Source organism: Xylanimonas ulmi (genome assembly GCF_004216535.1).
Lineage (GTDB): Bacteria > Actinomycetota > Actinomycetes > Actinomycetales > Cellulomonadaceae > Xylanimonas > Xylanimonas ulmi.
Map to the genome: position 1 here is coordinate 2,171,157 of NZ_SGWX01000001.1, position 461,373 is coordinate 2,632,529.

The following is a 461,373-nucleotide window of genomic DNA, read 5'->3' on the forward strand; positions in this document are numbered from 1 at the left end:
TCGCCGGCGGTCTCCTCGGGTGCCTGTCCACACGCGCTGAGCACGAGTGCCGCGACGCCCGCCAGCGCGGCGAGCCGGGTCGCTCTCTTCACCTTGATCTCCGTTTCGATCGGCGTCGACCGCGCAATGGGGGTGGGCGCGATCGGTGGGCGCGAGCCTAGTGGTGGTTCGGGGCGAACGCCCGGTTCGTCGCGCCTCGCACGCTCGGTTCGTGACCCAATCGCAACCCGCCGAGTGTCATTCGGCCTGCGCCAGCACTCCCGCCGCCAAACCCGCCAGCAGTCGGACCCCGACGCCGATGGCGCGCTCGTCGACCACCAGGTCCCCCTGGTGCAGGTCGTAGCGCCGCCCGCCCGGGGTCGCGGTGCCCAACCTCGCCATGGCGCCGGGCGCCTTGGTCAGGTACCAGGCGAAGTCCTCGCCGCCCAGCGACTGCTCGGTCAGGACCACACCCGCCGGCCCGACGACGGCGCGCGCCGCCGCCTCGAGCTCAGCGTTGACCGCCTCGTCGTTGTCCACCGGCGGCACCCCGCGCATGTGGTGCACGCTCACGTCGACCTCGTAGGGCGCCACGACCTGCTCGACGGCGTCGTGCAGCACCTGCCCGGCCCGCTCCCACGCGCGCACGTCGAGGCAGCGCAGCGTCCCGGAGACGGTCCCGGTCGACGGGATGGCGTTGTGCACGTCGCCCGCGTGGACCGCGCCCCACGTGAGGTTGACTCCCGAGCGCGGGTCGAGCCGGCGGCCCAGCACGCCCGGCACCTGGGTGATGACCTGCCCGAGCGCGTAGACGACGTCGCCCGTCAGGTGCGGGCGCGAGGTGTGCCCGCCCGAGGACGAGACCGTGACCGTGACCGTGTCGGAGGCCGAGGTGATGGGGCCGATGCGCGTGCCGACCTGCCCGACGTCGAGCTTGGGCTCGGCGTGCACCGCGACGACGCGGTCGACCCCGTCGAGCGCGCCTTGCGACAGCACGTCGTGGGCGCCGCCCGGCTGGACCTCCTCGGCGGGTTGGAAGACCAGGCGCACCGGGCGGGCGAGCCGCCCGGCCGCGTGCAGCTTCGCGAGCACCAGTCCCGCGCCGAGCAGCACCGTGGTGTGCAGGTCATGACCGCATGCGTGGGCCACGTGCGCGACGGTCGACTCCCAGGGGCAGCCGCAGCGGTCCTCGACCGGCAGCGCGTCCAGGTCGGCGCGCAGGGCCAGACGGGGCAGGGCCGCGCCCGCGTCGTCGTGCGTGGGACCGATGTCGCACACCAGGCCCGTCACCAGCAGCGGACGCGGCGCCAGGCCCGCCTCGCGCAGCCGGTCGAGCACCATCGCCGTCGTGCGCACCTCGGCACGCGAGACCTCGGGGTGTGCGTGCAGGTCGCGGCGGAATGCGACCAGCTCGTCGTCGAGCGCCGCGGCCAGGTCGGCGATCGACTCGCGCAGCGCGATCGTCACAGCAGGTCGTCCAGCCCGCGCTCGCGCACGGCGTCGACGACGGACTTGACCTGCTGCGCGCGCGAGCGCGTGGTCACCAGCAGCGCGTCGGGCGTGTCGACCACGACGAGGTCGTCGACGCCCAGCAGCGTCACCACGCGACCCGACGCGGGCACGACGACGTTGCCCCCCGTCTCGATGCGCACGACGTCGCCCGCCACGCCCACGACCTTGTCGCCCGCGTCGTCGACGCTCGGCAGCAGCGCGGCGAGCGAGTTGAAGTCGCCGACGTCGTCCCAGCCGAACGTGCCCGGCACGACGGCGACGCCGCCCGCCGCGGCGACCGGCTCGGCGACCGCGTGGTCGATGGCGATCTTCTCCAGACCGGGCCAGACCCGGTCCATGACCTCGTCCCGAGCCGGGGTGTCCCAGGCCGCCGCGATCTCCCGCAGGCCCGCGTGCAGCTGCGGCCGCTGCTGGGCCAGGTGCCCGAGCAGCACCGACGTGCGCGCCACGAAGATGCCGGCGTTCCAGCGGTACTCGCCCGAGGCGAGGTACTCGCGCGCGGTCGCCGCGTCGGGCTTCTCTGTGAAGCCGCGCGCGTGCAGCGCGCTGGGGGCGGCGTCGAGCGCGAGCGGCTCGCCGCTGCGCACGTAGCCGAACGCGACCGACGGGCGCGAGGCGGCGATGCCGATGGTCACGACGTACCCGGCGCGCGCGGCCACGACGGCCTCGCGCACGGCCTGCTCGAACGCGCTCTGGCCCGAGACCACCTGGTCGGCGGCGAACGACCCGACGACGACGTCGCCGTGACGCTGTTCGAGCACCGCCGCCGCCAGGCCGATGGCCGCCATGGAGTCGCGCGGCAGCGGCTCGGCGAGCACCGCGTCCTGCGCCATCGCGGGCAGCTGCTCACGGCACGCCGCGACGTGGCGCTGACCGGTCACGAGCACCACGCCGTCGGCGCCGGCGACGGGCGTCAGGCGGTCGACGGTCGCCTGCAGCAGGCTGCGCCCCGAGCCCGTCAGGTCGTGCAGGAACTTGGGCGACGCCTGACGCGACAGGGGCCACAGGCGGGTGCCGGCGCCGCCTGCGGGAACGATCGCGTAGAAGTCGTCGATGACGGCGCTCGTGGTCATGCAGGCAGCATAGTGACGCGCGCACGAGTCGACCCGGACCACGGCAGGCCACGGCGCTTCCGCTCCGCGCGGCACGCGCGGTCCGGGTGAGGTGACGAGTTCCCCGAGGCGCGACATCAAGGGTGTGGGAAGAGTCACAAATGGGGCGTCCTGCGCCGGTGCGGGGGCGACGCCCGCTGAGAGCGCCGACCCGAAGTCACTACAGTGACTGTGACGGTCAGCACCGAGGCCACGTCGCGGCCTGAGGGAGCCGGCCGTGGCTGTTCAGCCCGGAAAACCGAACGACATTGACCGGAGGCTCCTCCCGTGCCTGACGCACCCGGCGGCACGCTCTACCGCGGCCGCGAAGGCATGTGGTCGTGGGTCGCGCACCGCGTGACCGGCGTCCTCATCTTCTTCTTCCTGCTCGTGCACGTGCTCGACACCGCGCTCGTGCGCGTGTCCCCCGAGGCCTACAACATGATCATCGGCACCTACCGCCACTGGATCATGGGCCTGGGCGAGGCCGGCCTGGTGGCCGCCGTGGTGCTCCACGCTTTCAACGGCGTGCGGATCATCCTCGTGGACTTCTGGGCCAAGGGCCCCCGGTACCAGCGCGTGATGCTCTACGTCGCGCTCGGGCTCTTCGTGGTGGTCATGGCGGGCTTCCTGCCGCGGCACCTCATGAACGTCTTCGGAGGTGGGAACTGATGAGCTCGCCCGTGATCGACTCCCCGCGCAGCCCGTACGCGCGCCAGAGGACGACGCGCTCGAACTTCGAGCTGTACGGGTGGATCTTCATGCGCGCCTCGGGCGTGCTGCTCCTCGTGCTGATCTTCGGCCACCTGTTCGTCAACCTCATGACGGGCCACGGCGTCCACTCGATCGACTTCGCGTTCGTCGGCGGCAAGTGGTCCAACCCGTTCTGGCAGATCTGGGACCTGTTGATGCTGTGGCTCGCCATGCTGCACGGCACCAACGGGGTGCGCACCGTCATCAACGACTACGCGTCCAAGGACGGCACGCGGCTTGTGCTCAAGGCGCTGCTGTACTTCGCCTGCGTCGTGGTCGTCGTGCTCGGCACGCTCGTGATCTTCACGTTCAACCCGTGCCCGCCCGACGCCCCGGCGGACCTGCTGCCGTCGCTGTGCTTCCCGAGCTGAGACCGAGGACCGAATGATGCAGACACACCAGTACGACGTCGTCATCGTCGGCGCGGGCGGCGCGGGCATGCGCGCGGCGCTCGAAGCCTCGAAGGACGCGCGCACCGCCGTCATCTCCAAGCTGTACCCGACCCGCTCCCACACGGGCGCGGCCCAGGGCGGCATGGCCGCCGCGCTGGCCAACGTCGAGGACGACAACTGGGAGTGGCACACCTTCGACACCGTCAAGGGCGGTGACTACCTGGTCGACCAGGACGCCGCCGAGATCCTGGCGAAGGAGGCCATCGACGCCGTCCTCGACCTGGAGAAGATGGGCCTGCCGTTCAACCGCACGCCCGAGGGCCGCATCGACCAGCGCCGCTTCGGCGGGCACACGCGCTCGCACGGCGAGGCCGCCGTGCGCCGCGCCTGCTACGCGGCCGACCGCACGGGCCACATGATCCTGCAGACGCTCTACCAGAACTGCGTCAAGCAGAACGTCGAGTTCTACAACGAGTTCTACGTGCTCGACCTGCTGACCGACCACGACCTGACCACCGAGGAGCTGCCCGACGGCGCCGAGGTCAACGCGACGGGCGTGGTGGCCTACGACCTGGCCACAGGCGAGATCCACGTCTTCCAGGCCAAGGCGATCATCTTCGCCACGGGCGGCGCCGGGAAGATCTTCAAGACGACGTCCAACGCCCACACCCTGACCGGTGACGGCATGGCGCTGGCCTACCGCCGCGGGCTGCCGCTGGAGGACATGGAGTTCTTCCAGTTCCACCCCACAGGCCTGGCGGGCCTGGGCATCCTGCTGTCCGAGGCGGCCCGCGGCGAGGGCGGCATCCTGCGCAACGCCGACGGCGAGCGCTTCATGGAGCGCTACGCGCCGACCATCAAGGACCTGGCGCCGCGCGACATCGTCGCCCGGTCGATGGCCAACGAGGTGCGCGAGGGACGCGGCGCGGGACCGAACAAGGACTACGTGCTGCTCGACCTGACCCACCTGGAGCCGGCGCACATCGACGCCAAGCTCCCTGACATCACCGAGTTCGCGCGCACGTACCTGGGCGTCGAGCCCTACACCGAGCCGGTGCCCGTGTACCCGACGGCGCACTACGCGATGGGCGGTGTGCCCACCAACCTGCTGGGTGAGGTGCTGCGCGACGGCCACAACGTCGTCAAGGGCCTGTACGCCGCGGGCGAGGTCGCGTGCGTGTCGGTGCACGGCTCCAACCGCCTGGGCACCAACTCGCTGCTCGACATCAACGTGTTCGGCAAGCGCTCCGGGCGCGCGGCGGCCGCGTACGCCAAGACCGTCGAGGCGCACCTGCCGCTGCCCGAGGATCCGACGGCCGAGGTCGTCGCGCAGTTGGAGGAGATGCGCTCGCGGCCCGACGGCGAGCGCGTCGCGGACCTGCGCCGCACGCTGCAGGAGACCATGGACGCCAACGCCCAGGTGTTCCGCACGGGCGAGTCGCTCACCGAGGCCATCACCGTCATCAAGGACCTGCAGAAGCGTTACCGCAACGTCTCGGTCCAGGACAAGGGCAGGCTCTTCAACACCGACCTGCTTGAGGCGATCGAGCTGGGCTTCCTGCTCGACATCGCCGAGGTCACGGTGCTCGCGGCGCTCAACCGCAAGGAGTCGCGCGGCGGGCACTACCGCGAGGACTTCCCCACCCGCGATGACGTCAACTACATGAAGCACACGATGGCCTACCGCCGTCCGCCGGCGGCCTCCGACGTCGCCGACGGGCACATCGAGGGCTTCTTCGACCACGTCGAGAACCTCGACGGCTACAAGGTCGTGCTGGGCTCCAAGCCCGTGACCCAGACCCGCTACGAGCCGATGGAGCGGAAGTACTGATGACTGCTGTCGCCGAAGCCCCCGCGAAGGTGGGCGAGGTCCCCTCGTTCACCGTCACGCTCAAGATCCGCCGGTTCAACCCGGAGGTCAGCGCAGAGCCCATCTGGCAAGAGTTCCAGGTCGAGGCCCACGGCACCGACCGCATTCTCGACGCGCTGCACAAGGTCAAGTGGGAGCAGGACGGGTCGCTGACCTTCCGCCGCTCATGCGCGCACGGCATCTGCGGCTCGGATGCGATGCGGATCAACGGCCGCAACCGGCTCGCGTGCAAGACGCTGCTCAAGGACGTCAACCCCGACAAGCCCATCACGGTCGAGCCCATCAAGGGCCTGCCCGTGGTCAAGGACCTCGTGGTGGACATGGAGCCGTTCTTCGCCTCCTACCGCGAGGTCATGCCGTTCCTCATCACCTCGGGCAACGAGCCGACGCGTGAGCGGCTGCAGTCGGCCGCCGACCACGCCAAGTTCGACGACACCACCAAGTGCATTCTGTGCGCCGCGTGCACGTCGTCGTGCCCCGTGTTCTGGACCGACGGCCAGTACTTCGGGCCCGCCGCGATCGTCAACGCGCACCGGTTCATCTTCGACAGCCGCGACGAGGGCGGCCAGCAGCGCCTGGACATCCTCAACGACAAGGAGGGCGTGTGGCGCTGCCGCACGACCTTCAACTGCACCGACGCGTGCCCGCGCGGCATCCAGGTCACCAAGGCGATCCAGGAGGTCAAGCAGGCGATGATCCGCCGCGCCTTCTGACGCGCGGACCCACCCGCTGGTTGAGCCTGTCGAACCAGGCCCCCGCCCCACCCGCTGGTTGAGCCTGTCGAAACCAAGCCCCGACGCGGGGTGGTTTCGACAGGCTCAACCAGCGATTGCGCGTTTCGACGGGCTCAACCAGCGTCGGCGTCGAGCCGCGGCGGGTCGTGCATCCACGCGCACACCAGCAGCAGCATGCGCGCGAGGAAGTTGACCAGCACCAGGATGGTCACGATCGCCGCGAAGGGCGCGAGCAGGGCGTTGCGCCCGGCCGAGCCGACGACGAGCGAGGTGCCCGCCCAGCGCAGCGCCCCCGCCACCGCCCCGACGGCCAGGCACCCGAGCACCAGGTCCCGTCGGCCCGGCCGCGCCCCGCCGAGCAGCACCACGATCCCGGCCACGACGAGCGCGTCGAGCACGATCCCGACAGCGGCGCCGCCCACGCGCACCACCCAGGCGGCGGCCTCGCTTCCGCCGAGCAGCGACTCGACGACCTCGCCCACCGAGTGCGCGGCGATCGACGCCGCGGCCGAGACGAGCACCCCGACGCCGAGCAGCACGAACCCGACCAGTTGCCACAGCCGAGCGACGACGGCGTTGCCCTGGGTCGGGGGAATGTCGAACACGGCCCGCACCGACGTGCGCAGCGCGCCCATGACCCCCAGCGCCGACAGCAGCAGGACGACGGCGGCGACCACCGTCGTCCAGGCCGAGCCCCCGTGGAGGATCAGGTCGTCTGGGGAGACCAGGTCGCCCGGCCCCGTGCCGACCAGCCCGGGCACCCAGGTGTCCATCTGGTCGAGCACCGCCCCGCGCCACTGCGCGTTCGAGCCGAGCGACGCGGAGAACACCGACCACCCGATCGTCAGCGCCGCGAACAGGGAGAACAGGGCCGAGTATGCGACACCGCCGCACAACTGGGCCCCGTTGCGCGCCCCGTACCAGGCGAGCGAGCGGCCCGGGCGTGAGCTCTTCCACCAGTCGACCGCCCTGGTCACCGCAGCGGGGAGCATCACCCCACCGACCCTAGGCAGCGCCTAGGCGTCGCGCAGGTCGAACCGGCGCTGGGGGCGCCACACGCCGTCGTCGCCGTGCTCGTACAGGTGCAGCGCGGTCACGTCGAACGCGGCGTCGAAACCGGTCATCCGCTCGAACGCCCGGTCGAGCGCGTCATCGGGCACCTCGTGCGCGACGGTCACGTGCGGGTGGTAGTTGAACCGCGAATCCTGGGCCAGCACGCCGGAGCGCGCGGCCTGCTCCAGCTGCTCGCATTCGGCGATGCCCTCGACCACGTTGATGAACACCACCGGCGAGACGGGCCGGAAGGTGCCCGATCCGCGCAGGTGCAGGCGGAAGGTCGGCGTCTCGCCCGCGACCTTCTCCAAGTGCTCGCACACGGCGGGCATGACGGCCTGGTCGACGACCGTCGGGCCCACCACGGTGATGTGCGGCGGGATGGTGTCCGCGTGGCAGTCGCCGAAGCTGCGGCGCGCCTGCGCGAGCTGGGCGGCCCACGGCTCGGGCACCGCGATGGAGATGCCGATCCGCGCCTGCGCGGAGGTTCGCTCAGGAAGGTGCACGCCGGCTCCTCAGCCGCGCGCCACGGGCAGGAGGCCGAATCGGTCGTACACCCGGTCGAGCACGGGGCGGGCGATCGCCCGCGCGCGCTCGGCGCCGTCGGCCAGGACCTTGTCGAGCTGGGCCGGGTCGGCGAGATACGTCGCGGCGCGCTCCTGGAACGGGGCGAGGAACGCGACGACCGCCTCGGCGAGGTCGACCTTGAGATAGCCGTAACCGCGCCCGTCGTACTCGGTGGCGATGGCGTCCACGTCGCGGCCTGTCACAGCCGAGAAGATCGTCAGGAGGTTCGAGATGCCGGGCTTGGCGTCCGGGTCGTAGCGCACCCCGTAGGACTCGTCGGCGTCCGTCACCGCGCCCTTGATCGCCTTCGCGGCCTTCTTGGGGTCCTCGAGCAGCCACACGACGCCCTTGCCGCCCGATGACGACTTGCTCATCTTGGCGGACGGGTTCTGCAGGTCCTGGATCTTGGCCCCGCCCTTGACGATGTGCGCGTCGGGCACGACGGCGGTGCCGGCGCCGAAGCGCGAGTTGAGCCGCTCGGCCAGGTCGCGGGTGAGCTCCAGGTGCTGGCGCTGGTCCTCGCCGACGGGCACGAGCGCCGAGTCGTACAGGAGGATGTCGGCGGCCATGAGCATCGGGTAGGCGAACAAGCCCACCGTGGTGCCCTCGGAGCCTTGCTTGGCCGACTTGTCCTTGAACTGCGTCATGCGGCTGGCTTCGCCGTAGCCCGTCTGGCACTGCAGCAGCCAGCCCAGCTCGGCGTGCTCGGCCACGTGCGACTGCACGAAGAGGATCGAGCGCTCGGGGTCCACGCCCGCCGCGAGGTACTGGGCCGCGGTGCGCCGGGTGCGCTCACGCAGCAGCGCCGGGTCGGGGTTGACCGTCAGTGAGTGCAGGTCGGCAACGAAGTAGAGGGCGTCGAAGTCGTCCTGCAACGCCACCCACTGCCGCAACGCCCCGATGTAGTTGCCCAGGTGCAACGAGCCGTCGGTGGGCTGCATCCCGGACAGGATGCGGGGGCGGGGGCCGCCGGTGGTGTGAGGGGCGTCGGACATGGTCTTCATTCTGACAGGTCACGCGTGCTGACCGAAACGCGGACCGGGTCGGGCGTCGCGCTCAGGTGGCGTCGCTCAGGTGGCGTCGGGGTCGAACGGCGCGCCGCTCGTGCCCGGCGCGGCTCCCGCCGCCGCTCCCCGCACGGTGGACCCGGCGGGGCTGGCGGGCGCCGCCTCGGCGGCCGATCGCGCCGCCGTCGCGGGGTGGGTGGCGGACTGCGTCGCGGGCGTCGAAGCGTGCGTCGCGGCCCGCGCGCTCGCCGCGCCCCCGAGCCCGGGCAGCAGTGGCCCGTCGTCGAGCAGCGCGTCGCGCACGATGCGCCGCGGGTCGTACTGGCGCGGGTCGAGCTTCGACCAGTCGACGTCGGAGACCTCGGGGCCGAGCTCGTCGGCCACGCGCTCCTTGGCGTCCGCCATGAAGGCTTTGGCCCGCCGCACGAGCCGCGCGAGCTGCGCCGCGTACTGCGGCAGGCGCTCGGGACCGATGAGCACCACCGCGAGCAGCGCGATGATGAGCAGCTCGCCGCCGTTGATGTCGACCACGCCCGCCAGCCTAGCCGCGCGCGCCGCAGCCCCGGTCGCCCGGCGCCCCAAGCGCGCAGTCCGCGCTGGCAATCCCCGCGGGGCTTGTCGCCGGGTCTACTCCCCTGCCGTCCGAGCCAGGGCGCCGCGCACCGAGCACCACCCTCTCCCGATGCGCGAGAGCACGCCGGGGTCGTAGCCGTCGGCGGGGAAGGCGGCCACCACCGCGCCGAGCACCTCGCGCGGCACGTCGGCCGCGAGGTCGACGACGACGTCGCCCGCCTGCCAGGCCACGTGCCACGGCTCGCTCGACAGCACCGTCACGTCGCGGCCGCCGATCCGCTCGGTGTGCCCACCGGCCGCGCCGGCGTCGAGGCGCCCGCGCTGCTCACGCGCCACGACGTGGCCCGCCGCACCCGCGAGGTCGATCTCGAGCACGTCGGCGCGCTCGCCCAGCAGTCGCAGCGTCGAGACGTCGAGGCCGTCGGGCAGCGTCGCGGGCCGCACCCAGCCCTGCGCCGCGACCCAGTCGAACGCCGCGGCGTCGCGGCCAGATGTCACGCGCGAGGCGGCGAGCGCCGCGCCCAGAACGTCGTCGCCCGGGGCGTCGGCGTCGGCGCCGGTGCGCGCGAGCAGCGTGAGGGCCTGCGCAGGGGCCGGGTCGGGCACGATGACCGGGACGTCACCCACCGAGAAAAGCGCGGCCGCGGCGACGCCGATCCCGCTCACGCCCACGGACAGGGCGCGGCGCACGCGGCGACGTCGTGCCACGGCCATGAGGTCGCCCGACAGCGGGGGCGTGAAGGCCGCCGTCCCGGCCGGGGCCACGGGCCACGACCCGGTGGGCGGCTCGCGCAGCGGGTCGCCGGCGACGGAGGGCACGCTCGCCGACAACGCCATGAGGCGGTCGGTGAGGTCGGGCGCCGCGGCGACGTCGGCGGCTGCGGCCAGCGCCTGGCGCGCCTCGCGCTCGGCCGCCAACCCCGCGGCGCACGCGGGGCACACCGCGATGTGGGCGAGGGCGCGCTCGGCCTGCGCGGGCGCGAGCTGCCCGTCCGCCAGCGGGCTGAGCCAGTCGCCCAGGTGCCCGGGAACACGCGCGCTCATCGTCCACGCTCCCGCCGAGCGGCCCGTCGTGACACCGGGCGCATCAGGCCCTCCGGTGGGCCAGGTCGCGGCGCAACTGCGCGCGGGCGCGGTGGATGCGCGAGCGCACGGTGCCGAGTTTGACGCCGAGGGTCACCGCGATCTCCTCGTACGACAGGCCCTCGATGTCACACAGCACGACGGCCGCGCGGAACTCGGGGCTCAGCCGGTCGAGCGCGGCCTGCACGTCGTTGTCGAGGTGCGCGTGCTCGAACCCGCGCTCGGGCAGCCCGCGCGCGTCGTCGTCGGGGAACTGCCCGGCGTCGTCGCCCATGGCGTCCATCCGCACACGCTTGGCGCGGCGCACCGAGTCGAGGAAGAGGTTGGTGGTGATCCGGTGCAGCCAGCCCTCGAAGGTGCCGGGCGTGTAGCCCGACAGCGAGCGGAAGACGCGCAGGAACGTCTCCTGGGTGAGGTCCTCGGCGTCCTGGCGGTTTCCGGTCAGGCGGTAGGCGAGCCGGTAGACGCGCGCCGAGTGCTCGCGCACGATCGCGTCCCAGGTGGGCGGCGTCCAGACGCCGGCCTCGGGCGCGACGTCGGGCGCGTCGATCGCGTGCAGCGGTGTCATCGGGTCCATCGTGCCACGGGGCGCTAGCATCCCAGCGGGCCGTCCACTTCCGTGGTCACTCCTTCACCAGACGTCCGCCCGTCCCGCCAAAGGATCGCATCATCACGCACGCCGACAGCCCCTTGCCCGCCCCGGCCGACCTCACCGCCCACGACCGCACCGCGTCGTGGCTGTACGCCGAAGGGTTCGTTCCCGAGGACGAGGCGCTGCTCGCCGCGCGCGAGCGGGCCGCCGAACTCGGGTGTCGGGCGGTGTCCGCGGGCGTGGGCGCGCTGCTGTCGGTGCTGGCCGCCGCGCTGCACGCGCGCGCAGCGGTCGAGGTCGGCGCCGGTGCGGGCGTCGCCTCGCTGTGGCTGCTGCGGGGGATGCCCGACGACGGCGTGCTGACGACGATCGACTCCGAGCGCGAGCACCTGCGCGCCGCGCGGATCGCGTTCGACGACGCGGGGCTGGCGCCGCGGCGCACGCGCACGATCCCGGGTCGCCCCGCGGATGTGCTGCCGCGGTTGGCGGACGCGGCCTACGACCTCGTGCTGCTGGGCGGCGATCCCGCGATGAGCGGCGACCATCTCGACGACGCCGTCCGCCTGCTGCGCCCCGGGGGCATGCTCGCCGTGGACGGCGCGCTGCACGGCGGGCAGGTGGCGGACCCGGCGCGGCGCGACGAGGTCACGACGGCGGTCCGAGCGCTCGGGCGGGCCGTGCGAGCCGACGAACGGCTGATCTGCGGCCTGGCGCCGGTCGGTGACGGTCTGCTCCTGGCGACCCGCCGCCCCGCCTGAGCGGCCGGGCGCCGCGCAGACAGCGAGCGCGGGGCAGGAGTCCTGCCCCGCGCTCGCGGGCGTTGTCAGTGAGAGTCTCAGGCGACGACGGCCTGAAGGGCGTCGCCCAACTCGCTCGCCTCCGTGGCGTTGAGCTCGACGACCAGACGGCCACCGCCCTCCAGCGGGACCCGCATGACGATGCCACGTCCCTCCTTGGTGACCTCCAAGGGGCCGTCACCCGTACGCGGCTTCATCGCAGCCATCTGTGGCACTCCATTTCCGTTGTGCGGTCGTCTTGCCTGCACCAGTCTAGTTCAACCAATGCACCTGTCCGGAACCCGATACGCTCATGGACCTTCAGGCGAGACCGCGCAGGACCTGCGCGGGGACCGCCTCGTCACGCACCACGGCGACGAGGTCGAGCACGCGCCGGGTCGCCGCGACGTCGTGGGCGCGGAACACGCGAGCGCCCATCCAGGCCGCGAGCGCCGTCGCTGCGAGCGTGCCCTCCAGCCGCTCGTCGGGCGGCAGCCCGAGGCTCTCGCCGACGAAGTCCTTGCGGCTGAGTGCCATGAGCAGCGGATATCCGAGCGCGGCGATCGCCTGCGTGCGGCGCAGCAGGTGGAGCGAGTGCCACGTGTTCTTGCCGAAGTCGTGCGTGGGGTCCACGAGCACGCTCGCGGGCGGCACCCCGCACTCGACGGCGCGCGCGGCCTCGCGGCGCAGTGTCGCGACGACGTCGAGCAGCACGCCGTCGCGCGGGTCGGCGTCCGCGGGCGCGTCGGGGGGCAGCGGATAGGTGACGCGGTGGGGGTCGGTGCGCGGCGCCGCTCCCCCGGTGTGTGAGCAGACGACGCCGACACCGGCCTCGCCCGCGACCTCGACGAGGTGGGGGTCGGCGCCGGCCCAGGTGTCGTTGATCAGGTCCGCTCCGGCCGCGATGGCCTCGCGCGCGACCCCTGCCCGCCACGTGTCGACGGAGACCATGAGGTCGGGCACCTCCGCGCGCACGCGCGCGACGAACGGGACGACGCGCCGGATCTCCTCGGCCTCGTCGACCTCGGGTCCCACGCCCGCTCGCACCCCGCCGACGTCGAGGATCTCGGCGCCGGCCTCCCACGCGCGGTGCGCGGCGTCGAGCGCGGCGGCGTCGTCGGGCAGCCGGGCCGGGGCGTAGAACGAGTCGGTGGTGCGGTTGACGATCGCCATGATCACCGCGCGGTGCGCGGGTAGGCCGGTGCTCGGGGTGCGGGTGAGGCCCAGTTCGCGTCCGCGCAGCACCAGCGCCGCTCCCGCGGGCGGCGCGGCGCCGGGCCCGGGGGCGGGCGCGGCGCCGGGGTCGCTCACGCCTCGGGGCTCAGGTCGACGGCGGCGGCCGCCGCGGCGCGCTCCTCGGCCGCGATCTCCTCGGCCCGCACGCGCACGTACTCCACGGCCTCGTCGGGGTCGTCGGTCAGGTGCAGCAGCCGCAGGTCCGGCTCCGAGATCGTGCCGCGCTCCAGCACGGGTCCTCGCAGCCAGTCGAGCAGCCCGCCCCAGTAGTCGCACCCGACCAGCGCGATGGGGAACCCGGTGACCTTGTGGGTCTGGACGAGGGTGAGGGCCTCGAACAGCTCGTCGAAGGTGCCGAACCCGCCGGGCATGACGACGAAGCCCTGGGCGTACTTGACGAACATCGTCTTGCGCGCGAAGAAATAGCGGAAGTTCACGCCGAGGTTGACGTAGTCGTTCATGCCCTGCTCGAAGGGCAGCTCGATGCCGAGGCCGATGGACAGGCCGCCGGCCTGTGACGCTCCCTTGTTGGCCGCCTCCATGATGCCCGGCCCGCCGCCGGTGATGACGGCGTACCCCGCCTCGACGAGGTCGTGGCCCACGCGCTCGGCGGCCGCGTAGTCGGCGTGGTCGCGCGGCGTGCGCGCCGAGCCGAACACCGACACGGCCGGCCCGACCTCGGCGAGCGCGCCGAATCCCTCGACGAACTCCGACTGGATGCGCATGACGCGCCAGGGGTCGTTGTGCAGCCAGTCGGCGCCGTCGCCTCCGGACAGCAGGCGTTGGTCGGTGGTCTGCGACGGGATCTGCCCTCCGCGCAGCAGCACAGGACCCTTGCGGTAGCCGGCGCCCTTCTGGGCCACACCGTCGTCGGTCGCACTCATGCGCGTCAGCCTACGGCGGCGCCCCAGGATTCGACGGGAGAACGCGACTCACCCGCGCTCACGCGTCAGGGGCCGCCAACAGCCACGCCCGCAGCGCGTCACGGCACGGCGCGAGCTGCGCGACGGGCACGCGCTCGTCGTCCTTGTGGGCCAGCAGCGGGTCGCCGGGGGCGAAGTTGACCGCCGGGATGCCCAGCCCTGCGAACCGGGCGACGTCGGTCCACCCGTACTTGGGGCGTGGGGCGCCGCCCGTCGTGGCCAGCACGGCCTGCGCGAACGCGGCGGCGAGCGGCGCGTCCAGCCCGGGCCGGGCGCCGCCCGCGGCGTCGGTCACCTCGACCTCGAAGCCCGCGAACAGCTCACGCAGGTGGGCGACGGCCTCCTCGACCGAGCGCGACGGCGCGAAGCGGTAGTTGACCGTGACCACGCACGTGTCGGGCACGACATTGCCCGCGACGCCGCCGCGGATGCCGACGGCGCTCATCGACTCGCGGTACACGAGCCCGTCGACGTCGACCTCGGCCGGGACGTAGGCCGCGAGGCGGTCGAGGATCGGCGCGGCGAGGTGGATCGCGTTGACGCCGACCCAGGCGCGCGCCGAGTGCGCGGCGACGCCCCGCGTGCGCACCTCGACGCGCACCGTGCCGTTGCACCCGCCCTCGATGCCGCCGTCGGACGGCTCACCGACGATCGCGAAGTCGCCCTCGAGCAGGTCGGGGCGCCGCTGGGCCAGGCGGCCCAGGCCGTTGCGCACCGCCTCGACCTCCTCCTGGTCGTAGAACACCCAGGTCAGGTCGCAGGTGGGCAGCGCTCCGGGGCGGCCGAGGTCGACCGCGAGCGCGAGCATGAGCGCCAGGCCCGCCTTCATGTCGACCGTGCCGCGGCCCCACAGCTCGCCGTCGACCAGCCGCGTGGGCAGGTTGGGCGGGTCGGCCAGCGGCACGGTGTCCAGGTGCCCGGCGACGACGACGCGGCGTTCGCGTCCCAGGTGGGTGCGCGCGACGAGCGCATTCCCGTCACGCAGCACCTCCAGGTGCGGCTGGGCGCGCAGCATCGTCTCGACGGCGTCGGCGAGCGGGCCCTCGTCGCCCGAGACCGACTCGATGTCGCACACCGCGGCCAGGAGTGCGACGAGGTCCTGTCCCGGCCCGCCGGGACGCGCCGCCTCGGCGAGGGTGAGCAGGTCGGCGGCGGGTGTCAGATCGATGGACGGCACGGGGCGAGGCTACCCGCCACGGATAGGCTGGGGGCCATGAGCGACTCCCCCGCCCGCACCGCCTGGGGCTATGGCCTCGCGACCGTGACCCTGCCCGAGATCCTGGGCTCCGAGGAGCCCGTCACGCTCGACACCTGGTACCCGGCGCCCGCGCTCGGCGAGCCCGCCGAGTCGGCCGTGGCCCCCACGCACCTGACGGCGCTGGCGCGGCGTGACGAGGCGCGCGGCGTCGAGACCGTCGTCGTGCGCACCGTGGTCGACCTGGACGCGCCGATCGGTGACGCGGCGGACGCCTACCTGCGCCTGCACCTGCTCTCCCACCGGCTGGTGGTCCCCAACTCGATCAACCTCGACGGCGTCTTCGGCGCGCTCGCGAACGTGGTGTGGACCGACGCCGGGCCGTGCGCGGTCGACGGCTTCGAGGCCACGCGCGCCCGGCTGCGCGCGGCCAACGCCCGCCCCGTGACGGTGTTCGGCGTCGACAAGTTCCCGCGCATGGTCGACTACGTGCTGCCGTCGGGGGTGCGCATCGCCGACGCCGACCGAGTGCGCCTGGGCGCGCACCTCGCGCCCGGCACCACCGTGATGCACGAGGGCTTCGTCAACTTCAACGCGGGCACGCTCGGCGTCTCGATGGTCGAGGGCCGCATCTCGCAGGGCGTCGTGGTGCACGACGGCGCCGACATCGGCGGCGGCGCCTCGATCATGGGCACGCTGTCGGGCGGCGGCAAGGAGCGCGTCGTCATCGGCGAGCGCGCGCTGCTGGGCGCCAACGCCGGCGCGGGCATCGCGCTCGGCGCCGACTCGGTCATCGAGGCGGGCCTGTACGTGACCGCGGGCACCAAGGTCGCCGTGGTCGGGCAGAAGGCCGACGACGGCGGGCCGCGCGTGGTCAAGGCGCGTGAGCTGTCGGGCGTGCCGGGGCTCCTGTTCCGCCGCAACTCGACCACGGGGAGCATCGAGGTGCTCGCGCGCGCCGGGGTCGGGGTCGAGCTGAACGCCGCGCTGCACGCGCAGTGACCCCCCGCCCGGTGGGCGCCCGCGCCGCACGCGCTCGCCGGCGTCGAGCCCGCGCGGCGTTCGCCTTCGGGCTCGTCGCGGTGCTGGCGGCCGCGGGCTGGCTGTGGCTGCGCCCGGGCGACTCCCCGGTGCGCGAGCGCTGCTCGGCGAGCCTCGACGGCTCCGACTGGTACCTGTCCCCGGCTCAGGCCGAGAACGCGGCGCTGGTCGCAGGCGCCTCGGTGCGCCGCGGCCTTCCGGCGCGTGCGGCGACCATCGCGCTGGCGACCGCGCTGCAGGAGTCGAAGCTCATCAACGTCGACTACGGCGACCGTGACTCGCTGGGCCTGTTCCAGCAGCGCCCGTCGCAGGGCTGGGGCGCGCCCGAGCAGGTCATGGACCCGCTGTACGCGACCGACCGCTTCTACGACGCGCTCGTCAAGGTCCCCGGGTACCAGGACCTGGAGGTCACGGTCGCCGCGCAGGCCGTGCAGCGCTCGGGCTTCCCCGAGGCGTACGCGCAGCATGAGACGCGCGCACGCGCGTGGGCGTCGGGACTGACGGGCCACTCGCCCGCGGTCGTGTCGTGCGAGCTCGGCCCGGTCCGCGCGCCCCGCTCGGTGGACGCCGTCGCCGCGAGCCTGCGCGAGCGCGCGCTGCGCGACCTGGGCCTGAGCGCCGAGGCGGTCACCGTCCAGGCGGCCGGCGACGGCGCCGCGACCCTCACGGTGCAGGCGTCGGGGCTGGCGACCGGAGACGCTGCCCGCGCGGGCTGGGCGGCCGGGCAGTGGGCTGTGGCGACCGCGAGCGTGACCGACGTCGTCGAGGTCCGTGTCGCCGGCCTGCGCTGGACGCGCGCCGACGGCGTGCGCGCGGGCCAGGGCGACGGGGCCGCGTGGACGCCGGTCGACGGCGCGGCGCTGCCGGACGGCGTCGTGGAGGCGCGCGTCGCCGTCGCGCGTTGAGCCGACCCAGGCCTTGCGCGGCATCCACCCGCGCGCACGACGCCAGACTCTGCGCCGTCGGCGACGCGCCGATAGCGTTCGATCATGCTCCTGCACGATGTCCAAGCACGCGTCCGCATCGCGCTGACCACCACGCTCACGAACGAGTGGGGGCTGTTCACGCCCAAGACGGGCACCTCGGCGCCGAGCGAGCGGTCGATCGCGTTCCACCTCGGTTGGTACGTGCGCCCGATGATCGACGAGTCGTGGGACGTCGACTGCGACTACGAGCGCAGCGGCGCGGCCCGCGAGCCCTCGATGGCGTTCGGCGAGGGCGCGCAGCGCGCCCCTGACCTCATCGTGCACCGGCGCGGTCGCGTGGGCCCCGAGGACAACCTGCTGCTGGTCGCGCTCTCGACCGACTTCGCCTCGGACGAGACGGGCGCGCCCGACCTCGCGGCCGTGCGCTCGGTGCAGTTGCGCTACGGATACCGCTACGCGGTGTGGGTCGACCTGCAGTTGCGTGAGGACGGGCCCGAGGGGCGCGTGCGCCCGCTGTGGCACTGGAGCACGCTGGAGGAGGGCGCGGTCACGGCCGAGCCCGAGGCGGTCTACACGACGCAGGAGCTCAAGTCGATCACGAGCGCCATCCGGCTGCTGTACCTGGGCTGAGTCCGGACCGAGGACGCGCGCCCCTCAGCGCACGGCGAGCGGCACGTCGTCGAGCGCCACGCGCACGCTCTCGCCGAAGGCGAGGCGCTCACCGGCGCGGTGCTGGACCCGCACGAGGTGTCCGTCGGCGGTGCGCACGAGCGTACGGCGCACACTGCCGAGGAACATCGACTCCTCGACCGTGCCCGCCACGCCCGCCGTGTCGGTGGCGTCGAGCAGGCGCACGTTCTCCGGCCGCACGAAGGCCTCGGCGGGTCCGTCGGCCCGCTCCCCCAGCACCGGCGCCACCGCGCCGAGCACATGCGCGCGCCCGCCCACGACGTCGGCCGGGAGCACGCTCGAATGCCCGACGAATGCCGCGACCGCCGGTGAGGCCGGCCGCAGGTAGAGCTCCTCGGGGGCGCCGACCTGCTCGATCCGCCCCGCGTCCATGACGGCGATGCGGTCCGAGACGGCCAGGGCCTCCTCCTGGTCGTGCGTGACGAACACCGTGGTGATGCCCAGACGCAGTTGGAGTCGGCGGATCTCGTCGCGCAGGCCCGTGCGCACCTTGGCGTCGAGCGCCGACAGCGGCTCGTCGAGCAGCAGCACGCGCGGCGCGGTCACGAGCGCCCGGGCGAGGGCGACGCGCTGCTGCTGCCCACCCGAGAGCTGGTGCGGATACCGCTCGGCCAGGTGGTCGAGTCCGACGAGGCCGAGCGCGTCGTCGGCCCGGCGAGCCGCCTCGCGACGCTCGACGCCCCGTCGGCGCAGGCCGAACATGGTGTTGGCCCGCACGCTCAGGTGCGGGAACAGCGAGTACGCCTGGAACACCATGCCCACGTCGCGGCGGTGCGTCGGCACCCGTGAGACGTCCTGGCCGCCGATCCGCACCGCGCCCGCCGTGGCCTGCTCAAGCCCGGCCAGCACGCGCAGCGCCGTCGTCTTGCCGCAGCCCGAGGGTCCCAGCAGGCAGACGAGCTCGCCCGGGCGGACGGCCAGATCGACGCCGTGCAGCACGCGCGTGGCCCCGAACTCCTTCACGACGCCCTCGAAGGTGACGTCCGCGGCCGCGCGCGACGTGGGGGCGGTCTGGGTCATGGGCATCTCAGGATCCTTCCGGGCGGGCGCCCGACCCGCGCGCGCCCGCCCGGCCGATGGCCAGGAGCAGCACGAACACGAGGGCCAGGGCCAGGAGCGACAGGATCACCGCGACGTACGGGTCCTGGCGGTTGACGACGAACAGCGCGGTCTGCAGGTTCTGCCGCGCCAGCAGCGACGCGATCGTGAACTCCCCCAGCACGACCGCGACCGAGATGAGCGAGGCGGTCAGCAGCCCGCCGCGCAGGTTGGGGGCGAGCACGCGCAGCAGCACGGTGGGCCACCCAGACCCGAGCGTGCGGGCCGCCTCGGCGAGCGTGCGCACGCCGATCGCGTCGATCGCGGCCTGGATCGAGCGGTGCGCGTACGGCAGCGCCGTGACACCGTAGGCGAGCGCGAGCGACCAGACGCCCGTGCCGATGGTCTGCCCGATGACGCGGTAGATCGGAGCGAGCCCCACCACCAGCACGATCGCGGGCAGCGACACGGGCAGCAGCGCGAGCAGCTCGAACGGGCGGCGCAGGTGCGGAAGCCGGAGGGTGACCAGCACCATGGTCGGGGCGAGCAGCAGCAGCACGATCGCCACCGTGACCGCGGCCAGCACGAGCGAGTTCACCAGCCCCTCGCGGATGGGCGCGTACTTGCCGGCGCCCGCGGGGTCGAACAGCGTCGCCCAGTGGACCAGCGAGTGCCCATCCCCGTCGCGCAGCGTGAACTCGACCATGGAGGCGATCGGCACGAGGAACACCGCGCCGACCACGAGGGCGATGGCCGTGCGGGTCGCGGGGCCGGGCCCCAGCCCCCGCCTCATCGCCGCCACCGCGCGGCGCGGCGGGCCGCGCGCGAGTACAGCCACATGACGGCGGCCATGACCACGACCATGCCAAGCGCGAGCGCCCCGGCGAGGTTCTGGCGCCCCAGCACGGTCTCGCTGACGAGGGCGGCGCGGATCTGCAGCGGGACGATCTGCGCGCCCTGGCTCGCCAGGGCGGCGGCCGTGGCGAAGGAGGAGAACGCGTTGGCGAACAGCAGCAGCAGGCTGGCCAGGAACGACGGCGCCAGGACGGGCAGTCCGACATGCCGCCAGAACCCGGCGCGGGTGTCGCCGAGCGTGAGGGCGGCCTCGTACCACTGCGTCTGGAGCCCGGTGAGAGCGGGCAGGAAGGTGATGACCATGAGGGGCGTCTGGAAGTAGATGTAGGGGGCGATCAAACCGGGCAGCGCGTAGATCCAGGCGCCGCCCGCGAAGATGTCGATCCCGAGTCCGTCCTTGAGCCACAGGGTCACCAGGCCCTGAAGTCCGATCGTGGCGATGAACGCGAACGCGAGCATGACGCCGCCGAACTGCGCGAGCACGCTGGATGCCGCCTCGACGACCGAGCGCGCCGGGTGGCCCGGGCGCAGCCCGAGCAGCGCGTAGCAGATCGCGGCGCCGAGCAGCGCGCCGACGACGGCGCTGAGCGCGGACAGCCACAGCGACGCGCCGAAGGTGCGCAGCACGACGGGGTCGGCCAGTGCGCTGAGGTTGTGCGCGGTCAGGCCGCCGTCGGCGTCCACGAACCCGCTGCCGACGGCCAGCGCCGTCGGCAGCGCGAGGAAGGCCAGCACGTAGGCGGCGAACGGGACCAGGCCGAGGGCGGCGAGCGCGCCGCGGACGCGGTGCGCCGGGGCGGGGGCCGCGGTCGCAGAGGGCGGCGAGTGCGGCGGCGGCGCGGGCGGGGCGGCGGGTGTGCCCGCGGCGTGAGCCGCGGGCACACCCTGGCTGACAGCCGTCACTGGACGGCCGCGGCCCAGATGTCGCCGAGCAGCGTGCCGGCCTGGGCGCCCTGCTCCTTGGTCGGCACGACCGTCGTCGCCGGGGCGCTCGGCAGGTCCGCGTAGAGCGCGGCGTCGATCGTTCCGGCGGCGTCCATGGCCTCGGCGCGCACCGGGCGGGCGCCGCCCTTGAGCCAGAGGTTCTGGACCTCGTCGCTGTAGAGGAACTCCTGCCACAGCCGCGCGGCCGCGGGGTGCGGGGCGTCCTTGTTGATCGCCTGGTTGTAGTAGCCCGCGTAGCCCGTGCCCGGCAGGATGACGGTCCTCCACGCCGGGTTGGCCGCCGCGTGCGCCGCGTTGAGGTAGTCCCAGTCGAAGACGACGGGCGTCTCGCCCGAGGCGACCGTGGCCGTGGTCACGTCGACCTTGAGCAGGTTGCCCGCCTCCTGCAGGTCGGCGAAGAACTCGACGCCGGTCTGGTAGTCGTCGAGCGTCCCGCCGTCCTGGACCGTGGCCAGGCCGACGGCGGCGAAGGCCGCGCCCGCCTGGGTCGGGTCGCCGTTGAGCGCGACGGCGCCCTTGTACTCGGGCTTGGCCAGGTCGCGCAGCGAGGCCGGCGCCGGGAATCGCGCCGAGTCGTAGCCGATCGACATGTAGCCGCCGTAGTCGCCCACGAACAGCCCGCTCGGCTCCTTGAGCTCGGCCGGGATCTCGTCCCAGGTGCGGACCTTGTAGGGCGCGAACGCGTCGGTGTTGGCCAGCGCCACGCCGAGGCCGAGGTCGAACACGTCGGGCGCGGTGTCGAGGCCCTTGTTGGTGGTCGCGGCCTGGATCTCCTCGGCCGAGGAGACGTCGGGAGACTGCTCGGTCACGGTGATCTCGGGGTAGGCCGCCGCGAACGCGTCGATGATCTCGCCCCAGTTCGCCCAGTCGCGCGGCAGGGCGATGACGTTGAGCGCGCCCTCGGCCTTGGCCGCGGCCTCCAGGTCGGCGAACGAACCGAAGTCGGAGACCGAGGTGGCGGTGGCCGCCTTCGAGTCACGCGATCCGGCCTGGGTGCTGGAGGCGCAAGCGGACAGGGCGATCGCGGCGGTGGCGAGCAGTGCGGCGCCGACGGTACGGCGCGCGGTGGTGCGGAGCACGAAGGTTCTCCCTTGACGATGAAGCGGCCGCCACGCCCGCGACAGCGGGGCGCGGGGGCCAGGGTCGTCAACGGACGCTAGGGACGGTGGGTGAACGCGATCCGACCAGCGAATGAAGTTCTCACTGCGTTCTTGTGGTGATTTCTCAGCAAACGCACACCTTCGCACAAGGTGGAACACGCCCGCTCATGACGTCGGCCCCGCCCCCCGGCGAGGGGGGGGGCGGGGCCGTCAGGCGCCGGGGCTCAGCGCTGGGCGATCGGCAGGTAGTCGCGCTCGGTCTCGCCCGTGTAGATCTGGCGCGGACGGCCGATCTTGGTGGTCGGGTCCTTCATCATCTCGCGCCACTGGGCGATCCAGCCGGGCATGCGGCCCAGCGCGAACAGCGGCGTGAACATGACCGGCGAGAACCCGATCGCTTTGTAGATCAGCCCCGTGTAGAAGTCGACGTTGGGGTAGAGCTTGCGCTCGACGAAGTAGTCGTCGCTCAGCGCGATCTCCTCCAGGCCGCGGGCGATGTCGAGCAGCTCGTCCTTGGCGCCGAGCGAGTCGAGCACCGCGTCGGCGTGCTTCTTGACGATCGCGGCGCGCGGGTCGTACGACTTGTAGACCCGGTGGCCGAAGCCCATGAGTCGAACGCCGTCCTCCTTGTTCTTGACCTTCTTCATGAAGGTCTCGACCGAGTCACCGCCCGAGCGGATGCGCTCGAGCATCAGCAGCACGGCCTCGTTGGCGCCGCCGTGCGACGGGCCCGACAGGGCGTTGATGCCGGCCGCGACCGAGGCGTAGAGGTTGGCGTTCGACGAGCCCACGATCCGCACGGTCGACGTCGAGCAGTTCTGCTCGTGGTCGGCGTGCAGGATGAGCAGCTTGTCCATCGCGGAGGCCACGACCGGGTCCGCGTCCCACTGCTGGTACGGCACGGCGAAGGACATGCGCAGGAAGTCCTCGACGTACCCGCGCGCGTAGTCCGGGTACAGCAGCGGCTCATCGCGCATCGAGCGGTGCACATAGGAGGTGATCGTGCGGATCTTGGCGAGGATCAGCACCGTGGCGAGGTCGACCGCGTCATCGTCGTGCGGGTCGAGCGACTCGGGGTAGAACGTCGCGAGCGCGTTCATCGCTGACGCCATGATCGACATGGGGTGCCCGCCGCGCGGGAAGGCGGCCAGGAACCCGCGGAACTGCTCGGGCACCAGCGTGTGCCGGTTGACGCGCTCGGTGAAGGCGTCGAGCGCACGGGCGTCGGGGAGCTCGCCGTAGATGAGCAGGTAGGCGACCTCCAGGAAGGTCGACCGCTCGGCGAGCTGGTCGATCGGGTAGCCGCGGTAGCGCAGGATGCCCTGGTCGCCGTCGATGTAGGTGATGGCCGACGACGTCGAGGCCGTGTTCATGAAGCCCGGGTCGTAGGTGACCAGGCCCGTCTCCCGCAGCAGCGACGAGACGACGAGGCCGCTATTGCCCTCGGTCGCGTCGACGACGGGAAGCGCGACGCTGCGCTCACCGATCGAGAGATCGGCCGAGACGCCCTGCACGGGCTGGGAGGTGATCGTCATGGTGTCCTTCCTGCGAGCCGCAACTCGACTGGAGACCGCCGCACGCGTCCTGACGCACGCCGCGGCTCTTGTGCCCGGCCGCGGTGCGTCAACCTGCCTGGCACCCAGGCGACGTCGGCCGGTGTGGGGGAACTTACCCCCGCGTCACGTCAAGATTCCAATCCGCGACCACGCCGCGGACACTGCCATCCTCGCGCCGCGAACGGTTCACGGCAAGAACCGAGCAAGACTCCCGTCATGAACGGGCAAGGCGTTGGCAAGCGATGTGTCGTGGGTCACATTCCTGCGCGCAGGCGGACTCCCGCCTGGTCGATCGCCGCGTCGGTCGCCGTCAGCGCGATCCGCACGTGCCCATCGCCCGCACTGCCGTAGAACACCCCCGGGCCGGCCAGGATGCCCAGCCGGGCCAGACGGGCGACCAGTTCGCGGCTGCTGGCCCGGTCGTCCGGGTCGGCCGGGCGCGCCCACAGATACAGCCCCGCCTCGGAGTGGTCGACCGCCCACCCGGACGCCGCCAGCGCCGCGAGCAGCGTCTGGCGGCGACGCCCGTACACGGCGCGCTGCGCCGCCACGTGCGCGTCGTCGCCGAGCGCGACCCGCATGGCCTCCTGCACCGGGCGCGGCACGATCATGCCCAGATGCTTGCGTGTGGCCAGCAGGTCGGCGACAAGCGCCGGGTCGCCCGCGACGAACGCCGCACGGTACCCGGCCAGGTTCGACTGCTTGGACAGCGAGTACGCGACCAGCAGCCCCGTGTGGTCACCGTCCGTGACGGCGGGGTCGAGCAGGCTCGGCACGCGCGGTGTGCCGTCGGCCGCGCTCAGGTGGGCGGCCCACGGAAGCTGCGCGTAGCACTCGTCCGAGACCACGACGGCGCCCGCCGCGCGCGCGGCGGCGACCACACGCCGCAGGTGCGCCACATCCGCGGTGGCGCCCGTCGGGTTCGAGGGGCTGTTGACCCACACCAGCCGCACGTCGCCCCGGTGGGCCCACTCCTCGACGTCGTCGGTCGCCAGCGCCGTCGCACCCGCCAGCCGAGCCCCGACGTCGTAGGTCGGGTAGGCGATCGCGGGGTGCACGACGACGTCACCGGCGCCCAGGCGCAGCAGCGACGGCGCCAGGCCCACCAGCTCCTTGGAGCCGAGCGTGGGCAGCACACCCGCCGGATCGATGTCGGGCACACCGCGCCGTCGGGCGAACCACGCGGCGACCGCCTCGCGCAGTGCGGGCGTGCCGTAGGTCAGCGGGTAGGCGGGAGCGTCGGAGGCCGCCTCAAGCGCGGCCCGCACGAGGGGCGGCGTGGGGTCGACGGGCGTGCCGACCGACAGGTCGATGAGCCCGCCGGGGTGGCTGCGGGCCAGCGCGGCCACGTCCGCCAGCGTGTCCCAGGGGTAGGGCAAGGCGCGGAGGTCACTGAGTCCCATGCGTGTCGTCGCCCTCGTCGCGGCGGCTCAGGCCTGGGGCGGCAGGGACTCGATGAGCGCGTGGTCCTTGTCGATCTGGCCCAGCTTGGCGGCGCCACCGGGCGAGCCGAGGTCGTCGAAGAACTCGACGTTGGCCGCGTAGTAGTCCTTCCACTGCTCGGGCACGTCGTCCTCGTAGTAGATCGCCTCGACCGGGCACACCGGCTCACAGGCGCCACAGTCGACGCACTCGTCCGGGTGGATGTACAGCGAACGGTTGCCCTCGTAGATGCAGTCGACGGGACACTCCTCGATGCACGCCTTGTCCTTGACGTCGACGCACGGCTGAGCGATCACGTAGGTCACGAGGCTCACTCTAATATCGGGACGGGAGGGCGACGGCCACGGCGTCCGGCGATCTCGTCACGCGATCGCCGCCGATGATCGAACCCGGTGATCGAACCCACTGACCACCACCCCACCCAGCACCCGAGGAGGTCCACAGCCGTGCACACCCCCTGGCGCGACCTGCCCGCAGGCGCACGCGTCGTCGTGCGGCGGCGCCTGGACGCGACCGAGGCCGCCCGCGCGCGGGCCGAGGGCCGCGGCGCGGTGTGGACCGACATCATCGGCGTCGTTCTGGCGGTCGACGACGAGGGGCTGAGCCTGCGCACGGACGCGCCGCGCGACCCCTCACCGCGCGAGGTCAGCGTCGCGGCAGGTGAGATCGAGGCGGTCAAGCGGATCGGACCGCGTCCCGCGCGCCGCGCCCCGCGGCGCCCACGCTAGCGTCGCGACCGCGCGAGTCGTCCACGCGCCCACGCGCCCACGCCTCAGCGCGCCAGGAGCGCCTCGGCGTCCGTCAACCCCGTCACGACGGCGCCCGTGGCGCACCGGGCGGCGAGCGCCGCGGGCCAGTCCCCGGTCAGGGCGACGGGCTCGGCCTCCACGAGCGTGCGCTCCCCCGCCCGCCCTTGCGCGCGCACCTGGTCGGCCGCGTGGAAGAACCCATGCACGGGCGCGTTGGTCTCCAGCGCCGCCACAAGCGCCTCCAGGTCGCGCACCGCCTTGCGCAGCGCGGGCGCCACCCACGCCGCGTTCTCGGTGACCATCGCCTCGGTGCGCGCCGGATCGGTGAACGCCACGCGGGTGCCGTCGCGGAACGAGCCCGCGGCCAACCCCAGCGCGGCCTCGCGCACCGGCGCGCCCGCGACGGCGTTGAGGATCTGGGTCGCCAGCACGTGCGGCACATGGCTGACAAGGGCGGCGGCCTCGTCGTGCACCTCGTCGGTGAGCACCGCCGCGGTGCCCCGCAGCGGCCCCGTGACCAGGCGCAGCAGCCGTTCGAGCCGGTCGGGCGAGACGACGCCGACAGGTCCGTCCGCGCGGCCCCGGCCGCCCGTACCGCCGGTCCCCGGCACGGTGACCGCCCACGGCGCGCGGTCGAGCAGCCCCGGCGAGGAGGCCGCGAACCCGCTGTGCTCGGTGCCCGCCATCGGGTGAGCGCCCACGAACCGCTCGCCCAGCCCGGCGGCCTCGACGGCCTGGCGCACCGGGCCCTTGACGCTGCCGACGTCGGTGAGCGTGAAGTCACCCCTCGCGCAGCGTGCGACCTCGGCCGCCGTCGCACGCATCGCCCGCAGCGGCACCGCGAGCGCCACCAGATCGGCGCCCGCGACGGCGTCGGCGAGCGAGCCCGTCGCGTCCAGGCCCGCGGCGCGGGCCGCCGCGACGGTGGCGGGGTCCACGTCATGGCCGACGACGTCGAGCCCGCGCGCGGCCAACACGCGCGCGAGTGAGCCGCCCACCAGGCCCAGGCCGAGCACCGCGATCCGCGTGAACGGGCCGGTCACCACAACAGGCCCCGGTCGAGCGCCCCCGCCTGCGCGCCAGCGTCAACCGACCCGAGCGGCACATGGTCGGGCAGCACGCCGTCGAGCCCGCCCTCGCTCGGGTCGCTCGGGTAAACCCCCAGCACCTTGAGCGAGTCGCCCGCAGCGAGCAGGTCGCCCAACAGCCCCCGCGCCGACGGGTCCCAGGGCGCGGCGTCGAACGTCATCACGAAGACATATTGCAGCGCACGCGCCTTGAGCGGTCGCGTGACCAGCGACGACATATTGACGCGGCGTTCGCCGAACGCCGCGGTGATGCGCGCGAGCACGCCCGGGCCGGTGACCACGGGGGTCACCGCGAGCATGGTGCGCCACGCCGTCGCGGCCGGGTCGGCGCCCGCGCGCGCCGCGGCCAGCACGCCAGGCGCCTCGCCGCGCCTGGCCAGCACCAGGAACCGTGTGCGCGCCCCGCCGAAGTCCTCGACGCCCTGCGCGAGCGTCTCCAGCCCGTACAGCTCGCCGCACACGCGCGGCCCGAACGCCACCTGGTGCGCGCCCACATCGCGGCACGCCGCGGCGTTGGACGACGCCGGCACGGGCCGCAGCCCGCGCGCCGTCACGAACCGTGAGACCTGGGCCAGCCCGTGCGGGTGCGCGGTCGCCTCGGTCAGCGTGCCGTGCCCGGGCCGCACAAACGCGTCGAACGAGATCGGCAGCACCACCTCGTCGACGGCGACAACCCCGGCCGAGCCGAGCAGCGCGTCGACCGAGGGGACGACGTAGCCCTCGACCGAGCTCTCGATCGCGACGACGCCGCGCGCCGCGGCGCCCGAGGCGACGGCGTCGTGCACCTGGACGACGGACTCGAGCGCCTGCGCGCGGCCCGGCGTGTCCCCGGCGCGCGCCGCCCACTCCAGGACGGCCTGGTGCGTGAAGGTGCCCTCGGGCCCCAGGTAGGCGACCAGGTCGCCGGCGCTCACGCGCCCGCCCACCGCGGGGTGAGCGCGGCGGGGCCGGGCACGAAACCCTGCCCCGGCAGGACGCCGAGCGTGCGGTGCGCGACGCCGCGCGTGTCGAGGTCCGCGGCGAGCGCGTCGAGCACCTCCACGCGTGGGCACAGGAACGAGGTGAAGAACACGTGGGGCCCCATCTGCGAGGGGTGCGAGCGCAGGTGCTGCAGATCGACGCCCGCGTCCGCGATCACCGCGAGCGTCGGCTGAAGCGAACCGCGGTGGTCGTCGTACGGCCCGAACGCCAACCACACCTGGGCGGGCCCGGCGAACCGCGGCCACACGTCGCGCGACTCCAGCAGGCCGTACCAGACGGGCGGCAGCGCGCCGAGGCGCTCGGAGCCGGCGAGCTCCACGAGCCCGGCCGGCACGCGTGGACGCTCGACGACGAGCGAGCCGTCGGGCCCCGCGATCGCCACGCGCTCGTCGATCGGCGTGCGCGCCGGAACCAGGCGCGGGCTGACGCCCAGTGTGCGCAGCACGTCACGGCAGTCGCGCAGCCCTGACTCGTCGATGACGACGGCGCCACCGGTCGCCTCGGGGTGGCCCACCCACACCCACTGGGTGCGCACCGCGGCGGCCGCCGTGACCATGAGCGACGTGTCGCCCGCCAGCAGCGCCTCCTCGAGCGCCGGGGCCGGCTGCTCGGGGTGGCCCAGGTGCACGACGGCGGCCAGGTCAGCGATGCTCGCGACCGTCGCGAGCGTGTCGTCGGCGGTGCCCAGGTCGAGCAGCTCGACGAGCTCCTGGGGGCCGGCCGCCGCGGGGGCGCCGCCGTCGGGCACCACGAGGCCCGACCAGCCGCCCGCCTGGGCCGCGAGGGCTGCGTGCGCGGGCGACTCCCGCTCAATGCGTCCGAGCATCAGTTCTCCGCGGAGTCGGCGTCGCCCGCGGCCGCCGAGGGCGCGTCGCACACGACGGGGTTGTCGGGCTTGTACGTCCAGGTGAACTTCTCGTCGATGACCTTCTCGTCACCGTGGAACACCTGACGGTAGTTGGTGATCGTGAAGCCCGGCTGTCCGCCCGGGTAGGAGACGCAGCCGGCGCCCGAGCGGTGCACCGTCGTGGTGGGCACGACGTTGCTCTTGGGGCTCGCCGACGTCTCGACGCGGAAGTACGGCGTGCTCCACACCCGCACGTACAGGCGTCCGCCGTCGATGTACGACTGCATGACGGCGCCGTACGGCGTGTTGTTCTTGAACTTCAGGTCGAGCGAGCCGACGAAGATCGTCGCCTCGCGCCCGGGCGGGTAGCGCGTGAACGACACCGAGTGGGGGCGGTGCTCGACGTCCTCGAAGCCCGCGAAGTACCCCGCGTTGTACGTGGTCGTCGCCATCTGCGACAGCCCGCCGCCCACGCCCTCGGTGTGCACGCCGTTGCTGATCACGCCTGCGGCCTTGTAGCCGTTCTGGACGGTGACCGGGCCGAGCGCGTCGAGCAGCGAGAAGGTCTCACCCGGTTTGATCAGGTGGCCCGTCAGCAGCTCGGCGCCGCGACGCAGGTTCTGCGTGCGGATCGGCTCGGCCGTCAGCGGCGTGTCGAAACTGCTGACCACCTCGGTGACGCCCAGCGCCTCCAGCGCCTCACGGCTCTGCTCGGGCGCGCGCTCGACGAGGTCGACGGCGGCGGTGCGATCGTCGCCCAGCGCCGCGGCGCCCACTGCGGAGGCGAGGGCGTCGGGGTCGAGCGTCGTGCCCGACTCGCCGCCGACGACGACCGGGCGCCCGCCCTGGAACTCGAAGTGGGCGTCGTCGGGGTCCGTGAGCAGGTTGTTGGTGCGCGCGACCACCGCGCTGACGAGCGAGGCGCCGTCGAAGGCGGGGGCCAGAGCGCCGTCGGTGGGCGCGAACGACACGGCAGCGGCCAGGGCGTCGGCGGGCAGCTCGGGATGCTGGTCCCCGACGGCGACCACGACGGGGGCCGAGACGATCTTCTGCGCCTGGGCGAGCGCCGCGTCGGTCTCCTGCTGCGTGATCTCGGGGGCGACCGCCTCGGTCGGCAGGTCGAACGGGCCAGAGTCCCGCAGCCACCGGGTGCGCAGCACCTGCTCGGCCGGCTCCGGGGTGATGCGCGTGCCGTCCGTGGCCGGGGTCGCGACGGCCTGGCCGTCGAGGAACGCGACGGTGCCGTCGACCGGGGTCGTGGCCAGCCCGTCGACGAGGTCGTCGACGGCGGCGGAGAGCTTGGCCTCATCCACCGCAAGGACCGGGTCGACGTCCTTGCCGCCGACCAGGTGCGCCCATAGGCGGTCCGGTCGCAGCGAGAACCCCGTCACCTGACTCACCGTGGCCTCGGCGTCGAGCGTGAGCCCGGCGTCCGCCGGGTCGAGCGTGGTGTGCGCGTCACCCGCCGTGACCTGCATCGGCTCCTTGGCGCGGGCCGCGAGCCCGACTTCGAGCTGTGCGATCGCGTCGGCGTGCGACAGGCCGCCCAGGTCGACGCCCGCGACATGCGTGTCGGTGGGCACCTTGTCGGCGTACAGCCACTGCGCGCCCGTGTACAGACCTGCGACGACGACGGCGACGACGCCCGTCCACAGCAGCGCGCGCGGCGCGCGGCTCGGCTGCCCGTCGCCCACGAGCGGGCCGAGCACGCTCGCGCCGCCCAGGGCGGACCCCTCGGAGTCGGTCGGCGGCAGGAGGGATGGGGCGCCGAGCGGGCTCGGCCCCGCCTGAGGCGTGACCGGGGAGAACGGCGACGTCGGCCGCTCGACGGCGGGGCGCAGGATCGAGGTGCGGTCCACGGCGGGCTCGGTCGAGGACGCGGTCTGCCCGGGCACGGCGGTGGCGGGCGACGCGGCGGGCGACGCGGCGGGCGGCGCAGGGTCGCCCGAAAAGGGCGCCGCGACGGTGGACGTGGGCCCCGCGAGGGTCGGCGCGGACTCGGGTCCCGCCGGCGCGGGTCGCGGCGCCGACGACGCCGGCTCGGGCGACGGCGACGCGCTCGCCGCAGACGCGCTCGGCCGAGCGGGCACAGACTGATCGGGCACAGACTGATCGGGCACAGACTGATCGGGCACAGGCTGATCGGCCGGCTGATCGGGCCCGGACGGGCCCGACGCGTGGCCGGTCGCGGCCAGGCCGGAGGCGGCCGACGTCGGCCGGGGGCGTGCGGGCCTCAACGTGGGCAGCGCCTGCGTCGGCGGGGAGGTCTCGACACTCGCCGCCGGGGGGCGGTAGCCGACCGCGGGGCGCTCGTACGCCTTGACCGGAGGAACGTAGGGGATGTCCTCGTCCAGGGCGTCGGGGCCGGGCGCTGGCGCGGGCGCGGGCGCGCCGACCGTCCCGGTCTCGTTCGGCTCGGGCGCGCTGCTGCGCTCGGTCGGCTGGCCCATCGAGTTCGCTCCGTGGGGTCGTCGTGCGGCCGCCGTGACCGGCGGTCGCAGAGGGTGGTGCTGGGGCACATGTCGGCCGTTGGACGGCCTCAGGTGACCTCGCGATCCTACGCGCGAGACCGCGACCGCCGCCGGAGCGACGTCGCCCACGGACGTGGAGGTTCAGCGAAGGTTCCTCTCAGCGCCGGGCGAACCACCGGCGCGGGAGGAATGCGACGACGCCGAGCGCCACGACGCCGCCGTAGGTCCACGCGATCCCCGCCCAGGCGACCGGGAGCGCGGCGTTCGGGTTCGTGACCAGCACGTCTCCGCCCTGACCGGGCAGCGCGAGCACCTGTGCGACGACGAGCCAACCGACCGCGGCGCCGGCGAGCGTCGCGAGCCCCGCCCAGGCGCGGGCGAGCACACCCGACGACGCCGTGAGGGCGAGCGCGAGCACCAGGCCGATCGGCAGGCCGTGCCACAGCGTGCGGTGGGTCGCGGTGCCGAGCGCGGCGATCGTGCCTCCCAGCGCCACCGCCAGGATCAGCCGTGCCGCGATCCTGCCCGCGCCCGCGGGCCGCGCAGGCTCGGGCGAGACGGTCTCCGGCTCGTCGGCTCCGGGGAACTCGATGTCGCTCACCTGGCGGAGCCTACCGACGTCACCTGGGCGTCTCGTGCGACCAGGTATGTCTCGCGCGCGCCCACAGCGGCCAGCACACCGTTCGACAGGGCGTAGAACCCGAGCGGGTCCGCCACGCCACCCTCGCGGAGCGTGGCGCGGTGAGCCTGCGCGGCGTCGTGAGCCTGTGCGTGCTGAATCTGTGTCGCGTGCGCCGCCATGGCCGCGAGCACGCGGTCGAGGACGGGCCGCACCTCGACGGTGGCCAGGTCGCCCGACGCCGCGGCGCCCGCAAGCGCCTCGTCCACGCGCGCGACGGCAGGCAGCGGGTCGTCGGCGGCCGGAAGGCTCAGCCCGGCGCGGTCCGCGAGCGCCCGCACCGCCGGGTCGGCGGCGAGCGCCGCCCGGTGGCCGAGCACGACGCTGACGGGCTCGACACGCCGCCACAGCGCGGGCCGCCGCACCTCATCCGCGGCGAGCGCGAGCGCCCGCACGGTCACGTCGTGTGCGCGCACGTGGTCCGGGTGCCCGTACCCGCCGCCCGGCTCGTAGGTCGCGACGACGGACGGGCGCAGGCGCCGCACGAGCGCGGCGAGGCGCGCGGCGGCGTCGTCGAGCGGCACACGGACGAACCCGCCGACGGCCTTGGGGTCGCCGCCCGCGACCCCGGGCGCGAGCCACACCATGCCCGAGTCCTCGAACCGCGCGCCCGCGCCGCCGTCGTCGGACGAAGCCGAAGGCGGCAACTCGTCCAGGAACACGTGCCGCACGGCGCCCGGGCGCCCGCCGCCCAGAGCCAGCAGCGCGGCGGCGAGCTCACCCGAGCGGTGCGCGGCCAGCGCGGGACCGTCGCCCTCCAGCGCGGCGAGCCCCGCCGACGTCGTGCCGGGCAGCGCGATGACCTCCCCGCGCTCACCGCGCGTGCAGGTCACCACCGTCACGGGCAGCCCGGCGGCCGCGAACGACGCGATCAGCGCTCCCGTCGAGAGGGTCTCGTCGTCGGGATGGGCGTGCACCGCGACAAGCCCGCCGGGCAGCGCGGGCCAGCCCGCGCCGCCCGCGGGCGCCTCCAGGGCCGTCACGCCGTCCGCCCGAGCACCACGAGCCCCCGTGCGGGGAGGGTCAGGCCTTGGCCGCGGCGCGGGCGCGGGCCGCGGAACGGGCGCGCTCGGTCGCGTCGAGCACGACCTTGCGGATGCGCACCACCTCAGGCGTGACCTCGACGCACTCGTCCTCCTGCGCGAACTCGAGCGACTCCTCGAGCGTGAGCTTGCGCGGGGGCACCAGGTTCTCGAAGGTGTCGGCGGTCGAGGACCGCATGTTCGTCAGCTTCTTCTCCTTGGTGATGTTGACGTCCATGTCCTCGTTGCGGGAGTTCTCGCCGACGATCATGCCCTCGTAGACCTCCTGCGTGGGGTCGACGAAGAACGAGCCGCGCTCCTGCAGGTTGATCATGGCGTACGGCGTCACGACGCCCGCGCGGTCGGCGACCAGCGAGCCGGTCATGCGCGACTCGATGGCCCCGGCCCACGGCTCGTAGCCCTCCGAGATGGAGGAGGCGATGCCGGTGCCGCGCGTCTCGGTGAGGAACCGGGTGCGGAAGCCGATCAGGCCGCGCGCCGGGACCATGAACTCCATGCGGACCCAGCCGGTGCCGTGGTTCGACATGGTCTCCATGCGGCCCTTGCGCTGCGCGAGGAGCTGGGTGACCGCGCCGAGGTACTCCTCGGGCACGTCGATGGTCATGCGCTCCATGGGCTCGAGCACCTTGCCGTCGACGGTCTTGGTGACGACCTGCGGCTTGCCGACCGTGAGCTCGAAGCCCTCACGGCGCATCTGCTCGACGAGGATCGCCAGCGCGAGCTCGCCGCGGCCCTGGACCTCCCAGGCGTCGGGGCGCTCGGTGGGCAGCACGCGCAGCGAGACGTTGCCGACGAGCTCGGCGTCGAGGCGGTCCTTGACCTGGCGGGCGGTGACCTTGTGGCCCTTGCCGCCCTTGCCGGCCAGCGGCGAGGTGTTGATGCCGACGGTCATCGAGATGGCGGGGTCGTCGACCGTGATGAGCGGCAGCGGGCGCGGGTCGCTCAGGTCGGTCAGCGTCTCGCCGATCATGATGTCGGCGATGCCCGCCACGGCGACGATGTCGCCGGGGCCCGCGGACTCGGCCGGGACGCGGTCCAGGGCCTTGGTCTCCAGCAGCTCGGTGACCTTGACGGTCGACAGCGTGCCGTCGTGGCGCGCCCAGGCGACCTGCTGTCCCTTGCGGATGGTGCCGTTGAACACGCGCAGCAGCGCGAGGCGGCCCAGGAACGGCGAGGCGTCGAGGTTGGTGACGTGCGCCTGCAGCGGCATGCCCTCGTCGTAGGTGGGCGCGGGGATCTTCTCGAGGATGGTCGCGAAGAGCGGCTCGAGGTTGTCGTTGTCCGGCAGGGAGCCGTCGGCGGGCTGGGCCAGCGAGGCCGCGCCGACCTTGGCCGCCGCGTAGACGACGGGCACGTCGAGGATGGCGTCGAGGTCCAGGTCGGGAACCTCGTCGGCCAGGTCGGAGGCCAGGCCCAGCAGCAGGTCGGTGGTCTCTCCCACGACGTCGGTGATGCGCGAGTCGGGGCGGTCGACCTTGTTGACCACGACGATGACCGGCAGCTTGGCGGCCAGCGCCTTGCGCAGCACGAAGCGCGTCTGCGGCAGCGGCCCCTCGGAGGCGTCGACCAGCAGCACGACGCCGTCGACCATCGACAGGCCGCGCTCGACCTCGCCGCCGAAGTCGGCGTGGCCGGGGGTGTCGATGACGTTGATGGTGATGCCCTCGGGCTCACCGTGCGCGGCCGCCGACGGGCCGGTGTACCGGACCGCGGTGTTCTTCGCGAGGATCGTGATGCCCTTCTCGCGCTCAAGGTCGCCCGAGTCCATGACGCGGTCCTCGACGTGCTGGTGGGCGCCGAACGCGCCTGCCTGCTTGAGCATCGCGTCCACGAGGGTGGTCTTGCCGTGGTCGACGTGAGCGACGATCGCGACGTTGCGCAGGTCAGAGCGCACAGCCATCTAAGGTCTCGATTCCTTGGTTGGGGTCTCCCGCACGCGCTGCGGGCACTCCATCCTACCCACCCCCACCCCCTCCCCCTCCCCGCCGCAGAAATGGGACCCTGGCGGTCCGGTTATCCAGGGGCATAACCGGACCGCCAGGGTCCCATTTCTGCGTGCGTGGGGCGTGTGTGGGGGTGGGGTCAGCGGGTGGTGAGGAGGCGGGCGCGGTCTTCGCGGCGGCGCTTTTGCTCGGCCGGGTTGGGGACCGGGACGGCTGCGAGCAGGCGGCGCGTGTAGTCCTGCTGCGGGTGGTGCAGGATCTGCTCGCGCGGGCCTGCCTCGACCAGGTCGCCCTTGTGCATGACGGCGATGCGGCTCGACAGCAGCTCGACGACCGCCAGGTCGTGGCTGATGAACAGGCACGCGAACCCGTACTCGCGCTGCAGCTCCTGGAACAGCTCCAGCACGCGCGCCTGCACCGACACGTCCAGGGCCGACGTCGGCTCGTCCGCGATGAGCAGCTTGGGCGACAGCGACAGGGCGCGCGCGATGCCCACGCGCTGACGCTGCCCGCCCGACAGCTCGTGCGGGTAGCGGTTGCGCATGGCGCGCGGCAGGTGCACCTGGTCCAGCAGCGCCTCGACCCGGCGGTCGAGCTCGGCGCCCTTGGCGATCTTGTGCAGCTTGAGCGGCTCGCCGATCGACTCGCCGATGGGCAGCCGCGGGTTGAGCGAGGAGCCCGGGTCCTGGAAGACGATCGACACGTCCTGGCGCACCGCGCGCAGCACCTTGGGCTTGACGCCCGCGAGCTCGACGCCGTTGACCTTGAGCGAGCCCTGCGCGACGGGCAGCAGCCCGACGGCGGCGCGCCCGACCGTCGTCTTGCCCGAGCCGGACTCCCCGACCAGGCCGACGACCTCGCCCTTGGCGATGGTCAGGTCGATGCCGTTGATGGCCCGGAACGCGGGCACGCGCCCACGCGCCGGGTACTCCAGCACGAGGCCCTTGGCCTCCAGGGCCGCGTCCTGGCCCGGGGCCGGGGCCGCGGGGGCGGCGGGGATCGCCACGTGCGCGGCGCCGGCCCGCGCGGCCGCCTCGCCCGTGACCGACCCCAGGTGCGGGACGGCGTCGAGCAGCTGCTGGGTGTAGGGGTGCTGCGGGCGGTTGAAGATCTCGTCGGCCGAGCCGGACTCGACCACGCGGCCGTTGCGCATGACCATGACGCGGTCGGCCAGGTCGGCCACCACACCCATGTCGTGCGTGATGAGGATGATGCCGGCGTCGACGCGGTGGCGCAGGTCGCGCATGAGGCCCAGGATCTCGGCCTGCACGGTGACGTCGAGCGCCGTCGTCGGCTCGTCGGCGATGAGCAGCTTGGGCTCGCACGCGAGCGCCTGCGCGATCATGGCGCGCTGGCGCTGGCCGCCCGAGAGCTGGTGCGGGTACTTGTCGACCGACTTGGCGGGGTCGGGCAGCTCGACCATGCGCAGCAGCTCGATGGCGCGCTCACGCGCCTCGGCCGGGCCCATGTCGAAGTGGACGCGCAGCGTCTCGATGATCTGGAAGCCGACCGTGTAGACGGGGTTGAGCGCCGTCATCGGCTCCTGGAAGATGACCGAGACGTCCTTGCCGCGCACCCGCGAGAGCTGCTTGTGGCTCAGCCCGAGCAGCTCGCGCCCGGCCAGCACGGCCGAGCCCGAGGAGCGGCCGTTGGAGGGCAGCAGGCCGATGAGCGACATCGACGTCTGCGTCTTGCCCGAGCCGGACTCGCCGACGATCGCGAGGACCTCGCCGGGGCGCACGTCGTAGGAGACGTCGACGGCGGCGGGGAACCACTCGCCGTCGACGAAGAACTCGACGCTCAGATCGCGGACCTGCAGGATCGGCTCCTTGGCGTCCGCCGAGGCGCCGGGGACGCCGGTCGTCGTCTCGTCAGTCACGTTCGTGGTCCTTCCGTGGGGCGCACGCCGTCCCGTGGGACGATCGAGCCATGGTGTCGGGCGAGGTGGTGGAGTACCGGCCGGGCTTCGGCCGGGTGCTGGCGGTGGCGACCGGTGTGGTCGGGGCGGCGGCGGTGATCGCCGGACTGGTGTCCGACGCCGCCGCGACGGCGCCCTTCGTCGCTCCGGTCGCGCTGGTGGTGCTGTGGGTGTGGGCCGCCTACTGGCGCCCCGCGGTGGTGGTGAGCCCGGCGGGTGTCGAGCTGCGCAACGTCACCCGCACCGTCGAGCTGCCGTGGCCCACGATCGAGCGGGTCGAGACGAAGTTCGCGCTCACGCTGCACACCGCCTACGGCGACTATGCGGCCTGGGCGGCGCCGGCGCCCGGGCGGGCCCGGGTGACCACCGCCGGCAAGGACGCCGTCGCCAACCTCCCGTCCTCCACCTATGACGGCGGCACGATCCGCGCCGGGGACCTGGCCACGACCGCCTCGGGCCAGGCCGCGATGATCGTGCGGGCCCGCTGGGAGGAGCTGCGCGACGCCGGTGTGCTCGACGACCCGCGCGTCGAGCGCACGACGCCGCGGGTGCGCTGGCACGTCGCCACGCTGGCCGCGATGGCGCTGCTGCTCGCGGCCAGCGTGGTGACGCTCCTCGTGCGCTGACATCCTCAGGCGTCCGCGAGCGACTTCGCGGCCTTCTTGATCGCCTTCGCGTCGGCCTTGGCCAGCGCGCGCTTGGTGGGGATGCGACGCTGACGCGGGTCGAACGCGTCGCGCAGGCCGTCGCCGATGAAGTTGACGCACAGCGCGATGGTCACGATGAAGGCGCCGGGCCACCAGAACAGCCACGGGCGCGTCGCGAACGCGGCCTGGTACTCGTTGATGAGCTGGCCGAGCGACACCTCGGGCGGGCGGATGCCGAAGCCGAGGAACGACAGCGCCGTCTCGAGCAGGATGGCCGAGGCCATGAGCAGCGTCGCGTTGACGATGATCACGCCCACCGCGTTGGGCAGGATGTGCTTGAACATGATGCGGGCGTTCGAGGCGCCGGCGACGCGCGCGGCGTCGACGAACTCCTGCTCACGCAGCGCGAAGAACTGCGCGCGCACCAGACGGGCCATGGTGGTCCACGTCACCAGGGACAGCGCGAGCGCGAGCGTCCACGGGTTGGCGCCGCCGACCAGCACGCCGAGGATGGCGCCGACCATGATGACCGGGATGGTGATGACCATGTCGGTGAACCGCATGACCACGTTGTCGATCCAGCCGCGGAAGAAGCCCGACAGGGCTCCGAGCAGCACGCCGATGACCGTGCCCGACAGGCCGATGACCACCATGACGGTCAGCGACTGCTGCGTGCCGCGCATGACCATGGCGAACACGTCACGGCCGATGTTGTCCTGGCCGAACGGGTGCGTGCCGATCGAGAACCCGCCGTCGAAGCCCATGGTGGGCGCGCCACCCGGGTTGACGATGGGGTTCAGGTCGCGGAACCCGTGCTGCCACCAGCCGGGGATGGGGCCCCAGCCGATCGACGTCGTGACGAGCACGACGATGCCGAGCAGCACGACGACCGAGGCCATCGCTCCGCGGTGCCGCACGAAGCGGCGCATGACGATGCGGCCCTGGGAGAGGCCCTCGACCTCCTTGAGCTCGATGGCGTTCTCGACGGCGTCCGGGGTGACGCCTTCGCTGGGGGTGCTGGTGCTCATGCGTTCACCCGGATTCGAGGGTCGAGGGCTGCGTAGATGAAGTCGACCAGGATGCTGGCCAGGACCAGGAGCGAGCCGATCACCAGGAAGTGGCCCATGATCGGGTTCACGTCGGCGCGCTGCAGCGCGGACATGAACATGGCTCCCATGCCGCTCCAGGCGAAGATGCGCTCGGTGATGATCGCGCCGCCGAACATGGCCGCGACGTCGAGCGGCACGATGGTCGCGAGCGGGATGAGCGCGTTGCGGAACGCGTGCCGCACGGTGACCACGCGCTCCGACAGGCCCTTGGCCCGCGCGGTGCGGATGTAGTCCTGGTTCATGACCTCGAGCATCGAGGCGCGCGTGTAGCGCGTGTACCCGGCGAACGAGATCAGGATGAGCGTCACGGTCGGCAGGATCAGGTGCGTCCACTGGTCGAGCGTGGTGATCCAGAAGTCGCCGCGCAGGCCCGGGGTCTGGGCGCCGATGGTCGAGATCGGGCGGTGGTTGATCTGCGGCGCCCGGTTGTACAGGTACCAGACCTGCATGACGCGGTCGACGAACAGGAAGGCGCCTGTCATGACCGCCGTGATGGAGGCCGCGCGCATCGACACGCCACGGTCGTGGCCGCCGTACAGCCAACCGATGAGGCAGCCGGAGGCGATGGCGGCGACGCCCAGACCCAGGATGAGGGGCCAGGAGGCGTTGACGAACACGAACTGGAGCGGGAACTTCAGGGCCACGCCCACGCCGGCGGCGGTCAGCGCCGCGTACAGGGCGCGCTTGTTGGCCAGGCCCGCGGTCAGGGCGACGACGCCGAAGGCGACGCCGGCGCCGAGCACCGCCACGCCGAAGTATCCGAGGCTCGGGTCGAGGATCCAGTCGGTCTCGGAGATGAACGCCAGGGCGATCGCCGTCGCGACCGTGCCCGAGGCGAACGTGACCCAGCGGGCGCGGCGCACCCCGCCGATGATCGCGGACCACAGCCCGCCGGACAGCAGCGACACCAGCGCGATCGTGTACCAGGCGATGGTGGGGTCCCGCAGGAAGTCGTTGAAGCCGATGGCGCCCCAGAGCTTGAGCAGCACCGCGACCCAGAACGAGGGCAGCGAGAACAGCACGAAGGACAGGAAGGTCACGGCGTAGTCGAAGCGCGTGTATTGGCGCAGGGCCGCGATGATGCCCACGAGGATGCCCAGGCCGATGGCCAGGATGAGCGAGGCGGCCACGAGGCTCACGGTGCTGGGGATCGCCGAGCCGAGCATCGAGGAGACGGTCTGCCCGGTCTGCCAGCTCGCGCCGAGGTCGCCGCGCAGCACGCCGCCGAGCCACATGAAGTAGCGGATCACGGGCGGCACATCGAGGTTGAGCAGCGCGATGCGCTCGTCCATGAGCTGCTGGACGTTCGGGGCGTTCGAGAACCGCAGGTCCTCGAGCGGGTCCACCGAGTACGAGAACAGCATGAAGACGATGAACGTGGCGCCGAGCAGCACGAGCAGCGACGACAGCACGCGCCGAGCGATGAAGGTCAGCATCGGGGCCGACCGCGCGAACGGTCGCTTGGTGACCGCGGGGCGAGGAGCCGTGTCGGCGTCCTCGACGTCGGTCGTCTCAGGTGTGGCCATGGAGTCCTTGCCTCAGGGGATGTGGCGTCAAGACAGGTCTGAATCGTGCGCCGGGTCCCGACGGCGCCTACAGCGAACTCTGGGCCGTCTGGGTGGTGCGCGCGAGGCGAGCAGGGGCTCGCTGACGGCGGTGCGGGGGTGCCTGGCACTTCTGCCGTGGCACCCCCGCACCTCCGGGGAGCTCAGACGGGGGCGACGCGCCCGCCCGAACGGATTCGGCTCAGCGGGCTCAGCCCGTGATCTCCCACTCCCAGAAGTTCCAGAAGATCGTCGGCGCCAGCGGGATCACCGAGACGTTCTCGACGCGCTCGCTGTGGGCGATGACGCCGGGGAACTGGAAGATCGGCAGGCCGAAGCCCTCCTCGAACAGGATCTGCTCGATGCGCGCCGCGATCTGGCGCACCTCGTCGGTCGTGTCGTCCTGCGACGCGGCGATCTGGCCGAACAGGTCGTCGAGCTCCGCGTTGGAGAACCCGCCGAAGTTGTTCTGGCCGCCGGTGATGTAGTTCGACTCACCGTTCAGCAGGAACGTGTTGGTCGACTGCCAGCCGAACAGCGTCGCGTCGTAGGTGCCGTCGCCGAGGCGCAGGCCCCAGGTGTCGTCGCCATCGTCGATGACGTTGAAGCCGGCCTGGCCGGCCGAGGCCTGGATGAGCTGGAACTGGTTGGCCCGGCGCGGGTTCGAGGCGCCGAACAGGAAGCGCACGTCGATCGTCTCGGGCATGTCCGGGTACAGCGCGCGGGCCTGGTCGAGCAGGTCCTTGGCCTTGTCGATGTCGGTCGCGGCGAAGAAGTCGGAGCCGTTGTTGGCGACGGTCTCCTCGTAGCCGGGGGCGCCGGGCACGAACAGGAACGAGTTGCGCATCTCGGCGTCGTCCTGCAGCGGGCGGATCAGCGTGTCGATGATCTGCTGGCGCGGCACGGCCAGGAGGAACGCCTGGCGCACCAGGCGGGCGGCGTCCGCGTTGCCGCCGTAGGAGGCGGGGTCGAACGGGCCGGCGTTGTCGAACGTCAGGTCGATGTGCTCCCAGGTGCCCTCGACGCCGGTCTCGTAGACGACGCCGTCGACGCCGGCGAGGGTCGCCAGCACGTCGGGGGTCGAGTCGGGCGAGATGATGTCGACCTCGCCGTTCTGCAGCGCGGTGATCTGGGCCAGCGGGTCGGAGATGAACCGGACGGTGATCTCGTCGACCTTCGGGGTGGGGCCCCAGTTGAACTTCTCGTTGCGCACGAGCGTGATGTGCTGGTTCTCGACGAACTCGTCGATGACGAACGGGCCGTTCGACAGGAACAGGCGCGGGTCGTCCGGCATCGAGCTGAAGTTGAACGCGTTGTTCCAGGTGTCCGCGATCTCGGCGAGCTTCGCGGTGTCGTTGTCCCGGAAGGCGGCGACCAGGGTGTCCTTGGCCTCCTGCGCGTCGGAGATGTCGAGCGCGAGGTCGGCGACGGCGTGGGCCGCGACCGGCGGGACGCTGACGTCCATCATCCAGTCGGGGCGCGTGTCGTCGAAGACCATGGTGATCGAGCGGCCGTCCTCGGAGATCTCCGGGAACTGCGAGACGAGCTCCATGACCGGGCCGGTGCCGGAGAACCAGACGTCGCCCTCGGCGATGATCTCGTTGCCGTCCTCGTCGGTCTCGACCTCGGTGTCGGCCACGGTGTTGAACCTGGGGTTCTGGGCGCCCCAGGACAGGATCAGGTCGGCCGCGTCGACGGGCGTGCCGTCCGACCAGACGACGCCCTCGTTGATGGTGACCTCGACGGTCAGCGGGCTCTCCGAGATGGTCTCGATGGTCCCGAAGTCCTCGTTGAACTGCAGTTCGAGGTCGTCGTTGTAGAAGTAGAGGCTCGACTGCGTCAGGTACAGGATGTTCGCGTTGTGGGCGGAGTTGCCCCCCGCGGTGAGGTTGTTCTGGGAGAAGAAGGGCTGACCCCAGGCGACGGTGACGGACTGGGTGTCCTGTCCGTCGACGCCGGCGACGTCGGGGGTCGAGCAGGCCGAGAGCACGATCGCGCCGGCTGTGGCGGCGGCGACGGCTGCGGCAATACGCCTGGTCTTCATGGAGGTCCTTTATCGAGCGGTGTGCGGGGCGCGAGCGATATGGCTCGCGCCTGTGCCGCGGGACGAGCCCGAATCTAGGTGGCACACCGTCCCGGTTTGCCCGATTTGTCGACTTTACCGAGTGTTGACGTTACCAATTCGCGATCTAGCCTGAAGGGGGGCGTCAGAATGACTGCACGATTCGCGCCACCCACACGACGACGGCGGCCGCTCCCCGAGGGAGCGACCGCCGTCGTCGGAGCGGAGGCGTCAGAGCACGGGCACCTCGGGGCCGATCTCCAGGCTCGCACCCGGGATGGCCGCCAACAGCTCGCGCGTGTAGTCCTGCGTCGGGTGGTCGAAGATCTCGTCGGTCACGCCCTGCTCGACGATCCGGCCCTTCTCCATGACGCACACCTTGTCGGCGATCTGGCGGACCACCGCGAGGTCGTGCGTGATGAACAGGTACGACAGCCCGAGCTGGGCCTGCAGGTCGTTGAGCAGCGTCAACACCTGCGCCTGGACCAGCACGTCAAGCGCCGAGACGGCCTCGTCGAGCACGATCACCTCGGGGTTGAGCGCGAGCGCCCGCGCGACCGCGATGCGCTGACGCTGACCTCCCGACAGCTCGTTGGGGAACCGGCGCATCATCGAGGCGGGCAGCGCGACCATGTCGAGCAGCTCGCGCACGCGGCTCTCGCGCGCCTTGGCGTCACCAACCTGGTGGACGCGCAGCGGCTCCTCGATGGTCCGGTAGATCGAGAACATCGGGTCGAGCGACCCGTACGGGTTCTGGAACACCGGCTGGATGCGCCGGCGGAACCGGAACGCCTCTTTGCCCGTCAGTGACGTGACGTCGACGCCGTCGAAGTCCACGCGGCCCGACGTCGGCTCCAGCAGGCCCAGAACCATGTTGGCCGCCGTGGACTTGCCCGAGCCCGACTCCCCCACCAGGGCGAGCGTCGACCCGCGCGGCAGCGAGAAGCTGATCGAGTCGACCGCCGTGAAGTCCACGCCCGCGCCCGGCCGCGAGCCGCGGATGCGGAACACCTTCGTTAGATCCTTGACCTCGATGATGTCGTCGCCGCGCTGCCCCGCCCCCGACGCGGCGTGCGAGGCGAGCAGCTCCGCCGTCTGGACGCCGGCCGCGTGCGCGCTCTGGATGCGGCGGCTCGCGAGCGACGGCGCAGCCGCCACCAGGCGCTGGGTGTACGGGTGCCGCGGCGCCCGCAGGATCTGGCGCGACGGCCCCGACTCGACGACCTTGCCCTTGTACATCACGACCAGGTGCTCGGCGCGCTCGGCGGCCAGGCCCAGGTCGTGCGTGATGAACAGCACGGCCGTGCCGAGCTCGGTGGTGAGCGTCCCCAGGTGGTCGAGGATCTTCTTCTGCACCGTCACGTCGAGGGCCGACGTCGGCTCGTCGGCGATGAGCAGCTTCGGCCGCGCGGCCAGGCCCATCGCGATGAGCGCGCGCTGGCGCATACCGCCCGAGTACTCGTGCGGGTACTGCCGCGCCCGCCGTTCGGCGTCGGCGAGGCCCGCCTCGGCGAGCAGGCCGGCCACGCGGTCGGTCGCGTTCGCCCCCGTGACGTGCCGGGCGGCCAGGGCCGCGGCGTCGCGGACGCCTGCCGACTCCAGGATGCCCACGGCCTGCGCGCGCGTGGTCGAGCCGACCGCGAGCGCGGCGTCGACGCTCGTGACGGCGGCCTCATCCAGCCCCGCGGCGCGCAGCGCCGCGAGCAGCGCACGCTTCCCCGCGCTGCCGAGGTACAGCTCGTCGCCCGACGACGTCTCGATCTCGACGATCCCGTCCGTGAGCCGCTGGCGGCGCTGGCGGGTGTCGACGCCGTTGGCCGTCAGCGCCTCCTTGATCTGGAAGCCGATGCGCCACACGGGGTTGAGGTTCGACATCGGGTCCTGCGGGACCAGGCCGATCTCGCGCCCACGCAGGGCGACGATCTCCCTCTTGCCCGCCCCGACGAGCTCGCGCCCGTCGAAGCGGATCGACCCGCCGGTGATCCGGCCGGTGCCCGGCAGCAGGTTGATGACCGCGTGCGCCATGGTCGACTTGCCCGAGCCGGACTCACCGACGATCGCGACCGACTGGCCTGGGTAGACCGTCAGGTCCACGCCGCGCACGGCCCGCACCTCGCCCTGGCTCGTCTTGAACGAGACCTCGAGGCCCGTGACCTCGAGCAGCGGCGTCTGGTCCGAGGGCTCGGGGGTGGGGGTGGTGGTCATCGGGTACGCGCCTTCGGGTCGAGGGCGTCGCGCACGACGTCGCCCATCATGATGAAGCTGAGCACGGTCAGGCCGAGCGCCGCGCCGGGGTAGAACAGCAGCTGCGGGGCGTTGCGGATGACCTGCTGGGCGCGCGCGATGTCGCCGCCCCAGGAGACGACCGACGGCGGCAGGCCGACGCCCAGGAACGACAGGGTCGCCTCGACGACGATGAACGTGCCCAGCGCGACCGTCGCCGTCGCGATCACGGGCGCGATCGCGTTGGGGATGACGTGGCGCAGCAGGATGCCGGGCTTGCTGATGCCCAGCGCCTGCGCTGCGGTGACGAACTCGTTGTTCTTGACGCTCAGCACCGCGCCGCGCGTGATGCGCGCGATCTGCGGCCAGCCGAACACCGCCAGCACCGCGGCTACGAGCAGCGTGGTGCGGTTCTGCGAGAACACCGAGGCGACCAGGATCGCCGCGAGCAGCAGCGGGATGGCGAAGAAGATGTCCGTGACGCGCGAGAGGATCACGTCGAACCACTTGCCGTAGTACCCGGCGATGGAGCCGACGACGACGCCCAGCACACTGACGCCCAGGGTCGTCAGCACACCGACCGTGACCGAGGCGCGCGCGCCGAACACGACGCGCGCGTAGATGTCGCAACCCTGGCGGTCGAAGCCGAACCAGTGTCCGGCGCCCGGCTCGCCGAGCGAGCGGCCCAACTCGCAGAACCGCGGGTTGGTCTGGGAGAACAACTGGGGGAACGCGGCCACGAGCACCACGAGCACGATGAGGAAGGCCGAGACCCAGAACAGCGGACGACGGCGCATCTGCAGCCAGGCGTCCTTCCACAGGCTGGTCGGCGCGGTGGTCTCGTCCGGGGCGTCGACGGCGCCCAGCGCCTCCGCGTCGTCGAACTGGGCGAAGAAGTGGCTCTGCCCGGGCCGCACGGTCACTGCGGAGCCCGCAGGTCCGCCGTCGTCGGGACGGGCGTTGAGGGGGGCGTCAGGCATAACGGATCCTCGGGTCGAGCACGGCGTAGAGCAGGTCGACGATCAGGTTCGAGATCAGGTAGACGATGACCAGGAACGTCGTCACCGACACGATGGTGGGCGCCTCGTGCCGGTTGATCGCGCTGAAGAGCAGGTTGCCCACGCCGGGGATGTTGAAGATGCCCTCGGTGACCACGGCGCCGCCGAGCAGCGCGCCGACGTCGGTGCCGAGGTAGGTGACCACGGGGATCAGCGAGTTGCGCAGCACGTGCACGCCGGTCACCCGCCGCCCCGACAGGCCCTTGGCCGTCGCGGTGCGCACATGGTCGGCCGTCCGGTTCTCGGCCACGGTCGTGCGGGTCAGCCGCAGGATGTAGGCGAACGAGACGCTCGCGAGCACGATGGCCGGCAAGATCAATGTCCGGAACGAGACGTTGCCGCCCACCGTCGGCGGCACCCAGCCGAGGCGGACGCCGAACAGCACCTGCGCCGCGAAGCCGAGCACGAAGATCGGCACGGCGATCAGGACGAGCGAGATGACCAGGAAGGTCGAGTCGAAGATGCCGCCCTTGCGGATTCCCGCCCACAGGCCCACGCCGATGCCCGCCACGGCCTCGATCACGAGCGTGAGTCCCGCGAGCTTGAGGGTCGTCGGGAATGCGGCGGCGAGCAGGTCGGCGACCGGCCGACGCGAGAACGACATACCGAAGTCACCGGTGAGCAGGCCCTTGAGGTAGAGCCCGTACTGCACCAAGAACGGCTGGTCGAGGTGGTACTGCGCGCGCAGTTGCTCCGCGACGGCCGGGGGCAGACCCCGGTCACCGCCGAGCGCGGCGATCGGGTCCCCTGGCAGGAGGAACACCATCGCATAGATCAGCAGCGTCGCCCCGAGAAACACCGGGATGAGCTGCAACAGCCTTCGGGCTGCGTACCACGCCATGAATGACGCCTTTCGTTCTTGCGTGCTGCGGTGACGACGTGCCACGCCGCCGTGGGACCGTCGAACGGCCCCACGGCGGCGTGGTATCGATCAGGTCAGCCCTTGGTGACCTCGTAGAGCAGCGGAACGCTGTTCCACCCGAACTCGACGTTGTCGACCGTCTCGGCCGAGCCACCCGACACGTTCTGGTACCAGAGCGGGATCGCCGGCAGGTCCTTGAACAGCTGCTCCTGGACCTCCTGGAACTTGGCGTTGGCGGCCTCGACCGAGTCGGCCGACAGGCCCTCGGACAGCAGCCGGTCGACGTCGGGGTTCGAGTAGTCGCCGTCGTTCGAGCCGGCCCCGGTGCCATAGAGCGGGCCGAGGAAGTTGAACAGCGACGGGTAGTCGGCCTGCCACCCCGACCGGTTCGCGCCGGTCAGCGTGCGGTTGGTGACGTCCGCGCGCAGGGTCGCGAAGTCGGGGTAGCTGAGCCCCTCGGCGTCGATGCCCAGCGTGTTCTTGATCGAGTTGGCGACCGCCTCGACCCAGGCCTGGTGCGGGCCGTCGGCGTTGTAGGCGATCGTGAAGGTGCCGCTGTACGGCGAGATCGCGTCGGCCTGCGTCCACAGGTCCTTGGCCTTGGCCGCGTCGAACTTCAGCACCTCGTTGCCCGGAACGCTGTCCGACCAGCCGTTGATGACCGGCGACGTGAAGTCGGTGGCGGGGGTGCGCGTGCCCTGGAAGATCACGTCGGTGATCTGGTCGCGGTCGATCGCCATCGACAGCGCGGCGCGGCGGAGCAGACCCTCCTCGTCCATGCCGAAGTGCGGCAGGTTCACGTTGATCGTGAAGGACTGGAAGATGGCGGCCGGCTGGTTGACCGCGCGGTCGCCGAGGTCCGACTCGAAGTTGGCGATCTCGGAGTCCGGGATCTGGTCCAGGACGTCGAGGTTGCCCGCCAGCAGGTCGTTGTAGGCCGCGTTGAGGTCGGTGTAGAACGCGAACGTCACGCCGCCGTTCTTGGCCTGACGGTCGCCGGTGTACGACTCGTTGGGGCTCATCTTCGCCTCGACGTTGTGGTTCCACTCGTCGAGCTTGTACGGGCCGTTGCCGATCGGGGCCTCGCCGAAGGCCTCCATGTCGTCGAAGGCCGACAGGGGCAGCGGGTAGTAGGCCGAGTAGCCCAGGCGCAGCGGGAAGTCCGACTCGGGGCCGGTGAGCACGACCGTGAAGGTCAGGTCATCGTCGACCGTCAGGCCGCCGCCGTCGACGAGCGAGGCGTCCTCGTCGGCCGAGTACCCCTTGATCGACTCGAAGAAGTACGAGGAGAGCTGCTTGTTGGACAGCAGCGCGCCGTAGTCCCAGGCCTTGACGAAGTTCTCGGCGTGCACGGGCGTGCCGTCGGAGAACGTCTGGCCGTCCTTGAGCTTGATCGTCCACGTGGTGTTGTCGTCGGACGTGATCGACTCCGCGACGTCGTTGTGCGGAGCGCCGTCGGCGTCGTAGTAGACGAGTCCGGCGAACAGCAGGTCGATGATCCGGCCACCGCCCACCTCGTTGGTGTTGGTCGGGATCAGCGGGTTCTGCGGCTCGGTGCCGTTCGCGATCACGATTCCCGTCGACGCCCCGTCGGCGGCCCCGGTCGCGTCGTCAGAGCCCGTGTCGCCGGACCCGCAGGCCGACAGGGCGAGGGCGCCAGCGGCGACCATGGCGGTCAACCCGGCGAAACGCCTGATCTTCATGTCTCTCCTCAGTGCAGGGCACGCATCGCGTGTCGTCGACCGAATCGCGCCACACTCTCACGCATGAGGCGCGCCAGTCCACATTGCGGACTGGCCCGATGGTAGAGCGCCACGGGGCTAGATTGTCTGTTTTGCGCCAACACGGGCCGAACCGTTATCTGTTCGGTACTCGTACTTAACGGCGGATTCACACAAATTGCATCCGTGTGTCGCTGGGCGACGCATGGCCCCTCCGATGGCCGCGGCCCGACAGGGACGCACCATTCAGCGCCACGCGACCACCACCAGCTCACCCAAGCCCTCGCCCACCGGCTCCCGGCGCCAGCCCCCTGCCACCGTGACCTCGGCGAAGCCCGCACCGGCCAGGTCGGCACGCAGCCGCCCCTCGTCGCGGAACGCGAGCCGCCACTCGTCGACGGTCTCAGACCCGTCCGCGAGCACCCGGTGGTCGTCGAACGTCACGACGCCGTCCGACCCCACGTGCGTCACGTCGTACCAACCGACCGCTTGCGTGCCGTCGGCCAGCGTCACGGCCTCGCGCGAGCCCGCCGGGGTCCACCGCTCCCACGCCCGCGCGGCGGGGTCGCGCGTGTCGAACGCGAGCACGCCGCCGGGCGCCAGCACGCGGCGCAGGTCGGTCAGCGTCTCGGCCCAGTCGCGCGGGTCGGTGATCGCCTGGACGACATGACCGGTCATGAGAGCGACGTCGAACTCGGCGTCGTCGAGCGCCGACGAGGTGCCCTCGACCCAGATGACGTCGTCGGCGCCGGGCTTGGTCCGGGCCAAGGCCAGCGCGGCCCGGTCCGGATCGACGCCGGTGACCAGATGCCCGGCGCGCGCGAGCGCGAGGGTCAGGCGGCCCGTGCCACACCCGAGGTCGAGCACCCGTCGCTCGGGGCGCTCGTTCGCGAGCGCGAGGAAGAAGTCATCATCGGGGCCCCAGACGTTCTCAACGTCGTACCAGGCGGCCCGCTCGTCGTCGCCGAGTGCCGTCATGGCTCGAAACTAGACGCCCGTGGCACGCGATGTCCCAAAAGCCGCGGCTCTTCTCAGACTGCGGGCAACGCGACGGTCGCGGCGCCGGTGGCCGACCTCGCCCGAGGGCGCTACACGTTGAAGCGGAACTCCACGACGTCGCCGTCCGCCATGACGTAGTCCTTGCCCTCGATGCGGGCCTTGCCCGCCGCGCGCGCCGCCGCGACCGAGCCCGCATCGACCAGGTCGTCGAACCCAATGACCTCGGCCTTGATGAAGCCGCGCTCGAAGTCGGTGTGGATGACGCCGGCCGCCTGCGGGGCTTTCCACCCCTTGCGGATCGTCCAGGCGCGCGACTCCTTGGGGCCCGCCGTGAGGTAGGTCTGCAGACCGAGGGTGTGGAACCCGACCTTGGCGAGCTGGTCGAGGCCCGACTCATCCTGGCCGCTGGCCTCCAGCATCTCCTGGGCCTCGTCGGGCTCGAGCTCGACGAGCTCGGACTCGAACTTGGCGTCGAGGAAGATCGCGTCGGCCGGGGCGACCAGCGCGCGCAACTGCTCCTGCATCGCGGAGTCGGCCAGCCCGGCGTCGTCGGTGTTGAAGACGTAGATGAACGGCTTGGCCGTCATGAGCTGGAACGACGCGATCTCGGCGAGGTCGAGGCCCGCGGCCTCGGCGCCCTGGAAGAGCGTCGTGCCACTCTCCAGGACGGCCTGCGCTGTGCGGCCCGCCTCGAGCAGAGCCGGGTCGCCCCGCTTGATCTTGACCTCCTTCTCGATGCGCGGCAGCGCCTTCTCAAGCGTCTGGAGGTCGGCCAGGATGAGCTCGGTCGCGATGGTCTCGATGTCGCCCGCCGCGTCGGTCGAGCCCTCGACCCGCACGACGTCGGGGTCGGAGAAGACGCGCGTCACCTGGCAGATCGCGTCAGCCTCGCGGATGTTCGCGAGGAACTTGTTGCCCAGGCCCTCCCCCTCGGACGCGCCCTTGACGATCCCCGCGATGTCGACGAAGGACACCGTCGCGGGCAGGATGCGCTCGCTGCCGAAGATCCCGGCGAGCGTGGCCAGGCGCGGGTCGGGCAGCGGCACGACCCCCACGTTCGGCTCGATGGTCGCGAACGGGTAGTTCGCGGCGAGCACCTGGTTGCGCGTCAGGGCGTTGAAGAGGGTGGACTTGCCGACGTTGGGCAGGCCGACGATGCCGATGGTGAGAGCCACGGAGGGCAAGTCTACGGGGCGAGCCCGCGCTCGACCGCGTCCAGGTCGCGCATCGTGAAGCGCAGATGCTCCCACTCCTCGTTCCCGATGACGCCGAGGCAACGCGCGACGCTCCAGGCGCTCAGGTCCGCCGTGCCGTCGTCGTGCCACGGGGGCAGACCCGCGGGAGGCGCCGCGAAATGCTCGCGGGAGACGTCCGCGAGAAACGCCCGCACCTGCGCCGTGCGCTCGGCGCGCACGGCCAGCACCTCGTCCCAGGTCGGGGTGGCGGCGACGTCGACTCCGAGCCCGGCGGCCTGATCCCACCACTCGGTGAACGGCAGACCGATCGGCGCGAACGCGTCGGGCAGGCCCAGCACCGCGTGCCGCAGCCAGCCGTCGGTCGCGAACACCAGGTGCCGCAGCGTCTGGGCGATCGACCACTCGCCGTCGGCGCGCGCGTCGCGCAGCGCCGGCCGCGACGCCGCCCGGTCGATCGTCGCGTCCCATGCGCGCTGCGCCGCCTCGAACGCCGCGAGCTGTGCGGCGGGATCTGGTGAGCGCCGCGACGCGCGCCCGGGGTGGCGGCGGTCGAGCTCGGCCTCGACGAGCGGCGCGACCGCGACGCCGTTGAGCACCAGCCCGCGCAGGTCGCCGTCGACGTCGGCGTTGGACAGGTCGACACCGCGCATGACGACGTCGGCGAGGGAGGTCTGCTCGAAGCGCGCCCCGGTCAGGTCGCTGAGCCAGAAGCGGGCGCCCGGCGCCTCAAGGGCGTCAAACCGGGCGCCGCGCGCGTCGTCGTCGCAGGAGACAGGGGCCATGGCGCGACGCTACGCCAGGCCGCGCGGAGCGGCCTGGCGTCAACGTCACGCGTAGGACAGCACGCGTTGGAGCAGTTCGGGCGCACGCTGGTCGAAGCGCCGCGCACCCCACCGCACGCCGAGCACCAGCACGACGACGCCCAGCACCGGGGCCACGAGGAGCGTGACCCAGCCGAGCGCCGGGCTCGGCAGCAGGATGGCGAGCAGCGTCAGCGCGATCGCGGGAGCGCTGACCGCCATCGTCAGGCCCGAGGCCACCGCCTGCGCCAGCATGGTGGCCCCCGCCGAGCCCTGCGGCTGCTTGAGCGGGCTCTCCCCCGGCTTGGCGACCGGGTAGAGCCAGTGCGCCGACACCGCGCTCGACACGCCCGCCGACGCCGCGATCGTGCCCAGGCTCAGCCCGAGGATGGGCACGAGCCACGGCCAGTGCCCCGTGATCGCGGCCGAGAGCACGCCGTAGGCCACCGTGAGCGGCGCCCCGACCACCAGGACGGGGATCACGCGTCCCCAGCGGTCCGCGCGGCCCTCGACGCCTGTCGCCACGTGCAGCGCGAACGCCGTGTGGTCGTAGGCGATGTCGGCGGAGATCGAGAACCCGAGCACCCACGCCGTCAACGGCGCGAGCGCCAGCACGACGCCGCTGGCGCCGCCGTCGGCGCCGCGCGCGGCGAACGCAAGCACGACCGGGAGCAGCGGGACGATGACGATCGACGTCGAGTAGCGCGGGTCGCGCAGCCAGTAGGTGGCCGCGCGCGCCGCGACGGCGCCGGTCGGCGTCGCCGGGAACCGGTTGAACATGCCCAGGCCCTTGGCCTTGGCGCCCTTGCCGCCGCCCGTGGCGGGCGCGGTCAGCGTGCGGGTGAGCGAGCGGTCCCACACCCACACCAGGAGCGCGAGCGTCCCCGCGGCGACGGCGAGGCGGCCCAGCGCGCCGAGCCATGCGCCGTCGTGCGCCGCAGCGGCCAGGCCCCAGGGCGCGCCGAGCGGCGTCCACCCCAGCACCCGGGCGGCGGCGGCGATCGCGCCCGACATCCCGCCCTCGTCGGTCACGTCGGCGGCCTGCTGCGAGAACCACGACATGCCCGGGCCGATCAGCATGAGCGGGACGATCGCGACGATCGCCAGCACCTCGCGCGAGCGCCGCGACTCGAGCAGTGGGGACAGCGCCGTCGTGACGGCGCGCGAGCCCACCACGCACAGTCCGAGCGCGAGCGCCGCCCCGACCAGCGCGGCGAGCACGACCAGCGGCGTGCGCCACCAGGCGAACGCGGTTCCCACGACGGTCAGCAACGTCGCCAGGCCGGGAATCGACACCAGGCCCGCGACGGCGAGGCCCGCCAGGAGCTGCGGGCGCGGGATCGGGTAGGTGACGAAGCGGTGCGGGTCGAGTGTCGCGTCGACGCCGTACAGGAACACGGGCACGACCAGCCAGGCCAGCACGAGCACCGACCCGGCCACGACCATCACCTGCCCCGTCGCGACGGGGTCCACGAAGCCGCCGCCGATCGCCCCGGCCAGCGCGATGACGACGATGCTCAGCGCGTACAGGGCGCCGACGATGACGCCGATGGTCTGCCACACGCTCCGACGGAACGTGTTGGCCAGCAACGTCAGCTTGAGGCGGACGAACTGCGCAACCACGCGAGCCCCTCCCCTTCCTTTCGGCCGCCCACGAGGTCGACGAACCGGTCCTCAAGGGTCTGCTCGCCGCGCACCTGCTCGACGGTGCCCGCGGCGAGCACGTGACCACCCGCGATCACGGCGACGTGGCTGCACATGCGCTGCACCAGGTCCATGACGTGGCTCGAGACGACCACCGAGCCGCCGTCGGCGACGTAGGCGTGCAGGATGTCGCGGATGTTCGCGGCGCTGACCGGGTCGACGGCCTCGAACGGCTCGTCGAGCACCAGCACGCGCGGCGCGTGGATCATCGCGGACGCCAGCGCGACCTTCTTGGTCATGCCCGCCGAGTAGTCGACGACGAACGTGTCGCGGTCGGCCAGCAGGTCCATCGCGCGCAGCAGGTCCTCGGTGCGCTCGGCGACCGTGTCGCGGTCGAGCCCACGCAGCAGGCCCGCATACGAGATGAGCTGGGCGCCCGTGAGCCGGTCGAACAACCGCACCCCGTCCGGCAGGACGCCGAGCAGCCGCTTGGCCTCCAGGGTGCGCGTCCACAGGTCGACGCCGAGCACGCTCGCGGCGCCGAAGTCGGGGCGCAACAGGCCCGTCGCCATCGACAGCGTCGTCGTCTTGCCCGCCCCGTTGGGCCCGACCAGGCCGTAGAACGAGCCGGCCGGCACGTCGAGGCTGATGCCCGCGACCGCGATCTTCTGGCCGAACCGCTTCCACAGTCCGCGCAGGCTCAGCGCCGCGGTCGGGTCGGGCGGGGGCAGCGGCGGCTGCTGCTGGTCATTCTGCGGGACGGGCGCGGACAGCGAAATCACCTGGTTCTATGTCAAGGCGCGGACGTCGTGCGTCGACGGCCCCGGGGCCGCCTCCCGGAAGCGTAGGGGCCCGGTCCGACATCGACCAGCCCACGATCAACGCGGGTCAGCGCCGGGGGGACGGCGCCGCCACCGCCGCACCACGAGCGCGAGCCGCGCGCTGAAGACGACGGCGAATCCCCACCCGAACACCGCGACCACGCTCGCGGGGTGCTCCATGAACCGGTGCGCGCGTCGCCACGACGCCGCCCTCGTCCCATGCGTCGGCGCCGATCCGCAGGCGCCGTCTGCGAACCCGTGTCGCCGCAACGATCAGGCGAGGGTCGCGGTCACTGTCAGTGGCTCGTGCGACGCTGCGGGCATGACGACGACGACCTGGATCGGGCTCCTGCTCGGGGCGCTCGCGGTGGGCATCCTCATCGGCTGGCTCGTGGCCGCCAACCGCGCCACCGCGGCCCGTCGCTCCGCCGACATCGAGCTCGCGCGCGGGCACGCGGAGCTGGAGGGAGCGCGCCGCGATGCGGCGGGCCTGCGCGAGCAGCTCGACGCCGCGCGCGAGGACTCCGACCGGCGCGTCGCGCAAGCCCGCGCCGAGGGTGAGGCGCGCCTGCGCGAGGTCAAGGCTGACCAGGACGCCGAGCGGCAGCGGTTCCAGTCGGTCGCGGGCGAGGCGCTGGCGGCCAACTCGAAGCAGTTCCTCGACCTGGCCCAGCAGACCCTGCGGGCGTCCACGACCAAGAACGAGGAGGTCCTGGCGCAGCGCGAGCAGGCGTTCCGCGCGTTGGTCGAGCCGCTCAACAAGTCGCTGGAGAAGGTCCAGACGCAGGTCACCGACGCCGAGGCCAAGCGCCGCGAGGGTCAGTCGCAGCTCAGCGAGCACCTGCGCCAGCTCGAACTGGCCAACGCCGACCTGCGCAAGGGCACGAGCGACCTGGTCACCGCGCTGCGCTCGTCGCAGACGCGCGGGGCGTGGGGCGAGCTACAACTGCGTCGCGTCGTCGAGGCCGCGGGCATGCTCCGCAACGTCGACTTCGTCGAGCAGGCCTCGGTCGCGACCGACGACGGCACGCTGCGCCCCGACATGGTGGTGCGCCTGGCCGGCGGCAAGAGCGTCGTCGTCGACGCCAAGGTCGCGTTCGTCGGCTACCTCGAGGCCCAGCAGGCGCAGGACCCCGCGGTGCGCGAGGCCCGCCTCGACGCGCACGTGCGCCACATGCGCAAGCACGTCGAGGACCTGGCGGAGAAGAGGTACTGGAACCAGTTCGACCCGGCGCCCGAGTTCGTCGTGATGTTCGTCCCGGCCGAGGTGTTCCTCTCCGCGGCCGCCGAGCGCGACCCGGCGCTGCTCGAGGACGCCGTGCGCAAGAACGTCATCATCGCGACGCCCATGACGATGGTCGCCCTGCTGCGCACCGTCGCCTACGCGTGGCGCCAGGACGCGCTCGCGCGCAACGCCCAGGAGGTGCTGCGGGTCGGCAAGGAGCTGCACGGCCGGCTCGTGACCATGACCAAGCACATCACGGCCACGGGCGCGGGCCTGGAGCGCGCGACCAAGTCCTACAACTCGATGATCGCCTCGCTCGAGCGCAACGTGCTCACCTCAGCTCGGCGCATGGTCGCGCTCGACGTGGTCGACGAGAAGGACGCGATCGAGGAGGTCAAGGGCATCGAGGAGGTGCCGCGTCCGATCACCAAGTCGGAGCTGCTCGCCGCCGAGGAGGAGCGGGTCGTGTCGATCGAGTCGATCGCGGCGTTGGACCAGAAGGCGCTGCAGGCCGTCGAGGCCCCCGACGACGAGGCCGCCGCCGGCTGACCCTCACCTCCCCCGGTGGTTGAGCCTGTCGAAACCACCCACCCCGGTGGTTGAGCCTGTCGAAACCACCCACCCCGGTGGTTGAGCCTGTCGAAACCACCCACCAGGTCTCGACAAGCTCGACCAGCGGCTCGCGCTCGACCGGCGGCTCGCGCTCGACCGGCGGCTCGCGCTCGACCGGCGGCTCGCGCTCGACCGGCTCAGGCGCCGGCCGGGGCCCTGCGCGGGCGCTTGTCGTCGCGGCCGGCCGCCTTGAGCCCGGCGCGCAGCTCGCGCGGCAACGAGAACATGAGCTCTTCGGTCGCGGTGCGAACCTCCTCGACCTGCCCGAACCCGTGGCCCTGCAGATGCGCGATGACGTCCTGCACAAGGATCTCGGGCACCGACGCCCCGGACGTCACGCCCACCGTCGTCGCGCCGAGCAGCCACTCGTCCTGGATCTCGGCAGCGCGGTCCACGCGGTACGCGGAGCCCGCGCCCGCCTGCAGCGCGACCTCGACGAGCCGCACCGAGTTCGACGAGTTCGCCGAGCCCACGACGATGACGACGTCAGCCTCGGGCGCCAGCTTCTTGACGGCGACCTGCCTGTTCTGCGTCGCGTAGCAGATGTCGTCACTGGGCGGGTCCTGCAGCGAGGGGAACCGCTCGCGCAGCCGACGCACGGTCTCCATGGTCTCGTCGACCGAGAGCGTCGTCTGCGAGATCCACACGACCTTCGCGGGGTCGCGCACCACGACCTGGTCGACCTCGTCGGGCGAGTTGACCACCTGGACGTGGTCGGGCGCCTCGCCCGCCGTGCCCTCGACCTCCTCGTGGCCGGTGTGACCGATCAGCAGGATGTCGTAGTCGTCGTTCGCGAACCGCACAGCCTCCTTGTGCACCTTGGTCACCAAGGGGCAGGTCGCGTCGATCGTGGCGAGGCTGCGCGCGGCGGCGGCGTCGCGCACCGCGGGTGAGACGCCGTGGGCCGAGAACACGAGCCGGGCGCCCGGCGGCACCTCGTCGGTGTCGTTGACGAAGATCGCTCCGCGCTCGCGCAGCGTCTCGACGACGTGCTTGTTGTGCACGATCTCCTTGCGCACGTACACCGGAGCGCCGTACGTCTCAAGCGCCTTCTCGACGGCGACGACGGCGCGGTCCACGCCGGCGCAGTAGCCGCGGGGCGCGGCGAGAAGCACGCGCTTGACGGGGGCCGCGGTGGCGGCCTCGGCGGCGGCGTCGGCTCGGGTCTGGTGGGGGGCAGGGGTCACAGCCACCAGTCTAGGAGCGCGTGTGTGAAGACCCGGTGCCCGCGATGTCGGGGGCATGGGGCACCCTGGGGCAGGTGAGCACCGCACCCACCGCCGCCGCACCCCTGACGAGTCCCGAGTCGCCGTGGTCGGTCGCGGTCGTGTCCGAGAAGGTGCGCGGCTGGATCGCGCGCTTGGGCGACGTGTGGGTCGAGGGCCAGGTCGTGCAGTTCCGCGAGCGCCCCGGCGCATGGATGCAGTACCTGACGCTGCGCGACGTCGACGAGAAGGTCTCGCTGACGGTCTCGGTGCTCTCCTCGGTGCTGCGGGACAGCACGGCGACGATCCAGGAGGGTGCGCGCGTCGTCGTGCACGCCAAGCCCGACTTCTACAAGGTCAACGGCTCGTTCACGCTGCGTGCCGCGCAGATCCGCGCGGTGGGCGTGGGCGAGCTGCTCGCGCGCATCGAGCACCTGCGCCGCGTGCTGGGCGCCGAGGGGCTGTTCGACGACGCCCGCAAGGCGCCGCTGCCGTTCCTGCCGCGCGTGGTGGGCCTGGTCACGGGCCGCAACTCGGACGCGAAGCACGATGTGATGAAGAACGCGCAGGCCCGCTGGCCGCAGGTGCGCTTCGAGGTCCGGGAGGTGGCCGTCCAGGGCGCGAGCGCCGTGCGCGAGGTCAAGGGCGCGATCGCCGAGCTCGACGCGCTGGGCGAGGTCGAGGTGATCGTGGTGGCGCGCGGCGGCGGCGCGCTGGAGGACCTGCTGCCGTTCAGCGACGAGTCCCTGGTGCGTGCGGTCGCGGCGTGCCGGACGCCGCTGGTCTCGGCGATCGGCCATGAGCAGGACTCCCCGCTGCTCGACCTGGTCGCCGACGTGCGCGCCTCGACGCCCACGGACGCGGCCAAGCGCGTCGTGCCCGATGTCGCCGAGGAGCGCCGTCGCGTCGAGCAGGCGCGTCGCACCATGCGCCACGCGGTGCGCGCGCGCCTGGACCGCGAGCAGCACGGGCTCGACGGCGTCCGCTCGCGCCCGGTGCTCGCGCGCCCGCTGTCGATGGTCGAGCACCGCGAGCGCGACGTCGCGCAGACCGTGCGGCACGCCCGCCACCTGCTCAACGCGGCGCTGCTGGCGGCGTCGGGCGAGGTCGGGCGGCTTGAGGCGCAGGTGCGCGCGCTGTCCCCCGCCTCGACGCTGGAGCGCGGCTACGCCGTCGTGCAGCGCGCCGACGGGCATGTGGTCCGTGAGCCTGACGACGTCGCCGCGGGGGCGCGTGTGCGGCTGCGGCTCGCGCGGGGCGAGGTCGGCGCGACGGTCGACGCCCGGCCCTGAGCGTCCGGGCCGCCGCGTCTCAGGGTCGGAGACGCGCCGACGCCGCCACCGATTGTTGCCGCTAGCATCCGTCGACGTGACGACGACGCGCACCTTCCCCGCCCGCACCCGTGACGACCGGAACGCGGTGTTCGCCGTGACGGTCTTCCCGCTCCTGGTCATCGCCGCCGGCGCGGCGGGCTTCTGGCTCCCGCACACGTTCGCGCCGGTCACCTCGGCGGTGCCGTACCTGCTGGGTGTGGTCATGTTCTGCATGGGCGTGACCCTGACGCCACCAGACTTCGCCCGGATCGCCCGCAGGCCCTGGGTGGTGCTGCTGGGGCTGGTCGCCCACTACGTGATCATGCCGCTCGTCGGCTGGGCGATCGCCCACGCGCTCGGGCTGCCGCCCGCGCTCGCCGTCGGCGTCATCCTGGTGGGCTGCGCTCCCAGCGGCACCGCCTCGAACGTCATGGCGTACCTGGCCAAGGGTGATGTCGCGCTGTCGGTGTCGGTCGCGACGATCTCGACGCTGCTCGCGCCCGTGCTCACCCCGCTCCTGACGCTGTGGCTGGCCGGCCACTACCTGCACGTGCCCGCGGGGGCGATGTTCGTCGACATCGTCAAGACCGTGCTGCTGCCCGTGGTCGCGGGCGTGCTGGTGCGCCTGGTCGCGGCGCGCTGGGTCGACCGCGCGGCCGCCGCGTTCCCGTGGCTGTCGGTCGCGGCGATCGCCGTCATCGTGGCCGCGGTCATGGGCAACAGCGCCGACGCGTTCCGCACGTCGGGGCTGCTGGTCATCCTCGCCGTGGTGCTGCACAACGGGTTCGGCCTGTTCCTCGGGTACCTCGCGGGCCGGGCGGCGCGGCTCGACCAACGCGCCCGGCGCGCCCTCGCGTTCGAGGTCGGCATGCAGAACTCGGGGCTGGCCGCCTCGCTCGCCGCGGCGCACTTCGCCGCGATGCCCGCCGCCGCGCTGCCGCCCGCCGTGTTCTCGGTGTGGCACAACATCTCGGGCGCGCTGACCGCCGCGTGGATGGCGCGCCGGCCGGCGCCTGAGACGGCGCCGGCCCCCGAGCGCGCGACAGCGTCGGTCTGACGTCGACGCGACGCGGCCTCAGCGCGCCCGCTCGACCCGTCGCTCGTCCCACACCGGCTCGCCCGCCTCGCGCACCACGCCGTCGGACCCGAACACCAGGAACCGGTCGAAGGACCGCGCGAACCAACGGTCGTGCGTCACCGCGAGCACGGTCCCCTCGAACGCCTCAAGCCCGTCCTGCAGCGCCTCGGCCGACTCGAGGTCGAGGTTGTCGGTGGGCTCGTCGAGCAGCAGCGCGGTGCAGCCCGACAGTTCGAGCAGCAGGATCTGGAACCGCGCCTGCTGCCCGCCCGAGAGCCGCTCGAACGGCCGGTCGGCCGCGACGGTGAGCTCGTAGCGCCGCAGCGCCGGCATGGCCCGGCCCTTGTCGTGCGCGTGGTCCTCCCACAGGATCTCCAGCAGCGTCCGCCCGATCAGCTCGGGGTGCGCGTGCGTCTGGGCGAAGAACCCGGGCGCCACGCGCGCGCCGAGGCGCCAGGCGCCGTCGTGCGCGACCGGCTCGCCCGCCAACAGCCGCAGGAAGTGCGACTTGCCCGACCCGTTCGACCCCAGCACGGCGACGCGCTCGCCGTAGAACACCTCCAGGTCGAACGGCCGCATGAGTCCGGTGAGCTCCAGCCCCTGGCACGTCACGGATCGCAGGCCCGTGCGCCCGCCGCGCAGCCGCATCGTGATGTCCTGCTCGCGCGGCGGCTCGGGCGGCGGGCCCGCCTCCTCGAACTTGCGCAACCGGGTCTGCGCGGCACGGTAGCGCGAGGCCATCGCGTCACTGTTCGCGGCGGCCTGCCGCAACTCACGCACCAGCCGCACGAGCTGCGCGTGCTTCTCGTCCCAGCGCCGCCGCAGCTCCTCGAACCGCGCGAACCGCTCGCGCCGCGCCTCGTGGAACGTCGCGAACGACCCGCCGTGCACCCAGGCGTCGGCGCCCGACGGCGCGGGCTCGAGCGCCACGATCCGGTCGGCCGCGCGCGCCAGCAACTCGCGGTCGTGGCTGACGAACAGCACCGTCTTGCGCGTCTCGCGCAGCCGCTCCTCCAACCATCGCTTGCCGGGAACGTCGAGGTAGTTGTCGGGCTCGTCGAGCAGCAGCACCTCGTCGGGGCCGCGCAACAGCGCCTCGAGCACGAGCCGCTTCTGCTCACCGCCGCTCAGGGTGCGCACCTCGCGCCATTGCGCGCGCTCGTACGGCACGCCGAGCGCCGCCGTCGCGCACTCGTCCCACAGCGTCTCGGCCTCGTACCCGCGCGCGTCGGCCCAGTCCGCGAGCGCCTGGGCATACGCCATCTGCGCGGCCTCGTCGTCGACCTCCATGACCGCCAGCTCGGCGCGGTCGACGGCGCGCGCCGCGTCGCGCACGCGCGCCGGGGCGACCGTGACGAGCAGGTCGCGCACCGTCGTGGCGTCACGCACCGAGCCGACGAACTGCGGCATCACGCCCAGCCCGCCGCTGACGGCGATCGTGCCCGACGACGGCGCGAGCTCGCCCGTGACCAGCCGCAGCAGCGTGGTCTTGCCCGCCCCGTTGGGCCCGACCAGCGCGGTGACGCTGCCCTCGCCGACCCGGAACGAGACGTCGTCGAGCAGTGTGCGGCCGTCGGGCAGCACGTACTCGACGTGTGCGACCTCCAGATGTCCCATGCCGGGAAGCATCCCCGCTGCCCCCGGGGCGGGGCAACGTCAATGCGTCCGACGCGTCCCGCTCCGTCCACGTGTGCGGCGCGGCGCCGAGGCGATTGACGGCGATGATGAGCGCATGAGTGAGCGGACGCGTGTGGTCGTGGTCGGCGGCTTCGGGGTCGACGTCAATGTCGCCCTGCACGACGGCGCCTGGCCGCTGCCCGACGTCGACACGGTGTTCGCGCACGTGGGCGACCTGAGTTTGGGCCATGCGGGCAGCGGCGTCGCGCTGCAGGCCGCTGCCCTGGGGTGCGACGTCGTCGGGGCCGACGTGGTGGGCGACGACGAGCACGGGCGGTTCGTGCGGCGCGAGCTCGACCGCCGCGGGGTGTGTCCGGTGCTGGTGACCGACCCGTCGGGCACCAGGCGCAGCGTCAACCTGGTGCGCCCGGACGGGCGGCGCCTCTCGCTGCACGACCCGCGCCATCCCGGCGGCCTCACGCCGGACCCGGACCTGTGGCGCCCGCTGCTCGACGCGACTGCCCCAGCGCCCGGCCCCGAGTGGGTCCACGTCGTGATCGTCGACTGGGCGCGGGCGGCGCTGCGTGACGCGCGCGAGCGCGGCCTGCTCACCTCGACCGACCTGCAGGACTGGGACGGGCGCCGCGAGCACCACCGCGACTTCGCGTACGGCGCCGACATCGTGTTCTGCTCGGGCACGAACCTCTCCGACCCCGCGGCGCTCGCCGAGGACGTGTTCGCGCGCGGGGTCGCGCGCGCCGTCGTCGTCACGCGCGGCGCGGCGGGCGCCGTGGTGTTCGCCCGCGGCCGCGAGCCCCTGCATGTTCCGGCCGTGACGCCGCAGGGCCGGGCGATCGTCGACACCAATGGCGCGGGCGACGCGTTCTGCGCGGCGTTCATGACCGCGTCGGTGCGCGGCGCGGACGACGCGCAGGCGGCGCGCCGGGCGGCGGTCGCGGCGGCGTGGTCGGCGAGCTTCCGCGGCACCAACGAGCATCTGATCACCGGCGCCGACCTCGACCGCCTCACACCGCAGGGCCCCGCCTGACGTCGCTGCCCTGACACGGGTGTCGGAGGGATGAGGTTCACTGTGCTGGTGACCTCCAGTCCCGCACCCGACCTGTCCGCTCTGCCCGACCCCGCCGCGATGGGCTACGAGCAGGCCCGCGACGAGCTCGTCGCCGTCGTGCAGCGCCTCGAGGCCGGCGGCGAGCCGCTCGAGGTCTCGCTCGCGCTCTGGGAGCGCGGCGAGGCGCTGGCCACGCGGTGCCAGCAGTGGCTCGACGGCGCGCGTGAACGCCTCGCGAAGGCGACCGGGGCGGGCGCGGCCGGCGCGCCAGAGCCCGACGAGGACGAGGCGTGAGCGTCACCGAGCCTCCTGCGCCGACGGGCGCGATCCCGACCATCCCGGCCCCGGCCGATCCCTCCCCCAAGGTCCCAGCCACGCGCACGCCCGCGGACTCGTGGGCGGCGCTGCGGGCCGGCAACGACCGGTTCGTCCAGGGCGAGCCGCTGCATCCGTCCCAGAGCGTCGACCGGCGCCGTGAGCTGACGGTGTCGCAGCACCCACACACCGTCATCTTCGGCTGCTCGGACTCGCGCGTGGCGGCCGAGCTCATCTTCGACCAGGGCCTCGGCGACGTGTTCGTGGTGCGCACCGCGGGCCACGTGCTCGACACCACCGTGATCGGCTCGATCGAGTACGGCACCGAACTACTGGGCGCCTCGCTCGTGGTGGTCCTCGGGCACGACTCGTGCGGCGCCATCGCCGCGACCGCTCACACGCTGTCCACGGGTGAGCAGCCGCCCGGGTTCGTGCGCGCTGTGGTCGACCGCGTCATCCCGTCGGTCGCGGGCATCACCGCGCGCGCCCGGAACGACGGCGGCGCCGCGCTCTATGACCCCGACACGCTGCGCACCGAGCATGTGCGCCACACGGTCGAGATGCTCAGGGGCTACTCGGCGGCGCTGCGCGAGCGCGTCGAGAGGGGCCAGTTGGCAATCGTGGGCGTCGAGTACGACCTGGCCGAGGGCAGCGCGCGGCTGGTCGAGGTCGCAGGCGACGTCGGTGAGGAGCCGCAGGCGGCGTCCTGAGCCATCCCCACCGCCGATCCCCGCCGTGGTTTCGACAGGCTCAACCACCGCACACCGTCGGTCGAGCCTGTCGAGACCTGCCGTGGTTTCGACAGGCTCAACCGCCGGCGGCCCGTGGTTTCGACAGGCTCAACCACCGCAGGGCGGGCTCCACGGGCGGTTTCGGGCGACTCGGGCGCGTGCGGCACTATGAGCCCTATGACTTCTGACACCGCCGTCGACGCCTTCCGCATCGAGCACGACACCATGGGCGAGGTCCGCGTCCCCGCCCACGCCCTGTACCGGGCGCAGACGCAGCGCGCCGTGGAGAACTTCCCGATCTCGGGCACGCCGCTGGAGCGCGCGCACATCGAGGCGCTCGCCCGCGTCAAGAAGGCCGCCGCGCGCGCGAACGCCGAACTGGGCGTGCTCGACCAGGACGTCGCCGACGCCATCGTCGCCGCGGCCGACGCCGTCGCCGGCGGCGCGTACGACGGCGACTTCCCGATCGACGTCTACCAGACCGGCTCGGGCACGTCGTCGAACATGAACACCAACGAGGTGCTGGCGACGCTCGCCACGCGCAGCCTTGGGCGCGACGTGCACCCCAACGACCACGTCAACGCCTCGCAGTCCTCGAACGACGTGTTCCCGACCTCGGTGCACGTGGCGGCGACGTCGGGCGTCGTCAACGACCTGGTGCCCGCGCTGACGCACCTGGCCCAGACGCTCGGCGCCAAGTCCGAGGAGTTCGCCACCGTCGTCAAGAGCGGCCGCACGCATCTCATGGACGCCACGCCCGTGACCCTGGGCCAGGAGTTCGGCGGCTACGCGGCCGCGGTGCGCTACGGCGTCGAACGCCTTCAGGCGGCGCTGCCGCGCGCGGCCGAGGTGCCGCTGGGCGGCACCGCCGTCGGCACGGGCATCAACACCCCCGCCGGATTCCCGCAGCGCGTCATCGAGCTGCTGCGCGAGGACACAGGCCTGCCGCTGACCGAGGCGCGCGACCACTTCGAGGCGCAGTCGGCGCGCGACGGGCTCGTGGAGCTCTCGGGCGCTCTGCGCACCATCGCGGTGTCCCTGACCAAGGTCTGCAACGACCTGCGCTGGATGGGCTCGGGCCCCAACACGGGCCTGGGCGAGATCTTCCTGCCCGACCTGCAGCCGGGCAGCTCGATCATGCCGGGCAAGGTCAACCCCGTGGTGCCCGAGGCGGTGCTCATGGTGTGCGCGCGGGTGATCGGCAACGACGCGACGGTCGCGTGGGCCGGGGCGTCGGGCACGTTCGAGCTCAACGTGCAGATCCCCGTGATCGCACAGGGTGTGCTCGAGTCGATCCGGCTGCTGGCCAACGCCTCGCGCGTGCTCGCGGACAAGACCGTCGCGGGCATCACGGCGAACGTCGCCAAGGCGCGCGCCTACGCCGAGTCGTCGCCGTCGATCGTCACGCCGCTCAACCGCGTGATCGGGTACGAGGCCGCCGCGAAGGTCGCCAAGCACGCCGTCAAGGAGGGCATGACGGTGCGCGAGGCCGTGGTGGCGCTCGGGTTCGTCGAGCGCGGTGAGGTCACGCAGGCGCAGCTCGACGCCGCGCTCGACGTGCTGTCGATGACGCGCCCGCCGCAGGCCTGACCGCCGCCGCCGCGCTGGTGGTTGAGCCCACCCCCGGTGGTTGAGCCTGTCGAAACCACCACCACGTCCCGGTCGCGTGGTTTCGACAGGCTCAACCACCGGGGCGGGGCGGGTTTCGACAGGCTCAACCACCGGGGCGGGGCGGGCTCAGTCGGCGGGGCGTCGCAGCGGCGTCTCGCGCGGGGTGAGCACCTGCGCGACGATCGCCTCGATGGCGAACTCGCTCGCCTCGGCGAGGTCGACCGCCGTCGGGTCCAGCAGCCATTGAATCTGGAGCCCGTCCATGACGGCGAGGATCGACGCCGCGGCCTTGTCGACCGTCGTCGGCTCGTCGACGCCGGCCTCCTGGCACATGACGCGGAACGCGTGCGCAACCTCGCCGCGCAGGGTCGTGTAGCGCTGCTGGAAGAACGGGCGCGCGGGGTGGTCGTCGGTGACCGACTCCGCGGACAGCACCGCGTACGCCTGGACGATGCCGGCGCGCTGGGCGTTGAGGAACGCCGTGCGCACCAGGTGGCGGAACAGGTCGGCGCCGTCGGGGATGTGGTGCTCGGGCAGGGCCTCGACGTCGGTGGCGTCACGGTACTGCAGCACCTCGAGAAGCAGGGCGTTCTTGGACCCGAAGTGGTGCAGGATGCCCGCGTGGGTCATGCCGACCTGATCGGCGATCTCCGTCAGCGGCCCCTTGTTGTAGCCCTTGGCGCCGAATGTCGCCATCGCCGCCTTGAGGATCTCCTCACGGCGCGCCACCGTCTGCGGGCGTGTCCGACGCTCTGACCTGCTCACACTCATCGATCCACCTTGTCTGTCGGGCGCCGCCACCCGCCATCCGGCCACGGTGACCGAACTGTGACGTCCATTCTCGCGCATCGGGCTGTTGAGGTTACTGACTGGACGGTAACCTTTCACACACAGCGCGCTCGACGGTGAGAGGCTCCCGGGCCCTCCGGGCGCCGCGCCCACATCTCGATGAGGAGTTGACATGAGGTCGAAGATCCCTGCCGCGGTGGCGTCCGCCACCGTTGCGGCCCTTCTCCTGGCCGCCTGCGGAGGCGGAGACGACGGAGCCGCCGACGGCGGCGGAGGCGGTGGTGGCGCCACGGCCGGCGCCCCGCTCACCATCGCCAAGCCGGACGGAGCGATCACCACCGAGTCCAACAACCCGTGGGTCGCCGACGCCTCGGCGATGCGGCTCGGCTACATCAACGCGATCCTCGAACCCCTCGGGATCGTCAACCTGATCAACCCGTCGGACCCCATCCAGCCCTGGCTCGCGTCAGAGCTGACGTGGAACGACGACTACACCCAGCTCACGGCGACGGCCCGCGACGGCGTCACCTGGTCCGACGGCGAGGACTTCACCGCCGACGACATCGCCTACACCTACCAGCTCATCCTCGACAAGCCCGAGCTGAACACCGCCGCGCTCCCGCTCGAGAGCGTCACCGAGGACGGCGACCAGGTCACGCTCACGTTCACCGACTCGGTGTTCGTCAAGCAGGACAAGGTGCTGCACCGCGCCATCGTCCCCAAGCACTACGTCGAGACGCTGTCCGACCCGTCGACCGACCCGATGCTCGACCTGGTCGGCACCGGCCCGTACGCGCTGTCGCAGTTCACCACCCAGTCGGTCGAGCTCCAGGCCCGCGACGACTACTGGGGCGGCGACCTGGCCGTGCCGACGCTCTACTACGTCTCGTACAACGACAACACGGCCCTGGCCACGGCGCTGGCCAACGGCGACGCCGACTGGGCGCAGGCGTGGCTGCCCAACCGCCAAGAGGCGTTCCTCGACCACGACCCCGACCACAACATCTTCTGGGCGCCGTCCGGCCTCGCGTTCGACGGCCTGTACGTCAACACCACCGAGAAGCCGTTCAACGACCCCGCGTTCCGTAGGGCCGTCAACATGGTCATCGACCGCCACAAGTACCAGCAGATCGCCCGTGAGGGCGGCGTCCCCGAGATCACGTCGGTGACCGGCCTGCCCACCCCGGCCGGCGACCCGTTCATCTCCGAAGAGTTCAAGGGCGTCGAGTTCTCCGTCGACGTCGCGGGCGCCACGAAGGTCCTTGAGGACGCCGGCTACACCGGCGTCGGCACGGCCCTGGTCGACCCCGACGGTGAGCCCGTCACGTTCGACCTGTCCGTCCCCCAGGGCTGGTCCGACTACGTCACCGGCATCTCGCTCATCGCCGACGACGTCAAGGCGCTCGGCGTCACCGCGACGCTCACCACGCCCGACGCCGACACCTGGTGGGCCAACAAGTCCAACGGCGAGTTCGACGCGATCCTGCACTGGACCGACACGGGCATGACGCCGTACGACATCTACTCCAACACGATGGACGCCCGCTGGCTCAAGCCCATCGGCGAGGCCGCCGACTACAACTTCGGCCGCTTCGACTCGCCTGAGGCCACCGCGGCCCTCGACGAGTTCGCCAACGCCACCTCCGACGACGAGCGCGCGAGCGCCCTCGCCACGGCGCAGAGCATCTTCGTCAACGAGGTCCCGGTCATGCCGATCGCCTCACGTCCGTTCATCACGCAGTTCAACACCCGCAACTACGTGGGCTGGCCGTCCGACGACGACCCGTACATCAACGCGGACCCGACGCAGCCGACGTCGGTGCTCATCCTCACGAAGCTCAAGCCCGCGAGCTGAGCCCGACCCGACCCGTCCACCGAGGTGGTGGGGCCGCTCGCGGCCCTTCCCGAGGCGCCGCGCGCGGCCCCACCACCCGTCCCGAAACGGAAAACCCCTTGTGACCAGTGAGAACGTGCTCACGGTCCGCGACTTCAGCGTGGTGTACGACGTCGACCCGCCCGTGGAGGCGGTGATCGACGTGTCCCTCGACCTGGTGCGCGGAGAGATCCTCGGCCTGGCCGGCGAGTCCGGCTGCGGCAAGACCACCCTGGCGTACGGCGTCCAGCGCCTGCTCAAACCGCCCGCCGTCATCACCTCCGGCTCGGCCGTCTTCCACGACGAGGGCGGCGCCGACATCGACCTGCTGGCCCTCGACGAGCGCTCGCTCCAGCGCTTCCGGTGGGACAAGGTCTCCATGGTGTTCCAGGGCGCGATGAACGCCCTGAACCCGGTGCTGTCGATCGGCTCCCAGCTCGCCGACGTCTTCGAGGCGCACCGCCCGCAGATGCCGCGCGAGGAGCGCGCCGAGGAGTGCGCGCAACTGCTCGACATCGTGGGCGTGGGCCGCGCCCGCCTGCGCTCCTACCCGCACGAGCTGTCGGGCGGCATGCGCCAGCGCGTCATGATCGCGATGGCCCTGGCCCTGCGCCCGCAGCTCATGGTCATGGACGAGCCGACGACGGCGCTCGACGTGCTGGTGCAGCGCGAGATCCTGCTGCAGATCTCCGACCTGCGCGAGGAGTTCGGGTTCTCGGTCGTGTTCATCACCCACGACCTGCCGCTGCTGCTCGAGATCTCCGACCGCATCGCCGTGATGCGCGAGGGCCGGATCGTCGAGCTCGACACGGCGTCGAACATCTACCACCACGCGCAGCACGAGTACACGCGCCGCCTGCTCAGCTCGTTCCCGAGCCTGACGGGCGACCGCGGCGCGTTCCTGCGCGCGGGCGAGGCGGCGGCGTCATGAGCACCCTGGAGCTCAAGGGCGTCACCAAGCGCTACCACGTGCGCGGCGCCGGCACGATGCTCGCGCTCGACTCGGTCGACGTCACGATCACCTCGGGGCGGACCGTCGCCCTCGTGGGGCAGTCCGGCTCGGGCAAGTCGACCATCGCCAAGATCATCACCCAGCTCGAGCGGGCGACGTCGGGGCAGGTCCTGCTCGACGGCGCCCCGATCCCGCGGCGCGGCCGCGCGCTGCGCTCCTACCGGCAGCAGGTGCGCATGGTCTTCCAGGACCCGTTCGCGTCGCTGAACCCGTACCACACCATCCGCCACCACCTCGAGCGGCCGCTGCTGCTCGACCGCGTGGTGCCCAAGCGCGAGGTCGAGGACGAGGTGGCGCGCCTGCTCGACGTCGTCCGCCTCGACCCGGGCGCCACCATCGACCGGCGCCCGCACGAGCTGTCGGGCGGGCAGCGCCAGCGCGTGGCGATCGCGCGCGCGATCGCGTCACGCCCGTCGCTGCTGGTCGCCGACGAGCCGGTGTCGATGCTCGACGTGTCGATCCGCCTGGGCGTGCTCAACCTGCTGGCGGACCTGCAGCGCTCCCAGAACCTCGGGGTCCTGTACATCACGCACGACCTGGCCACGGCCCGGCACTTCTCCGACGAGATCCTGGTGCTCAACCACGGCGTCGTCGTCGAGCGCGGACCGTCCGACGACGTCATCCTGCGCCCGCGGCACGAGTACACCCAGGCGCTGCTGGCCGCCTCACCCGACCCCGACAAGCACTTCAGCATGGGGGCGTCCCGATGAACACCCTGCGCTTCTTCGCGCGCCGCACCGCCTTCTACCTGTTCACCGCGTGGGCGGCCATCACCATCAACTTCTTCCTGCCGCGGTTCATGAAGGGCGACCCGATCTCGGCGTACCTGGCCCGCAACCAGGGCCGCGTCTCGCCCGAGGCGGCCGAGTCGCTGCGCATCCTCTTCGGCCTCAACACCGACAAGTCGCTGCTGCGGCAGTACGCCGACTACTGGGGCCTGATGTTCTCCGGCGACCTGGGCCGCTCGCTGTCACGCGGCCTGACCCCGGTGACCGACGTCATCTCGGTCGCCCTGCCGTGGACGATCGGCCTGGTCGGCATCGCGACGATCCTCAGCTTCGTCATCGGCACGAGCCTGGGCGCGCTGGTCGGGTGGCGTCGCGGCTCACGCGCCGACATCTTGGTGCCGATCTCGACGTTCTTCTCGACGGTCCCCTACTTCTGGATGGGCCTGATCGCGATCGCCGTGTTCGCGACCGGGCTGGGCTGGTTCCCGGCCTCGCACGCCTACGGCCGCGGCACGCAGCCGGGATGGAGCCTGCAGTTCGTGGGCGAGGTGATCCAGCACGGCACGCTGCCGGCGCTGACGATCGTCATCGCCTCGCTCGGCGGCTGGATCCTGGGCATGCGCAACATGATGGTCACGATCCTCGACGAGGACTACGTCACGGTCGCGCAGGCCAAGGGCCTGCCGGCCCGGCGCGTGCTGACGCGCTACGCCGCGCGCAACGCGGTCCTGCCGCAGATCCAGTCGTTCGCGCTCGCGCTCGGCTTCATCGTGGGCGGCACGCTCGTCATGGAGCTCGTGTTCTCCTACCCCGGCGTCGGCAAGCTGCTGCTGGACGCCACGAACGCCAAGGACTACCCCCTCATGCAGGGCCTGTTCCTGGTCATCACCCTCACGGTGCTCGTCGCCAACATCCTGGCCGACGTCGCCTACGCCGTCCTCGACCCGCGCACGCGCCAGACGGAGGCCTGAGCCATGACCGCGACCCTCACCTCCGACCAGCCCGTCACCGAGACGGCCCCCCGCCGCCACGGCGCGGCCAGCGCGTTCGCGATGTTCCGCAACGGCAAGTCGATCACCGGACTGGTCATCCTCGCCGTGTTCGTGCTCATGGCGGTGTTCGCGCCGCTCATCACCCGGTTCGACCCGCTCGCGAAGGACTTCCAGGCGCTGCGGCAGCCGCCGTCGGGCACGCACTGGCTCGGCACCACCCACATGGGCGAGGACGTGTTCGCCCAGATCGTCTACGGCACGCGCGGCGTGCTGGTCGTCGGCTTCGCGGCCGGCGTCATCGCGACCATCATCGCCATCGCCATCGGCGTGACGGCCGGGTACGTCACCGGGTGGAAGTCGGAGTCGCTGTCCGCGCTGACCAACGTGTTCCTGGTCATCCCCGGCCTGCCGCTGATGATCATCATCACCTCGCAGCAGAACAACCCGTCGCTCGTGCTCGTGGCCGCCGTCCTGGCGATCACCGGTTGGGCGTGGGGCGGGCGCGTGCTGCGCGCCCAGACGATGTCGCTGCGCAACCGCGACTTCGTCCAGGCCGCGCGCGCCAACGGCGAGCCGCTGTGGCGCATCATCACCGTGGAGATGCTGCCGAACCTCATGGCGATCATCGCCTCGTCGTTCGTGGGGACCGTCACCGCCGCCGTGCTGGGCCTGACGACGCTGGCGTTCATCGGCGTCATCCCGATCACCAACCTCAACTGGGGCACCATCCTGTTCTGGGCGCAGCAGAACGGCGCCTTCCCGAGCTTCTGGTGGTGGTACGTCCCCGCCGGACTGGCGATCGCGCTGCTCGGCGTGGCCCTGTCGCTCATCAACTTCGGCATCGACGAGTACGTCAACCCCCGGTTGCGCTCAGCGGGCGAGCGCGCCCGCGCGCTGCGCAAGCGCGGCCTGAGCACGACGTCGTCGGTCACCCAGGTGCGCGCGGCCCGCGCGGGGACGCCGCCGTCGTCACCGCCGCCGACGACGACGCCGCCCGCCCCGCCCACCGCCGCTTCCGCCACCGAGGAGACGCTCGCATGAGCACCCTGCCGTACCTGGACGCGACCGCGCCCGTCGCTGAGCGTGTGGCCGACCTGCTGGCGCGCATGACGCGCGAGGAGAAGGTCGGCCAGATGCTCCAGCTCGACGCGCGCGAGGGCGTCGAGGACCACATCCTGCGCAAGCACGTGGGCTCGATCCTGCACACCTCGCCCGCGCTGGTGCGCGAGGCGCACGATGTGACCGACCGGACCCGGCTGCGCATCCCGCTGCTGGTGGGTGAGGACTGCATCCACGGCCACTCGTTCTTCGAGGGGGCCACGATCTTCCCGACCCAGCTCGGCATGGCGGCCACCTGGTCGCCCGAGCTCGTCGAGCGCATGGCCCGGGCCACGGCCGTCGAGGTCGCCGCGACCGGCATCCACTGGACGTTCTCGCCCGTGCTGTGCATCGCGCGCGACCTGCGCTGGGGGCGCGTCAACGAGACCTTCGGCGAGGACCCGCACCTCATCGGCGAGCTCGCCTCGGCCGCCGTGCGCGGCTATCAGGGCCAGGGCCTGAGCGACACCACCGCCATCCTGGCCACGGCCAAGCACTTCGCGGGCTACTCCGAGACGCAGGGCGGGCGCGACGCGTCCGAGGCCGACATCTCGCGCCGCAAGCTGCGCTCGTGGTTCCTGCCCCCGTTCGAGCGCGTGGCGCGCGAGGGCTGCCGCACGTTCATGCTCGGCTACCAGACCACCGACGGCGTGCCCATCACCGTCAACGACTGGCTGCTGACCGACGTGCTGCGCGGCGAGTGGGGCTACACCGGCACCCTCATCACCGACTGGGACAACGTCGGGCGCATGGTGTGGGAGCAGAAGGTCCAGCCCGACCACACGCACGCCGCGGCGGCCGCCGTGCGGGCCGGCAACGACATGGTGATGAACACGCCCCAGTTCTTCGAGGGCGCCCTGGCCGCGATCGACCAAGGGCTGCTCAAGGAGTCCGAGCTCGACACGGCGGTCGAGCGCATCCTCACGCTCAAGTTCGAGCTGGGGCTGTTCGAGGACCGCCGCCGCCCCGACCCGGTGCGCATCGCGCAGGTGGTCGGCTCCCACCAGGACCTCAACCTCGAGATCGCGCGCCGCGCCCTGGTGCTGCTGCGCAACGACGGCGCCCTGCCCCTCCTGCCGCCAACGGCGGCTTCGACAGGCTCAACCACCCCACCGCGCCGCATCGCCGTCGTCGGCCCCCTGGCCGACGACGCCCAGACGCAGCTCGGCGACTGGGCCGGCAGCAGCGGCCAGGTCGACTGGCTGCCCGACGGCCACCCGCGCGCCATGATCACCACCGTGCTCGACGGCCTGCGGGCCGCGGTCCCGCAGGGCTGGGCGGTCACCCACGCGCGCGGCGCCGACATCCTCACGCTCGAGCCCGACCCCGCGGGGGCGTTCTTCCCCGACGGGCAGCCGCGCCCGCCCGTCGTCGTGCCCGCGGCTCCGGACGAGGCGCTCATCGCCGAGGCCGTCGCCGCGGCGTCGCAGGCCGACTACGTGGTGGCCGTCGTCGGCGACCGCATCGAGCTGGTCGGCGAGGGCCGCTCGACGGCGACGCTCGACCTGGTCGGCGGGCAGGTCGCCCTGCTCGACGCGCTCGCCGCGACGGGCACGCCGCTGATCGTCGTGCTCCTCGCGTCCAAGCCGCTCGTGCTGCCGCCGGCGGCGCTCAGCGCCGCCGCGCTGGTGTGGGCGGCCAACCCTGGCATGACCGGTGGGCGGGCGATCGCCGAGCTGCTGCTCGGCGACATCGAGCCGACCGGCCGCCTGCCGATCTCGTTCGCGCGGCACGTCGGCCAGCAGCCCACCTACTACAACCAGGTGCGCGGCCAGCACGGGGACCGGTACGCCGACCTCACCCAGGCGCCCGCGTTCGTGTTCGGGCAGGGGTTGTCGTACACCACCGTCGAGTACACGGACCTAGTGGTCGAGACGCCCGAGGTGACGGCGTCGGACGTGGTGCGCGCGCGGATCACGCTGACCAACACCGGCGCCCGGCCCGCGCTGGAGACCGTCCAGGTGTACGTGAGCGACCTGGTCACCTCGGCCTCGTGGGCCGAGCGTGAGCTCAAGGCGTTCACGCAGGTGACCGTGGCCCCGGGCGCGTCGGTCACGGCGTCGATCGAGGTGCCCGCCTCGTCGTGCTCGATCCTCGACGGCGCAGGCGTCCGCGTCGTCGAGCCCGGCGCCTTCGAGCTCCAGGTCGGCCCCTCCTCACGCGCGGCCGACCTGCTCACCGCCCCCTTCACGGTCCGCTGACGTCGACGCCCCACCACCCCGCGTGACGGGTGGTGGGGCGTCGACGTGGCGGGCGGCGTCAGGGCGCCGGGATCACAGCTCCAGGTGTTCGAGCATGTCGGTCACCAGGGCCGCGATCGGGCTGCGCTCCGAGCGCGTCAGGGTCACGTGCGCGAACAGCGGGTGGCCCTTGAGCTTCTCGATGACCGCCGCGACGCCGTCGTGCCGTCCCACGCGCAGGTTGTCGCGCTGGGCGACGTCGTGCGTGAGCACGACCCGCGAGTTCTGCCCGATGCGCGAGAGCACCGTGAGCAGCACGTTGCGCTCCAGGCTCTGCGCCTCGTCGACGATCACGAAGGCGTCGTGCAGCGAGCGCCCGCGGATGTGCGTGAGCGGCAGCACCTCGAGCATCTCGCGGGCGATCACCTCGTCGACCACCTCGGGTGAGACCAGCGCCCCGAGCGTGTCGTAGACCGCCTGCGCCCACGGGTTCATCTTCTCGGACTCGCTGCCGGGCAGGTACCCCAGCTCCTGCCCGCCGACGGCGTACAGCGGCCGGAAAACGAGGATCTTGCGGTGCTGTCGCCGCTCCAGCACAGCCTCAAGGCCCGCGCACAGCGCGAGGGCCGACTTGCCGGTGCCCGCGCGCCCGCCGAGCGAGACGATACCGATCGACTCGTCGAGCAGCAGGTCGATCGCCACGCGCTGCTCGGCCGACCGGCCGTGCACGCCGAACACCTCCTGGTCGCCGCGCACCAGCCGCACCGTCTTGTCGGCGCTCACCCGTCCGAGCGCGGACCCGCGCGGCGAGTGGATCACCAGCCCGGTGTGCACCAGCAGCGGCGAGGCGGCCTCGACGACGGCGGGGTCGAGCTCGGCGATGTCGAGCTCTTGGCGCTCCCACAGGGCCGACATCTGCTCGTCCGAGAGGTCGACGGCGGTCATGCCGGTCCAGCCCGAGTCGACGGCGAGCTCGGCGCGGTACTCCTCCGCGTCGAGGCCGACTGCCGAGGCCTTGATGCGCATCGGCAGGTCCTTGGACACCACGGTGACCCGGCGGCCCTCGGCCGCGAGGTTGGCGGCGACGGCCAGGATCCGCGTGTCGTTGTCGCCCAGCCGGAACCCGGCGGGCAACACCTCGGAGTCGATGTGGTTGAGCTCGACGCGCAGCGTGCCGCCGGCGCCCCCGATGGGCAGCGGGGCGTCGAGGCGCCCGTGCTCCAGGCGCAGGTCGTCCAGGATGCGCAACGCCGAGCGGGCGAAGTAGCCCAGCTCGGCGTGGTGCCTCTTGGCCTCCAGTTCGGTGACGACGACGACCGGTAGGACGACGTCGTGCTCCGCGAACCGGTACAGCGCCCGCGGGTCGGACAGGAGGACCGAGGTGTCGATGACGAAGGTGCGCCGCTCGATCCGGTCAGGATCGTCGGTGGTGGCCTGGGATGTGGCGTTGGTGCTGGTCTCCACGGAGTTGCTCCCTCCGGCGCGGCAGCGCACTCGGTAGGTGTGGCAGGCGGCCGGCCTCCGGCGCGGTGTCGTGCCGCGCGGCCGGTACCGGCCCCCCTGCGCGGAGCGACGACTCCATGGGCTGGCCTCCCGGAGGGCGGCTGGGCGCCGCCCATGGACCCAAACTACGGACCTGTGATTCTCACGACCAGGGCTGCGATGGTGTGTCGCTCATTTGTCACGCATTGTTCATCCGAATCGCGCCGCTGGTGTTCGTCCCGGGCCGTGACCCACGCGCGCCCGGCCCGCGCGGGGCAGCATGGACCCATGACCATCTCGCGCGACGCCGCCGAGCGGTTGAGGGCGGCGGGGCTCCTGTGGCGCCCCCGTGCGGGCGACCGGTTCGCGGTGCTCTCCGACGCGCTGGCCGAGGACGTCTTCACCGTCAGCGACATGGTGGTCGAGCGTCACGACTACGCGAGCGGGACGATCCTCGGCTTCAACGGCACGACCGAGTGGGCGCTCGACTCGGTGCCCGTGGAGGACACGCTGTGGCTGCCGCGCGAGGACCAGTTGCGCGAGCTGCTGGGCCCCGCGTTCCGCAGCCTGGCCCGCTCGACGATGGGGTGGTACCAGGTGCTCGTGGAGATTCCCGGCCACCCGGAGCAGGTCTTCGACTCCGAGAACCCCGCCGACGCCTACGCCGAGGCGCTGCTGACGCTGGTGCGCGCGGCGATCGACTGAGTAGGCTGGCCTGCGGCGAGCCGGGAAGTCTGGTCGGCGGAGCCGGTGGAGGCGCCGGCGGTCCCACCCGTCCCTCCCGCTCGGAGCCGCGATGCCCTCCCTGACCACCGTCTCCCCCTCGCTCGCCCGCGTCAGCCGTTGGGTCTCGCGTGAGGTTCCCGGCGGCATGCTCCTGCTGGGCGCCGCCCTGGTGGGCCTGGTCCTGGCGAACTCCCCGTGGCGCGGCGCCTACGAGGCGGTCTCGGACGCCGTCGTCGGGCCGGGCGCGCTGCACCTCGACCTCACGGTCGCGTCGTGGGCCGCGGACGGGCTGCTCGCGGTCTTCTTCCTCGGGGTGGGCCTGGAGCTCAAGCACGAGCTCGTGGCGGGCTCGCTGCGCAATCCGCGCGAGGCCGGCGTGCCCATGCTCGCCGCGGTGGGCGGGATGCTCGTGCCCGCCGCGGTCTTCGCCGTGGGCGTCACGCTGCTGCACGACGCGCCCGCCCGGCACGGTTGGGCCATCCCCACCGCGACCGACATCGCGTTCGCGCTGGCCGTTCTGGCCGTCTTCGGCAAGGGCCTGCCGGCGGCCCTGCGCACGTTCCTGCTCACGTTGGCCGTGGTGGACGACCTGCTCGCCATCACCGTGATCGCGATCTTCTACAGCGACGACCTGAGCTTCGCGCCCCTGCTGGCGGGCCTCGGCGTCGTGGGCGTCGTCGCCGTCTACGTGCGCTCGCGCAAGCCGCGCTGGTGGGTCTTCGTCCCGCTCGCCGCGACGGCCTGGGCGCTCATGCACGCCTCGGGCGTCCACGCCACGGTGGCGGGCGTGCTGCTGGGGCTCACCGCGCCCGCGCGCGCCCTGCACGGCGAGCGCGAGCCGCGCACGCACCAGTACTCGCGCGCGGTCACTCCCCTGTCGCAGGGCATCGCGCTGCCCGTGTTCGCGTTCTTCGCCGCGGGGGTCAACCTCGTCGACGGCGACGGGCCGGGCGCCATCGCCGGGCAGCCGGTGGTGCTCGCGATCGTCGTGGGCCTGGTCGCGGGCAAGCTGGTGGGCGTGCTGGGCACGACGGCGCTGGTCACCCGCCTGACGCCGCTGCGGCTCGCGCAGGGTGTGGGGCTGCGCGACCTGCTGCCCGTGGGGCTGCTGGCGGGCATCGGGTTCACCGTCGCGCTGCTGGTCTCCGAGCTGTCGTACGGCCCGACGGCGGAGCAGACCGAGGGCGCGAAGCTCGCGATCCTCCTCGGCTCGGCGCTCGCCGCGGTCCTGGGCGCCACCTGCCTGCGCTGGGACGCGCGGGCGGCCCGCAGCGAGGACATGAACCGTGACGGGGTGCCGGACGGCGTCGTCGAGCACATCGGAGACACGGCGGGCGACGCGCCCGCGCACACCCCCGGCGGCCCGGCCGCGGACTCGCCGCAGGCGCGCGCGGCTCAGGAGCCGACGGGGGCGTGCCGCTCCAGGAACTCATAGACCTCGGTCTGGTCCACGCCCGGCATCGCGCCCTGCGGCATGGCGGCGAGCATCGACGCGTGCGGCCGTGCGCTGGGGAACGCCTGCCCGGCCCAGCGCGCGGCGAGCGGGGCGGGCGGGCGCCGGCAGCACGACTCGTCGGGGCAGCGTGACGTCGCGCGCGCCGTCGTCTCGCGCCCCAAGAACCACTTGACCTGCGAGTACGGCACGCCGACCGAGACCGAGAAGAGGCCGTCGGGCGAGTCCTCGACGCGCGAGGTGCACCAGTAGGTGCCGGTCGAGGTGTCGGTGTACTGGTAGTACGGCGCGAGCCGGTCGGGCACCGCGAACACGACGCGCGCCGTCCAGTGCTTGCACACGTACTGGCCCTCGACGGTCCCCAGCGCGTCGGTCGGGAACCGGACGCCGTCGTTCTCGTAGGCCTTGTGGATGACCCCGGACTCATGGATCTTCATGAAGTGCACGGGGATGCCGAGCTGGCGCGTGGCCAGGTTGGTGAACCGGTGCGCGGCGGTCTCGTACGAGACGGCGAACGCGTCGCGCAGGTCCTCGATCGAGATGGCCCGCTGCTCCTTGGCGCCGCGCAGGAACCGCACGGCGTCACGCTCGGGCAGCAGCAGGGCCGCGCACAGGTAGTTGGCCTCGACCCGCTGACGCAGCAGGTCGCGGTAGTCACGCGGCACGTCGTGCTCCAGCACGTGCGAGGCGAGCGCCTGGAGCAGGGCCGAGCGCGCGTCCGAGCGGCCGCGCAGGCCGTCGCTGGGCAGGTACACGCGATGGTGGCGCCGGTCGATCACCGCGCGGGTCGAGTGGGGCAGGTCGGGTACGTAGTGGATCTCGAACCCGAGGTGCGCGGCGAGCTCGCCCGCCTGCCGCTGCGGCAGCGGTCCGCCCCGGTGGCCGATGTCCTCGAGCAGCCGTTGCGCGACGATCTCAAGCTGGGGGAAGTAGTTGTCCTGGTCGCGCATGTCGGCGCGCAGCTCGGTGTTGGCGCGGCGGGCCTCCTCGGGCGTGAGCGCGCGTTCGGTGTGCAGCCGCTCGAGCTCGCGCTGGAGCGTGACGATCGCCTCGAGCGCGTCGGAGGGGAGACTGCGTCCCACACGCACCGGGCGGATCCCCAGGGCGTCGAAGAGGGGGCCGCGCTGGACGCGTTCGAGCTCGATCTCGAGCGCGTCGCGGCGCGTGGGCGGCTGGGGTGACAGGAGGGTGTCGACGCTCGTGCCGAGCGCGCGCGCGACGGCTTGGAGGCGGGCGATGGTGGGCTCGCGTCGACCGTTCTCCAGCAGCGAGACCTGCGACGGAGCCTTGCCGATGGCCGCTGCGAGCTGCTCGAGCGTCAGGCCCCGCTGGGTGCGCAGGTGGCGGATGCGCCGGCCGATGGTGAGCGCGTCCGGCTCGGCGGGCGGCGCCGTCGCGCCCCGCGCCGCGGGTGCGGCGGCTTGTCTCGACGTCGAGTTCACCATGCCCCAGGGTGACACACGCCACAGTTTCCCTCAAGGAGAAGAACCCGGAAACTTCTCCCCCGCAATGCTGGCGGTCGGCCACTCCGAGGGAGGAACGTCGTTCTCACAGGCCGACTGCGACGGAGTCTCACTCCGTCGCACCAGGCCCAGGACGACGACGCCACGACCCGAGGAGCACCCCATGACCGCGCTCACCGATCGCCCCGCCACCGGCGCCCGCCCGGGCGACACGGTTCAGACCGCCGACGAGCTCGCCCACCAGTGGGCCACCGACCCGCGCTGGGCCGGCGTCGAGCGCACCTACAGCGCCGAGGACGTCGTCGCGCTGCGCGGATCGGTCCAGGAGGAGCACACCCTCGCCCGCCGCGGCGCCGAGCGCCTGTGGGACATGCTGCACACGAGCGACTTCGTCAACGCGCTCGGCGCGCTCACCGGCAACCAGGCGGTGCAGCAGGTCAAAGCCGGGCTGCGCGCGATCTACCTGTCGGGCTGGCAGGTCGCCGGCGACGCCAACAACTCCGGCCACACCTACCCCGACCAGTCGCTCTACCCGGCCAACTCGGTGCCGACCGTCGTGCGCCGCATCAACAACGCGCTGCTGCGCGCCGACCAGGTCGAGCGCATGGACGGCGCACGCAGCGTCGAGGACTGGCTCGCGCCCATCGTCGCCGACGCCGAGGCCGGGTTCGGGGGCCCGCTCAACGCCTACGAGCTCATGAAGGCCATGATCGCCGCGGGCGCCGCGGGCGTGCACTGGGAGGACCAGCTCGCCAGCGAGAAGAAGTGCGGCCACCTGGGCGGCAAGGTGCTGGTGCCCACGCAGCAGCACGTGCGCACGCTCAACGCCGCGCGCCTGGCCGCCGACGTCGCCGCCGTGCCCACCATCGTCGTCGCCCGCACCGACGCCGAGGCGGCCACGCTGCTGACCTCCGACGTCGACGAGCGCGACCGCCCCTTCCTGACCGGCGGGCGCACTGCCGAGGGCTTCTACGAGGTGCGCAACGGGCTGGAGCCGTCGATCGCCCGGGCGCGCGCCTACGCGCCGTACGCCGACCTGCTGTGGATGGAGACCGGCACGCCCGACCTCGACCTCGCGCGCCGCTTCGCCGAGGGCGTCCGCTCGCAGTTCCCCGACCAGCTCCTCGCCTACAACTGCTCGCCGTCGTTCAACTGGCGCAAGCACCTGTCCGACGACGAGATCGCCCGCTTCCAGCGCGAGCTGGGCGCGATGGGCTACGCCTTCCAGTTCATCACGCTCGCCGGCTTCCACGCCCTGAACCACTCGATGTTCGACCTCGCCCACGGCTACGCCCGCGAGCAGATGACGGCGTACGTGCGGCTGCAGGAGGCCGAGTTCGCCGCCGAAGCCCGCGGCTACACCGCCACCAAGCACCAGCGCGAGGTCGGCACCGGCTACTTCGACCGCATCGCGACTGCGCTCAACCCCTCCGCCGCCACCCTGGCGCTCGCCGGCTCCACCGAGACGGCCCAGTTCTAGCCCCGACCGCGCCCCTTTCCGCCAGGAGGCTCACCATGACCACGATGACCGAGATCCCCATCCCCGACGCCATGTCCGGCACGCACCTGACCCCCACCCGCCGCGCGACCGAGCGCGACGCCGAGATCCTCACGCCCCAGGCGCTGGAGTTCCTCGGGATGCTGCACGAGCGGTTCGCGGACGACCAGGCCGCCCTGCTCGCCACCCGCGCACGCCGCGCGGCCGCCGTCGCGGGCGGGCAGGACCCCGACTTCGACCCCACGACGCGCCCCGTGCGCGACGACCCCTCCTGGCGCGTCGCGGGCTGTGCGGGCGCACCCGGGCTTGATGACCGCCGGGTCGAGATCACCGGACCGACCGACCCGAAGATGACGATCAACGCGCTCAACTCGGGCGCCAAGGTCTGGCTCGCCGACGCCGAGGACGCCTCCGCGCCCACGTGGGAGAACGTCATCGGCGGCCAGCTCGCGCTGCGCGACGCGATCCGCGGCACGCTCTCGCTGACCACGCCCGAGGGCCGCGAGTACCGCCTGCGCTCGCCGCGGCTGACCGACCTGCCCACGATCGTGTTCCGCCCGCGCGGCTGGCACCTGCCGGAGGCGCACCTGCGCGTGCAGCACTCCGACGGGACGGTCACGGCGGCGTCGGGCTCGCTCGTCGACTTCGGCCTGTACGCGTTCCACAACGCCGCCGAGCTCATCGCGCGCGGCCGCGGCCCGTACTTCTACCTGCCCAAGCTCGAGGGGCACCGCGAGGCGCGCCTGTGGAACCGGGTGTTCGAGGCCGCCGAGGACGCGCTGGGCATCCCGCGCGGCGCCATCCGGGCCACGGTGCTCATCGAGACCCTGCCCGCCGCGTTCGAGATGGAGGAGATCCTCTACGAGCTGCGCGAGCACGCGGCCGGCCTCAACGCGGGGCGCTGGGACTACCTGTTCTCGATCATCAAGAACCTGCGCACGCGCGGCGCCTCGTACGTGCTGCCCGACCGCAACCAGGTGACCATGACGGCCCCGTTCATGCGCGCCTACACCGAACTGCTGGTCGCCACCTGCCACCGGCGCGGAGCCCACGCGATCGGCGGCATGAGCGCCTTCATCCCCGACCGGCGTCGTCCCGACGTCACCGAGCGGGCGCTGGAGAAGGTGCGCGACGACAAGCGGCGCGAGGCCGGAGACGGCTTTGACGGCACCTGGGTGGCGCACCCCGACCTCATCGAGACGGCGCGCGCCGAGTTCGACGCCGTGCTGGGCGAGCGTCCGAACCAGGTGATGCGGCTGCGCGACGACGTGCGCGTGGGCCAGGCCGAACTGCTCGACGTCGCGTCGGCCGGGCGGGCCGGGGCGTCGGTGACCGAGTGCGGGCTGCGCTCGAACGTGTCGGTCGGCGTGCGCTACATCGCCTCGTGGCTGCGCGGGACCGGCGCGGCGGCGCTCGACAACCTCATGGAGGACGCCGCGACCGCCGAGATCTCGCGCTCGCAGCTGTGGCAGTGGATCGCGGCCGGGGTCCGCACCGAGCACGGCCCTGTGACGCGTGAGCGGGCGCGCGTCGTGCTCGACGAGGTGTTGGCCGGCCTCGACCGCTTCGACGGCGACCGGTACGACGACGCCGCCGAGGTGTTCCGCGAGGTGGCGCTCGGCGAGGGCTTCCCGGAGTTCCTCACGACCATCGCCTACGAGCGCTACCTGGCGAACTAGGCGCCACCCGGTCGCCGACCCAGCCGGTCTGGTCGTCGGTTCGCGGTCTGGTCGTCGCTCTCGTCCGACGACCAGACCGCGAACCGACGACCAGACCGAACCGCCCTGCGCGGCGCGTCACCCCATGTGGCGCTCCAGCACGGCGCGGGCGTCCGTGCCGTGCGGCAGGACGCCGTACTCGTGCCCGCGGTCGGCGCCGAGGCGCGCGGCCACGAAGGCCTCCGCGGTCGCCGACGGCGCGTGGCGCAGCATGAGCGAGGACTGCAGGCCCAGCGCGAGCCGCTCGACGAGCCGTCGGGCGAGCGCCTGGGCTTGCGCCGCGTCGGCGCCGCGGACCTGCGCGAGCAGCGCGTGCGTCTGGGCCACGTGCGCGTCGAGCAGCGGGTGCGCGCCCGCCGTCGTGGCGAGCTCGGCCGCGAAGGCGTCGACCGTCTCGGGCTCGCGCGCCAGCGCGCGCAGCACGTCGAGCGCGATGACGTTGCCCGAGCCCTCCCAGATCGCCATGACCGGCTGCTCCCGGTAGCGGCGCCCGAGCGGGAACGCCTCGGTGTACCCGTTGCCGCCCAGGCACTCCATCGCCTCGTACGCGTGACCCGGCCCGCGCTTGCACACCCAGTACTTGACCACGGCGGTCGCGAGCCGGCGAAAGGCCCGCTCCTGTTCGGTCTCGGCGTCGTACGCGGCGGCCAGGCGCATCGAGCTGAGGGTCGCCGCCTCGGACTCCAGCGCCAGGTCGGCCAGGACGGCGGTCATCGCCGGCTGGTCGACCAGGAGCGCGCCGAACGCCGCACGGTGGCGCGCGTGCCACAGGGCCTCCGCGACCGACTGCCGCATCCCTGCGGCCGAGCCGTGCACGCAGTCGAGGCGTGTGCGCTGGACCATCTCGATGATGGTCCGCACTCCCCGCCCGGCCTCTCCGACCAGGAATCCGACGGCGCCGTCGAGCTCGATCTCGCTCGACGCGTTCGAGCGGTTGCCCACCTTGTCCTTGAGCCGCTGGATGCGCAGCGCGTTGCGCTCCCCGTCGTCGAGCACGCGCGGCGCCAGGAAGCACGACGGCGTCCCGGCGCCGTCGCCGGTCTGGGCGAGCACGAGGAACGCGTCCGACATCGGCGCCGAGCAGAACCACTTGTGGCCCGTCAGCAGCCAGGCGCCGCTCCCGGCGGCGTCGGCTCGCGTGGTGTTGGCGCGCACGTCGCTGCCGCCCTGCTTCTCGGTCATGGCCATGCCCACCAGGACGCCCGGCTTGGTCGCGGGGGCCGCCAGCGCGCCGTCGTACCCGCGTGCGAGCAGCCGCGGCTCCCATGTGGCCGCCAGGTCCGGCGCGTGCCGCAGCGTCGGGACGGCCGCGTGCGTCATCGACACCGGGCACGAGTGCCCGGGCTCGACCTGAGCGAACAGGGAGAAGACCGCGCCGCGCACGACGTTCGCCCCCTCGCGCGGGCTCGCCCACGCGCTGGTGTGCGCCCCGTGCCCGACGGCGGCGGCGATGACGCGGTGGTAGGCGGGGTGGTAGTCGACCTCGTCGACGCGCCGCCCACGCCGGTCGTGCGTGCGCAGCACCGGCTCGTGCGTGTTGGCCAGGTCGGCGGCCTGCTGGAACTCGGCGCTGCCCACGAGCGAGCCGACGGCGGTCAGCTCGTCCTCGCCCCAGCCGCCGCCGAACGCGCGCACGGCCTCGCGCAGCACGGGGAAGTCGAGGTACTCGTTGACGTCGGCGCGCTCTGGCGGCTGGTTGGCGACTTCGTGCGTCACGTGGGGGGCGGGGGCGAGCGGGCGGTGCGGTGCGGTGGTCACGGGATCTCCTTCGACGCCGGGACGGGAGGGGTGGGGCCGAGGCGGCTCGTCGAGGTCGGCGAGGCGCCGTGCGTTGCGGGCGGGAGCGAGGCGGGAAGCGCGGGCGGGCTCACGACGCCGAGGCAGCAGCGCAGGATGGCCGCGACGACGCGGTCACGCTCGGCGTCGGCCGCGACGACGCGATCCGGGTGGGCGTCGGCCACGGCGGGCCCGCCCGGCCCGGCGTCAGCCACGGCGGCGCCGCTCGCCCCGGCGTCGGCGCCCAGCGGCGACAGCGGCCCGGCCAGCGCCTCGCCGATGGCCCCGACGAGCGCCGCCGCGCTCAATGCGACGTCCTGCGCCGGCAGCTCGCCCTGCGCGACGCCGTCGTGGACGACCTGCGCGAACGTCGCCCCATACGCGCGGCGGTACTCCAGGCGGGCGGCCTCGACCGCGGGGTCGACGGGCTCGAGGAGCAGCGCCCAGGCGAGCGTGCGGCCGCGCATCGCCCGGCGCGCGAAGGTGTCGACCGCGCGGCCGAGCCGCCGCGCGGTGCGCCAGCCGGGCTCGTCCGCGGGGTCGGGCCGGCACGCCTCGCGCACCGCGTCCAGTTCGACGTCGGCGGCGATGCGGAACGCCGCGGCCAACAGCGAGCTCTTGTCGGGGAAGTAGGAGTAGACGCTCCCGGTGCTCACCGCGGCGCGCGCCGCGACCGCCTTGACGCTCACCGCGCGGAACCCTCCGGAGGCCAACAGCGCGTGCGCGGCGTCGAGCAGCGCAGCGCGCTTGGCCTCCTGGGCCGCGACGCGAGCCGTGGTCTGGCGGTAGGGCACCGGATCCTCCGAGTCGTCGCGAACCTCTTCCGCAAAGAATTGAACCATGGTTCACTCTTTCGCGTCACCCCGCCCGGGTTGGCGCCGCCGCACCGCCGACGACGACGTCGAGGAGTTCCCATGCACCTGGCAGCCATGCTCGAAAGCACCGCGCGCAAGTTCCCGACCAAGGAGGCGCTCGTGCACGGCGCGCGCCGTCTGACCTTCCGCGAGCTCGACGACGCCGCCCGGCGCGCCGCGGCGGCCTTCCGCGACGCGGGGGTGCGGCCTGGCGACCGCGTCGCCGTCATGACGTTCAACACCCCCGGGTTCGTCATCGCGGCGTTCGGGCTGTGGCGCGCCGGGGCCGTGCTCGTGCCCGTCAACCACAAACTCCAGGCGCCCGAGGTCGCCCGCCTGGTCACGCACTGTGGCGCCGTGCTCGGCGTCGCCGACGCGGCGCTCGCCGCGACGGTGCGCGCGGGAGCGCCGGGCGTGCGCTGGCTGTGGACCGAGGCCGACGGCGCCGACACCGACAGTGCGGACAGCACGGACGGCGCCGCCGCAGGGGCGGCCCTCGGTGACGACTTCGACGCGCTCGTCGCCACCACGCCGCCCTGGGAAGGCGTGCCGTTCGACCACGACGCGATCGCCGAGATCCTCTACACCTCGGGCACGACGGCGGCTCCCAAGGGGTGCCTGCACACGCACCGCGGCGTGGCGACCGTGGCCACCTACGTCACGGCCGCGGTCGGCCTGCGCGCCGACGACCGGTTCCTGCTCGCCATGCCGATCTGGCACGCCTCGCCCCTCAACAACTGGCTGCTGTCGATGGTGTTCCTCGGCGGCACCACGGTGCTGCTGCGCGAGTATCACCCGATCGAGTTCCTGCGCACCGTGGCCGCCGAGCGCACGACGGCGTTCTTCGGGGCGCCGATCGCCTATGTCGCGCCGCTTCAGGTGGCCCGCGCCCAGGGCGTCGACCTCGCGTCGTTCGACCTGTCGAGCGCCCGGCTGTGGCTCGCGGGCGGCGCGCCTGTCGGCGCCGAGACCGTGCGGCAGATCGCCGCGTTCTACCCCGGCGAGTTCCACCAGGTCTACGGCATGAGCGAGATGGGCCCGGTCGGCACGACGCTCGGACCGGCCCACCAGGAGCTCAAGGCCGGCTCGATCGGGCACGCGGGCATGCCGGGCGTCGACGCGCGCGTCGTCGACCTCGACGGGAGGGACGTCGACCCTGGTGGGACCGGCGAGATCTGGCTGCGCTCGGACACGCGCATGGTCGGCTACCTCGACGACGACGAGGCCACGCGGTCGGCGTTCGTCGGGGATTGGTACCGCTCGGGCGACGTCGTGCGCGTGGACGAGGACGGCTTCTGGTTCATCGTCGACCGGCTCAAGGACGTCATCATCACCGGCGGCGAGAACGTGTACTCCCAAGAGGTCGAGGAGGCGCTGCGCGCACACCCCGAGGTCGCGGACGTCGCCGTCGTCGGGCGCCCCCACCCCGACTGGGGAGAGACGATCGTCGCGTTCGTCGTCGCCTCCCCTGGCACGCAGCCCACGCTTGAGTCAGTGCGCGCGTACCTCGCGGACCGGCTGGCGCACTACAAGGCCCCGCGCCACCTCGTGCTCGTCGAGGCCCTGCCGCGCAACCCGTCCGGCAAGCTCACCAAGCACGTGCTGCGACGCCGGGCCGCGCAGGACGACCTCGTGACCGGACCACTGTGACGGCTCACGGCGCGCGCAGGCTCGCGGTCGCCCCCGCGCGGTCCACCAGGACGGCGAGCTGCTCGCGCCCGCTCAGGCCCAACTTGGTCAGCGCGCTGCTCAGGTGCGACTTGACGGTGCCCTCCCCGAGGTAGAGCCGCGCGCTGATCTGCGGGTTCGACAGCCCGTGCGGCAGCCAGCTCGCGACCTCGCGCTCGCGGTCGGTCAGGAGCGCGAGGCGTGACTGAGCCTCGGCGCGCACACCACGGGCGGGGTCGGCGGTCACATGCCGCACGAGCGCGTCGACGGCCTGCTGACCCGCGACGGCCCGGCCGGAGGCCGCCACCCTGACCTGCTGCGCGATGCGGTCCGGGTCGTCGTCCTTGCCGAGGAACCCGACGGCGCCGCGCTCGAGCGCGGCGAGCACCGTCTCATCCGTGCCGAATGACGACAGCACCACGACGGCGACGTCGAGGCCCGCCCGTCGCAGCTCGTCGAGCGCCCCGAGCCCGCCGAGGCGCGGCATCTGCAGGTCGAGCAGGACGACGTCGGGGTGGTGCTCGGCGACCTGCGTGACCACCTCGTCACCGTCCGCGGCCTGCCCGACGACGTCGATGCCCTGGGCGGTCAGGACGGTGTGCAGCAGTCGGCGCACGAGCGGGTCGTCGTCGACGATGAGGACTCGGGTCACGACCGTGACGCTACCGGGGGCCTCAGACACGGGCGCCGGTGGGCGCGCTCAGGCGGTGGCCTCCCGCCAGGGCAGGTGGGCGACGACGACGTAGCGCCCGGCCTCGACCCCGGCGTGGAACGTGCCGCCGAGAGCCGCCGCCCGCTCCGCCATGATGACGGTGCCCGACCGCGTTCCCGGGCCCGGCGCGGCCCCGGGCTCGACCGTGTTGGCGACACGGATCTGCACGCCGTCGGCCCGCCCCGCGCGCACCGACAGCTCGACCGGCGCGTTCGGCGCGTGCTTGAGCGCGTTGGTCAGCGACTCCTGGACGATGCGGAACGTCGCGCGCGCCAGCGCCTGCGACGCCGCCGCCGCGTCGGACACGAAGACGGTCCCGGCCACGGTCAGCCCCCGCTCGCGCAACCCGTCGAGCAGCGGCACGAGGTCCTCAAGCGTGGCCCCTTGCGTCCCGACGCCGGTCCCGGTGCGCAGCGCCGTCATCAACGCGCGCAGTTCGGCGATGGCCTGCTGCGCCGAGGAGCGCACCTGCCGCGCCGCGACCTTGGCGGCCTCGTTCTGCTGGGTGACCTCGAAGGCCGACGCCTGCATGGCGATGCTCGCGATGTGGTGGGCGACGGTGTCGTGCACCTCGCGCGCGATCAGCTCGCGCTCGTCCTCGCGCAGCGTCTTGTCGTGCAGCACCGCGACGGCGGTGGCCTGGGCCTCCTGCGAGTCGCTCGCGGCCGCCCGGAACCGGCGCGCGAGCCCCGCGCTGACCGCGGCCGCGAGCAGCAGCACGCCCGCGACCCAGAACGACGCCGCCTCGGGCGCATGCGTCAGCACGCCCGTCGTCTGGTCGTAGACGGCGAAGACGCGGTCGCCGGGCGCCCGCGCGGCGTCGCGCCACAGCGCGACGGCGGTCGCCGCCGTGACGGCGGCCGTGCACAGCACCGCGGTGCGCACGCGCGCCGTCGCGATCACCCAGGTCAGCGCGAGCAGCGCCGCGAACGAGTCGAGCGGCAGCACGACGGCGGCCGCCGAGGCCGCGAGCGCCACCGCAACCGGGTGGCGGCGGCGCAGCACGAGCAGTCCCGCCAGCGTCCATCCGACGAGCGCCGCGAGCATCGCGAGGCCCGACACCTCGCCGTCGCGGCCGCCCGCGTAGGCCACTGCGACGCCTGAGCTGAAGACGGCGGTGGTGACGGCCACGACCGTTCCGGCGCGCGCGAGCCGTCGGGGGTCCCGGAGGCGCGCGCTGGGCCCGAACGCCTGGCCTGCGCGGGCTGGTGGAACTGCGGGGGCGCCTGTCACGCCACGGATGCTACGCAGCGGCGCCGACAGGCCGCCTCGCCCGACCGGGCGCCGCTGCGCCGACCGGCTCCCCCGATCGGGTGGGTCGAGTCGACCTGGTCGGGCGATGTGCCTGGTGGCGGTGCCGGGCGACAGTTTCGGGGTCGGCGGCGCACCGCCGGGATGCGGCGTCCGCCGCGCACCGGTCAGCGCCCGCCACGGAGCGCGAGCTCCTGACCGTCGACATCCCGACCCTCGGAGGAAGAACCATGAGCGCCTCGCTCACCCCCACCCCCTCGCCCCTGCCGGCCCCGCCCGCGGCTGCGCGGCCGACGGGCAACGCTCTGGCCACGGCCGGCTTCGTCGTCGGCCTCGTCGCCCTGGCGCTGTGCCTGGTCCCGATCGTCAACAACGTGGCCTTCGTCCTCGGGGCGCTGGGCCTGGTCTTCGGGATCGTCGGACTCCTCAAGGCGCGCAAGGGCGCCGGACGACGGGGCCTGGCGATCGCCGCGATCGTCTTGTCGGTGCTCGCCGGCGCTGGCGTGATCGCGTCGCAGGCGTTCTACGGCAAGGTGCTCGACGGGGTCTCGGACGCCCTCGACACCCGCCCGACGCCCGACGCCGCGGCGCCCGGGGCCGGCGACGAGGACGCCGCGCAGGACGCGTCCGACGCCGACAGCGAGGACGTCGCGGGCGACGACGGGGCGGCGCCCGAGGCCGGCACGCGCGCCAACCCCTTGCCCGCGGGCACGACCGTGAGCACGGCCGACTGGCAGGTCACCGTCGGCACGCCGCGCGAGGCGTGGGGCGAGATCTCGCAGGCCAACCCCTTCAACCAGCCGCCCGCCGACGGCACGCAGTACTGGATCGTCCCGTTGAGCGGGACGTTCACCGGCTCCGACCCCGCGACGCCGTGGATCGACCTGTCGGTCGCGTTCGTCGGAGACGACTCGGTGACCTACGACGACACCTCCTGCGGGGTGCTCCCCGACAGCCTGTCGGACATCGGTGAGCTCTACCAGGGCGCGCAGTTCTCGGGCAACGCCTGCGTCGTGGTCCCGGCCGACGCGCCCGGCCTGTTCACGCTGCGCACGGGCCTGTTCGACTCCCCGGTGTTCTTCTCGAAGTGACGGCTCGAAGGGACGGTGTGGGCCCGGGCCCCGGACGGCGCGTCGCCCGTCTGGGGCCTGGGCCCGCAGCGCGCCCGGACGCTTGGCGTCCCCCGAGTCGCCGACGACGACGCCGCGTCGCCGGACGCAGCGCGCGCCGCGCCGCGGCGAAGGTTCCACCGCGCGCCCGCGCGCGCTAGGTTGCCCTCGAAACCGATCCCGGGTGAGGTGGCCCGGCATCCGAGGGGAGGACGCGTGGACGTCGCACTCTGGGTCGTGGCCGGACTGCTCGCTGCGGTCTGTCTGGCGGTCGGCTGCGTCAAACTCCTGCGCGGCAGCGCCCTGGCCGAGCGGATGGCGTGGGTCGAGGCGTTCCCCGACGTCGTCGTCCGGCTCATCGGACTGTGCGAGATCGCGGGCGCGCTCGGGCTGGTGCTCCCCCAGGCCACCAGCACGGCGGCATGGCTGACTCCGCTCGCGGCCGCGGGCATCACGCTGCTGCAACTGTTGGCGATCGGCGTCCATGTGCGGCGCGGCGAGACGCAGCAACTGGCCATCAACGTCGTGCTGATGGTGCTCGCGCTGGTGGTCGCCGTCGGCCGGTTCGCGCAGTGGACGACGGCCGCGGCCTGACCGCCGTCACTCGAAGCCGAACTGCGCGCCCTGGTGCGCCGGGCGCAGCCACGTCTCGAACGCGCCCCGCAGCCCCTTGCGCGAGTCGACCCCGACCTTGCGGTAGGTCTTGAACAGGTGGTGCTCGACGGTGCGCGTGCTGAGCACCAGGGCTCCGGCGATGTCGACGGCCGCCAGCCCGTCGACGGCGTAACGCGCGATCTCGACCTCGCGCGGTGACAGGTCGACCGCGTGGGCGAGCCGCGCGAACACGCCCTCCAGCCCTCGCGTGCGCGGGATGACGCGCTCCCACACGCGCAACGCCTCGCCGGCCGCCGCCACGTGGTCCCCCGACTCGTAGAGCGCGAGCGCGCGCTGGACGCCCGCCCGGCACGCGTACAGCCACGCCCCCGCCGCGGCGAACGTCTCCTCGAGCGCGCCGAGACGCTCGACATCACGCTCGGCGACCGCCTGCGCGAGGCACAGCAGCGCACGCGGCAGCGGGCTCTCGACGACGGACAGGGGCGCCAGGAACGGCGCCAGGCGCTCGCGGTCGGGGTGCGCCTCGACGGCCTCGACGAGCGCGAAGACCGCCGGCGCGAGGAAGCCGCGCTCGGTCGCCCACTCGACGTCGCTCCACAGCGCGTCGCCGGCCACACCGGGGTCGGCCTGCGGCGAGGTCGCCATGAAGGGGAAGGGGCCGAACCGTTGCCGCTCGGCCTGATCGCGCGCCTTGCGGCAGGGCGTGGCGTCCTGGCCCAGCCAGCGCGCCTTGGCCTCGGACAGGCCGACGACGCCGGACCGGTACTGCGCGTCGAACGCCGGGACCGCGGTGAAGGTCATGATCAGCGAGACGACCTCCTCCAGGCGTTCGATGTTCCCCTGGACCGCGGCGGCGAGGGCTGCGACGTAGCCGAGCGACTGCAACGCCCCCGGGCTGCGCTCGCTGCGCGCGGTGTCGAAGCGCTTGCTGACCCACAGGCGCGCCTGGTCGACCTCACCGCTGTAGAGCAGCGCGAGCCCGCGGCACACGTCGCCGTGATAGCGCAGCACGCTGTTCTCGGGCTGGCACCGGTCGAACTCGGCGAGCGTGGACACGGCCTCTCCCCGGGCGATCTTGTGTTCGAGGCTCGCGCCCCAGCCGACCTCCTCGCAGAACGAGGCGCCCGAGAGCGTGTCGACGCCCACCGTCGCGGGCACACGGTCGAGCACCATCTCCATGTGGGCCGCCACGGCGTCGGCGGCGCCGCGGGCGTTCGGGTAGCGCCGAACCAGGTCGTTGAGGCTCGCCGCCGCCCCCTCGCGGTCGCCGCGCGAGGTCGCCTGATAGAGCGCATACCCCGAGGCGAACTCGACGTTCGCCGACTCCGAGCAGGACGACCCGTCGGTGCGCGCGTAGACGTCGGCCGCGTCGGCGATGGGATCCTCCGCCTGGAACAGCGCCACCAGCAGCGGAATGGCGGCGGTGGCGGTGGGGTCGTCCTCCCAGGCCGCGAGCCGCTCCCGCGCCTCGGCCCGCTGGTCGTCGGCGATGATCCGGCTCAGGATGGCGTCACCCACCGGGAGCGCGGCCACGACGTCGTGCGCCAGCCGTCCCGAAGGCGCCCGCCCCTCCACCGCGAGGCGCTGGCGGATGGCGGCGCGCTTCGACGACGTGCACTCGCGCGCGAGGTACTCGCCCACGACCGGCGGGTACAGCCCGACCGCGCCCTCGTCGGCGCCGTCGATGACCTCGACGAGCCCGAGCTCGTTGAGCCGTTCGAGCTGCGTGCCGGGGATCATCACTCGCGCGTCCTGAACCGCGAACGGCCCCGCCGCGGCGAGCAGCGTCAGCGCGTCGACGTCCTCGGCGGACGCGTCGACCAGCAGCGCCTCGACGGCCTGCCCGAGCTGCGGCGACCACAGCGACCCGGTCGCGGCCCACACGTCACCCGAGAGCGTGAGCCGCCCGGTGCGCTGCGCCACGAGCGAGATCGCGCGCGCCAGGCCGGGCAGACCACCGGACATGGTCGCGATCCTCGCCATGGTCGCCGCGGCGACGGGCGCGCCGAGGTCGCGTTCGAGCACGCCGCGCAGCGCGTCGAACGTCAAGGGGCGCACCAGGTGGCGGATGCTCGGCTGGGCGGCGGCCAGGAGGCGACGCAGCGGGGCGGCGGGCCGCGGGCCGATGCGCCGCGAGACGATCATCGGCGCCGACGTCGTGGCCCGGACCGCGGCGACGACGCCCGCGCTCACGTCGTCGAGGTCGTCGACGTCGTCGACCACCAGGACGCCCTGAGGCGAGACCTCGTCGCGCAGGTAGTTGACGGACTCGCAGATCGACGTCTGCCGCCCGAGCTCGGGGAGGGACGCGAGCAGGGTCGCGAGCGGCCGCTCCCGCAGGGCGCCGATGCCGCGCACGCGGATGGGCCGCTGCTCGCGCAACCTCAGGATCGCGCACACCTCGTCGAGCACGACCGATCGGCCCGAGCCGGGCCGTCCGACGATCTCGACGCTCACGCCCTTGGCGAGGCACTCGATCGCGGTCGGGGCGAAGTCCATCGGCACCTCCCATGACGCCTTTGTCGACGGGCCGCGGAGCGCGAGTCGTCGTGAGGAGAGCGTCATTCGGCCAGGCATCGCGCGACGGCGGGACGGCGTCATGTGCGTTGACTTGTGGCACGCGTCCGGCGGGGAAATCCCTAGTGATCCCCCCGCCGCTGACGTGTCAGTAGATCGTGCGTCCGTGCGCGTCGGCGACGCCCGAGTGGCGCAGGAAGTAGGTGTTGACCACGTCGCGCCAGTCGGTGGCCGAGCGGACCTGCTCGGCGAACCGCTCAGTGACGCGCTCGGCCACGTCGGCTGGGAACGCGTCTTGGGCCTCGGTCCACCGCCGCGCCGCCTCCAGCACCCGCTCGAGGCCCTCGAAGTGCGTGTCGTAGACGTGCTGCACCACGGTCTTGCCGCTGTGCAGCACGTGCGAGTACGGCACGTGGTGGAAGAACAGCAGCAGCTCGTCGGGGCAGGTGTCGAGCGACTCGTACACGTCGCTCCATGGAGCGGGGTACTGGCCGGTGTACCCCGATCCGGTCGCGCGGGTGCGGTCGACGCCGACGCCGTCGCGGTCGGCGAAGTGGTAGGTGCCCCACGGGGAGTACTCGTACCCGTCGGGCGAGGGGCCGTAGTGCGAGCCGGGCTGGACCATGAAGCACACGCCGAGCGGGGCGGTGTACATCTCGTAGGTCTCCCACGACTGGTCGAGGATCGCGTGCAGCGTCTCGCGCACCAGCGCGGTCGCGCCGGGGAAGGTCAGCGCGATCCACTCGTCAAGGATCGCGATCGGGTCGGCCGTGGGGTCCCACGCCAGGCGGCCCCAGGCGTAGAGGTTGGCCTGGGCGAACGGGTGACCCGTCCAGAACACGTCGTCGCCCACGTTCGAGACGGCGGCGAGACCGCCCACCCGCGTCCCGTCGCCGAGCGGGTGGCGCCCGGCGGCGACGTCGGCCATGGTGCGCCCCGAGCGCGAGCCGTCGCCGTCCTGTCCCCAGTAGGGGAATGCGAGCAGCTGCGACCACATGCGCCCGAGGTACACCGCGTGCTTCTGGTGCCCGAGGTACTCGGTGGTCACCTGGAACTCGGGCGCCACCCGCGTGCGCGGCATCGCGGCGATCGCGGGCGAGGTGGCCTCGCGCACCTGGAAGTCGAGCGGGCCGTGCTTGATCTGCACGATGACGTTGTCCGCGAACGTGCCGTCGTACGGGGCGAAGTGCTCGAACGCGGCCTTGGCGCGGTCGGTGCGCCGATCACGCCAGTCCTGCTCGTGGTTGTAGACGAAGGCCCGCCAGTGGATCAGCCCGCCGTGCGGCGCGACGGCGGCGGCGAGCATGTTGGCGCCGTCGGCGTGGGTGCGCCCGTAGGCGAACGGGCCAGGCTGCCCCTCCGAGTCGGCCTTGATGACGAACCCGCCGAAGTCGGGGATGGCGGCCCAGACGCGGTCGGCGGCGCCCGCCCACCACTCCTGGACGCCGGCGTCGAACGGGTCCGACGTCGCCAGCCCGCCCAGGCGCACCGGCGAGGCCCATGAGACCGACAGGTGCGTGGTGATGCCGTAGGGCCGGAACGCGGCGGCGATGCGCGCGACGTCGGGCAGCAGGTCGTCGAGCAGGCGCGTCTCGGCCGGCCCCACGTTGACGTTGTTGATCGCGACGCGGTTGACGCCCGACGCCGCCAGCAGGCGCGCGTACTGCGCCACCCGCGTCAGGTCCTCGCGCACGACTCCGGCCTCGTAGAAGATCGAGCCGCCCGCGTACCCGCGCTCGACCTGGCCCATGACGGGGTGCACCGCGATGTTGTCCCAGTGGTCGAGCATGCGCAGCGGGGTGTGCGGGGCGTGCCGCTCGACGACGTCGGCGCCGGTGAACGCCCTCTCGCCGAGCCGCACCAGGTGGAACAGCCCGTAGAGCAACCCGCGCGCGTCGCTCGCCGTCACGGTGACGACGCCGCCTGCGCGGGCGTACGTGAACGCCTCCGGGTCGAGGTCGCCGTCGGACTGGAACTGCGGCGCGGCGTCGGCGGGCCGCAGCGCGAGCACGACGTCGGCCGCCTCCGCGGCCTCGACGGCGGCGCCGCCGTGCGCTGCGAGCGCGGCCGTGACCTCGGCTCTCACCGTGTCCGCGACGGGTGAGGCGTCGTCGAGCACGAGAGCCACGCGCCGCGACCCGAGCGGCGCGAACGCCGCCTCGGGAAGCCACGCCGGGTGGACCGCGGGGTCGGCGGGGACGGGGTGCGAGGGGCGGTTGAGGGTCACGTCGGAGCGCTCCAGTGCGATCAGGTGAGACGAGAGGAAACGATTGCAGCCTAAGCCCGAGCGCCCCGGCGCCTCCACGGGATAGGCTTGCTGCGAACGTTTGCATTGGCGCGAAGGAGCCCCTCCCATGACTCACACATCTGTCGTTCCCCGGCTTGGCCCCCAGACGGTGCTGCCGGCCGGCGTCGCCCCGGCTCCGGTGGTTCCTGCGGGGGTGGGGATCGTGCACCTGGGGTGGGGCGCGTTCCACCGCGCGCATCAGGCGGTGTACACGCAGGAGGCGATGGCGGCCTCGGGCGACTTGCGGTGGGGGATCCTGGGCGACGTCGAGCGCACCCCGGCGCTGGCGGCGGCGTTGGCGGCCCAGGGCGGTCGGTACACGGTGTTGACCGTGGGCCGAGACTCCGATGGGGGTGTCGTGGAGCGGGCGCAGGTGGTGGCCTCGGTGGTCGGCGCCGCCTACCCGCGCGAGGAGACTGCGCGGCTGTTGGCCGCGATGGCCGCGCCGAGCACACACGTGATCACGCTGACGGTCACGGAGAAGGGGTATCTGCGCACGCGGGAGGGGCGCCTGGACCTCGACCAGGCCCGCCCCGACGTGGAGGCGTTCGCCGCCGAGCTCTCCGGGACCGAGGCCGCGAGTGCGGCGGTCACTGCCATGGGTCTGCTGGTGCGGGGGCTGGGCGCGCGGTTCCGGGCGGGCGCGACGCCGGTGACGGTGCTCAGCTGCGACAACATGGCGCACAACGGCAAGGTCCTCAAGGCGGTGGTGGACGAGTTCGTCGCCGCGGCCGGGCCGGTCGCCCAGGGGTTCGCGGCGTGGCTGGCCACCAGCACGACGTGGCCCAGCTCGATGGTCGACCGCATCACGCCGGCAGTGACTGCGGCGACGCTGGACCGGGTCGAGGAGATCCTCGGGGCGCGTGACGAGGCCGCAATCGCGGCCGAGCCGTTCAAGCAGTGGGTCATCGAGGACGCGTTCGCGGGCCCGCGCCCGCCGTGGGAGCTGGCCGGCGCCGAGCTGACTGACGACGTCGCCCCGTGGGAGGAGGCAAAGCTGCGCATGCTCAACGGCACGCACTCGCTCATCGCCTACGCCGGGCGCCTGTTCGGGTACGCGACCATGGCCGAGGCCGTGGTGGCCCCCGAGATCGCCGACCACGCCCGCGCCTACCTGCTCGACGACGCCCTGCCGAGCGTCACCGTGCCGACCGGAGCGGACCTGCCCGCCTACGCCCGCAGCCTGCTCGACCGGTTCGCCAACCCCGCCACCGGGCACACCACGCGGCAGGTCTCGACGGACGGCACCCAGAAGATCCCCTTCCGCTGGGGCGGCGCCCTGGACCACCACCTCGCGGCGGGTCGCGTGCCCCAGGGCATCGCGTTCGGCCTGGCCGCCTGGAGCGAGTTCGTGCGCCGCGCCGTGCGCGACGGCGTCGACCTGGGCGACCCCGCGGGCGCCGAGGCCCTGACCGCGACCGTCGCCGCGACCGGCGGCGGAGCCGAGGAGGTCGCCCGCGCGCTGCTGACCATCCCCGGCCTGCTGTCCGAGGTCGCCGCGACCCACCCCGCCCTGTCCGACGCCGTCGCCGCCCACGCCCGCGCCCTGGCCGCCGCGAGCGACGCCCTCCTCTAGCCCCGACCTAGCCCCCGACGGCCCCTGGTCTCGACAGGCTCGACCACCGGCGGTCGAGCCTGTCGAGACCCCCCACCCGCACGCACCCCCCTTTTGAGATGAGAGGCGCCCCCGATGAAGATGGGCTTTCGCTGGTACGGCGACGGCAACGACACCGTCGCCCTTGACGACATCCGCCAGATCCCCGGCGTCACCACGATCGTGTGGTCCCTGCACCACAAGCAGGCCGGGCAGGTGTGGACCGAGGACGAGATCACCGCGCAGATCGCCCGGATCGAGGACCTGACCCCCGACCATCACGCCCGCGGGGTGACCAAGACCCTGCGCGCCGACGTCGTGGAGTCGGTCAACGTGCATGAGTCGATCAAGCTCGGCAAGACCGTCCTGGGCCTGGACCGCGACACCGCGATCGAGAACTACCGCACCACCATCGCCCGCCTCGGGCGGGCCGGGGTGCGCGTGGTCTGCTACAACTTCATGCCCGTCTTCGACTGGCTGCGCACCGACATGTTCCACCCCCTGCCCGACGGCTCCACCGCCCTGTACTACGAGAAGGCGATCGTGGACCAGATGACCCCCGAGTCACTCATCGCCTCGATGAACCTCGACGACGGCGGCCTGACCCTGCCCGGCTGGGAGCCCGAGCGCCTCGCGTCCTTCCAGGAGCTCAAGGACGCCTACGTCGGGGTCACCCGCGAGGACATGTACGCCAACTACCAGTACTTCCTGGACGCCGTGATCCCGGTGTGCGAGGAGTACGACGTCAAGCTCGGCGTGCACCCCGACGACCCCGCCTTCGACATCTTCGGCTGGCCCCGCGTCGTGTCCCGCAAGGCCGACCTCGCCCGCGTCCTGTCCCTCAACGACAGCCCCCACCACGGCCTGACCCTGTGCCTGGGCTCGTTCGGCTCCAACCCCGACTCCGACCCCGTCGACGCCGTCACCACGTTCATGGACCGCATCCACTTCTCCCACGTGCGCAACATCAAGCACTACCCCAACGGCGACTTCACCGAGGTCGCCCACCGCGCGAGCGAGGGCTCGATCGACACCGTCGGCATCATGCGCGCCTACGCCGCGGCCGGATACACCGGCTACATCCGCCCCGACCACGGCCGCCACCTATGGGACGAGAACCGCGGCAACACCCCCCGCCCCGGCTACGGCCTCTACGACCGCGCCCTCGGCGTCCAATACCTCCTGGGGTGCTGGGACACCGCCACCCACCAGGCCTGACCCACCCCGAAACCACAACCCCCCAATACGTGTGGGGGACCCGGCCACGCCCACCAGCACAACCGGGCCCCCCACACCGACGAGCGCGTATTCGCTACCCGTCTGCCGGACGGCCTTTCCCGTACCACGCCGCCAGCCCCGCCAGGCCGGTGGCGTAGCGGCCGAGATCGGTGACCTCAGCGTGGTTCGTGACGATGGTCAGCAGTTCGGCGACAGCCTCGTCATGGCGGTGGGCCTCGTTGAGCGTGAGCGCCCGGAACACGCGGACGGAGTCCGACTCCGGGAACTCGCGGGCGGCACGATCGAGCACCACCAGCGAGGCGTCGTACTCGCCGAGCCAACGCAGCGTGCTGCCGTACTGGCACAGACAGCGGCGCAGGCTCTCGCCTGAGAGCCCGAGCCGAAGCGCCTCCTCGTAGCGACCACGCGCCTCGGCCTCCCGTCCCGCCGTGTCGTAGGCGCCCGCGACCTCGTAGGTCAGCACCGGATGGCCGGGATGTTGAGCCAGGAGCTCTTCGAAGTAGGCGATCGTCGGCGCCATGTCGCCGCGATCGCGGCGCTCGTACCCCAGCGCGATCGCAGCCTCAAGCTCGGGAGTCACCGTGGCCGTCATGGCGCGATCGTAGGCCCCGGCGCCGGCACACCCGGCAACGGGCGAGGCCCGGCCCGCCGTCTGGCAGGCCGGGCCTCGCCCGTCGATGCTTGATCAGCGCACGCCGACGACGTCCACGACGAAGACGAGGGTGTCGCCGCCGCCGATGCCGGCCTGCGGGACGCCGCGGGCTCCGTAGCCGTGCTCCGGCGGGATCGACAGCAGCACGCGGTCGCCCACGTTGCGCCCGACAAGGCCCTTGTCCCAGCCGCCGATGACGGCGCCGACGCCGATCGGGAAGTCGATCGTGGCGCCGCGGTCGTAGGAGTTGTCGAAGACGTGGCCGCCCCACGTCTGGCCGAGGTAGTTGACGACGATGGTGCGTCCGGCCTCGACGACCGGGCCGGAGCCCTCCAGCAGGACCTGCACCTGCAGGCCGGCCGGGGCGCCGTCGGCGGGGAACGTGAGCTCGGGCTTGTCGCCGAACGTGCCGGAGGCGGTGGGGAGCGTGGTCACGACGTACCTCTTCAGGGGATCGGGGGGATGTGCCCGGCAAGCCTACGCGGGCGGCGCGCCGCCCGCGGCTCAGCTCGCGAGGTAGCCCAACAGGTCGTGGCGCGTCAGGACGCCCACGGGGTTGCCGTCGTCGACCACGAGCAGCGCGTCGGCGTCGTGCAGGGCGTCGCGCACCGCGTCGATCCCCTCGCCCGTGCCGACCAGCGGGAAACGCGCCTCCATATGGGCCGAGACGGGGTCGGCCAGCTCGGCCTTGCCGCTGAACACCAGGTCGAGCAGCCTGCGCTCGGTGAGCGAGCCGGCGACCTCCCCGATCTTGACCGGCGGCTCGGCGACCACGACGGGCATCTGCGAGACGCCGTACTCACGCAGCATCTCGATCGCGTCGTGCACCGTGTCGGTCGGGTGCGCGTGCACGAGCTGGGGCAGGTCTCCGGCCTTGGAGCGCAGCACGTCGCCCGCGGTGACGCCGTCGGACGCCGAGAGGAACCCGTACGAGCGCATCCACGCGTCGTCGAAGATCTTCGACATGTATCCGCGTCCGGAGTCCGGGAGCAGCACCACGATGACCGCCTTGGCCGCGGCCTCGGGGTCCTCGTCCTCGAGCCGCCGCGCCAGGCGCAGCGCGGCCGTGACCGCCATGCCGCACGAGCCGCCGACCAACAGCCCCTCCTCCTTGGCCAGCCGCCGGGTCATGAGGAACGAGTCGGCGTCGCTCACGGCGATGATCTCGTCGGGCACCTGCGGGTCGTAGGCGGCGGGCCAGAAGTCCTCCCCCACGCCCTCGACCAGGTAGGGGCGCCCGTCTCCGCCCGAGTACACCGACCCGGCGGGGTCGACGCCGACGACGCGCACCCGGCCGCCGTCGGCCCCGCCCCGGTCGGCCGACGCGTCGTGCAGGTACCGCCCCGTGCCGGTGATGGTGCCGCCCGTGCCGACGCCCGCGACGAAGTGCGTGACGCGCCCGTCGGTGTCGTCCCAGATCTCCGGACCCGTCGACTCGTAGTGCGAGGCGGGACCGTTGGGGTTCGCGTACTGGTTGGGCTTCCACGCGTCCGGGATCTCGCGCAGCAGACGGTCGCTGACCGAGTAGTACGAGTTCGGATCCTCGGGCGCCACCGCCGTCGGCGTCACGACGACGCGGGCCCCGTACGCGGCCAGCACGTCGCGCTTGTCCTTGCTGACCTTGTCGGGGCACACGAACACGCACTGGTAGCCCTTGCGCTGGGCCACGAGCGCCAGCCCGACGCCGGTGTTGCCGGACGTCGGCTCGACGATCGTGCCGCCCGGCCGCAGCTCGCCCGACGCCTCGGCGGCCTCGATCATCTTCAGGGCGATGCGGTCCTTCACGGAGCCGCCCGGGTTGAGGTACTCGACCTTGGCGAGGATGGTCGCGGACAGGCCCGCGGTCACGGAGTGGAGCCGGACCAGCGGCGTGTGTCCCACCAGGTCGGAGATGTGCTCGGCGTAACGCATGGGGACATCCTGCCCCACGACGACGCCGGCCCGGCAGCCGGGAGGGCTGCCGGGCCGGAGGGCCGCCGCAGTGCGGGTCAGGCGCCGGTCAGTCGCGGCCCTGCAGGATGGCCAGCAGGCGCAGGAACTCCAGGTAGAGCCACACGAGCGTGACCAGCAGGCCGAACGCCGCCGCCCAGGCGTAGCGCGCAGGGACGCCCTGCTCGACGCCGCGCTTGATCGAGTCGAAGTCGACGATGAGCGAGGCCGCGGCCAGTCCGATCGCCACGAGGCCGACGACGACGCCGAGCGCGCCGCCGCGAGCGCCCGCCCCGGCCAGTACGCCGGTCCACACGAGCACCAGGTTGATGAGCTGGAAGGCCAGGAAGCCGACCAGGGCGATCACCAGCCAGCGGGTGAACTTGGGCGTGACGCGCACCCGTCCCGACTTGTAGAGGAACAGCGCCGCGGCGAACGTGACCATGGTCGCGAGCACCGCCTGGAAGACCAGGCCCGGGACGGGTTGCCCGTTGATCGGGCTGGCGTTCTGGAACGCGTAGGAGATGCCGCCGAGGAACACCCCCTGCGCCGCCGCGTACAGCAGGATGAGCGGCGGGCTCGGCTGCTTCTTGAAGGCGTTGATGAGGCCGAAGACGAGGCCCACGACCATGCCCAGCGGCCAGATCTGCGGCGCCAGCTGCCAGGTCGCGGCCGCGACCACGACCAGCAGGGCCAGCAGGCCACCGGTCTTGACGATGACGTCGTCGTAGGTGAGGCGCTTGGTGTCGGCCGTCGTCGCGGCCGGCGCGTTGTAGAGGTTCTCCAGCGAGGCGGCGTCGGCCGCCTTCGCGCCGTAGCCGCCCGCCTGGTAGGCCGTCTGACCGTACTGGGTGGTCGTCGGCCGCGCGGCGGTGCCGACACCGCCTTGGCCACCCTGGCGGCGCGCGCCGGTGCGGCGCGGCTCGCCGAACACGTCGCTGTTCGAGAAGTAGGGGTTGCTCACAAGCTCCTCCGGGGTCCGGCCCAGTCCGGGCCTGCGTACGTCGCCTTTCCCCTGTGCCAACGCGGGTGGGGTCCGGCCAGTTCCCATCCTGGCCGCACTCGTCGTCATGCGCCACGAGCCGGCGACATCTGCTGACAATTTGTCCACTCGATCAGCCAGGGTCGGTGTCCGGGACATCCCTGGTATCGGTTTCCGCCCCGGGGGATCTACGCTCGACCGCATGATCGAGGCACATGGCCTGACCAAACGCTACGGATCCAAGACCGCAGTCGACCACATCACCTTCACCGTCCGGCCCGGCATCGTGACCGGGTTCCTCGGGCCCAACGGCGCGGGCAAGTCGACGACGATGCGCATGATCATGGGCCTCGACCGGCCCACGGCCGGCGCGGTGAGCGTCAACGGGCGCCCCTACGCCCAGCTGCGCTCACCGTTGACCGAGGTGGGCGCGCTGCTCGAGGCGCGCGCGGTGCACCCGGGCCGCTCGGCCGAGCAGCACCTGCGCGTGCTCGCCGCGACCCACGGCCTGCCGGCCTCACGCGTGGGCGAGGTGATCGAGCTGACCGGCCTGGAGTCGGTCGCGGGCAAGCGTGTGGGTGGGTTCTCGCTCGGCATGGGCCAGCGGCTGGGCATCGCCTCGGCGCTGCTGGGCGACCCGAGCACGCTCATCCTCGACGAGCCGGTCAACGGGCTCGACCCCGAGGGTGTGCTGTGGGTGCGCAACCTGGCCCGCTACCTCGCGGGCCAAGGGCGCACGGTGTTCCTGTCCTCGCACCTGATGAGCGAGGTCGCCCTGACCGCCGACCACGTCATCGTCATCGGCAAGGGCCGCATCCTCGCCGACTCCTCGGTCCAGGAGTTCACCGAGAGCGCCTCGCGCCGCTCGGTGCGCGTGCGCTCACCCCGCGCCGACGTGCTGGCCGACGCGCTGCGGCGCGCGGGCGGCGTCGTCGTCGGGCCCGACGCACAGGCCGACGTCCTGGAGGTCACCGGGCTGGAGGCGAGCGCGATCGGCGAGCTCGCGCTGACCGCAGGCGTCGTGCTGCACGAGCTGACCCCGGTGTCCTCGACCCTTGAGCAGGCCTACATGGAGCTGACCGCCGACTCGGTCGAGTACCGCACCGGCGACCCCACGCACACGGACCACCACCTCGCCACCACGACCAACGGAGGCCAGCGATGAGCGCCGTGTCCACCGCCAGCCCCACGTTCGCCTCGCCGTTCGCCGACGCGAGGGTCACCTTCCCCCACCTGCTGCGCTCCGAGTGGCGCAAGCTGTGGAGCCTGCGCTCCACCTGGTGGGTGCTGGGCACGACCGTGGTGATCATGATCGGATTCGCGCTCCTCTTCTCGCTCGCGTTCACCAGCTTCGTGTCCGGCAACCCGGAGGCGAGCGCCAGCGTGGAGCAGACGGGCGGCATCCCTCCGACGACGTTCGTCGTCGCGGGCTACTCGTTCGGCGCACTGGTCGCCGCCTCGCTCGGCGCGATCGTCATGACCGGCGAGTACTCGACCGGCATGATCCGCGCGACGTTCTCCGCGGCGCCCACGCGGCTGCCCGTGCTGTGGGCCAAGCTCACCGTGGTCGCCGTGGTCATCCTGGTGACCGTCGCCGCCTCGACCGCGATCGCACTTCTGGTCACCCACCCCGTGCTGTCCTCGCACGACCTGGGGGTCGACCTGTCCGACAGCGAGCAGTTGCGCTCGCTGCTGGGCACGCCGCTGTACGTCACGGTCGTCGCGCTGTTCGCGGTGGCCGTCGGGGCGCTCGTCCGCAACACCCCGGGCGCGATCGTCACCGTGGTCGCGCTGTTCTTCCTGGCGCCGACCATCATCGGCACCATCGCCGGCGCCACGGGCGCCGCGTGGGCCGAGAACATCAACAAGTGGCTGCCGAGCTCGGCGGGCGAGCGCGTCATCACGGCCTTCACCGACGGCAGCGGCGACGGCGGCCTCCCGCTGTTCGACGCATGGCCCGGGCTCGCGGTGCTGTGCGCCTACACCGCGGTGCTGATCGTGGCGGCGGCGGTCGTCGTCAAGCGCCGCGACGCCTGAGCAGCGCGTCATGTCGGCCCGCGAGCCGGTCACGCCGCGCCCTGCGCGGGTGGCCGGCTCGCGGCATACCCTGCCCCGGTGAGCCGAACCAGCCTGCCCTCGCCCGCCTGTGACGCCCTGACATCTGCACTCGCCGCCCAGCGCCGCGCCGGGCGCCTGCCCGCGGCGTCGGCGGCCGTGGCGCGCGGCGGGCAGGTGGTCTGGGCCGCAGCCGACGGCGTCGCGGACGCCTCGGGCGGGCCGGTCGGCCCCGAGCACGCCTTCCGCATCGGGTCGATCACCAAGACCATGGTCGCGGTGAGCGTGCTGCGTCTCGCGCACGCGGGAGCGCTCACGCTGGAGGACGCCGTCGGCGCGCACCTGCCTGACGCCCCCGCGCCCGACGCGACGCTCGCGCAGGTGCTCTCGCACACCGCGGGGCTGCCCGCCGAGCCCGACGGGCCCTGGTGGGAGCGCGCGGGTGGTCGCACGTGGGACGAGGTGGCCCGGCACCGGCCGATCACCCCGCCCGGCGAGCGGTTCCACTACTCGAACCTGGGCTTCGCGGTGCTCGGGCGGCTGCTCGAGCAGGTCCACGGCCGCCCGTGGGACCAGGTGCTGCGCGCCGAGGTGTGGGAGCCGCTGGGCATGACCTCGACGGCGCGCGTGCCGACCGGCCCGCGCGTGGCCGGGTTCGCGGTGCACCCGCACGCCGACCTGGTCCACGCCGAGCCCGTGGCGGACTACGGCGTGATGGGCGCCGCGGGCGAGGTCTGGTCGACGCCGTCGGACCTCGCGCGCCTGGGCTCGTGGCTGGTGGCGGCGGGACCGGACGGCGCCTGGTCCGCGTCCGACGACGCGGTGCTCCCGGTCGCCGCGCGACGGCGCATGTGTGCGCCGCGCGCGCTGCGCGACGAGCCCGGGGCGGCGTGGACGGCGGCCTACGGCCTCGGCGTCATGGTCTGGGACTGCGAGCACGGGGCCGGGGACGCGATCGGCGCCGCGCGCGACGTCAGCCCGGACGAGGACGGCCTGGAGCCGGGGCGACGACGACGGACGGCGGGGCATGGCGGGTCGGTGCCCGGATTCCAGGCGGCGCTGCGCGCCGACGTCGAGACGGGCGACGTCGTCGCGATGTGCTCGTCGTCGACCGCCGGCGCCTATGACCCCGTGGCGTTGCTCGACGTGCTCGACGCTCATGCGCCGCGCCCGGCGCCCACCGCGCCCGACGACGCCGCCGCTGACGCGCTCGCGCTGACCGGGACCTGGTACTGGGGCCCGGCGCCCTACACCGTGCGGCTGCGGCGCGGCGGGCTGTTGGAGTTGACGGCGCGCGGCGGGCGCGGCACCGCGTTCGCGCGCGCGGGCGCCGGCGAGTGGGTTGGCGTCGAGGGCGGCTACTGGCTGGGTGAGACGCTGCGCCCCGTCGAGCGCGACGGGAGGACGGTCGCGCTCGACGTCGGCACGTTCTGCTTCACCCGCAGCCCGTACGCGGGCGACACCGACCTCCCGGGCGGCCCTGACCCCGACGGTTGGCGTCCCCTGCCCGCGCCGTGACCCTGTGGCCCGGCTACCTCGTGGCCAGCGCCGGCGCGGACTGGTCGGCGGTAGTGGGGTGCGGGTCGTCGGTGGCCGCGGCGGCGGTGATCCGGCGGGCGAAGACCGCGAGCACCACGACGCCGGCTGTGAGCACGGCGGCCGCGACCCAGAACGGCGCCGCGAAGCCCACGTGCTCGGCGAGCAGGCCCGAGACCACCGGGGCGGGGGCGGCGAAGCCCCATCGGACGAGGTTGAACGCGCCGGTCGTGACGCGACGCTCGGGGTCACCCGTGGCCAGCGCCAGGTCGGTCATGTTCGCGTTGGTCACGCCCATGCACAGGCCCGCGACCACCAGCATCGCGATCGAGAACCAGGTCGCGGGAGACAGCGCCAGCCCGACGAGCGTCGCGACCAGCACCACGAACGCGGCGCCCAGTGTGGGCACGGCGCCGATGCGCTGGGTCAGGCGGCGCCCGATGACGAGGATGCCGACCGCGAGGCCCGCGCCCCACCCGGTGAACACCAGACCGAGCGGCACGATGTCGAGGCCCAGGGCGACCGGGCCGAAGCCGAGCACCGTGAAGAACACGAAGTTGTAGGTCGCCACGACGATCGACACGATCACGAAGGCCGGGCGGCGGAACGCGGCGAAGGCGCGGCGCACGGTCAGCGGCGCGGGGCGCTGCGGGGGGTCGCTGAGCTTGGTCAGCGCGATGACGAGCGCGCCGATCATGAACACGCCGCACGCGAAGAACGGCACGCGCCACGAGATCTGCCCCAGCAGCCCGCCGATCAGCGGGCCGAGCGCGAATCCGAGCCCGAGGCACGTCTCGTACAGCTCGACGACCCACTCGCGGTCGCGGGCCAGCGAGATGAGCAGCACCATCGCGGTGACGAAGAACATCGAGTTGCCCGCGCCCCACAGGCCGCGCAGCGCCGCGAGCGAGCCGATCGTGCCGGCGAGCGAGGCGAGGATCGCGGCGACCGCGACCACACTGACGCCCGTGACCAGGACCTTCTTGTAGCCGAAGCGTCCGGTCGAGATGGTCACCGGGATCATGAGGATCGCCATGACGGCGACGTACGCGGTGAACAGCAACTCGATCTGCCACGTCGTCGCGCCGATCTCCGCGCCGATGACGGGCAGGATCGGGTCGACGACGCCGATCCCGGCGATGGCGAAGAACGCGGTCAGGGCGGTGGCGTAGATGGCTGTCTTGTTCGGTTCGTCGCGTGGGGACACGCCAAGGCCTCCTGTGGAGCGGTGGGGATGCTCCGCATGATACAAGGTTTCATTGCTTCAGGCAACGGTCTATCAGGCAGAGGCCGCCGTCCATCAGACCTCGGTGCCCCCGCCGGGACTCGAACCCGGACTGTGCCGGGTTTAAGCCGGCTGCCTCTGCCAATTGGGCTACGGGGGCGGCGACGTCGTCGGGCACGCGGCCCGACGACGCCAGGGGCGCCGCACGCGAACGTGCGACGCCCCTGAAGCCTACGGAACCCGGCGCGCCGGGCTCACCTCATGCGGCTCACTTCGTCGCCGGCGACGACTCGACGACCTTGCCCTCGGCGGCGGTCTCGGCCGACGACTCGGCCTTCTGCTCGACCTTCGTCCCGGCGGGCGCCGGCGGCACGGCCGCCTTGCGGAACTCGTCGCGCGGGTCGTGCACCGAGCCGAGCGAGATGATCTCGCGGCCCATCAGGAACTGGCCGATCCAGCCGATGACGATGCGGATCTTGCGGTTGCCCGTCGGCATCGCGAGCACGTGGTAGCTGCGGTGGGCCGCCCACGCGAGGAAGCCGCGCAGCTTGAGGAAGCCGAACAGCTCCGCGACGCCCTTGTACAGGCCGAGCGAGGCGACCACGCCGACGCTCTTGTGCGCGTACTCCTCGACCTGCTTGCCCGCGCGCTTGGCGGCGATGTTGTCGGCCAGGCGCTTGGCCTCGCGGATCGCGTGCTGGGCGTTGGGCGGGCAGAACTTGCCCGGGTTGAGCACGTCGGGCACCGCGGCGCAGTCACCGGCCGACCACGCGTCGGGGACAACCTCGCCGTCCTCGGTGGCGACCTGGAGCGTCGGGAGCACGATGACGCGGCCGAGCCTGTCGATCGGCAGGTCGGAGGCCTCCTTGAGCACCGGGTTGGCCTTGACGCCTGCGGTCCACACGATCGTGTCGGAGTCGAACTCCACACCCGTCGACGTCGTGACGTGACCGTCGACGCACGAGTTGAGGAACGTGTTGAGGTGGAACTCGATGCCCCGCTTCTTCATCTCCTCCAGAGCCCACTCGCCCATCGGCTCGGAGACCTCGGGCAGGATGCGGCCGGAGCCCTCGATCATGACGAAGCGCAGGTCCGAGGGGTCGATCGTCGCGTAGTTGCGCGTCGCGTACCGGGCCATGTCCTCGATCTCGGCGATCGCCTCGACGCCCGCGAAGCCGCCACCGATGAACGTGAACGTCAGCATGCGCTTGCGCAGGTCCGCGTCCCACGTCGAGGACGCGACGTCCATGCGGTTGAGCACGTGGTTGCGGACGGCGATGGCCTCTTCGACGTTCTTGAAGCCGATCGCCGTCTCGGCCAGGCCCGGGATGGGCAGCGTGCGCGAGACCGAGCCGAGGCCGACGACGAGCTCGTCGTAGGTGACCTCATACGACTCGCCCGCCTCGGGCTGGATGGTGACGCGCTTGTCGCCGTGGTCGATCGCGGTGACCTTGCCCTGCAGCACGTCGACGCCCTTGAGCGCCCAGCGGTGCGGCGCGACGACGTCGCGGGCCTCGATCGAGCCCGCACCCGCCTCGGGCAGGAACGGCGCGTAGGTCATGTACGGACGGGGGTCGACGACGACGATCGCAGCGTCGCTCTTCTTGAGCTTCTTGCGCAGGCGCCGGGCCACGTAGAGCCCGACGGACCCGCCGCCGAGCACCACAATGCGCGGCACCTTACGGGGTCGGGCGGACCCGGTCGCCTTCTGGGCAGGGGTGACCGAGGTCAGGTCGTTCTGAGGCATAGATCAGAGTCTACGTCGGGACTTTGGTCCCGACGTCAAACGTCTTCAGGATCACTCAGAGCCCTCGCCGTCGAGCGATGCGCGCCACCCCGGATCGATCCACGCCCACAAACAGCCCTCGCGCCATCGCAGCAGCGCCCGCGACGTCGAAAGCCGCCTGGAGGATGTGACACTCCGTAGTTTCGAGGGCGGCATCGGGGCCACCCGGTGCGCATCGCCCGACTCCGGAGTTCCCATGCCCGCCCGGCCCGACGCCGCGTCACACACCCCGAAGCGATCCCGTCGCCCCGTCTCAGCCCTCCTGTCAGCGTCACTCGGGCTGGCCGGCTCCGTGGCGCTGGTCGCCGGGCCATGGGCGCAGTCCGCCGCAGCGGCGCCCGGAGCGTGCCCAGCCCCGGGAGACATGCCCGGCATCAGCCAACTCCCGCCGACGTTCATCGACTCGAACGTCTCGGTGTTCGCGGGCGGCGACTTCCTCGCGACGGGCGGCGCCGCCGAGAGCGAGGGACTGCACGTCATCCGCGGAGCCGCCCGCTTCGAGCAGTACCGCGACAGCGCCCGGACCTTCAACCTGGGCACGGTGGGCGCGGGGTCGCAGATCACACCCCCGGGCGGCCACCTCATGCTCCAGGTGGGCGGAGACGTCGATGTGGATTCCGGTGTGACCCTCAGCGTCGGGGCCCGCATCGCCGGCGGCGGCGCCGTCAACGTCGGCGGGTCCGTTGTGGGGGGCGGCGATGTCGAGACCAACGGCGGAGCCCTGACCGGGAGCATGGGCGCCGGCGCGCTCGCGCCCTGGCACGACTACCACGAGGTCATCAAGGACGCCTCGCAGGCCCTGGCAGCGGCGCCCGACACCGGGCGCGTGGATGGCGTGAACTGGGACGCGGCGCGAATCAGGCGGTTCACCAGCACCGATCCCAGCAACACCACACTGCAGGCGTTCACGATCGACGCCGCCGAGCTCACCGGCGCGACCGAGCTCCAGTTCATCGGAATCCCACAGGACGCGCCCGTCGTCGTCAACGTCGTCGGCCACACGGACGTCACCCTGGCTCTGACCAGTGTGACGCTCAACGGCAGCGCCGCCGACCAGCACGCCACCCTGGGAGACGCCGCGTCACGGATCCTGTGGAACTTCGCCTCGACCGCGCGCCTCACGATGGGTGGCACCAGCGAGTGGATCGGCTCGGTCCTCGCTCCCCAGGCCGACGTCGTGTTCCACACGAGCGCCAACGGCCGCGTGCTCGTGGGCGGCGACCTGACCACACGCGGCGAGGGCCACGAGTTCCACGCCTTCCCCTGGATCGGCCCCGCCCCGTTCGGATGCGTCGACGGGAGTTTCGCCGCGCGCAAGACCCTGACCGGAGTGGCCTCCGCGGCCGTGCCGCCCCACACCGTCTTCACGCTCAAGTACACCCACCGCCACGACGACGGCGCCACCCACACCGGGACGCTCCGACTCCCGCTCGACGGCACGCTCGTCAGCGGACCCATGCTGCGAGCCGGCGCCGTCGTGACCCTGAGGGAGATCGACATCCCACAGATCGCCGGGGTCACGTGGGCCGATCCCGTTCTGATGATCGACGGTGAGCCGCAGGAGAACGGAGCGAGCTTCGTCATCGGCGAGAACACCATCGTCAGCGTCGTCGTGGTCAACACGGCGCACACCGACGACGCGGACAAGGGCGCCGCGGTCCCCGAGGGCGACTACCCCGTGGCGGACCCTGACGACGACGGCCTCGCCGGGTACTTCCCCACCGAGGACGACCCCGACGACGACGGCCCCGCCGGGTACTTTCCCACCGAGGACGACCCCAACGACGACGCAGGCGAGGTCGGCACGGGCGAGGACGGCACGGGCGAGGACGGCACGGGCGAGGTCGGCACGGGCGACGACGACATGGACGAGGACGACATGGACGAGGACGACGGCGCGGACGAGGGCGACGACGGCGCCCCCGCGGAGGACGGAGACGTGGACGACACCGCGAGCCTCGTGGGCTCGGTCACCGCGCGGCTTCCTGTCACGGGCGCGCCAGCCGTGCTCGCGACGGCGCTGGCGGCGATCCTCACCGTGACGGGCGCAATCCTCGCCGTCGTCGCCCGCCAGCGTCGGACCGCGTGACGCGCGCGTCTCGGGGGCGCTGACGCCGAACCCCCGGCGCGCGAGCGCTCACCTCGTCGCGACCTCGCTCGCGCCCTGCTCCCGCTCCTGAGCGCCAGCGCCTGCGGCAGGCGAGGCCTGGGCCGACGAGTCGGAGGCGGTCGGCGCGGACGGCGTCGGCGCGGGCGGCGTCTGCTCGGCCTCGGGCTGATCGGCCTCACGGGGCGCGTCCGGCGCGTCGTCGGCTGGGGCCTTCTCGCCCGGCGTCCTCTCGTCCGCGATCACCGTCGGCGCCTGGAGGAACGGCCACGGCATGGTCTGCGGCCGCGCGCCCACGACAGGCCCGAACTCGCCGGTCTTCTCGTCGAACGCCATGTCTGTGCTCGCGAACGCCCGCAGCGGGTAGACGTTCCAGCGCTCGCGACCGTCGGTCGCCAGGCCGGGACGGAAGATCCACTGGCCGTCGACGTCCGGCACGGCCCACTCAGAGTCCTGGGCGTCGCGCGTCACGGTGCGCACCGGCCGACCCCTGTCGTCGAAGATCTGGACGTCGCGCAGCGGGAGCCCCTGCGCGTCGTAGGCGAACAGGTTCGAGATCTGCATGCCGTCGACCCACACGCCGTCTCCCTGGCCCGGGCCGAGTCCCGAGCCGAGCCCGACCTGGCTTGAGGCGAACCCGTCGTTCCAGCCCTGCGAGTACCCGCCGTCACCCGATCCCGCCGTGTGGACGAACCGGTCGCGAGTCTGCGCGGCGAGCGGCAGCGCGACGACGATCGCGAGCACGGACGCGACGGTCGCCAGTCGCGGCATCCACCGCCACGGCATCCATCGGCCCCGCGCCCACTGGACGCTGATCGCGACCGCGACGAGTTGAGTGACCAGGTCGGACGGCGCGACCGGCACCAGTGAGAACGCGGATCCGTCGATCAGCGCGGCGGCCGCCGAGCCGAGCACCCAGCCGCGTGCGACCCACCAGACGGGTGTGAGGTCGCCGAGCGCGCCCCGCAGGCTCGCCCACCCCGCGGTCGAGGTGACCGGCGCCCACGCGCGAGCCCACGTGTCGCGGGCGGAGCGCGATGCGGCCGCGAGGCGCTCACGCGTCCGGCCCCGACGACGCGCGGGCGCGGCCTGCGGCAGACCCGCCGCCGCGCGCAGGTCGGCCGCGTACTGCGCCGCCGGTCCGAAGACCACGGCGAGGTCGAGGACGACGTCGTCGCCGTCGTCGGGCGCCGGCGGGAGCCGGTCGGCGAGCGCGTCGGCGAGGTCGGCGTCCAGCCCGTCGGTCAGGTCCTCGACGACGTCGGGGCCGAGGTCGGCCAGGTGGAGCCGCACGGCCTGGGCATAGCCGCGCACGTGCGCGTCGAGCAACGTCTCGGTGGTCATCACGCCGCCTCGTTCCTTCCGGTGCCGAGCAGGCCGCCGAGCGTCACGGCGAACTCCTGCCACTCCTTGCGCTGAGTGCCGAGCATCTCCCGCCCATACGGGGTGATGCCGTAGTACTTACGGTGCGGGCCCTCGTCCGAGGGGCGCACGTAACTCGTCAGCGCGCCCGCCGAGTACAGCCGCCGCAGCGTGCCGTAGACCGAGGCGTCACCGACGTCGTGCAGGCCCTGCGCGCGCAGGCGCCGCACGACGTCGTAGCCGTAGCCGTCCTCGTCGGCGACGACGGCGAGCACGGCGGCGTCGAGCACGCCCTTGAGCAGTTGGGTGGTGTCCATAGGTCCCTCCCGGGTGTCAGCGGGACCGACGCTACTACGCACACCGCACTACTGTCTGACGCGCAAGCGGCGTGTCGCGCACACTCGGGTGCGCGCGGGAGCGTGCCTCAGCGCACCGAGAGCGCGATGCCGTCCAGGATGTCGTGCTCGCTCGTGACCACGTGGGTCAGCTCGCCGCCGCCCGCGGCGACGGCGTCGCGCACGCGTCCGATCACCTCAGCCCAGATCACGGCGCCGGCCCCGATCACGTCGGCCCGGCCCGGCTGCAGGAACCCGAGCGCGAGCCGCTCCGCGCGGGTCATCGCCAGCAGTCGGTCACACGCCGCCAGCACCTCGTCGACGGCGAGCACGGTCCCGTCGACGGCGTCGCGGTCGTAGGCGCGCAGCCCCAGCGCGTAGGCGGTGATCGAGGTGACAGACCCGGCGAGGCCGACCAGCGTCGTGGTGCGACCCAGCGGCACGACGGCGGCCGCGGCGTCGAGCGCCGCGCGCACGTCCGCGCGGGCGGCGGCGACCTCGGCCGCGGTCGGCGGGTCGGAGTGCAGGTGCCGTTCGGTCAGTCGCACCGAGCCGACGTCCATCGACAGCGCGGCCTCGGGCGCGGCGTCGCCCAGCACGAGCTCGGTCGACCCGCCGCCCAGATCGACCACCAGGTACGGGCCGGGGTGCGCGACGCTCACAGCGCCCGTGGCGCCGGTGAACGAGAGTTGGGCCTCCTCGTCGCCCGAGACCACCTCGGCCTCGACCCCGATGGCCTCACGGATCCCGGCGAAGAACGCCTCGCGGTTGCGCGCGTCGCGTGTGGCCGACGTCGCGACGAACCGCACGGCCTGCGCGCCCGCGTCGGACAGCACGCGCGCGTACTCGCGCGTCACGGCGAAGGTGCGCTCCAGCGCGTCGGGCGCGAGCTCGCCGGTGCGGTCGACGCCCTGGCCCAGCCGAACGATCGTGGTGCGGCGCGCGACCTCGCTGAGCGAGCCGTCGGCGCCGACGTCGGCCACCAGGAGGCGGAGGGAGTTGGTGCCGCAGTCGACCGCGGCGACCCGGCGAGCGGAGGGAGCAGAAGTCACGCGCCCCACCCTCTCACCCCTCACCCACTCCCCCACCCCGCTGGCCGCGCCGCCGCCCGACGGTTCGGCGCGGCGGTGGATGCGCAGTGGTGGCTCGCGCCACTCGGGGCGGCGCCGAGGCGCCCGCACCGGGGTGTCACCGATCGCGCGACCCCGGGATCCGCGCCGTGAGCAGGAAGAGGCTCATCGGCGTCAGCCCCACGCTCGTGTACCGCTCGCCGCGCCACGCGTCCTCGACCGCGAGGTCGGCGTAGCCGTGCCCCGCGAGCAGGTCGGCGAGCGCGCCGCGCTCGAACCCGTCGTGGCCGTCGAACGACGGGTGGTCGCGGTGGAACGCGCCGCCGTCGGCGTCGAGGTCGGCGACGAACAGCCGCCCGCCCGGGGCCACGCGTGCGACGGCGTCGGCGACGGCGTCGAGGTCGCGGATGTGGTGCCAGGACATGCTGGAGACGACGACGTCGGCGTGCAGGTCGGCGGGAACCTCCCGCGTCAGGTCCACCTCACGCACCTCGACGCGTGGGTGGCCTTGCGCGGCGGCGCGCGCGGCGCCGAGCGCGTCCGGGTCGACGTCGGCCAGCACGACGCGCGCGAACGTGTCGGTCAGGCGCAGGCCCACGTGCCCCGGACCACAGCCGTAGTCGAGCGCCGTCCACGCGGATGCGGCGGCGCCGAGGTGGGCGCGCACGCCGGCGGCGATCGCGTCCGAACGGCGCGCTCCGGCGCGCTCGTTGTGGGCCAGGTGCTCCTCGGGCAGCGGGTGGGCGCCGGGCAGCGGGTGGGAACCGGGCAGCGGGTGCTCGTGCGACGGCGTCACGTCGGCCTCAGCACGTGCAGCGGTCGCGCCGCCACGCGTCCGCGACGAGGGCGAGGGCCTCGTCGCCCAGCGGGTTGACGCCCGGGCGCGCGAGGGCATGGGCCATGAGCACGTGCAGGCACTTGACGCGTGTGGGCATTCCGCCGGCCGAGATGCCGTCGATCTCCTCGACGTGGCCCAGCTCCTCGCGGTCGGCGAGGTAGGACTCGTGGGCGCGCCGATAGGCCGCGGCGAGCTCGGCGTCCTCGACCAGGCGCTGCGACATCTGCCTCATCACCCCGCGCGCCTCCAGCGTCGAGGCCGCAGCCACCGCGCCCGGGTGCGTGAGGTAGTACGTCGTGGGGAACGGCGTGCCGTCGGGCAGGCGTGGGACGGTGCGCGCCACGAGCGGGCGGCCGCACACGCACCGCGCCGCGATGCCGGCGACGCCGCGCGCCGGGCGACCGAGCTGCTGCGCGAGGGTGTCCAGGTCGGCGGGACTCGCCTCGGCCGGATCCGCGGGGACGGGGTAGGCGACCACGGCGATCGAGGGGACCTCGCCCGAGCCGCCGGATTCGGCGCCGGGGGTCGCGCTGGGGGTGGTGGGGCCGGGGGTCGCGGGGCCGTTGCTCACTGCCCGATTGTCTCAGACGGCGCCTCGCCGTCGAAGTCGCCAGGTGCGCCGTCATCGGCGGCGCCGTCCTCAGCGCCGTCCGCGGACTCGTCCTCAGCGCCGTCCTGCCCCGCGGCGCGCGCCGGGCCGTCCGCGACCTGGACCGAGTCCCACACCTGCGCGTACCAGGGCGCGTCGGAGCCGGCCTGCGTGCCGACCACGCCGGCGTCGACGGGCTTGCCGGTCGACGGATCGACGTCGTCGACCACCGTGTCGCCGCCGATGGTGCGCCACACGTGGTCGCCCGGCATGACGAACTGCAGCTTGCCGCGGGCCTGACCCTCGATGTACGCCGGATCGTCCCACCGGTCGAGCTGCTGTTGCAGGTGGTCGGCCTCGGCCTGCCGCTCGCTGAGCTCGCCGCGCAGCTGATGCAGCTCCATCGACTGCTGGACCGCGGCGTGGACGGTCGGCACCAGCAGCACCGCGGCGATGAGCACCACGACCGACAGGACCAGGAGGCGAACGGTCAGCACCTCGGGGAGCACCAGCCCGTTGTGCGCCCGTCGGCGCGCGTCGCGGTCGGGCCCGCCCGGCCGGTTGAGGATCGCCCGTGCCCCGGCGCCGCGGGCCGACGCCGGCACCGACCCGTTGGCGGTCACGCGTGGACGCGGGGTGGCCGGACGCGCCGCGGCGCCGCGTCCCGCCGTCTTCGGCTGCGACGGCGCGCGGCCCGCGGTTCGGCCCGGGGCGCCCCCGCGCGCTCCGGGCCGCGATGCCGGGCGCGGGGCGGAGGGCGAGACAGGACGACGAGCAGCCACGCCCTGATTCTGCCGACCCTGTCCCCCGCCTCGGGGGACGCTCCACGGCGCGCCCCGCGACGAGTCGCACGTCACGGCGCCGGATGGCGCAGGCGGGCGCGCGAACGGCGGCCCGCCCACCCACGGGGCGCAGGGCTCGAAGTCGAGCTCGCTGCCTCGCGGGCGGGCGGGCCGCCGTCAGGTGGTTTCGACAGGCTCAACCACCGGAGGGGGTGGTTGCGACAGGCTCAACCACCGGGGGGGTTCTCTCAGCCCTTGAAGCGCGGGAAGGCGCTGCGGCCGGCGTACACGCCCGCCTCGTCCAGGGCCTCCTCGATGCGCAGGAGCTGGTTGTACTTGTTGATGCGCTCGCCACGGGCCGGAGCGCCGGTCTTGATCTGGCCGGCGTTGGTGGCCACCGACAGGTCGGCGATCGTGGTGTCCTCGGTCTCACCCGAACGGTGCGAGGTCATCGTGGTGAAGCCGTTGCGCTGCGCGAGCGTGACGGCGTCGAGCGTCTCGGTCAGCGTGCCGATCTGGTTGAGCTTGACCAGCAGCGAGTTGGCGGACTTCTCCTCGATGCCACGGGCCAGACGCTCGGGGTTGGTGACGAACAGGTCGTCGCCGACGACCTGCACCTTGTCGCCGACCTCGGTGACGAACGCGGTCCAGGCGGCCCACTCGTCCTCGGACAGCGGGTCCTCGATCGAGACGATCGGGAAGTCCGCGACCATCTGCGAGTAGAGGGCGATCATGTCCGCGGTCGAGTGCACCTCGCCGTTCTTGAAGCGGTACGCGCCGTCCTTGAAGAACTCGGTCGCGGCCACGTCCATGGCGATGGCGATGTCGGCGCCGGGCTTGAAGCCGGCCTTCTCGATCGCCTCCATGATCAGCTCAAGGGCGGCGCGGTTGGAGGGCAGGTCGGGGGCGAAGCCGCCCTCGTCGCCGAGACCGGTCGCGAAGCCCTTGGCCTTGAGCACGGACTTGAGGGCGTGGTAGACCTCGGCGCCCGAGCGCAGGGCCTCCTTGAAGGTGGCCGCGCCGATCGGGGCGATCATGAACTCCTGGAAGTCCACGGTCGAGTCGGCGTGCGAGCCGCCGTTGAGGATGTTCATCATCGGGACCGGCAGCACGTGGGCGTTCGGGCCGCCGACGTAGCGGAACAGGTCCAGGCCGGCCGACTTGGCGGCGGCCTTGGCGACGGCGAGCGAGACGCCGAGGATGGCGTTGGCGCCGAGCTTGCCCTTGTTCGGGGTGCCGTCGAGGTCGATCAGCGTCTGGTCGATCAGGCGCTGCTCCTCGGCGTCGTAGCCGATGAGCTCGGGGGCGATGTCGTCGATGACGTGGTTGACGGCCTGCTCCACGCCCTTGCCGAGGTAACGGCTCTTGTCGCCGTCACGCAGCTCGACGGCCTCGAAGGCGCCCGTCGAGGCGCCCGACGGCACGCCGGCACGCGCGAACGTGCCGTCGTCCAGGACGACCTCGACCTCAACGGTGGGGTTGCCGCGCGAGTCAAGAATCTCGCGGGCGCCAACGGCTTCGATGCTAGCCACGGGTACTCCTTTAGGAACGGATGGCCGGGTGTGCCTTGCGGTCGTGAGTCAGCGTAGTTGCGTTGTCCGGCCGCGGCGCGTCCGCCCCACGAGCGGGCGACGCTGGACCCACCAGTGGTCGGACCATAACACGCGAGGCTTGTCACGACGGGGGCTGACGGCCCATACTGCACGGTTGCCTGTCCCCCGGCGTCCGCGCTGGTGAGAGGCCTGCCAGGACCGCTCACGACTGCGGCCTGCGGCCTGCGGGACACGGGTTCCCACAGGCCGCAGGCCACTCGGCGGATCAGGCGGCGCGCACGAGGCGACGCGTCACCGCAGCTGGCACGTCGCGGTGCGCCCGCCACCCGGGAACGAGATCCCGTGGCCGGACGGCGCGCCGTGACCGGTCGGCTTGCCGGGCTTGGACGGCTTGCCATGGTCGGACGGCTTGCCATGGTCGGACGGCTTGCCGGGCTTCGACGGCTTGTTCGGCGTCGACGGCTTGCCCGGCTTGTCCTTCACGCTCACCGCGCCCGACACCGCCGACACGGGCTCGTAGCCCCGAGCCGTCGCGGTGACCACGACGATCAGCGCGTGTCCGACGTCGGCCTTGGTCGGCGTGTAGGTCGAGCCCGTCGCCTTGGCCACGTCCTTGCCGTCGCGCTGCCACTGGTAGCGGTAGGTCAGCTTGTCGGGCGAGGCCCACGTCCCCGGGGACGCCGAGAGCGTGGATCCGACCTGGGCCTTGCCCGAGATGGCCGGCGCCGTGACGCTCACCCCCGACGCGGTCGCGCCGACGACGGTGACGTCGTCCCAGCCCACGAGCGTGCCGTCGGCGCGGAACACCGCGACGCGGTGCGCGCCGGGCTCGACGTCGGCGCGCAGCGGCACGGTGGCCTTGCCGTTCTTGCCCACCGTGACCGTGCCGAGCGAGATCGGGTCGGAGTAGAGCCACACGTCGAGGTCGGCGCTCTTGACGCCGGTGCTCAGCGCGATCGAGCCGCCGGCGCGCACGACGTCGTCGGCCTTGACCTTGCCGCGGTTGGCCGCGGTGAGCTGGTCGCCGGTGAGCGGGGGCTGCGGCGCCGTCGGCGCCGAGGCCACCAGGTGGCCCACACCCCAGCGGGCGGTGGTCTGGTAGCCCGTCCCGGTCGGCTCGGCCCACGTGTGCACCGCGTACCGCGCGCCGCCACGCCCGTCGTTGACCTGGAAGTCCAGGCCCTGGAACGTCTCGGCGCCGCCGAGCGCGACGTCGTCCTGGCCGCCCGACTGACCCCGCAGGGTCACGGCCAGCTCGACGACGTACCCGGTGTCGGTGCGCGTGGTGGCCGAGGTGAGGCGGGCCGCCTGCGCCCCGGCGTCGCCGGTGCCGAACGAGGTGACGTTGTCCGCCGAGATGCGCATCTGCGCGTCGGTGGGCCCGTACCCGCCCGACTTGGCGTTGCCCAGGTCAAGGAAGAGCTCGACCGAATCCTGGTTCCAGGGGTCGCCCGAGCTCAGGTCGATGACCGGGTCGGTCACCTCGTACAGCACGTACAGGGTGTCGTCGCCCTTCCACAGCGTGCGCACGTCGGCGTAGGCGCCGTCGGCGGCCCCCTCGACGGTCCTGCCGGTGCGCACGACCTGCGCGCGCGACCAGACGTCGTCGACGACGCCGTCCACGACGGGCGCCTGGTCCGTCGCCTCGGCGACGTCCACCGTCGACAGGTCCTCCAGGAACGTCAGCGTGCCGGTCTCGCCGGGGCTGTTCCAGGCGCCGACGACGTCGCCGCCGGCCGTGGCGCGCACGTCGAGCTGAGCCGAGTCGCCCGCCACCACGTCGCTGAGCGGCACGTGCAGCACGGCGCGCCAGCCGTCTCCCGCGTCGTCAAGGACGACGCCCTGCGCGCCGCCCGACACGTCGCCCGCGCGGGTGACGGCGTAGGCGGCGCCGTCGTAGGACACCTCGACGGCGTCGGAGGAGTCCGAGGCCACCGTGACGAGCAGCGTGAGGTGATCCGGCGTCCAGCGCGGCACGAACGATCCGGCGCTGTTGGTCAGCTGCTGCGCCGGCAGGTTGCGCCACTCGACGGCGTCGCCGGCCGCCGAGTCGAGCGGCACGTCGCCGCCGAACACGTTGGCCGCGGTGATGAGCGGGCTCACCTCGCCGCCCGACGCCCCGAAATAGGCCTCCTTGGCCTGCAGTCCCGCGTCGAACAGCAGCGGCGCCTGCGCCGAGCGCCACGACCGGTTGTCGGTCAGCCCCCAGACCGTGACCGAGTACAGGTCGTCGGCGTGGGCGCGGAAGACGTCGAACGCGTCGGCGTACCAGTGGCCCTGCTGGATGAGGGCCGCCTGGGTCACCGGGGTCCCCACGGTCACGTCGAGCTCGGTCACCGCCTGGACGACCGGCAGCGAGGAGAACCGGGTCAGCGCCGCGTCGAGCGAGGCGATCGGCGTGGTCAGCGACGCGTGGAACTGGTGGCCCACGCCGTCGACCGGCACACCCGCCGCCAGCAGGCGCTCGACGAGCGCGTAGTAGCGGTCCTGCTTGCCCTGCTGCTCGGTGTTGTAGTCGTTGATGAACAGCTTGACGGGGCGGTCGGTCCCGGCCGCGGCGTACTGCTGGTTGAACGCCTCGTCCGCGTAGGCGAACGCGTCGGCGATGTACTCCTCGCCGAGCACCGCGTACCAGGCGCTGCGGCGCAGGCCGTCGTCGGTGTCCGCGGCGTCCGAGACCACCTCGTTGACGACGTCGAACGCCACCAGGGGGTTGGTGTCCGAGCCGAACGGGCCGTAGTCGCCCGCGATCGAGGCGGCCACGTCGAAGATGTGCGTGCGCAGGCGCTCGCGCAGGAACTGCTGGTCGTCGGGCGACGAGGTCAGCGGCGTGCCGTCGTCCCGCTGGAAGAACCAGTCGGGCGTCTGGCTGTGCCACACCAGCACGTGCCCGTACAGGCGCAGGTTGTTGGCCTGGGCGAAGTCGAGCAGCGACGTCGCCTCGGGGTTGCGCACGAAGTGGTGGTCGGCGTCGTACCACGCCTCGACCTTCATGTGGTTCTCGGGCGTGATCTGGTTGAAGTGGTGCAGCAGCAGCTCGGCGGCGTTGCCTGTGGTCTCGCGCGAGTCGATGGCCACGCCCAGGCCCGGGATGTCGATGGTGTCCTTGAGCGGGGTCAGCGACGTGTCGACGACCGGAGGCTGCGGCACCCAGACCTTGACCTGGTCGACGAGGAAGGTCGACACGTTCCCGCTGTTGTACTTCGTCTCGAAGTACAGCTCGGCCGCCGTGTCGTAGGTCGGCATGGTGAACTGGCCGCCGACCTTGACCCACCCGTCGTTGCGCGCGGTGGTGATGGCGGCGAGGTTCGAGAACGACTCGGCGCCCGCGCCGTCGGCGCCCGTGCGCACGGTGCGCGCCGACAGCGTCATCTCACCGGCCGGCGCGCCCTCGGCGAACCGCACCCACGCCTCGAACTCGAGAGTCGCGCCCGAGACCCCGGCGCCGGTGACGTCGTACTGCAGCCCGTCGCCGTCGGAGTCGCGGCCCGAGACCTGCGCGGCGCGCGCGGTGTCGTCCGCGCCGCCGGCCACGACGTCGAGCGCGGGCGCGGTGGTGTCGGGTTGACGCGGGGTCCAGCCCTGCGCCGTGGAGTCCTCGAAGTCGGTGTCGACCAGGACGGTTCCCGGCTCCGGGCCCACCGACGGCGAGCTGGGCGTCGTGACCTCGACGTCGTCGACCAGATAGGTGTAGGAGGCGAGGCCGGAGATGTCGGCGGTGCCGAGATAGACCTTGGTGGTCGCGGGGTCGGCGTTCGCCGGGACCGTCCACTGCCCCGAGATGGTCGTCCAGCCGTCGGCCGTGATGGTGGTGTCGCCGATCCAGCCGTAGTTCCCTGAGCCGTCGGCGTCGTGGTAGCTCACCCAGCGCGCGTTCGTCGACGGTGTGCCCTCGGCCAGGCGCAGGCGCGCCGAGACCGTGTAGGTCGACCCGGGGACGAGCAGGCCCGGGGTGGTCTGCAGGCCCACGTAGTCCGCGGACCGGCCGTTGACGGACAGCGCGTAGCCGGTGTCCTGCGCAGCGAAGGTCAGTGTGCCGTCGGAGCCGCCCGACTGTGCCAGGCCCGTGCCGAGGGTCTGGTCGTCGAAGTCCGCGGCGGCGATGGTGGTCGCCGACGACGGCGCGGTGACCTGGACGTCGTCGAGCAGGAAGGAGGCGGTCGCCGAGGCCGACTCGACGTACAGGATCGTGGGGGGCGTCTCGGGCAGCACGGTGTAGTAGCCGTCGAGCTGGACCCACGCGCTGTCGGTCACGTCGAGCCGCGATCCGACCCACGGGTACTCGTTGGCGGCGCCCGGCTGGTTCACGCCGAAGTTGAGCTGGGTGGGCGCCTCGCCAGCGGCGAGCTTGACCCAGCCCGTGACGTGGTACTCGCCGCGGGTGAACAGCGTGCTCACGTCGACCTGGGCGCCGTTCCACCCGGTGGTCCGGTCGGTGATCTTGAGCGCCTGGGCGCCGGTGTGCGCGTCAGCGTCGAGTGCGGCGCTCGCCCCGCGGCCGGACCAGGGCGCGGGACTGGCCCCCTCGAAGTCGCTGCTCAGCACGACGGTGTCGGCGGCTGCCGCCGGCGCGCTCGTGGCCACCAGCGCGGTGACCGCTGCGCTCGCGGCGAGCGCGCCCGCCGTGAGTCCCGCGAGGAGTGCGCGTCCGCGCCCGCCTCGCGCCCGGAAGATTCTCATCTATCGCTCCCTTGCGACCGGTCCGCCGTGCGACGGACACTCAGCGGGCACACCTGTGCGCCCCTGGGCGAGAGTAGGGTCAGAAAACCTTTTCGACAACGGTTGCCAGCAGCGTCTCGGCGTCTGGACGCGGCCCGATCCCCGCGAAACCGCAGCGCACCACGCCCGCGGACCGACTCAGGCCCACCCGGATCTCACCCACACCGCCCCACCGCCCGGACGCGCGCTTCGACAGCGTCTCGACCTGAGTCGTCGTGGTCGGCGCGGGGGTCGTGGTGCTCGGCTCACGCTCGATGGTCGGCGTGCGCGGGCCCGCACCCCGACCGGCGCAGCGGGCGGCGTGGGCGCGGCCCTTCGCTGACGCGCCGCGGCCGCGCCGGCCACGTCCCGCGCGCAGCGCGGTCCGCGGCCGACGCGGCCACATCGCGAGTGGGGCAAAGGCCCGGGCGGTCCCCCACGAGCCCCTGCCGATCACCCGCTACCCGGCCGACCCGACCCTCTCCCAGGGGCCGTGTGGGTCGCCCGGAGTCTGATTGCGCGTCCACCAGCGGGCCCGCCAGAGCTGACCTTCGTGCTCGACGACCTCACCTCCGGTGAACACCCACGACGCCGTCCACGCGCGCACGTCCTGCCCGTCGTGCGTGGTGACCACGGCGCCCAGCTCCATCCAGGAGCACCACGGGCTCGCGCCCGGCTCCTGGCGCTGCGTCCACCACTGCGCCTCGAACACACGCCCGTCGAAGACGACCCGGTCTCCGGCGACGTACACGCGCTCGGCCTCCCAGGCGTCGTACGCCGGGACCTCGGGCTCCGGCGCCGTCTCGGGCAGGTCACCCAGCAGGGCGACGCCCCAGCGCGCGGTGCTCTGGAACGAGGCGCCCGTCGGGTCGCCCCAGGAGTGGACCGCCGTGCGGGTCCCGGCGCCCGAGGCGTCGTTGACCTGCACGTCGAAGCCGTGGAAGAAGCCCAGACCCGACAGCGAGTCGTTCCACTGACCGGCCTGGTGGCCGGTGCCGGTCGACATGCGGATCCCGACCTCGACGACGTACCCGCCCTCGACGACGCGCGCCGCCGAGGTCAGGCGCTCGGCCTGGATCTGCGTGTCGCCCTGGCCGAACGACACGTCACCGGCCGCTGAGACGCGGAACTGCGCGTCGTACAGCGGCAGGTGGTGGCCGCCGGGGACACGGTCGGCCAGGCCCACGAAGACCTCGACCGAGTCCTGCTCGTGGCTGTTGGCGCTCGTGGTGTCGATGACCGGGTCGGCCACCTCGACCAGCAGGTAGAGCGTGGCGTACTGGCCGTTGTCGTACCAGAGCGTGCGCACGTCGGCCTGTGCGCCGTCGGCGGCGCCCTCCACCCGCGTCTCGGTGCGGATGGTGGCCGCGGCCGCCCAGGCGTCGTCGATCTCGCCGTCGACCTGCGGACGCACGGGTGTGCGCGGAATCTCGACGAAGCTCAACGGCTCGACGAAGGTGACCTGGCCCGGCTCGCCGACCGGCGCCCACGAGCCGTGGTTGCGGCCCGAGTCGTCCACCCGGCGCACGTCGAACTCGACGCGGTCGCCCTCGGTGACGCCGTCGTGCGGGACCTGGACGATGACGTCGAAGCCGTCGGCGCGGCCGCGGACGATCGCGTCCGCGTCACCGCTCACCGTGCCGTCCGAGGCGACGACGGCGGTGCTCTGGCCCAGGACGACCTGCAGCGAGTACGGCTGACCGAACTCGGCGTTCCACAGGCCGTTGACGTTCGCCAGCACGGTGACGTGCTCGGGCGTCCAGCGCAGGTGGAACTGCCCGGCGCCCTGGCTCAGCGCGTGCGCGGGAAGCTGGCCCCAGGCCGGGGCGTCGAACGACGCGTCGTCGAGCGCGATGTCGGCGCCGAAGGCGTAGCCCTCCTGCACCACCGTCTCCAGCGGCGGCACGGACCAGTCACCGCCGTCGGGGCGCTCGGGCAGGCCCGTCGCGTCCGTGAGGATGTGGTGGTTCTGGATCGCCCCGAAGAAGGCCGGCTTGGCGGTCAGGTCGTCGTTGAACAGCAGCGGCAGTTGCGCGGCGCGCCACGACCGCCCATCCGTCAGACCCCAGATCGTGACCGTGTCGACGTCGCCGTGGGCGACCTGGTGCTCACGGATGATGTCGAAGGCCTGGCGGTAGTAGTGGCCCTGCGCGATGAGCCCGGCCTCGCCGACCTGCGACGGCGGGATGGTCACGTCGACCTCGGTGACCGCCTGCAGCACGGGCGCGTTGACCCAGCCGTTGTCGTAGGCGAACAGCTCGAGCGCGTACCGCAGGCCCTCGACCTGCCACTCCAGCCCCGCGTGGAACTGGTGGCCGACGCCGTCGACCGGCGCGCCGGCGTCGAGCAGGCGGTTGGTCAGCTCCAGCAACTGCCAGCGCTTGGTCGCCTCGTTGTCGGGGCGGACCAGACCGCGCTCGGTGTTGTAGTCGTTGACCCACAGCGTGATGCGGTCGTCGCCCGACGCCGGAGCCTGGGGCGTGCCGCTGACGTGGTGCACGCCGTTGAGGTAGTGGTCGGCCGCCTGGAACGCCTCGATCAGGAAGCGGTCGTGCGTGTGCTCGCTGCCCTCGTACGGGGTGAAGATGCGCGTCCAGGGCGAGTTGGGCCGCAGCCCGCCCGCGACCTGGGCCTGCACGCTGTTGTTCGCGACGACCTCGTTGGCCACCTCGTAGGAGGAGACCGGGTTGGTCGGCGAGCCGAACGGACCGTAGCGCTCGGCGATCGCACCGGCGACGCGGCCGATGTGCTCGCGCATGCGGCGCAGCATCTCCTCCTGGCCCTGCGGCGTGTTGGGCAGCTCCTCGCCGTCGTCGCCCGCGAAGAACCAGGCCGGGGTCTGCGAGTGCCACACCAGCACGTGGCCGAAGACGGTCAGGCCGTGCTCCTGCGCGAAGTCGAGCATCTCGACGGCCTCGGGGTGCATGCGGAAGGCGCCCGCCCCGTCGTACCACGCCTCGGGCTTCATGTGGTTCTCGCCCACGAGGTGGTTGAAGTGGTGCAGCAGCAGCTCGGCGTGCTCGCCGTGCAGCTCGCGCGAGTCGACGGCGACGCCGGTCGCGATCCCGGGCAGCGTGGCCTGAAGCGGCAGCAGGTCCCGCTCCCACTCGAGCGGGGCGGGCAGGCCGATGCGGACGTTGTCGACCTCGAAGGCCGTGGTGTCGCCCGTCGCGCCCGCCTGCCACGGCGTCTCGAAGTAGAGGTTCGCCATGGTCGTGAACGCGGGCATCATGAACTCGCCCGCCACGCGGGTCCAGTCGTTGCCGACCGCCATGTTCTGCACCAGGTTGGTGAACGTGCTCGCGCCCGTCTGCGACGACAGCGTGATCTCGCCGCCGCCCGCCGCGTGGTCGACGAACCGGATGTCGGCCTCGAACTCGAAGCGTGTCATCGGCGCCAGCAGGTCGACGACGTCGAGCATCGGGCCGTCGCCCTGGTTGCCACGCCCGGAGATGCGGATCGCGCCCTGCGAGTCGGCGCCCGGCGAGACGTGCTCGAGCACCGGGCCCACGCCCGAGGCGTCGCGGCCGAACCAGCCCTGCGCACCGTCCTCGAAGTCGAATGCCAGCCCGTCGAACTCCCAGTCCTCGTCGACCGCCGGGGCCGGCTCGACGCGCCACAGCTCCACGGAGTCGAGGAAGTAGGTGAACGGACCCGTGCCCGCGGCCTGGACCATCATGGCCGGCGTGGCGCCCGCACGCCAGGTCGTCGAGACCGTGGTCCACACGTCCGCCGCGATGTCCCCGCCCGCGGCGTAGCCGAAGCCCGGCATGGCGCGGAACTCGATGCGGTGGGCGTCGGCGCGCTCGTCCGTGCGCGCCGTCACGTCCAGGCGGTACAGGGCGCCGGGCTGCGTGAGGCCCTCGCCGAACACCGGGGCGCGCCAGTCGTCGTCGCCGCGCTCGACCGCCAGGACGTCGCCCTGCCCGTCCGGGCTCGGGATACGGCGCATCGCCACACCACCGAACGCCTCGACGTTCGCCAGGTCGGCGTCGTCGGAGAAGTCCCAGGTGTGGACGAGCTCGGCCTCGAACTCGTCCTCCGGCTCGGTCGCGGCGCCGACGTAGCGCTCCACGCGCACGCCGTCGGCGAGGAAGGCGTGCTCCGCGTCGAGGCCGGCGCCGGCGACCAGGCGGACGTGGTCGGCGCCGTCGGCCGGGACCTGCCACTGGCCGCTGACCGTCGCCCAGTCGCCCAGCGCGACATCCTGGTTGCCGATCCAGTCGAAGCCGGGGCTGCCCACGAAACGGATGTCGAGCGATGACGACGGCCCGTCGAGGTAGGAGACGTCGGCCGTGAGGCGGTACGTGCCGCCCGGCGTGAACAGGTCGCCGGGCAGTTGCAGGCCGTGCCAGTCGGCGGTGCGGGTCGTCTCCAGGACCAGCCCGGCGCCGCGCGGGTCGTCGACCACCGCGAGGGCGCCGCCGTCGGCGCCGAAGCCGGTCTCGCCGTCCTCGAAGTCGAGCGCGACGACCGACTCCCAACGGGAGTCCGGCGCCGGCTGTCCGGCGTCCTCGCCGGTCGCCCACGCCTCGGGCACGCGCCCGTCCTGGTCGCTTCGGCCGACGCCGGCCGGCGTGTGGGCCGAGGCGGCGGCCGCGGGTCCCGCCGTCGTCAGCAGGCCTCCCGCGAGCAGCACGCCGGCCGTGCCCGCAGCCGTCGCCCGCCGCAAGGTCTTCAGGTGCGCCCGCCGGGAGCCACCCGGCCTGAGCAGTCGTCGCATCAATTCGCCCCTTCGCGATCTTTGAGCCCACTGTCAGGGCCTGGTCGCGACACTAGGGACTAGGCAAAGTTTCGTAAAAGATTCGAAACGGATCCGGCGCGGTTCCCTCTAGGTGATGGCTCAATTTGACCCTGGCATTGCGAAGCGACGCCCCGCGCCGACGCACGGCGCGCTGCGCGCCCTACCGGTTGACCGCGGCGGCGCTCGCCGCCGCGCCGACCTCCCCGAGCACCACCGCGTCGATCAGTTGACGCGCCCACGCCAGCACCTCGGCGCCGCGCAACGGGCGGCCGCCGATGCGCGCCGTCGTCGGGAACGGCACGAGGAACGCGCGGATCGCGGGCTTGAGCACCGTGCCCGGGTACAGGCGCTTGAGGCGCAGCTGCGCCGACTCCGGCAGGTCGACGGGGGCGAACCGCACGAACTTGCCCTGCGCGGTGACGTCGGTGATCCCCGCGCGGCGCACGTGGTTGCGGAAGTCCGCGACGTCGAACAGGGCGCTCGCGACCTCGGGCAGCGCGCCGTAGCGGTCGACCAGCTCGGCGCGCACCTCCGCGAGCGCCGGCGCGTCGGTCGCCGCCGCGATCTTCTTGTACGCCTCGAGCCGCAGGCGCTCGGTCGCGATATACGACTCGGGCAGGTGCGCGTCGACGGGCAGCTCAATGGTGACCTCGGGCTGCTCGGCCTCACCGTCACCGCGGAACGCCGCGACGGCCTCGCCCACCATGCGCACATACAGGTCGAACCCGACGCCCGCGATGTGGCCCGACTGCTCGCCGCCCAGGAGGTTGCCGGCGCCGCGGATCTCCAGGTCCTTCATGGCGATCTGCATGCCCGCGCCCAGGTCGGTGTGCGCGGCCATGGTGGCCAGGCGGTCGTGCGCCTGCTCGGTCAGCGGGCGCTCGGGCGGGTAGAGGAAGTAGGCGTACGCGCGCTCGCGCCCGCGACCCACGCGCCCGCGCAACTGGTGCAGCTGCGACAGGCCCAGCACGTCGGCCCGCTCCAGGATGAGCGTGTTGGCGTTGGAGATGTCCAGGCCGGTCTCGACGATGGTGGTGCACACCAGCACGTCGAGCTCCTTCTCCCAGAACCCGCGGATGACCTGGTCGAGCTGGTGCTCGCCCATCTTGCCGTGCGCGACGCCGATGCGGGCCTCGGGCACGAGCTCGGACAGGCGCGCGGCCGTGCGCTCGATCGACTCGACGCGGTTGTGGACGTAGAAGACCTGCCCCTCGCGCAGCAGCTCGCGGCGCAGCGCGGCGGCGATCTGCCGCTCCTCGTAGGCGCCCACGTAGGTCAGCACCGGGTGGCGCTCCTCGGGCGGCGTGGCGAGCGTCGACATCTCACGGATGCCGGTCACCGCCATCTCCAACGTGCGTGGGATGGGCGTGGCCGACATGGCCAGCACGTCGACGTTGGTGCGCAGTTGCTTGAGCGTCTCCTTGTGCTCGACGCCGAAGCGCTGCTCCTCGTCGATGATCACCAGGCCCAGGTCCTTGAAGTGGACCGCGCCCGTGATGAGGCGGTGCGTGCCGATGACGACGTCGACCGTGCCGTCCTTGAGCCCCTTGATCGTCTCCTCGGACTCGCGCGAGTTCTGGAAGCGGCTGAGCGCGGCGACCTTGACCGGGAAACCCTGGTATCGCTCGGAGAACGTCTCGAAGTGCTGCTGCACCAGCAGTGTGGTCGGCACCAGGACGGCGACCTGCTTGCCGTCCTGCACCGCCTTGAAGGCCGCGCGGATCGCGATCTCCGTCTTGCCGTAGCCGACGTCGCCGCACACCAGGCGGTCCATCGGCGTCGGCTTCTCCATGTCGGCCTTGACCTCGTCGATCGTGGAGAGCTGGTCGGGCGTCTCGACGTAGGCGAACGCGTCCTCCAGCTCGCGCTGCCACGGGGTGTCGGGGCCGAACGCGTGGCCTTGGGTGGCCATGCGCGCCGAGTACAGGCGGATGAGCTCGCCCGCGATCTGCTTGACGTGCTTGCGCGCCTTGGCCTTGGTGTTCTTCCAGTCGGCGCCGCCCATCTTGGACAGGCTCGGCGCCTCGCCGCCCACGTACTTGGTGACCTGGTCGAGCTGGTCCATGGGCACGTAGAGCCGGTCGCCGGGCTGGCCGCGCTTGCTGGAGGCGTACTCCACCACCAGATACTCGCGCGTGGCGGCGTTGGCGCCCGCGCCGAGCGTGCGCTGCACCATCTCGACGAAGCGGCCGACGCCGTGCTGCTCGTGCACCACGTAGTCGCCCGCGCGCAGTTGGAGCGGGTCGACGACGTTGCGCCGACGGCTGGGCAGTTTGCGCATGTCGCGCGTGCCGGTGCCCGCCCGGCCCGTCAGGTCCGACTCGGAGAACACCGCGAGCTTGAGGTCGGGCGCCACGAAGCCCTTGCCCACGAGCGCGGGCAGCACCATGACCACGCCCGGGTCGGGCGCGGCGTCCAGCCGGGCGACCAGCCGGGCGGCGGCGTCGGCGGCCATGAGCTGCTCGGTCATGCGCTTGGCGGGGCCGTGGCCCTCCGTGGTCAGCACGAGCCGCCAGCCCTCGCGCTGCAGGCGGCGCACGTCGTCGAGCGCGCGCTCGAAGTCGCCGCGGTAGGACTCGACGTCGCGCGCGGCCACGACGTGCGTGGTTTCGACAGGCGTGGTTTCGACAGGCTCAACCACCGCGTGGGGGTCGAGGCCGAAGGCCGACAGGGTCCACCAGCCCAGGCCGCGGCGCGCGGCGACCTCACGCGCCTGCGCCAGGGTGTAGAAGCTGGCCGCCGACAGGTCGAGGGGCGCCGCGCCGCCCGCGACCGCGCCGGTCCAGGCGGCGGCCAGGAACTCCTGCGTCGTCGCCACCAGGTCGTGCGCCCGGCGGCGCACCCGCTCGGGCTCGTCGACCACCAGCAGCGCGTCGTCGGGCACCAGGTCGAGCATCGGGACCATGTCGTCGACCAGGGCCGGGGCGAGCGACTCCATGCCCTCGACGGCGATGCCCGCGGCGATCCGGTCGAGCATCTCCACCGCGCCGGGCAGGCGCTCGACGAGCGCGGCAGCGCGCTCGCGCACGGCGTCGGTCAACAGGATCTCGCGGCACGGCGGCGCCCACAGGCCCTGCTGCGCGATCTCCAGCGAGCGCTGGTCGGCCACCGAGAACCAGCGGATCTCGCTGACCTCGTCGCCCCAGAACTCGATGCGCAGCGGGTGGTCCTCGGTGGGCGGGAAGACGTCGAGGATGCCGCCGCGCACCGCGAACTCGCCACGCCGCTCGACCATGTCGACGCGGCTGTAGGCCGCGGCGACCAGCCGCTCGCCGACGTCGGTCAGGTCGGCCGTGTCGCCGTCGCGCAGCGTGACGGGCTCCAGCTCGCCCAGGCCCGCCACGACGGGCTGCAGCAGCGCGCGCACCGGCATCAGCAGCACGCGGATCGGGCCCGCCGGCCCCGGCTCGTCGGCCGGGTGGGCCAGGCGGCGCATGACGGCGATGCGCCGCGCGACCGTGTCGGAGCGCGGCGACAGGCGCTCATGCGGCAGCGTCTCCCAGCTCGGCAGCACCGCGACGTCGTCGGACCGCTCGTCCGGCAGGTACGCGCGCACCGAGGCGGCGAGCTCGTCGGCCTGCCGGCCGGTGGCCGTCACCACCACCAGGGGCCGCCGCTTGGCCGCCTCGACCAGCAGCGGGGCGCGCACGCCCTGCGGCCCGACGACGTCGACGTACCCGCGCGTGCCCACCTCGCGCAGCGCGGCGGCGGCGCCGGGGTCAGCGAGCAGGGCGGGAACGAGGCCGGTGAGGTTCACGGGGACTCCGGGGGCTGGGCGCACGACGACGGGCCCGGATCTCCCCGTGGCGGGGGGTCCAGGCTTGTCGGACCAGGGTACGCCGCAGCCGGTCGGCGCAGCCTGTTGACGCCGGGCGGCGCATTTCACCCTGATGCCGACCGGTTTCGCCCGCTGTGCCCTGCGGCTCGCGCCGCGTGCGCGACTAGCGTGGCGATGCGAGAGCACGACCCCTCCACGCGATCACGGAGCCGAAGAGTGACGATCATCGCCGCCGACCAGACACCCCCTGCCGACTGCGATGTGTGCGTCGTCGGCGCCGGACCCGTGGGCCTGGCGACCGCGATGGCGTCGGCCAAGCTGGGCCGGCGCGTGCTGCTGGTCGACGCCGGAACCCTGACCTCCGGCGGCCAGGACGTGGACCTGAACGCCGACGGCCTGCCGACGCGGGTCCTCGACGCGGCGCGACACGCGCCGCTGGAGCAGACCACGCGACGCGGGATCGGCGGAACCTCGGCGCTCTGGGGCGGTCGCTGCGTCCGGTTCGAGCCCATCGACTTCGAGGCCCGCGACTACCTCCCCGACAGCGAGTGGCCCATCGACGTCCACGATGTCGAGAAGTGGCAGGCGGACGCCGCCGAGTACCTCGACTGCGGCGCCGCGGTGTTCCGCTCCTCGCAGCCGGACTGGGACGGGCTGGACGACTTCGAGATGTCGCAGTTGGAGCGCTGGGCGCGTCAGCCCAAACTCGCGCCGGGCCTGGGCGCCCGCGTCGTCGAGCACCCCCTCATCCACGTGCTCCTGGCCACGCGCCTGTCCGACCTCGACCTGGACGCCGGCGGCTCGGTCACCTCCCTCGTCGTGGAGCGCGCCGGGGTGACGACGCGGCTGACCGCGGGCTCGTACGTGCTCGCCATGGGAGGCCTGGAGATCACGCGGTTCCTGCTGGGCGTCCAGCAAGACCACCCGGAGGCGTTCGGCGGGATCGACGGACCGCTGGGCCGGTACTACATGGGCCACGCCACGGGCTCCATCGCCGACATCATCTTCGACGACCCCAAGCGCGCCGCTGAGATCGACTTCGAGCGCGACACCGACGGCACCTACGTGCGGCGACGGTTCACGCTGACCGCGCAGGCGCAGCGCCGCCATCAGGTGCTCAACACCAGCTTCTACCTCGACAACCCCCCGTTCTACGAGGAGGAGCACCGCAACCCCACGCTCTCGCTCGTCTTCCTGGGCCTGGCCGTCGCTCCGATCGGCCGTCGGCTCATCGCCGAGGGGATCCGGCTGCGCCACATCGGCCCGCCGCCGTACCACTACGGCGCGCATCTGCTCAACGTCCTGCGCAGGCCGTGGCGCGCCGCCTTGGACGTGCTCGACGTTCTGCGGGAGCGGTATCTGTCCCGCGTGCGCCGGCCGGGCTTCATCCTGCGCAACCCGTCCGGCCGCTACGCGATCCACTACCACGCCGAGCAGATCCCGAACCCGGACTCCCGCGTCTTCGTCCAGACGCGGCCCGACGGCAGCCCGGAGCTGCAGATCGACTTCCGGTACGTCGAGCAGGACATCGACTCGCTGCTGCGCTGCCACGAGCTGCTCGACAAGCAGCTGCGGTCCGCGGGCATCGGCCGGGTCGAGTACCTCGCGAAGGATCCGGAGGGTGTGCGCGCCTCGGCGTGGGAGCAGGCCACGGACGGGTTCCACAGCATCGGGACCACCCGGATGAGCTCTGAGCCGGGCGACGGCGTCGTCGACGGCGAGTGCCGCGTGCACGGCCTGGACAACCTCTACCTCTCGTCCAGCAGCGTGTTCCGCACCGCCGGCGAGGCCAACCCGACGTTCCTCGCGGCCTGCCTCGGCGTGCGTCTGGCCCACCATCTCGCGTCGGTGCGCTCACGCCCCAAGGCCGCCGCCTGACGGCCCGACGATGACAGGGCTGCGACGCCGCGCGTGGTGGACCGCTGCCGCTCTGGGGGTGGTGGTGGCCGGGCTCGCGCTGGCGTGGGCCCTGGTCCCGCGCGCCGACCGCGGCGACACGTCGGCCCACCCCACGGGCGGCGGCGGCGGCGCGGCGACCTCCTCCGCCAACAGCCCCTCGGCCACCCGAGCCCCGACGTCCTCGCCGGATCAGCAGGCCCTTGCGTCTGCCGGGCAGCGCGTCGCGGTCATCGGCGACTCGCTCATCGCGCAGAACGACGATGGCAAGGCGCACAGCGCCGACGCGCTGAGGGCGGCGGGCTGGCCGGTCTCGGGCGACGACGACTACTACTGGTACGGGTGCTCGGGGAAGGGGTTCAACAGCCCGGACCCCTGCCGCACGACCACGGTGCAGAACATCCGAGAGGCGCGCGCCCAACTGGGCGCAGAGCCGGATGTCTGGGTCATCGCCCTGGGATCCAACGACAACAACGACGGCGGCGTGCCCGCCTGGGAGGCCCAGGTGCAGCCGGTCCTGGCCGAACTGGGCCCCGACGCGGTGCTCGTGTGGGTCAACCAGAGCACCCAGTGGCGCACCGGAGACGCGGTCAACGAGTATCTGGCCACGACGCTCGCCTCGCGTCCGAACACCGTCCACGCCGACTGGTACGACTACACGTTCACGCATGACGCCCACGGCGCGGTCGTGGAGTGGGACAGCGCGACCGCCATCATCAACGACGACTCCCTGTGGCGCGACGGCTCGCACATGACCGACGCGGGGTACCTCCTGCGCAACGCCTACATCGCGCAGCAGACCCTCGTCGCGGCCGGCCTCGGGTAGCGATTCACCTGCGGTTCACCCGCACCGGCCCTCCCCGGCCTGCGGACCGCTCGATAGCGTGGTCAGCGTCATTCTGAGGAGGGCCTGTGTCGACGACGACCGACTATCTGCTCGGCCGCGCCGTCGACGACGCCGTCGCCTTCGTCGACGGGGGCGCCGAGCACACCTACGGCGAACTGCGCTCAGACGTCAGTGCGTGGGCCGAGAGCCTCGCCGACCTCGCGTTGCCGGTCGGCTCCCCGGTCGCGATCCTCGCGCCCAACGGGCTGTTCTGGATCGCGGCGTACCTCGCGACCATGTCGCTGGGGCTGGTCTGCGTTCCGATCGCCGCCACGCTGCCCGCCGAGGAGGTCACGGCCCGCGTGCGGTGGGTCGGCGCGCGCGCCGTGTTCCTCGGCCGCCGGTTCGCGCGGCGATCCGCCGCCTATGTCCCCGACGGCACACCCGTCCTCGCCGAGGGCGACCTGGCGCCCGACCCCCATCGCCGCCGCCCCTCGCTCCCCCCGCCCGACGTCGACCCCCATGACGACGCCGCCTGGCTCTTCACGTCCGGCACCACCGGCCGGCCACGGGCCGTGCGCATCACCCACCGCAACATTCAGGCCAACACCGAGTCGATCCTGACCTACCTCGCGCTGCGCCCCGACGAGCGGACGCTCAGCGCGCTGCCGTTCACCTACGTCTTCGGCGCCTCGCTGTTGCACACCCACCTGCGCCTCGGCGCGCGGCTGGTCAACCAGCCCACCTTCGCGTTCCCCGAGTCCGTGGTCACCCGGCTCGATGCCGAACAGTGCACCGGGTTCGCCGGTGTGCCCTCGATGTTCCACCTGCTGCTGCGCAACAGCTCGTTCCGCCATCGCCCGCTGCCCGCCCTGCGCACGATCCAGCAGGCCGGCGGGCGGCTGCCGCCCGCTCTGGTGGACGAGTTGGTCCAGGCCCAACCCCACGCGCGCGTCTTCGTCATGTACGGCCAGACCGAGGCGACCGCGCGCCTGTCCTACCTCCCACCCGAGCAGCTCGCCACGCGTCCCGGCTCCATCGGCCGCGGCATCCCCGGCGTGCGCCTGCGCGTCGTCGGCGCGGACGGCGAGGACGTCGCACCCGGGCAGATCGGGGAGATCTTCGCCTGCGGGGAGAACATCTCCCCCGGGTACCTGCGCGACGACGCCGCCACGGCGCTCAAGATGCCGGGCGGCGAGCTGCGGAGCGGGGACCTCGCCACGGTCGACGCCGACGGATACCTGTACGTCGTCGACCGCAACGAGGACTTCATCAAGTCGTGGGGCTACCGGATCGCGAGCCAGGAGGTCGAGGCCGCGGCCATGGAGCACCCCGGCCTGGTGCACGCGGCCGCCGTCGGGGTGCCCGACGACGCCGCCGGCGAGCGGATCGAACTCGTCGTCGTCCCCCGGCCGGGGTTCGACGTCACGGCGTCCGAGGTGCTCGACCTGTGCCGCGCGCGATTGGCGAGGCACATGGCGCCCTCGGCCGTCCACCTTGTCGAGGCGTTGCCGTTGAGCGCGAACGGCAAGGTGCTCAAGCGCGAGGTGCGCTCGCTGTGCGCCGACCTCGCAGCCGGTCTGAGCCCTGCGCCGATCCCCGTCCACTGAGGAGCCCCGCATGACCGACACCCGCATCCCCACGGCGGCGCCCGCCCCTCCCCCCACCGGGCGCCCGCACCGCCGCTCGCGCCGTCCGCGCCGTCTCGTGCTGGCGGCGCTGGCCGTCGCCGCCCTCGCCGCGGCGACGGCCGCCCTCGTCGACAGGAGCCGACCCGTGCCCACCGTCAACCTGTCCGCACCCAGCACGGCCGAGCTCGACGTGGCCGCCCAAAGCCGTGTGGTCTTCGGGCATCAGTCCGTGGGCGACAACATCCTGGGCGGCGTCGGGGCGCTGTACGCCGCCGCAGGCGTCTCCGAGCCCGAGGTCGTCGACACGCGCGAGCCCGTGCCCGGCGCCGACGGCTATATCGCCCACACGCACGTCGGGGCCAACGGCGACCCGCTGAGCAAGCTCGCCGACTTCGCCGAGGTCGCAGGCGGCCCGCTCGGCACGCAGGCCGACGTCCTCCTCCTCAAGCTCTGCTACGCCGACATCACCGCGTCGAGCGACGTCGAGGCGGTCTTCGACGCGTACGTCGCGGCCATGACCGCGATCCAGGCGGCGCACCCGGACGCCACGGTGCTCTACACGACCGTCCCGGTGACCGCTGACCGCAGCCTCAAGGCCAAGGTCAAGGCGCTCCTCGGCCGCGACGACCAGATGGGTCCGGCCGACAACCTCGCGCGCCAGCGGTACAACGAGCTGATCCGTGAGCGATACCAGGCCACGGGCCGCCTCTTCGACGTCGCCGCAGCCGAGTCGACCCTCGCCTCGGACCCCGCGTTGCGCGGTGAGGGCGCCGAGCAGTACGCCGTCCTCAACCCGGCCCTCATGTCCGACGCCGGGCACCTCAACGCGCACGGCGCCCAGGTCGTCGCCGCCGACCTCATGCGCCTGATCGCCGCCCACACGCCCACCCGCTGACGGGCACGGCGGATGCTGCACGGAGCCGGGATCGACGTCGCCGACGTCGCGCGGATCGCGCGGCTCGTCGAGCGGCGCGGACCGGCGTTCACCACCCGCTGGTTCGCCGCGGCGGAGATCGCGCAGTGCGAGCGGGCGGCCGTCACGACGGCGGCGTTCGCCGGGGTCTACGCCGCCAAGGAGGCCGTGTGGAAGGCGTTGGCGATCCGCGCCTGGCCGGGCCCGGTGCCCTGGCGTTGGATCTGCGTCACCGAGTCGGCACCGGGCCGCTGGTCCGTGCGGCTGGGCGGGCCGGTCGCCGACGCGGCCCAGGCCGCGGGGGTGGGCGAGGTGCGGGTCCACATCGCCCAGGGCGGCGCGGTGGCGACGGCCGTCGCCCTCGCCACACGCGCGGTCAGTGGCGCCCCACCTGCGTGACCGCCTCGGCCAGCACGGGCGGCTCATGCAGGTACGCCGTCGTGCGCCGCTTCTGCTCGATGTCGCGGTAGACCCGCCGCACCTGCTCGACACTCAGGCCCGTCGCCTCGGCCACCGCCTCGATGGGCACCTCGTTGTTCAGGCCGTAGAGGCACAGGTCCATGCGCTGGTATGGCAGCGAGAAGTAGAACTCCTCCTGCGACTGCGCGAGCGAGTACGTGTCGGTCGTGGAGGGGCGGCGCTGGATCTCCTCGGGAACCCCGAGGTGCGCGGCGAGGGCGTACACCTGCGACTTGTACAGGTGGGCGATCGGCTTGACGTCGGCGGCGCCGTCGCCGAGCTTCACGAAGAACCCCTGGTCGTACTCCAACCGGTTGGGCGTCCCGGTCACGACGTAGTTGAGCCGGTCAGCGTGGTAGTACTCGAGCATCTTGCGGGTGCGCTGCTTGAAGTTCGTGGCTGCGACGACGCTCAGGTAGGCCTCGGTGGTCAAGCGCCGCGTGATCTGGGCGCCGTCGGGCGCCTGCGCGACGATGGAGTACAGCCGGAAGGAGTCGGAGTCGACGACGCTCGGCAGCACGATCTTCGACAGCCATCCGGGCCCGTACTGCGGAATCACCCGGCGGATGGCCTCGTCGCGTCGCTGGTAGCACCCCGCGGCCTCGAGGATCGGGGCGATGTTCTCCACGACGGAGTCGACGCCGAGCGCGTCCGTGAGCTTGGTCGAGTACGCGAGCGACTCGTCCGAGGACTCCGACTCGGGCAGGTGCAGCCCGAACACGCGGTCGGCGCCCAGGGCGCGCACGGCCAGCGCGGCGACGAGAGACGAGTCGATCCCGCCGGACACGGCGACGACGGCGCCCTTGCGCCGCGATCGGCTGACGTACTGCCGGATCGAGGCGGAGATGTGCGCCACCGCGGCCTCGTTGTCGAGGGCGAGGGCGTTGGGCCCGAACTCCATAGGTCACGGCTCCTTGGTGGGGGTCATGCGGTCGAACACCGCCATGGGTGAGGCAGGCGCGGCGGGCAGATGCCGCCCGCCGTCGATGAAGAGCTGGTGGAGCAGCTGGACGGAGACGACCGCCACGAGCCGCATGTTGTCGGTGTTGCTCATCCCTCGCCCGAGGGTCTTGCGGCACTTGGCGAGCAGTCGCTCGACGACGACCGGCTGGAAGACGCCCGCGGCCTTGACCGCCTCAGGCGACAGCGCCTCCTCCAGCCACGGCGGGGCGCCGTGGGAGAAGAAGCTCGCCGCGTCGGGGGCCCGGTAGGGCTGCTTCGGACGGGCGATGATCTGTGGCGGCACGAGGTCCGCGAACGCCCGCTTGAGCAGGTGCTTCTCGTCCATCCCCCGAATGAGCTGGTCGGCAGGCAGGGCGCCGGCGAACGCGGCGACGTCGGCGTCGAGGAAGGGGAACCGCCCCTCGACGGAGTTGGCCATGAGCATCCGGTCGCCCTGCGAGGCCAGGATGTAGCCGGGCAGCAAGGTCGCCATCTCCAGCCACTGGGCGCGGGACAGCGGGTCCCAGCCCGCCGCCTGGGCCGGCATGCGCGCCAGCACCGCCGCGTCCGCCGCGCCGTCGACGCCGAACCGGGCCTCCGCGGTGAGCATCGACGTGAGCGCCGACGTGGCGCCCCAGCGCGGGCGGTGCGACATGGCGAGGTCGTTGACGTCGAGGTCCTTCCCGAAGAACCTCGCCGCGAAGGCGGGCGCGAGCGCGGGTGAGCGCCTCATCCACGGATACAGCTGCTCGACCGCGCGCACGCGGTCGACGGCGTCGGGGTCGCGCGCCCACTGCTCACGCAGCCTCGCCTCACGGAAGATGTCGTACCCCGCCAGCACCTCGTCCGAGCCCTCGCCGGTGACCACGACCTTGTACCCGGACTCCCGCACGAGCCGTGACAGCAGGAGCATCGGCGCGGGGGCGGTGCGCAGCAGGACGTTCTCGGCGTGCCAGACGACGTCGGGGAAGACGTCCGCGATCTCTCGCTCGGTCACGACGACCTCACGGTGCGTCGTGGCCAGGCGGTCGCTCATCATGCGCTGGTATCGGCCCTCGTCGAACTCGACGTCGGCGAAGCGCAGCGAGAAGGTGTGCAGCTCCGCGTCGGTGTACGCGGTGATGGCCGCCGCCGTGACCGCCGAGTCGAGCCCGCCTGACAGGTACGCGCCGACGGGGACGTCGCTGCGCTCGAACCGCAGCCGGGTCGCCCGCACGATCCGCTCACGCAGCTCCTGCGCGTGGGCGCGCACGTCCTGGCGCGACGCCTGGCCGTGCTCGGGGAAGGTCGGCTCCCAGTAGCGGTGCTCGTGCGCGGCGCCGCCGCGCACGACCAGGTAGGTCCCGGGCGGAACCTGGCGCACGCCGTCGAACACCGTGCGGGGAGCGACGGGTGACCACAGCGTCATCGCCTGGTCGAGCCCCGTGGGGTCGAACGCGCGCCGCACCTGGGGGTCGGCGAATATCGCCTTGACCTCGGAGGCGAACAGCAGCCGTTCGCCGACCGAGGCGTAGAACAGCGGACGCACCCCGAAGCGGTCCCGCGACAGCACCAGCTCACCGGTCCGGCGGTCCCAGATCGCCAGCGCCCACTGCCCGTTGAACCGCTCGAAGCACTCTGTGCCCCACTCCTTCCAGGCCTGGACGATCACCTCGGTGTCCGACCGGGTGCGCAGGCGGCGCCCACGATCGCGCAACTGTGCGGCGAGCTCGACGTGGTTGAAGATCTCGCCGTTGAACGTGACCCACACCTGTTCGTCCTCGTCGCTCATGGGCTGCGCTCCGCCCTCGACGTCGACGATCGCCAGGCGGGTGTGCCCGAGTGCGACCTGGTCGTCACGGAACCACCCGCACGCGTCGGGACCCCGGTGGTGCAGCGCCGCCATCATCCGCTGGACGAGCGCGGCGTCAGGCGCCGCCGACGGCGAGCGGACCCCGCAGATCCCGCACATCCTCAACTCCTCCTGCGGGTGGCGCCCGCACCGGCTGTCTCTCCCTCACCGTAGGGCGCGGTCCCCGGCGTCCGCGAGGACCCCACGGGCGGGTTCACCCCCGCGCCCCAGGGTTTCGCCCACTGAGAAAACCTTTGCCGCCTTGAGTCATCTCATGGCCCGGATATTCAATGATGGTGCTGGCAGTGGTGCCGGGGTGGGCGGAGAAGGGGAGACCATGACTGACGTGCGAGACCGGATCGACAAGTTTGTGCTCAATGAGCTCGTGCTCGGCGATGCCGCGCGCATGCCTGCGCCATCCGACTCTCTCATCGAGACGGGTGTCATCGACTCGACGGGAATTCTCGAGCTCATTGAGTTCCTGGAGTCGGAGTTCGGCGTTCACGTCGACGACGACGAGACGATCCCCGAGAACCTCGACGGCGTCGACCGGCTCACGGCGTTCGTGACGCGGAAGCTCGCCGCATGACCTGCGGCCCAGCGGGGCCGTCGCGTGACTTTCGCGCCGACCTGGCCAAGCACTACGCGACGAAGGGTGGCTCGCCGCGGCCACCGCGCGCGGTGCGACTACGCCTGCTCCTGACGGACTCCGAACTGCACTGCGTCGCGTGCTATCGGCTCGGCCAATATGCGGCGCAATTGCGCGTGCGACGGCCTGTGCTCGGCGCCGCGCTTCTCGTGCTGCAAAGGCTGTGGAACCACCGCAACACCCACCGCCACCACACCGAGTTGAGCCACCGCGCGCAGATCGGCCCCGGTCTGCTGCTCATGCACCGCAACGGCGTGATGATCGGGACCTGCACCCTCGGCAGCAACTGCGTCCTGCACCATAACGTCACCATCGGCCAGCGCGTCGCCGCCGGGGACCCCTCGGCGCCCCACATCGGCAACGACGTCTGGATCGGCCCCGGAGCCACCATCACCGGAGGGATCACAATCGGGGACGGGGCGACGATCTCGGCGGGCAGCGTCGTCTCGCGGGACGTGCCCCCTGCCGCGCTGGTGGCGGGCAATCCGGGTCGCGTCATCGCGAAGGGCTACGACAACCGCCCGCTGCTCGGGTTCTCGGCGGTGGGCGACTCCCTGTCCTGACGCCCGACCGCCCCGACCGCCCCGGTCAGTCGTCCTGACCGGGGTTCGGGCGCGGGCGCGCGTCGGCGCCGTCGGCCATCGCGTCCACGGCGTCGAGCGCCGTCGCGAGGTCGAGGCTGGCGGCGGCGGCCGCCACCGCCCCCGCCAGCAGCGCCGAGCCCGCCAGCGCCATCGCCCACTGCGGCGCGTCCGGCCGCGTGACGTCGAGCAGGACGACGCCGCCGACCGCCCACGCCAGCAGCCCCAGCGAGACCAGACCGAGCGCCACCGCGAAGGTGTCGACCGGGCGACCGCCTCGGACGACGGCGGCGGCCACGGCGACGCAGGCGGCGACCGTGAGCTGGGCGAGCACGCCCTGGGACACCAGGTGCCACTGCGCGACGACGACCGACGCGGCCACGCCCGCCGCGACGGCGACCGCGAGCACGGTCGCCCACCGGCGTCGGCGCAGCGCCGTCAGGACGACGGGCGCCACGGCCACGACCATCGCCGCGTGCCCGCTCAGCACGGGGCGTTGCGGCACCTGGCCGAGCAGGTCGGGGAACGGGATCACCCCGTGCTTGAACGCCTCGGCGAGCACGAGCCCGGCGCCGCCGGCGCACAGCCCGACCATCGCGGAGCGCCGTCGTCCACCCCGCACGAGGTGGGCGGCGGCCAGCAGCGCGGCCACCCCCAGCGCTGGATGCGTCAGCCACTTGACGCCGCCACGCATGACCCGCCACAGCCCGTCGCGGTGGATCAGGTTCGCCGACGCCAGGGAGTCCCAGGGATGGGCCGCCGGCCCGGCCAGCACGGCGCCCACCACGCTCAGGGCGATGAGCGCCCCGACGAGCACGGCGGCCGGCCCGGCGGCATCGCGCACGTGACGGCGCGGACGCCCGGCCCGACGGCCACGCACGTCGACTGACTCGCTCACCACAGCGCTCCCCCTTGTGACGATCGGAGCGCGGTTATGACGCCCGGTCTGAACCTAGTCGCGCGGCGGCGGTCCGACGCGGCCACTCACCGCCACTTTCACCCCGGGTTCCGCGGTTTTCGCCCGCTCGTGCGGGTCCATCGGCACACGCCTCCGCCTAGCGTGACGAGTGCCGCACTGGGGAGGTGACATCGCCCGTCCCCGCGCGGGTCGATCGCACACGGCTGGCACGATCTGGAGGTACCAACCATGACGCTGAGCAACCCAGTCCTCGCGAGCGCGGCGCCGCCGCTGCCGCGCCGCATCCGACTCGGCGGCGTCCCGGTCGACCTCCACCACCAGGACGACGCGCTCTCCCTCATCCGCGGGCACACGGTCGCCGAGGCCGGCCGCCCGCTGGGCGTCGTCTCGGTCAACCTCGATCACCTGCACCACTTCGGTCAGGGAGGCGCCCTCAACGGCGCCTTCGGCATCCGCGAGGGCAGCCGGGCCGAGGTCGCGTGGCTGCACCTGATCGACGGGGCGCCCGTCGCCGCCGAGGCGCGGCGGCTGACCGCACGGACCTGGCCCCGGTTGGCGGGCTCCGACCTGATCCACCCGCTGCTGCGCAACGCCGAGGCTGACGGGGTCAGTGTCGGCTTCCTGGGCGGCAGCCCGCAGACGCACCGAGACCTTCCCGCGGCCCTCGCCGCGCAGCACCCCCGCCTGCGTCTGGCCGGGCTCTGGAGCCCCTCGCGCGAGGACCTGCTCGACGACGACAAGTCCCGCGACCTCGCCGAGTCGATCGCGGCCGCGGGCGTGGACATCCTGGTCGTCTGCCTCGGCAAGCCACGCCAAGAGCTGTGGATCGACCGCTACGGCGCGGCGAGCAAGGCGCGCGTCCTGCTCGCCTTCGGCGCCGTGGCCGACTTCCTGGCCGGTCGGGTCAACCGCTGCCCGCAGTGGGTGGCGTCGCACGGCCTCGAATGGGCCTGGCGGCTGGCCATCGAGCCCAAGCGCCTCGCCAAGCGGTACCTCGTGCAGGGCCCCGGCGCGTACCGGATGCTGCACGACGAGCGCGGCCGCGACATCACCGCGCCGTCCCGGGTCATCCAGGCCCACTGACAGGCCCACTGCACAAGCGCTCCGCGCCGGCGCCGCCGGCTCGGAGCGCTCACTTCGTGGCCCGCAGGCATGGGGTGGCCCGCAGGCATGGGGTGCCCCGCAGGCATGGGCTCTCAGGCGCGCAGGTGGGGCGACCGCGTCATCGCCGGGCGACCGCGTCGCGGCTGGTCTGGTCCCGGTTCCACGACTGCGACACGCCTCGGGCGCGCAGACGCGCGGCCCGGTAGCGCGGAATGACGTTGGCCGCGAGGTAGACGAACGCGGCCCCCCACAACGCCGGCCTGACCGCGACTCGGCCGACCAGCGCCCAGGTGCTGCGCGCACCGCCCTCGCGGTCCAGCTCGGGGAAGCGGTCGGAGAACTCGCGGTTGCCGGCCACGATCCGCGTCTGGCGGCGCAGGAACGAGCGGAAGGTCAGCGGCGCGCGCATGGTGAAGACGTGGTCCTCGGCGACGATCCGCTCGTCCGGGTCGAACACACGCTGCGCGTACAGGTCGTCCGCGATGAGGTTGGGGAACAGACCCCACCGGGCGCGTCCCGCAGCGGAGACGATGTAGAGCCCCGAGCCGATCATCTCGCGGCGGCGGTAGTCGCTCAGAGCCCACACCCGGTAGTACAGGCGCACGGGCAGGCTCGCCCCGGCGGTGTCGATGTCGAGCCTCGGGGCTCCGGCGTAGGGAACGCCCTCCTCCCCGAGCCGGTCGGCGACCGCGCAGATGGCCTCCGCGGTGATCGCGATGTCGGCGTCGAGGTACGCGCGTGGGAACGCGGTGGCCGCTGCGTCGCCCGCATTGAGCGCGGCGACCTTAGAGGGGGTGGCGATGTCGACGACCGTGACGCGCGGCGACGCCGCGGCGGCCACGCGCGCGGTGTCGTCCGCGCAGCCGTTGGCCACGACGACGATCTCCAACCGCTCCTGGATGTCCGACGCCACGAGCGCGCGGAGAAACTGGCCGATCACAGCGGCCTCGTCATGCGCGGGGATCACCACGCTCACTCGCTTTGACATCGCTCGAAGGCTACCTTCGGCGCCGTGCGTTAGGAACGGCGCCCGGGCTCCCGGGGCGACGTTCACCCGCGGACCGTCGATTTCACCCCGAACGCCCTCAAGCCGGGCCAAGGCGATGAACTAGCGTGGCAGACGACCCCAGGGGAGGGACGGTGCACATGTCCGGGCTAATCGGTCACTGCGCCATTCGAGGCCGTGACAAGGCGCTGCGGGTCCGGCTCCACCAAGACGGGGACGCTCATGCGCCGGCGGCCCAGCCGCCGGTCGATGATGACGGCGCCCGCGACCGTGACGGACAGACCCAGCAGACCGGTCATCAGCACCGCGCGGGCGAGCCCGCCGGTGTCGGAGCCGACGTAGGAGACGGGGACGTGATCGAGCACCGGCTGAACGGTCATCTGCGCCGCCGGCGCGATGCCCTGCTCGCCCTGGAGCCGAGCGGCGTCGTCCTGCAGCTCCCCGACGATCGCCACGTACCGCTCCTCGACGGCGACGGGGTCCGCGCCGACGACCTCGACCAGCAACCGCGGCATGGAGAACGAGTTGACCCACTGGTTGCCGCCCTTGAGCATCAGCACCGAGTCGCCGTCCCGCACGCCCGCGCCCCACAACGTCGCCTCGGAGCTGCCCAGCCGGATCGGCTCGCCGCCGTTGTACTCCCGCTCCAGCATCACGGCGAACGTGATCAGGCCGGACTCGAACTCGTAGTCGGGAAGGTCGTCGACGTGCGCGCCGGGCGCCAGGACCCGCACCTCGCCACGCAGCCAGTACAACGGCTGCGGACGAGAGACCTGCCAGCACGCCGCGGCGGTCAGCACCAGGCCGACGAGCACCACGATCCAGCGCACACGCGAGGTTCGGAGATCACCCATCGCCATCGTCGCCCGATCTCCTTCCCCAAGGCCTGCGGAGGTCTTCAGTGAGCCAGTCACTCGGCCACGTCATTGTCACACGGTTTAACCTGCCGTCCCCGGGAGCTGAGTCATTCATCCGGGCGAAAGAGGGATGGCTGCGCAATCGCGTCGAACTCTTCGAGACCTATTGCCTGCCCAGCATGAGGGCGCAGACAGACCGTGACTTCACCTGGATCGTCTACATCGACCCCGCCAGCCCGCCGTGGTTCATGGAGTGGGTCGAGCGCACCGCGCCGGGGGCGTTCACCGCGCTGCGCCGCGAGGCCGTCGGACCGGCCGAGATGGTCGCGGACATCGCCGCGGTGCTGGGCTCGCCCCCAGACCACCTGCTGACCACGAACCTCGACAACGACGACGCCGTCGCCGTCGACTTCGTCGCACGGCTGCGCGCCGCCGGCGCGTCCCAGACCGGGCGCGCCGCGCTCTACCTCGAGAACGGCCTGATCCTCCAGGGCGCCCAACTGTTCGCCCGGCGCGACCGCTCCAACGCGTTCTGCTCGGTCGTCGAGCCCTGGCAGGGCGCGATGACCTGCTGGGCCGACTGGCACAACCGGCTGGATGTGCACATGCCCGCCGTCCGCGTCAGCGGGGCGCCGGGTTGGCTTCAGGTGGTGCACAGGACCAACGTGAGCAACCGGGTGCGTGGCCGCCTGGTCAGCCCGCGACCGTATGGCCGGCTGTTCGTCGTCGCGATCGACGACCTTCCCGAGCCCACCACGGGCGACCGGCTGACGGATCGGCTGATCCGCGCGCCCCGTCGAGTGCTGCGCGACGCCTCCCGCCGCGTGGTCAAGCTCCTCGTGCTGTGGATCGGCGGCCCCGACTCGGTGATCCGGCTGACAGACGCCCGCGCGACCGTCACTCAGGCGGTGCGCAGACGCCTGTCCGTCTTCGCCCCTGTGGAAAGGAGGCTCCCCCGTGCAGATCGCTGACGTGCTCAAGAGCCTGACGCGGCGGTGGTACCTGACCGTCCTGACGCTCGCACTCACCCTCGGCGGCGCCTACGCCGTCTTCGTCACGGTGCCGCCCACGTACCAGCAGACGGCCAGCATCGTTCTGGTGCCCGGCCCCGCCAGCGTGGCCGAGGGCGCGAACCCGCTGCTCTACCTCGGTGGACTGACCTACCAGCGTGACCTGCTGCTGCGCTCGCTGGGGTCAGGGTCCGTGCGCGGCCCCCTCCTGCAGGAGCACGACGGCGCCGACTTCTCCGTGGACCCGGACTACGCGACGCAGAGCCCGGTCGTGCTGATCACCGCGGTCGGGCCGACGCCCGGAGAGACGACGGCGATGCTCAACGCCGTCCAGGCTGCGGCCCAGGTGCAGCTCGACCGGGTCCAGGAGCAGGTGAACGCGCCTCAGGACACGCTCTCGGGCATCGTCCAGGTCGGCGAGGACACCTCGCCGTCCACGGTGAACAGCGATCGGCTGAAGCTCACCGGGCTCACCGGGGCCGTCCTGGGCGTCGTCGGCGTGCTGCTCACGATCTTCATCGACGTCCGCCTGGTGGCGCGGCGGCGCAAGGCCGCGGAGAACCGGCGGTCGCGTCACGGCGTCGAGCTCGACGACCCCGTCGAGCCCGACCCTGTCGATCCCGACATCGCCGACCACGCGCTGCTGCCGCCCTCCGCGGGCGACTCGCTCGCGTCCGCGTCCGCGGACCTCACAACCTCCCCTGGCATCGTGGTGACCGCGCACGGCCGCACCCGGCGCGTGCGCCACACCCTCGACCGGACATGACCTCCGCCACCCCGACGCTCGTCGGCGCGGTCCAGCCCCAGCGGCGGCGCGGCTTTGACGCCGTGAGCATGCTGACCATCTACATGGTGGTGCTCTACGGCATCCCGTCTGGCACGGCGATCGCGGCGCTCGGCTCGCTGGGGCGGGTGTGCCACTTCGTCGGCATCGCCTGCCTGCTGTGGTGGTTCGCCGAGCTCATCCGCCGTCAGGCCTCGCCCTTCCGCCAAGTCCAGCCGATCCGGATCGCGCTGGCGGTCTTCGCGGTCGCAGCCGTCGTCAGCTACATCGGCGGCGCCGCGCGCGGACTGCCCATCGCGGAGCGCAGCCCCAGCGAGACCTCGCTCATCCGCCTGGCCAGCCTGATCGGGCCGGCCCTGCTGGCGATCGACGGCATCCACACCCGCGAGCGCCTCATCGTGCTGATCAAGCGGGTCGTGATCGCGGGCGCGGCGATGGCGACGCTGGGCATCGCCCAGTTCGTCACGGGTCGGCAGCTGCTGGGCGGGCTCACGCTGCCCGGGTTCACGTCGCTCGCCCTCGGGGTGTCCGAGCGCGGTGGGTTCGCGCGCGCGGCGGGGACTGCGATGCAGGCCCTGGAGTACTCGACCGTCCTGGCGGCGGCGCTCCCGCTGGCCGTCAACGCCAGCATCTTCCTCTACCGCCCAGGGACGCTGCGACGCTGGTATCCGGCGTTGGTGCTCGCCCTCGCGTCGTTGCTCTCGGTGTCACGGTCGGCGCTCATCTGCTCGGCGGTCGGCGTGCTGATCCTCCTGCCGACGTGGCCGCGGCGGGTCCGCGCCCGCGCCGTGTGGGTGGGGGTCGTCATGCTGGGCGCCGTCTATGTGGCGGTGCCCGGGATGATCGGCACGATCCGCGGCCTGTTCACCACGTCTGACGGGAGCGCCGACTCCCGCACCGGGGCGTGGGACGCGGCGTTCGACATCGCGAAGAACCACCTGGTCTTCGGCCGCGGCTTCGGCTCCTTCCAGCCCCTCTACCAGATCTTCGACGACGAGTACCTGACCCTGCTCGTCGAGGTCGGGATCGTCGGCACGGTCGCGTTCCTCGGCATGATCGTCACGGCGATGGTCGTGGCGCGCCGCTGCGCCGCGCGGGCGGGCGACGACGTCGTCCTGGCCACGCAGTCGCAGGCGATGCTCGCCTCGATGGCGGCGATGGGCCTGATCATGGCGTTCTTCGACGGGCTGGCGTTCCCGATCGCGGCGGGCACGCTGTTCCTGGTCATCGGGTGTGTGGGCGCGGCGTGGAACCTCACCGGGCAGAGCGGGCAGCGCCCCGCCCCCGCGCTCGGCGACGCCGGCGCGTGAGCCGGGCCGCGTCGCTCAGCACGGCGGTGACGCCGTCGGCGAAGACCCGGTGGTCGAAGGACTCGGTCACCAGGGCGCGACCCGCGGCCCCCATGGCCTCGGCCCGCGCCGGGTCGTTCCACAGCGCGACGATGGCCTCCCGCAGCGCCTGGACGTCACCGACGGGCGTCCACTGCCCGTGCGTGCCGCCCACGAACGCGTCGCGTTGGCCCGCCACCTGGGAGACGACGACGGGCTTGCCCATCGACCACGCCTCGTCCATGCACGTGATCCCGTTGTCGCTGTCGGTGTGCCGCAGGGGCACCACGACGACGCGGGCGCGGGCGTACAGCGCGCGCAGGCTCACCTTGTCCATCGGTCCGAGGGTGACGTTCGGCGGCAGCGCGTCGCGCTGGCCGCTGACGTCGTCACGCCACCACTCGCGGCTGGACGTGTCGAGGCTGCCGGCGATGTGGCACGGGATGTCGAGACCGTCCATGGCGCGCACCAAGGTCGCGTAGTCACGCATCTCTCCGCCCGCGGCGCAGACCGTCGCCGGCTCATGCGGCAGATCGTCGCGATCGCTCCAGAACTCGGTGTCGACGGTCCAGGGCAGGTCGACCAGCTTCTCGGCGGGTACGCCGAGCCGTTCGACGGCGAACTCGCGCTGCGTGACGGGCGGCAGGATGATCGAGGTCAGGTGCGTGTGCACCCGCCGCAGCAGCGCTGCCTTCTTGGCCTCCGAGACCCGGGTGAACAGGGCGACGACGGGCAGCCTGCGGAAGGTGAGCTTGAGGGCCGCGGCGAGCACGAGCGCCACGTCGGCCACCGACCAGCAGAACACCACGTCATACCGGTGCCCCACGCGGTAGGCCTCGGCGACCTGGACCGCCCACATCGGCAGCGGCCGGTAGAGCGCGCGCAGCCAGCGCGGCGGGTTGGTCGCCAGCCGCTGGTCGAGGAAGGTGAGGTCGGCCGAGACCTCGTTGATCCACGCCCTCGGCTCGACGCCGGCGTCGCGGTAGCGCGGCAACTCCTCCGGGTATGGCGGAAAGAACACTGTCGAGGGGATGACCAACACGCGCAGGCCCCCCGCAGGCCGGTCTTGCCCAGTGCCCATCGTGGTATCCCTCCCCTTTGCGCGTCACCCTAGACGGGCCGGCGCCAACGGAGCGCGCCAGGCGGGGTGAACTGCGGGTGATCTGCGCAGACGCACGCCGACGCGCCCGCACCGGGCCATTAGTGTCGACCTGTACGAGGGCGCCCCGCACGAGGGGCGGGGGATCGCCGCGGGCGGACAGGAGACACGATGGGACTGCGCCACGGGGCCCGCGCGGGGCTCTTACGGGTCGTGCGGCCGTCGACGTGGCGCCAGTGGGCGCGCGTCGCCAACTTCTTGGGCTACGACGGCGCCGAGCTGCGCGAGGCGAGCGTCGGCGCGGGCGCCCGGATCTCGCCGACGGTCTCGGTCCGCAACGGCCGGCGCGTCAGCGTCGGGGCCGGCGCCCAGATCGGCGCGTCGTGCTCGCTGTGGGCGGGCGACTCGACCGGCCGCATCGTGATCGGCGACCATGCCCTGTTCGCACCCGACGTGTTCGTCACGGCCTCGAACTATGACTTCGACGCCGTCCCCGGTCCCGTCATGGCGGCGCCCAAGCGTGAGGCGGACGTGACGATCGGCGCGAACACGTGGCTCGGCGCGCGGGTGGTCGTCCTTCCCGGAGTGTCCATCGGGGACGGCTCCGTGGTCGCCGCAGGCTCCGTCGTCACGAAGGACCTGCCGCCCGGCGTCCTGGCCGCGGGCGTGCCCGCGCGCGTGATCCGCAAGCGAGGAGAGCAGCGGTGAGCGCTCCCGAGCTCGCGATCGTGCTCGTCACCTACAACAGCGCCGACTGGATCGGCCGGTGCCTGCGCGCGCTTCCCGCCGCGCTCGACGGTCGCTGCGCCCAGGTGGTGGTCGTCGACAACGCGTCCGCGGACGCGACCGCCGACGTCGTCGAGCGTGACCACCCGCAGACCGTGCTGATCCGCAACGCGCACAACGCCGGCTTTGCGGCCGCCGTCAACGCCGGCGCCCGCGCCGTCGCCTCCGACTGGGTTCTGCTCCTCAACCCGGACACCGAGGCGAGGCCGGGCTCGCTGCGCAATCTGGTGGACTTCGCCGAACGCAACCCCGGCCACGGCCTGTACGGCGGGCGCACCCTGCGTCCGGACGGCTCGCTCGAGCCCACCTCGTGCGCGGGGCTGCCGAGTCTGTGGAGCACCGCGTGCTTCGCGCTCGGCCTGTCGACGGCGTTCCGCGGCTCGTCGGTCTTCGACCCCGAGTCCCTGGGGCGGTGGCAGCGTGACACGGTCCGCGAGGTGGGGTCGGTGACCGGATGCCTGCTGCTCGTCGATCGGGCGACGTGGGACCGGCTCGGCGGCCTCGATGAGCGCTACTTCGTCTACGGCGAGGACGTCGACCTGTCCGCCCGCGCGCGCCGACTCGGGCTGCGTCCCGTCATCACGCCGGACGCCGAGGTGGTGCATGGGGTGGGAGAGTCCTCCCCCGGCTCGGAGGGCTCGATGCTGCTCGCGCTGGCGGGCAAGGTGACCTACTCGCGCACCCACTTCCCGCCCGTCGCCGCGGCGCTGGCCGTCGGACTGCTGCGCCTCGGCGTCGGGCTGCGCGCCGCGGGCGCCCGCCTGACCGGCAAGGGCCAGGGCTGGCGGGTTGGCTGGCGCGAGCGCGCGCGCTGGTGGAACGGGTTCCCCGCCCGCCCGCAGCACGCCGCGGGCTGAGGCCGCGCGCCCCCCGACGGGCGGCCTCGGCGGCTCGGCTCGCGCTGGCCGCGCGCCGCAGCGGGTTGCCGCGGGCGTCAGACGGTCACGGTGGTCTGCTCGGCCGGAGTCGAGTCCCCATCAGCCGAGTCCTCGCCGCCCGCGCCCCGGCGCGAGCGCCGTCGCAGGAGGCCCCACGCGCTCGCCGCGAGGCGGCTGAGCTCGTCCCACGTGGGACGGACGGCCAGGCGGAGCGCTCCGGCGAACGCGACGACGACGACGACCCCGATGACGGCCAACGCCGCGACGCGCGGCAGCCCCGCGACTAGCAGGCTCACCCCGTAGCCGAACCCCGCGGCGACCGCTATGGGCGCCAGCGTCCGCAGCAGCGGGGTCGCGACGGCGAACCACGGCGCGTGCAGCAGACGCCCGACCAGGATCCAGCGGGCGACCGCGCCCGTCGTCGCCGCGGCGAGGGCGCCCAGCGCATAGGCGATCAGCCCGTGGGGGGCGAGGGCCATGGCCGCCAGGACCGTGATGATCTGAAGGCCGGTGAAGTAGGCGAACCACGTGCCCGGCCGCCCGACGCTGATGAACAGCGCAGAGTCGATCCCGGTCATGGCCACGGCGAGACCCGCGACGGCGAGCACCTGGGCGGGTCCGGCGCTCGGTCCCCACTGCCCGCCGAAGAGCAGTGGAATCAGTTGCGGGGCGCCGACCGCCACGAAGACGAGCACGACGCCGACGATCGCGGTCGAGACCGACACCGCGCGCAGGTACCCGGCCAGCAGCCTGTCGGCGGCGCCCCGGATCCGCGAGAACATCACCGTCGTCACCGGGCCCAGCGCCGTCGTCGTCATCTCCTGCGAGAGCGTGATCAGGCGCTGCGCGATGTTCACGTACCCGAGCCCCGCCGGGCCGAGGGCTCCGGCGATGACGGCGTTGACCGCCCACAGGCCGGCCGGCTCGGCGATGTGGGCTCCGATCACCTTCACGCCGAACCGGGTCATGTGCTTGAACTCCGCGAGGGAGAACGTCAGCTGCGGGCGGAACCGCGACACGACCCAGGCCAGCACGAGCTGGATGAGCTGGACGCTGAGCGCCTGCCACACCAGAGCCCAGGCGCCGAAGCCCGCCAACGCCATCGCGACCGCGATCACCTGGCCGATCAGACCGGCGACGAACGACATCATGGCGAGCGCGCGGAAGCGCAGGGTGCGGCGCAGGATCGCGACCGGCACGGCCCCGAGGATGACCAGCAGCGCCATCGGCGCGATCGCCGCGCTGACCGGCACCACGTCAGGCGAGTCGACCACGACCCCGACGAGGGGCGCTGCGGCGAGCAGCAGCAGCGTGACCACGATCCCTGCGCCGGCCGAGTACCAAAAGACCGTGGAGTAGGTCCGCTTGGTCGGCTTGTCGGCCTGCAGGATGTACGTCGACAGACCCATGTCGGCGAGCGGCTGCAGCATCGGCGGCAGGGCGGTCGCGATGGCGACGAGGCCGAAGTCCGCCGGTGTGAGCAGCCGTGCGAGCAGCGCGATCGTCGCGAAGCCCGTCAGCCGGATGGCCCACGTCTGCAGGGTCGTCCACGCCACACCGGTCGCGGCCGCCCTGGCGAGCCCCCCGGGTGGCGGTTCTGCGGCTCGCTGGGCGACGCCGCCCATGGCCGGGCCTGATTGGTCCGGCCCTGGTTCCCGCTCGCCCCTGTCCGGCTTCATCCATCAATCCCGTTCTCGTCACCAGCGGACTCAGGCTACGGCGCGCCGCGGCTCGCCAGGCTGGCACGGGTCATCCTCACCCGGGTGAACCGGCCGACCACTCGGGGCGACGCTCGCCCCCTCGTGCCGCCGCCTGCCTGAGCAGTTCGGCGTGCCGCGAGACCATGTCGGCCTCCGCGAACGGGTGCGGCGCCCCGCTCACCGTCGCAAGCCCAAGCCCCGCGGCGGTGAGCAGACCCCGCGCGAAGGCCTCCCGGTTCGCCTGGTGGCGTCGCACCCGCTGGCGGGCCATCGCGGCCGGGGAGGTTCCCGGCGCGGCCACCGGGACGACGACGCCCCGACCGCCCGTCGAGGCCACCAGCTCACGCGCGAACCCGACGTCCGAGATGACGACGGGCAGTCCGAGCGCCACGGCCTCCACGGCCGCGATCGGCCCGCCCTCGGCGAACGAGTCGAGCGCGAAGACGTCGCCCGCCGACAGGACGGGACTCGGGTCGCAGTCGCCCAGCAGGCTCACGCGGTCGCCCCGCGCGTGTGCCCGCCGCAGCATGTCGGCGCGCCGGTACTCGAGCCAGCTGTCGGGGGCTCCCGCGACGACGAGCCGCAGCCGCGGCTCGCGTTCGGCCGCGCGCAGAAAGGCGTCGACGAGTCCTGCGGGGTTCTTCTGGTCGCTGTATCGCTGCAGCGCGACGACGAGGATGTCGTCCGCCCGCACGTCGACGCCCGCGGCGCTGCCCACCACACGCCGCGCCTGGTTTCGGTCCACGCGGGCCAGGCCGTTCTGCGCGACTCCGTTGACGACGACGTGGATGGGCGTGGCGCCGAGCTGGGCCGCGAAGTACCGCTGGACGGACCCGCTCACCGCGACACAGAACGGGGCCTGAGCGGCGAGGTGGCGCAGGCTCGCCCACGTCTTGCCGTCCAGGTAGGACTCCATCGCGTGGAAGACCGGCGCCACCGGGGCTGCGCAGCCATCGACCGCCTCGATCAGCGCTCGCTCCGCCCGGTGCAGCTGGATGACGTCGGGCCGTGTGGCGGACAGATGCTCAGCCAGGCGCTCGGGGCCGACCTCGGCGACCGTCACGCCCGCGCGCTCCAACTCCTGCGCGACTCGTCCCCCGACCGTGCAGATCACCTCGACGTCGACCCCGTGCGCTGGCAGGCCGCGGGCGAGGGCCGAGACCACCATCTCGACACCGCCGTTGTCCAGCGCTCCGGCGATCAGCGCGCACCGCAGGTCAGCGCGCGTCGTCAGGCGCGCACGGGCCGCGTGCGCCGACGTCGTCCTCTCCCCCGCGGGTCGGGGAACGACGGCGACCGCCTCCCGGGGGGCCAGCAGGGTGAGCATCTGTCGCCAGCGACCGAAGCGAAGATGGGGCGGGACTGCGTCGGTCACCGCGGTCAGCCCTCGGGCCGCGAGGTACGCGGCCCGGGCCAGGAGCCGGGGAGTCATCCCGCTCCGTCAGGGTCGCCGAGGAAGACCTGCATCTCCGACAGGCCCACATTCTGCGTCCCACCACTGACCGACGACACCGTCAACCGGATCGAACTCGTCGCCCGCTGCGGGAACGTCACCACCGTCGCCGCCCCCGCGTTGTCCAACGCCGGCACCGCCACCGTCGAACCATCAGAGAACGTCAACACACCACCCGTCACCTGATCCACACCATTCGGCCGGTCATACAGGTAGACCCGATCCACCACCTGCGGCGCATCCCACGCCAACTCCAACCACGCCCCCACGCCCTGCCACCACGACGACCACTCCACCGACGAGTCCCCGGGATACCCACCCAGCACACCATCGACAGCCTTGACCGCCTCCTGCCCCGGCGCGACCGACGACGCCGACACCCGCGCACCCACAGCCACATTCACACCCACCCCAGGCGTCACCGGATCCACCGACGGATCCGGGTCCGGAGTCGGATCCGGCGTCGGATCCGGCGTCGGATCCGGCGTCGGAGTCGGATCCGGGGTCGGGTCCGGAGTCGGCGTCGGAGTCGGCGTCGGGTCCGGCGTCGGGGTGGGATCCGGCGTCGGGGTCGGTTCCGGCGAGGCGTCAGGGTCGCCGAGGAAGACCTGCATCTCGGACAGGCCCACGTTCTGCGTCCCACCACTGACCGACGACACCGTCAACCGAATCGAACTCGTCGCCCGCTGCGGGAACGTCACCACCGTCGCCGCCCCCGCGTTGTCCAACGCCGGCACCGCCACCGTCGAACCGTCCGAGAACGTCAACACACCACCCGTCACCTGATCCACACCATTCGGCCGGTCAAACAGGTACACCCGATCCACCACCTGCGGCGCGTCCCACGCCAACTCCAACCACGCCCCCACGCCCTGCCACCACGACGACCACTCCACCGACGAGTCCCCGGGATACCCACCCAGCACACCATCGACAGCCTTGACCGCCTCCTGCCCCGGCGCGACCGACGACGCCGACACCCGCGCACCCAAAGCCACATTCACACCCACCCCAGGCGTCACCGGATCCACCGACGGATCCGGGTCCGGAGTCGGATCCGGCGTCGGATCCGGCGTCGGATCCGGCGTCGGAGTCGGATCCGGGGTCGGGTCCGGGGTCGGCGTCGGAGTCGGCGTCGGAGTCGGCGTCGGGTCCGGCGTCGGGGTGGGATCCGGCGTCGGGGTCGGTTCCGGCGAGGCGTCAGGGTCGCCGAGGAAGACCTGCATCTCGGACAGGCCCACGTTCTGCGTCCCACCACTGACCGACGACACCGTCAACCGAATCGAACTCGTCGCCCGCTGCGGGAACGTCACCACCGTCGCCGCCCCCGCGTTGTCCAACGCCGGCACCGCCACCGTCGAACCGTCCGAGAACGTCAACACACCACCCGTCACCTGATCCACACCATTCGGCCGGTCAAACAGGTACACCCGATCCACCACCTGCGGCGCATCCCACGCCAACTCCAACCACGCCCCCACGCCCTGCCACCACGACGACCACTCCACCGACGAGTCCCCGGGATACCCACCCAGCACACCATCGACAGCCTTGACCGCCTCCTGCCCCGGCGCGACCGACGACGCCGACACCCGCGCACCCAAAGCCACATTCACACCCACCCCAGGCGTCACCGGATCCACCGACGGATCCGGGTCCGGAGTCGGGGTCGGATCCGGCGTCGGGTCCGGAGTCGGATCCGGGGTCGGCGTCGGATCCGGGGTCGGCGTCGGAGTCGGCGTCGGCGTCGGAGTCGGCGTCGGGTCCGAACCGCCGCTGGGGTCGCCGTCGTAGACCTCGATCTCCGACAGGCCGACGGCTGAGGTCCAGGAGGAGACGCCGGTGACGGCGAACCGGATCGAGGTCGTCTCCCGCCGCGGGAACGTCACCACCGTGGCCGCCCCCGCGTTGTCCAGCTCAGGCACCGGCACCGTCGAACCGTCCGAGAACGTCAACACACCACTGGTCACCTGATCGAGGCCGTTGGGCCGGTCATACAGGTAGACCCGGTCGACCGCCTGCGGCGCGTCCCACGCCAACTCCAGCCACGCCTCGGCGCCCTGCCACCACGAGGACCACTCGGCCGATGAGTTCCCGGGATACCCGTCCCGCACACCGTCGACAGCCTTGACGGCCTCCTGGTCTGTCAGCTCCGACGAGGCCATCACGGCGGCGGCGCGCGCGAGGTTCGGCCCTGAGTACGGCGCCGGCCCCGGGACAGGGGTCAGCGACCGGGCGAGGGGCGCGGTGTACTGCCGCTCGTTCCACTTGGCGAGGGGGCTGTCGGGCTCGGGGCAGGCCGCCGCGCCGCACAGCGCCGGGTCGTGGCGCGCGTAGGCGAGCAAGGCGGCGGTCTTGTGGGTGAGCAGGTCGCCGGAGACGTTCGGGGACTCGCTGGCGGCGCCATATCCGCGGTAGGCGGTCACCTGCCCCTCGAAGCCGGTCAGCGCCTCGAGCGCGAACCAGCCGGCCGCGCGGTGGTCAGAGTGGTCGCCGCCGACGCCGCGCACGTCCTGGACCCGCGCGGTCTGGGGCGCGGTGTCGGCCGCGATGGCCGCGAGCGTCGCGACCAGGCCCGCACGCGTGTAGGGCTGGCCGCCGTCGAGCGGCTGAAGCGAGCCCACGCGACCGTCCCACAACTGCGCCATGGACACGCCGCCGGTGTTGGGGAACCCCGCGCCGGTCTGATCCCCGTCGGGGAGCCGCAGGTAGGCGATGCGCACGCGCCCGTCACCGGGGCTGGTCGCGACGCGCACGTCGTGACCAGCGAATGACGTCGTGGTGATCGGCCAGGCGGCGTCGTCCGGAATCCCGAGCATGGTCGCGTACGCCGCCTCGGGGCCGCGCTCTCGCTCCTGCCAGTACGCGGTGCCCGAGCCCGCGTCACCCGCGGTCAGGAAGACCGTCGTCAGGCAGGCGCCCGCTTCGACGTCCCGCAGCAGGTCGGGGTTCATGAACAGCAGATCGTCGTCCTGGTGCGCCGCGATCGTCAGCGTCCGAAGCGCGCACCCGTCCGCGGGCGCGGCGGACGCGCCCGCCGCACTCCCCAGGGCCGCGGCGCCCGCGAGCGTAAGGGCGGCCAGGGACGCCGCGAGGGAGCGAGGACGTGACCACCGCCGGGGGCGGTCGAGAGACGGGGTGTTCACTGGAGCTCCGAACTTTGCTGGGGAGTCGGGCGCCGTCAGGTGGCGCCCACGGCCGCGAACCGCAGGGACGCGGAGTCCATGCGTGTCTTGAGCCGAAGGAATGGCATTTCGACGTACCGGTACGAGAACGCCGGTACGACGAGACTGAGGACGAGGATGATCGGCAGGAGTGGCAGCCGTGAGGGGACGACCGCCGACACGATCGCCGCGAGCACAGGGTTCCAGAGGTAGATGCCGTAGGAGCGACGTCCGATCCAGGTCAGGGGGCGGCGAGACAGGAGCGCCGCGAGCCAACTCTCACCGTGGGATGCGACGGCGGCGATGATGACGGCGGCGGCGACGCCGACCGCCAGGTCATCGCCGACGTACGCGACGGGCAGGACAATCTCGGCCACCACGAACCCTGCCGCGAGCACTGCGTGCCACGGACGGACCTTGACATGCCCCTCGGCCACCTGGACGGCCAGCGCGCACCCGATCAGCAGACCGGCCGCGCGCGTGTCGGGCGCGTAGTAGAGCCGCTCGGTCGACCATCCGGACCACAGTCGCTCCACGATCCAGTACACCGCCGCGATCACCGCGAGTCCCGTGACGATCGAGGCCATGCGGCGTCGGAAGACCTTGGCGATGGCGAGCAGCAGCAGTGGCCAGAACAGGTAGAAGTACTCCTCGACCGAGAGCGTCCACGTCTGCGCGAACGACCCCAAGGGCTCTCCCGACGCGGCGATCGGCGAGGCGGTGTAGGTGATCGCTCCGAGGGCGCCGAGCAGCGAGTCCGCGCGGTGCGCGACCCCGGGCAGGACGGCGAGGACCGCCCCACCGATCACCACCACGACCACGAGGGCCGGGAACAGCCGCAGCGCGCGCCGAGCGAAGAACCTCTTGAAGTCGATGCGCCCGCTGCGCTCGAGCTCGCGCAACAGGATTCCGGTGATGAGGTAGCCACTCAGGACGAAGAACACCGAGACGCCGAACTTGCCCCCGGGCATCCACGTCTCACGGCTGTGATAGCCGATCACGGCGAGCACCGCCAACGCGCGCAGACCGTCCAGCGCGCCGACGTGCGTCGATCTCTGAGTCACACCATGAGGCTACGATTCGCGCAATGTGACCTGAGGATCCGGAACGGGTGAACGACTTGCGTCCCGGGGTGAATTCCTGGGGGAGGCTCAGTCGGGCGCGCCGACGACGGTGCCCACTTCCTCGGTCAGGATGCGGGCGACGGCGCCCTCGGCCTCATGCCACGACCTTCCCGTCACGCTCCCCGCGGCGGCGATCGCCCGGTCGGCGCGATGCGCCGCGGTCACGACCTCGCTGAGCGCGTTCGCCAGCGCCCCGGGCGTCGCCTGCGCCCAGACGACGTGCGGGTTGTCCAGCACGATCCGGGCGTACCGATCCTCGTTGACCACGGGGATGACGCCCGCCGCCAGCATCTCCTCGGGGACGAGCGAGACGTTGGTGAACGACAGGGTGAGCCCTGCGACGACACCGTTGTACAGGGTGTTGAGGTCGCTCGGCCGCACGCTGCCGTGGTTGACGACAGGGAACGGCAGGCCGGAGATGACGTCACCGTAGACGTGGATCGGGACGTCTGGGTGTCGGGCGTTGAAGAGCTCGAGGGCGCGGACCGCGTGCCGGTAGCCGCGGCGATCGCTGCCACGGCGCGCGTACCACACGACGCCGTCGCGCGGGCGGCCCGTGGGCTCCAGGCGATACGTCTGCGCGTCCAGCCCGAAGGGGACCAGATCACTGTCGACGCCGAGCTCGTCACGCAGCACCTCGTGGACCATTCGGCCCAGGGCGAGGTTGCGGAAGCCGAACCGGTAGGAGTCCTCGGCGAAGGCGTACTCGCTGCCGCGCGGGTAGAAGAACGGCTCGTAGTCCTGGATGAAGTAGAGGCGTCGACCCTCCACGGCCCGGGTGGCGATCACATGCGCCGACGCCCAGTTGGACGCGACGACGGCGTCAAAGCCAGAGATCTCCTCGGGCACCGGCTTGATCTGCGCTGGCAGCCAGGGCCAGTGGCGCCGGATGACGGCGGCGTGGCGGTCCATGTCGCCGCCGTGGAGGTCGTAGAGCAGCACCGTCACGTCACATCCTGCGCGGGCGGCCGCTGCGGCCATGCGGAACAGTGTGGTGTGCCCCCCGGAGCCCGCGCTGGGCGGCTGGACCACCCAGGCGACCTGGGGGCGAGCCCCCGCCGCGCGGCGCGGCATCGCTGTGGGCCGGATGCTCACGGAGTCAGCGAGGTCCCGCTCCAGCGCAGGGAACAGGATCGAGGCGGCGTCGACTCGGTGGAACAGGCGAACCGCCGCATACCGAATGAGGTACTGCGGCGTTCGGCCTCGGAGCCGGGCCACCCATCGTCCTGGTCCCCGTTTGGCCATGGTGCTCACAACCCACCCGCTTCGGTCCGGCCGTCCACGAACGCGCTCATCGTAGCGACTCGCGACCGGCTCACCGCCGCTGATCAGGCAGGTCACCGGGTGATCTGCTCCAGTGCGTTGGCGTGCATCCCCTGGCCGAGGCGATGGGAGGACGCTAGACGGCGACGCCGAAGTCCCGTGTCGCCGCCAGGCCCGTGAACGCGATGAGCCCGACGATCACCACCAGCAGGAAGAACAACCCGATCACCCCGAGCACGACCCCGCCGATCGCCAGGCCGCGGCCGTTCTGTCCGCTGGTCTTGAGCCGGCTCAGGCTCATCAGGCCGAGCACGAGCGCGACGATGCTGGCCACGAAGGGCACGACCGTCAGGCCGAGGACACCGCACACCAGCGACGAGACCGCGAGCCCGTCCGTGCCGGGGCCGGCCGCGTAGCCGTAGGCGGGCTGCGGGTACTGCGCGGGGGTCGCGTAGCCGTACTGCGCGGCGCCGTAGGGCTGCTGTCCTGCCTGGTTCGCGGCGTACGGATCCGGCCCGGAGGAGCCTTGCCCGTAGCCGCCGTAGGGGTGTGCGCCGTACGCACCCGCCCCGTAGGCGCCCGCCGCGGCGGGATCGCCCGGCGCCGGGGACCCCGACGCTCCCACTGTGGGCTCGGGCGCGGGCGCCTGCCCATACGGCTGCTCGGGGCGCGGTGCGTACGGGTCAGTCTCGCTCATGGGTCGGATGCTACCGGTCGGCCTTGGTGTGGTACCGCCCTTGTGCCACAAGAAGACCGTCAGTGATCACCAGCTCGACGGCGTCGGCCGCGTCGTCCACCAGGATCGGCAGGTCCTTGCGCTCGGTGGCCGAGAAGTCCTTGAGCACGTAGTCGGCGGTGTCCATGCGTCCCGGCGGGCGCCCCACCCCGACGCGCACGCGCACGTAGTCCCTGGTGCCGAGTGCTTTGGAGATGTCGCGCAGGCCGTTGTGGCCGCCCTCGCCGCCGCCGATCTTGAGCTTGAGGGTGTCGAACGGGATGTCCACCTCGTCGTGGACCACCAGCACGTGGTCGGGCTCGACGCCGTAGTACTTCGCGAGGGTCGCGACCGGGCCGCCCGAGACGTTCATGTACGTCGACGGCTTGGCCAGCACGACGCGCGGTCCAGGCCGCCCCCCGGGCAGCGTGCCGAGCCGCCCCTCGCCGACGACGGCCTGGGCGCGGGTGTGCCGCGAGTAGCGCGTCCCGACACGCTCGGCCAGCAGGTCGAGCACCATCTGGCCCACGTTGTGCCGGTTGCCCGCGTACTGCGGCCCGGGGTTGCCGAGCCCGACGACGAGCCAGGGGTTGTCGGTCACTTCGCCTCCAGGACCGGGATCACCGACGGGCGTCGGCGCGTGGATGGGGGAACGCGCGAGGGCGCCCGGGACCGAACGGTACCGGGCGCCCTCGCGTCAGCTCGTCGGAGCGTCAGCTCACTCGGCGGCGGCCTCGCCCTCGGCGGCCTCGCCCTCGTCCTCGGCGCGCTCGCCCTGCGGCTCGGCGACGGCGACGACAATGTGCTCGGCGTCGGTCAGCAGCGAGACGCCGGTGGGCAGCGTGACGTCGCCGGCCGTGACGACCGTGCCGGCCGCCATGCCCTCGATCGAGACCTCGATCGACTGGGGCAGGTGCGTGGCCTCGGCCTCCAGCGACAGGGTCTGGGCCTCGACGAGGTGGATCGCGCCGGGGGCCGGCTCACCCACGACGACGACGGGGACCTCGACGGCGATCTTCTCGCCGGCCTTCACCACGAGCAGGTCGATGTGCTCGACGATGTTGCGGACCGGGTCGCGCTGCACGTCCTTGGCGACGGCGAGCTGGGCCTTGCCGTCGAGCTCGATCGAGAACAGGGCGTTCGACTGGCGCAGCGACAGCGTCGTCTCGTGACCCGGGAGGGTCACGTGAACCGGGGCCGCGCCGTGGCCGTAGAGGACCGCGGGGATCTTGTCCTCGCGGCGGATGCGGCGGGCGGCGCCCTTGCCGAACTCGGTGCGGGCCTCGGCGACGAGCTTGATCTCAGCCATGGGGACTACTCCTGACGATTCGCTGGTGGTGCCGCTGGGGGCGCCAGCGGAAGTTCTGTACGTGTGGGCGGCTGCGTCGGCGCGAGATCCGTGAGGGACGCGCGCGGGGCACGGCGGCGCTGGTGCGCAGCACCGTGCTGGACCGCCCAGTCGATCACGGACACTCACGGTGCGTCGCGGTCTCCCGCGGCCCGCCGAGCGTCCCTCGCCGAGGCAACCTGCTTACTGTACCCGCCGAGCGGCGTTGCGGGAAACCGCGGTGCGCGCCATGACGCCCCTGCGGCACGCCCGCACTTCACCCGGCTCCGGCTGGCGACCGGCGACCAGGGTGCGACGCTGACCCTGGGGCGCGCGAGCATCCTCCGCGCGCGGGCTGGAGGTCGGACATGCGCGACCGGATCCAGGCGGTGGGCGCGGCCGTCGTCGTGAGCCTCATCGTCGCGGGAGCGAGCCTCGCGCTCGCCGTCGCCACGGCCCTGGCTCCCGGCGCCGCCGCGGCGCCCGACCCCCGGTGCGCCGTCGCGGCCGCCGCGACGGCCGACGCACGTCCGACCCGGGCGCTCGACTACCTCGACGCCCGCGCACCCCGCCTCGCGGCGCCGACGCCACCCGCGGCCTGCCTTGCCGAACGGGACGCCGCGCTCTCGGCCATCGACCGCGCCGCCGACCTCGCGGACTCCGCCTACGTCTGGCAGCCGGGCGGCGTGGCCCCCTACTCCGGCGCCGACGAGTCGTGGGACGAGTCGCTCGACCGGGCGACACAGGCTCTCGCCCTGGACGCCGACGCCGTCTCGGCGCTCGCGGGCCGCTCGGCCGCGGACCTGCGGACGCAGGCGCTGGCCCATCTGCCGGTGCACGCCGCGGCCGACTCCGCCCACGGGTGGTGGCAGACGCTCGCCGACGGCGCACGGCCGCTCGGCGCCCCTGCGCTCGCCTTCGTCTGCGCGCTCGCGGCTGTGCTGCTGGCGGCCCGGCTCCTCGCCCCCGTGACGCTTCACTGGCCGGTGCTGCGTGAGCCGGAGCGCCTCGCCGTCGGCGCCGCGGGTGTGGTCGCTGCGATCGCCGGAACCCTCGTGCTGGGCCTCGGCGTCACGATGGCCACCTCCGGCGTGCGCGCGCCGGACTCCTGGACGGGGCCGACCCAGGCGCTGCGGTGGGCGCTGTGCGCGACCGGGGTGACGGCCGCCGCCGTCGCGGTGACCAACGCCGTACGACGGCGCACGCCGCACTCCCTCAACCGGAGGCGGCGCACCCCCGCATGGTCGGCCAGCGCGGGAGCCCTCGGGCTCGTCGTGGCCGGGCTCACCATCGCCCGGGCGCCGGCGCTGTGGCTCGGGCTGACCGCGTGCGCGCTCGCGGTGCTGCTCGTGGCGACGCTGCTGGCCACACGGCTGCGGCTCGTGGTCGAGGTCCGCCGCGACGGTGACGGCGAGCGGCCAGACGGCGACCCCGCCACCGGCGCCACCCGACTGGTGGCCCTGCTGGGCGACCTGGCGGGCCGCCCCTCGGCCGGAACACATGTGCCGCGCGGCGCCGACGTCGACCGGCTCGGCGGCGCGGCGCTCGCCGAACTGCCGGCCAACGTGGCCCTCAAGGCGGTCGCGACTGCCGCCCAGTGGCTGTCCGGCACGGCGCCGTGGCAAGTCCGCGTCGAGGAGGGCGGCGACGGGGCGCTGTCCGTCGTCGTGACGCGCAACGGGCGCACGGCGACGAGCGCGACCTACGAACGTTCCGCGCTGGTCGGCTTCGGCATCGCGCAGCACCTGGCCGACCAGGCGGACCTGATGCGCGCGGCCGCCGCGACCGTGGTCACGACGCTCGCCGAGCACCACACCGGGTTCGAGGGGCTGTGCGGCGCGAGCGACGCGCGCTCGCTCGCTCGCTACTACATCGCCACGACCGATCTGAGCGGGGACGCCGACGCGCGCAGGACTCTCCTGGCCCACGCGACCGAGGCCGATCCCGAGAACTGGCTCGCGCAGGTGGCGCTCGGCAACGCCGTCGGCGAGCGCGCCGCGCAGGCCCGGGAGCTGGAGGCGTACCTGGCGTGGATCGACCAGGTGCTCGACCAGCTCGCCCTCCGGTCCTCGGCGCCGCTGCGGCCCAGGAGCGCGGCGACGGCGGGCGGCCGGGCGCCGCGCGGGTTCGAGGGGCTGCGGCTGCGGCTGCTCTACAACCGGGCGGCGACCGCGATCAACCTGGCGTTCGCCCGTGGGACCGACGGCACCGTCATCGACCAGTCCGTCGTGGCGAGCGTGGTCACGCTCTGGCAGGCGCTGGCCCAGCAGGCCCGTCGCCACGGCGCCGGGCGGCGCCGCAACGCGCACCTGGTCGCCGAGCTCGCGGACGCCTCGCTCGGCATGGTCCTGCGGGCGCGGCACGCGCTCGCCTCCGTCCCGGCCGGGACGGACCAGGCGGCCACGCTCACCAGCCTCACCCAGTCGTGGGCCGCGGTCACCGGGCGCGACACCCTGCCCACCGACGACGAGCCGGCGCGCACGCCGACGGGCGCCTACAACCTGGCGTGCTGGGCCGCGACGACCCCGGGAGTGGACATCGCGGTCGCGGTGCGCCACCTGCGGCAGTCCTTCGCGCTCGCGGACAACCGGGACTGGCTGGAGCAGGATCCGGTGATGGCGGCGGTCGTCAGGTCCGGCGCATTTCGGCAGGTCCTGGCCGTCCCACCGCTCCCCGACGTCCTGGCCATGGCGCCGCTGGCGGACCACGCGGGGCGACTGCGGGCGCTGGGGCTGGAGTCCGCCGAGCGCATCGCGCGCCTGGCCTGGCAGGACCTGGTCGGCTACCTCGCCGTGACACCGCTCGAAGCCAAGGTCATGGTCGAGGCGGCCCGCCTGGCGACCACGCTGCCGGACTCACCGGCCCGCTACGACCTCGCGCTCACGCTGCTGCGTGTGGGCCACCACGGCCGCCCCGACGCCGCGAGCGGCGAGACGGTCGCGCGGCTCACCGCGACGGTCCGGCGGCTGGACCTGACGGCCGAGCAGGCACAGGCGACCCTCGACGGCCTCAGGTCCGCCGGGTGGCCGGTCAGCGGTCCTCCGGCTCGCGGCGCAGCGGCGTGAGCGAGGGCATCGCGTCGAACGCGGGCGCGGGCGCCGTGCGGGCCGGGCGGTAGACGACCTGGGCGTGGAACACGAAGCGGACCACGAACGCGAGCAGGATGAGCGCCGCCTGGACCAGTTCGGGGTGTGGCGCCGCCTGCTCGACGATCCACCACAGCAGCAGGGTTCGCACCAGCGCCTCGGTGCCGTTGAAGGCGAAGGACTGCGTGAAGCGCCGCCAGACGCTGCCGCCCTCGTGCCGCAGGTCGCCGAAGACGAACCGCTCTTGGAGCAAGAAGTTGGTCACGATCGTGACCACGTTCGAGACGATCACGGCGGGCAGGTAGTGCAGGCCCGCGGCCTGCAATCCGGCCAGGATCGCGAGGTTGAGCACGGCGCCCAGCGCGCCGATCACCGCGAACGGCGACAGGCGCCCGAAGCGCAGCGCCCACAGCTGCTGCACGTAGCGCAGCCCGTTGGACAGCGACGCTTTGGACCGCCCCGCGAACCGCTCGCCGAACACGAACGGCTCCTCGACGACGTCGAGCCGGGTGCGCGCGAGGATCTCCAGCAGGATCTTGAACCCGCGCGGGCGTAGCTCGGCGGTGTCGATCCGGTCCGTGCGCACGGCGAAGAAGCCGGTCATGGGGTCGGTCACGTTGCGCAGCCGCACGGGGAACATCGAGCGGGCGAGCAGCCCGGAGGCCCGCGACACGAGCCGCCGTCCGGGGCCGTCGAGCCCGCCGGCGTCCCCTGACCCGGTGTACCGCGAGGCGACGACGACGTCGGCGCCGTCGGCCCGCCCGCGCTCCAGCAGCGCCGGCACCAACTCGGGCGGGTGCTGCAGGTCGCCGTCCATGACCACGGCCCACTCGGCCCCAGCCTCCTGCGCGGCGCGCAGCCCCTCGACCACCGCGCCGCTGAGTCCGCCGACGGGGACCTCGCGGTGGATCAGCCGCACGGGCAGCGCCGCGTCGGCGGCGACCTGGGCGATCACGGCGGGGGTGTCGTCATCCGAGTCGTCGACGAAGACGACGTCGGCGCCATCGCGCAGCACCTGGCCGAGCCGGCGCACCAGCTCGGCGACGTTGGGCCCCTCGTTGTATGTGGGGACCACCACGGTGACGGACACGGACCCTCCCTCGGGCTCGGCCCACGTTCTCTCAGCGCGCGCCCGCGGGTCAAGCCAGGCGCTCCGCGCCCTGACGGCTCGGTCGCGCCCGGCCATCGCGGGCGCGGCCGGATCAGGAGTTGCCGTCGAACAGGCTCGTGACCGACCCGTCGTCGAACACCTCGCGGATCGCGCGCGCCAGCAGCGGCGCGATCGACAGCACGGTGAGCTCGGCGAAGCGCTTGGCCGGCTCGATGGGCAGCGTGTCGGTGATGACCACCTCGGCCGCGCCGCACTCGTGCAGGCGCTGGGCGGCGGGGGCCGACAGCACGCCGTGCGTCGCGGCGACGACCACGGACTTGGCGCCCGCGTCGAGGATCACCTTGACGGCCTCGGCGATCGTGCCGCCGGTGTCGATGAGGTCGTCGACCAGCACGCACTCCATGCCCTCGACCTCGCCGACCACGCGGTTGGCGTGCGACTTGTTGGGCTGGGTCACGTCCCGCGTCTTGTGCACGAACGCCAGCGGCGCCCCGCCCAGCTTGGCGGCCCACTGCTCGGCGACGCGGATGCGGCCGGCGTCGGGCGAGACGACCGCGACGTTGTCCAGGTCGACGCGCGTGCGCACGTAGTCGGTCAGCACGGGCATGGCCCACAGGTGGTCGACGGGGCCGTCGAAGAAGCCCTGGATCTGCGGGGTGTGCAGGTCGACGCTCATGATGCGGTCGGCGCCGGCGGTCTTGAGCAGGTCGGCGACCAGGCGCGCCGAGATCGGCTCACGGCCGCGCGACTTCTTGTCCTGGCGCGCGTAGGCGAAGAACGGCGCCACGACCGTGATGCGGTGGGCCGAGGCGCGCTTGGCGGCGTCGACCATGAGCAGCTGCTCCATGAGCCACTGGTTGACCGGCGCGGTGTGGGACTGGATGAGGAAGATGTCGGTGCCACGGATCGACTCGCCGAACCGGACGTAGGTCTCGCTGTTGGCGAAGTCGTAGGCCGAGACCGGCAGGAGCGCGATGTCGAGCTCTGTGGCGACCGCGTCGGCGAGCTCGGTGTGCGCGCGGCCCGTGGCCAGCACGAGCTCGCGATCGGCCGTGCCGTGGATCGACTTGTTCATCAGCGGTTTCCCTCGCTCGGCTCGGCGTGGCTGGTGCGGGCATTCTCGTGCGCGTCGGGCGTCGGCGCAGCCGGGCTGGCGGCGGCTGCCGCCTGGGCGGAGGCCGTGCCGGGCCGCTTGCGCTCGACCCAGCCCTCGATGTTGCGCTGCTGCGCGCGGCCGACGCCCAGGGCGCCCGCCGGCACGTCGCGCGTGATGACCGAGCCCGCCGCGGTGTACGCGCCGTCGCCCACCGTGACGGGGGCCACGAACATGTTGTCGGCGCCGGTGCGGGCGTGCGAGCCGATGACGGTGCGGTGCTTGTTGACACCGTCGTAGTTGACGGTGACCGAGGCGGCGCCCACGTTGGTGTGCTCCCCGATCGTGGCGTCACCGAGGTAGGTCAGGTGCGGCACCTTCGATCCGGCGCCGATCTGGGAGTTCTTGACCTCGACGAACGTGCCGATCTTGCCCTTGACGCCCAGCTCGGCGCCCGGGCGCAGGAACGCGAACGGGCCCACGCTGGCGCCCGCGCCGATGACCGCCAAGGACCCGTGGGTGCGCACGACGCTCGCGCCCTGCCCCACCTCGACGTCGGTCAGCGTGGTGTCGGGGCCGATGGTGGCGCCCTGCTCGACGCGCGTGGCGCCGTGGAGCTGGGTGCCCGGCAGGAGCGTGACGTCGGGCGCCAGCTCGACGTCGACGTCGACCCAGGTGCTGCCCGGGTCGACGACGGTGACGCCGTCGAGCATCCAGCGCTCCAGGGTGCGGCGGTTGAGCTCGGCGCCGAGCACTGACAGCGCGAGGCGGTCGTTGGCGCCCTCGACCGTGATCGGGTCGTCGGCGATGACGGCGCGCACCGTGCGGCCGTGGGCGCGCGCGAAGGCGACGACGTCGGTCAGGTAGCGCTCGCCCTGAGCGTTGTCGCTGGTGAGCGACGCCAGGCCGCGGCGCAGCACGTCGGCGTCGAAGACGAAGATGGAGGCGTTGATCTCGCGCACCTCGCGCTGGGCCTCGGTCGCGTCCTTGTGCTCGACGATGGCCACCACGTCGCCCGTGCCGTCCTCGCGCACGATGCGCCCGTAGCCCGTCGCGTCGTCGACCACCGTGGTCAGGACCGTGACCGCGTTCCCGTCGGCGTGGTGGGTCGCGACGAGCTGGCCCAGCGTGGCCCCGTCGAGCAGCGGCACGTCGGACGCCATGACGATGACCGAGCCGGTCAGGCCGCCCTCACCGACGACGGCGTCGAGCGCCTCGAGCCCGACCTGCGCCGCCCGGCCGGTGCCGGGCACCTCGTCCTGGTCGACGACGACGGCGGCGGGGTCGACCCGCAGCGCCTCGGCCTCGACCAGGTCGCGCTCGTGGCGCACCACGACGGCGAGGTGGGTGGGCGCGAGCTCACGGCCCGCGGCGATCGCGTGACCGAGCAGGGAGCGCCCGCCGACGGCGTGCAGCACCTTCGGCAGCGCCGACTTCATGCGAGTGCCCTGGCCTGCCGCCAGGATGACGACGGCCGTGGGTGAGGCCGGGGTTGCGGGGGTTTCGGTCGACACCGGGGACCTTCCTGCTCGGACCTGCTCGAGCCGCGGGGGCACTCGAGGCACGGGCTCCGCCCCCAGGACTCGAACCTGGACCAAGGGCACCAAAAACCCCTGTGCTGCCGATTACACCAAGGCGGATCGGACGCGGCCCAACCTCAGGGGCGCCGCACAGCGGGCGCCCGTGCGGTCACGGTCGCACGTCCCGGGCAAGTCTGCCAGGTCGCCGGGGGTGGGTCGCACGCGGGTGCGCGTGACGTCTGGCCGGACGCCACGCGCAGGGTCCCGACAGGCCGAGGCGACGTCACCGCCTGGCGCGCGCCGCGACCGGGCACAATGGCCCCCATGCCCACCGAGCCCCGCGACTCCCGCCGAGCGACCAGGTCGCCGCGCGCCCGCATGACGGCCAGCGAGCGCCGCGAGCAGCTGCTGGCCGTCGGTCGCGGCCTGTTCGCCGAGAAGGGCTTCGAGGGCGCCAGCGTCGAGGAGATCGCCTCGCGCGCCGAGGTGTCCAAACCCGTGGTCTACGAGCACTTCGGGGGCAAGGAGGGCCTGTACGCCGTCGTCGTCGACCGCGAGGTGCAGGCGCTGACCGGTGCGCTCATCGGCTCGCTCACCGAGAGCGCGCACCCCAAGGTGCTCGTCGAGCGCGCCTCGCTCGCCCTGCTCGACTACATCGAGGCGCACGAGGACGGGTTCCGCATCCTCGTGCGCGACTCGCCCGTCGCGCAGGCGACCGGGACGTTCTCCTCGCTCATCGGCGACGTCGCCACCCAGGTCGAGCACCTGCTCGTCGCCCAGTTCAAGGCCAACGGCCTGGAGGCGCGCACCGCGCCCCTGTACGCGCAGATGCTGGTGGGGATGATCGCCCTGACGGGGCAGTACTGGCTCGACGCGCGCTCCCCCGCCAAGGCGCAGGTCGCCGCGCACCTGGTCAACCTGGCCTGGAACGGGCTCAAGGGCATGGAGAAGAAGCCCGAGCTCACCAAACCGCGGGCCGCGCGGGCCTGAGGCAGGATCGTCTCGTGACCTCCCTCGACATCGAGAGCCTCAGCAAGTCCTACGCCGGCCGGGTCGCGCTCGACGGAGCGACCTTCACCGTCGCGGCGGGCGAGATCTTCGGCTTCGTCGGCTCCAACGGCGCCGGCAAGACGACGGCGATGCGCATCGTGCTGGGCGTGCTGTCCGCGGACGCGGGGCAGGTGCGCTGGGGCGGACGCCCGATCACGCTCGACGACCGCCGCCGCATCGGGTACATGCCCGAGGAGCGCGGCCTGTACCCGCGTATGCGTGTGCGCGACCAGCTCGAATACCTCGCCCGCCTGCACGGGCTCACGGCCCCGGCCGCAAAAGCCTCGGCGCAGCGGTGGGCCGAGACGCTCGGGGTCGCCGAGCGGCTGGGCGACGAGGTCCAGAAGCTCTCGCTCGGCAACCAGCAGCGCGTCCAGCTCGCCGCCGCGCTGGTGCACGACCCCGACCTGCTGGTGCTCGACGAGCCGTTCTCGGGCCTCGACCCCGTCGCCGTCGACGTCATGAGCGGCGTGCTGCGCGAGCGGGCCGACGCCGGGGTGCCGGTCATCTTCTCCTCCCACCAGCTCGACCTGGTCGAGCGGCTGTGCGACCGCGTGGGCATCATCAAGACGGGCCGCATGGTCGCCACCGGCTCGATCGACGAGCTGCGCACCACCGACCGGCCGCGCTGGGTGGTCGACGGGCCGCCCGACGCCCTGTGGGTGGCGCAGGCGCCCGGCGCCCGTGTGCTGGCGCGCGACGGCGCGCGCACCGTCGTCGAGACGCCCGCAGGTGACGGCCAGGAGGTGCTGCGCGCGGCGCTCGCGGCCGGGCCCGTGCGCGAGTTCGCCCCGGCCCGACCGTCGCTGACCGACCTGTTCCGCCACGTCGTCGCGTCCGAGGAGGCCGCCTGATGACCGCTCCCTCGCCGCTCGCCGCCGGCGCGGACCCCCGCGGGCTCAGCCCGGTCGTCGGCCTGAGCCCCGCGCGCGCCACGTGGCTCATCGCCCAACGCGAGGTGAGCACGCGCATGCGGCAGCGCTCGTACCTGATCACGACGGCGCTGCTGGTCGTCGCGGTCGTCGCGGGCATTCTGGTCGCGCACGCGACCGCAGGCGGCGGCTCGACCGTCGCGGTCGGCGCGACCGACCAGACCACCGCGACCGCCGTCGAGCAGGCGCTCGACGCGGCGGGCCTCGACGCGACGGTCACGACCGTCACCGACCGCGCCGCAGGTGAGCGGCAGGTGCGCGACGGCGACCTGGACGCGCTGATCGTGCCGGCCGACGGCGGCTCGCTGACCACGGTCGTCGACCGGGAGCTCAACGCGCGGCTCGCGCCCGTGCTCGACGGGCTCGCCCGCCAACAGGCCCTGACCGCCCAGATCACTGCGCTGGGCGGCGACCCGACGACGGTCGCGGCCGCCGTCGGGCAGGCCGGCGTCCAGGTGGACGCGCTCGACCCACCGGTCGAGCGCGACCTGACGCAGGTCATCGCGGGCTACCTGGTCGGCATCGTCATGTTCATGGCGCTCATGATGTGCTCGCAGCTCGTCGCACAGGGCGTCGTCGAGGAGAAGACCTCGCGCGTCGTCGAGCTGCTGCTGGCCACGGTGCGCCCGTCACACCTCATGGCGGGCAAGGTCGCGGGCATCGGGCTGGTCGGCCTGATCCAGGTCGCCGTCACGGTGGGCGCCGCCGCGATCGCAAGCTCGGCGACCGGGCTGCTCGACACCTCGGGGCTGCGCGTCGGACCGACCCTGGTGTGGGCGCTCGTGTGGTTCCTGGTCGGGTTCGTGACCTACGCGTTCGTGCTCGCCGCGTTGGCCGCGCTCGTCTCGCGGCAGGAGGAGGTGAGCTCGGTCATCACGCCCGTGACCATGCTCATGCTGCTGCCCTACATCTACGGCATCAGCGTGCTGCCGTGGGACCCCGCGAACGCGCTGGCCCGGACCCTGTCGTTCATCCCACTGCTGTCGCCGTTCCTCATGCCCATGCGCCTCGCACTCGGCACGGCGCCGCTGTGGGAGCCGTTCGTCGCGCTCGCGCTCGCCCTGGCGGTGGTGCCGCTGCTCATCTGGCTCTCGGGCCGGATCTACGCCAACGCGGTGCTGCGCACGGGCGCGCGCGTGCGGCTCAAGGACGCGCTGCGCGCCTGAGCCCGTGATCGATCGGCCTCAAGAGTCTTGATGTCGAGAGATCGGCGTTAGGCTCACGCCATGGAGGCTGCCGCACCCGGCGCCGGGCCCGACGAAGCCCCGGCCCGACCGCTCGACGAGGTCGACCGCATCGTCGCCGACTGGCGGCGCGAGCGACCCGACCTCGCCGTCGAGCCGCTGGAGGTGTTCTCGCGCGTCACGCGCTTGGCGCGCCACCTCGACCGCGCGCGCCGCGTCGCCTTCACGGCCCACGACCTGGACACCTGGGAGTTCGACGTCCTGTCGGCGCTGCGGCGCGCGGGCGACCCCTACGAGCTGTCGCCCGGCGCGCTGGTGACCGCGACCCTGGTCACCAGCGGCACCATGACCAACCGCATCGACCGGCTGGAGGGACGCGGCCTGGTCGAGCGGCACCGCTCCCCCGACGACCGGCGCGGCGTCGTCGTGCGCCTGACTCCCGGGGGGCGGGCGCGCGTCGACGCCGCGCTGACCGACCTGCTCACGCACGAGGCGGGGATGCTCGCGGCGGTCTCGGCCGACCACCGCGCCGACCTCGCGGACCTGCTGCGTGAGGCGATCGCCCCGTTCGACACCCACCCGGGCTGACCTGACCGCCCCGCCGCGCGCTGGCGGGTACCGTGGGCCGGTGCCCGCCAGGAGAACGATTGCAGCGCGCCGCGCGGCTCCCGGCGGCGCGTTCCTGCTGGTGGCGCTGCTGCTCGTCGCCCTCAACCTGCGCGCCCCGCTGACGTCGCTGCCGCCCGTCGTCGCCCAGGTCTCCGGCGCCCTGTCGCTCACGCCCGCCCAGGCGGGCGTGCTCACGAGCGTGCCTGTGCTGTGCTTCGCCCTGCTGACGCCGCCGGCCGCCGCGCTCGTGGCCCGGGCAGGCGCCGAGCGCGCCGTCCTGCTCGCCGTCGTCGGGGTGCTGGCGGGGCAGGCGGTGCGCTCGGCGGGCTCCCTGCCCGCGGCGCTCGCGGGCACGGCCGTGCTGGGCGCCGGCATCACGATCGGCAACGTCGCGGTGCCCGTGGTGATCGCGCGCGACTTCCGCTCGCGCACCGCCGCCGTCACGGGCGCGTACTCGGCCGCGATGAACCTCGGCTCGGCGCTGACGACCACGGCGACCGTCCCGCTCGCGGCCCTCTGGGGCTGGCAGTGGGCGCTGGCCGGGTGGGGCGTGCTCGCCGTCGCCGCGCTCGCGGTGTGGGCCCGCGCGACGATGGCGCAGGCGGGCGCGACCGACGCGCCGGCGCCGATCACGGCGTCCCCGCCCGGCGGTGAGTCGGCACGGCTCGGGCGGCCCATGGCCGTGCTCGTGGTGCTGCTGTGCGTCGCCTTCGCGGGCCAGGCGTCCTCCTACTACGCCGTGACGGCGTGGCTGCCGGAGATCCTGCACGCGCGGCTCGGGTTGGGCGACGGCGCCGCGGGTGGCCTCGCGGCGCCCTTCCAGCTCTGCGCGGTCGCGGGCTCGCTGGGCGTGCCGCTCGCGCTCTCGCGCCGCGTGCCGCTGCGGGCGGTGTCGCTGGTGATGACGGCGGCCTGGCTCGTGCTGCCGGCCGGGATGCTGCTGGCGCCGGGCGCGGCCCTGGCGTGGATCGCGCTGGCGGGCGCCGCGCAGGGCGGCAACTTCACGGTGATCTTCACGCTCATCGCGCAGCGGGCGCCGAGCGTCGCAGCGGCGCGGCGCGCGTCAGCCGTGGTGCAGACGGTCGGGTACGCGTGCGCGTCGCTGGCCCCGACGGCGCTCGGCGCCGCGCACACCGCCACGGGCGGCTGGACCGTGCCGCTCGTCGGCGTCCTGGCGACGCTCGGCGTCATGGGCGCCGCGATGGCGGTCGCGACACGCTGACGCCCGCGATCACCTCAGGCGCGTCAGCAGCGCGTCCACGTAGGCGTGGTATCTCTCGACGCGCTCGCCGTGCGGGTGCATGAGGTTCACGATCACGGCGCCGATGACGACCGTCATGTACTCGTCGACCACGACGTCGTAGGGCGGGTCGGCCGTGATGTCGCCGACCGCGCGGGCGGACTGCAGCCGCTCGACGCACGATCCCCGCCAAAAGTCGAGGAACCGCCCGTACACCTGCGCGACCTCCGCGTTCGTCATCGCGTACTCCCACAGCGCGAGGAGCACACGTCCCGTCGCGACCTGCTGCGCGGTCGCCGGCAGCGGCACGTGCAGGAAGCGGTGGAGCGGGTCGACCTCGTCCGGCGAGTCGGGCGCGCGCATGGCCGCGGTCATCTCGCCGATGATCGACTCGAACGTCGCGACGACGATGGCCTCCTTGCTCGCGAAGTAGTGCTTGAGGGCGCCATTCGCGAAGCCGGCCTCGGCCGCGATCGACCGCATGGTCGCGGCGTGGAACCCGCCGCGGAGGATGAGCCGCCGCGCGACCGCGACGATCTCCCGTCGGCGCTCGTCATGGTCGATGATCTTGGGCATCCGCGGACTCCCTCCGCTCCCGACACGGCACGCCGACCCGTGCCGTCGGCGGCCGTGGCCACCGTACTCGCACGTCGGCGCCCTGAGCCGCGCGCGTCGCAAGATGTGACACCGCCGCCGACGTGCGGGTCGCGACCCGGGGGCGGCGTCCCGGTCATGAGCCCGGGGGCCCGCCGACGTCGTCGTCCAACGCGAGGCCGTCGAGGGCGTCGCGCACCCACGGGCCGTGATCGGCGGCGAGCCGGATCGCCGCGAGGTTGGCCTCGACGTGGGCGAGCCGCGAGGCCGCGAACAGCACGTTGCGGGTCGGGGCGTAGGCGAGGGCGAAGGCGATCGCGAGTTGCGCGGGGGTCACATCGGCCTGGCGGGCGTGCGCCTCCAGGACGGCGCGCACCTCGGCGATCCGCCGGTCCGCCCGACCCGCGGCGCCGACCCGCCGCCGCGGGAGGCCGCCGGCGAGCACACCGCCCTCCAGGGCGCCGACGGCCTGCAGCCCGAGCGTGCCCGCGCGGAAGAGGTCGGCGTACGGCTCCCCTTCGGCGACCGCGCGGCGCATGACGCCGTAGGCGAGCCGGACGAAGGTCGGCGGCGTCAGTCCGTCGAGCGCGGCGACGTCGAGCGCAGCGAGCGTGTCGGCGGCGGGCCACCCGAACACGCCCCACGAGCCGACGAGTCCGGCGTCCACCAGCGCCGCGACGCCGGTCACCACCGCGCGCACGTCGGGCGGCTCGTCGTAGTCGTCGAGCACGACGGCGTCGAACCGCTCCAGGCCGACGCGTTCGAGGCTCACCTCGACCTGCTCGCGCAGGCTGCGGCGCGGCCAGTCGCGCAGCCGGGCGCCCCCGCACACCACGACGTCGTCGCGGTCGATCCCGGCCGCCCACAGCGCGGCCCCGAAGATGATGTCGCCCGACGAGTGCCGCGCATGCCGTCCCGCGTCGCAGCACGCGACGTCGAAGAGCCCTGCGCCGGACTCGACCGCGCGGAAGACCACGGCGACCCGCTCGTCCTGAGGCAGCCGGTCCCAGCTGGAGCACGTCCCGAGCCCGAGCGGCGGCACCATCGGCCCGCCCGGTCCCAGCGGCCTGCGAGTGCGAGTCGGATGTCCACGCATCGACGCCTCCGGGACGGTTTTTCTACGTTTGTTTAATATAACGGCCGAGGGACGCGCTGTCGCGGTGGCGCACGACCCCGGCGCTCAGCCCAGCGCGACCAGGTGCGAATCGTCGGTGGAGTACAGCCTCTCGCCGACGACGAACGCCGCCGCGCCACGCAGCGTCGTCGTCCACTGCGGCTTCCCGTTCGTCACGTCGTATGCCGCCCACACCCGCTCGGCGTCCAGCACGCCACCGCCGTCGCCCGTCCGCGTCACGACGACGAGGCGATCACCGTCGGTGAGGACCGACTCGACGACGAGCCCCGCCCCCTGCCCATCCGCGAGCGGCCGCGTCCATCGCGTCGCGCCCGTCGCCGCGTCGAGGCCCACCATGGCGTCGGCGGTCTGAAGCACGACGACGCCGTGGACCTGCGCAAGCACCCCCAGCGACTCGCGCGGCGCCGTCCACGCCACGGACCCGTCCGCCGCGCGATACGCGACGAGCGACCGAGGCGACCCGGCGAACAGGAGGCTCGGCGCCGCCGCGTCGGCGACCCACGCGTCACCCGGACGGCCCCGCACCCGCCCGAGCAGGGCGCCGTAGTCCGAGAACACGTCCCACGGGCCGTCGTCGGCGGCGGCGGACTCGGTCTGCGCCACCGCGTAGCGACCGCCCGTCAGCGGTTGCACGGGCGGCCACAGCGCGCTGTCCGCCGCAAAGGGAGAGCGTGTGGCCAGGACCTCGCCGGTGCGCAGGTCGAGGGCCACGTCGAGGCTGCACGTCTGGGCCCAGACCCGGTCGCCTCCCGTGCTGAGGGAGGCGCCACCCGCCAGGTGCGCGCGCCCCTGCTCGTCGGTCGAGACGCACGACCCGTTGGTGATCTCGCTCCCGGCGGCCAAGCGCTCCCCCGGCTCCGTCCGCTCCCACAGCACCGTGCCGGTGGCCGCGTCCTCGCGCCAGATGCGCAGGTCGGGCATGGTGACGGCCTCGGCGAGCGTCCATGGCCCGTCGCCCACGTCGGCGTGGTCGCTCAGCGGTGAGACGTCGCTCGGCGCAGCGCCCGGCGTCAACGTCGCAGCGTCCACGGGGGCCGTGGCGAAGTGGACGCGGCTCGCATCCGGCCCAGGGATCGTGACGACGAACCCGTCGCTCGGCTCTGGGGCCCGCTGCGTGAGGATCTCGCCGCCCGGGCCCACCACGACGACGCCCGACGACCCCTCGCACACCACGCGGTCGACCGCGTCGTACGTCAGCGCGACCGCCGACGACGCCCGGACGGCGCTGTCACATCCCCACACCGTGGGCAGATGCGTCCTCCAGCGCACCGCGCCGTCGCGCGGGCGCACGCCCAGCAGCGTGATCCCGCCCTCCGCCGCGTCCCGCGCCGAGGCCTCGGACACCACCAGCAGACCGTCCATGAGCGCCACCGGGACCGGGTTGCCCAACGGAAGGCTCCAGCGCTCGCGGGGCGCGCGGCTCAGGTCGGCGACGGCGCCGGGCGCCCCCGCGAGACCGGCGGTCCGCTCCGACGCGGGCAGGTCGGCCGCGAGCATCCCCGCGACCACGGCCACCGCCGCCGTCGCCACCGCGACGCGCACCGCACGCGGGCGCCGCCGCGAGGGACGGGGTTCGATGAGGTGGGAGGCGATGCGGTCGCGCAACCTGGGCGCCGATCCGGCGGGCGCCAGGTGGTCGGCGAGGCTCCCATCGACCTCGTCGTCGGGTATGAGGTCGAACGCGACGGTTTGCGGGGTGCGTCTGCGAGCCACGACCCGGACGCTAGCCCATCGGGCGAGAGGCTTTAGCCGATCAGGTCGGACAGCTCCAGCCAGCGCTCCTCAAGTTCGGCGGTCTCACCCTCGACGGCGCGCAGTTGGTCCGCCAGCCTCTGCAGGCCCTCGTAGTCGCCTTGCTCGTGCTCGGCCATGCGTTGATGCAGTGTGCTCACCTCGGTGTGCAGCTTGTCGAGACGACGTTCGATCGACGCGACCTCCTTCTGCGCGGTGCGTCGATCGGAGCCGGAGAGCCCGGAGGCGCCCGCGCCGGTCGGGGTGACCGGAGTGCCGGTCGGGGTGACCGGAGTGCCGGTCGGGGTGACCGGAGTGCCGGTGCGCGGTGACGGCTGCTCGCGTCTGAGCCGCAGGTACTCCTCCACCCCTCCGGGCAGGTGTCGCAGGCGCCCGTCGACGATCGCGTACTGCTGGTCGGTGACCCGTTCCAGCAGGTAGCGGTCATGGGAGACGACGATCAGCGTCCCCGGCCACGAGTCCAGCAGGTCCTCCATCGCGGCCAGCATGTCCGCGTCCACGTCGTTCGTCGGCTCATCGAGAGCGATGAGATTCGGTTCGCTCAACAGCAGGAGCAGGAGCTGCAGGCGCCGCTTCTGGCCTCCCGACAACTCCCCGACACGGGCGGAGAGGTGTTCGCGGGCGAACCCGAGACGCTCCAGCAACTGCGCCGGCGTCAGGTCCTTGCCGTCGACCATGAACGTCGTCTTGGTGCGCGCCAGGACCTCGCGCACCCGGTCGGCGCGGATGTCCGCGAGCTGGGAGAACTGCTGGTCCAGCATTCCGAGCCGTACCGTCTTGCCGCGTTTGACCCGGCCCGAGGCGGGTTGCACCGTTCCGGCGATCAGGCCCAGCAGCGTGGACTTGCCGCTGCCGTTCGCCCCGAGAATCCCGGTCCGCTCGCCCGGAGCGATCCGCCAGGTCACCTCCCGCAGCACCTCGCGATCCCCATAGCGCACGCTCGCGTCCTCCAGGTCGATCACGTCTTTGCCCAGACGTGCGACCGCGAGCCGCTGCAGCTCGATGGGGTTGCGCACCGGCGGCACGTCTTCAATGAGCTGGTTGGCGGCGTCGATGCGGAACTTCGGCTTGGACGTGCGGGCGGGGGCTCCGCGGCGCAGCCACGCCAGCTCCTTGCGCATGAGGTTCTGCCGCTTGGCCTCGGTCGCGGCGTTCATCCGATCCCGCTCGACGCGCTGGAGCACGTAGGCCGCGTAGCCGCCCTCGAAGGGCTCCACGGTCCCGCTGTGCACCTCCCAGGTCTCGGTGCAGACCTCGTCGAGGAACCAGCGGTCGTGCGTCACGACCAGCAGGGCGCCGGAGTCCTTCGCCCAACGGCTCTTGACATGCTCGGCGAGCCAGGCGATGCCCTCGACGTCGAGATGGTTCGTCGGCTCGTCCAGAGCGATCACGTCCCACTCGCCCACCAGCAGCACGGCGAGCGCCACCCGGCGCCGCTGCCCGCCACTGAGCGCGCCGATCTGCGCGTCCCACGGCAGATCCGCGACGAGCCCACCGATCACGTCGCGCACCTTGGCGTCGCCGGCCCACTCGTGCTCGGGCCGATCGCCGACGATCGAGTGCCCGACGGTGGCCTCCGGGTCGAGGTCGTCGCCCTGAGACAGCATCCCGAACCGCACGCCGCCGCGCCGGGTCACGCGACCGGCCTGCGGCTCGATCAGACCGCCCAGCATGCCCATCAGGCTCGACTTGCCGTCACCGTTGCGACCGACGATCCCGATCCGGTCGCCCTCTTCGACTCCGACCGTCACAGCGTCGAACACGACCCGCGTCGGGTACTCCAGGTGTAGGGCCTCAGCCCCGAGCAGATGTGCCACCGGACCAGGGTACGGACCCGTGCGGCGAGCCGGGTGCGCGGGACGGCGCCGGCGAGGGCGCCGCGCCCCCACGGTCGCTACGCTCACCGGTGGCGCCCGCCCGCGGGCGAGACCGCGACGGAAGGACGCCCATGGCCCAGTTCGACCTGCCGCTCGACGAGCTCGAGCAGTACTCCCCCGAGATCGCCTGCCCCGACGGCCTCGTGGAGTTCTGGACGACGACGGTCACGCAGGCGCGCGCCCAGGGCGGCGCGCCCGTCGTGCAGCGGGTCGATACCGGGCTCGCCGCGGTGGTGGTCGACGACGTGACCTTCCCCGGGTTCGGGGGGCACCCCATCAAGGCGTGGCTCGTGCGCCCCGCACACCACGACGCCGACGCGCACGGCCCGCTGCCCGCCGTCGTCGAGCTGCTCGGGTACGGCGGCGGGCGCGGGCTGCCGCACGAGCACCTGCGGTGGGCGGCCGCCGGCGTCGCGCACCTGGTCATGGACACGCGCGGGCAGGGCGCGCACTGGGGCTCGGGTGGGCAGACGCCCGACCCGGTGGGCCGCGGCGCCGGTGTGGCCGGGTTCCTGACCTCCGGGATCGAGGACCCGCACGACCACTACTACCGCCGCTTCTACACCGACGGCGTGCGGGCCGTCGACGCCGTGCGGCAGGTCCCGGGGATCGACCCCGCGCGCGTCGCGGTCACCGGCGTGAGCCAGGGCGGGGGCGGGACGATCGCCGTCGCGGCGCTGCTGTCCCTGGTCGGCGACGCCGTCGCGGCCGCCATGCCCGACGTGCCGTTCCTGTCGCACTTCCGCCGTGCGGTGCGCCTCGTGGACTCACGCCCCTACGGCGAGATCACGCAATACCTGTCGGTGCGCCGCGACCCCGCCATCGAGGCCGCCGTGTGGCGCACGCTGTCCTACCTCGACGTCGCGGGGCTCGCGCGGCACGCCACCAGCCCGGCGCTGTTCTCGGTCGGGCTCATGGACGTCACCTGCCCGCCGTCGACGGTGTTCGCCGCCTACCACGCGTGGGCGGGCGACAAGCGGATCGACGTGTACCCCTACAACGACCATGAGGGCGGCCAGGCGTACCGCTTCGCCCCGCAGCTCGCCTGGCTCCACGAGCACGCCCCCGCCGGTGGCTGAGCCCACCCCGGTGGTCGAGCCCGCACCGGTGGTTGAGCCCGCACCGGTGGTTGAGCCTGTCGAAACCACCCCACGGCCGCTCATGGTGGTTTCGACAGGCTCAACCACCGGGATGTCGCTCAGGTGAGCTGACGCGCTCCGCCCGCGGGCCCCGTCGTCGTCCACACGGCGTCGGCCGCGCCCTCCGCCGTCCAGGTCGCCGCGATCGCCAGCGCGTGCTGCCGCGAACGGGCCAGCGCGGCGACGGTCGGACCGGACCCGGAGACGATGGCGCCCAGCGCCCCCGTCTCGCGTGCGATGTCGAGCGTGCGCCCGAGCTCGGGGCGCAGCGACAGCGCGGCCTCCTGCAGGTCGTTGTGCAGCGCCGCGCCGAGGGCCGTCGGGTCGCCCGCGCGCAGCGCCTGCATGAGCGCGGTGTCGTCGTCGAGCCCGACGGGCGCCGCCCCGCCCTGGGTGAGCTCGTCGAACCGGGCGTACACCGCGGGCGTCGACAGTCCGCGCTCGGAGGCGCCGAACACCCAGTGGAACTCACCGCGCGTCATCGCGGGCGTGAGCAGGTGCCCGCGCCCCGTCCCGACGGCGGTGTGCCCGAGCACGCAGAACGGCACGTCGGAGCCCAGCCGCGCCGCGAGGTCGAGCAGATCGGAGCGCGGCACACCCGTCTCCCACAGCGCATCGCACGCCACGAGCGCGGCGGCCGCGTCGGCCGACCCTCCGGCCATGCCCCCGGCGACCGGCACGCCCTTGCGCACGTGCAGCGCGACGTCGGCCTCGACGCCGGTGTGCTCGGCGAGCAGCCGGGCCGCACGCCAGGCGAGGTTGGTCTCGTCGGTCGGCACGAGCACCGCCTGCGGCCCGTCGACCGTCAGCGAGAGTCCGCTGCCCGGCCTGGCCTGGGTCGCGGTGACCTCCTCGTACAGCGCGACCGCCTGGAACACACTCACCAGCGGGTGGTAGCCGTCGTCCTGCACGGGCCCGACGCGCAGCGACAGGTTGACCTTCCCGGGCGCGCGCACCCGCGCCGTGGGAGGCGGCGCGGCCGTCAGCCGCACGGGAGGCGACATCCTGGGGCGACTCACGCGTCCACCGTGCCAGGCGGCGGCACGCGCCGCACACCGTCGTGCGCAGGCTGCGACACGCCGCCGCGCTGCGCGGGCCGCCCGGCCCACTGCTCCGCGACGCGCGCGAACTGCGCGACGTCGAGCGTCTCACCGCGCGCCCCCGGGTCGACGTCGGCCGCGCGCAGCGCCTCCTCGGCCGCGGCGCCCGACCCGAACAGACCCGACAGCGCCGCACGCAGGGTCTTGCGCCGCTGCGCGAACGCGGCGTCGACGACGGCGAAGACCTGCGCGCGCGTCGCAGTGGTCGGGGGCGGGTCGCGCCGTTCGAGCGCCACGAGCGCCGAGTCGACATTGGGCGCGGGCCAAAAGACGTTGCGGCTCACGGTCAGTGAGCGCCAGGCCCGCGCGTACCAGGCCGCCTTGACCGACGGCACCCCGTAGATCTTCGAGCCCGGGGCGGCCGCGATGCGGTCGGCGACCTCGGCCTGGACCATGACCAGGACGGTCTCCAGCGAGTCGAAGCGCTCGAGCATCGTCAGCAGGACGGGCACGGCGACGTTGTACGGCAGGTTGGCCACGAGCGCCGTGGGTGGCTGGCCCGGCAGCGACGTGACGTCGAGCGCGTCGGCGAGCACCACCTCGAAGTCGGCGCCGGGCAGGTGGGCCTGGACCGTCGCGGCGATCTGTCCGGCCAGCACGGGGTCGATCTCGACCGCCACGACCGAGGCGCCCGCCTCCAGCAGCCCCAGGGTCAGCGACCCGAGGCCCGGCCCGACCTCGACGACACGCTGCCCCGGCCGCACGCCCGCGGCGCGGACGATCTTGCGGACCGTGCCGGCGTCGTGCACGAAGTTCTGCCCGAGCGTCTTGGTGGGCCGAACGCCCAGACGCCCTGCCAGCTCGCGGATCTCCGCGGGGCCGAGCAGAGCGCCTGAGGGTGGGGTTGTCATGCGGTGAGCCTACCGAGTGGGGGTCTCGACGGGCTCGACCGCGGCAGGGGTCAGTACCAGCCCGTGGACTGCGAGTGGCCCCACGCGGCGCACGGCGTGCCGTAGCGGCCCGCGATGTAGTTCAGGCCCCAGGTGATCTGCGTGGCCGGGTTGGTCTGCCAGTCGGCGGCGACCGAGCCCATCTTGGAGCCGGGCAGCGCCTGCGGGATGCCGTAGGCGCCCGAGGAGCGGTTCTGCGCGCTGGGGTTCCAGCCGGACTCCTTCTGGAAGAGCGAGTCGAGGCACTGCCACTGGTCGCCCGACCAGCCGCGCGCGGCCGCGAGCTCCTGGCCGATGGCGCGCGGCGATCCCGACATGACCGGCCCCGCGGCCGCCCCCGACGCCGTCGGGGTCACGACGGGCGCCTTCGGGCGCTCCTTCGTGCCCTGCGCGACGATCTTGGTCACCGGGGCGGTCGTGACCTCATCGGACACGACGGTACGCGAGGTCTCGACGCCGTCGACGGTCACGACCGTCTCGACGACGGTCCGCACGCCGTCCTGACCGGTCTGGGTGACCTTCGACTCGCCCTGGTAGAGGTTCGCGTCGTCCTGGGTCTGCGTCTCGAAGGGCACCGCGTGCTGCGTGGTGACGTCCTGGCGCACGACGCGCTGGACGACGACGGCGACGGTGGCGCCCTGGGCGCGCGCCTGCTTCAGGTCGTCCTCGGACAGGCTCGCGACGTCGACCACGCGCACCGTGTCGAGGTCGCCGAGCGTGACGTGCGCGGCGGCGAGCGCCGCGTCGACGCCGCTGCGGCCGTCAGGCACGACGGTGGCTGCGCCGTCGGCGACGACCGCGACCGGACCCTTCGCGTCGAGGCGCAGCGCGAGGCTCGCGCGCTCACCCGAGCGCGAGGCGACGAGGGCGACGTCCCCACCGCGAGCCGCGAGCGCGGCGAGCGCCTCGTCGGCGTCGAGGGCGGTGACCCAGGTGGTGGACTCCTTGCCGTCGGCCTGCACGGTGACCTCGCGGGCGTAGCGCACGACGACGTCGGCGCCGTCGGCGAGCGGCTTGTCGGCTGCGGGGGTGACCAGGTCGCGGGCGCCGAGGCGCACGCCCTGTGCGTCGAGCAGGCTCTGCACGGAGCCTGCGAACGTGGAGATTGTGGTGAGGTGGCCGTCGACGTCGAGCGTGACGCTCTTGTGGGCGTCGGCGAGGGCGACGGCGCCGCCGCTGACGGCGAGCGCGGCGGCCATGAGGCCCGCGATGAGGGGCAGCCGGCGGCGGCGACGCCGGGCGGCGGTGCTGGGTGAGGCGGAGGTGGCGGACGGCGTGGCGGTGACGGTCGGCTCGGTGGCGACGATCGCCTCGGGTGCTGCGTTGTTCACTGGGGTCCAGACGTCGTGCTCTCCGGGCACGGGGGGCCGAGCGACGGGCCCGGTGTGGGCCTCCGCGCCGCGCGCCGTGTGGGCGCGCGCGGACCCCGGGGTGGGGGCCACAGTGCGGACTCGACCGGCCGATCCGGCGGTCGCGACCCGGGATCCGGGTCGGTCGGCACGCCTCCGGGAGCGAGGTGCTCAAGGCTCCGGGAGTGGATCCCCAGCGGGGGCTGATGCATGCGCGACACTCGAAAGTAACCGAGTCGTTATCAAACTCCAAATCTCGGAGCCTGAACGTGGCGAACGCCACGCGACGCCCGGAGGCTCAATGAGCGACGGGAAGGCGCGTCACAGGAGCCCGAGCTTGCGCGAGCAGGCGGGCCACTGACCCCAGCCCGAGCGGGCCTGCAGGGCCTGAGCGCGCTGCGTCTGCTCCTCGGCGGAGGCCTGCGAGGGCAGCCCCGAGCCGCCGACCGACTGCCATGTCGAGACGGTGAACTGGTAGAGGCCGTAGTAGAGCCCGTTCGAGGAGACGGCGTCGACGCGGCCACCCGACTCGCACTGGGCGAGCGCGGCCCACACGTCACCCGCGGGGGCGGCGGGGGCGGGGGCCGGCGCTGATCCCGCAGCGCTCGATCCGCCCGAGCTCGTCGCCGGGGCGGGGGCAGGGGCGGTCGGCTGCTTGACGGGCCGCTCCTTGGTCCCCACGGCGACCACCTCGTCGACGGGCGCCGCGTCGCTCTCGGAGACGACCATGCGCTCGGTCACCTCGCCGTCAACCGTCGTGACCCGCTCGACGCGCGTGTGCGCGCCGTCCACACCCGCCTGCACCACCTTCGGGGCGAGGTCGGCGTACCGCTTCGGGTCCTGCTGCTCGACGCGCTGGAACGCGATCGCCGACGTCTCGGTGACGTCCTTGGTCTCGACGCGCTGGACCCACACCGCGACCCCGGCGCCCGAGGCTCCGACCACGCCCGCGTCCACGACGCTCACGAGGTCGTCGTCGTCCACGCTCACCCCGGCGCGCTCCAGCACACCGGCCACGCCGCCACCGGAGTCACGCACGGTCTGGGTCTGCCCGTCGGCGACGACGGCGACGGGGCCGCCGTCGGCGTCGAGCCGCAGTGGCAGCGCGAGGCGATCGCCCGAGCGCGAGGCGACCAGGCGCACGTCGTCGCCGCGCGCGGCCAGCCGCCGCAGCGCGTCGTCGGCGTCGAGCGCCGCGACCCATGCGGTGGTCTTCGCGCCGTCGGCGTCGATGGTCAACTCGTGGCCGTAGCGCACGACGACGTCGCCGCCGTCCCGCAGCCGGGCGCCGACCCCCGGCGTGACGGCGTCGCGCTCACCCACACGCACGCCCTGGGCGCGCAGCAGGCTGTCGACCGACCCGGCGAACGTGGTCACGCGCGTGACCTGACCGTCGACGTCGAGTGTGACCGTCTTGTGGGCCTGGGCGACGACGGCGCCGCCCGCGACGAGGATCGCGGCGGCCGCGACGCCCGCGACGAGGGTTCGGCGGCGGCGGGGTCGGGGGGTGTTCTCGGGCTCCTGCGTGAGGGGCACGATCACGCCCGTGGCGCTGGTCGAGGGGTCGCTCGGCGTGAAGGTCACACGGTTCCTCGCGGTCGTGCCGCCCGGCGTCAGCCGGACGGACTCGGGCACGGCATCCTGGCGACCGTAACCGCACCGTGACCTGACGCCAAGTCCAACGGTGTCATTATCGACCGATTTGTCCCCGCATGTCCCGTATCTGACCCCGCCTGCGCGCCCGCAGTCCGGGGCCGACGGACCGTCCGGCGCGCCGGATCAGCGCAGACCGAGGCGGCGCGAGCAGGCGGGCCACTGGCCCCAGCCCGAACGCGCCTGGAGGGCCACCGCGCGGGCGCGCTGCTCCTCGGGCGAGGCCTGCGACGGCAGCCCCGTGCCGCCCACCGACTGCCACGTCGCCACCGAGAACTGATAGAGGCCGTGGAACCGCCCACCGGGTGAGACGGCGTTCGGGCGTCCGCCCGACTCGCACTGAGCGAGCGCGGCCCACACGCTGTCCGGGATCGACCCACCCGAGGCCGCGACCGGCGCCGGGGCGGGCGCGGGGCGCTCCCGCGTGCCGATCGCCACGACCTCGTCGACGGGCTCACGCGTGCGGCCCTGCGAGACGACCACCTCGTCGACGACCTCGCCGTCGATGGTCGTCACGCGCGTCACGCGCGTGTCCTCGCCCGGCACACCGGCGCGGGTCACACGCGGGCCGAGGTCGGCGAAGCGGTTCGCGTCGCGCTGCTCGACGCGGCCGAACGGCACGGCGGTGGCGTGCGTGACCTCCTCGGTCGCCACGCGCCGCACGATCACGGCGACGCGCGCGTCGCCCGCATCCGCCACCTCGGCCTTGCCCGGGTCGGCGACCTGCACCAGGTCGTCGTCGTCGACCTCGACGTCGGCCGCGGCCAGCAGACCGTCGATGCCGGCGCCCTCGTAGCGCACCAGGCGCGTGTGGCCGTCGGCGACGAGCGCGACCTGCCCGCCCCCCGCGTCCAGGCGCAGCGGCACCTGCGTGCGGCCGCCCGAGCGAGAGGCCACCAGCCGCACGTCGCCGCCGCGGTTCGCGAGCCGTTCGAGCGCGTCCCCCGCGTCGAGCGCGGCGACCCACACGTCGGTCGGCTCGCCGTCGACGTCGAGCGTGACCAGCCGCCCGACCCGCACGACGACCTCGGCGCCATCGCGCAGGCGAGCGTCGCGGGCGGGCGCCACGGTGTCGCGGGCGTCGAGCTCGACCCCCTCGCCGCGCAGCAGCCCGTCGACCGAGCCGGCGAAGGTCGTCACGGTGGTGACCTCCCCGTCGACGTCGAGCGTGACGGTCTTGTGCGCGTGGGCGACGACGAACCCACCCGCGACGAGCGCGACGGCGGTCGAGCCGGCGGCGATCGCGGCGCCACGACGGCGACGACGGCGGCGCACGCGCGCGATGGCGCGCGTCGGCGGCCGCGAGTCGGCCTGCGGCGCGGCTGGGGCGTCGGTGGCCGGGGCGTCGGTGGCGGACGCGGCTGCCACAGCCGGCGCCGTCACGGTGATCTCGGCGGTGTCGGCGACGGGCTCGGTGGCGGGATGGTCGGGGTTCGCGGTCACGCGGATCCTGACGTCGGCGCCCCGTTCGGGCGGGGCGCGGCGGGCACGGGCGGCGTCGACCGTAGGCGCCTGGCGGCGAAGCCCCCAACAGGTGCGGGGCGCGGCGACCGGTCGCGCGGCGCGTTTCGACCCTCCCGACGCACCCGACGACTCAGTACCAGCCGGACTCCAGCGAGTGCGACCACGCGCCGCACGGCGTCCCGTACCGCCCGGCGATGTAGCCCAGACCCCACGTGATCTGCGTGGCCGCGTTGGTGCGCCAGTCGTCGCCCACCGAGGCCATCTTCGAGCCGGGCAGCGCCTGCGGGATGCCGTAGGCCCCCGACGAGCGGTTCTGCGCGTCGACGCGCCAGCCCGACTCCTTGGTCCACAGCTTGTCGAGGCACGCGAACTGGTCGTCGCCCCACCCGCGCTCGGCGGCCAGCGCCTGCGCCGTCGCCTTGGCCGACCCGGGGCTCACCACGACCTTCGCCGGGTCCATGGTCCCGACGACGACGACCTCCGCGCGCGGCTCGCGGGTGACCGTGCGCGACAGGACCGTGCGCTCGACCTCGGCGCCGTCGAGCGAGCGCGTGGCGTAGGTCGTCACGACCTCACCCGCGCGACCCGCCTGGCGCACGTGCCGGTAGCCCTGCGGCAGCGCGGGCTCCTCGACGGTCTGGGTCTCGAACGGCAGCACCTCGGTCACGGTGTCGGCGCCGGTCGACCCGCGGGCGACCAGCACGACCATCCCGTCGGCGGCGGCGGCGCCCAGGGGCACCGACGTCGCGTCATCCTCGCCCAGTGTGATGCCGGCGTCGGCGAGCACATCGCGCACCGTGGCCTGCGTGGTGCGGATCGGCAGCACCGACCCGTCGACGGCCACGTTGACGGTCTTCATCGTCGACACGCGCACGGGCTCGCGGCCGAGCGGCTGCGAGCGCGACGCCGTCGCGACCGCGCCGTCCCCGCGCGCCCCGAGGGCCGAGATGAGGTCGCCGACCGTCAGCGCGGTGGTGGTGAAGGTGCTCGCGCGACCGTCGACCTCCAGGGTCACCTGGCGCGACGAGCGCACCACGATCGTGCTGCCGTTGGTCACGGGCGAGTACGAGGCGGGCGTGACCTCGTCGCCGCGGCGCACGCTCACGCCTTGGAACCGCAGCACGTCACCGACGGTGCGGCCGTACGCGGACACCCGGCGGACCTCGCCGTCGTTGTCGATCGTGACCGTCTTGTGCGCGGCGCCCAGCCCCCAGACCGAGGCCGCGAGCGCGACGACCACGAGCGCGTGCAGCGCGCGGCGGGCGCGGGCGCCGGGCCGGTCCGCGCGGCGCACGCCGGGCGGCGCCGCACGGCGCGCGCCGGCCCGGGGGGCGCCGGCGGAGGGGACGACGGCGGGCCCGCTGTGCTTCGCTCGCGTCCTGGCCCCGTCCACGGGCCTGACCGTATCGGGTCAGGCGGCGGCGCTCCAAGGCCCGTATACCGCCTGGGAGTTGGCTCCGATCGCCGCGCACACCTCGTCCAGCGGACGTCCCAGCACGTCAGCCATGAGCCGCACGGTGTGCGCGACCGCATACGGCGCGTTGGGCTGCCCACGGAAGGGGTGCGGTGTGAGGTACGGCGCATCCGTCTCCGACAGCAGCAGGTCGAGCGGTGTCGCACGCAGCGCCTCGCGCAGGGGCTCGTTCGCCTTGTAGGTCACGGGGCCCGCGAAGCTCAGGTACCACCCGTGCTCGGCGCACAGCCGCGCGAGCTCGACGTCGCCCGAGAAGCAGTGGAACACCGTGCGCTCGGGGGCGCCGTCCGCCAGCAGCACCTCGACGACCTGCGCATGCGCGTCGCGGTCGTGGATCTGCAGGGCCAGGTCGAGCTCCTTGGCCACGGCGATGTGGGCGCGGAAGGCCTCGCGCTGCGCGAGTGCGCCCCGCGGCCCGGTGCGGAACAGGTCGAGCCCCGTCTCGCCGATCGCGCGCACCCGCGGGTTGGCGCGCGCGAGGTCGGCGATCTCGGCGATGGCGTCCGCGAGCGGGACGTGGTGGTGGGCCTGGCGCTGGTAGGTCTGCCCGTCGGGGCCGACGTCGTGCGCGTCGGCGTGCAGCACGGCCTCGTTGGGGTGGATGGCGATGGCGCCGAGCAGCGCGCCCAGCGTGTGGGCCGGCAGGCCCGTCTCACCGCGCAGCAGCGTGTCGGTCCACCGGGCCGAGGGCAGGTCACAGCCCACCTGGACGATGCGGTCGACACCCGCCGCCGCGGCGCGCGCGACGTGCTGCGCGACGGTCGGCGCCGCGACGTCGTCGGGCAGCACGCCCGCGATCGACTCCAGATGGGTGTGGTTGTCGGCCACCGGGACGGGAAGGGGTTCGGGGTCGGCGGGGAACCCCCGCTCACGCCTGCGCGCCATGCGCCCTCCTCAGGTCGGTGGTTGAGACCAGGCCGGTGGTCGAGCCTGTCGAAACCACCCACGGACCACGCGGCGGTGGTTTCGACAGGCTCAACCACCCGGGGTGGTGGGGTCAGCCCTCTTCAAGGCGCGGGAACAGCGGCGCGCCCTTGGTGATCGTCGTGCCCGCGGGCAGCATGCCGAACGACGCCGCCGAGGCCACCGGCTGCGCCTCGAGCGCGCCGAGCGCCGCCGGCCCGCCCAGCGCGTCCCACAGCGCCGACGCCGCCTGGGGGGTCACCGGGTGCAGCAGCACGGCGAGCGCCCGCAACGCCTCGGTGGCGGTGACCAGCGACGTCGCCAGGCGGCCGCCGTCGACCCCGTGCCCCTCGGCGTCGGTCTCCCCCGGCTCCTTGGCGACCTTCCACGGCTGCGTCTCGGTGATGTACTGGTTCGCGGCGTCGACCAGCGTCCACACGGCGGCGAGCGCGTCGTGGATCGCGAGGCGGTCGATCGCGGCCTCGGCGTCGGCGACGGCTTTGGCCGCGACCGCCTCCAGGCCCGTCTCCAGCTCGGTCGCGGCGCCCGCGGTGGGCAGCGACCCGCCGAAGTACTTCCCGACCATGGCCGCGACGCGCGAGGCGAGGTTGCCGAACCCGTTGGCCAGCTCGCCGTTGTAGCGCGCGACCATGTCCTCCCAGGAGAACGAGCCGTCGCCGCCGAACGCGATGGTCCTCATGAAGTAGTACCGGAACGCGTCGGACCCGAAGGTGTCGATGATGTCGCTCGGCGCGATGCCCGTCAGCCGCGACTTGCTCATCTTCTCCCCGCCGACCAGCAGCCAGCCGTGCGCGAACACCTGGTGCGGCAGCGGCAGGCCCGCGGCCATGAGCATGGCCGGCCAGATGACGGCGTGGAACCGCAGGATGTCCTTGCCCACCAGGTGCACGTTGGCGGGCCACAGGCACTCGAACCGCGCGCGCTCGGCGTCGTCGGACGACCCGTAGCCCACAGCGGTCACGTAGTTGAGCAGCGCGTCGAACCACACGTACAGCACGTGCTCGGAGTCCCACGGGATGGGCACGCCCCAGTCGAACGTCGAGCGGGAGATCGACAGGTCCTGCAGGCCCTGCTTGACGAACCCGATGACCTCGTTGCGCGCCGAGGCCGGCTGCACGAACTCGGGGTGCTCCTCGTACAGCGCGAGCAGCCGGTCGGCGTAGGCGCTCATGCGGAAGAAGTAGTTCTGCTCGGCGAGCATCTCGACGGGCTTGAGGTGGATGGGGCACACCTTCTGGCCCTCGAACTCGCCCGTGCCGTCGACCAGGTCGCCCGGCAGCTTGTACTCCTCGCAGCCCACGCAGTACGGACCCTCGTAGGAGCCGGCGTAGATCTCGCCCTTGTCGTGCAGGTCCTGCAAGAACGCCTGCACCGCGGCCTCGTGGCGCGGCTGCGTGGTGCGGATGAAGTCGTCGTTGCGCACGTCGAGCGTCTTGAGCACCGGCTGCCACGCCGTGGCCACCAGGCGGTCTGCCCACTCCTGGGGCGAGACGCCGTTCTTCTGCGCGGTGCGCAGCACCTTCTCGCCGTGCTCGTCGGTGCCGGTCAGCAGCCAGACGTCCTCCTGGCGCTGGCGGTGCCAGCGGGTGATGACGTCGGCGGCGACGGTCGTGTAGGCGTGCCCGATGTGCGGGGCGTCGTTGACGTAGTAGATCGGCGTCGTCAGGTAGAACGGCTTTGCGGCGGCGGGCATGGCGCCCATCGTAGTTGCGGCCCCGGCCCGGGTCGCCGCGTTATCCGCCGCTGACCGTTACGTGCAGCAGCCGGTCGTCCCCCTCGCGCGGCTCGCCGCGCCCGTCGGTGTTGTTGGTCAGCACCCACAGCGACCCGTCGGGGTCGGCGACGACGGCCCGCAGTCGCCCCTCGTCGGTCAGCAGCGCCTGGGGCTCGCCCAGTCCGAGCGGGCTCGCGGTCTCCTCGCCCTGCGTGAGCGGGACGGCCGCCGGTCCGGCGCCCGGCGCCCACGGCACGCGCCATAGCCGCTGCCCACGCAGCGCCGCGAGGTAGATGGCGTCGGGGGTCACCGCGAGGCCCGACGGCGACGCGTCGCGCGTCGGCCACACCACGAGCGGTTGGGTGTACCCGTCGACGACGGCTGGGCCGCCGCCCGGCGCGGGCCCCGCCGCGCCCGCCCCGGCGCCCTCCACGAGCGGCCACCCGTAGTTGCCGCCGCGCACGATCTGGTTGAGCTCGTCCCAGGTGTCCTGCCCGAACTCGCTCGCGAACATCCGCCGCTGCGCGTCCCACCCGATGCCCTGGACGTTGCGGTGCCCCAGGCTCCACACCGGTGAGTCGGGGAACGGGTTGCCCGGCGCCGGGTCGCCGTCGGTCGTCACGCGCAGGATCTTGCCGTTGAGCGAGTGGGGGTCCTGCGCGGAGGGGCGGTCGCCGGCGTCGCCGGTGGTGACGTAGAGGTACCCGTCCGGGCCGAACGCGAGGCGGCCGCCGTCGTGGTTGGCGGCCTTGCGGACGCCGTCGAGCACCGTGGTGAGCGCGCCGAGGCTGGGCGCCGGCGCCGCCTGCCCGCGCGCGGTGAGCGTGAGCGGGGCTCGGACGACGGCGTTGTCGTCGGCGCCGGTCCGGTACAGGAACACGGTCAGCGGCCCGTCCGCGGCCTCGGCGGGCACGACGGCCCCGACGGGCTGCGGCTGGAGTGCGACGCCCAGCAGGCCGCCCTCACCCGCGGGCCGGGTCTCGCGCGCGAGCCGCTCGGCGCCGGGGCCGACGACGGCGGTGACCGACCCGTCGTCGGGGTCGACCACGACGAGGCGGGCCTCGTCGCGCAGCGTCACCAGGAGCCGGCCGTCGGGAAGCAGCGCCAGGCCCCAGGGCGCGCGCAGCCGGGAGGCGACGGTCGTCGCCGTCGCCGTCACAGCGGCGGGCGGGGGCGCGATCCCGGGGGCGGGCGCGGTCGGCGGCGCGGGCGCCGGCGGCGGAGCGGGCGCGCTCGCGGCGGGGTCGGCGGGCGTGCTGTGGCCGTCCGGGTCGCACGCCACCAGCAGCGTGAGCGCGGCGGCCGCCACGAGCGCCGCGATCCGGCGCGCGAGGCCTCGAACGTCGTCGTCCATCGATCCATCCTCCCAGCCGGCCGCGGGCGCGGCGCCCGCTCACCGCACGCCCGCCGCCACCCGTCTCTAGGCTGGACTGGTCCGGTGCGCGAGACAAGCGCACGAGAGCACTCGGAGGGGCCATGAGTCCACGCTTGCTGAGCTTCGTCGTCGCCGCCGTCGCCTACGGCGTCACCCTGACCGTGGCCGCGGTGCTGCTGCCCGGCCTGCACATCGGATTCCTGTGGGCCGTGATCGCCTGGGCCCTGTTCACGGTGTCGATCACCCTGATCCGGCCGTTGCTGACGCGCACGCTGACGCGGCATGTGCACGGCTACACCTGGGTCATCGGCCTGGCCACGGTGCTCGCCTCGCTCATCGTCACCGCGCTGCTGTCGCCGCGCGCGGGGTTCCGGATCGACAACCTGCGCACCTGGGCGCTGGCCACTGTCATCGTGTGGCTCGGCACGCTCGTGTACGACGTCGTCGACGACCGGCTCGTGGCGGCGGCCCGCCCGATCGCCGACAAGCTCCAGGACAGGCGCAACCCATGACCGGCACCCCCAAGCGCGCGCTGATCGTCGTCGACGTGCAGCCGACGTTCTGCGAGGGCGGCGAGCTCGCGGTCGAGGGCGGCAACCAGGTCGCCGACGACGTCGCGGCCTACGCGCGCGCACACCGCGACCGCTACGCCGTCGTCGTGACCACGCAGGACTGGCACATCGACCCCGGCCCGCACTTCAGCGACCACCCCGACTTCGTCGACTCCTGGCCGCCGCACGGCATCGCGGGCACGCCCCACGCGGAACTGCACCCGGCCCTGGCGGACCTCGCGCCCGACGCGTCGGTCAAGAAGGGCCAGTACGCGCACGGGTACTCGGGCTTCGAGGGCGTGGACCCGGCGGGCAGGCCGCTCGAAGAGGTGCTGCGCGCGGCCGCGGTCGAGGCCGTCGACGTCGTCGGGCTGGTCGAGTCGCACTGCGTCAAGCGCACGGCCCTGGACGCGGCGCGGCTGGGCTGGCCGACGCGCGTGCTGACCGACCTGACCATTCCGGTGACCCCCGAGCAGGGCGCCCAGGCGCGCGAGGAGCTCGCGGCGGCCGGGGTCACGCTCACCACGTCCACCGCGCTCGCCACGCCCCCCGCGACGTAGCGGCGCGCCGGGCGTGCGGCGTGATCGGGGTCAGCGGGCCGCGAGCGCCGCGTTGTACAGGTCGCGGCGGCTCACGCCCGCGGTGGCGGCCACGTCGGCGGCCGCCTCCTTGAGGCGCTCGCCCGCGGTGACGCGGGTCAGGACCTCGGCGACCAGGTCGTCGAGCGACGGCGCCGACGCCGCGGGGGCCCCTCCGACGACGACGCAGATCTCGCCGCGCAGGCCTGGGCCGCCGTCCTGCGACCGCGCCGCGACCTCGGCGGCGAGCGTGCCGAGCGGGCCCCGCAGCACCTCCTCGAACGTCTTGGTCAGCTCGCGGCACACGGCCGCCGGGCGTTCCGGGCCGAACGCCTCGGCCATCGCGTCGAGCGTCGCCGTGATGCGGTGCGGCGCCTCGAAGAACACCATGGTGCGCGGCTCGGCCGCCAGCGCCCCCAGCGCCCGGGCCCGCTCCCCCGGCTTGCGCGGCGCGAACCCCTCGAACGTGAACCGGTCGGTCGCCAACCCCGACAGCGCCAGGGCCGTCAGCACGGCGGACGGCCCGGGGGCGGCGGTCACGCGCAGGCCGCGCTCGACGGCGCGCGCCACCACACGGAACCCGGGGTCGGACACGGCGGGCATGCCCGCGTCGGTCACCACGACGACGGTGCCGCCGTCGGCGACGACGTCGAGCAGGTCGTCGGCGCGGGCCGCCTCGTTGTGCTCGTGGTACGACACGACACGCCCGGTGACGCCCACCCCGAGCCGCTCGGCCATCGCGTGCAGGCGCCGGGTGTCCTCGGCGGCGACGACGTCGGCGGTGGCGAGCAGGCGGCGCAGGCGCGGCGAGGCGTCCTCGGCGTTGCCGATCGGGGTGGCGGCCAGCACCAAGGCGCCTTTCTCAGCGTCACCGAGGGGAGAGGTCATGCCGCCTACCATGTCACGCCCCTACGATTCCCCCCGTGACCGACCCCCAGGAAGGCCGTCCCTGGCCCGCCACCGGCGCCCCGGACCCCGCGTCGGAGTCGCCGCTCGTCGACGCCCCGCCGCCCGTGCGGGCTCGGCAGGTGGGTCAGGCGCGCCGCGAGCGCGGCCTGTTCGCGCCGACGGCGGCCGAGGGCATCGACCTGCTCCCGACGCGTGAGCGTCTGCTGCGCGCGCTGATCGGCCGGCGCCGGCTCGCGCTCGGGACGGCCCGACACGACCGTCTGGTCAGCTGGGTCGGCACTGCCGTCATCGTGCTGCTGGCCGCGGTGACACGGCTGGTCAACCTCGGCCGCCCGCACGCGCTCGTGTTCGACGAGACCTATTACGTCAAGGACGCGTTCACGCTGTGGCGCCTCGGCTTCGAGGCGCAGTGGCCCCAGGACCCCAACCCGGGGTTCATCGCCGGGAACGTCGAGACGTTCCTCGACCAGGCCACCTACGTCGTCCACCCGCAGGTGGGCAAGTGGCTCATCGCGCTGGGGATGGAGCTGGGGGGCGGCCCGACGAGCTCGGCCGCGTGGCGGCTGGCCAACGCCGTCGTCGGCGTGCTGGCCGTGCTGCTGGTGATCCGCATCGCGCGGCGCCTGTTCGCCTCGACCGGGATGGGCCTGGTCGCGGGCCTGCTCATGGCGGTCGACGGCGAGGCGATCGTGCACTCGCGCACCGCGCTGCTCGACCAGTTCGTCATGTTCTTCGCCCTGGTGGCCTTCGGCTGTCTGCTGCTCGACCGGGAGTGGGCGCGTCGGCGACTGGCCGACCGGATGGCCGCGCTGGTCGACGCAGGGTCGCGGACGGGCGCCGGCGAGACGGCGAGCCTGCTGTACGGGCCGCGGCTGGGCTTTCGCTGGTGGCGCCTGGCCGCCGGCGTCTCCCTGGGCCTGGCCTGCGGCGTCAAGTGGTCGGGGATCTACTTCCTCGCGGTGTTCGGCGTCCTGACCGTGCTGTGGGACCTGGGCGCGCGGCGCGCGGCGGGCGTGCGGCGCTGGTGGGAGGACGCGCTGATCGCCGACGGCGTCCCGGCGTTCCTCACCATGGTGCCGACGGCGGCGGCCGTGTACGTCGCGAGCTGGTGGTCGTGGTTCGCCCGCCCCGACTCCTACCTGCGGCAGTGGGCGGCGCTCAACCCGGGCGAGGGGGTCACCTGGCTGCCCGCGGCGCTGCGCTCGTGGGTGCACTACCACCAGCAGATGTGGGCGTTCCACACCACGCTCGTGTCCGACCACGACTACAAGTCGAACCCGATCGGCTGGATCGTCCAGTGGCGGCCGACGTCGTTCTACTGGCAGCCCAGCGAGCCGGGCACGGGCGGCTGCGCCGACGGGTCCTCCTGCACGGCGGCGGTCACCTCGCTCGGCAACCCGCTGCTGTGGTGGCTGGCCGCCCTGGCGATCATCGCGGTCATCATTCTGGGGATCACGCGCCGCGACTGGCGCGCGCTGGCCGTGCTGTCGGGGACGATCGCCGGCTGGGTCCCGTGGGTCGTCACCTACGCCGACACCCAGCGCACCGTGTTCACGTTCTACTCGATCGCGTTCACCCCGTGGGTCGTGCTCACGCTCGTATATGTGGGCGTCGTCGCCCTGGAGCACAGCGAGCACCAGCGCCGACTGAGGCGACAGGTCGTGGCTGCCATCGTGGTGGTCGTGGTGGCCATCTGCGCCGTCTCGGCGCTGTTCTACCCGCTGTGGACGGCGCAGGAGGTGTCCATCGAGTACTGGCGCGGCCTGATGCGGCTGCGCTCGTGGATCTGACCGGGCCCGCGCGCGGATCGGGCCCGCCGCCCGGTCAGGGCCAGTCGACCTGCCGCGTGGGGTGGTAGGCCCACCCCTCGGCGTCCCACACGCGCGCGTGCGGTGCGATCCGCTCCCGGAACGCGTCCCAGTCACGCCCCGCGGGCGCGGTCCAGGCGACCTCGGCGAGTGCGGGCAGCCGGGGCAGCAGCATCGAGAACAGGTCGGCGTCGGTCGCGATCGTCTCGGTCCACAGCGCGGCCGCGACGCCCTCGACCGCCTCGGGCGCCACCCCCGGCACGGCCTGGGCGGGCTCCCAGTCGTAGGTGTCGCGCAGGTCGACGTGCCCGATCCAGTCCTGCCCGATCGGGTGTGCGGCGTCGTACTTGAGGTCCAGGTAGGCGTGCGGCGCGGGTGAGACGACGAACCGCGCCCCCGCCGCGGCGGCGCGCGCGAAGGGCGCGGCGTCGGTGCGTGGGTCCCAGTACTGCAGCACTGCGCCGGGTCCGACCTCGGCCGCCGCGGCCTCCTGCCAGGCGACCGGGGTCTTGCCCGCCGCGCGCACGGCCTCGACCGCGATCCGGACGAGCCGCGCGTACTCCTCGGCCTCGAGCGTCAGCGCCTCGTCCCCGCCCACGTGCACGTACCTGCCCACGGTCATCGCGGCGACGTCGCCCAGCACGTCGCGCATCCACGGCGCCGTGGCGGGGTTGTCGGCCCACAGCCGGGAGAACCCGACGTCGATGCCGCCGTAGGCCGGGGTCGGCTCGCCGTCGGGGAGCAGCGCACCACACGCGTGCGTGGCGGCGTTGGTGTGCCCCGGCACGTCGATCTCCGGCACGATCTCGACGAACCGCACGGCCGCGTACTCCTGCAGCTCGCGGAACTCGGCCGCGGTGAGCCAGCCGCGCTCGCCGGGCGGCACGCGCCCGCCGACCTGTGTGACGCCTGAGCGCTCGGTCAGCTCGGGGTGCGAGGGAACCGCGATCCGCCAGCCCTGGTCGTCGGTCAGGTGCAGGTGCAGCAGGCGCAGCTTGTAGGCGCCGGCCAGGTCGACCACGCGCCGCAGGGTCGCGGGCCCGAACCAGTGCCGGGCGACGTCGAGCGTCAGCCCGCGCCACCGGTAGCGGGGAGCGTCACGCACGACGACGGTCGGCGCCGTGAGCCGCGGCGTGACGAGTTGGCGCAGCGTGCGCAGGCCATGCAGCAGCCCGACCTCGCCGGGCGCGGTGACCGTGACGCCGTCGTCGCGCACGTCGAGCGTGTAGGACTCGTCGCCGGCCCCGGACGCCTCCAGCCGCAGCTCGACCGCCACGGCCGAGACGCCGCCGTCGCACGGCGCGGTGCCCACGACGACGCCCAGCGGGCCCAGGAGCTCAGCGGCCAGCGCCGGCCAGCGCGACGGGTCGGGCGAGACCACGCGCACCGCGGCGAGGGGTACCTCTCCCCCACGCGGCTCCACCGCCGTCGGCCAGGGGATGAGCCCGAGCGGCGCGCTCACCGGTCACCGTCCAGCGTCGCGGCGTCGACGAGGGCGACCTGCGGCCGCGTGGTCAGTCCGGCGACGCCGTCGACGGCCGAGTCCAGCGAGCGCACCGCCAACAACGTCTGCGGCAGCGACTTCTGGGTCACCAGCTCGGCGAGATAGTCGACGACGGCCTGCAACTCGCCGACCTCGACGGCGCCGCCGCGCACCCGGCCCGCACCCGAGCGGCGCTGTTCGGGGTGCACCAGCACCCCGACCCCGCCCCGCGCGAGCAGCGGCTCAAGCGCCCGCACCTGGTCGACGAGGGTCACGCTGCCGCCCTCGAGCTCGAGGACGACGTATCGGCCGCCGCGGCGCGCGGCGTCGACCAGGGGGGTCAGCGCGTCCAGGCTCTCGGCCCGCAGGTAGGTTCCGTTGGCGCCCGCGGTCCACTGGCGGACCGAGGCGCGCAGCACGAGCGTCGGCACGCGTGGTCCGTCACCCGAGTCGGGGTCCGTGTCGTCGTCGGTCGCGGCGAGGATCCGCTCGGGTTGGTCGGACACGCGCGCGGTGACGGCGTCGAACCGCGCGGGCAGCACCCGCTGGCTGCCGGTCGGCAGCAACTGTCCGCGCACGGCCGCGGCGACCTGCCATGCGAAGGTCGGCGCGTCGGCGAATCCCGGCCCGACGCCGATGACGGTCAGCGCCTGCGCGTCGGCGAGCGTCTGGACGGCGTCACCCGACGCGCCCGGGTCGCCGCCGGGCACGTCGTCGGTCACGGCGCCCGCGGCGCGCAGCGTCGCGAGGGCGGCCTCCTGGCCGGGCTTCGGGTCGACGAGCGCGAGCACCTCGGTCATGAGCGTCGGTTCGGGCGCCGGCATGTCCTGCCCGAGCTCGTCGCGCAGGTCCTCCAGGCTGCGTCGGTCGAGTGCGACGCCGCCGGGCGCGCCGGTCGAGGCGCCGTCGACGGCGCCGTCGGCCACCACGGCGTCGGGGTCGAGGCGCACCACGCGCAGGCCCGCCGCGCGCGCGGCACCGTCTGCCGCGGACGGCTCGACGTCGTCGGTCGCGACCGGGGCTTGTTCGACGACGACGGCGGCGAGCGCGCCCAGACGCTCGGCCTCGCTGCGCACGGCGCGGTCGTCGGGTCCGTCGGCGAGCAGCACGGGGGCGTGCAGCGCGGTCGCGACGGCCGTCAGGACGGGCGCCGCGGCGTCGTCGCCCAGGCTTGCGACGATCAGCAGCGGAGCGCGCTCGAACGCGAGCTGGCTCGCGGCCAGCGCCAGGCGGGCCGGATCGGTCGCGGGCAGAGCGACGGTGCGCTCGTCCAGGTCACGGACCTGGAGGGAGCCCGTCGACGCCTCCTGTACATGAGAGTCCGGGCTTGTCGTACATGCTGCGAGCCCGACGACGAGGCCGCCGGCGAGGCAGAGGGCGATCGTGGGTACCAGCGCGCGGCGAACGGCACGGTCTTCACGGGGATCCACCCGCCCATCCTTCCTCATCCGCGGCGGCCCCCGCGACGCCCCGGCTCAGGCGTTGTCGCCCGCGAGCGCCGTGACACCCACGGACCGCGGGCGCGTGCGCCAGACCGCCACGCAAGACGCGCCCACTCGTGAGATCGGTTCTCATCTCGATACGAGAATCGTTCTCATGATCAAACGCCGACACGCCCTCGTCGCCGCCGCCGCCGTCCCCGTCGCCCTGGTCGCCGCGGCCATGGCGACCACCTCGAACGGCACGCCCGACGCCGACGCCGCCGGCCCCACCGAGACGCGCGCGCAGGTCGTCACCTCGTTCTACCCGCTGCAGTTCGTCGCCGAGCGCGTCGCCGGCGGCCTGGCCGACGTCGACAACCTGACCCCGCCCGCCGCCGACCCCCACCACCTCGAGCTCTCGCTCGCCCGCGTGCGCGACGTCGGCGCGGCCGACGTCGTCGTCACCCTGAGCGGGTTCATGCACGCGGTCGACGACGCCGTCGCGACCCAGCAGCCCGAGCGCCTCGTCGACGCGGCCGACCTCGTCGACCTGCTGCCCGCGAGCGTGACGGGCGGGCACTCGCACGCCGACGGCGAGTGCACCCACCCCTCGCACGCGCACGACCACGACGAGCACGCCGACGACCACTCGCACGACCACGACCACGCCGCCGACCACTCCCACGGCGAGGCTCACGCGCACGACCACGGGCACGACCACGCCGACCACTCCGAGCACAACCACGCGCACGACAGCCACGACCACGCCGAGCACGACCACTCCGACCACTCCGACCACGACCACGCCGACCACGGGCACTCGCACGACATGGGCGGCGACGACCCCCACTTCTGGCTCGACCCGATGCGCCTGGCGCAGGTCGCCGGCCCGGTCGCCGAGGCGCTCGCCGACGCCGACCCGGACAACGCCGAGGCCTTCCACGCCAACGCGGTCGCGCTGGAGGCCGAGCTCGCCGAGCTCGACGCGGAGATCGCCGCGGCGCTTGAGCCCTTCGCCGGCGCCAAGCTCGTGACCAACCACACCGCGTTCGGCTACCTCGCCGCGCGCTTCGGGCTGGAGCAGGTCGGCATCACCGGCCTGGACCACGGCATCGAGCCCTCCCCCGCGCGCATGCGCGAGATCGGCGAGATCGTCCGCGCGCACAACGTGGGCACGATCTTCTCCGAGACCCTGGTCAGCCCCCGCGTCGTCGAGACGCTCGCCTCCGACCTGGGCGTGCGCACCGACGTCCTGGACACCCTGGAGGGCCTGACCCCCGAGAACGCCGCGGCGGGCGAGGACTTCGTGTCCCTCATGCGCCGCAACCTGGTCGCGCTGATGGAGGGGCTCGTCGCACCGTGACGCCCGTCGCGCCCACGCGGTGACCCGGCGCGCGTCTCCTTCCGCGCGCTCGCACCGCGACCAGGCCGCGCGCCGCCTGCCAGCCTCGCCCCGGACGTCCGGGTGGGGCCACGCGGGCGGCGCGCGGCCGCCCGCCGTTTGACGTGACCAGCGACGCGACCTGTACTGGGCGCATGGACGACCCCTGGAGTACCAACAGCCCCTCGCCCGCCGCCGCGCCAGCGCGCGCCGACCATGACGTGAGGGGCTGGGCCTGATGGACCAGGGAACTGTGCTCAACGTCGCGCTCGTGCTGCTCTTCGTGCTGATCGGCGGCGTGTTCGCCGCGACCGAGCTGGCGCTGGTGTCGCTGCGCCAGTCTCAGCTCAACCGTCTGGAGCAGCAGAGCCGCCGCGGCGCCCGGGTCGCGGCCGTCGCCAAGAACCCCAACCGCTTCCTGGCGTCCGTGCAGATCGGCGTCACTGTCGCGGGCTTCTTCTCGGCCGCCTACGGCGCCTCGACGCTCGCGCCGGACTTCGTTCCCACGCTCATGGGCCTCGGCCTGAGCGAGCGCGTGGCGCAGCCGCTCGCGCTCATCGCCCTCACGCTCGTGATCGCCTACCTGTCGCTCGTGCTGGGCGAGCTCGTGCCCAAGCGGATCGCCCTGCAGCGCGCCCAGGCGGTCTCGCTGGCCGTCGGGCCGGCGCTGGATCGGTTCGCCTCGCTGATGCGCCCGGTCGTGTGGCTGCTGTCGGCGTCGACCGACGCCGTCGTGCGCCTGCTGGGCGGCGACCCGCGCGCGACCACGGAGGAGATGAGCGGCGAGGAGCTGCGCGACCTGGTCGCGGGCCACCAGCAGCTCGCCGAGGACGAGCGGCGCATCCTCGACGACGTGTTCGCCGCAGGCGACCGCACGCTCGGGGAGGTCATGCGCCCGCGCGGGGAGGTCACGTTCCTCGCCGGCCACCTGCCGCTGACCAAGGCCGCGGCGGTGGTCGCGGCGAGCCCCTACTCGCGCTACCCCGTCACCGGCGAGGGCTTCGACGACGTCGCCGGGTTCTTGCACGTGCGCGACCTGCTCGGCGTGCGCGACGACGGGCGCACCGTCGCCGACCTGGCCCGGCCGATCCCGTTCCTGCCCGTGACCAACCGCCTGCTGCCGTCGCTGTCGGCGCTGCGGGCGCAGGGCGCGCACATCGCGATCGTCGTGGACGAGTACGGCGGCACCGACGGCATCGTGACCCTGGAGGACATGGTCGAGGAGCTCGTGGGCGAGATCCACGACGAGTACGACGTGCCCGAGCCCGAGGTGCTCGGCGAGTCGGGCGGACGCCGGGTCGTCGACGCGCGCGTGACCATCGAGGAGTTCGCCGAGGTCACGGGCGTCGCGCTCGCGGACGGCCCGTACGAGACCGCGGCCGGCTACGTCGTCCACCAGCTCGGCCGTCTGGCCCAGGTCGGCGACCGTGTCGCCGTCGACGGACACGACCTGATCGTGACCGACGTCGTCGGGAGGCGCATCACCCGCCTGACCATCGAGCCCTCACCCGCCCCCGAGCCCACCTCGGAGCCCACCTCAGAGCCCTGACGGCCCCCGCCCCCAGAACGCGTGCCCACGCGGCAGTTTGTCGTCAACTCGTGCGCCCGAGGTCACGAGTTGACGACGAACTGCCGCGTTGACGGGCGCGCTGACCGGCGGGGCTGCCACGGTGGGGCATGGCGCGCGGACGGATATGGGTGGCGGGCGGCGCGGTGGCGCTGCTGGCCGCCTGCGGTGGCGACGGCAACCCGCCGCCTGTCGACCCCGCGTCGCCTGCGGCGTCGTATGTGCGCACGGGTCCCTGGAACCAGGGGGACTCCGCCGCGCTCGACGGCGTGCTACGCCTCGTGGACGGCTGCCTGGTCGTCGAGGCGTACGGCACGACGACGGTGCCGATCTTCCCGTCCGACTTCGTCTGGGACCCTCGGGAGCAGACGCTCGAGGCGTTCGGCCTGACCCTCACGGTGGGCCAGCCCGTGTACCTGGGCGGCGGGATGACGACCGGCCCGGTCGAGCACCTGCCGGCCGGCTGCGCCGGTGAGCGGTTCGTGGTGCACAGCGGCCAGAGCGAGCCCCGCGAGGGGTGAGCGCCGCCGCCCCCGGCGTCCACGTAGGGTCTGGCCATGCTGATCAGACGCCCGACCGTGGCCGACGCCGAGGCCATCGCCGACCTGCACCTGGACGTGTGGGACGAGGCGTATGCGGACCTCATGGCCCGCGAGGTGCTCGTCGCCCGACGGGCGGCGCGCGCGCAGCGGATCGAGACCTGGCGCGCGAGCCTGGCCGACGGGTTGTGGGAGCAGTGGGTCGCCGACGACGACGGGCGACTCGTCGGCTTCGCGACGGCGGGCGGCGGGCGCGACGAGCCGGAGCCGGGCCTGCCCCGGCGAGAGCTGATGTCCCTGTACGTGCGCGCGTCGGTCTACGGCGCCGGGGTCGGGCCCGCGCTCTTCGACGCCGCGCTCGGTGACGCCGCCGCGTACCTGTGGGTCCTCGACGGCAACGAGCGCGCGATCCGGTTCTACCGCGGCCGCGGCTTCGCGTTCGACGGGCGGACCACGGTGGCGCCCTTCGGCAGGGAGCGCCGCATGGTGAGGCCAGCGGCATAGCGCCTCGCGGGGCGAGCGCGGGCGTCGGCGCGCCACAGGCGCGCGCCCACCAGTCCCGAGGCGGCTGCGACGAGCGCGAGCAGCAGGGCGGTGCGGCCGAGGCCGACGGCGCCGAGCCATCCCGCCACCGGATAGGTGACGAGCCAGCACAGGTGGGACAGCGAGAACTCCGCCGCGAACACCGCGGGACGGTCGGCGTCGGGGACCTCGCGGATGACGATCCGCCCAAAGGGCACCTCGGTGCACGCCCAGCCGAAGCCGACCGCCACCCACAGCGCCCCGATCGCCGCCAGACCGACCGCCGGCGCTGCGACCCGCAGGGCCAGGGGCACGAGGAGCGTCGCGGCGGACATGACCACGGCCCCACCGAGCATCACGGTGCGCTCGGGCAGCCGCGCCAGCATCTTCGGCAGCGTCAGCGCGGCCGTCATGGATCCGGCGCCGTTGACGGCGAGCAGGACGGCGACGACGTCGTTGCCCTGCCCGAACGTGTCGCGGGCGATCACCACGGTCTGCACGAGGACGAACGCGCCGGCCGCGGCGACCGTGAGGTTGAGTGCGAGGACAGGCCGCAACGCCCGGACCCGCCACATGAGCCGCATCCCGCGGCGGACGCGTATGCCGAACGGCAGTTGGGCGAACGCGGTCCCACCCTCCTGTGACGCGCGCGGGCGCGGGATCGCGATCGACCCGATCAACGCGGCCGATCCGGCGAACCCGACCGCAGTTCCCCAGAACAGGGCGTCGGGCGGGATCACCAGCAACAGCGCCGCGGCGAGCATGGGCGACAGCACCATCTCCAGGTCCTCGGCCAGCCGGCTGAACGACAGCGCCTGGGTGTACTGGCGCACGTCCGCCAGCACATCGGGGATCGCCGCCTGGAACGTCGGCGAGTGCACCGCGGAGGCCGCTTGCAGGACGAACACCAGGGCGTAGACCTGCCAGACCTGGTCGATGAGCGGCAGCGCGAGCGCGACCGCCGCGCGCAGCGCGTCGGCCGCGACCATCACCTGACGGCGGGGCAGCCGCGAGACCACGGCCTGGGCGACCGGGGAGATCAGGACGTAGGCGACCATCTTGATCGCGAACACCGTCCCCAGCACCCGCCCCGCGCCGGCGCCGGCGACGTCGAACGCGAGGAGGCCGAGCGCCACCGTGGCCAGTCCCGTGCCCGCCAGGCAGACCACCTGGGCGGTCAGCAGCCGCCGGTAGACGCCGTTGCCCAGCGCGTTGCGCGCTCCGGTCACCAGGTCACCCCGCAGGGTGAGGCGGCGGCGTCGAGCTGGCAGCGTGGTGGGCCGGCTGCTCGTCCACGACGTGCTGGGCCTGGAACACCGCCTGCGTCACCAACTGGCGCGCGTGCTCGTCCACCAGTGAGTAGAAGACCCGGTTGCCGTCCTGCCGTGCCCGCACGACCTTGCCCCACCGCAGCTTCGCCAGGTGCTGCGAGACCGCGGTCGGCGACTTGTCGACGACGTCGGACAGGCGGTTGACCGACATCTCACCGTCCCGCAACGCCAGGATGATGCGGATCCGCGTCACGTCCGCCAGCAGCGAGAACACCTCGGCGGCCAGCTCGACGTACGCCGAGTCTGGGCCGAACGCGCAGGGCGATCTATCTTCACGCATGCGCAGATACTAAGGGACGCGCGCCTCGGTGAACTCCACCGGCTTGCCCGCCTGGCGCGCGTAACGAATCTCGCGGCGCGTCGACTCCCCGAGGTACCCGCCCGGATTGACCACGACGACCCGATCGGCCAGGTCGATCTTCGCGAGGTGCAGCGCGTCGAGCGCGGACTTCTGCTCGTCGGTGACCTGGTCGCCAGCATGCGCGAACACCCCAGGAGCGACGACGATCACCCCGGCGAGCGTCAGGGCAAGGTTGACGGCGCGAAACTCCTCGGCGAACCGGGTCGAGCCGCACAGGCACACGATCTCGGGACGGCCCGTCATCGGACTGCGTCCGGAACGACGACGACCTGGACGTCGTCCTCGTAGACGACGCGTCCGGGCACAGTCGAGTGCCGCTCAATCCAGGCGACGCCGTATCGGTCGAGCAGTCCCAGGTACTCGCGCGTCTTGTCGATGAGGTGAACCGCCGTCGCCTTGAACCACGCCTGGGCTCCCGGGTTGACCGTTCGGTCGTAGACCAGCGGGTCGATCGTGGAGGGGTCCGGGTAGGCCGCGTTGCACCAGTCGTTGCTCCGGCGCCACCACGCACGGTCCTCAGGCGCGAGCCTCCCGGTGTGAGCGAGGTTGTTGGCGAGCGCGAAAACGCCCGTGCGGTGACCTCGCGCATGGGGCGCCGGGCCTTCGAAGCGGACGAACCCTGGCGCGCGCTGGTCGGGGGCGAGGTTCTTGAGCACGTCAGCGAGCCGGGACGTCGGACGCCAGTGGAACGCACGCCAGCCCGCCGCACGGGCCGCGTCCACGTTCTCCAGGCTGTCGTCGATCAGGCAGTGCAGTCCCGGCTCCCGTCCCGTCCTGCGCTGTACGACGTCGTAGAACTCAGGCTCGGCTTTGCGGCGCCCGACGTCGGCTGCGTAGTGCATCGCATCGAACCGCTCACGAAGGCCGAGCGTCTCCCACAGGTAGCGGGCGCGGTGGTGCTCCTGAACGGTGGCGAGGTGCGCGTCGAACCCGCCCGCACGCGCACTGGCGAGGTCCGCGAGGAACTGGTCGTCAAGGGCGGCGTCGTGCGCGAACCAGTAGTCCACGAGCTCACGCGACGAAACCGCGCCGAGCACTGGGAGCACGGCGTCCAGCCGCTCGTAGAGGTCCGCCCGACCGGCGACGACGTCGTCGAAGTGCGGCCGAAAGAATACCCGGTCAAGGTCGGCGCGCCGGATCCCGAGATCCGCCTCAAGGTCCGCATGCCAAGCCCGGCCTTCGGGCCTTCGCACGACAACGCCGTCCACATCCACCATCAGCACGGGCTTCGCCACCCGCGCAGGCTACCCGCGGACCGTCGCCGTCGCGGCCGACCGGGGAGCCACGCCGTCCTTGCCCTCAGCGTGAAGGGGGCTGCCGTCGCTCGGGCGACGTTCCTGGCTGTGGCAGACTCCGCCGGTGACGATCGCGGAACCCGACGCCAGAGCGCGGATCGACGACGAGGCTGACGGGTTCCGTGCGCTGAACATCACGGTCGGCGCCGCGCTGGTGGCCAGGTGGCGCGAGTGGTTCGCGCCGGCCCGACGACCATCCGGAACTGTCCTCGTCTGGCGCAGCGCCGACGGGTTGGCGCAGCACGGCGCGGTGACCATCGGGGGCAGATGGGCGCTCCATAAGCCGTCGCAGTGCTGGGACAGCCCGACCAAGGTCCTCACCGTCGCAGGGGTCAAGGCGAGCGCGCGCACGCCCGGCTGGCGCCTCAGTCGCCACGCGTTGGTCGGCTGAGGCCGGGCGATGACGTGCTGACCGTCCGCCACTGCGTCGCCGTGATGGCGAACTGGCGGTAGTGGGTCGCAGCGCCGAGAAAGACCCCGACATCCCCCGTACCCGTCTCGACCATCCCGAGCCGTTGGAGGATGCGGACAGAGCGCTGGTTGGCGTCCAGCGCCTCGGCCCAGATCTGCTCGAGGCCGAGAACGTCGAAGCCGTGGGCGAGCCCCGCGCGTGCGGCCCGAAGACCGCACCCCTGACCCCAGCGACGGCGCTCTCCGATGAGGAACCCCAACTCGCGCCGGCGGGGTTCACCGCCGTGAAGATCGACGTAGCCGACCAGGACGCCGGCTTGGACTGCGGCCAGCCGGGTCAACTCGGCGGGGGGCGACGTGACGATCGAGCGGTGGAAGCGCTGATGGTCGGCAAAGGAGAGGTCGCGGCTCCACTCGGCTTCGTCGCAGAAGTCCACGTCGCCCGCCCAGGCGGCCATGACGTCCGCGTCACCCCACCGCAAGGGTCGCACCGTCACAGACTCCTGCGCGTCATGGGCCACGCAGCCGACTGTAACGCCGTCCCGCACTCCCTCATTCGTGTGCCACACCTCCCCTCGCGCAGATGCCATGACCGCCTTCCGGACGCCATCCGGGCGCACGAGAGATCGAACATCTGTTCTACGATGGCCCCATGGTCGACCGGGTTCCCGTGCGCGACTCCCCCGAGGAGGCGCCTCTGCGTCAGCGCGACCGCGCGCACGTCACGCGCCCGCAGACGCCGGTGCCGGTGCGCGCGTGGGTGACGCAGCGCCAGACGGGCGCGTTCGAGGCCGACGGCGTCGCCGTCGCGTGGACGGACCGGCAGGTGGAGGTGCGCTACAGCGACCCGCACGGGCGCGAGGGCTTCGCGTGGGTGTGGGCGTCGGCCGTCACCCGGCGGCCGGAGGGCTGAGCCTGCGGACCATGCGCCAGTGGTTGGCGTCGTCGAGGCGCACGAGCTCGATGCGGTGCAGCAGCGCACCTGCCAGCGGCAGGCCGCGACCGCCCTCGGCGAGCAGGTCGGGCATCGGCGTGTCGAGGTCGGCCACGAACTCCTGGCCGGAGTCGAGCAGCTCGGCCTCGATCTCGTCGGCGCTCACCGTGAGCGACAGGCGCCAACGCACCTCGCCACGAGGTCGGCCGTGTTCGACGACGTTGTTGGCGATCTCGACCACGGCCGTCTCGAACAGCATGAGGTCGGTCGGGTCGACCTCGGGGTGCTCGGCGCCCACGCGCTCGAGCAGCGCGTGCACGTGGTCGATCTCGGCCGGCACCGCGAAGCCCTCCAGCGTGTAGTCGCCTCGTTCGTCGGAGTCACCAGTCACGGCCTGCCTCCTCCACAGAGGGGTAGGGCACGAGGATGCGGTCGAGGTTGGTCAGCTTGAGCACCGCCAGCACCTGCTCGCCGGCGCGCGCGATCCGCAGCTCACCGCCCGCCTGCCGCGCGGACTTGAGCCCGCCCACCAGCGCGCCCAGCCCCGAGGAGTCGATGTGGTCGACCCGCCCGAGGTCCACGACGACGTGGGAGCGCCCGTCGCGCACCAGATCGTCGACGCGCGCCTTGAGCGGCGGGGCGGAGATGAGGTTGAGCCGTCCCTCGGGCGCCAGCGTCACGTAGGCGCCCGCGTCGTGCTCCTGGAACTCCATCAGGCGGTTCGCCCCTCTCCTCGGTCCTCGCCTCGCGCGACACCGCGCGACTCCTGCCTCGCCGTCCGTCGCACGGCGACGGCGGCGACGTCGTCGGTCGCGCCTCGCCCTGCGGCCTGCTCCACGATGCTGTCGACGACGACGCCGCAGCTCGCGCCCGTGACGGTCAGCTCGCGGACCGCGTCCAGCGCGACGCCGAGGTCGCCGAACACGTCGAGCACGCCGTCGCTGACGACCACGAGCGTCTCGTCGGGCGCCATGACGGCCGACGCCTGCGTCCAGCGGGAGGCCACGGGCATCCCCAGCGGCAGATGCTCTTGGGCCAGGCGCCGCACGCCCCGCGACGAGGCGAGCGCCGCAAGCCCGTGACCTGCGTCGACATAGTGGAGCGTACCGTCGATGGGATCGAGGCGCCCACCCCACAGCGTCACGAACCGCCCGTTGCTCTCCAGGTCATGCGCGGTCGCCTCGCTGGTGCGCCGCACGGCCTCGTCGAGCGCGACATAGGTCGAGTGCGTGCCCAGCACGGCGCGGATCTCGGATGCGATGAGCGAGGCGGCCAGGCCCTTGCCCATGACGTCGCCGAGCACCACCTGCAGCTCGTCGCGGGCCCCGCGGGCGCCGACCACCTGCCAGTCGAAGAAGTCCCCGCCCGCTTCGCGCGCGGGCTGGACGCGCCCGGCGGCCTCGACTCCGGGCAGCGCGGGAGGCTCGTTGGGCAGCAGGAGCCGCTGCACCTCGCCCGCGCGCAGCATCTCGTCCTGGACGGCGAGCTCGCGCTCGACCATGGCGCCGAGGTCGGCCAACATCTCCCGCTGCGTGGCGCCGAGCTCGCGCGGCACCAGGTCGAGCATGCACAGCACCCCGACGTTCCGTCCGCCGGCGCCGCGCAGCGGCACCCCGGCGTAGAAGCGCACGCGTGGTGGGCCGACGACCATGGGGAAGTCGCGGAAGCGCGGGTCCTGCCGCAGGTCGGCGATCTCGACGACGTCGTCGCGCAGCACGGTCGAGGCGCAGATCGAGGCGTCGAGCGGGAGTCGCTGCGTGTACGCGCCGACGGCGGCGACCGTGACCTGCCCGCGAGCGCCGATGAGGTTGAGCGCCACGATCGGGGCGCCGAAGATCGCCTGGGCGAGGCGGACGACCCGGTCGTAACGGGCTCCGGCCGCCTCGGCCAGCCGCTCCGCGTCGTCCGTCTGGGTGGCCACGGCCGGCTCACCCCCCGGCATGGGGCACACCCGCGTCGTCGAGGTCGCCGCCGAGGATCGGTCCGACGTCGGCCGCGGCGCGCCGGATGGCCGCCCACCCGATGCCGACGTTCGAGCGGCGGTCGGCGACGAGCACGATGGCGGCGTCCGGGCGCTCGGGCAGCGTCATCAGGAAGTGGATCGTGCGGCGCGTCGTCATCTGGACCTCTTCGACGAGGTGCTCCGGGGGCACGTCGCGGCGCTCCGCGATGAGGTCCTCCACATGCGTCACTGTTGCCCCGCGAAACATTTGTACGGAGGCTGCGGCGACGGCGTCGAGATACTCCTGGGTGAAATACGGGACGTCGTGCGCGACGCCCAACAGCTCGCCCGAGCCGAGGTCGACGACGGCGCAGGCCAAAGCTCCGTCAACGTTGTCGACCACGGACCGCATCGCCTTGTCCAGCCTGCTCACCGAACCCACCCTAAGCCGTGCGTCGACTCCCGGCGCGAGCGAGCCGACCAGCACGAACATCGGCCGCCGTCGCACTGGCTGGCGCGGTCCGCGCGACGTAACGTCGCATCTAGACCTGGCGCGCAGTGAACTCTCTGGCGTCGCTCACGGATCGGCTCGACAACGTTTACGAAACCAGGTATCCGTGGAACCACGCATAACCGCGCGGGCCGACTCAGACTGCTCGTGAGATGGACTCATGCGACCACGTCGGTCGCCCGATCAGATTGGACATTCCATGAAGACCAAGATTCGCGCAGGGGGGATCGTCGCGATGGCCGCGACCGTCGCCCTGGTCGCCGCCGGCTGCGGTGGCGGCGACGACAACGGCAATGGCGCTGCGGCCGACGGTGGCAACGTCGAGATCACGTGGTGGCACAACGGCACCGGGGAGCCGCTGCTCGGCTTCTGGGAGGACGTGGCCCAGGAGTTCATGGACGACAACCCGGGCGTGACGATCAACGTCCAGGCGTTCCAGAACGAGGAGCTGCGCAACACCGTCCTGCCCAACGCCTTCGCGGGCGGCAACGCTCCCGACCTGTTCCAGAGCTGGGGCGGCGGCGAGCTGTCCCAGTGGGTCAGCGACGGCATCGTCATGGACCTGTCGGACGTGGCCTCGGACACGATCGAGGCCATCGGCACCCCGGCCACCGCGTGGCAGGTCGACGGCAAGACCTACGGTCTTCCGTTCACCTTCGGCCCCGCCGGCTTCTGGGTCAACACCGACCTGTGGGAGCAGGGCGGCCTCGACGTGAACAACTTCCCCACCACCTGGGACGAGCTGTTCGCCGCGTGGACCACGCTGAAGGACGCCGGCATCACGCCGGTCGCCGTCGGCGGTCTCGACGGCTGGCCCGCCGCGCACTGGTGGTACCACACCGCCGTCTCGACCGTCTCCGCTGAGACGTTCGAGAAGGCCATGGCCACCGGTGACTTCTCCGACCCCGCGTGGGAGAAGACCGGCGAGAACCTCCAGACGATCCTGGACGCCAACGCGTTCAACGACGGCTGGCAGGCCACCTCGGCGCAGCAGGGCGCCGCGTCGTCGGCCGGTATGGTCGCGCTCGGCCAGGCCGCGACGGAGCTCATGGGCGTCTGGAACGGCGGCGTCATGGGCGGCATCTACAACGAGGCCAACGGCCTGCCCGAGGACTCGCAGGAGCTGCAGGAGAGCCACCTCGGTTGGTTCCCCTTCCCGGCGTTCTCCGACGGTGAGGGCGACGGCCGCATCCTCGGTGGCGGCGACGGCTTCTCCGTCCACGCCGACGCTCCGGCCGAGACGGTCGACTTCCTCGAGTACATCCTCTCGGAGGACGTGCAGCGCCGTTACGTCGCGCTCGGCAACTCGCCGGCTCTCGCCGCCCTCGGCGCCGAGATCGACGACCCGGGTCAGGCCGCGGCTCAGAAGGCCCTCGCCAACGCCTCCGGCGTGCAGCTGTGGCTCGACACCGCGTTCGGCCCGACCGTGGCCGGCCCGATGAACGACGCCATCGTGCAGTTCATGCAGGGCAACGGCACTCCGCAGCAGGTCGTCGACGCCATCGCCGGCGCCTGGCCGCAGAGCTGACATCCGTGTCCGCAGTTGAGATCGACCCCCGGGCGGCGAAAGCCGCCCGGGGGTCGTCCCCGCAGCCGAGCAAGGCGAAGCGGGCACGTCGCTGGCGTGAGCGCGCCGAGATCGTCGGGTTCACCGCTCCGGCGCTGATCGTGTTCGTCCTCTTCGTCTTCGTCCCGATCGGCTACGCCGTCGTCCTCTCACTCTTCGACGGCACGCCGACCAGTCCGATCCGCAACTTCGTCGGGTTCCAGAACTTCACCGAGATCTTCACCACCGGACGCGGGGAGACCCTGGGTCAGCCGTGGTTCTGGAACGCGGTGCGCAACAACTTCCTCATCGCCGCGATGTCCCTGCTCCTGCAGGGCCCCATCGCGATCGGCGTCGCGCTGCTGCTCAACCGCAAGATGAAGTTCCGCGGGTTCTTCCGGCTGATGATCTTCGTGCCGTACGTCCTGTCCGAGGTCATCACGGGCGTGATCTTCAGCCTCATGCTGTCCCCCCAGGGAGCGCTCAACGACTGGCTGACCCGCCTCGGGTTCGAGCAGTTCGCGAACTTCCAGTGGCTCATGGACACCAGCGCCGCGCCTGCGGACGCCGGCATCTTCGCGATCCTCGGGTCGCGCACGTTCTGGGCGGTCTTCGCCATCCTCACGTGGAAGTACGTCGGCCTGGCGATCATCCTGTTCCTGGCGGGCCTGTCGGGCGTGCCTGAGGAGCTCAACGAGGCCGCCGCGATCGACGGCGCGTCCTGGTGGCAGATCCAGCGGAAGATCACCATCCCGCTGCTCGGCCCGACGATCCGCATCTGGGCCTTCCTGTCCCTCATCGGCTCGTTCCAGCTGTTTGACATGGTGTGGATCCTCACGGGTCAGCAGCCCGGCCGCACCGGTCTGCACACCATGGCGACGTTCATGGTCGACCAGGGCATGAACCGCAACCGCGTCGGCTTCGGCTCCGCGATCGCGATCGTGCTGTTCGTCATCACGCTGATCGTCGCGTTGCTCTACCAACGCTTCATCCTCAGCCGCGACCTCGGAAAGGAGTCCTGAGATGGCTACCGCGACTCTTGACTCCCAGCGCATCGAAGGTCAGGACCTGAAGCACAAGCGGGTCTTCTCGTGGAGCCAGCCGTGGATCTACCTCGTGGCTCTCGTGGCGCTCGCCCTGTCGATCGGACCCGTGCTCTTCGTGGTCCTCGGCGGCTTCCGCACCAACCCGCAGCTGCTGCTGAACCCGGGCGGCCTGCCCGACCCGTGGGTGTGGTCGAACTACGCGAACATCCTTGACCCGACGACCCGATTTGGCCCGATGTTCTTCGGCCAGGTCATCGCGTCGCTCTCGATCGCCCTGATCACCACGGCGGCCGTCGTCATCCTGGGTGTCTCGGTGGCCTACGCGATCGCCCGGTTCAACATGAAGGGTGGCCCGGTGCTGTTCAGCATCTTCGCCGCCGGCCTCATGTTCCCCGCGACGATCGCCATCCTGCCGACGTGGATGATCCTGCAGAGCATCGGCCTCATCGGGACCTGGGCGGGTGTGATCATCCCGCAGGTGGCGTTCGCGCTGCCGACCACGGTGGTCATCCTGACGCCATTCATCAGGGCCATCCCCAAGGAGCTGGAGGAGGCCGCGTCGCTCGACGGCACGACCCGCACCGGGTTCTTCTTCCGGATCCTGCTCCCGCTCGCGAAGCCGGGCATGGTCACGGTGGGCGTGCTGGCGTTCGTCGGATCGTGGAACTCGTACATGCTCCCGCTGTTCGTGCTCCGCGTCGGCGGCGCCAACGTGAACATCTTCGGGATGGACGCGAGCGTCACCCTCCCGCTGGGTGTCCAGGCGTTCCAGACGCAGTTCTCGTCCTCGACGACCATGATCATGGCGTTCACCTCGCTCGCGATGATCCCGGCGTTGATCTTCTTCCTCGCGATGGAGAAGCACATCGTCAACGGCCTGTCCGGCGCTGTGAAGGGCTGAAGCCCCACCCGCCGCAGTTCGCGCGTCGGCCCCGTCCCGGTCTTCCGGGACGGGGCCGATGTCATTCGCCGACCGTCGTGCGCCTCAGCCGTCGCTCGCGACATCGACCGCGATCGACCCGGGGCCGAAGTCGACCCGCAGTTGGGCGACGACGGCGTCGAGCGCCTGCTGGTCGGGCGTGACCCGGGCGGGGGGCGCGTCGTGAGACGTGACGCCGTGAGGCTCCGGGTCGATCAGCGCCCGCGTGCGCGCCGCAGAGGCGGGCGCCGCGCGCGCCGCTCCCCCGGCCGGGCGCAGCCGTCGCGCTGACGACGTCGGGACGCTGACGACGTCGGCGAGCCGCTGTAGCAGCACACGGCTGCGCGGGGAGATCGTGCGCCCGTACGGGTTCAGCACCACGATCTGCACGGCGATCGCCTGTGCGGCGCACCCGTCGCACGCGCGACGCGCGACGACGGCGTGGTTGGAGGTGTCCGCGCTCGCCCCCGGCCTGCGCACCACCACCTGCACCGACACCGCGCTGGCTGTCGCGCCCTTGCCCGCCGCCCACGCAGCCGCCACATTGTCGGCGGTGACCGCCCCGTGCGGCACGTAGACGACCGCGACGGTCTGCGCGCGGCTCTGGCAGAAGTCACAGTCCGCGCCCGACTTCGCGATCGCCCGCGCCGCGGCCCCGGCCTCCAGCCGGTAGGCGAGGGCACGAGAGTCGGTCACGGCGTCACGCGCCACGGTGGCGGCGGCCGCCGTGACGACGTCGGTGTCGTTCCGCGCTGCCCACGACCAGTCCGCGCGCGGGAACCAAGCACCCCCGGCGCTGAGGGCCGCGGCCACGAGCGCCGCCGCCGACCGCACGACGCCGCTTGTCGCGGTGAGACGGAGCACTCCCACACCACCAGCCTGCGAATCGGGCGTGACGCGCGCGTGACACGCCGCCGCGTCCGCCCCTGTCACAAGCGGGCGCCCGGCGCCCTCTTGTCACATGGGGCCTGAGGTTCGGCGACGAGGCGCGGGCCCGGGTACCGGGTGCGAACCATCACTATTCGAGGAGTCATGCCTGCGTCCGCCGAGACCGCCGCTCCAGCCAGCGCCGTCGGCCTGCACGACGACCGCGTCGCCCTGCTCGGCGACGTCGGCGTCACCCGCGACGGCCTCGCCGTGCCGCTTCAGCGCCGCGAGCGCCTCCTGGTCGCACTGCTCGCGCTGCAGGGCCCGCGCGCGCGGGCGCACATCGCCGGGACGCTGTGGCCCGACTCCTGCGAGGAGCGCGCTCGCGCAAGCCTGCGCCAGTCCCTGCGCACCCTCCGGCGCGCGGAGGGCTTCGTGGCCGGGACCGAGTCGCTGGGCCTCGACCCTGGCGTCAGCGTCGACGTGTGGGCGCTGCGGGCGCGCTGCGCCGAGGTGCTGTCGGGCTCACCGCTGACCGCACGACGCGCTGTCGCCGCCGTGCGCGCGATCGTCGGCCCGGAGCTGCTGCTGGGCGAGTTCGACGAGTGGGTCGAGCACGAGCGCAGGAGGCTCCAGCGCCTGCGCCTGCACGCGCTGGAGCACCTGGCCCGGCAGTGCGGTCAGCGGGGCGAGCACACGTGGGCCGTCACGGCGGCCGAGGCGGCGGCCGACATCGACCCACTGCGCGAGGAGCCCACGATGCTGCTCATCGGGCTGCACCTGGCCGAGGGCTCGGCGGTCGAGGCTCGGCGGGTCTTCGACGAGTACCGGCGCCGGCTGCGCGTCGAGTTGCACGTCGAGCCGTCGCCGCGCGTACGGGAGGCGTTGCGCGCCGCCGGGCCGGCGTAGCGGTGTTGGAGCGCACGAACGCACTGATCAGCACACTGCGCGCACCACCCAGGGCCCCATTCGCACACCGTCGCGACTCGTTTGCTCGCACCACGTCACGCGCATGCTCACGCGGTGTCACCGTCGCCATGCGTACGCCGTCTTACGCCAAACATGAGCGCATGTCATCGATGACAGCGCAGCCGAGCCAGATCGCACCGCCGCTCTCGGCCCACGCGCGGGAACGTGACCGCGTGTCCTGCCCATCGATCTACGCCACGACCCAGCCCGGCGGCAAGCGCATGATCCGCACGCTCGCCGGCGCCGAGGGTCTGGCCACCTTCGGCGCCGACACCGTCCGCCGGGCGGACCGGGCACGCTTCAAGTGGCGCTACATCTGCGCGCGCTACGGCCCCCTCGACATCGGTTTGGCGCAGTTCACCCCGCACACGCGCCAGACCCCGGGCGACAACTTCGGCCACGATCACCCGGTCTCGCGCCTGATGATCACGCTGGAGGGCACCCAGACCGTCACGGTCACGGGCCACGAGCTGGTCATGGCGCCCGGTGCGGGCATCCTGATCCCCGGCGACGTGCCCGCCTCGTACGAGGCGTCGAGCGTCGCGGCCCGCCTCCACGTCGACATCGCCGCCGACCACCCCGGCTTCGCCCCGCTCCTCAAGAACGCGCACTGCGGGTACTGGCCGCCCAAGACGCCCCTGCTCATCGCCCTGAGCGCCTTCGTCGGGACCCTGCTGCGCCGCAGCGACCACACGCAGACCTGGGCCGACCGGACGGCGGTCCGCAGCACACTCGAGGCCATGATCTGCGCGACGATCTCATCCGCGCCGCCCGTGCTGAGCGGCGAGGAGCAGGTGCTCGGACACCGCCAGCAGGCGCTGCAGTACATCCGGACCCACCACGCCGACCCGGCGCTGACTCCGGGCTCGGTCGCGCAGGGCCTGGGGATGTCGGTGCGGACCCTGCAGCGCGCCTTCGCGGGCGACAAGAACGTCTCCCAGTGGATCGCCGACTTCCGCCTGGAGAGCGGGCTCGCGTTCCTGCGCGACCCGAACTTCGCGGACCTGACGCTGCCGGAGATCGCCACCCGGGCCGGCTTCGGTTCCACCGTGGCCTTGCGGCGCGGGGTGCTGGCGGCGACCGGCCTGCCGCCGTCGGCCTACCGCGAGCGGCACGTCGGCGCCGCCCGCGCTGCGGAGGCCCAGCGTCGCGCCGACGGCGGTGGCGTCTCCTACCTCCCGCCGGCCCACCCCGGGCCGTTCCCGCCCGTCCGCCTGGGTGGCGCGATGCTGGGCGTCGGGACCGACGCGCTGAGCCAGACGGTCTCGCTCGCTGAGGCTCGCCCGTCCTAGCGCCATCCGCGGGCGCAAAGCCCGCGGCCACACGCACGAAGCCCGCGGTCAACGCAGACCGCGGGCTTCGTGCGTTCGCCGCGCCGCTACCGCAGCGCCGTGGCGAATGCCGACTTGGCGGCGCTCCACGACAGCGCCGCCGGGGCCGGCAGGTCCGCCGTCGACAGGCGACGGCGGAAGACCCAGTAGGTCCACGCGGTGTAGGCGAGCACCACGGGAGTCAGGAGGACGGCCACCCACGTCATGATGACGAGGGTCAGGTGCGTCGACGACGCCGTGGCGAGGTGCAGGCCCACGCCGTCGGCGGCCAGCGGCGCGAGCGCGTACGGGTACATCGCGCCGAAGATGAGCACGACCGCCGCGACCAGCGTCACGGCCGTGCCGATGAAGGCGAGGCCCGCCCGGCGCGTCCAGGCGGCCCAGACCACGGCCACGAGCGCGAGGGCCGCCACGACGACCGCCGCCCAGGTCCAGGCGTTGCGACTGTAGGCGACCTGCGCCCACACCGCCCAGGCGCCCGCGACGACGAGCGCCGCGACCGACAGGCGCGAGCTGAGCGCGGCGGCGCGGTCCCTGATCGCGCCCGAGGTCTTGAGCGAGACGTAGATCGTGCCGTGCAGCGCGAAGAGCACCAGCGTCGTGACGCCGCCGAGCAGCGCGAACGGGTTGAGCAGCGCCCAGAAGCCGCCGGTGTAGTGGTAGGCGAACCCGTCCTGGGTCAGCTCCAGTCCGCGCACCAGGTTGGCGAACGCGACACCCCACAGCAGCGCGGGTAGCCACGAGCCGACGGTGATCGCGGCGTCGAACGCCTTGACCCACGACGCCCGCGCGAGTTTGCCGCGGTACTCGAACGCGACGCCGCGCAGGATGAGGGCCAGCAGGATGAGCAGGAGGGGCAGGTAGAAGCCCTCGAACAGCGTCGCGTACCACTCGGGGAAGGCGGCGAAGGTCGCGCCTCCGGCGGTCAGCAGCCATACCTCGTTGCCGTCCCACACCGGGCCGATGGTGTTGATCAGCACGCGGCGCTCGGACTCCTTGTGCCGCTCGTCGCCGGCGGGCAGGATCGACGTCAGCATCCCGACGCCGAAGTCGAAGCCTTCCAGGACCAGGTAGCCGGACCACAGGACGGCGATCAGGACGAACCACAGGATCGTCAGCGCGGAGGTCTCCATGACAGTGCTCCTCTCGGGTCAGGCTCAGTAGGCGAACGACAGGGGCGTGTCGCCGGGGTCGTCGGCGGATGGCGAGACGTCACGCACGACGGTGTTCGCCCCCTCGACGACGTAGCGGTGCATGAGCTTGCCCCAGGCCATGGCGAGCACTCCGTAGACGAGCGTGAGCACGACCATCGAGGTCAGCACCACACCGGGCGGCAGGTCGGACACGCCGCGGGCGGTCAGCAGTCGGATCTCGTCGATGCCGGTCGGGTTGGGGGCCACGACCCACGGCTGACGGCCCACCTCGGTGAAGATCCAGCCGAACGCGGCGCCGAGGAACGGGGTGAAGATGGCGATGACGGCCAGGCGTCCGACCCACGGCCTCGCGGGCACCCGGTCCTTGCGGGTCATCCACCAGCCCACGAGCGCGAGGGCGACCGAGCCGAGCCCGGTGGCGATCATGAGCCGGAAGGACCAGAACGTGATGGCCAGCGGCGGGGTGTAGGCGATCGGCTCGCCGTCCTCGTCGACGGCGCCGAACTGCGCCTCGCGCTCACCCTGCACCTGGGGGACGGACGGCAGGAAGGAGTCGGGGCCGGTGAACGACCCGGTGGCCAGGAAGCTGGCCAGGCCGGGGACCGCGAGGAGGGTCGAGACGTTCTCGCAGTCGCCGCTCGCCAGGCCGACGCTCAGCAGCGACAGGCCGACGGCCTCCTCGCCCTCGGCGCCGCAGATCGCCTCGGCCGCGGCCATCTTGGCCGGTTGCTGCTCGAACATCAGCTTGCCTTGGTAGTCGCCAGTCCAGGCCACGCCCAGTCCTGCGACGACCATCGTGACGACTCCGATCCGCAGCGCCGGGCGGTAGACGCGCCGCGCGTGCTCGGCCGCCTCGGCCTTGCCGGTGCGTCCGAGCCGCACCATCCAGTACAGCGCGATGCCCGCCATGAACGTGCCCGCCGTCAGGAACGAGGCGGTCACGGTGTGCGGGAACGCCCCCCAGAGCGTGGAGTTGGTCAGCACCTGGGCGAAGTCGTCCATCTCCGCCCGGCCCGTCTCGGCGTTCCACACGGCGCCCACCGGGTGCTGCATCCACGAGTTGGCCGCGATGATGAAGAACGCCGACAGGTTGACCGCGAACGCGAACAGCCAGATGCACACCAGGTGCGCCCTCTTGCTCAGGCGGTCCCAGCCGAAGATCCACAGGCCCAGGAACGTCGACTCGATGAAGAACGCGGCGAGCGCCTCCATCGCCAGCGGGGCGCCGAAGATGTCGCCCACCGTGCGCGAGTAGCCGCTCCAGGCCATGCCGAACTGGAACTCCTGCACGATGCCGGTCACCACGCCGAGCGCGAAGTTGATCAGCAGCAGCTTGCCGAAGAACCGCGTCAGGCGAAGCCACTTCTCGTCACCCGTCCGCACCCAGGCGGTCTGCATGCCCGCGACGAGCGGGGCGAGCCCGATCGTGAGCGGGACGAAGATGAAGTGGTAGACGGTGGTGATCGCGAACTGCCATCGTGCCAGGTCAAGCGTTTGCATGGTGTTCTCCGTATCGGCGGTGACCCGGTGGGTGGCGCCGCGCCGACGCTGGCGCGAGGCCACCCAGGCAGAATGCTCACCGCTGCGCGGCGTCCACGTCGACGCCGTGTCGCACGCTGGCCCACCCGTGACCGCAACCGCCGCAGTCTGCGCATTCCACGCGCCCCGCGGCGCCTCACGCCCCGCGACCGGGCGCCAGCCCGGCCCGGGTGACGAACCCGTCGGGCCAGCAGACCTCGGCCTCGGTGCGCTCGGCGCCCTGCGTCAGCGTGACCAGGCACCGGCGGCGCGGCACGCGCGCGCCCGTGAGCGTGAGCAGCACCGGCGTCCACACGCCCACCTCGACCGCCAGGTCGAGCACCGGGACGAGCGATCGGCGCGCGAGCGGGCTCGCGTCGCGCGCGGCGACGACGTCGCCCGCCCCCCGCCCGTGCAGGCTCACCACGGCGGAGGTCAGCTCGCCGCACGTCACGACGGCCGAGCCAGCGTCGAGGCTCACCTGCGCGGGCCAGGCGGCGCCGTCGAGCGCCCACCCGCCGACCCGCAGCCGCACGTCGTGCTCGCCGACGCCGTCGGCCAGCTCCACGACCCGGACCAAGCGCACCTCCCACGGCCCGCGCAGCAGCGACGCCACCTCGATCCGTCCGGCCGGCTCGACGGTCCCCTCCAGCCCGTCGCCGAGGTCGACGGGCGGGGTGCGCGGCTGCGTGAGCCAGTGCGCCTGGGCCACGGAGCTGGCGGTGGCGACGCCGTCGCCGCCCTCGACGTCGCACAGCGTCATGGGGGTGCGGTGCGAGACGCGCCCGGCCCGGTCCACGAGCGCGACCACCTGGTCGACGGGGGCGACCCAGGCGCCAGGGTCGAGCAGCGGCGACGTCGCCGTCGAGTACGCGTGCCGTGCGTACAACGGCGAATCGCCGGTCTGTACGTCCGGCCATCCGTGGTCCGTGCCGTGGTTGGCGACCCGCACGACGCCGTCGGCGCGCGTCGTGGACACCGCCCACCCCGCGGGCGCGACCACGAACTGCTGGTCGGCCAGGTCGACCGGCAGCGGCTCGGCCCGCGCGGCCCACACGGGATGGTCGGCCGGCAGCGCGACGCCCAGCAGCCCCTTGACCGCCCAGTACGGCGAGGCCGGCCCCGAGTACCCCTGGGCCAGCGGGCGCCACAGGCCGTGCCAGCCCAGCGTCAGCAGGTCGCCGTCGCCCGGCACGCCGCGGGCCAGGAAGTGCCCGACGGTGCGCGCCGCGGCCTGCCGCAACAGTCCGGGCGGTGTCGAGGGAACCTCGGCGATCACCCCGGCCCAGAACGGGGCCGCCGCGGCGAAGCGGTAGATGAGGCTGCGGCCCTGCACCAGCGGGCCGCCGTCGCCGCCGACCAGGCGCACCGCGTCGAGCAGGTAGCGGTCCAGGCGGGCGGTGAACGCCTCCCCGCGCTCGCCCAGCAGGTCGCCCGCCCCGGCCATGCGCGACCACAGCGTCGGGTACAGGTGCATCGCCCACCCCGCGTAGTGGTCGTAGGCGCGCCGGGCGCCGTCGGAGTACCACCCGTCGCCGCGGTAGAAGCCCTCGAAGCGGGCCAGGTCCTCCTCGACGTCGTCGGACGACCAGGGCCCGCCGACCGACCGAAGGAACGTCTGGACCACGACGCGGAACCACAGCCAGTTGTTGGCCGGGTAGTCCCGGTCGCCCACCACGGGGCTCAGGTACTCGACGACCTGCTCGCGTGTGCGCTCCGGCAGTCGCTCCCACACCCAGGGACGGCACAGGTCGAGCACCAGCGCGATCGACGCGGCCTCGACCTTGGCCTGGCCGTGCTCGGTCAGGCGCACCCAGCGCTCGTGCTCGGGCGCGTGCGGGTCCACGCCCGCCGCGATCCCGTCCGCGTAGCGCTGCGCGAGCTCGTCACAGCCCTCCCCACGCTCCCCCGCGATGCGGAACCCGGCCAGCAGGAGCGTGCGCGCGAACCCCTCCAGCCCGTCGACCGCGGCGCCGTAGCCGCCGACCGGACCGGGTGGCGTGATGCGCCCGCCGCGCGGCGAGGCGTAGGCCCGCACGCCCTCCAGCAGCCGGTCCGCCAGCCGCGTCCAGTCGGCGCGCGTCCAGTCGTGTCCACGCCGCGGGCTGTGGCCCGCTCGGATGGTCTCCACCGTTGTCCCTCTCCGAAGTCGTGTGCGATCGCCGCGGCCGCTCAGCGCGGGCCGTCGGTCAGCGTGAGCTCGATGACCGGCACGAGCTCGTCCGGTCGGCGCACCGGCAGCGTGAGCGTGAGCGTGCCGGGCGGCGGCGCGGCCGGGTTGAGGTTGGAGCCCTCGGGGCGCTCGGGCACGGCGTCGACCTCCACCTGCGAGCCGTCCCACAGCAGACGCGCGAAGCCCACGCGCCCGCCCAGTCCCGGCAGGTACAGCGTCTTGAACGGCCAGGCCAGCACGTGCGCGTAGAGCTTGTCGCCGCGCTGGGTGTAGATGACGCCCGACGGCGGAGCGACGTCGGCGGGTCCGGCGCCGTAGATGGCGTCACCGTGGCGGCGCAGCCAGCGCCCGACCGAGCGCAGGATGTCGGCGTGCCGGTCCAGCACCTCGCCGCGCGCCGTCGGGCCCACGTTGAGCAGCAGGTTGCCGCCCAGCGAGACGGTCTCGGCGAGCATGCGTGCGATGAGCTCGGGGCTCTTGTCGTCGAGGTTGTCGCGGTCGTAGCCCCACGCGCCGTTGATGGTCTGGCACGCCTCCCACAGCACGCGCTCGCCGTCGACCTCGATGGGCCGCACGGGCTGGTACTGCTCAGGTGTCACCAGGTCCGCGGGCAGCCCGAACCGGTCGTTGACCACCATCTGCGGCTGCAGCTCGCGGCACATCGCCAGCAGCCCGGGCGAGTCCCAGTCGTCGGCGGACTTGCCGGGCAGGCCGTGGCGCACCCCGGGCTGGGTGAAGTCGACGAACAGGTAGTCGATGGGGCCGTAGCCCGTGAGCAGCTCGCGCAACTGCTCACGCATGTACTGGCGGAACACGCCCATGTCGCGCGTCGCGTTGAGCGCGGCCACGTCCGGGGCGTCACGCAGCGGGTGCGACCAGTCGACCGTGTAGTGCGGGTGCGACCAGTCGAGCAGCGAGAAGTACACGCCCACGCGCAGCCCCTGCGCGCGCAGCGCCTCGACGTGCTCGCGCACCAGGTCGCGCCCGCGCGTGCGCGCGACGCAGTAGTCGGTGGTCGCGGTGTCCCACAGGCAGAAGCCCTCGTGGTGCTTGGCGGTCAGCACGACGTACCGCTGCCCTGCCTCCTTGGCCAGGCGGGCCACCGCGCGCGCGTCGTACAGGTCGGGGTCGAAGTGCTCGGCGTAGCGGCGGTAGGCGGCGTCGTCCATGCGCTCGGCGTACTTGACCCACTCCTGGCGCCCGCCGACGGCGTAGGACCCGTAGTGGACGAACATCCCGTAGTGGTCGTGGCGGAACCACGCGGTGCGGTCGGCGGGGCCAGCGGGGCCGGTCGCAGCGGGGCCGATCACAACGGTGCCGGGCGGGGTCGGACTGGTCACAGGGTCTCCTGGGTGGGGTGATGGCGGACTGCGGACATCGGACATCGGACATCGGACAGCGGGCTCACCGCGGCGCCGCGAGCGACAGGCCGCGCGCCAGCGGGCGGTGCAGGACGAGGTGGGCGGCCAGCACCGGAGCCATCGCGATGACCAGGCCGGCGAACAGCGCGCCGTAGTCGGCTCGGTACCCCTCGGTCACCGCGAGCGCCGCCAGGCCCTGGGCCAGCACGTACCGCTCGGGGTCGGGGTTGAGCACCAGCGGGAGCAGGTAGGCGTTCCACAGGCCGAGCAGGTTGAAGGTCCCGACGGCGACCAGCCCCGGGCGCGCCATGGGCAGCATGATCCGGAAGAAGGCGCCCGCGTGGCCGCACCCGTCGAGCAGAGCGGCCTCGGCGACCGAGGCGGGCAGGGTCGCGAAGAACCCGGTCAGGAGGAACACCGTGAACGGCAGGCCGTAGGCCGCCAGGACCAGCACCAGCCCCAGGCGCGTGCCCAGCAGTCCGAGGCCGTCGACCACGAAGAAGAGCGGCACGATCGCCAGGAGGACCGGGAAGACCATCCCGGCCACGAACAGCCACAGCACCGGCTTGTTGAGGCGGAACCGGTAGCGGGCCAGCACATAGGCGGCCATCGCGCCGACCACGAGGGTGAGCGCCAGCGCCCCGCCGACGACCACGGCCGTGTTGGCGAACAGCCGCCCCAGCCGCACGTGCTCCCAGGCGCGGACGTAGTTGTCCCAGCGCGCCGACGACGGCGGCGCCCACGGCGCGGCGAAGATCTCGGCGTCGTCCTTGAGCGAGGCGACCACACCCCACACCACCGGGAGGATCGCGACCAGGGCCCAGGTCAGCAGGACCGCGTGCGCCGCGCCCTGCCGAGCAGCCGCCCCGAGTCGGCCAGGGCGGCCCACCGCGCCCAGCGCGGCCCTCACCGCTCGGCCCTCACGGCTGCCGCCCTCACCGCTGCTGCCCTCACCGCTCGGCGCGCTCGCGGCGCGCGAGGAGGAGGGCCGCCGCGGCGACCAGCAGCGACAGCAGTGTGAGCACGACGCCGATCGCGGCGGCGTCACCGAACCGGCCCGCGCCGAACGCGAGCCGTTGCAGGTAGGTCGCCATGACCTCGGTCGACCCCGACGGTCCGCCGTCGGGCGTCAGGACGGCGACGACGACGAACAGGTCGAGCGCGAGCGTCGCGAGGTAGACCCAGACCACGCGCACCGTGCGCGCCGTCATCGGCAGCGCGACGAAGCGCAGCGTGCGCCACCGCCCCGCTCCGTCGAGCGTGGCGGCCTCCAGGCACTCGCGCGGCAGGCCGTCGAGCGCCGCCGCGAGCAGCGTCGCGGCGAACCCCACCTGCCCCCACACGAGCACGCCCAGCACGGCCCAGCGTGCGGTGGCCGGGTCGCCCAGCCAGGCGCGCGACCAGCCCTCCAGGCCCACGGCGTCGAGCAGGCCGTTGAGCAGGCCGACGCGGGGGTGCAGCGCGAAGTGCCACAGCACCAGGCCCATGACCAGCGGCAGGACGTTGGGCAGGAGGAACACGGCCCGGTAGGCGCCCGCTCCGCGAATCGGCCCCACGCGTCCGGACCGCCCACCCGCCACGGTGGTCAGCGCGGCCAGTGCGACAGCGAGGCCCACCGTGACGGGCGGCAGCACGGCCAGCACGACGGCGTTGTGCCCGAGCGCCGACCAGAACCGCTCGTCGCCCACCAACCGCGCGTAGTTGTCGAGCCCCACGAAGCGGCGCCGCCCTGAGTACCCGCCCCAGGCCGTCAGTGACGCGGCCGCGCCCTGCGCGTACGGGACCAGCGCGAACAGCCCGTAGAGCGCCAGTGCGGGCGCGAGGAAGAGGGCGACGAACCGCCCCTGACCCACCCTCACGACGCGGTCGGCCCCTCGTGCGCGTCGGGCCGCATGTGCTTGGTCACCGAGGCGTCCGAGGCGACGTCGTCGGCGGCGGCCTGCATGGTCGCGGCGGCCTCACGGGCTCCCGTGCGCCCGGCGAGGACGTCCCCGAGCGTCGTGAGCCACTGCGCGCGCAGCCCCTCGTACCAGACACGGAACCACGCGCGCAGCTCGGGCTCGCCGCCGGCGTCGATCGCATCGAGGACGCGCCGCAGCACGGGTGAGACCTCGACCCCGTCGAGCGCGCCGCGCACCACAGTGGGCGCCCCGGTCAGCCGCGAGAACTGCGCCGCGGCCTCGCGCGAGAGCATCGCGCGCAGCAGCTCTTGGGCGCCGGCGGGGTTCTTCGCCCGGGTCGGAACCACGAACTCCTCGCTGGGCGCCACCGCCACGGTGGCGGCGTCGAGCGCGGCGGTGGAGGGGTCGAGCGCCGGCACGGGCGCGATCGCCAGGTCGAAGCCCGCGGGCAGCGTCGCGCGCGTCTCGCTGGTGAGCCACGACCCAGCCGGGTAGAACAGCGCCTGACCGCGCAGCAGCTCGGTCTGCGCCTCGGTGTGCGTCAGCGCCTCGGAGCCCGCCAGGACCAGGCCGCGGTCGCCCAACTCGGCGAGCGCGGCGAACGCGGCGACGACGGCCGGGTTCCGCCAGGCGTTCGGCTCAAGGTTGTCGAGCGCGCGCAGCGCGTCGACGCCCGCCTGCTTGCCGACCAGCGCGACGAACACGTCGGCGACGTAGCCCATGGCCTGGCCGGGGTAGACCAGCAGCGCGACGCCGCGGGCGCGCGCCCGGTCGCCGAGGGCGAGCAGCCCGTCCCAGGTGGTCGGCGCCTCCCAGCCGTGGCGGTCGAACAGGGCCTGGGAGTACCACAACCCGTAGGCCGTGGTGACGTAGCGCAGCGCGAGAACGCGCCCGTCGACCGAGCCCGCGCTCGCGACGCCGTCGGCCAGCGTCTGGCCGACGGTGACGTCCGGGTCGTCGAACGACGGCGCCGCGAGCAGCGGCGCCAGGTCGGTGAGCTGCCCCGCATCGGCCAACGTGGCGAGGTCCAGGGGTCGGCCGGAGTTGTCGACGAGGTCGGGCGGGTCGCCCGCCACGAAGCGCGGCTGGAGTTGCGTGGCGACGTCGTGCACGGGCTTGACCTCGACCGGGGAGCCAGGCAGCGCGCGGTGGTAGAGGTCGACGGCGGTGTCGAGGTAGGCGGAGCCGTACGCGCCGTCGAACAGGTAGACCTCGACGCTCGCGCGCGCGGGCGCGCCGAGCGGCCCGACGGCGTCGGGCGACGCGGCGGGGTCGCCCGCGGGGCCCGTGCATCCGGCCGCCGCGACCACGGCGGCGACCACCGCGCTCACCGTCAGGCTCAGCCAGAGCGTGCCGACGGCGGCGCGCGGGGACGCGACGATCCGTGGCGGCACCGCTGACCCCTCAGACGCTGACTTCGGGCTCGGGGCCCGCCGACGGCGCCGGCCGCAGGGTCAGGCCGCGCAGCACGAGCGTCGGCGGCAGCGCGATGTGGCGCGGCAGGGCGCCGTTGCGCGACGTGCGCGCCCGCTCGAAGGCGAGGCGCAGCGCCAGGCGACCGACCTCGTCCTTGGGCGGCGCGACCGCGTCGAGCGCCGGGTCCGCGAGCGCCGCGACCTCGTCGTCGTACGCGATGATCTCCAACCCACCCGGTGTGTCGATGCCGCGCTCCCGCGCGCGCTGGGCCATGAGGATGGCGGCGACGTCGGGGTGCACCAGCGCGCCGGTCACGCCGAGCTCGACGCACCGGTCGAGCGCCTCGTCGACGCGTTGGCGCAGCTCGGGGTCGAATTCGGGGGCTGAGGGGATGGCGACCCGCTCGGCGACGTCGAACTGGTCGCGCGTGGCCTCGAAGCCGGCGCGCAGCCACCCGGCGGTCGCGGTGCGCTCGGCGCAGACCAGCATGACGGCGCGGTGTCCGACGCCCGCGAGGCGCCCGAACGCCATCCGGGCGCCGTAGGCGTGGTCGGAGCGCACCGAGTCGAGTGCCGCGTACTCGTCGCCGCCGTCGCGCTCCATGAGCACGACCGGCAACGGCAGGTCGACCAGCGCCCGGTAGGTCTCGGCGTCGTTCGCCACGATCTGGGCGGGGGTGACCACGAGCGCCTGCACACCGCGATCGACCAGGCGCCGGATCTGTGACCGCTCCTCCTCGCCCGAGTAGCCCGACACGGCCAGCACCACGCGCACGCGTGTCTGCGCGGCGGCGGCCTTGACGCCGTCGAGCACTCCGGTGAAGTAGTAGCGCGCCGACGGGATGACCAGGCCGATGGTGATGGGCCGGGTGTCGACGGCGCCGGGTCGGCGCACCGGGCGGGGCCGCCCGGGCGCCGTCGTGCGCTCGCCGACGGCGATGGCGCCTCCGTGCACGCGGCGGGCCACACCGCGCTCGACCAGGGTGTTGAGGTCACGCCGGATGCTGATGGGCGAGGTCGACATGGCCTTGGCGAGTTCGGCGACGCTCACCTTCCCGGTCAGGCGCAGCTCACGCTCGATCGCCGCTCGTCGCTCCGTGGCACGCACGCGTCGTCACCTCCTCTCCGTGGGCCGTCGACGGGGCGTCGACGTCATATTCTGATCGTTACCTGACGATTTGATGATCGCAACCTGGTCAATTTCAGGACATCGGACCTTCATGCGGTCCCCTCAGCGCAGCGCCGTGACGGCGAAGCCGTCCATGTCCTCGAAGGACTGGTTCTCCCCCGCCATCGCCCACACGAACGAGTAGGCCGCGGTCCCCACCCCCGAGTGGACGGACCAGCCGGGCGCGATGACCGCCTCGCGGTCGGCGACGAACAGGTGCCGTGTCTGCGTCGGCTCGCCGCACAGGTGCAGCACGCGCGCGTCCTGCGGCAGGTCGAAGTACAGGTAGCACTCGGTGCGCCGCGCGTGGGTGTGCGCGGGCATGGTGTTCCACATGTTGCCCGGGTGCAGCCGCGTGACCCCCATGACGATCTGGCACGAGCGCACCCCGCCCGCGTGGATGTACTGGTGCAGCGAGCGCCGGTTCGACGTGAGCTGGTCGCCCAGCTCCAGCACGGCGCCGCCGCCGGGCGGGGTGAGCACCGTGGGGTGGGTCGTGTGGGCGGGCGCCGAGAACAGATAGAACGCGGCGCCGGCGCCGGCGAACTCGACCTCGCGCGGTCCGCGCCCGACGTACAGGCACGCCCCGTGGGCCAGGTCGTGCGCGACGCCGTCGACGCTCACCGCGCCCGGGGCGCCGACGTTGACGACGCCGAGCTCGCGGCGGTCCAGGAAGTGCTCGGCGCGCAGCGCGGCCGGCGCGGGCAGGGCGAGCGGGCCGTCGAGCGGCACGGCGCCGCCGAGCACGATCCGGTCGTGCTCGCTCGCCACGAGCCGCACCTCGCCGGGCGCGAACAGGTCGTCCACGAGGAACCGGTCGCGCAGGTCCTGGCTCGTCGCCGCGGCGACCTGCTCCGGGCTGGTCGCATGGCGGTGCTGCATGAGGGTGCTCCGTTTCGGGGAGTCGGGCGCGCTCAGCGCGCGAGCCAGCCGCCGTCGACCGGCACGACGACGCCGTGCAGGTACGCCGCGGCGGGCGAGGCGAGGAAGACGACCGCGCCCTGCAGGTCGGCGGGCGTGCCCCACCGTCCGGCGGGGATGCGCTCGACGATCGCGCGCTCGCGCGCCGCGTCCGCGCGCAGGGGCGCCGTGTTGTCGGTGGCCAGGTAGCCCGGGGCGACGGCGTTGACGTTGACGCCGCGCGAGGCCCACTCGTTGGCCAGCGCCTTGGTCAGGCCCGCGACCGCGTGCTTGGCCGCGGTGTAGGCGGGCACCCGGACGCCGCCCTGGAACGAGAGCATCGAGGCGACCGTGACGATCTTTCCCGAGCCGCGCGCGATCATGCCGCGGGCGGCGGCGCGCGAGAGGTGGAAGACCGCGTCGAGGTCGACCTTGAGCACCAGGTCCCAGTCGGAGGCCGGGTAGGTGAGGGCCGGGGCGCGGCGGATCAAGCCCGCGTTGTTGACCAGGATGTCGACCTGCCCGAACTCGGCCTCGGCCTGCGCCACGGCCGCCTCGAGCTCGGCGGGCTCGGCTGTCGACAAGTCGGCGCGCAGCTCGAGCGCGCGCCGGCCGGTCGCGCGCACCGCCGCGGCGGTCTCGGACGCGGCGCTGCGGTCGAGCAGCGCAATGTCGGCGCCGGCCTGCGCGAGTCCGACGGCGATGCCCTGCCCGATGCCGCGCGAGGTGCCCGTGACGAGCGCGACCTTGCCGTCGAGCCGGAAGCGGTCGAGCACGCTCATCGCCTCAGCCGCCGGGCGCGCGGGCACGCCGCTCACCAGTACCGCCTCCACCCGGTCACGCAGTGGCGCACGAGCGCCTCGAGGTAGAAGTAGTCGCCCCACAGGCTGCCCTCGTCGACGCCGACCCCACCCGGCGCGCTGTAGACCGAGTGCAGCAGCAGTGCGTCGGAGCGCACGCCGTCGGCGCCGGGCGTGTAGCCCTTGACGAGCGAGCGCAGGATGTCGCGCGCGGCGGACGAGTAGCGCTCGGAGCGCTCCGCGTTGACCAGCGGCGCGAGCTCGTGCAGCCCGCACACCGCGATCGCGGCTGCCGAGCTGTCGCGCGGCTCGTCGCCCGAGGTGAACACGAGGTCCCAGTAGGGCACGCCGTCGGCGGGCAGGTGGGCCAGGAGGTAGTCGGCGCAGCGCTCGGCGGCCCGCAGCAGCCGCGCGTCGCCCGTCGCCTGCGCGTTGAGCGCGAACCCGAGCACGCCCCAGGCCTGCCCGCGCGCCCAGCACGAGTCGTCGTGCGCGCCCTGCGCCGTCGAGCCGCCGACCGGCGCCCCGGTGGCGGGGTCCCAGGTGAAGGTGTGGAACGTCGAGTCGTCGGGGCGCACGATGCGCTCGGCGAGCCGCGCGCAGTGCCGCGCGACGGCGGCCGCGTACCGCTCCTGCCCGGTCTGCTCGGCCGCCCAGGTCAGCAGCGGCATGTTGAGCAGGCTGTCGATGATGGTGCGCCCGCGCTGGGCGGGGTCGGTCAGGTCCCCCCACGCCTGGACGACGCCCGCCGGCTCGCTGAACCGCGTCATGAGCGCGTCGGCGGCCGCGATCCCCGCCCGCCAGGCGCCGGCGCTGCCGGTCAGCCGCCACGGGGCGACGCACGCGAGCGTGTACAGGAACCCGAGGTCGTGGGTGTCGATGTCCTCGCCCAGTTCGACGCGGCGCTCGAAGTCGGCCACGTGCTCCTCGCCCGCGGCGCGGAACCCGGGCGCGCCCGTCACCTCGTAGGCGAGCCACTGCATGCCCGGCCAAAAGCCCGTGGTCCAGCCGCGGTTGGCGCCGGGCGCGAACCCGGGCGCCGCGGGGCGCGGCAGGTAGCGCCCACCCACCGTCGTGTCGTCGGGGTAGTGCGGGCCGAAGGCGGCGATGTTGGAGCGGACGGTCGCGACGGTGTCGTCGAGGGCCGAGGCGAACTCGCAGATGAGCGACGCCTCGCCGGTCCAGCGCTGGACCGGCGAGGGGCTCAGGCAGTCGCCTCCGCCGCGAGCGTCGGAGGTCTGGGGTGGCGATGTGGGCACTCGCCCAGCGAACCTGACCGCGTTTCGCGCCGTCCAGGGCAAACGATCAGACGATCATCCGCCCGTCACAGATGCGGTCGCACGAGCCGTGCGTAGCGGTCCGCGAGGGTCGCGACGGTCACCGCAGGGTCCGCCGCCCACACGGCCTCGTTGAAGATCTCGGTCTCGACGGCGCCGGTGTACCCCGCTCGCGCGACCCACCGGGTGACGGCGGCGAAGTCGACGTACCCGTCGCCGAGGTGACCGCGCGAGTTGAGGGCGACCGGGGCGAGCGGGAGGCACCAGTCACACACCTGGTACGACGCCAGGCGGCGCTCGGCCCCCGCCCGCGCGATCGACGCCTCCAGCGCCGGGTCCCACCACACGTGGTAGGTGTCGACGACGACGCCGACCACCTGCGGCGCGAAGGGCGCGGCCAGGTCGAGCGCCTGCCCCAGTGTGCTCAGGACCGCGCGGTCGGCGGCGAACAGGGGGTGCAGCGGCTCCAGGGCGATCCGCACCCCGTGCTCGGCGGCGAAGGGGGCCAGGTCGGCGAGCCGGTCGGCCACGCGTGCGCGCGCCGCCACCAGGTCCCGGTCGCCGGGGCCCGCGTCGCCTCGCACCGGCGCCTCCGGGCCGCCCGCCGCCGGCAGCCCGCCGACGACGAAGACCAGCTCGGGGGCGCCGACCTCGGCGGCCTGCGCGATCGCCCGCCGGTTGTCGTCGAGCGCCGCGGCGACGCCGTCGTCGTGCGCGGCGGTGAGGAACCCGCCGCGGCACAGCGAGGAGACGCACAGGCCGGCGTCGGCGACGAGTTTGGCCGCGCGGGCGGTCCCCGCCTCCTCGACGCGGTCGCGCCACAGCCCGACGGCGCCGAGCCCGGCGCGCGCGGCGACGTCGACGGCCTCGCGCAGCGTCGCGCGCTTGACCGTCGCCGTGTTGAGCGAGCACCGCGCCAGGTCGCCCAGATCGCCCAGATCGCCCGCCGCCCCGACGCTCACAGGTCGATCTCCGGGACGTCGAGGCGGCGGCCGGTGGCCGATGAGCGCAGCCCCAGCTCGGCGAGCTGGACCCCGCGCGCCGCCGAGAGCAGGTCGTAGCGGTGCGGGCGGCCTGCGGCGACGTCGCGCAGGAACTCCTCCCATTGCGCGCGGAAGCCGTTGACGACGCCGCCGCGGTCGGGCACCGTGATCCACTGCTCCCGGAACCTCTCGGGGGTGGGGACGTCGGGGTCCCAGACCGCCCTGGGTGTCGCCGAGCGGGGCTGGGCGACGCAGCCGAACAGCCCGGCCACTGCCGACCCGTGCGTCCCGTCCACCTGGAACTCGACGAGCTCGTCACGGTGCACGCGCACGGCCCAGGAGGAGTTGATCTGGGCGGTGACCGCGTCGCCGCCGGGTGTGGTGAGCGTGAAGACGCCGTACGCGGCGTCGTCGGCCGTCGCGGTGTACCGCTCGCCGCTCTCGTCCCAGCGCGCCGGGATGTGCGTGACGGTCTTCGTGTAGACGTCCTGGACGCGCCCGACGACGCCCTCCATGACGTAGTTCCAGTGGCAGTACATGTCGGTGGTCATGGAGCCGCCGTCGGCCGCGCGGTAGTTCCAGCTCGGACGCTGGGCGGGCTCGACGTCGCCCTCGAAGACCCAGTACCCGAACTCGCCGCGCAGCGACAGGATGCGGCCGAAGAAGCCCTCGTCGACCAGGCGGCGCAGCTTGACCAGGCCGGGCAGGTAGAGCTTGTCGTGCACGACGCCGATCGTCAGGTCCGACCGGGCGCCGAGGCGCGCCAGGTCCACCGCCTCGGTCAGCGTCTCGGCCGTGGGCTTCTCGGTGAACACGTGCTTGCCCGCCTCGATCGCCTTGGTCAGCGTCTTGACGCGCAGCGACGTCATCGACGCGTCGAACAGGACGTCGACCGACGGGTCGGCGACGACCGCGTCGAGGTCCGTGCTCCACCGCTCGACGCCGTGGCGGGCCGCCAGCTCGCGCAGCTTGGACTCATCGCGGCCCACGAGGATCGGCTCGACCCGCAGCAGCGTGCCGTCATCGAGCCGCACGCCCTCGTCGCGGATCGGCAGGATCGAGCGGACCAGATGCTGGCGATAGCCCATGCGGCCGGTCACACCGTTCATCGCGATCCGGAGGGTGCGGGGCTGTGACATCGATGGACTCCTTCGTCCGCGTGCGGGAATACGCTTTCCCGCACGCTAGAATGCCAGGACGGAGCACGTCAAGGATGGGTGACCAGGTGGCGATGAGGGCATCGACGGGAACGGCGACGGGCAGCGACGCGAGCCGACCGCGGCTCCAAGACGTCGCCGGGCGCGCCGGAGTCTCGTTGGCGACCGCGTCGCGGGTGCTCAACGGCTCCAGCCGGCAGCCGGGCGCGGAGCTCGTCGAGCGCGTGAGGACCGCGGCGCACGAGCTCGGCTACGTCGTCAACGCCCAGGCCCAGGCACTGGCCCGCTCCCGGACCGGGCTGTTGGGCCTCGTCGTGCAGGACATCTCCGACCCGTACTTCTCCTCGATCGCCGCCGGAGCGCAGAGCGTCGCCCGCGAGCAGGGGCTCCACCTGCTCCTGGCGAGCACCGACCGTGACCCCGAGGCCGAGCGCGACGCGGTGAGCGCCTTCGCCGCGCACCGCGCCGACGGCATCGTCGTGGTGGGGTCCCGGTGGGGAGGCAAGCACGACGCCGCGCTGCGCCGGGAGCTGGCGGTCTACACGAGCGCGGGCGGGGTCGCGGTGGTCGTCGGCCAGCCCCTCGCGGGCGCGCTCACGGTGCAGCCGCCCAACGTCGAGGGAGCCCGGGCGCTCGCGCACGCCCTGGTGGACCTTGGGTTGCGCCGGTTCGCGGTGGTCGCCGGCCCGGAGCGGATCGTCACCTCGCGCGAGCGCTCCGACTCGTTCGCCGGAGGGGTGCTCGGCCGCGGCGGGCATGTCGAGACCGTCATCGCCACGCAGTTCTCACGCGACGGCGGCTTCGCGGCGGCCGAGCAGGTCGCCCGGCTCGCGCGCGCCGACGCGCCGCGGCTGTGCGTCTTCGCGGTCTCGGACGTGATGGCCATCGGGCTCATGGCCGGACTGCGCCGGCTCGGCGTCGAGGCGCCACGCGACGTGCTCGTCGCCGGCTTCGACGACGTTCCGACGCTGCGCGACCACACCCCCGGGCTCACCACGGTGCGCATCCCGCTCGTCGAGATGGGGCGCCGCGCGGTCCTGGCGGCCGTCGACGCCTCCCGCACCCCGGGCCTCGAGCCGCTCGAGGCCGAGGTCGTGCTGCGCGAGTCGACGAGCCCGCCCAGGCGGTAGCCCGTCGCTCCGGGCACTTGACCACTCGCCCGAGCGCCCCTACGGTGACGGAAAGCGCATTCCAGCGATCACCTCGACGCCGAGGAGGACACCCGATGACGATGACGTCGTCGCCGCACACGGCCACGGACAACCCCGGGCCGGCGACCGGACGCCGCACCTCGCGCAGCCTGGCGAGATCGGGCGCCGTCGCGTGGCGCCCGCTCGCCCTCACCTGCGCGCTCGTCTCTCTGTGGTGGCTGACCACCGCCCAGGGCTGGTTGGCGCCGTACGTCCTGCCCTCGCCCGCCGCCACGTGGTCCGCGCTCACCCAGAACGCCGCGTACCTCGCGCACAACACGTGGGTCACGACGTCGGAGACCGTCATCGGATTCGTCCTCGCCGTGATCATCGGCGAGCTGGTCGCCGTCGTCATGGCGTACTCGCGCAGCACGGAGCGAACGGTCTACCCCATCATCCTGGTCGCCCAGGTGGTGCCCAAGATCGCGATCGCACCGCTCTTCGTGGTGTGGCTCGGCTTCGGCGCCGCGCCGAAGGTCACCGTGGCGGTGCTCATGGCCTTCTTCCCCGTCGTCATCTCCGGCCTGGCCGGGCTGCGGTCGGTCGACCCCGAGATCGTCGAGCTGACGTCAACGATGGGAGCCAGCAGGCTGAAGACCTTCTGGAAGGTCATGTTCCCGGCCTCCCTGCCCCAGTTGCTGTCCGGCCTCAAGGTGGCGGCCACCCTCGCGGTGACCGGCGCCGTCGTGGGCGAGTTCGTCGGCGGCAACGAGGGCCTCGGCTACGTCATCCTCCAAGCCAACGGGAACATCGACACGGCAATGCTCTTCGCCGCGCTGATCATCATGTCGCTGCTCGGGATCGTGTTGTTCCTGCTCATCGAGCTCGCCGAGGCCCTCCTGATCGGCTGGCATCCATCCCGCCGCAACAACGCGGCCTCCAGCACGCTCGTCGGCGCCTGACCTCCCCTCCACTCCGCTCGTCACGCTGCGCAAAGGAGCTCGCCCTGATGAAGTCGTTCCGCCCCCTGCCCCTCGTCGTCACCACCGCCGTCGCGCTCGGCCTCGCGGGCTGCGCGTCCCCCTCGTCCGCGGGCCCGGCGCCCGCCGACGACGGCGACACGCGGCCCGTCACCCTCATGCTCAACTGGTACCCCTACGGCGAGCACGCGCCGTTCTACTACGGCCTGGAGAAGGGCGTCTTCGCCAAGCACGGCATCGACCTCAAGATCGAGGCCGGCCAGGGATCGACCAAGACCATCCAGGCCGTGGGCGCCGGTCAGGTCGACTTCGGCTGGGCCGACACCGCGGCGCTGCTGCCCAACGTCGACAAGGGCGTGGACGTCAAGAGCGTTGGGGTGTTCCTCCAGACGACGCCCTCGGCCGTCCAGGTCTTCGCGGACTCCGGCATCGAGACTCCTGAGGACCTGAAGGGCAAGACGATCGCCGTCTCCGCCGGCGACGCGCCGACGACGACGTTCCCGTTCTACCTCGAGGCGATCGGCCTCTCGCCGAACGACGTCAAGCAGCAGAACCTCGACGCCGCGGGCAAGATCTCGGCGATGCTGACGGGCAAGGTCGACGGGCTGATCGGCTTCATGCACGACCAGGGCCCGACGGTGGCCGCCAAGAGCGGGCGCGAGGTGCGGTACTTCCCATACGCCGACGCGGGGCTGAGCTACTTCAGCAACGGCCTGCTCGCCACCAGCTCGACCATCAAGGACGACCCCGACCTGGTGCGCGACATGGTGGCCGCGACGTCCGAGGCCTTCGCCGCGGCCGTCGACGACCCGGCCGGCGCCGTCGACGCCATGGCGGGCAAGGACCCCCAGATGCCCGCGAAGGACGTCCTCGCCGAGCAGTGGAAGCAGACCATCACCGTGCTGCACACCGAGGCCACCAAAGACAAGCCGTTCGGGTACAACGACCCCGCCGACTGGCTCAACACCCTCGACGTGCTCCACAAAGCGGGGCTGATCAGCGGCGACAAGGGCGTCGAGGACTACTTCGACGGCGCGTTCGCGCCGGGCGACTGACGGCCGGCGTCCACGGTCAGGAGGAGACCATGACGATGCTGCATTCCCAGCCCCGCGTCGACGTCGATCAGGTCGTCGCCGTCGACGGCGTGTCCGTGACGTTCCGCGGCAAGCGCACCTCGACCCAAGCGCTCGGTGAGGTCGACCTCACCGTCCGCCGCGGCGAGTTCGTCTCGATCGTCGGCCCGTCAGGGTGCGGCAAGTCGACGCTCCTCAAAGTCGTCGCCGGACTCGTCCGCCCGACGACCGGGTCCGTGCTGCTGCACGGTGAGCAGGTCCTGGGACCACGCCAGGACATCGGCTACGTGTTCCAGCGCGCGGCGCTCCTGGACTGGCGCACCGCCGAGGGCAACATCCTGCTCCAGGCCGAGATGCGTGGCATGGACATGGCCGCGGCCCGACGGCGGTGCGCCGAGCTGATCGAGATCACCGGCCTGAGCGGGTTCGAGAGGGCCATGCCGCACGAGCTGTCGGGCGGGATGCAGCAGCGCGTGTCGTTGTGCCGCGCGCTGCTGCATGAGCCCGACGTGCTGCTGATGGACGAGCCGTTCGGCGCGCTCGACGCCCTGACCCGAGAGCGCATGAACGTCGAGTTGCACCGGGTCTGCCGCGAGACGGGCGTCACGGTGCTCCTGGTGACCCACTCGGTGCCCGAGGCGGTCTACCTGGGCCATCGCGTCCTCGCGATGGGGCCGCGTCCCGGACGGGTCATCGAGGAGCTCACCGTCGACATCCCCGGCGAGCGCGACTACGCCACGACGCTGACCACGCCCGAGTTCCAGCGCGTCTCCGGCCGGGTCCGTGCCCTGCTCGGGTCACCGCAGGGAGGGGACTGATGCCGCGGGTCGCCCTCGTGACGGGCGGCGCTCGCGGCATCGGGCTGGGGATCAGCCGCCGACTGGTGCGGGACGGGTACGCGGTGTCGATCCTCGCGACGCGTGACGAGCCGGCCGCGGTGCTGGACGAGCTGCGCGACCTCGCCGGCGACGGCGCGCTCGTGCGCTACGTGCGCGGGTCGGTCGCGGACGTGGCCGACCACGGCCGGTACCTCGACGACGCGGTCACCGCCTGGGGGCGGCTCGACGTGCTGGTCAACAACGCGGGCGTGGCGCCGCGCGTGCGCGCCGACCTGCTCGACGCCACGCCCGAGGAGTTCGACCACGTGCTCGGGGTCAACCTGCGCGGGCCGTACTTCCTCACGCAGGCGTTCGCGCGGCGGGTCCTCGCGCTGCGCGGCGAGGTGGCACCCACCGAACGGCCCGCGCCCATAGAACGGCCCGCGGCGGCCATCGTGAACGTCTCCTCGCTGTCGGCCACGACGGTGTCGACCAACCGGGGCGAGTACTGCGTCTCCAAGGCGGGCGTCGCGATGGCCACGCAACTGTGGGCGGTCCGGCTCGCGCGCGAGGGCATCGTGGTCCACGAGGTGCGCCCAGGGATCATCGCGACCGACATGACGGCCGGCGTGAGCGAGCGATACGACGCCTACCTCGCGGGCGGCCACGTGCCGATCGCGCGGTGGGGCGAGCCCGCCGACGTCGCCGCGGCGGTGTCGATGCTCGCCGCGGGCGCCACGCCGTACTCGACGGGAGAGGTCTTCCACGTCGACGGCGGCCTGCACGTGCCGGTCCTGTGACGCGCGGAGGCGAGATGCCAGGCGGCGGGACGAGCGGCGGCGGGTCGGCACACGACCACGAACCGCGCACGATGCGCGTCGCCGGGCTGGACGTCCCCGTGGTGACCGCGAGCGCCGTCGTCGTCGGCACGGGGTCGGCGGGGTATTGCGCGGCGGCGCGCCTGGCGCAGCTCGGGATGCGCGACGTCGTCATGGTGGCCGACAAGGTCAACGCGGGCGCGAGCCGCAACGCGGGCTCGGACAAGCAGACCTACTACAAGCTCACGCTCTCGGGCGGTGAGCCGGACTCGGTGCGCGAGATGGCGCAGACGTTGTTCGCGGGCGGCGCGATGGACGGCGACAACGCGCTGGCCGAGGCGGCGCTGTCGGCGCGCGCGTTCCTCCACCTGGTGGACCTGGGGGTGCCGTTCCCGCAGAACCGGTTCGGGGAGTTCGTGGGGTACAAGACGGACCACGACCCGCGCCAGCGGGCGACGTCGGTCGGCCCCTACACCTCGCGCACCATGGTCGAGCGGCTGGAGGCCCGTGTGCGCGCCGACGGCGCCCGCGTGCTCGACCGGTGCCGCGTGGTCGACGTGGTCACCGCGCCCGACGATGCCGGCGGGCGCCGCGTCGTCGGGCTGCTGGTGCTGCGCACCGACGTTCCGCACGACGGCGCCGCGAGCCCTTGGCTGCTGCTGCGCTGCGCGAGCCTCGTCTATGCGACCGGCGGCCCCGCCGGGATGTACGCCACGCGCGTGTTCCCGAACGGCCAGTGGGGCGCCGCGGGCGCCGCGCTGCGGGCCGGGGTGCGCGGCAAGAACCTCACCGAGTGGCAGTTCGGGCTGGCCTCGACCCATCCACGCTGGAACGTGTCGGGGACCTACATGCAGGTGCTCCCCCGGTTCGTGTCGACCGACGCCGACGGCGGGGATGAGCGCGAGTTCCTCACCGAGGCGATCGACGACTACGGGCGCCTGCTCTCGCTGGTGTTCCTCAAGGGCTACCAGTGGCCGTTCGACGTCCGCAAGGCGCGCGACGGGTCCTCGCTCATCGACCTGCTCGTCTACCGCGAGACCGTGCTGCGCGGGCGGCGCGTGTTCCTCGACTTCCGCCGCAACCCTGTGCGCGAGCGCCTCGACCCGTCCGCGCTGAGCGCCGAGGCGCGGGACTACCTCGACCGCGCGGGGGTGCTGTTCGGCACACCCGTCGAGCGACTGCGGCGCATGAACGATCCCGCCTACCGGTTCTACCTGGAGCGCAACCCGTACCTCGACCTGGAGCGCGACCTGCTCGAGGTCGACGTGTGCGCGCAGCACAACAACGGCGGGCTCGTCGTCGACGCGTGGTGGCAGTCGAACGTCGCGGGGCTCTTCCCCGTGGGCGAGGCCGCCGGGGCGCACGGCGTCTACCGGCCGGGCGGCGCCGCGCTCAACTCCGGGCAGGTCGGCGCGATGCGGGCGGCGCAGTTCATCGCGGCCCGGCGTGCGGGCGGAGCGGTTGTCGGCGACGCCGGCGTCGGCGGTGCGGACCGCGCGGGGGTGCTCGACGACGGCGCGTTCGCGGCGGCGTCGTCGTCCACGCTGGCCGCGGCACAAGCGCTCACCGAGGCGGCGACCGCCCGCGCGGCCGCGGGGACGCCCGACAACACCGGCGACCTGCTGCGCGAGGTGCAGCGCCTCATGAGCGCCAAGGCCGGGCCGGTGCGCTCGGAGCGGTCCATCCGCGAGGCGCTGGACCAGGTGCGCGACTGGCTCGCCGGCTACGGCGAGACCGTGAGCGCGGACGGCGGATCACGCCGCTCGGTCGACCGCGTCTTCCTGGTGCGCGACATCCTCACCAGCGCGTACGTGTACCTGTCGGCGATGGCCGACTACCTCGCCCACGGCGGGCGCTCGCGCGGCTCGGTGCTCTACACCGACGCCATGGGAGGACTGCCGCGTGTCGGCCACGGGCCGCACGCGCGCGACGAACTCGACCTGCCCGAGGCGTTCCGCCTCACGCTCGACGACGGCGCCCTCGACGACCAGGTGCAGGAGGTCGCGCTCACGCCCGGCGAAGGGGCGGGCGAGGTGACGTTCACCTGGCGGGCGCGCCGGCCGATCCCCGAGGGCGGCGACTTCTTCGAGAACGTGTGGCGGGAGTTCCGCGAGCACGGGAACGTCTGGTGACGCCCACGTGCATGGCGGGCGTGCGCGGGCTGGCGCGTGAGGTGGTCGCCGATTTGGAGAACCGGGCGGGGCGGGTGCTAACCTAGGCCACGCCTTGGGGCTATGGCGCAGTTGGTAGCGCGTCTCGTTCGCAATGAGAAGGTCGGGGGTTCGAATCCCCCTAGCTCCACACCTGAGAAGCCGTTGATCCGCACACGAGTGCAGGTCAGCGGCTTTTCGCATGCTTCGGCGGACACCAACCGAAGGACGGGGTGGCCCCTGGGCGGTACGCGGGAGACGCCGCGACCCCTTGGCGCCACGATCGCACGGTATGCCTCGTTCCTCGCGCTCTTCCGCGAGTTCGACGGGTACGTCGAGCACTTCCTGCCTCACGATCTCATCCAAGGTGTCTCGCAGGCCCGCCTCTTCGTACCGTGCGTGCCTTCGACCGGTCTGCCCTGCCACGAGACATCGGCGAGTACCGTGCGTTCCGGGGACAACTCGATGGCGTTGGTCCAGGCGCGCAACGCACGCATCCGCCGACGAGGAAGCGACCGCGGCACTTGTCTGCGGCCGCTGGCCCAGATCGTCTTCGCAGAGGTGACCCGCTCCATCGACGGGCCGTTCGCCACGGTCAGTGGCGAGGACGTGGAAGACGTCAGCGATCCGGGCGGCTCGGCCGCGGTCCGGGACGCGTGGGTCGCTCTGCGCGACGCCATGCGATCTGTGCTCGATGCCACGACGCTCCCGAACGCCGACGCATGGCAGACCATGTCTACCGGCGCAGTGTCGTCCGCGCGGCGGCGCGCGGAGACGACTGAGGACAGGGATCCAGATCTCACAGTCTGAGATCCTTCGGCGTTGTTGAATGCTCTGCTCAACTTCGCCTTACTGTCCCGCGTCATGAGGGCTTCGCGTCGCACTAACCCCACTCGCCAGCGGCACCTGACCGTCGGCCGTCGCTGTTGCAGCTGAGCGCGACCGCGGCCCTCGCCCGCACGCGGGCACCCCCAACCCTGGGAGCTGACTCCTCTTGTCTGTGCTTCGCCATGCCCATTTTCGGGCGCCTGGCACCGCGGAAGGCCCGCGATGACGTCCGAGAGCCCGAGCCGGGTCGTAGCGCTCGTCGGCAACTCGGGCCCCGCATCCCGGACCCAATCTGCGGCCGGGGCCGTCGCCGCGCATCGCGGGTCGGCTCCGCTTGCCCGACAAGCACCTGACGATCGACGTGGCCGACCAGGTCTTCGCTGCCCGCGCCCGCACACGGAGATCGCGTCACGGATCGCGTCCCGGGCGCGTCTGCTCATCGTCGCCACCCCGGTTTACAAGGCGTCCGACAAAGGTCTGCTCAAGGCGTTCCTCGACCCCTACGGTTCGCGCGGCTTGGATGGTGTGCGGATGGTCCCGCTCGTCGTTTCGGCCCGGCGCACGGGATCGCTGGTGATGCGCACCTGCTGCCCCTGCTCACCGAACTGGGTGCGGACGCCTCGAGCCGCTCCCTGGCGCTGCTCGAGCACGACCTCGCGGACGTGCAGGCCGCTGCGGACGACTGGTTCGACGCCGCGCGGCCCTGGTCGGTCCCTCGAGCGAACAAGGCAGCGACATGACGACGACGCAGACCGCGTCGGCAACGCTGAGCGCCGATGCGTTCAGAGCGGTGCTCCGCGGGCGTCGCCGCGATCACCACGACGCACGCCGGCTGGCCGGTTGAGTTCACCGCGACATCGGTGATCTCGGTGTCGGCCGAACCGCCGCCACCACCGCATCGAACAGAGGCGATAGCGCGCCGGCGGCGAGCGAGCCCAGCAGTCTCCGCGGGTCGCACCGACCCTCGGCGTCCCCCCCCCCGCACGTTCCAGGAGGAGTGTCGTGTTCTCACTGCGTCAAAGAGGAAGGTGGCGGCTGCTGGCCGCCGCAGCACTGGTGGCCGTACTCGCGTCGTCCTGCTCGACCGGCGCCGGCGCCGCCTCGGCCCCGACGGCTGAGGCCGACAAGGCGGGCGGGACCCTGAACATCGGGCTGAGCTTCGAGCCCAACGGTGTCGACGCCGCCGTCGTGAACCAGGTGTGGCGCACCGTCGCTCGGGCGCTGACGGACTCGCTGGTGTTCTTCAACCCGGAGACCAAGAAGGTCGAGCCCTGGCTCGCCACCAAGTGGACCGTCGAGGACTCGCGCATCTACACGTTCACGTTGCGCGACGACGTCACCTTCCACGACGGCACCAAGCTCACGTCGGAGGTGGTGAAGGAGAACTTCGAGAGCCTCGCCCGCCCGGGGATCCACTCCAGCGCCAAGACGATCGTCGAGGGCATCAAGGAGATCCGGACGCCGTCGGAGAACGTGGTCGTCGTCGAGTTCGAGGAGCCGAACGCCGCCTTCCTCGTCAACCTCTCCCGCGCCCATGCGGGGATCGTCTCCGCCAAGACGGCCGAGGCGCCCGTCGAGGAGCGGCAGAAGGCCATCGACGGCTCGGGCCCGTTCTACCTCGCGGAGTACACGCCGAACCAGCGCATCGTCCTCAAGAAGCGCGAGGACTACGACTGGGCGCCGGCGTACTTCAAGCGGTCCGGCCCCGCTTACCTCGACGAGGTGGTCTACAAGATCATCCCCGAGGACAGCGTGCGCAACGGTGCCGTCATCGGCGGTGAGGAGCTGCAGTTCATCTACTGGGTCAACGCGAAGTACGTCCCCCAACTCAAGGCGGCGGGCCTGACAATCTCCGAGACGGTCAACCCGGCGACAGGGACCGAGTGGCCCGTCAACACGTCCTCGAAGTTCCTCAAGGACGTCCGCGTCCGGCAGGCGCTGCAGCACGGAATCGACCGGGAGGAGTTCACCAAGCTCGCCTCGGGCGGCTATGACAAGGTCGCCACCGGCCCGCTCAGCAAGGCGAACCCGTTCTACTCTGACCAGAGCCAGTACCTCACCTACGACCCGGACCTGTCGAAGAAGCTGCTCGACGAGGCCGGTTGGTCGACAATCGGTCCCGACGGCATCCGCGTGAACGCCGCCGGGGAGCGGCTCTCGCTCAGATTTCCTCGCGACGGCGCCGCCGAGCAGGTGGTGCAGGAGCAGTGGAAGAAGTTGGGCATCGAGCTCGTACTCGACCCGCCGCTGCCTGCCGAGGCGAACGAGAAGCTGCTCTCGGGCGAGTACGACCTCGCGTACTGGTACCACTCGACCCCCGACGCCGACGTGTTGCGCGCCAACTACGGCGTCGCCACCGGCTCGAACCGCTCGTTCATCGGGAGGAACGATGCGCGCGGGCAGGAGCTGGACAAGCTGCTGCAGCAGCAGAACACCGTCAGCGACCCCGCTCAGCGGCAGGCGGTCGTCGACAAGGCGTCGCAGATCCTCGTCGAGGACGCGTACGAGCTGCCGATCGTCAACGACACCGACATCTGGGCCTACCAGCCGTCCGTCCACGACATCAAGGCCGTCGGGCTCGACCAGTACCTCTACAGCGCCTGGCTCTCGGACAAGTAGGCAGCGATGGCACCCATGGTGAGGTACGTCTTCGAGCGGTTGGGCTACGCCGCGATCGTGGTCTGGGGAGCGTTCACCGGAGCGTTCTTCCTGCTGTACATCGTCCCCGGTGACGCAGCGGGCGGCCTCACCATGGGCGCCTCCGGCGGTGACGTCGAGAAGCTGCTCGCCGAACAGCGGCAGCTGCTCGGCCTGGACCGCCCCGTTCTGGTGCAGTACTGGGACGCGCTGTCCGGCGCGGTGAACGGCGACTTCGGTGACAGCATCTACCAGCGCCGGCCCGCCGTCGACGTGTTCTTCGAAGCCTTTCCGGCCACGCTGCAGCTGGCGTTCCTCGGTCTCGCGTTGGCCGTCGTGCTGGGGGTCACTCTCTCGGTGGTGATCGAGCTCACGAGCTGGCGCTGGCTGCGCGAGACGCTCGTGTCCCTCCCGCCCGTCGCCGTGTCCCTACCGCCGTTCGTCGTCGCGCTGCTGCTGGTGCAGGTCGTGGCGTTCAAGCTCGGCTGGATCGACGCGTTCGGGGACAAGACTCTCCTCGGGCTGCTGGTCGCGTCGCTGTCCATCGCTGTGGCGGGCGGCGGCACCGTCGCGCAACTCCTGACGGCGAACCTGCGCGGCGCGCTCTCGTCGCCGTACATCGAGTCGGCGCGCAACTGGGGGCTGAGCCGGTTCGACGTCGTCGTCCGGCACGCGCTGCGCAACGCGGCGCTGCCCGTGATCACAGCGCTGGGCACCCTGATCGGCGTGATGGTGGGCGGCACGGTCCTCACCGAGACCGTCTTCTCCCGCGTGGGCGTCGGGAGGCTCATCGTCGACTCCGTCAACGGCCGTGACATGCCCGTCGTCCTCATCGCCGTGACGGTCTCCGCGCTGATCTTCGTGACGGTCAACTTTGTCGTCGACCTGATCTACCCGGTCGTCGACAAGCGCATCCGGATGGAGGCCCGATGAGCACCCTCGACGCCAGGGAGGCGATCGTCCTCGACGTCACGGTCGAGCCGCCGGTCGGCGAGACGGAGCGCACCGGGCGAGCCACCCGCGTACGCCGGCGGATCGCCAGCATTCTGCGCACCCCGAGCCTGCTTGTCGCGTACGCGTGGCTGGCGCTGGTGCTCGCCGCCGCGATCGCACCGGCACTGTTCACCAGCGGAAACCCGCTCACGCAGGACGGCGACGCCATGCTGCTCGCACCCAGCGGGCACCACCTCTTCGGCACCGACGACCTCGGGCGCGACCAGTTCACCCGGACCGTCTACGGCACGCAACTGTCGATCAAGGCGGCAGTCGTCGCGGTGCTGATCGGCCTCGCTGGCGGCTCGTTCATCGGTCTCGTCGCGGGCGCGATCCGCGGCTGGCTCGACAACGTCCTCATGCGCGCGATCGACATCATGCTCGCGGTCCCGAGCCTCATCGTGTCGCTCGCGATCATCTCCGCCCTCGGGCACGGCACGATGAACATTGCCATCGCCATCGGGATCAACAGCACGGCCAGCTTCGCGCGCCTCATGCGCTCGGAGGTGCTGAAGATCGGCAGTGCCAAGTACGTCGAGGCGTCGGTGTTCGCCGGGCACGGCTACGCCTACCGGCTGCTGCGCCATGTCATCCCCAACGCGTCCCGGTCCGTGCTCGCCTACGCGACCATGGAGATCGGCAGCGCCATCCTCACCGTCGCGTCGCTCAGCTTCCTGGGCCTCGGCGCTCCGCCGCCCACGCCGGAATGGGGCCTCCTCGTGGCGCAGGGCCGCACCTTCATCGCCACCGAGTGGTGGATCAGCCTCCTGCCCGGCCTCGTCATCGTCATGTCCGTGCTGGCCATCTATCGCGTCGGACGGTCGCTCAACCGAGGGAGGACGAGTGTCGTCGCCTGAGACCACCACCCCAGACCCGTTGCTCCGACTCGAGTGCGTGAGCGTCGAGTTCGCCGTCCCCGGACGGGTGCCCGCCCGCGTCGTCGACGACGTCAGCATCTCGCTGCAGCCCGGCACGGTGCTCGCGCTCGTCGGCGAGTCCGGCTCGGGCAAGTCGACCCTCGGGCGTGCCGTCACCGGCACGATCGCCGAGAACGGCCGCATCACCTCCGGAACGGTGACGTTCGCGGGTCGCGCGCTGAACGGGCTGCCGGAACGGGAGTACCGCGCCGTGCGCGGCCGGGAGATCGGGTACATCCCTCAGGACGCGCTCCTGGGCCTGAACCCGCTCCTGCCGGTGGGCCTCCAGGCCGGGGAACCGCTGCGGGCACACGGACTGGCGTCCAAGCGCGAGCGCCGCGAGCGCGTCGTCGATCTGTTCGCACAGGTCGGCCTGCGCGACCCCGGCAAGATCTACGACGCCTACCCGCACGAGCTGTCCGGTGGCATGTGCCAGCGCGTTCTCATCGCGGCCGCGATGTCCACCCGACCGCGCCTGCTCGTCGCTGACGAGCCGACGACAGCCCTGGACGTCACCGTGCAGAAGACGATCCTCGACCTGCTCGGCGAGCTGGTCGAGAGCCACGACCTCGCCGTCCTCCTGGTCACCCACGACCTGGGCATCGCGGCCGAGCGGGCCGACGAGATCGCCGTGCTCAAGGACGGCAGGCTGGTCCGCTCGGGCCGGACCACGGAGGTTGTCGCCGACCCGGGCGACCCGTACACCACGCAACTGCTGCGCTCGTCGTCGCTGGGCTTCTCGGGCGTGGAGGCGGCCAGCGCGAGGGCAGGACGGCCGGCGGCGCTCGCGGCGGCCGACGCGCCTGTGGCCGTGAAGGCGGACGGGTTGTCGAAGACGTTCCGCGCCCGGCGCGGCCGCCCCCCGGTGACGGCCGTCGCCGACGCCAGCTTCGAGGTCCGGCGCGGCACGACGCTCGGCATCGTGGGCGAGTCCGGCTCGGGCAAGACGACGCTTGTCAGGCTGCTCGCCGGCCTCGCTTCGCCCGACGCCGGGCAGATCCTCGTCGGCGGCAAGCCCGTGGTGCACCACCGCCGGGGCGTGGGCCAGGCCGCGCTCTACCGCACGGTGCAGATGGTCTACCAGGATCCCTTCGCCTCGCTCGACCCGAGGGCGACGGTGCGCTCGATCCTGTCCGAGCCGCTGACCGGTCACAAGATCGGTGGCAGGAGGGAGCGAGCGCGGCGCATCGGCGAGCTCCTGGACCTGACCGGACTGCCGCCGACCGTCGCCGACCGCTACACCGCGGAGCTCTCCGGTGGCCAGCGCCAGCGGGTCGCGATCGCGCGCGCCCTGGCACCCGCACCCGAGGTGCTGGTCCTCGACGAGCCGGTCTCGGCGCTCGACGTCACGGTCCAGCGCCAGATCCTGGACCTGCTGCGCGACCTGCAGGACGAGCTGTCCCTCACCTACCTGTTCATCTCGCACGACCTCGGCGTCATCGCGGAGTTGTCCGACCAGCTCCTCGTCCTGCGTCACGGCGAGATCGTCGAGCGCGGCACTGCCATCGACGTCATCGCGAACCCTCAGACCGACTACGTCAAGACGCTGCTCGCGTCGATCCCCGGAGCAGCCCCGCACGCCACGGCGCCCGCAGCCTGACTCGCGTGCGCACCGAACGAAAGGAACCTCACATGGCTGAGCCGGCTCCGCGCCAGCTGCACCTCGGGTACATGTACTGGCTGAACGGCACCCACTGGGGCGGGTGGCGCCTGCCGCAGGCGGCGACCCCCGACGCCTTCACCCTCGACTACCCCAGCAAGGTCCTCCGTATCATCGAGGACGCGAAGTTCGACTTCTTCTTCCTCGGCGACACCCTGCCCGGTGACGTCTACCGCGAGCATTACGGCACCACCCACAACGGCGGGCGGCTCGAGCCGTTCACCCTGGCGTCCCAGCTCGCGCTGCAGTCCTCGAAGATCGGCCTGGCCGTCACGGCACACCCCACGTTCTACGAGCCGTTCACGCTCGCGCGCCTGACAGCCTCGCTGGACCACCTCAGCGGTGGGCGGCTCGCCTGGAACGTCGTCCTGGGTGCCAACGACCTCGCCGCGCGGAACTTCAGCCTGCCGGATCTGGGCGGCGAGAGCCGATACCGGCGGGCCGCGGAGTCCATCCAGGTCATCCGCCGCCTGTGGGACAGCATCGAGGACGGGGCGTACCTGCAGGACAAGGAGACGGGCCAGTACCTCGACCCGACCAAGATCCACCGGCTCGAGCACCAGGGCGAGTTCTTCTCGGTCGCCGGGACGCTGCCGATGCGGCGTCCCCCGCAGGGGCACGTCCCGCTGTTGTACGCGGGGGCGTCGGAGCTGTCCCGGGAGCTCACCGCGCGGTACTGCGACATCAACTTCACGGGTCCGTCGCGGCTGGAGGACTCCGCCGCGTTCAACGCCGACATCCGCGAGCGTGCGCGCCGCCTGCGCGGCAAGGACGAGCCGATCTTCTTCCTACCCGGGATCACGCCGGTCATCGAGGACACTCGCGAGGGGGCCGTCCACCTGTTCGACCGGCTCAACGACGGCCTCCCCGTCGACGCCGACCCCGTGGAGGGCGACCAGACCGAGGACTACTACGCGAGCGAGGGCTTCCGAGCACTGGTGACCCAGCGTGGCCCGCTCCCGCTGGGCGCGCGCAGCCTGCGTTCCATCGGCGAGCGGATCGGCGTGGACCTGCGCCCCGTGGGGCTCGACGGCGTGGTGACGCCGGAGCTCGCCGCGGGATTCGGCGAGTCCGGCCGGCGGCTCCTCAGCCTGATCAAGGAGCGCACCGACCGGACCGTGGAGGCCGGGACCGTCCGCGGCAAGGACCTGCTGCACAACTCCATCGGCGGTGGCTTCCCGCTGGTCATCGGCACGCCGTCCGACGTCGCGTCGACGCTCGTCGAGTGGTTCGACAAGGACGCCGCCGACGGGTTCAACATCCAGTCGCCGTTCATGCTCGACCAGCTCGAGCTGTTCACCTCGCAGGTCGTGCCGATCCTGCAGGACAAGGGCGTGTTCCGGACCGACTACGAGGCGGACACGTTCCGCGGTCACTTCGGCCTGCCGGTCCCGCCGAACCAGTTCGCAGAGGAGGTGTCGCGATGAGCGAGAAGAAGAAGCTGCGGATCGGGCTGGCCGCATACGGCACCGGCTGGGACCTGTCGGGCTGGCGCCTGCCGGAGGCCACCAACCGCGGGCTCGTCGACCCGAGCGTGATCGTCGACGTCGCCCGGACCGCCGAGCGGGGGAAGCTGGACTACGTCTTCGCGGGCAGCGCGCTGGGCAGCGAGCCCGACCGGCTCAACCGGATCTTCCGATGGGACAACTTCGTCTATGCCGGCTACGCGGCCGCCGTCACCACGAAGCTCGGCTTTCTGATGTCGGTCAACAGCTCGTTCGAGCACCCGTACGCGGTCGCCCGCCAACTCGCGACGCTCGACAGGTTCAACGGCGGCCGCACCGCCCTCAACGTCGTCTTCGGAATCGACCGCGAGGGCGACCCCGCACTCAACTACGGCAAGAACCCCGTACCCACCGAGCAGTCCAAGTACGCCCGGGCGCGCGAGTTCACCGAGGTGCTCAACCGGCTGCTCTACGAGAGCTGGGACGAGGACTTCCTGCTCGACGACAAGGCCGCGGGCGTCCTGGTCAAGCCGGGCAGCTGGCACCGGATCCACCACCAGGGCGAGCACTTCGAGGTCCGCGGGCCGCTGAACGTCCCGCGCCCGGTGCAGCAGCGGATCCCCAACGTCCACGTCGGCCTGTCCGAGGAGTCCCTCCAGTACGGCGCAGACCTCGCGCAGATCCGGTTCTCGCCATACTTCGGGCTGGAGCGGGGGAAGGCGGAGTACCGCAGCCTCAAGGGCCGTGTGGCCGCGGCGGGCCGGGACCCCGAGAAGTTCAAGATCATCCCGGGCGCGACCTTCTACGTCGCCGGCACGTCGCGCGAGGCTCGCGCCAAGTTCCGGGAGGTCGTCTCGCTCCAGGCGACGGAGGAGATCCCGGAGGTCTTCTCCAAGGCCCTCGGCGTGGACCTGTCCCGCGTGTCTGCTGGCGAGCGGGTGCTCGACGTCGTCGACGTGGACACCATCGACGCCGACGCGCTGGACGCCTTCTTCAGCGGCATGGCACGGCGCAGCCCGTCGGTCGTGCGGGACGCCCGGGCCCTCGTCCGCCAGGTGCTGAGCACCCAGCTCGGCGAGGAAGCGACGTTCGAAGATCTCTACCAGTACCTGCTGCGCTCGCGCGACGACCAGCAGCCGGCGCTCGTGGGCGATGCGAACCACATCGCGGACTGGCTGGAGGAGAACCTCGAGGAAGGCGTCCTCGACGGGATTCAGGTCTTCCCTCCGTACCACCGTGGCCCCGCCGACGCGTTCGTCGACCTGGTGGTTCCCGAGCTCCAGCGGCGCGGCATCTTCCGCACCGAGTACGAGGCCGGCACGTTCCAGGGCCTGCTCGACACCGACAACGGCTGACGTCCCTACCCACGAAGGAGTGCACGTGCCCTCTTCCACCTCCCTCCCCGACGGCTATCGTGCGCTGGGCACCTCGGGCCTGGTGCTGTCCGAGCTCGGCGTCGGCGCGAGCACGTTCGGCCGCAGCGGCATGCGCGCCGTCGAGCAAGACCAGGTCGCCAGGATCGTCGACCGCGCGATCGACCTCGGCGTCACGTACTTCGACCTCGCCGAGGGCTACGGCGACCGCAACGGCCTGAGCGAGGAACTGTTCGCCCGAGCCCTGGGCAGCCGTCGCGAGAAGGTCGTGATCGGCACCAAGTTCGGACGCGCCCTCGCGCAGGACGTAGGTCCGTCGTACAGCCTGACCGGCGCGCGCAAGTACGTGATCGCCTCGGTCGAGCAGAGCCTGCGCCGACTGGGGACCGACTACATCGACCTGTACCAGATCCACTTCCCGGACCCGCACACGCCGATCGAGGAGACCTTGAGCGCGCTCGACACGCTCGTGCGCGACGGCAAGGTGCGGTACGTCGGGGCGTCCAACTTCCGGGGGTGGCAGCTCGCGGACGCCCACCACGTCGCGACGGCCCGCGGCTACTCGCGGTTCGTCTCGACGACGGACGAGTACAGCCTGCTGTGGCGCAAGCCGGAGGAAGAACTCATCCCCGCACTACAGCACTACGGGCTGGGGCTCCTGCCGTACTTCCCGCTCCAGAACGGTCTGCTGACCGGCAAGTACACCCGCGACAACGCACCGGCCGGCGCGAAGATCACCAACCTCAAGACCTACCTGCTGGGCGAGGCACCGTGGGACGCTCTCGAACAGTTCGAGAAGTTCGCGAGCGACCGCGGGGTCACGCCGAGCGCGCTCGCGCTCGGCTGGCTGCTCGCACAGCCGACGGTCACGAGTGTGATCGCCGGCATCACCACGCCCGAGCAGCTCGACGAAAACCTCGCGGCGACCCGATGGGTCCCGACGCCCGAGGAGGAGAGGGAGCTGCGAGGCCTCTTCGCCGGCACGCTCTCGGGCGGCCCGGGTCGCGTCGGCTGAGCGACGCAGGGTCGCTTCCCCCGGTGGTGATCGCCCGGGGGAAGCGACCCGTCAGGCCAAGCGTGTCGCCACCGGCCGCGCCTCGGCGCTCCAGGCAGACCACGAGCCCGGGTAGAGCGCGGCGTTGACCGCCAAGGTGTGCAGGACGTGGACGAGGACGGTACCGGCCACCCCGCTGCCGCAGTACGCGCCGACGGGATCACCGCCGACGAACGTGCCGAACAGGGATCTGAGCTCCGCCTCGCCTCGGATGCGGCCGTCGTGCAGTGCAGCCGTCGCGGGCAGGCTGATGGCGCCGGGGATGTGTCCAGCAAGATAGGCTCTGCCTCGAGCGTCGAGCAGGCGACCCGACCGCGCGAGTTGTGCGGCGCCCTCGGCATCGACAGTGGGCAGCGAGCCGAGCCGTAACGATGCGGTACCCGCCCCGGCGGCGGGCTCGTCGTCGGACAGCGAACCGCCGGCTTCTTGCCATGCCGAGAGCCCGCCGTCGAGCACCCGGACGTCAGCGAGACCCGCCCAGCGCAGCACCCACCAGACCCGGGTCGCCGTCGACACCTCGTCAGTGGAGTACACGACCACGGGAGTGTCGTCGTGCACACCCCACCGGCGGACAAGCCGTGCCAGCTGAGCCTCGGTCGGGAGCGGATTTTCGCCACCGCCAGGGTGCGACGGCCCCACGAGCTTGTCGAAGTCGACGACGTACGCGCCAGGTATCCGTCGTCGCGGGGGCACCGAAGCCGCCCACCCTGGTCGTCGGCGGGACACAGCGAGGACCACCGCGTGCTGGCCGTGGCTGAGCGCCTCGGCCAGCTCGCCCGGTGAGATCGTCGGCCGGGACGGCGCAATGCTCATAGCCGGTCGTCTCCTTCTCGTAGGGAACGTACGTCGGAGCTTCGGACGGACGCCACGTCACGTCAAGGACTCGGGTGAGCTGCCCACATCCCGATATCGCGACGACGCCCCCCGGCACGAACAGGTCCGCTAGCGCCTTTGCTCCACATGCACCGTGACTTCGGCGTCAAGCGCAACGCTCTCTGGCCGTGCCTCGCTGAGCCGTCGCAGCAGGGCACGGACAGAACGTCGCCGTCGCCCGCGGCCAGCACGCCGTCACCGACCCCGTCCACGCCCTCCACCGGTGGGTCGAGCGGCGCGGAGACGCCCCGGCCCGCTGTTCGTCCGCGTCCGCCGTGGCGACCGGATCATCACCGAGGCCTTACGGGCGAGTCCGTCGCTGACATCGCCCACGCGCGCGCCGCCGAAGCCGGGCTGTCGGACCTGCGCGTCACCGGCCACTCGCTCAGGTCCGGACGCGCGACGGCCGCCGCCGCAGCCCCACGTCAGCGTCGACCGGGTCGCCGTTCAGAAGCGCCGCCTCCAGTTCGATACGTCACCCAGCACTGCATCCGCCCCGTCGAGGCGCTGGAGATGACCTTGTCGCGGGACCTAGGGCTGTGATCGCCGCCAGCCGTAGGATCGGACGCATGGAGCCGGACACTGAGGCCGAACGCGAGCGGGTGCTCGCTCAGGCCCAAGCTGAGGCGAAGGCGTTGCGCGAAGAGCCTGACTACACGGCCGAGGTGCGCTCGCTCGACGAGGCCGTGGGTCCGATCTGCGCGCGGTGACTGACCTCGCACTCGCCGGCCGCGCGTTGGCCGCCCACGAGCCGCTAGCATCGCCACCAATGGCCACGATCCGGCAGACCCGGAAACCGCGGAACTCCAACGATCCCCGGCGTACGCGCAGGCCACGACGAGACGACAGAAGACCCCCCGGAGTCCAACCGCTCGGAGAACGTCGAGGGGCGAATCCCCCTAGCTCGACCACCGGAAGGGCCGTGGACGCACCTCAGCGGCGTTCTTGCGTGTCGGGTCTTCCTGTCGAAGAGGGCTCAGACAGGGCTACCGGACCTTCGCGTCACCAGCCTCTCTGCGCTGGTGGACGCCACAGCCGCCGCAGGCGACACCGGCGTCGAGCGCATCGCCGCCCATACTCGCCACCGCCAGACTGGGCTCTGGCGCACTTTCGGTGGTGTGGCCTGCGGTTGTGGCCTGCGGTGACGCTCATGCGGTCAGGAGGATGCGGTGGCGTAGGAGGTCGAATCCGGCGCGTCCGTACATCTGGCGTTTGAGCATCTTGGTGCGGGTGTTGACGCCCTCGGTGCGCCCGTTGTGGTGCGGGAGGGTGACCGCGGCGACGACGGCGTCGCGGTCTTGTTCCAGGCCGCGGACGAAGGAGTGCAGGTGCGGCAACACCGCCGCGCGGGCCTGCTCGATCCAGGTGGTCAGGGCGTCGGCGTTCGACTCGTCGGGGGCGAGCAGCCGGGCGAACCCGGCGACGAGGTCGTGCAGGGCGGTCATCTCCGGGCACGCCGCGACGAGCCGTCCGAGGCGTTCGGTCTGCCGCTCGGTCAGGGCGGTGGGTCGGGTGAGCAGGAGCCGGGTCGCGCGCCGAGGCGACAGGTGCGGGTGCTCGCCCGGGTGGCGGTGCTGGTTCAGGTACCGGTAGAGCAGGTTCTGGCTGCCCGTGTAGCCGAGCTCGCGGATCTCGGCCAGCAGGACGGTGACGCTCACACCCGGCTCTGCGTCCCGGCGTCGGCGTAGGGGGTCGCGGTAGGGGTCGACCAGAGTGGCCCGATACCGCGGTGGGCGGGCGATCTGCTCGGGCTTGGCGGCGCGGGCGTACCGCTTGACGGTGTTCAGCGCGATCCCGAGGCGGCGCGAGCAGTCCAGCAAGCCCGACCCCGGCGTCGAGCAGGCCGTGGACCTGATCCCACCGCTGCGTGGTGGTCTCGGCGAGCCGTCCTTCGCGCATGCCGGTCGCGGTGGCCGCCGCCCAGCACGCCGAGTGCGCCGCGACCTCCTTGCCGACGGCGTCACCGAGGCCGTGCCACAGGTGCCACCGGTCGGCGACCTGTGTCGCGTCCGGCAGGACGTCGCGCACGGCCTGGGCGTAGACGGTCGACCCGTCCCTTGTGACGACCTGCACCCCGGGATGGGCGGTCAGCCACGCCTTGACGACGGCGCCGTCGCGGCCGGGGACGACGTCGACCCGGCGGCCGGTGTCCGCGTCGATCAAGACGGTGGCGTAGACCTGCCCGCGCCGCAACGCGAAGTCGTCGATCCCCAGCACCCGCGGCACGACCAGCGCCGGGAGCTCGATCCTGCGCAGGACGCGCAGCGCGGTCTCTCGCCGCAGGCGCATGCCGAGAGCGGGGGCGAGCCGGGCCGAGGCGCGCCCCGCGAGCTCGGTCACCACGGCCTCGAGGGCTTCGGTCAGCCGGGCCGTGCGCCGTTGATAACGCTCGAGCACGCCCGGGACCTGCTCACGGAACGTCCTGCGCGGGCAGTGCGGCGACTGGCAGACCAGGCGCCGCACCCGGACCCGCAGCACGACCCGCAGCCCAGCGACGGGCAGGTCAGCCGGCGCGCGCTCGTGCCAGGCATGCAACCGCGTCGACGGCTGACCACAGACCGGGCAACCCGCTGGCCCGCCACGTGTCGTCACGGCGAGGACGAGCCCGCCCTCGCCCTCCTCCACGTCCTGGACGATCAGCCCGTCCAGCCCCGCGAACACCGCCCTGACCAGCACCGACGCATCGAGCACGGCAGATCATGACAGATCCGCCGAACGCCATCGGACACCACCGAAAGTGCGCCAGAGCCGCCAGCGACACCCTCATCCAGCACGACATCCACCCGTCGAGGCGCTGGAGACGACGTCGCCGCGTGACGAGACTCCAGGATCTCCGCCCAGGACGCCGAGGACGTCTGGCGCATGTCGCGGTCTCCCCCGCCGCGGCGATCGGACCGGACGCCTGGAAGGATGAGCGCGACGCTCCGTGACGCCGCCCGAAGCGCCCAAGCGGTTCTCCGTGATCAACGCCCCTGCGCGACGAGAGATCACCGTCGACCGAGCCCTCCGAGCCCGCATCCGAGCGCTCGCCCTCGCTGTTGGCCCCACGCGACGTCGTGGATCCCCTGCGACACGCGCCGCTGAAGCCGAAGACGCGACTCTGGCGTGAGCCCGCGGGCTCAGTCGACCTCGGTGACCCTTCCGTCCGCGATCCGCAGCCGACGCTTGGCGCGCTTGGCCACCCAGGAGTCGTGGGTGACCATGACGACGGTCAGCCCCTGGTCCCGCCACAGGCCTTCGAGCAGTTCGACGATCTCGTCCCGCATGTGCTCATCGAGGTTGCCGGTCGGCTCGTCGGCGAGGAGCACCGTGGGCTCTTTGATGAGCGCTCGGGCGATGGCCACGCGTTGCTGCTGACCGCCTGACAGCTCCCCGGGCAGGTGCGAGCCGCGGTCGCCGAGTCCGACCGACTCGAGCGCGGCCTGCGCGCGCGCCGCGCGCTCGCCCTTGGCGACGCCAGTGGGCACGAGGGCCGTCTCGACGTTCTCCTGCGCCGTGAGCGTGGGGATGAGGTTGAAGTTCTGGAACACGAAGCCGATGCGCTCGGCCCGCACACGGGTGAGCTTGTCGTCGCTCATCGTGGCGAGGTCGTCGCCGTCGAGTCGCACGGCGCCCTGGGTCGGGCGGTCCAGGCCGCCGAGCATCTGGAGCAGGGTGGACTTGCCACCGCCGGTGGGCCCCTGGATGGCCACGAGCTCGCCGTCGGGGATCTCCAGGGTGACGTCGCGCAGCGCGCGCACGACGCGCTTGCCCTGGCGGTAGGTGCGGGAGACGTTCTCAAGCTGGTACATGTCAGTGTCCTTGGAGGTGAGGGCCGGGTCAGGCGAGGGACCGCAGGGCTTCGGCCGGGCGCAGGCGGGCCGCTCGGCGGCCGCCGAAGACGCCCGCGACGAGTCCGCCGAGGATCGCCAGGCCGACGGCCGCGACGACGATCCACACCGACACGGGCGCGTGCAGGACGACGTCGACCGTGGACGCCGCGGCGTCGCGCGCGGCGCCGAACGGGCCGCCGGCCCCGCCTGCGCCGCCAGCCAGCTGCCCACCGCCCTGCGCGGCGCCGCCGGCACCCGGACCGCCGAGCCGGAGCGCTCCACCGCCGGTCCCCCCGCTGAGCGTGATGCCTGCGAGGTTGATCGCCAGCACCGCGACGCCGCCGAGGATCACCCCCGTGACGCCGCCGATGGCCCCCTGCGCCACGGCCTCACCGGCCACCTGCCCGACCACGCGGCGACGCGGCCAGCCGATCGCCTTGAGGGTGCCGAGCTCGCGCGTGCGGCGGTTGACGCCGGAGACGGTGAAGAGGATCGCGAGTCCGAACGCCGCCACGAGCACGACGATCGACAGCGCGAGCCCGAGCTTCGAGATGAGCGACGACGCGGTGGCGAGCGAGCCCGAGACGTCGCCGGCGAGGTCGGCCTGTGTGGAGACCGACGCGTCGGGCAGGGCCGCCGCGATGGCGTCCTTGACGGCGTCGACGTTGGAGGACGAGTCGACCGAGACGTACAGGTCGGTGACCATGTCGGCCTGGTCGGACAGCGTCTGTGCGACCGCGAGCGGCATGTAGACGTTCGACGACGTCGCGACGCCCTCACCGCTCGACGAGGCCACGACGCCGACCACCTCGAGGTCCGTGCCGCCGATGGTGACGGTGTCGCCGACCGCGATGTCGTTCTGGGTGGCGTACTGCTGGTCGAGGACGGCGACGTCCGCGTCGGCGTCGTCGGCGGCGAGGCCGCGGCCGTCCGCCACGACGACCGTGGTGAGCGGGCCGACGGCGTCGGCGCTCGGGTCGACGCCGCTGACGGTGACCTGTGTGATGCCGAAGGCTCCTCCCCCGAACGCCCGGCCACCGCCGTCGCCGTCAGCGGGTGGCCCGGCCTGCTGGTCCTGGCCGTCCGCGGGGGCCTGGGGCAGCTCGCCCGAGAACTCGGTGTTCTGGAGGCTGAGGGTCGCCGAGACGCCCGTGACGTGGTCGAGGGCCGCGACGGTGTCGAGGGCCGAGGCGTCGAAGGCCTGCGAGCCGATCTGGGTGGTCAAGCGGGACTGGGTGAGCTGGGTGGCGCCGTCGGCGTCGGTCGAGCCGCCGTCCTCGCCGAAGTCGAACCGCTGCCGCGGCCCGTCGCCCTGGCTGAAGTCCGCGGCCTGGTTGACCGTGATGTCGGTGCCGACGCCGTAGACCGAGGCGAGCACGTCGCTCTGGGCCCGCTCAACACCGGAGGCGAAGGAGGAGACCACCATGACGAGCGCGATGGCGACGCCCAGTCCGGTGGCGACGACGACGGTCTGCTTACGCCGGTGACGTAGCTCGCGGCGGAGGTAGGTGAGGAACAACTCGACTCCTGGTGCGGAAGGGAGCGCCGGGGCGCTGTGGTCGCGCCAGGCTAGGGCGGTGGCCTGCGGCGATCCTGGTGCGAGGCTGGACGTTCGCTGCTCGTCGCGCACGCGGCCAGCGCGGGTCAGCCGCCGCGGATCGCGACGTACCGCGCTCAGCGCCGACCGGAAGGGGATTGACAGGATTACGTACTTTCGGAAATCCTGAACACTGTGACCACGGATGAGGATCTTCTCGCCGACTTGGAGCGGCGCGTGTCCCTGCTGGAGAGGCGGGCGCAGACGGGTCCGGCCGAGGTCGGCCCCGAGGCCGCACGGAGCGCGAACGCCGACGCCGAGCAGGCGCCGGGCGCGGCCGCCGCGGACGCGTTCTGGGCGCTGGAGGGGCTGCGGGCGCGCGAGCCGGCGCCCGGCGCCGTCATGATTGTCGGCGACGTGACGCTCCCCGACGGGGCCGCCGCCTGGCAGGAGGGCGCGCTCGCCCAGGATCTGATCGACGACGAGTGGGACCGGGCCGCCGACGCCTTGGCGGCCCTCGGGCACCCCGTGCGGCTGCGGGTGTTGCGCGAGGTCCTGCGGGGCCACAGCACCGCCCGCCAGCTCGCTGAGCTCGACGGGCTCGGCACGACCGGGCAGGTGTATCACCACCTGCGGCAGCTCACCGCGACAGGCTGGTTGCGCGCACGCCCGGGCGGACGCCATGAGGTCCCCGCCGAGCGCCTGGTCCCCCTGCTGACCACCGTCCTCGGCGCGCGGCGTTGACCACCGTCCGGGGGACCACAGCCACGGCGGACCGCGCTCGGGACCGCCTCCGGCGCCGTGTCGCGCGACACGGCGTCTGGTGGCTGCGCGCATTCGTCGCCTGGGTCGCATGGGGCGCGACCGCGGGCGCGCCGTGGTGGGCGTTCCTCCCCCTCGCGGGATCGTTGCTCGCCGGGTCGCTCGTGCGGCCGCGGTGGGACCGCGACCGGGAGCCGGTCGTCGTCGCGGCGCCTGTGCGGGGCACGTGGGTCGCGCTCAACAGCCCCGGCAGCGCCGTGCCGAGCCACGGGGTGCGCGCCTACGGGCAGACCTACGCGATCGACATCTTGGTCCCCGCTGACCTCGAGCCCGTCGACGCGCCCCACGCCACTGCGTCGATCGGGTGGCTGGCCGGGGCGCGGCCACAGACGTTCCCCGCGTTCGGCAAGCCGGTGTACGCGATGGCCGACGGCGTCGTCGTCGCGGCGCGCACCAGGCTGCGCGACCATCGCGCGCGCAACACCTGGCTCGGGCTCGCCTACCTCCTCGTCGAGGGGTTCGTCCGCGAGCTCGGCGGGGTCGGGTTCGTCGTCGGCAACCACCTCGTCGTCGACCACGGCGACGGCGTCTGGGCCCTCTACGCCCATCTGCGGCGCGGCGGCACGCGCGTCCGGGTCGGCGAACGGGTCACCACGGGCCAGGTCCTCGGCGAGGTGGGCAACTCGGGCAACACCTCCGAGCCGCACCTGCACGCCCAACTGATGGACCGCCGCGCTCCCACCGCCGCGCAGGGCGTGCCGCTGCGGTGGACCGGCGTCGTCGTGCGCGACGACGTCGTGGCGCCGCGCTACGGGCGCGCGCGGGTCGGCGACGGGCAGCCCGGGCTTCCCGCGAACGGCCAGGTCTTCGAGGCCACCCTCGCCGCACCGACGGCGTGACTCATGAGCCTGCGGTCGGGCGCCTCCTCGCCCGCCGCGCACGCGGGCCCGACCCCGACGGCCGAAGGCTCTCGGGCCTGCTGCTGCCGGGGTCGGCGTGACCGTCAGCGCGTCCAGGTGATCGCGGTGCCCTGGAGGGCCGAGTATCCGGCGAGCGAGTCGGCCCACAGCACCGACCCCTCGCCGTCGGCGATCGCCTCCACGCAGAAGGGGACCTCCTCGCCGATCTCCAGGCGCGGTGACCGCGAGCACTCCTCGTCCAGCGCGCCGCTGGACATGATGACGCCGGCGGTGTTGTCCAGGCGCACCGCGCTGGTCGAGAACGCGTAGGACACGCCGGTGTCGTCCGCCTCGGGGTCCGCGACGACCCGCATCGTGCCGTAGACGGTGTAGCCGGGCAGGCCCTTCGACTGCTGGCCGAAGACCTCGGTGAGCCGCTGCGCCGGGTGCTCCCTGACGTCCGTGATCGTGACGACCATGGTCGCGTCTCCGTCGGTGACCGTCGCGTACTCGCCGAACCTCAGCGTCGAGCCGGGCTCGGTCGGCTCGCCCGCGTCGACGGGCGCTGGCTCCTCGGACGGCGTCGGCTCCGCCTGCTCCGCTGAGGCGTCGTCCGACGGCGTCGGGGCCGCGGACGTCGCAGTCGCCCCGCCGTCGGCGTCGGGCGTCGTCGCGTCGGAGCCGGACGCGCAGCCGGCCAGGGCTGCGAGCGCGAGCGCGGCGGTGACCGTGACCGTCAACCACGGCGCGGGTGCGCCCGGGCCGTCCTGTGGAGCGCAGGCCGCGGCGGGGCTGGGCGTTGGGTGCATGGGACATCTCCTCACTGGTTGTGGGGCAGGTGCGTTGCTTCGACACCGAGGCGGCGACCCGTCGCGGTCAGGTCCGCGATCGAGTCCCCGTGGCGGCGCCGTCTCGGACGCGTGGGCGACCGACGCTCCGGGCGGTCACAACGGCGTGACCTCCCGGTTTGGCCTCCACATCGTCCATTCGCGCCGTCGTCGTGTCGACGATCGGCGGCGTTGTTGTCGCACCCTGAGAACTGCCGTGCTGCGGATCGATCGCTTGCGGCAGCGCCCTGAACCCGTCGGGCGCGAGGAACCCGGCGCGGGTGCGGCCCACCAGTCTGCGGGCGGACCCGTCGGGGACCCGACCTCGATGGGCTGCGCGGGGTCGGCACCCTACGATCACGACCGTGGCTGATTCGCTCGTGATGGTCAACGGCCTGCCCGGCGCCGGGAAGTCGACGCTCGCACCGCGACTTGCGAGGGCACTCGCGGCGACGTCCCTCAGCAAGGACGCCGTCAAAGAGGCCCTGGCCTTCGCCACCCCCACCGACCTCCACGGAGCGATCGGGGCCATCGCGATGGACGTCGTGTGGAGGCTCGCCGCGCGGGCGGCTGGCGTGGTCGTCGTGGACTCATGGTGGTTTCGACCCCGCGACCTGGGCTTCGCCCGCGCGGGGCTCCAGGTCGCGGGCGCCGACCAGGTCGTCGAGGTGTGGTGCGACACGCCACTCGACGTCGCGCGGCGCAGGTACGACGCGCGCAGGCGCCACGCCGTGCACGACGATCACCGCGACATGGCACACGAATGGGCCGTCTGGGCCTCGCAGGGCGTCCCGCTCGGGATCGCGCCGGTCGTGCGCGTTGACACGACGTCGCCCGTGGACATCGACGAACTCGCCGCGCAGGTCGCACGCCTGCTCACGTGAAGCGCGCCGGCGGAACCTGAGCCCGAACTCGCGCCACTCGCCTCAGCGTTCACCGCAAGGCCCGGCGATGGCCGCGGCGGCCATCTTGCTCAGACTCGAGCGAGGCGCAGCATCGACCACGAGACGGGGGGAAGAACGGCCGACGCGCGCCCGCCAGAGACTGCCGCGCTCCCGTTCGCTGTGGGCAAGACCGAGGTGTCATCCTCCGCCGTCGCGAACCACCGCTCCTCGCCGGGCAGGTCGTGGTCAGTGCTCGCCATCGAGACCGCCTCGATGACGCGGAGGTCACCGAACCCTCGGACGTCGACGTCAAGCGTCAACTCCGCGTCGAGCGCCCGGTTGACGGCGAACAGCACCAGCTCGCCCGTCTCGGTGTCGTGCGTGGCGACGACGTCGAGCACGGGAGCATCACCGTGCTTCGCTGTCTCGGTCGACGGGGCCCGCACAACGACCTGGAGAACCTCGCCCCGTGCGTGCCGCGAGGTGAGCGCGAACGGGTGGAACGTCGTCTGCCTCCAGACCCGGCCGCCCGGCTCCGTCATGATCGGAGCGATCACGTTGACCAGTTGGGCGAGCGACGCGGCGTGCACCCGGTCGGTGTGCCGCAGCAGGGACATCAACAGATTGCCGACGACGACGGCGTCCGCCACCGAGTACCGGTCCTCAAGCAGCACGGGGGCGATCGGCCAGTCGTCGCCCGACGGCGGCTGAGACTCGGCGCGGTCGATGTACCAGACATTCCACTCGTCAAACGAGATGCTGATCCGCTTGTCGTGCTTACCCGCCGCGCGCACCGCGTCGGCCGTCGCAACCACCTCCTCGATGAACCGGTCCATGTCCACTGCGGAGGCGAGGAACGAAGGCAGGTCGCCGTCGGCCTCGTGGTAGTAGGCGTGCGCCGAGATGAGGTCGACCTGGTCGTAGGCCTCGGTGAGGACCGTGTGCTCCCACGATCCGAAGGTGGGCAGGTCGCGACCCGAGGATCCGCACGCCACGAGGGTGAGGTGGGGGTCGACCTGCCGCATCGCACGCGCCGCCTCCGCGGCCAGACGTCCGTACTCGTGAGCGGTCTTGTGGCCGGTCTGCCACGGGCCGTCCATCTCATTGCCCAGGCACCACATGGTGATCCGGTACGGCGCCTCGGCCCCGTTCGCCCGGCGCTGGTCGGAGAGCGCCGTCCCGCCCGGAACGTTCGTGTACTCGAGAACGTCGACGGCGTCGAGCACCCCGGCGGTGCCGAGGTTGACCGCCATCATCGGCTCGACTCCGGCGACCTCGCACCACCGCATGAACTCGTCGAGCCCGACGGTGTTCGACTCGGTCGAGTGCCACGCCAGGTCGAGCCGGTGCGGCCTGTCCTCGACCGCGCCGATGCCGTCCTGCCAGCGGTAGGCGGAGACGAAGTTGCCGCCCGGGTATCGCACCGTGGAGACGCCCAACTCCCGGACCAGATCGATGACGTCCTGTCGGAATCCGTCGGCGTTCGCCGTCGGGTGATGTGGGTCATGGATTCCGGTGTAGACGCACCGGCCGAGATGCTCGACGAACGAGCCGAAGGTGTTGCGGCGAACGGGTCCGACGACGAACGCCGGATCGACGATGGCGGTTCCACGCAGCATGGATACTCCTCGAAGTGCGAAGTTGGCGCCGTCAGCCCTTGACGGCCCCGGCCATGACGCCGGCGACGAGTTGCTTGCCGGCGAAGACGAACACGATGAGCAGTGGCGCGGCCACGAGGAACACACCAGACATCACCAGACCGGTGTCGGTGGTGAAAGCGCCCTGGAGTTGCGGTACGACAAGCGGCATCGTGAGTTGAGAGCGCATCACCACCGAGGGCCAGAAGAAGCTGTTCCACGAACCGACGAAGGTGAACAGCGCCAGGGTCGCCGCTGCCGGTCGGGCCGCGGGGAGCGCGATGGACCAGAATGTTCTGAACATCGACGCACCGTCGACGCGGGCCGCCTCGACGAGCTCGAACGGCAACGCCTCCTGGAGGTACTGCGTCATCCAAAACACGCCGAATGCGCCCACCAAGCCTGGGACTGTCAGCGCCAGAAGCGAGTCGATCCAGCCGAAGTCGTTCATCATCACGAACATCGGGATGGTGCCGATCTGAGCCGGTATCGCCATGGTGGCGATGACCGTGACGTAGAGCGCCTGCCGGCCTCGGAAGGTCAGCTTCGAGAAACTGAACCCGGCGAGCGCCGAGAAGAAGACGGTCGACGCGCTCACGGAGATGGCGACGAGTACGGAGTTGAGGAACGCCATCCAGAAGTTGAACTGAGACGCGCTGAAGACCGCGCCGAAGTTCTCCAGCAGGCGCATTGTCGGAAGCCATGTGGGCAGCCGGCCGACAGCGCGCGCAATCTCCTGCGTGGTCGAGGACCCATACATGGCCGACGCGTACAGCGGGAAGACCGAGATGACGAACACGATCGTGAGCACCACGTAGGTGACCGGGCCGGGCCTGCGGCCGGACGGGCTGTGCGCAACGACGGGCTTGCCTCGCGCGGCGCGCCTGCGCGCGTACTTGGCGGCGCTCCGTCCGGCCCTGTTCTCAATGAAGCCGGTGCTCATCGGTTCGCTCCTTGCTCGGAGATCTCAGACGACTTCGAGGCTCGGCCGACGATCGACGCGACGCCAGCCTCGCTGGCCTGCCGCTCTGCCTCGGCCGCAGCAGCGCGCGCGGCGGAGATCACGGCATTGCGCTGCGCCTTCGAAACCCGTGTCGTCTTGGTCTTCGACGACGAGACCGAACGAGTGAGCAGGAAGTTGACGAGAGAGAAGGTCGCGATGACGGCCGCGAAGATCCAGCCGACTGCCGCCGCTTGGCCGAGGCGGTCCTGCCAGTCACCGAAGCCGAGGTTGTAGAGGTAGAGCACGACAGTGGTCCACTGGTTGTCGGCGCCGCCGCGACCGCCGCCGGTGCCGCCGCCGTCGAACATGCGGGCTTCGTCGAAGATCTGAAGACCGCCGATGGTCATGGTCAAGATGACGAAGATCATCGTCGGGCGGATGCTCGGGATCGTGACCGAGACGAATTGTCTGGCTCGGCTCGCGCCGTCGACCGTGGCGGCCTCGTACAGCTCGCGCGGGACCGCCTGCATGGCCGCCAAGAGAATCAGGGCGTTGTAGCCCGTCCAGCGAAACACGACCATCGCGCCGATAGCCATGTGTGACAGCAGGCGGTCCTGGAAGAACGGCGAGCTGACGTGTGTCCAGACTCCGATGTCTTGGAGGTTGGGCACCAGGAGGCCGAACTGGCTGAAGACCTGCCCGAAGATCATCGACGTCGCAACGGGCATCACCACGAACGGAATGAGGACGCTCATCCGCCAGAAGGTCTTGGCGTGCAGGTTCTGGTCGAGGATCGCAGCGATGACCAACGCGAGGATCAACTGAGGGACGGCGCCCCACAGGAAGATCGAGAAGGTGTTCTCAAGGGAGCGCCAGAACAAGGGCTGGCGCAGGACCCAGGTGAAGTTGTCGAGTCCGACGAAGTCACCCATTCCTGCGCGACGATGCCAGTCGTGAAGCGCCACCACGATATTGAAGAGGAGCGGAAACGCCCCGAAGATCGCGAAGAGTATGAAGAACGGCGAGACGTAGAGGTACGGCGAGAGTCGGATGTCCCACCGCGAGAGTCGTTGTCCCCATCCCACGCGGCGCGCACTGCGCTGTGCCGCTGAGGTTGCCATGTCGGGCGCCTTCCGTGACGAGTGGTCGTGAGTGCTGGTGAGCAGGCCTGCGGCCGGCGAGGAGGACCGGCCACAGACCTGCTTCTCGGGCGAGGTCTGACGTCTCCCCGTCAGGAGGCTCAGTCGGCCGTTTCGAAGCCGAGCGCCTCGAAGTTGCTGACCACAGAGTCCCAAGCGCTCTCGGCGGTGGCGCCGCCCGACTCGACGAGGCGGATGCCGTCGGTGACGACCGTCTGGATGCCGGCGAAGTTCTCGCCGCGGAACCCGCCGGCGGCGGCGTCGCCGGCGGCTGCGGCGAGGTCGCCGTAGATCTGCCCGATGCGCTGGCCGCCGAAGAACTCGTTCTCCGTCTCGGCGATGTCAGCGCTCGACATGGCCTCCAGTTGCGAGGGGAACTGGCCAGTCGTGTGGAACCACTGGATGGCTGCCTCGGATGAGGTCAGGTGGTCGGCGAGCTTGACGGCCCATTCGGTGTTCTCACCGGTGGCGGGCACGGAGAAGAAGGATCCGCCCCAGTTGCCACCGCCCTCGGGGAACGCGGAGGCGATACGCCAACCATCGACGCCATCAGCGTTCTCCTGGATGATGCCTGCCATCCAGGCGGGGGTGATGACAGTGGCCCACTGCTCGTTCTGGAACCCGGCGCCCCAGTCGGCGTGACCAATCGCGATCCCCGCGGAGACGCCGTCCTCGGCCGCCTGAGCGAACATCATGAAGAGGTCCTTGACCTCGGCGTTGTCCGCCATGTTGTACGGCTTGCCCGACGCCGGGTCCTCGAACGCGGACGGGAGCAGGTTGATCGCAGCCTGGAAGGCGTTGGTCAGGGAGTCGACGAAGTAGTTGTCACTCGCCGCGACGTACTCGCGCCCGGCGTCCAGGAAGGTCTGCCAGGTGGCGTTGTCGCCGCCGATGAACTCACCGAAGGACTCCGGGTCGGTGACGCCGACGCTCGCGGTCATCTCCTGGTTGAAGGCGACGCCGAGCGGACCGATGTCCGTGCCGTACCCGGTGATCTTTCCGTCGACCGAGCCCTGCGTGACCTTCCAGTCAACCCAGCGGCCCGGGATCTCGGGCAGCTCAACCCAGTCCTCGGGGATGGCCATCATCTCCGTCCACCAGTCGAGTTCGATGAGGTGGACGTCGGACAGGCCAGCGCCATCGGCCGCGAGACCGTTGCGGAGCACGGTCTGCGCCGACGCGCCGTCGGGGAACGAGTTCACCACGACCTCGATGCCGTACTCCTCCTCGAACGAGTCGAGCAACTCCTGGGGGAAGTCCATCCAGGCGGCGACAGTCAACTGCGCCGGCTTGTTGTCCTCGGTGGCCTCACCGGCGCTGCCGCCGCCGCCCGCGCCGCCTCCGCAGGCGGTGAGGGCGAGAGCAGCCGTGGCCGCGAACCCAGCCGCTGCAGCGGCCTTCTTGCTGATCCTCATGATCGGAGGTCCTTTCGTCACTTCGTTGTGTGGGTGGTTGGTTCGATCAGTTGGTGGCCGGCGCGACCGACATGACGGCCCAGGCAGCGAGCGCAATGTCGATCGTCAGAACGCCGGCCGCGTCGACCGTGATGGTCCGGCGGTCGAGGTGGTCGGCGACCTTCTGGAGGTCGGCGAGCTCCTGACGAGTGGGGTTGAGTGGGGCGCCGAGACGGTGCCAGGCCTCCGCGACATTGCCGTGGCTCCAGTCGAGGATCTCGACGGCGAACCGAGCGCCCGGGGTCAGGCCGCCGATCGAGTGATGGACCTGTCGATCGGGTCCCAGCTCGGCGAGGAACCGGGTGTCGGCATAGGTGCGCTGCGAGGCGAGCCCCGTCGTGCCCAGATCGGCCGGGTAGTTGTAGAAGATCGCCGAAACGTCGCCGGTCTGCGAGGACCGCGTGATGGCGCCGTCGTCCAGCTCGGCCAGCAGGCGGTCGCCGAGGCGATTGAGCATGGCCATCGCGTGGAACGTCGGCTTGTGAAGGCCGTTCTCGTTGACAAAGCCGAATCCTCCGTGGAACGGGCCGATCCCGGCGCCACCCTCCTCGAACACATCGGTGAACGTCCAGTACGAGATGGACTCGGCGAGCGGCGCGCCTTTGAGGAACGCTCTGACGATGTACGACGCCGCGAAGAGCGTGTCGTGGATGGCGTCACGGCTGGACGGCGAGGTCGACCATTCAGTGATGTGCAGTTCGGCGCCCGGGTACGGACTGTCCTCGATGATCGTGCGCATCAACTGCAGATCGACGAATGTGGCGTCCTTGTGACGAGTGATCGCGCTGACCGCTCCCAGGGAGTCTGCGGCGTAGTCCGTCGGATACAGGTGCGTGGACAGGAAGTCGATCGGGAGCCCACGCTGCGCGCAGTAGTCGATGAACTCGTGGATCCACACTGGCTGCCAGTCGAGCTCGTCCGGGTCCGCCGCAACGGCGGTCTCGACCTCAAGGGATGCGTCGTGGTACTCGCCGGCGTAGCGCGCGTCGGGAACGAAGACGCTCGTTGACGGTCCCCCGACCCGCAGCCGCGGGTCGATCTCCTTGAGCGCCTTGGCCGTCGCCTCGTAGAGCTCGAAGTACTCGGTGCGCGTCCCCGTCCAGAACTTCGGGACGAGGTTCGGCTCATTCCAGACCTCGAACGGCCAACGCCGGACCTCGTCGATCCCGTATCGCTCGATCCAGTGGTTGACGGTCGCGGTGACGAGCTCGACCCAGGCGCCCATGTCTTTGGGCGGGCTGCAGTGGGCCTTCCACCAGAACAAGGTCTCGGTCTGGGTGGCGAGCTGACGCGGCATGAACCCGAGTTCGACGAAGGGGCGGGCGCCCGTGTCGAGGATCGCGTCAAACACCTTGTCGACGTACGCGAAGGTATAGACAGGCTCGGTCAGCTGCTCTGGAGGCCCGAAGCCACCGCCGTTGTCTGTCCGGTACACGAACATGTCGTCGTGGAACAGTCCGTGGAAGCGGACGTATCGCGCACCCAGCACCTTGACCGCCTCGCGGAAGTGCGCCTGCCAGTCGGCTCGCAAGGCCTCGTTCGCACGGCCCGCGCCGACGCACTCACTCCAGACGTGCCGGAGGGCGACATCGGTCGGCGCCTGCCCATCGATCATCAGGGTTGGCGTCGGCACGTCGTCACGCATGGGAGCTCCTTTGGTCTACTGAGGTCACGAAGCGGCCACGGGCCGAAATTGTTTCGCAACTGTCTGTCTGGTGTTTAGGTTAGGAGGGCGATGCGCGTCGCGCAAGAAGTGGCGCGCTTCGGCCTTGGCGGTGACGCGACCAGAGTGCTAGACTCGAAATAGTTTCGAGTTGAGGAGTGAGAGTGGCCGCTCAGGAGAAGGCCCGGCGCGCGACGCTGACAGACGTCGCGTCTGCCGCCGGGGTGTCGAAGGCGACAGTCTCAAAGACGCTGAACGGTCGCGACGACGTCGCGAGTGAGACCCGTGAGCGCGTCCTCGCGGCGGTCACTGCTCTCAACTACAGGCCAACCACGTCACGCACCCCGGCGGCCGAGCGCCGCGCACTCGCAGTCGTGTTCGACATCCCTGCCTCGCCGTACATCCTGAATGTCCTTCAAGGCGTGCTGGCCTCAGCGACGGACGAGCAACTGGACCTTCTGACGCGCCTTGCCCCAGGTCTCGGGACACGGACACACCGAACGGTGGCTCGCGACTGGATCGCCGAGCAGCGCGCTTGCGGGGCCGTGGGGATCGTCGGCCTGACACTGTCTGAGCCCGACGCGCTCATCGACGCCGCCGCCGATGCGGGCCTTGCGTTCGTCATGGTTGACCCCGTCGACACGAACCACGAGCGCATGGTCAGCGTCGGCTCATCCAACTGGGCAGGCGTCCGCGCCGCGGCAGACCACCTCATCGCTCTCGGCCATCAACGCATCGGCTGGATCGGCGGCCCAGAAGCCTCCGACGCAGCACGCGATCGCTTCTATGGCTTCAGCGCGGCCATGGACGCCGCAGGGCTCGCGCTCGACCCGGCCCTTGTCCGCGCAGACCAGTTTGATGTTGCGACCGGCGCACGACTCGCCCGCGAACTCCTGACCTCGCCCCACCCCCCGACAGCCATCATGGCCGCCGACGATGAGCTCGCAGTGGGCGTGCTCGCAACCGCGCATGAGCTCGGACTTCGGGTGCCCGAGGATCTCAGCGTCACAGGGTTCGATGACACGCCACAGGCGGCATGGACGACACCGCCGCTGACCACCGTCCACCAGCACCTCGATGGCATGGGCCGGATGGCGGTCCAAACGGTGATCGCGATGTCAATGGGCAAGCAGCCGGCGTCGCGCCACGTCGAGCTCGCGACGTCACTCACCCTTCGAGGGAGTACGGCAGCCGCGCCGAGCGCTGCGGCGCCAGCCGGGACCTGACGTTCAGCGTCGTCTTTCCTCCGACGAAGCCGTCCCCGGCGCCCTCTTTTGACCTGGGGCATTCCTTCAGGTCGCCCTGAACGCGCCGGGTGCGGTGCGCAGGGTGGGGTCCCGTGAACGTGCGGGGTGCGCGGCAGGTGTACCCACTGCGGCGGGCGCCGTTGCGCAGGTGCGCGGCGCGACTACTGCACCCCGGCGCGCCGGCCACGAGGACGCGATTCGAGATCACCAACGTCCAATACGGCACGGACCCCGGCGACCTGCCGTCGCTGCCCGTGACCGGCGCGACCGGCGTCGTCCTGATGGTCGTCGTCGGCGGCACGCTCATCGCGCTCGGTGTCGCGCTCTCGGCGAGCAGCCGCCGCCGTCGCGCACAGCAGGCCTGACGCGGCCGGCGCCGCTCCACCAAGCCGGACGCGGGAGCGGCGCACCCGCGCAGGTCCCCGCGGCTCGCCGCGGGACGGGCGGGGCGAGGGTTGCGACCCTCGCCCCGCCCGGGCGTCACCACCGGACCACTCACGCAGGACCACCGACACCAGCGCAGTGAGGCAGCGAACGTGACACACGACGACGGCGACCCGACCGGAGCGGCCCCCTCCCCCAGCCGCAACACTTCACCGCAGCGCTGGCGGTTCACCTGGCTCGGCCTGACCGTCGCACTCCTGCTGCAGGCCGGCCTCACACTGCTCCTCTACCCGTCAGCCGCCTCCTGGGTCGCGCAGTACAACCAGTCGAACATCGTGTTCGACCAGGCCAAGATCAACGCAGGGCAAGCCAAGGCCACCATCGACGCGCGCATCGACGCCGCGCACGAGTACAACGGCCTCCTGCAGTCGGGCGCGCTGTACGCGGGCGGCAGCAGCCTCGCCGAGGGCGTCGGCGTCTCGGGCGCGGACCTCAACTACTGGGAGCTGCTCAAGTCTCCCCCGACCAACTCACTCGCGCGCCTACGCATCGCGTCGATCGACGTCGACCTGCCCGTCTATCACGGCACCAGTGACGACGTCCTCGTGAAGGGCCTGGGGCACCTGCAGGGCACGTCGCTCCCGGTCTGCGGCGAGGGCACGCGCGCCGTCCTGACTGGCCATCGTGGGCTCGCGAGCGCCACGCTCTTCACCAACCTGGACAAGGTCGAGCCGGGTGACCGGTTCACCATCGAGGTGGTCGGGCGCGTGCTGACCTACGAGGTCGTCGAGATCAAGGTCATCGACCCGGATGAGACCGAGGAGATCCGTCCCGTGATCGGGCGGGACCTGGTGACGCTCGTGACGTGCACACCCCTCGGCATCAACACCCAGCGCATCCTCGTCACGGGTGAGCGGGTGTTGCCAACACCGCCCGCCGACGTCGCCTCGGCCGGCGCGCGCCCCGAGATCCCCGGGTTCCCCTGGTGGGTGATCGGGTACGGCGCCGGCACCGGGCTGGCGTGGGTGTGGTTCTGGCGGTCGGGTCGGGCGGGTCGCCCTGATCTTGGGCTAGTTGAGCGTCGCGAGCTCCGAGGCGGGATCGGCCCCTGCCGCGATGTTCTGCAGCACGATGCCTAGGTCGTTCTCCAGAGACGCGTTGTCCGAGGCGAGCTTGCGGGCGTAGGCGCTCGCGGCGAGCGTGTCGGTGACGAGCGCGACCGAGTCCTTGCCGAGTTGGGGCTCGTTGTCCGCGATCTCGATCGAGACGCCGTCAGCGACGGGGAAGCCCTGGAGGGTGTTGACCCACAACTGCTGCCCTGTGCCCACCGCCATGAACTCGACGAACTTGGCCGCGGCCGCCTGCTTCTGCGAGGAGGAGTCGGAACTGATGGCGATCGCGAAGTCGACTCCCGACGTCGCCCCCGCATCGTTGGCGCCGATGGTCGGGAAGAGGGCCATTCCGATCTCGTCCGCCTCTGCCGCCGTGCCGGGCTGCTCCTGGTCGGGGCCGTCGAGCGCCATGCCGACGTGCCACGAGCCGGTCGGAAAGGCGATCGCCTTGCGGGCGAGGAAGAAGTCGTCACGCGCCTGGGGGTAGGTGGTCACCGTGGTGGCCGCATCCTGGAACACGCCGTCCGTGAAGAGCTTCTGCCACGCCGTGGCGGCCTCCACGAGCGAGTCCGAGTCCCAGGGGATCTCGCCTTTCGCCGCCTTGTAGACGTCGCCCCCGTCGCCGAACTGGTTGCTCATCCACACGAAGAAGTCCGCGGCGTGCCACGTGTCCGCAGCGCCCATTGCGAACGGTGAGTAGCCCGCCTCGCGCGCGGCCTGGCTCACGGCCACGAGCTCGTCGTAGGTCGCGGGCAACGTCAGGCCGAGCTCATTCATCAGTGTCTTGTTGTAGAGGTAGTACTCCATTCCGGCGAGCAGGACCGGCACCGCCGCGAGCGTGCCGTCCGACGTCGTCGTCTGCTCGAGCGCAGTGGCGTTGACACTGTCGATCCAGTCCGAGGCGTAATCGTCGACGGACTGCGCGTAGTCGGCGTAGTCGTCGAACGAGGAGCCAACCTGGATGCCGAACAGGTCCGGGGTCTCCCCTGCCAGAATCTCGTTGTCGAGGTTGGTCTTGAAGGCGGCGTAGTCCTCCTCTCGCGTGAACGTGATCGTGATACCCGGGTTCTCCTCCTCGAACGCCGCGATCAGTTCCGGCCACTGTGCCTGCGTGGGCAGCCAGGAGTGGAAGGTGAGCTCGATGTCGCCGTCGCCGGTGGCGCTGTCACCGGCGTCGTCGCTCGAGCCGCACCCAGCCAGTGCAAGGCCGGCCGCTGCCGCCATCGCGACGCCGATGCGCAGGTTCTTCGATGGGCTCATGGTGTGGTGCTCGCATTCTTGTGGTGGTGGCCGGCAGGCGGGGTCCCGCTTGCCGTGGTCAACTCGAAGCTGTGGAGCACCGCCCCGGAGAGCTCCGTCTGGGCCCGCAGGTCGGGCCAGGCTGGTGCGGGCAGGTCGACGGCGTCGCCGCCGATGCGGATGGCGAAGGTGCTCCCGAGGGCGCACATCCGCACCGAGGCACGCGGTGCGTCGAGCGGGCCGTGCGCGAGTCGGCGCTGCGATCCGGCTGCGGAGTGGACGATCTCGTACCGACCCGACACGACGCGCGCGCGCACGCTCTCCTTGCCCGCCAGGTCGCCCAGGGTGACCTCGGCATACCCGTACGGCGCGAGGATCTCGACCTCGTGGACGATCCGCGAGGCGGGCGGCAGCGCGTCGGAGGTCAACCGCAATGGCCGACGCCCCCCGACGCGCAATCCACGCTCGACGGCGACGCTCCGGCTTGATCGGAAGACCTTGGGCAGGTGACGCAGTCGCTCCCCCCACAAGTCCAGGTGCTCGGTGAGTGTGAACGCCGAGAACTCGGCAGCCGTCCCCGCGCAGGCGAGCCCGATGCGGGAGGGCGCGTGGTCGTCCGTCCGGGCAGTGAGCAGGCGCAGGTCGTCAAGCCAGACGTCGATCACCTCGAAGGTGCGCTCGACACGCAGGTGCTGCCACGCCGTCGGATCGAGCACGGGCAACGGTGCAGCCGCGATCCGCTCTTCGATGCCGCGGCGCACCTGCGCCACCTCGATCTCGCGGCGGGCGGAGTCGATGAGCACGCGCACCTGGTCGGCCTCGGAGCGGAAGACCGGAGCCACGCCGTATCGCGCGCCGGCGTCGGAGGGCTCGGCTCGCACGTACACCTCGGCGATGAAGCAAGACACCTCGCGCTCATGGACCAGGAGCGCGCCCAGGCCCGCCTCGCATCGGACCGCTGGAGCCTGCGCGTCGGTGCGGGCGAGCGGTGAGAACCTGCCCGAGACGACCTGCCAGGCCGTGTCGAGGTCGGCTGCGGCGAAGTCCTCGAAGATCGTCGGGCCGGCCGGGACGCGCTGCGGTGACGCCGTCGGCGCGTCCGTGATGAGCCGGTCGCCGTCCGGGTAGAGACGGTCGACCCGCATGACCCGCTGCTCCTTGCGGGGGTCGAGGACCTGGTCAGCGTCGCGCCCGTGGTAGACGATCCAGTCGTCGATCAGATTGGGCGCCTTGACGACCGAGTTGTGTCCGGTGCCCTCGACGTCATCGTTGCGGCGCACCAGCGGCGCGTAGACGTAGTCGCTCGGGAACTTCGACCAATGCAGGTCGGTCACCGGCGTCATCGAGCCGTCCGCGGCGCGCACGGCGGCGCGTGAGTAGCCGATGAAGTAGTCGGTTCCGACGTAGGCGTTGCCGGAGTAGGTCAGGAACGCGGTGTCGTGATGCGTGAAGTACGTGGCACCCTCGATCGTGTACCAGTCGCGCCCATCTCCGAAGCGATTGCGCTCGAAGATCTCTTGGTCGAGCGTCGGCAGGACGACGGGGCGCGGCTGGCCAGCCAGGCGGTCCATCGCCGTCATCCGGTCAATCAGGATCGAGGTGCCAACGTTCTCTGCCGCGAGTCCCGTGGCGTCGTTCGTCGAGTAGAACATGACGTACTCGCCGGACTGCGGGTCACGCACCACGTGGGGATCAATCGAGAACGTGTCGAAGAACCGGCGACGCGGGCGGAACGGGCCTTGGGGCAGCGGACTGGTCGCGACTTGAAGAACCTCTTGGTGGGGGTCGTCGGACCCCTGCGGGCGGTCCGAGTAGTACATCCAAAAGGCGCCCTGGGCATAGATGACGCACGGCGCCCAGTACTCGGCTCGGCCCTCGACGGTCAGCGCGAGGCCGAGCGACTTCCAAGTCACCAGATCAGGCGAGACGCTCACTCGGACGCCGTCTGATCCCGTGGCGTAGCAGTAGTAGCGCCCGCGGAACCGCAGCACGAACGGGTCGGGGTTGGCTCGCGTCACGCCGTCGTCGTATGCGGCCGGGTTGGTGAAGGTGCTCATGCCTTCACCGCGCCTGCCGTGACACCCGCTTGCAGGTATCGCTGGCTGAACAGGTAGACGATGATCGACGGGATCGTCATCAGGATCAGACCCGCGTACATCTGCGATATCTGCTCCTGACTCATGCGGTCGAACTGCAGCAAAGAGATCGCCTGAGTGACCGGGAACCTCTCCGGACTGCGGATCAGCAGCGTCGGCAACAAGTACTCGTTCCAGGAGTAGACGAAGGAGAGCACCCCCACATTCGCGAGGGCCGGACCGGACAGCGGGACCAGCACGCTGCGGAAGGTGCGGAAGGTCGAGGCGCCGTCCAGTTTCGCGGCCTCGATCAACTCGTCGGGGAGCGACTCGAAGTGGTTGCGCATCAGCATGAGCATCATCAGCACGTTGAACGCGACCAGCGGGATGATCACGCCGGTGTAGGTGTCACGCAGGCCGATCGACTTGATGGTGAAGAACAGTGGCGTGATCAGCGCCGCGATAGGGACCGCAAGGCAGGCGAGCAGCGCGTTGTACAGCACCTTCCGCCCACGAAACCGAAGCTTGGCGAACGCGAACCCGCCGAGCGACGCAATGACCATGATCGTCAGCGCGGAGGCGCCGGCGAGCAGGAACGAGTTGCCGATGGCGTGCCAGTAACTGAACACGGGATGGTTCAGCACGACCTCGTAGTTGTGGACACCGCCGACGGCGAGGGACTTGTAGATCGCTATCCCGATCGGGTACAGCCACAGCGCGGTCATCACGACCAGCACGCCGTACATGATGACCTTCACGCCCACCCGCGCGCGCATCTTGTTCACCGCTCCCTGTTCGCGAACCTGATCTGGGCCATCGACAGCACGAAGGCGACCAGGAGGATGACCATGCCGATGGCCGAGGCGTATCCGGCCTCGCGGTCGGCGCGAGCCTGGTAGAGGAAAGTCGACAGGAACTGGGTCGAGACGCCGGGTCCACCGCCAGTGGTGAGCCATACGATGTCGAAGGTCTTCAGCGACCCGACGATGCCGAGCACGATGAGCACATTGGTGGTGCCGCGCAAGGACGGGATCGTCACCGAGCGCAGGCGCCGCCACCAGCCGGCGCCGTCGAGCATCGCGGCCTCATACAGTTCGTCAGGGATCGACATGAGGCCCGAGAAGTAGACCATCATCGAGAAGCCCATCCACTGAAAAATGTTGATCGCGATGATCGACCAGACGCCCAGATCGCGGCCGAGCCACTCGACCACCTCGCCCTGGCCCAGCAGGCCGATCGCTCGCAGCGACTCGTTCAGCGACCCGTAGTTGGCCTCCATCATGTACTTGAAGACCGTGGCGATGATCGCCGGGGCCATGGCGATGGGCAGGAAGAAGATCGCCTTGAATACGTTGCTTCCGCGAAGCCGCTCCTTGCAGATCACCGCGACAAGGAGGCCGAGCACGGCCTGGACGAGCACGGTGACCACGAGGAACTGGACGTTGTTGCGCAGCGCGATCCAGAACGTCCGGTCGTGGATCAACTCGGCGTAGTTGTCCAGCCCGACGAAGTTCATCCGGCGCAGACCGTTCCAGTCGGTCAGGCTCGCCCAGGCGGTGAAGCCGATGCTGAAATAGATGAGGACGCCGGAGATCACAACGACCGGCAGGACGTAGAGATACGGGACATAGCGGCCCGTCGCCGAAACCCTGGTCTCGCTCACCGCTCAGCCCCTTGCTCGATGACGTCACGACGCGATTCAACGTTGAACCTACGGGCGGGAGCCCACTGGCGAGGCATGTCACCGGGGCTCGAGAACGCAGTTTGGTTCAGCGTTGAACTCAACTGCTCAGGAGGCTAACCTTCCCCCCAGAAGGTGTCAACAAATGGCGGACGAGTGTCACCTCGCGCACGTCTGACCGGGGAGGATGCAGCGTGGCACGAGTCAGGCTCGTCGACGTCGCGGCCAGGGTCGGCGTCAGCGCCAAGACGGTCTCGAACGTCGTCCACGGCACCGGGATGGTCTCCGACGCGGTGCGCGCCAAGGTCCTGGCGGCGATCGACGATCTCGGCTACCGGCCCAACCTCGCCGCCCGACAACTGCGCAGCGGGACGAGCGGGCTCGTTGGCCTCGCGATCCCTGACCTGCGTGAGCCGTACTTCGCCGAGTTCGCGTCGGGGTTCTTCACCGCTGCCCAACGCCGGGGCCTGACCGTGCTGGTAAGCCAGACCCACGGCGACCGTGTCGCCGAACGCAGAATCAGCCAAGGTGCCGGACTGCCCGCGGTCGACGGACTGGTGCTCAGCCCCCTCGCACTGACGACGCAGGACCTCGGCGAGCGGACAAGCTCGATCCCGCTCGTGCTCATCGGCGAGCACGGCGAGGCGCTCGCGACCGAGCGCGTGCCGCACGTCGGAATCGACAACGTCGCGGCGGCGAGGGCTGCCACCGAACACCTGCTTGACCTCGGCCGCAGCCGCGTCGCTGTCATCGGCGCACAGGATCACGGGTCGACGGCGACCTCCCGTCTGCGCCTGGCCGGCTATCGCGCGGCGCTCGAGGCCGCGGGCGTGCCATTCGACCCGGCGCTCGTCGGCGCCGTCACCGACTTCAACAGGGCCGAGGGGTCTGCCGCCGCCGAACGCTTACTGACCTCTGGAACAGAGTTCGACGGGCTGTTCTGCTTCAGCGACACCTTGGCGTTCGGCGCCCTGTACACCCTCGCGACCCACGGCGTCGCAATTCCCGAGCACGTCAGCGTCATCGGCTTCGACGACATCGGGGAGGGCCGCTACTCCATGCCCCCCTTCGCCTCCGTGAACGTCAACTCCGAGGGCACGGCCGAACACATCCTGGACATCTTCGCCGACGGCGCCCCCAGTCACAGCCGGCTCGTCGAGGTGGCCTTCACAGTGCTCAGCGCTGAGGCCCGGGCGAGCCGCCACTGACGAACCGGGTCGCCTGACCCAGCGGAGCGATCGCAGACTCTGTGCGGGCGAAGGCTCAGGTGCTCTCGATCAGCAAGGCGCACGGCGCGACCGCGCGGGGGCTCGAAACCGGGCCCCCGCAACCCTGATGCAACCCTGTCGGCCACCCCTTTCGCCACGTCCACTGGAGCCGTGACCGCAATCACAGACGAGGTGACGGTCGGGGTGGTCGCCAACCCCGCGTCGGGGCGCGACATCCGCCGCCTGGTCGCGGCCGCGTCGGTCTTCCCCACCGCGGAGAAGGCCAATATGGTGCGCCGGATGCTGGCGGCGTTCGCCGCGGTCGGCGTCGGGCACGCGATGCTCAACACCGACAAGACGGGCATCTCGGCGTCCGTGCTGCGCGCGGCGCACACCCGGCGCCCCGGGCACGACCCGGACTGGCCGCGCCTGACGTTCTGCGACGAGGACCGACGGCGAGGCACCGCACAGGACACGGTCGACGCGGTGCGCCGCATGGTCGCCGCCGGCGCCCGCGTGATCGTGTGTCTGGGCGGAGACGGCACCGCTCGGGTCGCCGCCGACGCGTGCGGGGACGTCCCGATGCTGGCGCTGTCGACGGGCACCAACAACGCCTTCCCGCAGATGCGCGAGGCCACGGTGGCGGGCCTGGCCGCCGGGCTGGTTGCCGTCGGCGCTGTCGACCCGGCGACGACGGTGCGCCGCGCCGGGGCGCTCGAGGTCCGCACGCCGGGGCGGCGCGAGCTCGCGCTGGTGGACGTGTGCGTCTCGTCCGCGCAGCATGTTGGCTCGCGCGCGCTGTGGCGCCCCGACGACCTGCTGACGCTCGTGTGCTCGTTCGCCGAGCCCGACGGCGTCGGGCTGTCGAGCGTCGCCGGGCTGCTGTGCCCGAGCCCGCGCGAGGACCCGGACGGCGTCGTGCTGGACCTGGCGCCGCCCGAGCGGGCCCGCTACGTCGTGCGCGCGTCGATCGCGCCCGGGCTGGTCGTGCCTGTCGGGGTCGACGCATTCCGCCCGCTGCGCCCCGGCGAGACCCTGACTCTCCCCCGCTCGAACGGCGTCATCGCCGTCGACGGTGAGCGTGAGATCGAGCTGTGGGGCGGGCGGCCGGCGACCGTCGCCCTGGTGCGCGACGGCCCGCGCTGCGTCGACGTCGCCGCGGTGATGCGCGAGGCCGCGCGCACCGGCGTCCTGAGCATTCGGCAGACAACACCGACGAACTGGAGGACCTCATGACCGACACCATGCCGGCTCCCACGGGATCCGCTGACCTGGGCCCGGAGCGGCTCTTGGACGCCTACCGGATGATGCGCACGATCCGTGAGTTCGAGGAGCGTGTGCACGCCGAGTTCGCGACGGGCGACATCCCGGGCTTCGTGCACCTGTACGCGGGCGAGGAGGCGTCCGCCGCGGGCGTGTGCGTCACCCTCGACGAGCGCGACACCATCTCCAGCACGCACCGCGGCCACGGTCACTGCATCGCCAAGGGCGTCGAGGTCAAGGGCATGATGGCCGAGATCTACGGCCGCGCCACGGGCACCTGCCGCGGCAAGGGCGGCTCGATGCACATCGCCGACCTGTCCAAGGGGATGCTCGGCGCCAACGGCATCGTCGGCGGCGGCCCGCCCCTGACGTGCGGCACCGCGCTGGCCGCGAAGTTGAGCGGCACGGGCGGCGTCGGCGTCACCTTCTTCGGTGACGGCGCGAGCAACCAGGGCACGACGCTGGAGTCGATGAACCTCGCCTCGGTGTGGAACCTGCCGGCCGTGTTCGTCGCGGAGAACAACGGCTACGCCGAGGCGACGGCGAGCACGTGGTCGGTCGCGACCGACAACATCGCCGACCGCGCCGCCGGGTTCGGCATGCCGGGCGTCATCGTCGACGGCTTCGACTTCTTCGCGGTGCACGAGGCCGCGCGTGAGGCGGTCGGGCGGGCGCGCGAGGGCGGTGGGCCGACGCTCATCGAGGTCAAGTTCACGCGGTACTTCGGCCACTTCGAGGGCGACCAGCAGACCTACCGCGCCGACGAGGTCGCCGACGCGCGCGCCAACCTCGACTGCCTCAAGCGCTTCCGCGCGCGCGTCACGCAGACGGGCGAGCTCACCGGCGCCCAGCTCGACGGCGTCGACGCCGACGTCGCGCGCCTCATCGACGAGGCGGTCGCCGAGGCCAAGGCGGCGCCGCCACCGACCGCCGCGGACCTGGAGACCGACGTCTACGTCGTCTACTGACCTGGCCCACCCCGAACCCACGACCCACCCTCAGGAGCGCACATGGCACGCACGATCAGCTATCGCGAGGCGATCAACGAGGCGATCTCGCTGGAGATGAGGCGCGACCCCAGCGTCATCGTCATGGGCGAGGACAACGCCGGCGGCGAGGGCAGCCCCGGCGACGACGACGCCTGGGGCGGCGTCCTCGGCGTCACCAAGGGGCTGTACCACCAGTTCCCCGGCCGGGTGCTGGACACCCCCATCTCGGAGTCGGCCTTCATCGGCGCCGCGATCGGCGCGGCGACGGCGGGCCTGCGCCCGGTGGCCGAGCTCATGTTCATCGACTTCATGGGCGTGTGCTTCGACCAGATCTTCAACCAGGCCGCCAAGTTCCGGTACATGTTCGGCGGCAAGGCGCGCACACCCGTGGTCATCCGCACCATGTACGGGGCGGGGTTGCGCGCCGCGGCGCAGCACTCGCAGGCGCTGTACCCGATCTTCACGCACATCCCCGGGCTCAAGGTCGCCGTCCCGTCGAGCCCGTACGAGGCCAAGGGCCTGCTCGCCGCGGCCATCCGCGACGACGACCCGGTCATCTTCTGCGAGCACAAGGCCCTGTACGACACGCAGGGCGAGGTGCCCGAGGGCGCGTACGCCCTGCCGTTCGGTGAGGCCGACGTCGTCCGTGACGGCGACGACCTGACGATCGTGGCGATCGGGCGGATGGTGTCGTTCGCCCGGGACGCGGCAGAGGACCTGGCCCGCCAGGGGGTGGAGGCCGAGATCATCGACCCGCGCACCACCAGCCCGCTCGACACGGCCACGATCCTGGAGAGCGTCGAACGGACGGGTCGGCTCGTCGTCGTCGACGAGGCCTCGCCACGGTGCAACGTCGGGACCGACATCGCCGCCCTGGTCGCCCAGGAGGGCTTCGGCTCGCTGCGCGCGCCGATCCAGGTCGTCAGCCCGCCGCACACCCCGGTCCCGTTCTCGCAGGCGCTCGAGGACGTCTACATCCCCGACGCCCAGCGCGTCGTCAACGCCGCCAAGACCGTCCTGGACTGGGTCCGCTGATGTCGGTCATCTGGGTCGTCATGCCCAAGTGGGGGCTGTCGATGGAGTCCGGCCGCATCACCGAGTGGCTCGTGAGCGAGGGCGACGAGGTCGCCGAGGGCGACGAGCTGTGCGAGATCGACACCGAGAAGATCGCGGGCGCGCTGGAGTCGACGGCGGACGGCACGCTGTGCCGGGTCATCGCCGCGGTCGGCGAGGTGGTCCCGGTCGGGGCCACGATCGCGCTCGTGGCCGACGCGGCGGTCGCGGAGGCCGCCGTCGAGGAGGCCGCGCGGGCCGCGCGCGAGGAGCTCGACGCGGGGGTGGTCGAGGAGGTCGCCGGTCCCGAGGTCGGCTGCGTCGAGGTCGCGGGGCGCTCGCTCGCCTACGCCCGCAGCGGCGAGGCGGGCACCGCCGTCGTGCTGGTGCACGGCTTCGGCGGTGACAAGAACTCCTGGCTGTTCGTGCAGGAGCCGCTTGCGGCCGACCACGTCGTGGACGCGATCGACCTGCCGGGTCACGGGGAGTCGGCGACCGACGTGGGCGACGGGTCGCTCGCGACGCTCGCGGCGGCGGTCACCGGCTACCTTGACGCGCGCGGGATCGACCGGGCCCACCTGGTCGGCCACTCGCTGGGCGGCGCCGTGGTCACGGCGGCCGCCGCGGCGGCGCCCGACCGCGTGCTCTCGCTCACGCTCGTGGCGCCCGCGGGGTTCGGCGCCGCGGTCAACGCCGCCTACCTGCGGGGGTTCGCGGGGGCGACGTCGCGCCGCGAGCTCCAGCCACACCTGCGGGCGCTGTTCGCCGACGAGTCGCTGGCCACCCGCCAGCTCGCCGACGACCTCATGCGCCACAAGCGGCTCGACGGCGTCGCGGAGGCGCTCGCCGCGCTGCTGGGCACGCTGCTGACCGACGACGACCGCGCCGGGCTCGACGCGCTGAGCCTGCTCGACGGGCTCGACGTGCCGGTCATGGTCGTGTGGGGCCGCCAGGACGCGGTGCTGCCGTTCACCAACACGGCGGCGTTCGACGGGCGGCGTCAAGCCGGGCAGTGCGAGGTCCGCGCGGTCGACGACGCCGGCCACATGGTCCATATGGAGCGGCCGTCGGCGGTGGTCGAGGCGGTGCGCGCGCTGACGCGCCCGCGCTGACGCGCCGCCAGGGCCGTCGGCGCCGCCAGGGCCGTCAGGGCCGCACGAGGATCTTGACGTTCTCCTCCTTGTTGCCGATGAGCTCGTCGAAACCCTTGGCGACGATGTCGGCCAGGTCGATCCGCCCCGTGATGAACTGGTGCGGGTCGACCAGGCCGTCGGCGACCATCTGGATGGTCGCGGGGTGGTCGCCCGCGTACGCGAGCGAGCCGAGCACGTTGACCTCGCGGAAGACCAGATCGTTCATCGCGACCGTGGCCTCGTGCCCCCAGATGGCCACATTGACGCACGTGCCGCCCACGCGCGTGGAGCGCACGGCGGCCCGCAGGACGGCGTCGACGCCCGCGCACTCGAACGAGACGTCGGCGCCGCGCCCCGCGGTCAGCTCCATCACCGCGTCGACGACGTCGATGGCGCCCGGGTCGATCACGTGCTCCGCCCCGGCTGTCACGGCCTTGGCCTTGCGGACCTGCGCGGGCTCGACGGCGATGACCTGCTCGACGCCGGCGGCCCGCAGCGCGGCGGTCGTGACCAGCCCGATCGGACCGGCGCCGAAGACGAGCGCGGTGTCGCCGGGCCGCGCGCCCGAGAGCCGGACCGCGTGGTGGGCGACGGCGAGCGGCTCGACGAGCGCGCCGACGTCGGTGCCCAGGTCCCCCAAGGGGTGCACCCAGCGGGTCTCGGCCACGACGTAGCGTGAGAACCCGCCACCGAAGCCCGAGAGCCCGACGAAGCCGAGCGTCGCGCACACGTTGTAGCGCCCGCGCTCGCACGCGTCGCAGCGCCCGCACACGATGTACGGCTCAACGACGACGCGGTCGCCCACGGCGACGCCCTGCGCGCCCTCGCCGACCTCGGCGACGACGCCGGCGAACTCGTGGCCGAGCGTGACGGGGACCGACTCACCGGTGAGCGGATGGGGTGAGCCCGCAGGAGGGGCGAAGATCGGCCCGTCGAGATACTCGTGCAGGTCGGTGCCGCAGATCCCGCACCACTCGACCTCGACTTTGACCGTGCCCGGTCGCACCTGCGGCTCGGGGACGTCATCGATCCGGATGTCGCCGCGGCCGTGGAAACGCGCTGCCCTCATGGTCACCTCCGCCTGGGGAACGCGGCGAACGCCGCCGCGAGACGGCCAGCACAGCGCGCCCGCGCCCGGCGCGGGAGGGTTGCGCCGTTGTTGCCTCCCGGTTTGGTTGCCCCAGTGTGACGGTTGTCACATTTGGGCGTCGGTGGGCACTATGGGGGACCGCACCATCCGATGGGGCCGCAACGACGCGGCTGGAAGAGGGTGATTGGCGTGGCCCGGTTCGAGGCGATCCGCCCTGGCACGGACCTGTCGCGCTACGCGCGCGAGCTGGCCCGGGTGCACGACGCCGTCGTCGCGGGCGCCCGACCCCACACGCCGCCGCGCGCGATCGTGTCACGCTCGTGGGCGCGAGTGCTGCGGGCGGGCCTGGACCCGTCGCGGCTCAACGCCCGTGACCGGCTGCCCCGCAGCGAGGTCGAGCGGCGTCGGGCGCGCTCGGCGCTGAGCCTGGTCATCGGCGACCTCGTCCAGACCGTGTCGGCCGTGGCTGACGCCTCCCCGTTCCTCATGGTCGTCACGGACGCCGACGGTGTCCTGCTGTGGCGCGTGGGCTCCCCCGCCGTCCGCGGGAGGGCCGACCGCCTCGGCTTCACCGAGGGCGCGCGCTGGACGGAGCACCAGGTGGGGACCAACGCGATCGGCACAGCGCTCGCCGAGGCCGCCCCCGTCCAACTCTTCGCGGGCGAGCACTTCGAGGAGAGCCAGCACGCGTGGTTCTGCGCCGCGCACCCGATCCACGACCCGCGCGACGGAAGGCTGCTGGGGATCGTCGACGTGAGCGGCCCCGCCCTGACACTGCACCCGGCCATCGGCGCGCTCGTGGCCACCAGCGTGCGGCTCGCTCAGGCGCAACTGTGGCAGCACCTCCAGCGACGCCTGGAGCGGCTGCGCAGGCGCGCGGCGCCCGTGCTGGCGACGATCACAGGACCGGTCCTGCTCGTCGACGTGGACGGTTGGGTCGCCCACTACTCGGGCGTCCCGCCACGGGCGCGCATCGAGGCCCCCCGCGACGACACACCGCTCGCGGTCCCCGGCATGGGCCTGTGCGTCCCCGAGCGCCTCGACGACGGCTGGCTGGTGCGGCCCGGCCGCGGTGGCCACGCGCTCGCGGCGGTGCTCGATCTGACGGCCTCGCCCGTGCTGGAGGTCCGCTCGCACGACGCCGCCTGGCGCACGCCGCTGTCGCACCGGCACGCCGAGATCCTCGACCTCCTACACAGTGCGGGGCGCTCCGGGCTGTCGGCGGGCCAGCTCAGCCGGGCCCTGTACGGCGACCCCGACCACACGGTGACCGTCCGCGCCGAGATCTCCCGGATGCGCCGGCAGGTCGGCGCGCTCGTGAGCGCGCGCCCCTACCGCGTCGCCGACGGCGTCGCGCTCTCGGTCACCGGGCCGCCGTCGACCCCGCGGGCGTGCCCTCAGACGAACAGCATCCCGCCGTCGACCAGGACCGACTGACCCGTCATGTAGTCGGAGTCGGGACCGGCGAGGAACGAGACCAGTTTGGCGACGTCGTCACCCGTCGAGACGCGCCCGAGCGTGATGCCGGCGGCCATCTCCCGCATCGACTCCCCCGTGTCGACGCCGTTGATGGCGCCGAGGTCACGGTCGATCTCCACCCACATCGCGGTGTCGACGATGCCCGGACAGTAGGCGTTGACCGTGATGCCGTGCGGCGCCCACTCCTGCGCAGCCGCCTGGGTCAGCGCCCGCACCGCGAACTTGCTGGAGCTGTAGACGCCGAGCAGGGCGAACCCCTTGTGGCCCGCGATCGACGCGGCGCCGATGATCTTGCCTCCCGAGCCTTGCGCGATCATCTGTCGCGCGGCCTCGGTGTAGCAGAGGAAGACGCCGCGCCCGTTGACGGCGTGCACGCGGTCGTACTCCTGTGGGCTCACGTCAAGCAGCGCCTTGGTCTGGGCGATCCCGGCGTTGGCGACCATGACGTCGAGCGACCCGAGCCGTTCGGCGGTGTCGGCGACCAGCGCCCGCACCGAGGCCAGGTCCGACACGTCACCGTGCAGCGCGACGCTGCGCACGCCGTGCGCCTGCGCCTCCTGGCGCGTGGCCTCCAACTCGGCGGACATCGACGGCAGATCGGACAGGGCGACGTTGTGGCCGTCCTGCGCCAGCCGCAGCGCGATGGCCCTGCCGATCCCTCGGGCGGCGCCGGTGACATGGGCGACGGTCATGGGACTCTCCTCCTGGATCGTGCTGGACGGGCTCCGCCATGGCGTGGGACAGCGCGGTGGCGTGGGACTGTGTGCGCCTTGAGCCTGCGCAGCGCGCCGCGGGGCCGCCAAGGGTTGCCCGGTTGTTGCGCCCGGCGCCGCGCACCGGCACGATCCGACAATGCTGCTGTTGAGCGCGCACGACGACGCGGGCGGCGCCGGCCTGGACCCGGCGCTCGATCTTGCCCTCGCGCACGCGCTGGTGCGGCGCGCGGGCGCGGGCGACCTGTCGGGCGCCGTGCGCGTCTCCCGACCGGCCGCGCCCGTGGTGGTCTTCGGGCGGCGCGACGTGCGCCACGCGCGCTTCGCGGCCGCCGCCGACGCGGCACGCGCCGCCGGGTTCGAGCCCCTGGTTCGCGCGGTCGGCGGCCTGCCGGTCGCCTACACGCGCGCCGCCGTCGTCGTCGACCACGTCGGCACGGGCGAGCGCCCGGGCGACGGCATCGAGCGGCGCTTCGCCGACTTCGGCGACCTGTACGCGCGCGCCCTGCGGCGCTTGGGCGTCGCCGCGCAGGTCGGGCCGGTGCCGGGCGAGTACTGCCCGGGCGCACACAGCGTCAACGCGCGCGGGCAGGTGAAGTTGGTCGGCACCGCCCAGCGGGTGGTACGCGACGCGTGGCTGTTCAGCGCGCTCGTGGTCGTCGACGACGCCGACCGGGTCCGCGCGGTGCTCGGGGACGTGTACCGGCTGCTCGACCTGCCCTTTGACGCGCGGTCGGTCGGCGCTCTGGCCGACGAGGCGCCCGGGACCGACGTCGAGGCCGTGCGCGACGCGGTGCTCGCGGTGTGCGGGGAGCGCGACCCGCTGGTGCCCGCTCCACTCGACGACGCGACGCTCGCGCTGGCCAGGACGCTGGCCGCCCAGCACCGCGTCACCGTCGGCGCTGTCCCGGGCCCACGCTCACCTGGCTGACGGCAGGCCCTGCTGACCCATCCGAGAGCGGGCGTCGCACTGAGCCCCGCGCGAGGCGGCCCGGCCACCCGCGTCTCCTCGCGCCCCTCCCCACGCCGCTCCTTGCGCCGTGTGCGCGAGGCGTGTGGCTCAGAAGGGTGGATCGCGGAGATCGTGGGGGTTGTGGTGGTGGGGGCCTGGGACGGTGGCGTGTTCGGGGTGGGGGTCGTGGAGGGTGTCGGGGTGGGGTGGGGGTGCGTCGTCGTCGGGGTCGGGGGGCCAGAAGGGGGTGGGTCGTGGGGGTGTGGTGTGGATGGTCGCGGGGACTTGGGCGGGGTGGGTGGTGTGGGCGCGTGCGGTGGGGGTGGTCCAGGTCAGCGCGCCGGTGTGGTCGGGTTGGCGCACGGTGAAGCGGGTCTGGTGTTTGAGCACATGGTGGTGGCGGCACAGGTGGGCGAGGTTGTCGGGTGTGGTGGGGCCGTGGTCTTGATGGGCGGTGGTGTGGTCGACGTCGGTTCCGGCCGCGGGCCTGGTGCAGCCGGGGAATCGGCAGGTGGTGTCGCGGACCTTGAGGTAGTGGCGTAGGTCTGCGGGTGGGCGGTAGGTCTGGGCGCTGATGGCCAGGACGTCGCCGGTGTGGGGGTGGGTGAGCAGGCGGGTGAAGGAGGTGGCCAGTCCGGCCAGCTCGCGCGCGGTCTCGGGGTCGATCGGGACGGTCCCGTCCAGCAGGGCGGGCTCGTCGGTCCGCCCCAGCAGCGTCAGGACCGGGACCGTGACGTAGATCTTCGGGCGCACCGACCGGGCCAGGGCGGCGAGGCTGAACTCCGTGCGCTCGAACGCCCCATCGAGTCCGTCACCGGCGGCCCGGTCGGCGCCCTCGACACCCGCGGCGCCGGCGCTCCCGGCGCTCCCGGCGCTCCCAGCGCTCCCAGCACTCCCAGCACTCCCAGCGCTCCCAGCGGCTGCGGTGGCGGTGGTGGTGTGGTGGTCGAGGGCGCCGTCGTCGAGCAGGAGGGCGCAGGCGACGTCGGCGCGTAGTTGGCCCAGGGTGCGCCCGTCGCCGTGTCCGCGGACGGTCTGGGCGACGGTGGTCAGGCGGTCGGTGATCGCGTGGACGGCCGGTGCGGGGGCGAACAGGGTCAGGTAGGCCATGCCGTCGGCGACCGCGTCGGCCCACACACCCCGTTTGGTCGCGGCCTCGCCGTGGCGCACCTCGGGCGGCGCCGGGCAGACTCGCTCGCGCGACCGAGCGAGCGTGCGCTTGAACGTGCGCGGGTTCTGGCGCCCCGCCGCCGCGACGACGTCGCCGTCGAGTCGGGCGGCGGTGCGGGCGTCCAGCTCGGCGACCGCGTCCGCCACGGCGCCCGCGTTGGCCCAGGAGACCTGCCCGGCCACGGCGGCGCACAGGGTGCGCGGGGCGCGTGCGACCAACGCCTGAGCCTGGTCCATGCGCTGGGAGACGGCCTGCTCGCTCTCGCGCACGGCCAGCGCCACGTCCGCCACGACCGCGCGGCGGGCCAGCTCGCGCCGACGCCGCGGACCGGCCGCGCCCACCATCGCCTCACCCGTGGCGAGCAGATCCTGCGCCCGCAGCGCCTGGCGGCGCGCGCGCTCCAGCAACACCCCCTCCAGCGCCGCGAGCGCGTTCTGCCGGCGCCGCACCCCCTCGAGCGCGTCGAGCGTCTCGTCCAGATCGCCCACACCGACGCGTCCACGCACCTCCACCAGGCGGGCGACCTCCGCCGGGAGCGCCGCGACGCCCTCGGCGTCGAGCGCGCACGGGTCAAGGACCGAGCGTCCCAGCATCGCGTCGGCCAACCCCGGTTGGTCCAACAGGCGCACCGCGAGCGACCCGTCATCCTCGGCCCGCACATGAGCCAACGCCGCCAGCCGCGCGCTGACCTCGGCGCGGAACGCCGCCCGCGCGGCCGCAGCCGCGCGCTGTGCGGCCTCACCGGGACCTTCGGCCCCCACCGTCGCTGCGTCCTCGCTCACGCCCTCAGTCTAATCGAACACCTGTTCGACACCAAGGCAGGGTGGCCAAATCGCGACATGTCATGTCCCAGGACATCGGTGACGGTTGTGCATCAGGACATCGGTGACGCTTTCGGGGTTCTTGGTGGTGACACTTCTGCCCTGAGGCTCGGGGCATGGCAGCCCCAGAACCGATCGATCCGCGTGTCCGTCTGGCGATCGCGCAGTGGCCCGATGACGCCCCGCGAGGGTCGGTGACGACGTTCTGCGCGGAGCATGGCATCTCGCGCAAGTCGTTCTACGAGTTGCGCAAGCGTGCGGCGGTTGAGGGCCAGGCGGCGGTGCTCGAGCCGCGGTCGCGGCGCCCAGCGTCAAGCCCGACGAGGCTGACCGACGAGGTCAAGGCGCAGGCCGTCGCGGTGCGGTCGGCGCTGGAGGCGTCCGGGCTGGACCACGGGCCGATCAGCGTGCACGACAAGATGGTCGCGATGGGTCTGGACCCGGCACCCTCGACAGCGTCGCTCGCACGGATCTTCCGGCAGGCCGGCGTCGCGAGGCTGGAGCCGAGGAAGAAGCCGCGGGCGGCGTACCGGCGGTTCGTCTACCCGGCGCCGAACGCGTGCTGGCAGCTCGACGCGACCGAGTACGTCCTGACCGGTGGGCGTAAGTGCGTGATCTTCCAACTCATCGACGACCACTCCCGTTACGCCGTCGCCTCCCACGTCGCGTGGGGTGAGACATCCGAGGGCGCGATCGTCGTCGTGGACAAGGCCATCGCGGCGCGCGGCGTCCCGCAGAGACTGCTCAGCGACAACGGCGCCGCGTTGAACCCCACTCGACGCGGCTACGCGGGCCAGCTCGTCGAGCACTTGACCGTCCTGGGCGTGGAGGCGATCACCGGCAAGCCCTACAAGCCCACCACACAGGGGAAGAACGAGCGTTTCCATCAGACCCTGTTCCGCTACCTCGGCAAGCAGCCCCTGGCCGACACGCTCGACCAGCTTCAGGCGCAGGTCGACGCGTTCGACCTCATCTACAACACGCAGCGCCCTCACCAGGGGCTGCCCGGCAGGATCACCCCGCAGGCGGCATGGGACGCGACGGCGAAGGCCGAGGCTCCCCATCCCAACCCGATCCGCGCCCTGTTCACGCGCACCGCGCCCAAGCCGCAGGCAGTCGTACCGGCGCCCGTGCGGGCGGCACTTCCCCAGGGCGCCTGCATCAAGAAGCTGAACCACGCCGGCACCTTCTACCTACGCAAGGTCTTCTACATGGTCGGCGCCGAGCACGCCTTCGCGGAAGTCATCGTCGTCATCGACGGCGAACGGATCATCGTCGCCGACCACCACGGCGAGATCCTCATCGAGCACACTCGGGCCGCTCCCGGAGTCAGGTACGTCGGCAACGGCAAACCCCGCGGAACCCACCCCAAGAAGCCCGAACCGTCACCGAAGTCCTGACACATCAACCGTCACCGATGTCCTGATGCAGAACCGTCACCGATGTCCAGAGACATGACAGGCCAAATCGCGACAGGCCACATCGCGACATGGCCACCTCGCGATACAGCGCGGACGGCGGCCTACTGACGCCAACCCGTCCCCACGTTGGAGCGACCCGGTGGGCGAGGGCACACATCGCCGCCCGCGGACGCGGCCACTGAGAGTTGATTGCGCTGGCCCGCCGACCGCGAGCGGGCAAAGGCGAGCGTGGCAGACGGACCCACGAGGCTTCCACGGCGCGATGCGCGCTGGCGACCGGCCCGGTCAGGACTTTGTCCCGAACCGCTTCACTGTCCGGGGCCAACGCCGTCGAGCGCGAGCACACAAGGGCGCGGCTCCCCGCGGTCCTGCGCGCGGGCTCCCGCGGCCCTGCTCTGCTATCCCGCCGCGCGACGCCGGGCGAGGATCTGCTCGAGCGGCAGGCCGAGAGTCTCGGTGCGCGGGTGCGCCTGCGAGTCGGCGGGCGGCTTCGCACCGGCCTTTGCGTCCGGGCTCGGCGACGCGGGCTCGCTCGGCTTCGGGGCTCCTGGCGCCGACACGGGGCTCGTCCCGAGCGACCACGATGTGTCGGCCTCGGCGACCTGCTCTCCCCGATCCTCGACGCGCTGCCACGGCGAGGTGGACCAGCCCGTCGAGACAACGGGCTGCGAGACAACGGGCTGCGCGCCCGTGAGCGGCCGCGGCTCGCGCCGCGGCGCAGCGGCCTTGGTCACGTAGGTCGGCAGCGGCACGGGTCGCGGCTCCCAGGGCGTGCCACCAGTCGGCCCGCCCACCGGCCCGGCGGTGCGGGCGGACGGCGCAGCGTCGCCCACCGCTGTCCGGGCGGCGTCGCCCACGGCCGACGGCGTCGAGTCACCCGCGCCCGACGGCGTCGGGTTGCCTGCGGCAGGCCGCATCCGGTCACCCGCAGTCGGCGGCGTCGGGCTGCCTGCGGCAGGCCGCATCCGGTCACCCGCAGTCGGCGGCGTCGGGCTGCCTGCGGCAGACCGCGTCCAGTCACCCGCAGTCGACGGCGTCGGGTTTCCCACTACAGGCCGCGCGGCGTCACGCGCCACAGCCTGCGCCGTCGTCGCCCCACGGTCCGCGCGATAGGCGTCATCGCTCGACGCCCGAGCGCCCGACGCAGTACCCGACGCGGCGCCGGGCGCGCGGCGCGGCTCGCCGTCGGCCTCCTGCGCCACGCCCTCGACCACGGTGACCTTCACACGCGGGATCATCTGCGTCATCGTCGACGACCCGCGCACCGCCCGACCGGTCACACGCGCACGGTTGCGCGGCGCGTGCGGCCCTCCGGCGGCGAGCGCCCGAGCCTGCACGGCACGTCGCTCGGCGGCGCGGCGCTCCGCCGCCCAGCGGGCGTCGGCGCGGCGCGTCGAGGCGGCGGCCGCGCGGCCCAGCGCCAGTACGGCGACCAGCAGCGCCGTCGGCGCGAGGCCCGCGTACCACAGCAGCGGCGTCAGCGGCACGGCGGCCCAGACCACCACGGTCACGATCAGGAGGGCCAGCGTCAGGGCGAGCCTCCGGCGGGCGCGCAGGGCGCGCAGCTCGAGCACGCGCAGGCGTGAGGAGGCGCGCTCGGCGACCTTCGGCTCGGTCATGGGCGTCTCCTCTCGTGCGCTGCGTGCGGGAACGGGCACCTTCACGGGGCCGGGCCCGGCGGTCATCGCCAACAGTCCCGCCTGCGCGGGCCGATCCCGTGCGGGCCGATCGAGTGCCGGCCGATCCAGTGCCGGCCGGTCAGCGACGGGCCGGTCGAGTGCGGGGCGGGCGGTCAGGTCGGAGGCAGGGATTGCGGCGGGCACGTCGCCCGCGGCGACCGCGAGCACGCGCAGCCCTCCTGAGAAGCGGTCGTCGACGCGTGACTCCAGCAGTTGCTGGCGTTGGCGCACGCGCAGCGGCACCCCATAGCCCAGCACCAGGACGAACAGCACGAGGGCTGCGAGGCCTGCTGCCGAGGATTCCACGTGACGACGTTAGGCGAGGCAGTCGCCCAGAACCCGCAGTGTGCTCGGCGTGTCTGTCAAGACCCGTGCGTGGCCTCGCGCACGCCGCCGCCCGGCCCTCACCCCTGCGCGCGCGTGCGCTGCCAGCGCGCGAGCAGCCCCCCGGGCACGTCTTCGCTGGTGAGGGCGAACGTGCGGTGGTCGCGCCACTGCCCCTGGATGTGCAGGTACCTCTCGCGCACGCCCTCGTCGCGGAAGCCGAGCTTCGCGACCACGCGCAGGCTGCGGTCGTTCTCGGGGCGGATGTTGATCTCGACGCGATGCAGGCCCAACACCTGGAAGCAGTAGTCGGTCGCCATGGCGACGGCGGTGGGGATGACGCCGCGGCCAGCCACGTCCTGCGAGACCCAGTAGCCGATCGCCGCCGAGCACAGTGAGCCGTAGGTGATCGAGGAGACGGTCAGCTGACCCACGAGCTCGCCGTCGAGTTCGACGGCGAACGGCGCCGTCGCGCCCGAACGCGCCTGCTGGCTCAACAGCCGCACGTACTCGCCGAACGTCGTCGATCCGGTGGGGCCGCCCGGCGACGTCGCCTCCCACGGCTCAAGCCATGACTGGTTGGCGGCGCGCAGCCGCAGCCAGGTCTGCGCGTCACGACGGCGCAGCGGGCGCAGCAGCACGACGCCGCGCGCGGTGTCCTCGCGCAGGGTCACCGGCCATGCCTTGGTCACCGTCGTCAGTCCTCTCGTGCGCGTCCGCGCCGTCGACCGTGTCACCGAACCCTCGCCCCGCCGCCTGCCACCGTGTCGGAGGGACACTGACACAATGTGCGCATGCGTGGCGACTCCAAAGACGCAATCCGGCCCCAGCCGTACCCCCTGAGCACCGGTATGGAGGCCGCGGACGCCAAAGATGAGCTGCGCCGCGCGATCCGCAAGCAGCGGGCCGCGCGGTCGGCACGCCAACGCGCCGACGCGGCGGTCGCGTTCGCCGATGTGCTGGAGGCGAGCCGCGAGGTGCGCGAGGCCCGATGCGTCGCCGCCTACGCGGCGCGGTCGACCGAGCCGAGCACCGACGTTCTGCTCGCGCGCCTCGCGGCGCGCGGCGTGCGGGTGCTGCTGCCCGTGCTGGGCGCTGGCCTGGCCCGCGACTGGGCTGAGTACCAGAGCGCCGACGACCTGCGCGAACGCGCCCCGGGCCGTCCGCCTGAGCCCAGCGGCCCGACGCTCGGGGCGTCCGCCATCGCGGACGCCGACGTCGTCGTCGCGCCCGCGCTCGCCGTCGACACCAGCGGACGACGCCTGGGCCAGGGCGGCGGCTGGTACGACCGCGTGCTCCAGTTCGTGCCCGACGGCGTCACCGTCGTCGCGATGGTGTTCGACGACGAGGTGTACGACGCGCAGACGCGGCCGCTGCCGATCGAGGACCACGACCAGCGCGTGCACGCCGTGGCGACGCCGCAGGGCTGGCGCGCGCTCGGCTGACGCGCGCTCGGCTGACGCGCACCGGCTGACGCGCATCGGGTGGGGCGTGTCGCCCCACACCTGGGCAAACGCCAACACACCGAGTCAAACCGCGGCATTCCTCACCACACCCGGGCCCTCAACGCCCACGATGGCCCGATGAACGACCAACTCAACGACGAGCCGGTCGGCTGCGCACTGCCGCGCGGCGTGCTCGGCGCCTGCGTGGAGGCCGACCCACGCCTGTTCTTCGGCACCAGCCGCGCCAGCATCACCGCGGCCGTGCGCGTGTGCCGTGAGCGTTGCGTGGTGCAGGCGACCTGCCTCGTCCACGCTCTCGACGCCGGCCAGCGACTGGGCGTGTGGGGCGGCTACAGCGAGGAGGAGCGTCGCCTGATGGTGAGCCTGCGGCGTCGGCGTGACGCCGAGGTGGCCGCCGCGCGCGCCCGCGAGCGGGCGCTGCGAGCGCGAGCGAGCGACGCTCCCCCGCCGCCGCGGCTGCCCCGGCACCTGACCAGCGGCCTGTAGTCAGGGCGTCAGCCTCAGCACGTCCGACGACGCCGCCTCGACCGCGTCGCGCGAGAACGGGAACGGGAAGGTGCTCCCCTGCGCCCACGCGCCGAGCTGGTCGGCGTAGTGCGGTGAGCCGGGGTGCCCCGAGGCGCCGGTCACCACCACCCAGGTCGAGGCGTCGAGGTCACCCAGGTCGACGACCATGCGCATCGACGGCCCGGTGGTGACCTCGAACGAGCCCGTCCCGGCGTTCCAGCCGGTCGCGTTGACCACCGACGACGAGCCGGGCATCGAGACCGCCGACGGGTTGACCAGGCGCCGCACCAGCGCGGGGATCGAGTCCCCACCTAGCACCGGGTGCTCCAGCTGGAGCCGGTGCAGCGTGCCCCAACTCCAGTCGTCGGGGTTCTTCGACATCTCGACGGTCAGGTCGCGACGCGCCGAGACCATCGCCTGGGTGAGGATCTCGTCACGCGACTCGGTGACGTTGAGCGTCGAGCGGTCGTCCCAGAACCTGTCGTCGGGCCGCTCCAGCATGTCGCGCACGACGACGAGCCACTTGCCGCCGCCGTCGGGCCGCATGCTCTCGGGAAGGTCGTCCCAGAACGTGTCCTTCAGCAGGTTGCGCCACACGGCGGCGAAGTAGGCCGCGGCTGGGGAGTCGGCGTCCATGTGGCCGTCCCACTCGCGCAGCAGCCGCTGACCGGCCGCGGTGTGCTCGTCGTCGAGCCGCACGTCGAGCAGCGCGGGCAGCAGCACCTTGGCGAACGCGCTCCAGTCGTCGTTCTGGATGCGGTTGAAGTCGTCGACCGTGAACGGGTCGCCCGAGTCGATCTGCTCCTGGAGCAGTGTGCGGATGCGCTCGGAGCGGAAGCCGTAGTCCCAGTCGTTGGTCAGGAACGGGCCCGTGCCCGCGGGCAGCACCGCTTGGTTGGCGGCGACGATGTACCCGCTCGCGGGGTCGAGGGCGCGCGGCATCTGGTCGGCGGGCACCCACCCCTGCCAGTCGAAGCGCGGGTCGCGCCCGTCGCGCGGCCACGAGCCGTCGGCGGGCACCGGAGAGTCCGGGACGTCGGCGCGCACCGGCACGCGCCCCGGAGCCTGGTAGCCGATGTGGCCGTCGGCCGTGGCGAACACGATGTTCTGCGCCGGCACGTCGAACAGTGCGGCCGCGGCGCGCACGTCGTCGGCGTTCTGCGCGGTGTCGAAGGCGAAGACGGCGTCGGCCGTGCGCCCGGGCGTGAGCGCGGTCCACGCGAGCGAGACGGCGTAGGTGCCCAGCAACGTGCCCTGCTCGGTCGGCGCGCCGGCGACGGCGTCGACGTCGAGCACGTCCGAGATGATCGGGCCGTGCGCGGTGGAGCGCACCGTCAGGTCGATCGCGGCCGAACCGGCGACGCGGATGGTCTCGGTGCGCGAGTCGATCGGCTCCCACTCGTCGCCGCGCTGGTAGGTGTCGTCACGCACGCGCTCAATGAAGAAGTCGGTGACGTCGGCGCCCATATTGGTCAGGCCCCACGCGAGCGCTCCGTTGTGGCCGATGACCACCCCGGGGAACCCCGAGAACGAGAACCCGGCGACGTCGAACGGGCACGAAGCGCTGACCGCGTTGCAGTGCAGGCCCACCTGCGCCCAGATGCTCGGGGCCGCGAGCGCCAGGTGCGGGTCGTTGGCGAGCATCGGCTTGCCCGAGGCCGTGTGGTCGCCCGAGACCGCCCATGAGTTGGAGCCGACGCCCTCGCCCTCGCCGACCAGGACGGGCACGGCGTCGAGCGCGGAGCGCGCCGAGGCGAGTGCGGAGTCGAGGGCTTGCGAGGTGTGCGGCACGACGGCGGCGCTCGCCGCCGCGGGCGCGGCGTCGGCGTCGTCGGCGGGCGCGGCGTCGGCGGGCGCGGCGGGGTCGACCTCCAGGTCGCGCGGCTCCAGGATGGTCGCGTTGCCGCCCGCGGCGTACGACGGGAACAGCTCGTCGACCAGGGAGATGTCTTGGAGCGTCGAGTAGGCCAGCGCGCGGTCGAGCTCGTCGTCGTAGTTGCCGCGCAGGTCCCACGCCATGGCCTTGAGCCAGGCGAGCGAGTCGACGGGGCCCCACGGCTCGGGCGTGCCGACGTCGACGCTCATGCCCAGCACGGTGTACTCGACGGCGATCTCGTCGGGCTCGCGCGAGTCGAGGTAGGCGTTGACGCCGTCGGCGTACGCCTGCAGGTAGGCGCGGGTCTCGGGCTCCAGCAGCGCGAGCTCCTGCTCGGCGACGCGCCGCCAGCCGAAGGTGCGCACCACCTTGTCGGCGTCGATCGCCTCGGGCACGTTCCCGACCAGTTCGGCCAGGCGCCCCGCGGTGACGTGGCGGCGGTAGTCCATCTCGAAGAAGCGGTCCTGCGCGGCGACGAACCCCTGCGCGCGGAAGAGGTCCTCGGCGTCGTCGGCGTAGATCTGCGGCACGCCGCGCTCGTCGCGCACCACGCGCACGTCGCCCGTCAGTCCCGCAACCTGCGCGGTTCCGCTGGTCTGCGGCAAGGGGCGGCGCACGACGACCGTCGCGAAGGCCACCGTCGCGGCCAACGCGAGCACCGCCACGACGGCGACGACGACGACGACGCGGCGCAGCCGCGACCTGCGGCGACGGGGCGCGTGGGCCGGGGGCTGCTCTGACTGGCCGGCGGCGGTCACGGGTGCTGACACGCAGGCGAGACTACCGTGACGGCCCTGGTGCAGGTCCGAACGGCCCCACGGCTGGCATCCAGGCGCGTATCATTGGCACTCGGTAAGCCTGAGTGCCAGTCGCCCGACGCCCCGCGGCGGTCGCGGCCGCGCACCCGCCAGCGTCTGTTTTCCGAGGAGAGTCCGTGCCCACCTATGCCTATCGGTGCGCCGCCTGCGGTCACGCCTTCGACATCCACCAGTCGTTCACCGACGACGCCCTCACGGTGTGCCCTGAGTGCGGAGGCGACCTGCGCAAGCAGTACGGCAGCGTCGGTGTGACGTTCAAGGGGTCGGGCTTCTACCGGACCGACTCGCGCGGGTCCTCGAAGTCGTCGACGACGTCGAAGCCCGCGAAGTCGTCGTCCTCGTCCTCGTCGAAGGCCGCCTCGGCCTGATCCACCCGTCACGCGACGGCGTCCCAGGGCGGCGAGCCCGCCCCCAGGGAGCCGTCGCGTCCGTGTGTCCACAGTCCCCGGCGTACGCCCCGCCGCGGACGGCGCCCGCCGCCTAGCGTCGGCGGCCATGACGACCCCGGATCCCCGCGCGCGGCGCACGCTCGCCCGACGACGGCGGGGGCGCGCCGCGCGCCGCGTGCTGTGGCGGGCGCGCTTCGCCGTCGTGGCGATCTGCTGCGGCGTGGCCGCGTCGTCGGCGGCGCAGGCGCTGCGCCCTGAGCCGCCGCCCACGCGCGACGTCGTGGTGGCCGCACGCCTGCTGGCCGCGGGCGCCGAGATCCGCCGCGCCGACGTGGAGGTGCGGGCCGTCCCGGTGGCGCTGGCTCCGACCGACGCGCTGACCGACCCCGCCGACGCGGTCGGCCGTGTCCCACCCGTGCCGCTCGCCGCGGGGCTGCCGCTGTCCGCCGAACTCGTGGCCGGCGGCGCCGTGACGGCCCTCGCGCCCGAGGGCACGGTCGTGGTCCCGGTGCGGCTCGACGACGCCACGGCGGCGCTGCTGCGCCCCGGCGACCGCGTCGACCTGGTCGCGACGTCGTCGCTGGGTGTCGATGACGCCGCCTATCTGGCCAGGCGCGCACTGGTGCTCCCGTCCGCCGCGCGCCGGGGCGAAGGCGATGGCGGTGGTGACGGAAGTGGCGGCGTGGGCGGGCTGCTCGGCGGGGCGTCGACCGGCGGGGCGTCGACCGGCGCGGGACCGCCGGTGGCGCTGCTCGCCGTCGACCCGGCCGAGGCGCCGGGACTCTCAGCCGCGTCGGGCATGGGCGCGGTGGGGGCGGTGCTGGTGCCGTGACAACGCCGCCGACCACGGACGGCGCCGTGGCACTGCCCTGGCGGCCGAAGTGTCGCGTCTCACCGATCGATCTGCCCGGATGGGGTGGTTTGCGCTTGCAGGCCCGGGGCGCCGAACGCAGAATCCGTGTGCCACTGGCGCCACCGCTCGGCGGCCGCGCCCACACGATCCCAGCCGTGCCCACACCTTCTCAGGGGGAGTCCCATGCTCAAGGGTTTCAAGGAGTTCCTGCTGCGCGGAAACGTTCTCGACCTCGCCGTCGGCATCATCGTCGGCACGGCGTTCACCGCCGTCGTCACCGGCCTGACGAACGGCTTCCTGACGCCGCTCATCGCGCTCATCTTCGGCCAGCCCGACGTGAGCAAGGTGCTCTTCCACATCGGCAAGACCGCGTTCCCGATCGGGGAGTTCCTGCAGGCGGCGCTCAACTTCGTCATCGTCGCGGCGACGCTCTACTTCGTGGTCGTCGTGCCGGTCAAGCACCTGACCGAGCGCATGAGGCGCGCCGAGGAGCCCGCCCCTGAGGAGCCGGCCGCGGACGTCGCGCTGCTGACCGAGATCCGCGACCTGCTCGCCAAGAGCGCCCGCTGAGCTGACTCAGCGACGGCCCCAGTGGGGCGGCACGTCCCGCAGCAGGCGGTCGTCGTTGTCGCCGTGGCCGCCGCGCTCGTCGGCGCTGACGCCGGAGACCTGCTCGCGCTCGGCGCCCGGGCGCACGACCCGGCGGGGGCGGCGGCGCGAGGTCCGCTCGGGGCGCGGAGCCTGCTCGGGGCCGGGATCCTGCTCAGGGGTGGCGCGAGGCTCGTCGTGGTCGGTCACGAGGGCATTGTCTCGCGGGCGGTCACCCACCCAGCGGCGGCGTGTCGTCCTCGTCGTCCTCGTCCGGGAGCACCGGGACCACCACCTCGCGCGGCGGCACCACTCCCCCGACCGTGCCGACGCGCTCGTCGCGCACCTGCTGCACGAGGCGCCGCACGCGGTCGGCCTCACCGTCGGGGTCGAGGAACGCCGCGGCGCTCCACACCTGCGTCACCACCCACCCGAGCCGCTCAAGCCGCTCGGCGACCTGCCGCGTGCGCACGCGCACCGACGGCTCGGCGACATAGGCGTCGTCGTCGGTCAGCACCGCGACCAGCAGCTCCCCGGGCAGGTCGGGGTGGCCCACGACGAGCGGGATGTGGTCGCCGTCGGGCAGGCCGTAGTCGGTCTCGACCAGGTAGCCCAGCCGCCACAGCCGCTCCCCCAGGTCGACCAGCAGGCGGTCGGGCGCCGCGGAGACGTCGACGCCGTTGCCGAGCGCGACCTGGTCGGCGACGTCGGAGCGCTCGTGGGCGAACTGGAGCACCTCGGCCAGCAGCCGTGGCCCGTCGCCGCGCAGGCGGTCGGGGTCGAGGTCGCCCGCCAGGAAGCACGTGACCACGCGCAGCCGGCGCCGGGTCGCGCCGAGCGCGCCGAGCAGCATGGCGTCGCCGCCGGGCTCGCTCAGCACGCCGAAGCGGTGCAGCACACGCCCATGCGGGGTGCGGCCGAACCCGAGCGAGAGCACGATCGCGTCGCGTGAGAGCCCTGAGGCGCCGGTGACGTCGGCGACCACGACGGGCTCGGGGCGCGAGCCGGAGAAGAACGGCGCGAGCGCCGGGTTGGCGCGCACCTCGGCGAGCAGCGCCTCACGGATGCGGTCGGCGTGCGTCGAGGTGACCGTGACGACGGCGAGCGTCTCCTCGGGCCTGGTCAGGGCGTGCTCGATGGCGAGCTCGACGACGCGGTCGACCTCGGCCTGCGTCGACTCGACGGTGCCCGACGCCGGGTCGGGCATGCCCGCCCCGTCCACCAGGTCAAGGTGCACCAGGGCCTCGGCGCGCGGCAGCGGCGCGGGACGCACGAGCCCCGCGTACCCGTGGCGGGCCAGCAGCCGCGTGAGCTCGGGGTCGCGCCGCGACTCGCGCGGCTGGACGGTGACGTGCGGCAGCACCGCGGCGAGCTCGTGCACCGCCGTGCCCGACGCCGAACGCCGGTCGCCGACGACGACGATCTGCCGCCCGCGGGCCAGCGCCGGGACGACCGACTCCAGCGGCACGTGCTGGACGGCGTCGAGCACGACGAGGTCGACCGTGCGCTCGGCGGGCAGCAGGTGCGGCACCAGGGTGGGCGTCGAGACGACGGCGGGGCGCAGGCGGCGCAGCACCTCCCCGTGCCCGGCGGCCAGCTCGCGCAGCGAGGTCAGCCGCCCCTCGATGAGCTCGGTGAACAGCGCCTCGGCGTCGTCGCGGTCCTCGCGCATCGCCGTGCCGAGGTGGGCGCGCACGGCCGCGCGCACCGGCCCGGACAGCGACGCGATATGCCGTCGGTCGAGCTCGCGGAAGCGGCGGGCGAGCGCGTCCAGGCCCGCGCCGTCCTGCCCGGCGAGCGCCGGGTCGGCGGCCAGCAACTGCTCGAACACCGAACTCCACCACGCCAGGTCGAGTTCGGCCTCCACGAGGCTCGCGTCGACACGCCGTGACGCGAGGTCGTCGACCAGCTCCCCGAGGCCGGCCGCGCGGACCCGGCGCAGCGCCGCCGTCCGGGCGGGCAGCGTCGCGAGCGCGTCAGCGTCGTCGGCGAGGGCGTGCAGGCGTGCGGTGAGGTCGTCCAGCGGCAGGTCGGCCAGGCCGGCGCCGAGCGGCGTCGTCGCGAGCACGGGCTCGAGCGCGTCGAGGTCGATGCGCACCGCCTCGTTGGTGTCCTCGATGGTCGCCAGCCCCTCGGGCAGCACGGGCCAGCCGCCGCGCTCGGCGTGCTGGGCCCACACCTCGCGCTGCGCCTGGACCTCCAGCAGCGCGGCGTGCATGTCGGGCACGCGCACCCCGGGGCGCACCATGTCCTTGGCCCGCTTGCGCAGCCGACGCCGCGTGAACCAGCCCATGTCGACGTCGTGCGCGGCCCGCCACTTGCGCGACGCGGTCGCCTGGACCATGTCGGCGGCGGTGCGCTCGAAGACCATGGGGTGGAACAGGTCGAGCGTGCCGCGCATCCCCGCGAGCATCTCCAACTGCTCGCCGAAGGCGCGCACCGTGGTCGGCGGGGTCAGCCCCGTGACCTCGGCGACGAAGACGACCTGCCGCAGCAGTTGGGGCAGCGTCGTGTCCTTGAGCCGGTTGACACGCGTGAGCGCCTCGCGCGCGTCGTCGTCGCTCAGCAGCATCGCGTCGTACCAGGGGGTCGAGGTCGCGCGCAGCGTGAAGGCGCCCAGGTCGGCCGCCTCGCGCAGCGCCGCGGCGGCCTCACGGCGCGCGTCCGCCCCGAGCGCGACGACCGTCGTGGCGGGCAGCCGCACACTGGTCGACGGCGAGGGCCGCTCGGCGGTGAGCCGGGCGAGCGCCTGCAGCGCGTCGTACGCGGAGACCTGCCACGGGGCACGGCTCAGGTGCAGCGCCGAGATGTACCCGGACAGTTGCGCGCTCGCGCCGATGAGCGAGTCGCGCAGCGCGGCCACGCCGTCGTCGTCGAGATGCTCGGGCTCGCTGGCCATGGCCGTCAGCAGCCGCCGCGCGACGTCCTGACGCCAGGTGGGCACGGGCGGCACGTCGAGCAGCAGCCCGTCCAGGTCGAGCGTCTCTAGCCGCGCGGCGAGCGCGTCGGCCGCGCGGCGGTGCCCGGTCACGTACAGCACCGAGCGCCCGGCTGCGGTCGCCTCGGCGACGACGGCGGCCACGGTTCCGGCGGCGTCCGCGCCCACAGGGGAGTCGACGTACAGGTGCCCGCCCGTGGCGAGCGCGTCGACCACGTGCCGCTGGTACGGGTCGAGGTCGCCGACGCCGCGCTCGTAGCCGGGCACAGGGTCGGCGCCGGCCGGAGCCGGGACGTCGAGCGCGCCGACCGCGGTGGCCGCCGCCTCGACGCCCGCGAGCGCCGCGACCACCTCGTGGCGCACGAGCGACGGGGCGAGCTCGTCGATGTCGTCGACGAGCGCCTGACCCGGGTGCACGAAGGTGCCGACCAGCATGCGCCGGTCGAGCGTGAAGTCGTCGAGCACGGCGGCGCCGAGCGCCGAGACGCGCTCCAGCACGTCGGACGGCTCGAAGCCGGCGGTCGAGAAGGTCGACTGGGCGAGCGAGGCGGGGTCGAGCAGGGCGCCGTGGGCGCGCAGCGTGCGCGCGACGATGGGGTTGATCTCGGCGGTGGCCTCAAGCGTGAGGTCGTAGTCGGACTCGCCGTCACCGCGCGGGGTCAGCGTCACGGGCCGCAGCAGCACGGGGGCGTGCACGACGCGCGGCGCCGCCTCCTCCTCGCGGGCGTCGGACACGGCCGACGTCGGCGCGGGGCGCAGGGCGGTGCGTGCGGCGACCGAGACGACGGGCAGCGACTGGGTCAGCAGCGGAGCCTCGTCGGTCGCGGCGGCCTGGGCTGCGGGCTCACCCTCGGGCGCGACGGCGTCGGCGGGCGACACCGCGTCGACGGGCGCCGCGTCGGCGGGCGACACGACGTCGGCGGGCGCCGCTTCGGCGGGCGAGCCATCGTTCTCCGGCGTCGGCCCTGCGAGCGCCGGGCCACCCGCCTCGGCGAGCGCCGGGCGCGGGGCGCGCCGCGTCGCGTCGGCCAGTGCGGACACGTCGTGCGTCGGGCGGCCGGTGGGCGGGTCGCCCGCAGGCTCGGTCCAGGTGGCGACGCCGATCGCGAGGTAGGTGGGGGCGAGCCCGAAGCGTTGGGCGTGCTCGGCCGAGCGCATCGACACCGCGCGCGCACGCCGTCGCGCGGCGGGCAGCGTGGCGCCCTCGCGGATGAGGTTGGACAGGCGGGTGGGGCGACCGGCGAAGAGTTGCGCGACGCCCGACGGGTGCGCCGCCGACAGGTCGATGACCGCCTCGCCCAGCAGTCCGACGTCGGCCAGCGTGGAGCCGCCGACCTGTTCGACGAGGCGCTCACGCCATCGCGCGACCGCGGCCGCGACGGCCTCGTCGGAGGTGGGCGGGGTGACCAGGCGTGGGCGCGGGGCCGCGGCGTCGTCGGCGCCCGGCGAAGCGACCGACGGCTGGACCTTCGCGCTCGCGGTGGAGGTGCGTCGAACGGCGTTCACACGCGCCACGGTAAGCAACGACACGCCCGCATCTGGCGGCGGCACGCCGACGCACCGCGAGCCGCGACGAAAGCGGGCGCGGCGCGGACACGACGATGCCCTTCGGCAGGGGGTCCGAAGGGCATCGTTCCGGGCATGGCCCGGTTCGTAAAGCGGTGCGCACCACGCAGGGGGCGGGCAGTACGCACCGCTACACCGAGTCTGGCGCGAACGCGGGCGCGCGTCAACCACTCTTGGACGGCCGTCCAAGACTCCCCAGGCCGCCACAGGGCGCGGAAATCGTTCCACGGCCGACGGCGGCCGTAGACTCCCATGCCCGTGAACCGGGTCCTCGACGTGGTCGCCCCGCGTCGGCTCGGGCGGCCCTACCGCTGGCTGTTGGGCGCCGCGTGGACCAGCAACCTGGGCGACGGCGTCGCGCTCGCCGCGGGGCCGCTGCTGGTGGCCTCGCAGACGAGCTCGGCCATGCTGGTCGCCCTGGCCGCGCTGCTGCAGCGCCTGCCGTGGCTCGTGTTCGGCCTGTGGGCAGGGGCGATCGCCGACCGGCTCGACCGCCGCCGCGTCGTCATGGTCGCCAACGTGCTGCGCGCGATCGTCGTCGCGCTGCTGTGCGTGGCGATCGCGACCGGCGAGGTGAGCATCGGCGTCGTGCTGGCGACCATGTTCCTGTACGGGGTGGCGGAGGTCTTCGCCGACACCACCGCGCAGACCCTGCTGCCCGCGCTGGTGCCGCGCCCGCACCTGTCGGTGGGCACCCACCGCCTCCAGGCCGCGTTCCTGACGTGCAACCAGCTCGTCGGCCCGCCCGTCGGGGCGTTCCTGTTCGCGCTCGGCGCCGTGCTGCCGTTCATGGCCCAGGTCGTGTGCGCACTTCTCGCCGTGGTGCTCGTCTCACGCATCGCGGCCTCGCCCGCGCCCGACGGCGCCCCCGGGCTCGCCGTGCCGCGCGACGGCGAGCGCACCCACGTGCGCCGCGACATCGCCGAGGGGTTGCGCTGGATCGCCGGGAACGCCGCGGTGCGCACGCTCGCGCTGGTGATCCTGGTGTTCAACGTGACGTGGGCGGCCGCCTGGTCGGTGCTCGTGCTGTGGTCGCGCGACCACCTGGGCATGAGCGAGGTGGGCTTCGGCCTGCTCACGACGGCGTCGGCGGTGGGCGGGCTGATCGGCACCGCGCTGTACTCGCGCATCGAGCGGCGGTTCTCCCTCGCCACCGTCATGCGCGCGTGCCTGCTGCTGGAGGTGGCCACGCACCTGGCGCTCGCGCTGACCACGGCGGGGTGGCTGGCGATCGTGATCATGCTGGAGTTCGGCGCGTACGCGTTCGTGTGGGGCACGGTCTCGACGACGGTGCGCCAGCGCGCGGTGCCGCAGCGCTTCCAGGGGCGCGTCGGGTCGGTCTACATGGTGTGCGTGTTCGGCGGCCTGGTGGCCGGGCAGGGGCTGGGCGGGCTCATCGCCGAGCGCTGGGGACTGACCGCGCCGTTCTGGTTCGCGTTCGCGGGCGCGGGGGTGACGCTCGCGCTCGTGTGGCGCCAGCTCGCGCACATCGCCCACGCCGACGCCGCGGGCTGAGCCCCGACGCGATGATGGGCGCCGACGTCGCGGGCTGAGCGCCCACATCGAGGCCCGCGCGGGCTGGGCGGGCTGACACGGGCGCCGCCCGCCTACGACCAGGGTCGGACGCAGCAATCCCACCGCGGGGCGATGTGGGGCGCGGTGTCCCGCTGCCAGCCTGGGGGCATGACACCGATCCTCGCCGCCCGCGGCCTGACCATGGTCTATCCGGGCTCCGCCACCCCCGCCCTCGACGGCGTCGACCTCGACGTGCTGCCCGGCGAGTCTGTCGCCGTCATGGGCGCCTCCGGCTCGGGCAAGACGACGCTGCTGCACGTGCTCGCCGGCATCCTGCGCCCGACGTCGGGCGCGGTCACACTCACGACGGCGTCCGGGCCCGTTGCCGTGCACGAGCTCGACGACGCCGGACGCTCGCGGCTGCGACGCGAGGCGCTGGGCTTCGTGTTCCAGCAGGGGCTGCTGCTCGACGAGCTGTCCGCGCTGGAGAACGTCGCCGTGGCGCGCATGCTCACCGGCGTGCCACGCGCACAGGCCGAGTTCGAGGCCGCGCGATGGCTTGAGGCGCTGGGGCTCGTCGGGCTCGAGCGCCGGCGGCTCGGCGCACTGTCGGGCGGGCAGGCGCAGCGCGTCGCGATCGCCCGCGCGCAGATCACCGGCGCGAGGCTGCTGTTCGCCGACGAGCCCACGGGCGCGCTCGACTCACGCACCGGCGCCGAGGTGCTCGACCTGCTGCTGGGGGCCGTCGCGCAGGGGCGCACGCTCGTCGTCGTCACGCACGACGGCCAGGTCGCGGCGCGCTGCGACCGCGTCGTCGAACTGCGCGACGGGCGCGTGGTGGCGGACTCGAGCCGGGCGGACGCGGGCGGCACTGGTCCCGCCCGGCAGGGGTTCCTCTCGTGAGCGCCGCCACCACCACGGCCCCCCTCGCTCTGTCGCTGCGCACGACGCTCGCCCTGGCGCGCCTGTTCGCGCGGCGGCGCGACGGCGACCGACTCGCGGCCGCGCTCCCCCTCGCCTCCTTCGCGCTGGTCACCGCCCTGTTGCTGGTCGTGCTGGGTGGCGCGCAGGCGTTCTTCCGGATGGACGGGCCCAACGCGGGCGGTTACGTGGCGCTCGCCGTGATCGCGCTGTCGTTGCTCGTGGCGCCGCTGCTCACGCTCGGGGCGGCGGCCGCCCGGCTGTCGGCGCGGCGGCGCGACGACCGGCTCTCCTCGCTGCGTCTGCTGGGCGCGACGCGCCGCACCGTCACGGCGCTGACGGTCATCGAGGCGGCGTCCGTGGCGCTGGCGGGGGCGGTCGCCGGGACCGTCGTGTACGCGGGGCTCGCCCCGCTCGTCGGTCTGCTGCGCTTCGCCGGCGAGCCGCTCGGCGCGCAGATGTGGCTGCCCTGGTTCTGGCTGCCGGCGGTGTGGCTCGGCGTCGCGCTGGTCGCCGCAGGGTCCGCGGCGATCGGGCTGCGCGGCGTCGTCGTCACCCCGCTCGGGGTGCGCACCCGGCAGCGGCCGGGGACGGCGCGCGGGCGCCGCGCGATCGTGGCCGCCGTCGTCGTGCTGGGCGCCGCGTGCACGACGACGGGGCTGGGCACGCTCGGCGAGTACGGCGGGTTCGCCGCGGTCGTGGCGGGCATCGCCGGGGCGTTCGCGTGCGGGCTGCTCGCGCTTGACGCCGTCGGCCCCTGGTACGTGCGGGTGCGCGCGCGGCGTCTGCACCGGCACGCGCGCGACGTGCCGCGGCTGCTCGCGGCCCGCATCGTGCTCGAAGACCCCAAGGCCGCGTGGCGGCAGGTGGCCGGGATCTCGGTGACCACGTTCGTCGGCGTCGTCGCGGGCGCCGGGCTCGCGCTGGCCCAGGGCAGCGCCAGCTCGCGCGAGGACGCCTGGCTGCTCGCGGACATCCGCACCGGCGTCGTCGTGACGCTCGTGGTCTCGTTCCTCATGGCGGCCTGCACCGTGGCGATCAACCAGGCCGCCGCGACGCTCGACCGAGCGCGGGTGGCCGTCTCGCTCGACCGGCTCGGGGTGCCGCGCACGCTGCTCGCGCAGGCCGCGCGCCGGTCGGTGATGTCGGTGCTGTGGACCGTCGTGGTCGGCTCGGCGGCCGTCTCAGCGGTGCTGCTGCTGCCCATCGTGGGCGCCGCGGTCCTCACCCAACCCCTGGCGGTGGCGGTCATGGTCGCGGTGTTCGCGGCGGGGTTCGCCCTGGTGCGAGCCGGGGCGTCGGTGGCGGCGCGGCTGACGCCGGGGATTCTCGCCCGACCCGAACGGGCGCTGTGAGTGGGCGCCCGCAGGGGCGACCCGAGCCTGGGCGGTGGCGGCGTCGTGTGGGCGCGGACCCCAGTGACCGCCACACTCTGCCGTCGATCCGAGGACCGACGTGCCTGCACACCGCCCAGGCCGGCTTAGACGCTCACCGGCCCGCCCCCTGCGCGGGGCCGACGAGCAATCCCGGAGTCCCCCTCGCCCCGCCTTGCCGAATTGCTCCGGCTCCTCGGTCCGAGGGAATCTCGCTGCACTGATCATCTGGCGCTCGAAGAATCATCCGGGCCGGATCGATCGACTTTTCACCTTCCCTTTCACCCCTCGACGCGGGCCGCACCCAAAAAAACGTGATCGCAAACGCTTTCAACTCGGACAACACCATTCCGCGTGGTGGGCGAGGGCACTCGGTTGTACGTTCCTCATGGCCCGACTCCTGATTGCCGCACAACGATGTGTCAAATGATCGCCAGGGTTGGATCCGGAAAGAGGTGACCTGTTCGTGCCATACCTTCAGAGAACCGACCCGCTGAGTGAAGGCGCCCCATCCATCCACCCACAAGCGCCCGACCCACCGCGCCGGTCTGGTCTCGACGAGGCCGTGGGCGCCGTCCTGTCGTCCTCGCTTCCTGGGGCAGCGCGACCGCCCCGCGCGGCGATCGACGCCGTGCTCGGCGCGCGCGGCGGCGCCGTGCAGTGGCAGACGCAAGCCGCTCGCGCGCTGTACAAGGCCGCGCGCGTGCGCGCCCTGCTGCTGACCGGTCGCGCGGACGAGGCGGGCGCGCTCGCCGACCGCGAGGCGCTCGCCGCGGTGTCCACCATCACCGGCGTGTGCGCTCCCGCGGCGCGCGCCCTGGCCTTCGCCGCGATCGCCGAGGCGTACCTGCTGACGGGCAGGCTGCGCGACGCCGTCGCGTGCGCCGGGCAGGTCGCCGATTACGCGGCCGGCGCCGACGACGACCGCGTCCTGTTCACCGGGCACGCGCTGCTCGCCGCCGCGTTCACCATGAACGGCGAGGTCGCCGTCGGCGTGGACCAGCTGGCCTCGGCGAGGCGACTGGTCACCGCCCACGGCTGGCAGGTGACCTCATGGGCGCTGACGGTCACCACGGTCCTGACGGCGCTGCGCCGCGGAGACGTCGGCGAGATCGAGGACGCGGTGTGCGCGTTCGAGCGCTCGGCCTGGGACCCCGTCCAACAGACCATCCACACCCTGTGCCGCTGCCACCTGTACGGCGCCCGGGGCGAGTACGAGCGGGCCGTCTCGACGGCGCAGTCGCTCGTCCACGGCGCCGCGGGGTCGGTCGCGCCGTCGTTCCTGGTCGACCACCTGGTCGCCGCGCAGGCACTGGCGCTGCTGCAGCTCGGCGATCCAGCGTCGGTGCTCAGCGTCGTGGGCGAGCGCGCCTCCGCCCCGGACCACCCCGTGTGCCTGGAGGCGCTGGCCGCCACCGCGCATCTCCAACTCACCGAGCCGCGCAAGGCGCTGCGGGTCACCGACCGCTGCGTGCACCGCAACCCGCACCACAGCCCCGCGAGCCTGGCCTCGGTGCACGTGCGCCGGGCCGTGGCCTACGGGCGCCTGCGCCAGACCGAGCACGCCGACGCCGAGTTCTCGCGTGCGACCCACCTCGCGGTCGAGCTCGGCGCCGTGAGTCCGGCGCTGGGCCTCGACCTGGGCGAGCTCGCCGCGCTGCACCAGCGTCTGCGGCGGCGCGAGCCCGAGTTCGCGCGCCACCTCGCGGCGCTGCTGCCCGCGAACGTGTCCCGCACGGCGCCCAAGCCGCTCGCGTTCCGCCCGCCGAACCTGACCAAGCGCGAGGCGCTGCTCGCGAGCTGGCTGCGCACCGAGTGCACGCTCGTCGACATCGCCAAGGCGTTGCATGTCTCGCCCAACACCATCAAGACGCAGGCCCGGTCGCTGTACCGCAAGCTCGGGGTCGGCTCGCGCGAGGAGGCGGTCGACCTGCTCACGCAGACGGGGCTGTACCCGGCGCCCGAGGGCGTCTGCGAGGGCGAGGGGTGATCTCGGGTGCCCGCGGGCGGACTCGAACCGCCGACCCTTCGTTTAGGAGACGAATGCTCTATCCACTGAGCTACGCAGGCCTGCCGCCGTCGGCGGCGTGACGCCAACTCCCCGGCGTCCGGACAAGCCTACCGGCCCGCCGCGACCGCCCTCACCTCGCTGGCTCAGACCCAGTCCGCCGGAGCCGCCAGCACGCCGCGCAGCACCTCGCGCGCCCCACCCGCCATGGCGGCGTAGGGCCCGGCGGCGGCGCCGCGCACCGTCACGGGCGCGAAGGGCGCCGAGAGCACGCGGTCGTTGAGCACGTCGGTGACCTCCTGGCGCAGCCACGGCAGCAGTGTCGTGTAGGCGCCGCCGAGCACGATGGTGCCGACGTCGACGAGGTTCACGAAGTCGGCGAGGGCTGATCCGAGCGCGAGCGCCGCGCGCCGCGCGGCCTTCTCGGCGGCCTCGTCGCGGGTGTGCAGCGCGTGCACGAGGGTCTCGAGCGGGGCGTCGGCGGCCAGGCCGGCGGCGCGCATGACGGCGTCCTTGCCGGCGTACTGCTCCAGACAGCCGAAGGCGCCGCAGCCGCAGCGCGGTCCGGCGGGATCGACGACGACGTGCCCGATCTCGCCGTTCCAGCCGCGCTCGCCGAGGAAGAGCTCGCGGTTGACGATGATCGCGGCGCCGATGCCGACGTCGGCCGAGACGTACAGGAACGAGGGGGCGACGTCGCCGTTGAGCTCGGCGAGCCCGGCGAGCTTGGCCTCGTTGGCGACCTCGACGTGCAGCCCGTCGAGGCCGAGCGGCGCGATGGGCTCGAGCGAGGACCAGCCGAGGTTGGGCGCGACCTGGAGCACGCCGGCGCGGGTGTCGACGAGGCCGGGCAGGGCCAGGCGCGCCCCGGCGACGCGCATGCCGTCCTCCACACACACGTCGATGAGCTCGCGTGCGAGCTTGCCGACGCGCGGCAGGATCTCGGCCGGATTGCTGTCGTGAAATGATCCTGGCTCGACTCGCTCATCGACGATGTCGCCTGTGAGGTCCATCACACTCACGCCGAGGTAGTCGACGTTGACCTCCAGGCCGACGCCTACGACAGATCGCGCCGCCGGGACGAGCGGAACTGCCGGCCGTCCCGCCCGCTGAGCGGAGATCGGCGCCAGCTCAGCGAGCAAACCGCCCGCCACCAGCCGATCTACGAGCGTGGACACGGTGGCTCGCGCCAGTCCGGTGGACGCGGCGACATCGGCGCGCGACAGTGGATCCGGCGAATCAAATACCGCCCGGGCGACCAGTTCCAGGTTGCGCTCACGCAACGTGTGCTGGCGGGCGGCTGACCCGAGAGACGTCGTCTGCGAATCGGCTGGCACGCCTTGACTGTAGCGGAGCGCCACGCAATAGTTCAGCCGTACAACTAATGCCGTGCGGGGTTGCTGCGCGGCTCGACGAGGAGAAGACAACCCGTGAGCGACATCAAGTACTCCTTCGGCCTGTGGACCACCGGCTGGCAGGGCGTCGACCCGTTCGGTGACGCGACCCGCCCGCACCTCGACCCGGCCGAGAACATCCGCAAGCTCGCCGAGACCGGCGCGCACGCCTTCACGTTCCACGACAACGACGTGTGGCCGATCGACGCCACCGAGGCCCAGCGTCAGGCCGCCATCGACTCGGTCAAGGCCGCGTCGGAGGAGACCGGCCTGGTCTGCGAGATGGTCACGACCAACACGTTCTCGCACCCGGTCTTCAAGGCCGGCTCGTTCACCTCGAACGACCGCTCGATCCGCCGCTACGGCCTGCGCAAGGTCCTCAAGCAGGTTGACCTGGGCGCCGAGCTCGGTGCGACCACCTTCGTCATGTGGGGTGGCCGTGAGGGCGTCGAGTACGCCAACTCCAAGGACCTGGGCACCGCGCACGCGCGCTACGCCGAGGGCATCGACACCGTCGCCGCGTACATCAAGTCGAAGGGCTACGACATGCGCGTCGCCCTCGAGCCGAAGCCGAACGAGCCCCGCGGCGACATCTTCCTGCCGACGATCGGCCACGCCATCGCGCTGATCAACACGCTCGACAACGGCGACATCGTCGGCGTGAACCCGGAGACGGGCCACGAGCAGATGGCCGGCCTGGACTACACCCACGGCCTCGCCCTCGCCCTGTACGTCAACAAGCTGTTCCACATCGACCTCAACGGTCAGAACGGCCCGAAGTACGACCAGGACCTGGTGTTCGGCCACGGCAACCTGCTTTCGGCCTTCTTCACGGTCGACCTGCTCGAGAACGGCTCGCCGAACGGCACGATCGCCCCCTACCAGGGCTACCGCCACTTCGACTACAAGCCCTCGCGCACCGAGTACATCGACGGCATCTGGGAGTCGGCCGCGGCGAACATTAAGACCTACGAGCTGCTCGCCGCCGCGTCGAAGGCCTACCGCGCCGACGCCGAGGTCCAGGCCGCGTTCGAGAAGGCCGGCGTGCTGGACGCCTCGACGACCCTCGCCGCCGGTGAGTCGTTCGAGTCGTTCCTCGCGGAGCCCGACGAGGACATCGCCTCGCTCGGCAAGCGCCACGAGGGCCTGGTGCACCTGCACCAGCTCGCCCTCAACCACATCCTCGGCTGACCCCCCCTCGGGTCACCCACCCCAGGCGAGCCCCGTCACCCCCAGGTGACGGGGCTCGCCCCCCATACCCCCCCCGTTTCCCCCGTCGAGGTACCGGTCCTCCGGCGAAATACCGTCCCTCGGTCACCGTGGACGACGTCGGTGACCGGATTCCGGTACCTCGGCGTTCGTTCTTTGGAGTTCTTGTGGCACTGGTTGCTGGGGTGGACTCGTCCACCCAGTCTTGCAAGGTTGTGGTTCGTGACAGTGACACCGGTGTGCTGGTGCGTAGTGGGGCGGCGAAGCATCCGGACGGGACGTCCGTCGATCCGCGGCACTGGTGGACGGCGTTCCGCGAGGCCGCGGAGAAGGCGGGCGGGCTCGCCGGTGTCGCCGCGCTGGCCGTCGGCGGCCAGCAGCACGGCATGGTCGCCCTCGACGCGCAGGGCAACGTCGTGCGCGACGCCCTGCTGTGGAACGACACCCGCTCGGCACAGGCCGCCGAGGACCTCATCGTCGAGCTCGGCGACGGCGACCGCGCCGCGGGCGCGCAGGCCTGGGCCGACGCCGTCGGCTCCGTGCTGGTCGCCAGCCTCACCATCACCAAGCTGCGCTGGCTGCGCGACGCCGAGCCCGAGAACGCCGCCAAGGTCGCCGCCGTCGCGCTCCCCCACGACTGGCTGAGCTGGCGCATCGCCGGCTACGGCCCCGCCGGCGACCCGACCGCGCCGCTCGGCCCGCAGCTCGACAAGCTCTTCACCGACAAGTCCGACGCGTCGGGCACCGGCTACTACGACGCCGAGGCCGACGGCGGCGCGGGCGCCTACCGCCGCGATCTGCTGAGGCTCGCGTTCGGCCGCGACGACATCGTGCTGCCGCGCGTCATCGGCCCGACCGAGTCGGGCGCGCTCGCACACCCGTCGGTAGCGGGCACGGGCGCCACGCTCATCGGCCCCGGCGCGGGCGACAACGCGGGCGCCGCGATCGGCCTGGGCATGGCGCCCGGCGACATCGCGATCTCGATCGGCACCTCGGGCGTCGTCTCAGCCGTCGCGCCCCGGCGCACCGCCGACGGGTCGGGCGCCATCAACGGGTTCGCCGACTGCACCGGCAACGCGCTCATGCTCGCCGTCACGCTCAACGCCGCCCAGGTGCTCGACGCCGCGCGCGCGATCCTCGACGCCGACTTCACCCAGCTCGCGGACCTCGCGCTCGCAGCCCCGGCCGGGTCCGACGGCCTCGTGCTGGTGCCCTACCTGCAGGGCGAGCGCACGCCCAACCGCCCCAACGCCTCGGGCACGCTGCACGGCATCCGCCTGAAGAACCAGACGCGCGCGCACATCGCCCGCGCCTACATCGAGGGCATGCTGTGCGGCCTGGCCGACGGCCTCGACGCGCTGCGCGCCCTCGACGTGCCGGTCGAGCGGGTCATGCTCATCGGCGGCGCGGCCCAGTCGCCCGCCGTGCAACAGATCGCCCCGCAGATCTTCGGCCTGCCGATCTCCATCCCGGCGCCCGGTGAGTACGTGGCCGACGGCGCGGCCCGCCAGGCCGCGTGGGTGCTCGCGTCGTCGGAGGCCGGGGCCCCGGTCGACGCGCCGGCGTGGTCGACGGAGATGACGACGACGCTGCCAGCCAACCCGGTGCCGGTGGTCCGCGAGCAGTACGCGGCGGTGCGCGACCTCGTGTGACGCGCAACTGTGGTTTCGACGGGCTCAACCGCCGCCACCCCGGGTGGTTGAGCCCGTCGAAACCACACGCCACACAAACCGCACGCCGTCGAAACTCCTGGGGAAAACCCCAGTCCGTCGGGACCTCCGGCACCGCCGCGACGGACCTTGCGCCCTATCGACGCAGGCGCAGCCCGTGATCGGGTAGGGAACCGAGGCGTCCACGATGGGGTGGGCGCCCACATGAGGAGGTCCCACCCATGAAGGCACTCGTCTACCACGGCCCGGGCTCGAAAGCGTGGCAGGACGTCCCCGACCCAACGATCCTGCGACCCACAGACGCCATCGTGCGGATCGACACCACGACGATCTGCGGCACCGACCTGCACATTCTCAAGGGCGACGTGCCCGCCGTGACCGACGGGCGGATCCTCGGGCATGAGGGCGTCGGCACCATCACCGAGGTCGGCCCCGGTGTGCAGAGCATGGCCGTGGGCGACCGCGTCATCATCTCGTGCGTCTCGGCGTGCGGCACGTGCGCGTTCTGCCGCCGCGGCCTGTACGCGCACTGCCTGGCCGACGAGGGCGCGCCCGGGTTGGGCTGGATCCTTGGCCACCTGATCGACGGCACGCAGGCCGAGTACGTCCGCGTCCCGTTCGCCGACAGCTCGCTGCACAAGCTTCCCGACGGCGTCGACGACGCGACCGCCGTCATGCTGTCCGACATCCTGCCGACCGGGTTCGAGATCGGCGTGCGCTACGGCAAGGTGTCACCGGGTGACGTCGTCGCCGTGATCGGCGCGGGCCCGGTGGGCCTGGCGTCCATCGCGACCGCGGCGCTCGGAGGTCCGAGCCGCGTCATCGCCGTCGACCTCGACGCCAATCGCTTGGAGCAGGCGCGGCACTTCGGCGCCACGGACACCGTGCGGTCGAGCGAGTCGGACTGGCGTGAGCAGCTTCTGGGCATGACCGACGGGCTGGGCGTCGACGTCGCCATCGAGGCCGTCGGCATTCCCGCCACGTTCACCATGTGCACGCAGATCGTGCGGCCGGGCGGGCACGTCGCCAATGTGGGCGTGCACGGCAGCCCGGTCGAGCTCGCGCTTCAGGATCTGTGGATCCACGACATCACCATCACGACGGGCCTTGTCTCGACGTCGACGACGCCGATGCTGCTGCGCCTGGTGGCCCAGCACAAGCTCCCGGCGGGCGCGTTCGCGACCCACTCGTTCGACCTCGACGAGATCGAGGAGGCGTACGACGTGTTCAGTCGCGCCGCCGAGACCAAGGCGCTCAAGGTGGTGCTGACCCGCTGATGCGCTGAGGCGCTGGTCTGTTCGCCGTCGTCCGTTCAGCGGCGAGCGGCGCGCCGCACCGCAGGCAGGCGCGCCAGACGACGCCCCACACGCCCGCAACGCGTGTGGGGCGTCGTCGTGCGCCGGGGCGAGGTGGGGCGCACGCCGGCGCGGAAGTGCCACATGCGCGACAGCGCCGCGAGAGTTCGCGGGAATGGCGCACACGGGCTTCGCCGGAATGGCGCGTCGGGCCGAAAACGATACCCGCGGCGAAAACGATGGCAAAACGCCATCGGCCCGAGGGATCGCGCCAGCGCGTCATGTGGTCTGACCTCACTCGTAAGGTGAATGTCGTCGGCACTTGCGGAGCCCCCTGAAAGGGACTCCCTGGAGGAGTGCCCGGCACTCTGCGCTCCGGGGCGATCGCCCGCCCCGGAGCGCAGGCAACCCCCTCACGCGAGTTCGAGCATTCGTCGTCCCGTTCGAGCGCCCGGGCGCTCGAACTTCCGCCAAGCGCTCGAACACCGCGCAAATGCTCGAACTCGCGTGCTGGCGACCGTCCCGGGGAGCGCGGGCCGTCCGTCACGCCGACGACGGCGGCGCCCCGTCCGGGGCACCCCACCGTTCCACCGTGACGCGCCCTGACGCGCGAGAGACGAGGCCCTATGAGCCAGAGGATGAGCAAGAGGACGCGCGGCGCGATCGCCGCGATCGCCGGCGGCGTGCTGCTGCTGGGCACCGGCGGCACGTTCGCGCGGTGGGAGGCGTCGACCGGCATCCCTAAGGTCGCGGTCGAGACGGGCAAGCTCGGCGTCGCGAAGACCACCGCCGAGCCGACCTGGTCGTACCTGTCCGGCGGGAACTGGACGACCGTCCCTGCCGGCGAAACGCTGCTGCTCAACCCGGGGATCACCGTCCGCGGCGCCGTCCCCGTCGAGATGACCGTCGAGGGCACGACGCTCGAGGCGACGCTCGGCGCGTCCGGCTCCCTGGTGGCCGCGACCGGCTCACCCCAGGGCCTGGAGGAGCAGTTCACGCTCACCTGGCTCTTTGAGGACGGCAACGGCGTGCGCGAGCTCGTGAGCGGCCCGGGCTCGGTGGTGCTGACCGAAAAGACCACGGGAGACCTCATCGCGCAGATCCACTGGGACGCCGACAAGAACACCCACGGCGACGGCATGGACACCTCCATCTGGCTCGAGAACATGGTCGTCACCTTGACCCAGCGGCTGCCGTCCGATGAGCCTGGCGCCGCCGCGCCCGCGGCCGCTGGTGGATCCAGCGAGCCGCACATCAGCTCGGCGACGCTTTTCGTCTGGGACGGCTCGGACGGCGGGAACGTCACGGTGCATGAGGTGCCCAGACTGTGACGCCGTCAGCCTGAGCCCGGCGCACCCAGGAGCCCCGTTGACCCGCGCCAGGATCGCACTCGTGGCCGCCGGCACGGCCGCCGCACTCGCCGTCACCAGCCTCGCCGCCGACACGCCCGCGACCAGCGCGCGCTGGCGGGTGGCCGGCGGCGCGACGTCGGTGGCCCTGCGCACGGGCGCCGTACAACTGTCGGGTCTGACGCCCGACTTCGGGGCTGGGCCGTACGAACTCGACGGGCTTTACGCCAAGCCCCCGCTGTGCGTCCTGAACTGCTCGTTCGTGCCGGGCGCGCTGACGCTCACCGCAACGGTCACCGGCAGCCTGAAGGGCGCAGCGCTCGACGCCGGGGTGCTGCGGGTCGACCACCAGTGGTCGACCCGCAGCACCCCGGCCGATCAACGCTCATGGGATCAGGTCACCTCCACCACCGACGTCGCGGGCCAGCGCGCCTACGCCGTGTCGGGCTCGACCATCGGGTCGCTGGGCCGGTCGACGACGGAGGTGCTGCTGGTGCGCGCCGGGGCCGCCGTCCCGCCGCGGGAGCGTCGCCCCGTCGTGCGCGTGGCAGCCGACGGCGCGTTCTCGCTGCCGATCGCGTTCACCCTGACCAACGCGGTGATGCCGGCGCCGCCCGAGGTGGTCGGGCCTCGCCTCACCCTTGCGGACGGGACGCTGACGGCGACCGTGATCCAGGTGTTGCCCGACGGCGGCACGTGCGCCTGGCAGGACGCGCTGACCGTGGCGCTGCCGCACGTGCGCGACGACCCGTCCGTGGCGCAGCGAACCCCCACCACGGTCAACGAGTAGGCCACGAGACTGAGGCATCGACCATGAACGCTACCTCCCCCGCCGAACCGGCGCCGGCGACGACGTCTCGCCCCGGCCGCGCGGCACGCGCCGCGTTCGGCGCGCTGACCACCCTGCTGCTGCTCGGACTGGTGCTGCTGGCCGGCGCGGTCGTCGTCGTGCCGCGCGTGCTGGGCGCGGTGCCGCTGGCGGTGCTGTCCGGGTCGATGGAGCCGACCTACTCCCCTGGCGACCTGGTGGTCTCGCGTCCGGTGTCCGGCGACGACGTCGCGCCGGGCGACGTCATCACGTTCCAGCCGACGTCGGGCGATCCCACGCTGGTGACCCACCGGGTCGTGCGGGTGTACGACGGCGATGGCGGCCGCCGACTGGTGACGCGCGGCGACGCCAACACGGCCGACGACGCCCCGCTGGTGGCCGAGCAGGTGATGGGCAAGGTCGCCTACCGGGTGCCGTGGGCCGGGTTCGTCACGACGACGGGCTGGGGGCCGAAGGCGGCCGGCGTCGTCGCGGTCGGGCTCGTCGTTTATGGGGTGGGCACGCTCGCACGCCCAGATCGCGGCGAGGCGGGGTGCTCACGGCCCCGGCGCAGGCGACGAGAGGGCGCTCGGGGGCGATAGCCGCGCGTGCATAGCGGCGACCCGAACACTCTGGGTCGCCCACTCCAAGGCCTCGCACAATTGGAAACCGATATCTCTCAATTTGAGCGCGCAATGACGAGTGCTCGGAGTTATATTCGCCACAAGCCCGCGGATCTGGGGACCCGCGCAGGCTGGTCGGCACCCGACACGGGTGACCGCATCGAAGCGTCGCGAGCGCATCGCCCGTCCGAGGCGTGGCCCCTCCTCCGCAACGGAGTATGAGAGGTTCTGCGCGGCGCGTGGCGCCCTGCAAAGACAACGAAGTCGACGCCGTGCCCGGAAGTCGTTCGGCGCATGGCCATTCAGCGACTACGGCGGCGCCGTAGCGCTCACCACTTCCACGAATGACGGAAGGCGATAGCGCATGCCCAGATTGAACAGCACAGCCGGGCGCGGACTCCTTGCCTCTGTGGCGGTACTCGGCATGAGCGCTGCGACCGTCGGCCTGGTTCCGACGGGCGCGGCGTGGAGTTCCAGGGTCGCGTTCACGGGTACCGCCGGGGTCACGGAATTCACCATTGACCCGAATCCCGCCCCCTTCACCGGGGATGTCGACATGCTCGACGGCGGCGCTGCCCGTGCCGTCCCGGACTCGACCGATGCCGACGCCGACGACCCGACCCGCGATCCGGCCGACACCGGACCCACGGCACCAGCCGAACCGGCGCCACCAGCCAACCCCGACCCCCCTGGTGACGAGGTCCAGTTCCTCGAGGTCCGTGAGGCTGGCCCGCCGTTGGGTGCTTGGGGCCGCGGACCCCTCCGCGTCACACCGGACCTCGCCCCCGGGGGCACGGTCACGGTCGACGTCCGGGCGAGCCCGGCGACCGCGATCTCGCTCGACCCCACCGCGATCACCGCCTGGCTCGTCGATGATGCGGGCCACGCCGTCGAACTCATCGATGTCACCATCGCCGCGCACAGCGATGACGGGCGCCCGTACTACCGGGTTTCCGCGACGCTGCGGCACTCCGGCGACACCGCCGAGCTCACGAACGGAACTGTCCACCTCGCAGTCAGCGCGGCAGGCAGATAGCCCGTCGGTCCCGGCCCCACCCGTCGCCCTTGAGGGTCCGGGAAGTTGAGACACGAACCCTGGCGCGCGGCCCGAACGCGCGTCGCACACGAGAAGGAACAGGATGATGCGCAAGAACACGAAGATCAGGATCGGCCTCGCGAGCCTGGCGATCCTGGGGCTCGGGGCCGCGGCGACGTCGGCCGCGTGGACGTCTGACGTGAAGTTCACGGGACTGGCCGGTGTGGCCGGGTTCGACCCGGTCGTCGCCGTCACCGTCTACGGCACCGCTCCCACCGAGGACGACTTCTCTCACGCGGAGGGCATCGACATCCTCCTTGACGGGACGTGGTGGGACGCGGATGCGGGTCGGTGGGACAAGGCTGGTGCCGAGAGTGCACTGCCTGGGGCAACCGTCTCCGCCAACGGGGTGGCTCTGTGGTACACCCAAACCCTCACCGTGAAGGACGCGGCGGGGGGCAAGCTGGACATCAAGTCGGTCGCGGGATCTGAGGACTTCTGGGCGGACCTCGGGAGTGCGAAGACCGTGTACCCAGTGGAGGGCCAGCCCACCCGCATCGCTCGCACTGCATTCTCCTCAAGTGATGGGGGCATGACCTGGACGGCGGCACTGACCGTCCTGACGCAGCCGCAGATCGTTGAGGGTGCGGTCAACACACAGGTCCCCGTGGCGGTCGGCCCCGTGCAGATCACCGCGTCTGGCATCGGCTTCGCGCCGACGGGTCCGACGCCGCCGGCCCCGTGACCTGACACCCGCGCCTCGCGCTCGCGCGGCGCCATCCCCTGGGTGGGGCGCCGGACGCCATTCGGGCGTCCCGCCCAGGCTTCTTCCACAATCCGTCAGGAGGAACTCCGATGCCACACGCCGCATGGCGCGTCGCTCGCCTGACCGTCGTCATGCTCTTCGCGGGCGGTCTCCTCGCGGCGACCGGCCCGACTGCGACGGCGGGCCCCACCGCTGTTGACGACGGCGACCTCACCCCGTCGTCGCATCTGACGTTCGAGCGGCTCCGCCCCGGGGAGACCCGGTGGCAGACCCTCGACGTCACCTCGACCTTCGCCACCGACGGCGCCACCACATTCCTTGCGGTGACGGGCGTCGGCGACCTCGCCGACTCGATCGCCACGACCGTCCTGGGCTGCGCCGATCCGTGGGTCGGTGACACGTGCGCCGGCTCGCAGGTCGACCTCGCGGTCGGCTGGCGGTTCGACAGCGACGGCCGGGTTCCCGCGTTGCCCGTCCCCGCCCAGGGCACGACCCACCTGCGAGTGGGCCTCACCGTCGACGACGACGTCGACCCGTCCGAGGCCGCCGAGCTCGCGTATCGCCTCACCGCGCAGGGCGACGACGTCGCGCCCGGCACGACCGCCGGGGGCTCCCCCGCCGTCGGCGCTGCATCTTGGCTGCCCCGCACGGGTACGACGCCTGGTCTGACCCTCCTCGCCGCGGCGGCGCTGACCGGAGCGGGCGTGACCCTGCTGGGCGCCGCGTCGATGCGCCGTCGTCGGCTCGCGCGCTGCCATGCCTCAGGAGCGATCCGATGATCCACGCACCCGTCAGGCACGCACGTGTCGCTCAGGCGGCGCTGGCGATCACCTGCGTGCTTGTGCTCACGGCCGCGACCGGTGCCGCGCAGCAGGCGCCGGCGCCCGAGGCGGCGCCGTCCGCCGAGGCGCCCGGGGCCGGCGCGGTGGTCGACACCGTCGTGGTCCAGGTCGACTGGACGTATGCGCCGCCCCAGGCCGACCCTGCCGATCCGGGCGATCCGGGCGATCCGGGCGAGCCGCCTGCGCCGGCGTCCGAGGTCGACGCGCCGCCGGTCGGCGCCCCGCAGGCCGATGACGCCGCAGCCTCCGACACCACCACCGTCGATGACGGTGCGCCACCGGGCGGCGACGTCGTTCCGCAGCCCCCGCCAGACCCGGCTGGCGAGCCGGAGGCGCCCGACGCCGAACTGGCACCGCTCGCGACGGAGGCTCCCACGAGCGGGGCCAGCGCCGCGGGCGACGTCGGGTCGCAGGAGCCGTCGCCGTGAAGTGGCTGCGCCGCGTCGGCAACGCCGCGCTGACCCTGGCCGCCGTCGTCGGCGTGCTGGGCGGCGCGCTGTTCGTGGCCGTCCAGGTCGGCGCGCTGCAGACCCTGGTGGTGACCTCGGGCTCCATGAGCCCGATGATCCTGCGAGGTGACGCGCTCATCGCCCACAAGGTCGCGGCGCGCGACCTCGCGGTGGGCGACGTCGTCACCGTGCCGCAGTCCGACGCCAGCCTGGTGACGCACCGCGTGGTGGCGATCGAGGCTGCCGACGCGCCCGACGCCCGCACGCTGACGCTCCAGGGGGACGCGAACGACATCCCCGACGCCAGCACCTACACCGTGTCCGACGCCTGGCGGATGTGGCTGCGCGTCCCCGCGGGCGGCGCCATCGTCACGACGGCGCGTCAGCCGCAGGTGCTCATCCCGGCGGCCGTCGGGATGGGCGCGCTGGTCGCGTTGGCCTGCGTGCCGACCGGCAAACGTGACGAGGACGCACTCACCCGGCCTGTCGTCGCCGCCCCCGAGCCGGCGCCGGACTCTGGCGAGAGCGCAGACGCGGCGGGCGCCCCGCTGGGTCACGGGGGCGACGAGGGCTCTCCTCGGGCTGGCGCAAGACGCTGACGACGATCCGACGGCCAGGCGGCCGGTAGCGGTGGCGTGCCTACGCCGTCGCGGGTCCCGCGTACCGGCAGAACAGCATGGTGATGTCGTCCGACTGCTCCTCACCGTCCGCGAAGGTCTCGACGGCGGCGTACACGCTGTCGACCACCGCGTGCGCGGGCTGGTCGACCAGCGCCGAGAGGTCGTCGAGCAACCGGTCGCTGCCGTACATCTGCGACGTGCGGTTGAACGCCTCGGTGACGCCGTCGGTGTAGAGCAGCAGGGCGTCGCCGGGTTCGAGCCGCAGGCTCTGGGTCACGAACGACTTGCCCGCGAAGACGCCCAGCGGCGGCGCCTTCGGCACCTCGAGGTAGGCGATCTTTCGGCTCGCCGCCCGGTAGAGCACCGGCGGGTTGTGGCCGGCGCTCGCGTAGCAGTACTCGCCTGTCGTGAGGTCGAGCACGGAGTAGTACGTGGTGACGAACATCGAGGAGTTGTTGTCCGCGACGAGCAGGTTGTTCACCGTGCTCAGCACCTGAGCGGGCGGCAGGTGCATGTTGTTCTTGATGAGCGTCTTCGCGATGACCATGAAGAGGGCTGCGGGGACGGACTTGCCTGACACATCCGCGATGACCAGGGCGATCTTGGTCTCCTCCTCGTCGAGGAAGAAGAAGTCGTAGAAGTCGCCGCCCACCTCCTTGGCGGGGAGCATGAACGTGGCCAGGTGGAGATCGTCCCGGTCGGAGTACGGCGGGAAGATCTTCGGCAGCATGTCGTCTTGGATGTCCGTGGCGATGCGCAGGTCGGAGTTGATCCGCTCCTTCTCGGCCGTGACTCGGGCGAGGTCGGAGGCACGCTGCTTGAGGTTGGCCGTCATCTGGTTGAAGCCGGTGGCGAGCTCGCCGATCTCGTCGTTCGATCGCACGTCGACCTTGGCGTCGAGGTTGCCGGAGCCCACCTCGGCGACGCCCGCGGCGAGCGTCGTGATCGGTTTGGTGATCGAGCGTGACACGGCGATCGACAGGAGCGCCACGAGTGCGAGCACCGAGGGGAAGATCACCGCGAAGCGTCGTCGTTCGGCGGCCAACTGCTCCTGGATGCGCGTCTGCGCCTCGTCGGCCTTGTCCCTGACGACGGCCTCGAGCTGCCGGGCGTTGGTCTCGATCTCGTGGACCGGCACCGCGAACCCGAGCGACCAGCCGGTGGCGGCCATGGGCGCGTAGGCGATGTGATAGGCGGTGCCGTCGATGGCGGCCGTGATCCGGCCGCGCAGCGACTGGCCCTTCACGGCAAGGACGTCCGCGTATCGGGACCTCACCGCGGCTTGGTCCTGCAGCTGCGCGGCGGTCAGGTTGGTGTCGACGATGACGTTGCCCGCCGCGTCGACGAGGAACGCCCGGCCTGTCTCGCCGATCTGCAGTGCCCGCAGGTCGACGTCCACCTTCGCCAGGGGGATGTCCGCGGCGACGACGCCCGCGATCGTGCCGTCAGGGTGGCGGAACGCCTGGGCGCCAGTGACGTGCGGCTCGCCGGTGACCGCGTCCGGGTAGACGTCGGTCCACGCCAAGCCGTCGGTCGCCGACGCAATCTCGAACCAGGGCCGTGCGCGCGGGTCCCAGTCGGGGGCGTGCTCACGCGGGGAGTCGGCGAGCTGGAACATGATCCCCGACGCCGTCCCGACATAGGCGGACATGATCGTCGGGTTGGCCTGGATGAGCATCCGGATCAGGTAGAACGAGTTGCGCACCAACTCGAGCTCGTCGTCGACCTGCGGCGTCCTGGCGACCGTGGAGGGGATGTGCACACCGAGTGACAGCCCGTCGAGCTCATCGGTTCCCGGTGTCGGCAGCGCGTTCGCGAAGCTGTCGGGCTGCGCGTAGAGCTCCTCCATGTACCGGGTGATGTTCGCGATGTCGTCCTTGACGCGCGTGATCGCGACGTCGTATCTCGTGGCCTGCGCCGTCGCCAGCAGGCTCAGGTACGACTTGGCCTGGTACGTCAACTTGTCCTGCGAGCGCCGCAGCGTCACGTCGCTGACCTCGGCGTTGATCTCCTGGGACGCCCGCGACAGGGCACGCATCTCGCTGTAGGAGAAGGCGAAGATCGTCCCCATGGCGACCGTCGCGACGATCAGGATCACGGCGAGCAGACGCGTGCCGAACCTCATGCTGCGCACGGCTCAGTACCCCTTGGTGAGTGTCAGGACGTTGATGCCCTCACGCCGCTCGTAGCGCACGTCGTCGGCCCGCTGCAGCGCCATCATGATGCCGAGCCCGCCGATCTCGCGTTCGGCCATCGGCACGTCGAGGGCGGGTGAGGGCTGGTCGAGTGGGTTGAACGGGATGCCGGAGTCCTCGAACCGCACGACGACGGCGTGGGCCGCCGTGTCGTGGTCCCAGGTGACCGTCAGCCGCCCACCGCCGTTGGGGTAGGCGTAGCTGACGATGTTGACGAGGATCTCCTCGCAGGCCAGCCTCAGGTCGAACGCGACCTTCGCGTCGAGCCCCTGTGTCAGGGTGTCGACGAGGCTGAGCATGTCGTCGACCGCCTCGGGGGACGCGTCGAACTGCCTGCGGGTGATCATGGCGGCCGCTGCCTATGCCGCGAACTCGAAGTAGCCGTCAAGCCCGCTGGTGACGAACACGTCCTGCACGTTGGGCGACGCGTCGGTGAGGGCGATCTCGAGTTCGCCGTCCGCGGCGATCTTCTGCTTGGCGAAGACCATGGCCCGGATGCCGGCGCTCGAGATGTACTCGAGCCCCGAGCAGTCGAACTCGATCCGGCTCACGCCGGCGCCGACCAGGGTGCGCAACTCCTCCATGAGCACGGAGGCGGTCGAGAAGTCGAGCTTCCCGGTCAGGGCGATGTGGGTGGTCTCTCCCACGGACTGGATGAATCGCATGTCAGACTCCTTGCGTCGTTGAGGTGAGGACGATGACCGACCGCGCGGGCACGCGCAGTTGTCCGTCGCTGGGGTGGTCCGCGTCGACGGCGGAGGCGAGGCTCTTCTCCCACGTGAAGCCGGGTGGGAGCTGCGGCAGCTGGAAGTCGACGTCCTGCCAGTGCATGTTGAGCGCGATGTACACGAAGTCGTCGTCTCCGCAGAACAGCGTCGCGAAGGTCGTGCCCCCGTACTCGGCGTCCCATGGCCGCACGCCGTGGATCGACACGCGCGGGTAGCCGTTCTTGGTTGGGCTTCCCGCGTCGCGTGAGCTGCGCAGGCACTCGTGGTCGCGGCGCAGCGCGATGAGCCTCTTCGTGTACTCGAAGATGTCGCCGTTGCGCTCGAGGTCCTGCCAGTCGAGCCAGGCGATCTCGTTGTCCTGGCAGTAGGCGTTGTTGTTCCCGCCTTGGGAGTTGCCGAACTCGTCGCCGGCCAGCAGCATCGGCACACCGTGGCTCAGCAGCAGCACGGACAGGGCGTTCTTGACCATCTGGTGACGCAGCGCCCGCGTCTGCTCGACGGTGGCGCCGGGGAGTTGGCAGTCCCAGGAGTGGTTGTCGTTGCCGCCGTCGCGGTTGCCCTCACCGTTGGCCAGGTTCTGTTTCTCGTTGTAGCTGAACAGGTCCATGAGCGTGAAGCCGTCGTGCGCCGTGATGAAGTTGACCGACGCGCAGTGCCCGCGATGTTGCGGGTCGTAGACGTGCGGCGAGCCCTGCATGGCCTGGGCGGCCCGCCACGTGACGCCCGAGTCGCCCTTGAGGAAGCGCCGCACGTCGTCGCGGTACTTGCCGTTCCATTCGGTCCAACGCCCCCAGGACGGGAAGGTGCCCACCTGGTACATGCCGCCGGCGTCCCACGCCTCGGCGATGAGCTTGCACTTGCCGAGCACGGGGTCGAACGCGAGGCTCTCCAGCAGCGGGGGGTTCTCCAGCGGCGCGCCGTTCTGGTCGCGGCCCAGGATCGATGCGAGGTCGAACCGGAACCCGTCGATGTGGTACTCCGACGCCCAATACCGCAGGCAGTCGAGGATCATGTTCCGCACCACGGGGTTGTTGCAGTTGAGCGTGTTGCCGCAGCCGGAGAAGTTGTAGTACCAGCCGTCGGGCGTGAGCAGGTAGTACGTCTTGTTGTCAACGCCGCGGAATGAGATGTAGGGGCCGTTCTCGTTGCCCTCGGCGGTGTGGTTGAACACCACGTCGAGGATGACCTCGATGCCGTTGCGGTGCAGGTCGCGCACCAGCGCCTTGAGCTCGTCGGCCTGCATGCCGAGGTGGCCGGTGGCCGCGAGGCCCGCCTTGGGCGCGAAGAACCCGACCGTGGAGTAGCCCCAGTAGTTGAGCAGCCGGGTCGAGCCGTCCGGGCTCATGCGCCAGTTCTCGAACTCGTCGAACTCGTAGACCGGCAGCAGTTCGACGGCGTTGATCCCCAGGTCGTTGAGGTACGGGATCTTCTCGCGCACGGCTGCGAAGGTGCCCGGGTGCTTGACGCCCGACGACGGATGCGCCGTCAGGCCTCGCACGTGCGCCTCGTAGATGACCAGGTCCTCCATGGGGATCTGGAGCGGCCGGTCGCCCTGCCAGTCGAAGTCGTTCTGGAGGATGCGCGAGCGCAGCGGGCGCAGCGCGCCGTCGTCGGGCATCTCGCCCCAGACGTCACGCCCCGAGATGATCTGCGCGTAGGGGTCGAGGAGGATCTTGTCCGGGTCGAACCAGTGGCCCTGCGCGAAGTCGTTCGGGCCATCCATGATGTAGCCGTACTCGGTGTCCTCGTAGTCGAGGCCGTAGACCACCATCGCGAAGACGTGGCCGATGCGGAACTCGTCGAGGAACGGGATGACGGCGTAGGGCTCGGGCTCGCCACGGTGGAACAGCGCGAGCTTGCACGACGTCGCATGGCTCGAGTAGATGCTGAAGTTGACGCCGCCCTCGACGATGGTCGCGCCGAACGGCATGACACGTCCGGGGCGGAGCTTGATGCCCTCGTGCTCGTGCGTGGGGAAGGAGTCGACGCGCACGACCTGCCCGGTCGGGCTCATGGGGTCGCCCCCGTCGCGGTGAGCGCCGCCAGCGCCTGTGTCCGGTCGCCGAAGGCCTCCAGCACGTCCTCGAACCCGGTCATGACGATGACGTCCCACACGGCGGGCTGCACGCCGCACAGCACGGCCTTGCATCCGGCCATCGCCGCCTGCTTGGCGGCGATGAGCAGCACGCGCAGCCCCGAGCTGGCGACGTAGTCGCATGCCGTCATGTCGATGACGAGCCTGCCGCCCGGCTCGATGGCCGTGATGAGCGCCTCGCGCGCGACCTGTGAGCCGGCGTTGTCGAGCCTGCCGGCCAGCGCGACGACAGCGGCGCCGTCGACGGCGGTCTTGTCGATGTTCACCTCAGGCCCCGTTCTGGGCGGCCGTGGGCTCAAGGGTGACCTTGATCCGCGGGCGGTGGGCGACGTCGGGCAGGGTGACGGTGAGCTCGCCCGCGTCGAACGCGGTCCACGGCTCGCCGTCGACGGTCACCGAGGCGATCTTGACGCTGCCGGTCGGCAGGATGTCGGGCGAGACGCGCAGGACGCCGTCGGGGAACCCGCCGGGCAGCGGCTTGAAGTGCAGGTCCAGCGGCTTGCCGGTCGCGAGCAGGTTGGTGTAGGTCTGCGCGAGGTAGGCCAACTCGATCGAGTGGTAGCCGCTCATCGAGTGGCTGCCCTTCTGCCGCTCGGTGCCCAGTGCGTACGGCAGGCCGTTGGCGAGCACGTTGAAATAGACGGCGCCGTCCTCGTGGTCGAGGAAGTAGTTGTTGTAGAACGCCGCCGACTCGCGCGCGTACTTGAGGTACTCCGGCTTTCCGAGGATCCCGTACAGGATCTCGTAGGCGAGCACACCCTGCTCCTGCTGCCACCAGGCCTTGCGGTCGTGCCACACGAAGCGCGGCTGAGTCTCGCCCTCGGGGATCTCGCGCTCGACGACGTCGTACCAGCCGCCGCGCTGGGCGTCCATACCGTACTTCGGCATGAGCTCGGCGATCTTCTCCGCGAGCTCGACGTACCGCGCGTCGGGAGCGATCGAGTGGATGCGCATGAGGTTCCACGCGATCTTGAGGTTGTGGCCCACGACTGCGCGGTTCTGCTGCCAGTCCCACGTCAGGTCGCGGCTCCAGTCGTCGAAGAACCGCTCGTTGACGAAGGGGCTGTGCTCGTAGTCGGGGAAGTGCTCGGCGATGCAGTCGGCCGTGTACTTGAGGAACTCCTTGTGCTCCTCGGCGCCCGTGGCCAGCCACAGGTTGATGAGGTACGCGGGGGCGTGGTCGCCCACCGAGTTCCAGTTCTTCTTCGCCTTGTTCTTTCCCAGCGACTCACTGTGGGCGCTGAGCGTGATCGGGTCGACGTGCGAGTAGTAGCCGCCCTTGTCGTGGTCCTTGAAGAACCGGTCGAACAGGCGCAGCGTCAGGTCGATGTCGCGCCGGATCGCAGGGTCACCCGTGATCCGGTAGGTCTGGGTCGGGCCGGCGAGCGCGTAGATCTGCTCGTACATGGGCACGGCGTCGTAGTCGTCGCCGAACTCGGAGGCGAAGACCTTGGTCTCGCGCCCGCCCTTGACGTCGATGCCGTGGTACCAGTACGCGACGTCCTCGTCGGTGTCGTAGAAGCGCATGTGGTCGCGCAGGTACGTGGACCCGGCCTCCGCGGCCTCGAGGAACAGGTCCTCGCCCGTGAGCAGGTAGGTGCTCGCGAAGCCGTAGACCAGACGCGAGATGGTGTCGGTCTCCTGGCGGAAGCTGCCCAGCCGCTCACCGCTGAGCGAGAGGTTGGTGCGGTAGGTGTCGTAGTTGACGCGCACCTCGTCGCCGACCTTGTCGAACTGGGCGTCGATGAAGAACTCAGCGATCGACTTGGCCTGCTTGATCCACCAGTCGGGCTCCTCGAACCGCCAGCGCGTGGCGTCACGCCCGACGAAGTCGATGTGCTGGGCCTCCATGACCCCGGGGGTGTCCGGGTAGTAGGCGCCGTAGGCGAAGAGGAACCGGCCCGGTGCGAGCATCTCGGGGACCGCCGCCGTCGTGTCGAACCAGGGCTCGCCCAGGTTGCGGATCATCTTGGCGTAGAGCGTGGCGGTGAGCTTGACGGTCACCTCGCGCCCGTCGCTCGTGGTGAGCACGAACGACCCGGAGTCGCGGTCGAAGGACTTGACGTATCCGCCTATTGAGTCCGAGAAAGAGAATTGCATCGTGATCTGGTCCTTTTCGCTACTACTTCAGTTCAGTTCGCGTTTGAGCGTCTCGATGAACAGCTCGGTGACCCCGGGGTGCTTCGCGGTGATCAGGCCGCCATCGATGACGATGTCGGTGGTCTGCGCGCCGTCGTAGGCGATGACGCCTCCGGCGTTCTCGACGTCGCAGACGACGTTGTGCGCGCAGGTGACCCGACGTCCGGTCAGCAGTGCGGAGTCTGCGCACAAGAGCCACAGCGAGTGGCAGATCGTCCCGACCTTGAGGCGCCCGGCGTCCATGAGCCGGATGGCTGCCCGCAGGAACTCCACCGCGGGCGCGGTGTTCGCCGCGCCCGGCGCGACCTCAACCTGGTAGCGCAAACGGTCCATGGCGTAGCCGCCGATGAGCACGATCGCGTCGTAGTCGCCGGGGTCGACCGTGGTCACACAGGTCGTCACGACCACCTCGGAGGTGTGGTCGTTGCCCTCGAAGGTGAGAGCGTCCTGCCCCCACAGGTACGACAGGTACTCGACCTCGTAGCCGTCCACGGCGAAGTGCTCGTTGAACAGGTTGAACTCGGTCTCGTCGTAGTGCGACTCGATCAGAACCCCGACGCGCCTCATGCGACGGCGCCGGCTTCGATGTTCTTTTTGATGCGGGCCGTCATCCACTCGGCGATCTCGGGGACGTCGAGCTCCTTGTGCGTCTCGCCCTCACCCAGCAAGCCGTAGAACTGCGCCGGCGGCAGGTACATGGTGACCTCGCCCTCGACGCAGGTGTTGAAGATGCGCAGCTTGTCGCCGGCGTCCGCGAACATCTCGGCCATCAGGGCGTACAGGTTGGTGCTGATGGCGCGGCGCCACTCCTGGCTGACCGCGCCCTCCATGACAAAAGTCTGCAAGCGCACCACGACCTCGCCGTTGCGCTCCCCGCCCCAGGCCCATCGGCACTGCTCGACGTTGACCATCGTCCAGCCCGGCATGACGCGCTCGACGGTCTGCTTGGCGAGGGCGTGGTTGGGGTCCGCGGGACCCCAGCCCAGTCCGACGGCGAAGCTGGTGGAGATCGTGTCGCGCAGCACGGCGGTGATGCGCGTCTCGAGTTCGCGGACAAAGGGCTCGGGCAGCTCGGTACCGCAAACCTTGAGCTCAACCATGGGCATGATGCGTTCCTCCTGAAGAATGGTTCTGTGTCAGCCGGGTTCTGTTGGTGCGCCGCTCAGGCCTTGACGCCCGAGAGCAGGTGATCAGCGGCGAAGACGTCCCGGTAGAACGTGAGCTGCTCGCTCTTGAAGTGGCAGGCGCCGCGGTGACCGCGACGGACCCAGCAGACCGTGCCCTTGGCGATGGTCTCGTGCGTGACATCGTCCATACACGCCCACTCGAAGTGCACGAACTCCTGGTGGAACATCACGATCGGCCAGGTCATGGTGACGCCGGGCTGTGCCAGCAGCGCCCACCAGTGCTTCTCCCGCTCCTTCTGCTGCTCCAGCCCGTAGAACGGGCCGTCCTGGCAGAAGTAGACGAGGTCCTCGCGATACTCGGCCGTCAGAATGTCTCCGCGGCCCTGGCGCAGCGCCTCACAGTGAGTGGGCCACCACTCGCGGTTCTCGCGCTCGACCTGCTCCCAGGTGTAGTTCTCATCCACCTCGGGAAGGGGCGCCTCTTTGAGCTCCGCGAACTCCTCGGCCAGTGCGATGAGCCGCGTCGCCGTCACGGCGTCAACCGCACCGGGACGGGAGTAGTCGGCGGAAAGGTCTTGGTAATAGGGCGCGCGCATGCGTGCGTCTCCTCCAGTCGCAGATTGCCTGCCGTGGCGTCAGTTCGTCCGACATAAAGATCCCCTGCGACACGGGGCGACACGCCTCAAAAGCGTGTCCTGATCGTTCAAGCGTCGTCACGATGCGCTGATCCTCAACAGGCCATGTAGCCGCCCCTCGGCTTGGTCATGGCGACGGCTCCCCGGTCAACGGAGAGCAAACCTCTGCCGGGCACCGCGTCGATCGCCCCGCGCCATCACTTGACACCAAGCGTCAAAACTCCCGCCTCCCATTGACTCCAGGCTGACGATCGCCCCAGGTCACCCACGAGACCTGACGACCCAGGGCACTACCAGGGGGAGGGCTCTGCGATCGCCTCGGAGCGGCGACGTCGTCGCCCGCACTGGAGGAAGAGCCATGACAACCCCGACCCTGACCAGATCCCCTCAATACGTCCGTGCCACGCTCTGTGCGGCGGCCGCCGCGGCCGTCCTGCTCGGCGGCGGCTCCACCTACGCGCTGTGGTCCGATGAGGGCGACGTCGACCTCGACGACACCCCGCAGATCACCGCCGGCGAGTGGGTGTGGGACGTCGACGCCTCGGACATCGAGTGGTGGGACACGTCCGACGGCCTCGACGGCACCGAGTGGCAGTCGGGCGTCGTCGCGCCCGACTGGGAGCCGGCCGGCGACCCCACCTGGGCGAACGAGTGGCGCAGCGACTGGGAGCCCGACCCGGGCGGCTACCCCATCGACATCACCGCCTTCCACATCGTCCCCGGCGACCGCGTCACCGGCCGGTTCACCATCGACGCCGACATCGCCGAGCTCGTCGGCCAGAACCTGCGCGCCACGGTGACCAACGCGATCTTCCAGGACGGCACCGCGACGGCGGACCTGCCGCTCGTCGTCGACGACGTCGCCACCGCGGGCAACGTGGTCACCATCCGGGTCAGCTACCCCGCAGACCCGGCCGACTACGACGACGAGGCCGGCCAGACCTCCTCGGTGAGCCTCGGCACGTACACCGTGACGCTCACCCAAGTCCGCCCGTAGCGCCCACCCGCGCCGGACCCTGGAGGCCCCATGCCTCGCACACGGAGACGTGCGGCGCGCCCGGGCGCGCCGCACGTCACCTGCTCCCGACGGCGCACCCACCCGTGGTTGCGCGCCACCCGTTGCACGGCGGCGGCGTTGCTGTGGACGGCGGTGGCCGCCGTCGTCGGCGTCGCCGTGCTGGTGTTCGTCATCCCGCAGGCGCGCGCCGGCTCGGGCCTGACCATCCTGTCCGGCTCGATGCGCCCGGCCATCGACCCCGGCGACGTCGTCGCCGTACGCGGGATCAAACCCCACCAGGTCTGCGACGGCACGGTCGCGGTCGGCGACGTCGTCACGTTCATGCCGCACACCGACGACGCCGCCCTGGTCACCCACCGCGTCGTCGCGATCCACACCGATCCCGTCGCCCCCGACGGCTACGCCGACCGCACCTACGAGAGCTGCGCGTTCACCACCCGCGGGGACGCCAACACCGTCGACGACGCCACCCTGCCCGCGCGCGCCATGAAGGGCGTGGTCATGTACCGCGTGCCGAAGGTCGGGTACGCCATCAACGCCATCCAGACCCACGGCCACCTCCGCCAGGTCGCCATCGGCGTCTCCGCGGCGCTCGGCCTGGCCGCGGTGTGGTTCGCCGTCGGATGGCGCCGACCGGAGCCCGAGCCCGAGCCCGAGTACTACCTGTGAGAGCGGAAGCGATGCGCTCGATCAGGACGGCGGCCCTCATCGTGGCCGCGGCGGCGGGCGCGGCCGTCGTGCTCGGCACGGGCGCCAGCGACAGCCTCTGGACCCAACAAGCCACGGTCGCCATGCCCAGCGTCACGCTCACGCTCGGCACACCGACGCCCGGGCCGACCTCGCCGCCCCGCTCCGGCACCGCGGAGTGCCGCCTCGACAGCCTGTCCGACATCGGGATCATCTGGCACATCCTGGCGACCATCGAACCGCTGTCGTCCACCTACCGGATCGAACTGCGGACTCCGACGACCCGCTACGCGCTCCCGACCTACTCACTGAGCGGCTACAACTACCACTATCGGCTCTCCGACACCGCCCTGATCAGCGCCGGATGGGTCACCTCCAGCGAGCCGCAGACCGTCGACGTCATTGTGCTCAACGCGGACGGGGACGACGTCGACTCCGTCACCGTGACGCTGGGCGAGGGCACGAACGGGAGGCCGGTCATCCTGGCCTGCACCGGTTGAGCCCGTCGAACCAGCCCGCCTCATGTCCCTCGTATCTCGCGGCGCCCGGATCGGGATCGGAATTGCGAACGAGTCGACTCAAATTGCGACAGAGTGGCCGGGGCCACGTCATCAAGAACGTCAGCCAGACCGCCGATCGATCAGCGCCACCATGCGTCAGATGAGTGCCAGGACGCCTCTCCCGCATCGACTTCCGGCACATTTTCGCGACTGGTCAGCCACGCGACCGCGCGACGATCATCGGCCCAGAATCGCTGCAATTGTGCGACTCCTGAGGCATCCCGGGCACGGCTCAAAGCGCATCGATCGCGCACATGCCCACTGCGCGACAGTTCGAAACCTTGGAAACTCCCAGGCTCGGCAGTAATCGATCATCGAGCGCCCGGGGACTAGCGAATTCCCTTGTCCGAGGTTGACGCTCCAATCGCGGAGGAGAGTTGTCCAGGCGCGCAGCACTCAAGATCCGACTGGCCAATGCGCGCCGAGAGCAGGTGTTTTATGAGCCCCACGACCACCGCCCGAGTCACCCAGTACCGCCGCAAGCGCCGGGTCGCGGCGGTCGTGCTCGTCGGGATGGGGTTGGCCTCGCTCGGGGTTGCCTCGGCCTCGACGTTGAACGTGACAGCAAAGGGCGACCTCGTCGCCTCGGGCGTCGACGCCGAGGTCACGGGGTTCCTGAGTGACAAAGCGAAGGCCTACGTCGAGATCTACTACCCGGACGTCGACGACCAAGAGGAAGGCGAGGCTCTCGCGGATGTCGACACGCTTCTTCCGAAGGTCAGGCTGACAATCACCGACGCGCACAATGTCCCGGAGAGCACCGAGCTTCAGGTGTACTTCTACCAGACCGGCGCCGACGGCACCGAGATCATCGTCGCTCAGGCCGAAGTGGAAGAGGTTACTGAAGCGGGAACCACATTCGATCTCACTCTTGCGGACAGCAACTCAAACGCGCTGATCGAACTCCCGACGTTTGACCGTGTCGCAGTCGTCGCCATCTCTCCCGAGTACACCCGTGGGCCTGTTTCGCCCGAGTAGAACCCAGGAATCGCCCCTCCCGGAGACTGACGCCATGCCCGGCACCCAATCTCACCCTGTTGCCCGCCGCATGTGGCGGGCAACAGGGTGGTGTGCGGCCACCGTGGCCACGCTCGCCGTCGTCGCCGCTCTTTGGCCAGCGCAGTGGGGCGGGTTCCTGAGCCTGACGATCGTCTCTGGCCCATCGATGACGCCCGCCTATCAGTCGGGCGACCTGGTGATCGGTCTGCGGCGTGAGGCCAACATGGGCGACGTCGTCGTCTACCGGCCCGACGGGATCGAGGCCAGCGTGGTGCACCGCGTCGTCAGCGGCGACACCGACTCAGGCTGGGTCACACGCGGCGACCACAACGACTGGGACGACCCGTGGCTCGCGACCTCCGAGAACACCCTCGGAGTGGTGCAGTGGCGTCTGCCCCACGTATCGAGGTTCGTGCCGTCGGGCGGAATGCTCCCGATCGGGATGGCGTGCCTGATCGGCGCCGTGCTGCTCATGCCCGGCCGCGAGGTGACCACCGTGACGACGTCGAGCGACGAGGTCGACGACGCCGCCGAGTACCACATCTGATAGGCCCCCACCCGCGACCGGAGAGGGCTGACCGCGACCCGAGAGGAGCGACACTGATGCCCGCCCTGCGCACGCGCTGGCTCCTCGCGTCCGCCTGCGCCGTCGTCGCGGCACCGCTCGCGGCGCTGGGCAACGCGTCGGCCTCCCACCTCACCGTCGAGGCTCAAGGCAACGCCGTCTGGTCGCGGGCATGGGCGACGACGCCACCTCCGACTCCTTCGCCAACGCCCACCGATCCACTCGCCTGCGAGGCCCCGACCCTCCGGTGGGCATCTGGCGATGCGACATGGCTCCAGCAGGGCTCCAGCGAGATTCAGGTTCACTACACCCTCGGGAGCACGTACAACGAAGCGCTGGCCTTCTGGAGGGGTGAGGCCGAGAACTACACGGTGGTGCTGGTGAGCGCCGAAGGCACGTCGACGCCGCCACGCAGATACGACCACTGGGGCGAGTACGCGGGAGTCCAGGTGCATGCTGGAGACGTCCGCGGCTCGTTCTCAGAATGGGCGCCGCTCGAGAGGACGCCTTATCCGCTCGTCGTGCAGCTACGCCGACCAGACGGGAGCGTCGCAGCCTGCTCGCCGGTCTTCTGGTGGGCTTGGTCGGGCGGCACAGGCGGGGTGTCGGGGAGCGCTCCTGAGGGCTGGGCAAAGCCCAACTGACCGCCGGCCCCAGGTGCTCTCCGAGGCATACCAGGGCACCTCGACCACCCCGCAGACGATGCACACCGTCGCGCTGCCGGAGCGAAAACGACTGAAGCGCGACACCGGGTCCCAGGGCGCGCCAGTCCCTTCGAGCCCCACGTCGCGCTCCCTACGGTTGAGATCAGTGGGAGCCGCCGACAGGTGCCGACAGGCTCCCCCCGCGTGAGGCACGTCGACGGCGCAGGTGATCGCCCACCTCGCGAATCGGCGGCCTCAACGCCTGGAGGGGCGTACGCGGGACTGGCGCAGCACGCTGCGCCGTCGGGCTCAGCAGTCGCCTGGGGCGATGCGCTGCGCCCAAGGCCCACCCCGTCTGTCGGGGCGGGCCCTACAGACCCGCCTGCCTGGTCGTGCCGGCGGCCAGGCAGGCGGCCCCCGGCGGGCGCCCCGTGCGTCACCGCGGGCGCCCGCCACCCTCGTCCGAGCAACCTCACCCGCCGCGTGCGAGCGCACGGTGCGCCATCGAAGTAAGCCGCAATCACCATTCCGTAGGCTGGCCCACAACCTGGAGGCCGGGCTGACGCCCCCTCCCCAGCTCGCCGAGAGCCGCATGAGGAGGCGACCTGTGCAGTCCGTTGCGCCGATCAGCCACCAGCGCCGCGCACGTCGGCGCGGCAGCCTGATCGCCCTGCTGATCGTTGGGATCGTCGCTGTCGGGATCGCCGTCGTGGAACTGACACTCAATCGGGGAGTCGAGGCGGAGCCGGTCGCGACGCCGCCCGCCGTCGTCGCCACGCCGACGCCGTCGCATGAGCCCGTCGAGGAGCCGGAGCCGATCCACGCGGCCACCCCGCTCGAACTCCACATCCCGAGCCTGAGCGTTCACGCCGAGATCGAGGTGTTCACCGACGCGATGGTCGCCGCGGGAGACGGCTGGATCGACCCGACCACCGCCGACATCGTCTCGTGGTGGCAGGGCGGCGGCACGCCGTCGTTCCCGGCCGAGAATACCGTGTACCTCTATGGGCATGTGTCACGACTGCCCGCGGTCTTCAACGACCTGCACACGGTCGAGCCTGGCGCGCTCATCACCGTCATGACAGAGGCCGGGTCGATTGACTACGACGTCGAAAAGGTCCTGGAGCCGATCCTCATGACGGCGCTTCCCGATGACCCACGAGTCAACGCCGCCGTCCCGGGACGGCTCGTCCTCATCGGCTGCTACCGCGAAGAGGACCAGGGCCGACGGCCCACCACCCACAACCTCGTGGTGATCGCCCAGCAGGTTGGGGTCTGAGACCGCCCGCCGCCGGTCGAGTCTGTTGAGACCCGTGGTTTCGACAGGCTCAACCACCAGGTGGTGCGGTCAGCGGCAGCAGGCTCCACCACCGATAGTCCGGCGCGCCATCCTTCGCAGACTCGCGCCACCGAGCGTCGCCGGCGTCGTCGAACTCCCCCGGCTCGGCCAGCCGCCACACCGCCTGGTCCAGCACGGGCGCGTACGCGTCCCCCACGACCTCGACGTCGACGTCGGTCACCTCGACGCGGCCCACCCGGCCACCGTCGAGCGCCTGACGGTAGATCTGCCCGCCGCCGATGACCCACACGGTCTCCCCGCCCGGGGCCTCGGCCGCGAGCGCCAACGCCTCCTCCAGCGACCCGGCGGCGATGGCGCCGTCGTCGGACCACCCCGCCTGGCGGGTGACCACGACATTCGTGCGGCCGGGCAGCGGCCGTGAGCGCGGCGGCAGCGACTCCCACGTGAGGCGCCCCATGACCACGGGATGCCCCGACGTCAGCCGCTTGAACCGCGCGAAGTCCTCAGGCACATGCCACGGGATCGCCCCGGACGCGCCGATGACGGGGCGACCCGCGGCGTCACGCGCCTGGGCCCAGATGAGCGCGATCACCTAGACCGCCACGGGCGCCTTGATCGCCGGGTGGTGCTGGTAGCCGAGCACCTCGACGTCGTCGTACTCGTAGTCAAAGATCGACGCGCGCGGGGCGAGCGCCAGGCGCGGGTAGGGGTACGGCTCGCGTGAGAGCTGCTCGCGCACCTGGTCGAGGTGGTTGTCGTAGATGTGGCAGTCGCCGCCCGTCCAGACGAACTCGCCGACCTCCAGCCCCGTCTGCGCGGCGACCAGGTGGGTCAGCAGCGCGTAGGAGGCGATGTTGAACGGCACGCCCAGGAACAGGTCGGCCGAGCGCTGGTAGAGCTGGCAGCTCAGCCGGCCGTCAGCCACGTAGAACTGGAACAGCAGGTGGCACGGCGGCAGCGCCATATTCGCGATCTCGGCAACGTTCCACGCCGAGACGATCAGACGCCGCGAATCCGGGTTGGCGCGGATCTGCTCGACCACCTGGGCGATCTGGTCCACGTGCGCGCCGTCCGGCGTCGGCCAGGAGCGCCACTGCACGCCGTACACCGGCCCCAACTCGCCCGACGGCGAGGCCCACTCGTCCCAGATCGACACCCCGTGCTCCTGCAGCCAGCGCACGTTCGACTCGCCGCGCAGGAACCACAGCAACTCGTAGACCACCGACTTTAGGTGCACGCGCTTGGTGGTGATGAGCGGGAAGCCCTGCGACAGGTCGTAGCGGATCTGGCGGCCGAACACCGACGTCGTGCCCGTGCCCGTGCGGTCGTCCTTGTGGGCGCCGTTCGCCAGCACGTCGCTCAGCAGGTCCTCGTACGGCGTGGGGGTGACCATGGCGTGGATTCTACTTCCGGGTGGGTGCCGAGTCGTGGCTCCTGCGCGCGCTCAACTGCTCGCGCTTCTACCCCATGCCCGTCTGCTGGGCGATGACGACCGTATTGTGCGTGGTCGGGCGGCGCCCCTGATCTGGCTCTCGGAAGCACCCAATGAGCACGAGCCGACCAGGAATGCTCGCATTGACGCGCTCGTCATAGGGCAAAGCCTGCTTGTCGATCGGCTCAAGGATCTCTTGGACCTCGTAGTCGATCGCGCCTAACTCGGTGACGACCGTGACGACCGTTCCGGGAGTGACCGTGTGCAAGGCGTTGAAAACGGCCTCGAGCCTCGAGACGTGCCCATACAGATACACGGTGTTGTCGGGCTCTGATGACGGCGTGCCGCCCCCCTGCCACCAGGAGACCACGTCCGCCGTCGAGGGATCAATCCAGCCGCCGGCCGCCGCGACCATGGTGTCCGTGTACACCTCGATGGGAGCGTCGACACCGATGGAGGGAATGAGCACTCGAGTCGGGGTCGCTGCAGGGACAACCGACCGCTCGGGCTCGGGCTCGGGATCGGGTTCTGGCTCGGGATCGGGCGTCGGAGCCGCGACGGGCGGTGTTGGCTGTGCGACCTCCACCTCACGCTCGCGCCATGTCTCGCTGGCGCCAGCAGTCGTGAGAACGAGCCCCACCGCCATGAGGAGAAGCGCCAAGAGGCGCGGACGGCCAGCGGGACGTCGGGCGTGCCGCTTGACGGGAAGCGGGGCCATCCTGGCACCCTCCCTTCTCGGAGTTGGCGTGGTTCAGATAGTTCGTACGTCGGAGCGGCCCGACCCCTCGCAAGAAGGGGGCCGAGCCGCTCCGTCGGTGGCTGAGAACGTCAGTTGCTGACCGCGCGGCGGCGGATGACCAGCGCGCCAGCCGCAGTGACGCCGAGGCCCAGGACGACCCACAGCGCGGGCGCGGTCCCTCCCTCGGCGTACCCGGTCGCAGCGCGAGGAACTCGGTTGGCGTCGTTGGCGGGCGCCCCAGCCTCGGGTGCCCCAGCCTGCGGAGCCGCGACCGTGACGTAGCTCCACGCCAGGACGTCGCCAACCTCACCGTTCGGCGCAGGCGAGGTCACCACGACCCGGTGGCTGCCCGACATGTCGGCGGGGATCGGCACGCTGACGGTGCCATCAGCGTTCACGAGGAAGCGGCCCAGGAAGCGCGGCGTCGAGAAGACCCAGACGTCGACCTCCTCGCCGACGCGATCAAGCCCGACGAACAGCGGCGTGGTCTGGCCGGCGGGGATCGTGTTGGCGCCGTTCGTCACCAGGTCCTGTGACTGGGTCGCAGGAGTCAGCGTCTCGGGCGCCGGGGGTGCCGGAGTCGGCTCCGGCGTGCTCGGGCCGGCGGGCGCCTGCCAGGCCGGGTTGTCGATGGTCACAGTCTCGGTCCACTCCCGCTGAGCGGTGCTGGCGCGGACCCAGTCCCATGCGTCGACACTGAAGGCGTAAGCGAACTCTTGAGCCTGTCGCGACTGCGTCGTGTAGCGCTCGGTTGCGGGTGCGGGCGTCACGGTCCAGTCGCCGTACACGGTCGTCGGCGCAGGGCCGCTGTTCGCAGCGGGAGCGACGAAGGATGTCATCTGCCCATTGATGGTCACGGAGGTGACGAGCGACTTCACGTCCGTCCCAGAACCCTGGCGGATGGAGACGGCCAAGACCCGGGTGTCAGGCCCGAACAGCTCGCTGAACGTGGGTGCCCCCGAAGCGACCGGCGCTTCGATTCCTTCCGAGAAGAAGTGGGACAGCGGCTGACGAGTCCTGTCCATCGACACGGTGGGAAGATCGCCGGACCGGAAGACGTTTCCGCCCCACCACAACCCGCTCTCTAGGCCCGCGAAGGTCCCCTTCTCCTGATCGAGTTCGCCGTCCTGCTGGTACGGCTCCCACACGAGGCGAGCGTATGTGACGTTATTGGTCTCATTGGCGACGATGAACTGGAACGACGGCGCCCATGCAGGGCCGGTGCCACTCTGACGAACCGACTCCGCGACCGTGTACGCCAAGCCCGCGAAGCTGGCAAGCTTTGGCTGCGAGGGCTGCGGGAGGTGCAGTTCACCATTCTTCGAGAACCTGAGCCCATCGAGCGTTCGCTCAGGAGCGACCGCTTCCGAGGACCAACCAGGGAATCCCGTAGGAGGTGTCGCAGCTGCCGCTGGAAGCGCAATACCCGTCGCGGCTACGGCCGCGGCCGCGAGTACGGCGAACGCGCGCTTTGGTCTGAACATGATATGTGCTCCTGACGATCCGACCCGAGACCGCTTGGCACCCGGGACCGCCTCGCCCAGGCGTGACCGCGCGGGCGGCGATGGCGCTATCAAATTTAGGAAACGTTTGACAAGGGCCACCGGGCGCTGACTCTCACTGCGCGCCGAACTGACGTCGAATCACCGCATGGCCCCGTCTGGCAGCCACCTGGGCCACGTGTTCACGGCTGGTGGGCGCGAGTGGCGACAGATCAGGCGCAGCGGTGTCGATGCGGGCGATCGCGGCGCCTGCGGGGCTGGCGCTTCGTCTCCGTCTGCACCCTCGCTCGCGACCTCGTCACAGGATCGCGAGCACAACATTCGCCCTGGTCAGATCGGGGAACAGGTGAGAACGCCGAAGACCTGGGCCCGGCGCCACCCGTCACGATCCCCGCTCGGCAAACCGCTCATCGCGCGCCATCCCCATATGCGGACGATCACCCTCAAGATATCGTTTTCGGGCATAGGGGGCGTGGCGCCGGCTTGCGATGGTTGGCGCCACGCATTCCCTGCGCGTCGCGCCGCCCGCTGGGGTCCAGTGCTGGGGTCCAGTTCCCGCGCCCACGCACCGGCCTGCGAGACACACGCTGCGCACGCGCGAGCCGGTGGCAGGATCGCCTCATGACCGAGCAGAACGCGCAGCACTCCCTCGCGTTGGGCGCCGAGCCCGCCGCCGACGACGTCGCCCCCATGAGCCCCGTCCCCACTGACCCGCTGTGGGTCGAGCGCAACGGAACCCGCACGTACACGGGCTTCTCGGGCCGCGGCGCGCGCGTCGACATCGGCCCAGCGAGCGCCGGCGCCGTGTTCACGCCCGGTGAGCTGCTCAAGATCGCGCTCGCCGCGTGCGCGGGCATGAGCAGCGACGTGAAGTTGGCGCGCGCGCTCGGCGACGACTACCAGGTCACCATCCGCGTCGACGGCCCCAAGCACGCGACCGAGGACCGGTACCCCGAGCTGCACGAGACGTTCGAGATCGACCTGTCCTCGCTCGACGAGGCGACCCGGGCCAAGACGCTGCTGCTGGCCCAGCGCTCGATCGACCGCTCCTGCACCGTCGCCAACACGCTGGTCGCGGGCGCCGTGGTGCCGCCGGCCGAGTTCGTGCCGCCCGCCGAGCAGCCCGGGCGCGTCGAGCCCGCCGAGCCCGGAGCCTGACCGTGACCCTCCCCGACGACGTCGGCCCGCCCCGCGCGGAGGCCTCCCGCTGGGAGGCCTACCACCCGACGTCGGTGCTGGACTCGCTGCTCGACAAGGCGGTGACCATCCCGTCGGCGACCATCCGCAAGCACGTCGACGCGCTGCGCCGTCGCAACCCCGAGGCGTCGCCCGCGCAGATCGTCCAACTGCTCGAGAAGGAGTACCTGCGCGTCGTCGCCGCGGCGGGTGGCGCCGTCGGGGCGGCCGCGGCGGTACCCGCGGTCGGCACGGGCACGGGCGTCGCGCTCACGTCCGCGGACATCGCGACCTTCTTTGCGGCGTCGGCGGCGTTCTCGCTCGCCGTCGCCGAGGTGCACGACGTCCGGTCCGACGACGTCGCCCGCCGCCGCGCGCTGCTGCTCGCCAGCGTGCTGGGCGCCAAGGGGGCCCAGGACGTCGAGTCGGCGGTCGGCGGCTCGACGACGGCGTGGGGCAAGGTGCTGCTGACGACGATGCCGCAGGGCTCGGTGCGCAAGGTCAACCGCGCCCTGACCAACCGGTTCCTCAAGCGGCAGCTCGCCAAACACGGCACGCTCGCCCTCGGTCGGCTCGTCCCCTTCGGCGTCGGCGCCATCGTCGGGGTCGCGGGAGCCCGAGCGCTGGGCCACGGCGTCATCGCCCAATCCCGCCGCGCCTTCGGCCCACCCCCACAGACCCTCCCGAACCCGCTCCTCCCCCCACCCGCGCTCTGAACGCCGATTTGGGACCCTGACGGTCCGGTTATGAGGCGCATCACCGGACCGTCAGGGTCCCAAACCGTCCAGCCGTCAGGCGCCTGGGTCGTCCCAGAACGTGGGGGCTGTCGGTGTGGGGAGCTCGGCGTTCGCGAGGGCGGTCTCGCGTTGCTGGATGGCGAGCTCGCGCTCGCGCAGCACGGCCTCCCGCGCCTGCAGCGCCGCATCCTGAAGGCCTGACGCGGCGACGGCGGTCGCCCCCAGCGCCGACGTCGGAACCTCGAACACCCGTGTGCGCGGGCGCCGGAACGTGGCGACCACCAGGTACGTGCCCAGCGCGAGGACCGTCACCGCGATCGCGAGCGAGATGTGGTCGGCGGTCCACGCCCGCGCGTAGCCGAGCCACGGCACCTTGTACAGCAGCACGCCGCGCACCTGGGCGGGCGAGACCGGATCGTCGGTCACGCCGACGGCGTCGCCCTGCGTCACCAGCCGGCACGGCGTGCCGTCGTCGAACGCGCCGAACGACTTGCCGACCACCCGGTGAGTGATCAGCGCCGGGTCGCCCGGCTCAGGGAAGTAGGTCACCACCTCACCGATCCCGACGTCGGAGCACACCGCCGACGGCTCGATCCCCCGCACCGCCACCACATCGCCCGGTGAGAGCGCGGGCTCCATCGAACTGGTGAGCACCGTGAGGCTCGCACCCCCGGCGACCTGTGGGATCACCGCCACCGCGACCACCAGGCCGACGACGGCGACCGTGAGCGCCGCCGACACCGCCCGCGCGGCGATCTGCCACGGCGAGGAGTACCAGGGCACCTTGACCTTGAGACGGGACGCGTTGGCACGCATGAGAGTTCCTTCGGGGAGACGCTGCGGGGAGGGTCGACGGCGGGGGTCTGGGTCCCCCGCCGCCGACGATTGGTCGGCCGGCTCATGACTGCCGGCCGATGTTCTGGGGAAGCGCGGCCCGACGCCAAGTCACTCAGTAGAGAACTGCGCGCCGGTGTCGCGCACCTGGGTCAGCGTGAAGGTCTCGCCACCGAACGGGATGGCGGCGGTCATCGAACTCTCTGGGAGGTCGTCGCTCACGGAGGCCGTGATCACCACGGTGATGGTGTGACTCTCGGCGGTCAACTCGTGGACGGACTCGCTGCTCGGATCCGACGCAATGATCTCGTCCGACAAGCCAGCGCCCTGACCATTCCCCGTCGCGGCGAGGTACAGTTTGAGGTCCGATTCGGAATCGCCCGTAGCGACCAGGGCGTCGTCGAGGTATGCCGCGTATTCGTAGGTAATCACGCTCACGCTCGGGCTGCCGCCGACTTGCGCGCTCTGCGGCGCCCGGGCTGGTATGGACAGGAGCGCGACCAAGTTGTCGCCCGTAAGAGTGACGGGCACATTAAAGATCGCCGCGACCTGATCTCCGGGCACTGCGCGCCACGTCGACGTATCGTTGATCTGGTGCCCTTTCAGGCTGCCAAGGGACACGCCGGTGCTGTTCGTGACGCCGGCAGTCGAGTCCTTGCGATCCGTGGAGACATCCCAGTAGGTCGGTACGCTGACGGCATCGATCTCGAGGGAACCAGCGGTGACCCCACCGGCAGGGATCGCGCTCTCAGCTTTCCAGAGCGCGAACGTCGAGCTCCCCGCGAGGATCGCTGCCGCGCCGCAGGCGACCCACACGATGCCGCGACGGCGCCTCTTCTCCTCGGTGACTAAGACGACCGAGGGGTTGTTCTCCATGATGACTCCTTCTGTTGTTCCCACCCCGGCCGGGGCAGTCTGTTCCGGCTCAGCGGCGAGCGCGGAAGTGATGTGGTGTGGCGGTCGGTACGTGCCTACTCGCCGGGCGGCTCCGCGGACGCCTGAGCGCTGGTGACGTGTGGTGTCACCGCGATCGTGAGGTCGGGCTCATCGCTCGGGTTCCCGACCACCTCCGCGCGCCATTCGGCAATGGCCTGCGCCACTGTGCCGTCCGAGGCGACCGCGGAGGCGCTCACGACATTCGTGTGCCACCCGAGCGACGGCAGCGCCGGGACGTCCTGGACTGTGGTCTGCCAGGAAGCAGTGGCGGTCACGGTGCTGCCGTCCGGGGCGAGCGCGGAGGCGGTCGAGACATTGAGGTGGGTGCTGTCGGGCGCGTGGTTCCACGTGGCCGAGACGCACCACTGCTGCTCGACGAGCGCACCCGTGAACGCTCCCGGCTCCTGCAGCACAACGCCCGCCAACGTGGCCTGGCCCTGCTCAGGTGCGTCCTCACACCCAGTGCCGACATCTCGCCACACGCGCACCGTCGAGCCGTCCAGCACCGTGTCACGCTTCGCGGCGGGCGTGTCGACGTCGAACGCCAGCCCCGCAAGGCCCGACGCGAACCCCGCCACGCCGAAGCGCCATGCGGCTGCCCCGCTCGACACCACCTCAGCGATCGCGGTTCCCGGCACCACCACCTGCAGCGGGGTTCCGCTCGATGACGGCGTGCCTGCCTGCGACCAGTTGCGCGACGTCGTCGTGGTCTGCCCGCTCACCGCGAAGGCGTCTGCGCCGAACGCGACCTCCCCCGCCGCCGTCGTCGGCACTTCGACGACGACGCTCGCGCTCCACAGGCCGTGCGCCACACCGGCGGCGACCAGGGCGGAGACGGTCGCGGCGCTCAGCGCCGCGCACACCACGCGGGACCTCTTCATGGCTCGTCACCATCCGCGGGAACGAAGCCCTCGCCTTGGCGCACCTGGTGGAGCGTGATGCGCAGCGTGCCCATGGGGGCGTCGGCGTCGTCGTCGGCGCCCGCAGGCCGCTGCCCATCCGCGCTCCACGTGTAGTCGCCCTCCGCCACGACCCGCACGACGACGTTCCATGTGGCGCTCACGCCGTCGCTGTCGCCCACCAGTCCGGGCACCGTGACGCGCTCACCGACCTCTGCCCACTCCGCCGCGACCGGCGCGACCTTGTGGCCGCTGGCGTCTGCGACGTAGAAGGTCGCGCGGATCGAGTCGTCGCCCGCGGGCGTCTGCGCGCTCCCCGGCGTGACGGCCAGCGCCCCGGCGATGTTGTCACCGCGCAGGTACGTCTCGACGGTGTGGGTCACCTCGACGGCTGGCGGCGACTGGCTCACGGCCGGGCTGCCCACAATGCGGAGGCTCAACTCACCCGTGAGGAGGCTGCCACCGTCGAAGTCCGCCACCGCAGTCCATAGGGCGTAGGTGGAGCCCCCGCCCAGCGCCGCTCCTGCGAGCGCCGCGGCGATCGCGACGGCTAACGTCGGCGCGACTCTCCGACGTCGGCTGGCGGGCGTCCGGTGCCGCGCCCTGTGACCAGACATGTCACGGCTCCGGCTCGGTGGCGCGCAGGTAATACGGCCCGTGCGCGAGGTACGCCGTCTGGTCGATTCCGAGCGAGTCGACGGCGCCGATGTCGCCCAACACGGTGTCGGTGACAACAACGTTCCGTAGTTCGCTGGCCCAGTCGTCACGCGAGACGTTGCGGACCTCGAACACGAACCAGAGGCGGGTGTCCTCGACGAGCCTGGCGCCGACGCCGACCGGCTCACCCGACGCCATGACTTCCTCGGCGGTCAACGTGCCCCCTTCCCAGGGGACGTTCGTGTATGCGTGCTTGACGATCTCGATCGAGGGGTCGGTCGCGAACAGCAGGACGGTGACCGAAGGCGCGACGAGGCCTGAGTAGTTGGGGTCGTCCGAGGCCACGGCGTGCGAGATCACCGACGGTGTGCCGGCTGCGATGTGCCCCTCAGCCGCTGTGACCGCGATTGCGACGCCGGTGCTCCCCAGCCCGAACGACGCATCGGTGAGTGCCGTCGTGAGCCAGGCAGAGCCCACCTCGTCGAGCGACGTCGTGACCGCAATCTCCGCTGCGGGCTGCGGCGCGTCGTCCCGCAGCCCGAAGGTGTACTCCCGACTCGGCCCGCCGGTGACGAGGCTGAGCTGGCCGGGCGCGGTGAGGGGGTTGATGTACGTGAGGGAGGCGTCGGGGCCGGATGCCGTCGCCGTGACCGCTGCCGTGGCGTTCGGCACCCCCGTCGCCGAGACGACGCGACCAGGAGGCAGTGTGAGCACGATGCGCGTCGTGTTGTTGGCTCGGACGACGATCTCGTACACGGAGCACTCATCCTCACTGGCGCCGACGTCGGAGCAGGTCACGTCTGTGACGTGTGCCGACGATCCGGGGCTGGCGTCATGCTCTGTCACCACGAAGTCCGCGGCCACGACACTGCTCGCCTTGAGCGGACGCGAGGCAGTCAGGGTGAACACCCGGTCGCGCACCGTCGACGTCGCCTCCTGGCCCTCGCGAGGACCGAGCGTCAGCCCGGAGCTGCAGTTGCCCGTGACGCTCATGACCTGCGAGTACTGCGACGATTCCGTGGGCGGGGGATCCTGACTCCCCGCGGACTGGATTGAGCCCTGAGTCTGGACGCGCACATGTCCACTGACGCTCCCCGTCGCAGGGTTGACGACGGTTCCGCTCGACGTGCCATCAGGCAGCGTCACCGTGCCGACGGGGAGCGAGAACTGGACCTTCATCCCGGAGCCCGGCGATGAGAGGCCAGTGACCGATCCGAGGTACACCTCTGCGGTCTTCTCCTGCGTCCAGTAGAGATCGAGCGTCACGGGCTCGGTGGCCTGGTTGCCGGCGCCAGTGTGTTTCGCCACGGTCATGGTCGCGAGACACGTCGCGACACCCTCCTTGACGAACGGGCTTGCCGCCACAGGTGTCCCCTCCACCGGGACCGAGTCGATCACCTGAGCCGAACTGGGGTACCACGTCCGGATCGCCCTGTTGGCCGAAGTGTCGTAGTTGCTGAACATCACGGATGACGAGGCGGTCTCCTCTGACGCGGTACTCGCCTGGGACACGGACCGGGGCCCGAAAGTGTTCCTCCGAAAAGTTGCCATTCCAGTCTTGTACAGGCGAACCACTCCATGCGTGCTCCCGTACCCGTCGAAGTGATTGTCCTCGATGGTGAGTCCCGACTTCTTTGTCGAACCGGTTGCCTCTTTGCCTCTCGCATAGATCGCCACGTCGCCAGAACCGTCCGACGACGCACCGAAACGGTTGCGAGCGATCGTCGTCGCGCCGGTCAGTAAAACCGATTCCGGCAAAAGGATAAATGCGTCCGACTCACCCGCTCCGGCAACATTGTTTTCCGCAAACTCGCCACCAACAATAGAGAGGTTCTCGACCTCGGAGATCGAGGTGAACCTGAATGCGTAGACTGCGCGCAAATTGCGGACCGTCATCCCCGAGAAAGTGAGATTCTTGATCGCGACCTTGTTTGTCTCGCCAAGCGAGTTCACAAGCCGAGCCTGGCAACCCATCCCGTCATTTTCAACGCAGACGCCTGAAGAATTTCCACTGACCTCGATGCCTTCAATAGTGATATTCGACATGATCGCGGATCCCCGAAACGCGTCGAATACAAAGATCCCAGAGGTCGAAGAATCGTAGAATCCGCGAATATTGTAGTTCTTGACCTTCACCTTGTCGACGCCCTCACGGAAGACGACGAATCGCTCCGGGCCATAACCCTTGTCCGTGTTCACCTTGCCCTTCCGCGCAGCACTCCCTCCGACGGGCGCATACCAGCCGTCGATCGTGACGTTCTTGACCGTGACGCCATAATCATCTATGCCGACGACAAACGAGGACCCCGAGGAGAGCACTTGGTCAGCGTTGTAGATATTGACGTCGCTCGCACCGATGTAGATCGCCACGAACTCGCCATCATCCGACGCCGATCCGTCGACGAGCAGCCGGTGGCCAAGGTCTATGGTCACCGATTGCGAAATGACAAAGTAGGCACCTGTGTCTTGTGAAGAGTACTTGTCCGAGGAGTTCATCCGAACGCCCTGGGTTTTGTTCGGATCGTCGCCAGTCATCCGCGTTCCCACGGGAATATCGTCGGAGACACTGATCCGCGCACTCGGGGCCACGCTGGTGGTTCGCGTATTTGTTGTCTCAATCGCCTTGAACAGCGTGCATGTCTTCGCCCGGTCCAGACAGTCGGCTCCTGGTGGGCTTCCCCACGCGGTCGAGTTCACAATCAGGTGCATGTCGGGCTCCGGCTCCGGCACTGGCGCGACTTCCTCGGTGAGCTCGGTGGCCGCGGTGCCCGCCGCAACCGGCACCCCGACAACCCCCGTGGCCGCGACCAACCCGACGACCACCAGGCCGACCGCCCACCGCCCCGAGCGTCGGCGACGGCGCGCCGCTCTCCTCGAACGGACCTGTACTTCCGAGCGCGCGTCCATGCCCGCGGAACCTCCCAGACGGTTCACCGGCGACCTGCCGACCTGGGCAACGTAGGTCGCGCGATCTCGCGGGAGCCGGCCGCTCCGCACGCTCGCCGCCCCCTTGGGCGCCGAGCGGCGCAAGGCGCAGCACCGCCATCGCCGGTCGTGGGCGCCCGAGACGCACCGCTAGGTACCGGGTGGCGCCTGCCGGCACAAGCGACGCACCAACTGGTTCCGGCGCCCCACCCACGGCCCTCGGCCCCACCCCGTGAGCACGTGAGAGGGACCCTGACAGTCCGGTGATCACGCCCCATCACCGGACCGTCAGGGTCCCGCTTCTTCGCCCCCAGGGGGACGTCGATCTCCGGGGCGCCTCGCGCGTCGTTGGGCGGGGCGCCCCGGGAGCTTGCGACCGACGGCGCAGATGCCGGCGGCGGAAGGTGCCGGCGGCGGGGGCCTGGAGGTGCCGCCCGCCGCCGACGTGCCGACCACGCTGGCCCCCGAGGAGCCAAAGCGGCCGGCAGAACGCCAGCGACAACAGCGCGAACGCCGTCGTCGCCGACGCGCCGGTGGGCCATCGCCTGCCTACCGACGTCCGTCGCGACGCGGCCCGCCCGATCAGATCATGCGGAGAGTGGACCAACGGGCCGCGCCGTAGATGAAACGTAGGCGCGCGGGCGCGGCCCCAACGGCCCGCCCGTAGCGTTCGCGCGGTTCTCGCGCGCCCAACCGGCCCACGTCCAGCACCGCCGCCGTCCAGCCTGCGGTCCCCCGGCCCACCGCTAGGTACCGTCGGTGGCCCCCGCGTGACGCCCGCGACAGCGCGCCCAGAACGGGCGACCAAGCCGCCCGCGCGCACGCGCGGAACGCTAGCCTGGCTGCCGTGAGCACACCCGCGCCGTCGTCCTCCTCCTCGTCCGACCTCGCCGCCTCGCTGCCCGACCTGCCCGCCCTGCGCGAGCAGTACGCCGCCCTCCAGGCACTGGGTCTCGCCCTCGACCTGACGCGCGGCAAGCCGTCGGCCGAGCAGCTCGACCTGGCCGAGCCGATGCTCGCGCTGCCGGGCGAGGGCGCGCACACGGACGCCAGCGGCGTCGATGTGCGCAATTACGGCGGGCTGGACGGGCTGACCGGGCTGCGCCAGATCTTCGGCGAACTGCTGGACGTGCCTGTCGCGCAACTGCTCGCGCTCGGCAACGCCTCGCTCACGCTCATGCACGACGCCATCGCGTACGCCCACCTGTGGGGTGTTCCGGGCTCACCGCGCCCCTGGGGCCGCGAGGAGACCGTCAAGTTCATCTGCCCGGTCCCAGGCTATGACCGCCACTTCTCGGTCTGTGAGGCGTTCGGCGTCGAGATGGTCACCGTGCCCATGACGCCCGACGGGCCCGACGCCGAGGCCGTCGCCGCGCTCGTCGCCGACGACCCGGCCGTCAAGGGCCTGTGGGTCGTGCCGACGTACGCCAACCCCGACGGCGCGGTCGTGTCCGAGGCCGTGGCCCGCCGTCTGGTGTCGATGCCGACGGCGGCGCCCGACTTCCGCATCTTCTGGGACAACGCGTACGCGCTGCACCACCTGACGGCCAACGAGACCAAGACGGCCAACGTCATCGACCTGGCCGCGCAGGCAGGCAACCCGGACCGCCCGCTCATGTTCGCCTCGACCTCCAAGGTCTCCTTCGCCGGGGCGGGCGTCGCGTTCCTCGCGGGCTCCCCCGCGAACATCGCCTGGTACAAGCGGCACCTGGCCGTCCAGTCGATCGGCCCCGACAAGATCAACCAGTTGCGTCACCTGCTGTTCTTCGGCTCGGCCGAGGGCGTGCGCGCGCACATGCGCAAGCACCGCGAGATCCTCGCCCCCAAGTTCGCCGCGGTCGACCGTGTGCTGACCGAGCGGCTCGGCGACACCGGCGTCGCGACCTGGACGCAGCCGCAGGGCGGCTACTTCATCTCGCTCGACGTCGTGCCGGGCACCGCCGCGCGTGTCGTCGAGCTCGCCAAGGGCGCGGGCATCGCGCTGACCCCCGCGGGCGCCACGTTCCCCTACGGCCGCGACCCGCGCGACGCCAACATCCGCCTCGCGCCGTCGATGCCGCCGCTCGCGGAGGTCGAGCAGGCCATGGACGCCGTCGCGACGTGCGTGCTGCTCGCCGCCGCGGAGGCCCAGGCCGCCTGACGCCCAGCCCGCAGCGCGCTCAGCCTGACGACGACGCCGCGCTCAGTCCGACGACGCCGCTCCGCCCACCCCGCCGAGCAGCCGCCCGTAGCGGGTCGCGCAGTCGCGGCACAGCGCCACCGGGCGCGGCGCGCCCGCGCCTGACGCCGTCAGCAGACGTGTCGTCTCGGTGTCGGCGCGGCGGGAGCACAGGTCGCACAGCGCTCGTCGGCGGGCGATGCGCAGCCAGATCGAGAGCGTGAGGAGGGCGAGCCCGAGCAGCCCGACCGTCAGCCCGGAGGCCCCCGTACGGGGCAGCCATGAGAACGGCGTCACGTCGTCGCTCGCGCCCTCGATCGTGACGACGACGTCGAACTCCAGGCGTTGCAGCCTCGCCACGTCCTGTTCGGTGGACTCGAACGGCATGGTGAACCCGACCGTCACAGGCACGGTCGCATCGCGCGCGACACGCACCGCGGCCACCTCGGTCTCGGCGCGGCGCAGCAGCGTGTCCATGACCTCGCCGCCCGCAACCTGCCCGACGTCCCACATCAGCCGCACGTTCCGCTCCAGCGCCGCGCCGTCGTCGCGCGGACCGACCGCGGCGCGCGGCACGACGTCGACGCGCATCACGCCGTCGGCGGGTCCGGCGTTGCGCACGGTGAGCGTGCGCGTGACGAGGTCGCCGGGCACGGCGACGCGGTCGCCGACAAAGGTTGCGCGCGTGGCGATGGGGCGCGCGTTCCCCCGCCAGTCGAGCCCGACGGCGGGGCCGGCCCACGCCGCCTCGATCACGTCCGCGGTGGCGGCCTGAGCGTCGGCGCCCGGCCGGGAGCCTGCACGCTGGCCTCCACCCGCGCGGGCGCCAGGCGCCGCGGGACCCGCCGGGCCCCGTCGGGCCTCGACCGTCCCCGTCACGCCCGGCTCCGTCGCCGTTGGCCCCGTCACCGCGACCCCCGCCGGCCCGGAACCCGCGGCCGACGCCGCCCCCAGGCGGTCCGCCACCTGCGGGGACCCCGGAGACGCGACGGCCCACGCCCCGACGCCGACGAGCACGGCCGCCAGCGCGGCGAGGACAACCTCGACCCGCCACCCACGACGCTGCTCGCGGACCGGTGCGGCGCCGTCAGCCCACGCGGCGCCCGGTGGGTTGTTCGCGGCCATCATGGCGCGTCCTCGGCCGGAGCGGTCCCGGTCGTGGTCGCGGGCCGCGGGCCAGGCGACTCCTCGAAGCGCGGTGCGTGCTCCCACCCCAGGTCACGCTCGCGCAGCGCGAGCTCCCGCTCGCGCACAGCAACCTCGCGCTCACGCACCGCCAACTCGCGCACCCGCAGTTCGACCTCCTCGCACGGGACCGACGCCAGCGCCGCGGCGCCCACGGGCGCGGTGTCTCCTGCCAAGCCGCCGCCATCCGCCAACCCAACGGCGCCCGCCAACCCAACGGCGTCCACCGGCCCGGCGTCGCCCGGCTCACGCGCCGACCCCGAGGCCGCGGCGGGCACCGTCAGCACCCGACGCACCGGCCGCCGCGTCGTCGTCGCCGCCAGACAGGCGGCCAGCACCACGCCCGCCGCAACCCACGCGACGTGCTCGCCCACCCACTGCCGAGCCCAGCCGAGCCCCGGCACGGCGAACCAGGCCACGCCGCGCACCTGCGCGGGCGACACCGGCTCATCCACCGCGGAGTTCGCGTCACCCTGCGTCACGAGCCGGCAGTCGGTGCCGTCGTCGAACGTACCGACGCTCTTGCCCACCACGCGATGCGTGACCAACTCGGGGTCGCCGGGACGCGGCAGGTACGTCAGCACCTGCCCCACGCGCACCTGTGCGCACACGTCGGCCGGGTCGACGTCGCGCACGACGACGGCGTCGCCCGCCGAGAGCACCGGCTCCATCGAGCCGGACAGCACGGTCAGCGTCGTGCCGCCCACCACCCGTGGCAGCACGACGACGGCGAGCGCCAGCACGATGACGACCACGCCCACCGCGGCGGCCACCGCACGAGCGGCAACACGCCCCGGCGAGTCGTACCAGGGCCCTCCCGGCCCGAACGCGGCGCGCGTCCGACCGCGCGCGGTCGCGTCACGCCGGGCCCAGGCCCGCGATCGAGCACGCACAGGGACTCCTTCACGTCAGTCTTTGGGCCGCTGGCGCCACCGGCGCGCGGGCCTGCGGGCGGTGACCCTGCACCCAGCGCGCCGAAGGCAGCCGCCCGAGACGGCAGCGACGGCGCCACCAGCGCCGCCGCTGCCTCCGTCAGGGCTGCGCAGGTTGCCCGGGCTTCGCGACGAACTGGCCGACGCCGCCGGTGCGCACCTGCTCCAGCACGAGCGTGGCCTTCTCGAACCCGTCGACGGCGCCGACGCGGTCCTGTTCGTTCGCGTCGAACGCGGCCATGACCAGCACCGTGAACTTCTCGGCGGTCTTGTTCGACGGCATTGGGTAGACGGGGGTCTTCGCGGCCGTGTCCGCGTCGTCCTTCCCGTGGTTCTGCCCGTCGACGGTGGCCGAGAGCGTCAGCAGCGGCGCGCTTGCGCTCTCGGGCAACGGCGCGGGGTTGTCGAGCAGCGGCTCGCCGGCGCGGTAGACCTGGTAGGTGTACGTGAACTCCGGGTCCGTCGACGCCGTCACTGGATCCTCGCCGGTCTGGGGCGGCGCCTCACCGGGTTCGGTCGGCGTGCCGGTCACGGCCGAGCGGTCGAGCGAGAGCGTCGCCACCAGGTTGTCGCCCTCGAGCGTGACGTCGGCCGTCATCGCGATCCCCACGACGTCCTCGGGCACCATCCGCCAGGTCGTCGCGTTCGCGATCGCGTGCGCGCACACCCCGGACTTCCCGGCGGCGACGGGATCCTCCCCACCCGAGGGCGCGACCGACCCCGCACCGGACCCCGCACCGGCGGCGGCGCACGTGCCCGCCCCCGTGCCGGGGATGACGTCGGTGGCGTCGGCGCGGTCGGCGGACATGTCCCAGAACGTCGTGTCGCCGACCTTCGCGATGTCGAGGTTGCCTGTGGTGATCTTCCCGCCGGCGAACTCTTCGCCGTCCTTCCACAGCGCGTACGTCGACCCGCCGGCCGCGAGCAGGGCGACCGCGGCGCCCGCAGCGACCCACGTCAGGCCACGTCGGCGCCTGCGCTCCTCGGTCACGACGACGATGGGTGTCGTGGAGTTCATCTGACTCTTCCTTTCGTCGGTCACCCGAGATGGGGACTGGTGATGGCCCGGCCTCAACCCGGGCGGAACGCTTACGGGCCGGGTGGCTCGGAGGCGTCGTTGAGGCTCGTCACGCGCGGCGTGACCGAGATCGTCAGTGCAGGCTCCGAGCTGGTGTCGGGGGTGATGGCGGCGTTCCACTGCGCGCGCGCCCGGACCGTCGAGCCGTCCTGCGCCCGCGCCTCGACGCGCGCGGTGTTGGCGTGCTCACCGTCGAGCGAGCCGGGCGGGCCGGGCGGGGTCGCCGTCACGCACCAGCGTCGCTCGACGGCGCCGCTCTCTGGGGCGGCGCCGGGGGCGTGCAGCACGACGGCGCTCAACTCGGGCTGCTCGGCCGGCGGCGCGGAGCAGTCGCCGCCCGGCCCCGCGACCTGCGCAGGGAAGACGCGCAGCGTCGTCCGAGCGAGCAGCGTGCCGTCCTCGACGGCGGAGGGCTCGACGGCGTAGGTCAGGCCGGCGCTGCCATCCGCACGGCCGCTGACGGTGAAGGTCCAGGTGACCCGCTCGTCGACGACCCCGGCGATGGTCGCGCCGGGGATGGTCAGCACGATCGGGTCCGCCGTCGTCGACGACTGCTCGGTCTGCGTCTGCGCGAGCACACCGCCGACACCCGTGACCAGGAACGACGACGCCGTCGTGCTCGCATACTGCCGCTCATCACCCGAGGCATGAGCGGCGAACCACACCCCGCCGACCCACAGCGGGGTTGCGACGACGTCGTCGGCGTCTCGCCACAGCGCCGAGGCGATCAGGGGGGCGCCAACGAGCGCGACGCTCGCGGCGGCCAGCGCCGCGCGGCGCAGCCGACTCATCGCACGCCCCCCGCCGCCGTGAACCCGTGCCCGGCGCGGACCTGGTGCAACGTCACGTCCACGCCCTGCACCGCCCAGGGTGTGCGCACCGTGCCCCCGGGGCTCCACGAGAGGTCGCCGCGCACGCGCGCCTCGATCACGACCCGCCACTGCCCCGTGACGCCGCTGTCGGAGCCGACCAGGCCCGGGACGGCGAGCTTCGTGCCCAGCGCCGCCCCGCCCGACGCCGGGGCGACCCTCCCCCCGGACGCGTCCTCGACGTGGAACGTGACGTCGACGGCGGCGCCGGCCTCCGGCCTCGCGCTGACTGCGAGCGCCCCGGCGAGGTTGTCGCCGCGCAGGTACGTGGTGACGGGTTGCGTGATCGTGTAGACGTCACCTGGCATCGCCACGAACTGCGCGCCCTCCGCGCTCGGGGCCGCGATCGGCTGTGGCGGCCCGCCGGGCACGACCCGGCGCCACTGCGGCTCGCCCAGGGTGGTCACGCGTAGGTCGCCGGTGTGGACGGTTGCGCCGGCGTAGCCGGCGTGCGAGCGCCACAGGGCGTGCGCGGCGGCGCCGAGGAGCGCGAGCACGACCGCGATCGCGAGGGCGCGACGGGCGCGGCGCGTGTGCGGACCGCGCGCGACGCGGGTCACTGGACGCTCCCGGTCTGCGCGGCGAGGAGATGCCGCTTCGAGGCGAACTGGGCCTGGTGCCCGGCGGCGAGGGTCTCGACCTCTCCGACGTCGCCGAGCACGTCGTCGGTGACCGTCACGTCGCGCAGGGTGGTCTTCAGCGCGCCGGTGGAGGTGTTGGTGACCGTGAAGACGAACCACACGGGCGTGCCGACCGGCATCCTGCCGCCGGTGGGGACCTCGGTGCCCGTCGCCACGATCTGCGGCGGTGACGAGGGGTCGCCGACGTCCCGGTACGCCTGCTTGGTGATCGTGATGCGCGGGTCGACGGCGTACAGCAGCACGCTGGCCGAGGCGACCACGAGACCGTCGTAGTGCGGGTCCGGCGACCCCACAATGTGGGCGACGCCCACCGCGGTCCCGTCGACGGCGTCGCCGGCGGGGGCGGTCACGGTGACCGCGACGCTGGTCTGCCCGCTCGCGATGACCGGCGCGGCCGGCGCCGCCGCGACCTGGTGGGCTGCGGCGACGTCGTCGGGCGAGGCGGTGAACGTCAGGTCGTGCTGCGGGGTCGGGGCGCCGTCGCGCAGGCCGAGCGTGTACTGCGCGCCGCCCTCGCCGCCTGTGACCAGGACGACCGGATCGGGGGTGAGCGTCAGCGGGTTGACGTACGTCAGCGTGCTGTCGGTCGCCGCGGTCGAGCCCGTCGTCGCGGCCGCCCGGTTGGCGAACCCCCCGGGCGCGGCGACCTTCCCGGGCGGCAACGTGAGCGTGACCGTCGTGGAGTTGTTCGCGCGGACGACGACGTCGAACTGCGTGCCGCCCGAGTCCGCCACCGGGGTCACGGACACGACCCGGGCGCTCGACCCCGTGCTCGCCGCGGTCTCGGTCACCGTGAAGTCGTCGGTGCTGACCGTGGCTGGGTCGAGCGGGAGCGTCGACGTCACCCGGAAGACCAGGTCGCGCTCCATGGTCGACTCGCGGTTCGGGTCCGCCTGGGCGAGCGACACCACGGGGGCGCAGTCACCCGTGAGCGCGACGACGCGCGAGTACTGCGAGGACTGATGGCGCACCACCCCGTCCGCGTCGGCCAAGCCCACCTGCGTCTGGACCCGCAGGCCGCCGCGCACCGCTCCGGTCGCGGCGTCGACAGGACCGTTCACCACCGTCCCGTCGGGCAGCGTCACCGGGCCGACCGGCAATGTGACCTCGACCGTCGCCGTGCCGTCCTGGCCACGCACCCCGGCGACCGAGCCGAGGTAGAGCTCGGCGGTCCGCTCACGTGTCCAATACAGGTCGAGCGTCACCGGGTCGCCGGGCACACCCTCGCCCTGAGTGGGCTTGACGAGTGTCGCCGTCGCCGCGCAGGTGGGCGCCGGCGGATCCGTCGCGGGCTGCGGCGTCGCCGGTGGCCGGGCGGCCTGGAGCGAGCCGGGGTGGACTGGTCCGGCCGCCGCGGCCTCGGGGTACCACGTCTGCACCTTCTGGTTCGCCGTGTTGTCGTAGTTGGTGAACATCACCGTGGTGTTCGCGGTCTCCTCATCGACCGTCGCGGTTCTGGATTTGGTTCCGGGCCCGAAGGTGTTGCGCTCGACGGTCGCGGTCCCTGTCTGGTAGAGCCGGATGGCGCCCTCGACACCCAGGTATCCATCGAAGTGGTTGTCTCGGATCGAGATTCCGGACCAAGCGGCGCCCAGCGCGTCCCCCGGGCCGTTGGCGTAGATCGCCACGTCCGTGTTGCCCGCCGCCGCCGTGAAGACATTGCCGGCAATGGTCGTCGTCCCGGTGAGCTTCTTGTCGTACGGGAGCAGGATGAACGCGTCGCCGATCCCGGCACCCGATGGATCGTTGGTGACGAACCGGTTGTCGCTGATCGTCAGGTCATGGACCGACGCGCCGCCCATCTTGAACGCGGAGGTGGAGGCGCCCGTGAGGTTCTCGATGACCATGTTCTGGAACGTCAGCCGCTCGACCTTCGCCCCATCCTTGAGGTTGGTGATCCGGGTCTGACAGCCCGCGCCCACCTTCGCATCGCACGCTGCCCCCGTCGACCCGCCGTACCGGACGACGATGTCCTCAATCAGGATCCGCTGGCTCGGGCGGGCGTCTGCCGCCGCCTTTGCGAAGTAGAACAAGCCGCCGTAAGCGACGCTCGCGTAGTAGCCCTTGACGTCATACCCGCGGACGGTGACGTCTTGCGCTCCCGGAAGGAATGCCACGAACCGTTCGGCGTTGAAGTTCTCGGTCGCCGCCACCGTGCCGCGGGGCCCCCCGGGGGAGAACGAGCCGTCGATGACGACGTCGTTCGCCTTGCCCCCGAGGAGGAACGACGATCCGGTCGCGAGCACATCGTCGGCGTTGTAGACCCGAATACCGGGACCGTTCAGAAAGAACGCTGCGCCCTCGTGGGCGTCGCAGCCCGACCCACACCCCGGCGGCGCGGCGCCGTTCACGACGAGGCGGTGGCCCAGGTCGATCGTCACAGGTCCGGACACGTGGAAGTACGCCCCATACCGGTCGAGGTCTGTGCGTGTGCCCTCCACGAGCATCCGCGGGCTCGCCGCGTCGGTGGTGTTGATCAACCCGCCGCCCTGCATCCGAGTCCCGAAGGGGATGGAGTCCGCGACCGTGATCGTGATGGCGGGACGCGGGGCGTTCTGCGCCTGCTCGTTGAGCGCGTTCGCCTCTTCGATCGCCGCACGGAGCGTGCACACGGGCTTCTGGTCCGCAGACTCTGCGGTCGCGCAGACGCCGTCGCCCGGGTTCGCGTCCGGGCCACCCCACTCGATCGAGTTGACGACGAGTCCGTAGGTCGGCGCAGACGCCGCCATCGGCGCGGGTGGCTCCTCCTGCGCGAACGCCGGCCCGATCCCCAGGGCCACCGCCGCTGCGGTCACACCCGTCAGCGCGCGTGACCACCTGCTCCATGGCGCGCCGAACCGCCGCGCGCCTCCCCTGGCGCGCCGAAGCGCACGTCTCTGTGCCCCCACGGACAGACCCCCTGCCGGCCACGCGAGTGGTGGCCCTGCATGGAGGAGGACGAGGCGGGGGCGCGGCCTATGGCGCCCGCTGGATGAGCCGAGGGGTGATGTGCGTCACGCGCGCGACCGGGTTTCGACAGGCTCAACCACCGATGGTTGAGCCGTTCGAAGCCCGCCGGTGGTTGAGCCTGTCGAAACCCCGGGGCGACTACTCCTCGGGGAGGCTCTTGCGGTTGATCACCAGCACCGGGCACGAGGAGTGGTGCAGCACCGCCTGGCTGGTCGAGCCCAGCAGCAGCCCACGGAACCCGCCGCGACCACGCGATCCCACCACCAGCAGGTCGGCCGCCGTCGAGAACTCGGTCAGCAACTCGGCGCCGGTGCCGTCGAGCACGATGCGCTTGATCGTCGGCCCGTCCGACTCGGCCTCGAACCGGTCGATGATGACGTCCAGTCCGGCCTTGACGTCGGCCAGCACCTGCTCGTGATCGATCTGCGCGGGCAGCCAGGCCAGCACCCCGGCGCCGCTGCCGACGGGCACGCCCGCCACGGCCACGAGCTCGGCGTCCCACACCTTGGCCTGCTGGACGGCCGCGCGCAGGGCCGCCTCGGCCGACGGCGATCCGTCGACGCCCACGATGATGCGCCGCACCGCGCGCACGATGTCGCCGTCGCGCCGCTCGGCGTCGTCGCCGCCGGGCGCAGACTGGCGGTGCGGCACGACGACGACGGGGCACGCCGCATGCGCCGGCAGCGCCGACGAGACGGTGCCCAGCAGTCGCTCGGTGAACCCGCCGTGCCCGCGTGTGCCGACGACGGCGAGCCCGTAGTCCTTCGACAACTCGACCAGCACGCCCGCCGCGTCACCCGTCGCGACGGCCGCCGTGACGGGGATGCCCGCCCCGGCGATGCGCTCCTGCGCCTCCATGAGCACGGCTTTGGCGCCCTCCTGGATGGCCGTGTCGTCGAGGGCCGCGTATCCGCCGTCGAGCGACGCCGCGGTGAAGGATGGCAGGGAGTAGCTGCAGACCATGTGCAGCGCCCAGCCCACGCGCTGGGCGTAAGCCACTGCCCAGTCCAGTGCGTGCAGGCTCGGAGCAGAGCCGTCCACGCCCACCAGGACGATCTCCGGTCGGGTCATCGTTACCTCCGTCGTCGCAGGTGCGCCGCGCAGTCGGCGCCTGGGCCTGCCGCAAGTCAAGCGTAGCGAGAGCCCCCGCAGGGGCGCACAGGCGCGGGGCGATCCGAACGAGCCAGTGAGGTGACGTTCCACATACCGTCGGGCACGACGACGCCCCGGTCCGCCGTGCGGCCGACCGGGGCGCCGTGAGGCTCAGCGCGTCAGGAGACGCGCAGGAACACCGGGTTGGACTGCCAGATCTTGTGCACGCCGGTGCCGCTGCGCGGCGTCGCGGCCTCGATCTGCATGCCGTCGCCCAGGTAGATCGCGACGTGGCCCGGGGACCAGATGATGTCGCCCGGCTGCGCGGCCGAGCGCGAGATCTGCGTGGTGCGCGCGGAGTCGAGGATGCCCCGCGACTGGTGCGGCAGGTCGATGCCGAGCTGCGCGTACACGTACGAGACCAGGCCCGAACAGTCGAACCCGCTCGGGGAGGTGCCGCCGTAGACGTACGGGACGCCGACGTAGCGCATCGCGATCGACGCGGCGTCGGAGCCGACCGCCGAGGCCGGAATGTCGACGCGGTCGGCCGTACGTGACGCGTTCGTGGTGCGGGTGGCCGCCACAGCGCGGGCCGGCGCCGGGGTGACCTGCACGGCGCCGTCGACCGCGACCGACTCGACCTCGACCTCGGCGTCGGCGGCGACCGTGACCACGGGCGCGGCCTCCAGGGCGGCGCGCGCCTGCTCGGTCAGGGCGCCCAGATCGACGGTGCTCAGGCCCGTGTCGGTGCTCTCCTCGACGGGGGCGGCGGCCGCGGAGCTCGCGAAGGTGGCGACGATCATGCCGCTCGCGGTGGCGACGACGGCCGCGCGGCGACCGACTGCGGCGCGGTGCTGGCTGACGTCGCCCCATGTGGACAGCGGCCTGCGTGCGGCGCGATGCCGGGCGCTCGACGTGCGTTGGGTCAAAGTGGTCCCTCTCCGGCCGCCTGCGAGGTGAGCTGTCGGGTTCGGGTGGGAGAAAAAGCACCCGGCCGGTCTCGGCCCGAAGGCCTCGCCCGGCTTCACCCCAAGACCGTCAAGACGGTCAGAAAACGTGGGTCCCCCGTCCCTGTCATGTGCGAACACTGGGACCACTTCCCGGTGACAGGGCTCGGCGTCCGGGTTGCGGACCTGACCGCTGGGACGGCCAGGCGTGGAAACCGTATCGGACACTCGACCAAATGTCACGGCCGGATCACGACTGGATCAGGGATGACCGGATTTGGCGCACTGATGGCGCCACCCGCCGACCGAATCCGGTCACAGCCACGCGCTCCGGTCAGCCTGTCGGCGCGCAGCACAAGGCCCGCCGCGCGGTGCGCGGCGGGCCTTGGCGACGGGGACTCAGGCGACCCGGATGAACACCGGGTTCGACTGCCAGATCGCGCGGAACTGGATCGTCTTGCCCGGACGCGGGGCGTCGATCTGCGTGCCGTTGCCGGCGTAGATCGACACGTGGCCCGGAGACCAGATCAGGTCACCCGGCTGGGCGTCGGCGGCCGAGACGACCGTGCCGACCGAGCGCTGCGCGCTCGACGTGCGCGGCAGGCTGATGCCAACCTGGGCGAAGACGTACTGCGTGAAGCCCGAGCAGTCGAAGCCCGCGGGCGAGCTGCCACCCGACACGTACGGGACGCCCACATACCGTGCGGCGATCGCGATGACGTCCGAGCCTGCGGCGAAGGCGGGGACCTCGGCGCCGATCTGGGGCGCGGGCGCCTCGACGGCGCGCTCGGTGGTGCGCGAGGTCGCCGACGTGCGCTGCGGCGCCGGGCGCTCGACGACGCGGGGCGGCGGGGCCGGGGTCACCTGGACGGCGGCGACCGAGCCGTCAGCCTCGACGGACTCGACCTGAACCTGCGCGTCCGCGGCGACCGTCACGACCGGGGCGGCCTCCAGGGCCTGGCGGGCCTGAGCGGTCAGCGCGCCGAGGTCCACGGTGCTGAGCCGGGCGGAGGCGTCGTCGGCGGCGGGAGCGGCCTGGGCGGCCGAGGCGCTGAAGGTCGAGATGATGAGACCGCCTGCGGTGGCGACGACGGCGGCGCGCTTGCCGGCGCCGGCCCCGACGGTCTGGGCGATCTCCGTGAGGGGGGTCACGGGACGACGGGCGGCGCGGTGCCGCGCGGCGTTCGCTGCGCTCACAAGGTCTACCTCTCCATAGCGCCTACGAGGTGAGCTGTCGGGTTCGGGCGGAGTGGTGCACCCGGCCTCGACCGGTCCGAGAACCAGCCCAGGCTTCACCCCGAGGACTCCATTCCTGGAGCCCGGAAGTGGTTCCCCCGTCCCTGCCTTGTGGGGTCCGTACGTGGCGCGATCGGTGGCAGGGCTCGGCGTCCGATCACGCGCTCTCAGGGAGAACCCCGAGTGCGTAAGGGACCGTACCCGAGTTGGCGGCGCATGTCACGTTCCGGTCACAGTGTGGATCGGAAGACGCCTCCAGGGCTGCGCGGGCTCGGCCGCGTGAGAGGCCCCCCAGGCTCAGCGGGACGCGACGAACAGGTGCCGTGCGACGTCGTCGGACACCTCGAGCACGTCCTGGCTGCCGTCGATCGCGACGGTGAAACCGCCGTCGGACGCCGTCACGGTGATGTGCGCCCCCGGCACCAGCCCCGCGCCGGAGAGCCGCGCCAGCAGCTCGACGTCGGTCTGCAGCCGCTCGGCGATGCGTTGGAGGGTCAGCTCGACCGGCCCTTCGGCGTCGGGCGACGCGACCGCGGCCAGCGCCTCGAACACGCCCGGCAGCGGCGTCACGCCCGCCAGGTACGGGACCTCGTCGCCCGCGCCCGCGCCCAGCTCCGACAGCCCCGGAATCGGGTTGCCGTACGGGTCCTGGTGCGGGTGGTCGAGCAGCGTGAGCAGACGGCGCTCCACGTCCTCGCTCATCACATGCTCCCAGCGGCACGCCTCGGTGTGCACCTGCTCCCAGTCGAGCTTGATGACGTCGGTCAGCAGCCGCTCCGCCAGCCGGTGCTTGCGCATGACCCGGCGGGCCTTGTCCATGCCGCGCGCCGTGAGCTCCAGGTGCCGGTCGCCCGTGACGACGACGAGTCCGTCGCGCTCCATGCGCGCGACCGTCTGGGACACCGTGGGCCCGGAGTGGCCCAGCCGGTCGGCGATGCGCGCGCGCAGCGGGTTGATCCCCTCCTCGACGAGCTCGTAGATCGTCTTGAGGTACATCTCGGTGGTGTCGATCAGGTCGGTCACGAGCATTCCCTTCCGGTCGCCTGGTGCCGTCACACGGCGGCCCGACGGTGCGTGACGAGACGGCGTGCGGGCGGCGCTGCGGGCCCGCATAGTCTATGGCCATGCCACTGACGATCCCCGCCGACCTGCTTCCCGCCGACGGCCGGTTCGGGTCGGGACCGTCCAAAGTTCGCCCTGCTCAGGTCGCCGCGCTCGGCGCCGCGGGCGCCGCGGTGCTCGGCACCTCGCACCGCCAGGCGCCCGTCAAGGAGCTCGTGCGCCGCATCCGCTCAGGTCTCGCCGAGCTGTTCGCCGCCCCCGACGGCTACGAGGTGGTGCTGGGCAACGGCGGCTCGACGGCGTTCTGGGACGTCGCCACCGCGTGCCTCGTCGAGCGCCGCGCCCAGCACGCCAGCTTCGGCGAGTTCGGCGCCAAGTTCGCCTCCGCGACCGGCCGCGCCCCGTTCCTCGCCGCGCCCCAGGTGCTGCGCGCCGACCCCGGGTCGGTCGCGCTGCTGGAGCCCTCGCCCGACGGCGACGACGCCGTCGACGTGCACGCGACCCCGCACAACGAGACCTCGACCGGCGCGATGGTCGAGGTCGTGCGCGTGCCCGGCTCGGCCGAGCGCGGCGCGCTCATGCTCGTCGACGCGACCAGCGGGGCCGGCGCCCTGCCCGTCGACCTGGCCCAGACCGACGTCTACTACTTCGCCCCGCAGAAGGTCTTCGCGGCCGACGGCGGACTGTGGCTCGCGATCGCCTCGCCCGCCGCGATCGAGCGCGCCGCCCGGATCGAGGCCGGCGCGGCGTCGTCGGGCCGCTGGGTGCCCGAGTTCCTGTCGTTCACGACCGCGCTGACCAACTCCCGCCTTGATCAGACGCTCAACACGCCCGCCGTGGCCACCCTCGTGCTGCTGGCCGACCAGGTCGAGTGGCTGCTGGAGCAGGGCGGCCTCGACTGGTCGGTGGCGCGCTGCCGCGAGTCGGCGGCCGCGCTGTACGGGTGGGCCGAGGCGCGCGACTGGGCCACGCCCTTCGTCAAGGACCCCTCGCACCGCTCGACCGTCGTCGGCACCATCGACCTCGACGACGCCATCGACGCCACGCGCGTGGTCGGCGAACTGCGCGCCAACGGGGTGCTCGACGTGTTCCCCTATCGCAAGCTGGGCCGCAACCAGTTGCGCGTGGGGATGTTCCCGGCGGTCGACCCCGCCGACGTCCAGGCGCTGACGGCGTCGGTCGATTACGTGGTCACCCACCTCGCCGCCTGACCCCGTCCGTCACACCGTCGTCGGCGTCGGGTACACCACCTCCAGGTGCGGGCGCGGGTGCAGGTGCGGGCGCAGCCGCAGCTTCCAGTTGCGCACGGCCCACACCGACGCCGCGCTCACCACCAGGAACGTCGCGATCGAGCCCACGAGGATCGACCACCGCGGCCCGAACTGCTCCCCGATCCACCCCACCAGCGGCGAGCCGATCGGCGTCGCACCCTGGAACACCATCATGTAGAGCGCCATGACGCGCCCGCGCATCGCGGGGTCGACCGACGTCTGCAGCGTCGCGTTGGCCGCCGTCATCATGGTCAGCGACGTCAGGCCCACGGGGATGCAGAACAGCATGAACGTCCAGAACGACGGCATCAGCGCGTTGAGCGCCGTCGCCACCGCATAGGCGAACCCGGCGCCCAGCACCAGCCGCACGCGCGGCCGGTCTCGGCGGGCGGCCAGCAGCGCGCCCGCCAGCGACCCGATCGCGAGCACCGAGCCGAGCACACCGAACTCGCCGGCGCCCTTGCCGAACTCGACGCGCGCCATCATCGCGCTCGTGAGCTGGAAGTTGAGGCCGAACATCGACACGACGGCCATGACCGCCATGATGATCATGATGTCCGTGCGCCGGCGCACGTAGCGCATCGCCTCGCGGATCTGCCCCTTGGACCGCTCGGCCGAGGGCAGCACGCGCAGCGTCTTGGTGTTCATCACGGCGAGCGCCGCGATGGTCGCCGCGAACGAGACGCCGTTGATGAGGAACACCCACCCGGCGCCGACGGCCGCCACCAGCAGGCCCGCGGCGCCCGGGCCGATGAGCCGCGCCGCGTTGAACGACGCCGAGTTGAGCCCAATCGCGTTGGGCAGGTTCTCGGCCGGCACCAGCTCGGCCACGAACGTCTGGCGCACCGGGGCGTCGATCGCCGAGGCGACGCCCAACAGCAGCGCGAGCGTGTACACGTGCCACAGGCGCACGGCGCCCGAGAGCGTGAGCGCGCCCAGCACGAAGGCCAGCAGGCCCATCGCGGCCTGCGTGGCCATGAGGAGCTTGCGGCGCGGGAGCCGGTCGGCCAGGAGCCCGGCGTACGGGGACAGCAGCAGGAACGGGAGGAACTGCAACGCCGTCGTGACGCCCACCGCGGTGCCCGAGTTGTCGGTCAGCTGCGTGAGCACCACCCAGTCCTGGCCGACGCGCTGCATCCACGTGCCGACATTCGCGACGAGGGCGGCGGCGAACCAGAGCCGGTAATTGGGCTGGCGCAGGGAGGTGAAAGTGGCGGCCATGTGTCCTTCGGATCATGAGTGGTGGGGCTCGGGGCGGCGCGGTGGGGCGCTCAGCCTGAGGCGAGGTCGGCGAGGAGCGCGGACGCGCGCTCGAGCAGCTCGCGGTCCTTCGCGCGCAGGCCGTCGAGCTGGCCGGTGAGCCAGGCGTCGCGCCGACGGCGGGTCTCCTCGACCTCGCGCCGGCCGGTGTCGGTGACCCGCACCAGCACGAGCCGTCCGTCGGTCGGGTGCTCGACCTTCTCGACCATGCCGAGCTCGGTGAGCGCGTTGACCGTGCGGGTCATCGACGGCGGCTTGACGCGCTCGTGCTGGGCGAGGGCGCCCGGCGTCTGGTCGCCGTGCCGCAGCAGGGAGGTCAGGACGCCGAACTGGGCGTCGGGCAGGTCGGCCTCGCCCCGCTCGGAGCGCAGTCGCCGCACGAACCGGCCGACGGAGACGCGCAACTCACTGGCGAGGGAGTCCTGCACAAGGGTCGTACCTGAGGCCATGTCCTTAGCATAGGTCATTACCTAGGCTTACGACCACCCACCCACCCAGCCCACCCACCCAGCCCACCCACCTCACACACCCCAGCCCGTCTGGGCGGCACTTCGTCGTCGACTCGTCACCTCGGGCGCACGAGGTGACGACAAAGTGCCGCCCCCGCCGGGGGAACACCGAAAGGGGCGCCAGGGGCGTCAGGTCATCCACAGGGTTGTACACAGTGGGACGGGAGTGACGGCTCGGGGGGTGCGGGGTGGGTGAGGGTCTGGGGATGCGGATGGGGTCCGGTGTTGGGGTTGAGGCTGAGCTGCGTATCTCGCGGGAGCACAACAGGGATGAGCTGCGGCGCGACCTGGCGGCTGGCCGGGCCGCGCGCATCCGGCGCGGCGCCTACACCGGGCCGGAGCCCTTGACCGCGGATGCGAGCGCGCGCGCCCGGATTCTCGCCGTGCACGAGCAACTCAGCGCGAGGCGCGTCTTCGGGTTCGACACCGCCGCCTTGCTGTATGGGCTGCCCACGTGGTCACCGTCGTCGCGCGTGCACATCTTCGTGCGGTCCCGCGCCTCCAGCCGCAGCGCCAAGGACATCGCGCGGCACACCACCGACCTGACGCCCGAGGACGTCGCCACGATCGACGGACTGCCGGTCACGACCCTGACGCGCACCGTCGTCGACTGCGCGCTCACCATGCACCCGCTGGAGGCGCTGGTCATCGCCGACGGCGCGATGAACCGTGGCTTCGACCGTCAGTTGGCGCTCGCGCAGATCACCGCCCGAGCCCAGCCGAACGGGCGGGCGCGCGCCGAGTGGGTGATCACGAACGCCGCGGCCGGCACACGCTCGCCGTGGGAGTCCTGGCTGCGATACCTGCCGCTGCGCGAGGGCTTCCCGTCACCGGAGATCGAGCCACCCATCCTCACCCGGCTGGGCGTGATGCACCTGGATCTCGGGTGGCCGCCGTACGACCTCTACGTCGAGTTCGACGGCCGGGTGAAGTACCGCGACGACGGCGTCCGGACAGGCCACAGCGCCGAGCAGGAGCTCCTCGCCGAGAAGCGCCGGTTCGACGCAATCCGCGAGACGGGCGTCAACCCGCTTCGGGTCATGGCCTCCGACGGCGCCCACGACTACATGCGGCGCCTGCGGGCCAGACTTCCCCCTGACCTCCGTAGGAGCCTGAGAGTGAACCCCAGGCTGCCGTGGCCACCCCCTCGAGTCGGCACTTCGTCGTCACCTCGTGCGCTCGAGGGCACGAAGTGACGACGAAGTGCCGAGTTGAGGGAGGGGAACAGAGGTGGGAGTCAGTCGCGGCCGTAGATGTCGCGGGTGTAGACCTTGTCGGCCACGTCTTGGAGGGGTTCGGCGCGGCGGTTGGCGACGATGACGTGGGCGCGGGCCTTGAACTCGTCCAGGTCGCGCACGACCTCGGAGTGGAAGAACTCGGGCTCGTCCAGCGTGGGCTCGAAGACGATGACCTCGACGCCCTTGGCCTTCAGCCGCTTCATGACGCCCTGGATCGAGGAGGCCCGGAAGTTGTCCGACCCGGACTTCATGATCAGCCGGTACATGCCCACGACCTTCGGCTCGCGGCGCAGGATGTCAGCGGCGATGAAGTCCTTGCGTGTGGTGTTGGCGTCCACGATCGCCGAGATGAGGTTCTGCGGCACGTCCTGGTAGTTGGCCAGCAGCTGCTTGGTGTCCTTGGGCAGGCAGTACCCGCCGTACCCGAACGACGGGTTGTTGTAGTGCGACCCGATCCGCGGGTCCAGGCCCACACCCTCGATGATCTGGGCGGTGTCCAACCCGCGGGTGGCCGCGTAGGTGTCCAGCTCGTTGAAGTACGCGACCCGCAACGCCAGATAGGTGTTGGCGAACAGCTTGATCGCCTCCGCCTCGGTCGGGTCGGTCAACAGCACCGGCACACCCGCATCGAGCGAGCCGGCCAGCATCAGGTCCGCGAACAGCCGCCCGTGCTCACCCCGGTCCCCGACCACGATGCGCGAGGGGTGCAGGTTGTCATACAAGGCCCGCCCCTCACGCAGGAACTCCGGGGAGAACACGATCGCCGCGCCCTGGTGCTCGTCCCGCATCCGCGCGGTGAACCCGACCGGCACCGTCGACTTCACCACGATCACCGCGCCCGGGTTGACCGCCAACACCTGGTCGATCACGCCCTCGACCGTGGAGGTGTCGAAGAACTGCGTCACCTCGTCATAGTTGGTCGGCGTCGCGATCACCACCAACTGCGCGTCCGCGTACGCGCCCGCCCCGTCGGTCGTGGCCGTCAACGACAATGGCGCCTCACGCAGGTACTGCTCCAACTCGGCGTCCACAATCGGCGACACCCGCCGATTGATCAGCTCGACCTTGCCCGGATCGATGTCCACCGCCACCACATCATGACGCTGCGCCAAGATCACAGCGTTGGACAGACCCACATAACCCGTACCGGCGATGACAATCTTCACGTGGGCCATCTTAGGGATGGCGCCACCGCCTGCCGCTTGGGTGTCACACCGGTCCGCCGAACTCTGGCGGTCGGCCGCCCAACCCCAGCAGATGCGCGATGGCCTGGACGGAGCGCTCCGCGGCGACGCCGTCGCCGTACGGGTTGGTCGCCCGCGCCATCGCGGCGTAGGCCTCCGCGTCGGTCAGCAGCTCGCTGACGGAGTCGACGATCCGCTCTTCGTCGGTGCCGATGAGGCGCACGGTGCCAGCGGTGACCGCCTCAGGCCGCTCGGTGTTGTCGCGCATGACCAGCACGGGCTTGCCGAGGCTCGGCGCCTCCTCCTGCACGCCGCCCGAGTCCGTCAGGACGACGGTCGACAGTGACATCACCCGGGTGAACTCTCCATAGGGCAGCGGCTCGGTCACGGTGATGTTGGGGAGCCCGACGAGCTGCGGCAGCACGGCCTCCCGCACGATGGGGTTGCGGTGCGCCGGCAGCACGATCTCCACGTCGGGGAACCGGCGGGCCAGGCGCGCCAGCGCGCGGCCCACGCCCTCCATGGCGCCGCCCCAGTTCTCGCGCCGGTGCGTGGTCACCAGCAGGACGCGCCGCCCCGAGGCGGCCAGTCGCGCGAGCGCCGGGTCGGTCAGCGGCGTCGGACGCTCGACGGCGAGCAGCAGCGCGTCGATCACGGTGTTGCCGGTCACCAGCACGGTGTCGGGCGCCACGGTCTCGGTCAGCAGGTTCTGCTTGCTCAGTTGGGTGGGAGCCAGGTGCAGCGCCGCGATCTGTGAGGTCAGGCGGCGGTTGGCCTCCTCCGGGAACGGCGAGTTGATGTCCCCGCTGCGCAGCCCGGCCTCCAGGTGGACGACGGGGATCTGCCGGTGGAACGCGGCGAGCGCCGCCGCGGTCGAGGTGGACGTGTCGCCCTGGACGACGACGGCGGCGGGCCGCTCGGCCACGAGCACCGGGTCGAGCCGCTCCAGCACGCGTGCGACCGTCTGCGACAGCGTCGCGCCGTGCTCGAAGATGTCGAGGTCGTGGTCGGGCACGATGCCGAACAGCGCGTTGACCTGGTCGAGCATCTCGCGGTGCTGGCCGGTGACGACGGTGACGGGGTCGAGGGCGTCGCTCTCGCGCAGCGCGGCGATGACGGGGGCGACCTTGATGGCCTCGGGGCGTGTGCCGTAGACGACCATGACTCGACGACGATCACCCATAGGAGACATGTGTAGACGATCCGGGTGTCCCGGCCAAACCGCGGAACTCATTAGGGTGTGCCGCATGCAACAGTCGATGAGCCTCGCAGAGGCCCTTCACGCGCTTGGCCTGCTTGGACGCTCCCTGCCCCGCTTCGTCACGTCCGTGGGTGGATCGGGCGACGTGCTCGACGTCGTCGCGGACCCGCGCGCCGTGCGCAACCTGCCCGCCGCGCTTCGACTCGCCACGCGCGTCGTGCCCACCGTCCACGCGCATCTGCGCGTCGTCGCGTTCGTCGACGGCGTCGCGACCGTCGCCGTCGACGCCTCGGCCGGTGGCCTGCCGGCGCACAAGCTCCTGAGCCTGGCGTCGTCCCGGATCGAGTCCGTGGTCACGTCCAAGCGGCTCCCGTACGGCTCGGTCCGCGTGCTGCCGGGAGCCCAGATCGCGCTCGATGTGCAGCGTCTGCTCGCCGAGCGGCACCCCGGCTACCGCGTGCACGGCATGGTGTTCCACGAGGGCTCCGTGTGGCTCGACGTCGAGCCCGCCGAGGCGCCCGCCACCGCGTGACCTCGGGTGACCTGCCCTGACCTCGTCTGACGTCAGGGCGCGTCCGACCCGTACTCGGAGGGCGTCGGCTCGTCCTCGCCTCCCGACGGCGGTGTCTCGCCCGCGTCGGGCGGCGTCGTCTCCCCTGGCGGCGGCGTTGTCGGCTCGGTGGTCGGCGGCGTCGTGGGATCCGTCGTCGCGGGCGGCGGCGTCGCCGGATCCGTGGTTGCGGGCGGCGTCGTCCCCGTCGTCGGGGGCGGCGTCGTCGGCTGGCCCGTCCCCGGAGGGTTCGGTGGCGGGTTCTGCCCCGTCGGTCCGGGTTGATCTGGGGTGGTCGGACCCGGCTGGACGACGCCGGTCCCACCCTGCTGCGCCCCGCCGCCCAGCGTGCCCACACCAGGCCGCGCCAGGCCGCCGGGTTGGACTCCCGGGGGCGGCGTCGTCGGGGCGTCCGACGTCGCGTCCGGCTCCGCGGAGTCCGATGGCGAGGGGTCGTCCGACGGCGATGGCGTCGTACTCGGCGCCGGGCGGGTCGTCACGGCGTTCTGCGTCCGCTCGACGGGCGCGGTCGGACTCGGCGCCGGCTCGGCGGGCGCCCGGCCGCCGCCGAGCGCCACGGCCGTCGCCCCGCCCGCGGCGATGACGAGCACGGCGGCCACGCCCGCGAGGGCGCGGTGTCCCACCCTCGTGCGGGCGGGCCGTGCGGCGCGGTCCGGAACCGACGTGACGCGCGACTTGAGCGTGGTCGCGGGCGACTCCGGCGGCCCGACGATCTCGGCGGCGTAGACGCTCGCGACGGCCCCGATCGCATCGGCCACCTCAGGCAGGCGGTCGATCGTCCAGGCGCACTCGGCGCAGGTCCGCAGGTGCGCCGAGACGGCGTCGCGCAGGTTGCGGTTGAGCGACCCGTCCACATAGGCGAGCGCGCCGAGGCGCACCTCACGGCATCCCTGGGTCGCGGCCGCCCGCGCCATGACGCGGCAGAACAGCTCAGTGGCGGCGCCGTCCGCGCCGTCGAGCTCATGCTCCGAGCCGCTCGCGCCCCCCAGCCACGCCCGTTGCTGCCCGGGCAGGCCGACGAGCGCGGCGAGAAGGGCCGCCTGGTCGATCGTCCGATGCTCGTTCACTGCGCTGCTCCCTGGTCGCGTCTACCGCACGGTGGCGGGCAGCACGTTGAGGGAGTCGGCATGCTGCTCCACGAACTCGGTGGCGGTGTCGTTGGCGAACGAGGCCATCAGCGGGTCGAGCTTGGCCCGGTCGAGCACCACGATCGACTGCCCGTCGGCGCTGCGCCCGGTGCCGGAGTTGGGCGCCGTCATGAACGTGACGTCGTTGGTGGCCAGCCCGCGCGCGCTCATGTACAGGTCGCGCATGCGCTGGATGGTGAAGCCGTCGTCCGCGGCGACCGACTGGCTGACCGTGGTGAAGAAGCTGGTCATCTTGCCGACGTCGTTGCGGTTGTTGTTGACCTTGGCCAGGATCGCGCGCATCCAGTTCTGCTGGCGCTGCACGCGGCCGAAGTCCCCATTGACCAGTCCGTGGCGTTGGCGCACGTACTTGAGCGCCTCCTCCCCCGACATCTGGTGCACCCCGGCGGTGAAGAACACCTGGCGGCCGTCGCCGATGTCCTGCGGGACGCGGATCTGCACGCCGCCGAGTGCGTCCGTCATGCTCTTGAACGACTCGAAATCGGTGACCACGAAATGGTCGATGCGAACGCCGGTGAGCTGTTCAACCGTCTGAATCATCAGCGACGGCCCCCCGAACGAGAACGCCGCGTTGATCTTGGCCTCGCCGTGCCCCGGAATCGGCACCCACGAGTCGCGCGGAATGGACACGACCTGGGCCGCCTCGCGGTCCGCGGGCAGGTGCACAAGCATGATCGTGTCGGTGCGCTGGGCGCCCTGCTGCCAGTGCGCCGGGTCGCCGGCGCTGATCCGGGAGTCCGACCCGAGCACCAGGATGTTGACGGCCTCGTTGGGCGCATGGGGGTCCGCAGGCGCGGGATCCGGGCGTTCGGGCAGGTCAGCGAACGGATCGCCGAGCCGCTCGATGTTGCGGTCGAGGCTGTGCTGGAACCACAGCACGGCGCCCACGCCCGCCCCGGCGAGGAGAAGGACGAGCACGCCGACGACACTCAGCGCCTTCGCCGTGCTGCTCATGCCGCGACGGCGTCGGCGTAGATGAGTAGGAGAGGCCATGGGCCAATCGTAGGGGTCGCAGAATCCGGTGCCTGACTAAACTGACGCGAAGCGCCGCCTAAGATGGACCCGACCCAAATCCTCACGGAGATCTTCACGGATGCCCCCACGCATTGCCGGACCCGCGCCTCACCTGCGTCAACGCGTGCTGTTGGTGACTCATCACTTCACCCCGGAGGCGGGCGCGCCTGTCCGCCGGTGGGAGGCCCTGATCGAGCGGCTGAGCCCGCTGGGGTTCGAGTTCGGGGTGCTCGCGCCGCCGCCGCACCACGCCTCCGGCAAGCTCATCGACCCGGCGCCGCAGTACCGTCCGGGCCGCGTCTCCACCGGACCGCGCGGCGAGCGGATCGTGCGGACCTGTTACCGCGCGCACTCGACCGGGCTGCTGTCGCGGACGCGTGACCAGGTGGTCGCGGCGGCCTCGGCGGTTCCGCTCGGCCTGCGGCACTTCCGCCACAGGTCCACGCGGCCGCACATCGTGATCGGCACCGTGCCCGGCATCCCGAGCATGTTCGCCGCGTGGGCACTGGCGCGGCTGCTCGGCGCCAAGTACGTCGTCGAGATGCGTGACGCCTGGCCCGACCTCATCGCCCCGAGCGGGATGCTCGGCACCTCCTCGCGCCTGGGGGTGCGGCGTCGTCTGCGGCTGTTCCTCACACGGATGGCGCACCGCTCCATCACGCGCCTACAGTCACGCGCCGACCTGGTGGTGACGACGACCGAGACGTTCGGCGCAGTGCTGCGCGAGCGCGGCCAGCGCAGTGTGGCGGTGGTGCGCAACGGCACGAAACTCCCCATGGCGACGCATGAGTTCGACACGCCACGCGCGGACGCCGGTGCGAGCGACCCCCTCTGCCAGCGCCCCCCTGACCGCCCCGGCGTCGACCGCCCACTGCGCGCGCTCTATCTCGGCACCATCGGCCGCGCGCAGAGCCTGGACTGCGTCGTCAAGGCCGCGGCGATCGTGGCGCAGCGCGGCCACAAGCTTGAGGTGCGGATCGTCGGCCGCGGCGCGCACACGGCCCGCGTGCGCCACCTCGCTCGCAGGCTCGAGGCGCCGGTCTCGGTCGAGACACCCGTCCCCCACGACGAGGCGCTCGAGCTGTACCGCTGGGCGGACACCGCGGTCATCGCGCTGCACGGCTGGGGTCCGTTCGAGTGGACGATCCCGTCGAAGGTGTACGAGGTCATGGCCCGTGGCACCACCGTGACTGCGGCGCTGGCGGGGGAGGCGGCGGACCTGGTGCGCGACCACGGCGCCGGCGTCGTCGTCGAACCCGACAACCCTGAGGCGCTGGCCGGCCTGTGGTGCTCGTGGTGCGAGGCCGGCGCCGTTCCGCCGGTCTCCCCCGACGCCGCACGCTGGGTCGAGGAGCACGCGACGTGGGACGTGTTGGCCGAGGAGTACGCGCGCGTGCTCGGGGGGCTCGCCGCGTCGTGACCTCACGCCTGACCCGGGCGCGTGAGCTCGCCCGCAACGCCCGCTTCGCCGCGTCCTTTGTGCTGCACGCCCTGGCCGAGGACCCGATCCGCCTCGCGCGCCTCGCCGCCCGGCGCCTCGCCATCGCCCGACGCGCCCGCCGCCACCGCCCCACCCCCCACTCGGTGGTTGAGCCTGTCGAAACCACCCCATTGCCGGTGAAACCCGCCGAAACCACCCCACCCCTCACCGTCCTCCACCACCTGACCAACTCCCTCCCCCACACCCAGTCCGGCTACACCCTGCGCTCGCACGCGATCCTCCGCGCCCAGCAGGACGCCGGCCTCACAGTCCACGCCACCACCCGCGCCGGCTACCCGCTGACGATCGGCTCGCTGACCGCCCGCCACATCGACGTCGTCGACCACGTCGCCTACGAACGCCTCATTCCGGCGGCGATCCGCCGCGACCCCGCTCGCCGGCTCGCCGACGCCGTCGGCCTGCTCGCGAGCGCCGCCGAACGCGCCGGGGCGCAGGTCATCCACGCCACCACTCCGGCGACGACGGGCGAGGTGGCGCGCGGCGCCGCCGAACGGCTCGGACTGCCGTGGGTGTACGAGGTGCGCGGGCTGCCCGAGGAGACGTGGGCGGCGTCGCACGCGACGCCCGAGGAGCGCGCGGCGGCCGAGTCGTCCGCCGAGTACCGCGAGCGCCGCGCCCGCGAGACCGAGCTCGCGCTGGCGGCAGACGCCGTCGTGACCCTGAGCGACACGATGCGCGACGAGCTCGTGTCGCGCGGAGTGCCCGCCGAGCGCATTGCCGTGGTCCCCAACGCCGTGCCCACCGCGTTGCTCGACGCGGAGCACCCGACGATGGCGCAGGCTCGTGCCGCCTTGGGCCTGCCCGTCGAGGGGCTGATGGTCGGGGCCGTGTCGAGCCTGGTGGGCTACGAAGGCCAGGACACAATCCTGCTGGCGGTCGCCGAGCTGCGCTCACGCGGTCTGGACGCCCGCGCGCTGCTCGTGGGCGACGGGGTGTCCCGACCGGCGCTCGTCGCGCTCGCCGCCGACCTCGGCCTCACACTCGGGGAGCACGCCATCCTGCCGGGGCGCGTGCCCCCGACGACGGCGGCCACCTACGTGGCCGCGCTCGACGTCGTCATGGTCCCGCGGCGACCGGACCGCGTGACCCGACTGGTCACGCCGCTCAAACCCGTCGAGGCGATGGCCATCGGGCGACCGGTGGTCGCGAGCGGCCTGCCCGCTCTCGCCGAGGCGTGTGGCGGGGCCGGGGTGCTGGTCGCCCCCGACGACGTCGCCGCATGGGCGCACGCCGTCGAACGCCTCGCGAAAGACCCCGCCTATCGGCGCGCCGTCGTGAACGCGGGTACCCACGTGGCACAGGCACGCACGTGGCCGAACCTCATCCCGACGTATCTTGAGGTGTATAGCCATGCCAGAGAGGCCAGTCCCGATGATGCACACAGACGCCAGGGCAGTAGATGAGCCACCGGGACCTGCCGTCTGCGAGAACCAGACAGAACCCACGCCTACAAGACGGCTCAGCGCACGAGCCACGGCGCCAGGTACCTAGGATCCTACCGATGACGTTCACACCATCGAGCGCCGCGGGCGCGCGCCAGGAAGGGTCAGCGCAGGGCGCCGACCTCTACTCCGTGCTGTTCGACAGACGCGACCCCAGCCCTGAGGTGGTCAGTTCGAGCCGCCTAACACGAGTCGGCGCGCGCCCCCGATTCGGCACCTACCTCAGACAACTATGGCAGCGTCGCCACTTCTTGTGGGCAGAAGCCCGAGGTAAAGTCGCCACAGGAAGCCGTGAAACCCTTCTAGGGCAAATCTGGCTCGTCCTGACGCCAGTACTGGACGGCCTCGTGTTCTATGTCATCTTCGGACTGGTGCTCAAGGTCGACCGAGGCGTCGAGAACTTTATTGGATTCCTCGTCATCGGCGTGTTCTTGTTCGGATTCTCTTCACGCGCCATCTCGAACGGCGCAAACGCGATCAGAACAGGACGCAATCTAGTCAAAGCGTTCCAGTTTCCGAGAGCCTCCCTTCCGATAGCCGTCGTTCTCCGAGAGGTCCTCAACCTCGGAATAGTAATCGCAGCCGCAGGAACGCTACTCGTGATTATTCCGCCGACGGAGGCCTGGACGTGGCGCGTCGTCCTTCTTGTGCCAATCCTTCTGCTCCTGATTGTCTTCATAACCGGAGTCGCCCTATTTCTCGCACGGATATGTGCCGCCATTCCTGATGTATCCCGCCTAATACGTGTAGGAATGCGTGTTATGATGTGGGGATCTGGAGTGATGTTCCCGCTAACACGATTCGAGAACCGGCCGACCATGCTCGCTGCCATCGAGTCCAATCCACTCTTTATAGCGATCGACATGGCCCGGTCTGTCGTCCTCTACGGCATCGCCCCACCTTCTCTCCAATGGAGGGCCATGATCGTTTGGGCCTCGGCATCATTCGCGATTGGCCTACTCTTCTTCTGGAAAGCGGAGGAATCTTATGGCCATACGTGATCCATTTTCCACTGCCACAGTCGCTGTTCAGAATGTCCACGTGCGGTACAGGACACCGTCAGCAGATGTTAACGAGCGACGTCGAGGCGGGCACGCAGCGCAAGCATTCAGGCGGGCCCTACGCCGCCAACCACACGTGATTGTTCGCGCGCTCACCGGAATCTCCCTCGTCGCGCGTTCTGGAGAGCAGATCGGACTGATCGGGCAGAACGGTTCGGGAAAGAGCACCCTACTTCGCCTCATCGCGGGACTAGAGCGCCCGGCTCGTGGTCAAGTCTTAGCCGAAAGTACTCCAGTCCTTGTCGGCGTCAACGCGGCTCTCATCCCTGATCTCTCAGGCATAGAGAATATTCACCTCGGGTGCCTCGCCATGGGAATGACACCCACCCAGGCGCAAGATGCCGCGCCAGACGTAATCGATTTGGCCAGGCTCGGGAAGTCGATTTACCTGCCGATGCGAACCTATTCCTCAGGCATGAGCGCTCGCCTCCGCTTTGCCATTGCGACCGCAGCGCGGCCCCGCATACTACTAATCGATGAAGCACTCGCTACGGGTGACGCCGCTTTCAAAGAACGATCTGAGGCACGTATGCAATCAATGCGCGACCAGGCTGGCACCGTCTTTCTCGTCAGCCATGCTACTCAGACCATCGAGGAGACGTGCACACGAGCCATCTGGCTCAACTATGGCAGACTGGTCCTCGACGGTCCGGCGCCGAAGGTCGCTCTTCGATATCGGCAGTGGTCGCAAGCTGTTGCGAAGGACAGGACCGAAGAAGCAAAGCGCATTATCGAAAGGTCCTTCTCTGAACGCGAAGAGACTCGCGTCTATATACAAGAGTGGGATGCGCGTCGCCACATTCGACCGCGCCATGCGGCGAGGTAGATCGTGGTGAGTTCAATCGTGATTGACGCCCGTCAACTTCCAAGGCAAGGACGTGCCGACGGTCCCATGTTCGAGCCGTCACGACGGCATCGCCCGGCGCGCGGACGCACCACTCTAAGGAGCCGCGCTGCCATATGGGACTCCGTTCTATCACGCGATGTATTCCGATACCGTCCCCAACATGAATTTGAACTCGCGGCGAACATCACTCAGCGGCACGCCATAGACGCATATGGTCGCCTCGTCGGGCCATTAGCGCCAGAAATCCTTATCTATTCTGTGCCGCCCAGGTCGCTGCCTGCGCCGTCCGGTCCGACCGGCAAGTCTGGTGGCACGTCGAGTGGCGACTCGGTCCCAATCGAGCTTAGCTACGAGCATCGTGGCGCCAACCCTCTCCCCGCGGTTCAGCCGCGACCCGGTCCTACACGTTGTGGCGTCCTGCGCTACTACAAAAGCCCCCGCCCAGTGCTATTCAAGTTGCCCTCGAGGCCTCGCCCTCCTGTCATGCCAGGATGGGGGCAACTCGTTCTGGTCTGTATTGGGTTCCCGCGACGGAGGACTGCGTTGCCGCTGAAGCGACCCGCCTAGGAGCGGTCGGCGCGATAGGACGCATTGAAAGTTCGTTTAGATTGAACACTAGTTTATCACAATCGCCCATCGCTCTTTGGAGATCGCCTTGAATACCCGGTACTACGGCCACACCAGATTCAGCGCACTCATTCCAGGCAGTCGTGCCTGGCTAGTCTCCCCAGACCGCGCGAAGGAGGATGCCTACCGGGAATCCCTCTTCGCGCCGGGTCGACTAGACGCGCGAGCTTCGATCCTTCTCGACTTCGCAATGCCCATTTACCAGGAGATGTCCGAGGACTTCGACTATCGGCACATAGTTCACTATACCGACAGTCTGCCCGAACCGTGGAAGTCACGACTGTTTGAGGCGTCTGAGAGGTACCCGGTAATGTTGCTGGACCGCGTTGAGCGGAAGATCGATGCGTCGTCAGTGATAGCCGAGGACTTGAAGGATCGCGCAGAGAGCTCTCTCGTTGTCCGATTCCGGGTGGATGATGACGACCTGTTGAGCGTGAACTATCTGCACCGCCTAAGCCGATTCGTCACCGCGGATCACCTCGGCTGGTCTGTTTCGTTTGGGCGAGGAGTTGGTGCGCTCTTCACCCAGGATCATCACCATGAGTTCAGGATCGTCCACGCGGCCCTTCCCTCTCAGGGTCAAGCGTATATTGGCAAGTTCGACGCGTTCACGCATGAACTCTGGCTGCCAGAAGCAAACCGCGGCCATCACGTCCAGGATCTCCTTACCCCGGTCATTGTCGATTCTCGCCAGATCAATTATCTTCGAACGTATGACGATAATCAAGACTCACTCGTGGGCAAATCGGCGACCGCCTGGAGTCGCCTTTCCAAGCACCCGCCGCTCACCGACCTCAAGATGCTGTCGCAGGAGTTTCCCACTGTGATCCTGGAGACAGCATAGCAGTTCGTGCGACTTGTGACCGATCGCATTGTTGGCTAGTTTACTATTGGAGATTGAAGGGTTCTGGCATTGTCTAGTATTGTAATTGACGAGCGGCTCGTCTCTTCGACGAACGGGATGGGCGTGCCGGTGACGGTTCTGGCTCCCGAAGCCTCGTTCTCGCCAAGTCCCGCGAACGGTCCCTCTAGATACGCCCAGTTCCTCCGCCCGGGCTGCCCCCTAGAAGCACTTCTTATCAACCGTGGATCCGATGTGCTTCTCGTCGGCCTGCATGGCGCTACCGACCGAAGCAAGTATCTACTGCCCCGGTTTGAGTGGCTTCGTACGATGCTTGGGATGAGTTTCAATGCGCTTCTCTTGTCTGACCCAGCCCTGCATTTATCCGCGGATCTCGAACTGTCGTGGTATATAGGATGGAAGGGACTCAGTCTTCCTCTCGTTGTCTCCGACTGGGTTCGGATCGCAGCAAGTACCCTGGGGGTCGACAAGGTCGTCTTCTTCGGTTCTTCCGGTGGGGGTTTCGCTGCGATGCAAGTCGCATCACATGTGCCAGGATCGACTGCCGTCGCATTCAACCCTCAGACAAGGATTGATCGCTATTACTCCAGCGCGAAAGGCCGGTTTCTCAACACCGTGATGGGAAGCGCCGACGGTAAGTGGCCGAGCGACTTGGATTCACAGGACCCTCAGTTCTCACTTGTGGCGCGCTACGCATCGGCGCAACCGTGCCAGACCTACTTCTGGCAGAATCGAAACGACCGACATCACGTTGATAATCACTATCTCCCCTTTCGGAGAGAGATTGAGGGCGGTCCGAACAAGTGCGCGTTTCGCTTTATCGAATATGACGGACCGGCTCGGCATTCCGCACCCACACAGTCTCTCCTTGTCGATGCGATCTCGCAAGCCATAGGTTCGCCGGAGGACTGCAGGGATAGGCGACCGTGAGAATGTCCGCCTCGGGGGTCTGTACGGTCTGCGGCTCTGGCGCACTTTCGGTGGTGTCCGATGGCGGTCGGCGGATCTGTAATGATCTGCCGTGCTCGATGCGTCGGTGCTGGTCAGGGCGGTGTTCGCGGGGCTGGACGGGCTGGTCGTCCAGGACGTGGAGGAGGGCGAGGGCGGGCTCGTCCTCGCCGTGACGACACGTGGCGGGCCAGCGGGTTGCCCGGTCTGTGGTCAGCCGTCGACGCGGTTGCATGCCTGGCACGAGCGCGCGCCGGCTGACCTGCCCGTCGCTGGGCTGCGGGTCGTGCTGCGGGTCCGGGTGCGGCGCCTGGTCTGCCAGTCGCCGCACTGCCCGCGCAGGACGTTCCGTGAGCAGGTCCCGGGCGTGCTCGAGCGTTATCAACGGCGCACGGCCCGGCTGACCGAAGCCCTCGAGGCCGTGGTGACCGAGCTCGCGGGGCGCGCCTCGGCCCGGCTCGCCCCCGCTCTCGGCATGCTGTCAACGACGGCCCAAGACTGACCCCTTATCGTCGTCTGAAAGTTGACCCCTCCGGTGGTGGTTGTGTCCTACTTGTGGGTCTGTAAAGCCAGCGGTGTATCTCTGGGTGTTGTTGGTCAGCGGCGGCCGGCGGTGAGCCGACCGTCGAAGGTGATGTCGAACGCGTTCAGCGCGCCCTTCCAGCGTTGGGTCCAGCGGGCTCGTCCCCTGCCGGTGGGGTCCAGGGCCATGACGGCGAGGTAGACGCACTTGAGCGCGGCCTGCTCGTTCGGGAAGTGCCCGCGGGCACGCACGGCCTTACGGATCCGGGCGTTGACCGACTCGATCGCGTTCGTCGTGCACACGATCCGGCGGATCTCCCGGTCGAACTGGAGGAACGGGACGAACTCGGCCCACGCGTTCGTCCACAGCCGCACGATCGCGGGGTACTTGGCGCCCCACTTCTCGGAGAACTCCAAGAAGCGTTCCTCGGCCCCCTCGACGGTCGCGGCCTGGTAGACGGGCTTCAGGTCCCGGGAGATCGCGTCCCAGTCCTGCCGGGCGGCGTACCGGAAGCTGGCCCGCATCAGATGCACGACGCAGGTCTGCACGATGGTGTCCGGCCACACGGCGCTCACGGAGTCGGGCAGCCCCTTCAGGCCGTCACACACGAGCATGAGGAGGTCCTGCACGCCGCGGTTCTTGATCTCGGTCAGGACCTGCTGCCAGTACTTCGCGCCCTCACCACCGTCCCCGGCCCACAGCCCCAGGATGTCCCGGTTCCCGTCGACGGTCACGGCCAGTGCGACGTAGATCGGCCGGTTGGCGACCTGCCCGTCACGCACCTTGACGTGGATGCAGTCAACGAACACCACCGGATACACCGGGTCCAGGGGCCGGGACTGCCATTCGGCCATCCCGTCCAGGACCTTGTCCGTGATCGTCGAGATCGTCGTCTTCGACACCTCCGAGCCGTACACGTCGGCCAGGTGCGCGCTGATGTCCCCGTGCGTCATCCCCCGAGCCGACAACGACAGCACGATGTCCTCGATCGACCCCAACCTGCGCTGCCGCTTGGCGACCACGACCGGCTCGAACGTCCCCGCCCGGTCCCGGGGCACCTCGACCTGCACCGGGCCGCCCTTGGTCAGCACCGTCTTCGCACGGGTGCCGTTACGGGCGTTGCCGTCCGTCGAGGCGCCCTTCTCGTGCTTCTCGTAGCCCAGGTGAGCAGTCAGCTCACCCTCGAGCGCGGACTCCAGGACCAGCTTCGTCAGCTGCGCCAACAACCCGTTCTCCCCATCGATGCCCAGCCCGGACGCCTGCGCGTCACCAACCAGCTGAGCGATCAGCGTCTTGTCCAACTGCGGCGCCTGCGGCGTCGTCGTCACGTGCACCTGCTCCTCGCTGATCGCCTCCGCGACCATGTCGACCTGCGTACTCATCCGTGTTCCTCCTGGTCAGGAGATACACCGCAGACCGTACAGACCCGGGCTTGACCGGTTGCCGCCCGGGTATGACAGAATTCATGATGTGATCCTGAGCCAGGCCTGGAATGAACCTCGGGTAAGCGACTCGCAGATCCCACCGCGCGAGGACCTTGAGCACCTGCTCTTCGCGCGCGGTTACCTGCTTTCTTGCACACCGCGGCCCGCACCTGCCAGTCACTGGCGAGCCCGCCAGGTCGGTAGTTGGCATTTGCTCTGGGACCCCCGACTCACGGTGAGTTTCGCCGAACTCGACGGGCGCAGCATCGTCGTCGTTGGCGAAGCCATCGACCTTCTCCGCATGGTCACCGGCCCGCCGGTTGCCGCCAACCTACTCGAGGCATGGGAGCATTCCCGCGAGCGGCTCGACGCGGCCCTGGAGCTGCTTGCGGGTCGCTTCGTCATCCTCGGCCAGGCGTCTGAGGGGGACTTCTTCCAAACCGATGCCGCCGCCCTGCTCTCCGCCTTCTATTCGGCCACGCACCAAGTGATCTCTTCGCATCAGAACCTCGTCGCTGAGACGGTCGGGGGACTTGACCTGACCGAGCTCCGAGGCCCTTTGGCAGGGCTCGGAACCCGGTTCGTCGGCGTGCGCATGCTGACCGCCAACACTGAGTTGAACCTCCGGGACTTCTCGGTGGCCCGTATCGGCCCGCGGCCGACCGACGAAGCCGAGCCGCGCGAGGTCGCCACGGAGGTGCTCGATCTCATGCGTCGCCAATACCGGTTCCTGCGACGCCCCGGCGGCGGTCCGCTCGTGTCTCTCACCGCTGGCCTGGACAGCCGCATCACTCTCGCAGCGATGCGTGAGATGGTGCCCGAGACCCTGTTCTTCACCTACGAGAAGCGCTACAATCTCGCGGACGGCTCGGACTGCGACATGGCGACAGCGACAGAACTATCAGACCACCTGGGCCTGGACCACAAGGGATACACCATTCTGGCGGCGGATATCCCGCGGCGACTCAAAGCATTACTCCGCCGCAACACAGAACTATCGCACGGGCGCGCGGTCGCTGCCTCGTACCTCCGCGAACTGCCCGCCGATCGCCTTCATGTGCGTTCGAATCTCTACGAGGTCGCCCGCGGCTTCTACCGCAAGAAGGAACGCCCCCAGGTCGGCCCCGCTCTCTTCGCCCAACTCATCTCGAAGAATGCAGACGTGGCGCCCGCGGTCGTCGAAGCGTTCGAGGAGATGTCCGCCGTCACGGGCATCCTTGACGTCCCTGGCTACGACCCGCTGGACCTATTCTATTGGGAGTTCCGTATGGGCAGTTGGTTCCATAAGGTTTTGCTCGAGTCTGACATTGCCCATGACACCCACATCCTGTTCAACGCCCGGGTGATCCTGCGGCTGATGCTCTCCGTCTCCGCCCGCGACCGCGTGCAGGCGACCGTGTTCGACCACATCGTCGACCTCGCCTGGCCAGCTGTCTACGACCTGCCCATCAATGGCAGACGGCGCCGGCTACCGTTTGCCGCGGAGGCCCACCCCGTGTCCGGGTCTCAGTTTCCCCTGTAGTTCCGGTTGGTGATGGTTAGCGCGGCTGGTGGCGAACTGGCCGTCGAATGTGAGAGCGTTATTCAGGCGCGGGGAGCGTCCCATGGACGGGCGCGGTCCTGACCTGCGTCGTCGCAGGTCACGGTCAGTTTCAGGGCTCCGGCATTCTCGATCCACTGTGATGTCTGTGAGTCTTCGGGTGGCTGGTCTGGGGCTGGCTGCTGAGGATGGCGTCGGTCGTCTGGCTTGGGCGTGACTCTTGTGATGTCTGGCCTCCCGTGAGGAGTGCCCTTCCTGAGATCTGTCCGCCTGGGCCAGGTGGCCGACGCCGTTCCGGCCCGCCTTGGTGGCTTGATCAGAAGACTGTCCGACCCTTTGCGGTGACGCGGGTGTCGTGACTCATCACAGACCTGCCCTGATGCGACTTCCTCCCGGACCGGCGCCGGCCATCGACGGCCGGACCGTTCCGGAGCGAGGAAGGACACCGACCGTCGTGACTATCGTTGCGCACGCTCATCCGTTCGTCATCGGCGTGGACACCCACGCCAAGAAGCATGCCTTGTCGATCCTCGCGGCGCCTGTCGGCGAGGTCGTCGACAACGGGGAGTTCCCCACCACGACCGCCGGGATCGGCCGCGCGATCGCGTGGGCTGGCCGCCGCACGCGTGGAGGCCAGGACGTGCTGTGGGTGGTGGAGTGCTCCGCCACTTACGGCGCGCAGCTCGCCAACGCGGTGCGCGCCGCCGGCTTCCAGGTCGTCGAGGCCGCCCGCATGAGCGCCAGGGCCAGCCGCGGGGTGGGCAAGTCCGACCCGCTCGACGCTCGTCGGATCGCCGCCGCGGTCCTTCCGCTGGAGACCAGCAGGCTGCGCCGCCTGCGTGAGGGCCAGGGCGTGCGGGCCGCTCTGCGCGTCGCGATCGCCGCGCGCGACACCATGTCCGGCGAGCGCACCGCGGCCCTCAACACGCTGACGGCGCTGGCGCGCGTCATGGATCTGGGGATCGACGCCCGCAAGCCCTTGACCACCGCCCAGGTCCTGGAGGCCTCGAGGTGGCGTACCCGGGCCGAGGACGTGGCCGCCGCGACCGCGCGCGCTGAGGCCGTCCGTCTGGCCAGACGCGTGGTCGAACTCGAGGACGACCTGACCGAGAACACCAAGACCCTGACCGACCTGCTGCGCCAGAGCCCGGCCCGGGTGCTGCTCGAGATGCCCGGGATCGGCCCGGTGACCGCCGCGGTCGTGATGGCGGCCTGGTCCCACCCCGGGCGGCTGCGTGACGAGGCGGCCTTCGCCTCGCTCGCCGGGGTCAACCCGATCCCGGCGTCCTCCGGGAACACGGTGCGCCACCGCCTCAACCGCGGGGGCGACCGCCGCCTGAACCAGGCGCTGCACATGGCCGTGGTCGTCCGTATGCGCTGGGACACCGAGACCAAGGCCTACGTCGAGCGGCGCACCGCCGAAGGACGCACCAAACGCGAGATCCGCCGCAACCTCAAGCGCTACCTCGCCCGCCAGGTCTTCCGCGCGCTCACCACCGCGTCCCGAACGCCAGCTCCAACGCTGACCCCTGCCACCTCGACTTGCGGAATAGGGACTTCCGCAGGAACGGTGGGTGAGCCCAGCGGTTTCTAGTTGTTCGCCGGCTCGAGTCGGCCAGCGAAGGTGATGGCGAACGCGTTCAGTGCGGGCTTCCACCTGATCATCCAGCGTGCCCTGCCGCCCCCGGTCGGGTCCAGGGACCGGGTGACCAGGTAGAGGCACCGTAGCGCGGACGCCTCGTTGGGGAAGTGCCCGCGGGCGCGCACGGCCCGTCGGTACCGGGCGTTGATCGACTCGATCGCGTTCGTCGTGCAGATCACGCGGCGGATCTCCACGTCGTAGGCGAGGAAGGGCACGAACTCAGCCCACGCGTTCTCCCAGAGCTTCACGATGGCCGGGTAGCGCCCGCCCCACTCTTGTGTGAACTCCGCGAACCGCTCCCGAGCGGCGGCCTCCGTGGGCGCGGTGTAGACCGGCTTGAGCGCCTTGACGATGCCGTCGCGGTGTTGCCGGCCGGCGTAGCGGAACGAGTTGCGGATCAGGTGCACGACGCACTGCTGGACGATCGTGCGCTCCCACACGGTGGTGATCGCGTCGGGCAGGCCCTTGAGCCCGTCGCACACAGCGATCAGGACGTCGTCCACGCCGCGGTTCTTGATCTCGGTGAGGACCTGGAGCCAGAACCGTGCCCCTTCGGCGCCGTCACCGGCCCAGATCCCCAGGATGTCCCGCTCACCGTCCGTGGTGACGCCCATGACGACGTAGAAGGAGGTGTTACGCACCTGCCCGTCACGGACCTTGACGACGATCGCGTCGACGAAGATCACCGGGAAGACGCGGTCGAGCGGCCGGTTGGCCCACTCGGCCATCTCCCCAGACACCTTCTCCGCGATGCGGCCGATGGTGTCCTGGGAGACCTTCGCGCCGTACACATCGTCGAAATGCGCGGCGATCTCTCCGGTCGTCAGCCCACGCGCGGACAAAGACAAGACGAGCGCGTCGATACCGTCCAAACGGCGCTTGCGCTTGGGCACGACGACCGGCTCGAATGTGCCCTCCCGGTCCCGCGGGACCTCGATCTCGACCGGGCCGATCTCCGTGAGCACGGTCTTGGCGCGGGTGCCGTTGCGCATGTTCGTCCCCGCCGGGACGCCGCCGTGCTCGTGACCGAGGTGCTCGGTCATCTCGGCCTCCAACGCCGTCTGAAGCACCTGCCTGGTCAGCGAGGCGAGCAGCCCGCCGGGCCCAACCAGAGAGACTCCCTGGGACTTGGCCTGCGCGAGCAACTGCTGCGCGAGCTCGCGCTCATCGATGATCTCTCCGGTCACCTGATCGATCATCAGATCCGGGTCCTGCTCGACCGCCGCAGCGGTCATGGTCGTGTCTGTCACAGCCCTACCTCTCGGTCAGGCTGAGCCACCCACCGTTCCTGCGGAAGTCCCTCCTTCCGGATGGTCAAGTCCGACCTGCGCGCCCGACCGATCTTCCACCACGAACGCGACGCGATCGAGGCCCACCTCACCGTCGTGTTCGCCGCTCTCGCCGTCTCCCGCCACTTTCAGAACGTCACGGGCGTGAGCATCAAGAAGATCGTCAAGACCCTCCGCCAGGTCCGCTCAGCGACCGTCGAGACAACGGCCAGCGGCTCACAATCGACCCGCAACTCCCCGACGACGCCCGCACCATCATCGACAAGATCACGCCAACTGGTCACTAACCGAAGTGGCACGAGTCAGGTCCGAGATGTGCCAAATTCAGCGTGCTCAAGAAATCCGCCACGCCAGACCAGTCCTCGAGGATTTGTGAGGAATCTACCACGGAACGAAGTTTCACCGCTACGTTATGTGAAACAGGCGCCCATTGTGGGCCATGTCCGAGCAAGAGCTGCACGTTGCTCGCGACTACTGAAGCATCGTAGTGTCGCTCTCCAGTTGTGTATTCGAATGGGGCCTGATCTGCCACAATAACCGCGCGCTCGACAGACACCGACGAGTGCAAGAACTGGTCGATTTGCATAGCCCTGGGCGTCCGAACGATGCCGACGCGCCCGACCACAGAGTCCGTTGTTGAGATACGAGCAAGTAACCCCCGGGTGGCAAGTCGATCGAGCTCCTGCGTGTGGCGAGCATTCCCTCTCTGCATCGGGTCATCGATTTCGATCATCCCAATCGAGTATCCCGCTTCTGTCAACTCCGCCAACTCAACGAGAATGGAGTCATACGATGCCCGAGGCTGCCTTCGAAAGTCTGCGACATATATTACATCGCACGACAAAATGCCGTCCCTTGATGGGAGGAATCCAAGCGGAGCAGGAAACGATCGAGCGTCAGGGTTCATCTCCAAATAGAGACTTCCACCACCCTGCTGCAAGCCGTGCCAGCCTGAGTACGCCTGCCTATAGACCTGTCGCGAATGGCTCTCGAAACCCATGCCCATGTCGCTCGCTGTGAGATTCCCGTCGCCCAGAAAGGAGAGCGCAAGCGGTGCGGGTGACACGGTCTCGATCTTGAAGTCGAATGCCAACTGCACGCGCTCTAGAAACTCGTTGTCAGCTCCCTTGCGCACCGTGTCCCAGAATCCGACGACCTTTTGAACTTCTTCGCGCCTGAACATCGCGCACGCGAAACTGGGATGAATAACGCGATCCGGCCCCCAACGAACAATAAACCTCAAGTCGCGGTCTACCCGAGCCCAGTTCGCTAGGCAAGCAACTGGTGCCCCCTCGCGCTCCATGTAGCGAACTTGAGTCTCGATTCGCTGCGGATGATGCCAATCGTCCTTATCAACAATCGTCACGTACTTCCCCTGCGCAAGCGAGTAGCCAACGTTGCGCGCCCAGTACGCTCCTCGATTCTCTTCGTTCAGGACGAGCCGAATCCGATCGCTTTGCGAGGCCCATCGCTTGAGCCGTTCGACGTAGTCAGTTTCTTGCCCGCTGCTATCAGACGCCGGAGAACCGTCATCGACGATAATCAACTCCAGATTGCGCCACGTCTGGCTCAGGACCGACGCGATTGCGACGTCAGTTTCATCGTTTGGCTCGTAAATGGGCATGATCACGCTCACCAACACGCTCTGCGGGTCTGCCGCGCGCGTCCCCGCACCCGTGAGTCGGTAAAAGGGTTCGGCTTCCCCTTCTCGCAATTCAATTCCAGCCAGATCATTCTCTACGTACATCCTGTTAATCAACGCGAGCCACTCTTGCTCTGTGCCATCACCCGACGCGTGCGGGTTCATCGTGTTCGCGACGAGCAACGCCTGATTCCTGCGGCGACCGGTATCCTTAGCGCGGACTACCAGAATGCGTCGTGCCTCCTTGGTGTTACCGGCTCGTGTGAGCAGGTCTCCGTAGATCGACCGATCGACATCTGAAAGTGCAGGTAGACCGAACTCTCTCACCGCATGCCCGTACCCCTCCAATGCAATCTTCTCGGCATTCGGGATTCTTGGCTTTTGTGTAGCAATAGCCTGCATGAACCCAAGGTAGGCAGGCGCATTCCACTTGACCGCCGCGTCTTTGATAAGTCTTCGCCCGCGATGGTTCGCACCGCCATTGACCCGTTCCGCGAGTTCTCGCGCGCCAAAGGCTCCCGCAGTAGCTGCGTACGCAAGCACGTCGAGCGCACCTCTTGACCGTGTACGCTTCGCTAGTTTCACGAAGCTACCCAAGCCAATCTCGCCCGAGATCAGTCTTCGAGCCCACCACTGCGTTGCAGTCAACGTCCATGGATCACCTCCCAAATGATTCAAGACGCTGCGCTCATCCTCTTGCCGCTTGAGTCGCTGGTCCCCCGCGCCGAAGCCGCCCTGCGCCCTTACGAGAGCCTTCTGGCCTCTTAGGACACGGGCTCCAGCTCGTTCCATTCGAGCCGAAAGCAGGTGCCCTATAGAGAGAGTGAACGCTCCGGAGACTGCGGCTATCAGAATTGTTGCGATAATCCCGAGGCGAACATGCCCCACCGAAGTGAGCGCAACTCCAGCGAGAGCCAGCGTGACCACAGTTGTGATGCCCGCCTTTACACCACCTCCCATGGATCTCGCGATTCCGATTAGTGCCCTCATCCGATCTGCCACCCTGGCGCTCCGTTCTCAGTGTCTTATTCCTCATACGCGTCGGGCGAGACGGCGCGACGACGTTCGGCGAACTCTAGCCCTGCGTTCACTCATTGGTGTCGGCAAAACGAGAGAATACGCTCTCCGGCTTCATCGGCGCCGTTATCCACATTTAGCGAGTCGATCACGGCCCTCAGGCACTCCCTAGTCTTCTCCTGTGAGATCTGCGAGACCATCTCCGCGATACTCCCCATTCCGCGAGCGCAAAGGCCTGCACCGATGTCTGCTATGGACTCAGCTCGTCTCACCTGATCGTCGGTGAGAGTGGTATTACTCGGGACGAAGATCCCCGGTACTCCCGAATGGAGGCTCTCGTGAACGGAATTGTAGCCAGCGCCCGTAATTGTAAACTCCCAGGCGGCCGCAAAGTCGACCAGTGGGAATGGGGCATCGAGTATTGCAGCGCCTACTATTCCATCCGCTCGAAAGAGCGGTGACCTCGCGACAACCGGCAAGATGCCGTTCTCCGCGGAAACTGCTTCAACGGCTGCCCTAGTCGCCGATCCATCGCCATTCCCGCCCGAAAGTTGGATGAGTGCGTATCGACGTTCAGGATCGAGTCCCAACATCCTCAGTGCGTCGTCGCGCGAGGGCCGATTCGTGGATGCCAGCGAGATTGGAGAGACCCATGTCGCATCACGGAATGGCTCTGGAGCCGTCTCTTTTGATTCGCCGATGTCGCCCGGAGTGATCACCTCGCTGACGATCTCATTCCATCGCTTGACCTGACGCAAATCGACCCCTGCCCGCCACAGCCCGCGGCGCAACCACACAAGGGGTACATCAACGAACTCCGCGACATCGGTCAGTGGAGCGTAGACCGATGTTCCATCAAAGACAATCACATCCGGACGATGCACTTCCGCTTCCTCGAGGAGGCGGCGAGTGAAACTCCGTCGCCACCATTCGACTCCTCGTTCCGTCTGCGAGGGGCTCGGGAAGTACCCCACGTCGTACCCTGACCTGCGAACTATATCGGCGGCTGTGGACAGAGTGAGTATACGCCCACTCAACACGTTCTCCGAATGACGTAGTATCGCGGCGCATCGGGCAATGTGCCCCATTCCAGAGCCGTTGCTCGTCACGAATAGAACATGGGGCGCTCTCCTCGATTCTGACTCTTCCCCAACTTGCGGCATCACTCCGCGGAGGCTTGCGGCCGCCGCCGCGACGCGCCCGGTTCGTTCGATGCGCTCAAGGGTGCGCTCCTGGTGCGACGTCCTAGTCCCGAGCTCTCGCGCGCTTCTCGCAAGCTGCTCGAGTTTGCCGTGAAGGTTCCGTTCCGTTCGCGCGGTGCTCCACGCGTTCGTCACAAGTCCAAACATCGCCAGAAACAATAGAATAGCGAACGTCGCACCGAACAGCGTTAAGCGATTCGGGGTTGTGACGGCCACCGCGACCGCTGCGGACGTCACCACCGCGACAAGCACCGTTGCCAGAGCGAGCTGACGCACCCTCACCTGACGCCGAGCCGTCAACTGAGCACACCTCGCGTATCGATCACTTGGGCGCTGGCGGCGAGCAGTCCCACCGCGTTTCGGAACGCGCTGTGGTCGACAAGGACGACCACCACGTCAGCGGCATCGAGCGCAGTCTCTAGGTCAGTCAGGCAGAGGTTCTTCGCGTCGCCAAGGCTGGCGGGCAGTGTCTTGATGTGAGGCTCTACGGCTAAGATCTGGGCATTGGCTACATGAGCGAGGTCACGGACGACTTCGATCGCTGGCGACTCACGGAGATCGTCGATATCTGCCTTGAAAGCCAGCCCAAGCGCCGCGATGGTCGGCGAGTTTATCCCCGTCACAGCCTCTAGCACCTTTTCTACGACCCACCGGGGCTTGGTGTCGTTCACCATTCGAGCGGTCCGGATCAAACGCGCAGACTCAGGTGCCGCGTCCACGATGAACCACGGATCGACTGCGATGCAGTGTCCGCCGACTCCGGGCCCGGGGCTCAGGATGTTGACGCGCGGATGGTGATTTGCCAGTTTGATGAGTTCCCATACGTCGATCTGGAGCTTGTCGGCGATGAGCGAGAGCTCGTTGGCGAACGCGATATTGATGTCTCGGTAGGCGTTCTCCACGAGCTTTGTCATCTCGGCGGTCGTCGAGTCAGTGACTAGGAGCTGCCCCTTGCAGAATACCGAGTAGAGGTCCCGGGCACGCTCCGTCGCCGTCGCCGTGAGACCGCCGATGACTCGGTCGTTCTCGACCAGTTCGACGATCACCCGACCAGGCAATACCCTTTCGGGGCAGTGGGCGAAGTGGATCGCTGGCCGGCCATCCGCTCCATCCACGCTAAGGTCCGGGCGGATCGCGAGGACCCACTCTGCGACCCCACTGGTCGCACCAGGCGGGGATGTTGACTCCAGGACGACGAGCTCGCCTCCGCGGAGGAGCGGGGCAACGGCCTCAGCAGCCGCCTTCACGTAAGAGAGATCGGGCTTGTGGTCGTCGGCGAACGGAGTGGGTACAGCGAGGATGAACGCGTCGGCCGGCTCCGGTGTAGAGGCAGCCCGAAGCCTGCCTCTACCGACCGCGCCCGCAAGGAGCGTGCCTAGGTCTGGCTCAACGAATGGGACCTTTCCCTCGTTGACGGCGTCGACCGTCGTTGGGTTAATGTCGACGCCCACTACGTCGACGTCGTTGGCCGCCAGGATGGCGGCAGTAGGCAGTCCGATGTAACCGAGCCCGATAACCACAACCGTGCTGAACCCCATGGCCCCTGACCTAGACAAAGACGTGCGCGTCGCCGCGCCCGTACCACTGGACCTCGCCACCCGCGAGTAGCTCGGCATCTGACACTCCCTCGGCACGCGCGGCCCCGCGCTGCACCTGGATGAATCCGAAGCGGTCCGCCGAGTAGATCGCCCCGTCCGCTTTGACGACTTTCTGCAGGAATCCTGTGCCCTCCCGATGCCGAAGAGCGCTGGACGGCACCGTCCGCGCCACCTCGCGACGCGCGACGATCGTCTGCCACAGGACAAAGTCGGTGAACTGGTGCTCCTTATCCGCGAACCTCAGAATCGTCGCGTCCCATGCTTCGATATGCGCGTAATGCGCTTGCTTGCCCACCACGTCGGCGGCCGAGTACACAAGCGCGTCCAGTTGGTCGCGCAGGTAGTGGGGCCCGTAGAGATCGGAGTCGTCGATCGTCGCAACGGCGTCGCCGTCGGCCGCCTGAATCAGCCGGCGCCGACAGGTCGCCCTCGGGGTATCGTGCTCAGCCGAGAGGACCACCAAATCAGCGACTCCCAGGTCCTTGGCCTGCATGCGCAGGTCATGCTCAGCCACCTCGAACCCACGGGTCAGAAGAATTGCCTGAAGCACCACATCTCGCTGGCCGCCGAGGGTGCTGAGCACGCGTTGGAGCCGCTCCGGGTGACCAACAGACACGAGCGCAGTGACTGATGCCCGCGGACGTTCCGCCGTGTCGGACAGTCCGACGTCGTACAGCACCCGCTGCGCGCGCGATGCGTACGTGTGCTCGCGCCAGATGCGCCGCTGTGCGCGGTGGACCGCGCGATCACGCAACTCCGACGACCGCACAATCGCGCGGAGCAGATGGCCCGCGTGCGCACGATCTGTCGCAACGAAGACCTCGTCTGCGGGAAAGAACTCGCCCACGGCCGCCGACGGCGTCGTTACCACCGGGGTTCCGCAGGCGGCGATCTCAAAGATGCGCCTCGCGCACATCGACGGCGAGTCGACCACGGAGTTCACGCTGAGGAACGCCTTGTATTCACGGTATGCGGTCAGCATCCGTGGGTAGTCAAGTGAGCCCATGACACGCCACACGTATGGTTCAGGGAAGACGTAGTTGCGTCCGAGTCCTTGCACACGAGAGAAGATCTCGAGTCCATGCTTCATCGCACCTTCTACGTCGATGGCCCCGCCCAAAAGCGCGTCCATCTGCTCGCGACGCTCGGGGTACTTGTGCGCGTAATACGTGCCGGCGAACGCAACGTCCCGCGTCGGCCCACCTCCATGCGTGCGGACCGGGTTGTGGATCGCCGCCTGTGCCGCAAACGGCAGCACGCCAACGCGATCGTGCCCAAGCTGCTCGACGTACCTGCGGACGCACTCGACGTCTGTCGTGTAAACACGGTCAAACAGTGCCGCTGTCGCTAGATAGCCGTTGAAGTGCGGCGGATCCTCCTTGTTCCAGAAGACCGTGGGGACACCATCGGCACGGAAAGCCTCGACGAGTTCGCGCAGTTCGGCACTCGGAGCTTCAACGCCCTGGAGGTGGCCCCGCCAATCTCCCCCGTTTCCGCGCCAAGCAGACTCGACAAACAGGAGGTCCAGACCCTCGGTCAAGCGCTCGCGCCATGAGTCTCGCTTCAGCGCGACCTGGCGCCACTCAGGACCGAACGCCATCTGCGAGAAGTCGTCGAGGATCACACCGACGCGCACGGCGCGTGACGGCTCACGCTGCGGGATGGGCCACGGATCGAAGGTGAGCCGCTGCTCGACCGGGAACGTCTCACGCCGGAGCCTCTTGCGCAGGAACCCGACGTGCTCAAGCAACCGTCGAAGATGCTTCCCCGACGACCTCAACCCCCCGTGCCGCAGGTGCCACAACGCCGTGCGAACCGCGCGAAAGCGTTGGTTGACTGGGGTCACTGGAGCATCCTAGTGATTTGCGGAGGCACCTAAATCCTGCCTGACGGGTGAAGATCCGCAAGTCGTCCAGACAACTTCCGCGGAACCGTCAGTATCATGCCATAAAGTCGCCTCGGAACACGAAAGACCCCGGCGAACTGGCCCTATGGAGGGCCGGCGCGCCGGGGCCGGTCGTCAGCGTGTGGTGAGCCGCCTGGCGGCTCGGATCGTTTACGCAGCCGCTGCCGGCACCTCCAACAGCGCCTCGCCCGCCGCGACGCTCGCCCCCACCGCGGGGAGCACGGCAGCGCCGTCGGCGCCGACGTCGAGCGCGACGACGGGCACGACGGCGGAGCGCCCGCCGGCGGCGACGGCGGCCGGGTCCCAGGTCACGACGGGCTGGCCGGCGGCGACGACGTCGCCCTCGGCGACGTGGAGCGTGAACCCCTCGCCCTCCAGTTGGACGGTGTCGATGCCCAGGTGCACCAGCACGGCGCGCCCGCCCGGCTCGCTGACCACGAACGCGTGCGGGTGGAGCTTGACGATGGTCCCGGCGACGGGCGAGACGGCCTCCCGCCCAGCCTCCGGAGAGGGGTCGATCGCGACGCCGGGCCCCACGAGTCCAGCGGAGAACACGGGGTCGGGCACGTCACCGAGAGCCCGCACGGTGCCGGCGACGGGGGCGAGAACGGTCACCATTAGCGCAGGTCCTCGATGTCGGAGGCGATGTTGTCGGCGTCGGGCCCGACGATGACCTGCACGGACACGCCCTGCTTCAGGACGGCGATCGCGCCGGCGGCGGTCAGGGCCTTCTCGTTGACCAGGGCGGGGTCGTCCACCTCGACGCGCAGGCGCGTGATGCACGCCTCCAGGTCGACGATGTTGGCGTCACCGCCGAGGCCGTCGAGGATCTGCTGGGCTTTGGACATGTCTCTCTCCTTCATTGCGCGCCGCATCGATGCGACGCCGGTGGGGTCGGCTAGAAGCCTGGTCTACATCAAGTCTTCGAGCGCGGTGGCGAGGTTGTCGACCTCAGGTCCGATGACGATCTGGACGACCCTGCCGGTGCGCATGACGCCGTGCGCTCCCGCGGCGCGCAGCGCTTGGCAGTTGACGAGGGCGGGGTCCTCCACGAGGGCGCGCAGGCGCGTGGTGCAGGGGTCGATCTCGACGACGTTGGCGACGCCGCCGATTGCCTCGAGCACGGCTCGGGCCTTGCGGGTAGTAGGGGACGTCATCGTTCCTCCGGGGTGTTACCCGCGTCCGGCTGACGCCGAGTCGCGGCGGCGTTCGCGTGGCACGAGCGTAGGGCGGGGCTCGCGCAGCGGCACGACGAGCGTGTGCCGGTCGCCGCGCGTGCAACTCTGGGCGTACATGACGGGGACGTCGCCGCTGAAGGTGACACGTCGGGTGCGCAGCACCGCGTGCGGCAAGGTGACGTCGAGGAGCGCCGCCTCGCGGTCCGAGGCGAGGCCCGCCGCGATGGCGTCCTCACCCCAGGTCGGGGGCAGGTTCGCGGCGCGCAGGGCCGCGTACAGCGAGTCGGGCACACCGTCGTCGAGCAGCGCGGGGGCCACGTCCACGGGGATCCAGCTCTCCTCGATGGAGAACGGGAATCCGTCAGCCGTCCGCAGGCGCTCGAAGTGGTGCAGCCGCGCCCCGGGCTCGACGCCGAACGTGTCGACGAGCCAGGACTCGGCCTCGATGTCCTCGGCGAGCAGCACCAGCGCACCGGGCTCCAGCCCCCGGTGGCGCATCTCCTCGCCGAAGGTGGTCAGCCGCAGCTCGAACTCGCTGTGCATGCGGTCCGCCACGAACGTCCCCCGGCCGTGCTCACGGCGCAGCGTGCCCTCGCTGACCAGACCGTCGATCGCTTGGCGCACGGTCATGCGGGAGATGCCGAACCTCTGGGTGAGGAACCGCTCGGACGGGATGAGGTCGCCCACCTGGAGCTCGTCGGCGATGAGCCGCTCCAGGTACTCACGCACCTGCAGGTGCTTGTAGGCGGTTATCGCCGGCCCGCTCGAGGACGTCGTGGGGATCACCTTCCTGGGGATGAGACCGAACGACTACTCCGAGCCGTTCGAGTTGACACAGTATCTGGTCTGGACCACCCTGGGCGCAAGTGGTCCAGACCAGACCTCTGCCAAGGCCCCACGATCAGACCAAGGACGGTATGAGAATGTCTGCCCAAGCAACGACGCCAACCAAGGAGAAGCGGGCGATCCCGGGATTCGCCCAACTCCAGCGCATGGGGCGCTCCCTCATGCTCCCCATCGCCTCCCTGCCCGCCGCCGCGCTGCTGCTGCGTCTGGGCCAGGCCGACATGCTCGGTTCGGACGGCCTCGCCAAGCACTGGGGCGACTGGCTGCTGCCGGTCGCCGACACGCTCGGCGCCGCCGGCAACGCGCTCTTCGCGAACCTGCCGCTGCTGTTCGCGCTCGGTGTCGCGGTCGGCTACGCCAAGAAGGCCGACGGCTCCACGGGCCTGGCGGCCCTCATCGGCTACCTCGTGTTCGACGGCGTCGGCAAGGCCCTGTCGCCCTACGTGCTCGGCCGCGCCGCCGAGGGTGAGACGCAGGCGCTCATCAACTACGGCGTGCTGGGCGGCATCGTCATGGGCCTCACGGCCGCGGTGCTATACCAGAAGTACTACCGCATCAAGCTGCCCCCGTACCTCGCGTTCTTTGGCGGGCGCCGGTTCGTCCCGATCGTGACCGCGGGCACCGCGGTGCTCATCGCCGTCGTCGGCGCACTCATCTACCCGGCCTTCGACTGGCTGATCAACGACCAGATCGGCGGCTTCGTCACCGGCTCCACCATCGTCGGCGCCTTCGTCTACGGCACGCTCAACCGCCTGCTGCTGCCCTTCGGCCTGCACCACCTGCTCAACTCGCTGCCCTGGTTCCAGTTCGGCGAGTTCACCGACGCCAGCGGCCAGGTGTGGCACGGAGACATCGCCCGCTTCCTGCACGGCGACCCGACGGCCGGCACCTTCATGACCGGCTTCTTCCCGATCATGATGTTCGCGATCCCGGCCATCGCCCTCGCGATCATCCACACGTCCAAGCCCGGCAAGCGCAAGATCATCGCGGGCATCATGGGCTCGGCCGCGCTGGTCGCGTTCGTCACCGGCGTCACCGAGCCCCTCGAGTTCGCGTTCGTGTATGTCGCCTTCCCGCTGTACGCGATTCACGCCGTGCTGACCGGCACCGCCCTGGCCCTGGTCAACGCGCTCGGCATCCACTCCGGCTTCGGGTTCTCGGCGGGAGCGATCGACTTCACGCTCAACCTCGGCATCGCCACCCGGCCGCTGTGGTTGATCCCGATCGGTCTGGCCTACGGCGCCATCTACTACGTGATCTTCCGGTTCGCGATCACCAAGTTCAACTTCAAGACACCCGGTCGTGAGGACGACGACACCGACCTGCTGGCCGGCGCGGTGGACGACTCCGGAGGCAAGTGATGAGCGGCGAGACCCCCACGGGGGCGGCGTCCGGGACCACGCTGACCGGCGCGCCGGTCAGCCCCGGCGCCGCCGCCGGCGTCGTCGCGACCATGCAGGCGCCGGTCGGTGAGCCCGCCGCGAGCCAGCTCACCGAGGCTGACGTCGAGGCGGCGGTCGCGCGGATCGCGGCGGCGTCGAGCGCCGTCCAGACGGAGCTCATGCGCCGCGCGCAGTCCGCCAAGGGCGCCGGCGTCGACGTGCTCACCGCGACGGCCGCCATGGCCGCCGACCCGATGCTCATCGGCGACGCCACGCGCCGCGTGCGCGAGTCCCACCTGTGCCCCGAGCGGGCCGTGTGGGACGCCGCCGAGTCCGTGGCCGCGCAGCTCGAGACGCTCGGCCCGCCCCTGTCGGAGCGGGCGCGCGACGTGCGCGACGTGCGCGACCGCGTCATCGCCGACCTCACCGGCCGCCCCGCCCCCGGCGTGCCCGAGCCCGGCGAGCCGTTCGTGCTCGTCGCGGTCGACCTCGCCCCCGCCGACACCGCGCTGCTCGACCCCGACAGCGTGCTCGCCCTGGTCACCGCCGAGGGCGGCCCGACGTCGCACACCGCCATCCTCGCCCGGTCGCTCGGCATCCCCGCCGTGGTGGCCGTGGCCGGGGCGACCGCCCTGACCGACGGGCAGGTCGTCGTCGTGGACGGCACCGCCGGCACCGTCATGGTCAATCCGGACGAGGCCACCGTGGCGGCCGTGCGCGCCCGGCCGCGGCGCGCCGCGCGCACCTTCGACGGCGTCGGGCAGACCGCCGACGGCGTGCGGGTGCAGCTCCTGGCCAACGTCGCCGACCCCGAGGCCGCGCGCGCCGCGGCCACCTCCGGGGCCGAGGGCGTGGGGCTGTTCCGCACCGAGTTCTGCTTCCTGGGCCGGGCCACCGAGCCCACGGTCGCCGAACAGGTCGAGGCCTACCGCGGCGTGCTGGCCGCGTTCGCGGGCAAGAAGGTCGTGGTGCGCACGCTCGACGCGGGCGCCGACAAGCCGCTGCCGTTCGTCACCGCAGACTCCGAGCCGAACCCCGCCCTCGGCGTGCGCGGCCTGCGCACCGCGGCGGCCTACCCCGGCGTGCTCGACCGGCAGCTCGAGGCCATCGCCTCGGCCGCCGCGGCCGAGGACGCCGAGGTGTGGGTCATGGCGCCCATGGTGGCCACGGCCGACGAGGCCCGCGAGTTCGTCGCCTCGTGCCGCGCGCACGGCGTCACGACGGCCGGCGTCATGGTCGAGGTCCCGGCCGCGGCGCTGCGCTCGGCGGCGATCTTCGAGCACGCTCAGTTCGCCAGCCTCGGCACCAACGACCTGGTCCAGTACACGATGGCCGCCGACCGCATGCTCGGCGACCTCGCCGCGCTGTCCACCCCGTGGCAGCCGGCCGTGCTCGACCTGGTCAAGGCGACGTGCGACGGCGCGGTCGAGCGCCACCGCCCGGTCGGGGTGTGCGGCGAGGCCGCCGCCGACCCCGTGCTCGCCCCGGTGCTCGTGGGCCTCGGCGTCACGTCGCTGTCCATGACCCCGCGGGCCCTGCCCGACGTCGCCGCGGTGCTCGCCGCCGTCGACTCGGCCGAGTGCCGGGAGCTGGCCGCGATCGCCCTGCGGCACGCCACCGCCAGGGCTGCGCGCGACGCCGTCCGCGAGCGCCTGCGCCCGGTGCTCGAACCGCTCGGGCTGTGACCTGGCCCCACGCCGGTCCGTCCAGCGCGCACTACCCGACCAACTGAAGGAAGACCGATGCTCGAACGTCCTGTCACCGTCGCCATCGCCGAGGGTCTGCACGCACGTCCCGCGGCGCTGTTCGCGCAGCTCGCCGCAAGCCAGCCCGTCGCGGTCCAGATCACGCGTCCCGGGGGCGACCCCGTGCCCGCGGCCAGCGTGTTGGGCGTCATGGCCCTGGGCGCCAAGGCCGGCGACCGGGTGACGCTGTTCGCTGAGGAGGACGACGCCGCCAGCGCCTCGCTGGAGACGCTGGCGCAGTTCCTCCAACAGCAGGAGATCGCCTGATGGAGGTCGTGATCGCTCCAGCCGGGAGGCTGGCCGTGCTCGCGGCCAACGCCATCGAGGCGCTGTTGCGGCGCAAGCCTGACGCGGTGCTCGGCCTGGCGACCGGGTCGAGCCCGCTGCGGGTCTACGACGAGCTGGCCCGTCGGCACGTCGAGGCGGGCCTGTCGTTCGCCCAGGCGCGCGGGTTCATGCTCGACGAGTACGTCGACCTGCCCACCGACCACCACGAGCGCTACCGCAACGTCATCGAGCGCGAGATCGCCTCACGCGTCGAGTGGGCGCCCGAGCAGGTCTCGGGCCCGGACGGCGGCGCGGACGACCTGCCCGCCGCATGCGAGGCGTACGAGCGGGCCATCGCCGCGGCGGGCGGCGTGGACCTGCAACTGTTGGGTGTCGGCACCGACGGGCACATCGGGTTCAACGAGCCCGGCTCGTCGCTCGCCTCGCGCACGCGCATCAAGACGCTGACGCACCAGACCCGGGCCGACAACGCCCGGTTCTTCGGCGGCGACGTCGACCTGGTGCCGCGCCACTGTGTGACGCAGGGGCTGGGCACCATCATGGCGGCGCGTCACCTGGTGCTGCTGGCCACCGGCAAGCAGAAGGCCGAGGCCGTGCACCAGCTGGTCGAGGGGCCGGTCTCGGCGATGTGGCCGGCGTCGGTCATGCAGTTGCACCCGCACGCGACGGTGCTGGTCGACGACGCCGCGGCCTCACGGCTGCAGCTCGGCGACTACTACCGCCAGACGTACGCCGACAAGCCCTCCTGGCAGGGCCTTTAGTCGCGGGCGTCCCGTCCACGCCCGCTGTCGCCGGTGGCCGGCGTCCCGTCAACGCCCGGCCACCGGAGACGCCGCGACGGCGGCCGGCCGCTCTCCGGGGGAGCGGCCGACCGCCGTCGTCGGTTGTGGGTGGCGGGGTCGGTCAGAACCCGACCCAGTCGCGCAGCGGACCCTGCAGGAAGTACAGGACGAACAGCACGGCCGCGCCGTACAGGAACGGGTGCACCGCCTTGCCCTTGCCCACCACGAGCTTGATGACCACGTACGAGATGATGCCCGCGCCGATGCCCGCGGTGATCGAGTAGGTGAACGGCATGAGCACGATCGTCAGGAACGCGGGCAGCGCGACCTCGTGGTTCTTCCAGTCGATGCCGGTGACCTGCGTGAGCATGAGGAAGCCGACGACGACGAGGGCCGGGGTCGCGGCCTCGTAGGGCACCATCTCGACCACGGGCGCCGCGAACATCGCGAGCAGGAACGCCAGGCCCGTGACCACCGACGCCAGGCCCGTGCGGGCGCCGTCGCCGACGCCCGCGGCCGACTCGATGTACGAGGTGTTCGAGGACACCGAGCCCACACCACCCGCGGCGGCGGCGACCGAGTCCACGATGAGGATCTGGCGCGTCTTGGGCGGGTTGCCCTCGGCGTCGAGCAGACCGGCCTCGCCGCCGACGGCCACCATGGTGCCCATCGTGTCGAAGAAGTCGGCCAGCATGAGCGTGAAGACCAGCAGGATCACCGCGACGACGCCGATGTTGCGGAACGAGCCAAGCAGCGAGAAGTTGCCGAGGATGCCGAAGCTGGGCAGGCCCCAGCCGTCGGCCAACTGCGGGATGTTGAGCTTCCAGCCGCCCGGGTTGTCGGCCGACTGCCCGCCGAGCGAGCCGATGGCCTCCACGACGACCGCGAGCACGGTGCCCGCGACGATGGCGATGAGGATCGCGCCGCGCACCTTGCGGATCATGAGGATGATCGCCAGGAACAGGCCGATGACGAACACAAAGATCGGCCACGAGCTCAGTGAGCCGCCGATGCCCAGTTCGACGGGCGTGGCGAGCGAGGCGGGGATGCGCACGAAGCCCGCGTCCACGAACCCGATGAACGCGATGAACAGGCCGATGCCGACCGAGATCGCGACCTTGATCTCGTGCGGCACAGCCTTGAAGACCGCCTCACGGAACCCGGTGAGCACCAGGATCAGGATGATGAGGCCTTCGAGCACGATGATGCCCATGGCGTCGGCCCAGGTCATGCCCGGGATGGTGGCGATCGAGTAGGCGACGACGGCGTTGAGGCCGAGGCCGGCGGCGAGCGCGAGCGGGAAGTTCGCGAACACGCCCATGAGGATGGTCATGACGCCCGCGACCAACGCCGTGACGGCGGCGATCTGGGCGGTGTCGCCTCCGGCGAGCAGCTCACCCGTGCCGTCCGGGACGTTGCCCAGGATGATCGGGTTGAGCACGATGATGTACGCCATCGCGAAGAAGGTGACGAGGCCGCCGCGGATCTCGGTCCCGATGGTCGAGCCGCGTTCGGTGATCTTGAAGAAGCGATCGATCGCGCCCAGCCCGTTGGCCGGCGCGGTGGTCGTGTTGGCCATGCGCACATGGTGCCAGTCGCGTGAAGGAGCCGTGAAACCGATGTCGGCGTGGCGCGCACAGCCGCCTGCGCGCCCCGCCAGCCCCAGCCCGGCCCAGCCCGCCGCGCTCAGTAGGCGCCGGCGCCGCCGAACACGGCCTTGGCCGTGCGCGCGAGGATCATCAGGTCGCCGAACGGCGTCCAGTTCTCGGCGTAGTACACGTCGAGCCGCACGCACTCCTCCCACGGCAGGTCGGAGCGTCCGCCCACCTGCCACAGGCCCGTCAGGCCCGGCTTGACCAGCAGCCGACGGCGCATGCGCGCCTCGTACTTACTGACCTCCGACGGCAGCGGCGGGCGCGGGCCCACCAGGCTCATATTGCCCGACAGCACGTTGAACAACTGCGGCAGCTCATCGATCGAATAGCGGCGCAGCACCCGGCCGACCGGCGTCACGCGCGGGTCGTCGCGGCGCTTGAACAGCACGCCGGCGCCGTCGTCGCCGTCGGCCGCGACCTGGGCGACCATGCGCTCGGCGCCCACGACCATGGTGCGGAACTTGAGCATGCGGAACGTGCGCCCGCCGCGCCCCACCCGATCCTGCCGGAAGAACACCGGACCCTTGCTGGTCGCCTTGACGGCCACCGCCGTCACCACCAGGACCGGCAGCACCAGCACCGTCAGCATGGCCGCGCCCGCCCAGTCCATGACCGCCTTGAGCAGGAACTTCGGCCCGGCGAACCGCGGGGCGTCCACATGCAGCAGGCTCACCCCCGCCGCGGGTGTGACCGTGATGCGCGGCCCGGCGACGTCGGCCAACTCGGCCGTGAGCATGAGGTCCACGCCCACCGGCTCCAGCTCCCAGCCCAGGCGGCGCACGACGTCGGCCGTGACCGCGTCCGAGCCGCTGACGGCGACGCAGTCGGCGCCGACCTGCGCCGCGATGGCGCCGGCCGTCTTGAGGTCGCCCAGCACGGGCACGCCGTCGATCTCCTCGCCCGCGCGCACCGTGCCGGACGGGACGCACACGCCCACGACGCGGTAGCCCGAACTGGGCCGGCCGTTCATCTCGCGGATCAGGCGCTCGGCCTGGTCCCGCAGGCCGATGGCCAGCACCGCCGTCGTCATGTGCCGCTCGGTGCGGTGGCGGTGCAGCCAGCCCCGCCACGCGTACCGCGTCGCGAGCAGACCGACCAGCCCGACCGGCAGCGCGACCACCAGGTAGGTGCGGGCGCCCTCCATCTTGATCAGGAACGCCACGACGGCGACGAGGCTGAACAGCTTCCAGGACGCGTCGAACACGCGGTGGAACTCCAACGGCCCCGAGCCGAAGGTGCGCGGGTCGTACGTCCTGTCGGCGGCCAGCGCCACGTACCACAGCAGGCCGAGCACGGCGGCTGTCGCGACGCGCGTGGCCGGACCTGCGGAGACGTGCGCCTCGCCCGCGTGAACCCACGCGGCGAGCGCGACCGAGGCGACGATGACGAGCACGTCGGTCATCGCGAGGCGGCGGCGGTAGGCCCGGTACCACGGGCTCAGCCCGAAGGCGGCCCGGGTCATCTGCAGGCCGCGGGCGCGCAATGCCGCACGTGGGCTTGCGAGGTGGCTCTGAGTGACGGTGCTCACGCGATCCCCTTGCGTGGAGGCTGGTGTTCCCGACTCTAGGGCTGCTCCCACACGTCCCGGCAGGCGCATCGGGGCCTTTCACCCTGGCCCCCAGCGCAGTTCACCCGCGTCATCCGGCGGCGGCGATCGCGGTGTGCCGGGTCCGAGCGCGACGCGTCACAGGTCGCGGGGAGCGAGCCCGGCGGCGGCGCGATCCCGCGCCCTAGACTGGCGGCGTGCCCTCGCTCGTGCGCATCCTCACCCACCCCGAGTCGCGTCGTCCGGGGCCGCCGCCGCTGAACGTCGACCTGCGCAAGGTCGTGCTCGCGGGCCTCGCGGCGTGGGCGCTCGCCCTCATCGTCGCGGTGATCCTCGTCGTGGCCGACGTCCAGGAGTGGCCGGCGATCGCGGTGTGCGTCAGCGGCCTCGCCCTCGGTGGCCTGGGCCTCCTGTGGGCCCGCAAGCAGCGCTGACCCCGACCGCAGGCTCAATCACCGCGGGCTCAACCGCCCCAGGCGAGCGACGTCCACACCGCCTGCGCATCCTCCGGCTGCGCCAGCGCTCGCGCCAGGGCCGCCGCCAGGTGCGGGGCGCCGAGCAAGTCCGCGAGCGCCCCGGCCAGCGCGTCCTCGCTCGTGGCGTGCGCGACGCCGTCGTGCGCCCAGTACGCGACCGGCACGCCCGCGACCGTGAGGCGGTCGTGGCGGCGCCACGACGCGGGCAGGCGCGGGTCGAGCGCCGCGACGCGCGCGTCGATCGGCTGCGGCTCACCACCGCCGTCGTGCCCGAAGTCCTGCCCGGCGTCGCCGGGCGCGGTGTCCGGCGCCCGATCCTGGGCCACCGGGAGGTCGAGCAGGTCCGCGAGCGCGTCGACGGCGCCGGGCGGCGCCGGGAGCACCGGCCCGAGCTGGGCCCAACGCGAGGCGGGGGCGACGACGACGTCGTCCGCGTCGGCCACCACGATGGCCCCGCCGCGGAGGGCAGGCAACCGGTCGGGCAGCGAGGCCAGTGCGCTCGCGCGGGCCTCGGGGGCGAGGTCGGCGGCGATCGCCGCGAGCCCACGCCACACGGCGAACGCGTCGGCCAAGGGCAGCGAGGCGCCCACGGGTGGGAGCGCGTCGAGCACGGTCGGCCAGTCGTCGGGGCCGACGTCACCGAGCGAGCCGACACCGCCGAGCGCGCGCAGCGCCTCGTCGTCGAGCCCGCGCGCCGCGGCGGGGACCGGGGGCAGGAGCGGGACGTCGTCGTGCAGTGCGAACGGCGCGCCCAGGCGCCGCCGCAGCCACCACGCGGTGTACGACGGCGCGGGTCCCGCGCCGCGCCGGGCGCCGGCGCCGGGGCGTGGGGCCGCGAGCAGCGTGCGGCGCAGGTCCGGGTCGGAGGCGATGCGGGCGAGCGCGTCGGGCCAGGATCCTTCCGCGACGGCGTCGAGGTCGGCGACGGCGTCGAGCTCGTCGAACAGGACGTCGGGGCCCCAGTGGTCGGCGAGCGCGCCGAGGTAGTCGGACCAGCCCGCGAGCCATCCCGCGGGGTCGTCCTCGTTGGCCGGGTCGGGCTCGTCGTCGGGGCCTGGCGTGACGACGTCGCGCACGGTGTACAGGTCGAGCCCGTCATGGGTGCCCGCGGCCCGCAGCGCGGCGGCGCCGAAGGCCGCGACCTCGCGCGGGTCGACGACGTCGAGGGCGTCGAGGTGGGTGGCGGCCCACGATCCCGGCAGCGCGGTCTCGCGCAGGGCTGCGAGCCCGCCGGCGACCACCCGCACGGGCATCTCGCCCACCCAGAACGGCGCGCCGCCTGAGCCTGAGCCTGCGCCAGAGCCCGCGCCCGCGCCCGCGCCCGCGAGCCAGAGGACCGCGTCGACGACGTCGGGCGCGCCGTCGGCGTCGAGCCCGCTGCCCCGCCCCGCGCGCTCGAAGGACACCGGGCCGGGCTCGCCGCCAGCGTCGAGCGCCTCCTGGGCCGCGGCGAGCGCCGTCGAGCGCACGGCCGGGTCCGCGAGCACCGCGCGCGGGTCGAACGGCGCCGCGCCGACACGCTCAAGCACGGGGTGCGTGGCCTCGGGGTGCACGACTCGCACGCCCAACGCCTCGGCCGCGCGCAACGCCGACGCCGCGGCGTCGGTCCCCTGCGGGTGCGGCCGCGCCGCGGCGGACGATCCAGTCGGCTCCGACGCGGTCGCCGGCATCACCAGCCCGCGCGCGCCGTGCGCCACGCGCCCATCCGCGAGCGGCACCGCGGCGCCCGCAAGCGCCTCACGGACCGCGGGGTCCGCCGCATGCGGCGCGAGCGCCGCGTAGACCGCCCGCCACTGCGCCGGCGCCATCCCACTCGGCAGGTCCTCAAGCAGGTCGGCCACCGGCGCCACCCGCGCGCCCAGGCGCCGGGCCGTGGTGTGCAGGGGCGTCGCGAGCGGAACCGCGCCGAGCACCGCGGCGACGTCGGCGTCCTGGCCGAGCGGCCCGACGAGCAGCACCGCGTCGCGTGGCGCGATCAGCGCGCCGTCGCCTGCGGGCAGCAGCGGCGTCGTGCGCAGCGCGTCGATGGCCGCCTCGCGGATCGCCGCGTCGACCTCGCCCGCCGGCAGGTCGCCCGGGACCAGGGCGAGCGCCTGCGCGCCGTGCTCGGCGGCGACGTCGGCGAGCAGCGCCGCGTACGCGCGCCCCGCCGCGGCCGCGAGGCGCTCGGTCGCGCGGCCGGGCAGCACGCGGCGGCGGCCCGGGTCGACCGGGAAGGTCGCCACCAGCAGGGCCGGGAACGTCAGCGGCACGTCGGTCGGGGTGGGCGCGTACAGCACCCCGCGCCGCGAGGGCGCCGCGTCACCCGTCGACCCGAGCGCGCCGCCGCTCGACGCGGACCGCGGCAGCGCCCAGACCAGCGACCACGCGGTGCGGCGCTGCTCGGTGGGCAGGTCCGCGACGTCGTCGGCCGCGAGCTCGCCGTCGGCGTGGCGCGTGAGCCACCGGGACCCGACGTCGTCGAGCATGCGGCGACCCTCGCCGTCGACCTCGATCACCACCTGGGCGAGCGCGGGCAGCGCGAGCAGCAGCGCGTCGTCGACGGCGTCGAGTTGGGCGCGCACGGCCTCGACGGCCTCGCGGTCGCGCAGCGTGAGCTCGACGACGGCGCCGTCGCCCGGCGCGGGCTCGGCCGCGAAGGGCAGGCGCAGCACCGCGAGATGGCCGGGCGGCGTGTCGATCCCGGCCTCGCTGACCTGGGCGCGCGTCGCCGCGGCGGAGAACCGCACACCGCCCGTCGCCGAGCGGATCGTCACGTCGTCGCTCACGGCGCGCACCGCGGCGAACCCGACGCCGAATCGGCCGACCTGGCCGGCGCCCTTCGACGACGCGCGCAACGAGGCGAGCGAGGCGACGGCGTCGGCGTCGAGCGGGGCGCCGGTGTTGGCGGCGCGCAGCACCGGCGCGTCGCCGGACTCGTCAAGCCTCAGCGTGAGGCGGCCGGGCACACCCGCGCGGGCCGCGGCGTCGGCAGCGTTCTGGGCGAGCTCGACGACGACGCGGTCGCGGTAGTAGCCGCGGGCGTGGTCCTCTTCGAGGTTGGCGTCCTCGCGCAGACGGGTGGGTGAGGCGCGCCACGCGTCCAGGACGGCGCGGCGCAGCGCCTGCGTGCCGAACGGGTCGGCGGTCACTCCGCCTCGGGGGCCACTTCGGGGTCGGCGGGCGCGTCGCCCTGGCCCGGGGAGGCCTTCGCCTCGGCGGGCGGCGTGACGAGCTCCAGGGTCATCTCGTCGATCAGGGGGTCGGCGGCCGGCCAGTCGGACGGGCCTGACTCCACGTCGGTCTCGGAGTGGGCGCCGCAGCCGTGGTCGAGCGAGACGACCTTGCCGTCGTCGGGCGACCACGGGTTGGCGCACACCGCGAACAGCTGCCCCAGCGGACCGGCGATCGGCACGAGGTAGCCGCACGACACGCACTCGGCGGCCGACGCCACCGCGCCCGCCGACGTCGGACCCTGCGAGCCGCGGTACCAGCGTTGCGCGGCGTCCTCGCGGCCCCGCGGCGACAGCACGCGCGCCCGGGCCAGCGCCAACTCCTCGATCGCCACCTCGTCGGCCTCGGGGTCGCCCGTGGGCTGATACCCGGGCTCGAGCCGCGGGTCGTCGGCCTGGAACGGCATCACGTCGCCCGGGCCGATGTCGCCGGGGCGCAGCCGCTCCGACCACGGCAGCCAGGCCGGGGAGAGCAGCGCGCCATCGCCGGGCAGCAGCTCGACCTCGCACACCGTCGCGCTGCGCCCGCGCGGCACGCGCGCCAGCGTCACGACCCACGCCCAGCCCTGGTAGCCGCGCATCGCCGCGGCGAAACGGTGCGAGACCAACCGTTCGGCGTCGATCACCACGCCGAGGTGCTCACCCACGTCCGACGGAGACTCCGCGACCTGCTGCGCGGCCGCGCGCGCGAGATCGACGGCGCCCGACAGCACCGCCTCCTTGGCGGCACGACGGGGACGGGCCGGGGCCTCGGCAGCACTCACAGACGTATTGTCCCTCAGGCCTCGAAGTCGTCGGCCACGGCGCGCAGCAGCTTCGCCACGCGCTCCCCGGCGTTGCCGTCGGGATAGCGGCCGTGCTTGAGCGCGTCGCCCACCCGGTCGAGCACCTTGATCAGGTCCTCGACGATGGTCGCCATCTCGGTGGGCGCCTTGCGCTTGGCCTTGGCGACCGACGGCGCGGCGTCGAGCACCTTGACCGCGAGCGCCGACGGGCCACGGCGGCCGTCGGCCACCCCGTAGTCGACGCGCGTGCCTGGCTTGGGGTTGCTGGCCTCCGCGGGCAGGACCGAGGCGTGCAGGAAGACCTCGCTGCCGTCGTCGCCGGCGATGAAGCCGAACCCGCGCGTCTCGTCAAACCACTTGACCTTGCCGGTGGGCACCGTGACCTCGTTCTCGTCGCTGTCTCTCACCACCGCACGCGGGCGTGCGGGGCCGCGACCCGTGCGGGCCGGAGTCCCAGGCTACCGGCCGCCGCCCACCCAGGGACACCGAAGCGACCGCGGCGGGTCCTGGCGCGCCACGGCACGTCCGCACACGCGTAGCATCGTGAGGATGGCCTCATTCTCCGACGCCGTGCGCGACCTGTCCGACGACGCGCTCGTTGGTCTGCTGCGCGCGCGTCCCGACCTGGCCTCCCCCTCCCCCTCGACGCTGCGCTCGCTCGCCGCGCGCGCCTCGTCGCGCACCTCGCTCGAGCGCGCGCTCGCGCAGGCCGACACCCCGACCATCCAGGCGCTGGAGGCCGTGCTCGCGCTTGAGGACGTGCTGCCCGCGGTGCGCGCCGACGACGTCGCCGCGGCCGTCGGCGCACGGGAGCCCGACGACGTCGCCGCCGTCGCGCGGCTGCTGGACGCGGCCGGCGCGCAGGCGCTGGTGTGGCTCGCCGCACCCGCCGACGCGGCGCCCGACTGCCCCGAGACGCCCGCCCCGGCGCTGCGCGCCGCGCCGGGGCTGAGCGAGCTGCTCGGCCCGTACCCCGCGGGGCTCGGCCCGGTGCGTGAGCACGCCGAGCACGCCGAGCACCCCGCGCCCGAGCGCCCCGAGCGCCTGCGCCCTGAGAGCCAGCGACCGGAACCGTCGGCCAGCGGCGCCACGCCCCACGCCGTCTCCGCAGCGCTCGACGTCGTCACGGCCCCCGCCCGCGCGGTGCTCGACGCGCTCGCCTGGGGACCCCCGATCGGCACGCTCCCGCCCACCGGCACACCCGCGCGGGCGGGCGTCGACGAACTGCTGCGCGCCGGGCTGCTCACCGCGGGCGAGGGCGAGACGGTGGTGCTGCCGCGCGACGTCGGCCTCGCACTGCGCGGCGGGCGCACCCACGCCGACCCGCGCCTGGCCCCTCCCACGCCCGAGGGCCGCCGCCCCGTCACCGCCCAGACCGCCGACGCCGAGGCCGCGAGCGCCGCGCTCGACGCCGTCCGCCTCGTCGACACGCTGCTGACCTCCTGGCAGGAGACCCCGCCGCCGGTCCTGCGCTCGGGCGGCCTGGGCGTGCGCGACCTGCGCCGCGCCGCCCAGACGCTCGGCGTCGCGGAGGCGACCGCCGCATCCGTCGTCGAGCTGGCCGCCGCGGCGGGCCTGGTGGACACCGACGGCGGCGGCATCTCGCCCCCCGCGCGGCGGTCCGGCACGTGGGGCGCCTCGTCCGGCGTCGACGCCCCGCCGTCGTACGTGCCCACCACGCGCGCCGACGAGTGGGACGAGGCCGAGGCGGCCGAGCGCTGGGCCATGCTCGCCGTCGCATGGGCCGGCAGCCGCCGGATGCCCTGGCTCGCGGGCACCCGCGACGAGCGCGGGGCCACGCGCGCCCCGCTCAGCACAGACCTGAGCCGCGCCTGGGTGCGGCGCCTGCGCCTGCAGACCCTCGCGGCGCTCGCCCACCTGGAGGGCGTGTCCGCCACCCCCGACGACGTCGCCGTGGACCTCGCCTGGCGCTCCCCGCGCGCCGTGCCGCCGCGCGAGGCCGTCGACGGACTGCTGCGCGAGGCCGCCCTGCTCGGAGTGACCGGCGCGGGCGCGCTCGCCGCGACGGGCCGGGCGGTCCTCGCGCTGCTCGACGGCGGCGAGTCGGGTGACGCGGGCGAGGCCGTCGACGGGCAGGAGGCGGAGGCGGCGCTCGCGGGCACGCTGCGCGCCATGCTGCCCCCGGCCGTCGAGGAGGTGCTGCTGCAGGGCGACCTCACGGGGATCGTGCCCGGGCGCCCCTCGCGCGAGCTGGCCGAGCTGCTCGACCGCGCGGCCGACGTCGAGTCACGCGGGGCGGCCACGACCGTCCGGTTCACGCCCACCTCGGTCACGCGCGCACTCGACGCGGGCCTGACGGGCGAGGAGCTGCTGGCCGAGCTCGCACGCCGCTCCCCCGTGCCCGTGCCGCAGCCGCTCGACTATCTGGTGCGCGACACCGCGCGGCGGCACGCGTCGCTGCGCGTCGGGGCGGCGTCGTCGTACGTGCGCTCCGCCGACCCGGCCGCGCTGGCCGGGCTGGTCGAGGACCTGCGGCTGGCCGACCTGGGCCTGGTCCGGCTCGCGCCCACCGTCGTGGCCGCCGCTGTGCCCGCCGCCCGGCTCCAGGCGGCGCTGCGCGAGCGCGGCCTGCTCGCCGCGTTGGAGGGGCCCGACGGGCGCCCGCTCGGCCGGCTGGACCGCCCCGAGCGGATCGAGCGCGGCGGGGCCCGCGCCGTCCGCTCCCCGTACGCGACCGCGGGCGCCCCGACGTCGGACGGCCAACGACGCGCGCTGGTCGAGCGGCTTCGGCTGGCCGACGGCGCGGGGCGGCGCTCGCCTTTCGCCTCGACCGCGGCGGGCGTGGGCGGCGTCGCCATCTCGGCGCTGGGCCGCACGCCGCCGGCCGCCTCAGGCGGGCCGGGCGCGTCGCGCCAACCGAGCGGCCACGGCGCGGCGGCCACGCAGGACGCACCGCACGCGCCAGATGACGGCGCCGCGGGAACAGCCACGCCGGGCGACGCGTTGGCCCTGCTGCGCGACGCGGTCCGCGACGGCGACCACGTGTGGCTTGAGCTCGTCGACGGCCACGGCCGTCCGCTGCGTCGGCGGGTCCGCCCGCTGCGTGTGGAGGCCGGACGCCTGCGCGCGCTCGACACCGCCCGTGACGCCGAGCTCACCGTGGCGGTCCACCGCATCTCGCACGTCGAGCCGGACTCGTGACCGACGAGCGTCCCGCAATGTCGGCTTCCCGGGCCGCAACACCGACAATCCGGGACGCTCGCGAAAGGAAGTGCCGATGGCCAACGGGCCACTGATCGTCCAGTCGGACAAGTCGCTGCTGCTGGAGGTCGAGCATCCGCTCGCCGACGAGTGCCGCAGGGCCATCGCGCCGTTCGCGGAGTTGGAGCGCGCTCCCGAGCACGTGCACACCTACCGGCTGACCAACCTGGGGCTGTGGAACGCGCGCGCCGCGGGGCACGACGCCGAGCAGGTCGTCGACACCCTCATGACGTACTCGCGCTACCCGGTGCCGCACGCGCTGCTGGTCGACGTCGCCGAGACCATGTCGCGCTACGGGCGCCTGACCCTGCACGCCCACCCCACGCACGGGCTGGTGCTGCAGGCCTCCGACCGCGCGGTGCTCGCCGAGGTGCTCAAGTCCAAGCGCACCGCAGGCCTGCTGGGCGAGCGCGTCGACGACGAGACGGTCGTCGTCCACCCCTCCGAGCGCGGCCACCTCAAGCAGGTGCTGGTCAAGCTCGGCTGGCCGGCCGAGGACCTCGCCGGGTACGTCGACGGCGAGAAGCACCCCATCGACCTGTCGACGCAGGCCACCCCGATCGGAGAGGCCGGGGCGGCGAAGCACTGGGAGATGCGGCCCTACCAGGCGCACGCGGTCGACGCGTTCTGGTTCGGCGGCTCAGGCGTCGTCGTGCTGCCGTGCGGGGCGGGCAAGACCATCGTGGGCGCCGGCGCCATGGCCAAGTCGGGCACGACGACGCTCATCCTCGTGACCAACACCGTCAGCGCGCGGCAGTGGAAGGACGAGCTCATCCGCCGCACCACGCTGACCGAGGAGGAGATCGGCGAGTACTCGGGCACGCGCAAGGAGATCAAGCCGGTCACCATCGCGACCTACCAGGTGCTGACCACCAAGCGCAAAGGGGTCTACGCGCACCTGGAGCTGCTCGACGCGCGCGACTGGGGCCTGATCGTCTACGACGAGGTACACCTGCTGCCCGCCCCGATCTTCCGCATGACGGCGGACCTGCAGGCCCGGAGGCGCCTGGGCCTGACCGCGACCCTGGTGCGCGAGGACGGGCGCGAGGACGAGGTGTTCTCGCTCATCGGCCCCAAGCGCTACGACGCGCCGTGGAAGGACATCGAGGCGCAGGGCTACATCGCCCCGGCCGACTGCGTCGAGGTGCGCCTGACCCTGCCCGAGTCCGACCGCATGACCTACGCCGTGGCCGAGCCCGAGGACAAGTACCGGCTCGCGGCGACGGCGTCGGGCAAGAACCTGGTCGTCGAGCGCATCGTCGAGCGGCACCCCGACGACCAGGTGCTTGTCATCGGGCAGTACCTGGACCAGTTGGAGGAGCTCTCGCAGCACCTGAACGCGCCGCTCATCACGGGCGCCACGACGGTGCGCGAGCGGCAGCGGCTGTTCGACGCGTTCCGCTCGGGTGAGGTGTCACGGCTCGTGGTCAGCAAGGTCGCCAACTTCTCGATCGACCTGCCCGAGGCGTCGGTGGCGATCCAGGTCTCGGGGTCGTTCGGCTCGCGGCAGGAGGAGGCCCAGCGCCTGGGCCGCGTCATGCGCCCCAAGCACGACGGGCGCACCGCCCACTTCTACGCCGTCGTCGCGCGCGACACCGTCGACCAGGACTTCGCCGCCCACCGCCAGCGCTTCCTGGCCGAACAGGGCTACGCCTACCGCATTGTGGACGCGGAGGACTTGGAGGCCGTGTAGCGCAGGGTGGAGACCGAGGTCCGAGGCCTGGCCCAAAGCGCAGCGGACGGTGGGGGCCGAGGAACGAGGCACCCGCCGGAAGCGGAGCGTAGGGCCAGGCCGACCGACAACACGAGGTATCCGCCCGGAGCGGAACGGACTCCAAGTCCGACCCAAAGAACACGAGGACTTGGAGGCCGCGCAGAGGCCGCGCAGCGTCCCCGGTCCGTCATCGCGCGCCTGGTCAGTGGGCGAATACCGTTCACCCCGATTGCGCCCGGTTGACGCGGACGGCACGATCGAGGCGTGAGCCCTGCCGTCACGAGCACGCCGCGCCGCGCGCCCGCACCCCTCGCCGCCCTCGCCGTCGTCCTGCTGGGGGGCGCGCTCGCGCTCGCCCCGGCGCTCGCGCCCGACGCCGTCGCCCCCGCCGTGCTGAGCGCCGCGCACGCCGACCAGCCGCTGTCGACGCTCGACGGTGAGATCACCGACCGGGTGGACGCGCTCGGCGAGCGCACGTCCGACGTGCAGGCGGCGCTCGACCGCGTCGCGGACGCCACGACGTACCGCCTGTTCGTGGTCTACGTCGACTCCTTCGACGGGCAGGACGGGCGCGGCTGGGCGAACCAGACGGCGAACGCGGCGCACCTGGGCCTCAACGACGTGCTGCTCGCGGTCGCGACCGAGGAGCGGTCGTTCGGCCTGTCGGTCGACAACAACACCTCGCTGACCACGCAGGACCAGGAGGCCATCGAGAACGCCGCCGTCGACAAGCTGCGGGCCGCCGCGAACGCCCCGGACGGCGAGGGCGACTGGGCCGCGGCGGCGATCGCGGCCGCGGACGCTCTGGTCGACGTCGCGGGCGGTGGCTCGGGCGGCGGTTCGGGCGCGGCGGCGCTCGCGGTGGGCGGCGTCGCCGTCGTCGGCGGTGTGGGCGGTTGGCTGTGGTGGCGCCGCCGGCGCAAGGCCGCGGGCCAGCAGGCGGCCACGAGCCAGGACGAGCTCGCGCGGCTGAGCACCGAGGAGCTCGACAAGCGCGCGGCGAGCGCGCTGGTCGAGATCGACGACGCGCTCAAGACGTCCGAGCAGGAGCTCGGGTTCGCCCAGGCCGAGTTCGGTGTCGAGGCGACACGCGAGTTCGAGGGCGTGCTCGCTCAGGCCAAGTCGGATGTGTCCGAGGCGTTCGTGCTGCGCCAGCACCTCGACGACGAGACTCCCGACCCCGAGGCGCAGCGCCGCGAGTGGCTCGCGCAGATCATCCGGTTGGTCGACGGGGCGGGCGACGCGCTCGACGCGCAGACGTCGTCGTTCGACGACCTGCGCAAGCTCGCCGAGCGCGCGCCGCAGGTGCTCGACGAGACCGCCCAGCGCGCCGACGAGATCACCGCGCGCATCGCGGTGTCGCACCAGGCCCTCGCCACCCTCGCGGCCACCTACCCGGCGTCCGCGCTCGTGTCGGTCATGTCCAACCCCGAGCAGGCCTCGGCGCTCGTCGAGGGCGCGCGCGCCGCCGTCGGGCAGGGGCGCGAGGCGCTGGAGCGCAAGGACCGCAACACCGCCGTCGCGCAGGCGCGCGGCGCGCAGAACGCGCTGGGGCAGGCGGTGCGCCTGCTCGACGCCGTCGACAACGCGGGCCAGGACCTCGCCGAGGCGGGGCCCAAGCTCGACAAGGGCATCTTGTCGATCACGCAGGACATCGCCGACGCCGCACGCCTGGCGCCGATCATCGCCGCGGCGGGTGACGCGACGGTCGACCCGGCGACGGCGGAGGCGCGCGCCGCGGTCACCCAGGCGCAGACGGCCCGGCACGGCGGCGACCCGCTCGCCGCGCTCGCGCGCCTGACCGCGGCCGAGGCGGCGCTCGACAAGGCCCTGGAGCCGGCGCGCGCCAAGGCCGAGGCCGACGCCCGCGCGGCCGCCCTGCTGCGCGACACGCTCGGTCGCGTCGAGTCGCAGGTGCGCGCGACCGACGACTTCATCTCGACGCGCCGCCAGGCGGTGGGGCCCGACGCGCGCACGCGGCTGGCCGAGGCGATCCGGCTCATCGGCGAGGCGCACGCACTGCAGCAGTCCGACCCCTCCCGCGCGCTGGCCCGCGCGCAGGAGGCCGAGGCGCACGCGCGCGCGGCCGCCCAGCTCGCGCAGAACGACGTCTCGGGCTGGGGGCAGCAGCAGGGCGGTGGGCCGAATATCGGCGGCATGGTGCTCGGCGGCATCCTGATCGACTCGATCCTGCGCGGGTCGGGCGGCGGCATCGCCGGTGGGCGCCCACGCTCCGGCGGGGGCTTCGGCGGCGGGTTCGGCGGCGGCGGATTCGGCGGCGGGCGCTCGGGAGGCGGCGGCGGGAGCTTCGGCGGCGGACGCTCCGGGGGGCGCGGCGGCCGATTCTGACCAGGACCGGCGTCAGCGGACCACGAACCGGCCGGCGCCCGAGCACCACGGCATCACCTGAGCACGGCCTCATCACTGACGAGAAAGGCACCATCCCATGACCGCGAAGCAGAGCATCCTGGGGCGCATCGCCCAGCTCACCAAGGCCAACGTCAACGCGCTGCTGGACCGCGCCGAGGACCCGCAGAAGATGCTGGACCAGCTCGTGCGCGACTACACCAACAACATCGCCGAGGCCGAGCAGGCGATCGCGCAGACCATCGGCAACCTGCGCCTGGCCGAGCAGGACTTCAACGAGGACGTCGCGGCCGCGCGCGAGTGGGGCGGCAAGGCCCTGGCCGCCTCGCGCCGCGCCGACGAGTACCGCGCCGCGGGAGACACCGCCAACGCCGACAAGTTCGACCAGCTCGCCAAGGTGGCGCTGCGCAAGCAGCTCGACGCCGAGTCCGAGGTCAAGCAGGCGCAGCCGATGATCGAGAGCCAGCGCCAGACGGCCGAGAAGCTCAAGACGGGCCTGGCCGCGATGAAGGACAAGCTGGGCGAGCTCAAGTCGCGGCGCGACTCGCTGGTCGCCCGCCAGAAGTCGGCCCAGGCGCAGCAGACCGTGCAGACCGCGATCAGCTCGATCAACGTGCTCGACCCGACGAGCGAGCTCGGCCGGTTCGAGGAGACGGTGCGCCGCGAGGAGGCCAAGGCGATCGGCCAGGCCGAGATCGCGGCGTCGTCGCTCGACGCGCAGTTCGAGGAGCTGACGAAGGCCGACGACGAGATCGAGCTGGAGGCCCGCCTGGCCGCGCTCAAGTCCGGCAGCACCCCGCCGGCGCAGATCTCGCCGACGTCGGTGACGCCGGACGCCGGGGCCTTCTGACCGACGCGACCTGCCGGCCCCGCCTGCGACCTGAGCGCCCGCTCGCCCCGTGGCGAGCGGGCGTTCTGCTGTCCGGGCAGCGGGCGGATCAGCGGCTGGGCGGATCAGCGGCTGGGCGGATCAGCGGCTGGGCGGATCAGCGGCTGGCGTGCGCGTCCACCTGCGCGGCGAACGCCCGCCCCAAGGTGATGACGAGCCCCGCCAGCTCGGCCGCGCTCGCGTTGAGCTGCGCGTCGACCTGCGCCGCGTCGACGTCGTCGTGCGCGCGCGCCCAGCCGAGCGCGATCGACTTGCCCGCCTCGGGGTGGAACTGGACGCCCAGCGCCGACCCGACGCGGAACGCCTGGTACGGGTACTGATGCGACCAGCCCAGCCAGGTCGCCCCCGCCGGCAGGTCGCTGACCGCGTCGGCGTGCATGCTCACGGCGCGGGTGACGCCGTCGGCGGCGGTCGCGACGACGGCGCCGAGCACCGGGTCGGTGGCCGCGGCGTCGCGCCAGCGCACCTCGATGACGCCGGCCTCGCGCCCCGGAGGCGCGCCGACGACGACGGCGCCGCCGCAGGCCACCGCGAGCAGTTGCGCGCCCAGGCAGATCCCGAGGATCGGGACGTCCGCGCGCACGGCGTCGGCGATCAGGGCGCGGGTGGCGGGCAGCCACGGGGCCGCGGCGTCGTCGTAGGCCGACATCTGCCCGCCGAGCACCACCAGGCCCGAGCCGACGGCGTCGGGCGCCGGCACGGGCTCGCCCCGGTCCAGGCGCACCACGCGCACGCCGTCGCCCAGCACCGAGCCCAGGAGCCCGAGGGGGACGTCGGCCGAGTGCTGCAGGACGGTCAGGCGCGGCGGACGGGCGCGCTCGCCCTCCTGGGGCGAGGCGTCGCGGGTCAGCTCGGCGGATTCGACGGTCATGGCGCGACACCGTACTCGCGCGACGCCGCCCTGGACAGTCTGGGCCCGTCCCGCGCCCGGCGCCGCCATGTGGTCGCTCGCCCCTCTAGGCTGGCCACATGTCCCAGCCGCACGTCGCCGCACCCGCACCCACCCCTGCCCCGGCGCCGGGCGCCGGGGAGCCCGGCCGCAAGACGTACCTGCTCGTCGACGGTGAGAACATCGACGCGACGCTCGGCATGAACGTGCTGGGCCGGCGCCCCAACCCCGACGAGCGCCCGCGCTGGGACCGCATCACCGCGTTCGCGCACAAGGTGTGGGGGCAGGACGTCGTCCCGCTGTTCTTCCTCAACGCGACCAGCGGGCAGATGCCCATGCCGTTCGTGCAGGCGCTGCTGGCGATGGGCTACCGGCCCATCCCCCTGGCCGGCACCGGCTCGGAGAAGGTCGTCGACGTCGGTATCCAGCGCACGCTCGACGCGCTCGCCGACCGTGAGGGCGACGTGCTGCTGGCGAGCCACGACGGCGACTTCCTGCCCCAGATGGAGGCGCTGCTGGGAGCCGGGCGCCGCGTGGGCCTGCTGGCGTTCCGCGAGTTCGTCAACGCGCGGTTCGCGGACCTCGGGGCGCGCGGCCTGGAGACGTTCGACCTGGAGGGCGACGCCGATGCCTTCACCACGCTGCTGCCGCGCGTGCGGATCATCCCGCTCGCCGAGTTCGACCCGTTGCGCTACCTCTGAGAACTCGTTTTCGAGAATCACCCGGAAGACGATTTCGCAGGCGCTCACCTCGCGTTTGGCGTCTTTCCGGGGCTGGCCAGCGTCGATGCGCGCCACACCCAGGCGACACCCAGGCTTCTTCCCAGGCGCCGTCCAGAGATGCGTCGCACACTGACCCCATGAGCACCACTTCCACGCCGGAGGCGCGGCTCGTCGTCGTCGACGACGAGCCGAACATCCGTGAGCTCTTGTCCACCTCTCTGCGGTTCGCCGGCTTCGAGGTCCACGCCGCCGCAGACGGCCAGGGCGCCCTCCAGCTCGTCCGCGACCTGGAGCCCGACCTGGTCGTCCTCGACGTCATGCTGCCCGATATGGACGGCTTCACCGTCACCCGCCGCATGCGCGAGACCGGCCGCCACACCCCCGTGCTGTTCCTCACCGCCAAGGACGACACGCAGGACAAGGTCCAGGGTCTGACCGTCGGCGGCGACGACTACGTCACCAAGCCGTTCTCGCTCGAAGAGGTCGTGGCCCGCATCCGCGCGGTGCTGCGCCGCACCAACGCCGCGCTGCCCGAGGAGGACGCCGTGCTGCGCGTCGGCGACCTCGAGCTCGACGAGGACTCGCACGAGGTGCGCCGCGCCGGCGTCGAGGTCGAGCTGTCCCCCACCGAGTTCAAGCTGCTGCGCTACCTCATGCTGAACGCGGGCCGCGTGCTGTCGAAGGCGCAGATCCTCGACCACGTGTGGCAGTACGACTGGGGCGGAGACGCCAACATCGTCGAGTCCTACATCTCCTACCTGCGCCGCAAGATCGACGCCCTCAAGGTCCCCGGCGCCGACGGCGACGAGTCCCTGCCGCCGCTCATCCACACCAAACGCGGCATCGGCTACCTGCTGCGGGCCCCCCAGGCGGCGCGCGTCTGACGTGGCCTCCCAGGACACGACGAGGTCCGGGGCGTCCGGGGCCCCCACCGCCCCGGACGCTCCGGACGCCCCAGACGCCGGTGTGGACGCGGGGGTCGCCTCCCTCGCTCCACCCGCTCCCCCCGCCGCCCAGCCGGGCCTGCGCCCCGGCGACGTCGCGCCCGGCGGCGGCCTGTTGCTGCGGGCCAACGCCTGGCTCAACCGCGTCCCGCTGCGCGCGCGCCTCGTCGCGATCATCGCGGTGCTCCTGGCCACCGGCGTGGTGACGGCGTCGGCGGCGACGCAGGCCATCGTCTCGCGCTACCTCGTCCACCAGATCGACGAGCAGCTGGAGCGCATCGTCGGCAACCAGGCCGCGCTGCGCAACACGCTGAGCTCGACGGGCACGGGCCCGACCAACTACTTCGTGCTCGTGCGCACCGCCGACGGGCGTTCGCTGCCCATCGCCTGGGCGCCGACCGTCGCGCTCTCGGGACAGCCGAGGATCCCGTCGATGTCGCTCGACGAGGTGGCCGACCAGGGGGACCAGCCGTTCACGGTGAGCGCGAAGGGCGGCACCAACCCGACCAAGTGGCGCGTGCGCGCGGTGGTCGCGCCCGTGCGCGTCGACGACGCGCCGCCCGTGCTGAGCGCGGTGTTCGTCGCTGTCCCGCTGTCGACCGTGCACGAGGCCTCGGCGATCCTGGCGCGCACGCTGCTCGGCGCCGGCGTCAGCATCGTCCTGCTCGGCGCCGCCGCGGCTTGGGTGCTGGTCCACCGTTCGCTGCGCCCGCTGCGCCAGATCGAGACGACGGCGGCCGCGATCGCCGCGGGCGACCTGACCCAGCGCGTCCCGGCCGCGCCGCCGACCACCGAGGTCGGCTCGCTGGGCGCCTCGCTCAACGCGATGCTCACCCAGATCGAGCACGCCTTCGCCGTGCGCGAGGAGTCCGAGCGGCGCATGCACCGGTTCGTCTCCGACGCGAGCCACGAACTGCGCACGCCGTTGGCCACCATCCGCGGTTACGGCGAGCTGTACCGCATGGGCGCGCTCGACTCGGGCGACAAGGTCGACGACACCATGGGCCGCATCGAGGACGCGGCGCGCCGCATGGGCACCCTGGTCAACGACCTGCTCGAGCTCGCGCGCATGGACGAGGGCCGCCCGCTGCGCGCCGAGCGCGTCGATCTCGTCGCCATGGCCCACGACGCCGCGCAGGACCTGCGCGCGCTCGACCCCTCACGCACGGTGGGCGTCGTCGGGCTGGGCGCCGCGGCTGCGCCCGGCACGCCCGCGGCGCCGCCGCCGTCGTTGGTCGTCACGGGCGACGCCGACCGGCTGCGACAGGTGCTCACCAACCTGGTCGGCAATGTCGCCCGGCACACGCCCTCCGGCACCCCCGCCGAGGTCGCGCTCGGCGTCGTGCTCGACGACGCCGGCCCCGCGCATCCGTCCGCGGTGGTCGAGGTGCGTGACCACGGGCCGGGCGTGACCCCTGAGCAGGCCGAGCGGGTGTTCGAGCGGTTCTATCGCGCGGACTCCTCGCGCAACCGCGAGTCGGGCGGCTCGGGGCTCGGGCTGGCGATCGTGGCCGCCATCGTCGGGGCGCACGGCGGGCACGTGCAGACGCGCACGCCGCCCGACGGCGGATTGGCGGTGCGCGTGTGGCTACCGCTGGCCCCGACGACCGACGGGGCGGGCGCCTCCGCCTGACGGCGGACCGCGCGAGCGCCGTCGCGGGCCGACCACTCCCGGGCCGCGCGGGCGCCGTCGTAGGCCCACCGGTTCCGGTCCGAGCGTCGGCACGCGGCGCGGGGCCGCTACGATGGCGCGTCACCGTCGCTCGACCACGCGCCAGACGCGCCGAGTCGTAGGCTGATGAGGACACCCGTAGTCACCGACCGAAGGTCTGATATTCATGGGCGTCAACTGGACTGACGCACCGCAGTGGTTCCGCTCCTCCTTCGCCCGTGCGGCGCGTGGCGCCGGCGCCACCGCCACGGACGACGAGCTCGCCGACGCCGCCGAATCGCTCGTCGCCCGCTGGTCGACGCAGGCCCGCCACTTCCACAACCTCAAGCACCTGGCCACGACGCTGCACCGCGTGGACGAGCTCGCCCAGGAGACGCACGACGCCGACCTGGTGCGGCTGGCCGCCTGGTTCCACGGCGCCGTGTTCTCCTCCGACACCAAGGCGACGTACGAGCTCAAAGGCGGTGAGCAGACACCCGCGAGCGCCGAGCTCGCCCGCAAAGAGCTGACGCAGCTGGGTGTGCCCGCAGCGCGCGCCGACCGCGTGGCGGCGCTGGTCGACTCGCTGCTGCGCCACCAGCCCGCGCCGGGCGACACCGACGCGCAGGTGCTCAACGACGCCGACATGTCGATGCTCGCCGTCGAGCCGCAGCACTACAAGAAGTACGCCGCCGCGGTGCGCGCCGAGTACGCGCACATCCCCCAGCGCGACTTCCTGCGCGCCCGCATCCGGATCCTCGAACGGCTGCTCAAGCGCGGGCGGATCTTCTTGAGCCCCATGGGCGCGGCATGGGAGAACCCGGCCCGCCAGAACGTCGAGGCGGAGCTGTCACGCCTCATCAAGGAGCAGGCGGCCCTCCCGCCCGAGGACGACTGATCCCGCGGCGGTGAGCGCGGAGTGGTTGACCGCGCCGCCTCATCCACACCCTGTGGAAACCCGACCTGCGCCGACCGGCATCCTGCCTACCGTCGTCGTGCCCGGACAGTCCGGGCACGACGACGGCGGGCCGAGGCGCCCGCAGGACGGGGACGGACATGCGCTACGACGTCGACAGCGAGCGGGTGGCCCAGGCGGGCGCCGCGGTCAGCGGATCGGTGGGGGCGATCCGCGCTGAGGTGGGCGCGATGGTGCGCCACCTGCAGGACCTTCAGGCGAGCTGGCACGGCGGCGCGGCGTCGTCGTTCGCCGGCGTGATGGCCGAGTGGCAGGGCGCGCAGTCCAAGCTCGAGCACGCGCTCGACGCGATCCAGCAGGCGCTGTCGACGGCGGCGCGCACCTACGCGGACGCCGAGGCTCACGCGTCCCGCCTCTTCGCGACCCGCTGACCGCAGGCTACGCGCCACCCCCACCGGTGGTCTCGGCGCGAGCCGCCACCGGGCGGGACGCCGGGTAGACAGGGACGCCGGGTGGACAGGGACGCCGGGTGGACAGGGACGCCGGGTGGAAACAGCGAGGCGCCGCCCCGATCCGAAGATCGGGGCGGCGCCTCGTCCGTCCTACCGTGGGGCTGGACTCAGAAGTCCATGCCGCCCATGTCGCCGCCGCCGGCGGGAGCCGCGCCGGACTTCTCCGGCTTGTCGGCCACGACGGCCTCGGTGGTGAGGAACAGCGCGGCGATCGACGCGGCGTTCTGCAGCGCCGAGCGGGTCACCTTGACCGGGTCGTTGACGCCCGCGGCGAGCAGGTCCTCGTAGACGCCGGTCGCGGCGTTGAGGCCCTCGTTGACGGCGAGGCCCTTGACCTTCTCCGCCACGACGCCGCCCTCAAGGCCGGCGTTGATGGCGATCTGCTTGAGCGGGGCCGAGATGGCGGCGGCAACGATCTGCGCGCCGGTCGCCTCGTCACCCTCGAGCTCGAGCTTCGCGAACGCGGCGGCGCCGGCGTGGATCAGCGCGACGCCACCACCGGCGACGATGCCCTCCTCGACCGCGGCCTTGGCGTTGCGCACGGCGTCCTCGATGCGGTGCTTGCGCTCCTTGAGCTCAACCTCGGTCGCCGCGCCGGCCTTGATGACGGCCACGCCGCCGGCCAGCTTGGCGAGGCGCTCCTGGAGCTTCTCGCGGTCGTAGTCGGAGTCCGACTTCTCGATCTCGCCACGGATCTGGTTGACGCGACCGGCGATCAGGTCGGCGTCGCCCGAGCCCTCGACGATCGTGGTCTCGTCCTTGGTGACGACGACCTTGCGCGCCTGGCCCAGCAGGTCGAGCGTGGCGTTCTCGAGCTTGAGGCCCACCGTCTCGGTGATGACCTGGCCGCCGGTGAGGATCGCGATGTCCTGCAGCATGGCCTTGCGGCGGTCGCCGAAGCCCGGGGCCTTGACGGCGACGGACTTGAAGGTGCCGCGGATCTTGTTGAGCACCAGGGTGGCCAGGGCCTCGCCCTCGACGTCCTCAGCGATGATCAGCAGCGAGCGGCCGGCCTTCATGACCTGGTCGAGGACGGGGAGCAGGTCCTTGACGTTCGAGATCTTCGACTCGACGAGCAGGACGTACGCGTCCTCAAGCACGGCCTCCTGGCGCTCCGGGTCCGTCTCGAAGTAGCGGGCGAGGAAGCCCTTGTCGAAACGCATGCCCTCGGTGAGCTCGAGCTCCAGGCCGAAGGAGTTGGACTCCTCGACCGTGATGACGCCCTCCTTGCCGACCTTGTCGAGCGCCTCGGCGATGAGCTCGCCGATCGCCTGGTCGCCGGCCGAGATCGCGGCCGTGGCGGCGATCTCCTCCTTGGTCTCGATCTCCTTGGCGGCGATGAGCAGCTGCTCGGTCACAGCTTCGACGGCCTTCTCGATGCCGCGCTTGACGGCGATCGGGTTGGCGCCGGCGGCGACGACGCGCAGGCCCTCCTTGACCAGGGCCTGGGCGAGCACGGTCGCGGTGGTGGTGCCGTCACCCGCGACGTCGTCGGTCTTCTTGGCGACCTCCTTGACGAGCTCGGCGCCGATCTTCTCGTACGGGTCCTCGAGCTCGATCTCCTTGGCGATGGAGACACCATCGTTGGTGATCGTGGGGGCGCCCCACTTCTTGTCGAGCACGACGTTGCGGCCCTTGGGGCCGAGGGTCACCTTGACGGTGTCGGCGAGGATGTTGAGCCCTCGCTCCATGCTGCGACGAGCCTCCTCGTCGAAAGCAATGATCTTGGCCATGGGGACTTGTCCTCCGCTGGATGGCATTCGTGGCCGACGAGCGCCCGCGACGGACGGCTTGCCCCCACGCGTTCAGGTCACGCGCGCAGACAGGCCTCACCGGTCGGCCGGATTTCTGGCTCACTCTCCGCGAACAGCGCCAGCCGACATCGCCGTGCGGCCGGGGCCACACACATCGGACTGTCACTCGACACGGGAGAGTGCTAACGCAATATTGGCACTCGCCCCTGGAGAGTGCAAGACGCTCAGCCCCAGGCGAACCCTCAGCGAGCAGGCCGCGACATCGTTGACGACAGGCCCCGACGCCCGCCGCGCCCGAACCGAGACGCCGAGGCGGAGCGGCGCCTTATGCGGCCCGGACGCGGCAGCGGCGGCTCACAGCGGGCGGACCTGCTCCGCCTGGGGGCCCTTGGACCCCTGGCCGACCTCGAACTCAACCTGCTGGCCCTCGTCGAGCGAGCGATAGCCGTCCGACTGGATCGCGGTGTAGTGGACGAACAGGTCCTGGCCGCCGGAGGTCGGGGTGATGAACCCGTAGCCCTTCTCCGCGTTGAACCACTTGACGGTGCCCTGCGCCATGAACTTCTCCTTGTGCTTCCCCAACCGGGGCCACCGATCGGCCTCGGGTGTGGGCGAGCCTAGTGGCACGGCTCACATGTCGGAAGCGTCCTGACATGTCCGTGGAGAGCGGATCCGTGCGGACCGCGCGGCAGCACTGGCGCAGGCGGGCCCGAGCCAGGCGCGCCGCCGGTCCGTGATCCTGACCGTCAGCCGGCCGGGGTCAACGCGCCCTTGATCACCACGACGACGTCGCCGCTGCGCACCGTCTGCTGCACGACCCGGTCGCTTGGGATCCCCAGCGCCGCGGCGATCGCGGTCGCCGTGTCCTGGCGGCCCTCGGTGTACCAGACCGTCGTCTCGGTCAGGCCCGAGCCACCCGCCGGGTAGTTCGCCGCCTCGACCTGCGTGAAGCCCTGCCCCGCCAGGGCGTCGCGGCCACGACCCGCCTCGCCCGCGGGGCCGCCGTCGTTGAGCACGCGGACGAAGGCGCCCTTGTCGGCCGCCGCCAGCAGCGTCGCCAGGTCGCTCGCGCCCCCCGTCGGCGCCTCGGTCGCCTCGCCCCCGGCCGGATCGGTCGCGTCACCCTCCGCAGGGTCGGTCACGTCGCCCTCGGCTGGGTCGGTCGCGTCACCCGTGGCCGGATCTGTCGCGTCGGTGTCGCCCGCGTCGCCGGGCGCCTCGGTCGCCTGCGTCGCCGTGCTGGTGTCGTCGGCCGAGCCGGGATCGCGCGACAGGAACATGACGCCCCCGACGGCCACCGCGACGGCCACCACCGCCACCAGCAGGAACGGCCAGACACCACGCCAGCGCGAGCGCGGAGCGCGGTGCACACCGACCGGCGCGTCGTCAGGTCCGCGGACGTCGAACTCGTCGGGCGGGTAGGCGTACTGGCTGCGGGTCACGGCGGACAGGGTAGCGGCTCAATCCGGACTCTTGGGGTGTTCAGACGCCATCCTCGCCGAGGCGTCGGGCCGATCGAGCGCGCTGCCGGGTCGCACGCAGCCGACGCAGGCGCTTGACCAGCATGGGGTCGGCGGCCAGTGCCTCGGGGGTGTCGATGAGGGCGTTAAGCACCTGGTAGTACCGCGTCGCCGACAGGTCGAACAGCTCCCGCACCGCCTGCTCCTTCGCCCCGGCGTACTTCCACCATTGGCGCTCGAAGGCGAGGATCTCGCGGTCCCGCTCGGACAGCTCCGCAGTGGCGGGCGCCACAACGGGTTGGACCATGGTCTCGCTCATACGCTCCAGGCTAAGCCGTGAACCACATCCATGTCATTCACCGCCCCGGACCGCACGTGCGGCCATGCTCGGGCGGCGCGCCCCTCACAGCGCACAGGCCCTCCCGCGCGCGCCCGCCCCGGCCGCTGGCGGGTCGATCACGACGCCCGGTAGCCTCGCCGTCGTGACGACGCCGACGACACCGCCGCGGCCCGACCTCGCGACGGGCGAACGGCCCCCGCTCACGGACGTGATCGACCCCGGCTGGGCCGGCGTGCTCGCGCCCATCGAGCCGCAGATCCATGCGATGGGCGACTTTCTGCGCGCCGAGCTCGCCGCCGGGCGCCAGTACCTGCCTGCGGGCGGCGACGTGCTGCACGCGTTCCGCCGACCGTTCGAGGCCGCCCGCGTCCTGGTGGTGGGCCAGGACCCCTACCCCACTCCCGGCCACCCGATGGGTCTGTCGTTCTCGGTCCAGCCCGATGTGCGCCCGGTCCCCCGCTCGCTCGCGAACATCTACACCGAGCTGATGGCCGACGTCGGCGCCCCGGCCCCGACGAACGGCGACCTGCGCCCGTGGGCCGACCAGGGCGTCATGCTGCTCAACAGGGTGCTGACCGTCGAGCCCGGACGACCCGCGTCGCACCGCGGCAAGGGTTGGGAGGCTGTGACCGAGGCGGCCATCCGCGCGCTCGTGGCCCGCGGCGGCCCGCTCGTGGCGATCCTGTGGGGGCGCGACGCCGCGTCCCTGCGTCCGTGGCTCGGGTCGGTGCCCTTCGTCGAGAGCGCGCATCCGAGCCCGCTGTCGGCGCACCGCGGCTTCTTCGGCTCACGGCCGTTCTCCCGGGTCAACGCGCTGCTCGAGCAGCAAGGCGGCGCGCCCGTCGACTGGCGCCTGCCGTAGCGCCCCACGCCGCGGTCCGCGCGCCCCACGCGGCGACCTCCACAGCCCGCTCTGCGGCTTGCACAGCTGGCGCGGCGGCCTGCGCAACCGGCGTCGCGGCCTGCGCGCCCCAGGCAACGGCGCCCGCCGCGCCCGGCAACGGCGTCCACGCCCCAGGCGTGTCCGCCCGCCTGACGCACACGCGACGCGCGGGGGCATAATCGCGGCGTGAGCGAGCACGCACCGACGAACGCACCCACCGCCCACGACGACGTCCCCGCCCCCCGCTGGACGCGCTACATCGCCGTGGGTGACTCGTTCTCCGAAGGGCTCTGGGACCCGTACCCGACCGACCCCACCACCGACGATGCGCCCGAGGCCGCGCGCTCCACCGAGCGCACCACCGTGCGCTCCACCGAGCGCTCCACCGAGCGCACGACCGAGCGCACGGCCGCGAGTACGACCGCGAGTACGACCGCGAGCGATGGCGTCACGGACGGGCCGGACGGCGACCCGGGCGCGGTTCAGCGCGGCTGGGCCGACCGACTCGCCGACACACTGTCCGCGCGGCGGGTCGCGGCCGGCCTGGAGCCGCTGGAGTACGCCAACCTCGCCATCCGCGGGCGGCTGCTGCGCCCGATCGTGGGCGAACAGGTCCCGATCGCGCTCGACGCCCGGCCCGACCTCGTCTCGCTCGTGGCGGGCGGCAACGACATCCTGCGACCCGGCGTCGACGTCGACGACATCTCGCAGGCGCTCGAGGACGCCGTCGTCGCGATCCGCGCGAGCGGCGCCGACGTGCTGCTCGGCGCGGGCTTCAAGGCGGGTGGGGCGCTGAGCTTCACGCGCGGGCGCGTCGGCGTGTACAACGCGAACATCTGGTCGATCGCACGGCGGCATGGGGCGTACGTGCTCGACCTGTGGGGCATGCGCTCGCTGTTCGACCTGCGCCTGTGGGCCGAGGACCGCCTGCACCTGACCCCGGAGGGCCACCGCCGCGTCATGAACGCCGCATTGGAGGGCCTGCTGCTCGACCCCGTCGACCCCGACTACGACGCGCCGCTCGCCCCGGCCCCGCCGGCGCCGTTCGTCGAGAAGGCCAAGGCCGACGCCGAATGGGCGCGCGAGTACGTGGTGCCGTGGGTCAAGCGACGCATCACGCACACCTCGAGCGGCGACGGGCGCACACCCAAGTGGCCCGCGCCTGTGCGCTGGCCCGTCTCGCGTGGCTGAGGGCTCCGGACGCATCAGTACGACTTTCCCTCGGCGTACCGGCGTTGGCGCCACGCCCGGCCGTTGCCACGGTTGCGGCTCTTGAACGTCGGCAACTGGCTGTCGCAGTTGGGGCACACCAGGCGCAGGTTCTCGCGCCGGTTGTTCGAGGCGTCTCCGTCGATGTGGTCGAGCACGAACGCGAGCGGGCGCCCCTGCCAGGTGTCGTCTCCGCCGCAGACCGCGCATCGGCGCTCCTGAGCGTCCAGCAGGTAGAGACGCACGTAGTGGCGACGGTTCCCGGAGATCGTGGTGGCCACCCCGGTGCGCAGCCACGCCTCCGTCTTCTGCTGGCGCTGATGCTCGCTCTGGCAGGCCAGGCTGCAATAGACCTTCTGGTGGTATCGCACCAGCGCGACACCGCATGACCGGCAAACCCTCATGTTCGAACGGTAGTTCGAACCACTGACAGAGCCGCCTAGGGGACTCGAACCCCTAACCTTCGTGTTACAAGCACGCTGCGCTACCAATTGCGCCAAGGCGGCACGCCCGCCAGGCGGGCGGGTACAGACTACCGGCCCCCGCCCGGCGTGCGGGCAGGGGCCGGAGCGGAGTCGCGGACTACGGCGTGGCGTCGGCCACGGCCTGCGGCAGCGCCGTCGGGTCGGTCCAGTTGCCGTCCCACCGCTCGCCGTCGATCGTGATGGTCGGCGTGCCGAAGCCGCCGCTCTGCGGGTTGACCAGGGCGCTGTTGGCGGTCGCCGCGTTGGTCGCGGAGAAGACCCACTGGCCGAACGTGCGGCGCGCCTCACCCGACGCGATGGCGTCGGCGACGAGGTCAGGCACGCCGGCGCCCCGCGCCAGGTCGGCGATCTCGGCGTCGGTGTGCCCCGCGGTCTGCTCCTCGGGCTCGTTCGCGAACAGCGCCTCGTGGAAGTCGAGGAAGTTCGCGGGCGCCTGGTCCGCGACCCACGCCGCCGCCGAGGCGGCGCGCGTGGAGTACGCGGTGCCCTGCGACACACGGTCCAGGATCGAGACGGGGAACATCACGACGTTGGCGGTGCCATCGGCGAGGAAGCCCTCAAGGGTGTCCTTGTTGAGGTCCTCGAACTGGCCGCAGATCGGGCACATGTAGTCGAAGTAGATGCCGACCTCGGGCACGCCGTCGGTCGGAGCCCCGCCCGCCGACCGATCGGCCGCGACCGGGATGCCGCCGTCGGCGCGGGCCGCCGAGGGCACGTTCTGGACCTCGCTCAGCGCGATGTCGTCGACCGCGTTGGCCGCGTTCTCGCGGTGGTCGCGGATGAAGAGGAACGCCACGACGGCGAGCAGAGCGACCACGACGACGCCCAGCACGCTCATGGTGATCAGGCGGGCGCGGCGATCGGCCGCCTCCTGCTTCTTCTTCAGGGCCAGGGCCTGGGCGCGGGCGGCCTCACGCCGCTGCGCCTTGCTCAGGTTCGGGCTGTTCGTCGACATCGCGGTCCTTTTGTCTCCGGGCGCTCCTGTGCCGGTTCGGCGCAGGCGCGCCCAGCCTAGCGGGGAGTCGGACGCGCCCGACTCGGGAGGCGACTGCCCGTCACAGCTGCGGCGGCCCCTGCGTGGGCCACCAGTGGATGGTCGGCGGCTGGTCGAGCAGTGGGCCCGCCAGGATCCAGGCCGCGATGAGGCAGGCGACCACGACGACGGCGGCGCCGATCCACCCCGGCGCAACGGTGCGCGCCAGCGCGCGCGCCCCCTCGCGCCCGATCGCGCCGGCGGGCCCGAACCAGGCGGTCACCGCGGCCAGCAGCATCGCGAAGGCGAGCACGCCGCAGAACACGATGGTCTCGTTCATCCCGCCGACGGAGCGCGCCTCGACGTCGGTGCGCGGCAGCAACATCACGCGGCCCGCCCCGAAGAGCCAGTACCCGCCCACGACGGCGAGCACACCCAGACACCCGGAGACCAGCATCTGCGGGATGGCGCCGACGACCCCGCAGAACGCGTGCCAGGGCAGTTTGACGGCGGCCACCACGCCGTCCGAGGCGCGCCGCGCGCCGAACCGCTCGCGGCGCTCCTGCAGCGCCTGCGCGCCGTGCCCGGCGACGCGGCACAACACGACGAGCGCGGCGAGAGCGGCGAACGCGGCGCCCGGGCGGGTCGCGGCGAGCACCACCAGCGGCGCCAGGAATGCGGCGACGGTTCCGGTCCGCCGTCGGCGCACGGGCCGCGTGTACGCCTCGGGGGGCGCCGGCTCCTCGGCGAGGTCGTCGGGCCCGTCCGCCGCGATCGCCTCGAACGGCTGGTATCGCGCCTCACCGAGCGGCACGGCGCCGGTGGTGACCGGCACCGCCCGGGTGAGACCGTCGTGCGCGTCGACGCCGTGGCGTCCGACGGCGGGTGCGGACGCCCCCAGCACGAGCTGCGTGGGCGCGCCGACCAGCATCGTGGGCGCGGCGATGGCGCCCGTCTCGTCGAGCCCTGGCCCGTCGATCCCGGCGCCGTCGAGCCCGGCGCCGTCGAGCCCCGCGCCGTCTGCTCCGGATCCGTCCCGTCCGTGCGCGTCCGGTCCATACCCACCGCGGCCACCCCCCGGGTGGGCCGCGATGCGCTGGGTCGCGTCGTCCCCCACCACCGGCGCGCCCGCGACGCGCGCGGCGATCACGGCGTCCTGCGAGTCGCGGCGCAGCGCGCGGGCGACCTGTGTGGGGCCCCAGCGCGCGCTCGGATCGGCCTGCAGCGCCCCCGCGAGCGCCCGCGCGGTGCGCGCGGGCAGCCCGACGAGGTCCGCGCGCCCCTCGCGCGAGCGCCGCAGCACCAGGTCCGTGGGGCGGACCCCGAACGGTGAGCGCCCGGTCGCGGCGAACGCGAGCAGCGCCGCCCAGCTCCACCAGTCGGAGTCGGGGGTGGGCGCGCCGCCGTCGATGAGCTCGGGGGCGAGGTAGCCGGGCGTGCCGATGACGAAGCCGGGCGTGGTGAGCGTGGGTGAGGCTTGGCCGGTCTCACCGAGCGCCTGGGCGATGCCGAAGTCGATCAGCACGGGGCCGCGCGCGGTGACCATGACGTTGGACGGCTTGAGGTCGCGGTGCACGACGCCGGCCAGGTGCACGGCCTCGAGCGCCGCGGCGAGCTGGTCGGCCAGCTCGAACAGGTCGATGGGGTCGAGCGGGCCGCCGTCGTCGATCTCCGCCTCAAGGGTGCGGCCCTTGACGAGCTCGGTGACGACGAACGCGCCCTGCCCGTCGAGCTCGGCGTCCAGGACGCGGGCGACGGCGGGGTGGCGTAGGCGCTGCAGGGCCGTGACCTCGCGGCGCAGCCGCTCACGGGCGACGGGGTCACGGTCGAGGTGGGCGTGCAGCACCTTGAGCGCGACAGCCGAGCCGCCGCCGTCGACGGCCTCGTAGACGGCGCCCATGGCGCCGCGTCCGAGCAAAGAGCGGATGGTGTACCCGCCGAACTCGGTCCCCGCCGCGAGGCGCCCTGGCGTGTCGGCGGCGCCCGCGCCTCGCACTCCTTCGACGTCGACGTCACCCATGGCGACACGGTAACGGCGGGCCGCGGCGAATGCGCGTGCGACAGGCGCGGATCTCGTCCGCGGCGCACGTCGGACAAGGTGGCGCGCGTCGCGTGACGGTGAGCAGGAACCGCCGCGTATTCCTCATCGTGCGACGGCCCGAGTAGGTTAGGAATCGTCAAGCAAGTGCCAGCCCCAACGGGAGGATTCCCATTGACCGGCAAAGAAATGCCTGGTGACCACGAGCGATACGACCTCGTGGTCGTCGCGAACCGCCTCCCCGTGGACTTTTCGGTGCGACCAGGCGGGGGCGTCGACTGGCAGCGTTCGCCGGGCGGGCTGGTCACAGCGCTCGAGCCGGTCATGCAGCACGCCGACGGCGCGTGGGTGGGGTGGTCGGGCGCGCCCGACCTGGAGTCCGAGCCGTTCGACGCCGACGGGATGCGCCTGGTCCCGGTCACCCTGAGCGAGTCGGAGATCGAGCGGTACTACGAGGGGTTCAGCAACGACACGCTGTGGCCGCTCTACCACGACGTCGTGGCGACCCCCAGCTACCACCGCCAGTGGTGGGACGCCTACCGGCGCGTCAACCAGCGCTTCGCCGACGCCGCGGCCGCCCAGGCCGCCGACGGCGCCGTGGTGTGGGTGCACGACTACCAGCTCCAACTGGTGCCGAAGATGCTGCGCGACCAGCGCCCCGATCTGCGCATCGGGTTCTTCGACCACATCCCGTTCCCGCCCGTCGAGCTGTTCGGCCAGCTGCCCTGGCGCCGTCAGATCGTCGAGGGCCTGCTGGGCGCCGACCTGGTCGGCTTCCAGCGCGGCGGCGACGCCTCCAACTTCATCCGCGCGGTGCGCCGTCTGACGGACCACACCACGCGCGGCCCCATCGTCTCGATCGACGAGGGCCGCAGCCGCCAGGGCGGGCCCGCGGCCCGGCACGTGCGCGCCGGCGCCTTCCCCATCTCGATCGACTCGACGCGCTTCGACGCCCTGGCCCGCACGCCCGAGGTCCAGACGCGCGCCAAGGAGATCCGCGCCGAGCTGGGCGACCCCGACGTCGTCATGCTGGGCGTCGACCGCCTCGACTACACCAAGGGCATCCGCCACCGCATCAAGGCCTACGGCGAGCTGCTCGACGACGGCCGCATCGACGCCGCGCGCACCACGCTGGTCCAGGTGGCCAGCCCGAGCCGCGAGAACGTGGGCGCCTACCAGGAGCTGCGTGAGCACGTCGAGGTGCTCGTGGGCCGCATCAACGGCGAGTTCGGTGAGCTGGGCCATTCGGCCATCCACTACCTGCACCACTCCTACCCGGCCGAGGAGATGGCGGCGCTCTACCTCGCGGCCGACGTCATGCTGGTCACGAGCCTGCGCGACGGCATGAACCTGGTCGCCAAGGAGTACATCGCGGCGCGCTCGGACGAGCAGGGCGTGCTGGTGCTCTCGGAGTTCACGGGCGCCGCCGACGAGCTCGGCTCGGGCCCCCTGCTGATCAACCCGCACGACATCGAGGGCACCAAGGACGCCATCGTCGCCGCGGCGCGCATGACCGCGCGCGAGCAGCGTCGGCGCATGCGCCGCCTGCGCCGCAAGGTCATGGCCGACGACGTCGCGAAGTGGTCGCAGACCTTCCTCGGCGTGCTGCAGGCGATGCCGCGCCGCACCCCGGCGCCCGCCGCTCCGGCGCGCGCGCCCGAGCCGCACACGCTGGCCGACACTCGCACGCTGGCCGACTCGCGCGCGCTGGCCGACGCTCGCACGCTGGCCGAGCCCGTGGAGTCCGCCGCGGACGAGCAGCGCACGCTGGTCGAGCCGCGCACGCTGGTCGAGTCGGTCGAGTCCCCCTCGGGCGCGGCGCGTGTGGTCGCCCGCACCGAGCCCGACGACGGCGTGCCCGCGTCGCTGGGCCACGCGCTCGACGCGCTCGCGGCCGCCGACGACGCGACCGTCCTGGTCGGGCTCGACTTCGACGGCACGCTCGCGCCGCTCGTCGACGACCCGACCGCCTCGGCCATGACGCCGGCCGCGCGCGACGCCGTCGAGCGCCTGGCCGCGCTGCCCGCCTCGGCGCGCGTGCGCCTCGCGCTCGTCTCGGGTCGCGACCTGGCCGATCTGGCCGAGCGGGCCCGGCCGCCCGCGGGGGCGTACCTGGTGGGCAGCCACGGCGCCGAGACCGGGCACGTGCGTCCCGACGGCACGCTGGAGGCGCTGCCCGTCGACCTCACGCCCGAGCAGGCGGCGGCGCTGGCGGCCGCCACGGCCGGGCTCGAGCAGGTCGCGGCGCAGTCGGAGGGCGCCTGGGTCCAGCACAAGCCGTCTGCGGCCGTGCTGCACACGCGCCTGAGCCCGCCCGACGCCGCCGCGGACGCGGTCGAGCGCGCGCGCGACGTCGTGGCCCGCCTGGGCCTGAAGGCCATGTACGGCAAGGACGTGGTCGAGGTCGCCGTCGTCGCCGCAGACAAGGGCAGCGCGCTCACGCGCCTGCGCGCCGCCGTCGGGCCCCACGACGCCCGGCCCGAGCCCGACGGCGTGGCCGGCGCCGCGCAGGTCCACGTGCTGTACGCGGGCGACGACACCACCGACGAGCACGCGTTCGCGGCGCTGGAGGCCGGTGACGTGGCGGTCAAGGTGGGCGACGGCGCGACCGTCGCGACGCACCGCGTCGCCGACGTCGACACCCTTGCGGCGGCGCTGCTGCGGCTCGCCGACGCCGCGGCGCGACGCTCAAAGGATCCCTTGACCGTCGCATGACGATCGATGGATCGATTCCGGGGCTCGAAGAGAGTAGGCTCGACTTCGCCACCTGCGGGCACCCGTGAGGTGGCGGAGCGACGCCGCCCAGATCACGACGGCGACGTCGACAACTCAACAAGTGTCAAAGAAGATGCGGACGGCGTGTGAGCGCGCCGCAATCATCTGAGACCCGACCACAACGGATCGTCCGGCACGTACCTGCCGGTGGAGGGAAACACTCACATGGCTACGGTCACTTTCGACCACGCAACCCGCGTCTACCCGGGCACCGAGCGCCCGGCCGTCGACCAGCTCAACCTGCACATCGAGGACGGCGAGTTCCTCGTCCTCGTCGGCCCCTCGGGCTGCGGCAAGTCGACCTCGCTGCGCATGCTGGCGGGTCTTGAGGACGTCAACGGCGGCCGCATCCTCATCGGCGACCGCGACGTCACGGACGTGCAGCCGAAGGACCGCGACATCGCGATGGTCTTCCAGAACTACGCGCTGTACCCGCACATGTCCGTCGCGGACAACATGGGCTTCGCGCTCAAGATCGCCGGCACCCCCAAGGCCGAGATCCGCCAGCGCGTCGAGGAGGCCGCCAAGATCCTCGACCTGACCGAGTACCTCGACCGCAAGCCGAAGGCCCTCTCGGGTGGCCAGCGCCAGCGTGTCGCCATGGGCCGCGCCATCGTGCGTCAGCCCCAGGTGTTCCTCATGGACGAGCCGCTGTCGAACCTTGACGCCAAGCTCCGCGTCCAGACCCGTACGCAGATCGCCTCGCTCCAGCGCCGCCTGGGCGTCACGACGGTCTACGTCACGCACGACCAGACCGAGGCCCTGACCATGGGCGACCGCATCGCGGTCCTCAAGGCGGGTCTGCTCCAGCAGGTCGGCACCCCGCGCGAGATGTACGACACCCCGTCCAACGTGTTCGTCGCCGGCTTCATCGGCTCGCCGGCCATGAACATCGGCACCTTCGAGATCAAGGACGGCAACGCCCTGCTCGGCTCGGCGCAGATCCCGCTCGAGCGCTCGGTCCTGGGCGCCGTCACCGAGGCCGACGGCGGCAAGGTCACCGTGGGCTTCCGCCCCGAGTCGCTCGACGTGGTCGGATCCGGCACGCCGGGCTCGTTCCAGGTCGAGACCAACCTCGTCGAGGAGCTCGGCTCCGACGCGTTCCTCTACGGCTCGCTCAAGGGCGACGCCGTGGGCGAGCTGTCGGCCGGTGACTCGGACCAGGTCATCGTCCGCATCGACCCGCGCAACGTGCCGATGAAGGGCGAGGTCATCAACGTGGCCATCAAGCCCGGCCAGGCGCACGTCTTCTCGGCCGCCACGGGCAACCGCCTCAGCTGAGCGCACCGCACCAGGAACCGCTGAGGCGGACCTGAGGCAGCGAGTTCTTCACAGGGCGGGTCCGGCGTCTTCGCCGGGCCCGCCCGTCGTTATGGCAGGTTAGGACCTCGTGGAGACCCTCCAGATCACCGCAGCGACCCCGGAGTCGGCGCTGCTCGACCTGCCCTGGCGCGTGCCGCTCGAGCAGTGGCCGGCCGATGTGCTGGCCGCGCTCCCCCGCGGCATCTCACGCCACATCGTGCGCTTCGTGAAACTGCGCAAGCGGGTGCTCGCCGTCAAGGAGACGCGCGACCACTACGCGTTCCGCGAGTACGAGCTGCTGCGCCGCCTGCAGAAGCTCGAGGTGCCCTGCGTGGTGCCGCTCGCCGTGGTGACCGGGCGGGTCGACGACGACGGTGAGCCGCTCGAGGCGGCCATCATCACCGAGCACCTCGCGTTCTCGCTGCCCTACCGGGCCGTGTTCAGCCAGTCGCTGCGCCCCGACACCGCCACGCGCCTCATCGACGCCCTGGCCGTCCTGCTGGTGCGCCTGCACCTGGTGGGCTTCTACTGGGGCGACGTGTCACTGTCCAACACGCTGTTCCGCCGCGACGCCGACCGCTTCGCCGCCTACCTGGTCGACGCCGAGACGGGTGACCTGCACCGTGAGCTCACCCCCGGGCAGCGCGCCTACGACCTCGACCTCGCCCGCACCAACATCATCGGCGAGCTGTTCGACCTGGAGGCCGGCGAGCTGCTCGACGAGGAGGTCGACGCGATCGGGATCGGCGACGCGCTCGTGGCCCGCTACGAGGAGCTGTGGGCGGCACTGACCCAGGTCGAGTCGTTCTCCGGTGAGGAGCGCTGGCGCGTCGACGAGCGCATCCGGCGCCTCAACGACCTGGGCTTCGACGTCGGCGAGCTCGCGATCGTCACCGACATCGACGGCACTACGGTGCAGATCCAGCCCAAGGTCGTCGACGCCGGGCACCACTCGCGCCGCCTGCTGCGCCTGACGGGCCTGGACGTGCAGGACAACCAGGCTCGGCGCCTGCTCAACGACCTCGACGCCTGGCGGGCCGCGACCGACCGCCTCAACGACTCCGAGCAGTTGGTGTCGCACGACTGGCTGCTGCACTCGTTCGAGCCGACCATCGCCGCGGTGCCGCGTGAGCTGCGCCGCAAGCTTGAGCCGGCGCAGCTCTTCCACGAGGTCCTCGACCACCGCTGGTACATGTCCCAGCGGGAGGGCCGCGACGTGCCCATGCCCGAGGCCGCGGTGTCGTACGTCGACCAGGTGCTGCGCCACCGCCCGGACGAGCAGGCCCTCATCGGCGAGACCGGCGACGAGCTCTACGGCTGACCCCACCGCTGGTGGTTGAGCCCGTCGAAACCACCCCACTCCCCTGGTTGACCCCGACGAAACCACCCCACCCCGGTGGTTGAGCCCGTCGAAACCACGGGACGAGTCAGACAGCGGTGGTTTCGACAGGCTCAACCACCCGTGGGGTGGGCGGCGGGGTCAGCTCGCGGCGCGGCGGGCCTTGGCGATCTCGTAGAGCGTGATGCTGGTCGCGACACCGGCGTTGAGCGACTCGACGGCCGTCGAGTCGATCGGGATCGACGCGACGACGTCGCAGGCCTCGCGCACGAGGCGCCCCATGCCCTTGCCCTCCGACCCGACGACGACCACGAGCGGGTCGGTCGCCAGGTGCAGCTCCCCGACTTCGGTGTCACCGTCGCCGTCGAGCCCGACGACGAAGCACCCGGCCTTCTTCAGCTCACCGAGCGCGCGCACGAGGTTGGTCGCGCGAGCCACGGGAACATGCGCCGCGGCGCCGGCCGAGACCTTCCACGCCGAGGCCGTCACGCCCGCCGCGCGGCGCTCGGGCACCAGGACGCCGTGCGCCCCGAACGCGCCCGCCGAGCGCAGCACGGCGCCGAGGTTGCGCGGGTCGGTGACGCCGTCGAGCGCGACGATGAGCGCCGGGCGGCCGGACGCCTCCGCGGCGTCGAGCAGGTCGTCGGTGTCGCGGTACTCGTACGGCGGCACCTGCGCGGCGACGCCCTGGTGCACCTGCCCGTCGGTGAGGCGGTCGAGCTCGGGCTTGGTGACCTCGAGCAGCGCGAGCCCGCGCTCCGAGGCGAGCTGCAGGATCTCGCGCGTGCGGTCGTCGTGGTCGACGCGCGTGGCGATGTACACGGTGGTCATGGGCACCTCGGTGCGCAGCGCCTCGAGCACCGAGTTGCGCCCGGCCACGACCTCGACGCCGTCGGTCGCACGCCTGGTGCCGCGCACGACGCCGCGCGAGGCGTCACGCTGCCGCTGGCCGGCCGCCCTCTGCTCCGCGGCCACCTTGCGCTTGTAGGCGGGGTGGTACTCGCGCTCCTCGGCCTTGGGGGTCGGCCCCTTGCCCTGCAGCGCGCGGCGCCCGTGGCCGCCCGTGCCGACCTGCGGGCCCTTCTTGCTGCCCGTCTTGCGGACCGCCCCGGGGCGCCTCGTGTTCCCAGCCATGGTGTCTCTCCCAGCGGTGGTTGAGCCTGTCGAAACCACCAAACGTCGGTCGTGGTGGTCTCGACGGGCTCAACCACCAGGTCTTGTCAGTTCGCGAGCGTCCAGCGGGCGCCGTCGGGTCCGTCCTGGACCAGGATGCCCGCCGCGGCCAGGCGGTCGCGAATCGCGTCGCTCGCCGCCCAGTCCTTCGCGGTGCGGGCCGCGGCGCGGGCCTCCAGCTCGGCGCCCACGAGTCTGTCGAGGGCGTCGTGCGCCGTGGACGACGCCGCGTCGGCGCCGGCCCAGTGCGGGTCGGCGGGGTCGAGGCCGAGCACGTCGAGCATGCCGCGCACCGCGAGCAGCTCGGCGCGCACGGCGGCGTCGGCCTCGGGTGACGACGGCGCCGTCAGCGCCGTGTTGCCCGCGCGCAGGCGCTCGTGCACGACGGCGAGGGCCGCGGGCACGTTGAGGTCGTCGTCGAGCGCGGCCGCGAACGTCTCGGGCAATGTCACGGCGGCGACCGCGTCGGCGCTCGGCGCGCCGTCGCCCAGCCGTTCGGCGGCGCGCGCGACGAACCCGGCCAGGCGCTCCCACGTCGTGCGGGCCTCGGTGAGCGTGTCGGGGGCCCACTCAAGCATCGAGCGGTACTGGACCGCCACGACGGCCAGGCGCACGGCGGGCGCGGGCGCGGCCGCCAGGACCTCGGCGGCGAGCAGCCCGTTGCCGAGCGACTTGCTCATCTTGACGCCCGACTGCGTGATCCAGGCGCTGTGCATCCACCGGCGCGCGAACGGGTATCCCGCCGCGCGCGACTGCGCCTGCTCGTTCTCGTGGTGCGGGAAGCGCAGGTCGAGGCCGCCGCCGTGGATGTCGAACTCGTCGCCCAGGTAGCGCTGCGCCATGGCCGAGCACTCCAGGTGCCAGCCCGGGCGCCCGCGCCCCCACGGCGTGGGCCAGGACGCGGTGGCGGGCTCGTTCGACTTGGGGGCCTTCCACAGCGCGAAGTCGTGCGGGTCGCGCTTGGCGTGCCCGGGGCCCTGGGCGGCGTCGTCGGGCTCGGGCGCGAGGTCCTCGAGCCGTTGGCGGGTGAGCTCGCCGTAGGCGGGCCAGGAGCGCACGTCGAACCAGACGTCCCCGTCGCCCGTGGCGTAGGCGTGCCCGCGCTCGACCAGGCGCCCCATGAGCTCGACCATCTGCGTCACGTGCTGCGTGGCGCGTGGCTCGTACGACGGCGGCAGCACGCCGAGCGCGTCGTAGGCGGCGGTGAACTCACGCTCGTAGCGCGCGGCGTGCTCCCACCACTCGACGCCGGCCGCGGCGGCCTTGGCGAGGATCTTGTCGTCGATGTCGGTGACATTGCGCACGAGCGTGACCCGGTAGCCCGACCGGGTCAGCCAGCGTCGCAGCACGTCGAACGCGATCGCGGGGCGCAGGTGGCCGATGTGCGGGGCCGACTGCACGGTGGCGCCACACACGTAGATGCCGACCTGGCCGGGGGTCCGGGGCACGAAGTCGGACACCGTGCGCGTGGCGGTGTCGTACAGGCGTAGGGTCACGCGCCCAGGGTACCGGCCCCGGACCGTCTCACCTGGGTCGCGGGGCGCCGCACGCGCTCACGCGAACGCCCAGCCCTCTCCGCGGTAGGTCGGCACGACGTCGACGACCTCGTCGCCGCGCACCAGGTGCACGACCGCGAATCGCTCCATGAGCTCGCCCGCCTTCGCGTGCCGCAGCCACACGCGGTCGCCGACGCCCAGCGCCTGCGCCGCGCCCCGGCCGGCGCCGCGCCTGCGGCGCAGTGGCGTCTGCACCTCGCCCGCGCCCTCGCGGCGCGTCAGCGCCCAACCGGGCGTCAGCGGGCGCGGCAGCCGCGAGGCGCCCGCGGGGCCCGAGGCCACGTACCCGCCCGCGTACGCCGTCGCGTAGCCGCGCGCGGGCACGCGCACGACGTCGAGCCCGAAGAACGCCGCCGGCACGGGCCGGAACGCGCGGTACCCGTCGAACGTCGCCGGGACGTAGAGCCCCGAGCCTGCCGTCACCTCGGTCACCGCCGGGTCCGCCGCCGAGACCTCCAGCGAGCCGGTGCCGCCCGCGTTGACGAGGTCGAGGTCGTGCCCGACGGCGGCGCGCACCGCCGCCAGGACGGCGGCGCGCCGCCCGGGCAGCTCGCGCGCGGAGCGGCGCTTGACGGCCCGGATCACGGGCCCGGTGTCGGCGATCCCGGCGATCTGGGCCTCGTAGGTCATCAGCCCCCGCAGCCGCACGCCCGTGGTGCGCGCGACGCGGGCCGCGAGCCGCGCCACCTCCGGCGGCTCGCGCAGCGGCGAGCGCCGCGTGCCCGCGTGCACGGTGAGCGGCCCGAGGCGCAGGCGCAGCGAGGCGTCCACGTCGAGGCACACGCGCACGGGCGGCGCCTCGACCCCGGGCGCCGCGCCCAGCGCCTGCTCGACCAGGGCGAGTTGGGCGGCGTCGTCGAGCATGAGCGTCACGGCCGCGCGCGCGAGCGGGTCGCCGGCCAGGTCGCGCAGCGCGGCGGCGTCGAGAGTGGGGTACCCGACCAGCAGGTCGCCCACGCCCTCGCGCGCGAGCCACAGCGCCTCGGCGAGCGACGTCGTCATGACGCCCCGGAAGCCCGCGTCGAGGGCGCGGCGCACGAGCGCGCGCACGCGCACCGACTTGCCGGCCAGCCGCACGGGCGTGCCGCCTGCCCGCCGCAGCAGGTCGGCCGCGTTGGCGTCGAACCGGTCCAGGTCGACGACGGCGACCGGTCCGGCCACGCCGCGCGTCGCGCGTGTCAGGCGCTGTGCCAGGTCACCGGGCGTCTCCATGCGCGGAGGCTACACCGCCGTGACCCACGTCACAGAAGGGCTGTGATCGCCGGGGCCAGGTGGCAGACTTCACCCGTGCCTGACAACGACGCCGCCCCCACATGGGAGAACTGGGCGCGCACGGCACGGGCGACGCCCGCCCGGCTGGCACACCCGCGCGACGAGGCCGGGGTCGCCGAAGTGGTGGCGCGGGCCGCCGCCGCGGGCCTGCGCGTGCGCGCTCGCGGCGCGGGCCACTCCTTCACCCCCGCCGCCATGACCGACGGCGTCCTGCTCGACCTGGAGCGGCTGGCGGGCCTGGAGGCCGTCGAGCGGCGCCACGACGGCGCCGCGCGCGTCACAGTCCGCGCCGGCACCCGACTGTTCCACCTGCACCACCTGCTCGCCTCGCACGGCTTGGCGATGACCAACCTCGGCGACATCGACCGCCAGAGCATCGCCGGAGCGATCTCGACCGGCACGCACGGCACGGGACTCGCCTTCGGCGGCCTCGCGACCCAGGTCAGCGGCGTGCGTGTGGTCACCGCGGACGGCGCGGTGCGCGGCGGCGGGATCGACGACGCCGTCGGCTCACCCGAACGCGACCTGTTCGAGCTCGCGCGCCTGGGCCTGGGCACAGCCGGCGTGCTGACGGCGGTCACGCTGGAGGTCGTGCCCGCGTTCTGGCTGCGCGCCCGCGAGGAGCCCGCGCCGCTGGGTCCGTTGCTCGCCGACCTCGACACGTTCGCGCGCTCGGCCGACCACGCCGAGCTCTACTGGTTCCCCGGCACGCGCCGAGCCCTGACCATCCGCAACCAGCGCCTGGCGCCCGACGACGCGGCGGCCTGGGCCACCGACCAGTCGGGGCTCAAAGGGCGGCTGCGTCTGCTGCGCCAGGAGGCCCGCGGCCTGGTCGACGAGGAGTTGCTGAGCAACGGCGCGTTCGAGGTCGTCAACCGCCTCGCGACCGCGGCGCCCGGCCTCACCGCAGGCCTCAACCGCATCTCGGCGCGCACGCTCGCCCCGCGCGAGCACGTGGCGCCCTCCTACCAGGTCTTCTGCCACAAGCGGCGGGTGCGGTTCCGCGAGATGGAGTACGCCCTGCCGCGCGCCGTGGTGGGCGAGGCGCTGACCGAGCTGGACCGGTGGCTGCGCCGCACGGGCGAGGCCGTGCCGTTCCCGGTCGAGGTGCGCTTCGCCGCGCCCGACGACGTGTGGCTGTCGACCGCGCGCGGGCGCGAGACCGCGTACGTCGCGGCGCACCAGTACGCGCGCATGCCGCACCGGCGCTGGTTCGACGCCGCCGAGCGCATCCTCGTCGAGGCGGGCGGGCGGCCCCACTGGGGCAAACTGCACACGCGCACGGCCGAGGACCTCGCCGCGCACTACCCGCTCGACGACGTCGCCCGCGTGCGCCGCGCGCTCGACCCCGCCGGCGTGTTCGCGAACCCCTACGTCGACGCGGTGCTGGGCGCGCTCGCGCCGCCCGCCTCCGGGTCGGCCACGACGTAGGTGGTCATGAGCTCGGCCAGCGCGTGGAAGCCCTCCAGCGCGCGCTCGTCGTCCTGATCGACCAACCACGCCAGCTCGATGCCGTCGATGAGCGCCGTGATGGTGCGCGCGAGGCGCCTCACGTCGACCCGGTAGGTGACGCCCGTCGCCGCGGCGCAGGCCGTCGCAAGCGCGAGGGCCATCTGCGTGGACTGCTCCAGGTGCGTGCGCGCCGTCCCCAGCAACGCCGGGTTGCGGGCGCCGGTCGTGGCGATCTCCAGCAGCAGCAGCCGCACCTGCCGGAAGCGCTTGAGGCCCTGGAGCAGCGCGTCGGCGCACTGGTGCACCAGCGTCGGGAAGTCCAGACCCACCCCGGCGCCCGCCGTGATGGTGGCCTTGATCTGGTCGGTCGCCTCGACGCGGATGGACTGCCCCATCGCCTCGAGCAGCTCGTCCTTGTCGTGGAAGCAGTAGTGCACCGTGCCCAGCGAGACGTCGGCCTCGCGCGCGACGGCGCGGACCGTGACGGCCTCCACGCCCGAGCGGGCCGCCACGCGCAGCGCGGCGTCGACCAGTTGCGCCCGGCGCCGAGCCAGGGGCATGCGGTTCACCGCACCGGCCCCCTGTCCGCGGGCGGGGCCGCGGGATCGACGCGAGCCACCAGGGCTGTCGCGATCGCCGCGACACCCTCACCCCGGCCGGTGAGCCCCAGTCCGTCGGTCGTGGTCGCACTGAGGGACACCGGCGCACCCGCGGCGGCGCTGAGCGCGGCCACGGCCTCGTCGCGGCGCGGCCCGAGACGAGGCCGGTTGCCGATCACCTGGACCGCGATGTTGCCGATCTCGAACCCGGCGGCCCGCACGCGGCGTGCGGCCTCGGCCAGCAGGCTGGCCCCCGAGGCGCCGGCCCACTCGGGCGCGCTCGTGCCGAAGTGCTGGCCCAGGTCACCGATGCCCGCAGCCGAGAACAGCGCGTCGGCGGCGGCGTGCGCGGCGACGTCGGCGTCGGAGTGCCCGTCGAGCGCCCGCTCCCCCGGCCAGCGCAGGCCCGCCAGCCACAGCTCGCGCGGCGAGTCCTCGGGGGCATAGGCGTGCGCGTCGACCCCGATCCCGGTGCGCGGCAGCGCGGTCACCGGTCGGCCCCCGAACGGGCGTGTGCGCCCCCGACGGGGCGGGCGCCGTCGCCCGGGTCCTTCTCCGCCTGCCGGGCGTACAGCGTCGCAAGCACCAGATCACGCTCGGTGGTGACCTTGAGGGCGGCGTCCTCCCCCGCCACGACGACGACACGCTCGCCCAGGGCCTCGACCAACCCGGCGTCGTCGGTCGCGGGGGCGTCGACGGCGCGGTGGGCGGCGGCGTCATGCGCGCGCTCCAGCAGGGCGCGGTCGAACCCCTGCGGCGTCTGGACGGCGCGCAACTGGGCGCGCTGCGGGGTGGAGATGACCGGCTCGGCGACGACTGCGCCCATGGCCCCCGTGCCACTGGGCGCCGGGGCCGGCGGCAGATCGGCGTCGGTCACGGTTTTGATCGTATCGACCACCGGAACACCGGGCACCACCGCGCGGTGCCCGTCTCGCACGGCGGACACCACGCGGCGCACCAGCGCCGCGGACGCGAAGGGGCGCGCGGCGTCATGCACCAGCACGACGTCGTCGTCGGGCCCGGCGAGCGCGAGCCCTGCCGCGACCGACGCCTGGCGGGTCGCACCGCCGTCGACCACCCGCACCGGGACGCCCACGAGCGCGTCGCGCGCGACGACGTCGGCCACCACGCTCGCCAGACCCGGCGGACAGGTGACCACGATCGAGTCGACGACGCCCGACGCGGCGAGTCGGCGCGCGGCGTGCGTCACCAGCGGCACACCGTCGATCTCGACGAGCGCCTTGGGGATGTCGCGGCCCAGCCGGGTTCCCGATCCGGCGGCGGTGAGGATGGCGATGGTCGTCACGAGTCCACTCTGCATGAACGACGACGCCCCCGCGGTCCACGCGGGGGCGTCGTCACGCACTGACGGTCGCCGGGATTCGCCCCGGCGTCCTTGAGTCGTCGCTCAGGAGGCGAGCACCTCGTCGAGGATCGCCTCGGCCTTGTCCTCCTCGGTGTGCTCGGCGAGCGCGAGCTCCGAGACGAGGATCTGACGGGCCTTGGCCAGCATGCGCTTCTCGCCGGCGGACAGGCCACGGTCGGCGTCGCGGCGGGAGAGGTCGCGCACGACCTCGGCCACCTTGATCACGTCACCCGAGGCCAGCTTCTCCAGGTTCGCCTTGTACCGGCGCGACCAGTTGGTCGGCTCCTCGGTGTACGGCGCGCGCAGCACCTCGAACACGCGGTCCAGACCCTGCTGGTCCACCACGTCACGCACGCCCACGAGGTCGACGTTCTCCGCCGGGACCTCGATGGTCAGGTCGCCCTGAGCGACCTTGAGCTTGAGGTACATCTTCTCTTCGCCACGGATCTTGCGGGTCTTGATCTCCTCGATCAGCGCCGCTCCATGGTGCGGGTAGACAACCGTTTCGCCTACTTCGAAAGTCATCTGCAGATGTCCCCTTTCCCAGCGGCCAAGCCTACCATGCGAGGTCCTACCACTCCAGAGCCCTGCGCAGACCCGCGTCGTTCACCGCTCGCGTCCGCGCAGGTCAGCACCGCTACCACCGCACTATCTCGACGTCAAGATTCCCTCGCTAAGATGCGGGCCGGGGCTCTCGCCCCGCCGCCTGACCGAGGAGAGCACGTTGTTCCGCACCCGCATCACCCGCCTGTCCGTCCTCGCCGCCGCCGGCGCCCTCACGCTCGGCGCCTGCGCGCCCGCGATGACCGCGCACGAGTACGCGCCGTCGGACGGCTCGCGCGTCACGGTCACCAGCGAGCTGCGCGGGGTGAACCTCCTGGTCGTGGCCGCGCAGGAGGGTGGTGAGGGCGCCGTGCAGGGCGCGCTGGTCAACCACACCGACCAGGCCGAGACGTTCACGCTGGCCGTCGACGGCGCAGCGCCCGTGCGCGTCACGGTCGAGGCCGCGCAGACGGTCTACCTGGGCACGGCGGACGGCGAGCAGGTCACGCTCGACGCCGTCGCGAAGGCCCCCGGCTCGTTCCTGCCCGCGACACTCGAGGTGGGGGGCCAGTCGCAGGAGTTCCAGCTGCCCGTGATGGACGCGGCCGCGCCCGAGTACGCGGACGTGGCCCCCGAGAGCTGACCGGCCGCGGGGGTCTCGACAGGCTCGACCGCCGGGGTGGGCTCGACCGCCGGGGTGGGCTCGACCGCCGGGGTGGGCTCGACCGCCGGGGTGGGCTCGACCGCCCGGCCCGGTCAGCCGAAGCGGCCCGAGACGTAGTCCTCGGTCGCCTTCTCCTTCGGAGCCGAGAAGATCGCCGCGGTCTCATCCATCTCGATCAACCGACCCGGCTTGCCCGTCCCCGCGATATTGAAGAACGCCGTCTTGTCACTCACCCGCGCCGCCTGCTGCATGTTGTGCGTCACGATCACGATCGTGTAGTCCGACTTCAACTCCTGGATCAGATCCTCGATCGCCAACGTCGAGATCGGATCCAACGCCGAACACGGCTCATCCATCAACAACACCTGCGGCTTGACCGCGATCGCCCGCGCGATGCACAACCGCTGCTGCTGACCACCCGACAGCCCCGAACCCGGCTTCTCCAACCGGTCCTTGACCTCGTTCCACAGATTCGCGCCCCGCAACGACCGCTCCACCAGCTCATCCGCGTCCGACCGCGCGATCCGCTTGTTGTTCAGCTTCACCCCCGCCAACACGTTGTCCCGGATCGACATCGTCGGGAACGGGTTCGGACGCTGGAACACCATCCCCACATTCCGCCGCACCGCCACCGGGTCCACCGCCGGCCCATACAGGTCGACACCCTCCAACTCGACCTTCCCCTCCACACGCGCCCCCGGAATCACCTCATGCATCCGGTTCAACGTCCGCAGGAACGTCGACTTCCCACACCCCGACGGACCGATGAACGCCGTCACCGACCTCGGCTCGATCCCCATCGACACCCCCGCCACCGCGAGAAAGTCACCGTAGAAGATGTTCAAGTCCTTCACATCAATGCGCTGGGACATCACAACCACACTCTCTCTCAGCCCGCTCAGCGCAACTTCGGCGCGAACACACGGGTCACCAAACGACCCACCAGATTCAAAATCACCACAATGACAATCAACACCAACGCAGCCGCCCAAGCGCGGTCGAAGTTGATGTTCGTCAGGCAGTCGGCGACGCCTGCTCGGCACGGCACGGGGCCGGCCTTGTACTGGTCGAAGATGAACACCGGCAGCGTCATCATGCGCCCGGAGAACATGTCGAAGTTGATCGACGAGGTGGAGCCCGCCACGATCAGCAGCGGCGCCGTCTCGCCGATGACGCGCGCGACCGCCAGCAGGATGCCCGTGGTCAGGCCCGCCACCGAGGTGCGCAGCACCACCTTGACGATGGTCAGCCACTTCGGCACGCCGAGCGCGTAGGACGCCTCGCGCAGCTCGTTGGGCACCAGCCGCAGCATCTCCTCGCACGAGCGCACCACCACGGGTGTCATGAGCACCGACAGGGCCACCGACCCCATGACGCCCAGGCGGATTCCGGGCCCGAAGAAGATCGCGAACAGCGCGAAGGCGAACAGGCCCGCGACGATCGAGGGGATGCCCGTCATGACGTCGACGAAGAACGTGACCGATCGGGCCAGCACGCCGCGGCCGTACTCGACCAGGTAGACGGCCACGAGCAGGCCGATGGGCACCGAGATGATCGCGGCGCCGAGCGTGATCAGCAGCGTGCCGATGATGGCGTGGTAGGCGCCGCCCGCGTCCATGCCGCCGTAGACGTTGCGCATCGAGAACAGCAGGAAGTCGGCGTTGAGCCGGCTCAGGCCCTTGACGATGACGGTGTACAGCAGCGACACCAGGGGCGCCGCCGCCAGCACGAACGCGGCCCAGACCAGCGCGGTCATGGTGCGGTCGGTGCGCTTGCGGCGCTTGTCGCCCCCCGCCAGGAGGGCTTGCGTGGCGAGGCTCGACTCGGTGACGGCGCTCATCAGTTGGCTCCCGAGAAGTCCTTGCGGCGCGCGACGATCGCGCGCGCGGCCATGTTGACGGCCAGCGTGATGACGAACAGCGCCAGGCCGGTGGCGATGAGGGTGTTGACCGCCAGACCGCTCGCCTCCGGGAAGTTGGCGGCGATGTTGGCGGCGATGGTCGTGTGCTTGCCCGCGGCGAAGATCTGCAGCGAGTAGCCCAGGCCGGGCGACAGGATCATGAGCACGGCCATGGTCTCGCCCAGCGCACGCCCCAGGCCCAGCATCGCGGCCGAGATGACGCCCGAGCGCCCGAACGGCAGCACGGCGGTGCGCACCACCTCCCACCGCGTGGCGCCGAGCGCGAGCGCGGCCTCCTCGTGCAGGCGGGGGGTCTGCTTGAACACCTCGCGCGACACGGCCGTGATGATCGGCAGGATCATGATCGCGAGCACCACCGACGTCGTCGCCAGGGCGCGGCCTGTGGGCGTGTACTCGACGCTCACGCCCGGCAGCAGGCTGAGCGCGTTGGCGATCCACCTCCACACCGGCGCGATCACCGGCGCGAGGGTCTGCACACCCCACAGTCCGAAGACGACCGACGGGATCGCGGCGAGCAGGTCGATGACGAAGCCGACGGCGCCGCCCAGGCGCCGCGGCGCGTAGTGCGAGACGAACAGCGCGATGCCGACGGCGACCGGCGTCGCGAGCGCGAGGGCCAGGATCGCCGCGAGCAGCGTGCCGAAGATCAGCGGCCCGATGTACTCGGCGAGGTTGGTGAACCCCGCCGGCAACCCGCCGGTCGCCTGCAGCTGCTCGTCGCTCGCCGTGAGCGCGGCCCAGCCGCGGACCACGAGGAAGAGCGCGACCGCCGCCAGGACGAGCAGCAGCAGCACACCCGCCCCGGTGGCGATCGCGCGGAAGACCCGCGAGAAGCCGCGCTCGGTGTCCCGGTGGCGCATGCGGCGCCGTGACCGCTTCGCGGCGACGGAGCCCGGCTGCGGCGGGCTGTCGATGGTGGTCACGTGACTGACTCCCGTTCGGCCGACACGGCGGTGCCGGTGGTCGGCAGGCGCCACGGGGACACCTGCCGGCCACCGGCGGCCGCGGTTGAGGTGAGGACGGCGTCAGCCGACCGTGATGGACGCGGCGGCGGCAGCGGCCTTGTCGGCGATCTCGCCGGCGAGCGGGGCCGACCCGGCGGCCTGCGCGGCGATGTCCTGCGCCTCGGGCGAGACGATGAAGCTCAGCCACGCCTGGGCGAACTCACCCGTCGCGGCGTCCGAGTAGTTCTGGCAGGCGATCGCGTACGAGACGAGCAGCAGCGGGTAGTCGCCCTCGGCCGTGGCGGTGCGGTCGATCTGGACCGAGACGTCGTTGGCGCTGCGGCCCTCGACCAGCGGCGAGGCGGACACGACGGCCGCGGCGCCCTCGGGGGTCAGGGCGGTGAACGTGTCGCCGACCTTGATCTTCGCGATGTTGAGGTCCGGCGTCACGCCCGACTCGTCGATGTAGCCGACCGAGCCCTCGGTCTGCGACAGGACGCCCGCGACACCCGAGGTGCCCTGCGCCGAGTCGCCACCCTGCAGCGGCCAGGCGTCGTTCTTCTCGTCGGTCCAGATGTCACCGGCGTTGGCGTGCAGCCAGTCGGTGAAGTTGTTGGTCGTGCCCGACTTGTCCGAGCGGTGCACGGGCGTGATGGCGGTGGCCGGCAGGCTCGCGTCGGGGTTGTCGGCGACGATGGCCGGGTCGTCCCACGTGGTGATGGCGCCGGTGAAGATCTTGGCGATGTTCTCGGCCGAGAGGTTGAGGTCCGCGACGCCCGGCAGGTTGTAGGCGATCGCGATCGGGGAGATGTAGACCGGGATGTTGATCGCGCCGTCGGCGCCGCAGAAGGTCTGCGAGGCCTCGATCTCCTCGTCCTTCAGGGCCGAGTCCGAGCCCGCCCAGGCGAGGCCGCCGGCGATGAACTGCTCGCGACCGGCGCCCGAGCCCGAGTCGTCGTAGTTGATGGTGACGTCGGGGTTGTCGCTCTGGAACGCGGCGGTCCACGCCTTGATGGCGTTGGCCTGGGCCGACGAGCCGGCGCCGGCGAACGTGCCGGAGATCGCGGCCGCAGGCGACGCGGCCGCGTCGTTCGTGGCGTCGCCGGTGGCGTCGCCCGTCGGGTTGTCCGAGCCACAAGCAGCGAGGGTCAGCGCGAGCGCGCCGACGATGACGGCCGTACCAGCGCGGGAGATGCGGCTGAGCTTCACGTGTCTATCCATCCTGTTCACACGTCTGTCGCGCCGACTGCGTGCCGACGTCGTCTGGGACGTTAGGCACGCAAAGTGGCCCCGTCCCCGACAACGGGTAAACAGGGGATGAACAGACGGTGGCAGGCCTCGTGACGCGCGACACCATCGCAGCGCGGGCTCACCCCCGGGCGGTCGAGCCTGTCGAGACCCCCGCCGCGCCCGGCCCGGTCAGCCGAAGCGGCCCGAGACGTAGTCCTCGGTCGCCTTCTCCTTCGGAGCCGAGAAGATCGCCGCGGTCTCATCCATCTCGATCAACCGACCCGGCTTGCCCGTCCCCGCGATATTGAAGAACGCCGTCTTGTCACTCACCCGCGCCGCCTGCTGCATGTTGTGCGTCACGATCACGATCGTGTAGTCCGACTTCAACTCCTGGATCAGATCCTCGATCGCCAACGTCGAGATCGGATCCAACGCCGAACACGGCTCATCCATCAACAACACCTGCGGCTTGACCGCGATCGCCCGCGCGATGCACAACCGCTGCTGCTGACCACCCGACAGCCCCGACCCCGGCTTCTCCAACCGGTCCTTGACCTCGTTCCACAGATTCGCGCCCCGCAACGACCGCTCCACCAGCTCATCCGCGTCCGACCGCGCGATCCGCTTGTTGTTCAGCTTCACCCCCGCCAACACGTTGTCCCGGATCGACATCGTCGGGAACGGGTTCGGACGCTGGAACACCATCCCCACATTCCGCCGCACCGCCACCGGGTCCACCGCCGGCCCATACAGGTCGACACCCTCCAACTCGACCTTCCCCTCCACACGCGCCCCCGGAATCACCTCATGCATCCGGTTCAACGTCCGCAGGAACGTCGACTTCCCACACCCCGACGGACCGATGAACGCCGTCACCGACCTCGGCTCGATCCCCATCGACACCCCCGCCACCGCGAGGAAGTCACCGTAGAAGATGTTCAAGTCCTTCACATCAATGCGCTGGGACATCACAACCACACTCTCTCTCAGCCCGCTCAGCGCAACTTCGGCGCGAACACACGGGTCACCAAACGACCCACCAGATTCAAAATCACCACAATGACAATCAACACCAACGCAGCCGCCCAAGCGCGCAGGAAGTTGATGTCGGGGACGCACGTCGGGTCGCCCGCGGCGCACGGGACCAGGCCCACGCGGTACTGCGTGTAGATGAACACCGGCAGCGTCATCATGCGCCCGGAGAAGGGGTTGGCGTTGACGGAGTCCGCGAAGCCCGCGGTGATGAGGATGGGCGCCGTCTCACCGATGACGCGCGCGATCGCCAGCAGGACGCCGGTGGTGATGCCGGCGATCGAGGTGCGCAGCACCACCTTGACGATGGTCAGCCAGCGGGGCACGCCCAGGGCGAGGGCCGCCTCGCGCAGCTCGTTGGGCACCAGCCGCAGCATCTCCTCGCACGAGCGCACCACCACGGGGATCATCAGCACCGAGACGGCCACGGCGGCGGCGATGCCCAGGCGCACGCCCGGCCCGAAGAACAGCGAGAAGAGCGTGAAGGAGAACAGGCCCGCGACGATCGAGGGGATGCCCGTCATGACGTCGACGAAGAACGTCAGCGCGCGCGCCAGGGGTCCCTTGCCGTACTCGACCAGGTAGATCGCGGTGAACAGGCCGATGGGCACCGAGATGACCGTCGCCGACAGGGTGATGACCAGCGTGCCGACCATGGCGTGGTAGACGCCGCCGGCGTCGAGCCCGCCGAAGACGCCGCGCATCGAGACGGTCAGGAAGTACGGCGACAGGCGCACGACGCCGCGCACGACGACGGTGTAAAGCAGCCAGACCAGCGGGATCATCGCGACCGCGAAGGCCGAGTAGACCAGGCCCTTCATGACGCGGTTGACGCGGCGGCGCGAGACGTCGACGGTGCTGAGCAGGGCTCGCACCTCGTCGCTCGAGGCGAGGGTGGCTTCGGGGGTGGTCATCAGTTGGCTCCCGAGAAGTCCTTGCGGCGCGAGACGATCCAGCGCGCCGCCATGTTGACCAGCATCGTGATGACGAACAGCGCCAGGCCCGTGGCGATGAGCACGTTGACCCGCAGGCCGGCGGCCTCGGGGAACTGGCTCGCGATGAACGCGGCGATGGTCTGCTGCTGCCCGGCGTCGAAGATCTGGAAGGACACCAGGATGCCGGGCGACAGGATCATCAGCACGGCCATGGTCTCGCCCAGCGCGCGCCCCAGGCCCAGCATCGCGGCCGAGATGACGCCCGAGCGCCCGAAGGGCAGCACCGCCGTCTTGATGACCTCCCACTCGGTGGCGCCGAGCGCGAGCGCGGCCTCCTCGTGCAGGCGCGGCGTCTGCTTGAACACCTCACGCGACACGGCCGTGATGATCGGCAGGATCATGACCGCCAGGACGACGCTCGCGGTGGCGACCGAGCGTCCGGTGGCGGTGGCGCGCACGTCCCAGAACGGCAGCACACTCAGCGCCTGCGCGATCCAGCTCCACACCACGCGGATCACCGGGGCCAGCGTCATGCCACCCCACAGGCCGTAGACGACCGAGGGGATCGCGGCGAGCAGGTCGACGAGGTAGCCGACCGCGGCCGACACACGCCGCGGCGCGTAGTGCGAGATGTACAGCGCGATGCCGACGGCGATCGGCGTCGCGATGACCAGGGCGAGCAGCGCGGCGACCAGGGTGCCGAAGACGAGCGGCACGATGAGCTGCCACAGGCTCGTCATGCCCTGGGGCAGCACGTTCTGCGCGACCAGCTCGTCGGAGCCCGCCGTCAGCGCCGGCATCGCCTGCTGCACCAGGAAGATCGCGACGGCGGCCAGGACGACGAGCAGCACGATGCCCGATCCCGTGGAGATCCAGCGGAATCCTCGGCTGAAGCCGCGCTCGGCGCCCCGGCCGCGGCGTCGCGGACTCCCGCCGGTCAGGGGGGGCGGGCTGGCGGTGGTCGTCACGATGCTCCTCGCTCGCGATGGCGGCGGCGGTCAGCCGGCACGGTGGGTGATGGAGGCCAGCGAGGCGCGGATGCCCGCGGCCAGCTCGGCGGAGATCGGGGCCGAGCCGGCGACCTGCGCGGCGATCTGCTGCCCGGCGTCCGAGACGATGAATCCCATGAACTCGCGGACGAACTCCGCGTCAGCCTCAGTCTCGTACTCCAGGCACACGACGGCATAGGAGACGAGCAGCAGCGGGTAGGCCCCGGCGACGTCGGTGGCGCGGTCGAGCGCGATCGCCATGTCGTGCTCGTGGCGTCCCTCGAGCAGCGGCGAGACGTCGACGGCGGTCGCGGCCCCCTGCGCGGAGAACTTCACCCACTGCCCGCCGACCAGGACCGCCGCGGTGCCCAGGTCGCCCACGCGTGAGGCGTCGGCGTAGGTGATGGCGCCCACGGTCTGTTGGACGGCGTTGACCACGCCCGAGGTGCCCTGGGCCGAGTCGCCGCCCGTCAGCGGCCACACGCCCGACACGTCCCAGGTCCACACGTCGGGGGCGACGGCGGCGAGGTAGTCGACGAAGTTCGCGGTGGTGCCCGAGTCGTCCGAGCGGTGCACGGGCGTGATCGCCAGGTCGGGCAGGTCCAGGCCGGGGTTGTCGGCCGCGATCGCCGGGTCGTCCCAGCGCCGCAGGTCACCGGCGAAGATGCGGGCCATGACGTCGGGCGACAGGTTGACCGTGTCGATCCCGGGCAGGTTGAACGCGACGGCGATCGGCGAGATGTAGACCGGCAGGTCGATGGCGCCCTCGGGGCCGCACACGGCGCGTGACTGGTCGATCTCGTCGGCCGAGAGCACGTTGTCCGATCCCGCGAACACGGCGCCGCCCGCGATGAACTGGCGGCGCCCGCCGCCCGAGCCGACCGGGTCGTAGTTGACCGTCGCGGCGGGGTTCAGGTTCTGGAACTGGGCGCGCCAGGCGTCCATGGCCGCCTCGATCGACGAGGCGCCGGCGCCGGAGAAGGTGCCGGCGACCGACGTCGTCGAGCCCGCGGCGGGGCCGTCGCCGGCCATCGCGCGGACCGCGGCGTTGGGCGAACGGCCGATGGGGTCGTCGGAGCCGCAGCCGGCCAGGGTCAGCGCGAGCGCGCCGGCCAGCACGGCGGCGGCTGCGCGAGGCACGCGGGTGAGCTTCACAGGGCGATCCATCCCGTTCACACGTGAGCACGCCGGAGACCCGGCGCCGATCCGAACGTAGGCGTTCGAGAAGACCCGCTCTAGCCGGAAGGTGAACAGCAGGTGAACGCGCGATCACGACGCCGGGGCCGAAGCACCCCTGACCTGGACCGACGCGGTGGCGCACGGGCTGGCTGCTCGGCGTCGACGTCGGTCGGACCGCGCCCGCACACGCGACCCGAGCGCGTCAGCCTCGGTCCGCGACGAGCCTACGCCCGCGCCCGCTCCCGTGCCCGTGGCCTGGCGGTCCGGTTGGCCTGAAGCTCCGCCGCGCGCGGGCTCACCCCTCGTCGTCGGCGAGCTTGTAGCCCAGGCCCCGGACCGTCAGCAGGTAGCGCGGCGCGCCCGGGTCGGGCTCGACCTTGGCGCGGATGCGCTTGACGTGGACGTCGAGCGTCTTGGTGTCCCCGACGTAGTCGGGACCCCACACCCGGTCGATGAGCTGCCCGCGCGTGAGCACGCGCCCGGCGTTGCGCAGCAGCAGTTCGAGCAGGTCGAACTCCTTGAGCGGCAGCGCCACCGGGGCGCCGTCGACCATGACGGTGTGCCGGTCGACGTCCATGCGCACGGGGCCGACCTCGAGCACGCCCTCATCGTCGTCGTCCACGGGCGCCGCGTGCCCGGCCTCGACCGCGACCGGCACACGCCGGCGCATCACCGCGCGCATGCGCGCGAGCAGCTCGCGGAACGAGTACGGCTTGGTCATGTAGTCGTCGGCGCCGAGCTCCAGGCCCACGACCTTGTCGATCTCGGTGTCCTTGGCGGTGAGCATGATGACCGGCACGTCGCTGCGCAGCCGCAGTTGGCGGCACACCTCGGTGCCCGACAGCCCCGGGAGCATGAGGTCGAGCAGCACCAGGTCGGCGCCGCCGGCGTCGAACCTCTCCAGCGCCTCCAGGCCGCTCGCCGCCTCGACGACGTCGAAGCCCTCGCGCGTGAGCTGGTAGGTCAGCGGGTCCCGATAGGACTCCTCGTCCTCAACCACGAGGATGCGCGTCACGCATCCACCTCCTTCGATGTCGCCTGCGTCACCGCAGGTGTCTGGTCTGAGCGGGCGACCGCGTCGAGCGCGGCCGGCTGCGCGGACGGCACGTCGGCCGCCGGGATGCGCAGCGTGAAGGTCGAGCCCTTGCCGGGCTCCGACCACATCTGGACGTCGCCGCCGTGGTCGGCCGCGACGTGTTTGACGATCGACAGGCCCAGACCCGTGCCGCCGGTGTCGCGCGAGCGCGCCGGGTCGACGCGGTAGAACCGCTCGAACACCCGGTCCTGCTCGCTCTGGGCGATGCCGACCCCCTGGTCCACGACGGCGATCTCGACGAGCCCGCCGCGCTCGGTCACGCCCACGCCGACGCGCGTGTTGGACCCCGAGTACGCGACCGCGTTGTCGAGCAGGTTGCGCACCGCCGTGACCAGCAGGTTGTGGTCGCCGTACACGAGCGCGTCCTTGCCGCCGCCCACGGTGATGACGATGTTCTTGGCCGCCGCGGTGGTGCGCGCCCGGTCGACCGCCTCGGCCACGACGTCGGACACGCCCACGGTGCGCACGTCGGACAGCGCTCCCGTGGCCTGCAGGCGCGACAGCTCGATGATCTCGTGCACCAGCGCGGACAGGCGTTGGGCCTCGCGCTGCATGCGCTCGGTGAAGCGGCGCACCGCGACGGGGTCGTCGGCCGCGTCGGCGACGGTCTCGGCCAGCAGCGCGATGGCGCCGACCGGCGTCTTGAGCTCGTGCGACACGTTGACGACGAAGTCGCGGCGGATCGCCTCGACGCGGCGCGCCTCGGTGCGGTCGTCGGCGAGCACGAGCATGCGCTCGACGCCCAGTGGCGCCACGCGCACCTGCAGCAGCACCGTGCCCGACCCGATCGGCCCGCGCGGCAGCTCAAGCTCCTGCTCACGGATGACGCCGTCGCGGCGCACCGCCGCGACCAGGTCGCGCACCGCCGGATGCACCAACGCGTCGTTGCGCACGATGCCGAGCGCGTAGGCGGGCGGCGAGGCGCGCAGCACGTCGTCGTCGGCGTCGAGCACGACGGCGGCCGAGCGCAGCACCGACAGCACGCGCACCAGTCCGTCGTCGAGGTCAGGCTCCGGGCGGGGCGGGACGCGCCGTTGCTCCCGGTCGGACAGGTGGAACGCGAGCACCGCGATCGCCCCGACGACCAGGCCGAGCAGGCCGACGACGACCGTCGAGACCCCCGGATTGATACCTTCCACATGCCCAGCGTATGCGGGCCGCACGTGCCCTCAGCGCCGTCGCACCGCTCAGGGCGCGGGCCGTCGGCTGTTGTTCACCGACACGGCCCCTAGAGTTCATCTGAAGGCCCCTGAGCCCGTGAGACGGTGGAGCAAGCGCCCCGGCGTCCTCGACGCATGCCAGGGATCGGGCGCACGTGGAGAGGAAGCAGATGCGAGAGATCTTCGACGCCGAACTGCGCCAGGTCGGCGACGACCTGGTCCAGATGAGCCGCATGGTCGAGTCCGCCGTGACACGCGCCGGTAAGGCTCTCTTGGAGGCGGACCTTCAGCTCGCCCAGGAGGTCATCGCCGCCGACCACGAGATCGACGCCCTCCAGCGCGAGCTCGACGAGCGGTGCGTCCACCTGCTCGCCCAGCAGGCGCCGGTCGCCACCGACCTGCGCATCGTCGTCAGCGCACTGCGCATGAGCGCGACGCTTGAGCGCATGGGCGACCTGGCGCGGCACGTCGCCGAGGTGGCCCGTGGGCGCTACCCGGCGCACGCGATCCGCGCGACGGCCGAGCCGACCTTCGCCGCGATGGCGGCCGCCGCCGCCGCTGTCGCCTCCGAGGTCGCCACGCTGCTGCGCACGCGCGACCTGGGCCTGGCGGGCGAGATCGAGAAGAACGACGACGTGCTCGACGACCTGCACCAGCAGACGTTCGCGACCCTGCTGGCGCCTGAGTGGGACGGCACCACGCAGGAGGCCGTCGACATCACGCTCGTGGGCCGCTACCTGGAGCGCTTCGGCGACCACGCGACGTCGATCGCGCGGCGCATCGTGTTCCTGGTGACGGGCGACGTCGAGGACGCCAGCCCGCACGCCTGAGCGAACGACGAACGGCGCCGCACCCCGCGCGGGGTGCGGCGCCGTTCTCGACGGTTGAGCCCGGACTACTTGCCCTGGTTGGCGACCGCGGCGATGGCCTCCTTGGCCGCCTCCGGGTCGAGGTACGTGCCGCCCGGGACGGTCGGCGCGAGCGTCTCCTCGTCGAGCTCGTAGAGCAGCGGGATGCCCGTGGGGACGTTGAGGCCCGCGATGGTCGAGTCGTCCACGTTGTCGAGGTGCTTGATGATCGCGCGCAGCGAGTTGCCGTGCGCGGCGACGAGCACCGTCTTGCCGGCCTTGAGGTCGGGGACGATCTCACCCTCCCAGTAGGGCAGCGCGCGGGCGAGGACCTGCTTGAGGGCCTCGGCGCGCGGGATCGGCTCGCCCGCGTAGCGGACGTCCGCGTCCTGCGACCACTCGGAGCCGAGCTCGATGTCCGGCGGCGGCACGTCGTAGGAGCGGCGCCAGAGCATGAACTGCTCCTCGCCGTACTCGTCCCGGATCTGCTTCTTGTCCTTGCCCTGCAGGGCGCCGTAGTGGCGCTCGTTGAGGCGCCACGAGCGCTTGACGGGGATCCAGTGACGGTCGGCGGTGTCGAGGGCCAGGTTCGCGGTCATGATGGCGCGGCGCAGCAGCGAGGTGTGCACGACGTCGGGCGAGACTCCCGCCTCCTTGAGGAGGTCGCCGCCGCGGCTGGCCTCCCCGCGGCCCTTCTCGGACAGGGCCACGTCGACCCAGCCGGTGAACAGGTTCTTGGCGTTCCACTCGCTCTCGCCGTGGCGGAGCAGCACAAGGGTGTAGGTCATGTCCCCCATCTTGCCCCCTCATGGCCTGACCACGCGCGCGGGTGGCGTCCGCCAGGGCTCCCTGGCGCGCGATCCGGGCCTGGCCCGCCCGGCATGGATTATCGCAACGCGATTCTTTCGTTATTCTGAAATGCTTCGGTAAGGGGTTCCTTACTTTCCCAAGAATCCATTTCCCATCTCGCAACAATGCGATAAGGGCGCTATTCTGGGGATGTACGCCACCGGTCCGGCCCCCGCCAGGGCCTCACGGCGATCCGATCGACGAGAGGACCACAGATGAGCACGCTGCAGGATCTGCCCGCGGTCACCGAGTGCACGGTGGACGGATGCGGCTACAACCACGACCACGGCTGCCACGCCGGCGCGGTGACGATCGCCGGCCACGTGGGCGACGCCTCGTGCGCCACCTTTGTCCCGCTGGACACCAAGGGCGGGCTCGCGAAGGTGCTCGCGCACGTCGGCGCCTGCCAGCGCACCGACTGCGCGTTCAACACCGCCCTGGAGTGCATGGCGCCGTCGATCCGCGTCGGCGCCGGCCCCCAGGGGCTGGACCACGCCGACTGCCTGACGTTCCAGGCCCGCTGACCCGTCACACGATCGGGCGCGCCGCACCGGGCGCGCCCGATCGTCATGTCTGGAGCGCCGGCGTCCGCGGGACGCGCGGGCTGCGCCGTCGCGCGCGGTCAGGCGCGCTCAAGCACAAAGACCGGAATGACGCGGTCGGTCTTGAGCACGTATTGCGCATACGGCGGCCACGTGGCCACGGCCCGCTCCCACCACTCCTCACGCTCGGCGCCGTGCGCCTCGTGAGCGATGTACTCGTGCTTGCCGTCGACGTCCTGGAGCTCGACCCGCGGGTTGGCGACGATGTTGTGGTACCAGACGGGGTGGCGCGGGGCGCCGCCCATCGAGGCGACGACGGCGTAGGCGCCGTCGTGCTCGACGCGCATGAGCGGGGTCTTGCGCAAGGCGCCGGTCACCGCGCCGACGGTCGTGAGGATGATGACGGGGCGACCCTCGAGCGTGTTGCCCTCGGCGCCGCCGGACCGCTCGAACCGCTCGACCTGGGCGCGCGAGCGCTCGCGCGGGCTGGGGATGTAGTCACCGTGCAGAGGCATACGCCCATCATGCGCCACGCGCGTCATGACTCGCGCAGCGCCCGCTGTGCCGCCAGCCGCGCCTGGCGGGACTTGCGGGCCTGGTCGTAGACGTCCAGGACCGCCGACGCCGTCGCGTCCCAGCCGAAGCGGCTCGCCGCCGCGCGGGCGCCAGCCGCCAGCCGCGCCCGGCGCGCGTCGTCGCGCAGCAGCGCGCCCAGCTCGCGCGCCCAGAGCGCGGGGTCGTGACCCTCGACCAGCACCCCCGAGACGTCGTCGCGCACCACGGTGCGCAGGCCGCCGACGGCGGCGGCCACCACGGGCGTGCCACACGCCTGCGCCTCGGCCGCCACGAGCCCGAACGACTCGCTGTGCGACGGCACGGCGACGACGTCGGCCGCCCGGAACCAGTCGCCCAGCGCCGCGCGGGAGACGGGCGGGCGCACGATCAGCCGGTCGCGCACCCCGTACTGGTGGGCCAGCGCCTCCAGCTCGCGCACCGCGGTCGGGCGGCCGCTCGCGCCACCCAGCACGACGAGCCGCACCGCGGGATCGAGCCGCGCGAGCGCGCGGACCAGCACGTCCGGCCCCTTGAGGAGTTGCACGCGACCCGCGAACAGCACCAACGGCGCGTCGGTGGGCAGGGCGAGACCCGTGCGCAGCGCGCGTCGCACCGCGGCGACGGCGTCGGGAGTCTGCCCGCCGATCGGGGTGAACGCGTCGAGGTCCACGCCGGGGGCGACCACATGCACCCGCTCGGGCTCGGCGCCGTACTCGCGCACCAGGTCGTCGGCCTCCTCGCGCGTGCTCGCGATCAGCGCGTCCGCCTCGCCCGCCACCTGCTCCTCGCCGATGATCCGGCCCGCGGGCTCGGGCGTGTCCCCGGGGGCGAGCGCCGCGTTCTTGATGCGCGCCATGGTGTGCATGGTGTGGACCAGGGGCACGTCCCAGCGTTCGGCGGCCAGCCACCCGGCCTGCCCCGACAGCCAGTAGTGCGTGTGCACGACGTCGTACCAACCCTCGGGCCGGTGCGCCTCGGCGCGCAGCACACCCGCCGTGAACGCGCAGAGCTGGCCGGGCAGGTCGTTCTTGTCGAGGCCCTCGAACGGCCCCGCCGGCACGTGCAGGACGCGCACGCCGGGCTGCACGTCGACCACCAGGGGCTGCGCCGAACTCGTGGCGCGCGTGAAGATCTCGACCTCGGCGCCGCGCCGGGCCAGCGCGCGCGCCAGGTCGAGCACGTAGACGTTCATGCCGCCCGCGTCGCCCGTGCCGGGCTGATCGAGCGGGCTGGTGTGGACCGAGAGCATGGCCACGCGCGGCGTGCGCGCCGCCCCGACGTCGCTCATGCGGCCTCCAGCACACAGGCGGGCGGTGTCGGCAACGCGACGGCGTCCGTGACCTCGCCGGCGCCCGTGACCGGGTCGACCAGCACCGCCGCGAGGTCGCCGGCGCCCTGCCGGGCCACGACGACGAGCAGACGCCCGTGCGCGCACTGCCCCAGCACGGCGTGGTGGCGCGGGCACGCGCCGGCGCCGAGCGCGATGTCGGCGAGCGGGTCGAGCGCGGGCACGCCGTCGTCGCCGACCCGGACGCGGTGCGTCGAGAGCACGTCGTCGCCGCGGACGCCCACGGTCAGCAGGTCACCCGTGAGCGCGATGTGCGACGGGCTCGGCCCTGGCGGTGACGACGCTGGCAGCCCCGCGGGCGCGCGCGCACCGGCCACGACCGGGGTTGCGGTGACCGGGGTTGCGGCGACCGGAGTCCACCCGCCCGCCGCGGGCAGGAGCAGGTGCAGGCGCGCGTCGAGCTCGCCGACGACGACCAGGGCGCCGCCCGGCAGCTCGACCAGGTGGCGCGGGCCGGCGCCGCCTGGCAGACGCGCGGCGACAGCGGGCGCCGTCGGGCGGCGCCGGGGTCCGGCGACGCGCGCCGGGTAGCGCCGCAGCGTGTCCGCCCCGAGGTCCGCGACAAGGACGTCCTCGCCGCGGGCCGCGACGAAGTGCGCGTGCGGGCCCTCCTGGCGGTCGGCCTGTGGCCCCGACCCGCCGCCCGCGAACCGCACGGCGTCCCCGGCCAGGGCGCCCGTCGCCGGGTCGAGCGGAACGGCTGCGGCGACGCCGTCGCCGTAGTGGGCGATCCACAGGGTGTGCGCCAGCGCGAGCACGTGGCACCCGAACGCCCCACCCGAGGCGAGCACCACCGGGGCTCCGAGGGCGCCGTCGGGCGAGAGGGGGAACGCGCTGACCGTCCCGGGCGCGTCCTCGGCGACCGCGTAGAGCGTGCGCCCCGAGGGGTGCAGGGCGAGGAACGACGGCGCGGGCGACGTCGCCGCGAGCCGCGGGCGCCCGAACCGGCCATCGGCGCCGACGTCGAGCGACCAGACGCCCTCACCCGATCCAGCGCTCGCGCCCACGGCGGGATAGGACCCCACCCACAGGGTGTGCGGCGCGACGGCGGTCATGAGGGAAAGGGTAGGCCGCGACTGTCCACGCTCCGGGCCGCTGTCCGCACCGGAGCGAGGAATGGCCTGTGACGCGAAACGGCGGCGACCTTTCTCACAGAAAGGTCGCCGCCGTCGTGGCGCGTGGCGTACGTCAGTGCGCGGCTTCGAACGCGGTCACAACCTCCGCGGCGATTCGGCCACGGTCGGAGACCTTGAAGCCGTTGTCCCGCGCCCACTCACGGATCTTCGCGAGCTGGGCACGGTCTGCGGTGGTACGACGAGCCCCACCGCGCGAGACCGGGGCCGCACGGCCACCGGACTTGCGGGCGTGGCCGATCCACGTTGCGAGCGCCTCACGAAGCTCGGAAGCGTGGGCTGCGGTGAGGTCAATCTCGAACGAGACACCGTCGAGAGCAAAGGTGACCGTCTCGTCAGCCTCTGCGCCGTCGATGTCGTCGAACAACATGACCTGAGTCTTCTGAACCACGTAGGACCGCCTTTCTAGGAGAAGATCAAGCGGCACCGAGCATGACTCACGGATAAACGATTGTCAACAACACGCCGAGAGTTTCCGTAATTGTGATCGGCTCGACCCCCGCGGCTCATTGGCCCGACTGGTCGCTCCCGCTCGGGCCCGCCTGCCCCTGCGCTAACTCCGCGCCATCTTCTGCGTCAAGCCGCGCCAACGCCTCGCGCTCATTGCGGTCGGCGCGGACAATCTTCCGCATCGCGAACCAGAAGATGAGTCCGACGCCCACGGAGGGCGTCACACCTGCGACGATGGCCCAGAACGTGCTCACGCGACGCCGCCCGACCCCTGCGGCTTGACGAGCGGGAACAGAATCGTCTCGCGGATGCCGAGTCCCGTCAGGGCCATGAGCAGACGGTCGATTCCCATCCCCATTCCTCCGGTGGGGGGCATCGCGTACTCCATCGCCACGAGGAAGTCCTCGTCGAGCCTCATCGCCTCGTCGTCACCCGCAGCGGCGAGAAGGGCCTGCGCCTCGAAACGCTGGCGCTGGATCACCGGATCGACCAACTCCGAGTAGCCGGTCGCGAGTTCAAACCCGCGCACGTACAGGTCCCATTTCTCGACCTGACCCGGAACGTCCCGGTGCGCGCGCACCAACGGGCTCGTCTCGACCGGGAAGTCGCGCACGAACGTCGGCGCCGACAAGTGGTCGCCAACCCGGTGCTCCCACAAGGTCTCGACGATCTTGCCATGGTTGACGGCCTTGCGTTCGACGTCGACATCAAGCCTCTTGGCGATGGCGATGAGCTCCTCAACCGAAGTCTGCGGCGTGATCTGTTCGCCGAGCGACTCCGAAAGCGACCCGTACATGGTCAACCGCGCCCATTCGCCGCCCAGGTCGTACTCCTGGCCGTCCGGCAATGCCACGACGGTCGTGCCCAGCACGTCCTGTGCCGCGGTCTGGACAAGGTCCTGAGTCAGGGCGCCGATGGTGTTGTAGTCGCCGTAGGCCTCATACGCCTCAAGCATCGCGAACTCGGGTGAGTGCGTGGAGTCCGCGCCCTCGTTGCGGAAGTTGCGGTTGATCTCGAAGACGCGCTCGACGCCGCCCACGACGGCCCGCTTGAGGAACAGCTCGGGCGCGATGCGCATGAACAGCTCGATGTCGTAGGCGTTCATATGCGTGGTGAAGGGCCGCGCCGCGGCGCCCGACGCGATGGTCTGCAGCATCGGCGTCTCGACCTCAAGGAAGTCGCGGCGGTGGAAGTTCTCGCGCAGCGAGCGGACCGTCGCCGCGCGCAGGCGCACCATGTCGCGCGCCGCGGGCCGGGCGATGAGGTCGACGTACCGCTGGCGGACGCGCGACTCCTCCGACAGATCCTTGTGCAGCACCGGCAGGGGGCGCAGCGACTTGGCCGCGATCTGCCACGTGTCGGCGAAGACGCTCAGCTCGCCGCGGCGCGACGAGCCGACGCGCCCGTGCACGAACAGGTGGTCGCCGAGGTCGACGTCGGACTTGAAGGCCGCGAGCGAGTCCTCGCCGACCACGGCGAGGCTCAGCATCGCCTGCAGCCGGTTGCCCTCGCCGTCCTGCAGCGTGACGAAGCACAGCTTGCCCGTGTTGCGCAGGAACACCACCCGCCCCGCGACGCCCGCGAGGTCGTCGGTCTCCTGACCGGCCTCCAGATGGCCGTAGGCCGCACGCACCGCCGCGATGGTGTGCGTGACGGGCACCCCCACCGGGTAGGGGTCGACGCCCTCGGCCAGCATCCGGTCGCGCTTGTCGCGGCGGACGCGCAGCTGTTCGGGCAGGTCGTCACCCGCCTGGCGAGCGGCGTCGTCGGAGGTGGGGTTCGGGGCTGTGGTCACCACGGGATTCTACCGGCGCGAGCCTGGGCGTCCTGCGGGCCGGGCCTCAGCGATCGGGCGGCGTGTCCACGCCCGGTCCGCCGTTCGCGGCGAGCGCGTCGAGCAGCGCGCGGGCTGCCGGGGCGTCGAGACGGTGCGCCGCGAGCCCGCGGCGCACCGACGCGCGCGCGAGGTCCGCGTACGACGTCGGCGCGTCCGTCGCCCCCGAGCCCGCGGCGAAGGCCGCCAACGCGTCCACGTGCGCGCGCAGCGTCTGGGCGTCGCCACGCGGCACGGCCCCGCCGAGCGCCGCGATGGCGCCCGGGCCCTCACCCTCGACACGCGTGTCCGCGGCGCGCGTCGCGCCGTCGAGCGCGGCGCTCAGCAGCGGCGCCAGCATCCGACCGGGGCGCTCGACCCCGGCGGCCTCAAGCGCCTGCGCCACCTGCGCGACCAGGGTGACCAGGTGGTCCGCGCCGTGCGCGAGCGCCGCGTCGTAGAGCGGGCGCGCGGCCTCGTCGACGACGACCGGCTCGCCGCCCACCTCGACGACAAGCGCCTGCCCGATGGGCAGCACCGCCGCGGGCGCGGTGACCGCGAACGTCGTGCCCTCAAGCCGCGCGAGGTCGAGCGAGGTTCCCGTGAAGCTCATCGCCGGGTGGATCGCGAGCGGGATCGCGCCCGAGCGCAGGGCGGGAGCCAGCACCGCGACGCCCTGGCGGCCCGAGGTGTGCACCACGATCTGCCCAGGCTGCCAGCCGCCCACCTGCGCGATGCCGTCGACCAGCGGGGCGAGGGCGTCGTCGGGCACCGTCAGCAGCACGAGCTCGGCGCGCTCGACCACCTGGGCCACCTCGATCACCGGCACGCCCGGCAGCAGGGCGGCGGCGCGCTCACGCGACGCCTCGCTGATGGCGCTGACCCCGACGACGGCGTGGCCCGCGGCGCGCAACGCGCTGCCCAGCACCGCGCCGACCCGGCCGGCGCCCACCACCCCGACGCCCAGGCGACCGGGACGGCGCTCGCTCATGCCGGCACGTCCGGGTCACGCGGCTCGGGCGCGCCGTCGGTGGGCGCGACGTCGGCGGGCGCGCCGTCATCACGCACGGCGCCCTGCATCCATCGCTCCGGGCCGGCGTGCGCGCGGGCCTCGCGTGCCCGGGCGGCCTGCTCGCCCAGGAGGCGCGCGGCGTCGTGGGCGTCGAGATGGGGCACCGAGGGGACGACGGCGCCCGGCGTCGAGTGGACGGCGAAGGTCGCCACGCCCAGGCGGCGCTGCAGCGGACCCTGTTCGAGCGCGAGCGACTGGGTGCGCTCGTGCGGCACGATGTCGAGGCGGCGCACCAGCCTCCCGCGGCGCAGCAGCAGGGCCCGGTCGGTCACGGCGAACGCGTCGCGCCGCCAGGAGATCGGGTCGACCCAGCGGGCGCGGCGCGGCGCGTTGGTGAAGCGCGCCTGCCCGTCGCGCGCGGGCGCGACGCCCTCGGGCCCGACCATGCCCGTGAGCCCTTCGTCGAGCAGCGCCAGCGGGTCGGGTGTGCCCAGGTCGGGCAGCACGAGCCACAGGGCCGTCAGGGCCTCCTCGCGCGGCCCGACCGGCAGCAGCACGTTCTGGGAGCGGTTGCCCTCCTGGAGGTAGCCCGCGACGTTGACCTGCACGCGCCACCAGTCCGGCCCGCGCCACAGCGGGCCCTGGGTCAGCGAGACGGCCTGGACGCGGCCCGGCGGGATGGTCTGGGCGCGCGTCTCGAGCAGGCCGTGGCGCAGGCGGATGCCGTCGGGCGAGAGCGCGGCGCGGAAGCCGAACTCCCCCGTGAACCGGCTGAACAGGTAGCCGCCGCCACCGATGACGACGGGCGCCGCGGACGCGAGGATCGACGGCTCGCGCGTGACGGCGACGGCGACGGCGACGCCGATCAAGGCGACCAGCAGCACCCAGATGCCGGGCGAGCGCACCAGCGAGGCGATCAGCCGACCCGGTGGGACGACGTAGACCTCCCGCTCGGGCGCCTCGGCCGTCTCGGCGAGCGGCTGCGCGGGCGCGTCCGGGCTCGGAGCGACCGGGCTCGGCGCCTGCGCGGCCGGGCTCGACGCCTGCGCGGCCGGGATCGGAGCGTCCGCAGGCTCCGCGTCGCCTCCGCTGGTCGGCGCCGCTGTCGGTGCGGCGGCGGTGGCGGCCGACGCGGCGGGCCGGGTGCGCAGTCCCGCGGCGCGCGCCAGGAGTTCGGCGCGCAGGCTCCGGGCGTCCTCGTCCCGCAGGAACCCGATGGCGATGGCCGAGCCGCTGCCGCCCGCGACCTCCAAAGTGAGCTCGGCGAGGCCGAAGAGCCGGGCCAGCACGGGCTGGCGGATATCGATGGCCTGCACGCGGTCGAGGCGGGCGTGCCGCTGCTGGCGGAAGACCACGCCCTTGCGCATGTGCACGTCGTCGTCGCCGACCGCGTACGCCGTCATGCGCCACGCGAGCGCCGCGTACCCGAACGCGACCGCCGCGATGGCGCCGACGCCGAGCAGCACCTTCCACCACAGCCCGCCCACGGCGCCGGCGAGGTCCGCGGCCTGGTCGAACTGATCCAGCGTCTGCTGCCCGGCGAACGCGAGGGCGACAGCCACCACGGTCCACCCGCGGACGAACGGCGTCACAGGGTGCAGTCGGCGCCAGACGAGGCCGTCGCCGCTGGCGGGAGCGCTCACAGCCCCGCCAGCCTGGCCTCGCCGCGCGCGGAGAGCCGGTCGCGCAGACGCTCGGCCTCGTGCGGCGCCAGGCCCGGGATGGTCGCGTCCGTGGCCGCGGCCGCCGTGTGCAACTGCACCTGGGCGATGCCCAGCTTGCGGTCGAGCGGCCCCGCTGAGACGTCGACGTACTGCATGCGGCCGTAGGGGACGACGACCAGCGAGCGGAACAGGATGCCCTTGCGCACCAGCAGGTCGTCGTCGCGCTCGGCGTACCCGATCGCGCGCACCTGCCGAGGGATCAGCGCGGCCCGCCACGCGAACAGCGCCGCGGGAACGCCCGCCAGGATCAGGAACCACGGCGAGAGCACGACGCCCAGCACCAGGCCGACGAGGACCGGCACGCCCGCGGTCACTCCCGAGGTGATGAACCGGGAGGTGATCAGACGAGTCGAGACGGGATGGAAGTCGACGCCGTCGGGGTCGAACAGCGTGGCCTGGTCGCTCATGCGCCCATCCTGCCCTGTGCCGGAGCGGTGGTCAGCCCGCCAGCGCCTCAGGGCCGCGTTCGCCGTCGCGCTCCACGTCGTCGTCGGGCGGTGGCAGCTCGCAGAACTTCTCGACGACCAACCCCACGACGACGAGCACGACCGAGCACAGCACCGCGACGCCCGCGGCGATCGCGCGATCGCGCTGCGACTCGATCTGGATGTCACCCACGACGTCGAGCGCCGCGGCCAGGTAGCGGCCGACCAGGATCGCGCCCGTGAGCGCGCCGGCCTTGGCCAGCACGAAGGTGCGCGCGGCGCGCACCGGGTCGAGGTCCGGCTTGGAGCCCTTCTGATAGGAGCGGACGGCCCAGCCCAGCCAGAAGATCAACACCGCGAGCGTCAGCACGGCCACGTACTCGACCCAGGCGACCCGTGGCACGCGCACACCCTGCGCGTCCAGCACGCGCAGCAGGAGCATGCCGAGCAGCGTCACGCCGGCGGCGGTCAGGATGAGCAGGCGGATGGGCGTGCGACGCATCTCAGCGCCCTGCGTCGGGGTCGTACGGGATCCACCGCTCGGGGTCGGCGGTCGGCTCGGGCGCCGGGCCGGGATCATCGGCGGACCTCGGCTCACCCGACGCGTCGGGCGGGGGCGGGATCGGCGCGTGGACCGGCAGCCACGGGGCGGGCGGCGTGCGTGGCGCGCCAGAGACCGGCGCGACGACGGGCGGCGCAGGCGGCGCGGGCGGCGCCTGGCCAGGCTCGGGGAACGGCGGCGCGGGCGGCGCCTGCCCGGGCTCGGGGAACGGCGGCGCGACGGGCACGGGCGGCGGCGTGGCCACCGGCCACTGCTCGGGCGCCACCGTCTCCGAAGCCACAGCGACGGGCACGACCGGCTCAGCCACGACCGGGTCAGCCACGACCGGCGCAGGAACGATCGCCTCGGGCGCGATCAACTCGGGCGCGATCAACTCCGGCGCGATCGACTCCGGCGTCACCACCGCGGGCGCGAAGGGCTCGGGCGCGACGGGCTCGGGCGCGACCAGCTCGGGCGCGAAGGGCTCAGGTACGACCGGCTCCGGCGCGACCGGCTCCGGCACGACGGGCTCAGGCACGACCGGCTCCTGCGCCGCGGCCTCGGGCGCGGGCGGCTCGGCCAGCCAGTCGAGCGCGAGCCAGCGGATGCCCGCGCGGTCGGGCGCGGTCTCGGCGAGCTGGGCGACGGGTCCCCCGCCCAGGCCGGGGAGGTCGGCGTCGGGCTGCACCTGCGCCCAGGGAACCAGCACGAACGCGCGCTCGTGCGCGCGCGGGTGCGGCAGCTCCAGGTCGTCGGCGCGCGCGACGAGGTGGCCGTAGCCCACGATGTCGATGTCGAGGGTGCGCGGCCCCCAGCGCTCCTCGCGCACGCGCCCGTGCGCGTCCTCGACGGACTGGGTGGCGCGCAGCAGCCCGCGCGGGGAGAGCGTGGTGCGGGCGATCACGATGGCGTTGAGGTAGTCGGGCTGGTCCGCGGGGCCGCCGACCGGCGTCGTGCGCGCGAGCGGCGACACCTCGGTGACCTCGATCCCGGGGATGCGGTCGAGGTCGGACACGGCCGCGCGCAAGGTCGCCTGCGGGTCGCCGAGGTTGGCGCCGATGCCCAGGACGACCTCGACGGGGTCGGCCGGGTCGAGCTCCAGGCGGTCGACGGGCGCCACCATCGCCTCGACCGCGGGCTGGGGGGCGGCCGGGATCGCGGGCTCGGCGGCCACGGCGGCGGCCACCGCCGGGACGAGCGGAGCGAGCGTCGCACGCGGCGGCTCGGGCTCGCTCACGGCCGCCGTCGGCCACTCGACGACCGGCGCCTTGGCGTGGTCGCGGCGGATCGCCACCTCGACGTCGTCGAACGGCACCGCGATGGGGGCGTGAGGCTTGTGGACGCGCACGTCGACGGCGACGACGCCGGGGCGGGCGAGCACGGCCGCGGCCACACGCTCGGCCACGGTCTCGATGAGGTCGGCGGGCGATCCCGCGAGCACGTCGTGCACGTCCTGGGCCACGTCGGCGTAGCTCACGGTCGCGTCCAGCTCGTCGCCCACCGCGGCAGGGCGCGTGTCGAGGTGCAGCACGACGTCGGCGCGGAACTCCTGACCCTCGACGCGCTCGTGCGGCAGCACGCCGTGGTGGCCGGTCGCGGTGACGCCGGTCAGGCGGATCTGGTCGAGCGGTCGGCCGTCGTGGCCGAGCACCGCGCTCGCGAAGATCGTCATGGGGAGTCTGCCTCTCCTTGGGGGTGCCGCGCAGGCTCTCGGCCCGCTGCGGTCCATGCTTGTGCAACCCTCACCGCGTCGCGGCTCGCGCGCGCCGCGTGGACGCGCACCGCCCATGCGCCTGACGCTGCCGCGAGTGCGCTCACGGCCGCAGTGGCCTCGTCGCGCGCCAGCGGCGCGACGGGCTCGCCGTCGCCCTTGGCCAGCAGCCGGCCGAGGAACCGCTTGCGCGACGCGCCCACCAGCACAGGCCGACCCAGCGCGCTCAGCGCGTCGAGGTGGGCCAGCAGCGGCCAGTTGAGCGCCCCCGCCTTGGAGAACCCGAGGCCGGGGTCGAGCACGACCTGCTCGCGCCGCACGCCGTCGGACTCCAGGGCCGCGAGCCGGGCGGCGAGCTCGTCG

At 72.3% G+C, this 461,373-nt stretch carries 395 protein-coding genes, 5 tRNA genes, 3 pseudogenes and 2 riboswitches (2 of these 405 running past the window's edge); of the genes and pseudogenes, 166 read left to right on the forward strand and 237 right to left on the reverse strand.

All coding sequences use genetic code 11. The annotated features are described in order from the left end of the window. The 3 genes from EV386_RS10145 to EV386_RS10155 all read right to left on the reverse strand — a co-directional run. Positions 1 to 92, reverse strand: partial view of a BMP family lipoprotein gene (locus EV386_RS10145; protein ID WP_130414656.1) — the 5' portion only. The gene continues 1,012 nt to the left of window position 1, outside the view; the window shows 92 of its 1,104 coding nt (coding positions 1–92); it begins with the start codon at positions 90 to 92; its stop codon lies beyond the left edge, outside the window. 145 nt (positions 93 to 237) lie between these two features. After that, entirely contained in the window at positions 238 to 1,446 is a 1,209-nt protein-coding gene (locus EV386_RS10150; protein WP_165399890.1) for an amidohydrolase, read from the reverse strand. Further along, entirely contained in the window at positions 1,443 to 2,564 is a 1,122-nt protein-coding gene (locus tag EV386_RS10155) for a mannose-1-phosphate guanylyltransferase (protein WP_130414658.1), read from the reverse strand. The genes EV386_RS10150 and EV386_RS10155 overlap by 4 nt, the downstream gene beginning before the upstream one ends. Positions 2,565 to 2,870: 306 nt before the next feature. Between EV386_RS10155 and sdhC the strand changes: the two genes are divergently transcribed. Genes sdhC through EV386_RS10175 form a run of 4 tightly spaced genes read left to right on the forward strand, consistent with a single transcriptional unit; the run spans position 2,871 to position 6,310 of the window. Next, entirely contained in the window at positions 2,871 to 3,254 is a 384-nt protein-coding gene (sdhC, locus tag EV386_RS10160) for a succinate dehydrogenase, cytochrome b556 subunit (RefSeq protein WP_130414660.1), read from the forward strand. Beyond that, positions 3,254 to 3,706, forward strand: coding sequence for a succinate dehydrogenase, hydrophobic membrane anchor protein (sdhD, locus tag EV386_RS10165; RefSeq protein WP_130414662.1), 453 nt, complete (start codon positions 3,254 to 3,256; stop codon positions 3,704 to 3,706). The genes sdhC and sdhD overlap by 1 nt, the downstream gene beginning before the upstream one ends. Before the next feature lie 16 nt (positions 3,707 to 3,722). After that, on the forward strand, positions 3,723 to 5,558 hold the full coding sequence (sdhA, locus tag EV386_RS10170) for a succinate dehydrogenase flavoprotein subunit (protein ID WP_130414664.1): 1,836 nt from the start codon (positions 3,723 to 3,725) through the stop codon (positions 5,556 to 5,558). Beyond that, a complete protein-coding gene (locus tag EV386_RS10175) occupies positions 5,558 to 6,310 on the forward strand; it encodes a succinate dehydrogenase iron-sulfur subunit (RefSeq protein WP_130414666.1) in 753 nt (250 codons plus the stop codon). The genes sdhA and EV386_RS10175 overlap by 1 nt, the downstream gene beginning before the upstream one ends. 134 nt (positions 6,311 to 6,444) lie before the next feature. Here EV386_RS10175 and EV386_RS10180 read toward each other — a convergent pair whose 3' ends face one another. From EV386_RS10180 to sigE, 6 genes are all read right to left on the reverse strand, one after another. Beyond that, entirely contained in the window at positions 6,445 to 7,323 is an 879-nt protein-coding gene (locus EV386_RS10180) for a YihY/virulence factor BrkB family protein (protein ID WP_242607908.1), read from the reverse strand. A gap of 24 nt (positions 7,324 to 7,347) precedes the next feature. Then, positions 7,348 to 7,890: a 2'-5' RNA ligase family protein gene (locus EV386_RS10185; protein WP_130414668.1), complete on the reverse strand. Its 543-nt coding sequence runs from the start codon at positions 7,888 to 7,890 to the stop codon at positions 7,348 to 7,350. 9 nt (positions 7,891 to 7,899) lie between these two features. Further along, the gene (gene trpS / locus EV386_RS10190; protein WP_130414670.1) at positions 7,900 to 8,946 is read right to left on the reverse strand and encodes a tryptophan--tRNA ligase; all 1,047 of its coding nucleotides are present in this window, start codon (positions 8,944 to 8,946) and stop codon (positions 7,900 to 7,902) included. Positions 8,947 to 9,021: 75 nt separating this feature from the next. Then, complete coding sequence (locus EV386_RS10195) at positions 9,022 to 9,489, reverse strand: twin-arginine translocase TatA/TatE family subunit (protein ID WP_130414672.1); 468 nt, start codon at positions 9,487 to 9,489, stop codon at positions 9,022 to 9,024. Positions 9,490 to 9,585: 96 nt separating this feature from the next. Then, entirely contained in the window at positions 9,586 to 10,575 is a 990-nt protein-coding gene (locus EV386_RS10200; protein ID WP_130414674.1) for a zf-HC2 domain-containing protein, read from the reverse strand. A 43-nt stretch (positions 10,576 to 10,618) separates the two neighbouring features. Further along, positions 10,619 to 11,182: an RNA polymerase sigma factor SigE gene (gene sigE / locus EV386_RS10205; RefSeq protein ID WP_130414676.1), complete on the reverse strand. Its 564-nt coding sequence runs from the start codon at positions 11,180 to 11,182 to the stop codon at positions 10,619 to 10,621. Between the two features lie 122 nt (positions 11,183 to 11,304). Here sigE and EV386_RS10210 point away from each other — a divergent pair, with 122 nt between their 5' ends. Continuing rightward, on the forward strand, positions 11,305 to 11,964 hold the full coding sequence (locus EV386_RS10210) for an O-methyltransferase (RefSeq protein ID WP_130414678.1): 660 nt from the start codon (positions 11,305 to 11,307) through the stop codon (positions 11,962 to 11,964). A gap of 77 nt (positions 11,965 to 12,041) precedes the next feature. Here the strand turns inward: EV386_RS10210 and EV386_RS10215 are convergent, their stop codons facing one another. The 4 genes from EV386_RS10215 to dapE form a co-directional block, all read right to left on the reverse strand. Next, entirely contained in the window at positions 12,042 to 12,209 is a 168-nt protein-coding gene (locus tag EV386_RS10215) for a DUF3117 domain-containing protein (RefSeq protein WP_130414680.1), read from the reverse strand. A 94-nt stretch (positions 12,210 to 12,303) separates the two neighbouring features. Then, positions 12,304 to 13,293 (reverse strand): dihydropteroate synthase, encoded by a 990-nt coding sequence (gene folP / locus EV386_RS10220; RefSeq protein ID WP_207216510.1) that lies wholly within the window; start codon positions 13,291 to 13,293, stop codon positions 12,304 to 12,306. After that, positions 13,290 to 14,102 (reverse strand): LOG family protein, encoded by an 813-nt coding sequence (locus EV386_RS10230; RefSeq protein ID WP_130414682.1) that lies wholly within the window; start codon positions 14,100 to 14,102, stop codon positions 13,290 to 13,292. Before EV386_RS10230 ends, folP (EV386_RS10220) begins: the two co-directional genes overlap by 4 nt. A gap of 58 nt (positions 14,103 to 14,160) precedes the next feature. Further along, entirely contained in the window at positions 14,161 to 15,309 is a 1,149-nt protein-coding gene (gene dapE / locus EV386_RS10235) for a succinyl-diaminopimelate desuccinylase (RefSeq protein WP_423218999.1), read from the reverse strand. Positions 15,310 to 15,354: 45 nt separating this feature from the next. Between dapE and dapD the strand changes: the two genes are divergently transcribed. The 3 genes from dapD to EV386_RS10250 all read left to right on the forward strand — a co-directional run bounded on the left by dapD (position 15,355) and on the right by EV386_RS10250 (position 17,933). Beyond that, a complete protein-coding gene (gene dapD / locus EV386_RS10240; protein ID WP_130414684.1) occupies positions 15,355 to 16,338 on the forward strand; it encodes a 2,3,4,5-tetrahydropyridine-2,6-dicarboxylate N-succinyltransferase in 984 nt (327 codons plus the stop codon). After that, the gene (locus tag EV386_RS10245) at positions 16,335 to 17,282 is read left to right on the forward strand and encodes a hypothetical protein (protein ID WP_341272812.1); all 948 of its coding nucleotides are present in this window, start codon (positions 16,335 to 16,337) and stop codon (positions 17,280 to 17,282) included. The genes dapD and EV386_RS10245 overlap by 4 nt, the downstream gene beginning before the upstream one ends. A gap of 84 nt (positions 17,283 to 17,366) precedes the next feature. Further along, the gene (locus EV386_RS10250) at positions 17,367 to 17,933 is read left to right on the forward strand and encodes a hypothetical protein (RefSeq protein ID WP_130414686.1); all 567 of its coding nucleotides are present in this window, start codon (positions 17,367 to 17,369) and stop codon (positions 17,931 to 17,933) included. 24 nt (positions 17,934 to 17,957) lie between these two features. On the opposite strand, the gene EV386_RS10255 is transcribed toward EV386_RS10250, so the two are convergent. The 7 genes from EV386_RS10255 to fdxA all read right to left on the reverse strand — a co-directional run bounded on the left by EV386_RS10255 (position 17,958) and on the right by fdxA (position 25,235). After that, positions 17,958 to 19,013: an ABC transporter ATP-binding protein gene (locus tag EV386_RS10255; protein ID WP_423219000.1), complete on the reverse strand. Its 1,056-nt coding sequence runs from the start codon at positions 19,011 to 19,013 to the stop codon at positions 17,958 to 17,960. A gap of 7 nt (positions 19,014 to 19,020) precedes the next feature. Further along, positions 19,021 to 19,824: an ABC transporter permease gene (locus EV386_RS10260; RefSeq protein WP_130414690.1), complete on the reverse strand. Its 804-nt coding sequence runs from the start codon at positions 19,822 to 19,824 to the stop codon at positions 19,021 to 19,023. Beyond that, the gene (locus tag EV386_RS10265) at positions 19,821 to 20,789 is read right to left on the reverse strand and encodes an ABC transporter permease (protein WP_130414692.1); all 969 of its coding nucleotides are present in this window, start codon (positions 20,787 to 20,789) and stop codon (positions 19,821 to 19,823) included. The genes EV386_RS10260 and EV386_RS10265 overlap by 4 nt, the downstream gene beginning before the upstream one ends. Continuing rightward, entirely contained in the window at positions 20,786 to 21,910 is a 1,125-nt protein-coding gene (locus EV386_RS10270; protein WP_130414694.1) for an ABC transporter substrate-binding protein, read from the reverse strand. Before EV386_RS10270 ends, EV386_RS10265 begins: the two co-directional genes overlap by 4 nt. 245 nt (positions 21,911 to 22,155) lie before the next feature. Next, positions 22,156 to 23,466 carry a citrate synthase gene (locus tag EV386_RS10275; protein WP_130414696.1) on the reverse strand — a complete coding sequence of 437 codons (1,311 nt, stop codon included), beginning with the start codon at positions 23,464 to 23,466 and terminating at the stop codon, positions 22,156 to 22,158. A gap of 275 nt (positions 23,467 to 23,741) precedes the next feature. Next, the gene (gene dapC / locus EV386_RS10280; protein WP_130414698.1) at positions 23,742 to 24,890 is read right to left on the reverse strand and encodes a succinyldiaminopimelate transaminase; all 1,149 of its coding nucleotides are present in this window, start codon (positions 24,888 to 24,890) and stop codon (positions 23,742 to 23,744) included. A 27-nt stretch (positions 24,891 to 24,917) separates the two neighbouring features. After that, positions 24,918 to 25,235, reverse strand: a complete 318-nt coding sequence (gene fdxA / locus EV386_RS10285; protein ID WP_130414700.1) for a ferredoxin — start codon at positions 25,233 to 25,235, stop codon at positions 24,918 to 24,920. A gap of 141 nt (positions 25,236 to 25,376) precedes the next feature. Here fdxA and EV386_RS10290 point away from each other — a divergent pair, with 141 nt between their 5' ends. Beyond that, entirely contained in the window at positions 25,377 to 25,658 is a 282-nt protein-coding gene (locus EV386_RS10290) for a DUF6725 family protein (protein WP_130414702.1), read from the forward strand. A 44-nt stretch (positions 25,659 to 25,702) separates the two neighbouring features. Here EV386_RS10290 and EV386_RS10295 read toward each other — a convergent pair whose 3' ends face one another. From EV386_RS10295 to EV386_RS10330, 8 genes are all read right to left on the reverse strand, one after another. After that, positions 25,703 to 26,722, reverse strand: a complete 1,020-nt coding sequence (locus EV386_RS10295) for a prephenate dehydrogenase (protein WP_242607909.1) — start codon at positions 26,720 to 26,722, stop codon at positions 25,703 to 25,705. Next, positions 26,719 to 27,681, reverse strand: a complete 963-nt coding sequence (locus EV386_RS10300; protein ID WP_130414706.1) for a prephenate dehydratase — start codon at positions 27,679 to 27,681, stop codon at positions 26,719 to 26,721. Before EV386_RS10300 ends, EV386_RS10295 begins: the two co-directional genes overlap by 4 nt. Continuing rightward, a complete protein-coding gene (locus EV386_RS10305; RefSeq protein WP_130414708.1) occupies positions 27,678 to 28,574 on the reverse strand; it encodes an ACT domain-containing protein in 897 nt (298 codons plus the stop codon). Before EV386_RS10305 ends, EV386_RS10300 begins: the two co-directional genes overlap by 4 nt. Then, positions 28,574 to 31,045 carry a VanW family protein gene (locus EV386_RS10310; RefSeq protein ID WP_130414710.1) on the reverse strand — a complete coding sequence of 824 codons (2,472 nt, stop codon included), beginning with the start codon at positions 31,043 to 31,045 and terminating at the stop codon, positions 28,574 to 28,576. Before EV386_RS10310 ends, EV386_RS10305 begins: the two co-directional genes overlap by 1 nt. Before the next feature lie 178 nt (positions 31,046 to 31,223). Then, entirely contained in the window at positions 31,224 to 31,667 is a 444-nt protein-coding gene (locus tag EV386_RS10315) for a hypothetical protein (RefSeq protein ID WP_242607910.1), read from the reverse strand. Further along, positions 31,664 to 32,728: a PIG-L family deacetylase gene (locus EV386_RS10320; protein ID WP_242607911.1), complete on the reverse strand. Its 1,065-nt coding sequence runs from the start codon at positions 32,726 to 32,728 to the stop codon at positions 31,664 to 31,666. Before EV386_RS10320 ends, EV386_RS10315 begins: the two co-directional genes overlap by 4 nt. Positions 32,729 to 32,768: 40 nt before the next feature. Next, positions 32,769 to 34,688: a translational GTPase TypA gene (gene typA, locus EV386_RS10325; protein WP_130414712.1), complete on the reverse strand. Its 1,920-nt coding sequence runs from the start codon at positions 34,686 to 34,688 to the stop codon at positions 32,769 to 32,771. A gap of 182 nt (positions 34,689 to 34,870) precedes the next feature. Further along, complete coding sequence (locus tag EV386_RS10330) at positions 34,871 to 36,610, reverse strand: ABC transporter ATP-binding protein (RefSeq protein ID WP_130414714.1); 1,740 nt, start codon at positions 36,608 to 36,610, stop codon at positions 34,871 to 34,873. Positions 36,611 to 36,660: 50 nt separating this feature from the next. Here EV386_RS10330 and EV386_RS10335 point away from each other — a divergent pair, with 50 nt between their 5' ends. Then, positions 36,661 to 37,275, forward strand: coding sequence for a PH domain-containing protein (locus tag EV386_RS10335; RefSeq protein ID WP_242607912.1), 615 nt, complete (start codon positions 36,661 to 36,663; stop codon positions 37,273 to 37,275). Positions 37,276 to 37,280: 5 nt separating this feature from the next. On the opposite strand, the gene EV386_RS10340 is transcribed toward EV386_RS10335, so the two are convergent. The 12 genes from EV386_RS10340 to EV386_RS10395 form a co-directional block, all read right to left on the reverse strand. Continuing rightward, complete coding sequence (locus EV386_RS10340; RefSeq protein WP_130414716.1) at positions 37,281 to 38,324, reverse strand: ABC transporter permease; 1,044 nt, start codon at positions 38,322 to 38,324, stop codon at positions 37,281 to 37,283. Then, a complete protein-coding gene (locus EV386_RS10345; protein ID WP_207216511.1) occupies positions 38,321 to 39,931 on the reverse strand; it encodes an ABC transporter permease in 1,611 nt (536 codons plus the stop codon). Before EV386_RS10345 ends, EV386_RS10340 begins: the two co-directional genes overlap by 4 nt. 229 nt (positions 39,932 to 40,160) lie before the next feature. Beyond that, complete coding sequence (locus tag EV386_RS10350; RefSeq protein ID WP_130414718.1) at positions 40,161 to 41,993, reverse strand: ABC transporter family substrate-binding protein; 1,833 nt, start codon at positions 41,991 to 41,993, stop codon at positions 40,161 to 40,163. 249 nt (positions 41,994 to 42,242) lie between these two features. After that, positions 42,243 to 44,216, reverse strand: coding sequence for a dipeptide ABC transporter ATP-binding protein (locus EV386_RS10355; RefSeq protein ID WP_130414720.1), 1,974 nt, complete (start codon positions 44,214 to 44,216; stop codon positions 42,243 to 42,245). Further along, on the reverse strand, positions 44,213 to 45,214 hold the full coding sequence (locus EV386_RS10360; RefSeq protein WP_130414722.1) for an ABC transporter permease: 1,002 nt from the start codon (positions 45,212 to 45,214) through the stop codon (positions 44,213 to 44,215). The genes EV386_RS10355 and EV386_RS10360 overlap by 4 nt, the downstream gene beginning before the upstream one ends. After that, positions 45,207 to 46,133 (reverse strand): ABC transporter permease, encoded by a 927-nt coding sequence (locus EV386_RS10365; RefSeq protein ID WP_130414724.1) that lies wholly within the window; start codon positions 46,131 to 46,133, stop codon positions 45,207 to 45,209. Before EV386_RS10365 ends, EV386_RS10360 begins: the two co-directional genes overlap by 8 nt. A 95-nt stretch (positions 46,134 to 46,228) precedes the next feature. Then, positions 46,229 to 47,857: a peptide ABC transporter substrate-binding protein gene (locus tag EV386_RS10370; RefSeq protein ID WP_130414726.1), complete on the reverse strand. Its 1,629-nt coding sequence runs from the start codon at positions 47,855 to 47,857 to the stop codon at positions 46,229 to 46,231. Positions 47,858 to 48,121: 264 nt separating this feature from the next. Beyond that, positions 48,122 to 48,853, reverse strand: a complete 732-nt coding sequence (locus tag EV386_RS10375) for a class I SAM-dependent methyltransferase (protein ID WP_130414728.1) — start codon at positions 48,851 to 48,853, stop codon at positions 48,122 to 48,124. 110 nt (positions 48,854 to 48,963) lie between these two features. Next, positions 48,964 to 50,049 carry a redox-regulated ATPase YchF gene (gene ychF, locus EV386_RS10380; protein ID WP_130414730.1) on the reverse strand — a complete coding sequence of 362 codons (1,086 nt, stop codon included), beginning with the start codon at positions 50,047 to 50,049 and terminating at the stop codon, positions 48,964 to 48,966. An 11-nt stretch (positions 50,050 to 50,060) separates the two neighbouring features. Continuing rightward, entirely contained in the window at positions 50,061 to 50,852 is a 792-nt protein-coding gene (locus tag EV386_RS10385; RefSeq protein ID WP_130414732.1) for a DinB family protein, read from the reverse strand. 45 nt (positions 50,853 to 50,897) lie between these two features. Further along, the gene (locus tag EV386_RS10390) at positions 50,898 to 52,493 is read right to left on the reverse strand and encodes a hypothetical protein (RefSeq protein WP_130414734.1); all 1,596 of its coding nucleotides are present in this window, start codon (positions 52,491 to 52,493) and stop codon (positions 50,898 to 50,900) included. Further along, positions 52,463 to 53,296, reverse strand: a complete 834-nt coding sequence (locus tag EV386_RS10395; RefSeq protein ID WP_423218973.1) for an ABC transporter ATP-binding protein — start codon at positions 53,294 to 53,296, stop codon at positions 52,463 to 52,465. Before EV386_RS10395 ends, EV386_RS10390 begins: the two co-directional genes overlap by 31 nt. Before the next feature lie 361 nt (positions 53,297 to 53,657). On the opposite strand from EV386_RS10395, the gene EV386_RS10400 reads away from it, so the two are divergent. Further along, positions 53,658 to 55,109 (forward strand): DNA recombination protein RmuC, encoded by a 1,452-nt coding sequence (locus EV386_RS10400; protein WP_130414736.1) that lies wholly within the window; start codon positions 53,658 to 53,660, stop codon positions 55,107 to 55,109. Between the two features lie 200 nt (positions 55,110 to 55,309). Here the strand turns inward: EV386_RS10400 and EV386_RS10405 are convergent, their stop codons facing one another. Beyond that, entirely contained in the window at positions 55,310 to 56,359 is a 1,050-nt protein-coding gene (locus tag EV386_RS10405) for a 4-hydroxy-3-methylbut-2-enyl diphosphate reductase (RefSeq protein ID WP_130414738.1), read from the reverse strand. 74 nt (positions 56,360 to 56,433) lie between these two features. Between EV386_RS10405 and xseA the strand changes: the two genes are divergently transcribed. Then, positions 56,434 to 57,669: an exodeoxyribonuclease VII large subunit gene (gene xseA / locus EV386_RS10410; RefSeq protein ID WP_242607913.1), complete on the forward strand. Its 1,236-nt coding sequence runs from the start codon at positions 56,434 to 56,436 to the stop codon at positions 57,667 to 57,669. Between the two features lie 76 nt (positions 57,670 to 57,745). Continuing rightward, positions 57,746 to 58,747: a bile acid:sodium symporter family protein gene (locus tag EV386_RS10415; protein ID WP_242607914.1), complete on the forward strand. Its 1,002-nt coding sequence runs from the start codon at positions 57,746 to 57,748 to the stop codon at positions 58,745 to 58,747. Between the two features lie 18 nt (positions 58,748 to 58,765). Here EV386_RS10415 and EV386_RS10420 read toward each other — a convergent pair whose 3' ends face one another. Further along, a complete protein-coding gene (locus EV386_RS10420; protein ID WP_130414745.1) occupies positions 58,766 to 60,385 on the reverse strand; it encodes an ABC-F family ATP-binding cassette domain-containing protein in 1,620 nt (539 codons plus the stop codon). Between the two features lie 115 nt (positions 60,386 to 60,500). Here EV386_RS10420 and EV386_RS10425 point away from each other — a divergent pair, with 115 nt between their 5' ends. The 4 genes from EV386_RS10425 to EV386_RS10440 all read left to right on the forward strand — a co-directional run bounded on the left by EV386_RS10425 (position 60,501) and on the right by EV386_RS10440 (position 64,090). Then, positions 60,501 to 61,433: a carbohydrate kinase family protein gene (locus EV386_RS10425; RefSeq protein ID WP_130414747.1), complete on the forward strand. Its 933-nt coding sequence runs from the start codon at positions 60,501 to 60,503 to the stop codon at positions 61,431 to 61,433. A 30-nt stretch (positions 61,434 to 61,463) separates the two neighbouring features. Beyond that, positions 61,464 to 61,748 carry an exodeoxyribonuclease VII small subunit gene (locus tag EV386_RS10430; protein ID WP_130414749.1) on the forward strand — a complete coding sequence of 95 codons (285 nt, stop codon included), beginning with the start codon at positions 61,464 to 61,466 and terminating at the stop codon, positions 61,746 to 61,748. 41 nt (positions 61,749 to 61,789) lie between these two features. Further along, positions 61,790 to 62,479 (forward strand): carbonic anhydrase, encoded by a 690-nt coding sequence (locus tag EV386_RS10435; protein ID WP_242608088.1) that lies wholly within the window; start codon positions 61,790 to 61,792, stop codon positions 62,477 to 62,479. Positions 62,480 to 62,677: 198 nt separating this feature from the next. Beyond that, positions 62,678 to 64,090, forward strand: a complete 1,413-nt coding sequence (locus EV386_RS10440; RefSeq protein WP_130414753.1) for a class II fumarate hydratase — start codon at positions 62,678 to 62,680, stop codon at positions 64,088 to 64,090. Positions 64,091 to 64,237: 147 nt separating this feature from the next. Here EV386_RS10440 and EV386_RS10445 read toward each other — a convergent pair whose 3' ends face one another. Next, positions 64,238 to 64,882, reverse strand: coding sequence for a TetR/AcrR family transcriptional regulator (locus EV386_RS10445; protein ID WP_130414755.1), 645 nt, complete (start codon positions 64,880 to 64,882; stop codon positions 64,238 to 64,240). Positions 64,883 to 65,072: 190 nt separating this feature from the next. On the opposite strand from EV386_RS10445, the gene EV386_RS10450 reads away from it, so the two are divergent. The 6 genes from EV386_RS10450 to EV386_RS10475 all read left to right on the forward strand — a co-directional run bounded on the left by EV386_RS10450 (position 65,073) and on the right by EV386_RS10475 (position 72,804). Further along, on the forward strand, positions 65,073 to 66,755 hold the full coding sequence (locus tag EV386_RS10450; RefSeq protein WP_130414757.1) for an ABC transporter substrate-binding protein: 1,683 nt from the start codon (positions 65,073 to 65,075) through the stop codon (positions 66,753 to 66,755). A 100-nt stretch (positions 66,756 to 66,855) separates the two neighbouring features. Further along, a complete protein-coding gene (locus tag EV386_RS10455; protein ID WP_130414760.1) occupies positions 66,856 to 67,704 on the forward strand; it encodes an ABC transporter ATP-binding protein in 849 nt (282 codons plus the stop codon). Then, positions 67,701 to 68,495, forward strand: coding sequence for an ABC transporter ATP-binding protein (locus EV386_RS10460; RefSeq protein WP_130414762.1), 795 nt, complete (start codon positions 67,701 to 67,703; stop codon positions 68,493 to 68,495). The genes EV386_RS10455 and EV386_RS10460 overlap by 4 nt, the downstream gene beginning before the upstream one ends. Next, entirely contained in the window at positions 68,492 to 69,484 is a 993-nt protein-coding gene (locus EV386_RS10465; RefSeq protein WP_130414764.1) for an ABC transporter permease, read from the forward strand. The genes EV386_RS10460 and EV386_RS10465 overlap by 4 nt, the downstream gene beginning before the upstream one ends. Positions 69,485 to 69,487: 3 nt before the next feature. Continuing rightward, positions 69,488 to 70,546, forward strand: a complete 1,059-nt coding sequence (locus tag EV386_RS10470; RefSeq protein ID WP_130414766.1) for an ABC transporter permease — start codon at positions 69,488 to 69,490, stop codon at positions 70,544 to 70,546. Next, positions 70,543 to 72,804: an exo-beta-d-1,3/1,6-glucosidase gene (locus tag EV386_RS10475; RefSeq protein WP_130414768.1), complete on the forward strand. Its 2,262-nt coding sequence runs from the start codon at positions 70,543 to 70,545 to the stop codon at positions 72,802 to 72,804. The genes EV386_RS10470 and EV386_RS10475 overlap by 4 nt, the downstream gene beginning before the upstream one ends. A 72-nt stretch (positions 72,805 to 72,876) precedes the next feature. On the opposite strand, the gene EV386_RS10480 is transcribed toward EV386_RS10475, so the two are convergent. Continuing rightward, positions 72,877 to 74,247, reverse strand: coding sequence for an RNA 5'-3' helicase PhoH2 (locus tag EV386_RS10480; RefSeq protein WP_130414770.1), 1,371 nt, complete (start codon positions 74,245 to 74,247; stop codon positions 72,877 to 72,879). Between the two features lie 306 nt (positions 74,248 to 74,553). Here EV386_RS10480 and EV386_RS10485 point away from each other — a divergent pair, with 306 nt between their 5' ends. Together EV386_RS10485 and nhaA are read left to right on the forward strand one after the other, a co-directional pair. After that, complete coding sequence (locus EV386_RS10485) at positions 74,554 to 74,970, forward strand: pilus assembly protein CpaE (protein WP_130414772.1); 417 nt, start codon at positions 74,554 to 74,556, stop codon at positions 74,968 to 74,970. Positions 74,971 to 75,061: 91 nt separating this feature from the next. Then, the gene (nhaA, locus tag EV386_RS10490) at positions 75,062 to 76,426 is read left to right on the forward strand and encodes a Na+/H+ antiporter NhaA (RefSeq protein ID WP_130414774.1); all 1,365 of its coding nucleotides are present in this window, start codon (positions 75,062 to 75,064) and stop codon (positions 76,424 to 76,426) included. On the opposite strand, the gene EV386_RS10495 is transcribed toward nhaA, so the two are convergent. Beyond that, a complete protein-coding gene (locus tag EV386_RS10495) occupies positions 76,387 to 77,889 on the reverse strand; it encodes a helix-turn-helix transcriptional regulator (RefSeq protein ID WP_130414776.1) in 1,503 nt (500 codons plus the stop codon). The genes nhaA and EV386_RS10495 overlap by 40 nt on opposite strands. Before the next feature lie 181 nt (positions 77,890 to 78,070). Between EV386_RS10495 and aceA the strand changes: the two genes are divergently transcribed. Both aceA and aceB read left to right on the forward strand, forming a co-directional pair. After that, complete coding sequence (gene aceA, locus EV386_RS10500; protein ID WP_130414778.1) at positions 78,071 to 79,387, forward strand: isocitrate lyase; 1,317 nt, start codon at positions 78,071 to 78,073, stop codon at positions 79,385 to 79,387. A 35-nt stretch (positions 79,388 to 79,422) separates the two neighbouring features. After that, positions 79,423 to 81,084 (forward strand): malate synthase A, encoded by a 1,662-nt coding sequence (gene aceB, locus EV386_RS10505; protein WP_130414780.1) that lies wholly within the window; start codon positions 79,423 to 79,425, stop codon positions 81,082 to 81,084. A 117-nt stretch (positions 81,085 to 81,201) separates the two neighbouring features. Here the strand turns inward: aceB and EV386_RS10510 are convergent, their stop codons facing one another. Further along, positions 81,202 to 82,881 (reverse strand): acyl-CoA dehydrogenase family protein, encoded by a 1,680-nt coding sequence (locus tag EV386_RS10510; RefSeq protein ID WP_130414782.1) that lies wholly within the window; start codon positions 82,879 to 82,881, stop codon positions 81,202 to 81,204. After that, positions 82,878 to 83,741: a TetR/AcrR family transcriptional regulator gene (locus EV386_RS10515; RefSeq protein ID WP_130414784.1), complete on the reverse strand. Its 864-nt coding sequence runs from the start codon at positions 83,739 to 83,741 to the stop codon at positions 82,878 to 82,880. Before EV386_RS10515 ends, EV386_RS10510 begins: the two co-directional genes overlap by 4 nt. A gap of 72 nt (positions 83,742 to 83,813) precedes the next feature. On the opposite strand from EV386_RS10515, the gene EV386_RS10520 reads away from it, so the two are divergent. Next, complete coding sequence (locus EV386_RS10520; protein ID WP_130414786.1) at positions 83,814 to 85,403, forward strand: class I adenylate-forming enzyme family protein; 1,590 nt, start codon at positions 83,814 to 83,816, stop codon at positions 85,401 to 85,403. 4 nt (positions 85,404 to 85,407) lie between these two features. On the opposite strand, the gene EV386_RS10525 is transcribed toward EV386_RS10520, so the two are convergent. Continuing rightward, positions 85,408 to 86,073, reverse strand: coding sequence for a response regulator (locus EV386_RS10525; protein ID WP_130414788.1), 666 nt, complete (start codon positions 86,071 to 86,073; stop codon positions 85,408 to 85,410). Between the two features lie 48 nt (positions 86,074 to 86,121). Further along, entirely contained in the window at positions 86,122 to 87,264 is a 1,143-nt protein-coding gene (locus EV386_RS10530; RefSeq protein WP_130414789.1) for a sensor histidine kinase, read from the reverse strand. 350 nt (positions 87,265 to 87,614) lie between these two features. On the opposite strand from EV386_RS10530, the gene EV386_RS10535 reads away from it, so the two are divergent. After that, positions 87,615 to 88,475, forward strand: coding sequence for a DUF4190 domain-containing protein (locus EV386_RS10535; RefSeq protein WP_130414791.1), 861 nt, complete (start codon positions 87,615 to 87,617; stop codon positions 88,473 to 88,475). A gap of 234 nt (positions 88,476 to 88,709) precedes the next feature. After that, the gene (locus EV386_RS10540; RefSeq protein ID WP_130414793.1) at positions 88,710 to 89,087 is read left to right on the forward strand and encodes a DoxX family protein; all 378 of its coding nucleotides are present in this window, start codon (positions 88,710 to 88,712) and stop codon (positions 89,085 to 89,087) included. Between the two features lie 6 nt (positions 89,088 to 89,093). Here the strand turns inward: EV386_RS10540 and EV386_RS10545 are convergent, their stop codons facing one another. Next, positions 89,094 to 91,607, reverse strand: coding sequence for a helix-turn-helix transcriptional regulator (locus EV386_RS10545; RefSeq protein ID WP_130414795.1), 2,514 nt, complete (start codon positions 91,605 to 91,607; stop codon positions 89,094 to 89,096). Positions 91,608 to 91,773: 166 nt separating this feature from the next. Beyond that, positions 91,774 to 93,852, reverse strand: coding sequence for an alpha-glucuronidase (locus tag EV386_RS10550; RefSeq protein WP_242607916.1), 2,079 nt, complete (start codon positions 93,850 to 93,852; stop codon positions 91,774 to 91,776). 127 nt (positions 93,853 to 93,979) lie between these two features. On the opposite strand from EV386_RS10550, the gene EV386_RS10555 reads away from it, so the two are divergent. Further along, positions 93,980 to 95,488: a mannitol dehydrogenase family protein gene (locus tag EV386_RS10555; RefSeq protein WP_130414799.1), complete on the forward strand. Its 1,509-nt coding sequence runs from the start codon at positions 93,980 to 93,982 to the stop codon at positions 95,486 to 95,488. A 114-nt stretch (positions 95,489 to 95,602) separates the two neighbouring features. Further along, positions 95,603 to 96,724 (forward strand): mannonate dehydratase, encoded by a 1,122-nt coding sequence (gene uxuA, locus EV386_RS10560; protein ID WP_130414801.1) that lies wholly within the window; start codon positions 95,603 to 95,605, stop codon positions 96,722 to 96,724. 94 nt (positions 96,725 to 96,818) lie between these two features. Here the strand turns inward: uxuA and EV386_RS10565 are convergent, their stop codons facing one another. The 4 genes from EV386_RS10565 to EV386_RS10580 form a co-directional block, all read right to left on the reverse strand. Next, on the reverse strand, positions 96,819 to 97,337 hold the full coding sequence (locus EV386_RS10565) for a tetratricopeptide repeat protein (protein ID WP_130414803.1): 519 nt from the start codon (positions 97,335 to 97,337) through the stop codon (positions 96,819 to 96,821). Positions 97,338 to 97,430: 93 nt separating this feature from the next. Further along, entirely contained in the window at positions 97,431 to 97,832 is a 402-nt protein-coding gene (locus tag EV386_RS10570; protein ID WP_207216512.1) for an FKBP-type peptidyl-prolyl cis-trans isomerase, read from the reverse strand. Positions 97,833 to 97,901: 69 nt separating this feature from the next. Then, positions 97,902 to 99,308 carry a cystathionine beta-synthase gene (locus EV386_RS10575; protein WP_130414807.1) on the reverse strand — a complete coding sequence of 469 codons (1,407 nt, stop codon included), beginning with the start codon at positions 99,306 to 99,308 and terminating at the stop codon, positions 97,902 to 97,904. An 88-nt stretch (positions 99,309 to 99,396) separates the two neighbouring features. Continuing rightward, the gene (locus EV386_RS10580) at positions 99,397 to 100,290 is read right to left on the reverse strand and encodes a Bax inhibitor-1/YccA family protein (protein ID WP_130414809.1); all 894 of its coding nucleotides are present in this window, start codon (positions 100,288 to 100,290) and stop codon (positions 99,397 to 99,399) included. 220 nt (positions 100,291 to 100,510) lie between these two features. On the opposite strand from EV386_RS10580, the gene EV386_RS10585 reads away from it, so the two are divergent. The 3 genes from EV386_RS10585 to EV386_RS10595 all read left to right on the forward strand — a co-directional run bounded on the left by EV386_RS10585 (position 100,511) and on the right by EV386_RS10595 (position 103,881). Beyond that, positions 100,511 to 101,473 (forward strand): ABC transporter ATP-binding protein, encoded by a 963-nt coding sequence (locus tag EV386_RS10585; RefSeq protein ID WP_130414811.1) that lies wholly within the window; start codon positions 100,511 to 100,513, stop codon positions 101,471 to 101,473. Next, positions 101,470 to 102,345: an ABC transporter permease subunit gene (locus tag EV386_RS10590; RefSeq protein ID WP_130414813.1), complete on the forward strand. Its 876-nt coding sequence runs from the start codon at positions 101,470 to 101,472 to the stop codon at positions 102,343 to 102,345. Before EV386_RS10585 ends, EV386_RS10590 begins: the two co-directional genes overlap by 4 nt. Positions 102,346 to 102,423: 78 nt before the next feature. Next, positions 102,424 to 103,881: a serine hydrolase domain-containing protein gene (locus EV386_RS10595; RefSeq protein WP_242607917.1), complete on the forward strand. Its 1,458-nt coding sequence runs from the start codon at positions 102,424 to 102,426 to the stop codon at positions 103,879 to 103,881. A gap of 13 nt (positions 103,882 to 103,894) precedes the next feature. Here EV386_RS10595 and EV386_RS10600 read toward each other — a convergent pair whose 3' ends face one another. The 3 genes from EV386_RS10600 to EV386_RS10610 all read right to left on the reverse strand — a co-directional run bounded on the left by EV386_RS10600 (position 103,895) and on the right by EV386_RS10610 (position 106,871). Continuing rightward, positions 103,895 to 105,106 carry an MFS transporter gene (locus EV386_RS10600; RefSeq protein ID WP_130414814.1) on the reverse strand — a complete coding sequence of 404 codons (1,212 nt, stop codon included), beginning with the start codon at positions 105,104 to 105,106 and terminating at the stop codon, positions 103,895 to 103,897. Between the two features lie 104 nt (positions 105,107 to 105,210). Next, positions 105,211 to 105,284 (reverse strand) — tRNA-Leu (locus EV386_RS10605). 108 nt (positions 105,285 to 105,392) lie between these two features. Next, complete coding sequence (locus EV386_RS10610; protein WP_130414816.1) at positions 105,393 to 106,871, reverse strand: NAD(P)/FAD-dependent oxidoreductase; 1,479 nt, start codon at positions 106,869 to 106,871, stop codon at positions 105,393 to 105,395. Positions 106,872 to 107,106: 235 nt separating this feature from the next. Here EV386_RS10610 and EV386_RS10615 point away from each other — a divergent pair, with 235 nt between their 5' ends. Next, entirely contained in the window at positions 107,107 to 108,999 is a 1,893-nt protein-coding gene (locus tag EV386_RS10615) for a choice-of-anchor A family protein (protein WP_130414818.1), read from the forward strand. Positions 109,000 to 109,047: 48 nt separating this feature from the next. Here the strand turns inward: EV386_RS10615 and EV386_RS10620 are convergent, their stop codons facing one another. The 10 genes from EV386_RS10620 to mfd form a co-directional block, all read right to left on the reverse strand. Then, positions 109,048 to 110,361: a hypothetical protein gene (locus EV386_RS10620; protein WP_130414820.1), complete on the reverse strand. Its 1,314-nt coding sequence runs from the start codon at positions 110,359 to 110,361 to the stop codon at positions 109,048 to 109,050. Continuing rightward, positions 110,361 to 110,696 carry a PadR family transcriptional regulator gene (locus tag EV386_RS10625; RefSeq protein WP_130414822.1) on the reverse strand — a complete coding sequence of 112 codons (336 nt, stop codon included), beginning with the start codon at positions 110,694 to 110,696 and terminating at the stop codon, positions 110,361 to 110,363. Before EV386_RS10625 ends, EV386_RS10620 begins: the two co-directional genes overlap by 1 nt. A 107-nt stretch (positions 110,697 to 110,803) precedes the next feature. Further along, positions 110,804 to 111,766 (reverse strand): Ppx/GppA phosphatase family protein, encoded by a 963-nt coding sequence (locus tag EV386_RS10630; RefSeq protein WP_130414824.1) that lies wholly within the window; start codon positions 111,764 to 111,766, stop codon positions 110,804 to 110,806. Between the two features lie 136 nt (positions 111,767 to 111,902). Further along, complete coding sequence (locus EV386_RS10635) at positions 111,903 to 112,580, reverse strand: class I SAM-dependent methyltransferase (protein ID WP_165399891.1); 678 nt, start codon at positions 112,578 to 112,580, stop codon at positions 111,903 to 111,905. A gap of 7 nt (positions 112,581 to 112,587) precedes the next feature. Then, positions 112,588 to 113,100: a DUF501 domain-containing protein gene (locus EV386_RS10640; RefSeq protein ID WP_130416882.1), complete on the reverse strand. Its 513-nt coding sequence runs from the start codon at positions 113,098 to 113,100 to the stop codon at positions 112,588 to 112,590. 89 nt (positions 113,101 to 113,189) lie between these two features. Next, a complete protein-coding gene (locus EV386_RS10645; RefSeq protein WP_242607918.1) occupies positions 113,190 to 113,834 on the reverse strand; it encodes a septum formation initiator family protein in 645 nt (214 codons plus the stop codon). 407 nt (positions 113,835 to 114,241) lie between these two features. Beyond that, entirely contained in the window at positions 114,242 to 115,525 is a 1,284-nt protein-coding gene (gene eno / locus EV386_RS10650) for a phosphopyruvate hydratase (protein WP_130414827.1), read from the reverse strand. A gap of 312 nt (positions 115,526 to 115,837) precedes the next feature. Next, positions 115,838 to 120,226 (reverse strand): endo-1,4-beta-xylanase, encoded by a 4,389-nt coding sequence (locus tag EV386_RS10655; protein WP_130414829.1) that lies wholly within the window; start codon positions 120,224 to 120,226, stop codon positions 115,838 to 115,840. Between the two features lie 478 nt (positions 120,227 to 120,704). Then, positions 120,705 to 124,967: an endo-1,4-beta-xylanase gene (locus EV386_RS10660; RefSeq protein ID WP_130414831.1), complete on the reverse strand. Its 4,263-nt coding sequence runs from the start codon at positions 124,965 to 124,967 to the stop codon at positions 120,705 to 120,707. Positions 124,968 to 125,148: 181 nt separating this feature from the next. After that, positions 125,149 to 128,745 (reverse strand): transcription-repair coupling factor, encoded by a 3,597-nt coding sequence (mfd, locus tag EV386_RS10665; protein WP_130414832.1) that lies wholly within the window; start codon positions 128,743 to 128,745, stop codon positions 125,149 to 125,151. A 237-nt stretch (positions 128,746 to 128,982) separates the two neighbouring features. Between mfd and EV386_RS10670 the strand changes: the two genes are divergently transcribed. The 5 genes from EV386_RS10670 to EV386_RS10690 all read left to right on the forward strand — a co-directional run bounded on the left by EV386_RS10670 (position 128,983) and on the right by EV386_RS10690 (position 134,431). Then, the gene (locus tag EV386_RS10670; protein WP_242607919.1) at positions 128,983 to 130,644 is read left to right on the forward strand and encodes a GMC oxidoreductase; all 1,662 of its coding nucleotides are present in this window, start codon (positions 128,983 to 128,985) and stop codon (positions 130,642 to 130,644) included. Positions 130,645 to 130,654: 10 nt separating this feature from the next. Beyond that, complete coding sequence (locus EV386_RS10675) at positions 130,655 to 131,488, forward strand: SGNH/GDSL hydrolase family protein (RefSeq protein WP_130414836.1); 834 nt, start codon at positions 130,655 to 130,657, stop codon at positions 131,486 to 131,488. A gap of 86 nt (positions 131,489 to 131,574) precedes the next feature. Continuing rightward, a complete protein-coding gene (locus tag EV386_RS10680) occupies positions 131,575 to 133,098 on the forward strand; it encodes a class I adenylate-forming enzyme family protein (RefSeq protein WP_130414838.1) in 1,524 nt (507 codons plus the stop codon). Between the two features lie 10 nt (positions 133,099 to 133,108). Then, a complete protein-coding gene (locus EV386_RS10685) occupies positions 133,109 to 134,014 on the forward strand; it encodes an SGNH/GDSL hydrolase family protein (protein WP_130414840.1) in 906 nt (301 codons plus the stop codon). 12 nt (positions 134,015 to 134,026) lie between these two features. Further along, positions 134,027 to 134,431 carry a holo-ACP synthase gene (locus EV386_RS10690; RefSeq protein ID WP_130414842.1) on the forward strand — a complete coding sequence of 135 codons (405 nt, stop codon included), beginning with the start codon at positions 134,027 to 134,029 and terminating at the stop codon, positions 134,429 to 134,431. On the opposite strand, the gene nadE is transcribed toward EV386_RS10690, so the two are convergent. After that, positions 134,409 to 135,392: an NAD(+) synthase gene (gene nadE / locus EV386_RS10695; RefSeq protein ID WP_130414844.1), complete on the reverse strand. Its 984-nt coding sequence runs from the start codon at positions 135,390 to 135,392 to the stop codon at positions 134,409 to 134,411. The genes EV386_RS10690 and nadE overlap by 23 nt on opposite strands. A gap of 3 nt (positions 135,393 to 135,395) precedes the next feature. Then, positions 135,396 to 137,384: an asparagine synthase (glutamine-hydrolyzing) gene (gene asnB / locus EV386_RS10700; protein ID WP_130414846.1), complete on the reverse strand. Its 1,989-nt coding sequence runs from the start codon at positions 137,382 to 137,384 to the stop codon at positions 135,396 to 135,398. A 217-nt stretch (positions 137,385 to 137,601) separates the two neighbouring features. Here asnB and EV386_RS10705 point away from each other — a divergent pair, with 217 nt between their 5' ends. Together EV386_RS10705 and EV386_RS18840 are read left to right on the forward strand one after the other, a co-directional pair. Then, on the forward strand, positions 137,602 to 137,853 hold the full coding sequence (locus EV386_RS10705; protein WP_130414848.1) for an acyl carrier protein: 252 nt from the start codon (positions 137,602 to 137,604) through the stop codon (positions 137,851 to 137,853). Beyond that, complete coding sequence (locus EV386_RS18840; RefSeq protein WP_130414850.1) at positions 137,850 to 138,476, forward strand: serine O-acetyltransferase; 627 nt, start codon at positions 137,850 to 137,852, stop codon at positions 138,474 to 138,476. Before EV386_RS10705 ends, EV386_RS18840 begins: the two co-directional genes overlap by 4 nt. 25 nt (positions 138,477 to 138,501) lie before the next feature. Here EV386_RS18840 and EV386_RS10715 read toward each other — a convergent pair whose 3' ends face one another. Beyond that, positions 138,502 to 139,392, reverse strand: coding sequence for a hypothetical protein (locus EV386_RS10715; RefSeq protein WP_130414852.1), 891 nt, complete (start codon positions 139,390 to 139,392; stop codon positions 138,502 to 138,504). Positions 139,393 to 139,641: 249 nt separating this feature from the next. Between EV386_RS10715 and EV386_RS10720 the strand changes: the two genes are divergently transcribed. After that, positions 139,642 to 140,496: a WecB/TagA/CpsF family glycosyltransferase gene (locus tag EV386_RS10720; RefSeq protein WP_130414854.1), complete on the forward strand. Its 855-nt coding sequence runs from the start codon at positions 139,642 to 139,644 to the stop codon at positions 140,494 to 140,496. Positions 140,497 to 140,635: 139 nt separating this feature from the next. Here the strand turns inward: EV386_RS10720 and EV386_RS10725 are convergent, their stop codons facing one another. Then, on the reverse strand, positions 140,636 to 141,505 hold the full coding sequence (locus EV386_RS10725) for a glycosyltransferase family 2 protein (RefSeq protein WP_130414856.1): 870 nt from the start codon (positions 141,503 to 141,505) through the stop codon (positions 140,636 to 140,638). Between the two features lie 167 nt (positions 141,506 to 141,672). Beyond that, positions 141,673 to 142,377, reverse strand: coding sequence for a hypothetical protein (locus EV386_RS10730; RefSeq protein ID WP_130414858.1), 705 nt, complete (start codon positions 142,375 to 142,377; stop codon positions 141,673 to 141,675). A 47-nt stretch (positions 142,378 to 142,424) separates the two neighbouring features. Between EV386_RS10730 and EV386_RS10735 the strand changes: the two genes are divergently transcribed. The 3 genes from EV386_RS10735 to EV386_RS10745 are packed head-to-tail and all read left to right on the forward strand — an operon-like array spanning position 142,425 to position 145,484. After that, on the forward strand, positions 142,425 to 143,351 hold the full coding sequence (locus EV386_RS10735; RefSeq protein ID WP_130414860.1) for a glycosyltransferase: 927 nt from the start codon (positions 142,425 to 142,427) through the stop codon (positions 143,349 to 143,351). Then, complete coding sequence (locus tag EV386_RS10740; RefSeq protein ID WP_130414862.1) at positions 143,338 to 144,156, forward strand: YveK family protein; 819 nt, start codon at positions 143,338 to 143,340, stop codon at positions 144,154 to 144,156. Before EV386_RS10735 ends, EV386_RS10740 begins: the two co-directional genes overlap by 14 nt. Then, a complete protein-coding gene (locus EV386_RS10745) occupies positions 144,153 to 145,484 on the forward strand; it encodes an O-antigen ligase family protein (RefSeq protein ID WP_130414864.1) in 1,332 nt (443 codons plus the stop codon). Before EV386_RS10740 ends, EV386_RS10745 begins: the two co-directional genes overlap by 4 nt. On the opposite strand, the gene EV386_RS10750 is transcribed toward EV386_RS10745, so the two are convergent. Further along, a complete protein-coding gene (locus EV386_RS10750) occupies positions 145,429 to 146,583 on the reverse strand; it encodes a glycosyltransferase family 4 protein (RefSeq protein ID WP_130414866.1) in 1,155 nt (384 codons plus the stop codon). The two genes, EV386_RS10745 and EV386_RS10750, sit on opposite strands and share 56 nt — an antisense overlap. A 189-nt stretch (positions 146,584 to 146,772) precedes the next feature. Here EV386_RS10750 and EV386_RS18310 point away from each other — a divergent pair, with 189 nt between their 5' ends. Further along, the gene (locus EV386_RS18310) at positions 146,773 to 147,309 is read left to right on the forward strand and encodes an acyltransferase (protein WP_165399893.1); all 537 of its coding nucleotides are present in this window, start codon (positions 146,773 to 146,775) and stop codon (positions 147,307 to 147,309) included. Next, positions 147,306 to 148,244: a glycosyltransferase family 2 protein gene (locus EV386_RS10765; RefSeq protein WP_130414872.1), complete on the forward strand. Its 939-nt coding sequence runs from the start codon at positions 147,306 to 147,308 to the stop codon at positions 148,242 to 148,244. Before EV386_RS18310 ends, EV386_RS10765 begins: the two co-directional genes overlap by 4 nt. Before the next feature lie 77 nt (positions 148,245 to 148,321). Here the strand turns inward: EV386_RS10765 and EV386_RS10770 are convergent, their stop codons facing one another. The 8 genes from EV386_RS10770 to EV386_RS10820 all read right to left on the reverse strand — a co-directional run bounded on the left by EV386_RS10770 (position 148,322) and on the right by EV386_RS10820 (position 158,993). Next, positions 148,322 to 149,821, reverse strand: a complete 1,500-nt coding sequence (locus tag EV386_RS10770; RefSeq protein WP_165399894.1) for an oligosaccharide flippase family protein — start codon at positions 149,819 to 149,821, stop codon at positions 148,322 to 148,324. Positions 149,822 to 150,020: 199 nt separating this feature from the next. After that, positions 150,021 to 151,397 carry a glycosyltransferase gene (locus EV386_RS10775; protein ID WP_130414876.1) on the reverse strand — a complete coding sequence of 459 codons (1,377 nt, stop codon included), beginning with the start codon at positions 151,395 to 151,397 and terminating at the stop codon, positions 150,021 to 150,023. After that, positions 151,394 to 154,564 carry a DUF7402 domain-containing protein gene (locus tag EV386_RS18845; protein ID WP_165399895.1) on the reverse strand — a complete coding sequence of 1,057 codons (3,171 nt, stop codon included), beginning with the start codon at positions 154,562 to 154,564 and terminating at the stop codon, positions 151,394 to 151,396. Before EV386_RS18845 ends, EV386_RS10775 begins: the two co-directional genes overlap by 4 nt. Before the next feature lie 35 nt (positions 154,565 to 154,599). Further along, positions 154,600 to 155,646 carry an acyltransferase family protein gene (locus EV386_RS10800; protein ID WP_130414884.1) on the reverse strand — a complete coding sequence of 349 codons (1,047 nt, stop codon included), beginning with the start codon at positions 155,644 to 155,646 and terminating at the stop codon, positions 154,600 to 154,602. An 87-nt stretch (positions 155,647 to 155,733) separates the two neighbouring features. After that, positions 155,734 to 156,924, reverse strand: coding sequence for a rhamnosyltransferase WsaF family glycosyltransferase (locus tag EV386_RS10805; RefSeq protein WP_130414886.1), 1,191 nt, complete (start codon positions 156,922 to 156,924; stop codon positions 155,734 to 155,736). Between the two features lie 181 nt (positions 156,925 to 157,105). Continuing rightward, entirely contained in the window at positions 157,106 to 157,666 is a 561-nt protein-coding gene (locus EV386_RS10810; RefSeq protein WP_130414888.1) for a DUF4190 domain-containing protein, read from the reverse strand. Positions 157,667 to 157,676: 10 nt separating this feature from the next. Next, the gene (pth, locus tag EV386_RS10815; protein ID WP_130414890.1) at positions 157,677 to 158,285 is read right to left on the reverse strand and encodes an aminoacyl-tRNA hydrolase; all 609 of its coding nucleotides are present in this window, start codon (positions 158,283 to 158,285) and stop codon (positions 157,677 to 157,679) included. A gap of 117 nt (positions 158,286 to 158,402) precedes the next feature. Next, positions 158,403 to 158,993 carry a 50S ribosomal protein L25/general stress protein Ctc gene (locus EV386_RS10820; protein WP_130414892.1) on the reverse strand — a complete coding sequence of 197 codons (591 nt, stop codon included), beginning with the start codon at positions 158,991 to 158,993 and terminating at the stop codon, positions 158,403 to 158,405. 386 nt (positions 158,994 to 159,379) lie between these two features. On the opposite strand from EV386_RS10820, the gene EV386_RS10825 reads away from it, so the two are divergent. Next, a complete protein-coding gene (locus EV386_RS10825) occupies positions 159,380 to 162,076 on the forward strand; it encodes a hypothetical protein (RefSeq protein WP_130414894.1) in 2,697 nt (898 codons plus the stop codon). Here EV386_RS10825 and EV386_RS10830 read toward each other — a convergent pair. The 4 genes from EV386_RS10830 to EV386_RS10845 form a co-directional block, all read right to left on the reverse strand. Beyond that, entirely contained in the window at positions 162,042 to 163,187 is a 1,146-nt protein-coding gene (locus EV386_RS10830; protein ID WP_130414896.1) for a glycosyltransferase, read from the reverse strand. The genes EV386_RS10825 and EV386_RS10830 overlap by 35 nt on opposite strands. A gap of 112 nt (positions 163,188 to 163,299) precedes the next feature. Next, on the reverse strand, positions 163,300 to 164,283 hold the full coding sequence (locus EV386_RS10835; RefSeq protein ID WP_130414898.1) for a ribose-phosphate diphosphokinase: 984 nt from the start codon (positions 164,281 to 164,283) through the stop codon (positions 163,300 to 163,302). Beyond that, positions 164,283 to 165,815, reverse strand: coding sequence for a bifunctional UDP-N-acetylglucosamine diphosphorylase/glucosamine-1-phosphate N-acetyltransferase GlmU (gene glmU, locus EV386_RS10840; protein ID WP_130414900.1), 1,533 nt, complete (start codon positions 165,813 to 165,815; stop codon positions 164,283 to 164,285). The genes EV386_RS10835 and glmU overlap by 1 nt, the downstream gene beginning before the upstream one ends. A gap of 54 nt (positions 165,816 to 165,869) precedes the next feature. After that, positions 165,870 to 165,941: transfer RNA gene (locus EV386_RS10845), tRNA-Gln, on the reverse strand. A 204-nt stretch (positions 165,942 to 166,145) separates the two neighbouring features. Here EV386_RS10845 and EV386_RS10850 point away from each other — a divergent pair. Genes EV386_RS10850 through EV386_RS10870 form a run of 5 tightly spaced genes read left to right on the forward strand, consistent with a single transcriptional unit; the run spans position 166,146 to position 170,818 of the window. Beyond that, positions 166,146 to 166,811 (forward strand): TetR/AcrR family transcriptional regulator, encoded by a 666-nt coding sequence (locus EV386_RS10850; protein ID WP_423218974.1) that lies wholly within the window; start codon positions 166,146 to 166,148, stop codon positions 166,809 to 166,811. Positions 166,812 to 166,825: 14 nt separating this feature from the next. Beyond that, positions 166,826 to 167,725 carry an ABC transporter ATP-binding protein gene (locus EV386_RS10855; protein WP_130414902.1) on the forward strand — a complete coding sequence of 300 codons (900 nt, stop codon included), beginning with the start codon at positions 166,826 to 166,828 and terminating at the stop codon, positions 167,723 to 167,725. Next, positions 167,725 to 168,969, forward strand: coding sequence for an ABC transporter permease (locus EV386_RS10860; RefSeq protein WP_130414904.1), 1,245 nt, complete (start codon positions 167,725 to 167,727; stop codon positions 168,967 to 168,969). The genes EV386_RS10855 and EV386_RS10860 overlap by 1 nt, the downstream gene beginning before the upstream one ends. 60 nt (positions 168,970 to 169,029) lie before the next feature. Further along, positions 169,030 to 169,575, forward strand: coding sequence for a MarR family winged helix-turn-helix transcriptional regulator (locus tag EV386_RS10865; protein WP_130414906.1), 546 nt, complete (start codon positions 169,030 to 169,032; stop codon positions 169,573 to 169,575). A gap of 40 nt (positions 169,576 to 169,615) precedes the next feature. Continuing rightward, entirely contained in the window at positions 169,616 to 170,818 is a 1,203-nt protein-coding gene (locus EV386_RS10870) for an MFS transporter (protein ID WP_242607920.1), read from the forward strand. Positions 170,819 to 170,827: 9 nt separating this feature from the next. Here the strand turns inward: EV386_RS10870 and EV386_RS10875 are convergent, their stop codons facing one another. From EV386_RS10875 to EV386_RS10890, 4 genes are all read right to left on the reverse strand, one after another. Further along, entirely contained in the window at positions 170,828 to 171,412 is a 585-nt protein-coding gene (locus EV386_RS10875) for a TetR/AcrR family transcriptional regulator (protein ID WP_130414908.1), read from the reverse strand. A 154-nt stretch (positions 171,413 to 171,566) separates the two neighbouring features. Then, positions 171,567 to 172,475 carry an aldo/keto reductase gene (locus tag EV386_RS10880; protein ID WP_165399896.1) on the reverse strand — a complete coding sequence of 303 codons (909 nt, stop codon included), beginning with the start codon at positions 172,473 to 172,475 and terminating at the stop codon, positions 171,567 to 171,569. A gap of 135 nt (positions 172,476 to 172,610) precedes the next feature. Further along, positions 172,611 to 174,278 carry an outer membrane protein assembly factor BamB family protein gene (locus EV386_RS10885; protein WP_130414912.1) on the reverse strand — a complete coding sequence of 556 codons (1,668 nt, stop codon included), beginning with the start codon at positions 174,276 to 174,278 and terminating at the stop codon, positions 172,611 to 172,613. 32 nt (positions 174,279 to 174,310) lie between these two features. Further along, entirely contained in the window at positions 174,311 to 176,134 is a 1,824-nt protein-coding gene (locus tag EV386_RS10890) for an ABC-F family ATP-binding cassette domain-containing protein (RefSeq protein ID WP_130414914.1), read from the reverse strand. A gap of 131 nt (positions 176,135 to 176,265) precedes the next feature. On the opposite strand from EV386_RS10890, the gene EV386_RS10895 reads away from it, so the two are divergent. Further along, a complete protein-coding gene (locus tag EV386_RS10895; protein ID WP_130414916.1) occupies positions 176,266 to 177,273 on the forward strand; it encodes an acetylxylan esterase in 1,008 nt (335 codons plus the stop codon). A 119-nt stretch (positions 177,274 to 177,392) separates the two neighbouring features. On the opposite strand, the gene EV386_RS10905 is transcribed toward EV386_RS10895, so the two are convergent. The 9 genes from EV386_RS10905 to EV386_RS10945 all read right to left on the reverse strand — a co-directional run bounded on the left by EV386_RS10905 (position 177,393) and on the right by EV386_RS10945 (position 189,255). Continuing rightward, on the reverse strand, positions 177,393 to 178,337 hold the full coding sequence (locus EV386_RS10905) for a 4-(cytidine 5'-diphospho)-2-C-methyl-D-erythritol kinase (protein ID WP_130416886.1): 945 nt from the start codon (positions 178,335 to 178,337) through the stop codon (positions 177,393 to 177,395). Positions 178,338 to 178,348: 11 nt separating this feature from the next. Then, entirely contained in the window at positions 178,349 to 179,284 is a 936-nt protein-coding gene (gene rsmA, locus EV386_RS10910) for a 16S rRNA (adenine(1518)-N(6)/adenine(1519)-N(6))-dimethyltransferase RsmA (protein ID WP_130414918.1), read from the reverse strand. Positions 179,285 to 179,334: 50 nt separating this feature from the next. Beyond that, entirely contained in the window at positions 179,335 to 180,765 is a 1,431-nt protein-coding gene (locus tag EV386_RS10915; protein WP_242607921.1) for an aggregation-promoting factor C-terminal-like domain-containing protein, read from the reverse strand. A gap of 228 nt (positions 180,766 to 180,993) precedes the next feature. Further along, a complete protein-coding gene (locus EV386_RS10920) occupies positions 180,994 to 182,307 on the reverse strand; it encodes a resuscitation-promoting factor (protein WP_242607922.1) in 1,314 nt (437 codons plus the stop codon). Positions 182,308 to 182,451: 144 nt separating this feature from the next. Further along, positions 182,452 to 183,768, reverse strand: a complete 1,317-nt coding sequence (locus tag EV386_RS10925) for a resuscitation-promoting factor (protein WP_242607923.1) — start codon at positions 183,766 to 183,768, stop codon at positions 182,452 to 182,454. A 151-nt stretch (positions 183,769 to 183,919) separates the two neighbouring features. Beyond that, positions 183,920 to 185,182, reverse strand: a complete 1,263-nt coding sequence (locus EV386_RS10930; protein ID WP_242607924.1) for an aggregation-promoting factor C-terminal-like domain-containing protein — start codon at positions 185,180 to 185,182, stop codon at positions 183,920 to 183,922. Between the two features lie 18 nt (positions 185,183 to 185,200). Further along, on the reverse strand, positions 185,201 to 186,148 hold the full coding sequence (locus EV386_RS10935; protein WP_130414920.1) for a TatD family hydrolase: 948 nt from the start codon (positions 186,146 to 186,148) through the stop codon (positions 185,201 to 185,203). Between the two features lie 112 nt (positions 186,149 to 186,260). After that, positions 186,261 to 187,880: a methionine--tRNA ligase gene (gene metG, locus EV386_RS10940; RefSeq protein WP_423218975.1), complete on the reverse strand. Its 1,620-nt coding sequence runs from the start codon at positions 187,878 to 187,880 to the stop codon at positions 186,261 to 186,263. A gap of 40 nt (positions 187,881 to 187,920) precedes the next feature. Next, entirely contained in the window at positions 187,921 to 189,255 is a 1,335-nt protein-coding gene (locus EV386_RS10945) for a PQQ-dependent sugar dehydrogenase (RefSeq protein ID WP_130414924.1), read from the reverse strand. Between the two features lie 122 nt (positions 189,256 to 189,377). Here EV386_RS10945 and EV386_RS10950 point away from each other — a divergent pair, with 122 nt between their 5' ends. After that, positions 189,378 to 189,788, forward strand: coding sequence for a hypothetical protein (locus EV386_RS10950; RefSeq protein ID WP_130414926.1), 411 nt, complete (start codon positions 189,378 to 189,380; stop codon positions 189,786 to 189,788). Further along, complete coding sequence (locus EV386_RS10955; protein ID WP_130414928.1) at positions 189,785 to 190,387, forward strand: isochorismatase family protein; 603 nt, start codon at positions 189,785 to 189,787, stop codon at positions 190,385 to 190,387. The genes EV386_RS10950 and EV386_RS10955 overlap by 4 nt, the downstream gene beginning before the upstream one ends. A gap of 30 nt (positions 190,388 to 190,417) precedes the next feature. Here the strand turns inward: EV386_RS10955 and rsmI are convergent, their stop codons facing one another. Beyond that, positions 190,418 to 191,293 (reverse strand): 16S rRNA (cytidine(1402)-2'-O)-methyltransferase, encoded by an 876-nt coding sequence (rsmI, locus tag EV386_RS10960; protein WP_242607925.1) that lies wholly within the window; start codon positions 191,291 to 191,293, stop codon positions 190,418 to 190,420. A 35-nt stretch (positions 191,294 to 191,328) separates the two neighbouring features. Here rsmI and EV386_RS10965 point away from each other — a divergent pair, with 35 nt between their 5' ends. Continuing rightward, the gene (locus EV386_RS10965) at positions 191,329 to 193,104 is read left to right on the forward strand and encodes a dolichyl-phosphate-mannose--protein mannosyltransferase (protein ID WP_242607926.1); all 1,776 of its coding nucleotides are present in this window, start codon (positions 191,329 to 191,331) and stop codon (positions 193,102 to 193,104) included. Between the two features lie 34 nt (positions 193,105 to 193,138). Here EV386_RS10965 and EV386_RS10970 read toward each other — a convergent pair whose 3' ends face one another. Further along, complete coding sequence (locus EV386_RS10970; protein ID WP_130414932.1) at positions 193,139 to 194,584, reverse strand: family 20 glycosylhydrolase; 1,446 nt, start codon at positions 194,582 to 194,584, stop codon at positions 193,139 to 193,141. Beyond that, entirely contained in the window at positions 194,581 to 196,035 is a 1,455-nt protein-coding gene (locus EV386_RS10975) for a hypothetical protein (protein WP_130414934.1), read from the reverse strand. Before EV386_RS10975 ends, EV386_RS10970 begins: the two co-directional genes overlap by 4 nt. 166 nt (positions 196,036 to 196,201) lie before the next feature. Between EV386_RS10975 and EV386_RS10980 the strand changes: the two genes are divergently transcribed. The 4 genes from EV386_RS10980 to EV386_RS10995 all read left to right on the forward strand — a co-directional run bounded on the left by EV386_RS10980 (position 196,202) and on the right by EV386_RS10995 (position 200,017). Beyond that, positions 196,202 to 197,389, forward strand: coding sequence for a metal ABC transporter substrate-binding protein (locus tag EV386_RS10980; protein WP_130414936.1), 1,188 nt, complete (start codon positions 196,202 to 196,204; stop codon positions 197,387 to 197,389). Between the two features lie 256 nt (positions 197,390 to 197,645). Then, positions 197,646 to 198,956 carry a hemolysin family protein gene (locus EV386_RS10985; RefSeq protein WP_130414938.1) on the forward strand — a complete coding sequence of 437 codons (1,311 nt, stop codon included), beginning with the start codon at positions 197,646 to 197,648 and terminating at the stop codon, positions 198,954 to 198,956. Positions 198,957 to 199,084: 128 nt separating this feature from the next. Continuing rightward, positions 199,085 to 199,495: a hypothetical protein gene (locus EV386_RS10990; RefSeq protein WP_130414940.1), complete on the forward strand. Its 411-nt coding sequence runs from the start codon at positions 199,085 to 199,087 to the stop codon at positions 199,493 to 199,495. 36 nt (positions 199,496 to 199,531) lie between these two features. After that, complete coding sequence (locus EV386_RS10995; protein ID WP_130414942.1) at positions 199,532 to 200,017, forward strand: GNAT family N-acetyltransferase; 486 nt, start codon at positions 199,532 to 199,534, stop codon at positions 200,015 to 200,017. Here EV386_RS10995 and EV386_RS11000 read toward each other — a convergent pair. Genes EV386_RS11000 through EV386_RS18510 form a run of 4 tightly spaced genes read right to left on the reverse strand, consistent with a single transcriptional unit; the run spans position 199,930 to position 202,962 of the window. Then, positions 199,930 to 201,264, reverse strand: coding sequence for an MFS transporter (locus EV386_RS11000; protein WP_207216513.1), 1,335 nt, complete (start codon positions 201,262 to 201,264; stop codon positions 199,930 to 199,932). The two genes, EV386_RS10995 and EV386_RS11000, sit on opposite strands and share 88 nt — an antisense overlap. A gap of 4 nt (positions 201,265 to 201,268) precedes the next feature. After that, on the reverse strand, positions 201,269 to 201,646 hold the full coding sequence (locus EV386_RS11005) for an ArsR/SmtB family transcription factor (protein ID WP_130414946.1): 378 nt from the start codon (positions 201,644 to 201,646) through the stop codon (positions 201,269 to 201,271). Between the two features lie 9 nt (positions 201,647 to 201,655). After that, complete coding sequence (locus EV386_RS11010; protein WP_130414948.1) at positions 201,656 to 201,970, reverse strand: hypothetical protein; 315 nt, start codon at positions 201,968 to 201,970, stop codon at positions 201,656 to 201,658. Beyond that, positions 201,967 to 202,962, reverse strand: a complete 996-nt coding sequence (locus tag EV386_RS18510) for an HAD-IA family hydrolase (RefSeq protein ID WP_207216514.1) — start codon at positions 202,960 to 202,962, stop codon at positions 201,967 to 201,969. The genes EV386_RS11010 and EV386_RS18510 overlap by 4 nt, the downstream gene beginning before the upstream one ends. 124 nt (positions 202,963 to 203,086) lie before the next feature. Between EV386_RS18510 and EV386_RS11025 the strand changes: the two genes are divergently transcribed. Next, positions 203,087 to 203,413 carry a hypothetical protein gene (locus tag EV386_RS11025; protein ID WP_130414950.1) on the forward strand — a complete coding sequence of 109 codons (327 nt, stop codon included), beginning with the start codon at positions 203,087 to 203,089 and terminating at the stop codon, positions 203,411 to 203,413. On the opposite strand, the gene EV386_RS11030 is transcribed toward EV386_RS11025, so the two are convergent. Next, complete coding sequence (locus tag EV386_RS11030) at positions 203,388 to 204,023, reverse strand: GNAT family N-acetyltransferase (protein WP_278025480.1); 636 nt, start codon at positions 204,021 to 204,023, stop codon at positions 203,388 to 203,390. The genes EV386_RS11025 and EV386_RS11030 overlap by 26 nt on opposite strands. A gap of 62 nt (positions 204,024 to 204,085) precedes the next feature. Here EV386_RS11030 and EV386_RS11035 point away from each other — a divergent pair, with 62 nt between their 5' ends. Continuing rightward, a complete protein-coding gene (locus tag EV386_RS11035; RefSeq protein WP_130414954.1) occupies positions 204,086 to 204,346 on the forward strand; it encodes a hypothetical protein in 261 nt (86 codons plus the stop codon). On the opposite strand, the gene EV386_RS11040 is transcribed toward EV386_RS11035, so the two are convergent. Genes EV386_RS11040 through EV386_RS11055 form a run of 4 tightly spaced genes read right to left on the reverse strand, consistent with a single transcriptional unit; the run spans position 204,324 to position 206,742 of the window. Then, positions 204,324 to 204,758: an ATP-binding protein gene (locus EV386_RS11040; protein WP_165399898.1), complete on the reverse strand. Its 435-nt coding sequence runs from the start codon at positions 204,756 to 204,758 to the stop codon at positions 204,324 to 204,326. The genes EV386_RS11035 and EV386_RS11040 overlap by 23 nt on opposite strands. Then, the gene (locus EV386_RS11045; protein ID WP_130414958.1) at positions 204,748 to 205,080 is read right to left on the reverse strand and encodes an STAS domain-containing protein; all 333 of its coding nucleotides are present in this window, start codon (positions 205,078 to 205,080) and stop codon (positions 204,748 to 204,750) included. The genes EV386_RS11040 and EV386_RS11045 overlap by 11 nt, the downstream gene beginning before the upstream one ends. Beyond that, complete coding sequence (locus EV386_RS11050; protein ID WP_165399899.1) at positions 205,080 to 206,288, reverse strand: PP2C family protein-serine/threonine phosphatase; 1,209 nt, start codon at positions 206,286 to 206,288, stop codon at positions 205,080 to 205,082. The genes EV386_RS11045 and EV386_RS11050 overlap by 1 nt, the downstream gene beginning before the upstream one ends. A gap of 7 nt (positions 206,289 to 206,295) precedes the next feature. Continuing rightward, the gene (locus EV386_RS11055) at positions 206,296 to 206,742 is read right to left on the reverse strand and encodes a hypothetical protein (RefSeq protein ID WP_207216515.1); all 447 of its coding nucleotides are present in this window, start codon (positions 206,740 to 206,742) and stop codon (positions 206,296 to 206,298) included. A 277-nt stretch (positions 206,743 to 207,019) separates the two neighbouring features. Between EV386_RS11055 and EV386_RS11060 the strand changes: the two genes are divergently transcribed. From EV386_RS11060 to EV386_RS11070, 3 genes are read left to right on the forward strand one after another with little or no spacing between them, the layout of a single operon-like run. After that, positions 207,020 to 208,348: an ABC transporter substrate-binding protein gene (locus tag EV386_RS11060; protein WP_165399900.1), complete on the forward strand. Its 1,329-nt coding sequence runs from the start codon at positions 207,020 to 207,022 to the stop codon at positions 208,346 to 208,348. 5 nt (positions 208,349 to 208,353) lie between these two features. After that, a complete protein-coding gene (locus EV386_RS11065) occupies positions 208,354 to 209,388 on the forward strand; it encodes a carbohydrate ABC transporter permease (protein ID WP_130414964.1) in 1,035 nt (344 codons plus the stop codon). A gap of 1 nt (position 209,389) precedes the next feature. Continuing rightward, positions 209,390 to 210,313 carry a carbohydrate ABC transporter permease gene (locus EV386_RS11070; protein ID WP_130414966.1) on the forward strand — a complete coding sequence of 308 codons (924 nt, stop codon included), beginning with the start codon at positions 209,390 to 209,392 and terminating at the stop codon, positions 210,311 to 210,313. Between the two features lie 84 nt (positions 210,314 to 210,397). Here the strand turns inward: EV386_RS11070 and EV386_RS11075 are convergent, their stop codons facing one another. Then, entirely contained in the window at positions 210,398 to 211,201 is an 804-nt protein-coding gene (locus tag EV386_RS11075; protein ID WP_130414968.1) for a hypothetical protein, read from the reverse strand. A gap of 162 nt (positions 211,202 to 211,363) precedes the next feature. On the opposite strand from EV386_RS11075, the gene EV386_RS11080 reads away from it, so the two are divergent. Together EV386_RS11080 and EV386_RS11085 are read left to right on the forward strand one after the other, a co-directional pair. Continuing rightward, positions 211,364 to 212,107 carry an AfsR/SARP family transcriptional regulator gene (locus EV386_RS11080; protein WP_130414969.1) on the forward strand — a complete coding sequence of 248 codons (744 nt, stop codon included), beginning with the start codon at positions 211,364 to 211,366 and terminating at the stop codon, positions 212,105 to 212,107. A 233-nt stretch (positions 212,108 to 212,340) separates the two neighbouring features. Then, positions 212,341 to 213,459 carry a helix-turn-helix domain-containing protein gene (locus EV386_RS11085; protein ID WP_165399901.1) on the forward strand — a complete coding sequence of 373 codons (1,119 nt, stop codon included), beginning with the start codon at positions 212,341 to 212,343 and terminating at the stop codon, positions 213,457 to 213,459. A gap of 86 nt (positions 213,460 to 213,545) precedes the next feature. Here the strand turns inward: EV386_RS11085 and cydB are convergent, their stop codons facing one another. From cydB to EV386_RS11150, 13 genes are all read right to left on the reverse strand, one after another. After that, positions 213,546 to 214,631, reverse strand: coding sequence for a cytochrome d ubiquinol oxidase subunit II (gene cydB, locus EV386_RS11090; RefSeq protein ID WP_130414973.1), 1,086 nt, complete (start codon positions 214,629 to 214,631; stop codon positions 213,546 to 213,548). A 24-nt stretch (positions 214,632 to 214,655) separates the two neighbouring features. Beyond that, positions 214,656 to 216,152 (reverse strand): cytochrome ubiquinol oxidase subunit I, encoded by a 1,497-nt coding sequence (locus EV386_RS11095; RefSeq protein WP_130414975.1) that lies wholly within the window; start codon positions 216,150 to 216,152, stop codon positions 214,656 to 214,658. A gap of 175 nt (positions 216,153 to 216,327) precedes the next feature. Further along, positions 216,328 to 218,301 carry a DUF2264 domain-containing protein gene (locus EV386_RS11100; RefSeq protein ID WP_242607927.1) on the reverse strand — a complete coding sequence of 658 codons (1,974 nt, stop codon included), beginning with the start codon at positions 218,299 to 218,301 and terminating at the stop codon, positions 216,328 to 216,330. A 41-nt stretch (positions 218,302 to 218,342) separates the two neighbouring features. Further along, positions 218,343 to 219,683 (reverse strand): alpha-L-fucosidase, encoded by a 1,341-nt coding sequence (locus EV386_RS11105; protein ID WP_278025434.1) that lies wholly within the window; start codon positions 219,681 to 219,683, stop codon positions 218,343 to 218,345. Between the two features lie 64 nt (positions 219,684 to 219,747). Beyond that, positions 219,748 to 220,614 carry a carbohydrate ABC transporter permease gene (locus EV386_RS11110; RefSeq protein ID WP_207216516.1) on the reverse strand — a complete coding sequence of 289 codons (867 nt, stop codon included), beginning with the start codon at positions 220,612 to 220,614 and terminating at the stop codon, positions 219,748 to 219,750. A 40-nt stretch (positions 220,615 to 220,654) separates the two neighbouring features. After that, on the reverse strand, positions 220,655 to 221,563 hold the full coding sequence (locus tag EV386_RS11115) for a carbohydrate ABC transporter permease (protein ID WP_130414979.1): 909 nt from the start codon (positions 221,561 to 221,563) through the stop codon (positions 220,655 to 220,657). Continuing rightward, entirely contained in the window at positions 221,560 to 222,999 is a 1,440-nt protein-coding gene (gene ngcE, locus EV386_RS11120; RefSeq protein WP_130414981.1) for an N-acetylglucosamine/diacetylchitobiose ABC transporter substrate-binding protein, read from the reverse strand. Before ngcE ends, EV386_RS11115 begins: the two co-directional genes overlap by 4 nt. Positions 223,000 to 223,009: 10 nt before the next feature. Then, the gene (locus EV386_RS11125) at positions 223,010 to 224,128 is read right to left on the reverse strand and encodes a substrate-binding domain-containing protein (protein WP_130414983.1); all 1,119 of its coding nucleotides are present in this window, start codon (positions 224,126 to 224,128) and stop codon (positions 223,010 to 223,012) included. Between the two features lie 123 nt (positions 224,129 to 224,251). Further along, positions 224,252 to 225,070 carry a 5-dehydro-4-deoxy-D-glucuronate isomerase gene (kduI, locus tag EV386_RS11130; RefSeq protein WP_130414985.1) on the reverse strand — a complete coding sequence of 273 codons (819 nt, stop codon included), beginning with the start codon at positions 225,068 to 225,070 and terminating at the stop codon, positions 224,252 to 224,254. 32 nt (positions 225,071 to 225,102) lie between these two features. Continuing rightward, entirely contained in the window at positions 225,103 to 225,870 is a 768-nt protein-coding gene (gene kduD, locus EV386_RS11135) for a 2-dehydro-3-deoxy-D-gluconate 5-dehydrogenase KduD (RefSeq protein WP_130416895.1), read from the reverse strand. A gap of 32 nt (positions 225,871 to 225,902) precedes the next feature. Then, positions 225,903 to 227,147: a glycoside hydrolase family 88 protein gene (locus tag EV386_RS11140; protein ID WP_242607928.1), complete on the reverse strand. Its 1,245-nt coding sequence runs from the start codon at positions 227,145 to 227,147 to the stop codon at positions 225,903 to 225,905. A 65-nt stretch (positions 227,148 to 227,212) separates the two neighbouring features. Continuing rightward, the gene (locus EV386_RS11145) at positions 227,213 to 228,127 is read right to left on the reverse strand and encodes a sugar phosphate isomerase/epimerase family protein (protein ID WP_242607929.1); all 915 of its coding nucleotides are present in this window, start codon (positions 228,125 to 228,127) and stop codon (positions 227,213 to 227,215) included. Next, positions 228,124 to 229,287: a Gfo/Idh/MocA family protein gene (locus EV386_RS11150; protein WP_130414987.1), complete on the reverse strand. Its 1,164-nt coding sequence runs from the start codon at positions 229,285 to 229,287 to the stop codon at positions 228,124 to 228,126. Before EV386_RS11150 ends, EV386_RS11145 begins: the two co-directional genes overlap by 4 nt. Positions 229,288 to 229,379: 92 nt before the next feature. On the opposite strand from EV386_RS11150, the gene EV386_RS11155 reads away from it, so the two are divergent. The 16 genes and pseudogenes from EV386_RS11155 to EV386_RS11235 all read left to right on the forward strand — a co-directional run bounded on the left by EV386_RS11155 (position 229,380) and on the right by EV386_RS11235 (position 247,142). Then, positions 229,380 to 230,435 (forward strand): LacI family DNA-binding transcriptional regulator, encoded by a 1,056-nt coding sequence (locus EV386_RS11155; RefSeq protein WP_130416898.1) that lies wholly within the window; start codon positions 229,380 to 229,382, stop codon positions 230,433 to 230,435. Between the two features lie 95 nt (positions 230,436 to 230,530). Next, positions 230,531 to 231,397 (forward strand): ABC transporter permease, encoded by an 867-nt coding sequence (locus EV386_RS11160; protein WP_130414989.1) that lies wholly within the window; start codon positions 230,531 to 230,533, stop codon positions 231,395 to 231,397. Between the two features lie 47 nt (positions 231,398 to 231,444). Next, complete coding sequence (locus EV386_RS11165) at positions 231,445 to 232,470, forward strand: ABC transporter substrate-binding protein (protein WP_130414991.1); 1,026 nt, start codon at positions 231,445 to 231,447, stop codon at positions 232,468 to 232,470. Between the two features lie 29 nt (positions 232,471 to 232,499). Further along, positions 232,500 to 233,306, forward strand: a complete 807-nt coding sequence (locus EV386_RS11170) for an ABC transporter ATP-binding protein (protein ID WP_130414993.1) — start codon at positions 232,500 to 232,502, stop codon at positions 233,304 to 233,306. Next, positions 233,306 to 234,106, forward strand: coding sequence for a 3-ketoacyl-ACP reductase (locus tag EV386_RS11175; RefSeq protein WP_130414995.1), 801 nt, complete (start codon positions 233,306 to 233,308; stop codon positions 234,104 to 234,106). Before EV386_RS11170 ends, EV386_RS11175 begins: the two co-directional genes overlap by 1 nt. Positions 234,107 to 234,177: 71 nt before the next feature. Further along, positions 234,178 to 236,256, forward strand: a complete 2,079-nt coding sequence (locus EV386_RS11180) for an FAD-dependent oxidoreductase (protein WP_130414997.1) — start codon at positions 234,178 to 234,180, stop codon at positions 236,254 to 236,256. Positions 236,257 to 236,352: 96 nt separating this feature from the next. After that, positions 236,353 to 236,425 (forward strand) — tRNA-Ala (locus tag EV386_RS11185). A gap of 14 nt (positions 236,426 to 236,439) precedes the next feature. Beyond that, on the forward strand, positions 236,440 to 237,084 hold the full coding sequence (locus tag EV386_RS11190; RefSeq protein WP_130414999.1) for a DUF6994 family protein: 645 nt from the start codon (positions 236,440 to 236,442) through the stop codon (positions 237,082 to 237,084). Positions 237,085 to 237,324: 240 nt separating this feature from the next. After that, a pseudogene (locus tag EV386_RS19005) lies at positions 237,325 to 237,615 on the forward strand (NADPH-dependent oxidoreductase); the annotation flags it as partial. Positions 237,616 to 238,104: 489 nt separating this feature from the next. Beyond that, a complete protein-coding gene (locus EV386_RS11205; protein ID WP_130415001.1) occupies positions 238,105 to 239,721 on the forward strand; it encodes an ABC transporter substrate-binding protein in 1,617 nt (538 codons plus the stop codon). Between the two features lie 6 nt (positions 239,722 to 239,727). Further along, positions 239,728 to 240,672 (forward strand): ABC transporter permease, encoded by a 945-nt coding sequence (locus tag EV386_RS11210; RefSeq protein ID WP_130415003.1) that lies wholly within the window; start codon positions 239,728 to 239,730, stop codon positions 240,670 to 240,672. Then, a complete protein-coding gene (locus EV386_RS11215) occupies positions 240,669 to 241,589 on the forward strand; it encodes an ABC transporter permease (RefSeq protein ID WP_130415005.1) in 921 nt (306 codons plus the stop codon). Before EV386_RS11210 ends, EV386_RS11215 begins: the two co-directional genes overlap by 4 nt. A gap of 37 nt (positions 241,590 to 241,626) precedes the next feature. Then, positions 241,627 to 243,249: a dipeptide ABC transporter ATP-binding protein gene (locus EV386_RS11220; RefSeq protein WP_242607930.1), complete on the forward strand. Its 1,623-nt coding sequence runs from the start codon at positions 241,627 to 241,629 to the stop codon at positions 243,247 to 243,249. A 32-nt stretch (positions 243,250 to 243,281) separates the two neighbouring features. After that, positions 243,282 to 244,736 carry an LLM class flavin-dependent oxidoreductase gene (locus EV386_RS11225; RefSeq protein WP_130415009.1) on the forward strand — a complete coding sequence of 485 codons (1,455 nt, stop codon included), beginning with the start codon at positions 243,282 to 243,284 and terminating at the stop codon, positions 244,734 to 244,736. Next, complete coding sequence (locus EV386_RS11230; RefSeq protein WP_130415011.1) at positions 244,733 to 246,109, forward strand: NtaA/DmoA family FMN-dependent monooxygenase; 1,377 nt, start codon at positions 244,733 to 244,735, stop codon at positions 246,107 to 246,109. The genes EV386_RS11225 and EV386_RS11230 overlap by 4 nt, the downstream gene beginning before the upstream one ends. Before the next feature lie 25 nt (positions 246,110 to 246,134). After that, entirely contained in the window at positions 246,135 to 247,142 is a 1,008-nt protein-coding gene (locus tag EV386_RS11235; RefSeq protein ID WP_242607931.1) for an aldo/keto reductase, read from the forward strand. Between the two features lie 51 nt (positions 247,143 to 247,193). Here the strand turns inward: EV386_RS11235 and EV386_RS11240 are convergent, their stop codons facing one another. Beyond that, on the reverse strand, positions 247,194 to 247,994 hold the full coding sequence (locus tag EV386_RS11240; RefSeq protein WP_130415015.1) for a sulfurtransferase: 801 nt from the start codon (positions 247,992 to 247,994) through the stop codon (positions 247,194 to 247,196). Between the two features lie 629 nt (positions 247,995 to 248,623). Between EV386_RS11240 and EV386_RS18325 the strand changes: the two genes are divergently transcribed. Then, complete coding sequence (locus EV386_RS18325) at positions 248,624 to 248,764, forward strand: hypothetical protein (RefSeq protein WP_165399903.1); 141 nt, start codon at positions 248,624 to 248,626, stop codon at positions 248,762 to 248,764. Positions 248,765 to 249,202: 438 nt separating this feature from the next. On the opposite strand, the pseudogene EV386_RS11245 reads toward EV386_RS18325, so the two are convergent. The 3 genes and pseudogenes from EV386_RS11245 to EV386_RS11255 form a co-directional block, all read right to left on the reverse strand. After that, positions 249,203 to 250,745 (reverse strand): annotated as a pseudogene (locus EV386_RS11245) (ISL3 family transposase). 428 nt (positions 250,746 to 251,173) lie between these two features. After that, positions 251,174 to 251,845 carry an ABC transporter ATP-binding protein gene (locus EV386_RS11250; protein WP_130415017.1) on the reverse strand — a complete coding sequence of 224 codons (672 nt, stop codon included), beginning with the start codon at positions 251,843 to 251,845 and terminating at the stop codon, positions 251,174 to 251,176. Between the two features lie 28 nt (positions 251,846 to 251,873). Further along, positions 251,874 to 253,385, reverse strand: a complete 1,512-nt coding sequence (locus tag EV386_RS11255) for an ABC transporter permease (RefSeq protein ID WP_130415019.1) — start codon at positions 253,383 to 253,385, stop codon at positions 251,874 to 251,876. 213 nt (positions 253,386 to 253,598) lie between these two features. On the opposite strand from EV386_RS11255, the gene EV386_RS18515 reads away from it, so the two are divergent. Together EV386_RS18515 and EV386_RS11265 are read left to right on the forward strand one after the other, a co-directional pair. Beyond that, the gene (locus EV386_RS18515; protein WP_207216518.1) at positions 253,599 to 254,147 is read left to right on the forward strand and encodes a winged helix-turn-helix domain-containing protein; all 549 of its coding nucleotides are present in this window, start codon (positions 253,599 to 253,601) and stop codon (positions 254,145 to 254,147) included. Beyond that, positions 254,144 to 255,064 (forward strand): M23 family metallopeptidase, encoded by a 921-nt coding sequence (locus EV386_RS11265; protein ID WP_207216519.1) that lies wholly within the window; start codon positions 254,144 to 254,146, stop codon positions 255,062 to 255,064. The genes EV386_RS18515 and EV386_RS11265 overlap by 4 nt, the downstream gene beginning before the upstream one ends. A gap of 104 nt (positions 255,065 to 255,168) precedes the next feature. Here the strand turns inward: EV386_RS11265 and EV386_RS11270 are convergent, their stop codons facing one another. Further along, positions 255,169 to 255,873 carry a hypothetical protein gene (locus EV386_RS11270; protein WP_130415021.1) on the reverse strand — a complete coding sequence of 235 codons (705 nt, stop codon included), beginning with the start codon at positions 255,871 to 255,873 and terminating at the stop codon, positions 255,169 to 255,171. A gap of 383 nt (positions 255,874 to 256,256) precedes the next feature. On the opposite strand from EV386_RS11270, the gene EV386_RS11275 reads away from it, so the two are divergent. Then, positions 256,257 to 256,775: an AAA family ATPase gene (locus EV386_RS11275; RefSeq protein ID WP_130415024.1), complete on the forward strand. Its 519-nt coding sequence runs from the start codon at positions 256,257 to 256,259 to the stop codon at positions 256,773 to 256,775. Between the two features lie 89 nt (positions 256,776 to 256,864). Here the strand turns inward: EV386_RS11275 and arfA are convergent, their stop codons facing one another. The 5 genes from arfA to EV386_RS11300 form a co-directional block, all read right to left on the reverse strand. Beyond that, positions 256,865 to 258,394 carry an arabinosylfuranosidase ArfA gene (arfA, locus tag EV386_RS11280; protein WP_130415026.1) on the reverse strand — a complete coding sequence of 510 codons (1,530 nt, stop codon included), beginning with the start codon at positions 258,392 to 258,394 and terminating at the stop codon, positions 256,865 to 256,867. Positions 258,395 to 258,425: 31 nt separating this feature from the next. Continuing rightward, complete coding sequence (locus EV386_RS11285; RefSeq protein ID WP_242607932.1) at positions 258,426 to 259,226, reverse strand: carbohydrate ABC transporter permease; 801 nt, start codon at positions 259,224 to 259,226, stop codon at positions 258,426 to 258,428. 125 nt (positions 259,227 to 259,351) lie between these two features. Further along, positions 259,352 to 260,476 (reverse strand): carbohydrate ABC transporter permease, encoded by a 1,125-nt coding sequence (locus EV386_RS11290; RefSeq protein WP_207216520.1) that lies wholly within the window; start codon positions 260,474 to 260,476, stop codon positions 259,352 to 259,354. Between the two features lie 119 nt (positions 260,477 to 260,595). Next, entirely contained in the window at positions 260,596 to 261,909 is a 1,314-nt protein-coding gene (locus EV386_RS11295; RefSeq protein WP_130415030.1) for an ABC transporter substrate-binding protein, read from the reverse strand. A 46-nt stretch (positions 261,910 to 261,955) separates the two neighbouring features. Next, positions 261,956 to 263,593, reverse strand: a complete 1,638-nt coding sequence (locus EV386_RS11300; RefSeq protein ID WP_130415032.1) for a GH39 family glycosyl hydrolase — start codon at positions 263,591 to 263,593, stop codon at positions 261,956 to 261,958. A gap of 182 nt (positions 263,594 to 263,775) precedes the next feature. Here EV386_RS11300 and EV386_RS11305 point away from each other — a divergent pair, with 182 nt between their 5' ends. The 3 genes from EV386_RS11305 to EV386_RS11315 all read left to right on the forward strand — a co-directional run bounded on the left by EV386_RS11305 (position 263,776) and on the right by EV386_RS11315 (position 266,381). Then, on the forward strand, positions 263,776 to 264,837 hold the full coding sequence (locus EV386_RS11305) for a LacI family DNA-binding transcriptional regulator (protein ID WP_130415034.1): 1,062 nt from the start codon (positions 263,776 to 263,778) through the stop codon (positions 264,835 to 264,837). A gap of 113 nt (positions 264,838 to 264,950) precedes the next feature. Beyond that, positions 264,951 to 265,223 (forward strand): LPXTG cell wall anchor domain-containing protein, encoded by a 273-nt coding sequence (locus EV386_RS11310; RefSeq protein WP_165399904.1) that lies wholly within the window; start codon positions 264,951 to 264,953, stop codon positions 265,221 to 265,223. A 171-nt stretch (positions 265,224 to 265,394) separates the two neighbouring features. After that, positions 265,395 to 266,381: a class C sortase gene (locus tag EV386_RS11315; protein ID WP_130415038.1), complete on the forward strand. Its 987-nt coding sequence runs from the start codon at positions 265,395 to 265,397 to the stop codon at positions 266,379 to 266,381. Here EV386_RS11315 and EV386_RS11320 read toward each other — a convergent pair. The 4 genes from EV386_RS11320 to EV386_RS11335 are packed head-to-tail and all read right to left on the reverse strand — an operon-like array spanning position 266,313 to position 271,331. Next, positions 266,313 to 267,614: an ABC transporter substrate-binding protein gene (locus EV386_RS11320; protein ID WP_130415040.1), complete on the reverse strand. Its 1,302-nt coding sequence runs from the start codon at positions 267,612 to 267,614 to the stop codon at positions 266,313 to 266,315. The two genes, EV386_RS11315 and EV386_RS11320, sit on opposite strands and share 69 nt — an antisense overlap. Then, on the reverse strand, positions 267,611 to 269,650 hold the full coding sequence (locus tag EV386_RS11325) for a glycoside hydrolase family 43 protein (protein ID WP_130415042.1): 2,040 nt from the start codon (positions 269,648 to 269,650) through the stop codon (positions 267,611 to 267,613). The genes EV386_RS11320 and EV386_RS11325 overlap by 4 nt, the downstream gene beginning before the upstream one ends. Next, the gene (locus tag EV386_RS11330) at positions 269,647 to 270,444 is read right to left on the reverse strand and encodes a carbohydrate ABC transporter permease (protein WP_130416901.1); all 798 of its coding nucleotides are present in this window, start codon (positions 270,442 to 270,444) and stop codon (positions 269,647 to 269,649) included. Before EV386_RS11330 ends, EV386_RS11325 begins: the two co-directional genes overlap by 4 nt. 5 nt (positions 270,445 to 270,449) lie before the next feature. Next, a complete protein-coding gene (locus tag EV386_RS11335; protein WP_130415044.1) occupies positions 270,450 to 271,331 on the reverse strand; it encodes a carbohydrate ABC transporter permease in 882 nt (293 codons plus the stop codon). Between the two features lie 212 nt (positions 271,332 to 271,543). On the opposite strand from EV386_RS11335, the gene EV386_RS11340 reads away from it, so the two are divergent. The 5 genes from EV386_RS11340 to EV386_RS11360 all read left to right on the forward strand — a co-directional run bounded on the left by EV386_RS11340 (position 271,544) and on the right by EV386_RS11360 (position 276,974). Beyond that, positions 271,544 to 272,557 carry a LacI family DNA-binding transcriptional regulator gene (locus EV386_RS11340; RefSeq protein WP_207216521.1) on the forward strand — a complete coding sequence of 338 codons (1,014 nt, stop codon included), beginning with the start codon at positions 271,544 to 271,546 and terminating at the stop codon, positions 272,555 to 272,557. A gap of 171 nt (positions 272,558 to 272,728) precedes the next feature. Then, positions 272,729 to 273,793 (forward strand): ATP-NAD kinase family protein, encoded by a 1,065-nt coding sequence (locus tag EV386_RS11345; protein ID WP_207216522.1) that lies wholly within the window; start codon positions 272,729 to 272,731, stop codon positions 273,791 to 273,793. Next, the gene (locus tag EV386_RS11350) at positions 273,790 to 274,788 is read left to right on the forward strand and encodes a thiamine pyrophosphate-dependent dehydrogenase E1 component subunit alpha (protein WP_130415046.1); all 999 of its coding nucleotides are present in this window, start codon (positions 273,790 to 273,792) and stop codon (positions 274,786 to 274,788) included. Before EV386_RS11345 ends, EV386_RS11350 begins: the two co-directional genes overlap by 4 nt. Before the next feature lie 42 nt (positions 274,789 to 274,830). Beyond that, entirely contained in the window at positions 274,831 to 275,844 is a 1,014-nt protein-coding gene (locus EV386_RS11355; protein ID WP_130415048.1) for an alpha-ketoacid dehydrogenase subunit beta, read from the forward strand. Continuing rightward, positions 275,844 to 276,974 (forward strand): acetoin dehydrogenase dihydrolipoyllysine-residue acetyltransferase subunit, encoded by a 1,131-nt coding sequence (locus tag EV386_RS11360; protein WP_130415050.1) that lies wholly within the window; start codon positions 275,844 to 275,846, stop codon positions 276,972 to 276,974. The genes EV386_RS11355 and EV386_RS11360 overlap by 1 nt, the downstream gene beginning before the upstream one ends. A 34-nt stretch (positions 276,975 to 277,008) precedes the next feature. Here EV386_RS11360 and EV386_RS11365 read toward each other — a convergent pair whose 3' ends face one another. After that, positions 277,009 to 278,064: a 2,3-butanediol dehydrogenase gene (locus tag EV386_RS11365; protein ID WP_130415052.1), complete on the reverse strand. Its 1,056-nt coding sequence runs from the start codon at positions 278,062 to 278,064 to the stop codon at positions 277,009 to 277,011. 210 nt (positions 278,065 to 278,274) lie between these two features. Between EV386_RS11365 and EV386_RS11370 the strand changes: the two genes are divergently transcribed. Continuing rightward, positions 278,275 to 279,522, forward strand: coding sequence for a sigma-54-dependent transcriptional regulator family protein (locus EV386_RS11370; RefSeq protein ID WP_130415054.1), 1,248 nt, complete (start codon positions 278,275 to 278,277; stop codon positions 279,520 to 279,522). Here EV386_RS11370 and EV386_RS11375 read toward each other — a convergent pair. Then, positions 279,483 to 280,256 (reverse strand): acetoin reductase, encoded by a 774-nt coding sequence (locus EV386_RS11375; RefSeq protein WP_130415056.1) that lies wholly within the window; start codon positions 280,254 to 280,256, stop codon positions 279,483 to 279,485. The two genes, EV386_RS11370 and EV386_RS11375, sit on opposite strands and share 40 nt — an antisense overlap. Positions 280,257 to 280,416: 160 nt before the next feature. Here EV386_RS11375 and EV386_RS11380 point away from each other — a divergent pair, with 160 nt between their 5' ends. Then, positions 280,417 to 281,208: a lipoyl protein ligase domain-containing protein gene (locus EV386_RS11380; RefSeq protein ID WP_130415058.1), complete on the forward strand. Its 792-nt coding sequence runs from the start codon at positions 280,417 to 280,419 to the stop codon at positions 281,206 to 281,208. A 129-nt stretch (positions 281,209 to 281,337) separates the two neighbouring features. Here EV386_RS11380 and EV386_RS11385 read toward each other — a convergent pair whose 3' ends face one another. Next, positions 281,338 to 283,182, reverse strand: coding sequence for an HNH endonuclease signature motif containing protein (locus tag EV386_RS11385; RefSeq protein WP_130415060.1), 1,845 nt, complete (start codon positions 283,180 to 283,182; stop codon positions 281,338 to 281,340). A gap of 155 nt (positions 283,183 to 283,337) precedes the next feature. Between EV386_RS11385 and EV386_RS11390 the strand changes: the two genes are divergently transcribed. Then, a complete protein-coding gene (locus tag EV386_RS11390) occupies positions 283,338 to 284,621 on the forward strand; it encodes an integrase core domain-containing protein (RefSeq protein ID WP_130415062.1) in 1,284 nt (427 codons plus the stop codon). Between the two features lie 419 nt (positions 284,622 to 285,040). On the opposite strand, the gene EV386_RS11395 is transcribed toward EV386_RS11390, so the two are convergent. Both EV386_RS11395 and EV386_RS11400 read right to left on the reverse strand, forming a co-directional pair. After that, on the reverse strand, positions 285,041 to 286,627 hold the full coding sequence (locus EV386_RS11395) for a hypothetical protein (protein WP_130415064.1): 1,587 nt from the start codon (positions 286,625 to 286,627) through the stop codon (positions 285,041 to 285,043). Positions 286,628 to 286,725: 98 nt separating this feature from the next. Next, complete coding sequence (locus EV386_RS11400) at positions 286,726 to 287,337, reverse strand: GNAT family N-acetyltransferase (protein WP_242607933.1); 612 nt, start codon at positions 287,335 to 287,337, stop codon at positions 286,726 to 286,728. 102 nt (positions 287,338 to 287,439) lie between these two features. Between EV386_RS11400 and EV386_RS11405 the strand changes: the two genes are divergently transcribed. Together EV386_RS11405 and EV386_RS11410 are read left to right on the forward strand one after the other, a co-directional pair. Further along, positions 287,440 to 288,090: a 5-formyltetrahydrofolate cyclo-ligase gene (locus tag EV386_RS11405; RefSeq protein ID WP_130415068.1), complete on the forward strand. Its 651-nt coding sequence runs from the start codon at positions 287,440 to 287,442 to the stop codon at positions 288,088 to 288,090. Between the two features lie 138 nt (positions 288,091 to 288,228). Continuing rightward, entirely contained in the window at positions 288,229 to 288,597 is a 369-nt protein-coding gene (locus EV386_RS11410) for a WhiB family transcriptional regulator (protein WP_130415070.1), read from the forward strand. Here the strand turns inward: EV386_RS11410 and EV386_RS11415 are convergent, their stop codons facing one another. Continuing rightward, positions 288,598 to 291,264 (reverse strand): penicillin acylase family protein, encoded by a 2,667-nt coding sequence (locus tag EV386_RS11415; protein WP_242607934.1) that lies wholly within the window; start codon positions 291,262 to 291,264, stop codon positions 288,598 to 288,600. Between the two features lie 164 nt (positions 291,265 to 291,428). Here EV386_RS11415 and EV386_RS11420 point away from each other — a divergent pair, with 164 nt between their 5' ends. From EV386_RS11420 to mscL, 3 genes are all read left to right on the forward strand, one after another. Further along, positions 291,429 to 291,680 carry an FmdB family zinc ribbon protein gene (locus EV386_RS11420; RefSeq protein WP_130415072.1) on the forward strand — a complete coding sequence of 84 codons (252 nt, stop codon included), beginning with the start codon at positions 291,429 to 291,431 and terminating at the stop codon, positions 291,678 to 291,680. A gap of 127 nt (positions 291,681 to 291,807) precedes the next feature. After that, entirely contained in the window at positions 291,808 to 292,533 is a 726-nt protein-coding gene (cpaB, locus tag EV386_RS11425) for a Flp pilus assembly protein CpaB (protein WP_130415074.1), read from the forward strand. A 204-nt stretch (positions 292,534 to 292,737) separates the two neighbouring features. Further along, on the forward strand, positions 292,738 to 293,124 hold the full coding sequence (gene mscL / locus EV386_RS11430; RefSeq protein WP_130415076.1) for a large conductance mechanosensitive channel protein MscL: 387 nt from the start codon (positions 292,738 to 292,740) through the stop codon (positions 293,122 to 293,124). A gap of 6 nt (positions 293,125 to 293,130) precedes the next feature. Here mscL and EV386_RS11435 read toward each other — a convergent pair whose 3' ends face one another. Then, the gene (locus tag EV386_RS11435) at positions 293,131 to 293,352 is read right to left on the reverse strand and encodes a hypothetical protein (protein ID WP_130415078.1); all 222 of its coding nucleotides are present in this window, start codon (positions 293,350 to 293,352) and stop codon (positions 293,131 to 293,133) included. Between the two features lie 22 nt (positions 293,353 to 293,374). Beyond that, positions 293,375 to 297,586 carry a hypothetical protein gene (locus EV386_RS11440; protein WP_130415080.1) on the reverse strand — a complete coding sequence of 1,404 codons (4,212 nt, stop codon included), beginning with the start codon at positions 297,584 to 297,586 and terminating at the stop codon, positions 293,375 to 293,377. Between the two features lie 312 nt (positions 297,587 to 297,898). On the opposite strand from EV386_RS11440, the gene EV386_RS11445 reads away from it, so the two are divergent. From EV386_RS11445 to EV386_RS11460, 4 genes are all read left to right on the forward strand, one after another. Next, entirely contained in the window at positions 297,899 to 299,161 is a 1,263-nt protein-coding gene (locus tag EV386_RS11445; RefSeq protein ID WP_130415082.1) for an MFS transporter, read from the forward strand. Between the two features lie 168 nt (positions 299,162 to 299,329). Beyond that, entirely contained in the window at positions 299,330 to 300,064 is a 735-nt protein-coding gene (locus EV386_RS11450) for an ABC transporter ATP-binding protein (RefSeq protein WP_130415084.1), read from the forward strand. After that, positions 300,061 to 301,437: an FtsX-like permease family protein gene (locus EV386_RS11455; protein WP_242607935.1), complete on the forward strand. Its 1,377-nt coding sequence runs from the start codon at positions 300,061 to 300,063 to the stop codon at positions 301,435 to 301,437. The genes EV386_RS11450 and EV386_RS11455 overlap by 4 nt, the downstream gene beginning before the upstream one ends. 583 nt (positions 301,438 to 302,020) lie before the next feature. Beyond that, a complete protein-coding gene (locus EV386_RS11460) occupies positions 302,021 to 303,445 on the forward strand; it encodes a helix-turn-helix transcriptional regulator (RefSeq protein ID WP_130415086.1) in 1,425 nt (474 codons plus the stop codon). A 7-nt stretch (positions 303,446 to 303,452) separates the two neighbouring features. Here EV386_RS11460 and EV386_RS11465 read toward each other — a convergent pair. Together EV386_RS11465 and EV386_RS11470 are read right to left on the reverse strand one after the other, a co-directional pair. Beyond that, positions 303,453 to 303,525 (reverse strand) — tRNA-Arg (locus EV386_RS11465). Between the two features lie 84 nt (positions 303,526 to 303,609). Further along, positions 303,610 to 304,641: an ROK family protein gene (locus EV386_RS11470; protein WP_242607936.1), complete on the reverse strand. Its 1,032-nt coding sequence runs from the start codon at positions 304,639 to 304,641 to the stop codon at positions 303,610 to 303,612. 252 nt (positions 304,642 to 304,893) lie between these two features. Between EV386_RS11470 and xylA the strand changes: the two genes are divergently transcribed. From xylA to EV386_RS11520, 11 genes are all read left to right on the forward strand, one after another. Next, positions 304,894 to 306,048: a xylose isomerase gene (gene xylA, locus EV386_RS11475; protein WP_130415090.1), complete on the forward strand. Its 1,155-nt coding sequence runs from the start codon at positions 304,894 to 304,896 to the stop codon at positions 306,046 to 306,048. Positions 306,049 to 306,233: 185 nt separating this feature from the next. Beyond that, positions 306,234 to 307,718: a xylulokinase gene (locus tag EV386_RS11480; protein WP_130415092.1), complete on the forward strand. Its 1,485-nt coding sequence runs from the start codon at positions 306,234 to 306,236 to the stop codon at positions 307,716 to 307,718. Between the two features lie 239 nt (positions 307,719 to 307,957). Beyond that, entirely contained in the window at positions 307,958 to 309,013 is a 1,056-nt protein-coding gene (locus EV386_RS11485) for a zinc-dependent alcohol dehydrogenase family protein (protein WP_130415094.1), read from the forward strand. 656 nt (positions 309,014 to 309,669) lie between these two features. Beyond that, entirely contained in the window at positions 309,670 to 310,362 is a 693-nt protein-coding gene (locus EV386_RS11490; protein WP_165399905.1) for an alternate-type signal peptide domain-containing protein, read from the forward strand. Between the two features lie 37 nt (positions 310,363 to 310,399). Continuing rightward, a complete protein-coding gene (locus EV386_RS18330) occupies positions 310,400 to 311,170 on the forward strand; it encodes a hypothetical protein (protein ID WP_165399906.1) in 771 nt (256 codons plus the stop codon). A 23-nt stretch (positions 311,171 to 311,193) separates the two neighbouring features. Beyond that, positions 311,194 to 311,790 carry a signal peptidase I gene (locus EV386_RS18335; protein WP_165399907.1) on the forward strand — a complete coding sequence of 199 codons (597 nt, stop codon included), beginning with the start codon at positions 311,194 to 311,196 and terminating at the stop codon, positions 311,788 to 311,790. Positions 311,791 to 312,235: 445 nt separating this feature from the next. Further along, positions 312,236 to 312,847 (forward strand): hypothetical protein, encoded by a 612-nt coding sequence (locus tag EV386_RS11500; RefSeq protein WP_130415100.1) that lies wholly within the window; start codon positions 312,236 to 312,238, stop codon positions 312,845 to 312,847. Between the two features lie 106 nt (positions 312,848 to 312,953). Further along, positions 312,954 to 313,592, forward strand: coding sequence for a hypothetical protein (locus EV386_RS11505; protein ID WP_130415102.1), 639 nt, complete (start codon positions 312,954 to 312,956; stop codon positions 313,590 to 313,592). 110 nt (positions 313,593 to 313,702) lie between these two features. Beyond that, on the forward strand, positions 313,703 to 314,392 hold the full coding sequence (locus EV386_RS11510; RefSeq protein WP_130415104.1) for a hypothetical protein: 690 nt from the start codon (positions 313,703 to 313,705) through the stop codon (positions 314,390 to 314,392). Next, positions 314,389 to 314,883, forward strand: a complete 495-nt coding sequence (locus EV386_RS11515; RefSeq protein WP_130415106.1) for a hypothetical protein — start codon at positions 314,389 to 314,391, stop codon at positions 314,881 to 314,883. The genes EV386_RS11510 and EV386_RS11515 overlap by 4 nt, the downstream gene beginning before the upstream one ends. Beyond that, a complete protein-coding gene (locus tag EV386_RS11520; protein WP_130415108.1) occupies positions 314,880 to 315,503 on the forward strand; it encodes a signal peptidase I in 624 nt (207 codons plus the stop codon). The genes EV386_RS11515 and EV386_RS11520 overlap by 4 nt, the downstream gene beginning before the upstream one ends. Positions 315,504 to 315,543: 40 nt before the next feature. Here EV386_RS11520 and EV386_RS11525 read toward each other — a convergent pair whose 3' ends face one another. The 9 genes from EV386_RS11525 to EV386_RS11565 are packed head-to-tail and all read right to left on the reverse strand — an operon-like array spanning position 315,544 to position 324,404. Beyond that, positions 315,544 to 317,649: a SpoIIE family protein phosphatase gene (locus EV386_RS11525; protein WP_130415110.1), complete on the reverse strand. Its 2,106-nt coding sequence runs from the start codon at positions 317,647 to 317,649 to the stop codon at positions 315,544 to 315,546. Between the two features lie 12 nt (positions 317,650 to 317,661). Beyond that, on the reverse strand, positions 317,662 to 318,066 hold the full coding sequence (locus tag EV386_RS11530; RefSeq protein WP_130415112.1) for an ATP-binding protein: 405 nt from the start codon (positions 318,064 to 318,066) through the stop codon (positions 317,662 to 317,664). A 12-nt stretch (positions 318,067 to 318,078) separates the two neighbouring features. Beyond that, positions 318,079 to 318,384, reverse strand: a complete 306-nt coding sequence (locus tag EV386_RS11535) for an STAS domain-containing protein (RefSeq protein WP_130415114.1) — start codon at positions 318,382 to 318,384, stop codon at positions 318,079 to 318,081. A gap of 1 nt (position 318,385) precedes the next feature. Further along, positions 318,386 to 320,461 carry a glycogen debranching protein gene (locus EV386_RS11540; protein ID WP_130415116.1) on the reverse strand — a complete coding sequence of 692 codons (2,076 nt, stop codon included), beginning with the start codon at positions 320,459 to 320,461 and terminating at the stop codon, positions 318,386 to 318,388. Next, positions 320,458 to 320,808: an STAS domain-containing protein gene (locus EV386_RS11545; RefSeq protein WP_165399910.1), complete on the reverse strand. Its 351-nt coding sequence runs from the start codon at positions 320,806 to 320,808 to the stop codon at positions 320,458 to 320,460. The genes EV386_RS11540 and EV386_RS11545 overlap by 4 nt, the downstream gene beginning before the upstream one ends. Position 320,809: 1 nt before the next feature. Next, entirely contained in the window at positions 320,810 to 322,642 is a 1,833-nt protein-coding gene (locus EV386_RS11550; protein ID WP_130415120.1) for an AGE family epimerase/isomerase, read from the reverse strand. 27 nt (positions 322,643 to 322,669) lie between these two features. Further along, positions 322,670 to 323,248: a DJ-1/PfpI family protein gene (locus tag EV386_RS11555; protein WP_130415122.1), complete on the reverse strand. Its 579-nt coding sequence runs from the start codon at positions 323,246 to 323,248 to the stop codon at positions 322,670 to 322,672. Next, positions 323,245 to 323,787 (reverse strand): hypothetical protein, encoded by a 543-nt coding sequence (locus tag EV386_RS11560; RefSeq protein ID WP_130415124.1) that lies wholly within the window; start codon positions 323,785 to 323,787, stop codon positions 323,245 to 323,247. Before EV386_RS11560 ends, EV386_RS11555 begins: the two co-directional genes overlap by 4 nt. Before the next feature lie 56 nt (positions 323,788 to 323,843). Next, a complete protein-coding gene (locus EV386_RS11565) occupies positions 323,844 to 324,404 on the reverse strand; it encodes a hypothetical protein (protein ID WP_130415126.1) in 561 nt (186 codons plus the stop codon). Between the two features lie 397 nt (positions 324,405 to 324,801). Here EV386_RS11565 and EV386_RS11570 point away from each other — a divergent pair, with 397 nt between their 5' ends. From EV386_RS11570 to EV386_RS11600, 7 genes are all read left to right on the forward strand, one after another. Then, positions 324,802 to 325,440 carry a hypothetical protein gene (locus EV386_RS11570; protein ID WP_130415128.1) on the forward strand — a complete coding sequence of 213 codons (639 nt, stop codon included), beginning with the start codon at positions 324,802 to 324,804 and terminating at the stop codon, positions 325,438 to 325,440. 30 nt (positions 325,441 to 325,470) lie between these two features. Next, a complete protein-coding gene (locus EV386_RS11575) occupies positions 325,471 to 326,130 on the forward strand; it encodes a signal peptidase I (protein WP_130415130.1) in 660 nt (219 codons plus the stop codon). A gap of 11 nt (positions 326,131 to 326,141) precedes the next feature. Continuing rightward, positions 326,142 to 326,648: a hypothetical protein gene (locus EV386_RS11580; RefSeq protein ID WP_130415132.1), complete on the forward strand. Its 507-nt coding sequence runs from the start codon at positions 326,142 to 326,144 to the stop codon at positions 326,646 to 326,648. 498 nt (positions 326,649 to 327,146) lie between these two features. Next, positions 327,147 to 327,686 (forward strand): hypothetical protein, encoded by a 540-nt coding sequence (locus tag EV386_RS11585; RefSeq protein ID WP_130415134.1) that lies wholly within the window; start codon positions 327,147 to 327,149, stop codon positions 327,684 to 327,686. A gap of 103 nt (positions 327,687 to 327,789) precedes the next feature. After that, positions 327,790 to 328,254, forward strand: coding sequence for a signal peptidase I (locus EV386_RS11590; RefSeq protein WP_165399911.1), 465 nt, complete (start codon positions 327,790 to 327,792; stop codon positions 328,252 to 328,254). Positions 328,255 to 328,310: 56 nt separating this feature from the next. After that, a complete protein-coding gene (locus EV386_RS11595; RefSeq protein ID WP_130415138.1) occupies positions 328,311 to 328,916 on the forward strand; it encodes a hypothetical protein in 606 nt (201 codons plus the stop codon). Between the two features lie 607 nt (positions 328,917 to 329,523). Beyond that, positions 329,524 to 330,195, forward strand: a complete 672-nt coding sequence (locus tag EV386_RS11600) for a class F sortase (protein ID WP_165399912.1) — start codon at positions 329,524 to 329,526, stop codon at positions 330,193 to 330,195. A 49-nt stretch (positions 330,196 to 330,244) separates the two neighbouring features. Here EV386_RS11600 and EV386_RS11605 read toward each other — a convergent pair whose 3' ends face one another. The 4 genes from EV386_RS11605 to EV386_RS11620 form a co-directional block, all read right to left on the reverse strand. Beyond that, complete coding sequence (locus EV386_RS11605; protein ID WP_130415142.1) at positions 330,245 to 330,808, reverse strand: dihydrofolate reductase; 564 nt, start codon at positions 330,806 to 330,808, stop codon at positions 330,245 to 330,247. Continuing rightward, positions 330,809 to 331,609 carry a thymidylate synthase gene (locus EV386_RS11610; protein WP_130415144.1) on the reverse strand — a complete coding sequence of 267 codons (801 nt, stop codon included), beginning with the start codon at positions 331,607 to 331,609 and terminating at the stop codon, positions 330,809 to 330,811. It abuts the gene before it with no gap. Between the two features lie 67 nt (positions 331,610 to 331,676). Beyond that, positions 331,677 to 332,288 carry a class F sortase gene (locus tag EV386_RS11615; protein WP_130415146.1) on the reverse strand — a complete coding sequence of 204 codons (612 nt, stop codon included), beginning with the start codon at positions 332,286 to 332,288 and terminating at the stop codon, positions 331,677 to 331,679. Positions 332,289 to 332,476: 188 nt separating this feature from the next. Then, positions 332,477 to 333,649, reverse strand: a complete 1,173-nt coding sequence (locus tag EV386_RS11620; protein ID WP_207216524.1) for a hypothetical protein — start codon at positions 333,647 to 333,649, stop codon at positions 332,477 to 332,479. Between the two features lie 861 nt (positions 333,650 to 334,510). Between EV386_RS11620 and EV386_RS11625 the strand changes: the two genes are divergently transcribed. Then, positions 334,511 to 335,047 carry an OsmC family protein gene (locus EV386_RS11625; protein ID WP_207216525.1) on the forward strand — a complete coding sequence of 179 codons (537 nt, stop codon included), beginning with the start codon at positions 334,511 to 334,513 and terminating at the stop codon, positions 335,045 to 335,047. Between the two features lie 2 nt (positions 335,048 to 335,049). Then, complete coding sequence (locus EV386_RS11630) at positions 335,050 to 335,781, forward strand: hypothetical protein (protein ID WP_130415150.1); 732 nt, start codon at positions 335,050 to 335,052, stop codon at positions 335,779 to 335,781. 75 nt (positions 335,782 to 335,856) lie between these two features. On the opposite strand, the gene EV386_RS11635 is transcribed toward EV386_RS11630, so the two are convergent. From EV386_RS11635 to EV386_RS11655, 5 genes are all read right to left on the reverse strand, one after another. Continuing rightward, a complete protein-coding gene (locus tag EV386_RS11635; protein ID WP_130415152.1) occupies positions 335,857 to 336,618 on the reverse strand; it encodes a signal peptidase I in 762 nt (253 codons plus the stop codon). 129 nt (positions 336,619 to 336,747) lie between these two features. Beyond that, positions 336,748 to 337,512, reverse strand: coding sequence for a hypothetical protein (locus EV386_RS11640; RefSeq protein ID WP_130415154.1), 765 nt, complete (start codon positions 337,510 to 337,512; stop codon positions 336,748 to 336,750). A gap of 95 nt (positions 337,513 to 337,607) precedes the next feature. Then, positions 337,608 to 338,453 carry a hypothetical protein gene (locus EV386_RS11645; RefSeq protein WP_130415156.1) on the reverse strand — a complete coding sequence of 282 codons (846 nt, stop codon included), beginning with the start codon at positions 338,451 to 338,453 and terminating at the stop codon, positions 337,608 to 337,610. Further along, a complete protein-coding gene (locus EV386_RS11650) occupies positions 338,450 to 338,896 on the reverse strand; it encodes a hypothetical protein (protein WP_165399913.1) in 447 nt (148 codons plus the stop codon). Before EV386_RS11650 ends, EV386_RS11645 begins: the two co-directional genes overlap by 4 nt. Positions 338,897 to 339,089: 193 nt before the next feature. Continuing rightward, positions 339,090 to 342,035, reverse strand: a complete 2,946-nt coding sequence (locus tag EV386_RS11655; protein ID WP_130415160.1) for a right-handed parallel beta-helix repeat-containing protein — start codon at positions 342,033 to 342,035, stop codon at positions 339,090 to 339,092. An 865-nt stretch (positions 342,036 to 342,900) separates the two neighbouring features. On the opposite strand from EV386_RS11655, the gene EV386_RS11660 reads away from it, so the two are divergent. Then, on the forward strand, positions 342,901 to 344,193 hold the full coding sequence (locus EV386_RS11660; RefSeq protein ID WP_130415162.1) for an aspartate aminotransferase type Ic: 1,293 nt from the start codon (positions 342,901 to 342,903) through the stop codon (positions 344,191 to 344,193). A gap of 42 nt (positions 344,194 to 344,235) precedes the next feature. On the opposite strand, the gene EV386_RS11665 is transcribed toward EV386_RS11660, so the two are convergent. The 10 genes from EV386_RS11665 to EV386_RS11710 form a co-directional block, all read right to left on the reverse strand. After that, on the reverse strand, positions 344,236 to 345,336 hold the full coding sequence (locus EV386_RS11665; RefSeq protein ID WP_130415164.1) for a hypothetical protein: 1,101 nt from the start codon (positions 345,334 to 345,336) through the stop codon (positions 344,236 to 344,238). Further along, positions 345,336 to 346,169 (reverse strand): signal peptidase I, encoded by an 834-nt coding sequence (locus tag EV386_RS11670; protein ID WP_165399914.1) that lies wholly within the window; start codon positions 346,167 to 346,169, stop codon positions 345,336 to 345,338. The genes EV386_RS11665 and EV386_RS11670 overlap by 1 nt, the downstream gene beginning before the upstream one ends. 259 nt (positions 346,170 to 346,428) lie before the next feature. Then, the gene (locus EV386_RS11675) at positions 346,429 to 347,346 is read right to left on the reverse strand and encodes a hypothetical protein (protein ID WP_130415168.1); all 918 of its coding nucleotides are present in this window, start codon (positions 347,344 to 347,346) and stop codon (positions 346,429 to 346,431) included. 71 nt (positions 347,347 to 347,417) lie between these two features. Beyond that, entirely contained in the window at positions 347,418 to 348,197 is a 780-nt protein-coding gene (locus EV386_RS11680; RefSeq protein ID WP_130415170.1) for a hypothetical protein, read from the reverse strand. Beyond that, complete coding sequence (locus EV386_RS11685) at positions 348,194 to 348,835, reverse strand: hypothetical protein (RefSeq protein WP_130415172.1); 642 nt, start codon at positions 348,833 to 348,835, stop codon at positions 348,194 to 348,196. Before EV386_RS11685 ends, EV386_RS11680 begins: the two co-directional genes overlap by 4 nt. After that, on the reverse strand, positions 348,832 to 351,711 hold the full coding sequence (locus EV386_RS11690; RefSeq protein WP_130415174.1) for a hypothetical protein: 2,880 nt from the start codon (positions 351,709 to 351,711) through the stop codon (positions 348,832 to 348,834). The genes EV386_RS11685 and EV386_RS11690 overlap by 4 nt, the downstream gene beginning before the upstream one ends. Positions 351,712 to 352,003: 292 nt before the next feature. Beyond that, the gene (locus tag EV386_RS11695) at positions 352,004 to 352,936 is read right to left on the reverse strand and encodes a universal stress protein (RefSeq protein WP_130415176.1); all 933 of its coding nucleotides are present in this window, start codon (positions 352,934 to 352,936) and stop codon (positions 352,004 to 352,006) included. A 200-nt stretch (positions 352,937 to 353,136) separates the two neighbouring features. Beyond that, positions 353,137 to 353,886 (reverse strand): C40 family peptidase, encoded by a 750-nt coding sequence (locus EV386_RS11700; protein WP_130415178.1) that lies wholly within the window; start codon positions 353,884 to 353,886, stop codon positions 353,137 to 353,139. Position 353,887: 1 nt separating this feature from the next. Continuing rightward, positions 353,888 to 354,050, reverse strand: a riboswitch (cyclic di-AMP (ydaO/yuaA leader). Positions 354,051 to 354,303: 253 nt separating this feature from the next. Next, the gene (locus EV386_RS11705; protein WP_130415180.1) at positions 354,304 to 355,101 is read right to left on the reverse strand and encodes a C40 family peptidase; all 798 of its coding nucleotides are present in this window, start codon (positions 355,099 to 355,101) and stop codon (positions 354,304 to 354,306) included. 4 nt (positions 355,102 to 355,105) lie between these two features. After that, positions 355,106 to 355,280, reverse strand: a riboswitch (cyclic di-AMP (ydaO/yuaA leader). A gap of 157 nt (positions 355,281 to 355,437) precedes the next feature. Further along, positions 355,438 to 356,163 carry an iron-dependent transcriptional repressor DtxR gene (locus EV386_RS11710; RefSeq protein ID WP_130415182.1) on the reverse strand — a complete coding sequence of 242 codons (726 nt, stop codon included), beginning with the start codon at positions 356,161 to 356,163 and terminating at the stop codon, positions 355,438 to 355,440. A 95-nt stretch (positions 356,164 to 356,258) separates the two neighbouring features. Here EV386_RS11710 and serC point away from each other — a divergent pair, with 95 nt between their 5' ends. Beyond that, entirely contained in the window at positions 356,259 to 357,413 is a 1,155-nt protein-coding gene (serC, locus tag EV386_RS11715) for a phosphoserine transaminase (RefSeq protein ID WP_130415184.1), read from the forward strand. 9 nt (positions 357,414 to 357,422) lie between these two features. Here serC and EV386_RS11720 read toward each other — a convergent pair whose 3' ends face one another. Then, the gene (locus EV386_RS11720; protein ID WP_130415186.1) at positions 357,423 to 358,694 is read right to left on the reverse strand and encodes an MFS transporter; all 1,272 of its coding nucleotides are present in this window, start codon (positions 358,692 to 358,694) and stop codon (positions 357,423 to 357,425) included. A 50-nt stretch (positions 358,695 to 358,744) separates the two neighbouring features. Continuing rightward, positions 358,745 to 359,182 (reverse strand): MarR family winged helix-turn-helix transcriptional regulator, encoded by a 438-nt coding sequence (locus EV386_RS11725; RefSeq protein ID WP_130415188.1) that lies wholly within the window; start codon positions 359,180 to 359,182, stop codon positions 358,745 to 358,747. Positions 359,183 to 359,454: 272 nt separating this feature from the next. Here EV386_RS11725 and EV386_RS11730 point away from each other — a divergent pair, with 272 nt between their 5' ends. Further along, positions 359,455 to 360,438, forward strand: coding sequence for a hypothetical protein (locus EV386_RS11730; protein WP_165399915.1), 984 nt, complete (start codon positions 359,455 to 359,457; stop codon positions 360,436 to 360,438). 41 nt (positions 360,439 to 360,479) lie between these two features. On the opposite strand, the gene EV386_RS11735 is transcribed toward EV386_RS11730, so the two are convergent. Both EV386_RS11735 and wecB read right to left on the reverse strand, forming a co-directional pair. After that, the gene (locus tag EV386_RS11735; RefSeq protein ID WP_130415192.1) at positions 360,480 to 361,646 is read right to left on the reverse strand and encodes a nucleotide sugar dehydrogenase; all 1,167 of its coding nucleotides are present in this window, start codon (positions 361,644 to 361,646) and stop codon (positions 360,480 to 360,482) included. A gap of 43 nt (positions 361,647 to 361,689) precedes the next feature. After that, the gene (gene wecB, locus EV386_RS11740) at positions 361,690 to 362,847 is read right to left on the reverse strand and encodes a non-hydrolyzing UDP-N-acetylglucosamine 2-epimerase (RefSeq protein ID WP_165400024.1); all 1,158 of its coding nucleotides are present in this window, start codon (positions 362,845 to 362,847) and stop codon (positions 361,690 to 361,692) included. A 64-nt stretch (positions 362,848 to 362,911) separates the two neighbouring features. On the opposite strand from wecB, the gene EV386_RS11745 reads away from it, so the two are divergent. Further along, positions 362,912 to 363,397, forward strand: a complete 486-nt coding sequence (locus EV386_RS11745) for a hypothetical protein (RefSeq protein WP_130415194.1) — start codon at positions 362,912 to 362,914, stop codon at positions 363,395 to 363,397. 32 nt (positions 363,398 to 363,429) lie between these two features. Here EV386_RS11745 and EV386_RS11750 read toward each other — a convergent pair whose 3' ends face one another. Then, a complete protein-coding gene (locus EV386_RS11750; RefSeq protein ID WP_130415196.1) occupies positions 363,430 to 364,503 on the reverse strand; it encodes a zf-HC2 domain-containing protein in 1,074 nt (357 codons plus the stop codon). Between the two features lie 21 nt (positions 364,504 to 364,524). Further along, positions 364,525 to 365,538, reverse strand: a complete 1,014-nt coding sequence (locus EV386_RS11755) for an LCP family protein (RefSeq protein WP_242607937.1) — start codon at positions 365,536 to 365,538, stop codon at positions 364,525 to 364,527. Between the two features lie 193 nt (positions 365,539 to 365,731). On the opposite strand from EV386_RS11755, the gene EV386_RS11760 reads away from it, so the two are divergent. From EV386_RS11760 to EV386_RS11785, 6 genes are all read left to right on the forward strand, one after another. Then, the gene (locus EV386_RS11760; protein ID WP_165399916.1) at positions 365,732 to 367,018 is read left to right on the forward strand and encodes a glycosyltransferase family 4 protein; all 1,287 of its coding nucleotides are present in this window, start codon (positions 365,732 to 365,734) and stop codon (positions 367,016 to 367,018) included. Continuing rightward, positions 367,015 to 368,502: a glycosyltransferase family 4 protein gene (locus tag EV386_RS11765; protein ID WP_165399917.1), complete on the forward strand. Its 1,488-nt coding sequence runs from the start codon at positions 367,015 to 367,017 to the stop codon at positions 368,500 to 368,502. The genes EV386_RS11760 and EV386_RS11765 overlap by 4 nt, the downstream gene beginning before the upstream one ends. 98 nt (positions 368,503 to 368,600) lie before the next feature. Beyond that, complete coding sequence (locus EV386_RS11770) at positions 368,601 to 369,542, forward strand: ABC transporter permease (protein ID WP_165399918.1); 942 nt, start codon at positions 368,601 to 368,603, stop codon at positions 369,540 to 369,542. Further along, complete coding sequence (locus EV386_RS11775; RefSeq protein ID WP_130415207.1) at positions 369,529 to 370,428, forward strand: ABC transporter ATP-binding protein; 900 nt, start codon at positions 369,529 to 369,531, stop codon at positions 370,426 to 370,428. The genes EV386_RS11770 and EV386_RS11775 overlap by 14 nt, the downstream gene beginning before the upstream one ends. A gap of 664 nt (positions 370,429 to 371,092) precedes the next feature. Then, positions 371,093 to 371,920, forward strand: coding sequence for a glycosyltransferase (locus tag EV386_RS11780; protein ID WP_165399919.1), 828 nt, complete (start codon positions 371,093 to 371,095; stop codon positions 371,918 to 371,920). 1,039 nt (positions 371,921 to 372,959) lie between these two features. Then, the gene (locus EV386_RS11785) at positions 372,960 to 373,388 is read left to right on the forward strand and encodes a transposase family protein (protein WP_130415211.1); all 429 of its coding nucleotides are present in this window, start codon (positions 372,960 to 372,962) and stop codon (positions 373,386 to 373,388) included. Between the two features lie 95 nt (positions 373,389 to 373,483). On the opposite strand, the gene EV386_RS11790 is transcribed toward EV386_RS11785, so the two are convergent. Beyond that, positions 373,484 to 374,773 carry an IS256 family transposase gene (locus tag EV386_RS11790; RefSeq protein WP_423219001.1) on the reverse strand — a complete coding sequence of 430 codons (1,290 nt, stop codon included), beginning with the start codon at positions 374,771 to 374,773 and terminating at the stop codon, positions 373,484 to 373,486. A gap of 106 nt (positions 374,774 to 374,879) precedes the next feature. On the opposite strand from EV386_RS11790, the gene EV386_RS11795 reads away from it, so the two are divergent. Together EV386_RS11795 and EV386_RS11800 are read left to right on the forward strand one after the other, a co-directional pair. After that, on the forward strand, positions 374,880 to 376,355 hold the full coding sequence (locus EV386_RS11795; RefSeq protein WP_130415215.1) for a hypothetical protein: 1,476 nt from the start codon (positions 374,880 to 374,882) through the stop codon (positions 376,353 to 376,355). A gap of 472 nt (positions 376,356 to 376,827) precedes the next feature. Next, entirely contained in the window at positions 376,828 to 377,967 is a 1,140-nt protein-coding gene (locus EV386_RS11800) for an IS110 family RNA-guided transposase (protein ID WP_242607938.1), read from the forward strand. Here EV386_RS11800 and EV386_RS11805 read toward each other — a convergent pair. Continuing rightward, on the reverse strand, positions 377,964 to 379,214 hold the full coding sequence (locus EV386_RS11805; protein ID WP_130416687.1) for an IS256 family transposase: 1,251 nt from the start codon (positions 379,212 to 379,214) through the stop codon (positions 377,964 to 377,966). The genes EV386_RS11800 and EV386_RS11805 overlap by 4 nt on opposite strands. Before the next feature lie 102 nt (positions 379,215 to 379,316). Here EV386_RS11805 and EV386_RS18715 point away from each other — a divergent pair. Further along, positions 379,317 to 379,591 (forward strand): annotated as a pseudogene (locus EV386_RS18715) (IS1634 family transposase); the annotation flags it as partial. Here EV386_RS18715 and EV386_RS11815 read toward each other — a convergent pair. From EV386_RS11815 to EV386_RS11850, 8 genes are all read right to left on the reverse strand, one after another. Continuing rightward, positions 379,588 to 381,489, reverse strand: coding sequence for a glycosyltransferase family 2 protein (locus EV386_RS11815; protein ID WP_165399920.1), 1,902 nt, complete (start codon positions 381,487 to 381,489; stop codon positions 379,588 to 379,590). The pseudogene EV386_RS18715 and the gene EV386_RS11815 overlap by 4 nt on opposite strands. Positions 381,490 to 382,037: 548 nt before the next feature. After that, on the reverse strand, positions 382,038 to 383,447 hold the full coding sequence (locus EV386_RS11820) for a glycosyltransferase (RefSeq protein ID WP_207216526.1): 1,410 nt from the start codon (positions 383,445 to 383,447) through the stop codon (positions 382,038 to 382,040). A 14-nt stretch (positions 383,448 to 383,461) separates the two neighbouring features. Further along, on the reverse strand, positions 383,462 to 384,703 hold the full coding sequence (gene wecC, locus EV386_RS11825; protein WP_130415221.1) for a UDP-N-acetyl-D-mannosamine dehydrogenase: 1,242 nt from the start codon (positions 384,701 to 384,703) through the stop codon (positions 383,462 to 383,464). Positions 384,704 to 384,713: 10 nt separating this feature from the next. Then, positions 384,714 to 386,513, reverse strand: coding sequence for a glycosyltransferase (locus tag EV386_RS11830; RefSeq protein WP_242607939.1), 1,800 nt, complete (start codon positions 386,511 to 386,513; stop codon positions 384,714 to 384,716). Between the two features lie 306 nt (positions 386,514 to 386,819). Next, on the reverse strand, positions 386,820 to 387,287 hold the full coding sequence (locus tag EV386_RS11835) for a PTS sugar transporter subunit IIA (protein ID WP_130415223.1): 468 nt from the start codon (positions 387,285 to 387,287) through the stop codon (positions 386,820 to 386,822). After that, positions 387,287 to 387,517 (reverse strand): PTS sugar transporter subunit IIB, encoded by a 231-nt coding sequence (locus EV386_RS11840; RefSeq protein ID WP_130415225.1) that lies wholly within the window; start codon positions 387,515 to 387,517, stop codon positions 387,287 to 387,289. Before EV386_RS11840 ends, EV386_RS11835 begins: the two co-directional genes overlap by 1 nt. A gap of 63 nt (positions 387,518 to 387,580) precedes the next feature. Continuing rightward, complete coding sequence (locus tag EV386_RS11845) at positions 387,581 to 387,826, reverse strand: PTS sugar transporter subunit IIB (protein ID WP_130415227.1); 246 nt, start codon at positions 387,824 to 387,826, stop codon at positions 387,581 to 387,583. Between the two features lie 15 nt (positions 387,827 to 387,841). Next, positions 387,842 to 388,633 carry a GntR family transcriptional regulator gene (locus tag EV386_RS11850; RefSeq protein ID WP_130415229.1) on the reverse strand — a complete coding sequence of 264 codons (792 nt, stop codon included), beginning with the start codon at positions 388,631 to 388,633 and terminating at the stop codon, positions 387,842 to 387,844. A 137-nt stretch (positions 388,634 to 388,770) separates the two neighbouring features. Between EV386_RS11850 and EV386_RS11855 the strand changes: the two genes are divergently transcribed. From EV386_RS11855 to nagB, 4 genes are read left to right on the forward strand one after another with little or no spacing between them, the layout of a single operon-like run. Then, a complete protein-coding gene (locus tag EV386_RS11855; protein WP_207216527.1) occupies positions 388,771 to 390,054 on the forward strand; it encodes a PTS transporter subunit EIIC in 1,284 nt (427 codons plus the stop codon). Next, a complete protein-coding gene (gene ptsP / locus EV386_RS11860) occupies positions 390,054 to 391,760 on the forward strand; it encodes a phosphoenolpyruvate--protein phosphotransferase (RefSeq protein WP_130415233.1) in 1,707 nt (568 codons plus the stop codon). The genes EV386_RS11855 and ptsP overlap by 1 nt, the downstream gene beginning before the upstream one ends. 57 nt (positions 391,761 to 391,817) lie before the next feature. After that, the gene (locus tag EV386_RS11865) at positions 391,818 to 392,087 is read left to right on the forward strand and encodes an HPr family phosphocarrier protein (protein ID WP_130415235.1); all 270 of its coding nucleotides are present in this window, start codon (positions 391,818 to 391,820) and stop codon (positions 392,085 to 392,087) included. Next, on the forward strand, positions 392,087 to 392,869 hold the full coding sequence (gene nagB / locus EV386_RS11870; protein ID WP_130415237.1) for a glucosamine-6-phosphate deaminase: 783 nt from the start codon (positions 392,087 to 392,089) through the stop codon (positions 392,867 to 392,869). Before EV386_RS11865 ends, nagB begins: the two co-directional genes overlap by 1 nt. Before the next feature lie 142 nt (positions 392,870 to 393,011). Here the strand turns inward: nagB and EV386_RS11875 are convergent, their stop codons facing one another. Together EV386_RS11875 and EV386_RS11880 are read right to left on the reverse strand one after the other, a co-directional pair. Then, positions 393,012 to 394,469: an NCS2 family permease gene (locus EV386_RS11875; RefSeq protein WP_130415239.1), complete on the reverse strand. Its 1,458-nt coding sequence runs from the start codon at positions 394,467 to 394,469 to the stop codon at positions 393,012 to 393,014. A 107-nt stretch (positions 394,470 to 394,576) separates the two neighbouring features. Beyond that, positions 394,577 to 396,073, reverse strand: a complete 1,497-nt coding sequence (locus EV386_RS11880) for a sugar transferase (protein ID WP_130415241.1) — start codon at positions 396,071 to 396,073, stop codon at positions 394,577 to 394,579. Positions 396,074 to 396,288: 215 nt separating this feature from the next. Between EV386_RS11880 and EV386_RS11885 the strand changes: the two genes are divergently transcribed. After that, positions 396,289 to 396,525: a DUF2530 domain-containing protein gene (locus EV386_RS11885; protein WP_130415243.1), complete on the forward strand. Its 237-nt coding sequence runs from the start codon at positions 396,289 to 396,291 to the stop codon at positions 396,523 to 396,525. Positions 396,526 to 396,554: 29 nt separating this feature from the next. On the opposite strand, the gene EV386_RS11890 is transcribed toward EV386_RS11885, so the two are convergent. Genes EV386_RS11890 through EV386_RS11900 form a run of 3 tightly spaced genes read right to left on the reverse strand, consistent with a single transcriptional unit; the run spans position 396,555 to position 400,941 of the window. Beyond that, the gene (locus EV386_RS11890; RefSeq protein WP_130415245.1) at positions 396,555 to 399,698 is read right to left on the reverse strand and encodes a sacsin N-terminal ATP-binding-like domain-containing protein; all 3,144 of its coding nucleotides are present in this window, start codon (positions 399,696 to 399,698) and stop codon (positions 396,555 to 396,557) included. Further along, positions 399,695 to 400,543 carry a DUF3027 domain-containing protein gene (locus EV386_RS11895; RefSeq protein WP_130415247.1) on the reverse strand — a complete coding sequence of 283 codons (849 nt, stop codon included), beginning with the start codon at positions 400,541 to 400,543 and terminating at the stop codon, positions 399,695 to 399,697. Before EV386_RS11895 ends, EV386_RS11890 begins: the two co-directional genes overlap by 4 nt. A 14-nt stretch (positions 400,544 to 400,557) precedes the next feature. Continuing rightward, positions 400,558 to 400,941 (reverse strand): cold-shock protein, encoded by a 384-nt coding sequence (locus EV386_RS11900; protein WP_130416908.1) that lies wholly within the window; start codon positions 400,939 to 400,941, stop codon positions 400,558 to 400,560. Between the two features lie 172 nt (positions 400,942 to 401,113). On the opposite strand from EV386_RS11900, the gene EV386_RS11905 reads away from it, so the two are divergent. The 4 genes from EV386_RS11905 (at position 401,114) to EV386_RS11920 (ending at position 408,717) form a co-directional block, all read left to right on the forward strand. Further along, positions 401,114 to 403,726, forward strand: coding sequence for a helicase-associated domain-containing protein (locus EV386_RS11905; protein ID WP_130415249.1), 2,613 nt, complete (start codon positions 401,114 to 401,116; stop codon positions 403,724 to 403,726). A gap of 76 nt (positions 403,727 to 403,802) precedes the next feature. Next, positions 403,803 to 405,479 carry a DNA repair helicase XPB gene (locus EV386_RS11910; protein WP_130415251.1) on the forward strand — a complete coding sequence of 559 codons (1,677 nt, stop codon included), beginning with the start codon at positions 403,803 to 403,805 and terminating at the stop codon, positions 405,477 to 405,479. A 285-nt stretch (positions 405,480 to 405,764) separates the two neighbouring features. Continuing rightward, the gene (locus tag EV386_RS11915; RefSeq protein ID WP_130415253.1) at positions 405,765 to 407,849 is read left to right on the forward strand and encodes a TPM domain-containing protein; all 2,085 of its coding nucleotides are present in this window, start codon (positions 405,765 to 405,767) and stop codon (positions 407,847 to 407,849) included. Positions 407,850 to 407,946: 97 nt separating this feature from the next. Further along, a complete protein-coding gene (locus EV386_RS11920; protein WP_130415255.1) occupies positions 407,947 to 408,717 on the forward strand; it encodes a PspA/IM30 family protein in 771 nt (256 codons plus the stop codon). Positions 408,718 to 408,853: 136 nt separating this feature from the next. Here EV386_RS11920 and EV386_RS11925 read toward each other — a convergent pair whose 3' ends face one another. Further along, a complete protein-coding gene (locus EV386_RS11925; protein WP_130415257.1) occupies positions 408,854 to 409,627 on the reverse strand; it encodes a type 1 glutamine amidotransferase in 774 nt (257 codons plus the stop codon). Positions 409,628 to 409,725: 98 nt separating this feature from the next. Here EV386_RS11925 and EV386_RS11930 point away from each other — a divergent pair, with 98 nt between their 5' ends. The 5 genes from EV386_RS11930 (at position 409,726) to EV386_RS11950 (ending at position 414,309) form a co-directional block, all read left to right on the forward strand. Further along, a complete protein-coding gene (locus EV386_RS11930; protein ID WP_278025439.1) occupies positions 409,726 to 410,346 on the forward strand; it encodes an NYN domain-containing protein in 621 nt (206 codons plus the stop codon). A gap of 158 nt (positions 410,347 to 410,504) precedes the next feature. Then, complete coding sequence (locus EV386_RS11935; RefSeq protein WP_130415258.1) at positions 410,505 to 411,251, forward strand: response regulator transcription factor; 747 nt, start codon at positions 410,505 to 410,507, stop codon at positions 411,249 to 411,251. Between the two features lie 82 nt (positions 411,252 to 411,333). Then, positions 411,334 to 412,944 (forward strand): sensor histidine kinase, encoded by a 1,611-nt coding sequence (locus EV386_RS11940; protein WP_130415260.1) that lies wholly within the window; start codon positions 411,334 to 411,336, stop codon positions 412,942 to 412,944. A 205-nt stretch (positions 412,945 to 413,149) separates the two neighbouring features. Then, positions 413,150 to 413,860: an HD domain-containing protein gene (locus EV386_RS11945; protein WP_130415262.1), complete on the forward strand. Its 711-nt coding sequence runs from the start codon at positions 413,150 to 413,152 to the stop codon at positions 413,858 to 413,860. A gap of 158 nt (positions 413,861 to 414,018) precedes the next feature. Beyond that, positions 414,019 to 414,309 carry a WXG100 family type VII secretion target gene (locus EV386_RS11950; RefSeq protein WP_130415264.1) on the forward strand — a complete coding sequence of 97 codons (291 nt, stop codon included), beginning with the start codon at positions 414,019 to 414,021 and terminating at the stop codon, positions 414,307 to 414,309. Positions 414,310 to 414,497: 188 nt separating this feature from the next. On the opposite strand, the gene groL is transcribed toward EV386_RS11950, so the two are convergent. From groL to EV386_RS11970, 4 genes are all read right to left on the reverse strand, one after another. Then, complete coding sequence (groL, locus tag EV386_RS11955; protein WP_130415266.1) at positions 414,498 to 416,123, reverse strand: chaperonin GroEL; 1,626 nt, start codon at positions 416,121 to 416,123, stop codon at positions 414,498 to 414,500. 375 nt (positions 416,124 to 416,498) lie between these two features. After that, positions 416,499 to 416,702, reverse strand: coding sequence for a cold-shock protein (locus tag EV386_RS11960; RefSeq protein WP_130415268.1), 204 nt, complete (start codon positions 416,700 to 416,702; stop codon positions 416,499 to 416,501). Positions 416,703 to 416,890: 188 nt separating this feature from the next. Beyond that, a complete protein-coding gene (locus EV386_RS11965; protein WP_130415270.1) occupies positions 416,891 to 417,586 on the reverse strand; it encodes a LytR C-terminal domain-containing protein in 696 nt (231 codons plus the stop codon). Positions 417,587 to 417,626: 40 nt separating this feature from the next. Then, entirely contained in the window at positions 417,627 to 417,923 is a 297-nt protein-coding gene (locus tag EV386_RS11970; RefSeq protein ID WP_130415272.1) for a nucleoid-associated protein NapA, read from the reverse strand. Positions 417,924 to 418,086: 163 nt separating this feature from the next. On the opposite strand from EV386_RS11970, the gene EV386_RS11975 reads away from it, so the two are divergent. After that, the gene (locus EV386_RS11975) at positions 418,087 to 418,806 is read left to right on the forward strand and encodes a uracil-DNA glycosylase (RefSeq protein ID WP_242607940.1); all 720 of its coding nucleotides are present in this window, start codon (positions 418,087 to 418,089) and stop codon (positions 418,804 to 418,806) included. Between the two features lie 207 nt (positions 418,807 to 419,013). Further along, complete coding sequence (locus EV386_RS11980; protein ID WP_242607941.1) at positions 419,014 to 420,018, forward strand: SGNH/GDSL hydrolase family protein; 1,005 nt, start codon at positions 419,014 to 419,016, stop codon at positions 420,016 to 420,018. A 14-nt stretch (positions 420,019 to 420,032) separates the two neighbouring features. Here the strand turns inward: EV386_RS11980 and EV386_RS11985 are convergent, their stop codons facing one another. From EV386_RS11985 to EV386_RS12000, 4 genes are all read right to left on the reverse strand, one after another. Next, positions 420,033 to 420,440, reverse strand: coding sequence for an HNH endonuclease (locus EV386_RS11985; RefSeq protein WP_130415276.1), 408 nt, complete (start codon positions 420,438 to 420,440; stop codon positions 420,033 to 420,035). 29 nt (positions 420,441 to 420,469) lie between these two features. Then, positions 420,470 to 420,542: transfer RNA gene (locus tag EV386_RS11990), tRNA-Thr, on the reverse strand. A gap of 76 nt (positions 420,543 to 420,618) precedes the next feature. After that, positions 420,619 to 421,476 carry a DsbA family protein gene (locus EV386_RS11995; protein ID WP_130415278.1) on the reverse strand — a complete coding sequence of 286 codons (858 nt, stop codon included), beginning with the start codon at positions 421,474 to 421,476 and terminating at the stop codon, positions 420,619 to 420,621. 100 nt (positions 421,477 to 421,576) lie between these two features. Continuing rightward, entirely contained in the window at positions 421,577 to 423,514 is a 1,938-nt protein-coding gene (locus EV386_RS12000; protein WP_130415280.1) for a serine/threonine-protein kinase, read from the reverse strand. A gap of 207 nt (positions 423,515 to 423,721) precedes the next feature. Between EV386_RS12000 and otsB the strand changes: the two genes are divergently transcribed. From otsB to EV386_RS12015, 3 genes are all read left to right on the forward strand, one after another. After that, positions 423,722 to 426,247 carry a trehalose-phosphatase gene (gene otsB, locus EV386_RS12005; protein WP_130415282.1) on the forward strand — a complete coding sequence of 842 codons (2,526 nt, stop codon included), beginning with the start codon at positions 423,722 to 423,724 and terminating at the stop codon, positions 426,245 to 426,247. A 225-nt stretch (positions 426,248 to 426,472) separates the two neighbouring features. Then, a complete protein-coding gene (locus EV386_RS12010) occupies positions 426,473 to 427,588 on the forward strand; it encodes an ABC transporter ATP-binding protein (RefSeq protein ID WP_130415284.1) in 1,116 nt (371 codons plus the stop codon). A gap of 109 nt (positions 427,589 to 427,697) precedes the next feature. Beyond that, positions 427,698 to 428,930: a DUF4032 domain-containing protein gene (locus tag EV386_RS12015; protein WP_130415286.1), complete on the forward strand. Its 1,233-nt coding sequence runs from the start codon at positions 427,698 to 427,700 to the stop codon at positions 428,928 to 428,930. A gap of 159 nt (positions 428,931 to 429,089) precedes the next feature. Here the strand turns inward: EV386_RS12015 and rlmB are convergent, their stop codons facing one another. The 3 genes from rlmB to EV386_RS12030 form a co-directional block, all read right to left on the reverse strand. After that, positions 429,090 to 430,082, reverse strand: a complete 993-nt coding sequence (gene rlmB / locus EV386_RS12020) for a 23S rRNA (guanosine(2251)-2'-O)-methyltransferase RlmB (RefSeq protein ID WP_130415288.1) — start codon at positions 430,080 to 430,082, stop codon at positions 429,090 to 429,092. An 86-nt stretch (positions 430,083 to 430,168) separates the two neighbouring features. After that, the gene (cysS, locus tag EV386_RS12025; RefSeq protein WP_130415290.1) at positions 430,169 to 431,617 is read right to left on the reverse strand and encodes a cysteine--tRNA ligase; all 1,449 of its coding nucleotides are present in this window, start codon (positions 431,615 to 431,617) and stop codon (positions 430,169 to 430,171) included. Between the two features lie 57 nt (positions 431,618 to 431,674). Continuing rightward, the gene (locus EV386_RS12030; RefSeq protein ID WP_130415292.1) at positions 431,675 to 432,889 is read right to left on the reverse strand and encodes an alanine racemase; all 1,215 of its coding nucleotides are present in this window, start codon (positions 432,887 to 432,889) and stop codon (positions 431,675 to 431,677) included. 75 nt (positions 432,890 to 432,964) lie between these two features. Here EV386_RS12030 and EV386_RS12035 point away from each other — a divergent pair, with 75 nt between their 5' ends. Beyond that, positions 432,965 to 434,380, forward strand: coding sequence for a D-arabinono-1,4-lactone oxidase (locus EV386_RS12035; protein WP_130415294.1), 1,416 nt, complete (start codon positions 432,965 to 432,967; stop codon positions 434,378 to 434,380). Here EV386_RS12035 and EV386_RS12040 read toward each other — a convergent pair. The 4 genes from EV386_RS12040 to EV386_RS12055 all read right to left on the reverse strand — a co-directional run bounded on the left by EV386_RS12040 (position 434,320) and on the right by EV386_RS12055 (position 436,891). Beyond that, positions 434,320 to 434,961, reverse strand: a complete 642-nt coding sequence (locus EV386_RS12040; RefSeq protein WP_130415296.1) for a TetR/AcrR family transcriptional regulator — start codon at positions 434,959 to 434,961, stop codon at positions 434,320 to 434,322. The two genes, EV386_RS12035 and EV386_RS12040, sit on opposite strands and share 61 nt — an antisense overlap. A gap of 5 nt (positions 434,962 to 434,966) precedes the next feature. After that, the gene (gene ispF, locus EV386_RS18720; protein ID WP_130415298.1) at positions 434,967 to 435,491 is read right to left on the reverse strand and encodes a 2-C-methyl-D-erythritol 2,4-cyclodiphosphate synthase; all 525 of its coding nucleotides are present in this window, start codon (positions 435,489 to 435,491) and stop codon (positions 434,967 to 434,969) included. Continuing rightward, on the reverse strand, positions 435,488 to 436,306 hold the full coding sequence (gene ispD / locus EV386_RS18725; RefSeq protein WP_242607942.1) for a 2-C-methyl-D-erythritol 4-phosphate cytidylyltransferase: 819 nt from the start codon (positions 436,304 to 436,306) through the stop codon (positions 435,488 to 435,490). The genes ispF and ispD overlap by 4 nt, the downstream gene beginning before the upstream one ends. Positions 436,307 to 436,408: 102 nt before the next feature. After that, complete coding sequence (locus EV386_RS12055; protein ID WP_130415300.1) at positions 436,409 to 436,891, reverse strand: CarD family transcriptional regulator; 483 nt, start codon at positions 436,889 to 436,891, stop codon at positions 436,409 to 436,411. 199 nt (positions 436,892 to 437,090) lie between these two features. Here EV386_RS12055 and EV386_RS12060 point away from each other — a divergent pair, with 199 nt between their 5' ends. Next, positions 437,091 to 437,552 carry a hypothetical protein gene (locus tag EV386_RS12060; protein ID WP_242607943.1) on the forward strand — a complete coding sequence of 154 codons (462 nt, stop codon included), beginning with the start codon at positions 437,091 to 437,093 and terminating at the stop codon, positions 437,550 to 437,552. Between the two features lie 113 nt (positions 437,553 to 437,665). Here EV386_RS12060 and pstB (EV386_RS12065) read toward each other — a convergent pair whose 3' ends face one another. The 10 genes from pstB (EV386_RS12065) to EV386_RS12110 form a co-directional block, all read right to left on the reverse strand. Next, a complete protein-coding gene (gene pstB / locus EV386_RS12065) occupies positions 437,666 to 438,445 on the reverse strand; it encodes a phosphate ABC transporter ATP-binding protein PstB (protein WP_130415304.1) in 780 nt (259 codons plus the stop codon). A 26-nt stretch (positions 438,446 to 438,471) separates the two neighbouring features. After that, positions 438,472 to 439,413 (reverse strand): phosphate ABC transporter permease PstA, encoded by a 942-nt coding sequence (gene pstA, locus EV386_RS12070; RefSeq protein WP_130415306.1) that lies wholly within the window; start codon positions 439,411 to 439,413, stop codon positions 438,472 to 438,474. Next, a complete protein-coding gene (gene pstC, locus EV386_RS12075; RefSeq protein ID WP_423218976.1) occupies positions 439,413 to 440,417 on the reverse strand; it encodes a phosphate ABC transporter permease subunit PstC in 1,005 nt (334 codons plus the stop codon). Before pstC (EV386_RS12075) ends, pstA (EV386_RS12070) begins: the two co-directional genes overlap by 1 nt. Positions 440,418 to 440,519: 102 nt before the next feature. Beyond that, positions 440,520 to 441,647: a phosphate ABC transporter substrate-binding protein PstS gene (pstS, locus tag EV386_RS12080; protein WP_242607944.1), complete on the reverse strand. Its 1,128-nt coding sequence runs from the start codon at positions 441,645 to 441,647 to the stop codon at positions 440,520 to 440,522. Positions 441,648 to 441,857: 210 nt separating this feature from the next. Continuing rightward, entirely contained in the window at positions 441,858 to 442,637 is a 780-nt protein-coding gene (gene pstB, locus EV386_RS12085; protein WP_130415304.1) for a phosphate ABC transporter ATP-binding protein PstB, read from the reverse strand. Between the two features lie 26 nt (positions 442,638 to 442,663). Next, on the reverse strand, positions 442,664 to 443,614 hold the full coding sequence (gene pstA, locus EV386_RS12090; protein WP_130415310.1) for a phosphate ABC transporter permease PstA: 951 nt from the start codon (positions 443,612 to 443,614) through the stop codon (positions 442,664 to 442,666). Next, positions 443,614 to 444,603 (reverse strand): phosphate ABC transporter permease subunit PstC, encoded by a 990-nt coding sequence (gene pstC / locus EV386_RS12095; protein ID WP_423218977.1) that lies wholly within the window; start codon positions 444,601 to 444,603, stop codon positions 443,614 to 443,616. Before pstC (EV386_RS12095) ends, pstA (EV386_RS12090) begins: the two co-directional genes overlap by 1 nt. Positions 444,604 to 444,633: 30 nt before the next feature. After that, the gene (locus EV386_RS12100; protein WP_207216529.1) at positions 444,634 to 445,779 is read right to left on the reverse strand and encodes a phosphate ABC transporter substrate-binding protein PstS; all 1,146 of its coding nucleotides are present in this window, start codon (positions 445,777 to 445,779) and stop codon (positions 444,634 to 444,636) included. A 319-nt stretch (positions 445,780 to 446,098) separates the two neighbouring features. Then, entirely contained in the window at positions 446,099 to 446,818 is a 720-nt protein-coding gene (locus tag EV386_RS12105; RefSeq protein WP_130415314.1) for a response regulator transcription factor, read from the reverse strand. Next, positions 446,815 to 448,038 (reverse strand): sensor histidine kinase, encoded by a 1,224-nt coding sequence (locus EV386_RS12110; RefSeq protein WP_130415316.1) that lies wholly within the window; start codon positions 448,036 to 448,038, stop codon positions 446,815 to 446,817. The genes EV386_RS12105 and EV386_RS12110 overlap by 4 nt, the downstream gene beginning before the upstream one ends. Before the next feature lie 191 nt (positions 448,039 to 448,229). Between EV386_RS12110 and phoU the strand changes: the two genes are divergently transcribed. Next, positions 448,230 to 448,889 (forward strand): phosphate signaling complex protein PhoU, encoded by a 660-nt coding sequence (gene phoU, locus EV386_RS12115; protein ID WP_130416914.1) that lies wholly within the window; start codon positions 448,230 to 448,232, stop codon positions 448,887 to 448,889. A 65-nt stretch (positions 448,890 to 448,954) separates the two neighbouring features. Here phoU and EV386_RS12120 read toward each other — a convergent pair whose 3' ends face one another. Beyond that, a complete protein-coding gene (locus EV386_RS12120; protein WP_130415318.1) occupies positions 448,955 to 449,695 on the reverse strand; it encodes a phosphoglyceromutase in 741 nt (246 codons plus the stop codon). Positions 449,696 to 449,971: 276 nt separating this feature from the next. Here EV386_RS12120 and EV386_RS12125 point away from each other — a divergent pair, with 276 nt between their 5' ends. Further along, positions 449,972 to 450,280: a DUF1540 domain-containing protein gene (locus EV386_RS12125; protein WP_130415320.1), complete on the forward strand. Its 309-nt coding sequence runs from the start codon at positions 449,972 to 449,974 to the stop codon at positions 450,278 to 450,280. Between the two features lie 98 nt (positions 450,281 to 450,378). On the opposite strand, the gene EV386_RS12130 is transcribed toward EV386_RS12125, so the two are convergent. From EV386_RS12130 to folP (EV386_RS12185), 12 genes are all read right to left on the reverse strand, one after another. Beyond that, positions 450,379 to 450,813 (reverse strand): nitroreductase family deazaflavin-dependent oxidoreductase, encoded by a 435-nt coding sequence (locus tag EV386_RS12130; protein ID WP_130415322.1) that lies wholly within the window; start codon positions 450,811 to 450,813, stop codon positions 450,379 to 450,381. Between the two features lie 23 nt (positions 450,814 to 450,836). Beyond that, complete coding sequence (gene mshA, locus EV386_RS12135) at positions 450,837 to 452,141, reverse strand: D-inositol-3-phosphate glycosyltransferase (RefSeq protein ID WP_130415324.1); 1,305 nt, start codon at positions 452,139 to 452,141, stop codon at positions 450,837 to 450,839. After that, the gene (locus EV386_RS12140; protein ID WP_130415326.1) at positions 452,138 to 453,256 is read right to left on the reverse strand and encodes a lactonase family protein; all 1,119 of its coding nucleotides are present in this window, start codon (positions 453,254 to 453,256) and stop codon (positions 452,138 to 452,140) included. The genes mshA and EV386_RS12140 overlap by 4 nt, the downstream gene beginning before the upstream one ends. 133 nt (positions 453,257 to 453,389) lie before the next feature. Next, the gene (locus tag EV386_RS12145) at positions 453,390 to 453,725 is read right to left on the reverse strand and encodes a histone-like nucleoid-structuring protein Lsr2 (RefSeq protein ID WP_130416915.1); all 336 of its coding nucleotides are present in this window, start codon (positions 453,723 to 453,725) and stop codon (positions 453,390 to 453,392) included. Positions 453,726 to 453,840: 115 nt separating this feature from the next. Then, positions 453,841 to 454,038 carry a hypothetical protein gene (locus EV386_RS12150; RefSeq protein ID WP_130415328.1) on the reverse strand — a complete coding sequence of 66 codons (198 nt, stop codon included), beginning with the start codon at positions 454,036 to 454,038 and terminating at the stop codon, positions 453,841 to 453,843. Then, on the reverse strand, positions 454,035 to 455,579 hold the full coding sequence (gene lysS, locus EV386_RS12155) for a lysine--tRNA ligase (protein ID WP_130415330.1): 1,545 nt from the start codon (positions 455,577 to 455,579) through the stop codon (positions 454,035 to 454,037). Before lysS ends, EV386_RS12150 begins: the two co-directional genes overlap by 4 nt. 46 nt (positions 455,580 to 455,625) lie before the next feature. Then, complete coding sequence (locus EV386_RS12160) at positions 455,626 to 456,588, reverse strand: Rossmann-like and DUF2520 domain-containing protein (RefSeq protein WP_130415332.1); 963 nt, start codon at positions 456,586 to 456,588, stop codon at positions 455,626 to 455,628. Next, entirely contained in the window at positions 456,585 to 458,252 is a 1,668-nt protein-coding gene (locus EV386_RS12165; protein ID WP_130415334.1) for a PH domain-containing protein, read from the reverse strand. The genes EV386_RS12160 and EV386_RS12165 overlap by 4 nt, the downstream gene beginning before the upstream one ends. After that, positions 458,249 to 458,740, reverse strand: a complete 492-nt coding sequence (locus tag EV386_RS12170; RefSeq protein ID WP_130415336.1) for a PH domain-containing protein — start codon at positions 458,738 to 458,740, stop codon at positions 458,249 to 458,251. The genes EV386_RS12165 and EV386_RS12170 overlap by 4 nt, the downstream gene beginning before the upstream one ends. 31 nt (positions 458,741 to 458,771) lie before the next feature. Continuing rightward, the gene (locus tag EV386_RS12175) at positions 458,772 to 459,260 is read right to left on the reverse strand and encodes a DUF3180 domain-containing protein (RefSeq protein ID WP_130415338.1); all 489 of its coding nucleotides are present in this window, start codon (positions 459,258 to 459,260) and stop codon (positions 458,772 to 458,774) included. Between the two features lies 1 nt (position 459,261). Beyond that, on the reverse strand, positions 459,262 to 460,971 hold the full coding sequence (gene folK, locus EV386_RS12180) for a 2-amino-4-hydroxy-6-hydroxymethyldihydropteridine diphosphokinase (protein WP_130415340.1): 1,710 nt from the start codon (positions 460,969 to 460,971) through the stop codon (positions 459,262 to 459,264). Next, positions 460,968 to 461,373: the 3' portion of a dihydropteroate synthase gene (folP, locus tag EV386_RS12185; protein WP_130416916.1), read on the reverse strand. Its footprint extends 434 nt past the window's final position; the window shows 406 of its 840 coding nt (coding positions 435–840); its start codon lies beyond the right edge, outside the window; it ends in the stop codon at positions 460,968 to 460,970. The genes folK and folP (EV386_RS12185) overlap by 4 nt, the downstream gene beginning before the upstream one ends.

What these genes read in the sequence shown, in the direction of transcription:
- EV386_RS10155 (WP_130414658.1), bottom strand. Translation starts at nt 2,564, where the DNA reads ATGACCACGAGCGCCGTCATCGACGACTTCTACGCGATCGTTCCCGCA.
- sdhD (WP_130414662.1), top strand. Translation starts at nt 3,254, where the DNA reads ATGAGCTCGCCCGTGATCGACTCCCCGCGCAGCCCGTACGCGCGCCAG.
- sdhA (WP_130414664.1), top strand. Translation starts at nt 3,723, where the DNA reads ATGCAGACACACCAGTACGACGTCGTCATCGTCGGCGCGGGCGGCGCG.
- EV386_RS10175 (WP_130414666.1), top strand. Translation starts at nt 5,558, where the DNA reads ATGACTGCTGTCGCCGAAGCCCCCGCGAAGGTGGGCGAGGTCCCCTCG.
- EV386_RS10180 (WP_242607908.1), bottom strand. Translation starts at nt 7,323, where the DNA reads ATGCTCCCCGCTGCGGTGACCAGGGCGGTCGACTGGTGGAAGAGCTCA.
- trpS (WP_130414670.1), bottom strand. Translation starts at nt 8,946, where the DNA reads ATGTCCGACGCCCCTCACACCACCGGCGGCCCCCGCCCCCGCATCCTG.
- EV386_RS10200 (WP_130414674.1), bottom strand. Translation starts at nt 10,575, where the DNA reads ATGAGCGCGCGTGTTCCCGGGCACCTGGGCGACTGGCTCAGCCCGCTG.
- sigE (WP_130414676.1), bottom strand. Translation starts at nt 11,182, where the DNA reads ATGACACCGCTGCACGCGATCGACGCGCCCGACGTCGCGCCCGAGGCC.
- EV386_RS10215 (WP_130414680.1), bottom strand. Translation starts at nt 12,209, where the DNA reads ATGGCTGCGATGAAGCCGCGTACGGGTGACGGCCCCTTGGAGGTCACC.
- EV386_RS10230 (WP_130414682.1), bottom strand. Translation starts at nt 14,102, where the DNA reads ATGAGTGCGACCGACGACGGTGTGGCCCAGAAGGGCGCCGGCTACCGC.
- dapD (WP_130414684.1), top strand. Translation starts at nt 15,355, where the DNA reads ATGAGCGACTCCCCCGCCCGCACCGCCTGGGGCTATGGCCTCGCGACC.
- EV386_RS10250 (WP_130414686.1), top strand. Translation starts at nt 17,367, where the DNA reads ATGCTCCTGCACGATGTCCAAGCACGCGTCCGCATCGCGCTGACCACC.
- EV386_RS10255 (WP_423219000.1), bottom strand. Translation starts at nt 19,013, where the DNA reads ATGACCCAGACCGCCCCCACGTCGCGCGCGGCCGCGGACGTCACCTTC.
- EV386_RS10260 (WP_130414690.1), bottom strand. Translation starts at nt 19,824, where the DNA reads ATGAGGCGGGGGCTGGGGCCCGGCCCCGCGACCCGCACGGCCATCGCC.
- EV386_RS10275 (WP_130414696.1), bottom strand. Translation starts at nt 23,466, where the DNA reads ATGACGATCACCTCCCAGCCCGTGCAGGGCGTCTCGGCCGATCTCTCG.
- dapC (WP_130414698.1), bottom strand. Translation starts at nt 24,890, where the DNA reads ATGGGACTCAGTGACCTCCGCGCCTTGCCCTACCCCTGGGACACGCTG.
- EV386_RS10305 (WP_130414708.1), bottom strand. Translation starts at nt 28,574, where the DNA reads ATGCTCGGACGCATTGAGCGGGAGTCGCCCGCGCACGCAGCCCTCGCG.
- EV386_RS10310 (WP_130414710.1), bottom strand. Translation starts at nt 31,045, where the DNA reads ATGGGCCAGCCGACCGAGCGCAGCAGCGCGCCCGAGCCGAACGAGACC.
- typA (WP_130414712.1), bottom strand. Translation starts at nt 34,688, where the DNA reads ATGGCTGTGCGCTCTGACCTGCGCAACGTCGCGATCGTCGCTCACGTC.
- EV386_RS10335 (WP_242607912.1), top strand. Translation starts at nt 36,661, where the DNA reads ATGGTGTCGGGCGAGGTGGTGGAGTACCGGCCGGGCTTCGGCCGGGTG.
- EV386_RS10340 (WP_130414716.1), bottom strand. Translation starts at nt 38,324, where the DNA reads ATGAGCACCAGCACCCCCAGCGAAGGCGTCACCCCGGACGCCGTCGAG.
- EV386_RS10345 (WP_207216511.1), bottom strand. Translation starts at nt 39,931, where the DNA reads ATGGCCACACCTGAGACGACCGACGTCGAGGACGCCGACACGGCTCCT.
- EV386_RS10350 (WP_130414718.1), bottom strand. Translation starts at nt 41,993, where the DNA reads ATGAAGACCAGGCGTATTGCCGCAGCCGTCGCCGCCGCCACAGCCGGC.
- EV386_RS10355 (WP_130414720.1), bottom strand. Translation starts at nt 44,216, where the DNA reads ATGACCACCACCCCCACCCCCGAGCCCTCGGACCAGACGCCGCTGCTC.
- EV386_RS10360 (WP_130414722.1), bottom strand. Translation starts at nt 45,214, where the DNA reads ATGCCTGACGCCCCCCTCAACGCCCGTCCCGACGACGGCGGACCTGCG.
- EV386_RS10365 (WP_130414724.1), bottom strand. Translation starts at nt 46,133, where the DNA reads ATGGCGTGGTACGCAGCCCGAAGGCTGTTGCAGCTCATCCCGGTGTTT.
- EV386_RS10370 (WP_130414726.1), bottom strand. Translation starts at nt 47,857, where the DNA reads ATGAAGATCAGGCGTTTCGCCGGGTTGACCGCCATGGTCGCCGCTGGC.
- EV386_RS10375 (WP_130414728.1), bottom strand. Translation starts at nt 48,853, where the DNA reads ATGACGGCACTCGGCGACGACGAGCGGGCCGCCTGGTACGACGTTGAG.
- EV386_RS10385 (WP_130414732.1), bottom strand. Translation starts at nt 50,852, where the DNA reads ATGGCCCCTGTCTCCTGCGACGACGACGCGCGCGGCGCCCGGTTTGAC.
- EV386_RS10400 (WP_130414736.1), top strand. Translation starts at nt 53,658, where the DNA reads ATGACGACGACGACCTGGATCGGGCTCCTGCTCGGGGCGCTCGCGGTG.
- EV386_RS10420 (WP_130414745.1), bottom strand. Translation starts at nt 60,385, where the DNA reads ATGGGACATCTGGAGGTCGCACACGTCGAGTACGTGCTGCCCGACGGC.
- EV386_RS10425 (WP_130414747.1), top strand. Translation starts at nt 60,501, where the DNA reads ATGAGTGAGCGGACGCGTGTGGTCGTGGTCGGCGGCTTCGGGGTCGAC.
- EV386_RS10430 (WP_130414749.1), top strand. Translation starts at nt 61,464, where the DNA reads ATGAGGTTCACTGTGCTGGTGACCTCCAGTCCCGCACCCGACCTGTCC.
- EV386_RS10440 (WP_130414753.1), top strand. Translation starts at nt 62,678, where the DNA reads ATGACTTCTGACACCGCCGTCGACGCCTTCCGCATCGAGCACGACACC.
- EV386_RS10445 (WP_130414755.1), bottom strand. Translation starts at nt 64,882, where the DNA reads ATGAGTGTGAGCAGGTCAGAGCGTCGGACACGCCCGCAGACGGTGGCG.
- EV386_RS10450 (WP_130414757.1), top strand. Translation starts at nt 65,073, where the DNA reads ATGAGGTCGAAGATCCCTGCCGCGGTGGCGTCCGCCACCGTTGCGGCC.
- EV386_RS10460 (WP_130414762.1), top strand. Translation starts at nt 67,701, where the DNA reads ATGAGCACCCTGGAGCTCAAGGGCGTCACCAAGCGCTACCACGTGCGC.
- EV386_RS10465 (WP_130414764.1), top strand. Translation starts at nt 68,492, where the DNA reads ATGAACACCCTGCGCTTCTTCGCGCGCCGCACCGCCTTCTACCTGTTC.
- EV386_RS10470 (WP_130414766.1), top strand. Translation starts at nt 69,488, where the DNA reads ATGACCGCGACCCTCACCTCCGACCAGCCCGTCACCGAGACGGCCCCC.
- EV386_RS10475 (WP_130414768.1), top strand. Translation starts at nt 70,543, where the DNA reads ATGAGCACCCTGCCGTACCTGGACGCGACCGCGCCCGTCGCTGAGCGT.
- EV386_RS10485 (WP_130414772.1), top strand. Translation starts at nt 74,554, where the DNA reads ATGACCATCTCGCGCGACGCCGCCGAGCGGTTGAGGGCGGCGGGGCTC.
- nhaA (WP_130414774.1), top strand. Translation starts at nt 75,062, where the DNA reads ATGCCCTCCCTGACCACCGTCTCCCCCTCGCTCGCCCGCGTCAGCCGT.
- EV386_RS10495 (WP_130414776.1), bottom strand. Translation starts at nt 77,889, where the DNA reads ATGGTGAACTCGACGTCGAGACAAGCCGCCGCACCCGCGGCGCGGGGC.
- aceA (WP_130414778.1), top strand. Translation starts at nt 78,071, where the DNA reads ATGACCGCGCTCACCGATCGCCCCGCCACCGGCGCCCGCCCGGGCGAC.
- aceB (WP_130414780.1), top strand. Translation starts at nt 79,423, where the DNA reads ATGACCACGATGACCGAGATCCCCATCCCCGACGCCATGTCCGGCACG.
- EV386_RS10515 (WP_130414784.1), bottom strand. Translation starts at nt 83,741, where the DNA reads ATGGTTCAATTCTTTGCGGAAGAGGTTCGCGACGACTCGGAGGATCCG.
- EV386_RS10520 (WP_130414786.1), top strand. Translation starts at nt 83,814, where the DNA reads ATGCACCTGGCAGCCATGCTCGAAAGCACCGCGCGCAAGTTCCCGACC.
- EV386_RS10535 (WP_130414791.1), top strand. Translation starts at nt 87,615, where the DNA reads ATGAGCGCCTCGCTCACCCCCACCCCCTCGCCCCTGCCGGCCCCGCCC.
- EV386_RS10545 (WP_130414795.1), bottom strand. Translation starts at nt 91,607, where the DNA reads ATGGACTTCGCCCCGACCGCGATCGAGTGCCTCGCCAAGGGCGTGAGC.
- EV386_RS10555 (WP_130414799.1), top strand. Translation starts at nt 93,980, where the DNA reads ATGACTCACACATCTGTCGTTCCCCGGCTTGGCCCCCAGACGGTGCTG.
- uxuA (WP_130414801.1), top strand. Translation starts at nt 95,603, where the DNA reads ATGAAGATGGGCTTTCGCTGGTACGGCGACGGCAACGACACCGTCGCC.
- EV386_RS10565 (WP_130414803.1), bottom strand. Translation starts at nt 97,337, where the DNA reads ATGACGGCCACGGTGACTCCCGAGCTTGAGGCTGCGATCGCGCTGGGG.
- EV386_RS10575 (WP_130414807.1), bottom strand. Translation starts at nt 99,308, where the DNA reads ATGCGTTACGCCGAGCACATCTCCGACCTGGTGGGACACACGCCGCTG.
- EV386_RS10585 (WP_130414811.1), top strand. Translation starts at nt 100,511, where the DNA reads ATGATCGAGGCACATGGCCTGACCAAACGCTACGGATCCAAGACCGCA.
- EV386_RS10590 (WP_130414813.1), top strand. Translation starts at nt 101,470, where the DNA reads ATGAGCGCCGTGTCCACCGCCAGCCCCACGTTCGCCTCGCCGTTCGCC.
- EV386_RS10610 (WP_130414816.1), bottom strand. Translation starts at nt 106,871, where the DNA reads ATGCCTCAGAACGACCTGACCTCGGTCACCCCTGCCCAGAAGGCGACC.
- EV386_RS10615 (WP_130414818.1), top strand. Translation starts at nt 107,107, where the DNA reads ATGCCCGCCCGGCCCGACGCCGCGTCACACACCCCGAAGCGATCCCGT.
- EV386_RS10620 (WP_130414820.1), bottom strand. Translation starts at nt 110,361, where the DNA reads ATGACCACCGAGACGTTGCTCGACGCGCACGTGCGCGGCTATGCCCAG.
- EV386_RS10625 (WP_130414822.1), bottom strand. Translation starts at nt 110,696, where the DNA reads ATGGACACCACCCAACTGCTCAAGGGCGTGCTCGACGCCGCCGTGCTC.
- EV386_RS10655 (WP_130414829.1), bottom strand. Translation starts at nt 120,226, where the DNA reads ATGAGAATCTTCCGGGCGCGAGGCGGGCGCGGACGCGCACTCCTCGCG.
- EV386_RS10660 (WP_130414831.1), bottom strand. Translation starts at nt 124,967, where the DNA reads ATGCGACGACTGCTCAGGCCGGGTGGCTCCCGGCGGGCGCACCTGAAG.
- EV386_RS10675 (WP_130414836.1), top strand. Translation starts at nt 130,655, where the DNA reads ATGACAGGGCTGCGACGCCGCGCGTGGTGGACCGCTGCCGCTCTGGGG.
- EV386_RS10685 (WP_130414840.1), top strand. Translation starts at nt 133,109, where the DNA reads ATGACCGACACCCGCATCCCCACGGCGGCGCCCGCCCCTCCCCCCACC.
- EV386_RS10690 (WP_130414842.1), top strand. Translation starts at nt 134,027, where the DNA reads ATGCTGCACGGAGCCGGGATCGACGTCGCCGACGTCGCGCGGATCGCG.
- nadE (WP_130414844.1), bottom strand. Translation starts at nt 135,392, where the DNA reads ATGGAGTTCGGGCCCAACGCCCTCGCCCTCGACAACGAGGCCGCGGTG.
- asnB (WP_130414846.1), bottom strand. Translation starts at nt 137,384, where the DNA reads ATGTGCGGGATCTGCGGGGTCCGCTCGCCGTCGGCGGCGCCTGACGCC.
- EV386_RS10705 (WP_130414848.1), top strand. Translation starts at nt 137,602, where the DNA reads ATGACTGACGTGCGAGACCGGATCGACAAGTTTGTGCTCAATGAGCTC.
- EV386_RS18840 (WP_130414850.1), top strand. Translation starts at nt 137,850, where the DNA reads ATGACCTGCGGCCCAGCGGGGCCGTCGCGTGACTTTCGCGCCGACCTG.
- EV386_RS10720 (WP_130414854.1), top strand. Translation starts at nt 139,642, where the DNA reads ATGACGCTGAGCAACCCAGTCCTCGCGAGCGCGGCGCCGCCGCTGCCG.
- EV386_RS10725 (WP_130414856.1), bottom strand. Translation starts at nt 141,505, where the DNA reads ATGTCAAAGCGAGTGAGCGTGGTGATCCCCGCGCATGACGAGGCCGCT.
- EV386_RS10730 (WP_130414858.1), bottom strand. Translation starts at nt 142,377, where the DNA reads ATGGGTGATCTCCGAACCTCGCGTGTGCGCTGGATCGTGGTGCTCGTC.
- EV386_RS10745 (WP_130414864.1), top strand. Translation starts at nt 144,153, where the DNA reads ATGACCTCCGCCACCCCGACGCTCGTCGGCGCGGTCCAGCCCCAGCGG.
- EV386_RS10750 (WP_130414866.1), bottom strand. Translation starts at nt 146,583, where the DNA reads ATGGGCACTGGGCAAGACCGGCCTGCGGGGGGCCTGCGCGTGTTGGTC.
- EV386_RS18310 (WP_165399893.1), top strand. Translation starts at nt 146,773, where the DNA reads ATGGGACTGCGCCACGGGGCCCGCGCGGGGCTCTTACGGGTCGTGCGG.
- EV386_RS10775 (WP_130414876.1), bottom strand. Translation starts at nt 151,397, where the DNA reads ATGACTCCCCGGCTCCTGGCCCGGGCCGCGTACCTCGCGGCCCGAGGG.
- EV386_RS10810 (WP_130414888.1), bottom strand. Translation starts at nt 157,666, where the DNA reads ATGAGCGAGACTGACCCGTACGCACCGCGCCCCGAGCAGCCGTATGGG.
- EV386_RS10820 (WP_130414892.1), bottom strand. Translation starts at nt 158,993, where the DNA reads ATGGCTGAGATCAAGCTCGTCGCCGAGGCCCGCACCGAGTTCGGCAAG.
- EV386_RS10825 (WP_130414894.1), top strand. Translation starts at nt 159,380, where the DNA reads ATGCGCGACCGGATCCAGGCGGTGGGCGCGGCCGTCGTCGTGAGCCTC.
- EV386_RS10835 (WP_130414898.1), bottom strand. Translation starts at nt 164,283, where the DNA reads ATGAACAAGTCGATCCACGGCACGGCCGATCGCGAGCTCGTGCTGGCC.
- EV386_RS10850 (WP_423218974.1), top strand. Translation starts at nt 166,146, where the DNA reads ATGCCCACCGAGCCCCGCGACTCCCGCCGAGCGACCAGGTCGCCGCGC.
- EV386_RS10860 (WP_130414904.1), top strand. Translation starts at nt 167,725, where the DNA reads ATGACCGCTCCCTCGCCGCTCGCCGCCGGCGCGGACCCCCGCGGGCTC.
- EV386_RS10865 (WP_130414906.1), top strand. Translation starts at nt 169,030, where the DNA reads ATGGAGGCTGCCGCACCCGGCGCCGGGCCCGACGAAGCCCCGGCCCGA.
- EV386_RS10875 (WP_130414908.1), bottom strand. Translation starts at nt 171,412, where the DNA reads ATGCCCAAGATCATCGACCATGACGAGCGCCGACGGGAGATCGTCGCG.
- EV386_RS10880 (WP_165399896.1), bottom strand. Translation starts at nt 172,475, where the DNA reads ATGGTGCCGCCGCTCGGGCTCGGGACGTGCTCCAGCTGGGACCGGCTG.
- EV386_RS10895 (WP_130414916.1), top strand. Translation starts at nt 176,266, where the DNA reads ATGGCCCAGTTCGACCTGCCGCTCGACGAGCTCGAGCAGTACTCCCCC.
- EV386_RS10905 (WP_130416886.1), bottom strand. Translation starts at nt 178,337, where the DNA reads ATGTCGCCTCCCGTGCGGCTGACGGCCGCGCCGCCTCCCACGGCGCGG.
- rsmA (WP_130414918.1), bottom strand. Translation starts at nt 179,284, where the DNA reads ATGACAACCCCACCCTCAGGCGCTCTGCTCGGCCCCGCGGAGATCCGC.
- EV386_RS10935 (WP_130414920.1), bottom strand. Translation starts at nt 186,148, where the DNA reads ATGGCGCGCAGGCGTGAGCGGGGGTTCCCCGCCGACCCCGAACCCCTT.
- metG (WP_423218975.1), bottom strand. Translation starts at nt 187,880, where the DNA reads ATGCCCGCCGCCGCAAAGCCGTTCTACCTGACGACGCCGATCTACTAC.
- EV386_RS10945 (WP_130414924.1), bottom strand. Translation starts at nt 189,255, where the DNA reads ATGGACGACGACGTTCGAGGCCTCGCGCGCCGGATCGCGGCGCTCGTG.
- EV386_RS10950 (WP_130414926.1), top strand. Translation starts at nt 189,378, where the DNA reads ATGAGTCCACGCTTGCTGAGCTTCGTCGTCGCCGCCGTCGCCTACGGC.
- EV386_RS10955 (WP_130414928.1), top strand. Translation starts at nt 189,785, where the DNA reads ATGACCGGCACCCCCAAGCGCGCGCTGATCGTCGTCGACGTGCAGCCG.
- rsmI (WP_242607925.1), bottom strand. Translation starts at nt 191,293, where the DNA reads ATGACCTCTCCCCTCGGTGACGCTGAGAAAGGCGCCTTGGTGCTGGCC.
- EV386_RS10980 (WP_130414936.1), top strand. Translation starts at nt 196,202, where the DNA reads ATGATCAAACGCCGACACGCCCTCGTCGCCGCCGCCGCCGTCCCCGTC.
- EV386_RS10985 (WP_130414938.1), top strand. Translation starts at nt 197,646, where the DNA reads ATGGACCAGGGAACTGTGCTCAACGTCGCGCTCGTGCTGCTCTTCGTG.
- EV386_RS10990 (WP_130414940.1), top strand. Translation starts at nt 199,085, where the DNA reads ATGGCGCGCGGACGGATATGGGTGGCGGGCGGCGCGGTGGCGCTGCTG.
- EV386_RS10995 (WP_130414942.1), top strand. Translation starts at nt 199,532, where the DNA reads ATGCTGATCAGACGCCCGACCGTGGCCGACGCCGAGGCCATCGCCGAC.
- EV386_RS11005 (WP_130414946.1), bottom strand. Translation starts at nt 201,646, where the DNA reads ATGCGTGAAGATAGATCGCCCTGCGCGTTCGGCCCAGACTCGGCGTAC.
- EV386_RS11010 (WP_130414948.1), bottom strand. Translation starts at nt 201,970, where the DNA reads ATGACGGGCCGTCCCGAGATCGTGTGCCTGTGCGGCTCGACCCGGTTC.
- EV386_RS11030 (WP_278025480.1), bottom strand. Translation starts at nt 204,023, where the DNA reads ATGGCATCTGCGCGAGGGGAGGTGTGGCACACGAATGAGGGAGTGCGG.
- EV386_RS11035 (WP_130414954.1), top strand. Translation starts at nt 204,086, where the DNA reads ATGGTCGACCGGGTTCCCGTGCGCGACTCCCCCGAGGAGGCGCCTCTG.
- EV386_RS11045 (WP_130414958.1), bottom strand. Translation starts at nt 205,080, where the DNA reads ATGGAGTTCCAGGAGCACGACGCGGGCGCCTACGTGACGCTGGCGCCC.
- EV386_RS11060 (WP_165399900.1), top strand. Translation starts at nt 207,020, where the DNA reads ATGAAGACCAAGATTCGCGCAGGGGGGATCGTCGCGATGGCCGCGACC.
- EV386_RS11070 (WP_130414966.1), top strand. Translation starts at nt 209,390, where the DNA reads ATGGCTACCGCGACTCTTGACTCCCAGCGCATCGAAGGTCAGGACCTG.
- EV386_RS11080 (WP_130414969.1), top strand. Translation starts at nt 211,364, where the DNA reads ATGCCTGCGTCCGCCGAGACCGCCGCTCCAGCCAGCGCCGTCGGCCTG.
- cydB (WP_130414973.1), bottom strand. Translation starts at nt 214,631, where the DNA reads ATGGAGACCTCCGCGCTGACGATCCTGTGGTTCGTCCTGATCGCCGTC.
- EV386_RS11095 (WP_130414975.1), bottom strand. Translation starts at nt 216,152, where the DNA reads ATGCAAACGCTTGACCTGGCACGATGGCAGTTCGCGATCACCACCGTC.
- kduI (WP_130414985.1), bottom strand. Translation starts at nt 225,070, where the DNA reads ATGCAGCACCGCCATGCGACCAGCCCGGAGCAGGTCGCCGCGGCGACG.
- kduD (WP_130416895.1), bottom strand. Translation starts at nt 225,870, where the DNA reads ATGAGCGTGCTCGACCGCTTCCGGCTCGACGGCAAGGTCGCGCTCGTC.
- EV386_RS11150 (WP_130414987.1), bottom strand. Translation starts at nt 229,287, where the DNA reads ATGTCACAGCCCCGCACCCTCCGGATCGCGATGAACGGTGTGACCGGC.
- EV386_RS11155 (WP_130416898.1), top strand. Translation starts at nt 229,380, where the DNA reads ATGAGGGCATCGACGGGAACGGCGACGGGCAGCGACGCGAGCCGACCG.
- EV386_RS11160 (WP_130414989.1), top strand. Translation starts at nt 230,531, where the DNA reads ATGACGATGACGTCGTCGCCGCACACGGCCACGGACAACCCCGGGCCG.
- EV386_RS11165 (WP_130414991.1), top strand. Translation starts at nt 231,445, where the DNA reads ATGAAGTCGTTCCGCCCCCTGCCCCTCGTCGTCACCACCGCCGTCGCG.
- EV386_RS11170 (WP_130414993.1), top strand. Translation starts at nt 232,500, where the DNA reads ATGACGATGCTGCATTCCCAGCCCCGCGTCGACGTCGATCAGGTCGTC.
- EV386_RS11175 (WP_130414995.1), top strand. Translation starts at nt 233,306, where the DNA reads ATGCCGCGGGTCGCCCTCGTGACGGGCGGCGCTCGCGGCATCGGGCTG.
- EV386_RS11180 (WP_130414997.1), top strand. Translation starts at nt 234,178, where the DNA reads ATGCGCGTCGCCGGGCTGGACGTCCCCGTGGTGACCGCGAGCGCCGTC.
- EV386_RS11210 (WP_130415003.1), top strand. Translation starts at nt 239,728, where the DNA reads ATGGCACCCATGGTGAGGTACGTCTTCGAGCGGTTGGGCTACGCCGCG.
- EV386_RS11215 (WP_130415005.1), top strand. Translation starts at nt 240,669, where the DNA reads ATGAGCACCCTCGACGCCAGGGAGGCGATCGTCCTCGACGTCACGGTC.
- EV386_RS11225 (WP_130415009.1), top strand. Translation starts at nt 243,282, where the DNA reads ATGGCTGAGCCGGCTCCGCGCCAGCTGCACCTCGGGTACATGTACTGG.
- EV386_RS11230 (WP_130415011.1), top strand. Translation starts at nt 244,733, where the DNA reads ATGAGCGAGAAGAAGAAGCTGCGGATCGGGCTGGCCGCATACGGCACC.
- EV386_RS11240 (WP_130415015.1), bottom strand. Translation starts at nt 247,994, where the DNA reads ATGAGCATTGCGCCGTCCCGGCCGACGATCTCACCGGGCGAGCTGGCC.
- EV386_RS18325 (WP_165399903.1), top strand. Translation starts at nt 248,624, where the DNA reads ATGGAGCCGGACACTGAGGCCGAACGCGAGCGGGTGCTCGCTCAGGCC.
- EV386_RS11250 (WP_130415017.1), bottom strand. Translation starts at nt 251,845, where the DNA reads ATGTACCAGCTTGAGAACGTCTCCCGCACCTACCGCCAGGGCAAGCGC.
- EV386_RS11270 (WP_130415021.1), bottom strand. Translation starts at nt 255,873, where the DNA reads ATGCACCCAACGCCCAGCCCCGCCGCGGCCTGCGCTCCACAGGACGGC.
- arfA (WP_130415026.1), bottom strand. Translation starts at nt 258,394, where the DNA reads ATGCTGCGTGGAACCGCCATCGTCGATCCGGCGTTCGTCGTCGGACCC.
- EV386_RS11290 (WP_207216520.1), bottom strand. Translation starts at nt 260,476, where the DNA reads ATGGCAACCTCAGCGGCACAGCGCAGTGCGCGCCGCGTGGGATGGGGA.
- EV386_RS11295 (WP_130415030.1), bottom strand. Translation starts at nt 261,909, where the DNA reads ATGAGGATCAGCAAGAAGGCCGCTGCAGCGGCTGGGTTCGCGGCCACG.
- EV386_RS11300 (WP_130415032.1), bottom strand. Translation starts at nt 263,593, where the DNA reads ATGCGTGACGACGTGCCGACGCCAACCCTGATGATCGATGGGCAGGCG.
- EV386_RS11320 (WP_130415040.1), bottom strand. Translation starts at nt 267,614, where the DNA reads ATGAGCCCATCGAAGAACCTGCGCATCGGCGTCGCGATGGCGGCAGCG.
- EV386_RS11325 (WP_130415042.1), bottom strand. Translation starts at nt 269,650, where the DNA reads ATGAGCACCTTCACCAACCCGGCCGCATACGACGACGGCGTGACGCGA.
- EV386_RS11330 (WP_130416901.1), bottom strand. Translation starts at nt 270,444, where the DNA reads ATGCGCGCGCGGGTGGGCGTGAAGGTCATCATGTACGGCGTGCTGGTC.
- EV386_RS11350 (WP_130415046.1), top strand. Translation starts at nt 273,790, where the DNA reads ATGACCGACACCATGCCGGCTCCCACGGGATCCGCTGACCTGGGCCCG.
- EV386_RS11355 (WP_130415048.1), top strand. Translation starts at nt 274,831, where the DNA reads ATGGCACGCACGATCAGCTATCGCGAGGCGATCAACGAGGCGATCTCG.
- EV386_RS11360 (WP_130415050.1), top strand. Translation starts at nt 275,844, where the DNA reads ATGTCGGTCATCTGGGTCGTCATGCCCAAGTGGGGGCTGTCGATGGAG.
- EV386_RS11365 (WP_130415052.1), bottom strand. Translation starts at nt 278,064, where the DNA reads ATGAGGGCAGCGCGTTTCCACGGCCGCGGCGACATCCGGATCGATGAC.
- EV386_RS11375 (WP_130415056.1), bottom strand. Translation starts at nt 280,256, where the DNA reads ATGACCGTCGCCCATGTCACCGGCGCCGCCCGAGGGATCGGCAGGGCC.
- EV386_RS11380 (WP_130415058.1), top strand. Translation starts at nt 280,417, where the DNA reads ATGCTGCTGTTGAGCGCGCACGACGACGCGGGCGGCGCCGGCCTGGAC.
- EV386_RS11390 (WP_130415062.1), top strand. Translation starts at nt 283,338, where the DNA reads ATGGCAGCCCCAGAACCGATCGATCCGCGTGTCCGTCTGGCGATCGCG.
- EV386_RS11405 (WP_130415068.1), top strand. Translation starts at nt 287,440, where the DNA reads ATGCGTGGCGACTCCAAAGACGCAATCCGGCCCCAGCCGTACCCCCTG.
- EV386_RS11410 (WP_130415070.1), top strand. Translation starts at nt 288,229, where the DNA reads ATGAACGACCAACTCAACGACGAGCCGGTCGGCTGCGCACTGCCGCGC.
- cpaB (WP_130415074.1), top strand. Translation starts at nt 291,808, where the DNA reads ATGACGACCCCGGATCCCCGCGCGCGGCGCACGCTCGCCCGACGACGG.
- mscL (WP_130415076.1), top strand. Translation starts at nt 292,738, where the DNA reads ATGCTCAAGGGTTTCAAGGAGTTCCTGCTGCGCGGAAACGTTCTCGAC.
- EV386_RS11445 (WP_130415082.1), top strand. Translation starts at nt 297,899, where the DNA reads ATGCCCGTGAACCGGGTCCTCGACGTGGTCGCCCCGCGTCGGCTCGGG.
- EV386_RS11450 (WP_130415084.1), top strand. Translation starts at nt 299,330, where the DNA reads ATGACACCGATCCTCGCCGCCCGCGGCCTGACCATGGTCTATCCGGGC.
- EV386_RS11485 (WP_130415094.1), top strand. Translation starts at nt 307,958, where the DNA reads ATGAAGGCACTCGTCTACCACGGCCCGGGCTCGAAAGCGTGGCAGGAC.
- EV386_RS11490 (WP_165399905.1), top strand. Translation starts at nt 309,670, where the DNA reads ATGAGCAAGAGGACGCGCGGCGCGATCGCCGCGATCGCCGGCGGCGTG.
- EV386_RS18335 (WP_165399907.1), top strand. Translation starts at nt 311,194, where the DNA reads ATGAACGCTACCTCCCCCGCCGAACCGGCGCCGGCGACGACGTCTCGC.
- EV386_RS11500 (WP_130415100.1), top strand. Translation starts at nt 312,236, where the DNA reads ATGAGCGCTGCGACCGTCGGCCTGGTTCCGACGGGCGCGGCGTGGAGT.
- EV386_RS11505 (WP_130415102.1), top strand. Translation starts at nt 312,954, where the DNA reads ATGCGCAAGAACACGAAGATCAGGATCGGCCTCGCGAGCCTGGCGATC.
- EV386_RS11510 (WP_130415104.1), top strand. Translation starts at nt 313,703, where the DNA reads ATGCCACACGCCGCATGGCGCGTCGCTCGCCTGACCGTCGTCATGCTC.
- EV386_RS11515 (WP_130415106.1), top strand. Translation starts at nt 314,389, where the DNA reads ATGATCCACGCACCCGTCAGGCACGCACGTGTCGCTCAGGCGGCGCTG.
- EV386_RS11525 (WP_130415110.1), bottom strand. Translation starts at nt 317,649, where the DNA reads ATGAGGTTCGGCACGCGTCTGCTCGCCGTGATCCTGATCGTCGCGACG.
- EV386_RS11530 (WP_130415112.1), bottom strand. Translation starts at nt 318,066, where the DNA reads ATGATCACCCGCAGGCAGTTCGACGCGTCCCCCGAGGCGGTCGACGAC.
- EV386_RS11535 (WP_130415114.1), bottom strand. Translation starts at nt 318,384, where the DNA reads ATGCGATTCATCCAGTCCGTGGGAGAGACCACCCACATCGCCCTGACC.
- EV386_RS11540 (WP_130415116.1), bottom strand. Translation starts at nt 320,461, where the DNA reads ATGAGCCCGACCGGGCAGGTCGTGCGCGTCGACTCCTTCCCCACGCAC.
- EV386_RS11550 (WP_130415120.1), bottom strand. Translation starts at nt 322,642, where the DNA reads ATGCAATTCTCTTTCTCGGACTCAATAGGCGGATACGTCAAGTCCTTC.
- EV386_RS11555 (WP_130415122.1), bottom strand. Translation starts at nt 323,248, where the DNA reads ATGAGGCGCGTCGGGGTTCTGATCGAGTCGCACTACGACGAGACCGAG.
- EV386_RS11560 (WP_130415124.1), bottom strand. Translation starts at nt 323,787, where the DNA reads ATGCCCATGGTTGAGCTCAAGGTTTGCGGTACCGAGCTGCCCGAGCCC.
- EV386_RS11565 (WP_130415126.1), bottom strand. Translation starts at nt 324,404, where the DNA reads ATGCGCGCGCCCTATTACCAAGACCTTTCCGCCGACTACTCCCGTCCC.
- EV386_RS11570 (WP_130415128.1), top strand. Translation starts at nt 324,802, where the DNA reads ATGACAACCCCGACCCTGACCAGATCCCCTCAATACGTCCGTGCCACG.
- EV386_RS11575 (WP_130415130.1), top strand. Translation starts at nt 325,471, where the DNA reads ATGCCTCGCACACGGAGACGTGCGGCGCGCCCGGGCGCGCCGCACGTC.
- EV386_RS11580 (WP_130415132.1), top strand. Translation starts at nt 326,142, where the DNA reads ATGCGCTCGATCAGGACGGCGGCCCTCATCGTGGCCGCGGCGGCGGGC.
- EV386_RS11585 (WP_130415134.1), top strand. Translation starts at nt 327,147, where the DNA reads ATGAGCCCCACGACCACCGCCCGAGTCACCCAGTACCGCCGCAAGCGC.
- EV386_RS11595 (WP_130415138.1), top strand. Translation starts at nt 328,311, where the DNA reads ATGCCCGCCCTGCGCACGCGCTGGCTCCTCGCGTCCGCCTGCGCCGTC.
- EV386_RS11610 (WP_130415144.1), bottom strand. Translation starts at nt 331,609, where the DNA reads ATGGTCACCCCCACGCCGTACGAGGACCTGCTGAGCGACGTGCTGGCG.
- EV386_RS11625 (WP_207216525.1), top strand. Translation starts at nt 334,511, where the DNA reads ATGACCGAGCAGAACGCGCAGCACTCCCTCGCGTTGGGCGCCGAGCCC.
- EV386_RS11635 (WP_130415152.1), bottom strand. Translation starts at nt 336,618, where the DNA reads ATGCGTGCCAACGCGTCCCGTCTCAAGGTCAAGGTGCCCTGGTACTCC.
- EV386_RS11640 (WP_130415154.1), bottom strand. Translation starts at nt 337,512, where the DNA reads ATGGAGAACAACCCCTCGGTCGTCTTAGTCACCGAGGAGAAGAGGCGC.
- EV386_RS11645 (WP_130415156.1), bottom strand. Translation starts at nt 338,453, where the DNA reads ATGAAGAGGTCCCGCGTGGTGTGCGCGGCGCTGAGCGCCGCGACCGTC.
- EV386_RS11655 (WP_130415160.1), bottom strand. Translation starts at nt 342,035, where the DNA reads ATGGACGCGCGCTCGGAAGTACAGGTCCGTTCGAGGAGAGCGGCGCGC.
- EV386_RS11665 (WP_130415164.1), bottom strand. Translation starts at nt 345,336, where the DNA reads ATGGCCGCGAACAACCCACCGGGCGCCGCGTGGGCTGACGGCGCCGCA.
- EV386_RS11675 (WP_130415168.1), bottom strand. Translation starts at nt 347,346, where the DNA reads ATGAACTCCACGACACCCATCGTCGTCGTGACCGAGGAGCGCAGGCGC.
- EV386_RS11680 (WP_130415170.1), bottom strand. Translation starts at nt 348,197, where the DNA reads ATGAGTCGGCTGCGCCGCGCGGCGCTGGCCGCCGCGAGCGTCGCGCTC.
- EV386_RS11695 (WP_130415176.1), bottom strand. Translation starts at nt 352,936, where the DNA reads ATGACCCGACCGGAGATCGTCCTGGTGGGCGTGGACGGCTCTGCTCCG.
- serC (WP_130415184.1), top strand. Translation starts at nt 356,259, where the DNA reads ATGGCCATGCCACTGACGATCCCCGCCGACCTGCTTCCCGCCGACGGC.
- EV386_RS11720 (WP_130415186.1), bottom strand. Translation starts at nt 358,694, where the DNA reads ATGGCCGCCACTTTCACCTCCCTGCGCCAGCCCAATTACCGGCTCTGG.
- EV386_RS11725 (WP_130415188.1), bottom strand. Translation starts at nt 359,182, where the DNA reads ATGGCCTCAGGTACGACCCTTGTGCAGGACTCCCTCGCCAGTGAGTTG.
- EV386_RS11730 (WP_165399915.1), top strand. Translation starts at nt 359,455, where the DNA reads ATGGGGTCCGGTGTTGGGGTTGAGGCTGAGCTGCGTATCTCGCGGGAG.
- wecB (WP_165400024.1), bottom strand. Translation starts at nt 362,847, where the DNA reads ATGGGTGATCGTCGTCGAGTCATGGTCGTCTACGGCACACGCCCCGAG.
- EV386_RS11745 (WP_130415194.1), top strand. Translation starts at nt 362,912, where the DNA reads ATGCAACAGTCGATGAGCCTCGCAGAGGCCCTTCACGCGCTTGGCCTG.
- EV386_RS11755 (WP_242607937.1), bottom strand. Translation starts at nt 365,538, where the DNA reads ATGAGCAGCACGGCGAAGGCGCTGAGTGTCGTCGGCGTGCTCGTCCTT.
- EV386_RS11770 (WP_165399918.1), top strand. Translation starts at nt 368,601, where the DNA reads ATGACGTTCACACCATCGAGCGCCGCGGGCGCGCGCCAGGAAGGGTCA.
- EV386_RS11775 (WP_130415207.1), top strand. Translation starts at nt 369,529, where the DNA reads ATGGCCATACGTGATCCATTTTCCACTGCCACAGTCGCTGTTCAGAAT.
- EV386_RS11790 (WP_423219001.1), bottom strand. Translation starts at nt 374,773, where the DNA reads ATGGTCGCGGAGGCGATCAGCGAGGAGCAGGTGCACGTGACGACGACG.
- EV386_RS11805 (WP_130416687.1), bottom strand. Translation starts at nt 379,214, where the DNA reads ATGATCGATCAGGTGACCGGAGAGATCATCGATGAGCGCGAGCTCGCG.
- wecC (WP_130415221.1), bottom strand. Translation starts at nt 384,703, where the DNA reads ATGGGGTTCAGCACGGTTGTGGTTATCGGGCTCGGTTACATCGGACTG.
- EV386_RS11835 (WP_130415223.1), bottom strand. Translation starts at nt 387,287, where the DNA reads ATGGTGACCGTTCTCGCCCCCGTCGCCGGCACCGTGCGGGCTCTCGGT.
- EV386_RS11840 (WP_130415225.1), bottom strand. Translation starts at nt 387,517, where the DNA reads ATGTCCAAAGCCCAGCAGATCCTCGACGGCCTCGGCGGTGACGCCAAC.
- EV386_RS11845 (WP_130415227.1), bottom strand. Translation starts at nt 387,826, where the DNA reads ATGACGTCCCCTACTACCCGCAAGGCCCGAGCCGTGCTCGAGGCAATC.
- EV386_RS11855 (WP_207216527.1), top strand. Translation starts at nt 388,771, where the DNA reads ATGTCTGCCCAAGCAACGACGCCAACCAAGGAGAAGCGGGCGATCCCG.
- ptsP (WP_130415233.1), top strand. Translation starts at nt 390,054, where the DNA reads ATGAGCGGCGAGACCCCCACGGGGGCGGCGTCCGGGACCACGCTGACC.
- EV386_RS11865 (WP_130415235.1), top strand. Translation starts at nt 391,818, where the DNA reads ATGCTCGAACGTCCTGTCACCGTCGCCATCGCCGAGGGTCTGCACGCA.
- nagB (WP_130415237.1), top strand. Translation starts at nt 392,087, where the DNA reads ATGGAGGTCGTGATCGCTCCAGCCGGGAGGCTGGCCGTGCTCGCGGCC.
- EV386_RS11875 (WP_130415239.1), bottom strand. Translation starts at nt 394,469, where the DNA reads ATGGCCAACACGACCACCGCGCCGGCCAACGGGCTGGGCGCGATCGAT.
- EV386_RS11905 (WP_130415249.1), top strand. Translation starts at nt 401,114, where the DNA reads ATGGCCTCATTCTCCGACGCCGTGCGCGACCTGTCCGACGACGCGCTC.
- EV386_RS11910 (WP_130415251.1), top strand. Translation starts at nt 403,803, where the DNA reads ATGGCCAACGGGCCACTGATCGTCCAGTCGGACAAGTCGCTGCTGCTG.
- EV386_RS11920 (WP_130415255.1), top strand. Translation starts at nt 407,947, where the DNA reads ATGACCGCGAAGCAGAGCATCCTGGGGCGCATCGCCCAGCTCACCAAG.
- EV386_RS11925 (WP_130415257.1), bottom strand. Translation starts at nt 409,627, where the DNA reads ATGACCGTCGAATCCGCCGAGCTGACCCGCGACGCCTCGCCCCAGGAG.
- EV386_RS11930 (WP_278025439.1), top strand. Translation starts at nt 409,726, where the DNA reads ATGTCCCAGCCGCACGTCGCCGCACCCGCACCCACCCCTGCCCCGGCG.
- EV386_RS11935 (WP_130415258.1), top strand. Translation starts at nt 410,505, where the DNA reads ATGAGCACCACTTCCACGCCGGAGGCGCGGCTCGTCGTCGTCGACGAC.
- EV386_RS11945 (WP_130415262.1), top strand. Translation starts at nt 413,150, where the DNA reads ATGGGCGTCAACTGGACTGACGCACCGCAGTGGTTCCGCTCCTCCTTC.
- EV386_RS11950 (WP_130415264.1), top strand. Translation starts at nt 414,019, where the DNA reads ATGCGCTACGACGTCGACAGCGAGCGGGTGGCCCAGGCGGGCGCCGCG.
- groL (WP_130415266.1), bottom strand. Translation starts at nt 416,123, where the DNA reads ATGGCCAAGATCATTGCTTTCGACGAGGAGGCTCGTCGCAGCATGGAG.
- EV386_RS11960 (WP_130415268.1), bottom strand. Translation starts at nt 416,702, where the DNA reads ATGGCGCAGGGCACCGTCAAGTGGTTCAACGCGGAGAAGGGCTACGGG.
- EV386_RS11970 (WP_130415272.1), bottom strand. Translation starts at nt 417,923, where the DNA reads ATGAGCGAGACCATGGTCCAACCCGTTGTGGCGCCCGCCACTGCGGAG.
- EV386_RS11985 (WP_130415276.1), bottom strand. Translation starts at nt 420,440, where the DNA reads ATGAGGGTTTGCCGGTCATGCGGTGTCGCGCTGGTGCGATACCACCAG.
- EV386_RS11995 (WP_130415278.1), bottom strand. Translation starts at nt 421,476, where the DNA reads ATGTCGACGAACAGCCCGAACCTGAGCAAGGCGCAGCGGCGTGAGGCC.
- EV386_RS12000 (WP_130415280.1), bottom strand. Translation starts at nt 423,514, where the DNA reads ATGGGTGACGTCGACGTCGAAGGAGTGCGAGGCGCGGGCGCCGCCGAC.
- otsB (WP_130415282.1), top strand. Translation starts at nt 423,722, where the DNA reads ATGCCTGGTGACCACGAGCGATACGACCTCGTGGTCGTCGCGAACCGC.
- EV386_RS12010 (WP_130415284.1), top strand. Translation starts at nt 426,473, where the DNA reads ATGGCTACGGTCACTTTCGACCACGCAACCCGCGTCTACCCGGGCACC.
- rlmB (WP_130415288.1), bottom strand. Translation starts at nt 430,082, where the DNA reads ATGGCTGGGAACACGAGGCGCCCCGGGGCGGTCCGCAAGACGGGCAGC.
- EV386_RS12030 (WP_130415292.1), bottom strand. Translation starts at nt 432,889, where the DNA reads ATGGAGACGCCCGGTGACCTGGCACAGCGCCTGACACGCGCGACGCGC.
- EV386_RS12040 (WP_130415296.1), bottom strand. Translation starts at nt 434,961, where the DNA reads ATGCCCCTGGCTCGGCGCCGGGCGCAACTGGTCGACGCCGCGCTGCGC.
- EV386_RS12055 (WP_130415300.1), bottom strand. Translation starts at nt 436,891, where the DNA reads ATGACTTTCGAAGTAGGCGAAACGGTTGTCTACCCGCACCATGGAGCG.
- pstB (WP_130415304.1), bottom strand. Translation starts at nt 438,445, where the DNA reads ATGTCCCAGCGCATTGATGTGAAGGACTTGAACATCTTCTACGGTGAC.
- pstA (WP_130415306.1), bottom strand. Translation starts at nt 439,413, where the DNA reads ATGAGCGCCGTCACCGAGTCGAGCCTCGCCACGCAAGCCCTCCTGGCG.
- pstB (WP_130415304.1), bottom strand. Translation starts at nt 442,637, where the DNA reads ATGTCCCAGCGCATTGATGTGAAGGACTTGAACATCTTCTACGGTGAC.
- pstA (WP_130415310.1), bottom strand. Translation starts at nt 443,614, where the DNA reads ATGACCACCCCCGAAGCCACCCTCGCCTCGAGCGACGAGGTGCGAGCC.
- phoU (WP_130416914.1), top strand. Translation starts at nt 448,230, where the DNA reads ATGCGAGAGATCTTCGACGCCGAACTGCGCCAGGTCGGCGACGACCTG.
- EV386_RS12120 (WP_130415318.1), bottom strand. Translation starts at nt 449,695, where the DNA reads ATGACCTACACCCTTGTGCTGCTCCGCCACGGCGAGAGCGAGTGGAAC.
- EV386_RS12125 (WP_130415320.1), top strand. Translation starts at nt 449,972, where the DNA reads ATGAGCACGCTGCAGGATCTGCCCGCGGTCACCGAGTGCACGGTGGAC.
- EV386_RS12130 (WP_130415322.1), bottom strand. Translation starts at nt 450,813, where the DNA reads ATGCCTCTGCACGGTGACTACATCCCCAGCCCGCGCGAGCGCTCGCGC.
- mshA (WP_130415324.1), bottom strand. Translation starts at nt 452,141, where the DNA reads ATGAGCGACGTCGGGGCGGCGCGCACGCCGCGCGTGGCCATGCTCTCG.
- EV386_RS12140 (WP_130415326.1), bottom strand. Translation starts at nt 453,256, where the DNA reads ATGACCGCCGTCGCGCCGCACACCCTGTGGGTGGGGTCCTATCCCGCC.
- EV386_RS12160 (WP_130415332.1), bottom strand. Translation starts at nt 456,588, where the DNA reads ATGAGCGAGCGCCGTCCCGGTCGCCTGGGCGTCGGGGTGGTGGGCGCC.
- EV386_RS12170 (WP_130415336.1), bottom strand. Translation starts at nt 458,740, where the DNA reads ATGAGCGACCAGGCCACGCTGTTCGACCCCGACGGCGTCGACTTCCAT.
- EV386_RS12175 (WP_130415338.1), bottom strand. Translation starts at nt 459,260, where the DNA reads ATGCGTCGCACGCCCATCCGCCTGCTCATCCTGACCGCCGCCGGCGTG.
- folK (WP_130415340.1), bottom strand. Translation starts at nt 460,971, where the DNA reads ATGACGATCTTCGCGAGCGCGGTGCTCGGCCACGACGGCCGACCGCTC.